At 46.0% G+C, this 454,315-nt stretch carries 400 protein-coding genes, 2 tRNA genes, 7 pseudogenes, 2 riboswitches and 2 other annotated features (2 of these 413 only partly in view); of the genes and pseudogenes, 308 read left to right on the top strand and 101 right to left on the bottom strand.

Translation table 11 applies throughout. The features are described from left to right. Both MNQ98_RS05465 and MNQ98_RS05470 read right to left on the bottom strand, forming a co-directional pair. Positions 1 to 549, bottom strand: partial view of a betaine/proline/choline family ABC transporter ATP-binding protein gene (locus MNQ98_RS05465; RefSeq protein WP_241932275.1) — the start only. The gene continues 618 nt to the left of window position 1, outside the view; the window shows 549 of its 1,167 coding nt (coding positions 1-549); the start codon lies at positions 547 to 549; the stop codon falls past the left edge of the window. Between the two features lie 187 nt (positions 550 to 736). Beyond that, positions 737 to 1,351 (bottom strand): GntR family transcriptional regulator, encoded by a 615-nt coding sequence (locus MNQ98_RS05470; RefSeq protein WP_241932276.1) that lies wholly within the window; start codon positions 1,349 to 1,351, stop codon positions 737 to 739. A gap of 304 nt (positions 1,352 to 1,655) precedes the next feature. Between MNQ98_RS05470 and MNQ98_RS05475 the strand changes: the two genes are divergently transcribed. Further along, positions 1,656 to 2,414, top strand: coding sequence for a hypothetical protein (locus MNQ98_RS05475; RefSeq protein WP_241932277.1), 759 nt, complete (start codon positions 1,656 to 1,658; stop codon positions 2,412 to 2,414). 795 nt (positions 2,415 to 3,209) lie between these two features. On the opposite strand, the gene MNQ98_RS05480 is transcribed toward MNQ98_RS05475, so the two are convergent. Further along, positions 3,210 to 3,752, bottom strand: coding sequence for a GNAT family N-acetyltransferase (locus tag MNQ98_RS05480; RefSeq protein WP_241932278.1), 543 nt, complete (start codon positions 3,750 to 3,752; stop codon positions 3,210 to 3,212). A 298-nt stretch (positions 3,753 to 4,050) separates the two neighbouring features. Here MNQ98_RS05480 and MNQ98_RS05485 point away from each other — a divergent pair, with 298 nt between their 5' ends. The 21 genes from MNQ98_RS05485 to thiE all read left to right on the top strand — a co-directional run bounded on the left by MNQ98_RS05485 (position 4,051) and on the right by thiE (position 25,914). After that, the gene (locus MNQ98_RS05485) at positions 4,051 to 4,929 is read left to right on the top strand and encodes a LysR family transcriptional regulator (RefSeq protein WP_241932279.1); all 879 of its coding nucleotides are present in this window, start codon (positions 4,051 to 4,053) and stop codon (positions 4,927 to 4,929) included. A 140-nt stretch (positions 4,930 to 5,069) separates the two neighbouring features. Next, positions 5,070 to 5,906 (top strand): transporter substrate-binding domain-containing protein, encoded by an 837-nt coding sequence (locus tag MNQ98_RS05490; protein WP_241932280.1) that lies wholly within the window; start codon positions 5,070 to 5,072, stop codon positions 5,904 to 5,906. A gap of 31 nt (positions 5,907 to 5,937) precedes the next feature. Next, positions 5,938 to 6,723, top strand: coding sequence for an amino acid ABC transporter permease (locus tag MNQ98_RS05495; protein ID WP_241932281.1), 786 nt, complete (start codon positions 5,938 to 5,940; stop codon positions 6,721 to 6,723). Further along, positions 6,720 to 7,430, top strand: coding sequence for an amino acid ABC transporter permease (locus MNQ98_RS05500; RefSeq protein WP_241932282.1), 711 nt, complete (start codon positions 6,720 to 6,722; stop codon positions 7,428 to 7,430). Before MNQ98_RS05495 ends, MNQ98_RS05500 begins: the two co-directional genes overlap by 4 nt. Then, the gene (locus MNQ98_RS05505; RefSeq protein WP_241932283.1) at positions 7,427 to 8,179 is read left to right on the top strand and encodes an amino acid ABC transporter ATP-binding protein; all 753 of its coding nucleotides are present in this window, start codon (positions 7,427 to 7,429) and stop codon (positions 8,177 to 8,179) included. Before MNQ98_RS05500 ends, MNQ98_RS05505 begins: the two co-directional genes overlap by 4 nt. 13 nt (positions 8,180 to 8,192) lie before the next feature. Then, positions 8,193 to 9,209, top strand: coding sequence for an LLM class flavin-dependent oxidoreductase (locus MNQ98_RS05510; protein WP_241932284.1), 1,017 nt, complete (start codon positions 8,193 to 8,195; stop codon positions 9,207 to 9,209). 45 nt (positions 9,210 to 9,254) lie between these two features. Next, on the top strand, positions 9,255 to 10,430 hold the full coding sequence (locus tag MNQ98_RS05515; protein ID WP_241932285.1) for a M20 peptidase aminoacylase family protein: 1,176 nt from the start codon (positions 9,255 to 9,257) through the stop codon (positions 10,428 to 10,430). 44 nt (positions 10,431 to 10,474) lie between these two features. Then, positions 10,475 to 11,608 (top strand): N-methyl-L-tryptophan oxidase, encoded by a 1,134-nt coding sequence (solA, locus tag MNQ98_RS05520; RefSeq protein WP_241932286.1) that lies wholly within the window; start codon positions 10,475 to 10,477, stop codon positions 11,606 to 11,608. Next, on the top strand, positions 11,605 to 12,072 hold the full coding sequence (locus MNQ98_RS05525; RefSeq protein WP_241932287.1) for a DinB family protein: 468 nt from the start codon (positions 11,605 to 11,607) through the stop codon (positions 12,070 to 12,072). Before solA ends, MNQ98_RS05525 begins: the two co-directional genes overlap by 4 nt. Positions 12,073 to 12,108: 36 nt before the next feature. Continuing rightward, positions 12,109 to 13,446, top strand: coding sequence for an LLM class flavin-dependent oxidoreductase (locus MNQ98_RS05530; protein WP_241932288.1), 1,338 nt, complete (start codon positions 12,109 to 12,111; stop codon positions 13,444 to 13,446). A 35-nt stretch (positions 13,447 to 13,481) separates the two neighbouring features. After that, a complete protein-coding gene (ssuE, locus tag MNQ98_RS05535; protein WP_241933851.1) occupies positions 13,482 to 14,057 on the top strand; it encodes an NADPH-dependent FMN reductase in 576 nt (191 codons plus the stop codon). Between the two features lie 89 nt (positions 14,058 to 14,146). Continuing rightward, positions 14,147 to 15,799 (top strand): ABC transporter substrate-binding protein, encoded by a 1,653-nt coding sequence (locus MNQ98_RS05540; RefSeq protein ID WP_241932289.1) that lies wholly within the window; start codon positions 14,147 to 14,149, stop codon positions 15,797 to 15,799. Between the two features lie 21 nt (positions 15,800 to 15,820). Further along, positions 15,821 to 16,747: an ABC transporter permease gene (locus tag MNQ98_RS05545; protein WP_241932290.1), complete on the top strand. Its 927-nt coding sequence runs from the start codon at positions 15,821 to 15,823 to the stop codon at positions 16,745 to 16,747. Positions 16,748 to 16,766: 19 nt separating this feature from the next. Further along, positions 16,767 to 17,663 (top strand): ABC transporter permease, encoded by an 897-nt coding sequence (locus MNQ98_RS05550; protein ID WP_241932291.1) that lies wholly within the window; start codon positions 16,767 to 16,769, stop codon positions 17,661 to 17,663. Positions 17,664 to 17,673: 10 nt separating this feature from the next. After that, positions 17,674 to 19,746 carry an ABC transporter ATP-binding protein gene (locus tag MNQ98_RS05555; protein ID WP_241932292.1) on the top strand — a complete coding sequence of 691 codons (2,073 nt, stop codon included), beginning with the start codon at positions 17,674 to 17,676 and terminating at the stop codon, positions 19,744 to 19,746. A gap of 37 nt (positions 19,747 to 19,783) precedes the next feature. After that, complete coding sequence (locus MNQ98_RS05560) at positions 19,784 to 21,277, top strand: DHA2 family efflux MFS transporter permease subunit (protein ID WP_241932293.1); 1,494 nt, start codon at positions 19,784 to 19,786, stop codon at positions 21,275 to 21,277. 89 nt (positions 21,278 to 21,366) lie between these two features. Beyond that, positions 21,367 to 22,446: an LLM class flavin-dependent oxidoreductase gene (locus MNQ98_RS05565; protein WP_241932294.1), complete on the top strand. Its 1,080-nt coding sequence runs from the start codon at positions 21,367 to 21,369 to the stop codon at positions 22,444 to 22,446. A 65-nt stretch (positions 22,447 to 22,511) separates the two neighbouring features. Then, a riboswitch (TPP riboswitch) is annotated at positions 22,512 to 22,615 on the top strand. A gap of 141 nt (positions 22,616 to 22,756) precedes the next feature. After that, positions 22,757 to 23,422 carry a thiaminase II gene (gene tenA / locus MNQ98_RS05570; RefSeq protein WP_241932295.1) on the top strand — a complete coding sequence of 222 codons (666 nt, stop codon included), beginning with the start codon at positions 22,757 to 22,759 and terminating at the stop codon, positions 23,420 to 23,422. A gap of 61 nt (positions 23,423 to 23,483) precedes the next feature. Continuing rightward, entirely contained in the window at positions 23,484 to 24,326 is an 843-nt protein-coding gene (gene thiM, locus MNQ98_RS05575; protein WP_277883729.1) for a hydroxyethylthiazole kinase, read from the top strand. Beyond that, the gene (gene thiD, locus MNQ98_RS05580; protein WP_241932296.1) at positions 24,323 to 25,243 is read left to right on the top strand and encodes a bifunctional hydroxymethylpyrimidine kinase/phosphomethylpyrimidine kinase; all 921 of its coding nucleotides are present in this window, start codon (positions 24,323 to 24,325) and stop codon (positions 25,241 to 25,243) included. The genes thiM and thiD overlap by 4 nt, the downstream gene beginning before the upstream one ends. Further along, positions 25,240 to 25,914, top strand: a complete 675-nt coding sequence (gene thiE, locus MNQ98_RS05585) for a thiamine phosphate synthase (protein ID WP_241932297.1) — start codon at positions 25,240 to 25,242, stop codon at positions 25,912 to 25,914. The genes thiD and thiE overlap by 4 nt, the downstream gene beginning before the upstream one ends. A 148-nt stretch (positions 25,915 to 26,062) precedes the next feature. Here the strand turns inward: thiE and MNQ98_RS05590 are convergent, their stop codons facing one another. Further along, complete coding sequence (locus tag MNQ98_RS05590) at positions 26,063 to 26,383, bottom strand: helix-turn-helix domain-containing protein (protein ID WP_241932298.1); 321 nt, start codon at positions 26,381 to 26,383, stop codon at positions 26,063 to 26,065. A 306-nt stretch (positions 26,384 to 26,689) separates the two neighbouring features. Here MNQ98_RS05590 and MNQ98_RS05595 point away from each other — a divergent pair, with 306 nt between their 5' ends. Then, positions 26,690 to 26,809, top strand: a complete 120-nt coding sequence (locus tag MNQ98_RS05595; protein WP_347272258.1) for a Spo0E family sporulation regulatory protein-aspartic acid phosphatase — start codon at positions 26,690 to 26,692, stop codon at positions 26,807 to 26,809. 352 nt (positions 26,810 to 27,161) lie between these two features. On the opposite strand, the gene MNQ98_RS05600 is transcribed toward MNQ98_RS05595, so the two are convergent. Further along, complete coding sequence (locus MNQ98_RS05600) at positions 27,162 to 28,022, bottom strand: GIY-YIG nuclease family protein (RefSeq protein ID WP_241933854.1); 861 nt, start codon at positions 28,020 to 28,022, stop codon at positions 27,162 to 27,164. A gap of 250 nt (positions 28,023 to 28,272) precedes the next feature. Between MNQ98_RS05600 and MNQ98_RS05605 the strand changes: the two genes are divergently transcribed. Continuing rightward, positions 28,273 to 28,590: a hypothetical protein gene (locus MNQ98_RS05605; protein WP_241932299.1), complete on the top strand. Its 318-nt coding sequence runs from the start codon at positions 28,273 to 28,275 to the stop codon at positions 28,588 to 28,590. A 6-nt stretch (positions 28,591 to 28,596) separates the two neighbouring features. After that, complete coding sequence (locus MNQ98_RS05610) at positions 28,597 to 28,767, top strand: hypothetical protein (protein WP_241932300.1); 171 nt, start codon at positions 28,597 to 28,599, stop codon at positions 28,765 to 28,767. A gap of 523 nt (positions 28,768 to 29,290) precedes the next feature. Here the strand turns inward: MNQ98_RS05610 and MNQ98_RS29805 are convergent. The 3 genes from MNQ98_RS29805 to MNQ98_RS05615 form a co-directional block, all read right to left on the bottom strand. Further along, positions 29,291 to 29,383, bottom strand: a complete 93-nt coding sequence (locus tag MNQ98_RS29805; RefSeq protein ID WP_481856723.1) for an IS3 family transposase — start codon at positions 29,381 to 29,383, stop codon at positions 29,291 to 29,293. A gap of 107 nt (positions 29,384 to 29,490) precedes the next feature. Continuing rightward, positions 29,491 to 29,739, bottom strand: a complete 249-nt coding sequence (locus tag MNQ98_RS29810) for a DDE-type integrase/transposase/recombinase (RefSeq protein ID WP_481856760.1) — start codon at positions 29,737 to 29,739, stop codon at positions 29,491 to 29,493. Between the two features lie 724 nt (positions 29,740 to 30,463). Next, positions 30,464 to 30,712: a helix-turn-helix domain-containing protein gene (locus MNQ98_RS05615; protein ID WP_241932301.1), complete on the bottom strand. Its 249-nt coding sequence runs from the start codon at positions 30,710 to 30,712 to the stop codon at positions 30,464 to 30,466. 1,159 nt (positions 30,713 to 31,871) lie between these two features. Between MNQ98_RS05615 and MNQ98_RS05620 the strand changes: the two genes are divergently transcribed. From MNQ98_RS05620 to MNQ98_RS05675, 13 genes and pseudogenes are all read left to right on the top strand, one after another. Next, positions 31,872 to 35,024 carry a DEAD/DEAH box helicase gene (locus MNQ98_RS05620; RefSeq protein WP_241932302.1) on the top strand — a complete coding sequence of 1,051 codons (3,153 nt, stop codon included), beginning with the start codon at positions 31,872 to 31,874 and terminating at the stop codon, positions 35,022 to 35,024. A 13-nt stretch (positions 35,025 to 35,037) separates the two neighbouring features. Next, a complete protein-coding gene (mutT, locus tag MNQ98_RS05625; RefSeq protein ID WP_241932303.1) occupies positions 35,038 to 36,084 on the top strand; it encodes an 8-oxo-dGTP diphosphatase MutT in 1,047 nt (348 codons plus the stop codon). Positions 36,085 to 36,417: 333 nt separating this feature from the next. After that, entirely contained in the window at positions 36,418 to 37,446 is a 1,029-nt protein-coding gene (locus MNQ98_RS05630) for a WXG100 family type VII secretion target (protein ID WP_241932304.1), read from the top strand. Between the two features lie 14 nt (positions 37,447 to 37,460). Continuing rightward, positions 37,461 to 37,832: a hypothetical protein gene (locus MNQ98_RS05635; protein WP_241932305.1), complete on the top strand. Its 372-nt coding sequence runs from the start codon at positions 37,461 to 37,463 to the stop codon at positions 37,830 to 37,832. 131 nt (positions 37,833 to 37,963) lie between these two features. Beyond that, positions 37,964 to 38,401, top strand: coding sequence for a hypothetical protein (locus MNQ98_RS05640; protein WP_241932306.1), 438 nt, complete (start codon positions 37,964 to 37,966; stop codon positions 38,399 to 38,401). 81 nt (positions 38,402 to 38,482) lie between these two features. Then, positions 38,483 to 39,109, top strand: a complete 627-nt coding sequence (locus MNQ98_RS05645) for a hypothetical protein (RefSeq protein ID WP_241932307.1) — start codon at positions 38,483 to 38,485, stop codon at positions 39,107 to 39,109. Between the two features lie 181 nt (positions 39,110 to 39,290). Beyond that, complete coding sequence (locus MNQ98_RS05650; RefSeq protein WP_241932308.1) at positions 39,291 to 39,713, top strand: hypothetical protein; 423 nt, start codon at positions 39,291 to 39,293, stop codon at positions 39,711 to 39,713. Positions 39,714 to 40,042: 329 nt separating this feature from the next. Beyond that, positions 40,043 to 40,232, top strand: a pseudogene (locus MNQ98_RS29815) (IS66 family transposase); the annotation flags it as partial. A 179-nt stretch (positions 40,233 to 40,411) separates the two neighbouring features. Then, entirely contained in the window at positions 40,412 to 40,948 is a 537-nt protein-coding gene (locus tag MNQ98_RS05660; RefSeq protein ID WP_241932310.1) for a GNAT family N-acetyltransferase, read from the top strand. Between the two features lie 86 nt (positions 40,949 to 41,034). Then, positions 41,035 to 41,304: a transposase gene (locus MNQ98_RS29820; protein ID WP_481856724.1), complete on the top strand. Its 270-nt coding sequence runs from the start codon at positions 41,035 to 41,037 to the stop codon at positions 41,302 to 41,304. Between the two features lie 32 nt (positions 41,305 to 41,336). After that, complete coding sequence (locus MNQ98_RS05665; protein WP_241932311.1) at positions 41,337 to 41,981, top strand: DUF1963 domain-containing protein; 645 nt, start codon at positions 41,337 to 41,339, stop codon at positions 41,979 to 41,981. 147 nt (positions 41,982 to 42,128) lie between these two features. After that, positions 42,129 to 42,596 carry a hypothetical protein gene (locus MNQ98_RS05670; RefSeq protein ID WP_241932312.1) on the top strand — a complete coding sequence of 156 codons (468 nt, stop codon included), beginning with the start codon at positions 42,129 to 42,131 and terminating at the stop codon, positions 42,594 to 42,596. 941 nt (positions 42,597 to 43,537) lie between these two features. Continuing rightward, positions 43,538 to 44,245, top strand: a complete 708-nt coding sequence (locus tag MNQ98_RS05675) for a copper amine oxidase N-terminal domain-containing protein (protein ID WP_241932313.1) — start codon at positions 43,538 to 43,540, stop codon at positions 44,243 to 44,245. A 170-nt stretch (positions 44,246 to 44,415) separates the two neighbouring features. Here MNQ98_RS05675 and MNQ98_RS05680 read toward each other — a convergent pair whose 3' ends face one another. Together MNQ98_RS05680 and MNQ98_RS05685 are read right to left on the bottom strand one after the other, a co-directional pair. After that, entirely contained in the window at positions 44,416 to 46,155 is a 1,740-nt protein-coding gene (locus MNQ98_RS05680) for a hypothetical protein (RefSeq protein ID WP_241932314.1), read from the bottom strand. A gap of 5 nt (positions 46,156 to 46,160) precedes the next feature. Beyond that, positions 46,161 to 47,102, bottom strand: coding sequence for a zinc ribbon domain-containing protein (locus MNQ98_RS05685; protein WP_241932315.1), 942 nt, complete (start codon positions 47,100 to 47,102; stop codon positions 46,161 to 46,163). 485 nt (positions 47,103 to 47,587) lie between these two features. On the opposite strand from MNQ98_RS05685, the gene MNQ98_RS05690 reads away from it, so the two are divergent. The 9 genes from MNQ98_RS05690 to MNQ98_RS05730 all read left to right on the top strand — a co-directional run bounded on the left by MNQ98_RS05690 (position 47,588) and on the right by MNQ98_RS05730 (position 67,436). Beyond that, entirely contained in the window at positions 47,588 to 49,372 is a 1,785-nt protein-coding gene (locus MNQ98_RS05690; protein ID WP_241932316.1) for a vWA domain-containing protein, read from the top strand. A 15-nt stretch (positions 49,373 to 49,387) separates the two neighbouring features. After that, positions 49,388 to 52,777 carry a tubulin-like doman-containing protein gene (locus MNQ98_RS05695; protein ID WP_241932317.1) on the top strand — a complete coding sequence of 1,130 codons (3,390 nt, stop codon included), beginning with the start codon at positions 49,388 to 49,390 and terminating at the stop codon, positions 52,775 to 52,777. Between the two features lies 1 nt (position 52,778). Further along, complete coding sequence (locus MNQ98_RS05700) at positions 52,779 to 55,175, top strand: transcription initiation factor TFIID (RefSeq protein ID WP_241932318.1); 2,397 nt, start codon at positions 52,779 to 52,781, stop codon at positions 55,173 to 55,175. 205 nt (positions 55,176 to 55,380) lie between these two features. Next, the gene (locus MNQ98_RS05705) at positions 55,381 to 56,661 is read left to right on the top strand and encodes a vWA domain-containing protein (protein WP_241932319.1); all 1,281 of its coding nucleotides are present in this window, start codon (positions 55,381 to 55,383) and stop codon (positions 56,659 to 56,661) included. A 19-nt stretch (positions 56,662 to 56,680) separates the two neighbouring features. Continuing rightward, positions 56,681 to 57,313: a beta-mannanase gene (locus MNQ98_RS05710; protein ID WP_241932320.1), complete on the top strand. Its 633-nt coding sequence runs from the start codon at positions 56,681 to 56,683 to the stop codon at positions 57,311 to 57,313. A gap of 14 nt (positions 57,314 to 57,327) precedes the next feature. Next, positions 57,328 to 58,590: a hypothetical protein gene (locus MNQ98_RS05715; protein ID WP_241932321.1), complete on the top strand. Its 1,263-nt coding sequence runs from the start codon at positions 57,328 to 57,330 to the stop codon at positions 58,588 to 58,590. Continuing rightward, the gene (locus MNQ98_RS05720; protein ID WP_241932322.1) at positions 58,587 to 61,604 is read left to right on the top strand and encodes a GAP1-N2 domain-containing protein; all 3,018 of its coding nucleotides are present in this window, start codon (positions 58,587 to 58,589) and stop codon (positions 61,602 to 61,604) included. The genes MNQ98_RS05715 and MNQ98_RS05720 overlap by 4 nt, the downstream gene beginning before the upstream one ends. Before the next feature lie 574 nt (positions 61,605 to 62,178). Then, positions 62,179 to 66,516 carry a DUF4855 domain-containing protein gene (locus tag MNQ98_RS05725; RefSeq protein WP_241932323.1) on the top strand — a complete coding sequence of 1,446 codons (4,338 nt, stop codon included), beginning with the start codon at positions 62,179 to 62,181 and terminating at the stop codon, positions 66,514 to 66,516. Between the two features lie 314 nt (positions 66,517 to 66,830). Further along, positions 66,831 to 67,436: a class I SAM-dependent methyltransferase gene (locus tag MNQ98_RS05730; protein WP_241932324.1), complete on the top strand. Its 606-nt coding sequence runs from the start codon at positions 66,831 to 66,833 to the stop codon at positions 67,434 to 67,436. A gap of 197 nt (positions 67,437 to 67,633) precedes the next feature. On the opposite strand, the gene MNQ98_RS05735 is transcribed toward MNQ98_RS05730, so the two are convergent. Then, positions 67,634 to 67,912: a hypothetical protein gene (locus MNQ98_RS05735; RefSeq protein ID WP_241932325.1), complete on the bottom strand. Its 279-nt coding sequence runs from the start codon at positions 67,910 to 67,912 to the stop codon at positions 67,634 to 67,636. Positions 67,913 to 68,043: 131 nt separating this feature from the next. Here MNQ98_RS05735 and MNQ98_RS05740 point away from each other — a divergent pair, with 131 nt between their 5' ends. Further along, positions 68,044 to 68,391: a hypothetical protein gene (locus tag MNQ98_RS05740; protein ID WP_241932326.1), complete on the top strand. Its 348-nt coding sequence runs from the start codon at positions 68,044 to 68,046 to the stop codon at positions 68,389 to 68,391. A 163-nt stretch (positions 68,392 to 68,554) separates the two neighbouring features. On the opposite strand, the gene MNQ98_RS05745 is transcribed toward MNQ98_RS05740, so the two are convergent. Beyond that, positions 68,555 to 70,393 carry a helix-turn-helix transcriptional regulator gene (locus MNQ98_RS05745; protein WP_241932327.1) on the bottom strand — a complete coding sequence of 613 codons (1,839 nt, stop codon included), beginning with the start codon at positions 70,391 to 70,393 and terminating at the stop codon, positions 68,555 to 68,557. 250 nt (positions 70,394 to 70,643) lie between these two features. On the opposite strand from MNQ98_RS05745, the gene MNQ98_RS05750 reads away from it, so the two are divergent. Together MNQ98_RS05750 and MNQ98_RS05755 are read left to right on the top strand one after the other, a co-directional pair. Then, on the top strand, positions 70,644 to 71,834 hold the full coding sequence (locus MNQ98_RS05750) for a serine hydrolase domain-containing protein (RefSeq protein ID WP_241932328.1): 1,191 nt from the start codon (positions 70,644 to 70,646) through the stop codon (positions 71,832 to 71,834). Positions 71,835 to 71,965: 131 nt separating this feature from the next. After that, positions 71,966 to 72,352, top strand: a complete 387-nt coding sequence (locus MNQ98_RS05755) for an RraA family protein (RefSeq protein WP_241932329.1) — start codon at positions 71,966 to 71,968, stop codon at positions 72,350 to 72,352. Here the strand turns inward: MNQ98_RS05755 and MNQ98_RS05760 are convergent. Then, positions 72,320 to 73,492 carry an MFS transporter gene (locus tag MNQ98_RS05760; RefSeq protein ID WP_241933855.1) on the bottom strand — a complete coding sequence of 391 codons (1,173 nt, stop codon included), beginning with the start codon at positions 73,490 to 73,492 and terminating at the stop codon, positions 72,320 to 72,322. The genes MNQ98_RS05755 and MNQ98_RS05760 overlap by 33 nt on opposite strands. Before the next feature lie 53 nt (positions 73,493 to 73,545). Continuing rightward, positions 73,546 to 74,025, bottom strand: a complete 480-nt coding sequence (locus MNQ98_RS05765; RefSeq protein WP_241932330.1) for a MarR family transcriptional regulator — start codon at positions 74,023 to 74,025, stop codon at positions 73,546 to 73,548. A 266-nt stretch (positions 74,026 to 74,291) separates the two neighbouring features. On the opposite strand from MNQ98_RS05765, the gene MNQ98_RS05770 reads away from it, so the two are divergent. From MNQ98_RS05770 to MNQ98_RS05805, 8 genes are all read left to right on the top strand, one after another. Next, positions 74,292 to 74,756, top strand: coding sequence for a HEAT repeat domain-containing protein (locus MNQ98_RS05770; protein ID WP_241932331.1), 465 nt, complete (start codon positions 74,292 to 74,294; stop codon positions 74,754 to 74,756). Between the two features lie 216 nt (positions 74,757 to 74,972). Then, a complete protein-coding gene (locus MNQ98_RS05775) occupies positions 74,973 to 75,152 on the top strand; it encodes a DUF3934 family protein (RefSeq protein ID WP_241932332.1) in 180 nt (59 codons plus the stop codon). A 133-nt stretch (positions 75,153 to 75,285) separates the two neighbouring features. Continuing rightward, the gene (locus MNQ98_RS05780; RefSeq protein WP_241933856.1) at positions 75,286 to 75,576 is read left to right on the top strand and encodes a hypothetical protein; all 291 of its coding nucleotides are present in this window, start codon (positions 75,286 to 75,288) and stop codon (positions 75,574 to 75,576) included. Between the two features lie 223 nt (positions 75,577 to 75,799). Further along, the gene (locus tag MNQ98_RS05785; RefSeq protein ID WP_241932333.1) at positions 75,800 to 76,162 is read left to right on the top strand and encodes a hypothetical protein; all 363 of its coding nucleotides are present in this window, start codon (positions 75,800 to 75,802) and stop codon (positions 76,160 to 76,162) included. A 66-nt stretch (positions 76,163 to 76,228) separates the two neighbouring features. After that, positions 76,229 to 76,675: an N-acetyltransferase gene (locus MNQ98_RS05790; RefSeq protein WP_241932334.1), complete on the top strand. Its 447-nt coding sequence runs from the start codon at positions 76,229 to 76,231 to the stop codon at positions 76,673 to 76,675. Between the two features lie 229 nt (positions 76,676 to 76,904). Next, complete coding sequence (locus MNQ98_RS05795) at positions 76,905 to 77,846, top strand: aldo/keto reductase family protein (protein WP_241932335.1); 942 nt, start codon at positions 76,905 to 76,907, stop codon at positions 77,844 to 77,846. Between the two features lie 556 nt (positions 77,847 to 78,402). Then, a complete protein-coding gene (locus MNQ98_RS05800; RefSeq protein WP_241932336.1) occupies positions 78,403 to 78,795 on the top strand; it encodes a nuclear transport factor 2 family protein in 393 nt (130 codons plus the stop codon). Then, positions 78,785 to 79,807 (top strand): DUF2332 domain-containing protein, encoded by a 1,023-nt coding sequence (locus MNQ98_RS05805; RefSeq protein WP_241933857.1) that lies wholly within the window; start codon positions 78,785 to 78,787, stop codon positions 79,805 to 79,807. Before MNQ98_RS05800 ends, MNQ98_RS05805 begins: the two co-directional genes overlap by 11 nt. 651 nt (positions 79,808 to 80,458) lie before the next feature. Here MNQ98_RS05805 and MNQ98_RS05810 read toward each other — a convergent pair. After that, complete coding sequence (locus MNQ98_RS05810) at positions 80,459 to 81,328, bottom strand: sigma-70 family RNA polymerase sigma factor (protein ID WP_241932337.1); 870 nt, start codon at positions 81,326 to 81,328, stop codon at positions 80,459 to 80,461. A 68-nt stretch (positions 81,329 to 81,396) separates the two neighbouring features. On the opposite strand from MNQ98_RS05810, the gene MNQ98_RS05815 reads away from it, so the two are divergent. After that, positions 81,397 to 81,999, top strand: coding sequence for a carboxymuconolactone decarboxylase family protein (locus MNQ98_RS05815; protein ID WP_241932338.1), 603 nt, complete (start codon positions 81,397 to 81,399; stop codon positions 81,997 to 81,999). A gap of 99 nt (positions 82,000 to 82,098) precedes the next feature. After that, positions 82,099 to 82,740 (top strand): NAD(P)H-dependent oxidoreductase, encoded by a 642-nt coding sequence (locus MNQ98_RS05820; RefSeq protein ID WP_241932339.1) that lies wholly within the window; start codon positions 82,099 to 82,101, stop codon positions 82,738 to 82,740. 315 nt (positions 82,741 to 83,055) lie between these two features. Here MNQ98_RS05820 and MNQ98_RS05825 read toward each other — a convergent pair whose 3' ends face one another. Then, complete coding sequence (locus MNQ98_RS05825) at positions 83,056 to 84,240, bottom strand: multidrug effflux MFS transporter (protein WP_481856761.1); 1,185 nt, start codon at positions 84,238 to 84,240, stop codon at positions 83,056 to 83,058. 287 nt (positions 84,241 to 84,527) lie between these two features. Here MNQ98_RS05825 and MNQ98_RS05830 point away from each other — a divergent pair, with 287 nt between their 5' ends. From MNQ98_RS05830 to MNQ98_RS05840, 3 genes are all read left to right on the top strand, one after another. After that, entirely contained in the window at positions 84,528 to 85,958 is a 1,431-nt protein-coding gene (locus MNQ98_RS05830) for an extracellular solute-binding protein (RefSeq protein ID WP_241932341.1), read from the top strand. A gap of 289 nt (positions 85,959 to 86,247) precedes the next feature. After that, positions 86,248 to 86,421, top strand: coding sequence for a twin-arginine translocase TatA/TatE family subunit (locus MNQ98_RS05835; RefSeq protein WP_208915562.1), 174 nt, complete (start codon positions 86,248 to 86,250; stop codon positions 86,419 to 86,421). Positions 86,422 to 86,470: 49 nt separating this feature from the next. Continuing rightward, complete coding sequence (locus tag MNQ98_RS05840) at positions 86,471 to 88,765, top strand: hypothetical protein (protein ID WP_241932342.1); 2,295 nt, start codon at positions 86,471 to 86,473, stop codon at positions 88,763 to 88,765. Between the two features lie 57 nt (positions 88,766 to 88,822). Here MNQ98_RS05840 and MNQ98_RS05845 read toward each other — a convergent pair whose 3' ends face one another. Then, positions 88,823 to 89,578: a YheC/YheD family protein gene (locus tag MNQ98_RS05845; RefSeq protein WP_241932343.1), complete on the bottom strand. Its 756-nt coding sequence runs from the start codon at positions 89,576 to 89,578 to the stop codon at positions 88,823 to 88,825. A 427-nt stretch (positions 89,579 to 90,005) separates the two neighbouring features. Between MNQ98_RS05845 and MNQ98_RS05850 the strand changes: the two genes are divergently transcribed. From MNQ98_RS05850 to MNQ98_RS05910, 13 genes are all read left to right on the top strand, one after another. After that, positions 90,006 to 90,608: a dihydroxy-acid dehydratase domain-containing protein gene (locus MNQ98_RS05850; RefSeq protein WP_241932344.1), complete on the top strand. Its 603-nt coding sequence runs from the start codon at positions 90,006 to 90,008 to the stop codon at positions 90,606 to 90,608. 21 nt (positions 90,609 to 90,629) lie between these two features. After that, on the top strand, positions 90,630 to 91,613 hold the full coding sequence (locus tag MNQ98_RS05855; RefSeq protein ID WP_241932345.1) for a GNAT family N-acetyltransferase: 984 nt from the start codon (positions 90,630 to 90,632) through the stop codon (positions 91,611 to 91,613). Between the two features lie 241 nt (positions 91,614 to 91,854). Next, positions 91,855 to 92,502, top strand: coding sequence for a M23 family metallopeptidase (locus MNQ98_RS05860; protein WP_241932346.1), 648 nt, complete (start codon positions 91,855 to 91,857; stop codon positions 92,500 to 92,502). A 208-nt stretch (positions 92,503 to 92,710) separates the two neighbouring features. After that, positions 92,711 to 94,063 (top strand): MATE family efflux transporter, encoded by a 1,353-nt coding sequence (locus MNQ98_RS05865; RefSeq protein WP_241932347.1) that lies wholly within the window; start codon positions 92,711 to 92,713, stop codon positions 94,061 to 94,063. A 228-nt stretch (positions 94,064 to 94,291) separates the two neighbouring features. Beyond that, positions 94,292 to 94,519 carry an AbrB/MazE/SpoVT family DNA-binding domain-containing protein gene (locus MNQ98_RS05870; RefSeq protein WP_241932348.1) on the top strand — a complete coding sequence of 76 codons (228 nt, stop codon included), beginning with the start codon at positions 94,292 to 94,294 and terminating at the stop codon, positions 94,517 to 94,519. Further along, positions 94,520 to 95,251 (top strand): ABC transporter ATP-binding protein, encoded by a 732-nt coding sequence (locus MNQ98_RS05875; RefSeq protein WP_241932349.1) that lies wholly within the window; start codon positions 94,520 to 94,522, stop codon positions 95,249 to 95,251. It begins immediately after the preceding gene. Next, entirely contained in the window at positions 95,248 to 95,976 is a 729-nt protein-coding gene (locus MNQ98_RS05880; protein ID WP_241932350.1) for an ABC transporter permease, read from the top strand. Before MNQ98_RS05875 ends, MNQ98_RS05880 begins: the two co-directional genes overlap by 4 nt. Positions 95,977 to 96,253: 277 nt before the next feature. Continuing rightward, positions 96,254 to 97,291: a BMP family protein gene (locus MNQ98_RS05885; protein WP_241932351.1), complete on the top strand. Its 1,038-nt coding sequence runs from the start codon at positions 96,254 to 96,256 to the stop codon at positions 97,289 to 97,291. A 75-nt stretch (positions 97,292 to 97,366) separates the two neighbouring features. Beyond that, positions 97,367 to 98,863: an ABC transporter ATP-binding protein gene (locus tag MNQ98_RS05890; protein ID WP_241932352.1), complete on the top strand. Its 1,497-nt coding sequence runs from the start codon at positions 97,367 to 97,369 to the stop codon at positions 98,861 to 98,863. Then, a complete protein-coding gene (locus MNQ98_RS05895) occupies positions 98,860 to 99,927 on the top strand; it encodes an ABC transporter permease (RefSeq protein ID WP_241932353.1) in 1,068 nt (355 codons plus the stop codon). Before MNQ98_RS05890 ends, MNQ98_RS05895 begins: the two co-directional genes overlap by 4 nt. Further along, positions 99,911 to 100,834: an ABC transporter permease gene (locus MNQ98_RS05900; protein WP_241932354.1), complete on the top strand. Its 924-nt coding sequence runs from the start codon at positions 99,911 to 99,913 to the stop codon at positions 100,832 to 100,834. Before MNQ98_RS05895 ends, MNQ98_RS05900 begins: the two co-directional genes overlap by 17 nt. Positions 100,835 to 100,919: 85 nt before the next feature. Beyond that, positions 100,920 to 101,594: a sulfite oxidase-like oxidoreductase gene (locus MNQ98_RS05905; protein ID WP_241932355.1), complete on the top strand. Its 675-nt coding sequence runs from the start codon at positions 100,920 to 100,922 to the stop codon at positions 101,592 to 101,594. Between the two features lies 1 nt (position 101,595). Further along, positions 101,596 to 102,321, top strand: a complete 726-nt coding sequence (locus MNQ98_RS05910; protein ID WP_241932356.1) for a nucleoside phosphorylase — start codon at positions 101,596 to 101,598, stop codon at positions 102,319 to 102,321. A gap of 148 nt (positions 102,322 to 102,469) precedes the next feature. Here the strand turns inward: MNQ98_RS05910 and MNQ98_RS05915 are convergent, their stop codons facing one another. Beyond that, the gene (locus MNQ98_RS05915) at positions 102,470 to 102,694 is read right to left on the bottom strand and encodes a hypothetical protein (RefSeq protein WP_241932357.1); all 225 of its coding nucleotides are present in this window, start codon (positions 102,692 to 102,694) and stop codon (positions 102,470 to 102,472) included. Positions 102,695 to 103,059: 365 nt separating this feature from the next. Between MNQ98_RS05915 and MNQ98_RS05920 the strand changes: the two genes are divergently transcribed. From MNQ98_RS05920 to htpG, 5 genes are all read left to right on the top strand, one after another. Further along, positions 103,060 to 103,527 (top strand): RNA polymerase sigma factor, encoded by a 468-nt coding sequence (locus MNQ98_RS05920; RefSeq protein WP_241932358.1) that lies wholly within the window; start codon positions 103,060 to 103,062, stop codon positions 103,525 to 103,527. Then, complete coding sequence (locus MNQ98_RS05925) at positions 103,524 to 104,732, top strand: hypothetical protein (protein ID WP_241932359.1); 1,209 nt, start codon at positions 103,524 to 103,526, stop codon at positions 104,730 to 104,732. The genes MNQ98_RS05920 and MNQ98_RS05925 overlap by 4 nt, the downstream gene beginning before the upstream one ends. Before the next feature lie 19 nt (positions 104,733 to 104,751). Then, a complete protein-coding gene (locus MNQ98_RS05930) occupies positions 104,752 to 104,949 on the top strand; it encodes a hypothetical protein (RefSeq protein WP_241932360.1) in 198 nt (65 codons plus the stop codon). Beyond that, on the top strand, positions 104,949 to 105,233 hold the full coding sequence (locus MNQ98_RS05935) for a hypothetical protein (protein ID WP_241932361.1): 285 nt from the start codon (positions 104,949 to 104,951) through the stop codon (positions 105,231 to 105,233). The genes MNQ98_RS05930 and MNQ98_RS05935 overlap by 1 nt, the downstream gene beginning before the upstream one ends. A 152-nt stretch (positions 105,234 to 105,385) precedes the next feature. Continuing rightward, positions 105,386 to 107,266 (top strand): molecular chaperone HtpG, encoded by a 1,881-nt coding sequence (htpG, locus tag MNQ98_RS05940; protein ID WP_241932362.1) that lies wholly within the window; start codon positions 105,386 to 105,388, stop codon positions 107,264 to 107,266. Positions 107,267 to 107,362: 96 nt separating this feature from the next. Here the strand turns inward: htpG and MNQ98_RS05945 are convergent, their stop codons facing one another. Next, the gene (locus MNQ98_RS05945; RefSeq protein WP_241932363.1) at positions 107,363 to 107,989 is read right to left on the bottom strand and encodes a DUF3298 and DUF4163 domain-containing protein; all 627 of its coding nucleotides are present in this window, start codon (positions 107,987 to 107,989) and stop codon (positions 107,363 to 107,365) included. Between the two features lie 282 nt (positions 107,990 to 108,271). Here MNQ98_RS05945 and MNQ98_RS05950 point away from each other — a divergent pair, with 282 nt between their 5' ends. The 9 genes from MNQ98_RS05950 (at position 108,272) to MNQ98_RS05990 (ending at position 121,834) form a co-directional block, all read left to right on the top strand. Beyond that, positions 108,272 to 109,978 (top strand): amylo-alpha-1,6-glucosidase, encoded by a 1,707-nt coding sequence (locus tag MNQ98_RS05950; RefSeq protein ID WP_241932364.1) that lies wholly within the window; start codon positions 108,272 to 108,274, stop codon positions 109,976 to 109,978. A gap of 203 nt (positions 109,979 to 110,181) precedes the next feature. Further along, a complete protein-coding gene (locus MNQ98_RS05955) occupies positions 110,182 to 111,909 on the top strand; it encodes a cache domain-containing sensor histidine kinase (protein WP_241932365.1) in 1,728 nt (575 codons plus the stop codon). Further along, positions 111,902 to 113,077, top strand: coding sequence for a response regulator (locus MNQ98_RS05960; RefSeq protein ID WP_241932366.1), 1,176 nt, complete (start codon positions 111,902 to 111,904; stop codon positions 113,075 to 113,077). Before MNQ98_RS05955 ends, MNQ98_RS05960 begins: the two co-directional genes overlap by 8 nt. A 143-nt stretch (positions 113,078 to 113,220) precedes the next feature. Continuing rightward, positions 113,221 to 114,498 carry an ABC transporter substrate-binding protein gene (locus tag MNQ98_RS05965; RefSeq protein WP_241932367.1) on the top strand — a complete coding sequence of 426 codons (1,278 nt, stop codon included), beginning with the start codon at positions 113,221 to 113,223 and terminating at the stop codon, positions 114,496 to 114,498. Positions 114,499 to 114,520: 22 nt separating this feature from the next. Further along, positions 114,521 to 115,522, top strand: a complete 1,002-nt coding sequence (locus MNQ98_RS05970; protein ID WP_241932368.1) for a carbohydrate ABC transporter permease — start codon at positions 114,521 to 114,523, stop codon at positions 115,520 to 115,522. Next, positions 115,519 to 116,331 carry a carbohydrate ABC transporter permease gene (locus MNQ98_RS05975; RefSeq protein ID WP_208915537.1) on the top strand — a complete coding sequence of 271 codons (813 nt, stop codon included), beginning with the start codon at positions 115,519 to 115,521 and terminating at the stop codon, positions 116,329 to 116,331. The genes MNQ98_RS05970 and MNQ98_RS05975 overlap by 4 nt, the downstream gene beginning before the upstream one ends. 36 nt (positions 116,332 to 116,367) lie before the next feature. Next, complete coding sequence (gene ebgA / locus MNQ98_RS05980; protein ID WP_241932369.1) at positions 116,368 to 119,466, top strand: beta-galactosidase subunit alpha; 3,099 nt, start codon at positions 116,368 to 116,370, stop codon at positions 119,464 to 119,466. Positions 119,467 to 119,516: 50 nt separating this feature from the next. Further along, entirely contained in the window at positions 119,517 to 120,758 is a 1,242-nt protein-coding gene (locus MNQ98_RS05985) for an MFS transporter (RefSeq protein ID WP_241932370.1), read from the top strand. Between the two features lie 152 nt (positions 120,759 to 120,910). Next, positions 120,911 to 121,834: an alpha/beta hydrolase gene (locus MNQ98_RS05990; protein WP_241932371.1), complete on the top strand. Its 924-nt coding sequence runs from the start codon at positions 120,911 to 120,913 to the stop codon at positions 121,832 to 121,834. Between the two features lie 341 nt (positions 121,835 to 122,175). Here the strand turns inward: MNQ98_RS05990 and MNQ98_RS05995 are convergent, their stop codons facing one another. Then, on the bottom strand, positions 122,176 to 123,225 hold the full coding sequence (locus MNQ98_RS05995) for an S-layer homology domain-containing protein (protein WP_241932372.1): 1,050 nt from the start codon (positions 123,223 to 123,225) through the stop codon (positions 122,176 to 122,178). A gap of 484 nt (positions 123,226 to 123,709) precedes the next feature. On the opposite strand from MNQ98_RS05995, the gene MNQ98_RS06000 reads away from it, so the two are divergent. Then, positions 123,710 to 124,600, top strand: a complete 891-nt coding sequence (locus MNQ98_RS06000) for a putative RNA methyltransferase (RefSeq protein ID WP_241932373.1) — start codon at positions 123,710 to 123,712, stop codon at positions 124,598 to 124,600. A gap of 290 nt (positions 124,601 to 124,890) precedes the next feature. Here MNQ98_RS06000 and MNQ98_RS06005 read toward each other — a convergent pair whose 3' ends face one another. Beyond that, positions 124,891 to 125,838 (bottom strand): helix-turn-helix transcriptional regulator, encoded by a 948-nt coding sequence (locus MNQ98_RS06005; RefSeq protein WP_241932374.1) that lies wholly within the window; start codon positions 125,836 to 125,838, stop codon positions 124,891 to 124,893. Between the two features lie 149 nt (positions 125,839 to 125,987). On the opposite strand from MNQ98_RS06005, the gene MNQ98_RS06010 reads away from it, so the two are divergent. The 4 genes from MNQ98_RS06010 (at position 125,988) to MNQ98_RS06025 (ending at position 132,567) form a co-directional block, all read left to right on the top strand. Then, positions 125,988 to 126,473, top strand: a complete 486-nt coding sequence (locus tag MNQ98_RS06010; RefSeq protein WP_241932375.1) for a DinB family protein — start codon at positions 125,988 to 125,990, stop codon at positions 126,471 to 126,473. Positions 126,474 to 126,889: 416 nt separating this feature from the next. Further along, a complete protein-coding gene (locus MNQ98_RS06015; RefSeq protein ID WP_241932376.1) occupies positions 126,890 to 128,431 on the top strand; it encodes a DUF4127 family protein in 1,542 nt (513 codons plus the stop codon). A gap of 329 nt (positions 128,432 to 128,760) precedes the next feature. Continuing rightward, entirely contained in the window at positions 128,761 to 131,319 is a 2,559-nt protein-coding gene (locus tag MNQ98_RS06020) for a beta-mannosidase (RefSeq protein ID WP_241932377.1), read from the top strand. A 330-nt stretch (positions 131,320 to 131,649) separates the two neighbouring features. After that, positions 131,650 to 132,567 (top strand): hypothetical protein, encoded by a 918-nt coding sequence (locus MNQ98_RS06025; RefSeq protein WP_241932378.1) that lies wholly within the window; start codon positions 131,650 to 131,652, stop codon positions 132,565 to 132,567. A gap of 226 nt (positions 132,568 to 132,793) precedes the next feature. On the opposite strand, the gene MNQ98_RS06030 is transcribed toward MNQ98_RS06025, so the two are convergent. Continuing rightward, positions 132,794 to 134,026 carry an ROK family protein gene (locus MNQ98_RS06030; protein WP_241932379.1) on the bottom strand — a complete coding sequence of 411 codons (1,233 nt, stop codon included), beginning with the start codon at positions 134,024 to 134,026 and terminating at the stop codon, positions 132,794 to 132,796. Positions 134,027 to 134,330: 304 nt separating this feature from the next. On the opposite strand from MNQ98_RS06030, the gene MNQ98_RS06035 reads away from it, so the two are divergent. From MNQ98_RS06035 to MNQ98_RS06055, 5 genes are all read left to right on the top strand, one after another. After that, a complete protein-coding gene (locus MNQ98_RS06035; protein WP_208915527.1) occupies positions 134,331 to 135,851 on the top strand; it encodes a sodium:solute symporter family protein in 1,521 nt (506 codons plus the stop codon). 34 nt (positions 135,852 to 135,885) lie between these two features. Continuing rightward, positions 135,886 to 137,148 (top strand): AGE family epimerase/isomerase, encoded by a 1,263-nt coding sequence (locus tag MNQ98_RS06040; RefSeq protein WP_241932380.1) that lies wholly within the window; start codon positions 135,886 to 135,888, stop codon positions 137,146 to 137,148. Positions 137,149 to 137,173: 25 nt separating this feature from the next. After that, complete coding sequence (locus MNQ98_RS06045) at positions 137,174 to 137,950, top strand: glucosamine-6-phosphate deaminase (protein ID WP_241932381.1); 777 nt, start codon at positions 137,174 to 137,176, stop codon at positions 137,948 to 137,950. Continuing rightward, complete coding sequence (locus tag MNQ98_RS06050) at positions 137,947 to 139,116, top strand: N-acetylglucosamine-6-phosphate deacetylase (protein WP_241932382.1); 1,170 nt, start codon at positions 137,947 to 137,949, stop codon at positions 139,114 to 139,116. Before MNQ98_RS06045 ends, MNQ98_RS06050 begins: the two co-directional genes overlap by 4 nt. Before the next feature lie 257 nt (positions 139,117 to 139,373). Continuing rightward, positions 139,374 to 139,817 (top strand): OsmC family protein, encoded by a 444-nt coding sequence (locus MNQ98_RS06055; protein ID WP_241932383.1) that lies wholly within the window; start codon positions 139,374 to 139,376, stop codon positions 139,815 to 139,817. 154 nt (positions 139,818 to 139,971) lie between these two features. Here the strand turns inward: MNQ98_RS06055 and MNQ98_RS06060 are convergent, their stop codons facing one another. The 3 genes from MNQ98_RS06060 to MNQ98_RS06070 all read right to left on the bottom strand — a co-directional run bounded on the left by MNQ98_RS06060 (position 139,972) and on the right by MNQ98_RS06070 (position 145,122). After that, the gene (locus MNQ98_RS06060; protein WP_241932384.1) at positions 139,972 to 141,795 is read right to left on the bottom strand and encodes an ABC transporter substrate-binding protein; all 1,824 of its coding nucleotides are present in this window, start codon (positions 141,793 to 141,795) and stop codon (positions 139,972 to 139,974) included. Between the two features lie 56 nt (positions 141,796 to 141,851). Next, the gene (locus MNQ98_RS06065; RefSeq protein ID WP_241932385.1) at positions 141,852 to 143,360 is read right to left on the bottom strand and encodes an ABC transporter permease; all 1,509 of its coding nucleotides are present in this window, start codon (positions 143,358 to 143,360) and stop codon (positions 141,852 to 141,854) included. Between the two features lie 319 nt (positions 143,361 to 143,679). Then, a complete protein-coding gene (locus MNQ98_RS06070) occupies positions 143,680 to 145,122 on the bottom strand; it encodes an ABC transporter permease (RefSeq protein ID WP_241932386.1) in 1,443 nt (480 codons plus the stop codon). Positions 145,123 to 145,256: 134 nt separating this feature from the next. Between MNQ98_RS06070 and MNQ98_RS06075 the strand changes: the two genes are divergently transcribed. The 12 genes from MNQ98_RS06075 to MNQ98_RS06130 all read left to right on the top strand — a co-directional run bounded on the left by MNQ98_RS06075 (position 145,257) and on the right by MNQ98_RS06130 (position 159,379). Continuing rightward, positions 145,257 to 147,005, top strand: coding sequence for an ABC transporter ATP-binding protein (locus tag MNQ98_RS06075; RefSeq protein ID WP_241932387.1), 1,749 nt, complete (start codon positions 145,257 to 145,259; stop codon positions 147,003 to 147,005). A 237-nt stretch (positions 147,006 to 147,242) separates the two neighbouring features. Continuing rightward, positions 147,243 to 147,878: an SGNH/GDSL hydrolase family protein gene (locus MNQ98_RS06080; RefSeq protein WP_241932388.1), complete on the top strand. Its 636-nt coding sequence runs from the start codon at positions 147,243 to 147,245 to the stop codon at positions 147,876 to 147,878. A 695-nt stretch (positions 147,879 to 148,573) separates the two neighbouring features. Beyond that, positions 148,574 to 149,692 (top strand): sugar ABC transporter substrate-binding protein, encoded by a 1,119-nt coding sequence (locus MNQ98_RS06085; RefSeq protein WP_241932389.1) that lies wholly within the window; start codon positions 148,574 to 148,576, stop codon positions 149,690 to 149,692. Positions 149,693 to 149,843: 151 nt separating this feature from the next. Further along, the gene (locus MNQ98_RS06090; protein WP_241933858.1) at positions 149,844 to 151,334 is read left to right on the top strand and encodes a sugar ABC transporter ATP-binding protein; all 1,491 of its coding nucleotides are present in this window, start codon (positions 149,844 to 149,846) and stop codon (positions 151,332 to 151,334) included. Further along, positions 151,331 to 152,326, top strand: a complete 996-nt coding sequence (locus MNQ98_RS06095) for an ABC transporter permease (RefSeq protein ID WP_241932390.1) — start codon at positions 151,331 to 151,333, stop codon at positions 152,324 to 152,326. Before MNQ98_RS06090 ends, MNQ98_RS06095 begins: the two co-directional genes overlap by 4 nt. Before the next feature lie 316 nt (positions 152,327 to 152,642). Further along, positions 152,643 to 153,098 (top strand): acyl-CoA thioesterase, encoded by a 456-nt coding sequence (locus MNQ98_RS06100; protein WP_241932391.1) that lies wholly within the window; start codon positions 152,643 to 152,645, stop codon positions 153,096 to 153,098. 49 nt (positions 153,099 to 153,147) lie between these two features. Further along, on the top strand, positions 153,148 to 154,143 hold the full coding sequence (locus MNQ98_RS06105) for a Gfo/Idh/MocA family protein (protein WP_241932392.1): 996 nt from the start codon (positions 153,148 to 153,150) through the stop codon (positions 154,141 to 154,143). Positions 154,144 to 154,393: 250 nt separating this feature from the next. Continuing rightward, positions 154,394 to 155,479, top strand: a complete 1,086-nt coding sequence (desA, locus tag MNQ98_RS06110; RefSeq protein ID WP_241932393.1) for a Delta(5) desaturase DesA — start codon at positions 154,394 to 154,396, stop codon at positions 155,477 to 155,479. Between the two features lie 63 nt (positions 155,480 to 155,542). Next, positions 155,543 to 156,679 carry a sensor histidine kinase gene (locus MNQ98_RS06115; protein WP_241932394.1) on the top strand — a complete coding sequence of 379 codons (1,137 nt, stop codon included), beginning with the start codon at positions 155,543 to 155,545 and terminating at the stop codon, positions 156,677 to 156,679. Further along, on the top strand, positions 156,676 to 157,275 hold the full coding sequence (locus MNQ98_RS06120) for a response regulator transcription factor (protein ID WP_208915511.1): 600 nt from the start codon (positions 156,676 to 156,678) through the stop codon (positions 157,273 to 157,275). Before MNQ98_RS06115 ends, MNQ98_RS06120 begins: the two co-directional genes overlap by 4 nt. Positions 157,276 to 157,579: 304 nt before the next feature. Next, positions 157,580 to 158,797 carry a cation:proton antiporter gene (locus tag MNQ98_RS06125; RefSeq protein ID WP_241932395.1) on the top strand — a complete coding sequence of 406 codons (1,218 nt, stop codon included), beginning with the start codon at positions 157,580 to 157,582 and terminating at the stop codon, positions 158,795 to 158,797. A 93-nt stretch (positions 158,798 to 158,890) separates the two neighbouring features. Further along, on the top strand, positions 158,891 to 159,379 hold the full coding sequence (locus tag MNQ98_RS06130) for a cation:proton antiporter regulatory subunit (protein ID WP_208915509.1): 489 nt from the start codon (positions 158,891 to 158,893) through the stop codon (positions 159,377 to 159,379). A 245-nt stretch (positions 159,380 to 159,624) separates the two neighbouring features. Here MNQ98_RS06130 and MNQ98_RS06135 read toward each other — a convergent pair. Next, positions 159,625 to 159,785 (bottom strand): annotated as a pseudogene (locus MNQ98_RS06135) (IS1182 family transposase); the annotation flags it as partial. A gap of 279 nt (positions 159,786 to 160,064) precedes the next feature. Continuing rightward, positions 160,065 to 160,310 carry a hypothetical protein gene (locus MNQ98_RS06140; RefSeq protein ID WP_241932397.1) on the bottom strand — a complete coding sequence of 82 codons (246 nt, stop codon included), beginning with the start codon at positions 160,308 to 160,310 and terminating at the stop codon, positions 160,065 to 160,067. A gap of 93 nt (positions 160,311 to 160,403) precedes the next feature. Here MNQ98_RS06140 and MNQ98_RS06145 point away from each other — a divergent pair, with 93 nt between their 5' ends. Then, positions 160,404 to 160,670, top strand: coding sequence for a hypothetical protein (locus tag MNQ98_RS06145; RefSeq protein ID WP_241932398.1), 267 nt, complete (start codon positions 160,404 to 160,406; stop codon positions 160,668 to 160,670). Between the two features lie 117 nt (positions 160,671 to 160,787). Beyond that, positions 160,788 to 161,237 (top strand): hypothetical protein, encoded by a 450-nt coding sequence (locus MNQ98_RS06150; RefSeq protein WP_241932399.1) that lies wholly within the window; start codon positions 160,788 to 160,790, stop codon positions 161,235 to 161,237. Between the two features lie 94 nt (positions 161,238 to 161,331). Here the strand turns inward: MNQ98_RS06150 and MNQ98_RS06155 are convergent, their stop codons facing one another. Continuing rightward, a complete protein-coding gene (locus MNQ98_RS06155; protein WP_241932400.1) occupies positions 161,332 to 162,474 on the bottom strand; it encodes a hypothetical protein in 1,143 nt (380 codons plus the stop codon). A gap of 924 nt (positions 162,475 to 163,398) precedes the next feature. On the opposite strand from MNQ98_RS06155, the gene MNQ98_RS06160 reads away from it, so the two are divergent. The 6 genes and pseudogenes from MNQ98_RS06160 to MNQ98_RS06185 all read left to right on the top strand — a co-directional run bounded on the left by MNQ98_RS06160 (position 163,399) and on the right by MNQ98_RS06185 (position 169,669). Further along, on the top strand, positions 163,399 to 163,956 hold the full coding sequence (locus MNQ98_RS06160; protein WP_241932401.1) for a hypothetical protein: 558 nt from the start codon (positions 163,399 to 163,401) through the stop codon (positions 163,954 to 163,956). A 216-nt stretch (positions 163,957 to 164,172) separates the two neighbouring features. After that, complete coding sequence (locus tag MNQ98_RS06165) at positions 164,173 to 164,943, top strand: hypothetical protein (protein ID WP_241932402.1); 771 nt, start codon at positions 164,173 to 164,175, stop codon at positions 164,941 to 164,943. A gap of 92 nt (positions 164,944 to 165,035) precedes the next feature. Then, positions 165,036 to 166,334, top strand: a pseudogene (locus MNQ98_RS06170) (site-specific DNA-methyltransferase). Positions 166,335 to 166,760: 426 nt separating this feature from the next. After that, positions 166,761 to 168,320: a hypothetical protein gene (locus tag MNQ98_RS06175; RefSeq protein ID WP_241932403.1), complete on the top strand. Its 1,560-nt coding sequence runs from the start codon at positions 166,761 to 166,763 to the stop codon at positions 168,318 to 168,320. A gap of 238 nt (positions 168,321 to 168,558) precedes the next feature. After that, positions 168,559 to 169,224 carry a carboxylesterase family protein gene (locus MNQ98_RS06180; protein WP_241932404.1) on the top strand — a complete coding sequence of 222 codons (666 nt, stop codon included), beginning with the start codon at positions 168,559 to 168,561 and terminating at the stop codon, positions 169,222 to 169,224. A 157-nt stretch (positions 169,225 to 169,381) separates the two neighbouring features. After that, the gene (locus MNQ98_RS06185; protein WP_241932405.1) at positions 169,382 to 169,669 is read left to right on the top strand and encodes a MazG nucleotide pyrophosphohydrolase domain-containing protein; all 288 of its coding nucleotides are present in this window, start codon (positions 169,382 to 169,384) and stop codon (positions 169,667 to 169,669) included. Between the two features lie 81 nt (positions 169,670 to 169,750). Here MNQ98_RS06185 and MNQ98_RS06190 read toward each other — a convergent pair. Then, positions 169,751 to 170,029 (bottom strand): annotated as a pseudogene (locus MNQ98_RS06190) (IS3 family transposase); the annotation flags it as partial. Between the two features lie 90 nt (positions 170,030 to 170,119). Here MNQ98_RS06190 and MNQ98_RS29675 point away from each other — a divergent pair. The 6 genes from MNQ98_RS29675 to MNQ98_RS06215 all read left to right on the top strand — a co-directional run bounded on the left by MNQ98_RS29675 (position 170,120) and on the right by MNQ98_RS06215 (position 176,847). After that, positions 170,120 to 170,341, top strand: a complete 222-nt coding sequence (locus tag MNQ98_RS29675) for a hypothetical protein (RefSeq protein WP_347272241.1) — start codon at positions 170,120 to 170,122, stop codon at positions 170,339 to 170,341. A 36-nt stretch (positions 170,342 to 170,377) separates the two neighbouring features. Further along, positions 170,378 to 170,905 carry a hypothetical protein gene (locus tag MNQ98_RS29680; protein WP_347272242.1) on the top strand — a complete coding sequence of 176 codons (528 nt, stop codon included), beginning with the start codon at positions 170,378 to 170,380 and terminating at the stop codon, positions 170,903 to 170,905. Between the two features lie 377 nt (positions 170,906 to 171,282). Next, the gene (locus tag MNQ98_RS06200; RefSeq protein ID WP_241933859.1) at positions 171,283 to 172,473 is read left to right on the top strand and encodes an acyltransferase; all 1,191 of its coding nucleotides are present in this window, start codon (positions 171,283 to 171,285) and stop codon (positions 172,471 to 172,473) included. A gap of 33 nt (positions 172,474 to 172,506) precedes the next feature. Then, positions 172,507 to 173,199, top strand: a complete 693-nt coding sequence (locus MNQ98_RS06205) for a response regulator transcription factor (RefSeq protein WP_241932406.1) — start codon at positions 172,507 to 172,509, stop codon at positions 173,197 to 173,199. Positions 173,200 to 173,222: 23 nt separating this feature from the next. After that, positions 173,223 to 174,446 (top strand): sensor histidine kinase, encoded by a 1,224-nt coding sequence (locus tag MNQ98_RS06210; RefSeq protein WP_241932407.1) that lies wholly within the window; start codon positions 173,223 to 173,225, stop codon positions 174,444 to 174,446. A 145-nt stretch (positions 174,447 to 174,591) separates the two neighbouring features. Next, positions 174,592 to 176,847, top strand: coding sequence for an outer membrane protein assembly factor BamB family protein (locus MNQ98_RS06215; RefSeq protein WP_241932408.1), 2,256 nt, complete (start codon positions 174,592 to 174,594; stop codon positions 176,845 to 176,847). A gap of 589 nt (positions 176,848 to 177,436) precedes the next feature. Here the strand turns inward: MNQ98_RS06215 and chrA are convergent. Beyond that, a complete protein-coding gene (gene chrA / locus MNQ98_RS06220; protein ID WP_241932409.1) occupies positions 177,437 to 177,976 on the bottom strand; it encodes a chromate efflux transporter ChrA in 540 nt (179 codons plus the stop codon). Then, complete coding sequence (gene chrB, locus MNQ98_RS06225; protein WP_277883730.1) at positions 177,976 to 178,569, bottom strand: chromate efflux transporter ChrB; 594 nt, start codon at positions 178,567 to 178,569, stop codon at positions 177,976 to 177,978. Before chrB ends, chrA begins: the two co-directional genes overlap by 1 nt. Before the next feature lie 365 nt (positions 178,570 to 178,934). Here chrB and MNQ98_RS06230 point away from each other — a divergent pair, with 365 nt between their 5' ends. Beyond that, complete coding sequence (locus MNQ98_RS06230) at positions 178,935 to 182,714, top strand: family 10 glycosylhydrolase (RefSeq protein WP_241932410.1); 3,780 nt, start codon at positions 178,935 to 178,937, stop codon at positions 182,712 to 182,714. A gap of 103 nt (positions 182,715 to 182,817) precedes the next feature. Here MNQ98_RS06230 and MNQ98_RS06235 read toward each other — a convergent pair whose 3' ends face one another. Together MNQ98_RS06235 and MNQ98_RS06240 are read right to left on the bottom strand one after the other, a co-directional pair. Continuing rightward, the gene (locus MNQ98_RS06235; protein ID WP_241932411.1) at positions 182,818 to 184,554 is read right to left on the bottom strand and encodes a PH domain-containing protein; all 1,737 of its coding nucleotides are present in this window, start codon (positions 184,552 to 184,554) and stop codon (positions 182,818 to 182,820) included. Then, positions 184,547 to 185,032: a PH domain-containing protein gene (locus tag MNQ98_RS06240; RefSeq protein WP_241932412.1), complete on the bottom strand. Its 486-nt coding sequence runs from the start codon at positions 185,030 to 185,032 to the stop codon at positions 184,547 to 184,549. Before MNQ98_RS06240 ends, MNQ98_RS06235 begins: the two co-directional genes overlap by 8 nt. Before the next feature lie 203 nt (positions 185,033 to 185,235). Here MNQ98_RS06240 and MNQ98_RS06245 point away from each other — a divergent pair, with 203 nt between their 5' ends. The 3 genes from MNQ98_RS06245 (at position 185,236) to MNQ98_RS06255 (ending at position 187,043) form a co-directional block, all read left to right on the top strand. After that, the gene (locus MNQ98_RS06245) at positions 185,236 to 186,177 is read left to right on the top strand and encodes a helix-turn-helix transcriptional regulator (RefSeq protein WP_241932413.1); all 942 of its coding nucleotides are present in this window, start codon (positions 185,236 to 185,238) and stop codon (positions 186,175 to 186,177) included. 66 nt (positions 186,178 to 186,243) lie between these two features. Continuing rightward, positions 186,244 to 186,726 carry a GyrI-like domain-containing protein gene (locus MNQ98_RS06250; RefSeq protein ID WP_241932414.1) on the top strand — a complete coding sequence of 161 codons (483 nt, stop codon included), beginning with the start codon at positions 186,244 to 186,246 and terminating at the stop codon, positions 186,724 to 186,726. A gap of 110 nt (positions 186,727 to 186,836) precedes the next feature. Beyond that, complete coding sequence (locus MNQ98_RS06255) at positions 186,837 to 187,043, top strand: hypothetical protein (protein WP_241932415.1); 207 nt, start codon at positions 186,837 to 186,839, stop codon at positions 187,041 to 187,043. A 56-nt stretch (positions 187,044 to 187,099) separates the two neighbouring features. Here the strand turns inward: MNQ98_RS06255 and MNQ98_RS06260 are convergent, their stop codons facing one another. Next, entirely contained in the window at positions 187,100 to 188,005 is a 906-nt protein-coding gene (locus MNQ98_RS06260; RefSeq protein WP_241932416.1) for a TIGR01777 family oxidoreductase, read from the bottom strand. Between the two features lie 393 nt (positions 188,006 to 188,398). Between MNQ98_RS06260 and MNQ98_RS06265 the strand changes: the two genes are divergently transcribed. Continuing rightward, positions 188,399 to 194,500, top strand: a complete 6,102-nt coding sequence (locus tag MNQ98_RS06265; RefSeq protein ID WP_241932417.1) for a phosphodiester glycosidase family protein — start codon at positions 188,399 to 188,401, stop codon at positions 194,498 to 194,500. Between the two features lie 90 nt (positions 194,501 to 194,590). Here the strand turns inward: MNQ98_RS06265 and MNQ98_RS06270 are convergent, their stop codons facing one another. Next, entirely contained in the window at positions 194,591 to 198,532 is a 3,942-nt protein-coding gene (locus MNQ98_RS06270) for a copper amine oxidase N-terminal domain-containing protein (RefSeq protein WP_241932418.1), read from the bottom strand. 330 nt (positions 198,533 to 198,862) lie between these two features. Here MNQ98_RS06270 and MNQ98_RS06275 point away from each other — a divergent pair, with 330 nt between their 5' ends. The 8 genes from MNQ98_RS06275 to MNQ98_RS06310 all read left to right on the top strand — a co-directional run bounded on the left by MNQ98_RS06275 (position 198,863) and on the right by MNQ98_RS06310 (position 205,561). Beyond that, positions 198,863 to 199,735: an aminoglycoside phosphotransferase family protein gene (locus MNQ98_RS06275; protein WP_241932419.1), complete on the top strand. Its 873-nt coding sequence runs from the start codon at positions 198,863 to 198,865 to the stop codon at positions 199,733 to 199,735. Continuing rightward, complete coding sequence (locus tag MNQ98_RS06280) at positions 199,732 to 200,409, top strand: CPBP family intramembrane glutamic endopeptidase (protein WP_241932420.1); 678 nt, start codon at positions 199,732 to 199,734, stop codon at positions 200,407 to 200,409. The genes MNQ98_RS06275 and MNQ98_RS06280 overlap by 4 nt, the downstream gene beginning before the upstream one ends. 255 nt (positions 200,410 to 200,664) lie before the next feature. Then, complete coding sequence (erm, locus tag MNQ98_RS06285; RefSeq protein WP_241932421.1) at positions 200,665 to 201,531, top strand: 23S ribosomal RNA methyltransferase Erm; 867 nt, start codon at positions 200,665 to 200,667, stop codon at positions 201,529 to 201,531. Positions 201,532 to 201,583: 52 nt separating this feature from the next. After that, a complete protein-coding gene (locus MNQ98_RS06290; protein WP_241932422.1) occupies positions 201,584 to 202,420 on the top strand; it encodes a GNAT family N-acetyltransferase in 837 nt (278 codons plus the stop codon). A gap of 196 nt (positions 202,421 to 202,616) precedes the next feature. Next, on the top strand, positions 202,617 to 203,249 hold the full coding sequence (locus MNQ98_RS06295) for a TetR/AcrR family transcriptional regulator (RefSeq protein WP_241932423.1): 633 nt from the start codon (positions 202,617 to 202,619) through the stop codon (positions 203,247 to 203,249). Between the two features lie 24 nt (positions 203,250 to 203,273). Next, positions 203,274 to 203,813, top strand: a complete 540-nt coding sequence (locus tag MNQ98_RS06300; protein WP_241932424.1) for a GNAT family N-acetyltransferase — start codon at positions 203,274 to 203,276, stop codon at positions 203,811 to 203,813. Between the two features lie 40 nt (positions 203,814 to 203,853). Then, complete coding sequence (locus tag MNQ98_RS06305; protein ID WP_241932425.1) at positions 203,854 to 204,063, top strand: DUF4855 domain-containing protein; 210 nt, start codon at positions 203,854 to 203,856, stop codon at positions 204,061 to 204,063. Positions 204,064 to 204,290: 227 nt separating this feature from the next. Further along, positions 204,291 to 204,448, top strand: a riboswitch (FMN riboswitch). A gap of 129 nt (positions 204,449 to 204,577) precedes the next feature. Continuing rightward, positions 204,578 to 205,561: a DMT family transporter gene (locus MNQ98_RS06310; RefSeq protein ID WP_208915490.1), complete on the top strand. Its 984-nt coding sequence runs from the start codon at positions 204,578 to 204,580 to the stop codon at positions 205,559 to 205,561. A 167-nt stretch (positions 205,562 to 205,728) separates the two neighbouring features. On the opposite strand, the gene MNQ98_RS06315 is transcribed toward MNQ98_RS06310, so the two are convergent. Beyond that, the gene (locus MNQ98_RS06315) at positions 205,729 to 206,016 is read right to left on the bottom strand and encodes a hypothetical protein (RefSeq protein WP_241932426.1); all 288 of its coding nucleotides are present in this window, start codon (positions 206,014 to 206,016) and stop codon (positions 205,729 to 205,731) included. A 222-nt stretch (positions 206,017 to 206,238) separates the two neighbouring features. On the opposite strand from MNQ98_RS06315, the gene MNQ98_RS06320 reads away from it, so the two are divergent. The 5 genes from MNQ98_RS06320 to MNQ98_RS06340 all read left to right on the top strand — a co-directional run bounded on the left by MNQ98_RS06320 (position 206,239) and on the right by MNQ98_RS06340 (position 211,589). Beyond that, positions 206,239 to 206,463, top strand: a complete 225-nt coding sequence (locus MNQ98_RS06320; RefSeq protein WP_241932427.1) for a hypothetical protein — start codon at positions 206,239 to 206,241, stop codon at positions 206,461 to 206,463. Between the two features lie 214 nt (positions 206,464 to 206,677). Beyond that, the gene (locus tag MNQ98_RS06325) at positions 206,678 to 207,685 is read left to right on the top strand and encodes a LacI family DNA-binding transcriptional regulator (protein WP_241932428.1); all 1,008 of its coding nucleotides are present in this window, start codon (positions 206,678 to 206,680) and stop codon (positions 207,683 to 207,685) included. 203 nt (positions 207,686 to 207,888) lie between these two features. Next, positions 207,889 to 209,298 (top strand): ABC transporter substrate-binding protein, encoded by a 1,410-nt coding sequence (locus MNQ98_RS06330; protein WP_241932429.1) that lies wholly within the window; start codon positions 207,889 to 207,891, stop codon positions 209,296 to 209,298. A gap of 119 nt (positions 209,299 to 209,417) precedes the next feature. Further along, positions 209,418 to 210,500 carry a carbohydrate ABC transporter permease gene (locus MNQ98_RS06335; protein WP_241932430.1) on the top strand — a complete coding sequence of 361 codons (1,083 nt, stop codon included), beginning with the start codon at positions 209,418 to 209,420 and terminating at the stop codon, positions 210,498 to 210,500. Further along, positions 210,501 to 211,589, top strand: a complete 1,089-nt coding sequence (locus tag MNQ98_RS06340) for a carbohydrate ABC transporter permease (RefSeq protein WP_241932431.1) — start codon at positions 210,501 to 210,503, stop codon at positions 211,587 to 211,589. It begins immediately after the preceding gene. A gap of 256 nt (positions 211,590 to 211,845) precedes the next feature. Here MNQ98_RS06340 and MNQ98_RS06345 read toward each other — a convergent pair whose 3' ends face one another. Further along, on the bottom strand, positions 211,846 to 212,364 hold the full coding sequence (locus MNQ98_RS06345; protein ID WP_241932432.1) for a YobA family protein: 519 nt from the start codon (positions 212,362 to 212,364) through the stop codon (positions 211,846 to 211,848). A gap of 260 nt (positions 212,365 to 212,624) precedes the next feature. Between MNQ98_RS06345 and MNQ98_RS06350 the strand changes: the two genes are divergently transcribed. From MNQ98_RS06350 to MNQ98_RS06370, 5 genes are all read left to right on the top strand, one after another. Next, positions 212,625 to 213,983, top strand: coding sequence for an FAD-dependent oxidoreductase (locus MNQ98_RS06350; RefSeq protein ID WP_241932433.1), 1,359 nt, complete (start codon positions 212,625 to 212,627; stop codon positions 213,981 to 213,983). 46 nt (positions 213,984 to 214,029) lie between these two features. Beyond that, positions 214,030 to 215,322 (top strand): citrate transporter, encoded by a 1,293-nt coding sequence (locus MNQ98_RS06355; protein ID WP_241932434.1) that lies wholly within the window; start codon positions 214,030 to 214,032, stop codon positions 215,320 to 215,322. 74 nt (positions 215,323 to 215,396) lie between these two features. After that, positions 215,397 to 217,544, top strand: a complete 2,148-nt coding sequence (locus MNQ98_RS06360; protein WP_241932435.1) for a hydantoinase/oxoprolinase family protein — start codon at positions 215,397 to 215,399, stop codon at positions 217,542 to 217,544. A gap of 17 nt (positions 217,545 to 217,561) precedes the next feature. Continuing rightward, positions 217,562 to 218,218 carry a hypothetical protein gene (locus MNQ98_RS06365; protein WP_241932436.1) on the top strand — a complete coding sequence of 219 codons (657 nt, stop codon included), beginning with the start codon at positions 217,562 to 217,564 and terminating at the stop codon, positions 218,216 to 218,218. A gap of 72 nt (positions 218,219 to 218,290) precedes the next feature. Further along, the gene (locus MNQ98_RS06370; protein ID WP_208915482.1) at positions 218,291 to 219,151 is read left to right on the top strand and encodes a MurR/RpiR family transcriptional regulator; all 861 of its coding nucleotides are present in this window, start codon (positions 218,291 to 218,293) and stop codon (positions 219,149 to 219,151) included. Between the two features lie 499 nt (positions 219,152 to 219,650). On the opposite strand, the gene MNQ98_RS06375 is transcribed toward MNQ98_RS06370, so the two are convergent. Further along, entirely contained in the window at positions 219,651 to 221,201 is a 1,551-nt protein-coding gene (locus MNQ98_RS06375; RefSeq protein ID WP_241932437.1) for a stalk domain-containing protein, read from the bottom strand. Between the two features lie 282 nt (positions 221,202 to 221,483). Between MNQ98_RS06375 and MNQ98_RS06380 the strand changes: the two genes are divergently transcribed. Continuing rightward, complete coding sequence (locus tag MNQ98_RS06380; protein ID WP_481856762.1) at positions 221,484 to 222,143, top strand: ABC transporter ATP-binding protein; 660 nt, start codon at positions 221,484 to 221,486, stop codon at positions 222,141 to 222,143. Between the two features lie 12 nt (positions 222,144 to 222,155). Further along, entirely contained in the window at positions 222,156 to 225,467 is a 3,312-nt protein-coding gene (locus MNQ98_RS06385) for an ABC transporter permease (RefSeq protein ID WP_241932439.1), read from the top strand. Positions 225,468 to 225,517: 50 nt separating this feature from the next. Here MNQ98_RS06385 and MNQ98_RS06390 read toward each other — a convergent pair whose 3' ends face one another. Continuing rightward, complete coding sequence (locus MNQ98_RS06390) at positions 225,518 to 226,564, bottom strand: hypothetical protein (protein ID WP_241932440.1); 1,047 nt, start codon at positions 226,562 to 226,564, stop codon at positions 225,518 to 225,520. 320 nt (positions 226,565 to 226,884) lie between these two features. Here MNQ98_RS06390 and MNQ98_RS06395 point away from each other — a divergent pair, with 320 nt between their 5' ends. The 6 genes from MNQ98_RS06395 to MNQ98_RS06420 all read left to right on the top strand — a co-directional run bounded on the left by MNQ98_RS06395 (position 226,885) and on the right by MNQ98_RS06420 (position 233,733). Continuing rightward, positions 226,885 to 228,639 carry an ABC transporter ATP-binding protein gene (locus tag MNQ98_RS06395; RefSeq protein ID WP_241932441.1) on the top strand — a complete coding sequence of 585 codons (1,755 nt, stop codon included), beginning with the start codon at positions 226,885 to 226,887 and terminating at the stop codon, positions 228,637 to 228,639. Beyond that, positions 228,620 to 230,476, top strand: a complete 1,857-nt coding sequence (locus MNQ98_RS06400; protein ID WP_241932442.1) for an ABC transporter ATP-binding protein — start codon at positions 228,620 to 228,622, stop codon at positions 230,474 to 230,476. Before MNQ98_RS06395 ends, MNQ98_RS06400 begins: the two co-directional genes overlap by 20 nt. A 119-nt stretch (positions 230,477 to 230,595) precedes the next feature. Continuing rightward, positions 230,596 to 230,910: a thioredoxin gene (locus tag MNQ98_RS06405; RefSeq protein ID WP_241933861.1), complete on the top strand. Its 315-nt coding sequence runs from the start codon at positions 230,596 to 230,598 to the stop codon at positions 230,908 to 230,910. Positions 230,911 to 231,113: 203 nt separating this feature from the next. Further along, the gene (locus MNQ98_RS06410; RefSeq protein ID WP_241932443.1) at positions 231,114 to 231,890 is read left to right on the top strand and encodes an ABC transporter permease; all 777 of its coding nucleotides are present in this window, start codon (positions 231,114 to 231,116) and stop codon (positions 231,888 to 231,890) included. Continuing rightward, positions 231,887 to 232,687, top strand: coding sequence for an ABC transporter permease (locus MNQ98_RS06415; RefSeq protein WP_241932444.1), 801 nt, complete (start codon positions 231,887 to 231,889; stop codon positions 232,685 to 232,687). Before MNQ98_RS06410 ends, MNQ98_RS06415 begins: the two co-directional genes overlap by 4 nt. Positions 232,688 to 232,701: 14 nt before the next feature. After that, complete coding sequence (locus MNQ98_RS06420; protein WP_241932445.1) at positions 232,702 to 233,733, top strand: ABC transporter ATP-binding protein; 1,032 nt, start codon at positions 232,702 to 232,704, stop codon at positions 233,731 to 233,733. Between the two features lie 50 nt (positions 233,734 to 233,783). On the opposite strand, the gene MNQ98_RS06425 is transcribed toward MNQ98_RS06420, so the two are convergent. Genes MNQ98_RS06425 through MNQ98_RS06440 form a run of 4 tightly spaced genes read right to left on the bottom strand, consistent with a single transcriptional unit; the run spans position 233,784 to position 236,735 of the window. Next, positions 233,784 to 234,515 carry a hypothetical protein gene (locus tag MNQ98_RS06425; RefSeq protein ID WP_241932446.1) on the bottom strand — a complete coding sequence of 244 codons (732 nt, stop codon included), beginning with the start codon at positions 234,513 to 234,515 and terminating at the stop codon, positions 233,784 to 233,786. Beyond that, positions 234,512 to 235,270 (bottom strand): ABC transporter permease, encoded by a 759-nt coding sequence (locus tag MNQ98_RS06430; protein WP_241932447.1) that lies wholly within the window; start codon positions 235,268 to 235,270, stop codon positions 234,512 to 234,514. The genes MNQ98_RS06425 and MNQ98_RS06430 overlap by 4 nt, the downstream gene beginning before the upstream one ends. Beyond that, positions 235,267 to 236,121: an ABC transporter ATP-binding protein gene (locus MNQ98_RS06435; RefSeq protein WP_241932448.1), complete on the bottom strand. Its 855-nt coding sequence runs from the start codon at positions 236,119 to 236,121 to the stop codon at positions 235,267 to 235,269. Before MNQ98_RS06435 ends, MNQ98_RS06430 begins: the two co-directional genes overlap by 4 nt. Next, positions 236,118 to 236,735 carry a TetR/AcrR family transcriptional regulator gene (locus MNQ98_RS06440; RefSeq protein ID WP_241932449.1) on the bottom strand — a complete coding sequence of 206 codons (618 nt, stop codon included), beginning with the start codon at positions 236,733 to 236,735 and terminating at the stop codon, positions 236,118 to 236,120. The genes MNQ98_RS06435 and MNQ98_RS06440 overlap by 4 nt, the downstream gene beginning before the upstream one ends. A gap of 392 nt (positions 236,736 to 237,127) precedes the next feature. On the opposite strand from MNQ98_RS06440, the gene MNQ98_RS06445 reads away from it, so the two are divergent. The 4 genes from MNQ98_RS06445 to MNQ98_RS06460 all read left to right on the top strand — a co-directional run bounded on the left by MNQ98_RS06445 (position 237,128) and on the right by MNQ98_RS06460 (position 241,577). After that, on the top strand, positions 237,128 to 239,098 hold the full coding sequence (locus tag MNQ98_RS06445) for a tetratricopeptide repeat protein (RefSeq protein WP_241932450.1): 1,971 nt from the start codon (positions 237,128 to 237,130) through the stop codon (positions 239,096 to 239,098). 173 nt (positions 239,099 to 239,271) lie between these two features. Next, positions 239,272 to 239,967, top strand: coding sequence for a methionine ABC transporter ATP-binding protein (locus MNQ98_RS06450; protein WP_241932451.1), 696 nt, complete (start codon positions 239,272 to 239,274; stop codon positions 239,965 to 239,967). Next, positions 239,960 to 240,664 (top strand): methionine ABC transporter permease, encoded by a 705-nt coding sequence (locus MNQ98_RS06455; protein ID WP_208915465.1) that lies wholly within the window; start codon positions 239,960 to 239,962, stop codon positions 240,662 to 240,664. Before MNQ98_RS06450 ends, MNQ98_RS06455 begins: the two co-directional genes overlap by 8 nt. A gap of 64 nt (positions 240,665 to 240,728) precedes the next feature. Beyond that, positions 240,729 to 241,577, top strand: a complete 849-nt coding sequence (locus MNQ98_RS06460) for a MetQ/NlpA family ABC transporter substrate-binding protein (protein ID WP_481856763.1) — start codon at positions 240,729 to 240,731, stop codon at positions 241,575 to 241,577. 620 nt (positions 241,578 to 242,197) lie between these two features. On the opposite strand, the gene MNQ98_RS06465 is transcribed toward MNQ98_RS06460, so the two are convergent. Then, positions 242,198 to 243,445, bottom strand: a complete 1,248-nt coding sequence (locus MNQ98_RS06465) for a sensor histidine kinase (RefSeq protein ID WP_241932453.1) — start codon at positions 243,443 to 243,445, stop codon at positions 242,198 to 242,200. A 431-nt stretch (positions 243,446 to 243,876) separates the two neighbouring features. On the opposite strand from MNQ98_RS06465, the gene MNQ98_RS06470 reads away from it, so the two are divergent. The 18 genes from MNQ98_RS06470 to ald all read left to right on the top strand — a co-directional run bounded on the left by MNQ98_RS06470 (position 243,877) and on the right by ald (position 266,026). After that, complete coding sequence (locus tag MNQ98_RS06470) at positions 243,877 to 245,430, top strand: sensor domain-containing diguanylate cyclase (protein WP_241932454.1); 1,554 nt, start codon at positions 243,877 to 243,879, stop codon at positions 245,428 to 245,430. A gap of 234 nt (positions 245,431 to 245,664) precedes the next feature. Then, entirely contained in the window at positions 245,665 to 248,160 is a 2,496-nt protein-coding gene (locus MNQ98_RS06475; protein ID WP_241932455.1) for a PAS domain-containing sensor histidine kinase, read from the top strand. A 36-nt stretch (positions 248,161 to 248,196) separates the two neighbouring features. Continuing rightward, positions 248,197 to 248,859 carry a response regulator transcription factor gene (locus tag MNQ98_RS06480; protein ID WP_241932456.1) on the top strand — a complete coding sequence of 221 codons (663 nt, stop codon included), beginning with the start codon at positions 248,197 to 248,199 and terminating at the stop codon, positions 248,857 to 248,859. Between the two features lie 209 nt (positions 248,860 to 249,068). Next, complete coding sequence (locus MNQ98_RS06485) at positions 249,069 to 249,530, top strand: chemotaxis protein CheX (protein ID WP_241932457.1); 462 nt, start codon at positions 249,069 to 249,071, stop codon at positions 249,528 to 249,530. Then, positions 249,527 to 249,892: a response regulator gene (locus tag MNQ98_RS06490; protein ID WP_208915458.1), complete on the top strand. Its 366-nt coding sequence runs from the start codon at positions 249,527 to 249,529 to the stop codon at positions 249,890 to 249,892. The genes MNQ98_RS06485 and MNQ98_RS06490 overlap by 4 nt, the downstream gene beginning before the upstream one ends. Positions 249,893 to 249,939: 47 nt before the next feature. Then, positions 249,940 to 251,928 carry a methyl-accepting chemotaxis protein gene (locus MNQ98_RS06495; RefSeq protein WP_241932458.1) on the top strand — a complete coding sequence of 663 codons (1,989 nt, stop codon included), beginning with the start codon at positions 249,940 to 249,942 and terminating at the stop codon, positions 251,926 to 251,928. A 16-nt stretch (positions 251,929 to 251,944) separates the two neighbouring features. Further along, entirely contained in the window at positions 251,945 to 252,373 is a 429-nt protein-coding gene (locus MNQ98_RS06500) for a chemotaxis protein CheW (RefSeq protein ID WP_241932459.1), read from the top strand. Between the two features lie 12 nt (positions 252,374 to 252,385). Beyond that, positions 252,386 to 254,401, top strand: coding sequence for a chemotaxis protein CheA (locus tag MNQ98_RS06505; RefSeq protein WP_241932460.1), 2,016 nt, complete (start codon positions 252,386 to 252,388; stop codon positions 254,399 to 254,401). Positions 254,402 to 254,446: 45 nt separating this feature from the next. Continuing rightward, positions 254,447 to 255,529, top strand: a complete 1,083-nt coding sequence (locus MNQ98_RS06510) for a protein-glutamate methylesterase/protein-glutamine glutaminase (RefSeq protein ID WP_241932461.1) — start codon at positions 254,447 to 254,449, stop codon at positions 255,527 to 255,529. Positions 255,530 to 255,975: 446 nt separating this feature from the next. Beyond that, complete coding sequence (locus tag MNQ98_RS06515) at positions 255,976 to 256,989, top strand: LacI family DNA-binding transcriptional regulator (RefSeq protein WP_241932462.1); 1,014 nt, start codon at positions 255,976 to 255,978, stop codon at positions 256,987 to 256,989. Next, the gene (gene rbsK, locus MNQ98_RS06520; protein ID WP_241932463.1) at positions 256,979 to 257,920 is read left to right on the top strand and encodes a ribokinase; all 942 of its coding nucleotides are present in this window, start codon (positions 256,979 to 256,981) and stop codon (positions 257,918 to 257,920) included. Before MNQ98_RS06515 ends, rbsK begins: the two co-directional genes overlap by 11 nt. Before the next feature lie 30 nt (positions 257,921 to 257,950). Further along, a complete protein-coding gene (locus tag MNQ98_RS06525; protein WP_241932464.1) occupies positions 257,951 to 259,018 on the top strand; it encodes a BMP family lipoprotein in 1,068 nt (355 codons plus the stop codon). 87 nt (positions 259,019 to 259,105) lie between these two features. After that, entirely contained in the window at positions 259,106 to 260,650 is a 1,545-nt protein-coding gene (locus tag MNQ98_RS06530; RefSeq protein ID WP_241932465.1) for an ABC transporter ATP-binding protein, read from the top strand. Next, a complete protein-coding gene (locus MNQ98_RS06535; protein WP_241932466.1) occupies positions 260,650 to 261,738 on the top strand; it encodes an ABC transporter permease in 1,089 nt (362 codons plus the stop codon). Before MNQ98_RS06530 ends, MNQ98_RS06535 begins: the two co-directional genes overlap by 1 nt. Next, positions 261,728 to 262,672, top strand: a complete 945-nt coding sequence (locus tag MNQ98_RS06540) for an ABC transporter permease (RefSeq protein ID WP_241932467.1) — start codon at positions 261,728 to 261,730, stop codon at positions 262,670 to 262,672. Before MNQ98_RS06535 ends, MNQ98_RS06540 begins: the two co-directional genes overlap by 11 nt. Positions 262,673 to 262,704: 32 nt before the next feature. Beyond that, positions 262,705 to 263,649, top strand: coding sequence for a nucleoside hydrolase (locus MNQ98_RS06545; RefSeq protein ID WP_241932468.1), 945 nt, complete (start codon positions 262,705 to 262,707; stop codon positions 263,647 to 263,649). Positions 263,650 to 263,685: 36 nt separating this feature from the next. Further along, entirely contained in the window at positions 263,686 to 264,603 is a 918-nt protein-coding gene (locus MNQ98_RS06550; RefSeq protein WP_241932469.1) for a nucleoside hydrolase, read from the top strand. Positions 264,604 to 264,892: 289 nt separating this feature from the next. Next, entirely contained in the window at positions 264,893 to 266,026 is a 1,134-nt protein-coding gene (ald, locus tag MNQ98_RS06555; RefSeq protein WP_241932470.1) for an alanine dehydrogenase, read from the top strand. A gap of 93 nt (positions 266,027 to 266,119) precedes the next feature. Here ald and MNQ98_RS06560 read toward each other — a convergent pair whose 3' ends face one another. Continuing rightward, a complete protein-coding gene (locus MNQ98_RS06560) occupies positions 266,120 to 266,689 on the bottom strand; it encodes an SLOG family protein (protein WP_241932471.1) in 570 nt (189 codons plus the stop codon). 196 nt (positions 266,690 to 266,885) lie between these two features. Here MNQ98_RS06560 and MNQ98_RS06565 point away from each other — a divergent pair, with 196 nt between their 5' ends. Beyond that, positions 266,886 to 267,788 carry a DUF6612 family protein gene (locus MNQ98_RS06565; RefSeq protein ID WP_241932472.1) on the top strand — a complete coding sequence of 301 codons (903 nt, stop codon included), beginning with the start codon at positions 266,886 to 266,888 and terminating at the stop codon, positions 267,786 to 267,788. Between the two features lie 391 nt (positions 267,789 to 268,179). On the opposite strand, the gene MNQ98_RS06570 is transcribed toward MNQ98_RS06565, so the two are convergent. The 3 genes from MNQ98_RS06570 to MNQ98_RS06580 form a co-directional block, all read right to left on the bottom strand. Beyond that, positions 268,180 to 269,064: a carbohydrate ABC transporter permease gene (locus tag MNQ98_RS06570; RefSeq protein ID WP_241932473.1), complete on the bottom strand. Its 885-nt coding sequence runs from the start codon at positions 269,062 to 269,064 to the stop codon at positions 268,180 to 268,182. A 252-nt stretch (positions 269,065 to 269,316) separates the two neighbouring features. After that, positions 269,317 to 270,222: an ABC transporter permease gene (locus MNQ98_RS06575; protein ID WP_241932474.1), complete on the bottom strand. Its 906-nt coding sequence runs from the start codon at positions 270,220 to 270,222 to the stop codon at positions 269,317 to 269,319. 78 nt (positions 270,223 to 270,300) lie between these two features. Beyond that, a complete protein-coding gene (locus tag MNQ98_RS06580; RefSeq protein ID WP_241932475.1) occupies positions 270,301 to 271,977 on the bottom strand; it encodes an extracellular solute-binding protein in 1,677 nt (558 codons plus the stop codon). Positions 271,978 to 272,318: 341 nt separating this feature from the next. On the opposite strand from MNQ98_RS06580, the gene MNQ98_RS06585 reads away from it, so the two are divergent. From MNQ98_RS06585 to MNQ98_RS06595, 3 genes are all read left to right on the top strand, one after another. Further along, positions 272,319 to 274,052 (top strand): sensor histidine kinase, encoded by a 1,734-nt coding sequence (locus MNQ98_RS06585; RefSeq protein ID WP_241932476.1) that lies wholly within the window; start codon positions 272,319 to 272,321, stop codon positions 274,050 to 274,052. Positions 274,053 to 274,065: 13 nt separating this feature from the next. Next, the gene (locus MNQ98_RS06590) at positions 274,066 to 275,769 is read left to right on the top strand and encodes a response regulator transcription factor (RefSeq protein ID WP_241932477.1); all 1,704 of its coding nucleotides are present in this window, start codon (positions 274,066 to 274,068) and stop codon (positions 275,767 to 275,769) included. Positions 275,770 to 275,838: 69 nt separating this feature from the next. Next, a complete protein-coding gene (locus MNQ98_RS06595; RefSeq protein ID WP_241932478.1) occupies positions 275,839 to 277,119 on the top strand; it encodes a Gfo/Idh/MocA family protein in 1,281 nt (426 codons plus the stop codon). Between the two features lie 237 nt (positions 277,120 to 277,356). On the opposite strand, the gene MNQ98_RS06600 is transcribed toward MNQ98_RS06595, so the two are convergent. Next, positions 277,357 to 277,869 carry a hypothetical protein gene (locus MNQ98_RS06600; protein ID WP_241932479.1) on the bottom strand — a complete coding sequence of 171 codons (513 nt, stop codon included), beginning with the start codon at positions 277,867 to 277,869 and terminating at the stop codon, positions 277,357 to 277,359. 199 nt (positions 277,870 to 278,068) lie between these two features. Here MNQ98_RS06600 and MNQ98_RS06605 point away from each other — a divergent pair, with 199 nt between their 5' ends. The 3 genes from MNQ98_RS06605 to MNQ98_RS06615 are packed head-to-tail and all read left to right on the top strand — an operon-like array spanning position 278,069 to position 279,906. Beyond that, complete coding sequence (locus MNQ98_RS06605; RefSeq protein WP_241932480.1) at positions 278,069 to 278,572, top strand: LURP-one-related family protein; 504 nt, start codon at positions 278,069 to 278,071, stop codon at positions 278,570 to 278,572. A gap of 20 nt (positions 278,573 to 278,592) precedes the next feature. Beyond that, the gene (locus tag MNQ98_RS06610; protein ID WP_241932481.1) at positions 278,593 to 279,393 is read left to right on the top strand and encodes a nucleotidyltransferase domain-containing protein; all 801 of its coding nucleotides are present in this window, start codon (positions 278,593 to 278,595) and stop codon (positions 279,391 to 279,393) included. Further along, positions 279,394 to 279,906: a mismatch-specific DNA-glycosylase gene (locus MNQ98_RS06615; RefSeq protein WP_241932482.1), complete on the top strand. Its 513-nt coding sequence runs from the start codon at positions 279,394 to 279,396 to the stop codon at positions 279,904 to 279,906. 119 nt (positions 279,907 to 280,025) lie between these two features. Here the strand turns inward: MNQ98_RS06615 and MNQ98_RS06620 are convergent, their stop codons facing one another. From MNQ98_RS06620 to tnpA, 4 genes are all read right to left on the bottom strand, one after another. Beyond that, on the bottom strand, positions 280,026 to 280,889 hold the full coding sequence (locus MNQ98_RS06620) for a 1,4-dihydroxy-6-naphtoate synthase (RefSeq protein ID WP_241932483.1): 864 nt from the start codon (positions 280,887 to 280,889) through the stop codon (positions 280,026 to 280,028). Then, positions 280,886 to 281,542: a futalosine hydrolase gene (locus MNQ98_RS06625; RefSeq protein WP_241932484.1), complete on the bottom strand. Its 657-nt coding sequence runs from the start codon at positions 281,540 to 281,542 to the stop codon at positions 280,886 to 280,888. The genes MNQ98_RS06620 and MNQ98_RS06625 overlap by 4 nt, the downstream gene beginning before the upstream one ends. 215 nt (positions 281,543 to 281,757) lie before the next feature. Continuing rightward, a complete protein-coding gene (locus MNQ98_RS06630; protein ID WP_241932485.1) occupies positions 281,758 to 282,837 on the bottom strand; it encodes a transposase in 1,080 nt (359 codons plus the stop codon). Between the two features lie 5 nt (positions 282,838 to 282,842). Then, complete coding sequence (gene tnpA, locus MNQ98_RS06635) at positions 282,843 to 283,241, bottom strand: IS200/IS605 family transposase (protein WP_241931247.1); 399 nt, start codon at positions 283,239 to 283,241, stop codon at positions 282,843 to 282,845. A 292-nt stretch (positions 283,242 to 283,533) separates the two neighbouring features. On the opposite strand from tnpA, the gene MNQ98_RS06640 reads away from it, so the two are divergent. The 4 genes and pseudogenes from MNQ98_RS06640 to MNQ98_RS06655 all read left to right on the top strand — a co-directional run bounded on the left by MNQ98_RS06640 (position 283,534) and on the right by MNQ98_RS06655 (position 285,796). Continuing rightward, a complete protein-coding gene (locus tag MNQ98_RS06640; RefSeq protein WP_241932486.1) occupies positions 283,534 to 284,292 on the top strand; it encodes a hypothetical protein in 759 nt (252 codons plus the stop codon). A 114-nt stretch (positions 284,293 to 284,406) separates the two neighbouring features. Next, a complete protein-coding gene (locus MNQ98_RS06645; RefSeq protein ID WP_241932487.1) occupies positions 284,407 to 284,985 on the top strand; it encodes a TetR/AcrR family transcriptional regulator in 579 nt (192 codons plus the stop codon). A gap of 160 nt (positions 284,986 to 285,145) precedes the next feature. Beyond that, positions 285,146 to 285,337 (top strand): annotated as a pseudogene (locus MNQ98_RS29825) (RHS repeat-associated core domain-containing protein); the annotation flags it as partial. A gap of 165 nt (positions 285,338 to 285,502) precedes the next feature. Beyond that, entirely contained in the window at positions 285,503 to 285,796 is a 294-nt protein-coding gene (locus tag MNQ98_RS06655; protein ID WP_241932488.1) for an immunity 53 family protein, read from the top strand. Positions 285,797 to 286,556: 760 nt separating this feature from the next. Here MNQ98_RS06655 and MNQ98_RS06660 read toward each other — a convergent pair. Then, complete coding sequence (locus MNQ98_RS06660; protein WP_241932489.1) at positions 286,557 to 287,147, bottom strand: M15 family metallopeptidase; 591 nt, start codon at positions 287,145 to 287,147, stop codon at positions 286,557 to 286,559. 195 nt (positions 287,148 to 287,342) lie between these two features. On the opposite strand from MNQ98_RS06660, the gene MNQ98_RS06665 reads away from it, so the two are divergent. Further along, positions 287,343 to 287,714, top strand: a complete 372-nt coding sequence (locus tag MNQ98_RS06665; RefSeq protein WP_241932490.1) for a hypothetical protein — start codon at positions 287,343 to 287,345, stop codon at positions 287,712 to 287,714. A gap of 202 nt (positions 287,715 to 287,916) precedes the next feature. Then, the gene (locus MNQ98_RS06670) at positions 287,917 to 288,405 is read left to right on the top strand and encodes a hypothetical protein (protein ID WP_241932491.1); all 489 of its coding nucleotides are present in this window, start codon (positions 287,917 to 287,919) and stop codon (positions 288,403 to 288,405) included. Between the two features lie 75 nt (positions 288,406 to 288,480). On the opposite strand, the gene MNQ98_RS06675 is transcribed toward MNQ98_RS06670, so the two are convergent. The 3 genes from MNQ98_RS06675 to MNQ98_RS06685 form a co-directional block, all read right to left on the bottom strand. After that, positions 288,481 to 289,668, bottom strand: a complete 1,188-nt coding sequence (locus MNQ98_RS06675; RefSeq protein ID WP_241932492.1) for a MalY/PatB family protein — start codon at positions 289,666 to 289,668, stop codon at positions 288,481 to 288,483. Between the two features lie 23 nt (positions 289,669 to 289,691). Continuing rightward, a complete protein-coding gene (locus MNQ98_RS06680; protein ID WP_241932493.1) occupies positions 289,692 to 290,615 on the bottom strand; it encodes an AEC family transporter in 924 nt (307 codons plus the stop codon). A 169-nt stretch (positions 290,616 to 290,784) separates the two neighbouring features. Then, positions 290,785 to 291,504 (bottom strand): 3-ketoacyl-ACP reductase, encoded by a 720-nt coding sequence (locus MNQ98_RS06685; protein WP_241932494.1) that lies wholly within the window; start codon positions 291,502 to 291,504, stop codon positions 290,785 to 290,787. A gap of 166 nt (positions 291,505 to 291,670) precedes the next feature. Here MNQ98_RS06685 and MNQ98_RS06690 point away from each other — a divergent pair, with 166 nt between their 5' ends. After that, on the top strand, positions 291,671 to 293,824 hold the full coding sequence (locus MNQ98_RS06690; protein WP_241932495.1) for a class I SAM-dependent methyltransferase: 2,154 nt from the start codon (positions 291,671 to 291,673) through the stop codon (positions 293,822 to 293,824). 134 nt (positions 293,825 to 293,958) lie between these two features. Here MNQ98_RS06690 and MNQ98_RS06695 read toward each other — a convergent pair whose 3' ends face one another. The 6 genes from MNQ98_RS06695 to MNQ98_RS06720 form a co-directional block, all read right to left on the bottom strand. After that, positions 293,959 to 294,657: a peptidylprolyl isomerase gene (locus tag MNQ98_RS06695; RefSeq protein WP_241932496.1), complete on the bottom strand. Its 699-nt coding sequence runs from the start codon at positions 294,655 to 294,657 to the stop codon at positions 293,959 to 293,961. A gap of 169 nt (positions 294,658 to 294,826) precedes the next feature. Beyond that, positions 294,827 to 295,219, bottom strand: coding sequence for a hypothetical protein (locus tag MNQ98_RS06700; RefSeq protein WP_241932497.1), 393 nt, complete (start codon positions 295,217 to 295,219; stop codon positions 294,827 to 294,829). Between the two features lie 499 nt (positions 295,220 to 295,718). Next, positions 295,719 to 296,237 carry a hypothetical protein gene (locus MNQ98_RS06705; protein WP_241932498.1) on the bottom strand — a complete coding sequence of 173 codons (519 nt, stop codon included), beginning with the start codon at positions 296,235 to 296,237 and terminating at the stop codon, positions 295,719 to 295,721. A gap of 215 nt (positions 296,238 to 296,452) precedes the next feature. Next, positions 296,453 to 297,169 (bottom strand): aspartate/glutamate racemase family protein, encoded by a 717-nt coding sequence (locus MNQ98_RS06710; protein ID WP_241932499.1) that lies wholly within the window; start codon positions 297,167 to 297,169, stop codon positions 296,453 to 296,455. After that, positions 297,159 to 298,643 carry a UDP-N-acetylmuramoyl-L-alanyl-D-glutamate--2,6-diaminopimelate ligase gene (locus MNQ98_RS06715; RefSeq protein WP_241932500.1) on the bottom strand — a complete coding sequence of 495 codons (1,485 nt, stop codon included), beginning with the start codon at positions 298,641 to 298,643 and terminating at the stop codon, positions 297,159 to 297,161. The genes MNQ98_RS06710 and MNQ98_RS06715 overlap by 11 nt, the downstream gene beginning before the upstream one ends. 23 nt (positions 298,644 to 298,666) lie before the next feature. Next, positions 298,667 to 299,851 carry a carboxylate--amine ligase gene (locus MNQ98_RS06720; protein WP_241932501.1) on the bottom strand — a complete coding sequence of 395 codons (1,185 nt, stop codon included), beginning with the start codon at positions 299,849 to 299,851 and terminating at the stop codon, positions 298,667 to 298,669. Between the two features lie 250 nt (positions 299,852 to 300,101). Here MNQ98_RS06720 and MNQ98_RS06725 point away from each other — a divergent pair, with 250 nt between their 5' ends. Both MNQ98_RS06725 and MNQ98_RS06730 read left to right on the top strand, forming a co-directional pair. After that, positions 300,102 to 302,045, top strand: coding sequence for a sensor histidine kinase (locus MNQ98_RS06725; protein WP_241932502.1), 1,944 nt, complete (start codon positions 300,102 to 300,104; stop codon positions 302,043 to 302,045). Between the two features lie 183 nt (positions 302,046 to 302,228). Continuing rightward, entirely contained in the window at positions 302,229 to 304,118 is a 1,890-nt protein-coding gene (locus tag MNQ98_RS06730; RefSeq protein WP_241932503.1) for a sensor histidine kinase, read from the top strand. 95 nt (positions 304,119 to 304,213) lie between these two features. Here the strand turns inward: MNQ98_RS06730 and MNQ98_RS06735 are convergent, their stop codons facing one another. The 4 genes from MNQ98_RS06735 to MNQ98_RS06750 all read right to left on the bottom strand — a co-directional run bounded on the left by MNQ98_RS06735 (position 304,214) and on the right by MNQ98_RS06750 (position 307,349). After that, entirely contained in the window at positions 304,214 to 304,453 is a 240-nt protein-coding gene (locus MNQ98_RS06735; RefSeq protein WP_241932504.1) for an NHLP leader peptide family RiPP precursor, read from the bottom strand. 68 nt (positions 304,454 to 304,521) lie between these two features. Then, a complete protein-coding gene (locus MNQ98_RS06740) occupies positions 304,522 to 305,475 on the bottom strand; it encodes a hypothetical protein (RefSeq protein WP_241932505.1) in 954 nt (317 codons plus the stop codon). A 148-nt stretch (positions 305,476 to 305,623) separates the two neighbouring features. After that, positions 305,624 to 305,998, bottom strand: coding sequence for a PilZ domain-containing protein (locus MNQ98_RS06745; protein WP_241932506.1), 375 nt, complete (start codon positions 305,996 to 305,998; stop codon positions 305,624 to 305,626). A 202-nt stretch (positions 305,999 to 306,200) separates the two neighbouring features. Next, a complete protein-coding gene (locus tag MNQ98_RS06750; protein ID WP_241932507.1) occupies positions 306,201 to 307,349 on the bottom strand; it encodes a GNAT family N-acetyltransferase in 1,149 nt (382 codons plus the stop codon). A gap of 155 nt (positions 307,350 to 307,504) precedes the next feature. On the opposite strand from MNQ98_RS06750, the gene MNQ98_RS06755 reads away from it, so the two are divergent. The 3 genes from MNQ98_RS06755 to MNQ98_RS06765 all read left to right on the top strand — a co-directional run bounded on the left by MNQ98_RS06755 (position 307,505) and on the right by MNQ98_RS06765 (position 310,779). Further along, positions 307,505 to 308,974, top strand: coding sequence for a potassium/proton antiporter (locus MNQ98_RS06755; protein ID WP_241932508.1), 1,470 nt, complete (start codon positions 307,505 to 307,507; stop codon positions 308,972 to 308,974). A 201-nt stretch (positions 308,975 to 309,175) separates the two neighbouring features. Beyond that, on the top strand, positions 309,176 to 309,643 hold the full coding sequence (locus MNQ98_RS06760) for a Dps family protein (RefSeq protein WP_208915409.1): 468 nt from the start codon (positions 309,176 to 309,178) through the stop codon (positions 309,641 to 309,643). A gap of 224 nt (positions 309,644 to 309,867) precedes the next feature. After that, positions 309,868 to 310,779 carry an EcsC family protein gene (locus MNQ98_RS06765; RefSeq protein WP_241932509.1) on the top strand — a complete coding sequence of 304 codons (912 nt, stop codon included), beginning with the start codon at positions 309,868 to 309,870 and terminating at the stop codon, positions 310,777 to 310,779. 47 nt (positions 310,780 to 310,826) lie between these two features. On the opposite strand, the gene queF is transcribed toward MNQ98_RS06765, so the two are convergent. The 6 genes from queF to MNQ98_RS06795 all read right to left on the bottom strand — a co-directional run bounded on the left by queF (position 310,827) and on the right by MNQ98_RS06795 (position 314,751). Next, positions 310,827 to 311,324, bottom strand: a complete 498-nt coding sequence (queF, locus tag MNQ98_RS06770) for a preQ(1) synthase (RefSeq protein WP_208915407.1) — start codon at positions 311,322 to 311,324, stop codon at positions 310,827 to 310,829. A 46-nt stretch (positions 311,325 to 311,370) separates the two neighbouring features. After that, positions 311,371 to 312,171: a 7-carboxy-7-deazaguanine synthase QueE gene (gene queE / locus MNQ98_RS06775; RefSeq protein WP_481856726.1), complete on the bottom strand. Its 801-nt coding sequence runs from the start codon at positions 312,169 to 312,171 to the stop codon at positions 311,371 to 311,373. After that, entirely contained in the window at positions 312,164 to 312,655 is a 492-nt protein-coding gene (gene queD, locus MNQ98_RS06780; protein WP_241932510.1) for a 6-carboxytetrahydropterin synthase QueD, read from the bottom strand. Before queD ends, queE begins: the two co-directional genes overlap by 8 nt. Then, complete coding sequence (gene queC, locus MNQ98_RS06785) at positions 312,655 to 313,332, bottom strand: 7-cyano-7-deazaguanine synthase QueC (RefSeq protein WP_241932511.1); 678 nt, start codon at positions 313,330 to 313,332, stop codon at positions 312,655 to 312,657. Before queC ends, queD begins: the two co-directional genes overlap by 1 nt. 248 nt (positions 313,333 to 313,580) lie before the next feature. Next, complete coding sequence (locus MNQ98_RS06790; RefSeq protein WP_241932512.1) at positions 313,581 to 314,285, bottom strand: AIM24 family protein; 705 nt, start codon at positions 314,283 to 314,285, stop codon at positions 313,581 to 313,583. 37 nt (positions 314,286 to 314,322) lie between these two features. Beyond that, positions 314,323 to 314,751, bottom strand: a complete 429-nt coding sequence (locus tag MNQ98_RS06795) for a hypothetical protein (protein ID WP_241932513.1) — start codon at positions 314,749 to 314,751, stop codon at positions 314,323 to 314,325. A 336-nt stretch (positions 314,752 to 315,087) separates the two neighbouring features. Between MNQ98_RS06795 and MNQ98_RS06800 the strand changes: the two genes are divergently transcribed. Beyond that, a complete protein-coding gene (locus MNQ98_RS06800) occupies positions 315,088 to 315,780 on the top strand; it encodes a hypothetical protein (RefSeq protein WP_241932514.1) in 693 nt (230 codons plus the stop codon). 186 nt (positions 315,781 to 315,966) lie between these two features. Next, complete coding sequence (locus tag MNQ98_RS06805; protein WP_241932515.1) at positions 315,967 to 316,362, top strand: helix-turn-helix transcriptional regulator; 396 nt, start codon at positions 315,967 to 315,969, stop codon at positions 316,360 to 316,362. Between the two features lie 76 nt (positions 316,363 to 316,438). Here MNQ98_RS06805 and MNQ98_RS06810 read toward each other — a convergent pair whose 3' ends face one another. Next, the gene (locus MNQ98_RS06810) at positions 316,439 to 317,542 is read right to left on the bottom strand and encodes a YheC/YheD family endospore coat-associated protein (protein WP_241932516.1); all 1,104 of its coding nucleotides are present in this window, start codon (positions 317,540 to 317,542) and stop codon (positions 316,439 to 316,441) included. Between the two features lie 188 nt (positions 317,543 to 317,730). Here MNQ98_RS06810 and MNQ98_RS06815 point away from each other — a divergent pair, with 188 nt between their 5' ends. The 16 genes from MNQ98_RS06815 to MNQ98_RS06890 all read left to right on the top strand — a co-directional run bounded on the left by MNQ98_RS06815 (position 317,731) and on the right by MNQ98_RS06890 (position 330,748). Next, the gene (locus MNQ98_RS06815; protein ID WP_241932517.1) at positions 317,731 to 318,876 is read left to right on the top strand and encodes a glycosyltransferase family 4 protein; all 1,146 of its coding nucleotides are present in this window, start codon (positions 317,731 to 317,733) and stop codon (positions 318,874 to 318,876) included. Between the two features lie 68 nt (positions 318,877 to 318,944). Then, on the top strand, positions 318,945 to 319,526 hold the full coding sequence (locus MNQ98_RS06820; RefSeq protein ID WP_241932518.1) for a WIAG-tail domain: 582 nt from the start codon (positions 318,945 to 318,947) through the stop codon (positions 319,524 to 319,526). Positions 319,527 to 319,728: 202 nt separating this feature from the next. Then, complete coding sequence (locus MNQ98_RS06825; protein ID WP_241932519.1) at positions 319,729 to 320,388, top strand: glycosyltransferase family 2 protein; 660 nt, start codon at positions 319,729 to 319,731, stop codon at positions 320,386 to 320,388. 94 nt (positions 320,389 to 320,482) lie between these two features. After that, positions 320,483 to 320,818: a nucleoside-diphosphate sugar epimerase gene (locus MNQ98_RS06830; RefSeq protein ID WP_241932520.1), complete on the top strand. Its 336-nt coding sequence runs from the start codon at positions 320,483 to 320,485 to the stop codon at positions 320,816 to 320,818. A gap of 35 nt (positions 320,819 to 320,853) precedes the next feature. After that, entirely contained in the window at positions 320,854 to 321,165 is a 312-nt protein-coding gene (locus MNQ98_RS06835) for an alpha-helical endospore appendage domain-containing protein (RefSeq protein WP_241932521.1), read from the top strand. Further along, positions 321,165 to 321,491, top strand: a complete 327-nt coding sequence (locus tag MNQ98_RS06840) for a hypothetical protein (protein WP_241932522.1) — start codon at positions 321,165 to 321,167, stop codon at positions 321,489 to 321,491. The genes MNQ98_RS06835 and MNQ98_RS06840 overlap by 1 nt, the downstream gene beginning before the upstream one ends. Next, a complete protein-coding gene (locus tag MNQ98_RS06845; protein ID WP_241932523.1) occupies positions 321,488 to 321,829 on the top strand; it encodes a hypothetical protein in 342 nt (113 codons plus the stop codon). Before MNQ98_RS06840 ends, MNQ98_RS06845 begins: the two co-directional genes overlap by 4 nt. Before the next feature lie 137 nt (positions 321,830 to 321,966). After that, positions 321,967 to 323,055 carry an aminoglycoside phosphotransferase family protein gene (locus MNQ98_RS06850; RefSeq protein WP_241932524.1) on the top strand — a complete coding sequence of 363 codons (1,089 nt, stop codon included), beginning with the start codon at positions 321,967 to 321,969 and terminating at the stop codon, positions 323,053 to 323,055. Between the two features lie 179 nt (positions 323,056 to 323,234). Continuing rightward, a complete protein-coding gene (locus MNQ98_RS06855) occupies positions 323,235 to 324,452 on the top strand; it encodes a glycosyltransferase family 4 protein (RefSeq protein WP_241932525.1) in 1,218 nt (405 codons plus the stop codon). Position 324,453: 1 nt separating this feature from the next. Next, positions 324,454 to 325,005, top strand: a complete 552-nt coding sequence (locus MNQ98_RS06860) for a GNAT family N-acetyltransferase (protein ID WP_241932526.1) — start codon at positions 324,454 to 324,456, stop codon at positions 325,003 to 325,005. A gap of 56 nt (positions 325,006 to 325,061) precedes the next feature. Then, on the top strand, positions 325,062 to 325,787 hold the full coding sequence (locus MNQ98_RS06865; protein ID WP_241932527.1) for a WbqC family protein: 726 nt from the start codon (positions 325,062 to 325,064) through the stop codon (positions 325,785 to 325,787). A gap of 324 nt (positions 325,788 to 326,111) precedes the next feature. After that, a complete protein-coding gene (locus MNQ98_RS06870; RefSeq protein WP_241932528.1) occupies positions 326,112 to 327,296 on the top strand; it encodes a phosphotransferase in 1,185 nt (394 codons plus the stop codon). Positions 327,297 to 327,330: 34 nt separating this feature from the next. Next, complete coding sequence (locus tag MNQ98_RS06875; RefSeq protein WP_241932529.1) at positions 327,331 to 329,040, top strand: HAD-IIIC family phosphatase; 1,710 nt, start codon at positions 327,331 to 327,333, stop codon at positions 329,038 to 329,040. Then, positions 329,040 to 329,273, top strand: a complete 234-nt coding sequence (locus MNQ98_RS06880; protein WP_208915386.1) for an acyl carrier protein — start codon at positions 329,040 to 329,042, stop codon at positions 329,271 to 329,273. Before MNQ98_RS06875 ends, MNQ98_RS06880 begins: the two co-directional genes overlap by 1 nt. Beyond that, positions 329,270 to 329,854 carry a GNAT family N-acetyltransferase gene (locus MNQ98_RS06885; protein WP_241932530.1) on the top strand — a complete coding sequence of 195 codons (585 nt, stop codon included), beginning with the start codon at positions 329,270 to 329,272 and terminating at the stop codon, positions 329,852 to 329,854. The genes MNQ98_RS06880 and MNQ98_RS06885 overlap by 4 nt, the downstream gene beginning before the upstream one ends. A gap of 210 nt (positions 329,855 to 330,064) precedes the next feature. Beyond that, the gene (locus MNQ98_RS06890) at positions 330,065 to 330,748 is read left to right on the top strand and encodes a PIG-L deacetylase family protein (RefSeq protein ID WP_241932531.1); all 684 of its coding nucleotides are present in this window, start codon (positions 330,065 to 330,067) and stop codon (positions 330,746 to 330,748) included. A 157-nt stretch (positions 330,749 to 330,905) separates the two neighbouring features. On the opposite strand, the gene MNQ98_RS06895 is transcribed toward MNQ98_RS06890, so the two are convergent. Beyond that, positions 330,906 to 332,198, bottom strand: coding sequence for a UDP-glucose dehydrogenase family protein (locus MNQ98_RS06895; RefSeq protein WP_241932532.1), 1,293 nt, complete (start codon positions 332,196 to 332,198; stop codon positions 330,906 to 330,908). Positions 332,199 to 332,470: 272 nt separating this feature from the next. Here MNQ98_RS06895 and MNQ98_RS06900 point away from each other — a divergent pair, with 272 nt between their 5' ends. The 3 genes from MNQ98_RS06900 to MNQ98_RS06910 are packed head-to-tail and all read left to right on the top strand — an operon-like array spanning position 332,471 to position 336,080. After that, on the top strand, positions 332,471 to 333,124 hold the full coding sequence (locus tag MNQ98_RS06900) for a glycosyltransferase (protein ID WP_241932533.1): 654 nt from the start codon (positions 332,471 to 332,473) through the stop codon (positions 333,122 to 333,124). 54 nt (positions 333,125 to 333,178) lie between these two features. After that, complete coding sequence (locus MNQ98_RS06905) at positions 333,179 to 334,555, top strand: nucleotide sugar dehydrogenase (protein ID WP_481856727.1); 1,377 nt, start codon at positions 333,179 to 333,181, stop codon at positions 334,553 to 334,555. Continuing rightward, a complete protein-coding gene (locus tag MNQ98_RS06910; RefSeq protein WP_241932535.1) occupies positions 334,548 to 336,080 on the top strand; it encodes a glycosyltransferase in 1,533 nt (510 codons plus the stop codon). Before MNQ98_RS06905 ends, MNQ98_RS06910 begins: the two co-directional genes overlap by 8 nt. Positions 336,081 to 336,143: 63 nt before the next feature. Here MNQ98_RS06910 and MNQ98_RS06915 read toward each other — a convergent pair whose 3' ends face one another. From MNQ98_RS06915 to MNQ98_RS06940, 6 genes are all read right to left on the bottom strand, one after another. Further along, a complete protein-coding gene (locus MNQ98_RS06915; protein ID WP_241932536.1) occupies positions 336,144 to 336,956 on the bottom strand; it encodes a protein kinase family protein in 813 nt (270 codons plus the stop codon). 188 nt (positions 336,957 to 337,144) lie between these two features. Continuing rightward, entirely contained in the window at positions 337,145 to 338,155 is a 1,011-nt protein-coding gene (locus tag MNQ98_RS06920; protein ID WP_241932537.1) for a glycosyltransferase family protein, read from the bottom strand. A gap of 420 nt (positions 338,156 to 338,575) precedes the next feature. After that, positions 338,576 to 339,511 carry a right-handed parallel beta-helix repeat-containing protein gene (locus MNQ98_RS06925; RefSeq protein ID WP_241932538.1) on the bottom strand — a complete coding sequence of 312 codons (936 nt, stop codon included), beginning with the start codon at positions 339,509 to 339,511 and terminating at the stop codon, positions 338,576 to 338,578. A 245-nt stretch (positions 339,512 to 339,756) separates the two neighbouring features. Continuing rightward, a complete protein-coding gene (locus MNQ98_RS06930) occupies positions 339,757 to 340,665 on the bottom strand; it encodes a right-handed parallel beta-helix repeat-containing protein (protein WP_241932539.1) in 909 nt (302 codons plus the stop codon). 106 nt (positions 340,666 to 340,771) lie between these two features. Continuing rightward, entirely contained in the window at positions 340,772 to 341,683 is a 912-nt protein-coding gene (locus tag MNQ98_RS06935) for a right-handed parallel beta-helix repeat-containing protein (RefSeq protein WP_241932540.1), read from the bottom strand. A 224-nt stretch (positions 341,684 to 341,907) separates the two neighbouring features. Further along, on the bottom strand, positions 341,908 to 342,309 hold the full coding sequence (locus tag MNQ98_RS06940; protein ID WP_241933863.1) for a CHRD domain-containing protein: 402 nt from the start codon (positions 342,307 to 342,309) through the stop codon (positions 341,908 to 341,910). Between the two features lie 253 nt (positions 342,310 to 342,562). On the opposite strand from MNQ98_RS06940, the gene MNQ98_RS06945 reads away from it, so the two are divergent. The 15 genes from MNQ98_RS06945 (at position 342,563) to MNQ98_RS07015 (ending at position 357,353) form a co-directional block, all read left to right on the top strand. After that, positions 342,563 to 343,309 carry a glycosyltransferase family 2 protein gene (locus tag MNQ98_RS06945; RefSeq protein WP_241932541.1) on the top strand — a complete coding sequence of 249 codons (747 nt, stop codon included), beginning with the start codon at positions 342,563 to 342,565 and terminating at the stop codon, positions 343,307 to 343,309. A gap of 4 nt (positions 343,310 to 343,313) precedes the next feature. After that, positions 343,314 to 344,456 carry a glycosyltransferase family 2 protein gene (locus tag MNQ98_RS06950; RefSeq protein ID WP_241932542.1) on the top strand — a complete coding sequence of 381 codons (1,143 nt, stop codon included), beginning with the start codon at positions 343,314 to 343,316 and terminating at the stop codon, positions 344,454 to 344,456. A gap of 11 nt (positions 344,457 to 344,467) precedes the next feature. Beyond that, on the top strand, positions 344,468 to 345,196 hold the full coding sequence (locus tag MNQ98_RS06955) for a glycosyltransferase family 2 protein (protein ID WP_241932543.1): 729 nt from the start codon (positions 344,468 to 344,470) through the stop codon (positions 345,194 to 345,196). 30 nt (positions 345,197 to 345,226) lie between these two features. Next, a complete protein-coding gene (locus MNQ98_RS06960; RefSeq protein WP_241932544.1) occupies positions 345,227 to 345,937 on the top strand; it encodes a sugar phosphate nucleotidyltransferase in 711 nt (236 codons plus the stop codon). A 31-nt stretch (positions 345,938 to 345,968) separates the two neighbouring features. After that, on the top strand, positions 345,969 to 347,105 hold the full coding sequence (locus tag MNQ98_RS06965; protein ID WP_241932545.1) for a glycosyltransferase family protein: 1,137 nt from the start codon (positions 345,969 to 345,971) through the stop codon (positions 347,103 to 347,105). A 117-nt stretch (positions 347,106 to 347,222) separates the two neighbouring features. After that, a complete protein-coding gene (locus MNQ98_RS06970) occupies positions 347,223 to 348,278 on the top strand; it encodes a GT-D fold domain-containing protein (RefSeq protein ID WP_241932546.1) in 1,056 nt (351 codons plus the stop codon). Then, positions 348,275 to 349,600 (top strand): glycosyltransferase family 2 protein, encoded by a 1,326-nt coding sequence (locus MNQ98_RS06975; protein ID WP_241932547.1) that lies wholly within the window; start codon positions 348,275 to 348,277, stop codon positions 349,598 to 349,600. The genes MNQ98_RS06970 and MNQ98_RS06975 overlap by 4 nt, the downstream gene beginning before the upstream one ends. A 20-nt stretch (positions 349,601 to 349,620) precedes the next feature. After that, positions 349,621 to 349,872, top strand: a complete 252-nt coding sequence (locus tag MNQ98_RS06980) for a FliH/SctL family protein (protein WP_241932548.1) — start codon at positions 349,621 to 349,623, stop codon at positions 349,870 to 349,872. A 4-nt stretch (positions 349,873 to 349,876) separates the two neighbouring features. Beyond that, on the top strand, positions 349,877 to 351,082 hold the full coding sequence (locus MNQ98_RS06985; RefSeq protein ID WP_241932549.1) for a glycosyltransferase family protein: 1,206 nt from the start codon (positions 349,877 to 349,879) through the stop codon (positions 351,080 to 351,082). 18 nt (positions 351,083 to 351,100) lie between these two features. Next, positions 351,101 to 352,129 (top strand): glycosyltransferase family protein, encoded by a 1,029-nt coding sequence (locus MNQ98_RS06990; RefSeq protein WP_241932550.1) that lies wholly within the window; start codon positions 351,101 to 351,103, stop codon positions 352,127 to 352,129. A 27-nt stretch (positions 352,130 to 352,156) separates the two neighbouring features. Next, the gene (locus tag MNQ98_RS06995; protein ID WP_241932551.1) at positions 352,157 to 353,290 is read left to right on the top strand and encodes a DegT/DnrJ/EryC1/StrS family aminotransferase; all 1,134 of its coding nucleotides are present in this window, start codon (positions 352,157 to 352,159) and stop codon (positions 353,288 to 353,290) included. Continuing rightward, positions 353,287 to 354,462 carry an ATP-grasp domain-containing protein gene (locus MNQ98_RS07000; RefSeq protein ID WP_241932552.1) on the top strand — a complete coding sequence of 392 codons (1,176 nt, stop codon included), beginning with the start codon at positions 353,287 to 353,289 and terminating at the stop codon, positions 354,460 to 354,462. The genes MNQ98_RS06995 and MNQ98_RS07000 overlap by 4 nt, the downstream gene beginning before the upstream one ends. A gap of 170 nt (positions 354,463 to 354,632) precedes the next feature. Further along, a complete protein-coding gene (gene rfbC / locus MNQ98_RS07005; protein ID WP_241932553.1) occupies positions 354,633 to 355,190 on the top strand; it encodes a dTDP-4-dehydrorhamnose 3,5-epimerase in 558 nt (185 codons plus the stop codon). A gap of 4 nt (positions 355,191 to 355,194) precedes the next feature. Then, a complete protein-coding gene (gene rfbB, locus MNQ98_RS07010) occupies positions 355,195 to 356,208 on the top strand; it encodes a dTDP-glucose 4,6-dehydratase (protein WP_241932554.1) in 1,014 nt (337 codons plus the stop codon). Positions 356,209 to 356,312: 104 nt separating this feature from the next. Further along, positions 356,313 to 357,353 (top strand): YhcN/YlaJ family sporulation lipoprotein, encoded by a 1,041-nt coding sequence (locus MNQ98_RS07015; RefSeq protein ID WP_241932555.1) that lies wholly within the window; start codon positions 356,313 to 356,315, stop codon positions 357,351 to 357,353. Positions 357,354 to 357,421: 68 nt separating this feature from the next. Here the strand turns inward: MNQ98_RS07015 and nagA are convergent, their stop codons facing one another. Genes nagA through MNQ98_RS07030 form a run of 3 tightly spaced genes read right to left on the bottom strand, consistent with a single transcriptional unit; the run spans position 357,422 to position 360,213 of the window. Next, positions 357,422 to 358,609, bottom strand: coding sequence for an N-acetylglucosamine-6-phosphate deacetylase (gene nagA / locus MNQ98_RS07020; protein ID WP_241932556.1), 1,188 nt, complete (start codon positions 358,607 to 358,609; stop codon positions 357,422 to 357,424). Further along, the gene (gene nagB, locus MNQ98_RS07025; RefSeq protein ID WP_241932557.1) at positions 358,606 to 359,334 is read right to left on the bottom strand and encodes a glucosamine-6-phosphate deaminase; all 729 of its coding nucleotides are present in this window, start codon (positions 359,332 to 359,334) and stop codon (positions 358,606 to 358,608) included. The genes nagA and nagB overlap by 4 nt, the downstream gene beginning before the upstream one ends. A gap of 3 nt (positions 359,335 to 359,337) precedes the next feature. Beyond that, positions 359,338 to 360,213 (bottom strand): MurR/RpiR family transcriptional regulator, encoded by an 876-nt coding sequence (locus MNQ98_RS07030; RefSeq protein WP_208915359.1) that lies wholly within the window; start codon positions 360,211 to 360,213, stop codon positions 359,338 to 359,340. A gap of 278 nt (positions 360,214 to 360,491) precedes the next feature. Between MNQ98_RS07030 and MNQ98_RS07035 the strand changes: the two genes are divergently transcribed. Beyond that, positions 360,492 to 360,716: a helix-turn-helix domain-containing protein gene (locus MNQ98_RS07035; protein WP_208915358.1), complete on the top strand. Its 225-nt coding sequence runs from the start codon at positions 360,492 to 360,494 to the stop codon at positions 360,714 to 360,716. 417 nt (positions 360,717 to 361,133) lie between these two features. After that, on the top strand, positions 361,134 to 361,532 hold the full coding sequence (locus tag MNQ98_RS07040; RefSeq protein ID WP_241932558.1) for a hypothetical protein: 399 nt from the start codon (positions 361,134 to 361,136) through the stop codon (positions 361,530 to 361,532). Positions 361,533 to 361,684: 152 nt separating this feature from the next. Here MNQ98_RS07040 and MNQ98_RS07045 read toward each other — a convergent pair whose 3' ends face one another. The 3 genes from MNQ98_RS07045 to MNQ98_RS07055 form a co-directional block, all read right to left on the bottom strand. Further along, positions 361,685 to 361,912 carry a hypothetical protein gene (locus MNQ98_RS07045; RefSeq protein ID WP_241932559.1) on the bottom strand — a complete coding sequence of 76 codons (228 nt, stop codon included), beginning with the start codon at positions 361,910 to 361,912 and terminating at the stop codon, positions 361,685 to 361,687. Positions 361,913 to 362,044: 132 nt separating this feature from the next. Continuing rightward, positions 362,045 to 362,434, bottom strand: coding sequence for a retropepsin-like aspartic protease (locus MNQ98_RS07050; protein WP_241932560.1), 390 nt, complete (start codon positions 362,432 to 362,434; stop codon positions 362,045 to 362,047). Further along, the gene (locus tag MNQ98_RS07055; protein WP_241932561.1) at positions 362,431 to 362,691 is read right to left on the bottom strand and encodes a hypothetical protein; all 261 of its coding nucleotides are present in this window, start codon (positions 362,689 to 362,691) and stop codon (positions 362,431 to 362,433) included. The genes MNQ98_RS07050 and MNQ98_RS07055 overlap by 4 nt, the downstream gene beginning before the upstream one ends. A 333-nt stretch (positions 362,692 to 363,024) precedes the next feature. Here MNQ98_RS07055 and MNQ98_RS07060 point away from each other — a divergent pair, with 333 nt between their 5' ends. From MNQ98_RS07060 to MNQ98_RS07080, 5 genes and pseudogenes are all read left to right on the top strand, one after another. Further along, positions 363,025 to 363,225 (top strand): hypothetical protein, encoded by a 201-nt coding sequence (locus tag MNQ98_RS07060; protein WP_241932562.1) that lies wholly within the window; start codon positions 363,025 to 363,027, stop codon positions 363,223 to 363,225. Between the two features lie 146 nt (positions 363,226 to 363,371). After that, entirely contained in the window at positions 363,372 to 365,285 is a 1,914-nt protein-coding gene (locus tag MNQ98_RS07065; RefSeq protein ID WP_241932563.1) for a hypothetical protein, read from the top strand. 50 nt (positions 365,286 to 365,335) lie between these two features. Next, positions 365,336 to 365,440: pseudogene (locus MNQ98_RS07070) on the top strand (LuxR C-terminal-related transcriptional regulator); the annotation flags it as partial. Positions 365,441 to 365,688: 248 nt separating this feature from the next. Then, positions 365,689 to 367,498 (top strand): annotated as a pseudogene (locus tag MNQ98_RS07075) (APC family permease). A gap of 127 nt (positions 367,499 to 367,625) precedes the next feature. Continuing rightward, positions 367,626 to 367,889: a hypothetical protein gene (locus tag MNQ98_RS07080; protein ID WP_241932564.1), complete on the top strand. Its 264-nt coding sequence runs from the start codon at positions 367,626 to 367,628 to the stop codon at positions 367,887 to 367,889. Between the two features lie 298 nt (positions 367,890 to 368,187). Here the strand turns inward: MNQ98_RS07080 and MNQ98_RS07085 are convergent, their stop codons facing one another. The 3 genes from MNQ98_RS07085 to MNQ98_RS07095 are packed head-to-tail and all read right to left on the bottom strand — an operon-like array spanning position 368,188 to position 370,518. After that, positions 368,188 to 369,573 (bottom strand): nucleoside recognition domain-containing protein, encoded by a 1,386-nt coding sequence (locus MNQ98_RS07085; RefSeq protein WP_241932565.1) that lies wholly within the window; start codon positions 369,571 to 369,573, stop codon positions 368,188 to 368,190. Beyond that, positions 369,524 to 370,270, bottom strand: a complete 747-nt coding sequence (locus MNQ98_RS07090) for a FeoB small GTPase domain-containing protein (RefSeq protein ID WP_241932566.1) — start codon at positions 370,268 to 370,270, stop codon at positions 369,524 to 369,526. The genes MNQ98_RS07085 and MNQ98_RS07090 overlap by 50 nt, the downstream gene beginning before the upstream one ends. After that, a complete protein-coding gene (locus tag MNQ98_RS07095; protein ID WP_241932567.1) occupies positions 370,267 to 370,518 on the bottom strand; it encodes a FeoA family protein in 252 nt (83 codons plus the stop codon). The genes MNQ98_RS07090 and MNQ98_RS07095 overlap by 4 nt, the downstream gene beginning before the upstream one ends. A gap of 227 nt (positions 370,519 to 370,745) precedes the next feature. Between MNQ98_RS07095 and MNQ98_RS07100 the strand changes: the two genes are divergently transcribed. The 3 genes from MNQ98_RS07100 to MNQ98_RS07110 all read left to right on the top strand — a co-directional run bounded on the left by MNQ98_RS07100 (position 370,746) and on the right by MNQ98_RS07110 (position 374,187). Continuing rightward, positions 370,746 to 371,801, top strand: a complete 1,056-nt coding sequence (locus MNQ98_RS07100) for a flavin-containing monooxygenase (protein ID WP_241933864.1) — start codon at positions 370,746 to 370,748, stop codon at positions 371,799 to 371,801. Positions 371,802 to 371,803: 2 nt separating this feature from the next. Next, positions 371,804 to 372,109 carry an ArsR/SmtB family transcription factor gene (locus MNQ98_RS07105; protein ID WP_241932568.1) on the top strand — a complete coding sequence of 102 codons (306 nt, stop codon included), beginning with the start codon at positions 371,804 to 371,806 and terminating at the stop codon, positions 372,107 to 372,109. 347 nt (positions 372,110 to 372,456) lie between these two features. Then, positions 372,457 to 374,187, top strand: coding sequence for a proline--tRNA ligase (locus MNQ98_RS07110; RefSeq protein ID WP_241932569.1), 1,731 nt, complete (start codon positions 372,457 to 372,459; stop codon positions 374,185 to 374,187). 156 nt (positions 374,188 to 374,343) lie between these two features. On the opposite strand, the gene MNQ98_RS07115 is transcribed toward MNQ98_RS07110, so the two are convergent. Both MNQ98_RS07115 and MNQ98_RS07120 read right to left on the bottom strand, forming a co-directional pair. After that, positions 374,344 to 375,354: a phosphotransferase gene (locus MNQ98_RS07115; RefSeq protein ID WP_241932570.1), complete on the bottom strand. Its 1,011-nt coding sequence runs from the start codon at positions 375,352 to 375,354 to the stop codon at positions 374,344 to 374,346. 288 nt (positions 375,355 to 375,642) lie between these two features. Further along, a complete protein-coding gene (locus MNQ98_RS07120) occupies positions 375,643 to 376,269 on the bottom strand; it encodes an FMN-dependent NADH-azoreductase (protein WP_241932571.1) in 627 nt (208 codons plus the stop codon). Between the two features lie 222 nt (positions 376,270 to 376,491). On the opposite strand from MNQ98_RS07120, the gene MNQ98_RS07125 reads away from it, so the two are divergent. The 7 genes from MNQ98_RS07125 to MNQ98_RS07155 all read left to right on the top strand — a co-directional run bounded on the left by MNQ98_RS07125 (position 376,492) and on the right by MNQ98_RS07155 (position 386,351). Then, positions 376,492 to 377,241 carry a class I SAM-dependent methyltransferase gene (locus MNQ98_RS07125; protein WP_241932572.1) on the top strand — a complete coding sequence of 250 codons (750 nt, stop codon included), beginning with the start codon at positions 376,492 to 376,494 and terminating at the stop codon, positions 377,239 to 377,241. An 11-nt stretch (positions 377,242 to 377,252) separates the two neighbouring features. Continuing rightward, entirely contained in the window at positions 377,253 to 378,263 is a 1,011-nt protein-coding gene (locus MNQ98_RS07130) for an MBL fold metallo-hydrolase (RefSeq protein ID WP_241932573.1), read from the top strand. Positions 378,264 to 378,628: 365 nt separating this feature from the next. Beyond that, entirely contained in the window at positions 378,629 to 379,804 is a 1,176-nt protein-coding gene (locus MNQ98_RS07135) for a glucose-1-phosphate adenylyltransferase (protein WP_241932574.1), read from the top strand. A gap of 21 nt (positions 379,805 to 379,825) precedes the next feature. Continuing rightward, entirely contained in the window at positions 379,826 to 380,929 is a 1,104-nt protein-coding gene (glgD, locus tag MNQ98_RS07140) for a glucose-1-phosphate adenylyltransferase subunit GlgD (RefSeq protein WP_241932575.1), read from the top strand. Between the two features lie 26 nt (positions 380,930 to 380,955). Beyond that, positions 380,956 to 383,397: a glycogen/starch/alpha-glucan phosphorylase gene (locus MNQ98_RS07145; protein ID WP_241932576.1), complete on the top strand. Its 2,442-nt coding sequence runs from the start codon at positions 380,956 to 380,958 to the stop codon at positions 383,395 to 383,397. 689 nt (positions 383,398 to 384,086) lie between these two features. Then, a complete protein-coding gene (locus MNQ98_RS07150) occupies positions 384,087 to 385,115 on the top strand; it encodes a Gfo/Idh/MocA family protein (RefSeq protein ID WP_208915342.1) in 1,029 nt (342 codons plus the stop codon). A gap of 177 nt (positions 385,116 to 385,292) precedes the next feature. Continuing rightward, the gene (locus tag MNQ98_RS07155) at positions 385,293 to 386,351 is read left to right on the top strand and encodes a LacI family DNA-binding transcriptional regulator (RefSeq protein WP_241932577.1); all 1,059 of its coding nucleotides are present in this window, start codon (positions 385,293 to 385,295) and stop codon (positions 386,349 to 386,351) included. 151 nt (positions 386,352 to 386,502) lie between these two features. Here MNQ98_RS07155 and MNQ98_RS07160 read toward each other — a convergent pair whose 3' ends face one another. Next, entirely contained in the window at positions 386,503 to 387,060 is a 558-nt protein-coding gene (locus MNQ98_RS07160) for a phosphatidylglycerophosphatase A family protein (protein WP_241932578.1), read from the bottom strand. A 161-nt stretch (positions 387,061 to 387,221) separates the two neighbouring features. Here MNQ98_RS07160 and MNQ98_RS07165 point away from each other — a divergent pair, with 161 nt between their 5' ends. From MNQ98_RS07165 to MNQ98_RS07175, 3 genes are all read left to right on the top strand, one after another. Next, a complete protein-coding gene (locus tag MNQ98_RS07165; protein ID WP_241932579.1) occupies positions 387,222 to 388,277 on the top strand; it encodes a GerMN domain-containing protein in 1,056 nt (351 codons plus the stop codon). A 95-nt stretch (positions 388,278 to 388,372) separates the two neighbouring features. Continuing rightward, positions 388,373 to 389,131 carry a ribonuclease PH gene (gene rph / locus MNQ98_RS07170; protein ID WP_241932580.1) on the top strand — a complete coding sequence of 253 codons (759 nt, stop codon included), beginning with the start codon at positions 388,373 to 388,375 and terminating at the stop codon, positions 389,129 to 389,131. A gap of 3 nt (positions 389,132 to 389,134) precedes the next feature. Continuing rightward, positions 389,135 to 389,755 (top strand): XTP/dITP diphosphatase, encoded by a 621-nt coding sequence (locus MNQ98_RS07175; protein ID WP_241932581.1) that lies wholly within the window; start codon positions 389,135 to 389,137, stop codon positions 389,753 to 389,755. A gap of 318 nt (positions 389,756 to 390,073) precedes the next feature. Here MNQ98_RS07175 and asnB read toward each other — a convergent pair whose 3' ends face one another. Beyond that, positions 390,074 to 391,918 (bottom strand): asparagine synthase (glutamine-hydrolyzing), encoded by a 1,845-nt coding sequence (gene asnB, locus MNQ98_RS07180; RefSeq protein ID WP_241932582.1) that lies wholly within the window; start codon positions 391,916 to 391,918, stop codon positions 390,074 to 390,076. A gap of 161 nt (positions 391,919 to 392,079) precedes the next feature. Between asnB and MNQ98_RS07185 the strand changes: the two genes are divergently transcribed. Both MNQ98_RS07185 and MNQ98_RS07190 read left to right on the top strand, forming a co-directional pair. Then, positions 392,080 to 392,403, top strand: coding sequence for a hypothetical protein (locus tag MNQ98_RS07185; protein WP_208915335.1), 324 nt, complete (start codon positions 392,080 to 392,082; stop codon positions 392,401 to 392,403). Positions 392,404 to 392,417: 14 nt separating this feature from the next. Further along, positions 392,418 to 392,795: a hypothetical protein gene (locus tag MNQ98_RS07190; RefSeq protein WP_241932583.1), complete on the top strand. Its 378-nt coding sequence runs from the start codon at positions 392,418 to 392,420 to the stop codon at positions 392,793 to 392,795. Positions 392,796 to 392,997: 202 nt separating this feature from the next. Here MNQ98_RS07190 and MNQ98_RS07195 read toward each other — a convergent pair whose 3' ends face one another. Next, a complete protein-coding gene (locus MNQ98_RS07195; protein WP_208915333.1) occupies positions 392,998 to 393,291 on the bottom strand; it encodes a magnetosome magnetite crystal formation protein family in 294 nt (97 codons plus the stop codon). A gap of 162 nt (positions 393,292 to 393,453) precedes the next feature. On the opposite strand from MNQ98_RS07195, the gene MNQ98_RS07200 reads away from it, so the two are divergent. Together MNQ98_RS07200 and MNQ98_RS07205 are read left to right on the top strand one after the other, a co-directional pair. Continuing rightward, positions 393,454 to 393,527: transfer RNA gene (locus MNQ98_RS07200), tRNA-Arg, on the top strand. Between the two features lie 329 nt (positions 393,528 to 393,856). Next, the gene (locus MNQ98_RS07205; protein ID WP_241932584.1) at positions 393,857 to 394,300 is read left to right on the top strand and encodes a hypothetical protein; all 444 of its coding nucleotides are present in this window, start codon (positions 393,857 to 393,859) and stop codon (positions 394,298 to 394,300) included. A gap of 60 nt (positions 394,301 to 394,360) precedes the next feature. On the opposite strand, the gene MNQ98_RS07210 is transcribed toward MNQ98_RS07205, so the two are convergent. The 6 genes from MNQ98_RS07210 to MNQ98_RS07235 all read right to left on the bottom strand — a co-directional run bounded on the left by MNQ98_RS07210 (position 394,361) and on the right by MNQ98_RS07235 (position 400,156). Further along, positions 394,361 to 396,226: an arginine--tRNA ligase gene (locus MNQ98_RS07210; protein WP_241932585.1), complete on the bottom strand. Its 1,866-nt coding sequence runs from the start codon at positions 396,224 to 396,226 to the stop codon at positions 394,361 to 394,363. A 40-nt stretch (positions 396,227 to 396,266) separates the two neighbouring features. Beyond that, positions 396,267 to 396,486, bottom strand: a binding site (T-box leader). Between the two features lie 48 nt (positions 396,487 to 396,534). After that, on the bottom strand, positions 396,535 to 397,299 hold the full coding sequence (locus tag MNQ98_RS07215) for a class I SAM-dependent methyltransferase (protein ID WP_241932586.1): 765 nt from the start codon (positions 397,297 to 397,299) through the stop codon (positions 396,535 to 396,537). Positions 397,300 to 397,454: 155 nt separating this feature from the next. Then, on the bottom strand, positions 397,455 to 397,883 hold the full coding sequence (locus MNQ98_RS07220) for an EamA family transporter (protein ID WP_208915329.1): 429 nt from the start codon (positions 397,881 to 397,883) through the stop codon (positions 397,455 to 397,457). Between the two features lie 169 nt (positions 397,884 to 398,052). Next, entirely contained in the window at positions 398,053 to 398,808 is a 756-nt protein-coding gene (locus tag MNQ98_RS07225; protein ID WP_241932587.1) for a MerR family transcriptional regulator, read from the bottom strand. Positions 398,809 to 398,852: 44 nt separating this feature from the next. Continuing rightward, complete coding sequence (locus MNQ98_RS07230; RefSeq protein WP_241932588.1) at positions 398,853 to 399,185, bottom strand: magnetosome magnetite crystal formation protein family; 333 nt, start codon at positions 399,183 to 399,185, stop codon at positions 398,853 to 398,855. Positions 399,186 to 400,082: 897 nt separating this feature from the next. Next, positions 400,083 to 400,156: transfer RNA gene (locus MNQ98_RS07235), tRNA-Arg, on the bottom strand. A gap of 341 nt (positions 400,157 to 400,497) precedes the next feature. On the opposite strand from MNQ98_RS07235, the gene MNQ98_RS07240 reads away from it, so the two are divergent. The 50 genes from MNQ98_RS07240 to MNQ98_RS07485 all read left to right on the top strand — a co-directional run. Continuing rightward, the gene (locus MNQ98_RS07240; protein ID WP_241933865.1) at positions 400,498 to 401,337 is read left to right on the top strand and encodes a hypothetical protein; all 840 of its coding nucleotides are present in this window, start codon (positions 400,498 to 400,500) and stop codon (positions 401,335 to 401,337) included. Between the two features lie 145 nt (positions 401,338 to 401,482). Further along, positions 401,483 to 402,808, top strand: a complete 1,326-nt coding sequence (tig, locus tag MNQ98_RS07245; protein WP_241932589.1) for a trigger factor — start codon at positions 401,483 to 401,485, stop codon at positions 402,806 to 402,808. Positions 402,809 to 403,083: 275 nt separating this feature from the next. After that, positions 403,084 to 403,674: an ATP-dependent Clp endopeptidase proteolytic subunit ClpP gene (gene clpP, locus MNQ98_RS07250; RefSeq protein WP_208915327.1), complete on the top strand. Its 591-nt coding sequence runs from the start codon at positions 403,084 to 403,086 to the stop codon at positions 403,672 to 403,674. A gap of 13 nt (positions 403,675 to 403,687) precedes the next feature. Further along, a complete protein-coding gene (gene clpX / locus MNQ98_RS07255; protein ID WP_241932590.1) occupies positions 403,688 to 404,950 on the top strand; it encodes an ATP-dependent protease ATP-binding subunit ClpX in 1,263 nt (420 codons plus the stop codon). A 104-nt stretch (positions 404,951 to 405,054) separates the two neighbouring features. Then, the gene (gene ispG / locus MNQ98_RS07260; protein ID WP_241932591.1) at positions 405,055 to 406,164 is read left to right on the top strand and encodes a flavodoxin-dependent (E)-4-hydroxy-3-methylbut-2-enyl-diphosphate synthase; all 1,110 of its coding nucleotides are present in this window, start codon (positions 405,055 to 405,057) and stop codon (positions 406,162 to 406,164) included. Between the two features lie 592 nt (positions 406,165 to 406,756). Continuing rightward, positions 406,757 to 408,484, top strand: a complete 1,728-nt coding sequence (gene lonB / locus MNQ98_RS07265) for an ATP-dependent protease LonB (RefSeq protein WP_241932592.1) — start codon at positions 406,757 to 406,759, stop codon at positions 408,482 to 408,484. An 83-nt stretch (positions 408,485 to 408,567) separates the two neighbouring features. Beyond that, positions 408,568 to 410,904, top strand: a complete 2,337-nt coding sequence (gene lon, locus MNQ98_RS07270) for an endopeptidase La (RefSeq protein ID WP_241932593.1) — start codon at positions 408,568 to 408,570, stop codon at positions 410,902 to 410,904. A gap of 15 nt (positions 410,905 to 410,919) precedes the next feature. Further along, positions 410,920 to 411,576, top strand: a complete 657-nt coding sequence (gene yihA / locus MNQ98_RS07275; RefSeq protein ID WP_241932594.1) for a ribosome biogenesis GTP-binding protein YihA/YsxC — start codon at positions 410,920 to 410,922, stop codon at positions 411,574 to 411,576. 229 nt (positions 411,577 to 411,805) lie between these two features. After that, positions 411,806 to 412,393, top strand: coding sequence for a non-ribosomal peptide synthetase module (locus MNQ98_RS07280; RefSeq protein WP_241932595.1), 588 nt, complete (start codon positions 411,806 to 411,808; stop codon positions 412,391 to 412,393). A 357-nt stretch (positions 412,394 to 412,750) separates the two neighbouring features. Next, positions 412,751 to 413,149, top strand: a complete 399-nt coding sequence (gene speD, locus MNQ98_RS07285; RefSeq protein ID WP_208915321.1) for an adenosylmethionine decarboxylase — start codon at positions 412,751 to 412,753, stop codon at positions 413,147 to 413,149. A gap of 310 nt (positions 413,150 to 413,459) precedes the next feature. Further along, positions 413,460 to 414,866 carry a glutamyl-tRNA reductase gene (hemA, locus tag MNQ98_RS07290; protein WP_241932596.1) on the top strand — a complete coding sequence of 469 codons (1,407 nt, stop codon included), beginning with the start codon at positions 413,460 to 413,462 and terminating at the stop codon, positions 414,864 to 414,866. 17 nt (positions 414,867 to 414,883) lie between these two features. After that, positions 414,884 to 415,708: a cytochrome c biogenesis protein CcsA gene (gene ccsA, locus MNQ98_RS07295; protein ID WP_241932597.1), complete on the top strand. Its 825-nt coding sequence runs from the start codon at positions 414,884 to 414,886 to the stop codon at positions 415,706 to 415,708. A 9-nt stretch (positions 415,709 to 415,717) separates the two neighbouring features. Next, the gene (locus MNQ98_RS07300; RefSeq protein ID WP_241932598.1) at positions 415,718 to 416,365 is read left to right on the top strand and encodes a precorrin-2 dehydrogenase/sirohydrochlorin ferrochelatase family protein; all 648 of its coding nucleotides are present in this window, start codon (positions 415,718 to 415,720) and stop codon (positions 416,363 to 416,365) included. Positions 416,366 to 416,367: 2 nt separating this feature from the next. After that, a complete protein-coding gene (gene hemC / locus MNQ98_RS07305) occupies positions 416,368 to 417,324 on the top strand; it encodes a hydroxymethylbilane synthase (protein WP_241932599.1) in 957 nt (318 codons plus the stop codon). 4 nt (positions 417,325 to 417,328) lie between these two features. Beyond that, positions 417,329 to 418,891, top strand: a complete 1,563-nt coding sequence (gene cobA, locus MNQ98_RS07310) for a uroporphyrinogen-III C-methyltransferase (protein WP_241932600.1) — start codon at positions 417,329 to 417,331, stop codon at positions 418,889 to 418,891. A 304-nt stretch (positions 418,892 to 419,195) separates the two neighbouring features. Then, positions 419,196 to 420,197, top strand: coding sequence for a porphobilinogen synthase (gene hemB, locus MNQ98_RS07315; RefSeq protein ID WP_241932601.1), 1,002 nt, complete (start codon positions 419,196 to 419,198; stop codon positions 420,195 to 420,197). A 40-nt stretch (positions 420,198 to 420,237) separates the two neighbouring features. After that, positions 420,238 to 421,533 carry a glutamate-1-semialdehyde 2,1-aminomutase gene (gene hemL / locus MNQ98_RS07320; RefSeq protein ID WP_241932602.1) on the top strand — a complete coding sequence of 432 codons (1,296 nt, stop codon included), beginning with the start codon at positions 420,238 to 420,240 and terminating at the stop codon, positions 421,531 to 421,533. Further along, positions 421,530 to 422,444: an RluA family pseudouridine synthase gene (locus MNQ98_RS07325; RefSeq protein WP_241932603.1), complete on the top strand. Its 915-nt coding sequence runs from the start codon at positions 421,530 to 421,532 to the stop codon at positions 422,442 to 422,444. Before hemL ends, MNQ98_RS07325 begins: the two co-directional genes overlap by 4 nt. Positions 422,445 to 422,670: 226 nt before the next feature. Beyond that, on the top strand, positions 422,671 to 424,071 hold the full coding sequence (locus tag MNQ98_RS07330; protein ID WP_241932604.1) for a LysM peptidoglycan-binding domain-containing protein: 1,401 nt from the start codon (positions 422,671 to 422,673) through the stop codon (positions 424,069 to 424,071). Between the two features lie 250 nt (positions 424,072 to 424,321). Continuing rightward, positions 424,322 to 424,605, top strand: a binding site (T-box leader). Positions 424,606 to 424,709: 104 nt separating this feature from the next. Beyond that, complete coding sequence (locus MNQ98_RS07335; RefSeq protein ID WP_241932605.1) at positions 424,710 to 427,376, top strand: valine--tRNA ligase; 2,667 nt, start codon at positions 424,710 to 424,712, stop codon at positions 427,374 to 427,376. 32 nt (positions 427,377 to 427,408) lie between these two features. Further along, complete coding sequence (locus MNQ98_RS07340; RefSeq protein ID WP_241932606.1) at positions 427,409 to 428,785, top strand: bifunctional folylpolyglutamate synthase/dihydrofolate synthase; 1,377 nt, start codon at positions 427,409 to 427,411, stop codon at positions 428,783 to 428,785. A gap of 6 nt (positions 428,786 to 428,791) precedes the next feature. Next, the gene (murC, locus tag MNQ98_RS07345) at positions 428,792 to 430,171 is read left to right on the top strand and encodes a UDP-N-acetylmuramate--L-alanine ligase (RefSeq protein WP_241932607.1); all 1,380 of its coding nucleotides are present in this window, start codon (positions 428,792 to 428,794) and stop codon (positions 430,169 to 430,171) included. A gap of 170 nt (positions 430,172 to 430,341) precedes the next feature. Further along, positions 430,342 to 431,721 (top strand): SPOR domain-containing protein, encoded by a 1,380-nt coding sequence (locus tag MNQ98_RS07350; protein ID WP_241932608.1) that lies wholly within the window; start codon positions 430,342 to 430,344, stop codon positions 431,719 to 431,721. Between the two features lie 137 nt (positions 431,722 to 431,858). Continuing rightward, entirely contained in the window at positions 431,859 to 432,101 is a 243-nt protein-coding gene (locus MNQ98_RS07355) for a DUF4321 domain-containing protein (protein WP_208915307.1), read from the top strand. 21 nt (positions 432,102 to 432,122) lie between these two features. Continuing rightward, positions 432,123 to 432,728, top strand: coding sequence for a Maf family protein (locus tag MNQ98_RS07360; RefSeq protein WP_241932609.1), 606 nt, complete (start codon positions 432,123 to 432,125; stop codon positions 432,726 to 432,728). 52 nt (positions 432,729 to 432,780) lie between these two features. Continuing rightward, positions 432,781 to 433,470, top strand: coding sequence for a RadC family protein (gene radC, locus MNQ98_RS07365; RefSeq protein WP_241932610.1), 690 nt, complete (start codon positions 432,781 to 432,783; stop codon positions 433,468 to 433,470). 39 nt (positions 433,471 to 433,509) lie between these two features. Beyond that, positions 433,510 to 434,544 (top strand): rod shape-determining protein, encoded by a 1,035-nt coding sequence (locus MNQ98_RS07370; protein ID WP_208915304.1) that lies wholly within the window; start codon positions 433,510 to 433,512, stop codon positions 434,542 to 434,544. 103 nt (positions 434,545 to 434,647) lie between these two features. Then, complete coding sequence (mreC, locus tag MNQ98_RS07375) at positions 434,648 to 435,475, top strand: rod shape-determining protein MreC (RefSeq protein ID WP_241933866.1); 828 nt, start codon at positions 434,648 to 434,650, stop codon at positions 435,473 to 435,475. After that, positions 435,472 to 435,999, top strand: coding sequence for a rod shape-determining protein MreD (gene mreD / locus MNQ98_RS07380; protein WP_208915302.1), 528 nt, complete (start codon positions 435,472 to 435,474; stop codon positions 435,997 to 435,999). Before mreC ends, mreD begins: the two co-directional genes overlap by 4 nt. An 82-nt stretch (positions 436,000 to 436,081) precedes the next feature. Continuing rightward, on the top strand, positions 436,082 to 436,744 hold the full coding sequence (minC, locus tag MNQ98_RS07385; RefSeq protein ID WP_208915301.1) for a septum site-determining protein MinC: 663 nt from the start codon (positions 436,082 to 436,084) through the stop codon (positions 436,742 to 436,744). Positions 436,745 to 436,747: 3 nt separating this feature from the next. Then, positions 436,748 to 437,542: a septum site-determining protein MinD gene (gene minD, locus MNQ98_RS07390; protein WP_241932611.1), complete on the top strand. Its 795-nt coding sequence runs from the start codon at positions 436,748 to 436,750 to the stop codon at positions 437,540 to 437,542. Between the two features lie 156 nt (positions 437,543 to 437,698). Then, positions 437,699 to 438,592 carry a M23 family metallopeptidase gene (locus tag MNQ98_RS07395; RefSeq protein ID WP_241932612.1) on the top strand — a complete coding sequence of 298 codons (894 nt, stop codon included), beginning with the start codon at positions 437,699 to 437,701 and terminating at the stop codon, positions 438,590 to 438,592. Beyond that, positions 438,585 to 439,448, top strand: a complete 864-nt coding sequence (locus tag MNQ98_RS07400) for a M50 family metallopeptidase (protein ID WP_208915298.1) — start codon at positions 438,585 to 438,587, stop codon at positions 439,446 to 439,448. The genes MNQ98_RS07395 and MNQ98_RS07400 overlap by 8 nt, the downstream gene beginning before the upstream one ends. Positions 439,449 to 439,558: 110 nt before the next feature. Further along, on the top strand, positions 439,559 to 440,785 hold the full coding sequence (locus MNQ98_RS07405) for an Rne/Rng family ribonuclease (RefSeq protein ID WP_241932613.1): 1,227 nt from the start codon (positions 439,559 to 439,561) through the stop codon (positions 440,783 to 440,785). 171 nt (positions 440,786 to 440,956) lie between these two features. Continuing rightward, a complete protein-coding gene (rplU, locus tag MNQ98_RS07410) occupies positions 440,957 to 441,268 on the top strand; it encodes a 50S ribosomal protein L21 (protein WP_208915296.1) in 312 nt (103 codons plus the stop codon). Between the two features lie 12 nt (positions 441,269 to 441,280). Continuing rightward, a complete protein-coding gene (locus tag MNQ98_RS07415; protein WP_208915295.1) occupies positions 441,281 to 441,625 on the top strand; it encodes a ribosomal-processing cysteine protease Prp in 345 nt (114 codons plus the stop codon). Positions 441,626 to 441,630: 5 nt separating this feature from the next. Next, positions 441,631 to 441,942, top strand: a complete 312-nt coding sequence (gene rpmA, locus MNQ98_RS07420; protein WP_208915294.1) for a 50S ribosomal protein L27 — start codon at positions 441,631 to 441,633, stop codon at positions 441,940 to 441,942. A 175-nt stretch (positions 441,943 to 442,117) separates the two neighbouring features. Continuing rightward, positions 442,118 to 442,858 carry a Spo0B domain-containing protein gene (locus MNQ98_RS07425; protein WP_241932614.1) on the top strand — a complete coding sequence of 247 codons (741 nt, stop codon included), beginning with the start codon at positions 442,118 to 442,120 and terminating at the stop codon, positions 442,856 to 442,858. A gap of 13 nt (positions 442,859 to 442,871) precedes the next feature. Beyond that, positions 442,872 to 444,182, top strand: coding sequence for a GTPase ObgE (obgE, locus tag MNQ98_RS07430; RefSeq protein ID WP_241932615.1), 1,311 nt, complete (start codon positions 442,872 to 442,874; stop codon positions 444,180 to 444,182). Between the two features lie 165 nt (positions 444,183 to 444,347). Beyond that, positions 444,348 to 445,658: an SPFH domain-containing protein gene (locus MNQ98_RS07435; RefSeq protein ID WP_241932616.1), complete on the top strand. Its 1,311-nt coding sequence runs from the start codon at positions 444,348 to 444,350 to the stop codon at positions 445,656 to 445,658. A 14-nt stretch (positions 445,659 to 445,672) separates the two neighbouring features. Next, positions 445,673 to 446,440 carry a hypothetical protein gene (locus MNQ98_RS07440; protein WP_241932617.1) on the top strand — a complete coding sequence of 256 codons (768 nt, stop codon included), beginning with the start codon at positions 445,673 to 445,675 and terminating at the stop codon, positions 446,438 to 446,440. Between the two features lie 37 nt (positions 446,441 to 446,477). After that, a complete protein-coding gene (locus MNQ98_RS07445; protein WP_241932618.1) occupies positions 446,478 to 447,251 on the top strand; it encodes a hypothetical protein in 774 nt (257 codons plus the stop codon). 216 nt (positions 447,252 to 447,467) lie between these two features. Further along, positions 447,468 to 448,058: a TFIIB-type zinc ribbon-containing protein gene (locus MNQ98_RS07450; RefSeq protein WP_241932619.1), complete on the top strand. Its 591-nt coding sequence runs from the start codon at positions 447,468 to 447,470 to the stop codon at positions 448,056 to 448,058. A 201-nt stretch (positions 448,059 to 448,259) separates the two neighbouring features. Further along, positions 448,260 to 448,697, top strand: coding sequence for an ACT domain-containing protein (locus MNQ98_RS07455; protein ID WP_241932620.1), 438 nt, complete (start codon positions 448,260 to 448,262; stop codon positions 448,695 to 448,697). A 48-nt stretch (positions 448,698 to 448,745) separates the two neighbouring features. Further along, positions 448,746 to 450,032, top strand: coding sequence for a homoserine dehydrogenase (locus MNQ98_RS07460; protein ID WP_241932621.1), 1,287 nt, complete (start codon positions 448,746 to 448,748; stop codon positions 450,030 to 450,032). A 65-nt stretch (positions 450,033 to 450,097) separates the two neighbouring features. Then, positions 450,098 to 451,171 carry a threonine synthase gene (thrC, locus tag MNQ98_RS07465; protein ID WP_241932622.1) on the top strand — a complete coding sequence of 358 codons (1,074 nt, stop codon included), beginning with the start codon at positions 450,098 to 450,100 and terminating at the stop codon, positions 451,169 to 451,171. Further along, the gene (gene thrB, locus MNQ98_RS07470; protein ID WP_241932623.1) at positions 451,168 to 452,136 is read left to right on the top strand and encodes a homoserine kinase; all 969 of its coding nucleotides are present in this window, start codon (positions 451,168 to 451,170) and stop codon (positions 452,134 to 452,136) included. The genes thrC and thrB overlap by 4 nt, the downstream gene beginning before the upstream one ends. Then, a complete protein-coding gene (pheA, locus tag MNQ98_RS07475; protein ID WP_241932624.1) occupies positions 452,133 to 453,017 on the top strand; it encodes a prephenate dehydratase in 885 nt (294 codons plus the stop codon). Before thrB ends, pheA begins: the two co-directional genes overlap by 4 nt. A 5-nt stretch (positions 453,018 to 453,022) precedes the next feature. Further along, on the top strand, positions 453,023 to 453,907 hold the full coding sequence (gene ilvE / locus MNQ98_RS07480) for a branched-chain-amino-acid transaminase (protein WP_208915283.1): 885 nt from the start codon (positions 453,023 to 453,025) through the stop codon (positions 453,905 to 453,907). Positions 453,908 to 454,083: 176 nt separating this feature from the next. Further along, a protein-coding gene (locus tag MNQ98_RS07485) for a LysM peptidoglycan-binding domain-containing protein (RefSeq protein ID WP_241932625.1) crosses the window boundary here: on the top strand, positions 454,084 to 454,315 show its beginning. Its footprint extends 1,484 nt past the window's final position; only the first 232 of its 1,716 coding nucleotides appear in the window; the start codon lies at positions 454,084 to 454,086; the stop codon falls past the right edge of the window.

Raw genomic sequence — 454,315 nt, forward strand, 5'->3', positions numbered from 1 at the left:
CTGCAATCGCAGCAACTCATCTTGCAGTTGTTCTCTCGTAATGGGGTCCAGAGCTCCGAACGGTTCATCCATGAGAATGACTTCAGGATCTGCGGCTAATGCCCGAGCTACACCAATCCTTTGTTGTTGGCCTCCAGATAATTCACGGGGATATTTTTTGGCGAATTGGTTGGGGTCTAATCCAATAAGTTGCAACAATTGTTGAACACGTTGATGTTTTTGTTCTTTACTCCAACCTTTTAGATGGGGAATTAATGCGATGTTCTCTTCAATGGTATAGTGAGGAAAAAGTCCAACTTGTTGTATGACATATCCAATATTTCTTCTTAATTCAACAGGATTAAGTCGAGATATATCTTGGCCTCTTATGGAAATCGTCCCCTCCGTATGGGGAATTAATCGATTCATCATTTTCATGGTCGTTGTCTTACCGCAACCACTCGGTCCAATCAAGACGATGAACTCACCTGCTTGAATTTCAAAATTCATTTTTTTAACAGCCTGAGATCCGTCTGCATACGTTTTACATACATTTTCAAACTTAATCATAGCATCATGCTCCTTCATTCTGTGGTGCACCCCCCGTGGCTAGAAACGTTTTCAATACTATAACAAAGAAAAATTTAACTGACAACCCACATCTATCAAATAAGTTGTTAGTATAATTATGGGAAAATTCATTTTTTTCTGTGAAAATACAAAAAAAACACAACCACCATGGTTGTGTTTTCTACCGTTATTGTTGATTAATAAATTGTGTTGTTCTCTGATGGACTTGACCATCGCCCACAACAATCAATACATCATTTTCTCGTAAAATCACGTGAGGTCCTGGTGATATTGAGATGTCGGTACCTCTTCGTAAAGCAATGATGGTAGCCCCTGTCTGTTGCCAGAACTCTAAATTTGCAATGGTCTTCCCCACGACATGTGAAGATTCACTCACGTTAATCTCAATCGGATGGTATGGCTTTAGATTCTGAAGCCGATCCGAAAAATTAATAATCCCGGATATAACTTTTTCAAATTTATGATCAATTTCCTTTTTCTGCTCCAGCAAATTTTCTAGATCTTGCTTTAAGGAGTAGACGGTTTTTAAATAATTATTTTTGGTTAAATAATCCAACGCTCGCTGATCTGAAATAACAATGATTTCTTTCCCTTGCGAAACGGAGACGATATCCTCTTCTTTTAATAAATTAATGGACTTTCGAATTGTTTCTGGGGATACATGATATTGACTAGCCAGTAATGACCTACCTGATATTTTACTTCGAACACCAAATTCACCACTCACGATTCTTTGCGCAATATCAAGCGCAATTGATTTGTAACCAGCGATGTCTTGCACGATGATCCTCCTGCCATTATGAATTGCAATATCCTGTACTATTATAGCAGTTTTATTATACTCTGTATGTCATGTGTTTTTATTATGTTGGCATGATCTTGTAGATACGTTTGATGTGAGCAGGGTGGAGTATGAATCTCATTTCTAGTTGTAACTTAGGCTTGGCGTATTGTTTGAAGTGATGCCTGAGGTTTGTTAACATATATTTAACTATATCACTAAATATTGTTATTATTTTGTAATTCATCTTCTTATTTACCTTGATATAATTTCTGCTAGGCACAATGAAAGGGGCACAAGGAAATTGAAAAAAGAAATTGGTACATTGTTGTTGTTGAGTGCAGTTTTGCTTTCGGGATGTGGTACAGATAAGCTAGAAACGGTTACGCAAGGGTCAGGCGAATCTCCCAATAAACAGGTAACAACGCAGCCTGAGCAAGAGACTGATGCTAAATTGATTAAGGCTTCAAAAAATGAAGAAGTAAAACTTTATGCTACTAAGGAAACGAAGAATGGAGTTAAAGGGGTAACCTTAAATATTAATGGAAGCCAAAAAGACTTTGATTGGAAATCCCCTGGTGATACGGGAACTGAACCGCAGGTGTTCTATACGGATGTTACAGGTGACGGGAAGGAAGAAGCTGTAATTATCATTCAGACTGGCAGAGGGACAGGCTTAGATAACTTTGATATCCATGTAGTTAATGCCCAGGATTTATCCGAAATTAAAGTACAAAGTTATGAGGACATTGTTGCCAGTCAAATTGAATCACAAGTTGCTAAAAATAAGGATGATACTTTAGCAATTACTGTTAAAACGCAAGGAAAAGAATATAAGTTCGATTATGGTTTTGATCCAGCGCCAGATTACAATCAAGATGAGCTTGGTTTCGGCGGTATAGTTATTTATACATTGGAGAATCAAAAAATAAAATTAAACATCTCGGGATCTGTTGGCGTATCCCCCACATATGTGTGTGAGTTCAATGTCACATATAAATTCGATAGTGCTAAGAATGAATTCGTTGTTGATCAAATTGAAGTTAAACCAATTGAAAAATAAGAAAAGGCTGACCAATATAAATTGGTCAGCCTTTTCTTATTTTTCTTTAAGATATGTGCTGTATTTAACGAGCGCCTCAAGCTGCTCACTTTCCAAGTAGGTGTAGTTCTCTTCGCCACCATATCCTGCATCTGCAATGACCGTTTCGCATATGATCTTCTTTCATCCAAGTCGCATCTTTGTCGGTCTTACTAAAGCTATTTCGATTCCCTAAAATGCCTTCGTATTTTTCATATTTTCGTAGACGAGGCAGCAAGTTCTTTCGGAGTGCGCGAACCGCTTTCTTAAGCGGTTTGTCCTTTGGTTTCATTTGTAGTCTTTCTTCCAGCTGTTTGACCGCATTCTCCAGTTTTTCACTTGTGATTTCTGCCGTTTGGCCATTCGCTAAGATCCTGACTGCAATGCTCCCAGTCTTGTTGTTTCTGGTTGTGTGGTAACTCCACTTTACTAAAGAACGGTTTCTTTTTGTTTAAGTTTTTAATGTGGGTGTGCACGATGTAGCGGAGAGGACGAAGCGATTCCGGAGAAGCGTTAGCGTCTGCCTAAAAGCTTTCCAAAGGAAAGCTCGCATCGAAAGCATACGCTCTTGTCCCCGAATTTTTTCCGCTAAGAAATAATTCAAAAAATTCGGGGGCAAGAGCGGTTGGAGGAACGATTCGTACGTGTAGCGTCTCACAACAGAGAAAAGGGATGCTCTTAGGTCAATGGACCTTTTGGGACATCCCCGTAGTTCCATGCTTATAGCAATAGCGATGGATAAGTTAAGTGTCAAAGAATATGAAATAATTCTTTTATTCACACCACATTTTGCAGCAGCAAGGATCCTGGCAGATCGAGCCGGTATCCTTTGACAAGGGTTTCTCCATTGGTCGTATCCGTTTCATAGGCGCGTTCAAAGCCGAGCTTCTCGTACAGCTTCACAGCGGAGGCCATCATGTCGGAGGTATGGAGATTCAGGGTGGTTGCGCCGAGCTGGATGGATCTGCGTGCAGCCTCCTGGATCAGAAGTGTAGCAATCCCGAGTCCGCGTGCGAATGGAGATACGGCGAGCAGACGGATAATTGGAGAGTTGATTCCCATTTCCGGCTTCCCGTAAGCGGCTTCCGAGGAGAGGAAGAGCTGAACGCTGCCGACAATTTCGCCAGCGAGTTCCGCCACGATGCGGGCATACGGAGTATTTCCATATGCAGAGTTCCGTATCGAATTCCGATACTCCTTCCACCGATCCTGCGGCATATCAAGAGCATACTGCTGATAGGATTCCAGCATTATTTCCGCTACGGCTTCACGTTCCCAATCCTGTGCATCCCGTATAATCACTTTTTGTACTGAATTCATTCCTATCACTCCCTTTTCGGTAATTAAGTCTCAAGAAGATGGTGCAATACCCCAATAAGTTGGATTCAGTATATCAGCTAATACCAATTAAACGCATTGGAAAACAGAAATATTAATGGTGACATTAAAAAATTCTATTAGGATGATTCATTACAGGACATCGAGAAGCACGAAATATCGATTGACAATAATTTGCCAACTACCTAAGATAAGGATAATTTATAACCGAACGCCGCGTTAAAACCATCTATATTTATTGGAATAGTATGGTTATATTCATATTTCCGGAGGTGTTACCTTGAACATCGAAAATATCGAGGCCTTTGTCTACATTAACCACTACGGAAGCTTTAACAAGGCGGCGGATGTTCTGTTTCTATCGCAACCAACGGTGACTGCACGTATCCAGTCGCTGGAACGCGAGCTTGATTGCAGGCTGTTCGACCGTTCGGGTAAACAGATTCATCTGACGGACAAAGGCAAACAGTTTCTACCTTACGCCCAGCAAATTCTCCAAACTTTCCAAAAAGGAAAACATCATCTTCAATCCAAAAGAGCGATGCCTAATGAGCTCAGAATTGGAAGCACTGTCTCGGTATCCAATTACTTAATGCCTCATCTTCTCATGGTTCTAAACCGTCGTTATCCGGATATCAATTTCAAATTGACCACAGCCCCAACAGAAGTGCTTGCCGGTAAGCTGTCTGCCAAGGACATTGACTTTGCCTTCGTCCGCAAGCTGATGAATCCGGCATTTCAGTCCTATCCTTTCTTTGAAGATCCCATCCGCTTATACGTATATAAAGATCATCCGCTGGCTTCTGCCGAAAGGGCATCGATCCGTGATTTAAGGCATGAGACGCTTGTATTTTTCGAGTGCGGTTCCCTGGACTGGCTACGGATTCACCGGGTATTTGAGAGTCTGGAGCAGCCGCCGAATATTGTCTTTCAGGTGGACAATTCCGAAACAGCCAAGAAGCTGGTCTTGGGGCGGGCGGGGATCTGCTTTCTTCCGGGGCTGTGCGCTCAGCAGGAGGTTGATGAGGGCAGGTTGATTCCGGTGGATATTACCGAGACGGCGGGCATTTCCGTGCAGACAAATCTAATCTCCATGACCGGACAAAACACGGAGTTTCTGGAATCTCTGCTGGAACTCGGCGGTCAATTATCGTATTAACGAATTGTATGGATGAATAGAAAAACTCTATTAGACGCGTTTGACAATTCGCGGTAAAGTTAGTGACAACATTAATTCTTACTAAGCCTATAGGAATTGTTTAAATGTGGAATGAAGTGAGATTGAAAGGGGATGAGGTCGTGAAAAAATCATTCGTAGTAGCTGTCGTAATCATGCTGGCAGGGGTGATTGCCGGATGCGGAGCAGGTACAAAGAACGGGGAGACACTCAAGGATAGCACGGTGAACGCAGCTGAAGGAAATGTCAAAAAAATTGTAGTCGGTACAGGCACGGCCTTTCCGAAAATTTGCTTTATCGATGAGAACGGAAAGCTGACCGGCTTTGACGTTGAGCTGGTCCGGGAGATCGATCAACGTTTGCCGGAGTACGAATTTGACTTACAAACCCAGGAATTTTCGAATCTGCTGCTAAGTCTGGAAACGAAAAAGATTGACTTTGTAGCCCACGAAATGGAAAAGAACCCAGAAAGAACGGAGAAATACTTGTTTAATAAAGAACCTTATGCCTACTGGAAAAACAAAATCATCGTCGGCAAGGACAATAATACGATCCAATCTTTGGATGACCTGAAGGGAAAAAAGGTGCTGACCGGGGCGACCAGCGCGGCAGCTCAGATATTGGAGAATTATAACAAGGAAAATAACAATGCGATTAACATTGTCTATCAGAACGGTGCGGCGAATGATACCGTCAGCCAGATTACGACCGGCAGGGTGGATGCAACAATCGGCTCGGACTTTGCATTGCCGCTTATCGATCCGCAAGGCAAGCTGAAAACAACTGGCGATCTTCTAACGAAGGCGGATATCCTGTTCGTGTACCGCAAGGGCGATCCGGAAGGGCAGAAGCTGGCGGATGCGATTGATGGGGCAATCAAGGAGCTGAAACAAGACGGCACACTCGCTAAGCTGAGCAAGGAATGGCTGGGAGCCGACTTCACTTCGTTGGATAAATGATTGGATAAACCAGGAAAGGGGATGAAGACTTATGGGTGCACCATTCGATTTCTCTTTTATGCTTAGTTTTCTCCCCAAGCTACTGTCAACACTGGGTGTTACTCTACTGATTGTGGCAGGCTCGCTGCTGATGGGAATGATCGTCGGATTTCTTATCGCCCTTCCCCGTCTATACCTAATACCGGTGCTGAATACGTTCTCCAAAGTGTACATTTCGTTCTTCAGAGGAACACCGATCCTGATTCAACTGTTTTTATTTTATTACGGGCTCCCAGAGATTTTAAAGCTGGTTCATATTGACATGTCCCGTGCACCCGTGCTGGTATTCGTCATCCTGACCTATGGGCTGCATACTGGAGCCTTTATGTCAGAGATGATCCGTGCTTCGGTTACTGCCGTGGACAGAGGTCAGGTGGAAGCCGCGTATGCGATGGGAATGAAGGGGCATCAGGCGTTTGCCCGGATTGTCCTCCCTCAAGCCCTTGTCATCGCGGTCCCGGTGTTTTCGAACATGGTTATTGCTCTGCTGAAGGACACTTCGCTGGCTTTTACACTCGGACTCATGGAAATGACGGGAAAAGCACAGACTCTTGGCTCAATAACCCAGCATTTTATCGAAGCTTATCTCGCCTTAGCCATCATCTACCTGATCATCAGCTTCACACTTGAGAAATCGCTGCTGCTTGCGGAGAAACGGTTAATGAGACATGAGCTTCAGGACACACCAGTGAGAAGGAGATTCTGGATCCATAAGAAACTCTCCTACCGTCGCATGATTGCAGGTATGGGACCTAAAAAAGGAGGTGCAGAGCTGTGAAAATTGACCCCTCATTCATTTGGACGGCTTTTGTGAGCTTGATGTCTGCAATTCCGACAACACTGCTGATTACCGCCGTGTCTGTCACGGCCGGATTTATCATCGGGCTGATTGCAGCATTTGTCCGGATCTATAGAGTTCCGGTGCTAAGCCAGATCGCCACCGCCTATGTAACCTTTATCCGTGGTACCCCAATGCTTACGCATCTGCTGCTGATCTACTTCGGTTTACCGATTCTGCTGGATATGGTATCCGCCCAGTTTGGCTGGAGCTTTAAATCGTCCTCCATTCCGATGATTGGCTTTGCATTCATTTCGTTCTCGATTACAGCGGGGGCTTATATGTCAGAAGTGATCCGCTCAGGTCTCCTTGCGGTAAACCGTGGTCAACTGGAGGCCGCATATTCGGTCGGCATGACGACGGCGCAGGCGCTGCGCAGGATCGTATTACCTCAGGCACTGGCTGTCAGCTTGCCTAATCTGTCCAATTCGGTTATCGGTATGCTTCATGGCTCCACACTGGCTTTTACCGTATCCGTCGTAGATATTAACGCTAAGGCGCAGATCGTTGCGTCGACCAACTGGAAGTTTTTCGAGTCCTACTTGGCGGCTGCAGCTATTTTCTGGGGACTAACGCTCCTAATCGAAAGGCTGACGGCGCTGCTTGAGAAACGAATCAATCTGTACAATCGGGGTGGGGTTGCATGATTAAGCTGACGAATATTTCGAAGTCCTTCGGCCGGAATCAGGTGTTGAAATCGATTGATCTGACGGTGAACAAAGGGGAAGTCGTTGTCATACTTGGACCGAGCGGGTCCGGCAAAACCACTCTTCTGCGCTGTGTGAATTATCTGGAGAAGCCAAGCGACGGTGAGATTACGATCGGGGATTATAAGCTCAGCTGCAAGCATGCAACGAAGAGAGATATCCATGCACTCCGTCAGAAGTCGGCCATGGTGTTTCAACAATACAATCTGTTCAAACACAAGACCGCTCTGGAGAATGTGATGGAAGGCCTGGTTATTGTGAAGAAAATACCGAAGGAAGAAGCAAGAGAGAAAAGCATTGCGCTGCTCGAAAAGGTAGGTCTTGCAGCAAAGCTGGATGCCTATCCGAGCCAGCTCTCGGGAGGACAGCAGCAGCGGGTTGGTATTGCCCGGGCACTGGCATTGGAACCGGATGTGATTCTGTTCGATGAACCGACATCGGCTCTGGACCCAGAGCTTGTGGGAGAGGTACTGGCGGTTATCCGCAAAATCGCCAAAGAAGGCATTACGATGATCGTTGTGACACATGAGATGGCCTTTGCACGGGATGTGGCAAACCATGTCGTATTTATGGACGGGGGCGTTATTGTAGAGGAAGGGACTCCAGTAGAGCTGTTCAATCATCCCCGAGAAGAACGGACGAGACAGTTCCTGAAGCGGATTACGCCTGAGTTTAACTATAGCATTTAGGAGGCCATTAGGTATGGGTATAACGATAAGCGTGCTTGATCAAAGTCCAATTTATCCCGGGGAGACGGCTTCGGAGGCGTTCGCACACACCGTTTTGCTTGCCCAAAAATCAGAGGAGCTCGGATTCCGGCGTTTCTGGGTGTCGGAGCATCATGATTCAGACCATGTGGCGGGTTCCTCGCCGGAGGTTCTGATCTCCTATCTGCTGGCCAAGACAAAGACCATCCGCGTCGGATCAGGGGGCGTCATGCTCCAGCATTACAGTCCCTATAAGGTGGCGGAAAATTTCAATGTGCTGGCTTCTCTCGCTCCAGGGCGTGTGGATCTGGGCATTGGCCGCGCACCCGGTGGCTTGCCACGAAGCACGCAGGCGCTGCAGCAGGGAGTACAGGACCATGCCTCCTTGACGGATAAAATCGTAGAGCTTGGCAGGCTCGTCCATAACCGTCTGGAGGAGGACCATCCGCTCTCAGGATTGCGTGCTGCACCCCTGCCGGAGACGGCTCCCGAGCTGTATGTGCTGGGGGCAAGCACAGGCAGTGCAGAGATTGCAGCCGGACTCGGCTTGCCATATGTGTTCTCCCTATTTATTAACGGAGATGAATCCGCTGCGTTGGAGGCGATCCGGACCTATCGGAGCAACTTTGACCGCTCCCATGGCACGGAGCCGCAGATCATTGTGGCGCTTTCTGTAATTGTAGCCGAGACGGAGGAGGAAGCGGTCGAGCTCGTAGGTCCACATAAGCTGGTGAAGATTCATCTTGAGAACGGTAGGACGCTGACGCTGAGTACAAGGGAACAAGCGGAAGAATTCGGTCGTCAGGCGGGTGAGTCTTATACGATAGAGGAACAGGAGCCTTTCATTACAAAAGGGACCAAAGAATCGGTCCGTAAGAAGCTGCTTAAGCTTCATCAGGCATCGGGTGTTGACGAGTTCGTTATCACCAGCAATATTCAGCCCTTTGATAAGCGGATCCGGTCATTCGAGCTGCTGAGCGAAGCTCTGGTTGAAGTGCCGGCTGAGGCGTAGCCCTTTCCCTCAAATCCGGAGGATTATTTCTAGGAGGTCTGACAAATGCCAAGCCATACATGTTCTACAGGAATAGATATCGACCGATTTATTGAAATCCGGCGCCATCTGCACCGGTATCCGGAGCTGTCGAATGAGGAATTCGAAACGACGCGCCGGATCCGGGACTGGCTGGGGGAGGCAGGGGTCCGGGTTCTGGATTATCCGCTTGCCACAGGAGTGATCGCCGAGGTTGGAGGGATTCAGGAGGGGCCTGTCATTGCCCTGCGTGCGGATATTGACGCGCTGCCTGTTCAGGAAGAGACCGGACTCTCATTTGCATCTACGATCTCTGGCAAGATGCATGCCTGCGGGCATGATTTTCATACGGCTGCCCTGATTGGAACGGCTTATGCCTTGAAGGAGCAGGAGAGTCAATTGAAAGGAACGGTCAGGCTGATCTTCCAGCCGGCTGAAGAAAAGGCAAAGGGTGCAAAGCAGGTTATTGATAGCGGGGCGCTTGACGGCGTACAGGCCATATTCGGCATGCATAACAAGCCGGATCTTCCCGTCGGGATAATTGGCATTAAAGAAGGCCCTCTGATGGCTGCCGCAGACGGCTTTGTCGTTGAGGTGGCAGGGAAGGGATCCCATGCAGCTGTTCCGGAAGCAGGCCTTGACCCGATTGTAACGGCATCACATATCATTACGGCTCTCCAATCGGTTGTCAGCCGGAATGTGAGCCCCCTGAAGAGTGCTGTAATCAGCGTGACCAAGCTGCACAGCGGAACGGCGTGGAACGTTATTCCGGATAAAGCGCTGTTTGAAGGAACGATTCGCACATTCGATGATGAAGTGCGGCTGCAGGTGCTTGGACGCTTCAGTCAGGTGGTGGAGGGCGTAGCAGCAGCATTCGGGACAACGGCCTCCGTCCGCTGGATCGAGGGACCACCGCCGGTGAATAACGACCCTGCGCTGGCAGAACTAGGGTTTGCTGCAGCAGCCGACGTCGGCTTTGAAGCGATCACGCCGGTTCCCTCGCCGGCTGGAGAGGATTTTGCCGTATACCAGCGTGAAATTCCCGGACTATTCGTCTTCATGGGGACTGCGGGTCCGCAGGAGTGGCATCATCCGGCTTTCGACCTGGATGAGAAAGCACTCCCGGTCAGCATAGGGTTCTTCACGAATCTGGCTGTACGTGCGCTGGAGCATTACCGCACAGGCAGGGAGGTGTCACTATAGCCGCCGTAAAAACCTATGACGTCATCGTTGTTGGAGCAGGCTCAATGGGGATGAGCACCGGATATTATTTGGCCGAGCGTGGAGTGCGGACGCTGCTGATTGACGCCTTTGATCCCCCGCACCACGAGGGCAGCCATCATGGTGAGCCTAGACTTATCCGCCATGCCTATAGCGGCGATCCCGTATATACGGAGATGGCAGTCTGCGCGCATCTGCTGTGGAACGAAGTGGAGGACTTGTCCAAGACGAAGCTGCTTGTGCAGTCCGGTGTCCTGAATATGGTCGACAGCAGCCTGTATTCCTTAAAGAATCGTGTTGCTCTAGCGAAGGAACAGGGGGTTCATCCCGAATGGCTGGATGCCGCAGAGATTCGCAGGCGCTGGCCGGAACTGCATATTCCAGATTCCTTCGAAGCGATGTATGAGCCTGCTGCCGGTTATCTTTACAGTGAGAAGTGCGTCGAAGCCTACCGTAAGCTGGCACTGGCCGAAGGGGCAGAGCTGCTGACCTATGCCAAGGTGCGGAAGATCAAGGCACATGAGGGCAGTGTCACGGTCTATACGAAGGACGGTGAATATCACGCAGGTGCGGCCATCCTGAGCGCAGGGGCCTGGTTCAGTGCTCTTTCCCCGTTTGTGAATCTTCCGATCCGTGCGGTCCGTAAAGTCGTGGGATGGTTTGAAACGAGCTCCCCTACCTTTGATACCGGCCGGTTTCCGGGATTCACGTTGAACACCCGGGAAGGCGGTTATTACGGGTTCCCAAGCATCGGCGGAGCCGGGCTCAAAATTGGCCGGCATGACACCGGTACAGACTGGTTCCCGGGTGAACCGCTGTCCCCGTTCGGCAGCTGTGCCGAAGATGAAGCCGATTTACGGCAAGTGCTCGAAGCTTACATGCCGGGAGCGGCGGGCAAGCTGAAGCGGGGCGCCGTCTGCAAATATGAAATTTCGCCGGACGAGGATTTTATTATCGACAGGCACCCGGAGCATCCGCATGTTCTGGTTGCGGGTGGATTCTCGGGGCATGGCTTTAAGTTCTCTAGCGTGGTAGGGAAGCTGTTGTCAGAGCTCGTCGTTGACGGGCAAACCAGATATCCGATCCAGCCTTTTTCGCTGGCCCGCTTTGATCAGCAAGTCCAACCTGAATCTAGTTTTGCATTGGGGGAGATCGAATGAGTGACGTCAATATCGAAGCCTTTATAAATACACATGAACAGCTGCAAGCGGCTGTCGATGGTCTGAGCGAGGAGCAGTTGAAATGGAAGCTGGCGCCAGAGGTATGGAGCGTGCAGGAGGTGTTGTCGCATCTGGTGGATCACAGCATCGTGATTTCTTTCCGGATTCGGGATATTCTTGCCGGTACTACGGTTCAGCTGCCGGGATTTAATCAGGACGCCTGGGTCAACGGTCAATACGCCAATGAAGGAGGCACGCCTGATATTCTGGATGCGTTCCATGCACTGCTGCATTACAACAGCCTGCTGCTTCGGCGTTTGAGCGCTGCCGATTTTGCGAAAACCGGCATTAATTTTAAAGGTGCTACCGTAAATGTCTCGGATATTATCGGCGGATTCACCCGTCACGTCCAGAATCATCTGGGTCAAATCGAACGTATTAAACAAGCTGCCGCTCCAGTGTGAGGAAAGGCAGCGATCATAGACAAGGAGGAATGGAATATGGCTAAGCAAAGACAATTGAAATTGGGGGCACTCCTGCATGGTGTAGGAGGAGGAACATCGATGTGGCGGCATCCGGATGCGCAGCCTGACGCAAGCGTTAATTTTGAATTGTATAAGCAATGGGTTCAGAAAGCGGAAGAGGGCAAGTTTGATCTGATCTTTATCGCAGATGGTCTGTATATTAATGAAAAGTCGATTCCTCACTTTCTGAACCGCTTTGAGCCGATCACCATTTTGAGTGCACTGGCATCCGTTAGCACAAATATTGGCCTTGTCGGCACGTTATCTACTTCCTACAGTGAGCCTTTCACCGTAGCCCGCCAGTTCGGATCCCTGGATATGATCAGCGGTGGCCGTGCAGGATGGAACGTTGTAACGTCTCCGCTGGAGGGCTCGGCCCTGAATTACAGCAAGAAGGAGCATCCGGAGCATGACACACGATACCGAATCGCAACCGAATATCTCGAGGTCACCCGCGGTCTGTGGGATTCGTGGGAGGACGACGCTTTCGTACGGAATAAGGAAACCGGTGTATTCTTCAATCCGGAGAAAATGCATACGCTGAACCACGAAGGAGAGTTTTTCTCGGTGAAAGGGCCACTGAATATCGCCAGTTCCAAGCAGGGGCAGCCGGTGATATTCCAGGCGGGCGCGTCAGAGGTCGGCAAAAATTACGCTTCGAAAGAAGCCGATGCCATATTTACAGGCCATGAGAATGTGGAGGACGCAGTGGCGTTCTATCAGGATGTGAAGTCCCGCGCTTCTGCGTTCGGACGAAATCCTGACGATGTGCTGATCTTTCCGGGAATCGGGCCGATTATCGGCAGCACTCCGGAGGAGGCCGAGCGCAAGTATCAGGAGGTCGCCAAGCTTGTGACTATCGAGAATGCTCTGAATTATCTGGGCAGATTTTTCGAGCATCATGACTTCTCCCAATATCCGCTAGATGAGCCTTTCCCTGAACTTGGGGATCTGGGCAAGAACAGCTTCCAAAGCGGTACCGATAAAATTAAAAAGGATGCCAAAGAAAAAGGGCTGACACTTAGACAGGTGGCACTTCAATCGGCTACACCGCGCAGCAGCTTCATAGGTACGCCCGAACAGGTTGCTGATAAAGTTCAGGCATGGTTCGAAGCAGGAGCAGCCGACGGCTTTATGATTTCTGCCGCTGTTCCAAACGGGCTGGAGGATTTTATCGATCAGGTCGTGCCGATTTTGCAGGAGAGAGGCATTTACAGAACCGAGTATGAAAGTGACACGCTGCGCGGCAATCTCGGATTACCCGTGCCCGAGAACCGCTATGTCCAAGAAAAGGTGGTTGCCGCTCGTTCCTAAGCGGATGATGACTTTCACGAATAAGGAGGATTATGATGACAAGAATCGCTTTTATTGTAGGAAGCCCAACTCGTGGGTCCCGATTGTTCGGATTGACGCAGTACTTAGAGGATCGTCTGGATCTTGCCGGCTACACGATTGATTTCATATCCGCAGCGGATCTCCCGGCAGAGGACTTGCTTAGAGCCGATTTCAATAGTCCAGATATCAAGCAGGTCATTGCAGCTGTTGAAAAGGCGGATGCCGTCATTATCGCCAGCCCAGTTTATAAAGCTTCTTATTCGGGGGCGTTGAAGACGATTCTGGACTTAATACCTCAAAAAGGGCTACAGGGCAAAGTGGTGCTCCCTCTGTTCATCGGAGGTTCGATTGCGCATTTGCTTGCCGTTGATTATGGGCTGAAGCCAGTGGTAGCTGCACTGGGAGGAACCAACATTCTTGGCGGCGTGTACGCTGTAGATCAGTGGATCAGCCGGCTTGAGAATGGCGGTTACGAGATTACGGAGCAGCTGAGAGAACGCTTGGATGATGCTTTGAACGAGCTGAGAACAGAGCTTGCCCGCTATGTACCTCGAGAGCCGGTTAACCAGCAGGGATGGCAGGCTGTCTGACGCCTGGTTCCACACCTTCTCTATAACTTAATTCCGACTATGTTTATTGGAAAAATGTTTAAATCGACTTGAAGGGAGTCTGTTTGGATATGAGATACCATACTGGAAAACGAACAAAGTTGGTCGCTGCTGCTGCTCTGGGTTTCATTCTGCTGTTGTCCGCTTGTGGAGGGCAGCAAGCCTCATCGGGGAGTACAGCTGCTGCCGGAACGCTTGCCGTACGAGGAGCGTCTGCTCAGGGCGGGGAACTCACCTTCGCACTTGCGACTTCGCCTGACACACTGGATCCGCATCGCAGCGGGCTAGCCGTATCTGTTCGCGTAATCCGTACGATTCATGACAGTCTTGTGGTTCAGCTGCCGGATCATACGATCAAGCCATGGCTGGCGACGGAGTGGGAGATCTCGGAGGATGGCCTAAGCTATACATTCAAGCTGCGGGAGGATGTGAAGTTCCAGGACGGCACCCCGTTTAATGCGGAAGCGGTCAAATTTAACTTTGACCGGATTCTTGATCCGGCTACGAAAGCGTCCAATGCGGCGGCATTGCTTCAGCCTTATCAGTCTTCAGAGGTGATTAACGAATATACGGTCAAGCTAAATCTATCAACGCCTTCCAGAGCTTTTCTCGGTAATCTGAGCCAAGCGCTGCTTGGTATTGTGTCCCCAACAGCAGCCAAGAAATACGGTGATCAGCTGGGACAGCATCCAGTTGGTACAGGTCCGTTCAAGTTCGTGAAATGGGAGGAGAACGCAGGTATCCAGGTTGAACGCAATCCGGACTACAAGTGGGCACCGGAGCTTGTGACTAACCAGGGAGCATCTTATTTGGATGGAATTGATTTCAGAATCGTGCCGGAGGAAGCTACCCGGATCGGAAGCGTTCAGAGCAAGCAGGTGCTGGCAGCAGAGACGGTACCGCCGCAGAATATTTTGACGCTGGAGAAGGATCCGAATTTCCAGCTGCTTCAGGCGAATACCGTTGGTTTGCCGTACACGCTCTTTTTTAATCAGGACCGTGAACCATGGAATGAATTGAAAGCCCGGCAGGCCGTACAGCTTGCTGTGGATGTGGATACGATCGTCAAGACGTTATATCTGGGCACATATGAGCGGTCATGGTCTCCGCTAACACCGGGAACCTTCGGCTACGATCCGTCGCTTGAGAATTCGATCAAACCTGATATTGCGAAGGCCAATCAGCTACTGGATGAGCTGGGATGGGTGAAGGGTGAAGATGGGATCCGGGCGAAGGATGGTAAGAAGCTGACTCTTCACTATGTAGATGGCACCCCGAACCGGGAGAAGCGCAATGATATTGCGGTGATGATTCAGCAGCAGTTGAAGCAGATTGGCGTAGCCGTCGAAGTTGAGATTACGAAGGATATCCGCACGGTGGTATATACCAACGGAAACTATGATTTGTATGGCAACAGCCAGGTGAACTCGGACCCAAATGCGCTCTATTCGTTCTACCACTCCTATGATCCGAAAGGGCAGGCAAGCCTGTCGAGGCTGAACAATCCGGATGTCGACAAATGGCTTGAACAGGGTCGGGTCGAGAAGGACGACATCAAGCGTGAGGAGTTGTATAAGAAGGTTCAGAACTACGTCATTGACAATGTCATCATTCTCCCAATCTATGTATTTCCATATACCGTTGCGGCTTCGAATTCGGTTCAGGGCTTACTGTTCGACACTCTGGGCCACCCATTATTCAATGATGTATCTCTACAAAAATAGGAAAAAGGGGGCCTGAACGGCATGGCTAGGACGGTGACAGAGCGGCTGTTGACCTCTTTACTCGTCATTTTCGGTTCGCTCGTACTGGTGTTCTCCATTCTATATGTGCTTCCGGGAGATCCGACGGATAACATGGTGGATCCATCGATGGCGACACCGGAAGTGATCGCGAATCTGCGGCACGAGCTCGGGGTGGACCAACCCTTTCATATTCAGTTCCTTCGTTACTTCGGCAGTATTCTTCAAGGAGATTTCGGTACATCCCTCATTAACTCAGATCCGGTGCTGCCCAAGATTGTGGAGAATTTCCCAGCAACTCTTGCTCTGACTGCGGCAAGCTCGCTGGTCTCTGTTATCGTTGGTATCCTGCTTGGGGTACTATCAGCCATTTACCGGAACAAGGCGATTGATATCATTGCCCGGATCGTAGGTTTATTCGGGATATCGATGCCAACCTTCTGGTCGGGCATTCTGCTGATCCTGATCTTCTCCATTACGCTGGGCTGGTTCCCGGCGATGGGATCAGATGGCTGGAAGACGCTGGTGCTGCCGGCTCTTGCACTGGGAACCGTCGGAGCTGGCTTCATCGTTCGAATGGTCCGCAATAGCATGCTGGATGTGATCAGCGAGCAGTTCATGGTTACCCTGCGTTCCAAAGGTCTGGCGGAGCGGGCGGTGATGTATCGGCACGCGCTCCGCAATGCGCTGATTCCCGCAGTGACCATGATCGGAATGCTGATTGGCGAGATGCTGGCAGGCACGGTTGTAATTGAGACCGTATTTTCCCGGCAGGGGATTGGAAGGATTATTGCGGACGCCATCATGGCCAAGGATCTGCCAGTCGTCCAAGGTGTTATTTTATTTTCAGCCATCATTTATGTCATCGTTAACCTGCTCGTGGATATTTCCTATACGTTTATTGATCCGCGTGTCAGACGCTCAGCTTAGATCATAGGGGGGAGCATTTATGAGAGAGGCGGTATCCGCCAAAACGGTTTGGCGTGAACGAAGGTTGGTTTTCCCAGTCATACGCAGGACCGGCCGCTTTACGGTGAGCGATTGGTTTCTGTATGCTGCGGGTTTGGTCGTACTGTTCATCGCAACCTGTGCCATCGTACCGCAATGGATTGCACCATATGCCCCGACGGATATGCTGACAGACCGCATTATGCAGGCGCCAAGCGCGGCGCATGTATTCGGAACCGATTATTTCGGCAGGGATATATTCAGTGTGGTCGTTCATGGCAGCCGGGATTCCCTCTTTATCGGCTTTGCTTCTGTCATCGTGGGCGTTCTGATCGGTGGAACGGTCGGAGCGCTATCCGGGTATGCGGGAGGCTGGGTGGATATGGTCATTATGCGGCTGAATGACATTCTGATGACCATCCCAGGCATATTGCTGGCACTGGCGATTGCCGGGGCTCTCGGTCCGAGTCTGTTCAATATTGTACTGGCGGTGGCTGTCTCAGCCATACCGGGTTATGCCCGTGTGATGAGAGCCCAGATTATGAGCATCAAGAACCGGACGTTTGTGAAAGCCGCTGGCTCCATTGGCGCCTCGCCGCTGCGTATTTTTTGGAAGCATGTACTGCCGAACAGTCTGTCTCCCCTGCTTGTTATGGCGACCATTGGCATTGGGACTTCCATTCTGACTGGGTCGGGGCTGAGCTTTCTTGGTCTTGGCGTACTTCGTGAAGTTCCGGACTGGGGAACTCTGTTGTCCCAAGGTAGGGGATATTTGACCGTCGCATGGTGGATTTGTTCCTTTCCCGGACTCGCCATTACGGTGTTTGTTCTGTCCGTCAATATCATTGGCGATCGTTTAAGAGACCATCTCGATCCGAAGAAAATCACGCAGCGATAGGAGGACGTGTATGAGCACTTTACTGGATATTCAGCAGCTGTCCGTTGATTTCAGGACCCAGAGGGGGACGCTTAATGCGATCCGGGACGTGACGCTTACGATTGGGGCAGGAGAGACGGTATGCCTAGTCGGTGAATCCGGGAGCGGCAAGACGGTGATGTCCAAAGCCATTATGCGCTTGATTGATCATGAGAACGGTCAGATCACAGGAGGGAGCCTGACGCTGGGCGGGACTGATCTTGTAAGTTTGTCCGAAGCTGAATTGCGCCGGTATCGGGGGAAGAAAATGGCGATGGTATTTCAGGAGCCCATGGCCGCCTTCGATCCGGTCTTTACCATCGGGCAGCAGATTCAGGAGACCATTCTCCAGCATGAGCGGGTATCCAAGCGAGAAGCTAAGGAACGTGCGATCACACTGCTGGCACGGGTTGGCATTCCCGAACCGGAGCTGCGGCTGAATCAGTATCCGGGAGAATTGTCTGGCGGGATGCTTCAAAGAGCGATGATTGCCATGGCGCTGTCCTGTGGACCGGATCTCCTGATTGCGGATGAACCGACGACGGCGCTGGATGTTACTATACAGGCCCAGATCTTACGTCTTCTTAAGGATTTGCAGAGTGAATTCGGGATGTCGATTCTGTTAATCACGCATGATCTGGGCATTGCTGCAGATATTGCGGACCGGATCGTGGTGATGTATGCCGGGGGTATTGTTGAAGAATCGCCTGCGGCAGAGCTGTTTGTTCTTCCCCACCACCCGTATACGCGGGGGTTGCTTCGTTCCGTAGCAACGCTGGATACGGTTCGCGGCACCAAACTTCATTCTATCGAAGGCTCGATTCCGAATCTTGCTGAGCTGCCGGATGGCTGCCGTTTTCATCCTCGTTGCCCCTTTGCTACAGAGCGCTGCTCGCAGGAGGCACCGCCCCTGTCGGGAGATGAGGGCCGGAGAACGGCCTGCTGGCATTCGGCGGAGTTGATGCAGCAGGGGAGCTGGCTCGTAGCAACTGAGGCTGCTTCTGAAGCTGCTTCGGAAGCTGTTCTCGGGGAAACGTCATCGGTTGAGAGCCCCAGCAGCGCGGATGTCCTGAATGTCCTGAATCAGCAACTAGGAGGAGATCAGGAAGTATTGTTTACCGTAGAGAATCTGCGAAAATACTATCCCGTGCAAAGGGGAGGCTTCGGAGGAAAGAAGTTGATCCGGGCTGTGGACGATGTGACCTTCTCCATCCGGAGGAGAGAAACCTTTGGGCTTGTCGGTGAATCCGGCAGCGGGAAATCGACCCTTGGGAGAATTCTGCTGCAGATGGAGCGGGCAACGGAAGGCAGGGTTCTGTTCGAAGGAGAGGATCTGACGAAGCTGGGGGGAAGAGATCTGCGCTGGGTACGCCGTCATATGCAGACGATATTCCAGGATCCCTACGGATCGCTTGATCCCCGCTGGAAGATCGGGGATAGCATTGCGGAGCCGCTCAAGGTTCACCATCAGCTGTCTGCATCCGATGTGCAAGAGCGTGTCCATGAGCTGCTTGGATTAGTCGGGCTCGATCCTTCATGGGCGGAGCGGTATCCTCACGAATTCTCCGGCGGCCAGCGGCAGCGCATCGGAATTGCCAGAGCCATTGCACTGAATCCACAGTTTATCCTCGCGGATGAAGCCGTATCTGCTCTGGATGTGTCGGTTCAGGCGCAGATTATTAATCTGTTGCAGGATTTGCAGCAGAAGCTCGGACTTACATATCTGTTCATTGCTCACGGATTGCAGGTCGTTCGTCATATATCCGACCGGATCGGTGTGATGTATCTTGGGAAGCTGGTGGAGATTGCGCCAAGCGAATCGCTGTTTCTGAGGCCGGCCCATCCGTATACGCGGGCGCTGATTGATTCCATACCACAGAGGGCCCCTGGCGGGGACCAGCCGACAGGCGGCATTGAAGGAGAAATTCCGTCTCCGGCGAATCCGCCTTCAGGCTGTCGCTTTCATACCCGCTGCCCGTTCGCAACCTCGCGGTGCCGTGAAGAGGAACCGCAGCTACGGCTTCTTGGCAGCGGTCATTATGCAGCCTGTCACTATCCGTTGTGAGAAGAATAGCGGCAACGCTCCAACTGGAGGTCATGACTTGTCAGTAAATACGGGTTGTCTTTCGACTAAGACAGGCAGCGGGCAGCCTGATCTTCCTTTCTGGCCTGTTCTGATCACGCTATTTCTCGGCTCTTTTGTCGGCATGTATCATGTTGTTTCACTCAATGTGTCCCTCCCGGGGTTCATTGGTATATTCGATACCGAGCTGCGCACAGTGCAGTGGATCATTACTGGCTTTTCACTGGCTTGCGGCATGATCACGCCGGTGAGCGGATATCTCTGTGACCGCTTTGGAGGAAAATCCATGTTTTTGCTGTCACTTGCGGGAATTACGGTCGGTTCCATTCTGTGTGCGTTGTCCTGGAACATCTATGCACTCATTGGATTTCGTATGGTTCAAGGCTTGTTCTGTGGGCTGATTCAACCAATTTCCCTCACCATGATCTATCAGACGCTGCCGCGTGAAAGACAGCCTCTAGCGGTCAGTGTGTGGTCATTTTCGACGGTACTTGGTACCGCCATCGGCCCTTCGCTGAGCGGCTGGTTCCAGCAGCATGACTGGCATCTGATCTTTCTGGTGACGGTGCCGATAGGAGTGGCTGCGTGGATCGCCGCTCTGCTGTTGCTTCCGTCTGGATTTACACGGGTTCGGAAACGGTTGGATTTAGCGGGCCTAGTGCTGGCCACGATGGGCAGTCTGGCTCTGCTGCTGCTCTTTGGCAATATGCATGCGTGGGGCATGCAATCGCTTTTAACATGGGGGTGTTTGATCATTGGCGGTCTGTGTGCGGTCTTGTTTGTTCGGGTTGAACTGCAGACCAGGGAGCCGCTTCTGAATCTGAGATTGTTCCGCAATGTTACCTTTACGATCAGCTTGACTGTCTCGCTAATTCTAACCTTCGCTCTCTATTCTGGTGTCTATTTCATTCCGCTGTTTCTGGAGGAAATCCAGGGAATGACTCCCTTCCAGGTCGGACTGCTGTTTCTTCCGGCAGCGGCGTGCCTAACCATCGCAACCTTCCTGTCGGGCAAGTGGTATGCCTCTTGGGGAGCGGCTCTTCTCATCGCGTTGGGCAGCCTGATCCTGTTGGTCACAACCTTCCGTTTCAGCAGGCTTCATGTGGAAACGACGCTGATCTCCGTCATGGTCTGGATGTGCATCCGCAATGTCGGATCAGGGCTGGCGCTCTCCCCAGCAACAAGTGCTGCCATGGCAGCAGTAACGGAGCAGGAGTCAGGCCATGCGTCAGCGCTGCTTAACTGGCTGCGGCAGGTGTTCAGCTCGATTTCACTCGGCATGTTTACGTCACTGTTCTATGCGCGGATGAACGTCCATGAATCCCGGTTGCTTACCGGCCCTTCCGACCGAAGCCCGGAGTGGCTGCATATGGCGGCCTACACACGGAGCATCGATGATGTTTTTCTTATCGCGAGCGCGCTAGTGGCATTGGCAGTTCCTCTAGCTCTTCTTCTCCGGAGAAGAGGGCGTGCCGTGGATTCCGGCAGCTCCAAGATCAGTGATTCGATGTAATGTGATTTTAGATAGAGGTTGTTCACGGTATGATCGCTAAGCACCTGACGTAAGTGGACATGAACTTTTAAGTAGGAGGCTGCGAAAAGATGAAGGTGGCTTTGTTCAGCTTAATGATGAACCTCCCCAATGCCGTAACAGGGGAGTCTTGGACCCCGCAGCAAAAATTTCAAAATGTCATCCAACAGGCCATCCTCGCTGAAAAATTGGGCTTCGACGCTTACGGTGTAGGGGAAAGGCACGGTGCTCCATTCCTGTCTTCTTCTCCCCCTGTTGTGCTAACCGCGATTGCAGCGAGAACATCCCGTATCCGTCTGTTGACCACGGTCACGGTGCTGAGTGTACTAGACCCAGTCCGGGTCGCAGAGGATTATGCGACGCTTGATCATTTGTCCGGTGGAAGATTGGACATGATTATCGGCAAGGGCAATGATCCGCGGCATTACCCGCTCTTTGGCATTACAGAGGAAGAGCAGTGGGAATCCATGGCTGAGCGGTACAGGCTGCTGAAGCGATTGTGGACCGAGGACAATGTTACCTGGGAAGGCCGCTACCGTCCGCCTCTTCATGAAGTGACGACTTACCCGAGGCCTTATCAATCCTCCATTCCGATCTGGCACGGCAGTGCGTCAAGCACCTTGTCGACGGAGCTGGCAGCCCAGTTCGGGGAGCCTATTTTCTCATCGAACTCCTTTCATCCCAAGGCTAAATACAAAGTACTGATTGATCACTATCGTGAACGCCTGGCTTACTACGGGCATGATCCAGCCAAAGCGGTGGTTGGAGCGGGTTCGGGCAGTCTCTACCTGGGAAATACAACAGAAGAGGCTATACGCCGGTTCAAGCCGTACTATAATGCTTTCAGTGCAACGGAATCAGCTAAGCATAACCAATCGCCGTTTGAGAGCCTGGAGGATAATATGGAGAACGGTCCGGCACTCATCGGTAGTCCGGAGCAGGTGATCGAGAAAATCCTAAATTATCACGAAGCCTTCGGACATTCCGTGCTGAGCATCAGCGTTGACGGTCTTACTGAGGCGGATCAGCAGGAGCAGCTCCACCGGTTTGCTGAGGAAGTGGCACCTGTGCTGAAGCGGGAAATTCCGAGTTCGGTGTGGGAGAGCGGGTCGGTTCAGGGCGAGAAGGGTAAAATTGCAACTCCATATTAGTCTGTTCATATAGTGATAATTGACAGATCTAGTAAACCTTTGTACAGTATTACTCAATAGAATAGGAAGTCCACTAGGGGAGCCGTCAGCGGCTGAGACAAGAGTGTATCTTGGACCCTTTGAACCTGATCTAGTTCATACTAGCGTAGGAAAGTGGAGTCGGTCATAAGGTCTTAAATGCGATGTGTTCGTTCACACTCATAGGCATATAGATGAAGCCGCTCCAGCTTTCGGGGCGGCTTTTTTGTGTTGTTCCGAGGGTGCTGTCTTACGGGACTTCCTGCTCTTCATTATGTTGGAGGTGGGAAAGATGAGCTTTACGCAAGAGCTCCGTCAGAAGGCGGACGGCATTTTTCAGGCGATTTATGAACATCCCTTTGTGAGAGGTATCGCAGATGGGAATTTGTCCAAGGAACAGCTGATTCATTATATCAAACAGGATTATGAGTATTTGAATGCTTATATGCGGATTTACGGGATCGCGATTTCCAAATGTAGAACACGGGATGAGATTGCAGATTTTAATGAACAGATTTCTTTTATTCTCCACAGCGAGGTGCATCCGCATCAAAATTTCTGTGCTGTTGCAGGGGTAACTTATGAAGAAATGCAAGGGTATCCGCTCGCTCCGTCCGCGCATCATTATATTCGTCACATGTTGACGGTTGCGCATGAAGGCAGTCTCGGTGAGATCATGGCCGTGCTGCTGCCTTGTCCTTGGACGTATTTGGAGATCGGCCGGAAGCTGCTGGATGAGGTTCAGCCGGATGAGACCCATCCGTTCTATGAGTGGATATATTTTTACGGGAACCGGGCCGAGGATGCAGCAGCCAATTTCCGTAATCGTGTGGATGCGTGGGCGCAAGAAGCAACGGCTGCCGAGCGTGAGCGTATGGCTGAACACTTCATGCTCAGCTGCCAGCTGGAGTATATGTTCTGGGACATGGCTTACCGGCAGGAGGAGTGGCCATTGTAGGTGTAGGCTGCTGACTTGTGATATTTTTGCGATTCCATAATGATAAGAGAGGCTGATCAATATGAGTATGCTGGATCAAGAGCTTTCTACTCTCCTTGAAAAGGTGCGAACAAACAAACCGCTCGTACATAATATGACAAATGTGGTGGTGACCAATTTTACGGCGAACGGCCTTTACGCGCTGGGCGCATCGCCGGTGATGGCTTATTCGCCTGATGAAGTCGCTGACATGGCGAAGATCGCAGGCGCGTTGGTGCTGAACATCGGAACGCTGTCTCGCGAATTGGTGGACGCGATGATTATTGCCGGGCAATCGGCGAATACCCATGGCGTCCCGGTTCTGCTGGACCCGGTGGGCGCGGGAGCCACAACGTTTCGGACGGAGTCGGCTCTGCGAATTCTCAGCGAGGTCAAGATCTCACTGGTGCGGGGCAATGCAGCTGAAATCGCGCATCTTGTGGGAGAGGAACGAGAGATCAAAGGCGTGGATGCTGGAGACAGCGCGGATGGCGGTAATGTGGACCTGGCGATTCGTGCCGCGCGAGAGCTGAACACGATCGTCGCCATCACCGGACAGGAGGATGTCATTACCGATGGAACGTTAGTCCGGATCATAAGCGGTGGAGATGTGCTGCTAACGAAGGTTACGGGAGCAGGCTGTCTGCTGACCTCGGTGCTGGGCGCCTTCGCTGCGGTTGAACCGGACCTGATGCTGGCAGGTACTGTAGGCCTCGCTTTTTATAGTGCGGCTGCCTCACAGGCAGCGGATCGTACGTCTGATCTCGGACCCGGAAGCTTCCAGATCGCGTTCCTGGATGAGCTCTCCAAGCTGCACCCGGGTTCGGTAGCTGGCTGCTCAGCTATTCGCGAATTGGGTGCAGCCGCTGCAGGTGACAGACGATGACGAGCATTCGCGTTACCAGAGCGTTGACGATTGCCGGTTCGGACAGTGGCGGAGGAGCCGGAATCCAAGCGGACCTTAAGACGTTTCAGGAGCTTGGCGTATATGGCATGTCGGCGATTACTGCGATAACGGTACAGAATACACTTGGTGTTCATGGGGTATATCCATTGCCTCCGGAAGCGTCGGCGGAGCAGATCGAGGTCGTAGGGTCAGACCTTGGGGTGGATGCTTTGAAGACAGGCATGTTGTTTAGTGCAGATATTATTCGCATGGTCGCAGAACAAATCCGGAAGTTTGGCTGGGAAAAAGTTGTTGTCGATCCAGTGATGATCGCCAAAGGAGGCGCCGAGCTGTTGCGGACAGAAGCGGTGCAGGCGCTTAAGGAGGATTTGTTGCCCTTGGCGCTGGTCGTTACTCCAAATATTCCGGAAGCGGAAGTATTGTCTGGGATGAGCATCCGGTCAATGGGGGATCGCCGGGAAGCCGCAAGGCGTATCCGTGAGCTTGGGCCGAAGATCGTTGTGATTAAGGGCGGGCATGATGGGGGCGAGGATGGTAGCTTTAGCGGAGAGAGTAGAACTAGTGGAAATAGCACGGGTAGCGGTGAGAGTGGATTTAGCCGTAATGACGATTACCGCCAAGGGAGCGGGCAGGTCGTTGACCTGATCTATGATGGATCGGTCTTTACAGAGCTGACCGGCGAACGGGTGCACACCGTCCATACGCATGGCACGGGCTGTACGTTCTCCGCCGCGATTGCTGCAGGACTAGCCAAGGGAATGCCTTCACTAGTTGCCATTGCGAATGCCAGAGCATTCATCCAGGCGGCTATCGAGGACGGCCTAAATCTGGGTGAGGGTCACGGCCCGACAAATCATTGGGCCTACGGTCGCCGTCGTCAGGAGGTGCTACGATGAAGGAGAGAATTTCTCCCGCCATGATGCGCGAATACCTTCGGATGTATCTGGTCATGGGCAGTGTGAACTGCCGGGTAGAGCCGGAGCGGGTACTCTCAGAGGCGTTAGCCGGTGGTATCACGATGTTCCAGTTCCGCGAGAAAGGGACGAACGCGTTGTCCAGTGAGCCGATGTTCACACTCGCCCGACAAATGCAGGACATGTGCCGCCGTGCTGGCGTGCCGTTCATTGTGAACGACGATGTTGAACTGGCCCTGGAACTGAACGCCGACGGCGTACATATCGGCCAAGACGATGAATCCGCCGAAACCGTCCGAGAACGGATCGGGAACCGGATTCTCGGTGTTTCCGCCCACACGGTGGAAGAAGCCCGCCGAGCGATCCTTCACGGCGCGGACTATCTCGGCGTTGGGCCGATCTACCCGACTGTCTCTAAAGACGATGCCAAAGCAGCGCAAGGTACCGCGATTTTGCGTGAGATGCGTGGAGCTGGAATCGAACTGCCTATCGTTGGGATCGGCGGCATTACCGCCGAACGTGCGGAGGAAGTGATCCGCGCAGGTGCGGATGGCGTGGCGGTGATTTCTGCGGTAACGCAGGCGGATCGGGTTAGGAGTGTAGTGGAGGGGATAGCGGCCACAGTGAACCGGGCAGTAGTGAGGTTGGGGTGATGACTTTGAATTTTTGAGATTCTCGCTTTATTCGAGCTAAAGAATACAGCATAGGAATCATAAGTTGGAAACTTGAAAAGAGCTTTTTCCACTGAGAGGTGGAAAAAGCTCTTTTTGTAGTGCTCCAGCAGAAGGTATTACATTAAAACTATCTTCGGTAAAGCTCCTTTAGTATGTTTAAGCCTCTTAGCTGGTTGTCTTCATCCTGCTGCATCAGCAGGGAATTAATTTCAAGCAGGATCTCATTGTCTCTTTTGCCTAAGGACATGAAGTCGAAGAAGTCTATATTAAGCGCATTGGTGATTTTTTCTAGGGTCTGCACGGTGAAATTGCCTTCTCCTCGTTCCAGTCTGCCAATATAACTAAACGAAGTTCCAATTTTTTCAGCAAGCTCCTCTTGAGTTAAGTTTTGACTTTTCCGTATTTCTCTTATAACAATGCCTAATCTCACTGCAATCGATTGCTTCATATTGGTATCTACTCCTCTTATATAAGAAGTGTAGACAAAAAAAAGTTATTATTGCAGTCACTATAAGTTTTATTTAAAGTGCAGTATTGTCCTTAAATGATTCATATAGTAAACTGTAAATATATTCAAGCTTATAAGTTAATAGAAGATTAAACCGCTAAATGGTATGGTTTTTGCTGCAATTTGTAGATGCACAATGCGCTATTAACAAGGGAAAAAGGTATTACATGAGGAGGTCGGCGAGCTGTGGTACGTGCCGAAGTCATGCGGCAGCGAATAGAGGAGTCTAGGAAATTGCTGTATGTGATGGGGAAGAAGTATGGTTTGCGGCATCCCATGGTCCTTAAACAATCTATGGATCTTGACGAATTGATTAATCTATATAACAGGACTAAGTGTAAAAAAGACGTGAAGCCAATTGCTTGAATCAGGCGATTTCGGGAAAAGTGAGATTTTTCGAACTATTCCTTATTAATCAATTATCGGAAGATGTCATAGAACATGGGTTAACTTTCCCTATGACGACTGGATAGGAATAGAAGTCTGTGAACTAGAACCTTATAAGTTATCCCTCTCAGATAGTTTAAACATTTCAGCTGCACTGAGTAATTTTAATGGTTATATCAAAGTTAATTATGCAGTTGTTACTTTACTTCATAACAACTGCATTTTTTCCTTTTAGTTTTTATAGCTGATTCTAAACTGCTGCTCAATCAGAATAATTGGGACAGTGCAAGGTGTATGACTAGTTCTGAATTCCACATGATTAGATTATCCATCAGCCTCTTTTAATCTCATCAAGAGTTTTCCCCGTTATGTCTTTCCAATCGGCCCAACCATTGGAAGGTCTACCTAATACAACAGCACTTGCAGCGCTTGGAGATTTAAAGACATGGTCACTTACAAAAATATAATATGAGGCTGTTCTCTTAACAATTCCATTAGAAATTAGTTTGTTTCTTAAAGCGAGATAGGATTTCATGCTTGGAGCAGGCTCTAGTACCATTTGTGAATTTTTCAAAACCACGAGACCTTCGTCAGTGAATTGACCAAGTGCCTCTACTCCTTTTGACTTACAATAATATGTATCAGTTTGTATAGCACTAGCGCTCTCATTTGGGTCGCGCGCCTCTTCAAAAAGGTGATAACCAAGGGTAGAGATCAAAATTTTCATAGTTTCAAAAATATCCATTAAATCGGCTATCACTTGTTCCGGTAAGTATGGTTTAGTAGGAATTGTTTGTTGTAATTTGAAACGATTTATTGTGATACATCGTTCATAACAATACCATTCTAAGTACTTTATGTGTGATTTTGTAAATGAATTATTGTTCGTTGTAATGATAACAGCTGTATCCCAGAAGTCTTTTTCTTTGTTATGCTGTTTAATTCTTAAATAGCAATTTTCCGCTTCCCCTATATATACTTGTGGCTTTAGATCATCTGTTTGGCCAAATAATAAGTATAAGCCTACGCTTTTTGTCTCCTCGCGTTGTTCCGCATCACTTAATCTGTTCCTAGGTATCAGGATCGTCTTAACAATACGACTTGTGATCTCTGCTATTTTTATCCCTCTAGGTGAACCGTTAGGTAGAAATATTTGAATGGTTCTTGCTTTGTATCCTATCTCAGTCACCACCAATAAAAAAATGAATGAACTTATTATACAAAATTCTACAATGATATTGGATAGCTAGCTATGAATACTCTTTAACAATGTGGGAAAAAGATAATGTTCGTTTGGAAAATGATTCACTTACTCTTTATGGGTGGCAATGTATTGTTTGATGAAATTATATTTTGTCGGATGAAGGATTAGGCTGTTAAATTATTGAATAAGTCTATAGAACTATATCATAGTTTCATTGAATTAATAAGGAGCGTCAAAAATGTGGTCAGAGATATCAAAATTAATAGGTGCTAATCCTATTATGACTCCAGTGATTATTATTGCAGGTACTTCGACTATTTGGATGTACAAAGAGTTCAAGGAAATGATTAATCAAAATAACAAGGCGAAGATCAATAATGTCAACGAAAAAATAAAGGTTTATAGTCAGTTGCAAGCGAGCACCTCAGGTCTACTTCATGATGAGGGACATAGCGAACTAAAGCTTACCCTTATTAATAAAATCGGAGAATTTAGTCCCTTCTTAAGTGAAGATGTTCGTCGAGTTGTAAGGGATTATCACAGATATGGAGATTAGGCCTATTTGGAAACAATGCTAGTCTTTATTGAAGTGGATGTGAGAAAATTAGAGGAAGATAAAAAAAGACTTTCTGAGTATGACAGCAGTACAGATGTTGAAGGTTTTATTAAGAGATTATATGACCCTATGATTTATTCAACTAATGTATCCTCTCTTTATTTAGTGCGAATGTAAAGTAAACATGGAATTCCAGGTACATTCGCACCAAATAATTACCCTAAATTTCCTTTTATTACAATAATTTATGTGTTTTTTCATGATTTATTAACTAATTGAGCCTATTTATAAGTGATATACGATTTTTTAGGTTGTTTTGTTTAAAAAATCGGAGTCGCACCCTTCGTGGGTGCGTGGATTGAAATATCCCGGTGTCTTCGATGGCGGTCGGGGGGCGAAGTCGCACCCTTTGTGGGTGCGTGGATTGAAATTCGGCAGACCAGGTATAGGTAAATCGACGACCATCGTCGCACCCTTTGCGGGTGCGTGGATTGAAATTCAGAATGATATCCGTGAGAAAGAAAATGAAAACCGTCGCCCCCTTTGTGGGTGCGTGGATTGAAATTGTGGTTGATTTAACAACGTCCAGTGTTAGACCATCGTCGCACCCTTCATGGGTGCGTGGATTGTAATCTCCCCCTGTAGGTTTATTTTTGCGTAATGGGTGACGTTGGATTGTCTACACAAAACTGAACAACAATTATGAGGGCATTTTTCTTGCTTGAATGGGGGTTAAGTACCCAAGGGTACCGTGAATTCGGTGGTAGTTAAACCAGTGGACATAATCACCCAATTCAATGGCAAGCTGCTCTTCTGTCTGGAAATGCGTTTAGTTTGCAAATTCAGTTTTGAAGATCTTGTAAGTAGCTTTAGCGACGGCGCTATAGTACGGACAGCCCTTCACGCTAAGAGAGTGTGTAATTCCGAATGTTTTAGAACTTGTGAGATGAGCTGGTTATCGAACTCTTTGCCAGGGTCCGTGTGGAACATTTGGATACGGTCAAGCCGGACCGAGAGGCTTGCAATTGCCTTGTAGACAGGGTCTGCTGTTTTCCTTGGGCCGCTGCTAGAACCGATTATTTCACGGTTAAAAAAGTCAACAAATAAGCATACGTAATGCCATTTTCCAGCGACCCGAACATACGTCAGGTCGCTTACTACGACGGCGTAAGGCTCCTCTTGCTAGAACTACGTTGCAACTCATTCTTGGTCTGGGACTCGTTAGAATCGCTCTTCCAGGGCTTGTACTGTGTAACGGTGTAGTTCGAAACAAAGCCATACTTTTTCATGATCTGCCCGATATTACAGCATGAGGTGTGAATACCTTTCTTTATCAGTTCCACCTTAATTTTTCGTGTGCTATAGTTATTTCGGCTGGCTGCGAATAAATCCACAATCGCATCCTCCAGTGCTGTTCAGCTTCATTATCAGCCGGTTTAGGTTTGTAGTAATAGCTGCTTCGTGGCAACTCCAGGACGTTGCACATTGCTGATACCGAGTATTTGTGTGCGTTGTTGCGTATCACATTTACTTTCGTCCCATGATCAGAGCGGCTTGCTTTAAAATGTCGTTCTCCATCTTAAGATGTTGATTTTCTTTCCGTAAGGCAAGGAGTTCAATTTTTATTGTGTTAAGCTAATAATTGCAAATATTCCTGAGAAAAGAAGGTCAGACTTGTATCAACGGGATACGTAAAAAAATTATTAAGCATTTCACTAGCAACAGTTTGATACAGCAGCTGAAAACAGGAGATTTATGAGATAGGGACGAAGAGAAATTTCCTTTCTGCGCTTTATACAAAAAGACACATTCAGAAATTGAATGTGTCTTTTTGAATCTCTTTTTAATAGAGAAACTGATGAGGCAGCAAATTTTAATCTTCAAGCTCCATCTCAAATTTTTCGATAAGTAAAGATGCCTTAATATGTAGTGCTTTTGATAATGAAAGAATTGTATGTAATGAAGGGGCCTTTTCTCCGTTCTCCAGTTCACTAATATATGAACGATCTATACGAGAGTACAGGCTTAATTCGTCTTGAGTAAGCTGATTTTCTTTTCGGAGTTTACGTAGGGCTTTACCAAATGCGATCAGCTCTATTGATTTGTCACCATGATTCTTCAAAATAAAAACCCCTTAATTGATAGTTAAAATAATCATATGTTGTTCTATAAGGGTATTTCTGTAGGCTATTGCCTACAGAATGCGTGTGATGATACAATACATATACTGGAATTACTGATAAATATATAAATAGAAGGGGGACTTATGACAAACTCAACCACTATGAGAGCATTAATAAAAGAAATTAGAAAGAACCATAATCTCTCTCAGGTTTATATGAATTTTTCGCTCCTATTTATAGACGTAAAGTTACCTCATGTAGGCATAATATTAGGTGAACGTGCATTGGAAGCTATGCTTAAAGCACTTTATATTCAAGAGAACCATGTTTTAGTTCATTCGCGTACATTATCGTTAGATGATTTAACTCAATTTCCATTCAAAAGTTCAGTTGTTGATCTGGATGACATAATGCTTATATACTCTACGAAATTCTTATCCCACCTCGAAGATCATTCCCTTTTTGATCACATACACAAGGATCACTTTATTAAATTAATCAATAGAATAGACAATACATTGGTCTGCTTATCCTCCAAGGTAGCTATCTCTTCTTCTGAAAGGTATAACTCAGTCCAGAGCGGGATTTGTAAGCAGTAGCATCTCTATCTATGGTAGCCTTGTAGTTGACTCACAACTCTATATAAATATATCCGATACAATTAATCGATATAGTTAAGAGAATTTGAAAAGAAGTTGTATCTTGTTGAGTATGAAAGAATCGGAGTGAAAAATAAATTCAGGGGATAAAAAGTAATCGTATTATTATTCGAGCTGGGTTCAGATCTTCCTGTTGGCATTGCTGACTTACATCGATAAACGAAAGTAACCCACTCCTAAGGTTAGTGCCTAAGTGGGTTACTTTCTCATTCCTAGCTTGATCTTGGAGGAGAAATTCTGCTCAAGATGTTTGTACAAGGGAGCAGCTGGCGGCTGCCCCTTATTTCTATTCTTATCTTAGCATTCCCTTTTTTAGACCTCAATAACGGATCAATGACCTACCATATGACTATAAACCTAAAAATTCAACCGAACCAAGCATCATCTAACAACCTGTGCTCCTGCTTTCCCGGTATAATAGGATTAGTTGTTATTCTAATCACAGCACACAAAATACATAAGTATCCTACTAAACACTCCTGAGAAAGGGAGGACCACCATGCACCAAGGACTATACGAACAAATCATCAATCACATCACCTCGCAGCAGCTAGATGAGCTGAACACAGGGGAGTATGACATCGGACGGGAGGCTATAGATCCCGAAGAGGCAAGGCTGTCGCTTGCCAATTATATATCGATCGTAACCCGTAAGGCGTTGAAGATGGTGCGGGAGCAGGTTAGCGGTGATGCAGAGGCTGTACTTGCACAAATACAGACCTGCAACGAGATGATCGCGATCCTCCGAAACAATCTGGGCGAGGATGAGTTTAACGATCTACAGATTTCGGAGCAGGGAGAAGTACTTACATACGTTTACTCAAAAATGAATAACATCCGTGCGGTGAAGGATGTAAAAGCGATTCGTCCGGTGACTCCGTTGTCCCAGAGCTCCTTATTTACTGGCTCGAAATCCGAGCCGGAGCTGATGAATGAGCTGAAGCATGAGATTATGAGTGCGGATCGGATTGAGTTGCTGGTTTCTTTTATTAAATGGAGCGGGCTGCGCTGCCTGATGGAGGAGTTCCGTCAGTTTACGGATCGGGGCGGGCAGCTGCGGGTCATCACGACAACCTATATGGAAGCTACAGATTACAAAGCGGTGATGGAGCTCAGCAAGCTGAACAATACCGAGATAAAAATCTCGTATGATATCCAGCGTACCCGATTGCACGCAAAGGCGTATATTTTCAGAAGAGATACAGGGTTTACAACGGCCTATGTCGGCTCTTCTAATCTGTCTAACCCGGCATTGACCAGCGGACTGGAATGGAACTTAAAAATTACGGAGAAGGATTCCTACGATGTTTTGAAAAAGATCGAAGCGACCTATGAGAGCTATTGGAACGACCGGGAGTTTAAAGCTTTTTCACTGGAAGAAGAGAACAATGTTGAACAGCTGAAGCTGGCACTAAGACGCTCGAAGGATGTGCAGCAGGAGCAGGGTACGTTTACGTTCGACATCATGCCGTTTGACTATCAAAAGGAAGTGCTGGAGAAGCTGGAGGCGCAGCGAACGATTTACGGCCATATGCGTAATTTGGTTGTTGCGGCTACCGGGGCAGGGAAGACGGTGATTTCCGCTTTTGATTACAAAAGATTCCGAGGCCAGAACAGTCGTACCCGTCTGCTCTTTGTAGCCCACAGGGAAGAAATATTGAAGCAGAGCCGGGATACGTTCCGCTATATTTTGAAGGATCTGAATTTCGGCGAGCTGCATGTCGGTGCACATCAGGCGGACGAAATCGATCATTTGTTTATCAGCATCCAGAGCCTTAATTCCATGAGATTGACGGAAGTAACGACCTCAGATTTCTACGATTATATCGTAGTGGATGAATTTCATCATGCGGCGGCCCCATCCTATCAGCGACTGCTGAGCTATTACACGCCCAAGATTTTGCTTGGACTGACAGCAACGCCTGAGCGGATGGACGGTCGGGACGTGCTGGGTTATTTCAATCATACGATTGCAGCGGAAATACGGCTTACAGATGCGATTGATCGGAAGCTGCTGAGTCCGTTTCAATATTTTGGCGTAGCGGATGCGGTGGATTTATCCCAGGTGAAATGGTCGCGCCGCGGCTACGACCTACAGGAGCTGGAACATTTATATACAAATAATAAAATTCGTGCAGTACAGATCATGAATAGCCTCCAAAAATATGTTACCGACTTGGACGAGGTTAAGGGGCTGGGCTTTTGCGTCGGCGTTGAGCATGCACAGTACATGGCAAAAGTGTTTAGCGAAAATGGTATCCCTGCACTCGCACTCTACGGTGGATCCGATTCGGAGGATCGGGCGCAGGCGAAGCAAAGGCTCATTAACGGAGACATTAAAATGATCTTTGTCGTGGATCTATACAATGAAGGTGTCGATATTCCGCAGGTGAACACGGTCCTGTTCTTGCGCCCTACCGAGAGTCTAACCGTATTTCTTCAGCAGCTGGGTCGTGGTCTTCGCCTATCGGAAGGCAAGGAATGTCTGACGGTGCTTGATTTTATTGGACAGGCTCATAAGGATTATAATTTTCAGGAGAAGTTTAGAGCTTTATTAGGCAAAACAAAGCACTCCGTTCAGCATTATGTGGAGAATGGCTTCGCACATTTGCCGCGAGGCAGCTATATTCAGCTGGAGAAGCAGGCCCGGGATTACGTATTGCGAAATCTAAAGCAAGCAACACTTAACCGAAGAAGTCTTGTGCAGCGGATGCGGTATTTTGAAGCAGATACGGGACTGCCGCTCACCATCGGGCAATTTACGAAGTATTACGGCATGACGATTCATGAGCTGTACGGCGGCCGTACAGGCAAAAGATTTTTCCGGGAGCTAATGGTTGAGGCGGGTCTGAAGGAGCCGTTTTCGCTTGAGCTGGTTGAAGGTCTGAAAAATCGTATTCCTGTGCTACTGAACATCAACTCCAGGCGTTGGCTGAAGTTTTTGCTGGCGTACATTTCGAAAGGAAGACAACTTCAGGGTGAGGAAGAACACCTGATGCTGAATATGTTCTATTATACATTTTATCGTTCTGAGCCTGTAAAGCAGGGTTTTGGCAATATGGATGAGGCTATTCGTCATGTGCTTAGCTGCAAGGAGTTTCGAGATGAAATCGTGGAGATTTTAACATATAAACTGGAGCATATTGAATTTGTGGATATCCCGAATACATTCTCTTTCCCTTGTCCGCTGGATATTCACTGCTCGTACTCTACGGACCAAGTGCTGGCGGCTTTTGGTTACTATAATGAAGAGAAAGCACCGGCGTTTCGTGAAGGCGTAAAATATTTCGAGGACAAGCAGACCGATATTTTCTTCATCACACTTCATAAATCGGATAAAGATTTTTCACCTTCCACGCTGTATGAGGATTACGCGATTAATGAGCGGCTATTTCATTGGCAAACCCAAAGCCGAACTTCAGAGGGTTCGAACACAGCGCAGCGTTATATTAACCACAAGCGTCTGGGAAACAAAATTGCGCTGTTTGTGCGTGAGTATAAGGAAGACAATCAGTTCACGGCTCCGTTCACGTTCCTCGGGGAAGCAGAGTATGTCCGACATGAGGGTAACAAACCAATGAGCTTCGTATGGCGCTTGAAGGAAGAAATGCCGGCGGCACTAGTGCCCGTGGCAAACAAAGTTATCGTATAGGAGTTGAGAACACTTGATAGAGGTTGCGGCAGCGATTATAGAAAATGATAAGGGACAGCTCCTGATTGCCAGAAGGCGGGTTGGGAAGTCGCAAGCTGGAATGTGGGAGTTTCCGGGCGGGAAACTGGAGGCAGGTGAATCTCCAGAGGCGTGTTTAAAGCGTGAGCTTCAAGAGGAGATGAAGATCGGAATCGAGCCCTACGCGTGGTTCGAAAGTAATGACCATCATTATGGAGCGACGCAGATTCGGCTGATTGCATACAAAGCTCGCTTTACAAAAGGGACAATCCAGCTTGTCGATCATGACGAGTTTCGCTGGGTGGAGCGGCATGAGCTTGGTGAATATACTTTTGCGCCTGCGGATATAAAATTTGTGGAGATGCTGATGGGAGAGCAGAAGATAGCGGGAGAAGAGAAGCTGGCGAAAGAGCAGGAGACTGCTGCGGTTGACATCAAAAGTACTCTCAAGCAGGCGTACAACCACCATGCGGAATTAAGAGACTCTACGGAATTGGAAGGTTGGAAGGCAGAAGAACGAGAAAACGTGCTTCATGTATTTCAAGAGAACCATGTCCGAAATGTGCTGGAAATCGGTGCCGGGCCAGGCCGGGACAGCTTATACTTTAGGCAGCATGGTTTGGATGTAACAGCGATTGATATGTCAGAAGAAATGGTCCATTTGTGTCAGCAAAAGGGTCTGAACGCTATGGTAATGGATTTCTACCAATTGAAGTTTGCAGATCAGGCCTTTGATGCCGTGTACGCTATGAACTGCTTGCTTCATGTTCCGAAGGCGCAGCTCGTTGACGTGCTCGTAGAGATTAGACGCGTATTGAAACCGAACGGCCTCTTCTATTTGGGGCTGTATGGCGGGTTATCGACGGATGGGGTGTGGGAGCAGGATACATACAAGCCAAAGCGATATTTTGCCATGTATCCTGATGAAGAGATTCAGCGGATTGTCAAAGAACATTTTCAGGTGGAAGACTTCCATACACGTTTCATGGGTGAAGGAAAGCCACATTTTCAAGCCATGAGGTTAAGAAAAGAAAATCCATGATTATAGAGAGGGGATTGCTGAAACGATGCCTGAGGCGGCACCGTTTTTCTATCAATATATAACCTTTGGGATTCTGTTTGCTGGCATTGCTGACTTATATCGATAAAAGATAATAACCCACTTCCAAGATTCGCGTCTAAGTGGGTTATTTTCTTATCTTTTACTTGATCTTGGAGGATAAATCCACATTGTTTATCCTCTGAAATAGTAACAATGAACCAGATGGCCGATAACAATGGTGGATTAAAAACCGGAAATGAAGGACCTTGGAACCTTTACCAGTTATTTGTAAAACTATAAGATCAGGTTAGCAAATGATGGAGAGGTTGATTTATGTCCAAGATCCTTGTTCCTCCAGAGCTGCTGTTCCGTGTGGCGAATGAATTTCATACAGCATCAATACAATTGGAATGGACCATTAACCTGTTGAACCAGCAAATTTCCACAATGCTGGTTTGGGATGGAACAACGCGGCAGCGGTTTTTTGACGATTTCCAGAGAGCCCGCAGCGAGATGACATTAACGATTGAGCACATGAAGGTAATTAGTGAGGAATTAAAGAAAATTGCTAATAAGTTTATATTCATTGACGACAAGTCGAATCCACTATATATGCCTCGTTATTCTGACTTCAAGCCGTTTGTTAGTAGTGAGGAAAGTGAGCCTAAATCATGGCAAGACTATGCTGAAGAGCTCTGGGAAGGTGCAAAATCTGGCGGAAAAATGTTGGCTGACTCAGTTACCGATACAGTTGAATCGCTAATAGAAGACCCATTGGGAACCGGCGGACAGATGCTGTACAATGCTACGATCGGAACGGTTGAGGAAGTTATCGACACAGCCGCGTGGGGAACTAAAATGGTTTTTGATGTCGGCGATACCCGAGAGAAGTTTGATGAGGAAATCAATGAAACGGGCGGTATGGCGAACTATTTGGGAGAGCAGGGAGCACTGATAGCTGGAGGAGCCCTTCTCCGCAGGGTTGGGGTGAAGAATAAGCCTGCCATGAAGCATGACTCGGGTGGTGACGGAGGTGGGCCGCCTAAGAAAGCTGAGGGGACGCCAAAAGCTAAGTATACTACAAATAATTTACCGAAGGATCCTAAAGAATTAATTAATAACGGCTGGAAAGATACAACGCCAGAAGGAATGGCGAAGAATACTAGCTCGCGAGAATATATTGACCCTGTTACAGGAATGAAAGTTAGGTTTGACCCTGGGAAATCAGGAGAAAATGGTTTTGAGGGTAAAGATCATTATCATATTCACAACCCAAATAGTACAGGGAAAAATGATTATTACCTTGATATTAATGGTAATCCGGTAGCAAAAGGCTCGAAAGCATCTCATATTATACCTTAGATTGGGAGAGAAAAATGAAACCATCAGAATTTATTAAAGCGTATACCCTTTTTGATAGTCTTGTAGAGGATTTAGAATATAATGAAGTCAAGAAGCAGTTAAGGATGACTTTAGAATTGTGTCAGTGGAAGCAATTTTTCTATGTTGAAACTGAACCAGAAATGCAGCTTGGAATATTAATTTTCTTCGATGTAACATTCTACAAAACTGAACCTCAATTATTTAATTTGGACAGTAGTGAAATACTAGAGGTCGATTTACTCCCATTTGATGGAGAAGGTGAGCGGATTAAAATAGTTCTTAATGGTTTGGACGATGTAATTGTACTAAACATTCAATCTAACGAGGTTGAATGGAAAGAAATAAAAACTGAGGATGGACAATAGTTAGGAGTTTACAACGTAACAACAAGATCGTACAATACAACCAACAAACCAAACATTAAACAACTTAAATAACCATGATAAACTTTCAAAGGCTTATTCCAACTTGAACTACGAGTTAGGAATGAGCCTTTTTGCATGAACTTATTAATATACAACAATTGCGACATGAGGTAGATAATGCCTGCACCTATACTCCATCAGTACTGACGTATAATATTACGACAGAATTTAGGATGGATGATTGCAAACCATATCAAATAGAAAGGGGCGGTTGTATTTGGTTAAATGCTGAGGGGGCTGTAGGAGAAGTCGAATTTATTTATCCAAATACACTCCAAAACTCAAATTCATTGGTGGTGGGACAGAATATTAGTGGGATTCCATTGTTCGAAGTAACTGCCTCCAAATACGATAACCCTTTCATCCAGAGTTTCGAGGAAGGTTTCTTAATTTGGTTAAAAAAAACAACAGAAATCGAGTTGTTAATATCACATGGTAAAATCGGGTATTTAATTTCTAATAATAAACTCTGTGGGATGTTAGCGAAGAATCCACAAATAATTGAGTGAGTTTTATGTGAGACCTTGATTAAGGGAGACATATAAAAAAACGGTAGAAGCATAGTTGAAAAAACGAGCGAATAGTCCGACTTGCAAATAAAGAAAAAGATAAAAAAGGGGTGTCGGTATGTTAAAAAGGTTTATTTGGAAGAATTAAAAGATAATTTATATATTATTGTACAATTATTAGAAAATTCATATGTTGCATTTTTTAATATAAAATGTGATAGTGATAATTTTAATGAGAAACAGCTTGACTTAAATACTTTTAAACCTTTCGGGGTATGTATGATTTTAAAGAGATTTATTAAAATGTGTTCTGTAGGTAAAGTGAAAAATGTGCAACCTAACTTGAATATCCCTATACCAGAGATTTTTATTAGTAGTGATAGAGGAAAGTGGGGAAATCGATCAGAATTTAGTGAGGATGAACTAATATACAATTTAGTGAGAATTGATCCCGTCGTCGGTGATCAAGGTATTATGGGGAATGAAATTATTCAATATAACATTGATAGAAAAGACCCGAATATTTTAAATAACTATGAAATTGTTGGATATAACACTGGTTATGAATTTGTACGTCGGTTATTTTTATCGATTGAGAATGGCTGTTGGATCGACCCATTGAAAGAACTACGATTGCTTGATGTGGATAACTATCCGTTAAAAACAGTAGAAGAAATGTGGCACTATGGGGTTCCGAAGTATGAGTAGTTAATAGCATAGGTAAAAAATTTCTAATAAAAATTAGCTTAGACTCTATTTGATTATATCAATATTAAATGTAGAACTTTTGGTTGGGCAAATTGCTTTTCAAAATTCTGTACAAGTGAGGCAAGAAATGAAATATTAATGTCCAGGATAAAATATGACGATAATGCTGGGGGTAATTATCTTGGAAAATAGAAATTGTCTTCATAATTTTATTAATTACTTGGATGATGAAGATGTGTATGATGCTTTAGAAAAATATTGGATTGACATGTTTTTTATGTTGTTGCATAAAGAGAATATTGATGGTAATGATTGGATATGCCCTTGTTATAACACTACCTTCGGTAATGGGAAAAAAATGATGGATGGAAATCCTATATTTTCAGCAAAATCCATAAAAAAGGATAAAATAATAAGAATTATTCAAGAAAGCCCTAAGAATGGGAATGTATTTTCTTATTGGATTAATAGTTCTATGGGGAACAATCAGAGCCAGAAAGAGTTGGTGATCGTTTGTACATTAAATAATTATAACTTGGAAAAGGTAAACGATATAATCATAAGCTGGATTAAAGGAAATTTGAAAGATACAAACTCTAAATAGACATGGTGGAATGGTGATAGATACTTTGGTCAAACGATCCAACATGTAAAAGGCTAGGGTGATATTTGCAAAAAAAGTACATCTACATTAAATGAGTAGCATTAACCCTTTGGGGATTCTATTGCTACTCTTTTTTAAATTTAGGCACTAAATAAGTTATAGAAGGAGTACGTTGCATGGATTTTTCAATAGTTACAGACTGCGGGTGCGAGAGTTCGTAGTGTTTTAAAAAGATATGATTTTTTAATTTGAGATCATTCGAGTAAAAGGCCAAATCGTAATAGGAAACTGAATCGCCACAGTTAATGGTGATTTAGTTTGCGAAGCCCGTCTTCCTAAAGGACGGGCGACTGGAGATCGACAATAACCGCAGCGAACGGGCTAAACCAGTTCCAATACTTGAAGTTTCTGTTCGAACAGCTTCCACAGCTCCCTGATCCGAAGGATGCAGAAGCGTTGGAAAAGCTGTTGCCTTGGTCGTTTACGCTACCGCTGGATTGCCGGGTATTTAAATCTTAATTTCATCTGCTCCGAGCCTTCATCTTGATGACAAGGGGATTCCAACATATGGTATAATCGTGGTGGTTGTACGTTGATGAAACACAAAAATAAAGATGAAAAATACAGTATTACCTACCCACAAGAGTTCAAGGAGGGTGACTATACTTTAGCCCTCCCACTATATGGAGGATAATGAAATGTATTTAGAAAATGGCAATTTAGTCATTCGAAATGCGACTGCAGGCGATGCACAAACTTTGTGCAATTGGTGGAACGATGGAAAAGTCATGGCTCATGCTGGCTTTCCAAATGGCATTGGCACCACAGTACAAGATATTTTGGACAAACTTCAGACAGATACTGACCGTAATCGTCTTTTGATTTTGGAGATTGATGGTGTACCTGTAGGTGAAATGAATTACAGAACGGTAGTTGATAACGTTGCAGAAATTGGCATTAAAATCTGCGACTTCAACCAACAGGAAAAAGGGTCTGGAACCACGTTTTTAACTGTGCTTATCAGCTTTTTATTCATGGAGATGGGGTATCACAAAATCAACCTGGATACCAACGTCAAAAACACCAGAGCACAGCATGTATATGAGAAAATTGGCTTCCGAAAAATTGCAGTTCATATTGATTCATGGAAAAATCAACTTGGAGAATTGCAATCTTCTATTGATTATGAATTAACAAGAGAAGAATATGTAAAGACCCTTCAACAAGATAAGTAAGAAGTTCTATCCAAAGAAACTACTCCATTGTTGAACTGCACCCCAATTGTTAGACACCATCTAACCATTGGAGGTGCAGTTTTTATATGACTAAATTCTGTACAGATGAAAGATTACAAGTAGTTATACGTTATCAAAATGGATCGGAAAGCTTAAAAACTATTGCAATATCAATAAGAGTTCATCACTCAGTATTAATAAATTGGATTAAGCAATATGAGCATCATGGTGAAGAGGTTTTTAAAAAGCGCTATACACCGTATTCCGTACAAGACCATACTCATGGAGATAGGCTGGAGTCTCTAGAATCTGTAAGATTAGTTTCAAACACAAACACGGTTGTAACTTGTAAGTGAAAAATGTAAGAAATAAGGATGGTGTCGAAAATATGTCAGTTGAAATTATTTTTAAAGATGTTGAAAATAAATCCAATGTACCTCGACTTGGCGGATATAGCTTCTTGCCTGAACATATGGATTGGCCATTAAATCCAGATGGAGATAAATTAACACTTGTATTATGTTTGCCAACGGATTTTCTAAATAAAACTCTAAATTTAAACTTACCAAAAGAACATGTGCTATCCGTTTTTACAACGTATAAAAAAGATGATTACTTTTTAGATTTAATCACTTTTCATGGAGATGAAGAAGAGTTAGAAAATATTAAAGAAGGATTTACAAGAGTTTTATTACACGAAGCAGGTGATATTCGCAATGAATCAGATTCCCTAATACCAGCACAAGAGTTCATTTTGGGAGATGAATTGAATTTAGATTTAGAAGAAGTAGATGAAGAAGATTTGGATGATATAGAGATTTACTGCGGTTCGTTGATTGGCAATAAACCATCTCTGTTACAAATAGAAAACATGGGTTTGGATGATTATCAATTTTGCATACAAATTTATGGCGGCGATTTCCCTGAAGGATTTCATGATATATTTAGCCTTAGTGACTCGATCGGATATTTGTTTTTAAATAAAAATGTTGATCAGAATGATGCAGGTGTTTTTTTTACACAATGTACTTAGAAAAATGACTTTTAATATAATCCTAGGCTAGTTAATAAGCTCCCGAAACATATGTAAAGAAGACGTCATAAGCTCTTTATTTACATATGTTTTTTTTTGTTAGAAAAGAGAGCCATGCAAAAGTTAAATGTCCTTGAGGTGAGTAAAGTGGAATTTGAAATCATAATCAACCCAAATTTTAAGATTGGAATACGTGATCCAGAAGATACAACGATATCTGAAGCACTAGATAATAGGCTTGTTAATAGCCAACACTTTACAATGAAATGGCATGATACGTCATTAAAAATCAATTATGGAACACAAATAGCCGATGGCATAAGTGATGTTGTTAAAATGTTAGAAACAATAAAAAAGAAAGAAGAGCAGTTCGTTGTAACTTTCCCAAGTCAAGCATTTTTCGAAACATGGATATGTAAAATTGAAAAATGCGATATTAACATTAATTGGGATAGTCGTGATGATTATCGGAGTATTACGATGAAAACTGATTTATTTATACAAGATTGGCTCAAGCTATTGCATCAACTACGACAGGTCTTGATAGAAACGGGATATAATGTTACCAATCTAGTAGATTTTGATTTACTTGAAAATCTTGAAAGATTTCATTAGCCAATTTTTCAGAAAAGTTGAAGGAGCTATGGTAGGCGGGCGTCCATTTAGATTTAGATCTAGATAATAGTTTTCAAGAATATTTATTATCTTGGGCCTTTGAAGAAAAAAAGTTATCTAAGGAGAGCACAGAATATTTTAGAAAAAACTTTGAGAAAAAGTATAAACAAATATGTTCTATTATGGAACAGAATTAACGCCTGTCGAGGTAGGGATATATATGGAAATAAGAAAAAGGCTTAGTAGTCAGCTAGAAGGACATAACATATACGAAATAGTTTATCGTTTTATTACGGAGAAATCAGCTTTCAGGATTTGCAAACATCTTGCTTTTGGAAAGGAAATTAAATTACATAGTAAAGGATAGAGTGGTGGGAATGAAGTACTGTAGATTAGTGGAGTTTTTTGAACTTCTCATTCTAAAGCCACGAGATTCCTACGCTAAACGCTTTAACGAGCGAAGATAAGAAGGCTAACCCCGCAGTTCCTACGGTTAAGTGTTGTTTCTGATTGTTTTGATGAACAGAAATCGGAATACGATATGTCTGCAATTGATCCTAAAAAAATTGGTCGAATAAAAAGCATGGATTAGATGTAAAAAAAGTTAAAAAAGAGAAAAAGAAGAGCTGCGAAGTATCGCGGCTCTTTTCATTTTCCTTTATTAGTCCTAAATATCTTGTACAAAAGTCTTACAGTAAAGGCTGCGGGTAGGACCAAAAAAACAAACTGCCAAAACATGACGCCAAAACTAAATTCCATAATGATTGCACCTCCAAACAGAAATTATGCCTAATCTCATTAAATTGATACGTTATCCGAGCCACAAATATACCTTTTATTTAACACGAACAATGAATTAAGTAGAGCAAATATTTTGGTTCTTAAAGCAACTTTTAAAGGTATTTAACGTTTATAATAAAAATAGGAGGGATTACAATTATATGAAGAAAAAGATAATCATTTCTGTCTTGGCTACACTGGTGACGGTATCCACTGTGTTTGGAGCTGCATATGCGAGTGGTGTAATTAAAATCAATGTCAATGGGAAGCAAGTCTCGACAGACGTGGCGCCACGAATGGTAAATAATCGGGTAATGGTACCTATTAGCTTTATTTCGAAAGCGCTTGGCGCTAATGTTTCGTGGAATGAAAAAACACAGACAGTCTCAATAAAAAGTATTGGGATTCCTCATGAAAATGTTTGGAATGATGACGTAAGTAATATAGGTCAATTTACTGTTGCGGGTATTAATAACACAGTTCAAGTATTTATGGCTGGAATGGATACAGGTAGTGAAGATCTTCTTAAAAAAACTACGACAGACGACATGGACGTGGAACTATTAAAGCAACTACATTTTTCTATGGGACCAACTATGTTAGCTTCGCAAATTATGGATATGAAACAAATCAAGAATGGACAAAAAACAGAATATCAAGTTCGAGTGGCGATTCAAACATGGTTAGAAGAAACAACGATAGACTACTGGGATCTTACTTTAGTACTTGCTCCTTATATAAAAGAGGGAAATACAACGTCTACAGGAGGTAAAATGGAATATATCGTTAAGAAAAGAGAGGTAGTTAAATCAGTGCCTATTGATGCACTTAGAGTATTCCCAGGATACACCCTCGACTTCAAGAAATAGATTGAATTCCCCCGTTATTAGGATAATGGATCCGTGTTTTCGACTCCTGAATCATCCATAGAGTGAAGTGCATAAGGTTGGACTTCATTGAACGAAAAGAGAGCCTGATATCCTTGCTTGCAATAGGATACCAGGCTCTGTCTTCTATCAGTCTGACCGCAATGTACTTATTATTCAACTTTCTCGACATGAAACACCGGAATAGTGACAATTTCGCTGTCTATGTATACTTCTATATAATAGTTGAAGATACCGCAAACTGTAATGGGTCCTTCCACGAATGCATAGTCACCCTGCAGCGCAATATAACTGTTACCCATACGGGCATAAGGCTTTTCATCGCTGTTAAGCACGATTTCGGATGTTAAACGCACCTTTTTGCGTGGATACTCCGGCAGTTGCTCCACCAGGATGTCGATATAATTCGCATTCGGGAGAAGTTCGACGAATTGGTAACTGTCGCCGTAAAGCTCATAACGGGCTGTTTCATCTTCCTTCCCCGTTTCGTTCAGGTTATGCACGAGCAAAGAGCCGTCATTGTCAATTTTATAGCCGTCTGCCTCGAATGAGAACAGCAGCTGAAATCGATCGTTTGCCACGGTATAGGCACTGTAAGAGGCGGATCGAGAATCCGAATCAGACTCGATGAGCAGGACAGGCTGTTCATTTGAACTCAATTGCTCTTCAACGGTCAGGCGGCGCACCTCATAATGGTAAGGTATTGGCTGCTGGGTGCGCAGCACTTTCGGATGCGAAGAGCCATCCCACGTTGCATAATACAAACGACGTTCGGTATCGAGTGCCATCGTATACACGGCAGCGCCAAACCGGTTTTTACCGCCTTCGATGAACGGATAATTGCCTTCCGCTAGCAAGAGCGAAGGCTCTGCTGCGGCCCATACGAGCCGGACGTCCGCGATTTCGGCGGTGGTGTCGCGGAAGCCGGACAGGTCTTCATACAAGCGAATCGCCGTCTCGTATTCCCCGGCCGCGACATGGCGGTCTGCCTTCCTCATCCAGCTTTTTAGTTCTTGCTCCAGATAATTGATGACGCGGGGCGAGCTGTCGGAGCGGTCCGCATAAGCCGCATAGATGGTGGCATGGATTGCGAACGCTTTTGCATTGTTCTGTTCGGCATCTTTCTGCATAATCGTCTCAGCAAGCTCCTCCGACTTGGACTGCAGCCACTCCGCTGTGATGCCCAGCTTCTGGTAGGCTTTTGCCATAGTCACTGCTTCGTCCAGCATTTGCTGTAACTCCCCTTTGCCTGCGATACGGGCCAGCTTGGATTCATCATAGGAGCGGAACAGGGTATTCAGTTGGGTTGCTTTCTTCTCAGCTCCACCGAAGAGTGATGGCGGAAGAGTTAACAGATTTGCTTTGAATGATTCAGCGCTACTGTCTCCCCGCTGCTTGCTGGCAGCGAGCTGCTCTTCGAAATATGCCTTGAACTGAATCAGATGCTCGTTCATCCGGTCAGCGGCCGTTGCTGCGGTGAGCATTTGCTTGAACTCGTTGATATGGGAGCTGCCGGGCTCTAAGTAAGAGGAACGCAATTGCTGATAGCGTTTGTACGCCTCCATGAACGTCTCAAACTGGAGATCAGCCGCAGCCGCATCTGTATCAGACAAAATCTTGTCTAGCTTGCGCTTCATGGCGGTAATTGGCGCCAGCTTGTGCAGCCGCTCGGCCAATTTGTCCTCCTCATAGAGAATCCATCGATTGTTGTGCGCTTGTCGGTACGCTTCTTCCGCCGCAACGAGATCGTTAGCGGCGTACAGCCGATCGGCTTCCTTGATGGTATCAATCTTCTCTGCAATATGCGCTCCCTTGATTCCAATTATTACCACAGTCGCCGCACATAATAAAATCATAAAATTCCGCGGGTTTAGAACCTCTCTTATCGTCATAGATATTAGTCTCTCTCTGCAGAGTCCTGGAAATCAGGATCCCATTCATATTGTTCACGCACGATTCGTTTCACCTCTTCGGCTACACGATCCCACGGCTCGTTCGGATATTGCTGAATCATTCGGTGCAGCCGCAGGATGCGATCCTTCGGCAGCCGGTAGGCATAACGACGAATCAAGCCGGGATAAGTGAGCACATACCGTTTCATTCTTACGGCTACTCCGGCCACACCGGTCAGGATGTCCTGGCCGTTCTTAAGACCGAGTATTTCTGGCTCGTAATGGATGATGTATCGGAACGTGTCGTCTTTAATCAGTTCGCGCTTTAACTTGGCGATCTCCCCGATATAATCGACCAGCAGCGGATCAAATTGCTGCAGTAGGAGCGGTTCCAGCTCCAGCTCCATATCTTTACGCAGCGCGAAGTGATGGAGAAGCCCAAGTTGTTGCAGTCGAAACGTATCGTTGCGGATAAGGGGCCGGAGCTGCCGCAGCAGCTCGTAAGTAAGTTGCTTGTCCTCATCCCAGTGTGAGAAGGCTATCTCCCAGTCACGGTATATATCCCGTGTCAGCTGCATCTGTTCTTGCTGCAGTAGTCGATCTAGCTTCAGGCTGATCTCAGAAGCGATAAACCTTCTCTGGACGAACCAGAGAATGACAATAAGTATTAGGGCTGTTGCAAGGCAAAGCATCATCTGGCCGAACGTATCGCTTAGAAGGATCCCAACCAGCGTAATGAACAGCAAGAAGAGTCGCTTTGTCTGCATTGACCGTTTAACATTGACGGCTGCCTCACGTTCGATCGGACGCAGTGCAGTCTTGCCGCAGGAAGGACAGACTTTATCTTCCAGTGCAGAGAAGGAGCCACATGATTTACATCTACAAATTAAATCATAGAGTTGTTTTGGTTTGTGGTAAGGTCTGAAAAAGACAGGTATTTTTTTCATGGCGTCTTCTCGCTCCTATCGTTCAATATGGAGAGAAGCCGATGATCAATTTCGTCGGGTGCGGGTGTTTTTTTGTGTCGAATCCAGTAGAGGACAACTTGAATGGCAGTAAAAAGAAACAAAACCGCGATACAACCGTATGCTAACATAAGAGAGTCCCTTTCTTATAAAACAATATCTTTTATATTTATGGAATTTGGTTCTTATTACTAGAAATGACATTGCTATATGACTTTATTCCTATATCGTATGTGTAATATGGTTGAACTTTACAGTCCCTGATTATATCATAATGACAGTCGGTGGTAGATAAAGTGAATATAATGTCATATCCAGTAATTTGATAAAGATAAACCGGAACCAAGAGGATGTTTATCTCGTTTTAACAATAGTCAGGAACGATTAGGTATAACAATGCTGTGCCGTTTCAGTGGCGATTGTGTGCCTACCAATACCCTATCATTTTACAATAAAGGAGTACAACTATGCTTCAGAGAAAAGTGATTGCTTATATGATGCTGCTCACTCTGGTACTCAGCTTCATGCCATGGAGTGAGGAAGAAGCCGCTGCTCAGGGGGCTCAAACAGCATCTAAAATTGATGCGATGCTCGTGATCGATGTGAGCAATTCGATGGATACGAGTGACAAAGACAAGATTGGTAATGAAGCGATGAAGATGTTCATTGATATGTTGTCTTCTACCGGAGACAAGGTTGGCATCGTCGCTTATACCGACAAAATCGAACGTGAGAAGGCGCTACTTGAGATCCGGTCTGAGACGGACAAAGAGGATCTCAAGCACTTTATCGACCAACTGAACCGCGGGGCCTATACGGACAACGCTGTCGGGGTGAAAGAAGCCGTCAAGGTGCTCGAGCAGGGAGCTGATCCTGCCCATGAGCCAATGATTGTCCTGCTTGCGGACGGTAACAATTACTTGAACAAGAATGGTAGCCGTACACAGGCAGAGTCGGATCAGGAGCTGAGCGCGGCGGTAGCCGCCGCGAAGCAGAAGGGCATTCCGATCTACACGATCGGGCTGAACGCCGACGGGCAGCTGAACCAGAATGCGCTGGCGGATTTGTCAAAGCAGACGAACGGCAAATCATTTGTAACGTCTTCCGCGGACGATCTGCCGCAAATATTGAGTGAGATTTTCGCCAGCCACCAGAAGCTGAAAATCGTTCCGGTCCAGTCGATGACAGGCAACGGAAGCTATCAGGATGTGACGGTGAATGTGCCAAACGCGAACGTGATGGAGGCCAATATTTCCATCATGTCTTCACAGCCGGTCGACCTGAAGCTATACGATCCGTCCGGCAAGGAGGTCGCCATCCCTGACGATAATGTACGGCTGTCCCGCTCCAAGAGCTATTCCCTGCTGAAGCTGCTTCAACCGGCTCAGGGCGATTGGAAGCTGCAGGTAAAAGGGGCGAAGAAAGACAAAATCGATATAAATCTCGTTTTTAACTATGATTTAAAGCTGGCGCTGGACCCGATACCGTCCAAAACTTACAAACAAGGCGACAAAATCAAAATCAACGCCTACTTGACCAGCAATGGACAGAAGCTGCAAAATGATGCGCTGTATCGCAACATGAACGCTGTACTTCATGTCAAGGACCTTGATACGGGGAATAGTGTCGACCTATCGCTCGTTAACGAGGGAGATCGGTTCACAGGGGAGTTCGAGGTGAAGGACAAGCATGAATATGAGCTCAAGGTAAGGGCAGAGGAGAAAAGCTTCTACCGGGAAACTGAGCCAGTCAAGGTGAGTGCGAAGCCAGCTACCGGCGCAGGGGCTTCTGCCCAGCCGGGCGCTAGCGAGGGAGAAGTTAACAAGCCGTTTCCAATGTGGATTGTTTATTCAGCCACCGGAGGGATTGTGCTCGCTCTGGCGGCCGCCTTTCTGATTGCGGCATGGAAGAAGGCGAACCGTGGCTTCGTTGGTCAAATGGTCATTGAAGTACGGGATGAGAATACAGGCGAGAAGAGCCATCCTCAATATAAGAAATTGAACGCCTTCAAAGGCAAGTGCTCGCTCCACCAGCTGCTGCAACTGGCTCCCGAGTTCAAGGAGACCGAGAAGATGGTATTCATTCCGGACAAGAACGACCGCATTCTGCTCAAGAACGGATCAAACGGAACGATTGAAAAATCGGGTCGTGCAATCGACGCGAGCAGAGGTTTGGAATTAAAGAGCGGCGATCGGGTTACGGTGCCGTTGACTCAGGTAGATAAAACAATCTGGATCGAATATATCGTATAGGGAGGAACATCCATTATGAAACCAATCGTTAGAGAACATATTCAGCAATTGGACGTATCGCTGGGCGGAGGGATTGTCAGCGATAAAATTCGCGTTGATACAATCGATAACCCGATCCTCATTATCGGTTTGGGAGGAACCGGGATCGATGCGCTGCTTCGTTTGAAATATCAAATTAATCGCAGATTTAGGCTCCCCGAAGATCCGATCTCGAAGAAGAAACGCGATAAGCCAGATAATGTGGAGTTCCTGGCGCTAGAGACAAATGAGCAGGATCGCAATAAGAAATATCGCGGCATTGGTCTTGATCCGCTCAATGAATTTGTACTGCTGTCGAACGCCGAAATCGGCGGACTGCTGCAGAACCGCAGTATTCTGGAACCTTATATTACCGAATGGCTGTCCCCAGAGCTGAGCATTACCGACGGGATGAACGGCGCCGCCGGGGTGCGTCAAGCTGGACGGTTGTTGCTGTTCACCAAGATCAACCAGGTTGTCCAGGCGATTGACAAGAAGATCAAGACACTGTCGGTCGGAACGAATAAGAAGTTGATGGTATTTATGCTGTCCGGCTTGTCCGGGGGAACCGGCAGCGGCTGCTTCTTGGACATTTCCTATATCGTACGAGGCATTATCGAACGGGATTACGGTTCTGCCGGCATCGACCGCGTCAATACGCTCGGCTATTTGTTTACTCCGGATGTGAATCTGGCGAACAAAAGTTTGAGCGAGCACACACGCGAATATATTAAGAAGAACGGCTACGCCGCACTTAAGGAACTGGACTATTGGATGAACGTTGACAGCCGCGGTGAGCGTTTCCGGCAGAAGTACGGCAACATTTTGACGGTCAATTCCCCGCTTCCTCCGTTTAACCTGTGCCATTTGATCTCGGCGACGAACACGGAAGGGAAGCTGCTGGAGAATGCCTACGACTACTGCATGAATGTGACGGCGGAGAACATCACGAACTTCATGGCAAGCGAGGATAAACAGTCCGGTGAGGAATTCGCGATTCACGATTATATCAGCAATATCCGCACGAATATCGCCCAGATGAATCGAGTCTATCCGGCCAATTACGAATACAATATCATCGGTGCTTCGTCGGCCGTCCTGCCGATCGAAGAGATGACGACCTATCTCGGATACCGTCTGTTCCAAAAGATGGAGAAGATGTTCCAGAAGGCGCCGAGCCAAGAGGAAGTTGAGAAGTTCGCCCGCCAGTTGGGTGTCGATCTCGACACAATGGTGAAGACGTTCGAATCGCGCGTGCCCGATCCGCTGCCGGGGTATGAGAATAGCGAACGACTGAGCTATAACAATGTAGTGAAGCTGCAGGTTGTAAATATGGATACGGAGCTGGAGCAGACATTCTTGGCGCGGGCACGCGAGGAATACATCAAGGCGAAGAAGCAGCTTCCTGGCGAGATTGTTGGCAACTTCACCGATCAGATCCGGCGGATGTTCCTCCATCCAGAGCAGGGGCCGTTTTATGTGTCCCGTCTGATCTATACGGAGAAGGGCTTCTGTCTGTTGAAAATGCTGCTTTCCTACATTGAGACGCTGCGCGAGAATCTGCATCGTATTCCGCGCGACATCGAAGCGGCGCAGGAGCAGTCAAACGAGCGTCTCGGGGATGCGAAGAGTGCCTTTATTTCCAAGGATAAAAAGAAAAACATGTATATCCAATCCAAAATTCAGGAGTATTGGTTGCATGCCGACGTAGAGCGTATGGAGCAGATGATCGAGTTCTACGAGGATCTGTATCAGCTGTTGAATCAGGAGAACAACCGCATTTATAGCGTATTCACTGAAATTTTGAACGCGCTCAACACGATCTTCGAGAAGAACGGCGACATTCTGATTAACGGTGAAGAGCAGGCCGATCATAAAGGTAACCGGACCTACTACTGGAATATTGTCAGTGTTCCGGACATTTCGAAAGTGATCAGCAATATTATGGATCAGAAGGAAGTTGACGACCTGATCCGCGACTTCTCGCTGGAGCTGTTGGATCACTCGAACCAGTGGATCAAGGAGCAGGAACTCGATATCGTCAGCTCGATCTCGGATTTCCTGTCGGACAAGTTTGGCGATCTGATTACGCAATCGATGGAAGATTTCCTCGTCATGAAGTTTGGCAACGACGAGTCGATCGACAAGTTTGTCGAGCGCCAGATCGCAAGCAAGCTGGATGACGAGGCCGTTCCGGTGTTCCATCTGAGCAACAGCTCGGGTAACTTGCATTTTCCGAAATGGGGATTTGTGTCAGTGCCCGTGAAGGCGCCAAGCATTCTGAAGGGAATACGCAATTATCAGAACAATGCAGTCGGCAAGTCGAACTTCACCGTCAAGGAGAGCGAGGTGAAGAACCGCATCTTCTGGCTGAACACGCATAACGGGGTGCCGCTCTTCGTCTATACGCCGCTCAAAGTATACGAGGAGAGCTACGAACGCACCATTCTCGACAAGGAAGGCATCGGACGCCATCTCGTGCAGACCGACAAGGCGAACTGGACGTATCTCCCTTCCCCCATCCCGCAGCAATCTTGGGGGGACACGTACCGCAACGAACGGGTAGAGCAATACAATGTTCGCGTACGTGCCGAGTTTGAGCTCGGCCTGAAGTACAAAGCCGTTGTCGCGAAAAGCATGGATGACAACACAAGCAATCGCTATGCGGTCGTCTTCACCAAACCGTTCCAGCTGCAGGATATGCTGAACGACTACGATCTGCAGCTGCAGACAGCGAAGCCGAACCTCGGAGAAGTAAAGCGCGCTTATTTAGAACTGAAGCGGCTGTTGGAGGAAGGGCTGGAGCAGGTAGGAACGAAGGATATTTTCGGCAGCATTAATGAAAATCTGGCGAAGGAAAATCTGATCCGATCGCCGGAGCTGCTTGCACGCTTGCGAGAGGAATTGGCCAAATATGAGGCGATCCGCACCCAGGCTGAACAATTCGAGCAGCTGCTCAGCCAGTATCAGGACGAAGAGAAATGGCAGGATCATTTCATTGAAGCACTGTACACGGGCACGATCTGCAAAAAAGGCGCACTCTACGTCTATGATCGGGATGAGGAAGAAGAAGCGTGGGAGCCGTTTGCCAATCTGATGAAGAGCCGGGACTATGTAGAATTTGAGGTATACGAGCATTTCCGCAGTTTGGATGAGAAGCTCCATGGTACGCTGCTGCGTAAGTCGTCCCGCCGTGCGGCGGAGATGACGGCATCGGAGGATGTCGCTCCGCTGCTGACGAAGCTGGATGAATTGTACGCGGCGTTCCTGGAAGCCCGCGAACGTCTGGAATACGAGAAGATTGAGCTGGCGAACGGCGAGGATATCTACCAGTTCTACAAGCAATTGACGACCAAGCTGAATGCCATTCGGAGAAAGTTGAAATAGGATGAAGACACACACGATAGTGGAGAAATACGCAACAGCATATTCATGCGATGAAGGGAGACTCAGCGGCAAAGACGATAGTCAGAGCAGCATTCATTATCCAACGGTGTTTCTCTTCATTGGTGACAAGGCGGGCGATGCGATTGAGCCGATGATCCGGATTAATGAGCGAAAATGGGATAACAGCGCCGGTGTCATGTATATTCATGCGCTCTCCCGTAATGCTGATGTGTCTGCTATAGCTTCCGGCGATGGTGGGGACGGCAGCAGAATTGCTCGGCTCGTTCTGCCGGTTGACGGCAGCCATGGCCCGGACAAGAGCAAAACGATGCGCCGCGATGTGTACCGGCAGTTCTATGAGCATAACCGCGGATTGTTCGAGCTCAATCGTATTTTGCGGCAGGTGAGCAGTGATATCGCGGAGTACGGCCGGCTTTACGCCTCGTTTGACCGGATTCATTTGGCGGTTGTTACGAGAGTCGACGACCCGCTCAACGTGCTGGTACCGGAGATTACACTGCTCGCGGATGCGATCTTCCAGCAATCGTTCAAGTCGGTCCAGATGGACCTGCATGTGCTTATCAACGAACGAGAACAGGCGGATGCATTCGGCTATGCCAGTTCGGCGGGGGTCGCATACCTGCGTGAGGTCGATTATATGCAGAGTCCGGACTATTCCTTCTCGGCCCCTTTGCATGTGACGGAAGACGGGATTTCGATCGAAGTGACGCATCCCGCCTCACCATTGTTTGATCTCGTTTATGTGCTGACGGACAAAAATGAGCGGGGAATGTCGACCTTTGCCGAAGAGGATAATTACGAGATTATATGTCATATGAATCTATTGAAAAATCGGAAGCAGACCGGCTCGGGCCACTTGCATCTAATGGACAACTATAACAATACGTCCTTGCGGAATAATGTAATGACCGAATCTGGCCGCTATGGGTATGTTTCTGCCGGCTTGTCCAAGGTCGCGCGTCCGAACCATTCGATTGCACTCACCGTGCTGTATCATTTCTACCGCGGGCTGACCGACCGAATGAAGGCCGCTCCCGAGCGTACGCAGGCGGAGAAGCTGGCCTGGTTTGGGCTTGATCCTCAGGCAATCGCTGCCCGGGTTGATCGGGTTGTGTCGGATGAGGAGCTGCTTAGCGATATGAACGGCATCATGACCCATGGTATCAGCTTCGGCCAATTGAAACGCATGACGCTGCGCGAAGCTGAGGATGCTTTGTTCGGTAGCGGCTGCCATGCATACTTTCGGGATAATTATGAACAGGTCACGGACAAAGCGCTCCAGCAATTATCGGATGACGAGCTGGTGCAGATGGTCCGGGAAAGGCTGGCCGTGCAGGCGGATACAAGCTTCTATCATGTGTACGATTGGACGAATGAAGCGGATGAAGGAGGGAGCGTTTGGCCGCTGCTGCACGGCCGCATCCGTGATGCAAGCCGGGCGCTGGAGGCGGCGCGGGCCGAGCTGGAGCAAAAGTATGCCGAGGCGGTGGAGGAGCAATCATTCTCGCGGATGCCGCTGATGGATAAGCATAATGTGCGCAATTTCATCCGCTGCTTTTTTAACACCGTGTACCGTCTGAAGCTTGAGGTGCTACGGCTGGAGACGGGGCTGCGGCTGTATAGAAAATATGAAGCGGAGCTGGAACGGCTGCACGTTATCTATAAAAAGTACGTCCAGCAGATGGAATCGCTGGAGGAGACGCTCAGAGCTGCAGCGCTCACCAGCATCCGCCGTGCCGATGACTATATCGGCCAAAATATTATGGAGTACTACGAACGGGTTACGGCGGACATTATGCAGGAGATTGAAGCGAAGCGGGGATCGGACGCCTTTGGCGAAGAGCGGTATATGGGTAGCTTGTCCCGACTGCTGGAGCAGGGAACCGAAGCGTTGGTTGAGCGGCTATGTGAAGTATGCAGAACGCATATTTTGACAGGACCGCCGTTCAGGCAGACGTTTGAGGAAGAACTGCTGCAGCGGGCGAATGTGACGATTGAATACAGCAATCAAGAGGTGCTGTCGAAGGACGAGCTGTTCAAGAAACTTTACCGGACGCTGGAGGAGCGTGCTGGCATACATGTGCGGCTCCTGGATTATACGCATGAACACCGTTACGAGGAAAAATATTTTTTTGGCGATGCGACGAGCGAGTTTATGCGTTATGCGCTGGGGGAAGAGGAGACGTCCCGTATCTACAAACTCGGCTGTGTGCATGAGCAGCGCACCAGCGGTGTAGAGAAGCTTAACATTATGGGCGGCTTCCAGATCGAGGATTTGCTGTATTACCGGAATGGACAAATGTACTACGAGAGATATGTAGAGAACGGATATCAATTCCACGGCATCAGTTCCGAGCTGCTGCCTCCTGTTCGGTAAGCAGGATAGTTTGATAATCAGTCCCGTCTGTCTTCGTTACCGAGGATTGCCCCGACAAGGGCTTTCGATTAGCGGTAAGTTGAGATGCAAATACGGATGTCGGCATCGCTGCTCTTTGCTTATCCGGGCGATGATCCGACAGAAGCGATGACGGGAAGAACGCATCCGGGGGGATGTACACTATATGTGAGAGGATGCTATATCTATGCAGCGAAAAGTGAATTGGCTCATGGTGCTGTTCAGCTTGATTGGTGGCGCCATCGGCTGGGGGATCGGAGAATGGCTGCTAAATAGCCTGCGCGGCGAGTGGCCGGATATTGTAGTGAGCGGACTTTACTTTGGTGTGATTTCGCTTTGTGTTGGTCTGGCCTGCCTGATCGCTGAGATGATCTCGCCTCGGTTGAATGGCCCTTCGTGGCGTCAGCGATATACAGGAACCTCGTGGCTGGTGCTTGTTCCCGCGACGCTGGTGATGCTGTTCATTGCGGGCTTGGCGTTGGAAGCGGCATATCAGTTCGAGCCGGGCAATGTAAAAACCGTGAACAATATCGTGCTCGCCATCGACAACTCGGGCAGTATGGAGGAGACCGATCCGAATCAGGACCGGTATAAAGCAGCCAAGCGCATGATCGAAGAGATGGATAGTGACAAGCAAGTAGCTGTGTTTGTATTTAACGACAATGTGGACTTGCTCCAGCCTTTTGTTCAGTTGGAAAATCAGGATGTCAAGAACCAGCTGTTCGCCAAGATCGATGCGATCCAGCCGACGCAGGGCGGTACGGATATCGGCCTGTCTCTATCCGAGGCGATGAAGCACATCAAGGATCATCAGGATACGGAGCGCGGCACGATGGTCGTGCTTCTGTCGGACGGCTTCAGTGAAGTAGACACAAACGCCATGCTCGCCGATTATAAGGCGCAGCATATTGGCGTTCATACGATCGGCCTCAGCCAGGTCGATGCCCAAGGCTCGGGCCTGCTGCGCCAGATTGCAGAGGAGACCGGAGGCCAATATTACGATGTGTCTGATGCAAATGAGCTGTCGTTCGTCTTCGAAAAGATCTACAGCAGTATCGGTGAAAGGACGCTGGTTACGGAGCGCTCCGGCCCGCTTAAGAACAGTACTTATTATATGGTTCTGCATATCATTGCCGTGGCACTTATTGGAACGATGCTTGGTCTGGCGCTGGGGCTCGTATTTGACAACCGTTATCTCGCCAAGAGCTTCGCGATTGGCGGCGCGGCAGCGGGGCTCTTGGCCGGCTTCCTGCTGGAGGTGGGCCTGTCCGGAAGTCCGTTCACGGACGGACTCGTTCGCTTGAGTGCCGATCTTGTGCTTGCGGGTGTCATTACGCTGTTCTCATTCGTCGTGCCTATCCGGGAGAACCAACGGCAGTCGGGAGGACGACGGCACAGAGGCGCGGCTGAGAGCGAAGTCAGCAGCCTGTCCGGCCGGCAATCTGATCGAAGCAGCCGCGGATTCTAGTGTGGGGAGGCCATGACAGATGCATTATATAGAGGCGGGATCGGATACGCCGATCATCCGCGAACTGACACATCATATTGACGAAGGGCAATGCACCTTGCGCTGGTTATGGCCGGCTGGTATCCAAGCCGTCTATATTCACAAGACGGTGGATGGCTCGCCATTGGATCGTCCGTCAGGCGCGGAGCTGAAGCTATATACGAGAGACGAATACAAAGCAAATAACGGGTATCACGACCGTATTGAAGGGATCGGGCGGCTCGTCTATACGGTATACGCCTGTCTGTTGCAGGAAGACGGTCAAACGCTCCTCATCCAGCCGAATGGCGAAAACCGGATCGCGCTCAGTACGGGCCGGGCGAGAATCTATTATTCGATCCGCTATAAGGGCGGCTGGTTCAAAAAATTCAAAGCCGCGCAAATTCAGGTGACGACAGAGGTGCCGCTGCCCGCGGATGTCCTTTGCTATGTGAAGAAACAGGGCGTCTATCCTGTCAGCCAGGACGACGGAACAGTCTATCCTTTCGTCGAGCCGTTTACCCCGGGCCGTAATGTGCTGCCGGAGATAGAGATCGGCAAGGACGACTATATCCGGCTTTTCTTTACCGATCGTCAACAATACGGCCAATTATACGAGCTGATACCGGAATAAGGAGGGGAAGACACTTGGGGATTTTTGATTTTCTGAAACGCAAACCGCAGCCGAAGTCGCAACCGCTGTTCTATGATATCGTGTGTCCGTACTGCTTCACCAAGTTCTCGCCGGAAGAGGTCGTGTTTCGTGCGGCGCACCATCGCGAGGATGATGAGGATTATGCGATGCAGGAGGATGAGAAACTTAACAAATACCGGGACCGCTTCGGCCTCGATACCGTCTATGATATGGAGGCGGTCATCGATGCGCGAGATATTCCGGAGGAGCACCATCTGTATTCCGATCATGTGTTGATTGGATTGAACGACCGGTATGGGGTCGTTACGCGCAGAAGGCTGTGCCCGCATTGCCATAACGAGCTTCCGGTGACGGCCGGGAAGGTGCCCAGCAATATTATATCGATTATCGGGGCTTCCCAGGTCGGCAAGTCGGTTTACATGACTTCGCTTATTCATACGCTTCAGCATAGTACGGCGGATCATTTCGATGCCGCCTGCATGCCGCTCAATGCGGAGATAAGCCGAAAATTTCGCCAGATGTACGAGGAGCCGCTGTTCGAACGCGGTGATCTGCTTGCTTCAACACAGAAGGAGAAGATGCAGGAGCCGTTTATTTTTCAATTCGTCTTCAAGGATGAGTCGAAGCCTCCGCTGACGCTGGTGTTTTTTGATGTCGCAGGAGAAGGAATGGTCGATCAAGATTATCTCGGGCTGCATGGTCAGCATATCAAAAATTCAGCAGGCATCCTGTTCATGATCGATCCGCTGCAAATTCGCACCATTCGTGAAAAAATACGCATGCAATACGGCGGCGAATCTAACGAGTGGGTACCGCAATACGATGAACCGCGTGATGTCGTGCTGACGATGTTCGGCGATTTCATCGCCTACCAAGAGAAAAACAAGACCGACATTCCGACGGCGGTCGTGCTGACGAAAAGCGATATGCTGCATGCGTTGAAAGATGAGGACGGCGATTATATAAAGGGAAATAGTAATATTTTCAATAATATGATTCATCGCAAATATCTTAATCTAACCGAATCCAACAATATCGACGGTGAGATGCGGCGCTTTATCGAGAAGGTGGACCGTCCGTTCAAAGGTACGATGGATGTCTACTTCTCGAATACGTCCTACTTCGCTGTGTCCGCACTCGGCAGCAACCCGGTCAATCAGAAGCTGCAAGGTGTTGTAAGCCCGATACGGGTTGATGAGCCGTTCATATGGCTGCTGTATCAACTGAATTATATCGAGGGGAGAGAGCAGCATTGACAGCGAACAGATCCTCTCGCATCCAGCAGCAAATGTACACACGGGAGCGGAGTGGCATTTTCCGTCCGAACGAAGGATTTGACACGATTGCGAAGTCTGCCGGTCTCGATGCCGGGTTCATCAAAAAAGTGCTGCACCCATTCTGTGTTTACGATGCGCCGACAGAACTGGTGTCACAAGGCGAAAAGGATGAAGCTCGCTATCCGCAGGCGCTGCATCTGTTTCACGGTGACTCGGGACAGCTCGTCCTGGGCCGCAGCATTTATCAGGCAGCCGATTTTACCGGTTTGCGCAGCGCTTTCTTCACTCATAACTACATCATTCCTGTCGAAAGTGCTGCGGCGGTAAAAGACTATGCAGGCTTGCTGAGAACCGCCTTCGCCAGCAGCTATGACATCGAACAAGGCATGGAACTGCCCGAGTTGGAGCAGCTGCCTGTTGAAGCGGAAGTGCATCATACGGCCTCGCCATCCGCTCTGCTCGCTAGCTTAGGGATCGACGAGAAGATGTTCAAGCAGTTGCTGTTCGCCGTCATGTCGTCCATCGTTACAAGGCGCAAGGTGTTCGTGGCGCTCGATGTTGAGTTGGAGGCGTTGACAGAGTGCGCAATACAACTCGCCAGCGTGTTATACGGCAGCCTCCCTTACGCGTACCGCCGCGCTCTGGGTTTGCTTACATATTCGAAGGATCCGCAGAGCCGGAAGGGGATTCATCTCACCTTCGTTGAACGCGGAAGCTTGCGGCCCAATGATCGTCAAATCGACAAAGATTATACGTTCGATCTGGCTTCTCGGCGGGTTACGAATGTCGATATCGACCTGGCGAAGCAGCCTTACCTGAACTTTGCCTGGAACAATCTCTCGCTGCCGGAGCGGGCGGAAGCGTTCTATGACTTTGCGGAACAGCTGTTGCAAGGTATGGACTCGCAGCAGTATACGGCGATTGTGAGCTACCACGAGCTTGCCGTCTTGTACCAGATTGAAGGAGGCAACGCTTCCTTATATATGCAGAATCGAAACATCGTACTCCGTTCCATGCTCGGCTATTTGGAGCCCGCCCAGGCTACCCTTGCGAAGCCGCGGCTGCAAAAGCTGTTCCGCGACTGCTTCGATCGCGAATATGAACGGGTGCAGCAGGGACAGGCGCCAGATCCGAATATTGTGAAGTGCTTCATCGAGTACGAAGCAATTGCCGGGGGGACGGCGGGATTGGGAAGCGACCTGCTCGGATATTTAATCCGAAGCTTGTACGAGGCAAGCAAGGAGAAGAACCGCGAGTGGATGGAAGCTTACTATGATCTTATTGAGGGCAGCGGCAGGGTCAGCCAGGCCTTCTTCGCTACGCTGCTGCGGGGCGGCAAGACGATTTCGCTTTTCTTCCCGTTTATGCAGCGGAAGTTCCAAAAAGCGACCCGGGCCGAGGAGGTCGTGAAGTTGGCGTTTCATTGGTCCAGTCAGCATCCGATCCTTCTAGACTCGAAGGAATTTATTGATCTGGCCACCGGACAGCTGATGGAGAAGCTCCGGCGTGAGGTGGAGCCGGTGTCGGCCGTGAATACGGTGCTCGATATGATCGACCGCTTGTTCGAGGAGAAGAGTCGTTCGGCGAGTGAACCGATGCTATCATTCTTGAAACTGTTGTCCTATGAAGCGAATGTGTTCTTGCTGACAGAGCTCGAACTGGAGCATGTACACAAGGATGCATTCCTGCAGATCGATTTCCTGGCATACCCGGATGAAGTTAGACAATGGGCGACCCGTTTTCCGCCGCATGTGAAGTCGAATGCAGCGGTTATGCTGTCTGCGTACCGTTGGTTTCACGACGAAGATCCGGATGAATCGCTGTTCGACGGATTGTCACCGGCAGAGATGGATCGGCTGCAGAAGCTCGGCCGCCGCTGGCTGCAGGACGATCTCGGACAGGCCAATTTTGGCCGGCTGGTGCTTGCCTTCTATCGCGGTATCGACAGCGGCATGATCGAGTACGGATCACTACTTCATTACTTGCAGCAGCATGCCTCTGACAAAGAGATCGTCTATAAATTTATAAACTGGTCGAAGAACAAGCGTTTCTTCTTGAAAGGGAAGAAGCTCGCGCCGGGATATGCGTCGGCATTGGTAGCCTATTTCAAGAAATATGACAGGGACGCATTCAAACACCGGATGAACCGGAAACTTTATTTCGATAAGGCGGGAGCTCCGCTGCAAGCCGTCTATGATAAGGCACGCCGCGAGCTGTCTCCGCCGCTCGTGAGATGGCTGCATCGTAACCGGAAGCCGCTTATGTGGCTCATGGCTATTGTCCTGGTTGGCGGGGGGATTGCCGGAGGAATGGCAGCGCTCGGCATCTTTGACCGCGGCGAGCCGGCCGTGACAGGAAAGCCTGGCACGAAGCCGACGCCGCCGCAGCAAGCGACAGAGAAGCAGGAGCCGCAGGTTTACGCGCGGCTAACCGAGGATGTCGCTGATGGCGAATTGAAGCCGCAGACAGAGCTTGTATTCGAGTTCGGAACAGAGGCGGAGTGCGCCGCCTTCCAAACGGACACGATTACTTTGAAGCTGATGGACGGCAAGGCGCAGAATTATACGGATTATAAAGTGCAATATCTTTGCTCTGATGGAAGCGGGGCAAGCGATGATGAAGGCCGTTCGGATGCAGGGTCGTCGGATCGTGCTCAAGACACCGGTGCAGGAACGGAGGAGCCGCCATCGGTCGGAGACGCTGAACCTCAAACCGAGCGAGACGGGAACGGGGACCAAGCACCGGCTGGAAATTCTTCGGAAAACCCTTCAGGGAACAGCGTGGGGACGGACAAGACGGCGGCGGACGACACAACGCAGGGAGAAGCGCTATCTCCCTCGGGCGGAATAGATGCTGATAACGCCCAGGATACAATTGAGCCTACCCGTAAGCAGATCTACTATGCGATCGTCTCTTTAAGCGAAGAGGTGGCTGTTGATCATATAAGTGAAGTACTTGTGAACGAAAAGATGGTTAAATATATAAAAAAATAGGGACTCACTTGTCTGAATAGCGGTTCTACTGGTATCAAACCGGTATATCTAGTGGTCATAATATGGAAATCTTCTATAAAGGCCTTAGAAGAAGATGCGCGTAAGCATGGATTAGATGTAAAAAGAGTTAAAAAAGAGAAAAAGAAGAGCTGCGAAGTATCGCGGCTCTTCTTTTCCTTTATTAGTCCTGAATATCTTGTACAAAAGTCTTACAATAAAGGCCACGGGTAGGACCAAAAAAACAAACTGCTAAAACATGACGCCAAAACTAAATTCCATAATGATTGCACCTCCAAACAGAAATTATGCCTAATCTCATTAAATTGATACGTCCTATTTTCTAGGTTTAATTACTCATTTGCTAAACAAATTCTTAACTCAAGCTGTCGTCTTTGAGGGACAGGTAAACAAATGTATATGAAAAGTAATAACTTATCTCTTTAAAACAAGAGATAAGTTTCTTAATGTTACTGTAAAGCCACGTCTAAAGTTTCAAAAATAATATGTGGAAAGGATGAAAGATCATCGGATTAAGCTTGTTACATCATAAAGAATAGAAAGGAAGTGGGCGTTTATGACATGGTATAAAAAATGGGCAACAATTGTAATGATTATGAGCTTATTGTTGACACTTGTTCCGGCAGTGCAAGCGGAGGAGGGAAATCCGCCAACGCCAACGGAAGAGCAGGTTCTGCCAGACCAACCAAGTGAGATCGACGCGACAAATCCAGATGAAGTACTAGATCCTACAGTCCAACCGGAAGATCTGGCACCGGCGCAGGGTGTAGAAGGGGTGGTCCCCGCAGTGTATGGGTTACAGTCAGAGATTCATAATCTTGCTCTAGGGCTTAATTATGAATGGTCTGAAGCACCCGAAGCCGCGTATCCCGACGATAGCAATAAGCTGACTGATGGCAAATATGGTGAACTGAACATGTCGGATCCGGCATGGGTAGGGCATGTGAAGAAGAAGACACGCGAAGTCGTGTTCGACTTGGGCGAGCCAAAGTCTATTTCGAACATTAAAGCCCGGTTTATGCAAGATTGGCCTACCAACTCTATGTTGGTTCCGTTGACGGTCTCGATGTACGTCTCTGACGACAAGGAAAATTGGGGAACGCTTTCACACAACGCCACTCAGCTTCTTTGGGGGGACGGACCACCAAGAGAAGAGGTGTATGAGTGGGATGGGGCCACAGACGGAATTCGAAGCGGAAATTTGGATGCGAGCATGGCCTATGCCCGTTATGTAAAGGTAACCTTTTCGATGCATACCAGGGCGTGGAGTTTCATTGATGAAATTGAAATAATGGGTGCTGACGGGAAGCTTGAAGGAGCGGTGACGGTTCCGTCTGAGCAACCTGCTTTTTTAGAACCGGGTGAAGCCACAGCAGGCATTCACAATCTTAATTTGCTGTATAACGGGCATTATCCGAATGATTTGGGAACGTGGAAGAAGGAACGGATTATTCCTAACATCAGTTATGTAGATCAGTCAGGGGAACCGGTGGATTGGCTCTTTGACGGTGTTCTTTATCTCGGTCTTGCTGCACCGAATGGCCTGGCATTTGACGGGGGATTCAGCCCAAGCACGGGAGCCACTCTGAAAGAATGGCAGTGGTATCTGGATAAGACCTTTGCCGAAGCAGGCGATATGCAGCAATTAAATGAAGCAACAAAGGAAGTCGGAGCCAAGCTCGATCAGCCAGATTTTAAAGAAAAGGTTGTTTTGATGATTCCAGATCCAGGTGAGTATGTAAGGGATTTCGGAGTTATAGATGGTGAAGCTTTAAACTTTAATGTTTCAGATGTTGGAGAAGGGAAAGCGCTTGCAAACCGGGAGGAAGCGATTCAATGGTGGTTAGATCAAGTGGAAGAAAGATGGGGAGCAGCGAATTATTCCAATCTTGAGCTTGTGGGAATGTACTGGCTGGCAGAACAAATCAGTACAAGTGAGAAAGGTCCAGATCTGCTTCAATCGACAAGTGTAAAAGTTCATAACAAAAATCTAAAGTTTTTCTGGATACCGCACTCCCTGGCGTACAAAAGCTACATGTGGAAGGATGTCGGGTTCGATGCCGTAGCCTTCCAGCCTAACTATTTCTTTGAAGAACTGGGTTATGACCGTTTGGAAGACGCCGCGAACATAGCGAAGCAGTATGGGATGAGCAATGAACTGGAGTTTGATGATCGGATGCTTACAGATGCTGTATTTCGTGAACGGTTTATTGATTATTTGAACAGTGGTGTAGAAACGGGGCTTATGCAAAAGGGTTTTAAAGCCTACTACCAAGGGAATAATGCTATTTTCAATACAGCTGTTAGTACGGATCCTTCAACACGTATTTTGTATGAATGGCTTTATCAATTCGTGAATGGAACCTATGAAAAAAACAATGCCGCTCCACCAGAGGCTGTAGTACAAATGAACGGAAAAGCGCTTCAAAGCGGAGCCGTCATACCGGATACGGAGCCGGTTCAATTCACATGGGAAGTCCAAAATGATGATGGAAGCGGATTGACTAAAGTGACTGCAACGTTTGATGGCAAACCTTACACCGAAGGAACGGTCATTGATCTGGCAGGCAAGCCGGGTAAACACGAGCTGATCATAACCGTAGCAGCGGGAAAATCGAAGAAAACCTCTTATGTCATCGAAGCATCCACGAATGCTGACGGTTTGAAAACGTTAGTTAACCGCTTCGAGGAGAAGCAGCAATTCACGAATGCTGAAGCGGCTCGTTCTTTGAACAATTATTTGGATATGATGAAACGCTATGAAGGCGCGGATGCAGTTAAGGCTGTCAAATATCTCAAAGGATTTAATGCAAAGCTGGAACTGTTGAAGAAAGATCATATCATTTCTGATAGCGCTTACAGCACGCTGAAGGAAGGTGTCTATTATCTGATTGGGAATGAAGCTGCAAATAAAGCGGTGGAAGCATCATCGATAGAAGGCGCCAATCCGAATTATGCACCTGCAAAGGCAGTGGATGGATTCGCTGCTACAAGATGGGCGAGTGATTATATTAACAATTCGTGGTTCCAGATCGATCTCGGTGAAGTGAAGGAGATGGATACGGTAAGAATCGATTGGGAGTATGCTCGCGCAAAAACATATAAATTACTTGTATCGGATGATAAGCAGAACTGGACAAATGCCGTGAGTGAGAATGATGGAATCATTACAGCGCATGATGGAAAAGAAACGGTTCAATTTGATCCAGTAAAGGCTAGATACATTAAATTTCAAGGAATTGAAAGAGCGACGGATTATGGATATTCCTTCTATGAATTTGGTGTATATAATCTCTCCGGAGTCGAGGAGATCAAAGCGATTGAAGGCTTGAAAGCGGCAGTGGACGCAGCATCGAAAAAAGTAACGATAGATGGGTTAATCATGAATGGCGGCCTTGAAAAGGTTCAATTGAAAGTGCTTAATCCGAAAGGCAAAGTGGATTACGAAGGTCAAACGACAAGTACAGAAGCGGGAAGCTTCCAATTCGCATTCACACTCAAGACTGGAATAGAGGGAACCTACGAAGCATATCTGTCAACAGACGAGATGAGTGTGCCTGAAAAAGTTACCTTTGAATATAAGAAAGTAAACCCTGGTGAAGGCAATGGTAATGAAGGCAACAATGGGGGTGGTGGTAGCGGAGGAAACGGTGGAGGAAACAGCGGTGGAAGTGGCGGAGCTCCGGTTCCAACTCCCGATGGATTCCAGCCTCAACCGAATGGTTCGATGAAAGCAGTACTCAGCTCCAAACTCGATTCCGATGGAAGAACGGCAATTGGTGTTTTGAGTGAGCAAGAAATACGGAAGGCGCTAGCCCAAGCAAAGGCTGATCAAGCTGGTAAGCAGAAATTAAGTATAGAGATTAAGAAGAATGGGGAAGCAGCGAAATATGCGCTGGATCTTCCTGCAACATTCTTGTCTGAGTATCCTAATCTGCTTATTGAAGTGATTACCCCGAAAGCATCAATCGTACTTTCCGGACAGATGCTGGCAAAATCAGAAGGGCTTGGCAAGCAGCTTCGTTTTGTTGTTGGTGATAAGGATGGAAAAACAATAAGCCCAGAAGCACAAGCTCAAATAGGCAATAGACCTATTATTCATTTGGAGGCTAAGCTGGATGGTAAGCTGATTCAGTGGAAGAACGAGAAGGCTCCAATCACCGTCACTGTTCCGTATTTAGTTGCTGGCAAAGAGATCGGGACTAGAATCGGTATATTGTCGATTAACGATCAAGGTGCAGCATCAGCTATGAAGGGAGCGATATATTCAGCTTCCGACAAGCTCATCCGCTTCCAAACGGACCGTACAGGCACATATGCGGTATATTATGATCAACCTGTATCCCAATTTACGGATCTCGACAATCATTTATGGGCTAAGGAAGCCATTGATCAATTGACTGCATTGGGGATTGTGAAGGGAACATCGGCTGACATATTCAGCCCCGGTGAGCAAGTGAGCAGAGCAGATTTTATTCTGATGCTCATCAGAGCACTTGATTTAAAGGCGGAAGCAAGCGATACATTTACAGATGTTAAACCGCAGGATTATTATTACGATGCTGTATCCATCGCGAAGCAGCTGGACATCGTTACCGGTGTCGATGGGGAGCGATTAGACCCGAAAGCAAAAATAACACGACAAGATATGATGGTGATGGCTGTCCGGGCCTTGAAGGCAGCAAAAGCAACAGAGATCGCGGGAGACCTGACAGCGCTCGACGGCTTTAAGGATGCCAAAAGCATATCCGCTTATGCGGAAGGCAGTATTGCGGGCATGATTGAGCAGGGTCTGATTCAAGGTGATGGATATATGATCCATCCGCGCGACAATACCACCCGTGCTGAAACAGCCGTGTTTCTGTATCGGTTATTGAATTATGTAACTGAATAATAGTTTAAATGCATAAGGCAAGCCGATCGAGTGTCAGATCCTTGGGTTTGTATTCAATCGGCGTCATTTGAAACGAATTCACACATTGAAAAAGTCCATTTATTTGGTGGAATTTTTTTCAATGTGTGATTTTTTTGTTTCTGAAGAAATGATCATGTTAGATGGGCTTAATATGACCTGGGACCCATATGCTGGAAATTTATTGACATAAAATAACTGCAACACTATTATAAAGAAGAAAAACACAACACCATGTTATTTCCTCTTAATGCTTTCTTTGCCGCACATTAATTAAATTGTAGGAGGAATCGAAAATGGGAAATGCGAAAATTCAGGATTATATCGAGAGCAGTCAGCAGCAATGGGACGAAGAGTACAGATCTAATATGTGGAGTTATTTATCGGATATCACGGAATATGCCAGATATTCGATTGTCTACGGGTACATAAGAAAGTTTGTTGCAGATGAGGGCATTTTGGATATGGGGTGCGGCACCGGTATATTGTACGATATGCTTTTGGACAGCGAGAAGGATGTCTATACAGGTGTGGACCTCTCAGAGGAAGCTATCAAAATAGCGTCGAGTAAAACATCTAAGCGCATTTTCCATAGTGGGGACATTAATCAATATGTTCCTACAAAGCGATACGATGTCATTATTTTTAATGAATCATTACAATACGTACCGAACACGCCCAGCAAACTGTTAGAATACTCGCGTTACCTGACTCCTGATGGCGTAATAATATCTTCCTTATATTCTCACAAAAACACTCTAGATCCGGACTATGCAATGGTAGAATATAAAATCGAAGAGATGGAGCAGTGCGGACTGTTTGATGTAGTGGACAAAGTGAGCTTGTTTAACCATAACGCCGGATTGAAATGGTATATTCATCTTTTGAAGAAAAAGAGTTAGGACATAATCCTGATTGAATCCGATAAAGGGAATGAGATCACATTCCCGGGGGTGAAGGATGACATCCTCAATGCGCTGCAGCGGTAAGTAGATCGAAGCCAAAAAACATCGGCATTCCCTTACAGGACGCCGATGTTTTTTTTACCCTCTGAAGCATGCTGGCCAAGGCCAAAAAATGACGGTTGGTTGCGGTTGCCTTACTCAGGTTTCTCTTGCCCCGGATCAGCCTGGATGGTTTCGTCCGCACCGGAAAAATCCCGCTTGATGCCCATATGCAGATTACGGTCCTCATAATCAAAGGGATTGGGTGGCCGCTGATCCTTGCGCCACGGACTGCTTTTGCCTAACGATTCACTCCGTAGATCAGCTCCATATGGCCCTTCGGGAAATTCCTCGGGAATCAGGTCGTTGCGTTGGGATTCGACAGTAGATAGATCCGTATATTCCGCTCGTTCTTCCTTCTCAAACCGGTTCATAGACGAAGCCTCCCGAATGGGTACTTAACATACCGTTTCAGTGTGCCCCGGACCGCAAAAATCATGCAGCTGCCGAATCCTATATTCGCACTCTTTTGCATACATATGATATGAAGAGGAGCGTGAGCAATATGGACAGTAAACTGAAGCGATACTATAAGCTAAAGCAACAGCAGAAAGAGATAGAGCAGGAATTAACTGAATTACGGAGTGAGATCATCGACCATTGCAAGGAGCAGGACATAACCGAATTGGAGGCTGGGAGCTACAAAGCGAAGATTGTTCTTCAAGAGCGGAAGGAATACGATGATAACAAGCTGTATGAAGCGCTCCCTGATCCCGAGGTGTGGCGCATGCTTTCTAAGCCGGATCCCTCTAAGATTGCTAGCCTGATCACACTTAATGTCATCTCCGGGGAAAAGATTAAAGATACGTTCTCAATCAAAAGTGTGTCCCTACTGCATGTGGATAAAAAGTAATGTTTATCAGTCTTCAAGCTGATTCCTGTATTCAACTGGAGTCAGCTTATTTAATTTCCGTTGTACTTTAACCCCAGCTTTGGATCGCTGTCTCCCCGGCTATATCAAGGCCGATCTGCCAGAGACCGCCCAATGGCAGTGGAACGGTCCCGGCATAAGCTTTCTACTTCAACACAAGATTGGACGCCCCGCCGGCTTCGAACAATCTTTCTTGCCTTGCTTTGGCAATGGCGTCCTCGCGATTGCTGACGCCAAGTTTCGAGTAAAGGCTGGAGCAGTAGTTACGGATGGTACCCTCGGATAGAAACATCTTGCCCGCGATGGACTTGTAACGTAATCCGTTTGCCATGTGAAGAAGTATATCGAGCTCACGCTTTGTTAATCCATAGGGGTGCTCTTGCTCGCTACGGACCAGACTGCTGTTTAGCAGCTCCCGCTGTTGTCTCATCTCCTTAAACACTTGAATGGCAATGCCTTGATCGATCCATGTCCCTCCATTACTGATGACTTTGATGGCTTCGGCTAATTCCTGAGGACGGATCGATTTTAGCAAATACCCTTCTGCACCCAGCTGGAGCGAGAGGGCTGCCTGCTCCATATCTTCGAAGGTCGTGAGCATAATGACCCGTATTTCCGGCCATTGCTGCTTGATCTGTCGCAGAGCTTCGATCCCGTTCATGCCGGGCATCTGTACATCCATAAGCACGATATCTGGACGATGTACCGCACATTGTTCAAGTGCGTCATGTCCTTGTGCAGCTGTACCGACGATCGTAAAACCTTGCTGCTGTTCAAGAATGCGTTGCAGGCTTTCGGTTATGACGGGTTGATCGTCAACAAGCATGATGCTGATTTCTTTATTTAATTCCCTTTTAAGCGGAAGGGAACATACGATTAAAGTGCCTACGTCAGGAGTGGAATGGATAGACATTTGTCCTGACAGTTCCATTAGTCGCTCCTTCATTCCGGACAGCCCAAATCCGAAATTGACATGCTCGATGCCAACTCCGTTATCCTCGATTTGTAAGCGAAGCTCATGCTCATCAAAGAACAAATGAATGCTAAGCGTGTTGGCTTTACCGTGACGTACGGCATTAGTCAGTGCTTCTTGAAGACAGCGATGCAGACAGAAGCTGAACCGCTTGCTGACCTTAGCCTCATGTCCAAATATGCGGAAGTGCACGGTTACACCGGTTGATTTGGTAAATTCCTCAACAAGCTGCTGTAGCGATTCTGTCAATAAGAGGGGGGATTGAGGCTGTGAGAGATGATGCAATTGTTTGCGGATATTATCCAACCCACGACGTGCCAGATTCACGATGGTTTCCAAGCGTGCATCCAAAGCCTGGGGACATGATGGACGCATCGACTCGATGCCAACAATAATCGAGGTGAGTGTATGTCCTATTGTATCATGCAGTTCACGGGACAGTCGATTACGCTCCTCCATAATCGTTAGTTGTTCAATTTTTGTTAAATGCTGTTCCAGCACGCGTCTTTGTTCCTGGATGATCTCATTCTGCTGCTGAGTTAGTACGAATAGCTGCCATCCATACCCAAGTGCAAAGGATAGTCCATGATTCAACATGTACGTAATCCATGTCTCATACTGAAGTTTGTCAGCTGCCCAGCCAATAGAAACAGAAATGATCAGGACACTTGAAAGAGCTATCCAAAGATAAGTTCGGCTAAGGCTAAAAAAACCGATCATGCAAGCAAATATAATAAATTGCCAAGAGAGCTCCGCCGTTTGCTGAGCCAAAAAAATGCTGAACAAACCTGCAAGTCCGATCTCAGCTAGCAAATACCATGTGTGATTCAATGGTTGTAGCAGGAAAGGGATGACAAACACCACAACGGATAATGTAAGAATCACGCTTATCGGTGATGTAAATAGTTCCGGTTGACGCCAAACGATAATAACGATATGACTCAACCACATGACACGTAGAGTCAATAAAATCCAATGATACCACTGCCAATGTCTCGTTATTTGGTGCATGATTGAACCCCTTTCTAAACCGGTTCGATGAGCTGTATAAATCCATATCCCACTAGTGTAGGGGGAAAATGTCATTTTGACTAGTGAGTTTTTGTCATATGACGTCAAGGTACGAACTAGTGACATATCGTCACTGGTGTTTATGAGAATTCTTCAATTATTGTAATGGCTGGATGTGCATGCTTGAGGCTGAATGTTCAAATTTTAGTCTACTTGCGCTGCCATTACTTACTTTGAAGGAGTGGGCACTATGCATGTGAAAAAAATAGGATTGTTAAGCTGTGCAGCTTTGTTGGCAGGAGTTATGGTGATTCAGACAGCCGAAAACGTGAATGCAAGCTCAAACAAAGCAGGAGAAGTGCAATCGCCTGCTGTTCATTCAACACAGAAACAAAAAAACCTCAAAGTTCAGAAGGAACTAGACAAGCTTCTCAAAACGGACATACATGGCGCCATCGCCTATGTATATGATCATGGCAAATATCAAGGCTATGCATCCGGCATCGCTGATATTACGACCGGACGCAAGATGGATCCGGATTATCGCTATCGGATCGGAAGTTTAACCAAGACATTTACTGCGACGGTTGTTCTGCAATTGGCAGGTGAAAACAAGCTTGATCTGGACGATCCTGTTGAAAAATGGGTTCCTGGGTTAGTTCAGGGCAATGGGTATGACGGAAAAAAGGTGACGATTCGGCAGCTGTTGAACCATACAAGCGGATTAGCGGAATATACTGTCGACCTGTTTGATGGCACAGGATCGGATATACTGAAGCGCGCAAATGTGACGTATACAGCGGAGCAGCTTGTAAAAAAAGGGCTGGCTCAAAAGCCGCTGTTTGCACCCGGTAAGGGCCTGATGTATACCAATACCAATTATGTTCTGCTTGGCATCATTATTGAGAAAGTTACGGGAAATACTTATGCACAGGAAATGGAGACACGTATTATTGAGCCGCTGAAGCTGAATAACACGTTCGTACCAGGTGCAAATCTTATTGTGCCAGGAGCGAATCATTCCCGGGCATATTTTTATTATAATAAAGATAGATTTGACGTAACGGATTTGAACCCGTCCATTGGAGGAGCCGCTGGAGAGATGATCTCCACGGGTAAGGATTTAAGTACGTTCTTCTCTGCTTTGTTCAGCGGGAAACTGTTGAAGCAGGAGCAGATGGAGCAGATGTTTACACCTGTAAAGTCCGACTTTGAAGAAATGCCTTACTTTGGTCTTGGTGTTTATCAGATAAAAATGCCAAATGGTGAACTGGTATGGGGGCATAGCGGCAGTATCTTCGGATCGGCAAATGGCGTCAGAGCTTCCCGTGACGGAAAGCGCGTCGTGGTGGTAAACCTCAATTCATACACGGATTCTATGAGCGGTGAGGAATATTTTAATGAGGTATACATGGCTGGCCTGGGATTGCACAAGAAGTAGATATAACCATCATTAACAATAGCCATGCCGATTTACGAGACGAACGCAAGGAGAGAAATAGAACAAGGCCGGCTGCCTCTGACAGTCGGCCTTTTTGTGCATCCGGCTCGCCCGAACAATAATCCGTATGCGTGGAGCGCGTATCGCAAATATGTGGGCAGCGTTCCCTTGACACCGATGAAATGAACAACGCCAGCTTCAAAGCCATTGCCCAGAGAACATGCGTCGGTCATGCTTACAGCACACTGGTTCGATGGGGGATCGAGGTTGAAGTATTTGGCTGCAAAGTTCAGCCCGGCCAACTTATTCATGCCGATAAGCACGGTTTCATGGTCATCCCGAAGGAAGATGAAGCCAGACTATTGGAGGCGTCCGTTTATATGGACGGCAATGAGTGCAGCATGGTTATACCGGCGGCACGCAGCACAGCGGGAAAGACAGTGGAGGGGCTGCTGGCAGGGATCGATGAAGCAGGCTGCCCTCGATCATTTAATCCTTATAAACATGATATAGCTTAATAGAGCAAACAATATGCCAAACGCTCCAAATACAAGCGCAGAGGGAGCAACATTTAATAACAGCCCGGAAAGCACCGGCCCCCCAGCCATTCCCATATATCTGATGAAGTTAAACATCCCTACCGCGCTTCCACGGTTATGCTCAAATTCATTCGTTATTCTAGTGGCAAATAGAGGGGTCAGCATGCCTACAGCCATCCCATGAAGAGCCAAAATGACAGACGTGCCCGCTAAAGTATACAAGTGAGCCACGGCAAATAAAAGGATGCTGGAAGACGCCAATATATTTCCAAATGCTAATAATTTTCTGAACGAAATTTTAGCTTGGAGAAACTTATATGCGATACTTCCGAGGATTAAACTTAAAGCCATGGGCAAATAAAGAAGTCCTACGATTTTTAAACTCAAATGATAGTGATCCGCTAACAAAACGGGCAAATACACCATAATCGAAAAATAGAGAAAGAATATGCAAAAACTTAAAAGAAGAACGGAGCTTCCGACTTTATTTTTAAATATGGATGTGTAGTGAAGCGCCAGAGTTTTTAGGCTTACAGCCTGATTGCAATCGATATCGTCTTCAGGGAAGAACAACCAATTGATAAGCAGCAAAATGACGGAAACTCCTACAAGAAACCAGAACACGCCGGGATAACCATACCGCTCGCCGATGAAGCCGCCTAGTACGGGTGCGGCTGCCGGAGCGACGGATAATAACATCTGATAAGTTCCCATCGCGCTTCCCCGTTGATTTCCTTGGAATAGCCGACCGATTGTCGTTGCCGCAATAAGCGGGATCGCCGCCGTCCCAACCGCTTGCAATATCCTCGAAATAAAAAATACGGTGAAATTTCTTGTAATGGCACAAGCAATACTGGCGGCAACGGTTAGCAGGATACTGGAAATAAGAACGGACCGGGTTCCTTTAAAATCAAGGAGCGATCCAAAGATAATTTGCATCACGGCTGTAATAAAGATGAAAATGGATACCGACAGGTTTACCATGGTTACGGAAACATGGAAAGAATCCCTAATCAAAGGGATGATCGGAGAATAGATGTTTTGATTCAAAGAAGCGATAAAAGCACTGATACATACCAAATATAGGATAAAATAAGAGTTTGATTTCAAGCGATTCATCATAACCATCCCATCTTGATTTCAAAATTAAATGAAGATCCATAACAAGAGTTTCAATTCTCTGTTATTCGATGAGTCATATCCTGCAAAAATTTCAGGATCACTTTTTGTTCCGATTGCGAAAATGTATCGATAAACGCATAGAATTCTTTTTCTTTTTGCTTATGAATTTTTTCATGCAATTCGAATAAGGAATGCCCTTTGGACGTTAACTCAAAATATATCTCTTTCTTGTTATCAGGGGATTGAAAGCGGGTAATAAGGCCTTCCTTTATCAGCTTCGTGCTGATTTTCGTAATATTCGCTTTCGATAGATTCATCTTCTTGGCAATGGCAATATTATTGATGGGTTGATGTTCGCCGATACATGCAATAACATGCAGACTTGTCATATTTGTAGGCAGATACGGCAGTTCCTCTTGCGCGGCCTGTTTATAAAACATCTGTATATCACGATCCGCTTTCTGTTCGTTGAGATGTAAAAAATGTAAGTAATTATGATATATTTCGTGTTTTGTAAGATTGTGATTCATTACGACAGCGCCTTCTTTCAAACATATTTGTATTGATTATCTTAGAAAATAGTTTACCAGTAAACAATTTTGATTTTATATGTTACGCCTATCGATTGTCAAATAATCGGGCCAAAGCAAAAAAGTATAGAATATCCTGTACTTCTCCCCGGTAATGTTGTATATTTCATCATGCTTGTATTCATAATGATCGGTAAAGGATCGAGCCGGAATCCCGGGTCATATAAGATATTTCGCAGAGCTATTAACGAAGGGAATGAAGTGTTTTGGATACGGAACAACAAGTACAGGGTGAAAAATACGAAAACAGCTATAAGGAATTGAAAGCAGCGGCCAACCGGACAGCAGATTGGCGGGAGCGTCTGAAAGCGGTCGAAGAATTGGGCAAGATCGACAATCCGCAAGCGCTGGATGTGCTGAAGCATCGCATGATGAATGATCCGGTCTATAAAGTTCAGCAGGCTGCTTATCAACAGCTGAAAGAAGTGGGCGAAGATGTTCAAATGCCTCCAAGAAGACAAGAAGAATTGGTTAAGGGACTTACGAAAATGCTCGTCCGAATCAAGAAAAGCCTTCCGGCTGGACATAGCTATGAAGAGTTCAAAGAGAAATTGAAAAAAATGAGAATTGATGTGTACGATACGTACGAGGGCGACAAGGGCGAAGAATTCGATAAGTGGCTAGAAGACAAATGGGCGTCACTTCGGACAAGCCAGCAAAAAGGGGTATGACACGGTAGGTGGTTCCTCACAAGGGGGAGCTGCCTTTTTTATTGATCTGAGTCGTTGGAAGAGCTGGCCTTGTTCCAAAAATTTAAATTCAAATCAGACAATTACAGATTTAGCTGGTATACTGGAAAAAATGATAATTACGTATTTATGTGGGTATACCCGGTATACTGATTAATACTAAATAACATTGAAGTTACAATATAACGGAGTGATTATGTGAGTAAAGCTAAGGGTAAGGGCGGAACAGGCAGGGGAACAGGCAAAAAGGGCTGGAACCGGTGGCAGGCCAGTGCCAACAGATCCAAAAGCGCCCCTAAACCGTATAAGAGCAAAAACACGAAGAATCAGGACAGCGCAGAAAACTCCAAAATGGATGATAGCAAATTGGACATATAGGCAGTCTGATATGTATAAACTTAGGATAGGCTGATTCCATATGCTCAAATAACTTGACGAAGAGGCAATGTAAGGGGTAGGCTGGAATCGATAAAATAGATTTAGGAGTGGTAATTTGAGGAAACACAAACCAATGTCTTTTGACGAACTGCTGATGGATTTACAGGGCCAGAGAACGATTCAGGACGATCCGAATCATGTTTCGCTGGACGATCTTTTCAATGAGACCTTTATGAGCAAGCATTCCAGCTTTAATAGCTTTGGAGCGTTTGTGGAGAAAGGCAACTTTCAAGTGCAGACACAGGAAGATATCAATAACATCCCTGATGAACTGTTCGACCGTCATGTTGCAAGGGAAACGGATTTTGCAGATTGGAAATCCATGCTGGATACAGCGACCAAGGAACATGCCAATAAACAATGAGTATAAATATGAAGTTGAGTTGAGCGTTTGAGTTAACTTGGCGGATTAGATGAAAGGCACGGGATGGTTGTTTCGTGTCTTTTTGCGTTCGGTATACAACATATGCTACGTTTATTGAAGTGGAAAGGTCTGATGCTGATACCATGCTTAGTGTAGCTATATTGCTCGTACTTGGTTCGGGGTTTCTGCATTCGGTCTGGGACATGGAACCAGCCCATTATTAGTGCCATTGCTGGGAGTAACTTTACTTAACGAACAATTATCCGCAGCAGGATGGATAGGCGTTATAACGATTGTCGTAGGCATTGCGCTGTTAAGTAACATAAAATTCAGGCGTAATAAAACTTCATTTAAGGCACCGTTGATGGCACTCGCCGTCGGGATCTGTATTGCGAGCTACATCGTCGTAGATAAATTAGCTCTAAACTACGTTCCGGCAGTCGTGTTGAATGAAGCGGCGAATGTAAGTAGTCTGCTGGCTCTGTCTTGGGCGGCTTTCCATTCCAAAGGAATGAGAAAGGAACTAAGTACGAACTGGAAGATCATCTTACTGGTGGGAGTCATCATATTAGGAGTTTGGGGTTAATGGTAGATCTTATACCTAACAATCAGTCGAGAGGAAAAGGCAGATCAACGCTGCCGGGTACAACATATGAATATACGATTATTTCAGAATTCTGATACGGAGAGGGCTGTTGATATTTGGCTAGAGGGCTCATTAAGGTCGCATCCCTTTATTGACTCTGGATACTGGGAAGCGCAAAAAGAAGCGATGGCAAGCCTGTATCTTCCTTCCTCAACAACATTCGTGTTGGAGCATGAAGATGAAGATAACGACACCATCATTGGATTTGTTTCACTTATAGAGCAGTACATAGCCGCACTATTTATTGACGTTAATGCGCAGAACCGGGGATATGGAGGAAGGCTACTGGATCATATCAAGAAAGAGCGTGACTCACTCCATTTGAAGGTATATCAGAAGAACGAAAGTGCCACCCAATTTTATAAGAAAAATGGCTTTTATATTGTTGAAGAATCGGTAGATCCAGAAACGTCGGAATCGGAGTATGTGATGAAGTGGGAACGGGAATCGTAACAGTTTAATCATAAAGCATGGTATATGTTCATACGCTAAGAAAAGAACATCAGATGATTTTTCTCTGATGTTCTTTAGTTTGAGTTTAAGTATTTTTCGTATCAGCAGATGATGGTTTTGCTTCTTGTTCACAGGTACAAATACTAATTCACTTATATTTAAAATATAGGAACTATTTTAGAAAAACAGATACACCATGCAAGACGACTATTTTTAGGAGGAATGTGTCATGAAGTATCGGAGACTTGGCCGCAGTGGCCTGAAGGTAAGTGAGATTAGCTTGGGAAGCTGGCTTACTTACGGCGGTTATGTAGAGCGGGAGAATGCAGTCCATGCGATTAAAACCGCTTATGATCTCGGCATTAATTTCTTTGATACAGCGAATGTATATGAGAATGGTGCAGCTGAAGTACTGGTCGGTGAAACGTTGAAAGCGCATCCTCGAGAATCGTATGTGCTGGCTACGAAAGCCTTTTGGCCGATGGGAGATGGTCCGAATGACCGCGGACTGTCACGCAAGCACATTATGGAACAGGCTCACGCCAGCTTGAAACGTCTGGGCCACGATTATGTCGACATTTTCTACTGCCACCGTCATGATCCGGAAACATCGCTCGATGAAACGCTGCGTGCCCTGGATGATCTTGTCCGTCAGGGCAAGGTGCTCTATGTGGGTGTCAGTGAGTGGCAGGCCTCCCAGATCGCTGAAGCGATGAATGTCGCTGACCGTTATCTACTGGACCGTATTGTCGTGAATCAGCCGCATTACAACATGTTCGAGCGTTATATTGAAAAAGAAGTGATGCCGCTCAGCGAGCGCTCCGGGGTCGGTCAGGTTGTGTTCTCACCGCTTGCCCAAGGCTTGCTGACAGGGAAGTACACGTCGGCTTCCGATATTCCGGAAGACAGCCGTGCTGCGAAGCTGGAATGGGTGCGTAAAGGCATTACGGACGAGAAGATTGCCAAAGTGTATGAGCTAGAGAAGATCGCAGATGAACTTGATTTGTCCGTTGGCAATCTGGCCCTTGCCTGGATTTTGCGTAATTCCAATGTTGCCAGCACGCTTGTAGGCGCCAGCCGTCCGGAACAGGTGACAGAAAATGCGAAAGCGTCCGGTGTAGAGCTGAGTGAAGAAATCGTGAGCCGGATTGAAGAGATTCTCGAAAAATGAGCCGTGGTTATTATCCATCCTATTATGCGTGCAAGAGATGGCTTCTGATGTGATCAGGAGTCATCTCTTTTTTTAGAAGGAAATATCCAGAATCCATTTCTACAAAATATTTCAAAAAATGCATTAACATTTTTGGTTATAGGTGGTAATATAGTTCTAGGAAAAAAGATGTGTATATGCTGCGTATACGGTACCTTGGATCTAGTAAATCATCTTGATAAAACACTTCTTTCTTCACTAATACAGAGGGTGTGTGTGAAATATGAGGGTTATTTTAGTTAACTACAGACCAAGTAATGAACACGATAGAGCTGTTTTGGAAAATAATCAAATTATTGCCAGAGTAGCTTAATTTATATATTAACAAAAAGCTGAGTTTCTCTTTAATAGAGGAAATTCAGCTTTTTTAGCTAAATGCTTAATCCAAGGAAGACACGAATCATGATGGATAGAAATCAATTATCAAAACGATTTATGCGTTGCAAGAGATTAAAAGGTAGAAAATCGGACATAGGACACGCTCAAGCCCATAACATAGTGGAGAGGATGCTAGGAAATGGACAATATCTCTTTAAAAGATCATTTGCTTCAACTGGAGGAAGAATTGCTGAAACCGGATGTTCGTACCTCTCCAGAAGAGCTTTCAAAACGTCTGGCAGACGATTTTTTTGAGTTCGGAAGTTCAGGGAACATATTTTACAAGCAGGATTGTATCGGTGAAGGTGGAATAGGTGTTCGAAACATGACGCTTCATGATTTTGAAATCCATCCTTTGTCGGAGGGTGTGGTGTTAACTACATATCGTTTATTCGATGAAACAAAAATGGTACATACGCTGCGAAGTTCCATCTGGAAGCGTGTGAATGACGTATGGCAAATGTTCTTTCATCAAGGGACACCAAGCTCTCGCCCCTATATTCCCAAGGAGGATACGAATTATCATGGATAAAAATCAATTATCTAAACGGTTTATCCAATTCGCGGCAGAATGCCAATCCAGTACGCTGTACGAGCATTTATCCCTCCACATCGCCGAAGATCCAGAGCTGCTGGAACTAAGCTCCTATGCACAAAAAGGGCAGCCGATGCCGAACCTTTTCTTTGGCGCGGTCCACTACCTGTTGTTGAACGGAAAAGAGCATAGCCTCAAAAATTTCTACCCTAGTCTCGAAAAACAACCTGAAACCGAAGGTGTATTTACTCATTTTAAAGACTTCTGCCTTGCCCACAGAGGAGAGATCATCCCGATCCTAGAGCGCAAGCTAGTGCAGACTAATGAGGTACGGCGCTGCGCTTACTTGTATCCTTCATTTTGTTATATCTACGACAAGGTGAAGAAGCCGCTGGCCTTGATCGAGATCGGAACGAGCTCAGGCTTGCAGCTGCTATGGGACCAATTCAGCTACTCCTATGGCACGGGAATAACCTACGGAAATCCGCGTGGTACAGTTCATATCACTTCTGAGATCAAGGGCGATTCAACCCCGCTGCTGCTGGATACAGCTCCGCCGGTGTCGGTCAGAATTGGAGTTGATTTGCACGTTAATGACGTATCCAATCCAGAAGACAAGCAGTGGTTACAGGCGTTAATATGGCCGGAGCATCATGAAAGACGCGAATTATTCGCGAGAGCCTCTCAATGTGTACAAGAAACACCCATACAGCTGATTGAAGGGGATGGAGTCGCTCTGCTAACACAATTAATTGACCAAATATCTACAGACTCGCTGATCTGTGTCTTCCATACCCATGTTGCCAACCAGATTCCCAAGGAAGCCAAGAAAAGGTTGACGGAGACGATTCAAGAGATTGGCAGCACCAGAGATATCGCCCACCTCTACAATAATATGAATGATGGTGATCTTCATTTGGATTATGTGCTCAATGGAAAAACGTATAATCACACGCTTGGAGCAACGGAGGGGCATGGAAGATGGTTCGAGTGGAATATCGTAGATTGAGCGGAAAATTAATCATTTTACAAGTGGAATGTGAACTCATATCGTCCAACAGGATTTAGTGAATGTTGTATAAAGTGCAATTTTATTTTGGCATCTAGCGGTGAAGCACGTATTGTTGCATAAAATACAATAATTGGGATAGGGAATCATTTATTTACCACTTTCCAGGAGGGATTGTTGTAGAATCTATAACAATATTAATAGATTCAAGTATTCTGCTTCTCCAGTGTTGTATAACATACAATATTACTTATCACATCATGTTTGATCATTGTACTTACTTTCCACTGCGCAGTGTTGCGGCCGAAAGATAATGCTCAATTGCTGACGGGATTGCCTGTCCTAGAGTTGCTGAATATAATGACCGTATCACAAAAAATGATGTCGTGTTCGACCCGATGACTCCTATCGTTTCTCGAGCGGCGCCGCCAGACTGATTAACAAAGTATGTGCTCACGCTCTCATCTACGGCTCACAGAACAAACATCGAATCATTGACGATCATATGGTTAGACGAGTCATTCAGGGAGAATTATCGTAATTCTCCCTTTTCTCGTGACTTCGTGTTAAAACAGACTAATTGGGAGCATTAAGCTAACAGGCTGGATAATGTAATGCTAGGCATTTCTGTATACTGTGGCACAACTGTGTTCAATCGTTCAATACCGCCAGATCAAGCTGACTTATGCGCTCAGGATCGGAGATCAAGTCGACTTCGGTAATCTTTCCCTGACTCATAGTAAAATTGAGTACATAGCGCAATCTTCCTTGAGGAGCCACAATGATTCCTACTGTTCCGTTAACGAGGGCTAGTTGTGCTGCTTTCTGTGCACGTCCCGAAACTTGTTTCGCTAGAGCAGTCGCTCCTCGCGTTACTCTTGAAGATCCTGTTTGACGATCGTCACGAAGAATAACGTGCGGATCGAGTGCAGCTACTAGAGTATCGAAATCGCCTGCATGCGTTGCAGCAAGAAAAGCTTGAACGACGTCGCGTTGGAGAGCAAGGTCGACTTCCTGCATTGGTTTCGCCCCGCGAACCCGGTGGCGTGCCCTGCTCGCAAGTTGTCTTGTAGCGACCTCCGACTTACCTACAATAGGAGCAATTTCATTGAAGGGCATGGCGAAAACATCGTGCAGCACAAACGTGATGCGTTCCGCAGGATTCAAATTACCGAGCACGACTAGCAGTGCAATACCGACAGAATCAGCCAATATGGCTTCTTGTTCGGGGTCAATTATATTCTCTTGGCTTGTGAAAGCATCGGGCAATTGAGCTTCTATCGATTCTTCGCGTCTAGATTTTCGCGATCGTAACATGTCGAGGCAAACCCGTGAAACAACGGTGGTCAACCATCCTCCCATATTCTCAATGCCTCTTGCATCCGCACGACTAAGACGTAACCAAGACTCCTGTACCGCGTCCTCCGCTTCGTTCAATGATCCAAGCATTCGATAAGCTACTGCCTGAAGGTGCTTCCGGTGTGCTTCGAATATATTTGCCAACCAAACCTGTTCACTCATCATTCAAACTCCCTCGCACAAAAATAAAAAAAGCCTCTATAAGTACTGACGGATGAAATCTGAACAATGTGACAAAACACCGGTCATTTGTTGGTTTTTCGTTTCTCAAGAAAATTTTGTCACAAATCCCGGGGGCGATCCGTCAGCATAGTAAGGAGCCAAAATCGGTTCTAATCAAAATTAGAGGAGTGCTTAACATGCAATCAAGAATGGATAGTCCTGCTATGATCGTACCCGATGCGACTCAAGCCTTACAAGCCCTGGGCAAAGCCTTATTTACTTCCGCAGAGAAAACAGGTATTCCGAGCCGTACGCTCTTCCTTGCGTATCTTCGGGCAAGCCAAATCAATGGGGACAGTGTATGCGTCGAACTACATTCGCGTAATGCCTTGGCGGCAGGTGAATCTACAGAGCGTCTACTGGCCGTATCGGCATGGCGTGAAACGCAATACTTCAATGATACCGAGCGTGCTGCCCTTGCGCTCAGTGAAGCTGTTACCCGACTCAATGACCGAGTAGACCCAGTGCCGGATGAAATCTTTAACGAGGCAGCCCGACACTTCGATGTGCTGGCACTGGCGACCCTGATCGCCGGGATCGCCATGGCCAACTTCTGGAATCGACTTAACGTTTCTACCAGACAGATCGTAACAGTTTCTGCGAGCAAATAATTGTAACGAATATTGCGGTCAGTAATGGAAGGGGATTAGAGGCAGATACCCCCTCCAATATTATCGCTTTTCAAAAAAGTGAAAGTGGGTATTACGATTATGGCAACAGTATTATATATTACGGCAAATCCACACGATCATGAAAAATCATACAGCATGTTAGTAGGTAAAGAGTTTGTACAGACTTATCGATCTGCAAATCCGAATGATGAAGTTATCCATCTTGATCTGTATAAAATGGATATACCACAACTTGATATAGATGTTTTTAGCGGTTGGGGCAAACTGAAAGCTGGTATTGCATTTGAACAATTGACCGAAGCGGAGATAATGAAACTAAGCCGTATTAATGAGTTGGTTGATCAATTTGTTGCCGCAGATAAATATGTATTTGTTACTCCGATTTGGAATTATTCGTATCCACCCGTTATGAAGTCATACATTGACTCCATTTGCATAGTGGATAAGACTTTCAAATATTTACCGGATATCGGCCGAGTGGGCTTGCTAAGTGATAAAAAAGCCGTTCATATTCAAGCTAGCGGAAGTTTCTTGTCACCAGGCTCAGATGATGCAGACTTAGAAATGGGTCACCGCCATCTGAAGGTCATTATGGAATTCGTTGGAGTTCCTACCTTTGAGGGGATATTTGTTGAGGGAATGGCCGCGAAACCCGAGCAAGAGCCTGCGATAAAAGAAAAGGCGATTCAACAAGCGCGCGAGGTTGCCCGAAGATTCTAACGATTGTCTAAACAAGATTTTGTCTAATACTTTATTTTCACAAAATACTTCGCGCGGACAGCTTGTCCGTCACCAGTAGGACAACTTACGCCGTCAACTGATGGACATTATGCGTTGACAGTTATAAATTTAAAAAAGAATGGATAAAGCTATCAGCTTTGAGCTGATGCTCTATCCATTCTTTTTTTAGAGATAAGAAATTGTAATATCTCGCAAGGAAAACTACCGCTAAGTGCGGTCTATCTCCTTTGAGGTACGCTCGATAGATGTTTTTCTTATGTTGCTATTTAGAAGGGGCGCTTCACTTTCTATTACTCATCCTACGGATGATGCAGCTGCCTTTCTCTCGGGTCTCCGCACCAGCAGTAAATAGCACAGCACAGCTCCTACATCAGCACCGGCTATGACGATACCCATCGGAACCGCTGTCCCATTGCCCATAATTCCTACAAGTGGCATGACCAAAGCGCCCAAAATATAAGACAGCAGTCCTAGCAGTGCAGAGGCGCTCCCTGCTGCATGCCCGTAATTTTGCAGTGCCAATGATGAGCCGGCTGTACCGACAATACCGACACAGGAAACGACGATAAAGAGCGGCGGCAGTATAAAGCCAAGCCCTGCTCCGCTCACAATGGTCAACAGCAGAACAAAGCCGCCGATCGTTGCCAACGTGATGCCTGACAGAAACAATGTTCGTTCACTGACCCGGCCTGCGAGGCGGCCTGTGATTTGACCGGCTATGATGATGCCGATCCCATTGGCGGCAAATATAAGTCCGAAGGACTGAGGGGACACCCCAAAAATGTCCTGAAGTACGAAAGGAGAGCCTGAAATATAAGCAAACATCGCTGCAGCAACAAAGCCTTGGCATAGGGCCAGTCCTACAAATCCTGGATCACGAAATAGAGTTCCAAATGTGGATAACGTGTTGGAAATCCCGCCCTTGGAGCGTTTTTCTCTGCTTAATGTCTCCGGCAATCCAAAGAGTACCGCAAGAAGCATAGCCACCCCAATAAAGGTCAATACGATGAACACACCACGCCAAGAGGTGAATTTAAGCAGCTGTCCTCCGATAATTGGAGAAAGAATGGGCGCTGCTCCATTCACCAGCATAAGCATAGAGAAAAATTTGGTGAGCTCGGATCCGGAATACATATCCCGTACAATAGCTCTTGATATAACAATGCCCGCCGAACCGGCAATGCCTTGAATAAAGCGAAGGGCGATTAACATTTCAATGGATGTGCTAAAAGCACACAGTAGAGATGCAACCCCATAGACAACCATTCCGATGATCAGCGGAATGCGTCTTCCCCGTACATCACTAAGTGGACCTGCCAGAAGCTGTCCCACAGCGAGGCCAATGAGGCAAGAGGTCAGGCTGAGCTGCGTAAGCGACGTTGTCGTATGCATGGATCTGGCCAATTCCGGCAAGGAAGGCAAATACATGTCTAGCGAAAGGGGTCCAAAAGCGGACAGGGCGCCAAGGATCAGGATCATCCATAGTCGGCTTGTACTTGGTTTACTGCGTATAACGGTCTCCGAATTGTTTCTTGTATTTAGTTCTTGTCCTAATTCACTCATGAATGTTCCGAACCTTCCCTTTCTGTCAAAATAAAATGCACGCATCTATAGACATTAGCACAAAAAGGTACAGTATGGCGATTAAAAAATGTGCCAAATTAGCTAATTAGATGAGAGGTTGCTAGGTATTTGACAATCCTATCCCCTTCCACCAGAATATAATTTGTGATGTAACTTTATTCATATAATTGGGAGTTTTGTACATGAATGAGGAATCAGACAAGTTGTCTTTTCAGGAGAAGCTGGATCGAATGGTCCATTCACTCCGTTCAGAAATAATAAATGGTATAAGAAAGCCGGGGGCGTTTCTTCCTTCGGAAAGCGCGCTGGCTAAGCAGTTTAAGATAAGCAATAAAACAGTCCGCAAAGGGCTGGAACTTCTGGTGGAAGAAGAACTCATTGTGAAGATTGACCGGGTTGGGAGCATGGTCTCGAAGGAGCAGAAGCCGATAATCGTAAACTTCGGCTGCAATCCTTCCTTGTCAGAAGATATCGTGATGGATCAACTGCTGGAAGAATTCCAACGACTGCATCCATCTATTCATGTCCGGGCTATCCCGCTTGATTTCTTCGAACATGTGACTTCTGCCGGCGAAATGCTCTCAAGCGGGATGCTGGATGTCGTGTCTTTTAACAACTGGCAGTTTCAAGAGATGTGTGAGACCGGAACCGTATTGCCGCTGCTGGAGCCGCTTGAGTCGGACGATGGGATATACCGGGTCGCCAGCGAGGCGTTTCGGCATGAAGGGCAGCTGTATGCAAGGGTCGTGTCATTCTCGCCGGTCGTCTTATGTTACAACAAGGAGCATTTCCAAGAAGCGAAGCTGCAGGAACCTGACAGCTCGTGGACCTGGGATGATCTGCTGGATACGGCCCGAAAGCTTACGAAGTATAGCGGAAGGCACTCTATTTATTTTGTCCCTGCTGCCTTGAACAGGTATCCGGTATTTCTGCTCCATAGTGGTCTAGTGGGAAGCGCGGAAGATGTAGCTGTTAATAGCCTGGATGAGTTGGACGGAAATACGGGGCGTAAGCGGAATAATGCTCCGGGGCTGGCCTATAGTCTAAGGAAACTCAGTGATATTGTGAATGACCATACGATTTTTCCAAAATACTTCTCAGGAAGTAGCGAAGATGACTCCATCTCGCTGTTTATGCAGAAGCGGGTATCCATCATTTTGACGACTTACTTCAGTCTGAACGCATTCAAGGGAAAGAGTCTGTCGTACGACATTTCACCTGTACCTTTGATGAACCGTGGTGGTGAGCAAAAAACGCTGCTTGTATCGATTGGGGTTGCGGTAAACCGCAGATCGAAAGAGAAGGAGGCGGCCCGAACGTTTGTGGAATTTCTGGCGTCACCTGCAGCGCAGGCTATCATCAGGGAGAAGACGATCAGTATCCCGTCCAGGAAGATGATCGCAGAAGAGCCAGCAACCGAAGATATTAACCGCCCATCGCGTTATTCCATGTATCGGGAGCTGTTCCCGAGCTTTATGTATCACAATCAGCTTGGCTTATCAATTCACTCGATGAAGCAATTCAGCAGCAGCCTGAAGGAATTCTGGTCAGATATCATCGACGAGAAGGAACTATATGCCAAATTGGAAAGTTATTTTTCGGATAACAAGTAAATTGAATATATGATGTGGTTGACTGTTATGCAACGCCACACCGCACTTTTGGAGTTTCGCGCGGTGTGGTTTTTTTGTTGACAAAAAAATTATGCTGTTTTTATAATTATCGTACATCAGCGTACATCAATTAACGGTGAAGAAGTGTTTGTATCGATCTGTGAGTAGTGTTTCGTGAACTAATTGTAAATCAAAGGAGGCTGAACGAACTTGAAAGCGCATCCATTTATACGCAGTGAGAGCATTAAGTTAGTGACGAAAACGTGAGGAATGGGAGGGGAATAACATTATGCCGACAATTGGAGTGACCGGTATTGTACTTCTGGTCGTGTTGGGTCTTTTACTGTTCGGTCCGAAGAAGCTGCCTGAGCTGGGCCGTGCCGTTGGAACGACAATCCGGGAGCTGAAGAGCGGGGCTGCCAAAATCATTTCGGAGCCGACGAACCCGCAGGATAAAGATTGACTATAGGATTTATACGCATAGAGTCTATTCAACTGAAGGAGGTTTCTCCATGAATCATGAAGAATGCAGTTCAAATTCAAGCTCAGCTGTAAGCAGACGCAAAGCGCTTCAGGTGTTGGGCGCCGCCGGGGCAGTCGTTGTTGGAAGCGTGCTGGGTTCCAAGCTGACTTTTGCCGATGAAGTACAGTCACAGTCTCAGAGCGCAGAGGCTCAGGGAGGACAAACCAAGGTTGAATTTGTGTCTGACGTAAAAGCGCTGTTAGCGATCAATCCCAAACGGCTTAAAGCAGACGCTATTGTATATGTCGCAGGTTACTACAAAGCCGGGGACGGCGGGGGGAAATGGGTTCGCTGGGCGGCTGACAGTAGTAAAGAGGACAACGGTGGAACAGTTCATGCAGCTAGAGGCCTCGGATCAGGCCGCTGGGAAACCATTCATAACGGGGTGGCCGACTTCCGCTGGTTCGGTATATTCGATGCACAGAGCAATGCGGATGATGCGCTGGCAGCGATGGTGAACGATCTTTCCATCCACAGGGTTGAGGCGCATACGCCTTTGAATTTTGTAAGACGGCATATGTTTCACCGCAGCGGGATTGAACTCGATTTTGGCGGACACCGGGTGACGACGGATGGAATCGAGCTCAATACCCGGGATAATCCGTTTGGTGCCGTGATGTTTTTTCAGGGACAAGCTGCAGGTGCGGCAAGCAGTATTACGTTAAGTACCGACATTCCGGAAGGCAGTGATGTACTGCAGGTACAGAACTCCTCCACTTTTGCGCTAGAGGATTGGTGGATTGCCCAAGTGTCGCCCCAGAAGGGCGGCAAAGCCCAACGTGAGTTGGATTATATGGTGAAGGTGACGGAGATCATCGACGCCACTCATATACGGATCAATTACAAGCTCGGCTGGAGCCTTGAAGCGGGACGTACCATTACATATACGAAAATGAATCCTGTTTACCGGTGCAGTGTGCGCAACATGGAATTTGTCGGTGTGCCTGTTCCTCCGACAGAATCAACGAGTCAAAGGCCGTTCGAAACATGGGATCAGATCGGCTCTAACCCGGTCGCTTATGAATTTGCTGTTGAATGTGACGTGTCCGGGGTTCGGGCGACTAAAGTATTTTGGCCGGTTGTTCAGCGGCGTTACTGCTCTCACTATGTAACAGAAAGCTGCGAGCTGATCAATCCAGAGGAACGGGACTGGGGTGGCACAGGGTACTTAACCCAGCAGTTGAATGTGCTGTACGGTAACGTTCGGAACTGCAATACGAGTAATGCCCGTCACTTGAACGATTTTACGTGCGCTGCCTATTGTCTGGTCGAGAACTGCCACGGCGACGGAGATGATTATGGTCCGTTCGTAACCCACGGCCAGTTTGAACATGATCTGACGTATATCGGCAACTCCGGTCTGCTGTCGTTCGCCAACAGTGGCACACATTGGGGCGACAGTGCCAAACGGATCACAGTTAAGAAGCACATCGCCACACGGATTGTAGCCCATAAAAAGCTGACGGATCTTACGCTGGAAGACTGCTACGCCATCAACAAGCCAGGTCTCAGTAATTCCGGTTCGATCTGGGCTAACGTTGACGGCCTTCAAATCCGGGGCTGTACGGCCGAGAATATGATTACTTTGTCGCAAAGCTCGGTACGTTCCAAGCGTCCGAACGCCATCGAGAATTGTTCTTTTGGCATGTTGAAGGGGTATGAAATTGCCAGACCGATCCGGAGCGAGGCGGTAGGTGTAACTCCGGTGTCCAGCGATCTGTTGATTGCTAACTGTGAGTTCACATCGGTGGAGGATGTCAATATTGGAAGTATCAACAGGCTGACCATCCGGGACACCTGGTTTAGAGGGACTTCAGCATCGACAGGTATGGTGCGTGTCGGAAGCAAGGAAGTGATGATCAGCGGCGGAGGATTAGACAACTGCGGCTTGGTCTTCACAGGAGCTTGGGACCATATCAAGACAGGTACGATGGACCAGTGTCTGACCGTAGAGGGTGGAGCGGTATTCAAAGGAACAAGCGGCGAGAACGCATATGTTAAGCATGAAGCTGCAGGCGGAACCTTTACGCTGCACTACGGCAGCTGCCAGAGTCTGGCGGATGACGCCCGTACACTGCACTTTCAGATGACCGATGGCAAGCTGAACTTTAAGGCAGTGGGGGCTCGTTTCAAGGGAGGTCAATACGCCGCTTCGGAGGGAAGTATTGCGAAGGGGAACTATTTCTTTCTGACGTCTTGCATCGAAGAGAAGGTGAACCGTTCGTCGCTCCCAGCTGAAGGAGCATCGGTTCAGCACAGCACTGGGAACCTGATCATCGGTTGAGTACAAGGGGGGTGCCCCAGGTCAATAGACCTTGGGACACCCCCTTCGTTATGCAGTCTATTTTGTTCTCCCATACTGTTTGCCATAAGAAACAATCCGATGATATAAGCTTTTGTCTTTCAAAGCTTTAAGCGGGTAAAATTGAGGCCGTGTATTTACTTCTAGTATCCATGGTTTGCCGCTTTGATCCAGAGCGACGTCCAGCCCCAGCTCCTTAAAGCCCTTGTAATGCCGATCAAAGTTATGCCCCACAGAAACACCGAGTTGCTTCAGTTTGTGTTCCATCTGTTGTATGGAGATGCTGTTAAATTCTGAACGGGCCATCGTTTTATTAAAATATTCAACGGTTCCGCCTTGATTGTAATTTGTAGCGACCTTGTTTGGCTTGCCGACTTTCGTAAACAATCCGGTGCTTACCCAAGAACCGTTGCTCGTCTTTTGAACCATGACACGAATATCGAATGGCTTTCCGTTGCTTTTGGCTAGACGGATTCCTTTTTGCAGCAAAAAATCTTTCTTCCCTGCAAACCGTTTCAGTCCTTTATAGAGCTTTTCTTGCGTCGTGTAAGTGGTTTTGACGGTATTGTACTGGGTCTGATACCCCCCGTCCTTTTTTTTGATACGGATTATATTATTCCCGCCGGAGCCGCTCGTCGGTTTGAAAAAAACAGTGGAATAGGAGGAGAGCATGGACGTCAGGTTGCTTTTACTGAAGGGCAGTGTTGCCGGCACATATTGCTTTAAATGGGATTCTTCCAGAAGCCATTTGGTCTTTTTCCACTTGCTCTTAATTGTGCTGCTCTTATAGGTCATGGGAAAGAGCCCCACCTCTCTTTTTTTCCAGCATATGAATTGGAATAGGAGCTTGTCGCCACGTTTGCCTATCACAATGAAGCCCACTTTTAGAGATTTAGACTTCTGTAGCTGTGTTGTCTGGATCTTCTCATCTTTATAAATCCGTATGCAGAGTTAATAAAGTGTTATTTATTTCGAAGGCGATGCTGAATTATGATGAATACTAAGGGAGGTGATGTAGGACTAAGGCAGGTGAAAAATATATTTCAGGAGGGAATATATTCATGTTAAATCGGCGGGGTGACCAGAGAAGATCCAGGCTTTACTTATGAGGGAATGTCCAGAGCCATCCCAGTTCCTATCACTTGAATGAATTGGTCAGTGAGATGGAAAAGGGTATGTTTCAGATGGGAGGAAAGTCTGCCATCTACACAACTACGGATATATGATCGGGATCGTGCTGGATGCGAAGCTGTTTGACGACATTCACCGTAAAGTCCCCGTCCTGGTAGATACGAAAACAGCTGGAAAATATCCGATGGAGCTGTTCTGGTATGCGGACGGCGTACCTTTTGTCATGGATAAGATTAAGGATTTTCTTCATCTTGATGCGCTGACTGTAACGGGACAGACGGTTGGCGAGAATATCGAGGAAATGCGGAATAATGAAATGCGCAATTATGAGGAGATGTTTCTGACCAATTACAAGCTGAACCGGAGAAACGTTATTTACCCGCTGCATAAGCCGCTGAAAACGGAAGGCTCTTTGGCTGTACTGAACGGAAATCTTGCTCCAGAAGGAGCTACGATTAAGAAATATGCCGTCGCATCGGATATGCAGGTGCATACCGGGCCAGCGCGGGTATTCGACAGCGAGCGTGAGGCTGTTGATGCTTATATTACCAAGCAGATTTACTTAAAGCGGGGAGATACTGTCAGTGTAGAAATCGAAAAGCTTGGCACTCTGACGAATGTATTCTCTCGAAAAAATATTTACCATGAAATGGATTTTGAGATATGGGATAATGTCTATGAAATCTTATTCTAAATAAGGTGGGAGATTGGAAATATGACAAAATTTATAATTCGAAGGATGCGGCAGCCGGACGATTTTTCGGCGGTTGCGCAGCTGTTGAATTGGATCTGGTCGGAACCGACGACAGCGGAACGCTTGAAGGCAGAGGAGGACCAAATTCCTCCGGGGAAGCTGGATTACAATGAAAAGGGCGAGCTTATGGGATGGGACCGTCCCCAATGGGTGGCGGAGGACGAGTTTGGTCAAGTTGTTGGCTATGCGATCGCGTGGCGGGCTCCATGGACGGATCCCGGAACATTAATCCAGACCAATGTCGTTCATCCGGAAAGTCGAGGGAACGGGATAGGAAGAGCTTTGCACGATACGCTTCATCAGTGGGCTGCAGAGGTCAAAGCCTCGCGTTTAATCAGCTTTTTGAGAGAGACAGATGATCGTTCGGTAGCTTTTGCGGAACGTCGCGGCTACGTAAAGGAACGCCACATGTTCGAATCCGTTCTGGACCTGGCATCGTTTGACGGCGGTAATCTGTATGATGCGATCAATGAGGCAGAACAGGCCGGAATCCGGTTTGTTACGCTTGCAGATGAGCCGGGGGAAGCGAGTGAAAGAAAGCTCTATGAGCTGTATAAGGTCACTCATTCGGATATACCAGGCTACGCTGGCGACTTTCCCTGGTTTGAAGAATGGAAAAAGTGGAGCATCGGGCAAGCCGGTGCGCGCCCGGAATGGATCCATATCGCCAAGGATGGCGATCGCTACATCGGCGTTGTCACGTTGCAGCAGAACGAGCAGACACAAGCGATGTATCACGAATACACCGGCGTGCTTCCGGAATACCGCGGCCGCCGTATTGCACTTGCCTTAAAGATGCTCGGCGTGCAAACGGCCCGTGTATGCGGAGTCCCCTATTTGAGAACACACAACGACTCTATGAATGCCCCCATGCTGCGAATTAACCGTGATCTGATCGGTTTCCGGGCGGAGCCCGGGAATTACAAGATGGTGTGCGAGCTTTAGTTGAGCACGCAGATGCAGGGAAATGATAGAGAAGAATTGCAGATGGTAGGTGAAAGGATGATAGATAATCGTTTGCGCCGCATCAATTGCGGAGCTTATTGGGAGTGTTCTTCTATCATCTGTTCTTCTATCACCTGCACTCTATCAAAAAACTTAAATTCCAATTATATTAAGTATTTACAAATATATAATATATGATAAACTTATAGTGTATTTACCATAAAAAGGAGATGATAGAGTCATGAAGAGATTGGTAACGTTGTTATCGGTGCTTGCTTTATGTATTGCCTCACTCTCCACAGTTGCTTCTGCAAACAGTGTATACACCTGGCCCGTACCTGAATCAACAAGGATCACACAAGGTTTCAGCAGTGGCCACAATGGAATTGACATTGGAGCCAAGACTGCTGGTGTAGCCGGCAATAAGATTGTCGCCTTCTATGGCGGTACCGTGTCAAGATCAGGTTGGTCAACAAGTTATGGTTGGGTCGTCTACATTCATCATGTCATCAACAATACGAATTATCAATCCAGATACGCTCACATGAACCAATCACCTTCCGTATCTCTCAATCAAAATGTAAGTAAAGGGACCACCGTCGGTTACATGGGTCAGACGGGGGATGCCACTGGTGTCCATCTTCATTTTGAGACAAGAAAATGTGCAAGTGCCTGCCAAATAGACAATTCCTCTACTCCCGTCAATCCGATAACGAATTTCTTCCCTGAATACAGTATTGCCTCAGATTTATTCACGACCGAGGAGACGGATTTGTTGCCGGTGCCGGATTTCATTCAGCTCGAGGAGGATGAAGTTTTCTACAGCATGGAGGACATTCAGAACATGTCGGTTGAGGAACGGATAGAGAAGGGGATTCCAATAGAATAGTTTGCATTACGGTACTCCATACCGGAGTACGATATATCATATTTTTCAGGACAAAGGGGAGGCCTCCATTTGATGGGGAGCCTCCCCTTTTTAACTCTGTTTATATGCCAATCTATCAATATAAACATAAGGTGTACTGATTATTTTGAAGAGTTAGTATATATTGGATAAGGATACATAACTAAACGACAAAGAAGGTATTCCTATCGTGAGTTTATTTGTGCGAGAGAAGCATTTTTACAAGAGTTTCTTCTGGCTAACTCTGATCATCGGGCTGCAGAACATTATTTCCCTCGGGGTAAACCTGTCGGACAATGTCATGCTGGGTGGATATAGCGAATCTGCACTTTCCGGCGTGGCGCTCGCGAATCAGATTCAATTCCTGCTGCACATGCTTGTTATGGGCGCGGGTGAGGGGCTCGTTATTATGGCGTCAAGATATTGGGGCGCTAAAGACATCGGGGCTATTAAAAAAGTTGCAAGCATCGGGATGCGGATGGCCGTTGTGTTAAGTGCAGTATTATGGGCCGTTGTGTTTTTCTTCCCTCACGCCACACTTTCGATATTTACCAGTGGGGAGAGTGTCATCAACGAGGGAGTAAAATATTTACAGATCATATGCTTTTCGTATGTGTTTTTTGCCATTACAAGCATTCTGCTCGCCTCTCTGCGCAGTGTAGAGACGGTCAAAATCGGCTTTATCGTATCCTTGTCCACGCTGATTATTAATGTGGGGTTGAACTATGTACTGATTTACGGCCATTTCGGTTTTCCAGAGCTCGGAGTTAGAGGTTCTGCCATAGCAACACTAATAGCGAGAATGATTGAAACAGCTATTATCTGTGTGTACATCAAGAAATACGACCGCAAAATTTTATTGAAGCTGAAGGATTTCTTCCGCATCGATCTTAGCTTGTTCAAGCAGTACATCAAAGTCGGATCACCTATATTGTTATCCAATACGATCTGGGGGCTCGCTATGGGCGCGCAAACCGCTATTCTCGGACATATGGGTGAGGCTGCAATCGCAGCTAACAGTATTGCAACTACTATATTCCAGCTGGTGAGCGTTGTGATTTATGCTTCGGCTAGTGCAACAGCCGTTCTGATCGGCAAAACGATTGGGGAAGGCTATGCCGATAAGATCAAAGCATATGCCAAAACGCTTCAGATTCTGTATCTTTTCTTGGGTTTGTGTACAGGGGCCGTATTGTTCATTCTAAAGGATCACGTGTTAGGGTTATACTCGATATCCGGCGAAGCCAAGGAGCTCGCACTGCAGTTTATGACGGTAATGTCCATTACCGTGGTCGGAACCGCTTATCAGATGCCGGCTTTGACCGGCATTGTGCGTAGTGGCGGGGACACCAAGTTTGTGCTGTACAATGACTTTATTTTTATGTGGCTCATCGTACTTCCGTCCTCATTCCTTTGTGCCTTTGTATTTAATCTGTCGCCACTAATTACGTTTATTTGTCTGAAATCAGATCAGATTCTGAAATGTTTTGTAGCCATTGTCAAAGTGAACCGATATAAATGGATTCGATCGTTTGGATCATAAAAAGCACCGGAAGATGCTTCTAGACTGTAGACAAACCCGATGAAAAATCGAGTTTGTATGCAGTCTTTTTTCTTTTTAACTATTTTCATTCAACAAACAGGCAGCCCCCCGCAACTTCGCTATTTTTATTTTTGTATATTTTTGGATGGATTTTTTTAACACATGGTGTACAATTGGTATGAAAAGTATAACTAGTCATACTTAAATGAATTATAGGAGGTAAGTGGAATGAAAGGACCAGATGGAAAATATATTTTCGGAACAGTAAAAGTAGGAGAAAAAGGGCAGATCGTAATTCCAAAAGAAGCAAGAGACGTTTTTGACATTAAACCGGGTGATTCATTACTCCTACTAGGAGATGAGAAGCAAGGCATTGCGATCGTGAAAAATGAGCTGATGTTTAAATTTGCGCAAGACATTTTAAAAGCACAAGAAATACGGGAGGATGAAGAATAATTGGCAGCCATCAAATTAAATAATTTGACGAAACAATATCAAGATCGCACTGTCGTTAACTCCCTTGATTTCTCAATTGAGGAAGGCGAATTTTTTGCTTTGCTTGGAGAAAATGGTGCTGGGAAAACGACATTAATCAGTATGCTTTGTTGTCTATTAACACCTACAGCTGGCGATGCTCTTGTGTTAGGTGATAGTATTCGCGCAGGCGCTGATTCTGTGAAGCAAAAAATTAATATTTCTCCTCAGGAAACAGCAGTTGCACCGAATTTAACCATTCGAGAAAACCTTGAGTTAATCGCTGGCATTTATGGCAGCTCCAAAAAGGAAGCAAAAGAAAGAGCGACGGAAATGCTTCAAACCTTCGGGCTGACGGAACGACAAAAAGATAAAGCAAAAGCTTTATCAGGCGGTATGCAGCGACGCTTAAGTATTGCGATGGGGCTTATTACAAATCCTCAAATTTTGTTCCTTGATGAACCGACACTTGGGCTGGATGTTCGTTCAAGACGTGAACTGTGGGCAACGCTTTCGAAATTAAAAGGAAAGATGACGATTGTCCTAACAACGCATTATTTAGAGGAAGCAGAAGCACTTGCAGATCGTATTTGTATTTTACAGAAGGGGTCTGTAAAATCCATTGGCACAGCGGAAGAAATGAAAAATAATACAAATACAACGTCGTTTGAAGAGGCGTTTTTAGCGATTTGCGATTCAAGAGGTGACATATGAAAATGCTTAATTTTGCAGGAAGAAATCGAAAAGAAATTTTTAGAGATCCACTTTCCATTGTTCTTGGCATTGCGTTACCACTTCTTCTTTTAGTCGTCTTTACAACGATTGAAAAAAACGCACCTCTCGATACATTTAAAGTTGAAAATCTAACGCCAGGTTTGATTGTATTTAGCTTTGCTTTTTTAACGATGTTTTCGGCACTATTAATCTCTAAAGATAAGCAAAGTGCGTTTTTGACAAGATTATTTGCTTCACCATTAACAGTGATGGATTATGTATTTGGTTATGCATTACCGTTAATTCCTCTTGCATTGCTGCAAGGCATTATTTGTTTTGTATTGGCGAAGTTTCTTGGTTTATCGTCTAGCTTAATGGATATCTCGCTGAGCATTTTAACACTTCTTCCCATTGCACTTATGTCCATTTTCCTCGGGTTATTGTTAGGGGCGTTATTTACGGAAAAACAAATTTCAGGTATTGGTACCATCTTTATTACAGCTGTGTCTTTCTTAGGCGGTGCGTGGATGGATATAAGTATGTTAGGGGACACGTTTCAAAAAGTAGCGAATGCGCTTCCTTTTGTACATTCTATTCAATTAGCGCGTGATGTATTGGCCCAGAATTTCGATACATTTAATGCTCATTTTTGGTGGAGTACTGGATATGGGGCTCTTGCTTTAGTAATAGCTGGGCTCGCATTTGTACGTTTATGCAAGAGATAATTTTATATGGATGATCTGAAAGCACCGTAAGGTGCTTTTTTTGATATTTTTCATGTCAATTTAAAGTAAGGGATTCAAATGGGATATCGTCAATTTCCGAACATTAAATAATTTTATCAATCAAAATGTACTGTAAAATGACCATATTATAATTCGATTTGTAATATTATACCAAATAAAAAAGCAATTCGCTAAAATTGCTTTGACATATTCCGCGCCATACCATAGGATATTAACTATACTAAGATAAGCACAACTGAGGAGGATAAGGGCAGGAATGAAAAAGTCATGGTCAATTCTATTAACAATGGTGCTGTTCGTCGGATTATTAGCAGGTTGCGGTAGCGACAACCCTTCCGGGAGCGATGCATCAGCCAGCGATAAAGGGGACTCTAAAGATAAGAAACGTATTGCACTTGTTCTTCCTGAGAAAATCGGTGTAAACCCGTTCTTCGCATTGATGGATGAAGGCTTGAAGAAAGCTGCAACGGAATTCGGCGTTGAGGTGAAGACAATCGAATCGACCGATCCGGCCTCGATTGAACAAAACCTTCGTACAGCTGTTGCGGAAAAATATGATTTGATTATTACGGCGACCTTCCAGATGGAGGATGCACTGAAAAAGGTTGCACCGGAAAATCCGGACGTGCCGTTTGCCATTATCGATACGGTTGTTGACCTGCCTAACGTCCGCAGTGTTGTATTCCGCGAACATGAAGCAGCTTACCTGCTCGGTGCAGCAGCAGGGTTGTCGACAAAAACAGGCAAGATCGGCAATGTCGTTGCGAATGACATTCCGATTATGCACAAATATATTACCGGCTTTGAAGAAGGCGCAAAATCCGTTCGGCCGGATGTCGAAATATTCGTGAACTATGTCGGAAGCTTTACTGATCCGGCAAAAGCGAAAGAGTTCGCACTTCTGCAAAACTCGAAAGGCGCTGACTTTGTTGCTGGATTGTCTGCTGTTGGTGACCTTGGAGTATTTGAAGCTGCGAAAGAAAAAGGCTTCTACACTTCAGGACAAGATACAGATAACACCGGTGTGGATCCTGAACACGTAGTCCTGGCTCAATTGAAGAGCACGGACACCGTTGTGTACGAAACGGTTAAAGACTTCACTGAAGGCAACTATTCCTTTGATGTTCGTGACTATGGCTTGAAAGAAGGCGGCGTAGGCCTTACTTACGTTACTCACGAGAGTAAATCCCCGCTGAATGACTTTATTGGACAAGAGACTGTGGACAAGGTAAAAGCGATTGCTGACGACATTATCGCTGGCAAGATCAAAGTTACGAACGCTCTGGAACAATAATTCGTTCTCTACCCTCGACCGGCTGTCCATGGCAGTCGGTCTTTCATTAATGAGTGAAAGGAAGGAAGAACTTCAATGCTACTCCAAATGGACAAAATAACGAAGAAGTATGGTGAGTTCAGCGCGAACCGGGGCATCGATTTTTCACTCCGTGCCGGAGAGGTACATGCAATTGTCGGCGAGAACGGAGCAGGGAAAACGACGCTTATGCGGATATTGTACGGAATGGAGCAGCCAACGTCAGGTTCCATCCGGTTGAACGGTAAGGAAGTTACCTTCTCCAGCCCGTTAGATGCCATCCATCACGGTATCGGGATGGTACACCAGCACTTCATGCTCTTTCCTTCCTTTACGATAGCCGAAAATATTGTGATCGGTAACGAGCCAGGTTCCTCAGCTAGGTTCGACCGGAAGCAAGCCGTCAAAATAGTGGATGGGCTCTGTGATCAATATGGGATGAAAGTAGACCCAAGAGCTGTTACAGGCAGCAGTGCTCCGGGTATTCAGCAGCGTGTTGAAATTTTAAAGGTGTTGTATCAGGGTGCCGAAATTATTATTTTGGATGAGCCAACAGGCGTTCTTACACCGATGGAAGTGCAGGAGCTGCTGCAGGCCATCAAGCTGCTCGCGAAGCAGGGGAAAAGTTTTATTCTGATCAGCCACAAGCTGAATGAAGTGTTAGACGTGGCTGACCGCATAACCGTACTTCGTGATGGAGCTGTTACGGGAACTGTGGAGAAGGGCGAGACGGATGCGAATCAGCTGTCCCGCATGATGGTCGGGCGAGAGCTTGCAGAGCTGAAGAAGAACCCGGTGGACCCCGGTGATAAAGTGCTTGAGGTATCTGACGTGACCATTCGCGGAACCAAAGGAAAGCCGGTGCTGGATGGGATCAACCTGGCGGTGCAGGCAGGTGAAGTTGTTGGCATTGCCGGCATATCCGGTAATGGTCAATCGGAGCTGCTGCAGGTAATATCGGGACTCATGCAGCCGGACCAAGGACGGATTACGCTCGGAAGCACTGACGTCACGGGAATGTCGACCCGCAAAATACGTGAACACGGTCTTGCTCACATACCGGAAGACCGATATGTATGGGGAGCGAACCGGGAAGCGACTGTTCTAGATACCGGAATGATGGGACATCATCGCCGTTTGCAGAAGAATGGGTTTCTTAAACTGAAAGACATCCGCTCGCTGGTGTCCGGTTGGGTAAGCAAGTTCTCGATTAAGACGGGTTCCTTGGAGACAAGCACCCAGTATTTATCGGGGGGGAACCTGCAGAAACTCATCGTAGCGAGGGAGCTGGAGCAGGGGACGCCATTTTTGATAGCAGCTGAGCCGACACGCGGCGTTGATATCGGTGCAATGGAGACGATTCATGGCGAGCTTCTGAAAAGGCGGGATGAGGGCACGGGTATCCTGCTTGTGTCGTCCGAATTAACGGAAATATTAAAGCTGTCGGACCGGGTTCTGGTCATGTATGAAGGGCGGATCGCCGGCGAGCTGCCGGCGCAGGAAGCCACGGAAGAAAAGCTAGGTCTGTTGATGGCAGGAGGAAGTATTCAATGAACAAACTAATGAAATATGCTTCTCCGCTGCTTCAGCCGATTGTGGCTGTTATTGTCGGCCTTCTCGCTGGAGCGATTGCTATTGTCATCGCGGGCGGGGATATCATGGAAACTTATGCGGAAATGTGGAAAGGAGCATTTGGCGGGTTTTATTTTCTGACGAATACTCTTTCAAGAGCTACGCCTATTATTTTGGTTGGTTTGGGTGCCGCCTTTGCATTCCGGGCTGGATTTTTCAACCTCGGCTCTCCGGGACAGATGATATTTGGCGCGTTAGCGGCAGCACTGGTCGGATTGTACATGCCGGGGCCGGGCTGGCTTGTCTGTGTAGCCGCCCTACTGGCGGGCATCATTGCGGGCGGCTTGTGGTCGGTGATGGCTGGTTATTTTGACGCAAGATTTGCTGTTAACCTGCTCATATCCACGCTGCTGCTGAACTATGTAGCAGATTTGTTTGCAGGCTATCTCGTTGCTTACCCTCTGAAAGATACATCGGGCTCTGCAGCCATGGCGCAGTCGGCGATGCTTGAGAACCAGGTGTGGCTACCGAAGCTATTCTCTGGCATGCCGCTTCATATCGGATTTGTTTTTGCGGTGATCGCTGCTGTGGTGATTTATGTGTTGCTGAAGCGTTCCGTCTCTGGGTATGAAGTCCGTATGCTCGGCGGCAATCCGCTGTTTGCCTTGTACGGCGGCATTAAGCGGGGATCTATGATGATCGGTGCGATGTTTGTCAGCGGTGGACTTGCCGGGTTAGGCGGCGCAGTTGAAATTCTCGGCTCACAGTACCGGTATATTGACGGCGCACTGACTACGGCCGACTACGCATGGACGGGTATTATGGCGGCGCTGCTCGCCGGATCTCATCCAATCGGTACGCTGATTTCAGCCATATTTTTGGCCGCATTACAAACGGGCGGAATGGGCGTTGAACGAAATACGGAGGTACCACTCGAAGTGGGCGCCATTATCCAGGCCGTGCTTATCCTGTTTATATCCGCGAGGTTCACATACAGCTTCCTGAAGCGCAGAAAGGGGAATAAGTCACATGGAACAGCTGTTTGATCTTGCTCTGCTGAATACGGCCCTCCGTGTTCTTACTCCGATTTTGCTCGCAGCGCTTGGGGGAGCATTGTGCGCACGTGTAGGATTGTTTAATGTCGGCTTGGAAGGCTTTATGCTGCTGGGGGCTTTTGCAGCGGTAGCAGGCAACCATTTTTTCGGAAACGTCATATTGGCGATCCTCTTTGCGATTATGGTCGTCTCAGTCTTTTCCTTCGTATTTGCTTACTTGGCGATCAATCTGAGAGCGAACGTCATTGTTGTCGGGATTGCGATGAACGCGCTGGCGGCTGGCTTGACCACCTTCAGCCTGCGGGCGATTTTCGATGTGAAGGGCGCTTTTTATGATAAGGAGATGGTTGGTCTTCCAAAATGGAACATTCCGATTATTGAGGACATTCCTGTCATTGGTCCTATCCTTTCCGGTCATACACCTCTGGTATATTTGGCGTTCATCATTGCTGGCTTGATGTGGTACTACTTCTACCGCACGAAAAATGGGTTCCGGTTCCTAGCTTCCGGAGAAAACCCGCTTGCTGCCAGCAGTATCGGCATTCGAGTACCCCGGTATCAATATGGGGCGGTATTAGCTAGCGGTGTGCTGTGTGCGCTGGCTGGCGCCCAGCTGTCTCTCGGCCAGTTGACGATGTTTACGGAGGGAATGACCGAAGGGCGCGGATTTATCGCGTTGGTGGCTACCATGCTTGGACAGTCCGGTCCGCTCGGCGTAACGGCGGCAAGCCTACTGTTCGGTTTCATGGAGGCGGTCAGCATCCGTTTCCAAGGTTTGGCGCTACCGACACATTTCACTCAAATGCTGCCGTATGTAGTTACGATTGCAGTGATGTTTTTCTTTAAAGACAAGAGCTTCCTAAAGGATGCGCAAAAGCAAAGTTCGAGCTCCAGATAGCAATCGTACGAACGTACACACTTGAACCTCAAAGAATAGAAATTCATAAACGTACGGATCGACCAGCCGGAAGGAGATGAATTCCATGCATAAAAAAGCGGAACGGCTCAAGAAAATGAAGCCGATGCCTGTCGCGAATCTTACAGAGGAGCAGCGCGCCAAGCTGCCGCCTGGACAAGCACTGACAGAGAAGTTTCCGATTCTTCATGAAGGAGAAGTTCCTCATTACGACCTGTCCGAGTGGACGCTTGAGGTATTTGGAGAGGTTGAAGAGAATCGGACGTTCACCTATGAGGAACTAATGGCGTTGCCGACGGTGACGGTTGATTGTGATATTCACTGTGTTACCCGGTGGTCGAAGTTCGATACAAGGTGGGAGGGCATCTTGTTCAGAGATTTCCTGAAGCTGCTGAAGGTGAAGCCGGAAGCGAAATACGTCATGTTCCATGCGGATCCGGATTATGATACGAATGTGCCGATGGAGGACTTGATGAAGGATGATGTGCTTATGGCTTACCGCTTCAACGGCGAGCCGCTGACGGAGAAGCACGGATGGCCGCTACGGACAGTCGTGCCGCACCGGTACTTTTGGAAGAGCGCCAAATGGCTGCGCAAGATTGAATTTATGAAGGAGGACCGCCCGGGCTTCTGGGAGCAGAATGGCTTCCACAATGAAGCCGATCCTTTTGAGGAACAGCGGTTTAGTGGAGAAGCACTACCAATACCCGAAGATGAATGGACACGTAAGGAGTATGATTAATATGTTGATGCCAATATTGCAAGTAAATTCAGAAGACATTCCTGAATATGCGGTCGTCTGCGGTGACCCGAAGCGTGCGGAGGTTATTTCAGGCAAGTTGGAAGACGTACGTGAGCTGGCGTTTAGCCGTGAATACCGGACATTTGTCGGAACGTACCAAGGCGTGAAGCTCGCGGTCACAAGCCACGGTGTTGGTTCGCCCGGTGCAGCTGTTTGCTTCGAGGAACTTATTCGTGCTGGTGTGAAGACGCTGATCCGTGTGGGCACCGCCGGCTCCTACCATGCAGATATACCTGCCGGGAGCCTTGTGGTCAGTACGGCTGCTGTACGGACTGATGGGTTGACCCGTCAGCTTGTGCCGGATGGTTTCCCGGCGGTAGCTGACAGTGAAGTTACGGAGGCGTTATACGAATCCGCACTATCGATCGGTGAAGGCGTGGTCCGCAAGGGAATTACGGTTACGCTGGATGTATTTTTCAACGGTGTTGAGGAAGTACCTCATCAGAAATACAAAGCGGCTGGAGCACTCGGCGTTGAGATGGAAATAGCGGCATTGTATGTTGTTGCGGCGATCCGGGGCGTTCGAGCTGGCGCGATTGTGGCGATGGACGGCTTTGCCGATGCGGATCTTGCGGCAGAGTACGATCCAAACACGAACGTTGTTGCAGATGCTGTGGAACGCGAGATTAATGCTGCACTACAGGCGGTTGTGAAGCTGGCGAAATAGCATGGAAGAAGAAATAATATGAAGATGGCGATTCTAGGCGGTGTAATACCGATCAAATTGTAGACGCACGTTAAACTTTTAAGATACAAACTCGCGCATACGTGGCCGTCCCAAAAGTATAAACTTTTGGGCGGCCTCTTTTTTTGTTTTAGAACATTTGGACAGTTCCATTCACAATAGCGAGGATACCAATTACCGCACAAATCAAACCAGCATTTGTTTTGCTTCCGTTTCCTTTTTTACGTTTGCTAGCGAAAAAAAGGACAATTCCTAATATGACAAGCACAATTCCGAAACCAACACCAAACATATAAAGCTGCGGTGAAGCACTATCAAGTGCATTATCAATAGCCTTTTCAATTCTTTGTTCCATTTACTTCACCTCCAAAAGATTTACTATATGTATCAGATTTATCGAAAAGAGTGCTTGAAGTGGTATTTACCTCAATATTGCACATTAACGAAGCCAGAAGAACAGCCGCAACAATTGTAGTAGGATCATCATTAATTTTCTCCTCTCACTTGTTAAGATAAATTTATTCTAGTTCCTAAAACTCACTTATTTCATACGTGATTCTTAAGAATTTCTTACTTTACTCACTATTTTTTGCACAGCATCACAACATTCTTCTCAATAACCTTTACACGTGAAATTTTTTAAAAATAAATCCATCAGTTCGTCTTCGTCAAACGTTATATTAACAGGAAAGACAAAACGTAAAGTTGAGAGGTTGGCTAATGGAAGTATGTGATCTTTATGAAAATCTGAAGGCTGATGTATACCGTTATGCCAGATCGCTTGCGAAACATGAGTTTGAAGCTGACGATCTGGTGCAGGATGCCTTTATGAAGGCAATGAATGAAGCAAAGCTGGTAGACCTGCCTGTACACAAGCAAAAGGCCTGGTTCTTCAGAGTAATTAAAAATCGCATGATCGATATTAGCCGGCGGGAGAGGCGGCTTGTATCGTGGGAAGAAGATCTAGATGTGGCCGTGTTTCCTGCTCCAAGCCACAGTATAGAAATGACAGAATGGCTTGGCCGCCTGCCGCAATCACAGAGTGATATCGTGTTTAAACGTTACTGGCTTGGCATGTCCAGTCAGGAAATCGGGGAACAGCTCGGAATTCCTGCAGCGACAGTTCGGTACAAACTGCAAATTGCAATCAAGAGGTTAAGGAAACTTTGGGAGGATGATATGAAATGAGTAAAGTGATTGGCAATGTTGGGATGTTGGATCTTACACAGGCAACCGAGGAGAGCGTAAAAAGCATTGAACGGATTGGAAACATCGGGATGGTTCTATACCGGGCAGAGACGGCTCACCTGCTGACACTTTTGAAAAATGCGGGCAATATCGGCAAAACGCTGGAAATACCCAAGGGTCACCGTTACTACAATGGCACGCTGCACCTCAATGAGGAATATTTTAAGCTCTTGGAACAACAGGAGAATGTATTTGTTAACGGTGTTGTTATGATCGATCAGCATGTAACATTGGAGACATTCCAGAAAGGACAGCTGCATCTGGTTGTGAATGGAGAAGTCTATACTCCGCAGCATCTGGCTGGCGCTGTTACGGCATCACTTCTTAAAGCAGGAGGAGCCAGTGTCGAAATTCATACGTATAAATTTTTACCACGCTTTGAATCGGGGAAGTTCCAGCTGACGAACGCCTACTTAGCTTCCGCTAGGGAACCGATACATTTGGTTGTAAACGGAGTGCTGAAATTCGACAAGGATCTGGATATGGAACAGTTTGCAACTCTAATGGATTGTCTCCGGATTAATGGAAAGGCGATTATTTATGAAGAGCAGTCCCCTTATTTCTACGATAAAATACAGGCCATTAACGGGCTGGTTCAAGTCATTCCTGCGGGATATCAGTATTTGACTAAGTCTCTTCGACTTAATGCCCGTTCCATCCGCCGTTTTAAAAATCAAAAATTTTACACGAAACAGCCTATCTTTGTTGAAGCCGATGTGTCACGGGAAGCCTTCAGCAGTGCGATTGCGGAGATTCAGTCCTCCTCATTTATTATTTGCAGTGAAGACGTAGAGGATCTGGTGTGGGAGCGCTGCCCAGATCTAAATACCGAAATCGTCAGTTATGAGCATGCTTTTGTATTCGTTGATGGTGAGGAGAAGTGGTCGAAGGAGCAGCTCATAGCTATGGAGCATCCTATCAGTTTCATTGTTGATGGAACACTGAATTTAGACGACGATGTGACAGAGGAAGTGCTAAAGGATACATTGCGATCTCTTGACCTTTTTGGCGAGGTGATTGTTGCAGATAACAGAATGAAAGGTGTGTTACACCCTTACCTTAGAAGCAATACAGGCATGACTAGAGTGAAGGGAATGGAAGAAGAGTCAGCGGGCATTGGTAATGTAGGAATGTTGTCGCTATAAATGAAATGAGGTGTGAGCCTTGTATATAAATAATGAAGATCTAGCTAAACAGTATGCGAACGATCGTCTACAGGAATTGGAACAATGTCGGTTGTTGCAGGAAGCGCGTCTTCTCCACAATGAAATTGCTGCATCAACGGGCGGTGTGGGGAAATCCGGAGGCAAGTGGAGATCATTACTTGAGAGCATCATGAGGATGGGAAGAAGAATGCTTTAATGAAATTAAATTTAACTGTTATTTGTTGGGGGGTCCGCCTTCGTATTATAAGGTCAACCAGAGAATACTGGTTGGCCTTTTTTACTGGTCATTTTACGATGGTGGTAGCTGGGAGAACGACATGCTTCAACGGAGAAGGCGGAATTATTCTGGAGAAACGACAGTGGTCGCCCGAAAGCTTTCCGAAGGAAAGCTCGCATCGGAAGCATAAGCTGTCCCCGGATTTCAACGATATTATAAATATATATAAAGAAATCTGGGGGCAAGAGCGATCGGAAGAATAATCCGAATTCGTAGTGATGCTTAGGGTACAAGGAGAGAATCATCCCCCAACATATTGACATTAAAAAATATAACGTGTTAAATAAAAGAAGTGTTGGCACTCTCGACATGGGAGTGCTAAAAAGATTATTAATGTCTGAAGGGAGATTCATCCATGGCTAAAAAGGAATTCAAAGCGGAATCTAAACGATTGCTGGAAATGATGATTAATTCCATCTATACGCAGAGGGAAATTTTTCTCAGAGAACTGATTTCTAACGCAAGCGACGCCATCGACAAGATCTACTACAAAGCACTCACTGACGATAATTTGGTGTTTAATAAAGAGGACTATTATATCAAGGTAACGGCGGATAAAGAGAACCGCACGTTGACGATTACCGATTCAGGAATCGGGATGACCCAAGAAGACTTGGAGAACAATCTGGGGGTTATCGCGAAGAGTGGTTCCCTTGCATTTAAGAGTGAGAATGAAGCGAAGGACGGCCACAATATCATCGGACAATTCGGTGTTGGATTCTATTCGGCCTTTATGGTTGCGGATGTAGTGACTGTGACAAGTAAAGCATTGGGCAGCGATGAAGCGTTCAAGTGGGAATCTACGGGAACCGAGGGTTATACGATCGAGCCTTGCGAGAAGGATTCCGTAGGTACGGAGATTGTTCTGAAGATTAAAGAGAACACGGAAGACGACCAGTACGATGAATATCTTGAGGAGTATCGCTTAAAAGCCATTATTAAAAAATATTCCGATTTCATCCGGTATCCGATCAAGATGGATATCAAAGGCCAGCGACCAAAAGAAGGCACCGAGAACGAATTCGAGGAATACCAGGAAGAGCAAACCGTCAACAGTATGGTTCCGATCTGGCGTAAAAATAAAGACGAGCTGACAAATGAAGATTACGAGAACTTCTATATTGAGAAACGCTATGGCTTTGATAAGCCGCTGAAGCATGTTCACATTAAAGCTGACGGCGCCGTCGTATACAATGCGATTATGTTCATTCCGGAAAACACTCCATTCGATTATTACACGAAGGAATATGAGAAGGGGCTTGAGCTGTATTCCAACGGCGTTCTGATTATGGACAAGTGTGGAGACCTGCTTCCGGACTACTTTAGCTTTGTTAAAGGTATGGTGGACTCCGAAGACCTGTCACTGAACATCTCGAGAGAGATGCTCCAGCATGACCGTCAGCTGACGATGATCGCCAAGAACATCAAGAGCAAAATCAAAAGTGCTCTGCAAAGCCTGCTGAAAGAAGAAAGAGAGAACTACGAGACATTTTATCAAGCATTTGGCAGACAGCTGAAATTCGGTGTGTATAACGACTACGGCCAACATAAAGATGTGCTTCAGGACCTGTTGCTGTTCCACTCTTCCAAAGAGAAGAAACTGGTCACCCTGGACGAGTACGTATCGAGAATGCCTGAGGATCAGAAATACATTTACTATGCTTCCGGTGAATCCATTGAACGGATTGAGAAGCTCCCGCAGACTGAGATGGTGGCTGATAAAGGGTATGAAATTTTGTACTTCACCGATGATGTGGATGAGTTCGCGATTAAGATGCTGATGACTTATAAGGAAAAAGAATTCAAGTCGGTATCGAGCGGTGACCTTGGAATTGAGCCGGATGCGGATGATAAACCAAGCGAAGCTGAAGAAGGCGAGAACAAGGAGCTGTTCGAGTCGATGAGCGGCATTTTGGGCGGCAAGGTGAAGAGTGTCAGAGCTTCCAAGCGTCTGAAATCCCATCCGGTATGTCTGACTGCTGAAGGCGATCTAACCATTGAGATGGAAAAAATCCTCAAGGCGATGCCGAACGGTCAAGACATTAAAGCGGATAAAGTGTTGGAAATTAACATGAACCATGAGGTGTTCAAATCCTTGAAAGACGCTCATCAAGGTGATCAGGAAAAATTGGCACTGTACACCAACCTGTTGTACAATCAGGCACTGTTGATCGAAGGTCTGCCGGTTTCAGATCCGGTAGAGTTCACGAATGATATTTGCAAAATCATGGTGTAAGAAGATCGTATAAGCGAACTCAATAAACCAGACCCCGAAGGGTCTGGTTTATTTCTTGTTCTAAAGGCTCGTTGACCTGAGACATCCCTCTTTCATTCACACAATATCGGCAGCCAAAATCATAAGCGGGCCGTTCTCGGTAGCAATACCCTGGAGGGAGTACACCGAGATCGGGAACATCGGAATTCCGACATAGTAAGGGGTAATCGCATAGAGTGGATAAAAGATAACAAGCGATTTGTCAGCTAGATAAAAATCCTGGCTAGGTTGGACGGTAACGACATTTCCTTCTAAGGTAGGAATGTTCCGTTCTTTGATCTGCCGGTTAACTTCAGCAGTCAAGAGGGCCAAATAGTTTGACCCTGGACGGAACAAGTCGGACAGGTTATACGATTGACCTGTTCGAGTAGAGAAGGTCAGCGCTTTGGCAACTGTGTAACCATGGGCCATCGGTATAGAGTAAGTATAATTACTCAGCAGAAGACTGAGAATGCCTCTTTCGTTCGTTTTGATCTCAAAATGTCCGGTTGTTTCCGGGTTCGTACCCGTCTGTACACCCTGCTGGATGCGCTGCATTTCTTGAATCTGAAGGATAATTGCCCTGTTGATCCTCTCCTCGGCTTGACGGTTGGCAAGCCCGGTTACCTGCGGGTACTGAATGACGGTACCGGGAGCACTATAGGTAAGAGTCCGGATTTCGACCGGCGGTTCATAGTAGGTCATGATATTCGCTCCATTTCACATCATATACATTAGCCTATTCCTTCAAGAATCACTCGGTGACATATATTAAATACGAAAAGGAACCGGAATTGACGGGAACTTGTTCGGCACAAGACCACGAATCTGATAAATTGCCACCATCCGCCTAACAAAATGACACCTCCACCTTTCCTTCAAGAGTGCTGCCAACAATATTCCTTCTCCCATAAAACATCATGCCGTTCCTATTCCTTCATGAGAAGGCTTACAATGAAGGCGATACCTCAGTGAAGGAGACGGCTTATGAATTTTGATCTGAATATCGTACCTTTTAGCAGAAGAGAATCCTTTCTGGCGGTTTCCCTCCTGCCTGAAGGAAAGGACCGGGAAAAGGGGCTTTACCTGCGTTCTGTCCGCGGAGGGGATGACAAATTTGGCGAGGCATTTCTTATTGAGCTACTCGGCCGGCAGAACGAGCCGGTTTCATTTGAACCGCAGGCTTCACCCGAAATCATCAGGTTAATATGTTCTGATCCAGATATGCACGCCGAAATTTGCATACCTGATTCTCGAACCGTAAGGTTCCGTTCGGAAGGATGCGGTATACGGCTTACTTTCTTCCCGGCGGCTTATGATTATGCTTATGAAGCAGATCAAAACAGCTGGGAAGTGAACAGTTTTACGCATGGCTGCCGCTTTATGCTTACTCGGCTTACAGGTCTAATGAACATGGAAGTCGAATGGAACGAAATTAAAAGTTCACGCGTTGTAGCGGAGTTCACCGTGGAAGCCGGGACCAATATAGTAGAGTTCGCTGTAGAGGAGTTTATTACGGTTAAGGAGCCCCGAACCGAATGGGAAGCCTTTGACGATGCCGTCCAAAAGGTCCAACAGGATTATGCAGGCTGGCTGAAAAATACCCTCATCGTACCCAATCGCTGGCAGGAAGCCAGGGAACTGGCAGCTTATATCACCTGGTCCTGCCTTGTTCCAGCCGAAGGCTGCTTGACCCGTCCTGCAATGTACATGTCGAAAAACTGGATGACCAACATATGGAGCTGGGACAACTGTTTTAATGCAATGGCACTCGTCCGCCACAACCCGGAGTTGGCCTGGGATCAATTCATGATATTTTTTGACCGACAGGATGAGAGTGGTTTGATTCCCGATTTTGTAAATGATAAATACGAGCTTTGGAACTGCAACAAACCGCCGATTCACGGTTGGACCTTGTCTTGGATGATGAGTCGGACTGATTTTATTAAGGAGCCGCAGCTTCGCGAAGTCTATGGCCCCTTATCCAAATGGACGCGGTGGTGGTTCACTTATCGGGATAGTGACGGCGACGGAATTCCACAGTATAACCACGGCAATGATTCGGGGTGGGACAACAGCACGGCGTTTAATAACGGTATCCCTGTAGAAAGTCCTGATCTTGCTTCCTTTCTTATTCTTCAGATGGAGATTCTGGCCGAAATCGCCGGATTGCTTGGCCTGTCGGAAGAGTCCAAAGCGTGGAGACAGAAAGCTGACGATACGCTTGAGGACATGATCAGACACTTTTGGAAAGACGGCAGATTCATAGCCTGCCGTTCAGGAACCCATGAGGTGTCGGAAGGAGACAGCCTGCTGCTGTTCGTGCCGATCTTGCTGGGGCGTCGATTGCCGGAGCATATACGAACCGCACTTCTAGAAGGACTTAAAGACGAGAACCGGTTCTTGACAGATAACGGCTGGGCAACTGAGAGTGTAAACAGCCGTTATTATAAACCTGATGGCTATTGGCGGGGGCCGATCTGGGCACCATCCACGATGCTGCTTGTCGAAGGTGCGGCTGCGGCCGGCGACTTGGAACTCGCGAGGGAGGTTTCAAATCGTTTCTGCCGTATGCTCAGTGTTAGCGGTATGGCTGAAAATTTTGATGCTATGACCGGAGCTGGGCTTCGGGACAGAGCCTTCACCTGGACTTCAAGCGTGTTCTTGATTCTTGGACATGAATATACGATATGACCATAAAGGATGCACTTTTTCTGCAGGCGTTTTTTCACCTTGCAGGAGAGGTGCTTTTCCTGTTTTCCAGTGGGCGCCTAGTTACAACCTTTTTTTTGGCGCTTATAATGAAAGCGTTAACAAATATAAGGAGGTCATGGTCAAGGAAGTGAAGAGACCATGCTATGATGGATAAATAAGTTAGGACAGCGGGGAGTGTAACCATGAACCATATGCGGACTAAAAGATTTTCCGGTCGGGTCTTCTCCGGAGATTATCAGAGCATACGAACCAAGCTGCTTTTCAGATTTTTAATCGTTACGCTTATACCGCTGTTTTCGCTTGGCGGTTTGTCGTATTATCAATCCACTCGGGTTATTAACTCTCAGTTTGGCAAATACGGAGATAATGCGGTAGCGCAGTTGGAGCAGCAGACCAGTTCAACGTTAAATCGGATGAAGCAGACGGCGGAAACCATTTATTCCTATTTGCTGGATCCTGCCCACACGAGGATCGGTAAACGGGCGCCTTCAACTTATAGTGAAATTATGGAGAAGAACGATTTTGAATCCCTATTGAAATCTCTTCGGACTCATTCGACCGCCGGCATCTACATTATTACAACGTCGGGCTACTATTACGGGGAGAACAATCTGGATGTTGCCAAGCTTGACAATATACCTTTATGGAAAAAGAGGCCTGAGACGTACACCGGGACCTATTGGCTCGGATTTTACAAGCAAGATCATGCGATAGAGAGCGGTGAACCTGGTGTACCTGTCATCGGTTTAGCGGTACCGATCCATCATCCAAACAAAGCCCAGAACGGCAGTATTATTCTGATTGAGGAAAATTCCGAAGAGCTGCTACATATGTTTAAAAAGTTTGAGGCAGATACCCATGCCCATCTGCTCATTAAATCTCCTGACGGGACTGTGGTTTATGAGACAGATACGGCCTATGATCCTAAAGAAAGTGATATTACATGGACACGGACGCTTGCCGTAAATCAATGGACTATGGAAGCAAGAATTCCGGCTAAAGCTTTCTATCAGTCCTCGGGTGTCATCCGAGCCAATACGATGGTGGTCGCTATCATTTCCTGCCTGCTCGCTTTCGGAATCGCCTATTTGTTCTCCTCCCGTTTCACCTCCAGGATAAGAAGACTGAAGGATTCCATGCAAAAGGTAAGCTTTGGTAAGCTCGATACCCGAACGCCGATTGAGGGCAAGGATGAGCTTGGCAGCTTGGACATTAGCTTTAACCGGATGGTTACGGGGGTTCAATCGCTGATCGGTGAAGTGGAGCAAAGCGAGAGGCTTAAGAAGGAAGCGGAGCTTCGGGCCTTTCATTATCAGATCAACCCACATCTGCTGTTCAATACGTTGAACTCCATACAGTGGAAAGCCCGGCTGGAAGGGGCTGAGGACATCCGGCAGATGCTGTACCATCTAACCATGGTGCTGGAGGGTAATCTAGACATTTCTCAGGAGCTGGTTACTGTAGGGAGGGAGCTGCGCATGATTGAGCACTTTCTAAAAATCCAGGAAATAAGGTATGGGGACGTTTTCCGTTATAAGCTGGATTGTGAACAATCGCTCCGTCAATATGTCATACCGCGGATGACACTGCAACCGCTGTTCGAAAATATTTTTTTCCATGCTTTTGTAGATGGCAAAGGGGAAATTCATATGAAGATCACCGAGAAGCAGGGAGATCTTCTCCTTACGCTACAGGATAATGGGGCAGGAATTACGGAGGAGAAGCTGGCGAAGTTATTCTTGCCTGGCGAGAAACGAAGTGGTCGCGGCGGACTTGGGGTGCGGAATGCCGACCAGAAATTCAAGCTGCATTTTGGACCGATATACGGACTATCCGTACATTCGGTTAAGGGTGAAGGGACTATTATCACCATTCGGTGGCCTAAGAGAGAGGAGTCTTCCGATGAATAGTACTAAGAAAATTAAGGTACTGATTGCAGATGACGAGAGCATTGTACGCAAAGGACTACGCACGACAGTAGACTGGGGGCGATTCGGGATGGAAGTCGTGGCCGATGCTGCTAACGGACAGGCCGCCTGGGAAGCTTTTTTGGAACACCGTCCGGAGGTTGTCATTACGGATATTGTCATGCCTGAAATGGACGGAATCGAGCTGTCCCGTAAAGTGAAGGAAGAAGCGGAGGAAACCAGAATCATTCTTCTCAGCTGCCACCGGGACTTTGAATATGCCCAAGAGGGGATACGTCTTGGAGCTTCGGGATATTTACTGAAAACAGCTTTTGAGGATGAAGAGCTTGAAGCGATGCTGAGCAAATTCCAGCGGGAAATGGCCGACGCCCCGGTTTCCAGTCTTGAAGATGAGGAACGATTATCGACGCATCTTTTTGCATGGCTTAATGGTCAGAATGATAAGTTTTTGGAGGAGATCCGGAAGCTACACCACAGTAGTTGGAAGTTTGATGGACAGTCCCTATACCTTTATCTGGTCAAGACTGCGGGGTGCGGTAGGAATTGGGATGATATTCTTCAGGTTCAGGAGATATATGACCGGAGCATGTGTGAGGGCAAGCTTATATCGTATGGTGCAGACAGATGTTACTGGGCCGTTCCTGAATCGCTTAAGGATGACGCAGACAGCCTGCTGGTTGAGATCAAAAGTGGATGCGGGCAACTGAAATGGAGTGTGCAGGGAATTCTCCGGGATTGTGAAGATTTGAAGGAAGGATTTCTGTTACTTCATAAGGAAGCCGAGCTGGAGCGGATATACGGACTGACGGGCGAAAATTGGCCTGAGCCAATCTGGCAAGCTATTCATTTACTGCATGAGTTCCCGGCAACGGACTGGTCGGCTGGGGAACTGGCACACAAGGTAGGATTAAGCCGCAGCCATTTTTCAATTCTGTTCAAAAAAACGGTAGGGGACAGCTTCGTCGCTTTTCAATATAAACGAAAGCTCCGGCTCGCCTATTGTCTGCTGCGTGAAACGACACTGACAATGCAGGAAATAGCAGAGCGAACGAGTCTTGGAGACAGCAAATATTTCAGCAAATGGTTCAAACGATGTACGGGCCAGACGCCAAGCCAATACCGTACCGAACAAAAAAAGGAGTCATTCTGAACAAATAAACACCCCTACCTTACAATTCGAACAAAATAACGATATTTTGCAGATCGGTGCACGTTTTGAACCGCTTTCATTCGAGTTATGATGAAAGCGGTTCAATTAATAATGGCCTCAATACTTTAGGGGGAGCTGACAATATGAAAAAAAGAATGTCATGGATGACTCTGGTATCCATTGTGGCACTAATGGGAACCATGCTGGCCGCGTGCGGGGGTAACGGAAGTTCCGATGCGGATAAGGAAAAGGGCGGAGATTCGTCGGCAAAAACCACCACACTGCGGTTTGCTACCTGGGATTCAGGAGATACGCTCAAAATCGAGCAGGAAATCGCCAAAAAATTTGAAGAAAAGAATCCGGGAATCAAAGTGCAGGTTGAAGCCTATGCGGATGGTTTCGATCAAAAGCTTGCTGCAGGCTTCGGTGCAGCTAATCCACCGGATGTGATGTATATGTGGGATTTCCCTACGTATCACCAATCGCTGGAGCCACTGGACAGCTATGCAAGCGATGATAAGGACTTAAATATTGATGATTTTTATCAGGGATTGTTCAACTACGGGAAGATCGAGGATAAGCTGTACGGTATTCCGGCTGGCTTCACAACCCGGGTGGTTTACTATAACAAAAAGCTGTTCGATGAAGCGGGCATTGCTTATCCGAACGATGGATGGACATGGGATGAATTTCAGGAGATCGCTCAGAAGCTGACGGATAAATCCAAAAAGCAGTACGGCTTTGGTGTCCGGGCTGAAAACGATACGTATGATCTTCAAGGACTGGTATGGAGCAACGGAGGTTCCTTTGTTTCGGAGGACGGAAAGACGATTGAAGGCTTTATGAACAGCAAAGAAACTGCGGATGCGATTCAGATGCTGGGAGACATGATCAAGAACGGCTCTGCCGTGCTTACCGGCGGCAAGGGACAACAAAGCGGAGAGGATATTTTCAAAGCCGGGAAGATCGCGATATGGGAAAGCGGAATTTGGCCACTAGAAGGCTTCAGAGATGCCGGTATTGATGTAGGTACCGTGGAGATGCCGGCGTTCCCCGGCAAGCCCGTTAAAGGAATCCTCGCGGAATCCGCGCTGTCGATTGCAAAAGATTCCAAACATAAAGACCTTGCATGGGAGTTCATTAAATTTTACGTGTCGGATGAAGCTATTAAAATGCGGGTGGCCGACCTCCCTGTTCGGGTAAGTGTAGTTAATGAGCTGAAGAAGGACCAAGACCCGCTGTACAAACCGTATTATACGATGTTGGAGCGTTCGGATAATACGCCGGCTTTCCTGCTGAATCTGAAGTGGAATGAAGTGAACCGGCAGCTGTCGGCGGCTGTGGAGTCCGTTATGTTTGGAAGCAGCGCACAGGAAGTGCTGAATCAGGCGGTTAAGGATAGCGAACGTTATTTGAAATAACATGTAGAAAGAAGGTTCGGAGATGGCCGAGACTCATGTGCCCCACTCACAAAAGCAGACAGCCGCCCCGAAACGATTGGGAAAACAAAGATGGGGTGGGGCTACGCCCTACCTCTTTATTTTTCCATGGATATTCGGATTTGTAGTGTTCACCTTAGGTCCACTGTTATTTTCCCTCGTGATTTCGTTTTTTGATTGGCCGATTGTCGGTAAAGTGACCTTTATCGGTATAGACAATTATAAGGAAATGTTCTCTAATGATCCGTTGTTCTGGACATCGCTGATGGTCACTTTAAAGTTCGCGGCTTTGTTCGTACCGCTTAATATCATTGTGGCCTTGGGACTTGCCATGCTGCTTAACCAGAAAGTTAGAGGGAGTGCGATCTTCCGCACAGCGTTCTACCTGCCGTCAGTCATTTCCGGTGTGGCTCTTGCCATGATCTGGTCCTGGGTGTACAGCGGGGATTATGGAATACTGAATTACTTTTTATCGGTGTTTGGTGTCGAAGGACCTGACTGGCTGAACGATACGAAGTGGTCTTTGGTAGCGATGGTCATTGCAAGCCTGTGGGGTCAGGGCGCCATGATGCTTATTTTTCTGGCGGGGCTTAAAGGAATTCCCAAGGATCTGTATGAGTCGGCATCCATAGATGGAGCGGGAAAGATCAGACAATTTTTTAGTGTGACGATACCGATGATAACACCAACGATCTTGTTTAACTTGATTACTTCCATTATTGCTGCCTTCCAGCAGCTAACTCTTGCTCTCCTGCTCACGGGCGGAGGACCGATGAAAGCTACGTATTTTTACGCGATGTACATGTACGAGAATGCTTTCAAATACTTTAAAATGGGTTACTCTGCAGCGAACGCATGGTTCATGTTCCTGATCATCCTGACATTGACGTTCCTCGTGTTTAAATCGTCGGAGGCCTGGGTGTTCTATGAGGGCGAGATGAAAAAGAGCCAGTCAAAGCCAGCCAAAAGCAAGGCTAACGCCAGCAGAAAGGAGCAATCCATATGAAAAAAGTGCTCACGTATGCCATGCTCATATGCTGCTCCCTGTTGTTCATTGCCCCCCTGTTCTGGGCAGTAACAACAGCTCTGAAGTCACAGCAGGAGCTCTACCTGTTTCCTCCAAAATGGTTTCCGGAAGTGTGGCAGTTTAGCAATTTTGCGGAGGCATGGAACATTCAGCCCTTCAATATGTTTTTAAAAAATACGTTGATTGTTACGGTGCTGGCGACGCTTGGACAGCTGATATCTTGCACACTGGTGGCTTACGGGTTCGCCAGATTCGAGTTTAAGGGACGGGATACTCTGTTTCTCATCGTATTGGCTACCATGATGATTCCATGGGAAGTGACCATGATTCCGCAATACATGGAGTTCAACTACCTTGGCTGGATCAACACATTGAAGCCGCTTATCGTTCCGTCTTGGTTCGGCTCCGCTTATTTTATCTTCCTGCTGCGCCAGTTCATCATGACCCTGCCGAGGGATCTCGATGAAGCGGCGACGATTGACGGTGCCGGAAAAATGACGGTGTTATTGCGGATTATCGTGCCGCTGATGGGGCCTTCCCTGATTCTTGTTGCCGTGTTCCAAATGATGAGCTGCTGGAATGATTATCTGGGTCCGCTCATTTTCCTGAATGATCAGACGAAATACACGCTCACGCTTGGATTGTCCCAGTTCAAGGGGATGCATGGCGTCGATATGCAATCCATTATGGCCGTTACATGCTTGATCTCAATTCCGCCGCTCGCTGTATTTTTCTTTGCTCAGCGCTATATCGTCGGCGGAATCGCAACTACAGGGATAAAAGGATAGCTAGATAAAGATCACTTGGAAAGGATGGAGACATAAATGAAGGACAATCGTTTAGGCCGGGACTGGGAACAACTCGGCGTTCTGGAGCGAAATCGTTCCAAGAGCCGTGCTTATTTTATTCCCTTCGCAGACATGGCAGGAGCTTTAAGTTATGACAGAGGCAGATCAGATTGGTATAAATCGCTGAATGGGATGTGGAAATTTCATTATGCGGAGGAGCCTGAAGCTGCTCCAGAAGCCTTTTATCAAGAGGATTTCGACGTGTCTGACTGGGAGGATATTCCGGTTCCAGGACACTGGCAGCTGCAGGGCTATGGAAGTCCGCACTACACGGACTTGTATTATCCGTTTCCGGTAGATCCGCCGCATGTGCCAAATGAGAATCCGACAGGCAGTTATGTGCGTGAATTCGAGCTTCCGGATTATTGGAAAGGACAGAAGATCAGTATCAAATTCGACGGCGTGGACAGTGCGTTTCATTTATGGCTGAACGGTTCATTTATCGGCTACAGTCAGGGGAGCCGGCTAACCTCTGAGTTCGACCTGACGCCTTCTCTTAAACCTGGAATCAACAAGCTGGCGGTTCGGGTATACCAGTGGTCCGACGGAAGCTATTTGGAGGATCAGGATATGTGGTGGTTAAGCGGCATTTTCAGGGACGTTTATCTGATTGCTGAACCTGCTGCCCTCCGCATTGCTGATTTTCGCGTTATCACAGAGCTGGATGCCGAGTACCGAAACGCCAATCTGAACGTCCGGATGGATCTGGAGGGAACTGAATCCGCAGGAAACGTAAAGTTGCAGCTGCTCAACCGTACTGGTGAACAGGTTGCAGCCGCTGAAAGGGGCATTGCTCATTCCTCTATGGAGGAATTTGAACTGGCAGTGGAGGAACCAGCCTTGTGGAGTGCCGAATCCCCGACCTTATATCACCTCGTCATTACTTTGACGGATTCACAGGGCCAACTCTTGGAGACCATCGCACAGCGCGTCGGATTCCGCTGTATAGAAGTGAGGGACGGCCAGTTCCTGGTGAATGGAAGGGCCATTTTACTCAAGGGAGTAAACCGCCACGATCATCATCCAGATACGGGAAGAACCGTTACATTGTCAACGATGCAAGAAGACATCCTTTTAATGAAGCAGCACAACATTAACGCTGTGCGAACGGCTCATTATCCGAATGATCCGCGGTTCTACGATCTGTGTGATGAATATGGATTGTATGTTATGGAGGAAACGGATCTGGAGACACATGGATTCGAGCTGCTTGGCAATATCTCACGCTTAAGCGACGATCCGGATTGGAAGGAGGCCTACGTCGACCGGGTCCGCCGAATGGTGGAGCGGGACAAAAATCACCCGTCCGTTCTGTTCTGGTCACTTGGCAATGAATCCGGGTTTGGGTGCAATTTCCGTGCGATGGCTCAGTGGTGCAGGGAGAACGATCAAACGAGACTGATTCATTATGAGGAAGACCGGGAAGCCGAGGTATGTGACGTGGTAAGCACCATGTACTCGTCTGTCGAGAAGATGGATGCTTTCGGTAAAATGACGGATCATCCCAAGCCACATATTTTGTGCGAGTTTGCCCATGCGATGGGCAACGGCCCGGGCGGACTGCGACCTTATTTTGATACCTTCGAAGCGCATCGACGTCTGCAGGGTGGCTTCGTATGGGAGTGGATAGATCATGGGCTGAGCAGAAAGACAGCGGACGGCAGGGAGGATTATGCTTATGGTGGGGATTACGGGGATGTGCCGAATAACGGCAATTTCGTAATCGACGGTTTAGTGCGTCCCGACCGTACACCCTCCCCTGGACTTCTGGAATACAAGAAGGTCATTGAACCGGTCCGTGTCGAAATGCTCGATAACAGACGCCTTCTCGTTATGAATCGGTATGATTTCATCACGCTGGATCATCTTCAGGCCCATTATCGGATTCTGGCGGAAGGCCGGCTTGTTCATAGTGGAGTAATGCCGATTCCCCGTATTGAACCTGGCAAGAATGAAGAAATCTTGGTTCCGTTGAACGCGGACGAGATAGAGGCCGGTGTCGATCCTCATGCGGAAATGTGGCTTGAAATTTCCTTTACGATAGCTGCAGATTGCCGCTGGGCTGCGCGAGGGCACGAGGTAGCATGGTCTCAATTTACGCTGCGGGCCCCGGCGGTTTCTGAATTCAGATTGGACCCGATACGGCAACAGGAGCTCCGGTTAACCGAGGAGAAGCGAAGACTTATTGTCGAGACCGATCGTTTCCAGCTTTCCCTGGATTCGCTTCATCCCGGTTTTGAATCCCTGCGTTTGAACGGTAAGAATATTACGCTTGGTGGGCCGCGGCTGAATTTTTGGCGTCCGCCGATTGATAACGATATGTATGTGTTACCGGATTGGCGTAAAGCGCATCTGGACCGGTTGACGGAGCGGATCGATCATTTTGAGTGGAAGCGCCTGGATAATAATTGTGTTCGAATCCAGTGGAACTCCCGCATCGCGCCACCGGTTTATGATTGGGGTTTCCGCTGTGAAACATCCTATACGATCACTTCCAGTGGTTTGATCATGATGGACGTGAAGGGAGAACCGATAGGAACACCACCCGCCATGCTCCCGAAAATCGGGCTTCAATTGAAGGTCGCGGGAGATATGAAGAATGTCCGGTGGTACGGCAGAGGACCGGGTGAAAGTTACCCGGACAGCAAGGAAGCGGGGCGGTTTGGTGAATACCGGAGCTCGGTGGACGGTTTGTTTACGCCTTATATTTATCCGCAGGAGAACGGTAACCGTACGGATGTCCGGTGGATCTCTATTGCAGATGGTGCTGGGACGGGCCTTCTTGCCACGGGTGTGCCTGTTCTCAATTTTAGCGCAAGCAGGTACACCGACATTGGCCTGGAAGCGGCCATGCATATAAGTGATCTTGTTCCGAGCAATTTTATTACGCTCAATTTGGATTACCGCCAGAACGGGCTTGGAAGCAACAGCTGCGGTCCTGCACAATCTCCCGAGCATACCGTCAAGCCGGAACCTTTCCAGTTCCGTATCCTTTTACAGGCCTATGCGGCGGAGGACACGGATCCGGGGGCACTAAGCTACCGAATGCGTTCGGAAGCGAAAATATATGAATAAGATTGTTATTCGTATAAGGTTGCACCGGATTTCAGGAAAAGGGGAATGACATGTCCTTTTACATCAAAGACCTGCTTCAGCTGTCTACGGGTGTACGCCGCTTTCTCATTAGCGAAGCATTTTACGGTGTAGGTATTGGTCTATACACACTTGTTCTAAATTTACACTTGCTTTTTAGAGGTCTTAAGGAAGATGAGATCGGAGCATTGGTGTCCACTGGGATTCTGATTATGGGGGTTCTTGCCATACCCGTGTCAATGCTAGCTAATAGGATAGGGAGAAAGAAGCTGCTTGTAGCCGGAGTATTCTTTATCGCGGCAGGAAATGTTCTGTTTGCGGTCAGTGAGGAATTGATTTGGTTTTATGCTGCTCAAATTCTGGTGTCCGCCGGTCTAACGCTTGTCGAGACAACAGAGATCCAGTTGCTCTTCCATTATTGCAAGTCCCGGAAAGAAGAGGCACGCGCATATTCTCTAATGTTTGCTGTCTTTACTGCCTTTACGGGTTTAGGTACCTTAGCTGCCGGTTACATTGCGAAAGGTTTTGAGGGGAGCAGGGGATATGAAGTTACTCTCTTGCTGACCGCTTTGGTGCTTGTACTGCATGGAGTCATAAGAGCGTTTTGGCTGCCAACGGAAAGGAAGAGATCACAGGAGGAAGCGATAGAAAAATCGCCCTCTGGAGGATTTTCCATATTAATGGCTAAAATATCGTCCAGAACTTTGTGGCTGTTTGCTGTGTTTACGGCTTTGCTTGGAGGCTCTATCGCTCTGACAGGCTCTTTTCTGAATGTCATTGTAAAGTTCCGTCTGGACTGGATGGATGATCAGGTATCACTTCTACTGGCAATCAACGGTATCGTATTGTTTATCTGTTCGTTACTGACTCCATATATTATGGAACGATTCGGATACAACATAGCCATTATTTCCGTTTTTGTGGTGAATATCTTGCTGTGTGTATCTCTATACATGATCATGCCGGTATGGCTGTTTGCGGTTATGTTCTTGCTGCGCGGCGGAGGTGCGACGATGCTGTCTAACCTTTTGGATAGTCTGCTGATGTCTGCATTTAAAGATGAAGAGCGAAACTTATACGCAGGCATGAGATCGGTTTTCCGAAGTTTAGGATCGTCATTAGCTACCTTTGCCTCCGGCTTGATTTTGTCCGTACAAAACTATCAGCTTCCTTTTTTGGCAACGGCTGGAGCCCTTCTGGCATGCGGATTGTATTATATTTGGTGGATTCGTCCGGTATTGTCAAAGAGAATAAGCGGCAGTATTGGAGCTTGATGTTGAAGAAGCAGCCCTGATTATAATGAAGGGCTGCTTTCTTTATGTCAGATAAGTTTATTGCTCGTTTTTTTGGGTGTGGCAGAAACATAGGTTCGTGTATGATAGAGATAGAATTAATCATTGCAAAAGAAAGGAAGGAACATACATAGATGACAGAACTCGACCGTTTAGAACCCCGAATAAGGGAATCGGTGGAACAATTTATTCGGGCCGGCCGCCCTTCGGCCAGGCTACAGACCTTTGAGGAACGACGCGAGGGGTATTTGGCAACGATTGATCTTGCAGGTGAGGCGGAGCCTGTCTGGAGGATCGAAGATTTTAAATTTGATGAGGTTCAGCTGCGGATTTACAGACCGCTGGATGAGAGCAATCTTCCCGTGATGATTTATTTCCACGGTGGCTGCTTTGTAAGTGGCGATCTCGAAACGCATGACCGTCAGATGCGGCAGTTGGCCAACCAGGGTCGCTGCTTGGTTGTGGCCGTACATTATCGGCTCGCACCGGAGTACCGTTATCCTGCTGCGCATGATGATGCCGTGAAGGCTATCCGGATCATCAGGGAGCAGGCGTCGGCTTGGGGTGGGAACCCCGATAAGCTTACCTTAGCTGGAGACAGCGCCGGTGGGCATATCGCCATTGTGACTTCCTTGCGGTTGAAATCGGAGGGCTTATCATGGCTTCAGCGCTTGATCTTGATTTATCCGATGTTGGATGCTAAGGGCTCCAGTAAAAGCTATGACCAATATGGCGACGACTACATTGTTACACGGGATATGTTGCTCAGCGGATTTGAAGCGTATTTTGAGGGAAATACAACTCCCGAACATCCTGAGGCCAGCCCCTTATATAGGGACGATTTGGCTGGACTCCCGGATACACATATATTAACGGCGGAGTTTGACCCGCTGGTTGATGAAGGGGAGGAGCTCTACCGCCGCTTGTTGAAAGCGGGGGTGAATGCCCAGTGCCAGAGATATCTGGGCGTAAACCACGGCTTTTTCCAGCTTGGCGGAATTAGTCAGGCCGGACATAAGGCAATCGGAGACGTAGCCGCTCTAATGAGGAGCTGGTAGGAACAATTCAGGAAATTCGGGGGCAAGAGAGATTGAAGGAACGCTTCGTACTCGTAGCGTCTCATAACGGACAAAGGAGATGCCCCAACTGGCGAAACGCTTTCTTCAGTGAATTGTTCTTCGGCTGTTTGCTGTACATCAGAGGTACCTAGCTTCAACGGAGAAGGCGGAATCATGCTGAAGAAACGAAGTGGTCCCCTTTATCCCCGGATTTGACCATACTATCCATTCTGAAAAAATCTGGGGATAACAGGGATCGGAAGGATGATCCGCATGCGTAGTGCTGAAACAAAGACGAAGAGTTTAAATGGTTATCTCATCATGATATGTAAGTACAAAGGTTACGCGCGGGCAAGATCCCACCATTTATAGTAAACCTTGATTTGTCCTTCCGGGCTGGAGATGAGGGGATCAATGACGATTGTCTTTCCACTGACCTTCAGCTGAATTTCCTTTTTGTTTTTGACCGCTGAATCGATCTTGGTCAGAAGATAGCTTTTATCGATTTTGAAGCCGTACAAATCCAGTACGTCCGCAAGCATATTACGCTGCGTGCTGTCGTTGCTGTCGGACAGAGATATGCTGCTGAACGACAAGATTTGAGGTTCAAATTGTACAGTAACTGCATTATCGACTTGACCCTGTTGCTTCGTTCGGGTCATGACTACACGGCTGTCGCCGTCGTCGTAAATGCGATATACGCTATATTTTGTGAACACGTTCTGACGGATTACTATGTACATATTATCCCGGTATACATCCCATTGTGTGGGAAGTTTTGGGAGGCTGGCCGTAGGGCTGCTTTCGGTCGGGCGGTCGTACAGGTTGGACATACCGTGATTCGTCAGATTTTTAATGAGCTGGAGCACTTCTGCCCTGGTGATGGTCTCATGGCCCATAAATCCCCGGATCGTATTCTCGCCCTTAATCCGTCCTAGTGCATACTTTTTGCCGAGTACATATTGAATGGCTTGTTCTCCTGAATAGTTGACTCCATCCGCGCTGGAGACAAGTTCCGCGACTTGGGCACGTGTAATATAGGTACTCCGAATCTTCTTGTCTGCAAAACCGCGGACAGGATAATTTTTAAAATGAAGGAAGTTATAATATTTATCCGACCAGAATTCGGTCAAGTAAGTCTCCTCTAAATCCTTGCCCGCAATGCCGACCACGAGCATACGGATGAACTCCGCTTCGGTCACATTTTGGTTGGGCATAAACGTACCATTCGCATACCCATTCACTATTCCTTTCTCGACTCCCCACTCAATAGTCGCCTTCGCCCAGTGGTTGTCAGTATCGCGAAAAGTTACACCCGCAAATACTTGGCTTGATCCTATAAATAATGACATAACCAAAAGCAGGGGGGCAAATAGTCTTAGCTTCAACATCTACAGTCCTCCATCTAATATGCTAAATTTCTACAAAATACATTGTATAAGTCGATATTTCGAGCGGTCAAGACATACAGGACCGGATATATAAAGATGGTTAATTCTAACTAGGAATATTCTGGAACTAACATACTTAAGGACTAAACATCACTGGAGCGATGGGGAAGTAAAGAACTATTCCGTAATAGGACGCAGGGAGGGATCGCAAGCCTGGTAGTATTGTTAAATTCTTATAATGTGTGGAAAGAGGAGAGTGAGGCTCTTGGATTTAGTAAACTCAACAGGAGAAGCTAAAATCTGCTGCTTATTACGGTTGATCAAATGTTCTGGTCAATGAATTCGCTGGTCTGTCTTAGCCACTTGCTGCATCAGTCGTAAATGGAACGAGGAGTGTGTTATGATAACCGGAGCGGATGATCCGCGATATTTTTCCAGCTTTCAGATGAATCTGGACCTACAGATAATGAATGGAGTGTTATAGATGACCAGAAGCGGGAAGTTGTTAGCAAGTGCCCGGCTTATGGAGCAGAATGAAGCGTTGTTCAGATGCCCGGTATGTCAAGGTGCTTTGAGAGTAGACGACGGGAAAAGCCTGCTCTGTGTAAACCTTCACCGGTTTGATCTCGCCAAGCAGGGCTATGTCAATATGCTGACAAACCCGTCCAAGACAAAATATGACAGACGGATGTTTGATGCGCGAAAAATGATAAATGAGGCGTCTTTTTTTGAGCCGATGCTGGTCCGATTGAGTGAAATCATAAGTCGGCGACAGGAGTCTGTCCAGGACAAGGAAATAGTTCTTCTTGATGCTGGATGCGGAGAAGGATCTCATCTGACCGCATTAAGGAAGAAGACAAGCTCTCTTGTAAAAGAAGAAGTTCTGGGGATTGGAATTGATATTTCGAAAGAGGGCGTCCAAATGGCCACGCGGGATGATGGGTCTAATATATGGTGTGTTGCTGATCTGGCAAAATGCCCGTTTGCTGACAAGTCGTTTAACGTTATTTTGAATATATTATCTCCTTCCAATTATGCGGAATTTGAGAGATTGCTTACAGATGACGGGATACTGATCAAGGTTATACCGGACAGCGAATACCTAAAAGAACTGCGTAACTTGCTTTACAGGGAAAGTGAGCGCCGGGAATATTCCAATGAGCAGACCGTGGAACTGTTCAACCGAGGCTTTGAGCTGCTGCATCAAGAACGGCTCCAATATAAGGTCAGCCTCGATCCGGTACAGTTGGAGCATTTGGTGTACATGACGCCGTTATCCTGGGGGGCAGCGGAAGAACAAGTCCGGCAAGTTCTGAGTCATGACCTGAGCGAAATCAGCTGCGACTTTTCCATTCTGATTGGTAGAAAAAAATAGTATAGTTCATTTGAAAAGCGCCTAGTTCTTTTGAAGAGAATCAGGCGCTTTTTTTGGTTATTTAAGAGATCAGCGACAATAGAGTAGATTGAACTAAAGAAATAGAAGTCTCCAACGGAGAAGGCGGAATTTTTCTGGAGAAACGGAGTGTTCGCCTTTGCCCCCGGATTTTAACAATTATTAAACATATTAAAAGAAATCTGGGGGTAAGAGCGATCGGAAGAATAATCCGCATCCGTAGTGATGCTCAGGCTAAGAGTCTTTAGTGTAACAGTTGAATTCGATCTGTCTCATTCATATTTTGCCATGATGTCAGACAAGATGTCTTTCATACAGCGGATCAGCTCGGGAGGTTCTTTGACAGTCGCCTCTCTGCCCAGTCCGATGAAGAACTTGGCGAAATATAAAATTTCGCTTTCTGGGATATTTTGCTCTATCCGGCCTGTACCTTCCTGGTAGATGTGTATGGTCGGCACTGGCTGCAACTCGTTCTCACATCGCTGGACACCTTCCCGACTGAGCTCTACAGCAATCTTTACATAGGAAGGGGTCTGTCTCGTTAACGATTCCCAATTGCCAAGGTGGATATGGCGGTGATCCATAGGTGAAATCCCGCTGGTGTCATACTCCGCCGATTGAATTCGGTCGCAGCGGAACAGACGGAAATCCTTACGCAAAAAGCAGTAAGCAGGACAGTACCAAAACCCATTGCTGGTATAGATGCCGACCGGCTGGATATTTCGCTGCGAATAACCACCTTTGGATTCATACTGAATCGTGATAACCTTTTGCTGCACAGCTCCATCTAACAAGATCGACAAATATTCTGCTTTTTGCTGCCGGGTCGGTGTGAAAATGTCCATACGGTTTTTGATCTGGTCAATCCGGTCACGCACATCTCCAGGCATATAAAAGTAAAATTTGTTCAGCGCTGAAGAAGACTCAGCTTCAAAGGGCATAAATAGATAGTGACGCAGGGCATGACTGGCAAAAAACATGGCGACTGCCTCTTCCTCGCTGAACGCAATCGGAGGCAGGATTCGTTCATTGAGAACCTGATATCCGCCATGTGGCCCGACTTCAGAATAGAGGGGCACTCCTAGCTCACTTAGCTCTTGAAGATCTCTTAGAATCGTTCTCTGAGACACTTCGAACTGGTCGGCAAGCTCTTTCGCGGTAAACTTCCGCATCCGGTTGACGGTCATCATTAACTCCATGAGTCTTTTGGATTTAGACATAGCCATAACTCCATCGATTTATTTTAAGGATTTTAATTTTTTTTCGTAATAGTGACAACAGTTGTCACTATTATAATCTACAATAAGTAACAAGCCTAGAACATAGACGGCAAAATGAACATAAATATTATGGAAATGGAGTGAATCACATGAACACGACTAATGAAGTAAAGCATTTATTGTTTGAAGAGCTGGAGCATATCGTTAGAACCTCCTGCAATCTCATCCGCAAAATATCACCCGAACATTGGGGTTACAGACCCGCCGACAATATGAGAAACCTTCAGGAACTCGTTCATCATTTAGTGTCGGTACCGGCTGTAGACTTGCTTATTCTTCAAGAAAAAAGCGAGTCAGAAATCCGCGCGCTCGAGGCGGAAATTGCTGCCGGAACAGATAAAGAAACGCTCATCGGCTGGATGAACTCCGGCACAGTGGATGTAAAACACTACATGGAGGAACTTTCGGAGGAGGAATTTTTGCATAAGAAAACAAAGCCATTTTATCTGGAGCACGGATCTGTACAAGCTAAATGGCTGATCGAGATTGTAACCCATACACAGCACCACCGAGCGCAGATGTTTAGCTACCTGAAGACTCTGGGCTATGAAGTGAATATGTTTGATCTCTACTAAAGCTCTTCAAGGGCGAATACCTAATGATTCACCAATATAAAGAATCGGCTGCGGCCGGTTCTTTTTTTGCAAATGAAGTTTTGAATAAATTGTTCGTAATATATAAATAAAAAGGAAAAATATTCCCGTTAGCTAGTTTTTCTATGATAAACTGATCCCATGATCATCAGAATTGAAATCATACATTAGAATATTGGAATGAATCTAAAACTCGGAAGTAGAAAGGGTGTCTATGCCGTTAAAAACACTTATGAAAGCGTTTTATAAAAGCGGGGGTTAACCCAGGTGCTGTTTAAAATAAATCGCTGCTGGAGAAATCCTGCATGAAAGCTATTCCCTCTTGTCAGGCTGAGGTGGAAAGGTGAGGGAGGTTGTGGTTTACCGGATTATCCTATGGGGAAAAAGGAGCGCTAATCGTGAAAAAAGTAAACGTGAAAAACGTAAAGATTGTATACCTGCCGTTGGATGAACGGCCATGTAACTATGAGTATCCTGCTTTATTGGTTAATGGGACTGGAGTCAATCTGGTTCGGCCGGATTTGGAAATTATGGGACAGAAGAAGCAGCCTGGTGATACTGACCGGCTCGGAGTCTGGTTGGAGGAGGAATGCAAGAATGCAGACGGTGCCATCGTTGCATTGGATACGTTGCTGTACGGTGGCATTGTTCCTTCCCGACTTCATGATCTGAACGAAGAGGAAATAGGCAAACGTATAGATCGTTTACGTGGACTGAAGAGACAGAACCCTAAACTTAAGCTGTTTGCTCTGCATCTCATCATGCGTTGCCCTCAATATTCCAGCTCGGATGAAGAACCAGAGTATTACGGGCTGTATGGACGTGAGCTGTTCCAGAAAGGCTATATTACTCATCGCCATGAGCTTGGTTTGGCATCCGAAGATGAGCTTGAGGAGCTGCGGCGGATTGAGGAGGTACTGCCTGAAGAGGTGGAAACCGACTATCTTGGACGCAGGGCTCTTAATCGTGCTGCCAATCAGGCAGTACTTCGGTATGTTGAGGAAGGTATTATCGACTTCCTTATTATCCCGCAGGATGATTCGGCGACTTATGGCTGGACCGCCAAGGATCAGCAACTCCTAAGAGACGAAATGACGCTGAGGAATGTGGAACTGTCTTCCTTGATGTATCCGGGTGCGGATGAAGCGGGATGCACGCTCATAGCCCGAATGATCAATGAAATGAACGGTGATATGCCTTTTGTGTATCCGCGTTTTTCAGGTGTAGGTGCCCCTTTCGTGACGCCGCTGTATGAAGACAGGCCGTTGTTCGAAAGTGTGAAATATCAGATTCTAGCGGCTGGTGGACAAGTGGCAGCGAGTGCCCAAGAAGCAGATATGATTCTGCTCGTAAATGCTCCTGGAGCTGAGATGACCGAATCGAACAACCAGCCTTCACCGGAGGCCTCCTATCAAGTACTACGTAATGCTGTGGAGTTGGTGGAATACGGTAGCTTTATTATGAAGCGATTCCGCAAGCCTGTAGCGGTTGGGGATGTAGCCTATGCTAATGGAGGGGATTTGCAGTTATTAAAGCTGCTCCGCCAGAAGGGAATATTGTTCGATCTTGCGGGGTATGCCGGATGGAACACAAGCTCCAACACGCTTGGAACTGTCATTGCCCAGATGATGCTCTTTACCCGTTACGGCAGAACCGAAGGGCACTTGGATTTTCTGGCCCTCCGCTATGTGGAGGATTGCGGTTACTGTGCTTCCGTCCGTAAATTACTGTCACAAGGTCAGGTTCAAGAAATGGGATATTCTTATTTTGAGATTGACGGAAGACGTGGGCAGATCGCGTCACTGGTTAGAGAAAAGCTGGGGCAGTTCATTCATGAACATGTGGATACAGAGAATACAAGAGTTAAAATTACAGATGTGTACATGCCGTGGAACCGGATGTTTGAAGTTGGGGTTACAGTGAAGGTTGCTGAGGATTGAACCTCTCATAGCTAAAGCCACGAGATTCCTGCGCTCTCACTTCCTAATGAAGTGAGAATTAGCAGGCTATCCCCGTAAGAGCAACCTTTTTGCTAACATTTTGTTTCATAAATAGGGACGTAAAGTTAACAGGGCAGGGCCTTTTGGGCCTGCCCTGTTCCTTATTTTAGCACATGGACAGAATCAGATTATGGAAGAATAATATGATAATATTTTTATTAACTAAAAAGTAATATGATAACGTTATTAAAATTATAAAAACGTTATGATAATTTTATTGACGATAGAAAGATATGGTGCTATATTTTGGGCGAATGGAGGAGGCTTATATGAAACTACAATTGCTGGATAACTGGACGTTTAAAGCTTGTGATGAACAGGAATGGTTGCCTGCCCGAGTTCCGGGATGCGTACATACCGATCTGCTTCGAAATGATAAAATACAAGATCCATTCTATGAAACGAATGAGCATGACCTGCAGTGGATTGATAAACAAGATTGGGAATATGAAACAAGTTTTGAGGTTTCCGATGAACTGATGGCAGAGTCCCGTCTGGAGCTGGTATTTGACGGGTTGGACACTTATGCGGATGTGTATGTGAACGGAAAGGCTGTTCTGGCTGCGGACAATATGTTTCGCTCCTGGAGGATTGATGTCAGGGAACGGCTCGTGCCAGGAAGCAATCATATCCGTATCGTCTTCCGTTCCCCGATTCAGGAGGATCTGCCAAAGCTTGAGAAGCTCGGATATGCACTCCCGGCAGATAATGACCAATCTGAAGTAGGAGGGCTGAGCGAGAAGAAGGTTAGCATCTTCGCTCGTAAAGCACCATATCATTACGGTTGGGACTGGGGCCCGCGGTTTGTGACGAGCGGAATCTGGCGGGAGTGCCGGATCGAGGCGTGGTCAGAGGCGGTGATCCGTGATGTGTTTATCCATCAGGAACAGGTGACGGCTTCGGTTGCCCGAATGAAGGCGGTTGTAACGGTTGAGGTAAATGATGATTTTGATGGAACGCTTATTGTCACAGCAGCAGGACAGAAGTGGGAAAGAAAGACACAGCTAACCGGCGGCAGTAACACGATAGAGCTTGCTATGGAAATCAAGGAGCCGAAGCTATGGTGGTGTAGGGGTCTTGGAGAGCCGAATTTGTATGAATTCCGTGCGGAACTTCAAGCAGAGCAGCGGACGGTGTCACACGCTTCAGTACGGACCGGACTTCGCAGCGTCCGTCTCGTTCAGGAGTCAGATCAAGCTGGCACTTCGTTCTACATCGAATTGAACGGTATACCTGTATTTGCCAAAGGTGCGAATCATATTCCGAATGACAGCTTCCTAACTGAAGTAACGGCAGAACGTTACCGTCATGAGATTGCGTCTGCTGCCGAATCCAATATGAACATGCTCCGCGTTTGGGGTGGAGGCATTTACGAAGAGGACATCTTTTATGAGCTGTGCGATGAGTACGGGTTAATGGTGTGGCAGGACTTTATGTTTGCCTGCAGTATGTATCCGGGGGATGAAGCGTTCCTGAATAGCGTTCGGCTGGAAGCAGAGGAGAATGTGACGCGTCTGCGCAACCACCCGAGCATTGTGCTCTGGTGCGGAAATAATGAGATTGACTCTGCTTGGGCGCATTATGACGAGAAAGCGGGCTGGGGATGGAAGCAGCAGTACAGCAATGACATTCGCGAGAAGCTATGGAGAGATTACGAAGCCATATTCCACGAGATATTGCCAGAGGCTGTCGGGAGCTGTGCACCAGGGGCTGAGTATTGGCCGTCTTCTCCGCTCGTGTCACTCAGTAGGGACAAGAATCAGCATGCCAATTCCGGAACCACGAGTGGTGATATCCACTATTGGGGAGTGTGGCACAATACCGAGCCGTTTGATAACTACAACGTATATGTGGGACGCTTCATGAGTGAATACGGTTTTCAGTCGTTCCCAGAACCCAAGACGGTAAGAACGTATGCTGAAGAGAGCGATATGGAGCTGGAATCCAAGGTTATGCTGGCACACCAGAAGAACGGAGCAGGGAATCGCTTGATCAAAAGTTATATGGACCAGTACATGCATGAGCCGAAGAATTTCACTTCATTTCTGTATATGAGCCAAATGCAGCAGGCGGAAGCGATGAAGACAGCCATTGAAGCGCATCGTCGCAATAAGCCTTATTGTATGGGCACGCTATATTGGCAGATGAACGATTGCTGGCCGGTCGCTTCCTGGGCGGGCATGGATTATTTGGGCCGATGGAAGGCATTGCAGTATGTTGCCAAGCGCAGCTTCCGGGATGTCTGTCTTGCGGTAGAGCAGAAACAGGAGAAGGGCATCGTTTCAGTTCATATGATTTCCGATGTGTCTGCACCTATTGAAGGTATCCTGCGGCTGCAGCTGCTCAGTTTCGAAGGGAAAGAGCTGCAAGCATTATCCCTTCCCGTGCAAGTCGCTGCGCAGGAGGCTTTAGTAGTGTATCAGACGCAGGTAAGTGAACTGCTCAGTGGATACAATCCTTCATCGGTCGTCCTACACGTAGAGTTGGAGCTGGAAGGGGACGTAGCGGACAGCAAAGATCATTATTTTGTAACCGACAAGCATCTTCTGCTGCAAACCCCTGACATCACGGTCAGAGAGGTTCAGGGTAGCGACGGTACGACCTTTATTGTGGAGAGCAATGTGTTTGCTCGCCAGGTATGGCTGTCTTCAGAACAAGAAGGCATTTTCAGCGATAACTTCTTCGACCTGATCCCTGGGAAGCCGAAGAAGATTTCCTTTAGCTCTCGTCATTCTGGCGAAACAGCATTCATTCCGGCGTCCCCGGGAACAGTAAAGGTATTGTCAATGGCTGATTGCATCCGTTCGGAGTCTTTAGCAGCACGGTGATCTACGATTTGTGCATATTATCTTTCAGAAAAACAAGAGCAGGTAACTCGAGATTCATTCTTGGGTGGCTTGCTTTTTTTGTGGTCTATTACAGACAGCGGGAGCCTAGGTCAGCAGACCTTTTAATCACCTTTTATTATGGATAACACAGGAAACGTAGTCTTATCTGTTCGCGATTATTCCCCAGGAAATGACATTGTTGAAGCTAAAGAGTTATTTTGCTAGTGCAAAAGTATGAATTCGGCCTTTTACTATTGGAAGACAGACTACCATTAGGTAAAATATTCCTTGGTTTCCTTATGTAAAACATGATCAGGAGGTAATAGCTCAATGAAAAAAATGTTCTTATATAAGTTCATGCTTATGGCGTGTGCGCTTTTGATTGCTTCCGCCGCCATACTCCCTGCTTCCGCTGTTGATGCTGCGGATAAAAAATGGATCAATCAGGTATGGAGCCAGTACGAAACTTATAACAAAAAGACAGTAGATTCTTATAAAGCATATCAAGAGCAGATCGACAAGGATTACAAACAACTGTATGAATCCAGTAACGCAGCATTGGATGCACTGGAAAGCAAGGTCCTTTCAGACCAGAAGGTCTGGATTGAGAAGCTGGAAGCTGACTATAAGCAGCTTGATCGGCTATATGGAAACAACCGTGCAATGGCTGATGACTTGAGAAAGTATAGAAATTATATCAGCGAGACGAATCTCAACAGCCCGATGTGGAAGTACTCCCAAGCAGCTAGCCGCACGCATTTGAACAGCACGCTGTGGAAGCTGGGTAAAGCGCTAAGTGATACACATTTGAACAGCTATATGTGGACTTATAGACAAACCATCAATCCTACACATTTGAACAGCGCCGCCTGGAAGATGGAAAATAACGTGAGCGATACGCATTTGAACAGCAATATGTGGAAGCTTCGCAACAGCTCCAGCGATACGTCCTTGAACAGCCCGATGTGGAAATATCGTACAGGGAAAATAAGTAAGACTCAAGCGAAGAAACAATATGATAAGTTGTATAAAGAACTGACTACGGCGTTAGCCGATTACAATACAGCTCGGAAAAAAGATATTACGGATATGGTCAACAGCACGAAGAAAAAAGTGAATGAACTGCATCACCAGACGATTCAGGCATTGGAATCTCAGCGTGAAAAAACGTTGAAAGAAATATCCGAACTTCGGACGAAAATTACCGGGGAAGGATTGCAATGGGAGCCACTGCTCGTTATCCCTTAATGCAACAGAACAACGATAATATTTTCAGGAGAAAGATCGATGCTTTAGTTTCACTGCTAGAGGATCTCAAAGCTCAGTGTAGTGCTTGCATGACAGCGATTGATCACAGCACAGGCCAATTGCCGCAGGAGTTTGATAGCTGTGCTTGAAGAGAACAAAAATACAGGCAGATTTACAAAAGAGCCATAGAAGGATTAATCCCTTCATGGCTCTTTATCATTCCGGTCTACTCGTAGTTTTCAAAATTTTGAATGACGGACAATGCCGCGCCGACCGCCGGATTTTCCCGGTTCCGGACAAACAGAATATCGGTATGTTCATAAGGAAAGCGCAGCGTGTTACCTTGAGTTAACCTCATTGTAATCTGCTTAAAGTGCTCGCTATCACCATAAGGGCTGTCGATTACGATCTGTTTAGGATTACATAGATGGATGATGTGTGTGAGTGCCGTACTTAAATATTGGCCGACTTCCGTATACACACGCTCCTCCGGAGTTAACCCTTCCCAGGCATTCAAGGGAGCATCGATCAGAACGGATTTGTCTTCCGTGTTCCGGTCAGTTACAGCGTTACCCCAAGGGGAGACATGTGCATCTGATCCCGTATTAGAACTTGCTTCTCCTTCCGAATACTCTGCTGCTGCTTCCAACTGCTGCAGGCGTTGGCGTACCGCCTTGGTACGAATCAATGCTTCAAGGCATCCTTTTCGTCCACATTGGCAGAGGGGACCTGTGGGATCAATCATTAAATGGCCTACTTCACCAGCCGTCCATGATCCGCCGAAATGGAGCTTGTCCCGGATCAGAAAGGCTCCGCCAACCCCCTCGTCAATACGTATATAAAAGGTGGAATCAGCCGTTTCTGTTTCTAACTGCTGCAGTGTGGCAAGAGCGCTTGCCTTAACGTTGTTCATCACCTGTAAAGGCAGGGAAATATGAAGGGAGAGCAGCTGGCTTACATCAACATCACTCCAGCCTAAATGCGAAGAGTAATGCACAAACCCTTTGTCCGGGTTCACGATACCCGGCATGCCCACCCCGACACCGAGTGTCTCCGGATGTTTGCTGAGTAGCGCAGCGGTTCTGCGCCCGATCTCGTCCAGACAGCGACCGGGTTCGGAGGTGTCCAGGGTGAAGATTTCCGAATCTATAACCCGGGAGTAATAATCGGTCACTACGAGATAACCTTGATTGTGCTGAATCAGAATTCCGACCGATTTGAGAGAGTTCGGGATGATCCTAATTTTGATTTTGGGCCGTCCGGCAGTGGATGTCTCATTTGTGCCGACTTCCTGAATGATGTGCTGTTTGATGTATTTTTCCACGATAAGAGATACTGTATTTTTACTGATTTTAAGATGACGGGCGATGTCCAGGCGTGAGCTGATGCGTTCTTTCCTCAGAAAGGCCAAGACACGTTTCTCATTTTGCTGCCGTAAGACTGCGGTTCCTTTCGTCATTTCATAACCTCTTTTGATTAATTTGGGTTGGAGAGTACTACAACTATTGTAACAGTGAAGGATTGACATTCCAAAGACCTTATAGTATTTTATAGAAAATATTTAGTCCTATATAAGGATTAATATTCAAGTCGATGAGGAGAGGGGCGAAATCATAACAAGTATGAAATGATATGCACTGACAGAGGCTTTTTTCGCATATGAATTGTAAGCGCTTACCGATTAAATCGACAGCTTGGATTAAATACAGTTATAGCTATACATGTTGCTAGCCAAAGCCATTCATTGAGGAGGTTAGTTTATCGTGAAATTAGCAGATCTGATTGTCATCGGTGTGTATATTGTACTTGTCATAGGTGCGACTTACTGGTCTTTGAAGCAAGTAAAGAACAGTAACGACTTTTTTGCGGCGGGGGGCAAGCTGCCCTGGTGGTTATCGGGGGTATCACACCATATGTCTGGCTATAGTGCTGCGGTATTCGTCGCTTACGCGGCCGTAGCTTACAACTATGGGTTTACGATGTATGTCTGGTGGGCCGTTCCGATTGCGATCGGTGTGTTTGCGGGATCCATTTTGTTCGCTCCGCGGTGGGCAAGACTTAGACTTCGGCTGAACATCGAATCGCCAATGGAGTATTTGTCTATTCGGTATAATGTGCCGACACAACAGCTGATGGCTTGGAGCGGGGTACTGCTAAAAGTGTTTGACGTAGGGGCAAAATGGGCTGCGATCGCCGTGATTCTAAATGTGTTCACAGGGCTGGATCTCGTGACCGGTATTATCATTTCCGGGGCAATAGGTTTATTTTACACGGCTATCGGAGGGTTATGGGCAGATGCGCTGAATGATTTCGGACAGTTTATTGTTCAGCTGATTGCGGCCGCTGCCATGATTGTTGCCGTAGCGACGCAATTGGGAGGATTCGGTGAGCTGCTAACGATGTGGGACCGTTTGCCAGCCGAAAATTCTATGCCGCTGCGGGAGCCGTACACGTTAGGATTTGTCCTGGCTTACCTGCTCATATATACGTTCAGTTACAACGGAGGGACGTGGAATCTGGCTCAACGGTTCATTGCCTCCCCGCGGGGGAAGGACGCCCAAAAAGCCGCTCTTTTATCGTCTGTTCTGTATCTTGTCTGGCCGTTGTTTATTTTTTACCCGATGTGGGCAGCTCCGATCCTGTTTCCGGGCTTGGAAGACCCGACAAAATCGTATTCGATTATGGCAACGGAACTGCTGCCAAGCGGACTAGTTGGGATGGTGCTTATTGCGATGTTCACTCAGACACTTGCAATGACTTCGTCCGATGCTAATGCTATAACGGCTGTGGTCACGCGAGATATTTTACCTGCGATGTTCCCAAAACGGTTTAACAAAAATAAAACTTCTTTGTTCGCCGTAAGACTAACCGTACTCATCTTTATATTGATTACCGTCGTGATCGCCATGAACGCAAAATCATTCGGCGGTGTATTGGATCTGCTCATTATATGGTTTGGAGGTTTAGTCGGGCCGATCTCCATTCCGATGCTGCTCGGTTTGCTGTCCTGGTTCCGCCGGAGCGGTTCGGCCGCTGCAATTACGTCCTGGTGTGCAGGGATCATCGTGTTTATTCTAGTTAAGTTTGTAATTCCGGATCTGAGCACAGCTGCGGTGGTCGCTTCACCTGTCTTAACATCGCTGGTTATTTATGCGGGCATGGGCTGGCTGAACCCGAACAAAAAAGTACGTCCGGAAGTAGATGAGCTGCTAAATGCGCTGAATAACGATGAAGATGCTGTACGAGGCAAGCCGCCTGCAGGAACAGCCATCGATGCAAGCTGACAATGGAGAATCAGAGAGGAAAGGAGTGTGAATCATGACTGCAGATCTGCTTAATGTTTACCGTCGTCAAGTGGATGAGACACTGCTGCCCTTTTGGATGAGAGCCGTCGATGGGGAGCATGGAGGCGTGTTTACTTGTTTTAATAACCGGGGAACCGAGAGATTATCCAGTGATAAATATACATGGTCACAAGGAAGGTTTATATGGATTTGGTCCCGTCTGGCATGGCTTCGCAAGCAGGGAATGATGGAAGGTGAGGCGGAGCCACTATTGGAGCAGGCTCGGGCTGCCGTGGAGTTCATACAGGAGCATGCATTTTTAGAAAGCGGCAGTATTGCTTTTCTATTGACCGAGACGGGGGAACGGAAAGAAAGTATTCCGGGCGCCGGGTATGATACGAGCTTTTATGCCGATTGTTTTGTCGTACTGGGATTTACCGAATATGCCCGGGTTAGCGGAGAACTCCATGTGCTGTTACAAGCGCTTGAGCTGTACAACTCTATTGTGAGACGCCTGGGCAGCGCCAATGTCCGCAGTGAGCCGTATCCGGCTCCGGAAGGGCTTGAACTGCATGCTTACTCGATGATCATGCTGAACGTTTCGCAGGAGCTGGCAGAGGTACTTGGACAATTCCAGCATGCCCGGGCTCAAGATGTGGATGATAATTCCGTCCGGTTTATGGAGACCATTGTGGGCCAGTTTGCAGCTGAAGACGGCACATTATTCGAAATGGTGGATGAACAGGGTGTCAACGGCAAGAAAGAGACCTTATTGTGCCGCTATGTAAATCCGGGTCATACCATTGAATGCATGTGGTTTGTCATGAAAACAGCCGGGAGGCACAGACGAAAGGATGTCATTGAACAGGCGTGTGACATCACCAAACATGCCTTGGAGCTCGGATGGGATACCGAGTATGGCGGTTTGCTCCGCTTTGTCGATTATAAAGGCGGTCAGCCCAAGGGAACTCTCACTGGGGATGAGAACGAACGTCTCATCCTCGGTTCCTGGGATACCAAGCTGTGGTGGCCGCATTCTGAGTCGCTGTATACGACGCTGTTGGCTTATGAGATGAGCGGGGATGAGGCGTTTCGTATTTGGCACGAACAAATCCACGATTTTACGTTTAAGGTATTTCCGAATCCAGATCCAGATGTGGGAGAGTGGATTCAGATTCGGAACCGGCATAATGAACCTCTGGATAAAATCGTCGCGCTGCCGGTGAAGGATCCATATCATATTTTGCGGAACATGCTGCTGTTGGTGGAGCTGTTAACGAAGCGAGTGAAAGAATAAAATATAACAATTGGAGGAGTTAAAGATGAGTTTGCCGACTGTGGTGGAAAGGATCGTTGATCGGCTAAAGGTGAAGGTGTATGAGAACCGTTCCATGCTCGGAAGAGCGGCTGGACTGGATTGCGCGGCACATATGAGAGAATTGTTAGATAAGCAGGAACAGGTGCGTATGATATTTGCGGCAGCTCCTTCACAGAATGAGTTTTTGGAGACGCTTGTGAAGGAGTCGGACATTGACTGGTCTCGCGTGACAACTTTTCATATGGATGAATATATCGGACTTGATTCAGATGCTCCGCAAAGGTTCGGGATTTTCCTGAAGCTGAGGTTATTCGACCTTGTCCATCCTGCAGAAGTACATCTGATCCAGAGTTCGAATTCTCCGGAAGAGGAGTGCCGACGTTATAGCGAGATTATCGCGGATGAACCGATTGATATTGTCTGCATGGGGATCGGGGAGAATGGACATATCGCCTTTAATGATCCACCCGTTGCCGATTTCAACGATCCCGATCTCATGAAAACGGTGGAGCTGGACGAAGTGTGCCGGCAGCAGCAGGTAAACGACGGCTGCTTCGAGTCGATGGATCTCGTTCCCACACATGCGTTAACACTAACGATTCCTGCACTTATGAGGGGTAAAAGATTGTTCTGTATGGTACCGGGAAATACGAAGAAAGATGCTGTCCAGCGGACATTGAAGGATGAAATGTCGATAGCTTGCCCGTCCACCATTCTGCGCCAACACGAAGACTGCACGCTATATACGGATACGGCAGCTTACGGGGAGCCAGAATCATGAAACTTGAAGATTCATGGACTGTTAGCGGCATTCACTATGGGACAGGAAGACCCGTCCAAGTAAAGATACAGGGGACACAGATCGTGAATGTCAGCCCATACGATTCGGCAGACCATTCGGACTTGCCGTTTATAGGACCTGGACTGGTTGATCTTCAGATCAACGGATACGGTGGAAGAGATTTCAATACACATCCGTTGTCCGTCGATATGGTTGCATCCGTGACGGAACAGTTATGGCAAACCGGGGTGACAGCGTACTGTCCAACGATCATTACGAACGGAGATCAGGAGATAGAGGACGCTGCACGAACGATAGCCAAAGCCTGTGATCAAAATACGAACGTGGAGCACAGCGTTATCGGTATTCACCTGGAAGGGCCGTTCATTACGCCAGAAGATGGACCGCGCGGAGCTCATGACAGGCAGTACGTAAAGGCCCCGGATTGGAACCTTTTCCAGCGCTGGCAGGAGGCGGCTGGCGGAAGGATTTCCATAGTGACGATTTCACCGGAATGGGAGAGTGCCCCGACATTTATTGAGCGCTGCGTGGATAACGGAGTGATTGTATCTATTGGGCATACCTCTGCCTCCCCGGAGCAGATTCAGGAAGCTGTAAAGGCTGGCGCCCGGTTATCTACGCATCTTGGCAATGGAGCGCATTTGATGCTACCGCGTCATCCGAATTACATATGGGAACAGCTGGCCGAGGATTCGCTGTACGCCTGTATCATTGCGGACGGCTTTCATCTGCCGGATAGCTTCATTAAGGTTGCACTCCGGGCCAAAGGGGACCGGTTGATGCTGGTTAGTGATGCGGTGTCATTAAGCGGTATGTCGCCGGGAACCTACGACATGCATATTGGGGGAAGAGTGCAGCTGACGGAGGAAGGGAGACTGTGCGTTGCCGAGCAGCCGGAATTGCTGGCAGGATCGGCCCAAATGCTGACATGGGGTATCGGCAAGCTGGTTAGCAGCGGGCTGACGGATCTTAAGAACGCCTGGGATATGGCATCCATTCGGCCTGCACGGTTTGTCGACAGTCCCCATGCTGGTGAGTTGGCTGTGGGTGCAGCAGCGGATCTTGTGTTGTTTGATATGCGGGGAAAAGACGTGACCGTTTGTCAGACAATCAAAGGCGGTCAGTCGGTATATACAAGAGCATAATGCATAGAAGGAGGTGTGTTTCGAGCAGCTAGGATTTAAGCTGAGAAACAACCTCTTTTTAGCGTACTTGAAGAGAAGCCTAGTTCACTGCGTGAGATTAAACCTTCCTTTAAATACTTTGTGTTTATATTCACATTACTAAATGTCTACATGGTCTATCCTAGAGGTAGGATCCTTTAAATTTTGATGTAAAAACTATTAATCCTACCGGTTAAATGTGGTATAATTATCTAAATTTATGGAGAAGAGGGATCGTCATGCCTGTAGAAACTTTTAAAGCAACTGCACATCTGCAACAGGGAATGGTTGTTAAAGCGAAATCAAGAAATTTTGAGATTACGATTGATGAGCCGAAATCTTTAGGTGGTACGGATGAAGGAATGAATCCGGTGGAGCTGGTACTGTGTGCACTCGGTGCCTGTCAGTCGATCGTAGCAAGTGTATACGCCCGTAAATTTAATATTGATTTGAAGGACTTTTGGGTAGAGGTAGAAGGAGATCTGGATACCGACGGATTTATGAATAAATCCGATGTCCGCCGCGGATATTCGGATGTAAGATATAACATTCATATTAAGACTGACGCAGCGAGAGAAAATGTTGAAGAGTTCGTGGAATTCATCGAACGTACCTGTCCTGTAGGAGATACGATCAATAATCCGGTCAATCTGCAGCTAAACAAAATTATCATCGAAGCTTAATTGTTCGTAAATGTACTTTGCTATACCGTATATGTACATATATCAAAGAGACCTCCCGCAGTCCATGGACTGTAAGAGGTCTCTTATATTTCTCGCAGAAACGCCGTTGCCCTTTTCAAAGGACGACGGCGTCGTTTCTACTTGCTGCAATTTATTATTTTGAAGCCTGATAGTTCGCTAGATGCTCTTTCACCTTCGCCGGATCGGCTTTCAGCTCATTACCAGTTTTGATCATCGGGCTGACGGTGGAGAAGGCCTTGATCTTGTTATTGTTGTAGTACGCCAGGATTTCATCCTGGTTGATGGAGTACAGTACGGCTTTTCTCAGATCTTCACTCTTCGCAATATCGCGGTTCTTGGTATTGAAGAGCAGGTAAGAAACGGCGTTGCTCTCGATGGACTGGAGCTTCAGCTTGCTGTCGCCTTTGACAACATCATACTTCGTTTCCGGAACGCCATAGTACATGTGAATCTCGTTACTGCGCAATGCGGACAACGTGCTGTCGGCATCTTTGATGAAGCGTACTTTTACCTGATTGATCTTAGGCTCATGCTCAGTGCCTTTCATATAACCAGGGTTTTTGTAGAACACAGCTTCGTAATCATTTTTGTAAGACAGAATGTAAGGACCGCTGGCAAACAGGGTGTTGTTGTACTTGTCACCTTCGGTTACCGTGTTCTGGTCTCCATAAGGAATGTCCTTGTTCACATCAAATTTGGCTACATCATATGTGTTGATGCTCTCAACCTGTTTCTTGGATACGATACCGGCCGATTGGTGAGCCAGGTAGTTCAGTACTTGCGGGAATGGCTCTGTGGTCGTCAATTTGATGACCTGGTATTTGCCGTCCTTGGTACTTGCTTGATTTTTATCGGTAACGAGGGAAGAAATTTTGGTTTCCAGCCCTTTTTCCAGAGATTGTCTTACGGTTTCGTCGCTTCCAGATACTTTGACAGCATCCAGGGCGCTAAGGTCTTTAACAACCTCTACATCCTTGATATGTTCATGTAACGTGTATGTCCGGTGATCCGGAACGGAGTCTTTATCCTTGGCACGGTTCAGGGCGAACACCACGTCGTCAGCACCGACACGTTCGCCGGAATCTACGGCCAGCTTGTTGTCCACTTTGGCGAAGTTGATGTCATCTCTTAGGATGAAATAGTATTCGGAGTTGCCCTCGGCAATGCTGTGATTGTATGACAGCGAACCTTCGGACGTAATTTTGTCGTCATCAGTCAGATTGATCAGTCGAACGTTCATGTTTGTGTTAATAATGTTGATCGATCCGTCGTTACCTTTGATTGGGTCAAGTGATGTCAGTGTTGAAGTCGATTGGGCCAGAACCAGCGGCTCTTTGTCACGCTTGGATTGGTCTTTGAAATCAACAGCTTCCCATGGAAGGGAACGGGATTTGGACAAGCGCACGGAGTTCTCGTCGAGAATGTCCTTGTTTAACGCTTGGCTCTTCAGCGAGATGTACAGCGGTGCAATGTAGGCTTTATCAGTGACGAGACGCTGTTCCAGCTGTTTATAGGTTTCTTTGGCATCTTCTGATGTTTGCGTTGCTGCTTGGTCAACCAGTTTGTCAACTTCTTCATCGGACATGATGCTGTAGTCACCGCCGGTCTTAAACAGGGAACGAACAGCATAATCAGGGTTACCGGTTACGGTTGTCCAACTAGAGAGGATAACATCATAGTTACCGGCATCCTGCTGAGCTTTATAGCTACCGTAGTCGGGCTGAAGATTGAGCTTTACATTGAAGCCGTTTTTGGTGAGTTGGTCACGGATGATGTTCACATCCGATTCTTGTGAGCTCATAGCGAGCAATTCAATCGTTTCTGCCGACGGGTTTGCCGGTTTCTCGCCTGCTGGCTCAGATGGCTGCTGCGATGATTCGTCTTTGGTTTTTACGGTGCAGCCGCTGATTACCAGTACTAACGTAAGCAGCAGCAGTAAAAGTGTTCTTTTTTTCATGATGATTTCCTCCTGATCTTATATATATATATGTTGAAAAAAGTAATAAACTATAATTAATCGAGCTTGGGATCCAGCGCGTCCCGCAATCCGTCACCCAAGAAGTTAAAGGACAATACTAGAGCGATAATGGCGAGCCCCGGGTAAATAGCCAGATACGAGTTGGTTTCGAGATACGTACTGCCGATCTTCAGAATGTTTCCCCATTCTGGGATATGAGGCTCAACCCCAAGTCCCAGGTAGCTTAAGCTGCTTGTGGAGATAACCGCTCCCCCAATGGTCAAGGTCGATTTAACGATCATCGGAGCAAGGGAATTCGGAACGATATGCTTAAAAATAATCGATAGATTGCTTGAGCCGAATGCACGCGCCGCATCCACGTATTCGTAGGTGGACACGAGTAGCACGTTCGCTCTCATCGTTCTTGCATAGGTCGGAATGGCCCCAACGCTGAGTGCGATGATTAGGTTGACCGTATTGGCTCCGAAAGCGGCGATAATCGCGATCGCAAGGAGAATACCGGGAATCGCGTACAGAATATCAAGCAGACGCATGATAATATTGTCCGTATGGCGACCATAATATCCGGATATCGCGCCGAGAATGCCTCCGATTACGAGCGGAATAACTGTGGACATAAACCCGACGATGAGTGAGATGCGGGCGCCGAACACGATTCTTGAATATAGGCAACGGCCGAAATCATCGGTTCCGAGCGGGTATGCCAGACTTGGCTGCTGCAGAATTGCCGAATAGTTATTGTCTACCGCGAAGCTGTATTCAAACGTAAACAGGCTGCATACAGATACGGTAAACAGGAAGATGATAAAGAACAGTCCCAGCATAGCCGTAGTATTGCCGGTGATCCGCACCCAGACGTCCGCCCAGCGAGTGGATGCCGGATTGCTATTTTTGCGGATCTTGGACAACAAGTTGAAGCCGAGCACGAGGGCAAAGATATTGCCCGTCACCGCCGTCAGGATGAGCGGCAGTGCAAGCCACTTCAGCCGCGGGTGCGCGTAGTGGTTGTTTACGTATTTTGCAACGAGCAGCAGGGCGACCAGATGGAATATTGTCACCAGCACCAGCGCTGCCATTCCTGGCAGAAATGTTTCGGCTACGTAAGGCTTGAACATATTCAAGGCCGATAAGGCGATTACGAATATTTGCGTCAACAGCATATAAACGGCGATTGAATATTCGGGACTTTTTTGTTTTTTTATGAGATTAAAACCAAAGGTTGTTACAAACACATTGCCTGTAAAAATACTCAGCAGCTGGATATAGCCGAGTGCGCGGGTTGAGCGCCTAATCTCTCCGTCACGAAGCAGATCCCTCCGGATCAGGGCCGTGATGACCACCTGCAGTAGCGTAAACAAAGCGTAAACGACAAAAGCGGCAAATACATACGGCCTTAAACTTCCGCTCCCGAAACTGTAGCTGTTCAGCAGCAGGATTATCGTTAAGGTTAAAGAGACGACCCACGTGAACCCGGATTGGCTGTACTCCTGTGAGGACTTCAGCTGGTACTGGGTTTGGCGATGGTTAAAAAGCTTCTTGATCATGAGTACACCTGCTTTAGTAGAGAATGTTCAAAAAGTCAACTTTTGATCACGCAGTGAATCAGGAGGCGAAATCGACGTCGAATCTTGAATTCAGCTAAAATGTTTCCGAAGGAAACATACTTCGAAAGCATGCTCACGTAGGTTTTGCCTACGCTCCGCTTCTCAGTCTCTGGCTTCATCCAACCTTCTCGGTGCTGAAAAGCTGACTCTTTGAAAATATAAGAAAGTATAAGATTTCATTTATACTTGGCTTATATTTCTCGCAGAAACGCTATCGTCCTTTAAGAAGGACGACGGATGGGTTTCTACTTGACTCGAACTAGTATTGTTTCATCTTAGAACGGATACGCGGATCGAAAAAGGCATACATAATGTCAATAATGACGTTGACCAGTGAAATGGTGATGGCCGTGTACACGACCCCGCCCATAATGGCCGGAATATCGGGAATGAACTGCTTATCCACGATGTAGCTGCCGATACCGCTAATGTTAAACACTTTTTCCGTAACTGCCGAACCGCCGAGCATACCTCCGAACTGTAGTCCGATGACGGTAATGATCGGGATGAGGGCATTGCGCACAGCGTGCTTTCGAAGCACCTGCCGCTTTCCTAGCCCTTTGGCTTTGGCGGTCAAAATATAATCTTCATTAATAACCTCCAGTGTGGAGGAACGCGTCATTCTTGCAACTGCTGCGGTGAGCCCCGTTCCCAGCACAATGACCGGCATGATCATCGAGAGCCAGTTCTGCGGATTATAGGTGGCCGGCAGCCATTGCAGCTTGATCGAGAAATTAAGGATGAAAATCAATCCCTGCCAAAAGTTCGGTATGGACAAGCCCAGCAGCGCGATGAACATAAACGTATAATCGAAGAACGAATTTTTCCGCGTTGCCGAGATAATTCCGACTGGAATGGCGATGATCATGGCGAACAGTAGTGAAATTACAGTCAGCGTCAGCGTCACCGGAAACTTTCTTGCGATGCTGTTCGTAATTTCTTCACTGCCCGAGAAGGATTTACCAAGATCAAAAGTGAATATTCCCTTAATGTTATTCCACAGCTGGGTCCAGTAAGGCTGATCCAGTCCGTGTAGTTGGTTGAATGCCGCAATCTGTTCTTTGGTCGCTGTTTCCCCCAGTATGTTCGCTGCCGGATTAAACGGAGACAGGTGCAAGATCGTAAAGACGAGAACGGCTACACCGAAAATGACAAACACACTCATGATAAGTCTTTCAAAAATAAACTTCAGATAAGGTCTGCTGTACAAAAAAAGAAGTATGTACATGAGCATTCCCGGGATCCATGACACTGCGAAAAAGACGGGATTAGCAATGAGTGATTCAAAAGTGTCCGCAAAAGTCAGGCGTTTCTTCCCGTTGAGTTCCAACTGCTTGCGTGTACGTTCCTCAACAACTTCCCGGAACCGTGATTCCGTTAAGGTCTCAAGCTCCCGGTTAAATTTTTCCTCACTGACCTTCTGTCCGAAAAATTCATGTTTCCGTTTAAGCTGTTCCAACTGCTCTGTCCTCAGCTTGTCCCGGAAACCGGTGGAGATCAGCTCAGCCTGAATCTTGGACCTTAACGAAGTATATGCGTCCTTCTTGCTCTGAAACATATAAATAAGGAAGACCACCAGATTGACCGGTGCTCCCAATAGTAGAAGTAAATATTTATATGAAGGATTAAGAAGGATTTTACGGTACGTGATGCTGATGTTACTGATAAGCTGGCGATGGCCTGCTGCTTCCGTCACCCCCATAAGGTGTCGTGCCTCCTTCATTGAAATTGCATTATTCCGAGTGATATAGTATATTTTATTTTAGCGCTATTTAAAAGTCAATAGATTAAGTGAGTTCATCTCATGATAGACACAAATAAGGCAGGCGAATTTATATGGAACCGATACTACAGGTGAAAAACTTGAGCGTATCCTTTCAATCCCGTGATTCGGAATTTCACGCCGTACGGGGCGTCAGTTTTGAACTGAATAAAGGAGAAACACTCGGCATTGTCGGCGAATCCGGAAGCGGCAAGAGTGTTACGGCACGTTCAATCATGCGTTTGCTGCCTTCGCCTCCTTCATTTATGAAGGAAGGGGAGATCCTCTTCCTAGGTGATAACCTTGCGGACAAAACCGAGAAGGAAATGGAGAGCATTCGGGGCCGTGATATGGGGATGATCTTTCAAGATCCGATGACATCCCTGAATCCAACGATCAAAATCGGCGAACAGATTGCCGAAAGCCTGATCAAACACCAAAAGCTGTCACAGAAAGAAGCGAAAAAACAAGCTCTGGACATGCTGAAGCTGGTCGGCATATCGAACAGCGAGACGCGATACAATCAATATCCGCACGAATTTTCCGGAGGTATGCGTCAGCGTGTCATGATTGCTATTGCACTGGCCTGCCGTCCGTCGCTGCTTATAGCGGACGAGCCGACAACTGCGCTCGACGTTACGATTCAGGCGCAAATTTTGAACTTGATGAAAGATATGCAGGAACGTTTCGGCACGTCGATTATCCTGATCACTCATGACCTTGGCGTTGTCGCCGGAATGTGTGATCGCGTTGCCGTGATGAAGGATGGGGTTATCGTGGAGACCGGAACGACAGAGGAAATCTTCGATAACCCTCAGCACCCCTACACACTCAAGCTGCTTAATGCCCTTCCACGGCTGCACGAGAAGAAAAAACCGAAGCCGACACCGCTCATTCTGACTGACAAGGACCGCGAGCGTCCTCTGCTCGAAGTACGCGGGCTCAAGCAGCACTTCGATATGGGGAAAGGCAATGTACTGAAGGCTGTTAACGATATCAGCTTTCATATTCAAGCCGGTGAAACGCTTGGTCTCGTAGGTGAATCCGGTAGCGGTAAATCGACGACCGGACGGGCTATTCTCCGGTTACATCAGCCAACAGGCGGCGAGGTTCTGTACCAGGGCATGGCAGTGAACCGCTTGACCGGCTCGGAGATGAAGACGATGCGCCGTTACATGCAGATGATCTTCCAGGACCCGTATGCATCGCTGAACCCGCGGCTTAAGATCGTCGATATTATCGGCGAAGCACTAGACGTTCACAAGCTGTCGGGAAGCAAGCAGGAGCGCAGAAAGCGGGTCGAGGAGCTGCTCGACATGGTCGGCTTGAATCCGGCTTTTGCCAACCGGTATCCGCATGAATTCTCGGGCGGGCAGCGGCAGCGGATCGGCATTGCTCGTGCGCTAGCAGTGGAGCCGAAGTTCATCGTATGTGACGAACCACTGTCTGCGCTAGACGTGTCCATCCAGTCACAGATTGTGAAGCTGCTCGAAGAGCTGCAGCAGCAGCTTGGACTCACGTATTTGTTCATTGCCCATGACCTTTCGATGGTCAAGCATATCAGTGATCGTGTAGCCGTGATGTACATGGGGAAGATCGTTGAACTGGCGGAAAGTGAAGAGCTGTATTCCAACCCACAGCATGACTATACCAAATCATTATTGTCAGCTATTCCGATTCCGGATCCGAAAGTAGAGTCGAAGAAAAAGCGGGTCTTGATGGAGGAACGTACCGGGGCGGATCAATACAATCTGGAGCATTCCGAGCTGGTTGAGGTGTCTAAAGGGCACTGGGTCGCACAGCCGATCGGCACCTCAGCATAATATAAATAAACAATGGAGTTTTCTACCAGGTCCATTCGATACCTGGGGAGAGAACTCCTTTTTTGCGCAGAGAGATTTATTTATCGTTCAAACTTAACAATATACATGAGGGACCGGAGGATAGTCAGAGATTGACCCTCTTTCTGATGAAGAAGGAGGAGTATGGTATGAAAGTAGCCAATAAAACTATATCCAATAATACGGCGAGTAAGCCGGACCTACTTAGGAGGAAGAGAAATGAATCGATTGCAGAAGGATGATATTATACTTTTTCAAGGCGATAGCATTACTGATGCCGGTAGAGACCGGAATAATCCGGCTGATCTGGGTAAGGGCTATCCGTTGATGACGGCGGGTCTGGTAGGCATGAGCCATCCGGAGCTGAATATTACCTTTTTGAACCGGGGGATTAGCGGTAACCGGGTTAAAGATCTGCAAGCTAGGTGGCAGGAGGATTGTCTCGATCTGAAACCGACATGGGTATCGGTATACATCGGCATTAATGATTGCTGGCGTCGTTACGATTCCCAAGACCCTACGAGTCTGGGAGATTTTCAGCAAGGCTATCGTGAATTGCTGGAGCAGACGAAGGAAACGCTTGATGCCAAGCTGATCCTTCTGGAGCCATTCGTGCTGCCATATCCTGAAGACCGCAAGGCGTGGCGCGAGGATCTCGATCCGAAGATTACGGCGGTAAGAGAGCTTGCAGCTGAATTTGATGCGCTACTCGTTCCATTGGACGGACTGTTTGCTGCAGCTGCTGCGCGTCGTGAACCGGCTTATTGGGCGCCGGACGGTGTGCATCCGTCTCCAGCTGGTCACGCGCTGATTGCCCGGGCCTGGATGGAAACGATGGGTCTAGGCTTTAAGTAAAGCATTGGTGTGAAAAATGTGTACGTAAGTATGTATAGCCGGCCCTTCGGAACGCAGGAATATCAGGTTGATATATTCCTAAGAACGTTGAAGTCTGCGGGAAATGAAATTTAAGTTCATAAGAGCTCCGACAAGGATGAATCCTATCGGGGCTCTTTTTCATTGTGATAAGAAGTCGGCAGGCCCCCGAATATTGGGGGGGTTATAGTAATTTTGTATGTTATACAACATTGGGCGAACAGAATGCCTGAACCTGCTGATATTGTTGTAGATTCTACAACAATCCTTTTAGGAAAGAGGTAATTAGATGATTCCCAATCCCTATTGTTGTATTTCATGCAACAATTCGTCCTTCACCGCTATATCTCGGAATAAAGTTGCATTTAATACAACACTCACTGAACCTATTGGATGATATGAATAGTCACACCCTTACAAGTAAGTAGTTTCCTTCGAGTACTGACGCCGTACTGAAGACCGTCGGCATGTAACGTCGCATCGTGATGGAAGCTGCGCGCGGTGTATGTCTTACATCATAATGGACTGCTGAAATGCGCAAGAGCTATGTTTTGAGTAGAGCCTGTGTTAAAGCATATGAAAAATGGTATATGAAAAATGTATTGACTCTATCATTTAAATCCGATAGGATTACTTGTAATAAATTTGTGGTATTACATAACTAGGGGGAGAGAGAAATGAAGGGGAGTAAGTCGTGGTACAAGTTGACCAGCCTACTGTTATCTATTGTTATTTTGACAGCAGGCTGCGCCCAGTCTGGTAAAGAAAGCGGAAGTGCACCAAAGCCAGTAGCGAAAGTAGAGAACCTGCCAGCAGGTATAGCTGATAAAGAGGAAATTAAATTGATGGCAATCCGTAAAATCGGAGGCGATGATCATACCGCGCAATTCCTAGCAGGAGCCAAGCAAGAGGGCGAAGCTATGGGCTTTAAAGTAGATACGTTCTCTGCAAATAATGACTCGGCAAAATTCCACGATGCAATCGCTCAGGCAGCGGATAACGGATATGACGGAATTCTCCTGTCGCATGGTGATGATCCGGCCACCGTAGAAGATGTCAAGAAGCTGAACGCGAAGGGCATTCCTGTTGTTGCTTTTGACTCTGTACCGGAGCTTGCGGACATCAAGGGTGTAACCCTGACATCGCAGGATGATGAGGCGCTTGCCAAGTTTGCACTGGACAAGATGATTGAGGAGCAGGGAGCCGAAGCGAACATCGTTTATTTGTGGGTAGACGGATTCCCGCCGATGGTGCGTCGTAACAAGGTGTATCAGGAAACGCTTAAGAACAATCCAGGCATTAAGGAAGTAGAGCGTTTCGGCGTAGCCAGTGCTGACACCTCGGTCGATACGCAAAATGCGGTGGCTGCTATGCTCACGAAACATCCGAAAGGTGAAATTGATGCAATCTACGCCAGTTGGGACGCCTTTGCGATCGGGGCTGCAAGAGCATTGATCGAAGCAGGACGTACCGAGATTAAAATTTACGGTATCGACGTATCGAATTCGGATCTGGAGATCATGCAAAAGCCAGATAGCCCTTGGGTGGCTACCGCTGCAGTAGATCCGAAGATGATCGGAGCGGTCAATGTACGGCTGTTGGCGAAAAAAATTGCGGGTGAGGAAACGCCTGCCACGCACAATCTAGAAGCGACACTCATTGACCGCGCAAGTCTTGAGAAATCGAGCGAAGCGGTGAACATGGTCAATCTCAGCAATATTATTCCGGGCTGGGGCGCAAGTGACGACTTTGAAGAGGATTGGATGAAAGCCTTGAAGCAGGCGAACGGTAAATAACATGCCGCAGGCGCTCTTATCGTCCATTGATAAGGGCGCCCTATTTTTTCTGGAGGGAAGGTGATCCACATTGTCAAGTTCAATTACAGCTGACACCTCAGTGAAGGCAGACCCCTCAGTAATAGCAGATCTCTCTGCACCATTGCTGCAGATGAAACAGATTACGATCACTTTTCCGGGTGTGAAAGCTTTAACGGAGGTTGATTTTAAGCTGAAGGCAGGAACAGCACACGCGCTTATTGGAGCCAATGGAGCAGGCAAATCCACCCTGATGAAAATTCTTGCCGGAGCTTATGATCACTACGATGGCGAGATCTCGATTGAAGGGCAAAAGGCCAAGATATCCTCTCCCAAAGACGCCAAGGAACTCGGCGTTCAGGTCGTGTATCAAGAGGTGGATACGGCCCTTATTCATAATCTGACCGTAGCAGAGAACATTATGCTCGACCGTATGGTCCACGATATGGGCAAGCGTCATGTCATTAACTGGAAAGGGCTGCATCAGGAGGCACAAGCCATTTTGGACCGGATGAACATCCGGATCTCTACACTCAAGCTGGTTCAAGAACTGACCCTTGCAGAGAAACAGATGGTGCTCATTGCACGTTCCATTACGAAGCAGTGCCGTATTCTTGTGCTGGACGAGCCGACGGCTCCTCTTAGCCATAATGAAACAAATCGTCTATTCTCGCTTGTGAGGAAATTGAAATCGGAAGGAGTCGGCGTTATTTTCATATCTCACCGGCTTCCAGAGCTGTATGAGATTTGTGATGAAATAACCATTTTGCGTGACGGCAAGCGGATTGTGAGTGACAGAATAGCCAATCTGGATCAGTCTGAGGTCGTGGAGCATATGTTGGACGCCAGAATGGAGCAGCAGTTTCCTCATAAGAAGCGCACCATTGGAGAGCTATGGTTCGAGGCACACGGTATTCATGACCGGGGCAAGGTTCATGATGTGAGTTTGCATATTCGCCAAGGCGAAATTGTGGGTCTCGCAGGTTTGGTCGGAGCCGGTAAGACGGAGCTGTGCCGCGCGATATTCGGAGCTTCCAAGACCTCTTCAGGGGAGCTAAGACTTCATGGCAGGAAATTGCGCATTTCATCACCTTATGATGCTGTTCGGCAGGGCATTGTACTCGTCCCAGAGGAGCGGCGTCGTGAGGGTGTGTTCGTTGAAGAATCGGTTTCCGTCAATTTGACAGCAGTGGTGTTGTCTCAATTTTGTAGATGGGGTTCGTGGCTCAGTCCAGCGAAAGAAAAGAGTACTTCTGCCATGATTATAGATAACTTGGGTATCAAAACACCTAATGAACGAACGAAGGTAAGCAGCCTGTCCGGCGGTAATCAGCAAAAGATTGCCATAGGCAAGTGGCTGCTGGTGGACGCGGATGTGTACATTTTTGACGAACCGACCAAGGGAGTTGACGTCGGAGCAAAGCGGGATATTTTTGAACTGGTAGAGGACCTGGCTGGCCGAGGCAAATGTGTACTATATGCATCCAGCGAGTTGTCAGAGATCATCGGCATTACCGACAGGGTCTACGTCATGTATGACGGCAGCATCACGAAGGAGCTGGAGACTCGAGAAAGTAATGAAGAGGAGATATTGTTGTACTGCACAGGAGGCGGGTTAATATGAACACAGCAAGAGCACTGCAGGAAAAGCCGGTGCGCAGCGCGTTTGATTTTTTATACAAATACGGCACGATCATTACGGTAGTTGTGCTGATCGCGGTGTTTGGCATCCTTAACGACAACTTTTTAAATACGAGCAATATTATTAATATTTTGCGTTCCATTTCCATCGTCACGATCATTGCTGTCGGACTTACCGTGTCGCTTGCCGTCGGCGGGTTTGACCTGTCGGTCGGTTCCACGGCCTCACTTGCCAATGCGCTGGTCATTTCCTTATTTGTGTGGCATGGGCAAAATATCGGGGCGGGCATTGCCATCACGCTGGTGTTCTGTCTGGCCGTTGGCCTCATAAATGCGTTCTTGGTCATCAACTTCAAGATCCAGGATATGCTGATGACACTGGCGACGATGTTTATCTTTCAAGGTGTGGCGCTCACTTACACCCGGGGCGCGACGGTTTCCCAAAATATGATCATGCCAAACGGCGAATTCGCTGAAGGGAAAATTCCCGCGGTGTTCGAGAAGATTGGACAGGTTCCCTGGATTATTATCATTATGCTGCTCGTTGTTGTTGTAGTTCATTTGTTCCTGACGTACACGAAGCATGGGCGCTATATGTATATGATTGGAGGCAACCGCGAAGCGGCAGAACTCTCAGGCATTGCGGTCAGCAAATACCGACTTGCGGCTTATGTGATCTCAGCGCTTTTTGCAGCCGTTGGCGGCATTATTTTGGGCGCGCGCGTGATGAACGCCGAGGTGAATGCAGGCAGTCCTTATCTTATGGATGCCGTAGCAGCAGCGTTTATTGGATATTCTGTTCTTGGTGCTGGTAAGCCGAACGCGCTTGGAACATTTGTTGGTGCTGTACTAATCGGTATTTTGCAAAATGGTCTGATTATGCTGTCTGTCCCATATTATGCGATGGATATTGTAAAAGGCTCTGTGCTGGCACTGGCTTTGGCCGTGACCTATTATAAGAAAAAGTTTGTCTGAAACTTCCTAGTTTAAAGATGCAGGTCTCGTATTTATGATTCAATTGGATATGCTGTAAATCATGTAGAACCGTCCCGTAAAGGCAGATATGCTGCCACAGCAGGGCGGTCCTTTTGTTCTCGGAAGGAAATCATTGACACGATATCGAAACATAGGGGATGGAGTAACTGGCATGGTCAAAGATCCGCCTAATGGTCCATGATTTCAATAAACTTGCCACTCCATGTTAGAGATCATTGTTGACGGGTATAACTTGTATTCATTATCCTTGTAGAAGTGGTTTTACACATACCGCGAAAGGGGACTCATACTCATCATGAAAAAGACTACCTTTGTACAACCGGATCCTCAGAGCTGGTTGGACACATTCCATTTCTCCATTCCGATTAAGATTCGTTATTGTGAGACGGATATGTTGGGACATGTAAATAATGTAAGCTATTTTATGTATTACGAACAAGGACGGATTGAGTACTTCGAGAACCTGGGGCTAACAGAAGAGTTGTTTAGTGAAAAGGCTGTATCTGTTGTCGCGGATCTGGAGTGTCAATACATGGCGCAGATGTATCTCAAGGATCCTCTCATGCTGCATGTTAAAGTAGCAGAGATGGGCCGTTCCTCTATGGATGTGCAGTATGCCATCGTGGTAAACGGCCAGCTGAAGGCTGCGGGGCGCGGAACGATTGTGCTTATTGATACGAAGAGTGGGAAAAGCATGCCGATTCCGGATGAAGCACGCAAGATCATATCCACTTTTGAAGGATGGGAATAAACGGTTGGCGAGTACATCTAATATGATACAGGAAAGAAGGCGATGAATCATGAAAGTACGCTTTGGCATTATTGGCACCAACTGGATTACGGAACGTTTTATACAGGCTGCCATGGAAACTGAGCAGTTTGTCCTGACAGCAGTGCACTCCCGTTCGGAGGAGAAGGGCGCAGTCTTCGCGGCACAATACGATCATCCCCCCGCTGTGTTTACTGACCTGCAGCAGATGGTATCAAGCGATGTACTGGATGCCGTGTACATAGCGAGTCCCAACTCTTTTCACGCAGAGCAAGCGATCCTGTGTATGAATCATGGGAAGCATGTGCTGTGCGAAAAGCCGCTTGCTTCTAATCCGTATGAAGTACAAAAAATGATAGCCGCTGCCCGTGAAAACAATGTGCTACTTATGGAAGCTATGAAGTCGACTCTCATGCCGAACTTTAAGGCGATAAAGGATAATATGTATAAGCTCGGCCGGGTACGCCGTTATTTTGCAAGTTACTGCCAGTATTCATCACGGTATGATGCCTATAAGCAGGGTACCGTTCTCAATGCCTTTAACCCCAAGTTTTCGAACGGTTCACTGATGGATCTGGGGGTTTACTGTATTTATCCGATGGTGGCCTTGTTCGGAAGACCCGATGCAGTACAAGCTGTTGGGGTGTTGCTGTCCTCCGGAGTAGATGGAGAAGGCAGTATGGTGCTTCGTTACCCGAAGATGGACGCGGTGATCATGCACTCCAAAATTAGTCATTCCTATGTGCCTGCCGAGATTCAGGGTGAGAATGGCACGATGGTCATTGATAAGATCAACCAGCCTTATGATGTGAAGATACATTATAGGGATGGTACGATAGAGGATATTACACAATCACAGAGTCATGAGTCCATGTATTATGAGGTTAAGGAATTCATTGAGTTGCTGGAAACTGATAAGAGAGACAGTGTCATCAACTCCCTTGAAAATTCATTGATTACGGCCGAGATAGCCGCGGAAGCGAGGAAGCAGATCGGGCTTCGGTTCCCCGCTGACGACAATGCATGATTCTGGAAAAACAACAAAAATCTTATACCCATCCTATAACTCAAGCTGCAGAGTGCTTGGGTTTTTTTCTTTTTGTCACAAAATATAACAAGTTGACCTGCTATTTCCACTTTATATATGACGTTTGTCATACCCTCGACTTGACGTTTATGACTACAGCGTATGACAAAAGCTATCTATAATTAAAATAGAATAGTACGTATTAGGTGTCACAACGTACTCATGTGTCATATCGAGGAGGAAACCTGCAATGGCCCAACCCAATAACACCAATAACCTATCCAGCTTGAAAAAAACTGTAACTCCCTACGAAAAAATAGAGACGAAATCGAGTATCAGACAGATGTTTAATACTCTAGTGCCTCTGGTAGTGCTATGGTATGCCGCATATTTAAGTCTGTCCGTATCGTATTGGTTAACGATTCCTATAGCTATCGTAACCTCCGGGTTTGTAGTTCGGACATTTATTATATTTCACGACTGCTGTCACCAGTCTTTCTTCAAGAGCCGCCGGGCGAACGAAATTCTCGGCACCATTACAGGTGTGATCACGCTTGTTCCTTATCAAAAATGGAAGATCAGTCACTCCATTCACCACGCTACAAGCAGCAATCTTGATAAACGTGGAACCGGTGACATGTGGGTCCTCACGGTAGATGAGTATGCAGAAGCTTCATTCTGGACACGGTTTGCGTACCGGTTTTACAGAAATCCACTAGTTATGTTTGGACTGGGCCCGATTTTTATATTCCTGCTAACATACCGTTTTAATCGGAAAGGTGCGAAGCGCAAGGAGAAGATCAGCACCTATATCACGAACGTTTCTATTGTAGCGCTGTATGCGCTGCTCTGCTGGTTGATTGGATGGCAGGCCTTTGTATTGGTACAGGCTCCGGTCTTCTTTTTCTCCGGTATGATGGGCATTTGGATGTTCTATGTGCAGCATCAGTTTGAGGATACGTATTTTGAGCATGACGAAGAATGGTCATATATTAATGCGGCTGTTGAAGGAAGCTCGTACTATAAGCTGCCTAAGATGCTGCAATGGATTACCGGTAATATTGGTTTCCATCATGTACATCACCTGAGTCCGAAAGTTCCGAACTATAACTTGGAGAAAGCCCATGATGCGTCTCCACCTCTTCAAAAGGCAACAACGATCACCATCCGTACCAGCTTGAAGGCGCTGAACTTCCGGTTGTGGGATGAGAGCAGCAAGTCTTTAATCAGCTTTAAAGATATGAAGCGTAGGAAGCATACAAAGCCCAACACTGACACGCCTGCGTCAGCTGCAGAGCCTATACATCTGCCGAAAACAGGTCTACAGGGAAAGTAACGCTCTGGTCGACACGTTTATGATAAAATACAGGTAACAAAGATGAACAAAGGTGGGCGACCCATGCAGAAATGGCATCAAATTTTCCAGAGAAACACGGGCCTTAACCCGTACGTATGGGTCGTCTTTTATATCCTTCCTTTTTACTTTATATTCCGTTCTTCATCCACCTACGAAGTTGTGATCGGAATCATCATCATTCTTGTCTTTTTCGTATGTTATGTGCTTTCTTTTGTATCCAAGGGTTGGCTCGTATACTTCTGGACAAGTGTTCAGATCTTGATCTCGATTACAATGACATTGGTATTCGGCTATGTCTATTTCGCACTGTTTCTGGCATTCTTCATCGGGAATATTAAAAACCGGATCGGATTTTTCACGTTGTATTCCATTCATTTAGTTACAACTGTTATTTCGATTAATTACGGATTTGTATCGAAAACTCCCTGGTTTATTACCCAACTTCCCTTCGTGATCATCAGTGTAGTAGCCGTTATCCTGCTGCCAGTCACCACGTACAATCGGAATAAGAATGATATGCTTCAGATCCAGCTTGAAGACGCGAACAAGAAGATATCGGAGATGGTGAAGTTGGAGGAGCGGCAACGTATTGCACGTGATTTGCATGATACGCTGGGTCAAAAGTTATCTTTGATTGGCCTCAAAAGCGATCTCGCCAGCAAGCTCATTACGAAAAATCCTGCTCGGGCTCAAGCTGAGATCAATGATGTAAGACAAACGGCCAGAAGTGCCCTCAAGGAAGTTCGAGAAATGGTTACTGAAATGCGTGGCACCCGTCTGGAGGATGAAATATTCCGTATTTCTCAGATCCTGAAGGCGGCCCAAATCGAGTTTACACTCGAAGGCAATTCGGAACTGACCAACATATCGCTAATGAATGAAAATGTGCTTAGCATGTGCCTGAAGGAAGCCGTCAATAATATTGTGAAGCACAGCAGTGCCTCGGCCTGCTCCATTATGATTGAACCCGGCAGAACAGATCTTATCGTTACTGTGAAAGACAATGGAATTGGTATACCTAGTGAAACGGCTTATACCCGAGGAAATGGGCTTAGAGGCATGTGGGAACGGCTTGAATTCGTGAACGGGAGTATGGAGATGAAGTCCGATAAAGGAACCATTCTGGTGATAAAAGTGCCAAATGTTCTGAAACATCCAGAGAAGGAGGCAGGGATATGATTTCTGTAGTCATAGCGGAGGACCAACGGATGCTGCTTGGAGCACTTGCCTCCTTATTGGATCTCGAAGACGATATGCAGGTGGTAGGAACAGCGAATAACGGTGAAGATGCCGTTAAGCTTGTTCATCAGCATAAGCCGGATGTATGCATCATGGATATCGAAATGCCGATCAAGAGCGGACTTGAAGCAGCTGAGGAACTTAGGGGAATGGGGTGTAAGATTATGATTCTTACGACCTTTGCGCGTCCCGGATACTTTGAACGGGCTCTAAAAGCTGGCGCTCACGGATATTTGTTAAAAGACAGTCCCAGTGAAGAGTTGGCTACTTCGATCCGCAGCATCATGGACGGACGCCGCATTTATGCTCCAGAGCTGGTGGATGAGGCTTACGGCGAAGAGAACCCTCTGACACAGCGGGAGAAGGAAGTGCTTGGGCTTATTGCCGACGGCAAGAACACGAAGGAAATTGCAAGTGAATTGTTTATTACGACAGGTACGGTCCGCAACTACATATCTGTCATTCTTGATAAGCTTGGTGTCAGCAACCGGATTGAGGCGATCACCCGGTTCCAAGAAAAGGGCTGGTTTAAATAATTTTCATTTGCCATAAAGAGCCGATTAACGGTTCTTTTTTTTGTCAAATAAATGAATTTTTATACATTTTTTTGTATTCGTGGTTAGGTATCTTGATGAAAAAATATTTATGAGAATAGGACACGTAAATTTTGGGAATAATATAATGATTGAAAAATAAGGTGTTTTATTTTCTGTGATTTTATTATCAATAAAATAATTTTCGTTTGAATTAATGAGCTTGCTCTGTAAATGTATGCATTATTTCTGTATAATATAGAATGATTGCCGATAAGTCACCATTAAGGAGGAGGACGAACGTTGTATGGACCACATGATATTTGAAGTCGGTACGGCCCTTATGCTTATTGCCCTTGCTTCAGTTCTAGCAGGCAAGCTAAAATTTTCGATCATTCCATTTCTTATCGTACTTGGAATGTTGGTCGGCCCTCACGCACCAACTATCGGAATATTTGACTTTAAGTTCATTGAAAGTCAAAGTATTATCGAGTTTTTAGGGCGGATTGGAGTTTTGTTCTTGTTGTTTTATCTGGGCTTGGAATTCTCGGTTCAGAAATTAATTAAGTCTGGCAAAAATATTGTATATGGTGGAACTGTTTATGTAGTACTGAATTTTGTACTCGGGATCGGATATGGTTTCTTATTCGGTCTGCCGCTGTATGAAGTTTTGATTATTGCAGGTATGCTTTCCGTTTCATCAAGTGCTATCGTAGCGAAGGTTTTGGTTGATTTAAGACGTACCGGTAACTCGGAAACCGAGTTGATACTCGGAATGATTTTGTTCGATGATATTTTTCTGGCGGTATTTCTGTCCGTCATGTCGGGACTGCTGCTTGGAGGAGCTACTTCAGTAGGAGCAACACTCTTATCGGTATCCATCTCCATAGGATACATGCTGCTGTTCTTCTTGATTGCAAGAAAGGGTACACCGATTTTAAATAAGATTCTTAATATCTCATCGAGTGAAATATTTATCATCGTTGTGTTTTCTTCACTATTCTTTATCGCTGGTTTCTCCGAGACGCTGCACGTGGCAGAAGCGATCGGTGCGCTACTGTTCGGGCTCGCTTTATCGGAAACGGAGCATAGCAAACGAATTGAGCATCTCGTTGTACCATTCCGGGATTTCTTCGGTGCAATCTTCTTCTTCAGCTTCGGATTGAGTATAGATCCGCTGGCGCTTGGAGATGCGTTATGGATGGCACTTGGAGCTATTCTACTTACGGTCATCTGCAACTTTGTAGCTGGGATGATGGCAGGAAGGAATGCAGGTTTGTCTCATAAGTCTTCCGCTAATATCGGACTTACAATTATGGCAAGAGGAGAATTTACAATTATCGTAGCTAACTTGGGGATAGCCGGTGGATTGGCTCCTATACTAAAACCTTTCTCTGCACTATATGTTTTGGTTCTCGCTATAGTCGGTCCATTGTTAACAAAAGAATCAAAACATATTTACAAAGCACTGAACAAAGTGTTTAAATGGAGCGAGCCAAAAATTAACGTAAAAGAAAATGGCTAATAAGTGCTACGAGACTACTAAAGTGTGTTATCTTCATGGTATGAGTTTTTGATGAAGGCACAGAATATGCAGTTGAACGGGAGGATTCAAAGAATGAGTATGATCAGAGAATCCGATCTGCCTGGGATCGGTAAGAAATTTCAAGTGAATACGAGATCTGGAGATAAACTGGTTATTGTTATACATGATGATGGCCGCAGAGAGCTGTATCATTTTGAAGATAATGATCCGGATGAGAGCATCTCGATGGTTTCGCTGGAGGACGATGAGGCCCGTCAGATCGCGGGAATTATCGGAGGAATGACGTATAAGCCGAAAGCGCTGGAGACAATTGAGGTATCTCTTGATGATTTGATTATTGAATGGTTCCGGATCGAACCCCACTATAAAGCCGTGGATAAGACGATCGCAGAGCTGCAAGTACGCCAACGTACCGGAGCTAATGTTCTGGCCATTGTGAAAAAGAATGAGCAGAAGATAAATCCCGGGCCGGAGGATCGGCTAACAGCCGGATCCACACTAGTTCTCGCAGGAGAGCGTAAGCAGATTAAGCAGGTGAAAGAACTTTTGACCAATGGCTAATGTTATTTGAATGCATGAAGCAAAGGGGTGTCCCAAAAGGTCATATTGACCTGGGACGCCCCCTTCTTTCTGTTGTGAGACGCTGCGCGAACAAATCGTTCCTACGATCGCTCTTGCCCCTGGATTTCTCAAATTGTTTTTAATGGAAGAAATTCGGGGACAAAGGAGCGTATGCGACCGAGCTTTAGATTATGTAAGATTTATCGGCAAAATAAAAGAAAGCAATTGAAGATTTTTTGCGGGCGGTGGTAGCTATCTCGACCACCACCGGATAGGCTGCTTGAAAAATCTTGTCATCCAGACGATTAACGGTAGCATTAACAATACGAACAAGGTGATTTTGGAGGATATCTTCTTCCAGATCTTTTGGCAGACAGAATTGGTCCATGGTATATTGAATGTACAAAGAAATTGCTCCTTAAGATGGTTGCAAGACACTTCCATTTTACCAAAGGGCGGTTTCTTTTTGTCTATGTTTTAAAATGGATATGTACCAAACGGGCAAATGAATGCAGGCGTCATCGCCAAGCGAAGTCAAGGAATACACACTCAGTCCAGAAGAATTGGCTCCTATAGTCGGAAAGTCTATTCCGGCATCTCATAGAAATTAACAAGGGGGTGAACCCTTGTCGGCAATGGTTCATTAAGGAGGAGGTTAGAATGGACTTCTAAAATATCTACCTCCCTACCCAATATGTGTAACGATGGCCTGCAATACCGAAAACGAACCCATTATCACACCGAGCATTATTGCGATTACAGCCCTAAATTTAATTTTCAATAAGTCAATATCATCTTGCTCTACATCGTCAGGAATTCCCTTGAACATTCGTAACCAATCATTATCTGGATTAATGAAGACATACAGACCGAACAAAATGATCAGAACGTTAATCGATATGATCAGAACATCGAGTATTAGTAAAAACATAAGATCAACCCCTTACTGTTAAATACGCAGGAACTAAATGGAAGTTCCGGTAAATAGGAGGTAAAATGAATCAGAGGATTTAGGAGGTGTGGAATGAATAGAGACTGGCAAGAAGATATGGAATATTGTAATGGGTTTGATGACGGAGGACAGTATTTAGTTTGGCCTGAAGTTTTAAAGCACTGGCTCCAGCAAGCAGCAACTGAGAAAAAACGTGCAGATAAACTCGATAAAGCAGTAAAAGAAGCCATTGAAATTTGTGAAGGCATGAAAGACTCTGATGACCCTTTAGAGATCCTTGAAAAAGTGTTGATTCAAATGCAATTAGTCGTGTCCCTTCCAAGGGAGTGCGAAGCATAAGAAAAAATGCAAGGAATTGGTGAACGCAAAGACCCCCACATCCTTGGCCGGGGCGGGGGTCAATCAATCGGTAATATATTCCTCTCAATAATTATAGCATAAAGGGGATTGAGGGGAATGGCGATGGCATGGGGGCAACGGGAACTCTTTCCAACAGCAAATGAAGCAGAGATCCAGCGAACAAAATTCCTGCTCGGAAAATATAAAGAGATGACGATTCTCATGCAGGATTTTGAAAAATTCGAAGAAGATTTAAAACAAGTGGCCATTGATGGCGAAGCAGCTCGTCGCATCGATCAGGAGGATATGCATGCTGATAAGACGGCCAATGCTACAATTCTGATTGAAAAGCAGCGTTGGGTATTTCAACAGTACCAGTTTTATACGCACCAGCTTCGGCGGGCTTGGGCACTCATTCAAGATGAAGAAGCGAAGCGCGCAGTCGATTATCGGTACATCCAAGGGTACTCTTACAAGGAGACGATATTGTTCTTTAGGCGTAGTCTAAGTGACAGTACGATCCACCGCAAGATATCAGAAGGTATAGAGAGCATAGCAATACTTTAAAATTAATTGGTTTCTTTTAAATTGATAATAAGGACTTCTAATGGATCAAGGCAGCCCGAGATAATATTGACTATTGGCTGCCTTGTATATATTATCAAGCTTCGTTTTTTAAAAAGTCACCCGTCAAAGCAAAGTATAAAAGATCTGCAGCCATCTCCAAATTTTCATGATAGTCTTCAGCATATAGAATTGGAAACCACTTATCATTAAATTTTGATTCTGGATGCACAATATTTACTCTAAGGTTATATGCATCTTCTAACATCGACGAATATCCTGGTGCATAGCTAAAAGTTCTTTCGATAGCCTGAATAGTTTTTTTAAAGTTGAAATTTTCGTCTCCAAAAAATCTCCTATTAATTAGTCTTAAACAGCCTTCGAGACCAAAAAACAAATTAGCACAGGCATCTTCCATAAAAATGTAGTCCGGACTATATGCTAAATATTTTGATTTTATTAATAAGAATGCTGTTCTGAGTGCTAATTTATCGCGTAGTTTAAAATTATTATTGTAAAGCCGTATTTTTTTGAAATCTATATCTTCTGTTCTGAAAGCATATTTAGTATCCCTTATAAGAGCTGATTCATAACGTGAAGGTTGTAAAAAGGAGAATATATGTAATAAAGCAGCGGCTCGATACGGTGTTTCTTCGTTAAAGTTTTTTGATTTGTGAAACAAAAATTCTGGTATATCACAGTAAGCATAATTTATTGGTATATTACAGGATCCGTAATTTAATATTAACGATAAAGAAGAAATGGTTTTTACTTCTTCTCGCAGAATATTTCCCAAGGTCAGCTCAGAAAGTTCTGTTTCGCCAGTATGTCTACGTGAGTTTCTTGTAATAAGATAAGGAAATCCATTTGCAAAGCAATACAAGCTGTTTTTGGTTTTTAATTCATGTCCAAAAACATAATTTGACGGAAGTACTTTTCTTACTCTTATTAAACTTCCTGGAGACTGCTCGATTGACTTCAAAACAGTAAATGCAATCTTTGATTCTTCTCGCCAATCAAACTTGAATGCTAGATCCCTAACCAAGTCGATTACTACTAAAGGGTTAGATGCATATTCATATATAAATCGATCACCACTGGGTAGGCCAAGCTTATTTATGACAGTTGTTCTTACTAACTCCTCATTTTTATACATCGCATGTTTTTTATAATAATCTAAATTTTCGATTAGTATGTTAAAAGTATTATTTCTGGTGTATTCTCTCGTGAATGAGTCCATAAAAATTCTCCTAAATTGTATGTTAGAAAATTGAATGTTGATTGATAGTCTAATGAAGATAAGTACATGATAGTATGGAATTGTAGAAAAAGGCGAGAATGACACGCACGGCTGCATGAATGCAGCATATGACCGGGGCGTAAATCTTCTCGCTTTTTCTATTGTTATTTTGTTGTTGTCACAGTAGACGCTGGCCAGTTCTTAGGAAGGTTCTTTATATTCTCATCTGTTTGATCAAAAGCCCAAATTATTCCTTTGATAAACAGCACACAAGCCAGAGCTGAGATTAGTATAATTAATACGAATTTATTCAACTTCTCAAGCAAATACAAACAATCACCTCCATATATAGAATTTCGTCAACATGGAGGAAAAACCTTCCTTGTTATTAAGATCAAACAAGACCTTGGGTTTTAAAACTATATCTCAGATTCTCTGATGTTGAAATAATAAGAATCATTGAGGGATTGAGAGAAATAAGAAGAAGGGTATAGAATTGACTCACTATGCAAATTGACTCCAATTTCTGCAGTTCGTTAAAATGGTCTTGTTCTTCCTCTCTAGATACTAAGTGCAGATGCTTTTAAAGCAAAGAGCGCAGCGTTTTTGCTGCGTCCGGTACGGCCGCCATTCTTTCAAAAGCGGTATGCAAATGCTTAAAAATGTAATAATATCGCAGAAATGCGTACATAAATCGATAGTAGTCGTCCATTCTTGGGCGGCTTTTTTATTTTATCTGAAAGGTGATTTTTATATGGTAAGGAAGCTCAAAAGGCAGTATACTGGTTCGAAGCAGACTGATAAATGCAAAGGTTGTATCTGGGGGAAATGGGAAGGAACGAAACAGTTCTGCAGCAAACAGCGGTGTGTAAAGAAGGGAACTCCCTGCTAATCGTCGAAAAGAGTCGATAGGAGGGATTAATTTTGGTAGAATTTTTCAACAGCATTGATGCTAATGCATGGATACAGACATTTGGGGGATTTATTGGAGCGGCTTTGGCCGGTATAATTGCCGTGATTTTATTTAAAAAACAAATTGCATATCAAGATAAAAAGGAAAGAATAAAGGAGTTAGAAAATTCGGTTAAAACTTTCTATGTCATAGATAGTTGGCTCGATTCAGCTGCTGCATCAGTGTATGACGTTTATGGATTGATTGAAGGTGATACTGAATATTCTCCTTCACAAAAAGTAACATTGCTCGAAAGATTGATTTCTGCTCTTAACTTCTCAATTATTAAATTAAATCAGGTGAATGATGACTACATTCCACAAGAAATATATAAGGATTTTCTAGAGATGAAGTCCTTTTTAGAATTATGTGAAGTTGAGTCCAATATTCAGTTAGGTGTTTACAAAGAAGGTAAAAATCATCTTTACAGTGATTTTAGAGAAATTGCATTTAAAATATCAGAATATCGTTTAAAAATCAAAGATTTTAATTCAAAACAGATTATTGAATTAGATAAACTTCGTAATTGAAGTTTAACATTCCAGCGTTTTTCTTATTTCCTATAGTCACCTGGCCTTCTCAGTTGTTCTAAGAATCGGCGATGAACAGAAAACGGCAGAGAAGGGGCATAGTGTTGGCGTATGCTCCTATATGTCGTGCTTCAATCATGTAGAAACCAACTCAACACAAATAAGAGAAGTAAACTTCCGAGTTACATGGTATTTTTATTGTTGGAGGGAATGTGCATGAGTAATGAGAAAGATGCATTATCAGCATTAATCCAAATTCCTAAAGCTTTGATTGAGAGTGTGCCTGTTGTTGGACCCTTGATAGGTTATGTTTGCGAAGATTACGCTAATAGGCAATTGTCAAAGTTAGAGGAGTTTCGAGTTGGAGAGGCTGCTAAATACTGTATAGGAAAGATAGAATCGAAAATTCAAAATGGATTCACTCCTAGAGATGACGACAGGTTCTTTGCAAGCAATGAAAACTATCGTTCAAGCGCGGAGGAAATTTTCGAGGGTGTGTTGACAAAGTGTAAATTAGAACATGAACAAAAGAAATCAAATTATATAAGCAATCTCTTTGTGAATGTAGCTTTTGAAAAGGTAAGTGTAGCACAAGCAAATTTTCTTTTGAAATTAGTCGGAACAATGACATACAGACAGCTTTGTTTAATAAAGCTTTTCTATCAAAACAAAAACAATGTTCTGGGACTTAAAACAACGGAAACTGTGATGTTTTTTTCTGAAAATATTTCGATTCTTCAAGAAATCTTCGAGTTAACTCAATTGGGGCTTGTACAAAAACTGATGGCTGAAGCAGATAAAACTAATGCCACTTGGAGAGATGCACAGCTCCTATTACAAAATTCGTTTAATGCTATGTTCGGGTGGGATGAGGTAATTCCTGGATGCATGGAACTAACTGCTCTAGGGGAAACCGCATATAAACTTTTAAGTCTCGAAGAAATGTCTGTTTTAGAGATTGAAAATCTAATAAAAGAATTAAAATAAACGTGATATCTATATATTAAGAGTCCTTGAGTAGCGGGGCTCTTTTTTATGTTAGGAGAGATTTACGTAATTGCTATTAGGAGCGGATAAAGATGAATATCAGAGTCATATCAATAGATCAAATTAATGCAGCAGCTTATAACCCGAGAGTGAATTTACAGCCGGGAGATCCTGAATATGAAAAGTTGAAGCAGTCCATCGCAACTTTTGGGTACGTTGAACCGATTGTTTGGAATGAACGAACCGGGAACATGGTTGGCGGCCATCAAGCGTTACAAGATCATGGTTAACGAGCAGGGCTGTACTGAGCTGGCTGTATCCGTTGTAGATCTGGACGATCGACAGGAGAAGCTGCTGAACATTGCCCTAAACAAAATATCAGGTCGGTGGGATGAGGGAGCACTCGCTTGGTTGTTGGAAGACCTGCAGGTGAGTGGAGCTGAACTTTCATTGTCTAGTTTTGACCAGGGTGAGTTTCAGGACCTGATCAGCACGCTGCCGGACGTACCGGAAGTTGAGACACCGGTAGTTGAGGATGATTTCGACGTCCAACGAGCCTTAGATAATATCAAGGAACCGGAAACCCGCCGGGGTGACGTATGGCAGCTTGGTCAGCATCGATTAGTATGCGGGGATGCAACGGATCCGGAAGACGTTGCACTGCTCATGGATGGTAAGAAAGCAGCGCTTATTGTTACCGATCCACCGTATAATGTGGCTGTAGAAAGCACGTCATCTCGTTTAGCCGCCGATGGCCGTAGTAGCATAATGAACGACGACATACCCGCAGAGGAATTTGCGAGCTTTTTGCAGCTGTGTTTCAGAATTATTCAGCAGTCATGGATCCAACTGCAGCGATATATGTATTCCATCCATCGTCTTACCAGCGTGACTTCGAGGATGCCATGAATGCTGCTGGCATTACGGTTCGGACGCATTGTGTCTTGGTAAAGAATGCTGCTTCTTTCGGGTGGTCCCAATACCGTTGGCAGCATGAACCTGTATTTTACGGGCATATGCGAGGCAAAGCTCCCGCCTAGTACGGAGACCGCCGGCAGGCTACAGTATGGCGTTCAGGATTACCTGGTGAGGATCCGGAACCGTCAACGGTGTGGGAAGTGTCCCGCGGCGATGTATCGAAGTATGTTCATCCTACCCAAAAGCCGCTCGAGCTGCTGGCCATACCGATCGGCAACAGTAGCCAGCCCGGTGATGATGTAGTTGACTTCTTCGGCGGATCCGGCAGCACGCTGATGACCTGTGACCAGCCTGACCGAAGCTGCCGAACGTTGGAACTTGATCCAGTGTTCTGTGACGTCATTAAGCGTAGATATCAGGAAGCGACCGGCATCGAGCCTGTCCTACTTCGTCGTGTTGATCCTACAGCTTAAAAATAATATAGATTCATTTGACTATTGATTCTCTTAATTAAGCTAACAGGCAGTTTAGCTCAATAAATGTGTGGCAGTTGGGTATGTATATAGAGCCTATTGTCCTTATAGATTTTCTGCAAATTACTATCTATCCTTTATCTGATTGCTGATGCTGGTAGTGCTTTTCGGGTAAATAAAACCGAGTTTAAACAAACCTACACTAAAGCTGACTGAGTGCTGTGCGCTGCCAGTGGCGTAACAATCTATGCTATGGTACCATTTACCTATTGAGAATTGTAGAATTTGTGTATTGGTGAATTACAGGTATTTCTCAATCGTTACACTACATATTGACACCAAAGATTATTAACAGCCTAGGCAATGATTTTATAACTTTATTTTGTAAATGTTTCCATAAAATCCATGAGAATAGGGAAGGTTAAAATGCCAAAACATTTGTTGCAGTATGACATATTGATTTCATGTACAACGGAAGTTTCTTATGAAATAGAAATTATCAAAGAATGTATCGAGCGATTTAATCGAACCATAGGTTCGGATAAAGGAATTATATTAAATTCAAAGCACTGGTCTACTAATTCCTATCCCGAATCAGGTGGCAAGCCTCAAGCTCTACTAAACAAGCAATTTGTACTTGAATGTGATTTGGCGGTAGGGGTATTTTGGACAAAATTCGGAACACCTACAGAAAATTACGGTTCGGGAACTGAAGAGGAAATTGAAGAGTTGTTGAAAATGGACAAACAAGTGTTTGTCTATTTTAGTGATGTAGCGAAACAACCATCCCAAGTAAACCGAAACCAGTACGAAAAGGTATTGCAATTTAGAGAGAAGTATCAAGACAGAGGGATTTACTGGACGTATTCAAGACAAGAAGAATTTCGAGACCTTCTTTTCAACCATCTCTCTATGCATTTTTTGAAAGTTACAAAAGATGATGAGAGCGTAATTAAACCTGAAAATGAAACCAGTTCTCTTTCCATTATTGGGGTAGCCAAAGATGAAGTTGCAGATAACCCGGTAGCCTATAAGAACAATTATCTCCAGTCTAAGTTCATGGAAGATATTATTAACAGTGCCAAGGAAATGGTGGAACAAATAAAAGGCATATCTATCCCTTACGTAGTGAAGAATGAACCCGCTGTGCTTGATTCTGTCGAAATAAATAACATTCAAAGCTATATGAATCAATTAAATATCCCAGGTATATCTATGGAAAATGTGACGTTACCTGAAGTGTATAAATCTACGATAATTAACTTTATGGAAAAGGAATCGTTGTCATGTGACGATGAGTTCTTCCATATCGGGGAATTAATGAGACAAAAAGTTGTTTTTAGTCTTCCTTTTGGTGGCGGAACACCTAATCTGAGCGGAACAGATGATGAACAGGAAAAATACAGGTTGATCCAAAAACTGTACTGGGAAATCAAAAAGTATAAAGAATTTGGAAGGTTCTTCGGTGTATTGGACAACAAGTATTTCGTTGACTTGGCATTGACCAACAGAGGTACAAAGTTTGACGAAGATGTTGATGTCAGATTGTACTTCCCTAAAGGAAGTCTTTGTTTGCCAAGTCAATTGCCTGAACCTGACGATGAGGTAATAGAAATGGGAGATTCATTCTTCGATCTTTTGTATACCAGTCGAAGGAGTCCTTTCATTTCCGATTATGATGATCGTCCGGTATCTCAAGTGTATTTCGGAGTTCCCTCGGTACTTAACTCCTATGAAGAGAATTTGAAGAGAAAGCGGAGTAAATATCGTTCAAAGTTTGATTCGATATTTTGTTATGATGTCCATGAGCGGGATAATATTGATGTGATTTCTTACAAGATAAATTACATTAAACATGGAACAGCGATATTCTTTCCGTCTAAGATTATCATGAACCACATCCCCAACAAAATCACTTTCGAAGTTTCATCCAAATATTCACCAAACCTGGTGAAGGGTGAACTCCATATCACCGTGCCAGAATAAACGTAATCAAACATGTAAATACGAACTGGAATTATGTTGTTGAGTTAACTGGGAACGATAGTTGATAAATAAACCATTGTTGAGCAGGCTGCGGAGTCTGCTCATTTTATTAAGCTAACGGGCAGTTTAATGCAACAAGAGCCCAACACTATGAAATACAACTGAAGGAATTTCAGGAAATATGAGGAATTCTATTTTTACCCCCTATGGGAGATATCAGTAAAGTGAGGGAGATACAATGAGTCAAACCGTAAATAAATTGGAAAAAGAAATAACAAAAAGAGTGCGGATGAAATACCTCTTACATTTGCCAGATCATTATGAACAAGAATCCTCAATTAATTGGCCTTTAATCTTATTTCTTCACGGGGCAGGTGAACGTGGAGATGATCTGGAGTTGGTAAAAGCACATGGAATTCCTATGATAGCAGAACGCGATCCTTCTTTTCCATTCATTACGATTTCCCCTCAATGCCCGGAGGATTCTTTTTGGAATGCTGAACAAGACGGATTGATGGCATTAGTAGATGAGGTTATTGCAAACTACAACGTAGATCCAGATCGGTTATACTTGACGGGGCTAAGCATGGGTGGTTATGGGACGTGGCACTTAGCAGCAGAATATCCAGGAAGGTTCGCGGCTATCGCTCCAATATGTGGTGGAGGTAACCCCAACCGGATACATGAACTAATAGGAACACCCACCTGGGCATTCCATGGCGCAAAGGATGATATAGTTCCTATTGCTGAATCAAAAGAAATGGTAGACTCACTTCGCGAAAACGGTGGAAATGTCTCTTTCACAATTTATCCTGAGTCGAATCACAACTCCTGGACAGAAACATACGATAATCCGGAATTATATAGCTGGTTTCTAGGTCATTCTTTAATGGTAAGGAAATGAAGTTGTTTTACACTAACGGGACACGATAGCACCATGAAAACAGGCTGCCGAGATCATCGGCAGCCTGTTCAGCTAACGGGCAGGAGAATTCAGAAGGAGATTGCTTAGTAAACCAAGAAATATATGTTAACAATCAATTTTATCTGGGGGGAAATAGGTGTCTGATTTAACACTGAAGCAATTGCAATCAATACTTAAAGAAAAGGATTATAAGCCTGAACTTAAGCAGGCATACTTTCTGAAATTGATCGAGGAAATAGGCGAATTAGCTGAGGTTTTAAGGAAAGGTAAGCGGCTAACTGATCAGAGCACGATAAAAGGAACCATTGAAGAAGAACTGTACGATGTACTCTACTATGTTACTTGCTTAGCTAATGTGTACGATATTGATTTAGAGAATTGTCATCAATTAAAAGAAGCGATTAATAAAGAAAAATACAGTTAAGGGATTAAGCTAACGGGACACTATAGTTTAGAATCAACCGCCTATATGAAGTGACCCCATAAAGTTAGACACGTTATTCCATTAGGCGATTTGTTGGGCATGAGTTCGGTACTGTACCGGACTCATGCCTTTTAGTTTCGCTTTAATTCGCTTGTTATTGTAATAATCGATGTATTTTGATAGCTCTTGTTTAAAATGCGCAATACTTTCAAATTCCATTAAATACAGCAATTCAGATTTCATGATGCCAAAGAAGTTTTCAATAACAGCGTTATCGTAGCAGTTAACTTTGCGGGACATACTTTGCTTGATACCACGTTCTTCGAGAGCATGACGATACTGTTTCATCTGATAGTGCCAGCGACGGAACGTGATCGGACCGCTCAAGCGCATGCTGACGAGCCAGGGCTACAGCGTCCATGATACGTCCTGACGATCAGCCGCGGGCTGGTGGCCAACTACTTTTTCCTGTTTGGCGGGAAGGACGAGCGCAGCCAGGACTTGAATCAAGGTATAACGCTGGCCGGCATGTTTTTTGACGAGGTGGCTTTGATGCCTCAATCGTTTGTCAATCAGGCCATGGCGCGCTGCTCTGTTGAAGGCCGGAAATATTGGTTCAACTGCAACCCGGCGAGCCCGTACCATTGGTTCAAAGTAGAATGGCTCGATTAGGCTATCGAGAAGCGTGAGCTGCATCTGCATTTCACGATGGATGATAACCTGTCGCTGTCCGAACAGATCAAAGACGGCTACCGCCGGCTGTTCAGCGGCGTATTCTATAAGCGGTATATTCTTGGCTTGTGGGTGCTGGCGGAGGGCGTTATATACGACAAGTTTGACAAAGACGAGCACGTTGTACCGACTGAGGAACGGCCATTCACCCAATATTATGTCAGTTGTGACTACGGTACTCAGAACCCGACTACATTTGGGCTATGGGGTCAAAGTCAGAGCATCTGGTACAAGGTCAAAGAATACCACTACGACGGCCGGGCGCGCAGCCGGCAGAAAACGGACGAGGAATACTGCGATAATCTCATAGAGTTTGTAGGCAAGCTGCCGGTTAAGGGAGTCATTATCGACCCTTCGGCAGCTTCTTTTATTGCAGCCATCAAGAAGCGCGGCATCCTGCGTGTTATCAAGGCGGCCAATGAGGTCGTAGACGGCAGTCGGGACGTCGCATCTGCCCTGGTGGAGGGGCTAATCAAATACAACGACTGCTGTAAAGAGATATGAAGCAGCGGAGAGGACGAAACGATTCCGGAGAAGCGGCAGCGGTAAAAGTTTTCCAAAGGAAAGCTCGCATCGAAAGCATATGCTCCTTTGTCCCCGAATTTTTCCCGTTAAAAAATAATTCAAATAATTCGGGGGCAAGAGCGATCGTAGGAACGATTCGTACGCGCAGCGTCTCACAACAGAGATATCTATATCATTTGTTATTTGCATGCAAGGGAATATAAATCTGGACAGAGTACTTTCCCCTGTTGTGAGTAAAAACTTAAGCAATTGTTAAGAACTTAGGAAGTATAGCGTTAAGAACTGTCCTGTATAGTAGGTTAAGCTGCTTCATTCTGAAGCGGACGACCTAGTTATACCGGAGGGAATAAGCTATGATGAATAAGTCTGATCTACAGAAGAAGCGAGAAAATATTCCTGAGCTGCAGTTGGTACGAGCATTCGCCATTCTAGGGGTGCTGTCTGTCCACTCCACTTCGTATGCATCCACAGCAATGACGGGATCCAACTACTTCTTCCTATACAATTTCATGAACATATTTATGAAATACGGGACGCCAACGTTTATTTTCTTGAGCAGCTTTGTACTGTTCTATAATTATTACGAACGGCCATTGACGAAAGAGCTGATTGGCGGATTTTTTAAGAAAAGAATGCTATTTATAATCATTCCTTACATCGTGTTCTCTGCACTTTATTTCGGACTGCTGCATATGCTCCACTATCAAGATCGCTCACTACAGGATACAGTTGAAAGCTTTATAGGCAAGTTGTTGACGGGAAAGGCTTATACACATCTATACTTTGTATTCATCAGCATTCAGTTCTATGTGTTATTTCCGATTATCTTATGGCTATTTAAAAAGGCTCCGCTGCTGACCCGATGGGCGATCCCAATCGGACTTGCCGTGCAATGGACTTTTGTTTTGCTAAATAAATACTACTGGCAAGTCCCGAATAAGGGGAGTTGGTCTCTATCTTACATGGCCTATTTCATGCTGGGCGCTTGCATCGGCATTTATTATCCGAAGCTTAAGGGCTGGCTGACCCTGAGCCTGGATAAGGCTACATGGTCTCGAATGATTGGCTGGATTGTTTTATGGACTTGTTGGGCTGCGGCCGGATTAACTCATGTATACTTGTATTACAACTATCGCTTGTACGGTGCCATGTACAATTCCACGTTATACGAGCTGATGTGGAACCTGCATACGTATTTAGGGGCGCTCACACTGCTTCAATTGGCCTTTGTCGTGTACCGGAAAGCACCCCGTGGACTTACTTCCACGCTGGAACGGCTTGGCGCGCTTTCGTTCGGTATTTATCTGATCCATCCGTTCTTTCTGCTTCTGTACAGGCAGTACCCGCCGCTAAGCGGTAGTCCGATTATTTCACATATTTGGTATGCAGGCGGGTTCATATTCGCGCTCTGCTGTTCCTGGATCGTTGTGGCACTTACGGTACGCTATGTTCCTTTCTCATGGATTCTTTTTGGCAATATTTCAAAAACCAAGAGAAGTCATACCCGTAGGGAGAAAAGCCTCATAACTATAGAAAACAGTAATTGATAGCAAGAATCGATTTTTCCACAAGGAGGAGCTATGGCTGGAATAACAATATTAATGGTGGATGATGAGACTGAAATCATTAAACTAATGGATATTTACGTAAAAAATGAAGGCTACACACTGCTCAGTGCATCCAATGGCCTTGAAGCGTTGGATATACTAAAAACGCATAAGGTTGATCTCATTATTCTGGACGTCATGATGCCACAAATGGACGGCATACAGGCATGCATGAAAATCCGTGAGGAGAATAATACACCGATTATTATGTTATCCGCCAAAAGCCAGGAAATCGATAAAATCTCCGGCCTGAGCATTGGAGCAGATGATTATGTAACCAAACCGTTCAGCCCGTTGGAACTGATTGCGCGTATAAAATCCCAGCTGCGCCGTTATAACCAGCTTAATACTAAGCCTGTTCAAGACGAGAATGAGATCCAGATCGACGATTTGACCATCAATATCGCATCTCATCGTGTAACCGTGGAGGGCAGAGAAATTAAACTGACCCCAAGAGAGTTTGCCCTGCTTCATATGCTGGCTGTTAACAGAGGGCTTGTTTTGAGCATGGACAAGATTTATGTCGAGGTATGGAATGAGCCATTTATGGAATCCAAAAATACGGTCATGGTTCATATTCGAAAGCTTCGTGAAAAAATCGAAAAGGATCCGCAGCGTCCGAATTACATAAAAACGGTATGGGGGATCGGATATAAGATTGAGTAAATGTCAAGCAGAGGTGAAGGCATATGAGAAATAAATTACTCCATACGGTCCGCTGGAAGCTCATCCTTCTGCTGTTGTCCAGCATCGCTATTACAGCTCTGTTCCTTCTTATTTTGTACTCACTGAGCACTTTTATCGTTGGAATAGAACCCATCAATTATCCGCTTCGCTTCGTCATAAATAATATCGGGTCTCTTCCGGTGATGATCACTATCGGCATTGTGGTGTTTTTTGTCAGCATTTATATGAACAGCAATCGTTTCGTGCGTAATCTGCAAGAGATTGAAACAGGTATGCAGGAGATTTCTAATGGGCGGTTTGACTATCAAATTAAGATCAAGTCTCATGACGAGATCGGTAAGGTGGCGGACAGCATTAACCATATGACGGAGCAGCTTAATTCTTATTTGGAGGAAATTACACACGGATTGCGGGAGATAGCGAAAGGTAATTTTAATATTGAAATACCGGTTGATCCGGGCAGTAAGCTCGGCGAGGTGGCAGACAGTATTAATCAGATGAGCAGACAGTTGAGCCATTCTATTCAGGAGGAGCGTAACGCGGAGAAAACGAAGAATGATCTTATAACCGGCGTTTCGCATGATCTCCGAACCCCGCTGACTTCCATACTCGGATTTCTGGAGGTCATTGAGGAAGACCGTTACCAGGACGAGGTGGAGCTGAGGTATTTTGTAAACATTGCTTATGAAAAATCACTGGCATTGAAAAAGCTGATCGATGATCTGTTTGAGTATACACGCATTAACAATGGGCTTCCTTTGGACATGAAAGAGCTTGATATGGTGGATTTTATCGGGCAGTTGATCGAGGAGTTTGTTCCAAGCTTCGAGAAGCAAGGGATAGAGTGTGTAATGAAGGTTGAGGGTGAATCGCTTAAAATTATGGCCGATGGTGAACGGCTAGTCCGGGCGTATGAGAATCTGATGACGAATGCGATGCGGTATGGACAAGAAGGCAAGGTTGTAGATGTAGTTGTCCGCAGAGACAAGGATCAAGTTGTCGTAAGTTTTAGCAATTATGGGGAGCCCATACCCGAGAGTGATATCCCTTTTATCTTTGACCGGTTTTACCGGGTGGAAAGCTCTCGTTCCAAGCAAACTGGCGGCACCGGACTCGGTCTTGCTATTACGAAGAGCATTATTGAAGTTCAGGGCGGGGAAATTACCGTGCGAAGCGACCGTCATAAGACGACCTTTGAGACACGTTTTTTCATAAATCGATCATAAAGTTGTTCGACAGGGTGAACTGTATTTGGAGACTTCGTCTATAACGACGAGGTCTTTTTCTTTTAATTAATTCCAGTTGATGGAACTAATGAGCCGGAAGAGACGTTTAATCAGTAAGCGGCTTATACCAGAAAGGATGGTTCTATTGAACAAGCAATATTCCTTCACCAAAATGCTGACTTATGGATGTATGACAGTGGTTAGCGTCTCTTTATTGTTTAGTCCGATCACACCATTGAAGCAGGCAACGGCAGAATCCGTTAGGAGTTCAACTGCCGCTCCTTCACAAATGTTCAAGGTGGGCGATAAAGTAACTCTGCAGAAAAATGCTGTTTATTTTCCAACTCAACTAACCAAGAACAGCAATCCGCGAAATCTTCAGGTTGAGTACTATGGCAAGAAGGGCGAGTCGTTTAAAGTGGATTTTGTGGACGGTGAGATGGTTGGCGTGAAGGATGACAGCCGCGGCAACTTGTGGATTCCTTCTTGGTACCTTACGAAGGACTCTGTTCATACCAAGAGCATCCCGCCTATGACAGTAACTATGAAATCCAAGCGGAATCTGTCCATGACACCGGGCAGTAATCTGAAGTGGAAGGATACGAAAAGTAACATCTCATATACCGCGGTTGCTCAGTGGAAGGATTGGTATGGGGTTCTTGTAAGCCCAGCCAAGTGGCAGCAGGATTATACGATTTACCGTCCGTCTGTGCTGTGGGTACAGGCAAAGGATATTGAATCTAAGAAGGCACTTCCAGAAGGGTTATGGAACAAGAATTCGAACATTTCGAGCGGTACTATACTGGAACTAGTAACATACATGCTAAAAGATGGGGATGATTCAGCATCTATACTTAAGCTGCTTGGCACACCGCAGGTGAAAGAAAAATCGGTTAATCTGCAGATGGAGGATAGAGGAGCGATGCAACTCGGCGAGACATGGAGATACGAGCGGGATGATGCGCAGTTTATTGTTACATTTTCCAAGTCAGGGAAGCTGAAGCAGACGGAGTGGATAATGCCTTCTATTGACACTTATCAAGACAGACTCAGCTCTGGAGACGATTATTACTTCACCTATGATTTTGTAACTTCTCCTCTTGCGCGTACCCTGAAAGCTGATCAAGTATGGAGAAATCAAGGGGATCTGAACTTTTCGTATTTGATTGGGGGAAATGATGATGTGCTGCTTCTTAAAGGCGACGACGGTGGATTTAGCGGATTTCACCATAATTCATCGCTTTATGCTTTGAACCGGAAGACCGGCAAAAAGCTGTGGCAGCAAAATGCGGGATTTGGTGGTTTTACGGCCAAAATGGATTCAGAGCAGAAACATGTAACAATGTATTCCGCTTATAATCCTGATATTAAAGATTATGAGGATCGTGTCCGTCACATTCGTTTGGAGGATGGCACAATCATGTGGGAGGTAAGGCTGAAGATGAGCGACGGCGCTTATGGCATGACAGCTGCTGATCGATCCATCATTGTGTATGAGCTCTGGGGGCCCAATTCGAAAAACGGAACACTGACTGTACTGGACAGCAAAACAGGGAATGTGCGCTGGAAAAAGACGCTTTCAGGGGAATACCGTATTTTGAATCAAGGGGTGGATGCCCCGTACGTACTCATTCAGCAAAACCAACAACTCAAAGCTTATGATCCGATGACAGGAAAAGCGGTCTGGAGCTTGAACGTAAAGGGGACACAGTTGGATGATCCGGCTAGAAACCCTTATTACACTGGGGGCGAACGGATTGAACCTTTGGCGCCTGCAGATTCCACTACAAGATGGGTATTGCTTGGGGAAGAGTGGTTGCTGCTCAACACTAAAACCGGCAAGTCTGAGGCTGTATATCCAGCGAAGTCGGATGAATTATTTGAAGTGCTGGATCAGCGTTACCTTCTGGTGCAGCGCGGTTTGAATAGTCGATTTAAAAGCATTGAGAGTGTGCTCTATGACACGGTGGAGAAGCGGGAATTGTGGACATTTAAGGGCAGAGCTACCAAGGGTGTAATTGAGGGGGATACGATCTATTTAGCTCTAAATGGCATCCCTACTGCAGTTCATAAAAAAACAGGCGAGGTGCAGTGGAAGATGCGGATGACATCTACCAACAATGAGGATCTATCGCATCTGGTCTACAGCAGCTTTGCGGTATTGGAACGTTATTTGCTCATTCAGTATGCTTCCGATCTTTTTGTGTTGAATAAAGAAGATGGTAGTCTGCTTGGAAGATTGCATGATGTTCATGCGGGAAGTGCCGAGCTTCGCGAGCAAGAGGCCAGAAACGGTGCGCTGAATGCGACCAACGAGGAGGTTTATGTCGGTACGGCCAACGGAGCATTTGTGCGTTATAATGCTAAGGCATTGGAACAAATGCTGGATCAGGTGGACTGAAAAGATCCGGGGTATGTGATGGGAAGGTTAACGAGAACAGTAAGATGCTTATTAGGTTGTTAAAGCTGCCGAGAAAGTCGGTGGCTTTTTTTTAACTTCGGAATTCAGTCCTCACGCTGGGTTTCTATTGTTCATGAACCTTACACCCTGTGCTTCTTCCGGCGTGCGGTGTAATGGTGAGGTGCAACATGTTGATGGTCATTCGTCTGCCGCCACGTTAACATACTATTCTTGCGGATACTTGAGGACTGACGTTCCACTATTTCTCCATTTCTGAGCTTTTGGGTGTATATGCGGACAGGAGATACGCTATTATCCGTTAACCCAATGATTTCAGGGGGTTTACGAGCAAATAACGGAACCTCAGTCCGCGAGTATCGCAATAAATAGCTGATTTTCATAAATAACGGATTCTCTGTCCGCCAGTGTGTGTTTGTGTGTACATTTTCTGTGCCTCTGCCTAGTGCCTGTATTAGTTGCAACGTGCACAGCTCCCAGCTCGCGATGCGGCGCTGCATGCTGGTGGTGTAACTCTACATAGCGGAGGTAGAAAATAAGAAGTAGTAAATTATCCTCCCTCTACGGCACCTCACACTATCCGTGACAATACAAGCCCACCGTAAGCAAAAGCTGCAAGAATGACCAGGGCGGGATGGATTTTGCGTATATTCATGGCCCAGAAGGCTACGGCAGCGATGCCTAGAGTCTGCATAGCGCCAACGGAGACGATAGAGCTTTTACCCATCTGCCAGGTCAGCGTGAGCATCATGATGGCAATGACAGGTTGCACGAGCAGGGTCATCCCTTTGACAACCGATGACGATCGGTACTTCTGAAGCAGCTTCAGAAGCAATATAAGAGCAACAGCTGACGGTACTACGGTTGCTATTAAAGCGGAAGCCATGCCGACCCAGCCGGATACGCCGTATCCAACAAATGCAGCGATTTTGGTGGCAATCGGTCCCGGCAGGGCATTCCCTAAGGCGAGCATGTTGGAGAACTCCAGATCGCTTAGCCAGCCGCGGCGGATAACAACCTCCTCATACATAAGCGGGATAGAAGCGGGGCCGCCTCCGTAACCAAGGACATTGGAGACAAAAAAACTGATGAACAGTTCAATCCATTCCATTACTCAGCCCCCTCCTTTTCCCGTCTTTCTTTCTTCATCTTACCTACGACTTTAAAATGCACCGCACCATACATAAGGAACAGGACAATGACGATGGCGGGATGGATTTGGATGGTCTCGAGCAGCGCGAATGACAATGCGAAAAAGCCGATGCCTGCGTATATACCGAGTCCCTTTACAGCTTTTTCACCAAATTCATAAGCCATTGTGCCGAGCATAACAGCAATAACGGGAGTAACGCCAGCGATCATGCCAGCTATAATTCTGGAGCTGCTCAAATATTGCACCGCCGATAGCAGGGCGATCATAGCGATACAGGTTGGAAGGATATGGGCTAAAATGGCCACAATGGCGCCCAGACTCTTTTTTTGCTGATAACCCAAATAGGCAGCCATCTTGGTTGCGATCGGTCCCGGCAGCGCATTGGCTAGTGCAAGTACCTCCCCGAATTCGTCGTTGCTTAGCCATTTATAACGTGTAACGGCCTCATGACGGATTAACGGGATGACCGAGGGACCTCCTCCATAACCGAGAATGCCTGTGCGAAACATCGCGATGGTAAGTTGTAAGTAAGTATTGCCGGTTTTACTCAAGGTAAGGATCCTTTCTCCGGTTTGGTCTGTGTTTACGTATGTAAGTATAAATATATAGAGGTTATCATATGTTTTCAACGAAATTGGTCAATGGCATTAATTCATATCTCCCTACAGAATGCTTTTTATCCGTGTCTTATGCCACTAATGTCAAAATTCCTGCATAAAAAAACAAAATAAAATTTTAAAAAACTATTGATATTCGAAATAAAATTTCAATATGATAAGGGTGCATCTTGATTATTGGCCTCATGAATTCACACAAACCTAAAAAGGAGGTGGGGAAATCTTCTCTGTTAGGCTGATCTAAAGAAGTTCAGCAGTGAAGCGGCACTCATTATATTATTTAGGGAGTGAATTAATGAATGTTAAGTAAACGAAAATCCAGGCGTAGCAGAACGGTTATATGCTGGACGATGGCGCTCCTCATGACGGTCAGTACGGCCCTATCGGGATGGGGGAGCATGGTTCCAGAAGTTTCAGCAGAGCCTTTGACTGAAATGACGATGGATATCCCAGGAGATTCATCTGCAGACATTTCAACAGAGACCCCAAGCGAGACCCCAAGCGAGACCCCGACAGATATTCCAGCAGATTCATCTGGGGAGGATTCAACAGATGTCACAACAGACATCCCAACAGAGACACAAGTTGATCCCTTGGCTTTGGATTCTGCCGAGCCGGCAGCAGTGAATCCCTCATCCGAGGTCATCGAGGAGTTTGAGAATCTTTCGTATATACAAGCCTCAGCTGTTCGGGCAACATCCGATCTGAGTCTGGTGAGCAGGCCAGAAACCATTTATTATGGCCATCACGCAGCCAAGTTATCTTACGATTTTACCGGTACGACTGGAACTTCCGCAGCATACATCAACTTTAAGGACCTAAGTGGCTTGGCTGGAAGAAGCATTCCAGGGAAACCGAAAAGCATGGGCATATGGGTGTATGGGGATGGCGGCAATCACTGGCTACGGGCACAGGTTCAAGGAGAAGATGGTGTAAAAACAGCTCTTGATCTCACCTCATCGACAGGATTAAGTTGGACTGGATGGAAATACATTACATTTAGTGTTCCTGCCTCAATACCCACTCCTTTGAAACTGACTCAAATTTACGTTACAGAACTAAAAGATACGAATAAAAACAGCGGTGCAATCTACTTTGACCGTCTGACGGCTATGTACAATGACTCCAAGGCATATGCCCTGGATATCACCGGATTGACCCCGATGCAGACGGGAGAATCCCAGCGAGCAGTCATTTATGCGACATATGCGAATATGACAGAGCCTGCTCTGGTGACAGAAGGAGTAAAGCTTAGCAGCAGCGATAAAAACATTGCGACAGTGACAGGGGCTACATACGATACCGTTGAGGCATTAGCGCCAGGCGAAGTTACGATTACGGCACAATATGGTGATGCATCCCCTGCAACGTTTAACTTAAAGGTAACTGACGAGGAGGTTGTTCCACAGAAATTAGAATTATCTGGACCGGTACATCTGGAAACCAGCGTCACTGGAAAAATGAAAGCGTATGCAATTTATGATGGTTATGAATACCCATTGCCGCTTGCTGACGGAGTAACCTACATCAACAGTCATCCAAATATCGTTAGTGTGAATGATGCAGGGCAGCTCACAGCGGTGTCCAAAGGCTCGGCTATTATCACGGTAGTCTACAAGGGAGTCTCGGCGGAACATTCCATCACGGTGGAGGATCCGGTGCCAGTACTGCAGAGTATTGAACTGCGTGGCTTGACGGCTGTAAATATCGGAGATTCCTTTGACACGATCGTTATGGCTACTTATACGTGGATAAATGAGCAGGTTGAATTGAATGAAGGTGTAGTGTACAGCAGCAGTAAACCGGAAGTCGCTTCTGTAGATGAGAACGGGAAGGTGACAGGATTGAAGGTCGGGGCATCCAGAATAACTGCCACATACGGCGGAAAAACAAGCTCCCTATATATCACGGTTAATCAATCAAAGGCCATGCCAAAGGCTGAGATGAGAGCGGCTTGGATTGCGACGGTGGAGAACATCGATTGGCCAGTAAAAGGTGCTGACCCGGCAGCTCAAAAGCAGCAGTATATCGATCTGCTCGATCAGCTGGAATCTGCAGGTATGAATGCAGTCATTATGCAGATCAAGCCGACGGCTGATGCCTTCTATCCGTCAAAGTACGGCCCCTGGTCGGCATGGCTTACAGGCGTGCAGGGTAAGGATCCGGGCTATAATCCGTTGGAATTTTTAATCGAGGAAACTCATAAACGGAACATGGAATTCCATGCGTGGTTCAATCCTTATCGTGTAAGTATGAATGAAAATATAAGCGAACTGGTCGAGGATCATCCGGCAAGACTGCACCCGGAATGGGTTGAAGCCTATGGCGGCAAACTCCTCTTTAACCCAGGTATCCCGGAGGCACAGAAGTTTATCCTGGACGGGGTCATGGAAGTTGTGGAGAATTACGATATTGATGCAGTCCATTTCGATGACTACTTCTATCCGTATCCTGTATCAGGTAAGGATTTTCCTGACGACGATACGTTTGCTGAGTACGGCATAGGATTCTCGAATAAGGAAGATTGGCGTAGAAATAATGTGAATCAGTTCGTGAAGGACGTCAGCGAAGCGATTAAAGCCGAGAAAGGTCATGTGAAGTTTGGCATCAGTCCATTCGGCATCTGGAAGAACAAAAGTGCCAATGCTCCAGATGGATCGGAAACGAATGGACTCAGCAGCTATGATGCTATTTATGCTGATTCCAAAAAGTGGATTGATGAAGAATGGATCGATTATATTACCCCTCAAATCTACTGGTATAGAGGCTACGCGCCAGCGGCCTACGATAAGCTAATTGAGTGGTGGAGCGACGTTACCGCAGGCAAGAACGTCCATTTGTACAGCGGTCAGGCCATTTACCGGGTTGGTTCGGTAGACAGCTGGCTTGATCCGGAGGAAATGCCAAACCAGATCAAGTACAACCGAAACTTTGAACAGGTTGATGGCAGCATGTACTTTAGCGCAAAATGGTTTGCGGAGAATCCTCTGGGATTTACAGACCGCCTCCGCGAAGATTTGTACCGTTACCCGGCCTTGGTTCCGACCATGCCATGGTTAGATAACAAAGCCCCGTCAGCACCAGTAGGTCTAACAGCGCATAATGACCAGAAGGGCGTAAAGCTAAATTGGAGATCCAAGGACGATGAAGCTTATTATGCGATTTACCGTTTCTTGGACAAAGAAACCATTGATATTCAGAATCCGGCAAAAATGTTGAAGACATTACGCAAACAGGAAGGCTCTGTCCAATCATTCGTTGATACAACGGTAGTTGAAAATAGTAAGTATACCTATGTCGTTACCGCTGTTGATCGACTTCACAACGAGAGTAAAGAGAGTGGACCTGCTACGGTTCATGTCAAAAAAGGCGGTACTCCTACGGATCCTAATCCGCCGGTGACACCACCAGTGACACCGCCCGTAACTTCGCCTGTAACGCATACTAAACCGGTCACACCACCGGTGACGCCACCTGTAACACCTACACCACCGGTTAAACCGCCAGTTGAACCAACCAAACCTCTGGCGTTCAAGGATACAGACCAAGTTGCTTCCTGGGCCAAGGAAGCGATTGAGGAATTAACGACAAGAGGCATAGTGAAGGGTTTTGGTGATAATACCTTTAAGCCGCTCAAGCCGGTCACACGTGCCGAGTTTTTGGCTATGCTGGTCCGTGCTTTTGAACTGACGGGAGGAAGTGTGCCTGCGTCCATGAAGGATGTTAAGCAATCTGACTGGTACTATGACATCATAACAGCCGCCATGAAGGCTGGTCTTGCTCAGGGAGTAGGCGGCGGGAAGTTTGAACCGAATCGTCCGATTACCCGTGAAGAGATGGCAATCATGAGTGCCAACGCCTTAAACCTGGTGAACAAAAAGACAGCTGACAAGGTAGAGGAGACTCTTTCGAAATTCAAAGACAAGGAGAAAATTGCTCCATACGCGAAGTCTGCCTTAGCCCTGCTTACCCAAGAGGGAATTATAAACGGAACAGGTAATGACCGCTTTACGCCAAAAGGTATCGCGAACCGTGCACAGGCAGCCGTGATTATCTGGAACCTGCTCAATGCCCAATAACGAATAACCGAAGTACGCTATGAAGAAAGAGCGTTAAGTCGATTAGAATCATAAAAATCAAAAGGTACCTGCGCTAAGCAGGTACCTTTTATTGTAGATTATGTCATAGAGGATTCGATTCGGAGGCAGATATTTCGGTATAGTGGGTTCCTTTCGGGTGGCGGAACCATTTCCATACCGCTTCAACAGCAGATTGCTCCAAGCTGTATATTTTGCCGTCATACTGGCTGGAGATAAGGCTCACCTCGAACGACCGAAGGTTATTCCGGCGCTGTCTTCGGGTACCTGATACCTTCAGGCTGATGACCTGTGGCCGGCGGATATATTGGGTGGTACGAGTGATCAATCGAGACCGTATCGTCAGCTGCTTGCCTCGAAGAGCGATGCCTGCGTCCTTGTGTGTTAGAATCGCCCACAGGATTGAGACCGGAAACAACAGGAGTGACCATAATCCTGGTGTCTTGAAATACCAGATGAGTCCTATGCACGCAGCCGTTGTAAGAAGAACTTCCAAACGCAGGTACAACCACAGCGCTCTCCGAGGAGGGACGGTATCCACGGTATCTGCGGTGTACTGCGGAACAATTCGTTCCAGCAGTGCCGCAATATCTTTCATCGGAATCAGTGGATGAAGCATAAGATTTTTATCTGATTCTGAAGTGAGAACGTGGAGCTTCACTTCGCCATAACCGAAGGGCTGACGCAGCAATCCTTCCTTCACGGATACAGCTTGTACCCGCTGAGGAGAGAAGAACATCTGCTTGCGTTCCAGCAGGCCGCATGTAACCGCGATCTGTTTTCCTACACGCTCCACCGTAAATCCAGCATACTTGATCGTATATAGCACGGCGGATAAGAGCCAGGCCAGGACGAGAGCAAGGGCAATGAGAGCCACCCATCCACCAGGAAGAAAATGTCCTGCCTCCTGAAATAGCTTGGCATACAAATTTTTAGGAAGGATGTCGTCTGCCAAGGAGAACACACCTGCAGCAAAGGCTAAAGCAAGCGATAAGTTGAGCGACGTGAGTGCCGCAAGCAACAGACGGCCTGCTGATAGCTGCAGAAGTACGGTCCGTTCTTCTGGAACATCCGAAGACTCCGGAATCATTGCAGAATGGGAAGACACAGCTGTATTGACTCCTTCGGCTTTCCCGGCACTGTTAATAGGGCTTGCGTCTCTGCTGATCTCATACTCTCTCCGTGTGCTCTCGGGCTTCTCTTCGTTTCCTGTGATCAGGGCAGCCGTGGAATTGCTGTTACTAGCACCGTCATTCGCTGCGGTTTCAATCACATCGTTATTCTGCCATGTGGCTGGATCCGGCAAAACGTTTGCTTTCCCTTCTATGTAACTCTCTTTGGTTCGGTCCTGAGCTGCTCCGGCCGCCGTACGCTCTCTAAGCCAGCGTTGAAGGCGTTCTGCTTCTGCGCCGGAGATAGCAGGAAGCTTGCCGCCATCATCGGTCTTACCCGGTGTATCTATTTTCACCTGTGTCAATCCGAGAATTCGCTGCAGCAGCGGCTGCTCCATGTTCATGGAGTGTATACGTCCGGTGTAAATAGAAAGCTCCTCTCGGAAGAATACACCGCGCCGAATGACGATTTTATTATCCTCCAGCACATATACCAAACGTCTCCATTGTAGCCAACCATAAATGATCAGTAGCAGAACAACTGCCGTGATACCGGCTGCAATCCAGTACCCCAGTGTGGACTTAAGTGACCCACCATTTATTATTTTTAAGCCAAACAAAATAATAAGAGGGATAAAAGACTTGATACTGCCGGCAAGCGGGAACAGGATGTACAGCTTGTGGAGGTGTTTTTCCACCGGTTCACTCATCGTGTTCCACCACTTTCGCAAGCTCTCCGATCTGTTGTTTCAGCCTTTCCGCTTCGTCCGATTCGAGAGCCATAATGACATGCGTCTTAGCGGCTGTTACGACCTTCACTTCAGCCAATCCGTATTTTCGCAGCAGCGGGCCTCTCTCCAGCTCGACATGCTGGACGCGTGTCATAGGTACGATGGTGTCTGTGAGCCATATCCAGCCGGAGCGGAGCTCAAGTTCTTCCTCGGACACTTTGAAGCCGAATGTCCGGTAGGACAGTACCGGAGTGACCCATGTGTACCATACGAGTGTGAATATAAACAGCCCCAACCCGATCCATCCCGGGATGAGTGTCCAATCTTTTGATTGGGCTATAATGATGTACGCGATAGACACCGCGATCAATACAGCATTACACAAAAATCCGGCAATACGTTCAGCCCTGATTGAATCGGGATGACAGCGACGCATGGAAGCAAGCCGATCATTCATTTGTATTTCCCCCTTATGTAACAAGCATTGATGTCTGTGTTTCTAGCAGTTTCCGACCTCAATTATGTTTCAATCTATTTTACCATGAATTCATAAATACCGACTGAAGGGTACTTTAATATTTGTTTAACACAATCCGTAAGTGTTTAGCTGGAATTAAGATATAATTGAACCATGTAGAGGATGAAAGGCTGGATTAACTTATGAAAATAGACCGCTTGCTGGCGATTACAGTACTGCTGCTCAATCGAGGCCGGGTCAGCGCAAAGGAACTGTCTGAACGGTTTGAGGTTTCCAGCAAAACCATTTACCGGGACATGGACACATTAAATCAAGCGGGAATTCCTATTGTTGCTCATCAGGGGATCTCTGGCGGCTTTGAGATTATGGAACAGTTCATGATCGACAGGCACTGGTTATCGATTGAAGAGATGAGCTCGCTCGTTACGGCTGTTAAAGGCATTAACTGTGCTCTGGACGATAAAGAGACGGATGCATTGCTGCAAAAAGTGAAAAGTCTCCTGCAGAAAGCACAGCGGGGTTACGCACAAGATAAACGAGAAGACAGACTGATCATGGATATGAACCCTTGGGGACAGCGGAACGGAATAAAAGAGACGATGCAGCTGCTTAAACAGGCTGTTGATGAGAGACGCAGAACTGCTATTGAATATATCTCTTCAGGCGGGAGAAGTCAGAACAGAATCATAGAGCCGGTCTCTTTGATTTTGAAAAGCTCAATCTGGTATGTACACGCCTATTGCACGTTACGTAAGGATTTCAGAGTCTTTCGATTATCCCGCATTCAGCATGCAGCGTTGACGGAGGAAAAGTTTGAGCCTCTTGAGGCTCCGGTAATAGAGCAATTTCAGTGGGATACGTCCTGGTCGGATACCCCCGAGGAATCCTTGGTGCTGACGTTTAGGAGTGAAGCAAGGCAACGGATAGCCGATGTATTCCATCCGGATGAGGTGACCATGCTGCCAGGTGGAGCCTTTCGGGTCGAGGTTGTTCTGAAGCCGGACGACTGGTTTTATGGTATGATTTTAAGCTTTGGAGACCTTGTGAAGGTGGAGAGTCCGGACTTTGTAGCTGAGGAAGTTGTGCGGCGGGCACAACAAATTATGGGGCGTTATTTGAACTAAGACAGACAGATGTCCACTTTTCCAGGTTAGAATGAGGTCATATTTGGATGGAAAAGAGGATGACAAATGAAAGTAGAACGTATAAGTAAGCCTGCAATACAGTTGATCGGGGTGGCCGCAAGAACGTCTAACCAGGCGGAAGCGGGACCTGAAGGGAAAATTCCAGGTCTTTGGGGAAACTTTTTTCAAACCGGGATCATGCAGCAGCCTGGAATAAAGCCGGATGAAATTTATGGATTATACACAGATTACGCCAGTGATGTGAACGGAGAATATACGGTCGTTCTTGGATGTGAAACTGCTGAAGGAGATGCATCCGGTTCTGGGGATAACTTTACGAAAGTTGATATTCCGGCATCAGACTATTTGGTGTTTACAACCAAACAGGGACCGATAGGGTCTGTGGTGATAGAAGCATGGCAGGAAATATGGACGTATTTTCAAAATAGTACTGAAACCAGAACATATACAGGGGACTTCGAGCTGTATGATGCGGTACAATTTGATCCTTCAAATGCGGTCGCGAAGATTTATATCGCTGTGTCCTAGAGTGAAGTAGAGCTATTATGATATTTCACTTAAAGGGAAAATTTTGAAGGACTATGTATTGGTGATGGAGAACTCTACATACACATACTTTATGAAATGGAGTGTATGTAATGGCTAGGAAAATCAGAAATACCCAAATGCCGTCAAAATATGAACTCCCGCCGGCAGAGAACACCAAGCTCAGACATAGGATTGTAGAGAAAGCAGTTGAGCTAGTGTTCATCGGGTTTATTATTTTCTGGCTGGTCACTTTAATAATAGCCATATGGAGAACAACGATTGTGATACTCAAGTTGAACGGAGTTATAGACGAATAATCAGTCAGGAAATTCGGGGGATCCCATAGGTCTAAGACCTTTTGGGACCCTCTTTTTTAATTGTTGTTGTACTTTAGATCTGACAACGCCTCGGTCAGCTGGGGATATTGGAATCGGAAGCCATGCTCTTCGGCTTTAACAGGGACCATGCGTTGACCTTTTAACAGGATCAGAGACAATTCACCAAGTACGCTTTGGAGCAGGAAGGCTGGAACAGGGAACCAGTGTGAACGGTGATAGACCTTGGCGACGGTTCGTCCAAACTCATTATTAGTAACGGGATGCGGTGACGCGGCGTTAACTGGACCTTTTACATCCGGATGATGAATACAGAAATCAATCAGGTTCACGATATCCATGATATGAATCCAGGACATCCACTGATGGCCGCTGCCGATTTTACCGCCGAAGCCAAGCTTGTAAGGGAGAATCATTTTCGGAAAAGCGCCACCCTCATTTCCCAGAACGACACTGATGCGCAGTTTAACAAGTCTGTCCACTTGGATATCATCTGCCGCATTTTCCCATCCAGCAACTACACTCGAAGGAAAGTCCATCACGCGTGACGGGCTGTTCTCATCAAAGGTTTTATCCTCTGATGTTCCGTATATGGCCATGGCAGATGCTTGTACAACGACAGGAGGTTTACGGTCCAGTTTACGCATCAGGTTGGCAACGGCCGCTACGGTCTTCTGGCGAGAGGAAAGAATTCGCTCTTTCCCTTTCGTGCTCCAACGCTGGCTGAGCGAAGAGCCTGCCAGGTTGATTAGTGCATCCATGCCTTCAAATAGCTGCGGATTCTGCTTCATATCATCCCAAGTCACATATGCGACCTGATCATCTCGTACCTGCTTCTCCGGCTGTGACCGTGTGACGATCATGATTTGATGACCTTCTTTTACCCAGCGCGTACATAACCCTTGACCGATAAACCCCGTACCTCCGCAAATGGCAATTTTCATAAATAACCTCCTTTACGAAATATCCATATATTCTCATCATAGAGGATGAGGGAGAGTCCAATCAAATTTGCACAAAATCTTATAAAGCGCGCTATTTAGACATTTTTTTAATTAATCAGGTTCAAAAGTCATGTAATGGGGCCCATTGTCCCGGCAATCTAGTGAAATATCTGGTAAGAAAGATGCTTTTAATAGAGAGGAGAGGTTCTTTATAGTAAGTAATGTAAACGCTTTAATAGTTGGAGTGGCGGCAATCGTTTTTCAATTAACACAGCTTTAACACAGTGAGGGGGTGGAGTTTACACGGTATCAGTATACTGTCCCAAGGTAACTAGTTGTTGAAGTCACCTGCGTGAGGACAGCATTTTTCACTAGAATGGAGGTCATTATGGAATGGTAGGTATCAAGCAGAAACAGATCATATCTTCTTTACTCAGCGGTGTGATGCTGCTGTCTCTTCTAATGCCCGTACGGCAAGTCATGGCGGAGGAAGCGTCTCCGATTACCGGAATCATTTTGGATCAGAGGGAAATGGAGATTGGGCCGGGAGCGACATACACATGGCAGAACATGCAGCTGGAACGGGGATTGGAGAAAGTTCATTCTGTGGAGTTTAATCCGAAAAATTCGGCTCTTGAGCTTCAACCTGGTAAGACCAGCGGAAAGATTTACGGCATGCAAGAGGTTAGCAAAATGGCCTCGGATGCAGATAGCGTTGGGAATCGGGTTATCGCTGCTGTGAACGGGGATTTTTATGATATGTCGAATGGTTTGCCTTTAGGTCTCTTTATGGGAGAAGGCGAACTGCTCAACAGTCCGCCGGATGATTGGTATGCCTTCGGTATCAAAAAGGACGGAACAACACTGTATGGGCCAAGTCCTAAGCTGACACGAAGTCTGAACATTGCCGGAAAGGATACTAATATTACAGCTATCAATCGGCTGCGGGGGACAGACGCGTTAGTTCTTTATACACCTTCGTTTCACTCTTCGACGATGACGAATGCTTTGGGTGATGAAGTCGTACTGGATATTACTTCGGGAGAGGTTAAGAGCGGACAAACCTTAAGTTTGAAAGTATCTGATATACATAAGGATAGAGGCAATACACCGATTACAGGCGGCAAAGTGATTTTGTCGGCGTCAGGGAAGTACCGTGAGGTATTGACTGGGCTAAAACTTGGCGATGAGGTATCGGTCTCCTTGGAACTCGAACCAGAGTGGCAGGATGTTACGATGGCGATTGGCGGGAGTGCTGTGTTAATCGATGACGGTGTTATGCAGAACAGCAGCGATACTGCTGTAGCCCCTCGAACCGCTATTGGAACAAAAGCGGATGGCTCAGTCATTATGCTTGTCATCGATGGACGACAGCCCGGATTCAGTGAAGGGGTAACGCTGAATGAGCTCGGCCAGATGATGAAAGATATGGGAGTCGTTAACGCCCTGAATCTTGATGGTGGAGGCTCGGCGACATTTGTTGCCCGTATGCCGGGAGAACCGGTACGCGAAATGCTAAACTCCCCTTCAGACGGTAGTGAGAGAAAGACGGCTAATGGGATATTGCTCGTGAACAAAGCTCCAGAAGGAGCCGCGGATAAGCTGGTGGTGAAGCCGCAGAGTGAGCGGGTGCTGGCAGGTTCCAAGGCCGATTTTAAAGCGGCAGCAGTCGATGCCAATATGCATCCGGCTCGGTTATCCGGTAAGGTGTCATGGAGCGTTGACCCGGCTCTGGGAACCGTGGATGAAGCTGGTATCTTTACAGCCGGAGCCATTGCGGGTACAGCTGAAATAAAGGCTGTGTCCGGAAGTTTGAGCGGAATGGGTACCGTGGAAATCGTAGATGAACTGACAGAGCTGAGCTTTGGTGATGTCGTAAAGAGCTTTGCTCCTGGAAAGACGGAAACGCTGAAAGTAACAGCCCTTCGCAACGGCCAGGTTATTCAGGCCGATAACAGCCAGCTGGAATGGCTTACGGAGGGAGAGATCGGATCGATAGACAAGAATGGCACGTTTACTGCTATCAATGAGTCTGAGAAGACGGGGAAAATCATCGTTAGCTACAAAGGCGTTGAAGCCTCTGTTGATGTGAACATTGGACTTCCACCGGTTGTTTTGGAGGATTTCGAGAGTGGTTTAGCTCCTTATCATGAGATTGCTGGTGCACAGTATAAATCAGTTAAAGCGAGCATTGAAACTAATGAGGACCTGGTGCGGTTCGGAAACGGTTCTCTTAAGCTGGAATATGATTTTACGGGTACAACTGGAACTTCAGGAGCCTATCTGCAAACCAAGAGCCCGGACCGTAATATTGTCATTCCCGGTTATCCGGAAAAAATAGGCATGTGGGTATATGGTGACGGAAAGAAGCACTGGCTTCGTGCACAATTGCGGGACAGCAAAGGGATTATTTCTCTTGATTTTGTGGATCAATCCGTCGGTGTAGACTTCGAAGGGTGGAAGTACCTGGAGGCAAATGTGCCTAAGGGAAGGCTTATGCCTTTGACGATGGACATGCCCGTACGATACATGGAGACATCGGCTGCCAAAAAGGATGCGGGTGTCATTTATGTAGATCAGATCCGCGCGCTTTATGGGCCGAACCAGGATGATATGGATCCTCCGGTGTTGAAGGATCTATCTCCTGCAGAAGGAACGACAATTAAAACGAATCAGCCGAAAATATCCATAACAGCGGAGGATGCCGGCTATGACCCGGAGAAACATCCAGGTACTACATTGATTGATCCGGAGAAGATTCGGTTCTATCTGGATGGAAAGCTGGTAGAACATACCCTGTATCCGCCAAAAGGTCAGATTCATTATACACCTGACACGCCTTTAGCCGATGGTGTTCACCAGGTTAAGGTGTCGGTAAGGGATCTTTCAGGCAATCAAAGCATCAAAATATGGACTTTTAATGTGGATACTGATGCTGCCAAGCTGGTGTACAGCACACAGAAGGACATTTACGCTGGTGGTACCTATACTCTGGATTTATCGGGAGTAAAGCCGTCAGATATCCGTAAAGGTGAAATTGAATTGGCTTACGATCCGGCAAAATTGGAAAATCTGAAGCTTATTGTAGGAGACAAACTGGATGATTCCAAGCTTCAGGCTGACATCGACAGTGAAGCGGGCCGCGTCGTTCTCAAGTTGAACGATATCGATTCAGCTGGTTTGACGGATCAGGACTTGATTGGACAAATTCAATACGATGTCAAAAAAGATGCTGTGGGCACTCATACGTTTGAATTCATATCCGGATCGGTTTCCTTTGTCAGCTCAGGAGACGTTAGCTACCCATTCTTTGGACTTCCACAGGTGGCGGAGATTCATACGCATCTGACACTGGAGTGGAATGAACATGGGAACGTTGAATTCTTTGATACGATATTCCAGGTGAAGGATAAGGACGGTACACCTGTTGAAGGAGCACAGATCACGGCAGACGGTCAGGTCATCGGTACAACGGATTCGAGCGGAGTACTGAAAAACAGCACGCTTACTTCCTCAGTTAAGACATATCAGCTGCAGGCTTCTAAGGGAAGCTTCTACAGTCCGGTTGTGGCATTTACGGTATCCAAGCTAGCGGGTAGCGAAACGCCGTACAATATCAACGTAAATATGGGTGAAGACCCGAGCCGTTCAAGAGGTTTTGCATGGCATACTCATCCAAGTGTAAATCTAACCGTAGTTGAGATTGTAAAAAAGTCGGAATTTACAGGCTTTGATGCGTCGAATGTGAAGCAGGTCTACGGTGAGAATTATTTGTTTAATACGCTGGATACCGGAACCGTTCGGGTACATAAGGCTAACGTTAATGATTTGGAGCCTGGAACCGACTATGTTTACCGTGTCGGCGGGGAGGGGCACTACGGTCCACAGGGTTCATTCCAGACGGCGGAGACGGCAGGGGATGAACTGAAATTTTTGTATTTTGCCGATTCTCAAGGAAGTAGTGAGGCCGATTTTAAGCTATGGGGAAATACAGTTCAGAAGGCTGTCCAAGAGTATCCGAATGCGGAGTTTATCGTTCAAGCCGGAGACATGGTGGAAAAGGGATTCAATGAAAAAGAATGGAATCTCTGGTTCAAAGAAGCGCAAGAGGCTTTCTTGAATACAACTCTCATTGGAGCGATCGGGAATCATGAGGTGATGGGCTCCAGAGGCAACGATGATTTCCTGGCGCATTTCAACCAACCGGGTAACGGTGTGCCGAGCCTTAAGGGTACCAATTTCTCCTTTGACTTTAAAGATGCTCATTTCATGGTGCTTAACAGTGAGTATCAGTATGAAGAACAGAAGCTGTGGCTGGAGCAAGATCTGGCGAACACGACAAAGAAATGGAAAATCGCGATTTTCCACCGCGGTCCTTACGGCAGTATTTATGATACAGCGGAGGTCAGAAATCTATGGGCGCCTGTTTTGGAAGAAAACAAGGTTGATCTGGTACTGAATGGACATGATCATATTTATTTACGGACACATCTGATGAAAGGTAAACAAGTTTCCGAAGATGGTGAAGGCACAACTTACGTTATCGCAGGTTCCTCGGGACCTAAATTCTATTCGCTGACAGCAAGAGATTGGCAGAAAGTGACCGATGAAGAGAAGACTCAAATGTATGCTTCGGTTGAAATTTCAGGCAATGAGTTGAAAATGGTAACGAAGACGGTAGGCGGACGTATCGTGGATGAGTTCATCTTATCTAAAAATACCGCTCTGCCGGAATCTATCGAAATTGAGCAGCAGGATGTGAAGCTTGCGGTTGGAGAGAGTAAGCCTTTAACCGTTAAAGTTAAACCAGATAATACAGCAGACAAGACGGTTACATGGTCCGTGTACAGTTCTGAACCGGAACAGGTTGTTACTGTTACTGCTGATGGACTTGTTACGGCAAAAGGGCTTGGCACCGCAGTCGTGCGGGCTACCAGTAACGCTGTACCGGAGTTGTATGCAGACACAACTATCACTGTAGACAGAATTCCGGATGGCGTCATGGAATCATTGTCTCTGAAAGGAAAGTCACCACTTAAGACAGGTGATCAAGATCAAACCGTGACGGAGGCCGTATATGCTGACGGTACCCGAATCCGCCTGCTGGAAGGTGTTGTGTATGATAGCAGCGCTCCAAACGTCGCATCGATCGATGATCAAGGATTGGTACGAGCATTAGCTGAAGGCGCGACGGTCATTTCTGCAACCTATGGAGAATACAGCGCAAAGTATGATCTGACCGTTCAAGCTTCAGGAAAACCCGGAGAAGGTAACGGCGGTGATCCAGGAGGAAATCCTGGCAGCGGCAGTGGTGATGGTTCAAGCGGACCGGTACAGCCGCCAACTGAGCCTAAGCCGACCCCTGATAACGGTACGATTAAAGTGAGTTCTGCTGAACTTGCAGCTATGGTGGCTAAAGGGGAAGTGGTATTTAATACAAAGGCTAATCTTGAAGAGCTGCTACTGCCAGGTAATGCTGCAGCGTTGGTGAAAGATAAGTCTGTGACGGTGAACGCAGGTAATCTGACACTTTCGATTCCTGCTGATGTACTCCGCTCCCTGAGCGAACTTGTCCCAGCTAACCAGATAGACAGCAGTACGATCAAGCTAAGTGCCAACACAATAACCGGACAGGATGCTCTCCGCTTGATAGCAGAGGCAGCTAGTAAATCAGGTGCTGAGATTGTTTCTGCCAGTGATCTGCTGACCTTCGGTTTGAGCATCACGACAAAAGATGGCAAGACAAGCGAACTCTCAAGCTTCGTTAAACCGATCACACTTACTCTTCCTGTTACGGGTAATGTTGACCGTAAGCTGACCGGTATTTATTACATGGCAAAAGACGGTAATCTGGAATACATCGGCGGCACATGGCAGGAAAATAAGCTGAAAGCAGAGATTCATCATTTCAGCACTTATGCTGCCCTTCATTTCAATAAGACCTTTACAGATGTTCCAGCAGATCACTGGGCTTCTAAAGTTATTCAGGAATTGGCGGCCAAGCAGTTGATTAAAGGGAACAATCAATATCAATTTGCACCAGGAAAACAGGTAACACGTGCGGAATTTGCAGCGATGCTGGTTCGTGCGCTCGGTCTGAAGGAAGAAGGAAACTCCCACTTCACCGATGTTTCTTCTGAGTCCTGGTATGCGGGAGCTGTATCTGCTGCGGCGAAGGCCGGCATCGTTACAGGCATCAACAGCAAAGAATTTGCTCCTGACGCTTCCATCAAGCGCCAAGAAATGGCTGCCATGATTGTAAGAGCGTATCAATCCGTGGCTTTCCTACAAGGCTCCCAGGGTGAAAAGACACATTTCACCGATGTGAAGACCTCACCGATCTGGGTTCAGGAAGCGGTCCAATCCGCATATGATCTTGGATTGGTAAAGGGCATCTCAAGCAATGTATTTAAACCGCAGGGATTGACCACACGTGCGGAAAGCGCACAGATTATTTATAACCTGCTGAGCAAACTGCCGGGATATACGAAGTAAGCTGCGTTACGTTGACAGGTAAGAAAAAACAGCCTTCATCCGATATCGGATGAAGGCTGTTTCGTGTTGCTGCTGCTTTAAGGATTAAATCTAGGACTGTGGCGTAGGTTCAGCAGTTGTAGGAGGTGTAACAGGTGCAGCAGTTTTCAAAGGTATAGGGGGTGTTGATGGCTTGGATACGGCAATAACCTCTTTCGATTTGTTAACTGAAAGGATTACCACTTTATAATCTTTATCTGACAGTATATTTTCACCGAAAGCATCTTTCGTTGTTGAAATAATTATTTTTTCTGAATAATTTTTACCTGTTGGTTTAATGGTAGCTGCGGGTACTCTGATTGTTGTGTTTGCTTTAACTGCTGTCTTGGAAGTGGCAGCTTTTTTCGGATCCCAGCTGTTGTCAGGTGTATCTTTAAGAGCAATCATTATCTCATATGAATCGATGTTACTCTCATAGGCAGCTGGATTAAAGTTGACTTGCAAAATATCCTTCTCATTGACATTGACAGAAGCCGTTACAATAGTAGCTTGGGCTGGATTCGTAATTTTGAACTCATTAGAAGCATTCGATAGTACGTTTTTGGTTGTTTTCTGGTCTTTTGCTACAGCAAGAACATATGCATTGTAAGGTGTATCTGTAGTTATGAGATTTCCCTTCACATCAGTAGCTTCTCCGAATTTAAAATCTGCTTTAAATGAACTTGAAGAAGGTTCAACTTCAGCATATTTATTTCCTTGTTTTACTGCCTCAGCCAAATTGAAATCTTGAGTAGTAACCGGTACTACCATAACATGATATTTACTCACTGTTGCAGCGTCATTAGACGTTTCAAACGTGATACTAATATCTCCGCTTTTAGTATCCACTGTAGCATTCACCTTCGTTGGTGCTGATATCTCAGTGACAGGAGAATTGTCCTTTAATGTAATGTCTTTATGAATAGATAGGGCGTTATTTTCAGCCTTGTTACCGTTGCTTACAGACAATACAAATATGCTGTAAGGAGTATTGACTTTAATATCAGCTCCATCTGTATCTTTGATCCCTGCAGGAAGATCAACGGTGTTGTTTGTTTTGCTTACCTTATAATATCTAGTATCTTCTTTTATTGAACTGGCCTTCTCCTTATCGAAGTTAACAGTAGTTTTTGTGTTAACAACGAATACTCGATAATGATCGATATTTTTTTCATCAGAAGGTCGAGTAAAAGTTACCTTGAAATCTCGTCCGTCGTTATAGTCGGTTTCGTCTACAACGTTTAGATCCGTGACCGGAGCAACTTTGCTTTTGTCAGTAAGCGTAATGTTAGGACCTTTAGTTGTTAATGCGTTAGAGGAGCTACCTTTGTTTACTGACATGATAAATACGTTATAGTTGACGTCTTTCGTGATCTTATCCCCGTCTGTATCACGGCTGTCAGAGGAGAAAGTCTTGGTAATAGTGCTGTTGCTTGACTTACTAATTACCGTGTAACGATCACTGTATAACGAATTGGCAGCAGATAGGTCGAAGTTTCCAAGTTTAGCTGCTTTTACAAAGAATGTTCGATATTCGCTAATATTACTATCGTCCGAAGGTCTTTCGAAAGATACTTGCAGATCCCGTCCGTCGTTATTATCGCCTATGTCATTGAGAATCACTTTGGAGACTGGGTCTACACTGCGATTATTACTAAGAGTAATGTTAGAACCGTAAGATGTCATTGCGTTATCACCAGAGTAATTACTATTGCCTACTGACAAGATATATAAGCGGTAACTTCCGCCGTTCCGGATTAAATCCCCATCTGTATCACGGCTATCATAGGACAAGGACTTGGTGATATTGTAGCCTGTTGTATCGATTCTCGTGTAATAGCTACTGTAGATAGCATCGCTCAGTTTAAAGCTGCCCACCTTAGACGATTTCACAAACAACGCACGGTAATGGCTGATATTGTACTCATCAGAAGAACGAGTAAAAGATACCTTAAGATCCTGTCCGTTGTCCGTTACATTTAAATTGGAAACGGCTTTTACAACATTACTATTGCCACTGAGTGTAATGATGGAAGAGTAAGATGACAACGCGTTGTTACCGGAGTAATTACCATTGCCGACCGACAAGATAAACACGCGGTAATCAGTGCCATTCCGGATATAATCTCCGTCTGTATCACGGCTTCCCGATGACAAGGATTTGATGATATTGCTGGAGCCTGTTTTATAGATATCCGTGTAATAGGAACTGTTGTTGGCAGCATACAGATCAAAGTTGCTCGCTTTATGTGACTTTACAACGAATGCACGGTAATGGCTGATATTATTTTCATCCGATGGGCGGTTGAACGAAACCTGTAAATCCCGACCATCACCATTATTGCCAACGTCGTTGACATAGAGATTGTAGACAGAGCCGACACTTCCATTGTTATTGTTATTGTTGTTATTAGATAAAATAATATCGCTCGAAACGGAAGACAGGTTATTGTTTCCGTAATTGTTGCCCGAACCAACGGACATGACGAACACCCGGTAATAAACTCCGTTTCTTATTGAGGATCCGTCAATATCTCTGGCTCCGGAGGATAACGTCTGAGTGATGTTATACCCGGTCTTGTTCACTTGTGTGTAATTAGAGCTGGATACCGAATTCGCTTTGTTCAAATTGAAGTTGTGATAGTCAGATGACTTAACCACAAAAATTCGGTAAGACCCGATACCTGACTCATCGGATAGCTTGTTGAAGTTTACACGCAAATCGCGTCCATCGCCATAATTGCTCACATCGGTTACTTGAGTGATGACAGGAGCAGTGGTGGACCCTGTAGCTAGCGTGATCGAAGACGAACCGGAAGACAGCTTGCTGGCTAACGTGTTCTCATTGCTGCTCACGGACATAACGAACAGAGTATAAGGTACTCCGTTCTTAATATACTCGCCGGAAGTATCACGTGTAGATGAGCTCAGAGCATTTGTCAGCGTTGTGCCGCTACCACTTGTTTTATATACGGTTGTGTAATACTGGCTTGGTACGGATTTGGCCGCTGCCAGATCAAACTTGCTGACATCTTTGGTTTTAACAACCATAATTCTGTAATTGGAAATGAGATCTTCTTTCTGAGCACGGGTGAAGCTTACTGAAAGATCCCGCCCGTCACCATAGTCGTTAACATCGTTCCCCTTCACATTGGTGGCTGTTTCAACGGCATTGGAATTTGACAATGTAATGGATGATGATGGCGATGATAACGCGAATTCGCCGTTATATCTTCCAGCAGTCAACACGTAGGCCTTATAGGCTTGGTTTTCACGAATGTAATCTCCGTCGATATCACGGGAACCTGAGGTAAGGGTAACCGTATTACTGGATCCTGTTGGAAATACTACGGAATAGTTGGATGATGGAACCATTCGCGCTGCTGATTGATTAAAGTTGTATGACTTCTCCGCTTTCACAATCATGACCTGGTATTGAGCCGCACGTGATTCTGTATACGACTTGGAGAAGCTAACCTGAAGGTCCCGTCCGTCACCGTTATTTGCAATATCTCTTACAGTTACATTAGAAGCAGGTGAGAGACCGGTATCAGGAACTGGAGTTGGAACTGATCCGCCGCCGTTCGAAGTTGTAGTAATGGATACGGTTTTGGTTTTAGAATTCCATCCGACTTTCTCACCTAAGGATTCACTGACGAAGCGTACTGGCACCATCGTTGCACCTCTTAGGTTTTTGGCAGGAACATCTAGTCGAACACTTTGGTTGTTAATTGTTGCTGTTTTAGAGTTGATTTTCAGTACGATCGTTGTGCCCTCTCTTACAGCTGTGACCGTCTGAGTTTTCTGATTCCACTTAACCTTAGCATCCAGCGCTTCAAAGATAGCTCTCATGGGCAGCATGACTCGGCCTTGGATCATAACTGGAGCCTGACTTGTTGTTAATCTCACCCCATCAATTAAGATGTTGAATTTTACTGCCGCTTGCGCCTGTGACTGGAATAGCATAGGAAAAATAAGTAGAGCTGATAGCATAGCAGCCCAAAACTTCCTCACACGCTTGACCTCCTTCAAAATTAAACGATTGTTATTATTTTCCTCACCTATAAGACGCTGTATGCGGATGGAAAGTTTCAACAATTGAGCAGTGTTAAGAAAATTTTAAGAAAAAATGATGAAATTAATGAAAAAGGCCTCCAAAATAAGGGAACTATTAGACGATTTATTCATAAATGTAAAAAAGTGTTTGGGATGAGTTGTTAAGTGAAATGAGGTTTGCTATTCTGCATGCGCGTCACCTTCCCAAATGGTTTTATTCAGGATACCATACGTATATATCCAATGAGCTGAGAACATGAATATTATCAAATGGAAGGAAGATTACGATTGGAAAATCTTTTAAGCAGTATTCAGTGGTTCGAGAAAACGGATATTTTGGACCATTTATTGCATCCGAAAAGCATTATAACAACTCATCCTATGGAACAGGGTTTTGAAGCGGAAGTAATAAAATTACATTCTGATCAAGGGAGTTTTGTATTAAAAGTATGGAACAAAAGTTCCAGACCGAATATTTCCTTTCAATATAGTTTGTTGAATGCTTTATTTGATTGTGGTCTTCCCGTTTCGAAGCCGGTGGGCTTTGGAAAATATCAAAACGCTGATTACGTGTTATTGACCACCTTTGATGGTGCACCTATTACCAAGGTAAATAAAATGAAGCTGACGGATATAGCTATGATTTTATCCAAAATACATACAACTCCTGTGAAGGAGCTAGGACCGATCCAGCTTCCAACGTATGATTTTAAGGATTACTTTTATCCGGGAATCCAGGATCATGCTGACTTGGACCAGGCATTCACTCATCTTGCTGGAATGACCTCAATCAAGCAGGAACGAGTCATACATGGTGATTATCACTTGAGAAATATACTGGAACAGAATGAACAATTGACAGTTATCGATTGGACGAACGGACAATACGGAGATCCCAGATACGATTTTGCATGGTCACTTGTGCTGAAGAAGATATATTTGTCAGAGCGGAATGCTTCCGTGTTTAGTTCTGCGTATTTGTCGCAAAATGAAATCCGGTCGGATGAACTTGCCGTGTTCGAGGCCATGGCATGTCTCAGATGGATATTACTTCATAGAAGTGGTGGTACGCTCATTGAACCCAACACGCTGAAGAAGGTTAGAAGGCTTATCCATGAGAATCCGAACCTGAAAGAATTGGAGTTTTACGATATTACATGAATACAAGAAAAAATATAATTTCAATGGTAACGATGATTGTAATTGGATGTATCGCAATGGCTTATGTAGATGCGGTCATCTCTCCCGATTATGCGGTGAAATCGATTATTAAAATCTTTATTTTCCTAACGTTGCCGCTTGGTTATAGTCTCCTCAGTAAAGATGTATCTTTTAGGCCGTTATTCAAGTTTGAGAAAAAAGGGATGCGGTTCTCTATACTGCTTGGTTTAGGTGTATTTGTGTTTATTTTGGGCAGTTATTTCTTGATCGGGCCGAATTTTGATTTCTCTCATGTCACGGAATCATTACAGAGCAACATCGGCGTTAATGCGGGCAACTTTATGTTCGTCGCTATTTACATTTCCATTGTCAATTCGTTGCTGGAGGAGTTTTTCTTCCGCGGGTTTGCCTTTCTGACGTTGAAGAAGCTTACCGGGCGCAAGTTCGCTTATATATTCAGCGCAGGTGCATTTTCCGTGTATCATATCGCCATGATGACGAGCTGGTTTACGGTTCCGCTATTCATTTTGCTAATTGTAAGTTTGTTTGTGGCAGGCTTGTTATTCAATTGGTTGAATGAAAGAAACGGGAACATTTATACATCGTGGATGGTTCATATGAGTGCTAACCTTGCGATTAATACCATCGGGTTTATCTTATTTGGATTAGTATAAAGAAGTAGTCCATTCATGGAAAATAGTACCTTTCGATACATTGGTTTGGTATACTGATCATGTAGTTTTTTTAAAACCTAGCTCATTTAAATGGACGGAGGCTTTGATTGTATGTGCTGCTGCATCGCATTTTTTCGATTGAGATAGTGTAAGGTACAGAACATTTATGCCCTTTCATTTTTTGTGAAATGATCAAGGGTTATTTGATCTGTACCTTTTTCATTCTCTCATATACGAATGAATGAGGTGCTTTTTGTGTTAAAAAATAAAAAAATCCGCGGAGCAAAGTTTGCGCAATCGCCGAACTTTTCTTCGCAGCATCTGTTAATCCACAAGCCGCTGATCCAGGAAATGATCCGGCTTGCCCATATAAACTCGAATGATACGGTTATGGATATCGGTGCAGGGATGGGAGCGATTACCCTTCCATTGACTGAAAAAGCCGGGATGGTGCTGGCCGTCGAGAACGATCCCGTCTATGCTGAGAAGCTTGCCCAGAAGACGAAAGACATATCGAATGTCCGGGTAAGACAAGCCGACTTTTTGCAGACTGATCTTCCAAGAGATCCGTTTTCGGTTGTATCGAATATACCGTTTTCCATTACGACCCCCATTCTCGATAAGCTGCTTGGTTATCCAGGCGTGCCTCTAAAGTACGCTATCCTCATTGTTGAGAAGGGGGCAGCCAGGAGGTTTACGTCGGTACCGATAACAGATCCACGCATATTGAAATGGAGAATGTGGTTTGAATTCCAGATCGTACGGACCGTCTCTCCTGAACATTTTTCACCTCGTCCGAGAGTGGATTCGGCCGTGCTGATCATCCGCAAAAAGAAAAATCCGCTGGTTCCGCCGCAGGATCATGCCAAATTTATGGCACTCGCAGTTCACGCCTTACGTGATCCACGGCTGCCATTCTCCGCAGCATTGGGAGATGTATTCTCACCTGCACAGATCACAAAGTTGGCAAGAGCGCTTAAGCTGGATAGGAATGTGTCAATTTGTACGCTCAACGAACAGCAATGGGGGGACGTGTTTCTTTCCATGATGCGGCATGTGGAACCCTATCGAAGGCCAAGATTACGAAATAGCGTTTCACCAAAAAATAAATATAGGCGATAAACATCAGGTTTCGCGGGATGAGTCGGCCTTATGATAAAGGACGTGTATTCAAATGTTTTTAATAGAAGAACGTAATGAACGATTGGGAAAACAACTGCTTCGTATGGACAGTGATGCCATGTTTGCAGGAGTCGTAACGGGGCATAATCCCGGTGAGGTGTGGGTGGACGATTATGATCATCCTTCATCAGCTCTCGTCTGGTCAGGAGGTTTGGGGGGCTTTTGTTTTATGGGGTGCCCTTCATCGCGAATATCAAATGCGACCTTGGAAAGGTTGATAGACGATGAGATCATTCCGTTTCTGAAAGAGAAGGATACTCATTATTTTGAGTTTTCGGTGGATGGTGAGGAATGGCAGCCGATTATCCAAGATACGCTTGGTAATCGAGGGCTGAAAGACAGTTATCAATATGTGTATAAATCGGATCTAATTTCCGGGCAGTATCAAGGTAACGGAAACCCTGTTTTTCCGGAATCATTTACGGCTGTCAGGTTAGACGCGCAGCAGCTTCATGAGTGGGGTCGGAATGGAGCGGTAAATGCTGACTTTTTAGTTCAGTATATTAAACAGTTTTGGGGGACAGTGAACGATTTCTTAGCGGAAGGACACGGTTACGCTGCCATTACTGACCGTAATGTTATCGCGAGTTTGGCCATATCCTCTGCGAAGTTCGGAATGACCCATACTATTGGTGTAGAGACATTGGAGGACTATAAGCGCTTGGGGCTGTCGAGCTCGCTTGTGAAACTGCTGTTGAACGATTTCCATGAGCATGGGATTATGGCATGGTGGGACTGTACGGACAGTAACATCGCCTCGCAAAAAACAGCAGAAAAAGCAGGCTTAATGAGAACGCATCGTTATAAGATATACTGGTTTACGTTTTGAGGGGAATTTGAACAATAAACGGACTCGGACTGCTCGATATACTTTGAGCAGTCCGTTTTTTACTTTTTTGAGAAAGGTATTATTTCACTTGAGTTCAACTGCAGCTCGTTCGCTCTTGAAAACCGACATCAATGTCGGTTATAATAAACTTCATAAAACGACAATTATGTCTAATTTGCAAAGGGGGTAGGAAGAGATGTCTCCGAGAGTGAGCGAACAATACAAGCAGCAGAAAAAAACGGACTTGCTGAAGGCGGCAAAGCAAGTGTTTACTGCCAAAGGGTATCATCGCGCTACGATGCAGGATTTGATGGTTGCAGGTGGAGTGTCCAGAGGGGCGCTGTATGCCTATTTTGACAATATTGAACATGTCTATGAAGAGCTGCTTCGGTTGGAGGATGAAGAAGATGCTTTGTCTTTTCAAATCGAAGATGGCACACAGACGTACTGGAAGCAGCTGACTGAATGGCTCCTAACGCAGCAGAAGGGGATGGAAGCTGGAGAGCCATCGCTTGCCTTGGCTAATGCCGAGTACTTTCTGTCGTTACATTATCGCTCGGATTCAGGAAACGAGAGTTACATGAACATGCGTTACCAGAGACTAATTGAGGTATTAACTTTATTTTTTCAAAAAGGAGTTTTGCAAGGCGAATTTAACCCAAGTGTGCCCATTGCTCATATTGCCCGCTATCTTATTTCATGTATGGATGGAATCGTACTTAATACCACTCGTCTGGGTCATGAAATAACAAAGGTAGATGAACAGATGGAAATGCTAGTGTTTTCTTTAAAGTCCATGTTGTTCCGGGACGGATATAAGGGAGATTGAACATATTAGGAAGGAGAATAAGCAATGCTATTTGAATCTGCTAGAATTAAATTCCGTAAGATGACAACGAATGATGTGCAGATGTACAACCAATGGAGAAATGACCTTGAGGTCATGACAACGACCAGTCCTTCACTGGATTTGTATACTGAGGAAAATACGCACGAATTTGTCAGCCATGTTATTTTGGGATCTGACACTTCCAAAAGCTATATCATCCTGGACAAGCAATGCGATCGGTCGGTTGGCATCATTTCTCTCATTCAGCTGGATTACAAAAATCGCAATGCAGAATGTATTATCGATATTGGCGAAAAAGACTACTGGGGCAAGGGCTACGGAACCGAGGCGCTCCGATTGCTGCTGGATTATGCATTTTTGGAGCTGAATTTGCATAGGGTCTCTTTAAGGGTGTTCTCATTTAATCAAAAAGCGATACACTTATATGAAAAAATAGGGTTCAAGCATGAAGGGGCTTCCCGGCAAGCGATCTTCCGGGACGGTACGTGGGGCGACATTGTCCAGATGGGGATTCTTCAGCATGAGTATGTGACAGCTAGATAAATGCATTGTAAAGCAGGCATGTTCGCATGTCTGCTTTTTATTGTTATACAACCTTTTAAAGAGAGAAAGATTTGGTGATGTAGACGGAGACGGAATCAGTGAGAACATGAACATACAGGAGGTAGGCGAAGAACAAGCTCTGACCAATCGCCAAAAAGTTGTCAAATGGTATATTGATGAGGTGTATAAACGGTGGAGTCAGACCGATTATTCGGAGCTTGATTATTTAAAAGAGACCTATCGACCGTAGTGTTGTAAATAGAGAATTTTTTATGGTTGTAACTTATCAACATATACTATATAATTCTCAGTAACAAACTTATGATATGAAATTATCATGATTTTCTGCAAAAAAATGTATTTACATGAAACTATTCGTGTTATAATTTCAGTGTGATCTTTGTATCAGCGAATTGTCCTAAATTTTAGTATCATAAGTTCAAGTTAATCATGCATTACAAAATATAATAAATGAATATGGATCTTCGGGGTAAGGTGAAATTCCTAACCGGCGGTGATGGTGCGTTACTTGTGAACGTGCTTCAGCCCGCGACTCGCTGTTTCGAGATTGAGATGGCGACTGACTTGGTGTAATTCCAAGGCCGACGGTATAGTCCGGATGGGAGAAGATCAAACATGAGTTTGTCGCGGGCTTTTTTAAGCTTTCGGCAGGCTTATTTGGTCAGCCCCCGTATCTTTCGACATAGTCGATTACGGGGGCTTTCTGCTGGTAAGACTCCGTATTCAGGACAGGAGACAGCAAGATGGAAAATGTTAGCTCAAGTGTTAAGGTGCAGCCGACCTCAACGGCGAAAGGGAAAAGCAGCTTTAAAGGTGGATTTTGGCTGGTTGTATTGGGAGCGGCTCTGTGGGGTGTAGATCCCCTGTTCCGGATCATTCTTCTGAAGAATATGACTTCCTCTCAGATCGTACTGCTTGAACATGTTATTATATCTCTTATCGCGATACCGGTTATCTGGAAAAACCGTCACGAGTTCAAGAGTCTCGGTTGGCGGCATGTCGGCGCGCTGCTCTTCATATCATGGGGCGGCTCGGGTATAGCGACCATCCTGTTTACGATGGGACTGACGAGCGGGAACCTGAACGCCGTGCTATTACTGCAGAAGCTACAACCGTTATTTGCCATTATTCTGGCTAGTCTGTTACTTAAGGAAAAGCTTCCACGTCATTTTTCGGTTCTCTTTATTTTGGCACTTGGCGGTACGTATTTACTCACCTTCGGATTCACGCTTCCGATTGGCCATTGGAGCGAGTTTATACAGGTCGGAAGTCTGCTCTCACTCGGTGCTGCTGCACTGTGGGGCGGATCGACAGTGATGGGACGCTTGATGGTCGGTCAGATGAAATATGAGACGGTCACGTCTCTGCGGTTTGTTCTGGCTCTTCCACTGCTCAGCGTCATTACATGGAGTGAAGGAGCAGCATGGAATTTGCCGGCTGCCGGAACAACGGACTTTGCCGCGGTTATGCTTAATCTGATCGGTCAAGCACTGCTGCCGGGTTTGCTTAGTCTGCTAGTGTATTACAAAGGACTTACGACAACGAAAGCGTCGGTAGCGACGCTTGGGGAGCTGAGCTTCCCAATGGTAGGGGTGCTGATTAACTGGATCGTGTTCCGCGAGGTTATCACTTACGCCCAAATTACGGGCTTCCTGCTGATCTGGTTCGCACTGTTTATGATCTCCAGACAATCAGATTCCAGCTCTCTGGCGGGAGAGCAGGGATAAGAATATTTGTATGAACAAGCTGTCGAGGCAACTCGGCAGCTTTTTTTAAGAGAGAAGTACAAACTTCGGAGCAAACGGCATCCTTGTCTCGCAAAGAAAAACTACAACCAATGGGTGGTTTACTTGTTCTCTTTCTTCCCGCAAATTAATTGATCGAGCATGTATCGTCACTTTAGCAGCTTGATCTCATCTGGTGTCACCAAATACGTATAGATCGTTTCCATTTGCGGCCCTTCTCCGTTTTCCGGCTCACAGTTTTGTTTCACCGTCACAATATAACCCGTCCCGGGCTGCTGTGTGTCTGTAATCGTATTGAACGTCTGGAGGCTGTTACCGCATTGCGGTACGAGCTTCAGCACCTTTTCCTCCGCCGTATCACGGGTAAACTCCTCCGGGACAGTGCATCCGGTTGCCACCATGGAGACGATGAGCAGACACCATAATAAACGTTTCATCTGAACCTCCTTTGAATCCACAATGAATATCAATGGTCCTCGTCTGGATGTATGATGTATAACGTTTCCGAATTGCAAAATGTTGCTCTCTCCTGCAGATCTGGTTAGTCATGATTAACATTGCGTCGGACCCAATTTACTGGTTGCTTCTCAAATACAAGAAAGCAGGGGGACTTTATGACCCCAACTACTTCCGGATGAAGGATAAGCACATAGAAAAATATGAGCGGCAGTATCGGTCTGCCATTTGACGGTGACCCGAGAGCGAGTTACGGGATTATTGATTTTTGCCACGGGAATATTGCCGTCCAGCTCAGAAGGATAGCCTATGATACGGATAAGGCGATCGCGATCGCCAAAGAACGCGGAATGCCGGGCATTGACGCTTTTGAATACGCACTGCGGATAGCCAGATATCCGTATGACAGTAAAAAACAGCTGACTTAGTAGAAACGGTAAAGCAGGCCGTCCCATGACTTCATCCGTGGGTGACCTGCTTTTTTTGGGTTTCATGCTGTGTTTCTTTAGGCTAAGTACGGTCGACGTCACAACGTATCGCTGTCCTTAAATTTTTTATGAAAGCGCTTTAAAAATATATTGCCAATGACTAACTACCTTGCTATAATCGCCTTGAAAAGGTTTTCAGAAGAGGATGTTTAATATGATAAAATCAACGATCCGAGATGTAGCCCGAATGGCACAGGTGTCTATAAGCACCGTTTCCAGAGTTATGAATACTCCGGACTCCGTGGCGGAGAGTAAACGAAATAGGGTACTCGAGGCCATTGAGAAGCTGCAGTATCAGCCGAACTCTTTTGCACGCGGCCTGATCTATAAGAAGTCCTTTACACTGGGTCTGCTCATTCCCGATATCGAGAATTTTTACTATACCGGGATTATCCGGGGAATGCAGGATGCGTGCATTAAGTTTGGTTACAGCCTGATGATATGCAATACGGACCGCGATAAGGACCGGCTTCTCTCGTATATTGACACCTTTCATGAGAAGCAGGTCGATGGGATTGTATTTGCCAGTGATGTCCTGTATCCCGAATACTACGAAAAGCTGGTCCGTACCAAAATACCTGTTGTTCTCCTGTCCACATATTCAGATGAATACGATATCCCTTGTGTGGAAATCGATGACGAGGCAGCGGCTTACGATGCGGTGAAGTTCTTGATCGAGCTTGGCCACCAGGAAATCGGAATGATCGGGTTCAATCATGACAATTCGATTTCAGGGCCTCCCAGGTATGAAGGCTTTGTAAGGGCGCTAACGGAAGCGGGCCTGGAGCGTAATGTCGGGAAGATTCGGTTCGCGACACACCGCTTCGAGCACGCCTATGGCGCTGCACACGAATTGTTTACGGATTATCCGGAGCTGACCGCGGTGTTTTGTGTAGCCGATGAATTTGCCATGGGCGTCATTTCCTACTTAAAGGACCGGAATGTGCTTGTTCCAGGGCAGGTGTCTGTCGTAGGCTTTGACAATTTGCGGATGGCGAATATGTTTATTCCTAAGCTCACCACGATTGCCCAACCGATCTATGAGCTGGGATACCGGGCAGCCGAAAAGCTTCATGAGCTCGCGACCACAGGAAACGTTAGCGTTCTAAGGGAGAGGATGGCGCATAAACTCATTGTCAGAGAGTCTTCCAGGGAAAAATAGCCTTGCTTTTCGGCTGTTTTGAAAAGCTTTTCATATTATAAATATAAACGCTTTTACAAAGAATTTAAGCTTGGTTTGACATAGCCATTCGAAAAGCTCTATTAAGGAGGTGATCCGCAAACTCCTGATCTTAGAATCTCATAAATTGGACTGTAAGGGATGCCAGTTTTCCAACATTTATTTCAAAGGGGATGTAAGGAAATATGAGAAAAGCTGCAAAATCCAAAATGTCATTGGTGATGGTGCTCCTGTTATCTTTTGTAATGGTACTGAGCGCCTGCGGAGGATCGGGTGAAGCGGGACCTACAACAGAGCCTCCGGCGCCAAGCAATAACAGCAACGAAGGGAACAAGGACACGGGTACGGATGCAGCGGAGGGATCGCCGCTTGAAAAAGCGCTTAAAGGGGAGTATAAAGGCACAAAGGTAACGATGTACGGGCCTTTTGTGGACGTGGACCAGAAAAAGTTCGAGGAAAGCATTAAGGACTTTGAGGAAAAAAGCGGCATTGACATCCAGTATGAGGGCTCGAAAGAGTTTGAAGCTACGATCAACGTCCGTGTGGACGGAGGCAATGCTCCGGATATCGCCGATTTCCCTCAGCCCGGCCTGCTGGCTTCCATCGCCAAAACCGGCAAAGTCATCGACCTGACCAGTGTGCTGGACCAGGACAAATTGAAAGGCAACTACAACCAAAGCTGGCTCGATATGTCCATGATGGACGGCAAAGACGGTAAGATCATGACCGGTATCTGGAACCGCAGCAACGTGAAGAGCCTGGTCTGGTATCCGAAGAAGCAATTTGAGGAAGCCGGTTATAAGGTTCCTGAGACTTGGGATGAAATGATGCAGCTTACCGAGCAGATTGCCAAGGACGGCGATCCGGCGTGGGCTATCGGGATCGAGAGCGGAGCCGCTACAGGCTGGCCTGCGACAGACTGGATCGAAAATATTATGCTTCGTACGACCACACCGGAAAACTACGACAAGTGGGTGAAGGGAGAGCTTCCGTTCACTTCACCGGAAGTCAAAAACGCATTTGATATCATGTCTAAAATTTGGATGAATCCTGATTATGTATACGGCGGCAACAAATCCATCGTTACCACTTCATTCGGGGATGCCGTGAAGCCGATGTTTGAACATCCGCCTAAAGCCTGGTTTAACCTGCTGGGCAACTTTATTACAAGCTTCTTCCCGGAAACCGCCAAGGTGGATGAAGACTATGACTGGTTCTATCTGCCGCCGATTGATGAGCAGTACGGCAAGCCGGTGCTCGTAGCAGGTGATATTTACGCCATGTTTAACGACCGTCCGGAAGTCCGTGCCGTAATGGAGTTCTTCACAACCGGCGAATCCATTAAGACATGGGTACAGTCCGGTGGCGTCATCGCCCCAATGAACGATGCTTCGCTCGATTGGTACTCCTCTGAATCCGACAAGCGGATGGCACAGCTTGTACAGGATGCAACGACCTTGCGTTTTGACGGCTCGGATCTAATGCCAGGTAAAGTAGGTGCGGGCACGTTCTGGAAGGGGATGACCGACTACGTGAGCGGAACGGCCACAATGGACGAAGTGCTGGAGCAAATCCAATCCGGCTGGAAGAACTGATGATCATTGTATTAAGCAAGTCGCAACACGTTTTGGTATGACAAAAAGAGGGGCAGTCGTTTGGCAAGAAGGTCTGCCTCTCTTTTTGCATCCTTCAGGTCTATTTAGGAGGTTATTCAATGAACACACTAGCCAAACGGAGGATCAGCCTCAGAGCAGTGCTGCTCTTTGTGGGCGTGGTCGCCGCCAACATCGTGATCAACGGCCTGATCTTTATGTTCTTCCGGGATTCCACGCTTAATCCGCTTCTCACGGCATTTTTCGCTGTATTGTGGGGGATTCTCGGGGTTTACCTTATCTATTACTCCCTGAGCTGGGCGGTTGAGCAGTTTCCGGATATGGTGCGGAGGAGGGTGCTGCCGTATATTTTTGTAGGACCTGCAGTTATTGTTCTTGGATGGCTGCTGGTGCTTCCGGCGCTGCGCACCTTTTATTTAAGCTTTTTTAATGCATCTTCTGATAAGTTCGTCGGTCTCGGCAACTACATTGCAATCTTCAGCGACCGGCTGCTCGCGACGGCTTTGCGTAACAACCTGCTGTGGGTATTCGTCGGAACCCTGTTCTGCGTGGCTTTCGGGCTGCTGATTGCCATTCTTGCAGACCGAAGCAGTTATGAGCGGATTGCAAAATCGATTATTTTCATGCCGATGGCCATCTCCTTTGTGGCCGCTGGCGTTATTTGGAAATTTGTGTACTACTATCAGCCGGGAGATGAGCAGATCGGTCTCCTGAACGCCATCGTCACCGCTTTCGGCGGTGAACCGCAGGCATGGGTTAGCCTGCTGCAACCGTGGAACAACTTTTTCCTGATTATGATCCTGATCTGGATGCAGACGGGATTTGCGATGGTGATCTTTTCGGCCGCAATCAAAGGGGTGCCTGAGGATATTCTGGAGGCGGCCAGGGTGGACGGTGCCGGGGAAATCCGGATTTTCTTCAAAATCATCATCCCGTTCATCTCGACAACCATTCTTACCGTCACGACCACGATCATCGTGTTTACGCTGAAAATTTTCGACGTGGTCATGGTCATGACAGGGGGCCAATATGGCACCGAGGTGGTAGCGACGCAGTTTTACCGACAGTTCTTTATGTACCGGAATTTCGGTTACGGCTCAACCCTGGCTATCGTGCTACTGATTGCCGTTCTTCCTGTGATTTACTTCAACCTACGTCAATTCCGCAAGCAGGGGGGATTTTAAATGGCGGGCAAAAAGAAAAGAAAGGGCAATTGGATCGTCAATTTGGTCCTCGGCGTCATCTGCTTCATGTGGCTGCTTCCGACTCTGGGACTGCTGGTCTCGTCGTTCCGTCCGGCGGCAGATATTATGCAATCCGGCTGGTGGAACGTGTTTCCACATCAGGAATGGAAAACAGCGGATACGATCAAGCTCTCCAAGGATATCGATCTCCGGGAACCGATTGAGGTGAATGGGAAGACCTTCAGCGATGATCAGTTGAAATCGGGTGTCATGGCGGAAGACAACCGCCTAATCTGGCAAAACCGGCGCGCCCGTGAAATCAGCGTGCAGGAGCAGGGCTGGGTGGGCAGCTCCGAGCTGACGCTAGACAACTACAAAAATGTGATCAGCGGCAAAGAGTATACGATTAAGAACGCCGACGGCAGCGAAACGAAGGACAAAGGCACCGGCTTGTCCCAGGCGTTCTGGAATACGCTGACGATTGCAATCCCGGCAACGGTTATTCCAGTGCTTATCGCATCCTTTGCGGCTTACGCCTTTGCCTGGCTGCGGTTTCCGGGACGCAAAACGCTGTTTGTCCTGATCATCGCGATGCTGGTCATTCCGCTTCAAGTCGCGCTCATTCCGGTGCTTAAGGATTACACCGCGCTCGGGCTGAACGGCACATACCTGGGAATATGGCTGGCGCATACCGCTTTTGGTCTGCCGCTCGTTACCTATTTCATGTACAACTTTATCAGCCAACTGCCGAAGGATCTGTTCGAGTCGGCTTTCATGGACGGTGCGAACCATTTTACGATCTTTAGTAAACTGATTCTGCCGCTGTCTGTTCCGGCCCTTGCTTCCATTGGCATCTTTCAATTTCTGTGGGTATGGAACGACTATCTGGTGTCGCTCATTTTCATCGGCAACCAGCCGAGCGTGCAGGTGATGTCCATGAAAATAGCCGATCTCGTCGGTTCCCGCGGCAACGACTGGCATCTGCTTACCTCAGCCGCTTTTATATCGATGCTCATGCCGCTCGCCATCTTCTTCCTATTGCAGAAATATTTCGTGCGTGGTTTGATGGGTGGTTCGGTTAAGGGCTAGGCGGGTAATGGTGTAACGCGGGTGGTCAGTATTGCGTCTTACGATAACGTGAGCTGTTTGCGCTCGGTAACGGATATATCGGCATGCGCGGCACCGGTTGCGAAAGAGGTGTCCTGCATTTCATACAGCAATAACAAGAATATAGACCATGATCCTTGGCGTTTATGCCCGCGATCATGGTCTATTTGTGTTGTGCAGCCATAAGCTTGTATGGATTGGACGTATTCGCGGAACGTCCTGTGTCTTGGTGGAGCGTTCATTCCGAATCCTGTTTTTCATCTATAACCTGTACGTTCAATTCAGCTTTTCCTTGTTTGATATGAACAATCCAAATGTCCTTTTCAGCAACATAATTTACAGCTTTTATAACAGGAACCTCTGCGCCATCCATTCCTTGTGACGTTAAAGCTTTACGAATGACCTCTGGCTCGGTCAGGTTCGCGTGTTCCGGTTGACTGCTTGACACAACAGAAACTTGGTTAGCTTTCGATTGTCCTGGGTAGGATTCCAGCACCATATCGTACCACACCTGCACCCTTTGGCCGATGGAAATGTCTTTTGGAGCATTCGAAAACCAAATCGCATTATAGAATTCTTTCACACCGCCTGTTGAGCTGTAATCCTTTGGCACACTGCTCACGACAAGGATCTGATTGTCCGCTTTCCCTACGACGTATCCTTCAATCCCCGGTTCAACAGCAGTCGTATCCGGGTTATAACCGATTAACGATAAGCTGAATAATAGCATGATTACAGTGATTATTAATTTATTCATTTGTTATGCCTCCCCGCTCTATCAAACCGATTTATAATATAAATCAAGCATTTCTACTGATATTGACGTCCTCTTTTTACAGAAAGTTGCCGTTCTGAAAAATAGTTCATTCACCTCTTCACAGCCGACGGAAAATAATTTTCTGAATTTCCGGATATTTAGAAAAATATTTACTGAAAGCATTTACATAATCCGAGTGGTCTGGTAATCTAAGGTCAAGAAATCATCATACATCATTACCAGAAGGAGCGAAGATGGAAATGGAGAGTATGCAAAAGTATGACGTTGTCGTAATGGGCGGAGGCATTTCCGGGGCGATGGCCGCGGTTGCGGCATCTAGCTTAGGGGCAAAGACATTGATTGTTGAATCCCACGGGTTTTTGGGAGGGACGCTTACCGCGAACGGCGTCGGTCCGATGATGACCTTTCATGCGGGTGAGAAGCTGGCGATACAGGGATATACAAATCAGCTGATTGAGCGCTTGAAGAAGCTGGGTAAATCACCGGGACATATTTTTGATACCGTCGGGTTTACGTATTCGGTAACTCCATTTGATGCGGAGGCCATGAAACATGAACTTGAGCTGATGGTGACCGAGAGTGGCGGAGAGATTTTGTATCACACGATGTTGGCAGGAGTGAAGACAGAGAATGGCCGGATCGTTAGCATAACAGTGTGCAACAAGTCGGGGCTGAGCGAAATTCAAGGATCCGTATTTATCGACGGTACGGGAGATGGAGACTTGTCTGTCGGAGCAGGTGCGGAGTTTACGAAGGGCAGAGAGTCTGACGGGGCGATGCAGCCGATGACTTTGAAGATGAAAATGTACAATGTGGACATTCCGAAGGTTAAGGAATACATCCATAGTCATCCCGATGATTTCCCACTGTACAACGGAGATACATCAATTATTGAGAAAGCGCCGCGACTGTCGGTTGGCGGGTTTGACAGCCTGTTCAAGGAAGCCAAGGCGAAGGGGGAAATCTCCATCCCACGGGAAAATATCCTCTTCTTCGAGACGAACAATCCGGGTGAAGTCATCATGAACACGACCCGTATACTGGGTCATGATGCAACGGATGCGATGAGCCTGAGCCAGGCGGAGATGGTAGGTCGTAAACAATGCCGTGAGCTTGAGCTGTTTGTTCGCAAGTACATTCCAGGCTTTGAGAACGCCGTGGTAGAATCGACCGGTCCGAGTATCGGTGTTCGTGGCTCCCGGCAGATTAAGGGAGCGTACACACTGACGGTTGAAGATTTGATGGAGCAGCGGTTGTTCGAAGATACCATTGCACATTCAGGTTACCCTGTTGATATTCACAGTCCGGACGGGGAAGGAACGAAGCATCAGAAGTTGGAGTGGGGCGGTATGTACAGTATTCCTTACTCCTGCATGATAACAGAGTCCGTAAAGAACCTGATCGTAATCGGACGTTGTATCTCGGCTACATTTGAAGCACAGTCTGCGATGAGAACGACACCGACAACAGGCGCTATCGGTCATGCTGGAGGGGTAGCGGCAGCGATTGCTGCCAAGAGCGGAGTTGACGTACAGGATGTCAATATCAAAGAAGTACAGCAGAGTCTTAAAGAGCAGGGTGCTTATCTGGAAATTTAGTGATAACTCGTTATAAGCAGTAACCATATCGAGAGGGGAAATTAAAGTGACAACTTTAATGTGGTTTCAAGCCATCGGCATTTTACTCGTCTTCCTGATCTTTGTAGGATTGATGATGACTCGGAAACTTCCGACAATTCTGGCTTTACCTTTAATGGCTGTATTGTTTGCGGTCATTGCGGGCGTTCCTTGGATGTCTGATGATCCGGAAACGGCTACAATAGCAAAAACGATCTTGTCAGCCGGATCTATGAGATTGTCTGGTGCGATTGCAGGCCTCGTGTTTGGTGCCTGGTTCGGACAGATTTTGAACAAAGTCGGTATTACAAAATCGATTATACGTAAAGCAGCTGAACTTGCCGGCGACAAACCGGTTCTGATCGCGGTCTTGTTCTTTGCCACCGCATCGATTATTTTCTCCGCAGCAGGCGGACTTGGTATGGTCATCTTGGTCGGTACGATCGTCATTCCGATCATGCTTACCGCAGGTATATCCCAGTTTGTCGCTTCGATCGTCGTTCTTTCAGCTGTCGGGGTGGGGGCTCTGTTTAACGTCTCCAACTGGGCTGTGTATGTGGACGTTCTCGGCCTTTCCGTTGCTGAGATTGCTGACTACACACTTGTAGCGGCTCTGCCACTTATATTTATTTCACTAGCCATGATTATTTTCTACATTAAAAGAGACGGCAAAGGCCGCAAGGCATGGGCTATGCCAAACGCTACTGGCGGAGAAGGAAAGAAAGTTCCAACGATTGCACTCATCAGCCCGATTGTTCCGGTTGTTCTCGTATTTGCCTTTAAGCTTGATATCGTACCAGCGGTTGTTATTGGCGCCCTGGTAACTATTTTGCTAACATGGCCTAAGCGTCCAGTTCACGTACTATCCAGTGCACTGGTGGAAGGGATTCAGGACATTGCTGGAGCGATGGCGCTGATGATCGGTATCGGTATTCTCTTGAACTCTGTTATGGCACCACAGGTGTCGTCGCTCATCTCGCCTCTGATTGAAGCGGTTCTGCCGACGAACCCAATCATGTACGTTCTCTTCTTTACTCTCTTGTCACCACTCGCTATTTATCGTGGACCGCTGAACGTATGGGGTCTCGGAAGTGGTATCGCTGCCTTGTTCGTAACGGCTGGTATGACTCCGATTGCTGCGATGCTGGCGCTGCGTGTAGTGAGTAACGTGCAAGCGGTTTCTGACCCAACGAACTCGCACAACGTGTGGGTTGCAGACTTTACAAAGAGTGACATTAACGAAATTTTGAAAAAGACACTGCCTTGGATGATGGTTGCCGTACTCATTTCGATGCTGATCGGATCATTCATGGTCTTTTAAATCCGGCACATGAACTCGGGCGGGGCGTTGCATAGCATGTGCGAACCCCGCCTGTTACTTCAGGAGGGAGAACAATGGAGAGAAAAAAAGTAAGGGTAGGCATTGATGTCGGGGGCACGTTTACGGACGCGGCTGTTATTGATAATGAAACGTATGAAGTTATAGAGAAAATGAAAATTCCGACCACTCACCACGATGAAGACGGCGTGGCGAAGGGGATCGTGCAAATTTTGAATAAAATTTTAGCTAGCCGGGGAATCATGCCAGATGATGTAACGTTTATCGCTCACGGAACAACGCAAGCAACGAATGCGCTGCTAGAGGGGGACGTGGCATCTGTCGGTATTATCGGAATGGGTTCCGGTATTGATGGTCTCAGTGCACGCTCGGAGTCTAACCCGGGTGATATTGAGCTCGCCCCAGGAAAGTATTTGAAGACATATCATACGTATGTGGATTCCAAGGAACTAAAGGATGAGCAGATTGAAACGGCAATCGATGATCTTGTGAAGCAGGGGGCGGAAGTCATTGTGGCTTCCGAAGCCTACAGCGTAGACGACCCTGCGAACGAGCTGCGTGTCGTGAAAATTGCCAACCGTAAAGGGATTTATGCAACTGGCGGACATGAAATTTCCCAGCTTTACGGACTCAAGACACGGACAAGAACAGCGGTCGTGAACGCTTCGCTCATACCGAAGATGATGGAGACGGCCAACATGACGGAGAAGTCCGTTAAGAACGCCAACATTAAATCACAGCTTATGATCATGCGTTGTGACGGCGGGGTTATGAGCATTGATGAGGTGCGCAAGCGGCCGATTCTGACGATGTTGTCCGGTTTGGCGGCCGGGGTGGCCGGTGCGCTCATGTATGAGAAAATCTCGGACGGCATCTTCTTCGAGGTCGGCGGTACCAGTGTCGACATTTCCGTGATCAAGAACGGTAAAGTTATGATCAAGAACGCTCAGGTAGGTGGACACCGGACTTACCTTCAATCGCTTGATGTGCGTACGCTTGGTATTGCGGGGGGCAGCATGATCAAAGTGGCGGGCGGCAAGATCATCGATGTAGGCCCGCGAAGCGCGCACATTGCCGGCAAGGAATATGAGGCTTTCGCAAAGACGGAGGATATTGTAAATCCCAAGGTGAAGTTTGTCAGCCCTCGGCAAGGTGACCCAGCAGAATACATTATCCTCGAGAGCGAGAACGGTAAAGATTACTCTTATACATTGTCCGGGGCAGCCAACATTCTTGGCTATATTCCGGAAGGCGATTATGCACAAGGGAATAAGGAAGCGGCGGTAAAGGCTTGGGAAGCGCTCGCTGCCCATGTCGGACTGAGTGTGGAAGAAGCCGCTAGACAGGTCATGAACATCGCAATCGATAAAACGATGAAGACGGTTAATGAAATGATTGAGGATTATGAACTGGATCGTTCATTTGTTACGCTGGTAGGCGGCGGAGGTAGTGGCGCGGTTCTTGTTCCTGCGATGGCGGAGCGAGAAAACATGAAGAGCAAGATTGCCAACAATGCTCCGTATGTGTCCACGATCGGCGTGGCTCTGGCGATGGTAAAGGAACAGATGGAACGGACGGTTGTGAATCCGACGGAAGAGGATATTAAGCGGATCAGGGCCGAAATTATGGAGCGCATCGTTAAATCAGGTGCGAGCGAGGCTACGGTTGAGGTTACGATCGAGATTGACAGCCAGAAAAATATTTTGCGCGCTGTCGCTACAGGTTCGACCGAGCTCCGTTCGAAAGATTTAGGCAGTGAGGCAATGTCTGATAGCGAGATGGCCGTTATCGCAGCCCAATCGGTGGATCAGTCGCTCGAATCGACGAAACTTGCAGCGAGAAGCGGCCGCTGGAGTCTTTTTGCAAGTGAGAATATGAAGAAATCGTTCTTCGGTTTGATTAAGAAGAAGTCCAATGCGGTAAGTGTTCTGGACCGAGAAGGCGTTGTGCGTTTCAAGAAGGCCAACGTGCAGTATACGAAGCTTACTAAGTCCCAGTCTCAGGGCACGCTTAGTGAGTTTTTGGACGATAACACGATCTACTCGGATGCGAATGCAACAATTCCCAAGGTGTTTGTCTTCTATAAGGAAAAAATGTTGGATTTGACAGGGATGCAGACCAAAGAGCAGCTCATGTCGATCCTGGAAATCGAGACGGAAATGCTGCGCGGAGAAGATGAAATGATCGTAATTGCTTATCAGTAGGAAAGGGGCGGGAAGGGATGACGGTTCGGGAAGGAATACTATCTGACGAGATTATGGCATGTGCGGAGCTGGAACAGGATCCTCTTTTTCATAAAATACCGAAGGACAAGATCCCGTACTATGTATCAACGTCGCTTGCCAGAGGCAGAGAGGCAGCTGCGCCGTATATTGGAAGGAATATCCGGGAGCTGTGCCAGGCCGAAGGCCTTCGCTATGAAATCACGAACCGTTCAGGAACCTTCCACAACGTATCGTTCCGCGCACAGATCGATTTTGTCAAGAAGACGCCGGAAATTATCGTGTACTCTGCATCCTTGACCGGGATGAAGCAGGCCTATCAAGAGGTAGTGGGCACGGATGCCGAGGGTACGGAGCTGGATAGACTGATCGATATACATCTGGCACACGAGTTCTATCACTACCTGGAATATAAAACGGGGAAATTCACGAATGAAGAGCTTGAACCCATTGAGGTATTCAGGTTGGGGCAATTTTTTGTAAAGCGCTCAAGTGTAGTAAAGACCAGCGAGATTGCGGCACACGCCTTTTGCAAGGAAGTGATGGGGCTTCCCTGTCTGCCGAATGTGCTTGATTATGTCTACCTGATCCAGAGTAATACGCTCTCCGAAGAACAATTCGGACAGCAGGTTATCTCTTGGAAATCCTGGATGTAGCTTTATTAATACCTTACTCGGTGTGATATAATGGATTGTGCTAGTTCCATAGGTAGATCAGGAGGAGGTATCATGTCTTCACAGGTTCCGGCTGTCATAGCAAAAATAGTATCGCAAACGCAAAAATTAACATACGGGGAAAATCAGATTGCTAATTTTGTTATCCACAATCCCGAATTTATTACTCGCAACACCATTACCGCCATCGCGAATGAGATCGGTGTATCGGAGACAAGCATCAACCGCTTTTGTAAAAAGGTTGGATTCAAGGGGTTTAACGATTTCAAGATTGCTTTTGCCCAGGATGCGTTCTACCGGGATATGCAGGCGAAGAAAAAAGAGAGACGGGAGATCAACGCGATTGATGCCCTGGCTCTGGACTATAATGAACTGATCGTAAACACCTCGGCGCTTATTACGGAAGAACAGCTGAACCGGGTGGTTGAGCTGCTGAAAGGTGCACGGAGGATTTTCTTAGTCGGTCTGTTCGATTCTTTTCTGGCGGCGATTGCTTTAAAGAACCGGTTGGCGATTATCGGCATTATGTCCGAAGCGATCAGTGATAGCCGTGCGATGAAGATTGCCGCTTCCCAGTGCAGCTCGGAAGATGTGATGATTGCGTTCTCACGTTCAGGATCAACGAAGGAGATTATCGACGCGGTATCTATCGCGCAGGTCAATCAGGCCAAGACGATTGCAATTACCTGTTACGATTCGTCGCCGATTACGGAGAATGCCGTTGTCGACATTATCGTGCCGGATAAGATCTCCGTCAGCAACAGTGCGCTGATGTCCAACCATATCACGTTCCTGTTCGTTGTGGATCTGATCATGAATATATTCATTTCCTCGGACAAGAAATATTTGAAGAAAAAGCTGGATAGTGAAGCGATTCTGGCGAGCGACCAATCGATTACGAATTATTTCTTATAACTTGCGAAAGGCGCCCCCTGCCAAGCATTTTGAATGCCGGGTGGGGAGCGCTTTTTTTTGTTTTTCCCAACCTCAACTGAGTAGGCTGAAGGATTAGTCCTTAGAACTGTAAGGGGTTAGGGACGATTTCTAAGGAATATGGAAGAAAGACGTTTTCGGTTGGGAAATTTTTGATAAACCCTTGTGGCTGTAGTAAAATCAGGGCATAGAAGGAATATAGAACCTTGATTCTTCTAGGGTTTGACCTTAACAAGAGTTGTATTGAAATATGATGCGCCCATACTGGACTTTGTTGACTGTTAAACCTTAACAAGAGGTGTATTAGAATATACTATCAGCCTCAATGTGTTGACATAGAAGTAGTTTGAACATAACAAAAAAGAAAATCGTGCATACAGTCCAAACGCTCCTCCCAAGCATTGAATGCTTTAAGAGGAGCGTTTTATTTATCAAATATGTTTGAATCTTCATCAAAGAGTCATTATATTGATGCTTCTGATTAAAACCGATTAATCGAGACACCGTGCCCATTCGGTTTAATAAGCATTCCGAATTGCTCTGCAATGAACCGGATAGGCACGAACATGTTGTCTCCATAAACCACAGGAGCAGTATCGATCGTGACGGGTTGTTCGTTCACCTTCATTTCCAAAGAGCCGGCAGTCAATACGATAGTGTCTCTGTCATGCTTTATGGTCACAGTTTGAGCTTTCTGATTCCACTGTACCTCTGCTCCAAGCAGTTCGCTGATCACCCGCAACGGGACAAAGGTACGTCCATTGCGTTCATACGGTGTAGCCGGTAGTTCTACAAATTTGCCAAAAGCATAAGAGAACTTGGTTTTTCTAAGCAGCAAAATGTCCGGAAACGGGGTGAAGTTGGTATAACTGACTTCTGTACCTTGCTCCTCCAGCCGAGCGAGAATAGAAGCGGCCGGTGCATCACTGCGGGTATCGATGACATTATTTACGAGCGAGACGGATTTTAGCTTATTCTTGTTTTCCAGACCTTGAAGCGAGAGAAGCCGGTTATTCTGGAATTCCGCCTGCTTCAGGTGAATCAAATCTTTTAGTGGCTCCAGTGATTCAATCTGATTGTAGCTGGCTTTTAAAATCCGAAGCTCGGTCAGATGTTGCAGAGGCTTCAAGGACTTCAAGCGGTTTTCTGACACATTCAGAATCTGCAGCTGCTTCATGCCAGTAAGAGGGGTCAGGTCTTCAATCTGGTTATTCACCATCGAGAGCTCTTGCAGCTTGATCAGGCTTGCCAGCGGTTTAATATCTGTAGCGTTAAAATAATCAATATTTAGCTTGCGTAAATTTTTGAGCGTGCTTAAAGCCTTTAAATTGCCGTTGCCGGAACCGCCAAGTGTCAATTCCTGCAGCGCGGTTAGATGACTTAACGGCATAATGTCTTCCATGGAATTCATGTACAGGTTCAATGTTTTCAACTTATTCATTCTCTTTAATGGGGCGAGTCCGCTGCCTTGGTTTAGTTGATTCCAGGACAGGTTAAGATATTCCAGATTAGTCAGGTTCTGAAGCGGCTCCAGATTTTCAATGATATTGGAGCTTAAGTCAAGTGAAGTCAGTCCGGTCAATGTCTCTATTCCTTTCAGTAATTCCAGTGATACACCGGTTAGAGACAACTTCTTTAGCTTCTTCAATTCTTTTAGCTCGGTGATATCCTTAATGGTATGCATAACAACCGGATCGTGCCTTAGCTCAATATGAAGAGATTCCAGATTACGAAGGTAGCGAAGTCCTTTCAGATTCTTAATTCCGGTTAGGGGGCTGCTGACTCCAGGACGCTTAGCCTTTTTCGCGAGCATAGCATGAACCTCGTTTGTATCAATGGAGGTAATTTTGTCGACATCACTCTGGGTGATTGTGCCGGTGGGCTTGTCGATATAATGACGGACGATCAACTCAAGCATAGGATCGGGAAATGATATACCCTGCGCGGTGGTTGATTTAGCCGCCGTAGTGTTACTGGGTAATAGTACTAGCACCAGAAGCAGGAGAAGCGAGGTACAGCCAATTTTTTTCATACATAAGCTCCTTATTTAGGGATATGAGTCTACAAATATAAACGTCTTATTTTACAAAATGTTGTTTTGAAGGAATTATTTTATATAGTGGATATCCTCTAAAATCAGAACATTGTGTGACCATGCCGGTTTCAAAGGCTTCTGTATTTTTATTGGTTGATTATTTTTGTTACACTTGGTTACAAGTTGAAGTTAAGAGAATGCCAGAGAAGCTGTTAACCATAGAGGGGAGTGGGTAGAGTGGCATTTGTGTCTATTAAAAATGAATATAAACGCTATCAGATGGGGGAGACCACCATTGTAGCAAATGACGGGATTGATTTTGAAATTGAAAAAGGTGAGTTCGCAATTATTGTAGGTCCCAGCGGCGCGGGCAAATCTACAGTACTGAATATATTGGGAGGCATGGATACAGCAGATGAAGGGCAGGTTCTGGTGGACGGTACAGACATAGCCCGGTTTAACAGCAAAGAGCTTACAGGGTACCGCCGAACGGATGTCGGATTTGTGTTTCAGTTTTACAATTTGGTGCCGAACCTTACGACAAAAGAAAATGTTGAACTCGCTTCTCAGATATCCCCACGTGCTTTAGATGCGGAGCAGGTACTAAGAGATGTCGGGCTGGGAGAGCGGCTGAACAATTTTCCGGCACAGCTCTCCGGTGGAGAACAGCAGCGAGTGGCGATCGCAAGAGCACTTGCCAAGCAGCCCAAGCTGCTCTTGTGTGATGAGCCGACTGGAGCACTGGACTATAACACAGGTAAGCAGGTACTGAAGCTGCTTCAGGATACATGCCGGAATACCGGAACGACGGTTATCGTTATTACCCATAACTCGGCAATCGCGCCTATGGCTGACCGGGTCATTGAGATCAACAACGCAAAGGTCCGGAAAATCGTGCAGAACCCGAATCCGGTCTCAGTCGACCACATCGAATGGTAAGGGGCTAATTAATTGAAAAAAAGAGCATTATGGAGCGATATTTTCCGGGAAATATGGCGGACCAAGGCGCGGTTTCTGTCTATTTTTGCCATTATCATGCTTGGTGTCGGTTTTTTCGCAGGGATTAAAGCTACTGGCCCTGACATGTTGAACACTGCAGAACATTATTATAAAGAGCTTCGATTGATGGATTTGAAGGTGCAATCTACATATGGCCTGCGGGAAAAGGATATCGATACCCTTGAACAGGTCCCAGGTGTATCGGAGGTGCAGCCTGGTTACAGCGCGGATGTCTTTTTAGGTGACAGCGGACTTATTGCAAAAGTATTTTCCAATCAGCAAGACAATCATCTTAACCGGTATAAAGTAACCTCAGGCAGATTGCCACAATCATCTGGTGAAATTGCCCTCGATGATAACGGTAAGTTGGGAAGCCTTTATAAGCTGGGGGATACGATTACCTTTACGAGTCCGGACCCTGAGGCGGATCTGCAGGATACGTTCGGCAAGGTGAGTTATAAGGTAGTCGGAACCGTCAGAAGCCCTATGTTCATAGGGAATATGGGGCGTGGGAACAGCAGCATTGGCAAGGGAACGGCGGATGTTTTCGTAGTCGTTCCCCAGGAAGATTTCAATCTGTCCGTGTATACCGAAGCTTACATAGACTTTAAGGATACGGCAGATCTTGCACCCTATACCCCTGCTTATGATGATCTTATTGAGAAACATAAAGAGCAGGTGGAGCAAGCGCTCAAGGGACAACCTGAGGAGCGTTTGAAGGAAATTCGGGATGAAGGTCAGGAGAAGCTGGATGAAGCTCAGCTGAAAATCGATGATGCCAAGCAGCAGCTGGCTGATGCTCAGCAGGAGCTTACGGATGCCAAAGCTGAACTGGATGATGGACGTCGGAGCTATCAGGAAGGCGTAGATAAGCTGCAATCGGAGCTGGCGGGCGGACAAGCGAAGCTGGATTCGGCAGCTAGAGAAATCGAAAAGGGCAAGGCAGATTTGGAGCGTAACCGAAAGCGTATCGCCGATGGACAAGCTCAGATCAAGTCAGGCCAAGTGAAGTTAGATGCCCAAAAGAAAACTTCCGAGTCGCAGCTTGCCCAAGGGCAAGAGCTGGTTAAATCACTGAAGCAAATTGCGAAGCTCCCGCCTGATTCGATACCTGCGGAACAGAAGCAGCAGCTTATTGCCGCTTCGGGAGCGGCGGATACGAGGCTAGGGCAGGCTATTACCGGATATTTGAACGGCACGGTGGATGCCACAACATTAAACGGTGCGACCGCCTCTTTTGAGCAGGGACTGAATCAGGGGGCTCAGAAGCTTCGATCCGCCCAGCAGGAGCTGGACACCCGGAAGAAACAGTTGGAAGAAGGACAGGCTCAACTTCGTACTGGCGAACGTGAACTGACGCAAGGCGAGGCGGAGCTTAGACAGGGTCAAGCAGATCTTGCAACGGCTAGACAGAAGGGAGAAGAGAAGCTGGCTTCAGCTAAGGTGGAGCTGGATCAAGGGCAAGCCGAATATGATAAAGGACTTGCTACTTATGAGGAAGAGAAGCAGAAGGCCGACCGGAAAATCGCTGACGGGCAAAAGGATTTGGCCGAGGTACAAAAGGAGCTGGATGAACTCGAGCTTCCCAAGACATATGTGCTTGACCGCAGCATCAATCCGGGATACACCGAGTATAGTGATAACGCGGACCGTCTGGCGTCTATCGCAACCGCATTTCCTGTATTCTTTTTCCTAATTGCAGCATTGGTCAGTCTGACAACGATGACACGTATGGTGGAGGAGCAGCGGCTGCAGATTGGAACACTAAAAGCACTTGGATATAGCAACAGAGATATTATGAAGAAATTTCTGGTGTACGCTACATTAGCTAGTGTTATGGCAACCGCCGCTGGATTGGCTATAGGATATACTCTCTTTCCGAATATTATCTTTAACGCTTACGGCGCTTTATACAACTTGCCGAGTATACGGACAAGCTTCTATACGAGCTACAGTGTTATATCGGTTGTCGTTGCCCTGCTGTGCACAACGATGACTGGGCTTATTGCGGCAAGAGTGGAGCTTCGTAGCAATGCTTCCGTACTCATGCGGCCGAGAGCGCCGAAGAGTGGGCAGCGTATACTGCTGGAACGGATAGGTTTTATATGGAATCGCCTTGGATTTACAGGAAAAGTTACAGCGCGCAACCTGTTCCGTTATAAACAGCGTATGTTTATGACCGTATGCGGTGTGGCAGGCTGTACCGCACTTATCCTGACAGGTTTTGGCTTGAAGGATTCGATTGGGGATATTGCGCCGCTGCAGTTCGGAAAAATCATGAAATATAATACGATGATCGCGTTTCAGGATGACAGCAGCGAGCAGTTGAAGCAGGAGTATAACAAGCTGATTGATAATACGCCGGAACTAACAGGTGTGTTAAATGTAATGCAAGACGCGATGACAGTTTCGGCTAAGGGTGTCAACAATCAGGATGTAACACTGTTTGTTCCAGAATCACCGGATAAGCTTTACGATTTTGTGACGCTGAAGAAGAGGGAATCGGATAAAAGTGTGCCGCTGACTGATCAAGGGGCTGTAGTTACAGAAAAGCTAGCCAGACTTTACGATGTGAAAATCGGAGATATACTGACCATCCAAAACAACAACAATGATCCATTTGAGGTTAAGATAGCAGGTATAACGGAGAACTATGCTATGCACTATCTGTATATGACGCCTGCATACTATGAATCGGTCTTTGGTAAAGATCCGGAAGTAAACACACAGCTGTTGACATACAAGGATACCAGTTCGGAGTGGGAGGATGCTTTTGGAGAAAAGCTGACCGCGAATAAACGGGTTGGCATGGTGAGTTTTACGAGCGGAGTAAGCAGCGCTTTTGAAGACACTATGGACAGTATGAATGTTGTTGTAGTCGTACTTATCATATCTGCAGCAGCTTTGGCTTTTGTTGTACTGTACAACCTGACCAACATTAATGTGTCGGAGCGGATTCGAGAGCTGTCCACCATTAAAGTGCTGGGCTTTTACGATAAGGAAGTTACCATGTACATCTACCGGGAGAATATGATTCTGACCGTGCTCGGTATAATCGCAGGCAATTTCCTAGGGATATGGCTTCACGGGTTCGTGCTGCAAACAGCTGAGGTGGATGCTATGATGTTCAGTAAGACCATCGAGTGGATGAGTTACGGCTATGCTGCCGCGTTGACTCTGCTGTTCTCGGGTATCGTAATGCTGTCCATGCATTACAAGCTGAAACACATCGATATGATTGAAGCGTTGAAATCGGTGGAGTAGAAAATGGGGCTTCCCAGGTCAATGGACCTTTAGGGAGAGCCCCTTTCTTACTATTTTATCAGCTGCCGGAACGCCCGATTCAGAATATGGGTCATCTGCATCATTTCTTTTCTAGTGTTATAAATGCCGGTTAACAGCATTTCTCGCTCGATTTGATGCTTGAATTCCAGAAACAGCTCTTGCGCTTTGATCAAAATGTCTATGGTTGCGATCTGATCGCGGTTGTCGTCTGATTTCAGGTAATGAATCAGGTTTACCACCTTGACGATGTTTAGAGCAACAGCCTCTTGTGGAATCTGGCTCAGTATTTTACCAACGGCATCCAAGGCGACCACACCGAGCAGACTGCTACCGCCGACAAGTACAGTCATACCGCCCACCATCCCGACGCCTGCAGCAATCGATCCGCCGCCGAGCATCGTGAGACCTGCTGTCGTGGCCGCAGCACCGGAAAGGCCAAGCAATCCTCCAACAGCGGGCGCGATGACGGGCAGGGCGAGTACAGCCGCAATCGATCCGACACCCACGAGGTCAGTGATGCCCCATTTGAGCATTTTTCCACCTTCATCTTTAATATCTTTAAAAAACTTTTCCGTATTTTTATAAATTTTTTTGCCCCATGGGCCGAATCCGCACAGGTGGGAGATCTTATCGATATGAGCTTCAAAGTTGGTTTCCTCACCGGCATCTTTGAAGTGATCCATATCGTAATAGATCGGTGTATGTATGACTTCTTGCATGATGAGAAACAGCTGTATCCGGCCTTCGGCCGTTGCGTTGAAATCGTTAATCAGCTGCTCAATTGCAGCATCCCTAAGAATTTCCGGTAGCGGGATCAGGTTTTTGGCTTCCCAGTACGCCTTCCATTCTTCTTTTTTACGGATTCGTTCAAGCATCTTGGAGGCTGCATGGTTCTTATGTGCCTTGTTCAGTGAGTGAAGGATACCGTTCTTTTGCGCGATATTCTGCTGTTTTTCTTCAATAACTCTGAGTCCATGATATTCATACGCGAGATCTTCATCCATCCGAAATTGGACCAACTTCTGAATCAAGGTGTATCCATCTTCATTTAATATGAATGTCTGCGGTAGTTTCATTGCATCATCTTCTTTCCGAGTTGCTATCTATTATATCGAAGAAATAGAGGCGAAAATTTAGCTCCCTGCCCGGTGCTGCTACAATTCCCCAATAAAACCTTCTCTCTCCGCAAGGGAGAGTAAGAAGCTTGTTATCAAAGCTAACGCTTTGATAACATAAAATTGGAGATAACATAAATTTAAAAAATCCTTTTCTAACCGATTAAGGCGGAAAAATACGTTATAATATACATATTAGCAGTGGAACGAACTAGTAATGCTACTAAAGAGGCCTTCGCTTAAAACGTGCAGCATCAGGGCCAACAGTCGGAGGTATGTGAATGGGTATAGTCTTTTCCTTTTTAAAGAAGTACCGAGTTGCCGCAATAGCGGCTCTTACGATGATGTTGATTGAGCTTTCGCTGGAATTGGTCCAGCCGCTCATCATCTCCAAGATTATTGATGACGGCATACAGCAGGAGAATTTGTCGGTTGTATGGATGTGGGGAGGCATACTGACGTTTAGTGCGCTGATCGCATTCGGGGCGGGAGTTGCGAGTTCTTTTTTCGCCGCACATACGAGCCAGGGGCTCGGATACGATATGCGGGACAGGCTGTATGACAAGGTGCAGTCTTTTTCATACTCAGTGTTTAACCGTTTTGCGACCTCGTCTTTGATTACGCGGCTGACCGGGGACGTTACGCAAATCCAGGATACGGTGTTTATGGGGCTGCGGTTTATGACCCGGGTGCCACTTGTGGTGACTGGAAGCATTATTATGGCACTTGTAGTCAACGTCCGTTTGGGAGTGTGGCTTGTGCTGACGGTACCCGCGCTGTTTATTTTTATCGCCTGGGTTATGAAAAAAGCGGCCGTCTCTTTTCGTAATGTGCAGCAGCGGCTTGATGCGGTGAACGGCGTTATTCAGGAAAACTTGACGGGAATCCGGCTCATTCGCGTTTTTGTCCGGATGGGACATGAGATCAAGCGCTTTGCTGATTCCTCGGAGCGTCTGATGAAAGGGACGGTATCCACGCTACGGATGACAGAGCGGACGATGCCTTTCATACTGATCGTCATGAATGCTGCGATTATGGCGGTATTGTGGTTTGGCCGAAAAGATATCATCTCCGGCAGCGCTTCAATTGGTGAAGTGGTTGCCGTACTGAACTATACTTTGCGTTGTATAGGTGCCATGTCAGCTTTATCCGGTCTGGTCATGGTGCTGTCACGAGCCCGTGCGTCGGCTCAGCGTGTACAGGAGGTTTTGGATACGGAGAATGATGCCTATGAGAACCAGATGTCTGGACCAGAGGCGGGAAAGGTTGGAGCAAAGCCTGTTCAAGGCTCGGTAAAATTCGATAATGTCAGCTTCAGCTACCCGGGCAGTGATATCGCGGTGCTTACGGACATATCGTTTCAAGCTCGCCCCGGTGAGCGAATCGCAATTATGGGCGCGACTGGCTCTGGAAAATCTTCGGTCGTTCAGTTGATTCCGCGATTATACGAGGAAGATTCCGGGGCTGTATACATCGACGGAGGGAAAGCGAGTGAGTTGGACCCGGACCGGCTCCGGAGAAGTATCGGCTACGTTCCGCAAGAAGTGCTGCTGTTCTCGGGAACGGTAAGGGACAACATCGCTTGGGGCAGAGAAGACGCGAGCATGGATGAAATTGTAGACGCTGCCAAAAGAGCGCAAATTCATGAGACGATTGAACGTCTTCCAAAAGGGTATGAAACGATGCTTGGCCAGCGGGGCGTGAATTTGTCCGGAGGCCAAAAGCAGCGTCTGTCGATTGCGCGGGCACTCGTGCGCAAGCCTGCCATTTTGATTCTCGATGATAGTACAAGCGCTTTGGATGTACGGACAGAAGGAGCTCTCTTAGACGCGTTAAAAGATCTTTCATGCACGACTTTCCTCATAACACAGAAGATCAGTTCTACTACATCAGCGGACCTGATTCTGCTGCTGGATGACGGACGTTTAATTGCACAAGGAAATCATGAAGCGCTGATGACAGACTCCTTGCTGTATCGCCGCATTTATGAGTCTCAATACGGGGAGGAGGCACAACATGTTCAAAACATTCACTGAACCGTTCCGTCATCCGAGGCCGAAGTTTGAGCTGGGGGAAGGCAAAGGCATATTCAGTCGGAAGTCTAGTGCCAAAGCAAAGAATTGGTCGGCCACACTGGGACGGGTATGGTCATATCTGGCGCGCCGGAAGGGCAAGCTCTCCCTTGTCCTGTTCATGGTGCTGCTCAGCTCGGGATTGGCGCTTTTGGGGCCGTATTTGATTGGCGTTGCCGTGGATGAATTTTTGGAAAACGCCAGCAAAACCGGGGGATCCGCAGGGCCTTCATGGATATATTTTTTGATCGGACTCGCGGTCGTATATGTGCTTCAGGCGCTCACCACCTGGCTTCACAACATATGGATGATTGGGATCGCACAAGAAACGGTGTATCGGATGCGAATGGATCTGTTTTCACATCTGCACCGGCTCCCGATCCCGTTCTATGGAAAAAGACAACAGGGTGAAATTATGAGCCGTCTGACCAATGATATCGAAAATGTAAGCTCCACACTGAATAGCTCTGCGATTCAGATCTTCTCTAGTGTGCTGACATTGGTCGGCACGTTGTCGGTCATGCTGTGGCTTAGTCCGCTGCTGACACTGCTCACATTTCTGGTAGTGCCGCTTATGGCGGTTGGTATGCGCTGGATTACGCGCCGTACAGGCCCCCTGTTCAAGGAACGGCAGCGCAACTTAGGGGAGTTGAACGGTTACATCGAAGAGACACTCTCCGGGCAGCGCATTATTAAAGCGTTCTCCCAAGAGGATCGGGTCATCCGTGAGTTCGGGGAACGTAACGCCAAGATCCGGATATCCGGCTTTTGGGCACAGACGATATCGGGTTTCATTCCAAAGCTAATGAATGGTCTGAACAACCTTAGCTTTGCGATTGTAGCCGGTATTGGCGGTATTATGGCCATTAAGGGCTATATCACGATTGGAGTTATCATTATTTTTGAGAGCTATGCAAGGCAGTTCACAAGACCGCTGAATGATCTGGCGAACCAGTGGAATACGCTGCTGTCTGCCATCGCAGGGGCAGAGCGGGTATTCGAAGTGCTTGATGAAGAGGTAGAGGCCAAAGATGAAGGTGCTGCCGTAAAGCTCGAAAGTGTGAAGGGGGCTGTCTCCTTCAAAGACGTCTCTTTTTCGTATGAAAAAGACGGTGACACGCTGGAAAGCATCACATTTGAGGCGAAGCCCGGAGAGATGATCGCCTTGGTCGGACCGACTGGAGCAGGCAAAACGACATTAATTCAGCTACTGTCACGGTTCTATGATCCGGATGGCGGGATCATTACGCTGGACGGACGTGATTTGTCGTCAATCCAGCGGGAGAGTCTGCGGTCATATATGGCATTCGTATTGCAGGATTCATTTCTGTTTGAAGGAACGATCCGGGACAATATCCGTTTCGGACGGCTTGATGCAAGCGATGAGGAAGTCGAAGAGGCCGCAAAGCTTGCTAATGCACACTCTTTTATTATGCGTTTGAATGATGGGTACGATAAGGTGCTCAAGCAGGGAGGAAGTGGAATCAGCCAAGGCCAGAAGCAGTTGCTCGCCATTGCCCGGGCAATTCTCGCCAATCCTTCCATGCTTGTGCTGGATGAAGCGACCAGCAGCATTGATACCGTGACAGAGATCAAGATTCAAGAAGGATTGCAGCGTCTTATGAAGGGACGAACGAGCTTTGTTATCGCGCACCGGCTGAACACAATCCGCCAAGCAGACCGAATATTGGTGCTTAAAGAAGGACGGCTGCTGGAACAGGGATCACACGATGATCTGCTGAAGCGGGGTGGATTCTACAGCGAGTTGTACCACAGTCAGCTGAAGCGAGCTGCCATGTAAAAGTTAGCTTGAGAGTTTTATATTTAAATTACAAAGCCACCGTTGACAAAGGCGCTATAAGGCCGGTTTCAACGGTGCTTTAAGTTTATCTGGAACGGAGGTGGATGAATTTGCGACAAATGAAGTCGTTAAATGAAATTAATCAGGTGATCGAGAACGAACCGCTCGTCCTACTCATCATTAAAACCGGTCAATGCGGTGTGTGTGAATCTGTGGAGGCTAAGGTTTCCCTTATGCTGGAGTCTCGGCCTAGCGTGAACGGCATTTACGTATATATGGAGGATGCTCCTGATGTGGCCTCAGCGTATTTGGCGCTCACCGCACCGACATTACTGTTATTTTACGAGGAAAAGGAAGTATACCGTATCGCTCGCTTTGTCCGCTTTGACGAGCTGGATCATGTGTTGTCACAGTACGAGGAATTACTTAAATAGTAGGGTAATAATACAACGCCGGATGGACAGGTTTGGTTCCTGTTACCGGCGTTTTTTGTTAGGTACGTTTTTTAAAATGATATCGATTGCAAAAAATATGTTGCCTCTTGTGGAATGATTTGGTATGCTATTGTCCTTCTCTCATTTTCGCCTTGTCTGAAGTGGGCGGGTCCGCCGTCCAAACAACTTATCGGAGGTGTCACATGCTTTATTTCACGCTGGCTTCCAAAGCCTATGCCCGGAATTTGCAATACCGGGGCGCGCACATGATCCATAACATTGCGAGCGCTATGTTTGGTTTCATGTACGCTTGTATCTGGATCGGTCTCGGAGCCGACTACACGCTTGGAGAGTACGGAACGCAGGGAATGGTGAGTTACATCGCTTTCACCCAATCTGCGCTGTGGATCTCCAGTTTCATCACGAATGGCCTCGGCATCCCTCAATCTGTCAGGACTGGTCACATCTCACTAGATCTGATGCGTCCTGTACACTTGTTTAGTCATTTGATGGCCAGGGAGTGGGGACAGATTGCCTATCAGTTCGTGTACAAGTCCATTCCGATCTACGTGGTGTATTACTTCGCTTTTTCACTTTCTCTCCCGGAACAAGCTATTTCTCTTCTTTACGCAGCCATTGCTTTGGCTGGAGCCGCCTATCTGTCCATTTGCATTAATTATCTGATCGGCGCGTCCGCTTTGTGGACAACGGAATCTTCATGGCTATATTGGGGTAATCATGCCATGATCAACCTGCTCGCGGGCTTTTTCATTCCGATTGAATGGCTGCCGGACTGGCTGGAACGTATCGCCTGGCTGTCGCCGTATCCTTACCTGCTGTATGTCCCAACACGATTCTATCTTGGTTTAGGTAGCGTTTCCGCCTTATGGGGAACGTTGTTTTGGTGTCTGCTGCTGACGCTTGCCTGCTTGCTGATAACTGGGTTTTTACGTCGAAAGGTGGAGGTGCAGGGGGGATGACGATAAAATCAATGATTTCCTTATACGGTATGCTGATTCGTACGAGTATTAAAAGTCGCATGCAGTATAAGTTCAACTTTATTCTCGCCTCATTTCTGGCCGCACTTATTCAAATTTCCGAATTTCTGATGGTAGCCATCGTGCTGCATAAATTCGGTGCTATTCAAGGCTGGTCCATGTATGAGGTTGGCTATTTGTTTGCGGTGATGACCCTGTCCAAGACGGTGTACCGGACCTTTGCAGATGAAGTGCATCATCTCGAAAAATATCTCGTTACCGGAGAGCTTGATCAGCTCCTGACCCGGCCAATGCCAGTGTTACTAGCACTGATGCCGCAAAATTTTCGCATTATGCTCGGTGAAGTTCTTCAAGGTGGGTTTCTGCTGGTGTGGTCCCTGGGCGGCATGATCGGCAGCGGACAGGCGAGTTGGATCGCTGTCCCGCAAACCTTGTTTATTATCGGCACGGGTGCGGTGATCCTGTTCTCGATCGGGCTTGCGACCGCAACATGCGGCTTTTGGACGACTCGGATCAGCGAACTGCAGACCATTACGGAGGATGCCGCAGGCACGGCCGTCCGCTATCCACTGAGTCTGTACCCGAAATGGATGTCAACCATTCTGCTCGTCATAGTCCCGGTCGGGTTCGTTAACTATGTTCCATCCCTTTACATATTGCGCGGTGAGCTCGGACCCTGGGTGTTTATCGCTACGGCTGTAGCCGCGGGGGTTTGTCTGGCCTTAAGTTTAAGATTTTGGAAATTCGGCATTACCAAATACCAAAGTGCGGGAAGCTAAAGGAGGAGCGAACGATGATTGAAGTTCGGGACATACGCAAGGAGTTTAAAACACCTGTTGTCAAGGAGGGTCGCTTCTCCGGTCTGAGGACCCTCTTCACAAGGGAGTACAAGACGAAGGAGGCCGTGCGCGGCATCAGTTTTCAAGTGGAGCAAGGGGAGTTCCTTGGATATATCGGGCCTAACGGGGCCGGGAAATCCACAACGATCAAAATGCTATCAGGTATTCTGCACCCGACATCGGGCGAAGTGTTAATAAGCGGAATGAATCCGCACAAGGAACGCCGCCACGTTGTGAAAAACCTTGGGGTCGTGTTCGGCCAGCGGAGCCAGCTATGGTGGGACCTGCCAGTTAAAGATTCCTACGATATTCTGGCTAAAATGTACGAAGTGAGCGAAACGGATAAGAAGCGGAGACTCCATCAGTTTTCCGAGCTTCTGGAGCTGCACACGTTCTGGGAAACGCCTGTGCGCAAGCTGTCGCTTGGGCAGCGCATGCGCGCGGACCTCGCCGCAGCCATGCTTCATGACCCGGATCTCTTGTTCCTGGATGAGCCGACGATCGGCCTGGATGTGAACGCCAAACGGAGTATCCGCGAGTTTCTGACACTGCTGAACAAAGATTTTGGCAAGACCGTTCTGCTCACAACACATGACATGGATGATATCGAGCAGCTGTGCAGCCGTGTCATGGTCATCAACAACGGAGAGTTGACGTATGACGGGACGATTCAATCGCTCCGGGATACGATCGGGCTGCCAACTATGATCACCGTTACCTACCGTGGCGCTTTTCAAGTGCCTGATCAGTACGGGATGGAAAGTCAGGCCAAATGGAGTCCGAGTCTATCCGGGACGGTAACTGCTGAGCGGGCACAAACCTCGATCCGCATCGTAAACGTTACGGGAAGCACAGTTACAGTGGAAGCCAACCGCCGAGAGATCAATACGCTAGAAGTGATGAAGGAGCTCGGCAGTTGGGGGGAACTGGACGACATTGATATGAAAGATCCGGATTTTGAGGATGTCATTCATAAGGTGTACTGATATCAATCACAGTTTGAATCAGAGTTCCTGTTAAAATAATGACCACAATTTCAGGCGATCCGGCGTAAATATCGCCTGAACAATATCCCGAACCAGACAAGGTGCACAACTAAACCTATGAATCCTGCAACAATCAACTTTGGCTCATTCCATGGCATGCTGTTGGGCAGCGTAAACAGCTCAGCGACCCAAAAGGTCGGTAGTACGGTCGAGCCCCAGCGCCAGGGCTCTGGCAAGAAGTAAGATAGTACGGGTACAAAAACCAGCAGCCCTCCTATTTTGGATAACGCAAGCCCCTCCACTTTGTTGGACGCAAAGGAAACGAGGAGTAATGCCATGATCGGGCCCTCGATCAGAAGCATGGGTAGAGCCAAACCATATTGAATTGGGCTCCAGGACGTGTAATCGACCATTAGAAAAGCCAGAACAATATAAATGCCGGACAGCAGCGTCGGCAGCGTTAATCGGTGGAGAAAATATCCTTGCTGCGTGATGGGAGTAACAGCATAATAAGCAATTAACTGCTCATCTCTTTCGTCAAGCATCATTAGTCCGGCCATCACACCGATGATAAGCGGAATAAGAAGAATGGAGGTTCCGTATATGATGCCATAATGCGCCGATAATTGGAAATCAGCTGAGAGCAAAAGAGAAGTGATGATGGGCACCCCATATCTAAGCGCCAGCACCAGTAATAAAGGAGCGACAGTGATGAACACAAGCATCGGATCGCGTCCGACCTGTTTTATATCACGTTGCAGCATTTGTACGGCCCGGTTCATACCGTGAGCCCTCCTTTTTTAAAACCCCATAATAATAATTGCATGGACCGATGAGACCAGCCGAAAGCGATGCCGATCCATACGAGCAAAATGATGATCGCAAAGATGGTGTCAACTGTTCGTACCGGTTCAAAAACCGATTGGAGCAGCACAAGCGAGGCACCAGCCGGAAAAAACAAGAAAACCTTGCTTGAAAAGATATGCAGCGTGTCCATAACGGGTAACACCAGAATGGTGGAGACAAGGATCGACGAGAAGAAGAATCCGTTCATGGTATGACAGCGTACTGCAACTCCAAGTCCAACCAAAGTAAAAAAAACGGACGTTAGTATAACAGCGATGATCAGTATTATCATGTTTCGATGAAGACCAAACGTACCAATATGAATGGCAAGGCTGCTCATCAGTGACAGACAAGTTAGTGAAAGTGTTTTTGACCAAATGTATGCTCCAAGCGGATAGGGCGTAACAAACAGATTGTCGTGGATATGCTGTCCTTTTTCGAGTAGGATAAGACCGCCAATAAAAAAGAAGCCGAGCATGCTTGGATCTGAAAACGTTAGGAGTATACTCCACATTGCCTGCTGATTCTCGGGGATCATGTTTAATAGAATGAGATAGGCGATGCTGATCAGCAGATAAGCGGTATAAAAATGATGGCGCAGTTGAAGTTTGATATCCTGCCTCCATGAGCAGAAGAATTGGCGAGCACCGTATTGAAGAGTGGTGGGAGGAGCAGTAGTCTGATGCTTCATGTTAGAGTTCTCCCTGTTACTTGGATAAACAGTTGATCAAGCGTCGCTTCCTGCGTGTGGATCGTCTCGATGGAGCCGCTCCGAAGAAGTAAATGAAATGCTTCGTTATCCGCGATACCGTCCAGCTGATAATCGGCACGCTTGAGCAATGATCCTTCCCTGTACTCCACGGACACTTCCTTTTTTCCTTCTCTCACTTTAAGCTCCCGTGGCGCGTCGATTAGCTTGATCTCACCGTCCACGATAAAAGCGACTCTGTCGCAGATTTCCTCGGCGGCGTGCATGTTATGCGTTGTTAGAATGATGGTTTTTCCAAGAGCTTTTTGCTGCAAAATGATTTCTTTTACGGTGCTTGCGTTCACAGGGTCGAGCCCCGAGGTGGGTTCATCGAGGAACAATATATCCGGCCGATGCATCAGCGCCCGGCATAAGTTCAGGCGCATTTTCATGCCTTTTGAAAAATCGGACACTTTCGTCCGCCCATATTCCTCCAGCGATAACTGAGCGAGTAGATGCTCGGGTTCCTCTGTGGGAACGTTATACAAGGAGCGAAACAGGTTCAGATTTTCCAGTGCCGTAAACTGGCTGTAGAAGTTGGGGAATTCAAAGGCAACGCCGATCGAGTTGTAGTACTCCCGTCCATGGTTCCTCAGCTGCTTGCCCAAAATGCAGACACTGCCTTCGTACTGCTTCAGCATGCCGATCAGTATTTTCTGGGTCGTGCTTTTTCCGGCTCCTGACGGCCCGAGAAACCCGAATATTTCTCCTTGAGGGATATGAAAATTCAAGCCCTTCAGCGTGTAGTGCTTATGACCGGGATAGCGGAAGCGAAGCTCCTTCACATCAATCATGGCTCTATCTCCTTCGTTTCTATAATTAGGCCGTCCGTAATCAAATCAATGAACAGATTCATGGTATCGCGGTAGTGTTTATCCCCGATAAGATGCTTTTGTAGGGACAGTAGAATAAACGAGCGAATCATACTGACGATCACCTCGGGATTTTGCGGTTTAATCCATCCCTGTTGCTGTCCTTTCTTGATCACTGGCAGCAGGTCGTCTGCATCCTTGGTGAAGTTGTTTTCCAGTTTGTCAGCCGGGAGCTTCCGGAATAAAGACTCCGCGAACTCTTCATCGTACAGCTGCCTTAAAAAGGGGTTACTTTCCAGCACGGCAAGTGACTCTCGCAGAAATTGCTTGAAACGTTCACGGCTGAGGGGACCACCGTTAAAATAAGTTTCGGCCATCTGTCCGCGAATCGTCTCTTCTTCCTGCTCCAGCAATTCAAAGTACAGTTCCTCCTTAGATGAATAAAACAAATAGAACGTTCCTTGAGCAATGCCGGCTGCTTTTGTCAGATCGGCGATGCTCGTTTTTTTTAATCCGAATACGGAAAATAAATGCTTTCCTTTTTGCTGCAGATCCAGCCGGATCTTTGCTTTCTCTTGTTCGTTGAACCGGGGCATACTTCGTCTCACACTCCATTATGAACTTGTGAATGAATTTATTTTATATTCACAATTAAAATCTAAATCTTTACTTTTGTCAATATTAGCCAGAGAATAATTCACACCAAGCGTTAGGTAGCGAATCGTACGTTTCACTAGAACTTGTAACAGAATCTCTGATGCCGAATAAATATGGGAGTTTGCTGGATTTCGTCATATAGAGACTTCAAGCAATTGAGCCTGATGGAATTGTCTGGATTAATCTCTGGACAATTCCCCCTCATATAGTCAAAATAATAGATACGTCATGATCAAATGCACGTTTTTTTTACTACTCTGCTCGGGTAATGAATAAAGTAATATATTGTTAGCGCAGTTCCCTATACATATAAAGCTAAAGGGTGAGAGATATGATTTTTATTGACAAGATCTGGCTCAGAATTGGTAACTATTATCGCAGGCGCCAAGATACGGAGAAGGCGCTCAAATACATCAGGAAAGGTCAAAAGGCTATTCAATCTTTAAATGACCAGATCATATACGCCGAACTGCTGCATTATACCGGGCATTCTGATGAAGCAGTGGAATACCTGGGACAGGTAATTGAATGGAAAGGTGCGGGAAGAGCCTACGAGCGGCGGGCGCATATTTTGCGTGAGATGAACCGGGAAGAGGAAGCGATCAGCGATCTGAATGAAGCTATCCTTTTAGATGGCGACAATTATTTAACTTGGTATACGAGAGGCATAGCGTATAAGGATTTAGGGAAATACGACGAAGCGATTCGAGATTTAAAGGAATCGATTAAGCGGGAGGATCGGAGTACGGTCATTTCCACCTATTATGAGTTAGGTATGACGTATTTCGAGAGCGGCAACCCAGCGGAAGCTGTTTCCTGCTTCAAGGAAAGCATCAGTCTTCCGGATCGGGTTATCCCGATGTATTACTTCATGTTGGCCAGATGTCTGGATTTGATTGATTCGGTAGAGGAAGCTTTAACTGTATTGCGGCAAGGAATTGAGCTAGCTGACCGCTATGAAGCCGAGGCGGATCAAGGCTACGGGCTGTTTGATGCAAGTACGAATTACAGCTATGGTGCTTTCATGACATTTCAGCGCCAGACGAAGGAGAGCTTTTCCTTTCGGAGGCTGCTTGCCGATTTGTACCTGCAGCTTGGTCAATATGAGAAAGGGATCGCTGCAGCGTCGGAAGGGCTGCAGAAATACGCCGGTGCGGTGGAGCTTTATTTGAAACGGGCGGAAATCTATGCAGCCTGGGGCAAAAACCATCAGGCTAAAGAAGATTTGGAGCTGGCGCTTCATCAAGATCCGAACGACTTCCGCGCCTATTTCGAGCTTGCTAGATTGCACAGAGAGGAAGATTCAGAGGAAAAAGCGACAGAAGTAGTAACGAAGCTGTACCGCTTACATCCGGAATCTCCATTGGTATGCTATTGGATGGCCGATAGCTTTTATCGCATGGGACAGAATGACAAGGCTATTCAGTTGAATGACAAATTGCTTGAGATGGAAAATGATGACCCTGCAAACTATACACAGCGTGCTGATATCTGTATTGAAATGGGTGATCTGCCTTTAGCGGAGCAGGCGTTGAATAATGCGTTGAAGCTCAGCGACCTACCAGAAATTCATAATAAACAAAGTTATGTTATGTATCTGCAGGGCAAGAATGAAGAAGCATTACTTGAGCTCCAGAAAGCCGTTTCACTGGACCCCGATTTTGCAGAACATCCGACCTATTTAACTGCAAGCGGCCATATCTATAAAGAGATGGGATTGTGGGAGCTGGCGATTGATGCTTATACGAAAGTCATTCATGCGAATCCCGGCAATCCGAGATTATATGAATTTCGTGCGATCTGCTTTTTGGAGACGGAACAATTGGACAGAGGACTATCTGACTGTACCCATGGGATTGAGCTGGACCCAAGTTATGCGGGGCTTTACAGCCTCCGTAGCGGCATTTACCTCTCGTTGATGGATTATACAAGAGCCAGAATGGATATTATGAGCTTTCTTGAGCTTCAGCCCGGGCATCCGGGTGCGTATTATCGCTTGGGTCAAATCCATTACAAGGATAACGACGAGGAGGCTGCATTGGAAGCTTTTAACGAGGTGCTGAACATTATGCCAGAACATGCGGAGAGTTATTTGTACAAGGCTCATATTTATTTCCAGCAGTTAGAGCCGGAAGAAACCGTCCAGAACATTGTAAACTGGAGCCTGCACTTGAACAAAGAAAGTTCTCCGTCTGAGAAGATCAAAGCGATCGAAGCCCTGGAAGGATTTGATGAGAGCATTCTGGAGCGGGCTGTTGAGAAGCTAACTGAAATGTACGGTCACCAGCTGTACTTGTCTTGATCTCTATAATTACCAGATATTTCTTCTCTTTCGTAAAAAGACAACTTCGCTAAAATTTGTGATATGATTATTATTGCTTTCACGAGAAACGGTTTCGTCCTTGGAAGGACGTGAACCGTTTCTTCTTGTGCTTATACATACAGTGCTTGTAGAAGTAGTTAGGGAGGTACATTATGATATCCTTACAGCAGGTGAGTAAAAGTTTCGGACCTCCGAACAATCGTTTTTTAGCCGTGGACTCCGTCACCCTAACCATTGAAGAGGGTAATATTCACGGCATTATAGGAGCGAGCGGTGCCGGTAAATCGACACTTCTTCGCTTAATGAATGTTCTGGAGAGACCCGATTCCGGACGTGTGATTGTGGATAAACACGATTTGACTGGGCTCGGGAATAGACAGCTTCGAGAGGCAAGAAGATCCATTGGAATGATCTTTCAGCATTTCAATCTGATCAGCAACCGGACCGTAGGCGGAAATATAGTCTTACCGTTAGAGCTTGCAGGTGTACCGAAAAAGGAACGGCTCAATAGGATGGAGGAGTACCTGCATTTTGTCGGACTTTGGGATAAAGTGGATCAGTATCCTGCCCAACTTAGCGGTGGACAGAAACAAAGAGTGGCGATTGCCCGGGCTTTGGCGAACCGCCCTAGAGTACTGCTCTGTGATGAGCCTACGTCGGCTTTGGATTCAGTGACCACTTCCGGTATCCTCGATGTGCTGAGACACGTTAATGAACGTTTCGGAGTTACAGTCGTGATGGTTACGCATGAGATGAATGTGGTAAACCGGATTTGCAGGCAAGTTTCGGTCATGGATAACGGACAGTTGACGGAAACGAATCCGGTGGAGGTTCATACTAATGATTGATTTTTTGAACGAAATAGTGCAATATGTGAATGACTATTTTGCTTATGTGGCGCAGTATCAGTCAGAAATATGGAAAGCGATCGGGGAAACGTTCGTCATGGTTGGCATATCCATCGCTGCGGCTATAATACTGGGTCTTCCGGTAGGAACACTATTATATTTGTGCCGAAAGGGACAGCTATATGAGAATGCATTGATGTTCTCCGTTCTGAACGGGGCTGTAAACATCATCCGCTCGTTTCCGTTCTTGCTGCTTGTGGTCATTATGATTCCGGTTACCCGTATGCTGGTCGGAACGTCCATCGGTACATTGGCGGCGGCGGTACCGTTATCCGTGGTGGCTGTAGCTTATTATTCCAGGCTGGTGGAGCAGTCACTGCTCGACGTTCCGAAGGAAGTGACCGTGACAGCCTCATCTATGGGGGCATCAACTCTACAGTTGATCTTTAAATTTCTGTACGTGGAAGCCCGTTCGGGACTTGTGCTTGGACTGACGACATCTACGATCAGCTTTATATCTTATTCGACGGTTATGGGAATCGTTGGCGGGGGCGGTGTTGGCGATTTTGCCATCCGTTACGGATATCAGAGATTTGAGACGGAAATTATGGTGTTTACGATCATCATCATGGTTATACTCGTTCAGTCGATCCAATTTACTGGCAACCTGTTGTCGAGGCTGCTGGACAAAAGATAATACAATCTAGCAGTTCATCAAGCTTATTACTTCAAAGATAGGGGTATGGTTTATTATGAAATTCATGTCAAAATTTTCTCGCAGCATGCTGGCTGGCCTTCTGGCTGCAGTTATGCTCGTAGTTGCAGGTTGCGGACAGAAAGAAACAGCAGAACCTGCGGGCGAAACCGGAAAGGAAGCTGCAGGTAAAGAAGTAACGTTGAAAGTTGCTAGCCTGATTCCGCCGATGACCGAGGTGCTGGAGCTTGTGAAGCCGAAGCTGAAAGAAGACGGCATTAATCTGGAGATTATGATTCTGTCGGATAATGTTCAGCCGAACAATGCGCTAGCAAACAAAGAAGTGGATGCTAACTTCTTCCAACACGTACCTTATATGGAGGAGTACAACGTGAATAACGGCAGCGAGCTTGTAGCTATTGAGCCGATTTATCATGCGATATACGGTGCTTACTCCAAGCGTTATAAGTCCATTGAGGAGCTTCCGGATGGCGCGACTATTGCCGTTGCGAATGACCCGTCTAACCTAGGACGTTCACTTGTCTTGCTTGAGAAGCATGGATTGATCAAGCTGAAGGAGAGCGTGGGCATCAAGGCTACTACTTCCGATATCGTGGAGAATTCCAAAAAAATCAAATTCCAGGAAGTCGACCTGTTGATGCTTGCCCGTACGCTGGATGATGTGGATATGGCAATCATGACTCCGGCTTATGCCAAGCCGCTTGGCTTGACACCAAAGAAGGACGCGTTGATTACGGAGGGTACAGACTCTGAATTTGCCATCACTCTGGTTGCACGTAAGGACAATGCAGATTCCGAAGCAATCCGTAAGCTTGCCGAGGCAATGACAGGTCCCGAGGTGAAGAAATTCTTTGAAGAAAATTATGATGATATAGCTATTCCTGCATTTGAATAACAATGTGAGTTGATAAAGATTGGATTGTCCTAAAAGTAGATCAGGGACGTTTTAATCCTTTAAGATAAAATGGCAGTCCAAGATGTGTGTTCTTGGACTGCCATTTTATTTTTAGAGATAAGAACGTATAAGCTACGGAGAGGACGAAGCGATTCCAGAAAAGCGTTAGCGTTCGGCTAAAAGCTTTCCAAAGGAAAACTACTTTAGAAAACATACGCTGCCGTCCACGAATTTTTCTCGCTAAAAATAGGCTCATCAGCAAATTTAGTGCTTAACGATTATTAAATTGAATGGGCTGCTACCATGATCAAACATGACGTAATAAGTAGTCTTGTATGTTATACAACACCGGAGATGCAGAATGCCTGAACCTACTGATATTGTTGCAGATTGTACAACAATCCCTACTGAAAAGTGGTAAATAAATGATTCCCTATCCGGATTGTTGTATTTCATGCAACAATCCGTTCTCCGCCGCTATATGACGGAATGATGTTGCACTTTATACAACATTCACTGACCGAATCCTGTCGGATTATTTGGAGTGGTCACATTTCATAGGTAAGAAGGTTCAATCAGGTACTGATATGTCTTAAACGTCGTTAATGTATAATGCAGCGTCAAGCAAGAGGCAGCGAAATCGTAAAAACAGTTCCTGAATACGGCTCGCTTTTAACGGAAATCGTACCGTTCATGGAACGTATAGCTTGATAGGAAAAGGTTAGCCCGAGTCCGGTGCCGTTGCTTTTGGTAGAATAATAGATTGAGCCAAGCCGGCTCATCTGTTCTTCATCCATCCCCACACCGTTATCCTGGATTTCGAGTTGAACCCGCCGGAGATGCTGCAAGAATTGAATGCTGACTCTGGCCTTGGGCATATCGGCGCTGGCTTCAATTGCATTCTTAATAAAGTTAACGAGCAGCTGCTTCATCTCTGTCGGGTTACCGGTGATATGCACGGGAGCAGCCGGGTACGACGCTTCCAAAGAAACATTGTTCATGTTGGCGTATGGCGTCATCACCTCAACGACCGTTTTTAGCTGCACGACAAGATCGATATGCTGATGGAAAGTAGCCAGAGGTTTACTGATGGACAGGTAATCTGAAAGAATTTGTTCTGTACGGTGGATTTCTTCAATACTGATATCGATGAAACGTTCTGTTTTTTCCCAGTCTAACGTGTTCGCGCGAATTAATTTCAGAAAACCGAGGACGGTCGTCAGAGGGTTGCGTACTTCATGGGCAAGCGAAGCAGCCACTTGATTAATGGTCTCGACCTTCTCATTCTGGATAACTTTAAGATATAACTCCTTGTCCGTGACAGATTTATTGAACAAAGTGATGAGTAGCCAAATGCCAAGACAATTATGAACCGGCATAGCTAGAATGTTAAACGTTACATTGGAAAGTATATAATCCGGTTTGGTGATGTAAAGCACGACTATAGGAATGATGGAAAAGCTGATTCCGGCGATGAACGTAATCCAATACTTTTTTCTGATTTTGTAATAAAAAGAACTTAGTAGAATAGATAGAGGAAAGGTGATAGCCAAAATAATTAAAGCGTCCAAAGTGCCTGAACCACCAATGTATAATCGGAATATTATAAATTCTACGAGTAAAATAAAGCCGGTCGTAACCCCTCCAAACAAGATGCCAAAAAATATGATGACATACCTGACATCAAAGACAAGTCCATCCTGTACACTGAGGGGAAAGGTCATGGACAGTATGAGGCAGAATGAACAAGTAAATATGATGAACCGTCTGGAGTAGTTTACCTCAAGGTTGCGGTAGTAGATGTTATATAATACAAATGGTGTAAGTGAGAACAGCAGCTGGAGGAGTATTTCTTTGATTTCTGACAAAATGTATCACCCTCTGGGTCTGAAAGTATGTCGATACTTTCGCCATTTTTAGTTGAACTAATCTTTCGACATCGGATGAAAAAATCCTTGGTTTTTTTGTGGAAACCGCAAAAAAAATTTTAAATAATCTGTGAGATAAGCTTCAACCTTCTATATATGGTGGATGCCTGTTCCCGTTCCACGCTTCTCGATATGCTGCTAAAACTCCGGGTTGAGAACAACATCCAGTACCGATACACACAGCAGCTGATTTCGGATGTGCCAAAAATTCATTCGGAATGGAATTTAAATTCATAATTTAGAATAATATTTCGTGAAGAACAACGACATTTTTCGCCATATTTTGTTATAATGGGATAATAATCCTGTTATTTGACCTGTCCAACCGGGTTCCATCAGGGTTTTAATTTTGGAACGAAGGAAGGCTCATCGTGGGAAAGCGCAAAGGATTCAAGCTCCGTAATATACTCGGTTTACTCGTTATTAGCTCCATCGTGTTAACCGCTGTTGTTGGAGGATATTTAGCGGTAACCGCCAATGTGAAGTCTTTGAAGGACAATTATTTGGAGAGCAACTATCAATACGCCAAGAAGTTGGCTTCGAATACAACCGGTATTTTAGACATTATGCAAAATAACATGAACAGTGTTGCCCGCTTGGCAGGAGAATCAATCTTTAGTCAGCGGGATTTGGATATCTGGTTTAAGGCGAATGAGCAGTATTTTAACTCGGTCTTTATTGCTGATTCAAGGCGCCAGATTAAGTCCGTTACTCCCGATAAGGAATATAGTCTTGTCGGGAGCCGGCTTACATCGGAAGCTTCCGCTCAAGCCGTCGAGACGAGAGCCTCGATCATTTCGGAACCTTACGTAGCAACGACAGGACGTTTGATCCTGCTGATCTCCTCGCCGATTTATGACGCTCAGGGAAATTATAAAGGCTTTGCAGGAGGAACGATCTATCTGCAGGAGGACAATGTACTCAGCAGGTTGCTGAGTGAGCATTTTTACGGAAACGGCTCCTATGTCTACGTGACGGATAATCACTCTCGTCTTATCTTTCATCCGGATTGCCGGCGGATTAATCGGACCATCATTGGAAATGATGTCGTTCAGCAAGCAATCAGCGGAAAAAGCGGCTCTGCCGAAATAACGAATACCCAAGGAACATCGTTCTTTGTAGGTTATGCTTATGAGCCGAGAGGCGGCTGGGGAATTGTGTCACAGACTCCCGTTTCGGTTCTGGATGAACCGCTAAAGAAGCTTGTATGGAGTATGTTGCTTCAAGCTCTGCCGATTTGTTTCGCCATTTTGTTCGTTGTCTGGCGCGTTTCCCGTTATATTTCAACCCCCCTCTACGAGTTGGCTAAATTCTCGGAAGATGCGGTCGTATCCAAAAAATCCGTTTCACCGGTGATGCCCAAGATTTCTTCCCTCATCTATGAAATGAGACAGCTGCACCATAGCATAGGCAATCATTTGAACCACCTCAATGATGAAATACACATTGATGGTCTTACAGGACTGGCTAACCGCAAAACATTTGATTTAACGCTGCAGGAATGGCTCGATGAACGTCAGCCGTTTGCACTTATTTTGATAGATATCGATTTTTTTAAACGGATAAATGATATGTATGGACATGCGGTTGGGGACGAGGTGTTGAAATATCTCGCTTCGGAGATGCGTTTGTTCGCAGGCCTTGAGGATTTATGTTTCCGCTATGGTGGAGAAGAATTTGGTGTTGTGATGAAGCACGCGAGTCTTCAAAAGGCAGTTGAGCTTGCTGATACTCTCCGTCAGGAGATGGCTAAAGGACCGGGGCCAAACGGAGTAGAGGTTACCATATCGATCGGGATTGCGATATACAACGAAACGGAGTTATTGACCTCTAAGGAGATTGTAGAGAGGGTGGATGTAGCCCTTTATAGGTCCAAGCTGGAAGGTAGAAACCGGATTACCGTATTTACACCGGAGGAGATATAAAGTCTGGATATAGAAGTTATATGAGAAACCTCTCTATTAATATCCGGTAGGGTTCCTATATCCTGCCCGTGGTGAGGTTTCTTTCATTTTTGCGCTAGTGAAATATATTGACTTTTGGCTAGAGATATATTCGCAAATGTGCAATGTGTGCCGATAATAAACATTGATACCTCTTATGGGAATGAGGGGGAAATGTTCCTTACGACTAAAGAAAGTTAAAGGAGACTCGGCAGCTTGGGCCTGAACTATATCATGCTTTCACTACTTCAACAGTTTTTCAATGTCGTCATTGTTTATATGCTGTGTCAGTGCTGTAGCAAGAGTATTGGGTACTGCCGACACATGGGAAGTGCTGAACGAAAGTGCAACTTTCTCGTAAAAAGGCGTCATTTTAGATACAAGAGCAAAGTGAAACCGCAACAACCCAGTGACTGCCAAGAAGAACAGGAGGACATATCTGATTTTGAACGGGAGTTCAAAGAAAGCTTGGAACGTTATGGGCGGTTGATTGATCTCTCTCCGCAGCCGATGATTGTACAGAACAACGAGAGGATCATTTTTATCAACCCGGTAGGGGTGAAATGGTTTGGGGCAAGCTCGCAGGAAGAGCTCATCGGCAGGCCGATTTACGACATTTTACCGCCGCATGAAATCCATAAAGTCCGTAAACAAATGGACCACATTGTGACTCATAAGTATGGACAAGCGATTGAGTATGACATTGCCACACTCAAGGGGCAGCTGATTGAGGCGGAAGTAACAGGAATCTATGACGAACATACCGGATATACGATTCACATTTTTTACGATATTTCGGAACGCAAAAAGATGGAAAGAGCACTTAAAGAAAGTATGGAGCGTTACCGGAGACTGGTGGAACTTTCACCGATTGCGATTGCGGTATCGAAAGACGGAAAGTTGATATACCTTAATCCCAGTGGGATACGGATTGTTGGGGCATCCGGACTGCAGGATATTGTCGGGACAAGCCCTTGGAGCTGGGTAGTGGAGGAAGACCAGGATTGGGGTAAGGTTGCCCGGAAAGAGCTGCTGGAGAATGGATATGTGTCTCCCAAGGAAGTTAAGATTAAACGGATTAATGGTGAAATTATTGATATTGTGGCAAGCGCTATTTATGATAACCAATCAGGTACGGTCGAAATCGTCATGGAAGATATAACGGAGCGCAAGCAGGTGGCACAGGCTCTGATGGATAGTGAGCAATTGAACCGGCAGTTGATTGAAATATCGCCCGTTGCAATGCTGCTGCACAAAAACTTTACATATACGTATGTTAATCCGAAGGCCCTGTCGTTATTGGGCGCATCGGAGCCGGATGACTTAATGGGTCGTCCGATTCTCGATATGATTCATACGGATTCGAAAGCGCTGGTGATGGATTATATAAACACAGTATATCAGGAACAGGGGGCTATCCAGTTAGGAGAACACCGCATTATGCGGTTCGATGGAAGTGTAATTGATGTGGAGGCCGTTTCGGCTTCCGTTCCATTTAACGGGGCGGGTACGGCAGTAACGATTGTTAGAGATATTACAGAACAAAAGAGAGTCGAAGAAGACAGGAAATACGCTGAAGATATGATACGAGAAAGCGAAGACCGGTATTTTCGACTACAGATGAGTCTGGATCAGTTCTCTTCTGACTTGTTCGGCATGGTGAAGGTAGAGGATTTGAATAGCCGGTTTGTCAGGGAAGTCTGCCAGGTGATTTCGACCGATAGGGTCAGCTTCATTGAAGTGGACCGCAACTCTAACGTTACAGTAACTAAGGGGAACCATCAGATTCCACAGTACATTTTGGAGACGATACAGGAACAGTGCGCAGAGAACTTGCCTCTTTGTGAAATGATCGATACGCTCGACGGTCATTTCGTGAAGATCGGTGAAATACACGGTAAGAGTTGTATCTTGTGTGTAGGGGAGAATTCCCCGTTCTTACTCATCCAGGCAACAAAAGTATGGCTAGAAACGATTTCTCGTTATGTTAGCGTACTGTATGATAATTTCCGAGCTATCGAGGATTTGACCCGGGAGCTCGAACAATTCGCCTCGCAGCAGACCACCCCCGTGTGGCTGCTGCGGTTTATGTTTCAGTTGTCTGAAAACGAAAGGAAACATTTGGCACAGGATTTACACGACGCGGCCCTTCAGGAGCAGATTATCTGGTACCGAAGGCTCGATCAGCTCATATCGGAGAGGAATATTCCGAAAGATTCGCTCCAGGAGCTGGAGTGCATTAAGCAAGGATTATTGGATGTCATTTATCAGATACGCATTACATGTAATGAATTACGCCCGCCGCTGCTTAAAGAGGTAGGGCTTGAAAGATCGCTCGAGGCGTTATTTGAATTTACGCAACTTCGATCTGATTATGCGATACGGTTCGATTGTATGGATGTAAGCCATGATCTGAACGATGACCTGATCATCGGGCTATACCGTATCGTTCAAGAGATGCTAGCTAACGCATCGAAACATTCAAACGCAACACAAGTCATTATTAAGCTCTACAGTGATGATTTAGACATGATTCATCTGAATTATGAAGATAACGGGATCGGTATGAATGTGATGGAGAAGATATCTATTTTCGGAAGTATGGGTGTATATGGTATTAAGGAACGCGTCCGAAGTATGGATGGGGAGATTGAATTTGTTTCGTCGCCACATAATGGCTTATCCATTCTTATATCTGTACCAACCAGCTGAACAGAACAGGAACAATGTGAATGGGGGAAAATCAAGATGTATCAGATTTTATTGGTTGATGACCATCCTTCTGTCATGGAAGGAACCAAAATGCTACTTGAGCAAGAGGGCGATTTAATCGTTACATTGGCAAACACGGGAGATCAGGCATTAGAGCTAGCTAAAGAGCGCCCTTTTGATGTCATGCTTATTGACCTGCATATGCCGGGTATCAATGGTATCGACCTTGCCAAAAAAATACTTACAGCGGCACCTGAAGCTATCATTTTGACTTATACCGGATATGATTTTATGAATCATTTTAATCTTATGATTGAAGCAGGAATTGCAGGGCTTGTACATAAAACCTCGAACAAGGAACAGCTTGTTACAGCGGTCCGTTGCGCCCTTCGAGGTGAGGTCGTACTGCCGCTTTCTCTTGTTAGGCAGATGCGAAGAACTACAGATCATGGTTTTAAAGATATTAAAGATACCGGGACCAGTTCAATCACGGGCAAGGAGTATAAAATATTGAAACAAATCGCTGGTGGCAAGAGCAACAAGGAAATAGCAGAACAAGTCATTATGAGCCAGCGGTCATTAGAATATTGCCTGACCAACCTGTTTCAAAAGCTGAATGTAAAGTCGCGCATCGAAGCGGTAATGAAGGCTAAAAATCTCGGACTTTTGTCGGATTCGGATTTCATCAAGCAATCTTGAAAAAAACAATAAAATACAGATAGAGAAGGCCCGTTATTCAGTGGAATCGGGTCTTTTTTTTGCGTAATTCGACAAAATTACGCAAAATCCGCAAAATTTTTGCGTGGCAGCGCAAGTTATTTTCGGTTACGTTCCATGGTCCCGGGTGTATGATTATTTGCATACATACATAGGCCTATTTTCACAAGAAAAGGATGGTTGTAGTGCAAATGAACGAGAATGATTTGCTATTGCTGAATAGTACCATCGAATCGATGGGACAGGTATTCATGCAATCCATGAATGCTTCTCAGCCCATTCCGATCGAACAAGGATTGATGCAGAGTGGCATTAGTGTGCTGATCGGGATCATGGGGGACTTACAGGGGCGTCTCGTTTTTCAAGGTGATCTCGAGACCTATAGCCGTTTGGGTGAATCGATGTTCGGCATGCCGCTGGAAGGGGAGATGCTCCACAGCTTTATCGGGGAAATGGCAAATATGATTGCCGGAAAAACATCCACCATTTTGTCCGGTAAAGAAAAGCATGTGGACATTACACCACCAACGATCATGTTAGGACAGTTGGAAATATACGGATTTGAGGCAGGGATACATGTATCCGTTCATCTGGAAGAGATCGGAAAGATACATATAGCACTGTTGTTTCATACCAAAGGAGGATCAACATGAAAACGAAGGTATTAATTGTGGATGATGCGGCATTTATGCGGCTGGTACTTAAAAATATGCTGGACAAGAACGGCTTTGAGGTTGTAGGTGAAGCTGCCAACGGACAGGAGGCGATAGATAAATATAAGTCTCTTTCTCCCGATCTCGTTACGATGGACATCACCATGCCCGTTATGGAAGGGATCGAAGCGGTTAAGCATATCAAACAGCTGGATGCGGAAGCCAAAATCATCATGTGTTCTGCCATGGGGCAGCAGATTATGGTCGTTCAGTCGCTGCAGGCTGGAGCTAAAGATTTTATCGTAAAACCTTTTCAGGAAGAAAGAGTACTGGAGTCGATCCGGAGAGTTGTAGGGGCCTGATCCAAGGTTCCATATAAAAAATACTATGATAAGCAAGGGGATGCACGATGAAACGTATAAAATCTATCTTTTCTATGAGACTACGGACTCGGATGTTAGTCGTAATTCTAGGTTCTATCGTAATTTTATTAGCTGGTATGCTGACCGCAATAGCCTTGATTACAAATAGTACATCCATGAAATCAGCAATATCCCTGACAGAGACAGCCGGAGAGAAGATCGCTGCAAACGTTCAGAATAATCTGGACAAATCCATGGGCACAGCACGTACTTTAGCTCACAGTTTTGAGGTTATGAAGAAGAAAGGGAACACGGACCGCGAAACCGTTAATACCATTATTAAAAATGTTCTGGAAAAAAATGAATCGTACCTGGCAGCCTGGACGATCTGGGAGCCGAATGCGTTCGATGGCAAAGATCAGCAGTACAAGAATACAGCGGGTACTGATCAGAGCGGAAGACTGCTCCCTTACTGGAAGAGAACAGATACAGGCTTAAAGCTCAGTCCACTTGAAGCATATGAAGAGGACGGGGTAGGTGATTATTATCTTAAGGTTAAGAACAGTGGTGTGGAGGCGATTATTGAACCATATAAGGAGAAATTTGACGATAAAGATGTCATTATGACCTCACTTGTCGTGCCGATTAAAGAAAATAACGAAGTTATTGGCGCAGTAGGGATCGACATCGATCTTGAAATACTGCAGAAGATGATGGATCCATTCAAACTGTATGATACCGGATATGCGCATATATACTCCAATACGGGGATAATCGTTACACTGCCTGACCAAAGCCAGATCGGCAAAAATTTGAAAGACGCTTTTCCCAGCGAGCGGGTTCCGGATATTCTCGCAGCGATTAGCGAAGGTAACACATTAACTTACAATGACAATGGTACCTATTTGATGTATACACCGATTCAAATCGGAAATACCGATACGCCTTGGTCTGTAACCATCGTCATTCCCATGAAGGAAATTATGGCTGACTCACAAGCGCTTATGTACTACATCATTGCGGCTGGCGTCATTACATTAGTTCTGTTAGGACTTGTGATCATGTTCCTGACTAATACCATCGTAAGGCCTTTAAACCGTGCGGTTATTGTCGGGGAAAGCATGGCTCGGGGAGACTTTACGCAGGAGCTTCCAGAGGAATACCGGCATCGTAAAGATGAAATCGGAACATTCGCCAGAGTGTTTCATGATATCACTGAAAGCATGACCAACATGATTGGTCAGGTGAACATGAATGCTTCGCAGGTTGCAGCCGCTTCACAGCAAATTTCCGCTAGTGCTGAAGAATTGGCTGTGGGTAGCAGTCAGCAGGCCGATTCCGTTCAGACCATCAATGAGCTGTTTAAGGAGTTGTCGTTCGCGATCAATGCGGTGGCCAGCAGCGCGACATCCGCTGCCGAACTCGTGAACCAGACTGCAGGCATTGCATCCCAGGGGGGAACCGTTGTTCAGCAGTCGATTGAAGGCATGAATCGTGTGAACCGGCAGGTATTGAAGCTCGAAGATGATTCGACACGCATAGGGGAAATCATTGAAGTCATTGATGATATCGCTGAACAAACCAACCTGCTTGCACTCAATGCAGCAATCGAAGCTGCACGTGCAGGGGAGCAGGGCCGCGGATTCGCTGTTGTAGCAGACGAAGTCCGCAAGCTCGCCGAACGAAGCGGGGAAGCGACTAAACAGATCGCCACCATTATTAAAGGAATGCAAAACAACACGGTTGAAAGTGTCAAGGCCGTGGAAGCAGGAGTTATCTCAACGGAGAAAACAGGTGAATCTTTTGATCACATCATCTCGATGGTCAACGATTCATCCAATACCGTTATGGAAATAGCAGCAGCAAGTGAAGAGCAGGCGGCTCAGGCTGCCGAAGTGGTTACGGCAATCGAGAGTATTTCCGCCTCAGCGGAAGAAACCGCCGCAAGCAGTGAAGAAACGGCATCGACTGCGCAGTCGCTGGCTGAGTTGGCGGAAGAACTGAACAATATGGTAGCAGCTTTTAAAATCAAGTAGTGTGAGGAGTTATATCATGCAGGTAACCGGGAAAGAGCAGTATGTTGAGTTTGGCGTTGAAAATGAACAGTATGCTATCCGGATACAGGATATACACGAGATTATTAAAATGCAGGAGATTACACCCATCCCGAATATGAGGGAATTCGTTAAAGGTGTCATCAATCTGAGGGGGACCATTGTTCCGGTTATCAGTCTCCGCTGTTTATTCGATATGGCAGAGACGGAAGTCACCAAATCCAGCAGAATTGTTGTGGTTCATCATCAGGAAGAAGCGATCGGTATTATCGTGGACTATGTAAATAAGGTAACCACATTCTCCGATATCCAGCTTCCGCCGGAGCGGGTTGGAGGAGTAAACGGCGGATTTTTCACGGGTATTGGCGTAGCGGACAACGGACTGGTTGGTATTTTGCAATTGGACGAAGTTCTTCTGCATGAATAGGGAGGGAACGGCATGCTGTCCGAGTATAAAGAAGTTTTTATGGAGGAGCTTGATGAACAGCTTCAGCTGATGGACGATGAGATTTTAAAGCTGGAGCAGGAAGGCGATAAGGGCGATGCAGTGCAAAGTCTGTTTCGTGCAGCCCATACGTTAAAGGGATCATCGGCAGCTATGGGATTTGATACGATGAAACAGCTAACCCACGAGATGGAACATTTGCTCGATCAGGTTAGAAGTCATCAATTGACGGTTTCAGCCCCTTTAATCGACCTGCTGTTTCAATCGCTGGATAACCTGAAACTTCTGAAGCTGGAGATCATGGAAGGTGAAGAGAACCTGACTGACATATCCGGATGTGTGTATGACCTTCAACATTTTGGACATGCCACCGAGGATATGATGCCTGGTCCTGAGTTGGTGTCAGAACCTCTTATCAAACCGCAGATCAGTATGGATAACAGGCTAAAGGTATCGGAATGTCTGGAGCAGCAGCTTCAAGTGAACTGGATATTTTTGCGAATTTCAGCGTCCTGTTTCATCAAAGGGGCAAGAGCCTATGTCATTCAGATGAGCCTTGCGGAATGTGGGGAGATTCTATACACTTCACCGGATCTTGGAGAACTGGATGAACAGGGGGAAGGGGAGCTGGAGCTGGCATTTCTTCATGCGGGCGACTGTGACGTGGAGAAGTTGTACTCCTTAGCTTCAGGGCTTATGGATGTGGAGAACGTTGTAGTTGAGCCTGTCCAGCCGGAGGAAATCGCCATTTTACCGGTTTCCTCCCCAACCCTTCCTAAGGAGCTGGAACAGACAGAGTCCTCCTCCGCTGTAAAATCCAAGCCGCAGACCATTCGAGTAAGCGTGGAGCGACTGGAGCATTTAATGAACTTGGTGGGCGAGCTTGTTATCGACCAGACCCGGATTCATCAGGTGGAGCAAATACAGAGAAGACGGTTTGCGGATGATTCCGTAACGGACCTTGCCCATATTTCCGACCATCTGTCGCGTGTTATCGGTGATCTGCAGGATAGTGTCATGAAGGCAAGAATGCTGCCAATCGAGCAGCTGTTTAATCGGTTCCCGCGTATGATCAGGGATTTGAGCCGGGGTTTGGGAAAAGATATCGATCTGTTGATTGAGGGGAAAGACACCGAGCTTGATCGTACGTTAATCGAGGAAATTAGTGATCCACTTATCCATCTAATCCGTAATGCCGTGGATCATGGGATTGAAACACCGGACGCTCGGGCCGCTAAAGGTAAGTCCCCCACAGGGAAGCTGATGATTCGCGCAGCGCATGAAGATAATCAGGTTGTTATTTATGTGAAGGATGACGGAGCTGGAATTGATCCGGCCAGAATGAAGTCGTCGGCCATAAGCAAAGGTCTGCTGACAGCTGAAGAAGCAGAGGCTTTAAGCAAGAGGGATGCTGTGGAGCTCATATTCCGGCCGGGATTTTCAACAGCAAGCGTCGTAAGTGATGTGTCGGGACGCGGCGTGGGTATGGATATCGTGAAAAGCCATATCGAGAAAATGAACGGGCTTATCGATATTGAAACCGAGCTTGGATCGGGTACTCAGTTCAAGATAAAGCTTCCGCTCACACTTGCGATTATTGAAGGGCTTCTTGTAAAGATTACCGGTCAAACCTTCATTATTCCCATGAGCAACATTGCTGAAATCGTGAGAGTTAAGGCCGAGGAGCTGGTGAAGCTCCGGGGACAGTCGGTTCTACTGCTGCGTAATCAAGTAATTCCGGTATCCTGGATACATGAACATTTTAAAATCGCAAGCCAGGAGCATCATAAAAGCCAGCTTTCTCTTGTCATTGTTGGATCGGCGGAAAAGCGTCTCGCTCTGGTCGTTGATGAGCTTATCGGAAATCAGGAGATTGTCATCAAATCACTGGGATCCTATATCGGCAAGGTGAACGGCATTGCTGGCGGTACGATTCTCGGGGACGGCAGCGTAGCCCTCATCATGGAAATATCAGCATTGATCAATCATATTAGCGAAAAAAAGCAATAAGTGGATGGGGTAGAGAATGTTTAAGATAAAGGAAGATTGCCTTTTATGGGATCAATAAAAGTATTGGTTGTGGATGATTCGCTGTTTATGCGTAATCTGATTGTGCGTCTGATGAAAGAAGACGACTCGATTGAAGTGATTGGAACCGCCCGAAATGGAATTGAAGGTGTGCGGATGGTCAAAGAGCTGCGTCCTGATATTGTGACCATGGATGTTGAAATGCCGGAAATGAACGGGATGGAAGCATTGGCCCACATCATGGATGAACTCCCGACCAGGGTTATTATGCTCAGTGCTCTGACGAAGGAAGGCGCGGAAATTACAGTCGCGGCTCTTCAGAGCGGGGCGGTAGATTTTATACCCAAACCTTCCATATCGGGTACTGCGGATCTTGAAGAAGCCAAGAAAGAAATTATTAGCAAGATTAAGGCTGCAGCCCGGACGCCACTTTCTACGCTCATTGCTGCAAGACGGAGTCTGAATCACATAGTACAGCGGCCTTCAAGTCCAAAGACGGTGGAAGGACCGAAGGAGTTCAATCAGATTGTGGCGATTGGCACTTCTACAGGAGGACCAAAAGCGCTGCAAACCGTACTGACTGGACTTCCTGCACAGTACCCCTTCCCTGTTTTGATTGTGCAGCATATGCCTCCGAAATTCACAACATCGTTGGCAAGGCGGTTGGATCAGATATGCCGGATCTCCGTGGTGGAAGCTGAGGACAATCAATTACTTCAAGGAGGAATAGCTTATATCGCTCCGGGGGGATACCATATGACCGTAGTGATGAGGCAGGGTGAATACCGTATTGCTCTGCAACAGAAGCCACAAGTCAATGGGCACAGGCCATCGGTGGATGTGTTGTTCCATTCTGTGTCGGATTTGGCAGCTCTGAAACGTCACTTTGTGCTTATGACGGGCATGGGCAGCGATGGGGCCAAAGGAATGGCTTACGCGAAACGCCACGGAGCTGCATCTACGATTGCAGAGGCCGAGGAAACATGTGTTGTATTCGGCATGCCTAGGACAGCCATCAAGCTGAACTGTGTGGATCATGTGCTGCCGGTTACTGTCATTGCCGCAAAAATAAGACAGCTTACATGTCCATCCGTAGGGGAACTCATATAAATCCTTACCAAATGAATTATTGTTTTGGGAGGATTCTCCTGGTTGGGCAACAGCCGGATGCTTAGAGGAAGCACCGGCTGTTTTTGTTGATCTTTCAAGGCAAAAAAGGGGCGGGAAAAGAGTTAATAAAAAAACAGTTGAACATTTTTTTGTTCGGTGGTATTCTGGCAATGAGCCGATGAAACCGCTTTCTTAAACAGTCTTTTAAGAAACCGGTTTCTCATAATTTTTACCAACTTTGAAGTGATATACTACCTCTATGAAACACAGATGCGATAACACTTTAATAGGTCGCAGTACCGCATGGGCTCTATTTCTGAGTTAAAGCTATTACAAGATGTATTCATGAACAGCCGTGTAACTGCCAAACCGGGAGAACTTTTTTTGCGGATTTGTGAAACCGGTTTCTCATGGGATTTCTTGCATAAGCGGAAAAGGGGGAATCTATGAAACCTACCATTCTCGATGTGGCGAGACATGCTAATGTATCGAAGGCTTCGGTATCCAGAGTTATCAATAACAATCCTAAAGTGGATAAAAGTATCCGTGAACGGGTGGAGCAGGCAATTGAGGAACTGGGATACCGACCAAGTGCCATAGCAAGAAATTTGGCCAATAACACATCGAATATGATCGGGCTGATCCTGCCTGATATTACAAACCCATTTTTTCCGCTGGTTGCCAGAGGGATCGAGGATGCAGCCCATGAGCTGGGATATACTCTGTTTATTTGCAACACGGACAATGACCCCAAGATAGAACAGGAATATATTCACAAGATGGCACAGCAGCAGGTCGGAGGAATCATTCTTATATCATCGATTATTGATGAAGGCAAAATGAATGACCTGTTGTCTCTACAAATCCCTTTTGTTCTTTGTGACCGTACGATCACCCAGACGCCGTTCGATGTGGTAACGATAGACCATTACCGTGCAGCATACGAAGCGGTGGAACATCTGATCTCGCAAGGACACAAGAACATATGCCACATTTCAGGCCCACTTCAGGTTCAGACAGCGGTGACGCGTAAGGAAGGCTATATGGATGCTATGCTTGCTGCGGGGCTTTCCCCACGGATTGGTGTCGGTAACTTCTCCTACGAGTCTGGTGTAGAACAGATGAACCTTCTGCTCAATGGTGATTCGTATCAGCCGACGGCACTTTTTGCAGCTAATGACCTTATCGCTTTTGGTGCAATGAATGCAATTAAAGCAAGAGGGTTGAGTATTCCGGGTGATATTGCAGTGATCGGATGTGACGATATTATTTTCGGTCAGATGTATAATCCCGCACTCAGTTCGATTTCGGTTCCTACGTATCAGATTGGTGCAACGGCCGTTAGCCTGCTGAATGATCGAATGAAGGGGGAAAGGATGGATGCCAGGCAAGTCATTCTCAAACATCAATTGATATATAGAGAAACCTGCATAGGAGGAACACGACAAGATGAGCTCTGACATTGTGGTCGTTGGCAGTTTGAACATGGATATGGTCGTTACGATTGACCGCCGCCCTGAGCGAGGAGAGACGCTTCTGGGTGATGATTTCTTTATGAGTCCTGGAGGGAAGGGGGCGAACCAGGCTTATGCGGCCGGACGTCTTGGCGCTTCAGTATCCATGGTAGGCATGCTTGGTGATGACCTGTTCGCGGACAAACTTCTGGATAATTTGAATGGTGCTGGCGTTACAACGGAACATATTGCAAAAGTCGCGGATATGTCAAGCGGGATCGCTCTGATCACCATTGACGCTGACGGAGATAACAGTATTATTGTAGCTCCGGGAGCAAATCAACAAATGACGCCGGAACGCGCTCAGCTCATGGAAGAGATCATCTCGGAAGCCAAGCTGATCCTGGTGCAGCTGGAAATTCCGCTGGATTCAGTCCATGAGGTCGTAAAAATTGCACACAAGCACGGTGTACCTGTACTGCTCGATCCAGCGCCGGCCCAGTCGCTTCCGGAAGGATTGCTTAGAATGGTGGACTACATCGTCCCTAACGAAAGTGAGAACTCACAGTTGACCGGAATACAGGTCAAGGATGAAGAAACCGCAATGGAGGCTGGGAAAAAACTGCTGGAGATGGGTGTCAAAACAGCTGTTTCCAAGCTTGGAGCGCAGGGTGTTGTTATTACTGAGGCCAGCGGCTCCACCTTCGTTCCAGGTTATCGGGTAAACGCGGTGGACACGACAGCAGCCGGAGATGCTTTTGCCGGAGCCTTTGCAACAGCCCTAGTAGCCGGCAAAACGCTTCTAGAAGCAGCAGCGTTCGCCAATGCGGTTGGAGCGCTGACGGTTACCAGGCATGGAGCGCAGGTCTCTATGCCTGATCTGAAAGAGACGGAACTTTTTGTCGAGGGACTATCCCAAGATAAAGTTTCCAAATAAATAAAAAAATTTTTAAGGGGGATTTACGGTATGAAAAAGTTTGGAAGAATGGTGCTTACATTAAGCCTGGCTGCAATCATGATGGTTGTGGCTGCATGCGGCAATGACAGTGCAAAGCCTAGCGATTCGAACAGCGGTGGAGGTAAGGATTCCGGCGGGGATAAAATGAAAGTGGGTTACTATGTAAACGCTACCTTGGGGGATAAATCCTTTTTTGACTCTGTAAAACGAGGTCTTGATGAAGCTGAGAAGGCGCTTGGTTATGAAACCAAAACGATTGAAGGCGGAACGAACCAAGCAGACTGGGCTGCAGGTGTTGAGTCCATGGTTTCCGGTAAGGAATATGACGTAATTATTGTAGGTACGAGCCAAATGACGGAAATTGTCGCGGATCTCGCTGATCGTTATCCGGATCAAAAGTTCATTTTCTTTGATGATAAAGTGCCTAACAAGCCTAACGTGTACTCAATGACTTATTCCCAAAGTGAAGGTTCTTTCCTGGCAGGGGCATTCGCAGGTCTGGTAACGACAAGCACTGAGCTTGAAGGCGCCAATCCGGAAAAAACGGTTGGATTCATAGGCGGTATGGACATTCCGATCGTCAATGACTTCAAGTCTGGTTATGAGCAAGGTGCAAAATATATTGATCCAGAAATCAGTGTTGTTTCTTCGTATATCGGTGACTTTGCTGATGCACCTAAAGCGAAAGAACTTGCGCTTGCTCAATACGCTCAAAAGGCTGATATTTCTTATCAGGTAGCAGCTGCAGCTGGTCTGGGTGTTCTCGAAGCAGGTAAAGAGCAGGGTAAATACACGATTGGTGTAGACAGCAACCAGAACCCGCTGTATCCAGGAAGTGTATTGACTTCGATGTTGAAAAACCTCGATAATACAACACTGCGTGCATTGGAAATGTTTAAAGACGGCAAGCTTCCTTTCGGGACTGTTGAAGTGCTGGGTGCTAAAGAAGGCGGCGTAGGGCTGGCTAAAGATGACCTGTATGAGAAGCATGTTCCGCAATCGATCCGCGACAAAATGGCTGAAATCGAAGCAAAACTGGCTTCCGGTGAAATCAAGGTTGAATCCAGTTTGAAATAGTTGAATCCCATCGTGCAGAGAGGGAGGAGTACTTCCCTCTCTGCACATTTAAGAATTTCTTATCCCAATTGGCGGGGGTGTCATGGCATGGCAGTATTGCTGGAGATGAAAGATATTCATAAGATTTATCCCAATGGGACAGTAGCCAATAGGGGAGTAAACCTCGAGGTACATGAAGGCGAAATTCATGCACTGGTTGGCGAAAATGGAGCGGGCAAATCCACACTGATGAAGATTTTATTCGGTCTAGAGAATCCGACCAGCGGAAGCATCGTTTACAAAGGACAGGAAGTTCACTTTCAGGGGCCGCGTGATGCAATCCAGCAGGGGCTCGGCATGGTGCACCAGCACTTTATGCTTGCTCCCTCACTTACGGTTTCAGAGAACATCGTTCTGGGCGATGAGCCGCGTAAAGGAATGTTTAATATGTTCCGTGACCGGAAGACGGAGCTGAACAATATCCGGGAGCTTATTACGAGATTTGGTCTCAAGACCGATCCGGAAGCGGCGGTGGACTCGATCTCTGTTGGACAGAAGCAGCGTGTTGAAATACTTAAGGTACTGTATCGGGGAGCGAAGCTCATTATTTTGGATGAACCGACAGCCGTTCTGACTCCTCAGGAGACGGACGAGTTGTTTGATTCCATCAAATCTCTTGTGGCACAAGGCTACACTATTATTTTTATTACGCACAAGCTGCGTGAAGTTATGGAAATATCCGACCGGATTACGGTGCTAAAAGCAGGACAAACCATTCAGACATTATTGACCAAAGATACGAGCAAAGAAGAAATTTCAAGGCTAATGGTCGGGCGTGACGTGCTGCTTCGAGTGGATAAGCAGGAACCACAGCTTCGAGAAACGGTGCTGGAATTGAAAGCGCTATCCGCAAATGACGATAAAGGTTTTCCGATGCTGAAGGACGTATCCTTTGCTATTCGCGGGGGTGAAGTGTTTGGCATTGCTGGGGTTGAAGGCAATGGTCAGACTGAGCTGGTGGAAGTGATCACCGGAATGAAGCGGGCAACAGGCGGCGAGGTGCTCTATCTAAATAAGAATATACTCGGCAACTCTATTGGCGAAATTCGCAATATGAAAATCGGCCACATTCCGGAAGACCGCCAAACCACAGGAGCTTGTCTGACTTCGACTATAGAAGAGAATATCATTTTGGACGTCTATAGACAGAAGGAGTTCAAGAAAGGTCCTTTCATGGACCGTAAGAAACTGAAGTTGTTCGCACAGGATCTCATGAAGAAATTTGACGTGCGTGCGGCGAATGAAGAAGTGCTGGCTGGCTCCCTGTCGGGTGGTAATCTGCAAAAAGTCGTTATTGCGCGGGAAATTGCAAAAAATCCAAAGCTATTAATCGCTTCCCAGCCTACCCGGGGCGTTGATATCGGCGCCATTGAGTTCATTCACCGCGAGATCATCAAAAAACGCGATGAAGGCTCAGCTGTATTGCTCGTGTCTGCAGAGCTCTCCGAAATCATCAGCCTCAGCGACCGGATCGGCGTGGTGTACAACGGTGAGCTCGTAGCAGTGCTGGACAACAGTAAGGATCTGACGGAACAGGAAATCGGTTATTACATGCTCGGTATTAAGAAAGAAGAGAAAGGGGCGGCCGTCTGATGAATCAGAAGCGCTTTCTTTACCTGGATCTTGTAGGCATCATCGGCGCAGCTCTACTAGCGTTAATATGCGGATTCATTATTATATTGTTTGTCAGTGACGATCCGCTGAATGCCATCAGCGCGTTTATAACGGGTCCTTTCTCCAATGCCTTTAACATAAGTACACTGGTAAACAAAGCGATACCGCTCATATTTACGGGTCTGGCTCTTGCAGTCGTATTTCAGACGAATGTGTTCAGCATGGGAGCGGAAGGACAGCTCTACGTTGGCGGATTTCTTGGATCTTTGTCAGCGCTGTATATTCCGGGCCTTCCCGCATTCATTCATATTCCAGTCATTCTGATTTGTGCAATGGTTGGCGGAGCGCTGTTTGGAGGGATGGCTGGTTTCCTGAAGGCAAAATGGAATGCGCACGAAGTCGTTACAACGCTTATGCTGAACTATGTAGCCATTATTCTGACCTCCTATTTTGTTAATAACGTATTTAAAGACCCGGAAAGTGGCGGTTTTGCCCGTATGCCTTTCTTCGAGAAAGATTTGCTTCTAGGGAAAATGTCTAACTCGTTTCCGGTTCATTACGGAATTATTGTAGCTCTGATTGCCGTCGTCGTTGTGTATCTGCTCATGTATAAGACGAAGATCGGATATGAGCTGCGTCTGGTCGGTAAAAATGACAAGTTCGCCCGATATGGCGGGATTAAAACGAAACATATCATTATTATTAGTGTCATGATCAGTGGAGCCTTGGCGGGACTTGGCGGTATCGTCGAGCTGCTCGGTGTTCACGGTGCGTACAAAGACAGCTTTTCGGCTAAGCTCGGCTTTGACGGTATCATTATCGCGTTGCTTGCCCGAAACCATCCGATTGGTGTGCTGATCTCGGCCTTGTTCTATGCTTATCTGCAGGTTGGCGGTCAAGTTATGCAGGCACAGAGTGATGTGTCCCGCGAACTGTCCGTTATCATTCAGGTGCTGCTGGTACTGTTCGTATCCGCGCAAGTTGTATTCAATTACTTGAAACAAAGAGCCATCATGAAACAGAAGAATCAAACCGGCGAAAAGAAGGTGAATACTCATGTGGTCTAGTATATGGATGCAGTTTGCCGACTTGACGATCATCTATGTGCTGCTGCGCGCGATGACTCCTATTCTGCTTGCTTCTCTGGGAGGTCTTATCTCAGACATCACAGGTGTTACGAACATCGGTCTTGAAGGATTAATGCTCGTCTCAGCCTTTACTTCCATCGCGGTCGGTTCAGCAACAGGGAGCTGGGCGATTGGGGTTGTGTCCGGTGTATTGGCTTGTGTACTCATTTCATATGCGATGGGTTTCTTCCATCTCAAAATGAAGGTAGATATCATTATAACCGGATTCGCCATTAACATTTTCGGCTCGGGTGTCACCGTGTTCCTCATGAGTAAACTGTTCAACGTGACAGGGAGCTACAACCCGACAGAACTGAGCAAAATTCCAAATGTAAATATTCCGTTTATCGAGAATATTCCGGTGCTTGGGAAACTGCTTAGCGGTCACAACCTCATGTCATGGATCGCATTGTTGTCTGTCGTATTTTGTTTCTACTTACTGTACCGGACTCCTTACGGCGTACATCTGCGGGCCATCGGCGAGGCACCTGAATCTGCTAAATCGCTTGGCATTCCGGTGCGCAGGCTGCAATACTCCGCATTTGCATGGAGCGGCGTGTTTGTAGGATTGGCCGGTGCGTTTATGTCGATGGGGATGACGAGTATGTTCGTTAAGGATATGACAGCAGGAACCGGCTTCTTGGCCTTGGCTGTCGTGCTTCTCGGTAACCGTAATCCAATCGGAATTCTGGTCGGTGCATTCATCTTCGGATTTTCCAAAGCGATTGAAACGATGCTACAGACGATTCCGAACAGCCCGATTCCAAGCCAGTTTGTTCAAGTACTGCCTTATGTCGTAACAATCATTGCGCTTGTCATTTTCGCTATCCGTAAACAGCGCAAAGGTGAAAGCATGACCATTGGTAACACGTAGAAAAAAATAAGTAATAAGGGGAAATGACACCGATGAGTAACGAAAACAAACGTAAAATTATTATTGATTGCGATCCGGGACATGACGATGCGATCGCTATTTTGCTGGCAGCTGGAAATCCAGCCATTGACTTGGTAGCTATCACGACCGTAGCCGGCAACGCCGAAATCGAGAAGACAACACAGAATGCTCTGAAGGTGTGCGAGATTGCAGGTGTCCGTGATGTGCCTATCGCAAAAGGTGCAGGGCAACCTATGGTTCGGAAGCGTGAAACAGCAGCTGACATTCACGGGGATTCCGGTATGGACGGTCCGGTGCTGCCGGAACCTACTCTTAACATTGTAGAAGAACATGCGGTGGATCTAATCATTAGAAAGCTTCTTGAATCTGACGGAGATATCACGCTCGTGCCGGTTGGACCGCTGACGAATATTGCGATGGCTATGCGTCGTGAGCCTGCTATCCTGTCTAAAATACAGGAGATTGTCATTATGGGTGGCGGTACGTTTGGCAACTGGACACCGGCTGCGGAGTTCAACATTTATGTAGATGCGGAGGCAGCCGCGGTGGTGTTTGAGAGCGGGGTTCCGATTACAATGATGGGCCTTGACGTGACACACCAGGCACTGGCCACGGTTGAAGTAAGTGATAAAATCGCTTCGATCGAGAATCCGGTCGCGAAGTTTGTGAGTGAACTTCTTGTTTTCTTCCGTCAAACCTATAAGGATGTCTTTGATTTCGAGCATCCTCCTGTGCATGATGTGTGCAGTGTTGCATACTGTATTGATCCAACTGTGTTTAACTGCAAGAAGCTTCGGGTGGATGTAGAGACACGCGGTGACTTCACGTACGGAATGACGGTGGTCGATACCCTGGGTGTCACCCATAAAGAACCGAATGTCAATTTCGCTCTCGGCCTGGATCACGGGAAATTCTGGAACATGCTGTATCAAACACTTGGCAATTATTCGAAATAGGATCACATCAACTACTTACGCTTGGGGGATGGAGAAATGAAGCCTGTTATTATTGATGTGGACACAGGAATTGATGATGCTTTAGCGATTGCCTATGCGGCCAAATCGCAGGAACTGAAGCTCATCGGCTTAACGACTTGTTTCGGGAATATACCGGTGGAGGATGCAACACGTAATTCTCTGCTTCTTGCGGAAATGCTAGGCTGTGATGTTCCGGTCATTCCGGGTGCGGAAAAACCGCTTACCCGAGCATCTCTTGAAGGATACGCCACAAGGGTTCACGGTAACAACGGCCTAGGCAACGCGGTGGCGCCTTTCACACCGAGCGGTCAGGCGCTGAAAGCACATGCGGCAGATTTTATGATCGAAGTGGTACGAAACCAGCCGAACAAAATAACACTTATCATGGTAGGACCTTTAACAAATTTAGCGCTCGCTATCCAAAAGGACCCCGAAATCGTAAATCTGGTCGACCGGGTCGTGGTCATGGGGGGAGCGGTACGCTGCCGAGGCAATGTGACACCTTCGGCCGAAGCGAATATCCATGCGGACCCGGAAGCCGCGGAATATGTTTTTAATTCAGGAATTTCGCTTACATTAGTCGGTCTCGATGTAACCATGAAGACACTCCTGCCACGTGAACATCTGAAGGAGTGGGAAAAGCTCGGAACTGAATTTTCTAAACTGTTTGCAGAAATGACCCATTATTATATGGATGCATACGAAGGGTTTTATCCTGGTATCGGTGGGTGCGCGCTGCATGATCCGCTTGCAGTAGGTGTAGTCATTAATCCTGAATTTGTTAAGACACTGCCGATGCGGGTCGATGTCATCACATCCGGTGATGCGGTCGGACAGACGGTTGAAGTCCAGGATCGTGATTCTAACATTGAAGTGTGCGTGGAAGTGGATGAGAAGGCCTTTCTGGAGCATTTTCTTAGTAGAGTGATGTAAGCAAAGAGGGAAGAAAAGAACGATCATTCGCCGCTGCTAATCAGAAAAATAACGTGTAACGACACAGCATGGGCTGTCCTCAGGTCTTAAGATGACCTTTTCAGGACAGCCTTTATTTATTTAAAAGTATAACATCGGAGTAAATTTTACCTATTGGGAGTGTTACAACTGTTTCTGCCTGGGGGGTTTCTGAGGTAGCCTTCTGGTAGTATAATGGTAGAGATTACCTTAAAGTGGATAAAATGCTGCTTAAGGATGTCAATTTATTACGTTATGGGGGCTGAAGGCGATGATCATTGGGGTTCCAAAGGAAATTAAAAATAATGAACACCGTGTTGGTATGACGCCAGGTACGGTATTAAGCTACAAAAATGCCGGCCACGAAGTTTGGGTGGAGTCGGGAGCAGGTGCCGGTATCGGTTTTACGGATGATGATTACGCTAGCTCCGGTGCCCGGATCGTTGCCGATGCTAAAGAAGCTTGGACTGCGGACATGGTGGTTAAGGTAAAGGAGCCGCTGCCGGAGGAATATGTGTACTTCAGGGAAGGACAGATTCTGTATACTTATCTGCATCTAGCTCCCGAAGCGGAATTGACCAAGGCACTGATAGATTCAAAAGTAACTGCTATCGCTTATGAAACAATACAGCTGGATGACGGCAGTCTACCGCTGCTTACACCGATGAGTGAGGTGGCAGGGAGAATGTCCATCCAGATCGGTGCGCATTTTCTGGAAAAGGCCCATGGCGGAAAAGGGGTTCTTCTGAGCGGTGTGCCGGGTGTGGCACCAGGAAAGGTCGCGGTTATTGGAGGCGGCATTGTTGGAACCAACGCCGCGAGAATTGCGCTTGGAATGGGTGCGGAAGTAAGCATATTGGACATTAACCCGAACCGCTTGCGTCAGCTGGATGACCAGTTTCAAGGACGAATTAAGACGATCATGTCGGACTCATTCCATATCGCGGAAACCGTAAAGGAAGCGGATCTCGTGGTTGGAGCCGTGCTTATTCCCGGAGCGCGGGCGCCACGGCTCGTGACGGAGGAAATGGTGAAGCAGATGAGTCCCGGCTCCGTTATCGTGGATGTGGCTATTGACCAGGGAGGATCAATAGAAACGATCGACCGGATCACGACACATGACAATCCGACTTATGAAAAGTTTGGTGTTATTCACTATGCCGTTGCGAATATGCCCGGTGCAGTGGCACGTACATCCACGATAGCTCTGACCAACGCAACGACTCCCTTCGGCCTAAGAATTGCAAGCCAGGGGGTTCGTCAGGCATCGGCAACAAACAGAGCCCTAGCCAAAGGGATCAATGTAATTGGTGGGAAGGTAACCTATCAGGCGGTAGCCGAAGCTCACGGATACGTTCATACGAATATTGATGATTATTGGGCGGGCCTGGGGGTAGTAAATTAGGTTTTACCCGGTGGCTCGAAATGGTAATCATGGTTTTATTCATCACACAAATAACCGTCCTGGCAGGGGACGGTTATTTGTCGTTCGGAAATTTTAGAACCCATCATAAAACCCTTGTTCGTCGGTGTCTTCATCTGCAACAGCCTGTATTTCCTCCGAACCAATACTAATGTAATGATAGCCCTCTTCCATATGCTTTTTCAGTGCACGCTCTTTCACAAATTTCGGACTGGCCTCACCCGAATCTTCATCATATACAAGCAGAATCCCGTCTGTTTTACGAAACAACAGCTCATCTCTGGCTTTAAATTGCCAGCTTCCCTGATAAGACTCTTTGCTAACCGCAGCGTAATAGTCTATTCCCTTGAGAATTTGCATATAATACTCTTTCTTCTCATCACTCCACTTTTCTTCTGGATGCGCATAGGCTGTAATAATGGAACATCTCAGCTGCGGATACTGTTGCTTTAACGATATGACGGCTTCACAGGCCCAAAGATCAACCCCGTATTGGCCTGGCGTGATAACCCACTCTAGCCCTTCCTCGATCAAAGGAATCAGTCTCGACTCAATCGCTTTTTTTATATATGGAATTCCTTTGTGTTTATTATTGTAAATACCGAGCTCATGAGCCCGGTAACCTGTAAGCAGGAGATTTTTCACTTAAGCAGCACATCCCTTGATATCTTTCATTGTTCATTAAGTGTATCGCTATGGGACAGGACAAAGCAAGAAATCATAATTCTTATGTGAAAACATTATCATATAACTAAGCATTCTCGCAATTTAATGGAATTTGTTACACTTTTTTCTAATTTGGGTAATGACAGTGGAATATATATTTTAGGAGGAATTTCTTTTGAAAAAATGGACAGTGGCATTACTCAGTGTAATTTTGGTGATGGGAATCACCGCATGCAGCAAAGAAAAACAAACTGACGGAGGTGCTACTACACCGACAACAGAACAGCCGACAACCGGCCAAACGAAAGAACCCCCGGCAGAAGCTCCTAAGGAAGAGGCGTTTCCTACGGTCGATGAATTGATTCAGAAATCAGCAGAGGCCAGCCAGAATATGAAGAGCTTTTCCATGGACGCTGACATTAAACAGAACATTATTTTCGGTGAAGGCGAGAGCAAGCAGGAGCAGAAAGTTGATATGGCGATGAAAGTGGATACAACCATGAATCCGATGGAGATGTATCAAGAGATTCAAATGAACATACCTGGAAAAGGAAAGCAGTACATCAAGCAGTACATTACACAGAACGGTGTTTACTCTTCGGTGGATGGTGAGTGGTTCCAGCTGTCTGAAGAAAACGTCAAAGATATTATGGCGAGCATGAAGATGACAACGGAAGGTCCGGAGAAACAGTTGGAACAGTTTAAATCTATCGTTAAGGATACAAAGGTGAGTGTGGAAGGTGATCAATATATCCTGACGGCTAACGTTTCCGGTGACAGCCTAAAGGAACTGGCTAAATACTACATGAACCAAGCGGGCGGAACGAATACTCAAACTGCTGAGATGATGGAGCAGATGGACATCAAGAGCATCAAAATTGTTTACGGGGTGAAAAAAGACACTTATCTGCCAACGAAGTCAGACATGCATATGATTATGAGCATGAGTCAGGCTGAGCAGAGTGTTTCCGTTGATATGAAAATGAATAGTACGTTCTCCAAACATAATGAAATCGAGAATATTGAAATTCCGAAAGAAGCGTTGAATAGTGCAAAAAGTCCGGTCAATGTGAAATAAGACAAGAACGGGTTGCAAACGCTTTTGATGAATTTACTGATATGCCTAACGTCTTCAGGGGCGGATCCATGATGTAATAAGTAATGTTGTATGGTATACAACATTGGAGAAGTAGACTACCTAAACGTACTGATATTGTTGTAGATTCTACAACAATCCCTCCGGGAAAGAGGTAAATAAATGATTTCCTATTCCTATTGTTGTATTGCATGCAACAATCCGTCCTTTGCTCCTAAATGACGGAATAAAGTTGTATGTTATACAACATTTTCTGCATCATGTTAAGTGATACAAATAGTAGGAATAACTCATTCGCGTAGTGTCTTACAACAAACAAGAGGGGTATCCTTAGGGTCAAATGACCTTAGGGACACCCCTCTAGCATCTGATATTATTCTTTGACACTCCCCATCACAATTCCTTTAATGAAGAACCGTTGCAAGAACGGATAGACGATCAGAATCGGGAATGCTGCAACGAAAATCTGCGCCGCCTTACTTGTACGATCTGATAACTTAATCATCAATTCGACATTCTCCGCCTTAATAAAGCGAAAATCCATTTTGATAATGACAGACTGCAAGAACGTCTGTAGCGGATAATTCTCCGGATGATTCATATACAACATCCCGTCAAACCAGCTGTTCCAGTGTCCTACAATCGTGAAGAGACCTGTTGTTGCAAGAGCGGGTAAAGACAACGGTACATAGATTTTCCATAACGTTTTGAAGTGACCGGCTCCATCGATTCGTGAGGATTCCTCCAGTTCCTTCGGTAAGTTGCGATAGAAATTAAGCAATAGAATAACGTTAAATACCGGAACCGCTCCTGGCAAGACCAAGGCCCAAATGGTATCTAGCATTCCTAACGACTTCACCGTTATATACATTGGTATGAGGCCGCCGCTGAAGAGAATCGTAAATACAAAAATCCAAGCATACCAAGTACGCAATCTAAACTGCGAAGTATTTTTCGATAAAGGATACGCCGTAACAATCGTCAACAGCATGCTTATTATCGTACCGAGCACAACGCGCTGAGTGGACACCCAAAAGGCGCGCAAGTATTCCGGCTTTCCGAATACGTTGTCATAAGCGGCCGTCGTGAAATCAACCGGCCACAATAGGACTTTACCGGCTGATGCCGCAGTTCCGGAGCTGAATGAGATCGCTAATATATGAACAATTGGCATAAGACACAACAAGGATATAAAAGTTAGAAAGATGAAATTGAATACTAGAAACACCTTTCTAGACCATGAGCTATGGTTAGGCACGATACGTCTCCCTTCTGAATTACCTGCTATAAGTGCGTGTTCAAAAAGGTCGGTTTTCAGCACCGAAGCTTATGCTTCCGATGTGCGTTTTTTCAAACGCTTCAGTTGAATGAAGCTAGGGACTGAGGAGCGGAGCGTACGTTGGGGTACGTGAGCACCAGAAGGCCCGGCTGAATTCAAGATTTGATGTCGAACCCGCTTCCTGATTCACTTCGTGATCAAAAGCGGACTTTTTGAACAACCTCTAGAGCACTAGAAAATGCGGTAATTCGCTACACGATAAGCTAGCACATAGGAACATGAGATGAGAATAAAGCTTACGATTGATTTCAGCAGCCCTACAGCCGTTGCAAATCCGAACTGAGCCTGCTGGATCCCCATACGGTAGACGAAGGTATCGATAATATCCGCGCTTTCATAGACCGGAGGACTGTACAAGTTGAATATTTGATCAAATCCGGCATTAAGTACATTCCCAATATTCAGGGTCAGCATCAGAATGATAATCGGCAGCATGCCTGGAAGCGTAATATGCAAAGTCTGCTTGATGCGTCCTGCGCCATCGATTTGCGCTGCCTCATAGAGCGACGGGTTAATATTCGTGAGTGCCGCCAGATAGACAATCGTACCGAAGCCGAATTCCTTCCATACGTCCGAGATAACCATCACATATGGGAACCAGCTGTTGCTGCCCAAGAAAAAGACCGGCTTAATCCCGAACAATTCCAGGAATTGATTTAAAATCCCGGAGGATGGTGACAAAATATCAATCAAAATACCGCTTAACAAAACCCAAGATAGAAAGTGAGGCAAATATACAAGCGTCTGAAAGGTTCTCTTAACCCATTCCTTACGCAGTTCATTCAATAGAATCGCAATCGTAATCGGAACGATCAGCCCTGCAATGATTTTCATGACTGCAATGAATATCGTATTAAAAAAAATGCGGCCAATATCCGGATACTCCATCAACAATCGGAAGTTCTTCAAACCGATAAAAGGTGAACCAAACAACCCTTTATTCGGTATATATTTCTGAAACGCCATCATGATTCCCGCCATAGGGATGTAACTGAAGATAAGAACCAGAATAAGACCTGGCAGCAGCATTATATGAAGCGGCCATTCCTTTTTAAACATTCGCGTTAATCCACTCATGCCCTTCACCTCGCTGTGTTTCTCTGTATAGAAAGAGGGACTGACTTCGATCAATCCCTCCATCGGTCTTTCTAAACATTATTTACTCGCTGCGTACCATTCGTTAACTTCTTTCGTAATATCGTCACCGCCAAGTTTTTTCCACTCGTCAACGAATTTGTCGAACTCATCAACAGACACTTGGTTCATGATGATTTTGAAGTATACTTCGTCACGCTTCTTGGTCAAGATTTCTTGACGCTCTGCCATTGTTGCAGTAGGAGCGCCGTAGAATTTGTTTTGCAGGTATTCTTTGTTTTGTTGGATGTTAGGAACAAGCGAAAAAGCGCCTTTCGGTCCCGAAATCAGATATTCCCACCACATGTTGATATCGCTGCCGTCAACATATTTCATTGCACGCTCATAACGCGTTTTTTGGTCTTTTGTTTCCAGAATGCTAGGATCTTTCGTTTCGACCGCTTTCGGCAAGATATCGCCGTTGTTATCGATTTGTTTGCCTACGCGAAGTGGGTTAAGCAACCAGTAGTTGCTGCCTTTTTCTTTCAGATCTTTACCGTATTCGTAAACTTTTTGTTCTTCAGTCGGATGAGACTGCGTCACGATGTATTGGTTCAGCAATTTGATAACGCCTTCAGGATGCGCAGCTTTTTTGTTAATCACATAGTACTCGTCAACACCTAAGCCGATTTGGTTGAGCGTTGGGTTGCTGTCCACGGAAGGAATCGGGTATACACCCCATTCTTGAACAACTTTACCGTCTACAACTGCGCCTTTAGCCAGCTGTGCCGGTGTCCAGGAAGCGCCGAATACAAGACCTATATTGTTGTTGTAAAGAAGCTCTGCTTCTTTATCAGCATCTTTAACCGAGAACTCAGGATCGATCAGACCTTTTTTGAACATATCTTGAAGCGCTTTAAGTGCATCTTTCACTTGCGGTTGAATGTCACTGTTCATAAGTCCGCCGTTTCCATCTTCTATCCAGTGGTTTTCATAAGCATGGTAACCGTTAAGGAATGCGCGTAATCCGGTTACCCCTGTATCTTTATTGAATGGGTCTTTACTTACCGCAATACCATAAGCTTTGCCTGTGCCGCCTGGATCTTTCGTTTTGAAAGCTTCAGCGATCGTCATCAGGTCAGCCATTGTCTTCGGTTCTGGCAGGTTCAACTTTTTAAGCCAGTCTGTTCGTACGAACAAGTATTGATATTGGTAAGGATTATACGAGCTCGGAATCCCCATTAATTTGCCGTCGAAAGTGGCCGTTTTCATCTGCATGCCACCGTCCATCGTCAAAAATTTCTTCGTTTCATCCGTCGCGTACTGGTCATATACATCCGTGATGTCCATAATCATGTCCGCTTCCGTTAGTTCTTTCAATTGTGTTGCATTCACACGGGCGAAGTCCGGCAGGTCGTTGGATGCAATCGTCATTTTTAATTTTTCTTTGAACTGATTGTCATCCGCTGCTACCCATTTGTTCGTAATCTTTACGCCGATGTCTTTCTCATAAGCGTCATACACGGCATTCTTATCGAAAGTTTCGCCCTCGTCGAATTTAAGATACGGGTCGCTTGGTGAAACCGTCGAAACTTCAACGACTTGATTCTCATCTTCTTTCTGTTCCTGCTGTTGCGTCGCCTCAGGTTGTTTCTCTGCCCCTTTCGTGCCTTCACTGTTATTGCTGGAGTTACCACATGCGGTCAGTGCCAAGCACAGAATCAGGGTAACGATCAACAAGATTTTATTGCTTTTCATACAAACCCTCCCCAATGTTCTCAATGTGTCGCTGCAGTTGATTTCTCTGTGTGATCCTTCCTGTTTTAAGTATAGAAAAGAGCCCATCTCCATTCTATATACTAGTCTTTACTTTCGTATACAACTCTTGATATTGAAATTGCCATCAGCATCGATACTTCCAAATTCACGACGTTGCTTTCATCTCCATCAGCGGGTCTTTCGATATCAATACCGCCATATTCCAGGTTCTGATCGCATATCCTTTCCTGCAGCGGTTTTTCATTAAAGGAATTGTGATGGGGAGTGTCAAAGAATAATCATTCAGGATTCTTTACCAATACTTTGCGGGAGAGTATACAATGAGAATTATGATGAGACTGAAAGACTCCTCCATTTCCAAAAAAATTATGGCTGCCTTTATGGCGGCGCTGCTTCCACTGATGGCTATCACTTGGCTCATTAACGATAAGGGCGCTGACAGCATCAAAACGGAACGCTCACAGGCGATTCTCAATACGGCCAGATATTACTTAGACTCCCTGAATAAAGAAGCGGACCAGATTATTCGATATCTACCCAATTACGTAACAGATAGTGATTTAATGGAGATCGCTGCGATGGGTGATGAGATGTCTTACTATGAAAGGGCTCAGAAGATTATCGATATTCAGAAACGCCTTAACCTGATGAAAGATTCGAGCCCTGTTATAAAAGAAGCGAAAGCGTATGTGCCGTTACTGGACAGAACACTGCTCAGTGGCAATTATGAAACATCTATCGACCGCCAGGAATATGAAGCGATTCAGCCAAGCAACCGAGGCTATAATGAGCCTTTTATCTATTGGCAGGATCGGATTTTCCTCAGTATGCAATACCCAGCCAGTTCGCTGCAGGAACCGATATTTGTCATCGGTGTGGAGCTTTCTCCCCACAAAATCAAAGAGTCGATGTCTCAAGTCAGTAACTCGTTTGGCGGGAGCAATATGCTGATTAATATCGATCGAGGCTGGCATATTCAGAGTCAGGAAGACCCGGATCTGGTAAAGACCGTCACAAATTTTATTATGGAAAAAAAAGAAGCAGGGGAAAAGGAAGGTTATGATACCATTCGCAGCGGGGATGAACGTTATCTGGCTGTTTATAACTACTCGGAGCTGTGGAATTCATATTCAGTAAGCTGCATTCCGGAAGAAAGCTTACTCGGACCGATCCAGAAATATCGGGTATGGTTTTGGTGGGCGTGCGTGCTTGCCATCTTTGTTGTCATCTTCTTTTCCTATTTTCTGTTCCGGTTGATTTATCGCCCACTCCTGAAACTCGTTAGTTCTTTTCGGCGAGTGCAGCAGAACCGGTTCGAACCGATAACGATTGATCGGGGACAAGATGAGTTCGGGTACTTGTATCTGGCTTTTAACAATACGATCCGATATTTGAAGACGTTGATCGAGGAAAATTATGAGCAGCAAATCCGCAATCAGCGCTCGGAACTTAAACGGCTGCAATCGCAGATCAATCCTCATTTTTTGTATAACTGTTTTTTTGTACTGTGCCGGTTAATTAAATCGGAGAATAAGGATAAAGCGTATCAATTCTGCCTCTACATCGGTGAATACTTTCATTTTATAACCCGTAATGATGAAGACGAGATTCCGCTTTCGCTGGAGGTTAAACATTCCCGTACTTATGTAGATATGCAAACAGTATGTTATGGGGATCGTATCCATGTTACGTTTATAGGTGAAGCACCGGAGATTAAGGTTCCAAGGCTTGTTCTTCAACCGATTATTGAGAACGCCTACAAGCATGTATTTGGAAATATGCTGACGAACGGAAAACTTCTGATATACTGTGAACAGAATGATGAGGAAGTTGTATTCTATGTGGAGGACAACGGCCAGGGTATTACGGATGAAGTCATTGATAACCTGAACATGAGGTTAAAGCGGTCTGCGGATGATCGTATGGAGGAGACAACAGGTCTTGTCAACGTGCATCGCAGAATTCAGCTTCGTTATGGCGCTCATTACGGGATCACGATTGAACGATCGGCACTGGGAGGACTAAAAGTAGGGATTCATATGAATAGCAACTAGAGGAGGGATTGGAATGTACCGACTGCTCATTGTAGATGATCTCCCCATTATTGTGGACGGTCTGTTTGAGCTGTTCGAGCAGACAGAACATCTGAAGTTGGATATATTGAAAGCGTATTCAGGTGAGGGCGCACTTGAAGTGCTGGAACAGCATCAGACTGATATTGTCATTTCCGATATAAAAATGCCGGGACTTGAAGGTATTGGTCTTTTGCAGAACATTAAAGCCCGCTGGCCGAAGTGCAAGGTTATATTTCTTACTGGCTATAACGATTTTCATTATGTACAGAGCGCGATCAAATATGGTGGGTTCGAATATATATTGAAGATTGAAAGCGACGAGAAAATTATAGCTTCTGTAGAAAGAGCTATAGAGGAGCTGAACGAAGAGAACGAGCAAAGGGAGATGATTGAAAGGGCTAATGAACGCATGCGTCGGGCTATGCCTTCACTTCAAAGGGAGTATATCGGGGCCATACTTCAGGGCAAGCAGGTGACAGACGCCCAATTAATTCGGCATTTCCAGGACATCAGCATATCGATGCAGGCTCATTTACCCGTCATGCTGCTTCTTGGCAGAGTGGATACATGGAAGGATATGTTAACGCCACTGGATAAAGCCTTGTTCATTTACGCGTTGCAAAACATTGCCGATGAATTATTGGCTGACCATGTTCGCGTGTACTCTTATGTGTATGATCAGGGCAAAATCGTCTGGTTCATCCAGCCTGGGACAGACAGTCTGACACACACCGCGCCAAACTCTCACGACTGGAGAAAAACCTATGCGGAAGTAAGCGGCAGACTGGAGAGAATTCAGTTAGCTTGCAGGAGGCTGCTTCATCTGTCTGTATCTTTCGTTCTCAGCAGCGAAACGGTAGCCTGGAACGACGTTTCGGACCGTTATCATATGCTGAAATATAATTTCATCCATGGTTTAGGTTTAACAAGCGAGGTGATACTGACAGATTCTGATATCCGGAATAGTGAGACGGCATGTAACCATCAAAGAGAGTATTTCTATCTAAACCGGGTGCAGCTTCTTGGAAAATGTCTTGAAAACAATCACCGCGGCGAATTTTTTAACATATACCACGATTTAACGAAATTGTGGAACGACGAGAATTTTCCTAATGAAAGGAAAAAGGAACTGTACCACTCTTTATCGGCTGTATTTTTGGCTTATATTAATAAAAGCGCTGAACTGAAGGAATATTTGAATACCGAGCACGATTTGTCGCCGTTGTTTCAATATGGAGAACCGGATTCTTGGGTTATCCTGAAGGAATACTTTTGCGAAATAGCAGTTTCCCTGTTTAATTGGATCGCTGAGCAAGGGGAGCTTCTGCCAGCCGAACTCGTACAGAAGGCGCATCGTTATATTGAAACGCATATTTCCACAGACATATCACTTAACGCGATTGCGGATCATGTCGGCCTGAATCCGTCATATTTTTCAAGATTGTATAAACAAATGACGGGAACCGGGATATCCGATTATATCAATGACTACAGAAATCTGAAAGCGAAGGAGTTACTGCTGGGCAGCAGCATGAAGGTGAATGAAATTGCGCTGTCGCTTGGTTACAATTCCGCGCTTGCGTTTATCCGTTTTTTTAAAAAGCAGAACGATACGACACCCCAGGAATACCGAAGCAGGGGCAGGTCGGAAAAATCGAAAGCCCCAAAGTCAATAAATGTATACGAAAGTAAGTAATAATCTCTTTAAGCTCCTTGTCCGCCAAAGTACAATCAGGTCATAGGCTGGACATTAGGAGGGGTAACATTGAAGACTATAACAGCTGTTTTATTAGGAGCCGGCAGTAGAGGACGTTATATTTACGGCCCTTATGCCGAAAAATATCCCAATGAACTTAAAATCGTAGCTGTTGCTGAGCCTGATGAGGGGCGCAGAAACCATTTTGCAGCAATTCATGGAATTTCGGAAGAATATGCTTACGATTCGTGGGAGAAGGCTTTCGATCAAGGACGAATCGCCGATGTCATGATCATCAGTACACTTGACCGTTTACATTACATCCCGGCATTAAAAGCGTTAAAGCTTGGATATCATGTTCTGCTCGAAAAGCCAATGTCTCCAGACAGAGAAGAGTGCATCTCACTTGTCAAAGCAGCGGAGGAGCATGGCAGACTGTTGATTGTAAGTCATGTACTGCGGTATTCATTATTTTGGGATCGGATCAAAAAATGTATTGAAGCAGGTGAAGTCGGCAAAATCGCAACCATTCAGCTGTCAGAAAACGTCGGATATCGACATATGACACACAGCTATGTGCGCGGTAACTGGCGGGATGCGAAGGAGACAAGTCCAATGATTTTGGCGAAATCATGCCATGATCTGGATATCATCTCCTGGCTCATGGAAGAGAGATGCATGAGGGTAAGCTCTTTTGGATCACTGCTTCATTTTAAGGAAGAGAACGCGCCGGAGGGATCAGCAGATCGTTGTATCGACGGATGCGAGGTAGAGAAATCTTGTCCGTTCTCTGCACTAAAATTGTACATTCAGCCACCGGAACATCCATGGGCTCGCTATATGACACAGGATCTATCACACGAAGGAATACTAAGAGCGCTTAGAGAAGGACCGTTTGGGCGATGTGTGTACCGTTGCGATAATAACGTGGTTGACCATCAGGTTGTCAACATGGAGTTTGCAAGCGGAGCAAATGCGGCTTTTGTCATGTCTGGCTTTACGGATAAAGAAGGGCGAAAAGTACAGATCATGGGCACACACGGGGAAATTCGAGGTGACATGGAAACAGGCTCCTTCACTTTATACCGTTATTCAACAGGAGAAGAGATCGACTTTCAATGTAATACCGGAGGGGACGGTCATGGGGGCGGTGATGTCAGGATGATCAGCTCTTTTCTAAAAGACGTTCGTCAATTTGGCAGTGGCAGTCAAGCAGACGGACTGACTTCTGCCGGTGCTTCTCTGCAAAGCCATTTGATCGCTTTCGCCGCAGAACAGTCCAGATTGGAGCAGGGAAGACCGATAGCGATACCTGATGTGTTGAACATGAAATCTGAGATAAATATATAGATTGTTATAAAAAGCGCTGATGCCCAAGAGTGGCACCAGCGTTTTTATGTGTCAAATCATAGGACGGCAAAGCCATACGGATAGGGTATAGATTGTTACTTAACTTCTACGATTACACTTCCAAACAGCCGTCCATCGATGCTTGCCATCAATCTCCATAAGCCGGATGTAGGGAGACTCATTGAAGAAGGCAGTGCAGCGTCAGCTCCATTGAGCTTACCGGGAGACAGCTTACTTTCAAAAACATCTATAATCTCGAATGAGTTCTGCTTCACGGCTGTAATTTTTCAGCTCGTGGTTCAGCTCTTCATCCCGTCCCCAGAAGTGCCACATATATTTATTGGACTGAGCTGCTTGGAATCCAGGATGGATGAAACCGAGCTGATTCTCCACGCCGGTTTCCTTATGAGTAGCCGTAATGCGGATGTTCTGTCCTTCAAGTGTCTCGACGGGGACGTACAAGTTCCACCAACTTCCTGCTGGAGACCCCACCGGATATTCGCCACCCGGAAATACGTGAAGCTTGGTAACTCCTTCCGCCGTATTATATTGAGAGTGGGGTGTCCAGTCCCCTGAAGGAGCCGCAGGCTTTACCACAGGGGTAGAGGTGTTGTTCTTCATTAGGGAAGGGCTGATGATCCAGATCATCCCCAGTATGGCGATGGTGCATACGCCTGTTGCTACGACGCGAGATAATCTTTTGTATTTCTTGCCGGATGGTTTACGGTTGTTCGTTGAACGTTCCAGCACGGTAGTCATCATCTCCTTCGTAAAGGGAGGTTTTTTAAACGGAGAGGACTTTAATTCTTGAATCCAATGGGGTTTGGTTCCCGGAACGATCCAGGAAATAATATTGATTTCAGAATGTGCGGGCTAAGGCACGCAGATGGAAAGTTTGAAACAGTAACGTATAATGAGGATAAAATTATAAGAAGGGAGAAAGATCAAGATGGGATTATATTTTAAAGATAACTTTTTTAATTCAGGTGAAACGAGCGTGATGAATGAAGCGGGAGAGATTGTTGGAACGGTAGATTTGAAAAGCTCTTTCGGTTCCTCCCTGGATGTGTATGATGAGACCGGAATGAAGGTTTACAGCGGTTCGTTCCGTTTTTTCTCGAATAAATGGGAAGTGTGTGACCGTAATGAATATGAACTCGGTGTGCTGCGAATGCGGATGAGCTTTTTCTCTAAGAAATATGAGTATGATGCCGGTGAAAGGGGGATTTATGAAATTACGTCCCCGGCGTTCTCCAAGGAATACGAGATCCAGGGTGAGGGCGGACGCTGCGTTGCCACGTTTCATCGTGTCAGTGGATGGCTGCAATCCGGAGCTTACCACCTGAAGAACGATAGTCATCACCTGGATGATTGGGAATTGATTGCCGTCGTTATGGGAGTACATGCGATTCAAAAAAGAGTTAACAGCAGTGGATCTTCTGCTTCCACGTAGAACGTAAGGAGGGTTAAAGGATGAACGACATGAATGCTGTCATTACTGAGCAGCTGCGGAATATAGAGCATGAGGAAGAGATCATCATCCTTTATGCCTGTGAGTCAGGAAGCCGATCATGGGGATTTTCTTCCCCCGATAGTGATTACGACGTACGGTTTCTATATGTAAGACCCATTGATTGGTATTTATCCATCTTTGAGAAGAGAGATGTGATCGAGCGCCCGATTAGTGACAGACTGGATATTAACGGGTGGGACCTGAAAAAGGCTTTGAATTTATTCCGTAAATCAAACCCTCCCCTGCTGGAATGGCTTGAGTCACCTATACAATACCTGGAACACACATCCGCCGCAGAGCAGATCCGAGGGCTGTCTCCGCTGACTTTTTCGCCAAAATCTTGTCTGTACCATTATCTTAACATGGCCAAGGGAAACTATCGCGATTATCTGCAAGGGGAGCAGGTGAAGATTAAAAAATACTTTTACGTGCTTCGCCCAATCCTTGCCTGTCTCTGGATTGAGAAATACGACAGTATGCCGCCGATTCAATTCGAGAGTCTGGTGGAGAGATTAGTACCGCGTGATAGTGAGCTTTGCAGTGAAATCTATCAGCTGATTCAGCGAAAAAAGTCGGGCGAAGAACTTACTCTTGAGCCGCGTCTTCCGTTAATCAATGATTATTTGGAGAAGCAAATCAAGTATTATGAAGCTGCTGCACAGCGTATGCAGAACAGCAGCCTTGACCGTGTCTCCGATGAAGAACTGGACCATTTGTTCCGCAGTATTCTGAAGGAAGCCTGGCATAAGGAGGTAGAGTGAGTGAACGAGGTTATGGATCATCTGGATTACGGACTATCGGTTCTCTTCATTGGCTTCAATCCAAGCCTGCGCTCTGGTGAAGTGGGTCACCATTATGCGAATCCACGTAACAATTTCTGGCGTATTTTGCACCGGTCGGGTCTTACCCCTCGTCTGTATGACGCCTCTGAGGATGGGGAGCTGTTGAAGCTGGGATATGGCTTTACGAATATTGTAGCCAGGCCAACCCGGGGAGCTGAGGATATCACACGGGATGAATATGAGCAGGGACGTGAAATACTGCGGGCCAAGCTTGAGCAATACCGCCCGAGAATTGCGTGTTTTGTTGGTAAGGGGGTCTATACGGAATTCAGTCGAAGATCACAGGCGCATTGGGGCTTTCAGGCTGAACCAGTTGTGAAAGAGGTGCGTGAGTTTGTCGCTCCTTCATCCAGTGGCCTGGTCCGGATGCCCATGGATGATATTGTAGGGATATATCGGCAGCTTAGCGATTTTATAGAGAATGAAGGATGATCAGAGAACGGAGAAACTAATGGTGAGGAAAAGCCCTGAAACATCGGCTGCGCTGGGAACAACAAAGAGGAACGCAAGAGTTCATGATGAACTTCGGCGTTCCTCTTTGTATTATTGCTTTAGCGCAGCTTGGCAGGATCTATTCTTGGAACAAGTCCTTCGTCTGCCGCACGGCTTAACAGTGCGGATACAGCGGCATATCCATCTTCCCCGAGGTTCGCGGTAAACGGATTTACATACAATCCAATATGCGCCTCTGCCACTGCCGTCTCCATCTCCTGTGCATGATCCAGCACATAGTCACGGGAAGCTTCGGGATGGGCCCAGGCGTATTCCACCGAGGCACGTGTCCATGCCGCAATCTGATCAAGATCAAGCGAACGACGTGCAATGATGGCGCCGAGCGGAATGGGGAGACCGGTGTCAGATTCCCACCAGCTTCCGAGATCCGTCATCAGATTAAGGCCATAAGAAGGATAGGTGAAACGGGCTTCATGAATGACAAGCCCCGCATCGACTTCCCCATCGCGGACGGCAGGCATGATCCGGTCAAACGGCATGACAATAATTTCACCGACTCCGCCGGGAACGTTCTGCGCCGCCCACAACCTGAACAGCAAGTAAGCGGTGGAGCGTTCACTCGGCACGGCAACTTTGCGTCCGGACAGGAATGCCGGATCAGCTGCTTTAGAGGCTAAGCCTGTGGCGCTTGAGGCTCCGCCTGTCAGAAGGAGCGGGCCGCATCCGCGTCCAAGCGCACCCCCGCAAGGGATCAGCGCATATTCATCGAGCACCCATGGCAGAGCAGCATACGATATTTTCAGGACGTCATGGTCATTGGAACCTGTCTCCGCGGCCCAATGGTTCGTGATATGGATGTCTGCATAAGACACTTCGAGCTCAGGTGCGCCGGGAATCAGGTTATGTACCCAGGCGTGAAATACAAAAGTGTCATTTGGACACGGTGAAAACGCAATTTTCATGTCAGCACCTCCGGTAGTTGTGAGATTGCCGCTTCAAGCGTCTGCAGTGCTTGGGGGATCTTCCAGGCATCCCGGTCACGCGGACCTACAGCGTTTGAAATTGCGCGGACCTCTAGCACAGGCAATCCGAAATCCTGTGCGGCTTGTGCTACTCCAAATCCCTCCATAGCCTCGGCAGCTGCTCCAGGAACGCGGGCAGTTAGTGCTTCAGCCGTTGCTTTTGTACCGGTTGTGGTAGATACGCTGAGAATCGGACCGCATGCTGCTATCAGACCGGCTGCTTGCAACGCTTCGGTCAGCAGAACCGCGAGCTTGGACGGTGTCTGAATATAAGCTGATCCGAAACCGAGCTTGTCCACGCTGAGAAATCCATCAGGTGTCTCGGAGCCGAGATCTGCGGCGATGATATCACTTGCGACCACCAGAGATCCGACAGGGGCCTGCCCGGGAAATCCGCCGCCAATACCGGCGCTAATAACCAATTTATAATGGCCTGACGCCAGAGTTTTAGCTGTACGGGATGCTGCAGCCGCAAGACCGACTCCCGCTGCAATGACCTCATAACGGTTGTCGCCAGCCAGACCGCGGAGCACGGCCTCTCTTTCTGCGGCAACGGCTGTGACGATCAGAATTTTTTGTGTAGATTCATTCATAAGCATCTCTCCCTCATAAAGCTGTTTGCATATTCCGTATGAACTTAACGTTAAATGGTTCTGGTACTATTTTGACACTCCCACCCCTAAGGGGGCAAGCCTGCTGACGCAGTTGGAATTCTTGAGTAGTTAACGCCCTCAATCCATTTCTGTTTTGGACAACTCTCAAGTTTAGGGCGTGTCATCGCCCCTCCTAAGACAGTGCGTATAGCATCTTAGGCTGATTGACTGTTACCGCCAACCACAGTTGCGTAGCGAATATTCATCGCCCCAACGATATCACGATGATTCTCGAATCCACATGGGCACTTGTATCTTCTATCTTGTGCCTTTTTTCTTTCCTGACATTTTGGACATGATTGACTCGTATTTGCAGGATTAACGTACTCTACTTTGATCCCCACCAAGTTTGCTTTGTATTCTATGAAGGTCGATAGACGATAGAAAGACCATGTATGTAGATTCTTTTCGTTTTTACGACTTGTTCTTGTCGTCTGCCTTATATTCGTTAGTTGCTCTAAGCGAATGACAGAAATCTTATTCTCAACTGCAAAATTAACGATTTCACGACTGATCTTGTGGTCTTTGTCTTTCATCCATCGTTGTTCTTTATCGTCTAAATTGCGAATAGCATTCACTTTCTTTTGTTTCCCAAGTATTTTACGAACACTACGAAACTTCCGTTTCCTATATTTGTTTTCTCGTCCGTTACCAAAAAAACGAACTTTATCATCTTCTGTGATAGCTACCGCTGGGACTTTCAATCCTACATCAACGCCTAAAACTCGTATACCCGTTTTTTCAGTTGTCGGCATCGTGACAGATATTTGCGCTACCCACTTACCTGAGTTTTGTGTGATACGGAGCGTGCCAAGTTTATGCTTTAATAAATCAAAATTCCGATTATCTTTGTTGATAAACAATGCACGAATTTTAACACGATTGGATTTTCCTTCTACCATAAGTGGAATAGAAATGTGCGTGAAATCAAAAGAATAGTTTTGGTTGTTCCATACACAAACTGGTTTCTTTAGAATCGGAACAATTGTGTATTTACTTTTCTTTACTTTGGTGGAAAATACACTTTTCGCATCTTTAATCGCTTGATTTTTTACCGCACTTGGTAGATTAGCAGGAACGTCTCTCGTCGTCTTTTTCGTACTTTTCTTTTCTTCAACCATCTCAGCTATGAGCATATTCACGACCCCAATGTACTCGTTACTACTTTGTTTCAATCGTTGGATTTGTTCTGTTGTGGGAAGTAGCTTTACCTTAACTGTTATGGTCTGTGCCATATACGTCACCCCCTTGTCTTTTGTTCTTCAACATAACGCTTAATCATCTCGCTTGATACATTTCCAGCAGTAGAAACAAAATATGAACGTGTCCACAAACTCGGCAAATGCATGAGGTGTGGAAACTCTTCACGTAGCTTTCTAGAGGTATGCCCTTTCACTTTCGCCATAATATCGGCAGGACTTAATATTGGTAGTGCACTGAGGAACATGTGAGTGTGGTCTTTATCGCACTCAAGGGCGACAATCTCAATTTTTAGTTCCGCACACACTTCATGTACTAATTCTTTGAAGCGTTGCTCTACCTCTGCTTTGAGAAAAATCTTTCTTCTGTATCGTGGGCAGAACACAAAATGATAATTCAGTAGAGATACGGTTGTGTTGGTTCTTCTGTATTCGTTCATGTCTATATAGTATCAATTGAACAGATATACTGCAACAGAGAAAGGGCATAGACTTTTCGGATACTTAAAGCACCACAAACCTTTCGGCTAGTAGCACTCCGTATCCGACCTCACTTTCATCCCACACCTAAAGAAGTGGGCTTTCCAGTTCAGAAAATGCTGTAAAGCTGGAGTATAAGAGCATACCTTTTAAAGCTGCCGAAGAACTGGATATGAAATACTGTTCAAGACCTCGACAATACATATAATGGTAGTATAGGGAGTTACTTGTTTATCAAGAAAGGATCAACAAATGCTTAAAAAAGCTGGCATGATGATTTTGTCTGTTCTGGTGCTTGGAATGGTAACGGTTTATTTGGATAATAGTCTTACCGCTAAACGGGTAATGGAAGCTGTAGAAGAGAATTTCTCGGATGAAAAATCGAAAAAACAAGAGAAGGCTACAAGACCCTGGCTAACGGAGGACGAGTGTATCAACTTTCTTGGAAAACCTGCGTTAATCAGTATGAATGGGAGCGTATTGCTGAGTCATGAAGCGATTGAAATCGCTAGCAAGCGAATACTGAAGCGGCTTACCGACGTTAATCAGTTTGAAATATTCGGTTCCAGTACGAACAGTTATCAGTTTTTGGCGGTTTATGATGTAACAGAGACGCTTCCTGCAACGGTTAATCAACATCTGGGAAATCATGTAATACATAACATCATGGGACCTGATTTTGAAAATATACAATTGGATTTAAAAGGGTACTCTTTATTCATGTCCTACTTCAAGAGTACAGACGGCAGCTTTCAAAAAATTATGGAGGCCCGCTGGGTACCGACGGAATTAAGAGAGTCTGAGCTGCAGTATGAGCGGTACGAGAAGCAGATGGATCTTCGGATCAAGCCAGATGCTTCGGATGACAACGAATATTTGAACGATGCCGTTCGGTCTGATATGGAGCAGCAGTTCAGGGAACAAAGACTTGAAAGAAGGTATAAAGCCAGGGATCAGTACTTGCTTCAAGATTCTAATGGCAAAACTGCGGTCATTCCTTTTAAGGAATAGGTTAATTGACGGACGCACTATATTTTTGCTGACTGCATTCTTTCATTCTAGCAAGCATATGGTGCATGGAGTATAATGAGTACACATCCAGATAGAGACGGAGGTTCGATAGCTTTGAGAAAAAAGGGTGCAAATGGACAAGAGAGTAGAGCAAGATTGCTTACGGTTGCCGCCAATGAGTTTGCGCGGTCTGGTTATCATAAGACAAAAATCAGCACCATTGTTTCCCGGGCAGGACTGACCCAGCCGTCGTTCTACCTGTATTTCGATAGTAAAGAAGCTGTATTTAACGAACTGATGTTGAAATTCCGCTTTCAGTTGAAGGAACTTATTGCAGACGGCCGCTTGGAAGCCGGGATCAGCCGTGAAGATGTTCCGGGCCGGATTACAGCAGTCCTGAGCAGTCTGTTTGAATTTCTGGAGAGAGATCCGGACTTGACCCAGATCGGTTTTTTCATCGGGCAGGAAGCCAGTGAGGTCAAGAAAGAACTTACAGCTATGATCGAACAGAACTTGAAGGGTGAGCAAAAGGACGGGTATTTTCAGCAAGAGGCCAATATGACCATCATAGCAGAATGCCTTGTAGGAACGCTTGAGAGGTTGACTCTGCAGCAGCTGTTGACTGGCAAATGTACGCCTGAAGACCTTGCTCATCAAGTTGTGAATTTATATATGTTCGGAATTACGGCTTAAAGGGCCAAAAGATAGAATTCATCAGAGGAGGGGAGGGAGAGGTGCCCTTCCTTTTTTCGTTCTAAGCTTAAAGAAATGAACCATACAAGGGGGAACTGTGAACTATCGTTATAACGATGATGGTCTGATGACTGAACGAAGGGATAATAGCGGAACTTCACGCCGTTATTCCGGAGAATATTGGGATGATGCAACCGATCTGCAGTATCTTAGAGCTAGATAGTATGATCCATCAATTGGCCGCTTTATTAATGAGGATACTTATGAAGGGCAGATTGATGATCCGCTTAGTCAAAATCTATATACGTATGTAGAAAATAATCCACTAACGTATAGCGATCCTTCAGGAAATATGCGGGCAGCATGTATGTTTCAGTGTTTTGCAGCGGGAAGGCAAAGGTCACATTAACAAGGTAACAAAACAGAATGTGCCTACACCTCATATTAATGGTAAATCAATTCCTGGAGGAGTTAGGAAGGCATATCCGAATGAAATTCCAAGAAAGAGGTAGAGAATATGGATACTTTACAATGGGTACAGAATTGGTATTATCAAAATTGTAATGGTGATTGGGAGCATACCTATGGTGTTAAAATCGATACTGTCGATAATCCTGGTTGGTCTGTTGAAATCAACTTAGCTGATACTTGTTTAGAAAATGAACATTTTGAATCAATAGAAATCGAAAGAGACGAAGAAGATTGGTACTACTGTATTGTGAGAGATGGAGTATTTAGTGGTGCTGGTGGGGCAAAGAATCTAGAAGAAATACTAAATTGCTTTAGACAGTGGGCTTCAATAAAAGAATAAAAGTAATGATTGATCCAAAGTGATACCTGAATCCTTGATTGGCTTCGTGCCTTTCAAGGTTCTTTTTTTGGGAGGGGCTACCCAGTGCCGAATGAACCCATCATTCAACCAATAACACATGTAACCCATGTAATAACACTACAAAGATTTCTCCATTTCATTTGTACGCACAAGAGAAAATACCCTAAATAACATTAATACCGTTACGATAAACAGGTCGATTATGGTCAGGTATCACCATGATTGATCTGTTTTTTGTTATCTTCGTTTTCTTGCAGTTTTTTTAAAAAATTCACTCGCAACTGTACAATATCTACAGCGATAAGGACAATGAGAAGGATATAAGTTGCAACTCCAAAGATGGACACTACGACAACTATAGTAATGGTGGAAAACAAAGGAGACTACTCTGTCCGCAACTTAACTGATCATTGTAGTGATTCTTACTGTGTAAGAAAGAAATCTGGTGACGACCAGTCAACATATACAGGTAAGGATACGTTTAAGGTTAGCCACCTTGCCCTCTAAAATAATCCGAAATTCGTTAAAAAAATATACAGATGGGAGGGCAACCTTCGGATACCTCCCCTAAAAGTTTTTTGAAAAAGCTCACTTCGACAGTGTATGTCCTTTTTTCTAGATCTTCACAGCCAAGCTGTATTCAAAAATCTTGAGACAATAGCGATGGGAGCAACAACTGGACACCCATGACAAAAGGGCAGCCCAAGTTTACTATTGGTCTGCCCTTTTTACGCCGTGATTACTTCAACGCCTCCAAATATTCATGTGAATCCACCGGAGGGCGCTTTCCACGCTTCAAGTCGCGTATGGTAAGGCCGAAGTCCATTTGGAGATGAGGGTAATCCGGGAAGTTGGTCCAATCGCCGCCCCACTGGAAGCCAAGATCTTTGGCGATCGCCACGACCTCCATCCAGTCTGATTTACCGTTTCCATTGCCGTCATACTCCATATCCCAGATGACACTGCCGTCCTTCAATTGGAGGGCAAAATCGATAGCAAGGCCGTAATTATGCATGGACTCGCCGGCTTGCGCGTTGGTAACGATGTCACCTTCCGTGCTTCGTCCTTGCTTGTATAAACGGTTCTGCTCTTCGCCACTTCGGTAACCATCTGTAATAATAATTTTTATTCCAATCTCCCTTGCCTTTGCGACAAGTTTATTCTTCTGATCGAGTACAACAGGATGGATTCCGGTAACTGGAGGAGCGTCTTCTTTATCCAGATCCGGCAAAATATTAGGAATGGACGTTGATAGCTGCATATATAAAATGGCTAGCAATATCGTGATGATAATGATAGTTGTCGATTTTTTGCGTCTCACTTTTGCCATATCGTTTTCTGCCTACCTACTTTCAAGCATTTAATATCTAATAACGATTATATCGGTTATTTAGTCTTCATTCCAATAGATCCATTTTCCAAGTCTAGAGAATCTGCCGGCATAAAGCCTCTTTCTAATAGAGATGGTAATATATCCAGACCGTTTTTCTATGACGGCATAAGATAGATTAACAAGAAAAGGAGGTTGATAAATGAGGCCAAGTGTAAAGTATTCGACAGGCCAGTAGAAAATGCGATCAATGTTGCGACGCTGCCGGGTGAGTCCAGAACGTTTTTTGTAAAGGCGGTGAATAACGGTCAGTCCAGCGCCAGAGTTGAAATCAAATTGTTCCGTTTGAATGGATCAAAGGTACTGGTTGACACCAGAACATTTACACTCGCTGCGGGATCCTCCGCGTTCCGTGTATTGAACGTTTCTCAGCTTCTCCATTTCGAAGTCCAGATTAGAACAGACAGCACACATGTGCTTGTATCCGGATGGGGTAAAAATGCTTCCGGACGTATCGTTGCCGCTCACCGTTACACGCCAGAAGAACTGGCTAAAAAAGTATATTAAAATGCACGTAACCTCCACCGTATGTGCACCCATGTTGATCCCTTTAAATAAATACCCATGTCCTCTATTAGTGGGCATGGGTATTTTGCGGTAAATGATAACCGGTGAAACGGAGCAATGAACTTGATGTATAAGGATAGAACGATTTCTACATGCTAAAAACAAACAACAGGTACATAGTTTGTTAAAGGGGAGACTTTATATGACGAGTGTTCAATCGATAGCAAGTAAATTGAGCCAGGTATCTATGGTACTGACAGAAATGCAGCAGAGCGGAAATTGTGATCAGCTGGCCGTTATATTAAACGATCTAGGTCAGATGGATGCGGAGCTAAAGAGCGCCCAATCCCAAATCACACCTGAAACTTCGGAGACCTTGAGACAAGATTTAGTCAATTGTCGTATGGCGCTTTATGGAATCCAGAACATTGTCTCGGAAATTCGTTCTGATACTGCACAGCGGTACCGTCAGATTCTTGGGGATCAGAAGGCCTCGTTTGAACAAATGAATGAGCCAGACCAGCAAAGTGCTTACCCTGAGGCATATCAGCACAGACAGGTGTTTAAACAGATGGATGAGGTAAGCGGACATCTCCATCAGCTGAACGGTGCGATTATGGATGTCGGTTATCAGGCGGGACGTGAGCAAAACGGTGGCGGGATAGAAAATGTTTATCTGCAAGCCGATTAAGCGTCAGTGATACACAACTACAATAAAGAGGGACCCTTAACGGAGTCCCTCTTTATTGTGGTAATAATATTCGTTTTATTCAGCTTCTTTACGCCATTGTACAATCGCAGCGTGCAGACGTGACATGGCTTCTTCCGCTGTAGCGCGGGTACAGGCCATATTCATACGCATGAAGCCCTCGGCGTTTTTGCCAAAAGTAACACCTCTGTTCATGCCAATCTTGGCCTTCTGAACGAGGAAGCGGTTCAGATCTTCATCACTCATCCCGAGCCCTCGGAAATCAATCCAGAGGAGGTAAGTGGCTTGTGGTAGCTTTACCTTCACCTCAGGCATGTGTTCTTGAATAAAGTCTCTAATGTACTCCATATTCCCCCGGACATAGGACAGCAGAGCGTCCAGCCATTCTCCGCCTTCACGGTAAGCAGCTTCCGTAGCAGCGGCACCCATTGGAGTAATCGACCCGAGCGCGTAGCGCTGCAGCGCTTTGTCGAATCTACGGCGGAGTGTATCATTCGGAATGATGATGTTGGCCGTGTTTAATCCGGCAATATTAAACGTTTTGCTCGCAGCTGTACAGATGAAGGAGCGCATTGCTGCGTCTTCTGAAAGAGAGGCGAATGGCGTGTGTGATCCTGTCTTGTAGATCAGGTCGGCATGGATTTCATCTGATACGACAAGTACGTCATGCTGTTCACACAAAGACGCTATACGGGACAACTCCTCTTTGGTCCATACCCGGCCTACCGGATTATGGGGACTGCACAATATGATCATTTTCACCCGTCCGCCGGATAAACTCCGCTCGAGGTCCTCGAAATCCATCACGTAATCGCCTTGTTCAGTCAGAATTAGTGGATTCTGTACGAGCTCACGTCCATGATCTTTCACGACGCTATAGAAAGGAGGGTATACAGGTGTCTGGATGATAACCTGATCTCCAGGCTCTGTGAATGCTTCTACGAGCAGACTAAGTGCTGGAACTACACCGGGGCAGTACTGAATCCATTCCGGTTTAATGCTCCAGTTATGGCGCTTTTCCATCCAGCTGGTGATCGCTTCGTTGTAGGTTTCGGTTTGAAGTGTATAGCCGAATACACCATGCTCGACACGGGCATGCATAGCACGAACAACGGCTGGCGGTGCAGCGAAATCCATATCTGCGACCCACATCGGAAGGGCGTCATCCACTCCGAAAACGGTCGGTATGATATCCCATTTTAGGGAAGCGGTACGGGTGCGGTTAATAGTTAAGTCAAAATTCATGTGATCTCCTCCAACGAGTATGATTAAGCTACAAGCTTGGCTAAGGAAATTAAGCCTGTGATGGTTATAACATTCAGTATGGTCGACAAGAGCACGGTTTGTGCAGCAAAATCGGGTTCATTCTGATATTCTTCCGCAAGGATGGATGTATTCACACCAACCGGCATCCCTGAGGCGATAATAAGGGCTTGAGCGGGAATTCCCTCAAGACCAAGAGTGAACACAATGAGAACTCCAATGGCCGGAGCTACAAGCAGCCGGAGTGCTACACTGAGATATACATCGAATCTACGCAGCCGGAGCGGATACTTGATAATTTGAGCACCTAGCGTGAGCAGCGCGATAGCTACCAAGGATTGGTCTGCATACACCAGTGGCTGGGACACGAAGACAGGCAGCGGTACGGCTAAGGCATGCAGCAGCAGCCCCAGAATCAGCGCGTAGGGTACCGGCATTTTTAGAAATCCGATGATAGCGTGTCGGTATAACCCTTCGGTTTTTGCACCCTGGATGGAAATGACGCCATAGGTGAAGGTAAGCAGACTTTGAAGGGACATAATCAAGGCTTGAACAGAGCCAGCCAAGGGGTCACCTTTAAACACAAGGTCATTGATTGGAAGTCCGTAGTTTCCCGAATTGTCCAAGATAAGGCTATTCGTAAACGCAGCCCTCATTCCACGGCTAAATTTGCGGCGTGTGGCGGTGATACGTCCAATGATATAAAGAGCGATTACATATATTGCATAGAACAGTGTGACGGTTCCCAGCAATTTGGGTGACATTTCAGATTCATACATGCTCATAAATACAGCTGCTGGTGTAATGTAATAAAAGTTGATCTTGGCCAGCGTATATAGGTCAAGCTGAAATGCCCGTTGCATCAGAATTCCGATTCCGATCAGGACAAAAATGGGTAGGACTACTTCCAGAATAATGTCAGTAATCATGGATGTTGTTCATCTTCTTTCTTACTATAAACACTATGTGGGTAAGCACCCAGCACCCAGCACCCAGTCATTATATCATGTCGCTGTTGTTTTCACACGGGTGAAAACGATAAATAAAAGCCGTCTCATACCCTTTCGGATAGACGGCTTAAATAATTTAGTATTTATGTTATTGGGGGTTGGTTGTCCAGATGCCTGCTGTTTTAACAAATACTCGAGGGGGAAGCTTAAGTGCGGCAAGTGCAAGTTCCGCAACATCCTCCGGCTGCATCATCCGGTCTTCTTCGCCAATTTTCAGGCCTGCGTTAACGGCTAAATCTGTATTTACGGTGCTTGGCGTAAGTGCGGTGACGCGAATGTTATGCTTCCGCACCTCTTGCAGTACAGCCTCGGTCAGTCCCATGACGGCGAATTTGGAAGCATTATATGCTGAACCTGTGGCAAAGCCGCGTTCTCCGGCGGTGGAGGAGATGTTGATCACATCGCCTTTACTACGCTCGATCATGCCCGGAAGCACGGTACGCAGCATGTGATATGTACCCATGAGATTGACGTCTACGATACGTTTCCACTGCTTCGGCTCCATATCGAGCAGATTTCCGAACTGGGCAATGCCTGCATTGTTAATGAGAATATCGATTGCGCCCAGCTCCTGGTTAATGGCAGCAAAAGCAGCTTCCGCTTCGCTTTGAACAGAAATATCGGCAATCGCCGTAATCGCTTTGACCCCGTATTGTTCTGTGATGAATTGTCCCAGCGACTCAAGATCAGCGGCTGTCCGGGCGACGAGGCCGACGTGCACGCCTTCCTTTGCGAGGGAGATTGCTATGGCTCGCCCGATGCCTTTGCCTGCACCGGTTATGATAGCCGTTTTATTTTTTAAGCTCATGCTATTCACTCCTTAGTAATAATAGTATGGTTTTCGTCTACCAGTATACCCCGTGCAGTGTCCCGTTACCAAATCAGGTGCCATGCCGGATATCTGTTCTGTTATAATCATAACGACGAAAATGCGGTCGGTACATACGACATTATGAACAGGGAGTGTAACAAGAATGCTGCGATCACTGGACGCTATAACAGCCTATAGGGCGGGAGATTTTTCAGTTGTAGAAAAATATGCCTGGCTAAAATTGATAGTTTCGGCGGAAGAACGAATTGTAAACCTGGAGCGGATTACCTCGATCGGCGAACTGACACAAGCCAATCCGGTGCTTGATTACGTAGAGAAAACACTGTGTATTTTGGATGGACTTCCGGTGTCTTTTTGGATCAGAGAGCTTCTGGAGGAGGTGCTTGTATGGTCGGAAACGGCTAAGGGAGGCACTCTCCGAGATCGGATCAGGTGGCAGGAATCGGGTGTGAATCTGTTTGTTCATAATATCGGATCGGGAGAGCTGTACGCCAGATATATTCAAGAACGGTACGGTGAAATGAGCTTACGACACGATATCATTGATACCCTTATTATGACGCACGGTCTTGTGGGCCAGTATATCCGGGGTGAGGTAGTCTTTCAAGAAAATCAATCCTTAACGAATCTGGTAAAGTCACGCTTTCTCACTCCAGAGGAGCTTGTCCGGCTGCTGCTTCCGCTGAACCGCTGTATCATGGGCGGTGTGTCCGAGGAGCTGTGGAGCCGCGTGCAGGACGAGACGGAGGAGATCATAAAGGCCATCGCTGAGGGACGGGATCCGGAGGAACGGACATACATTAAACGATTGGAACGGCTGCGGGCAGGATGTATCCGGAAGGGGGAATCCTTTCACTCGGACTTATCCCGGATTGAATCGGAATGTGATCTATCATCTGCCTTGGCCCCGCTTGCTGATCTGACCCTGTGGTTCGTCGAGGCAGCACTGCAGGATTTCTCAGTTGACGAATTCCTTAAAGTTCTCATACTCGGTCTGCACGGAAAGATCGAACTCTTCGGATTGACGCCTAACGAGGGAGCAGAATCATCAACGGGTGCGGGAAGGTCATACGGAAGTCCTGTCCGGCATTTGAGCTTTGAACCGCTCATGAACGATATGTACTACGATTACAAGGGCATAAAAAAGTTAAACGTATATAAAAAGCGGATGATAGAGCAGTATTTGAGTCAAATGGACTGGACGTCTTGTCTTCATGGCGCTGCCGGATCGAGCCCGCATCTGCGTCACCGTCTGGAGCAGAAAGCAGGTCTAGAAGACACCGTCTTCTTCACATTTGAATTTTCTCCGGCGGCCGAGAAGCTGATTCAGTTCTGTATTGAAGCGGAAAAATCACCTCTGTATGAAAAAGCAGTGCTGATGCTATTTGACCTATTTGGCCTGCGACGGGATGCATATGATCGTTTTCACAACGAGGAAACCTATTTACAGGATATGAACAGCTCCGGCGATTATAAAAAGGTTATCCTGGACTATATTGCAGGTTCCCGTGTGGTAGATATCGGTCCAGGCGGAGGTGTCATGCTGGATCTGATCGAGGAGCAGATGCCGGAGGTACGTGCAGTAGGCATCGATATATCGTCCAATGTGATTGAGGCGCTGGAGAAACGAAAACGATTGGAAGGGCGAGGCTGGGAAGTCGTTAAGGGAGATGCATTGAATTTAAGGGACTATCTGGAACCAGGCAGTGTGGATACGGTCATATTTTCATCCATTTTGCATGAGTTGTACTCATATATAGAATTGGGAGGCTCCAGATTCAACCCATCGACTGTGGCAGCCGCACTTCAAAGCGCTTATGAGGTTTTGTCTCCAGGCGGGCGGATCATTATCCGGGACGGTATCATGACAGAGCCGAAGGATCAGGTTCGTCGTATCCGGTTTCTTGAAGAGGAGGGGATGCTGTGGCTGGCAAGATATGCGGATGATTTTAAAGGAAGAAAGATTGCTTATCAGAAGCTGTCTGATCATGAGGTCAGTATGCCCGTAAATGATGCCATGGAGTTCTTGTACACGTACACATGGGGCGAGGAAGCTTATGTGCATGAGGTACAGGAACAGTTCGGGTACTTCACCCCTACACAATACGAATCCGTGATCCGTGAAACCTTGGGAAGTGAGGCTAAGATTGTGGTGAGCAGGCATTTTCTGCAGGAGGGTTACACCGAAGCACTGTCTGGTCGGATACAATTGATGGATGAGACGGGGAATCCGGCTTCGCTTCCTGATAGCACATGTCTGATTGTTATTGAAAAAGCCAGAGGGATTCTCATTTGAGACCATGATTCAATACATCTTATCGCGCGAAGCTCATAGAGCGTGGTGCGTCGCATGATGGCGAGACCACCTATAGACGAATAAACAAAAGAGGACAAGACTGCATCAGGGTGCATTCTTGTCCTCTTTAACTGCTATTTCTTCTCAGGCTCGGGATAATCTTTACCCAGTGTGTCAACCGTAACCTTTTTCATCGTTGGAAGTGGGTCAGCAGGGCGGTCGTTTTCACCTGTTGGAAGTCCGGCAATTTCATCAACGACCTCCATACCCTCCGTTACTTTACCAAAAGCGGCATATTGGTTATTCAAGGAAGGGTAGTCAGCATGCATGATAAAGAACTGGGAGCCGGCGGAATCCGGGTCCTGGGCTCTGGCCATAGAGAGAACTCCGCGAGTATGCTCTAGATCGTTCTGGAAGCCGTTAGCGTTGAACTCTCCGGCAATGCTGTAATCGGGACCTCCCATACCGGTTCCATCCGGATCGCCGCCTTGAATCATGAAGCCGGGAATAACACGGTGGAAGCCTGTCCCATCATAAAAGCCTTGCTTCACCAGAGAGATAAAGTTGTTAACCGTATTAGGAGCAACTTCTGGGTAAAGCTCAATTTTGATCTTTTTACCGCTGTCCATTTCAATGGTGACGACAGGGTGGCTTGCGTTAGGATCGGGAACTACTTTTTTCTCGGCGGCTGGTTCCTCAGCCGGTGCAGGAGAACCTGCATTGCTCGTGTTGTTGTTCGTTTCCTTCTTTTCGTCCACGCCGCAGCCGGTTACGATCACCAGTAGGGTCATCAGGGACAGAAGGACAGTCAATAATTTGTTTCTTTGTTTCATCGTAACGTTTCCCCCTAAGTATGGATGATGGTAGTATTTTATCATATGTCCTGCCCCATGGACAAAACGACCGAACCGTGTCCAGTTGCAAAAAAAAAAGAAAATCCCCGAACTTGTACAAGTCCCGAGGATCATGATCGTGCCTGATGAGTGTATTAGGGGCTGACTTCTACAACGCCCGATAGATTCCTTCCACTTTATTTAGCGGAAACAGAATTCGGGAAGGATTCTTGCCTTTTCCCTGCAATTCGATAAAATCGGAACCAATGCGTACCAGACGGATTCGGTTGAACGCACTGCCGCTTGGGAACGTGGTTCGAACGCCCACCAACGTGCTCCGACGGGGTGGTTTAATATCAAAGACGCGAATAGAATTTAAACTGGCCGGAACAAACAGCTCGCCTTGTACTCGGATAAAATTCGCTTTGTATACAAATTCCAGACGACCTGGCTCAAGTCCCGTATGTGGTGCGTTAATTTCGACGAGATGTCCCTTCAATGTAGCAAGTCGCTGCTGAAGCGTGATGTGGCGGTCTCCATGTAATGACAGGATTCCCTTCATTCATACCATCCCTCCATGGTCATATGCATTATAATATGACGATAGGGTAGAGATGGGTGACTAGCATAAAGCTGTCCGGTGAGGTTTATCATTCTGGTGACTGATTTTTGCGGGATTCCATACATTTAAGTTAGTATAGATTTTGAATTGATGACTATACTGGTTACTAACGAAATTTGTAACCAGGGGGAAACATCCATTGGAAAAGCAGGGGAACCTATGGATCGGATTGATGTGGGGAGCCGCAATCGGTGTTGTATTATGGGCGGCTATACTCGGATTGCTCGATATATTGTTCTGAAATAGAAATGCAATTTAACATATATGAAAAACGTCTATCGACGCACCTCAAAGAAGACAGACCACACTTAGCGATAGTTTTTCTTGCGAGATAACGATGCAGTTTACTCCGACGTATACGTTCTTATCTCTTTAGAAAAAGGAAAGAACCGCACGTCCCTCGTTAGGGAAGCGGTTCTTTCCTTTTTCTACCCTATGATTAAAAATACTTAGGCAGCTCGCGTCCGGTCTCATCGTCCACACCACCAACACCGTTTAACAGATCGATACCATGTTGATCAGGATCTTGAAGGGCAGCAGGATCGACAGGGCTGTTAGCTTGAATCTCATCCGCATCTGGCACATCTTCGAGCGGAGCCTCTTCTTCGACTGATGATTCCGATTGGCGTAAATCATCTGGAGGCGGATTACGACGTAGGTAAGTTTCAGTGGCATCTGTTCCGAGTGAAAAGGCTGCATCTGCCGGAACATGATCCAGAGGAAGCTTGCCGATCGTTTCAGCCTCAAGACCGTTTTTCCCCTCATACTCTCTGCTTATCCGTCTGTCCGTATTATTGACGGCAGACTCTTCACCAAGTGTTCGGTTATCACGTTCAGCCCCGGTTGCCCGCCATGCTTCTAATGCGCTTGTATCCAGTTTTAAGCCATCTCCGCTTTGCGCGTTAGCAGGGCCAGCTTCGTTCTGGCTGAATCCGCTATGATCAGCGTCCTCACGCATCTTACACATCCCCTTTCTAATATGGATTCACATTCTTATACTTGGATTTTACCCGCTATACAGGGAATGAAATCCGCGATAATCCATCACTTTCGTTCTATGATGTCCCTCTTGAAGCCGCTTTATGAGCAAAAAGCCCTCTTTTCAGGTGTTGCCTGAAGAGAGGGCTTTTCGTTCAATTATATAAAAGAATAGTTCATTTTAATAATGATCCGTTATTTATCAGATGCTATCTTCTTACCCGATAACGTAATCGAGCGATTGACGAGCACTTCCATCGCATCAATGGAGCATTCCTTATAGAAATCACTTAATTCAATGCAGGACAACTCCGTGCATGCGAGAATGACACATTGGCAGTGCTCCTCATAGACAAGCTGATGTATCAAGGATTCCAGCTTGCTTGGATCTACGTTCTTCTGGCCTTTAACATCGTTATAAATAATGTCCATAACCTCACTTTGAAGTGAAGAAGCTGGTTCGTATAGCTTCATGCCGTATCTTTCACAGCTGGCACGGTAGATTCCGCTGCTGACCGTACCATTTGTCGCCAGAATACCAATCTTGCTGCCGTCGCCGTATCGCCCGTGAATTTCCTTTACCGTCTCGTCCACCATATTAATGATGTTAACGGAGGTCATCTGCTGCATGTCGTCATAGAAATAATGGGATGTATTGCACGGAATGGCGATGTTGGCGACACCAGCCAGTTCCAGCAGTTTGAAATCATTCGCCACAGCGTCCAAGAACAGCTCGCGGCGTCCCTCTAAGATGACTTTGGTTCGATCGGGCAGGGTGGCGTGATTCAGAATAAGCATATCAATATGATCCTGATCGCACTCAGCTGCTGTATTCTCAATGACCTTTTCAAAAAATACCGAGGTGGCTTGTGGGCCCATACCGCCGATGACGCCTAATTTTTTAGTATCCATTATTCAACAACTGCCTCTTTATAAATTCGTTCACAATTTCAGCTTCGTTAAAAGGAATCTCCGTTTTTCCGATGATCTGTGAAGTTTCGTGACCTTTTCCTGTGATCAGAATGATATCGTCCTTCTGTCTGATCGTGAGAGCATACTCGATAGCTTCCTTGCGGTCCACAAGGGCTTTGTAAGAGCCTCCTGCGGCTTCCATAGAAGCCACAATCTCAGAAATAATCGCATCGGGATCCTGATCCTTAGGATTGTCTGAGGTGACGATAGATAGATCAGCGTGTTTAGCCGCTACTTTACCCATGGAGCTGCGCTTGTCGCTACCAAGCTCACCTGCTGCGGCGTAAACGCCGAATACTAGAAAGATACGGCCTTTTGCGTAAGGGCGAAGCGTTAACAACGCTTTTTCCAGGCTGTCCTCTGTATGAGCAAAGTCAACTATGACCAGATTGTTCTTGTCCTTGTACACAACTTCCATGCGGCCTTTAATGCCTTCAACCGCTTGTATACCGTTCTTGATTACTTCCAGGTCGATGCCGCTACAGTATGCGCAAGCGATGGCAGCAAGGCTGTTCAATACATAGATATCGCCTGGAAGGTTAACCTTGATCTCAATGCTTCCAGCCGGGGTGTGCACATTATAAATGGTTGAATCTATGAAATAACGGATATCCGAGGCGTACACATCTGCCTTATTGTCTATTCCGTATGTAACAAGCTTCGATTTATAATGCTTAACTTTATCAATCAATCTTCTCCCGTATGGGTCATCTGCATTGATGATGTTGTAATCGGATGTCTGATCGAACAGCAGTGATTTGGCTTCAAAATATTCTTCCATGCTGTTATGCAGTTCCAGATGGTCCGGGGTTAGATTGGTGAAGATTCCTGTGTGGAAACGGCTGTACGCCACTCGTTTGAGACTCAATGCATGGGAAGAGACCTCCATCACACAATGGCTTATATCCGAACTCACCATATCGGCAATAATCTGCTGTAAATACAACGATTCCGGCGTCGTGTTCTTGTTCTTCTTCAGCTGATCGCCGATCATTGTTCCGATCGTACCAATAATACCTACATGTTTGCCTGCCTGCTCCAGAATGGATTTCATGAAATAACTGATCGAGGTTTTACCGTTGGTACCCGTAATGCCGATCATGTTCAGTTGATCCGTAGGTCTCCCGTAGAAGTTAGACGATAGGAGCGCAAGCGCGTCGCGAGTGTCCCGAACTTTTAGTACCGTAATGGATTCGTCAACCTGTACGTCTTTTTCCACGATGATGGCTGTAGCGCCCAGACTGATAGCTTTGGGAATAAAACTGTGGCCGTCAACCGTGAAGCCGGATACGGCGACAAAAACGCACTTTTGTATCACTTCCCGGGAATCGAAGGCGACTGCATCCACATCAATATTCAGATCGCCCTTCACGAGATCAAAGTCGAGGCCTTGCACTATGGAAGCTAATCGCAATGGGAACAGCTCCTTTCCATATCTTATCTTCTAAATAACTTTTTAAATACTTTCCCACCGATGATAGACGCATAAGCAAAGGCCGGCTTTGGATCCTTCCAGTCCCAAATGGCGTATGCTTTCGGTTTGAACAGCGATTTGAACACCTGACCCACGGTCAATTGCTTTGTTTTGATATAGTCACGTACAGCAAGCATATCTTCATATCCATACCAGAACACACGGTTTGTATTCTCTTTCAGCGCACTAGGAGGCTGAGGTGAGCCTGTTAGCTCCATATAGGTGATGTAAGGAATGTTCATTCCTACCTTATAAAGCAGATTGTTCAGGTTCGTGATCCGGCAGTTAACCTCGATCAAGTAAAATTTACCCGTCTCGGCATCCTTTTTGAATTCAATTTCGGCAAAACCCTTCCAGCCCATCTTCTCCAGGAATGGTGCACCGATGTCGTATAGCTCTTGAACGTATTTTTGTCCAGTATAGACTGAAGCGCCGAAGTTGATAGGATATTGACGGAACTTTTGGCATGTAACCCAATTCGTAACCTTGGAGTCCTGATTCAGATAGGCATCGAACGTATGCATGTGATCGTCGAAGCCGGGGATGATACGTTGTACGATGACTTCCAACCCTGCATCCGCTGCCTTATTGAGCGCTTCAACAAGTTCTTGCTTGTTGTGCACTTTAAACAGCTTGCGGCGAAACTTAGCTACAAAGGAAGGTGAATCCGTTGGCTTGACGATACAAGGAAACTTGATTGTCGACTCAATCTTCTCGAAGAAGTTGTCTTCGTTTACACGAACCGTCTCCGGCACGTTCACTCCGTTTTCCTCAGCAAGCCGATGAAGAACCTCTTTATTCATCATTTTGGTATAGAGACCTTGTTCGGAGTTCGGAATAAGATAGTATTCTCTCAACTCATCCAAATGCTCGTCAATGATTTCAACATAGGAATCATGACATGGTATAAGAACTGGAGGAGAGCTTTGTTTACGGGCATAATCAATTAAAAATCGGATGAAAGATTGTGTTTCTTCCTTATAATGTGGAGCGATCAATCTTTCCGAAGTGTACTTTGACTCCGCACCGTAAGCATGTTTATTTGAATAGTCGACAGCGACCGTATGAATGCCATGAATGCCCAAGCAGCGAATCGTGCTCAGACCAATATAATAGTTACAACCTAAAATTACCACTTTGTTGTTCATGAATGCACATCCCGATACAGTATTTTAAGAGCATATCAAATAATAATAATACTTCTTCATTACATAGATTACAAATAGATTTGATTCATTGGGAGATTTTGTTTTGGATAGTGGTTCCTAGTTTTTCGGTCAAAAATAAATAACAGTATTCCGAATTCATGATATATTGATAGAAGTTACGATGCATGCTGAATTAAATGCGAAACGGTAGTTTGCTTTAATTACGAACAGGGGTAGAGGTGCTAACCGAATGAAGGCTGTGCCTAAATATTTCGTAGTATGGATCAAAATTGTACTGCTGGTGGTACTTCTTCTATTGTCGATTCCACTGAACGTCGAGGGACGTGAAGCACACACGTTTGTCCCTGATTGGCAAGTAAGATGGGATGTACAAGGACCGGCAGCGGTGGTATCCCCAGCTCAAGTGAAAAATTCTCCGGATTGGGTCAATCTTAAACACCAAGAAGAATTTTCCAGACCTGAAGATGCTTTATCCGCCTGGTTTCGAGTGGCCCTTCCCGAAAATGTATGGAATTATCCAGCTCTTCTGCTCGATGAAGTGGAGGGTCGGGACGTTCGGGTTTTCGTGGAGGAGGAACCTATTTTTGAATCCCACCGCAAATATATGTATACCAACCATCGTTTGCTGCTTCCGGTTCAGCGGGGGGATATGGGAAAGACACTTTACATATGGCTTGAAACACCGATGGATTCGAACGGTATTAAAGGTAGCATGAGCATCGGAGAATATGAGGATCTGCGAGGAAACTTCATCCGGAGGGATCTGGGTGACTTTGTCATGGGCAGCACTTTTCTCTTTATTGCCATAGTCATGTTTTTTAGCTGCTTCTTTTTGCCGAGACAGCCAAGGACAACATGGTTGTCTCTTAGTCTGGTCATTTGCTCTTACGGAATTCTTCTTATTACGTATTCACCGTTTCTGTATACTTTCTATGAAGAATACGGAAGGGTATGGGTCACATTGTTTGATATGTCTCTGTTTATCCTGGTTCCTTCGTTAATATTTTATTTTGAGAAAATATACGGACCAGGTCCATTTGGCTTAATTCGTTATATGAAAAAATTCCAATTGATCTACTCTGCATTTTGTTTTGCATTCCTTATCGTCAATCAGCTGAACAGTAACCAATTCTATAATGCTTACTACCTGGTTTCGGCTCGCATACTTGGGCTTATTATGATCCTGCAGATATTGCTTCTGGTAGGAACTACGATCACTTATGCGGCTAAACGGAACAAGGACGCATATATTTTTTCTGTAGGGTTCAGTTTACTGGCCGCTACAGCTTTGGGGGATCTGTTGACTTTTTACGTGAATAACGGCAACTACCATTTCTTTCTTTGGAAGTGGGGCGTGCTAGGATTTATAGTATCCCTAATCGTCATGCTGGGTCAGAAATTTATTCGCAGTCATGAAAAAGTAATTAAATATTCGAAGAAACTGGAGTTGTTTAATAACGAGCTGCAGCGCTCTGAGAAAATGGAGATCATCAGTGAGCTTGCAGCTTCCGTTGCTCATGAGGTCCGCAATCCCCTGCAGGTGACGAGAGGGTTTATGCAGCTACTTGGAGAGAGGTCGAGCCCGGATCAGCAGGAATATTTAAATCTGGCTCTTAATGAGCTGGATCGCGCTTCAGGGATTATTACCGATTTTCTTACCTTTGCCAAGCCTGAGTTGGAGCAGGTAGCGAAAATAAATTTGTCTGATGAGCTGCGGCATGTTACTGGGATTTTATTACCTCTGGCCAACATTGGCGGCGGCACGATCCATCTGGAAGTACCCAAAACGATACACATTCTGGGTAACTCATCAAAGCTCAAACAAGCGATGATTAATCTCGTCAAAAATAGCATTGAAGCTCTTGATGGAGAAGGAACGGTCAAGATATGGGCTTATACAGACAAGGGAGAGGCTGTTATTCATGTTCGGGATAACGGAATCGGGATGGACATGCAAGAGCTTTCCCGTCTCGGAGAACCCTATTTCTCTAACAAAACCAAGGGAACCGGGCTCGGATTAATGGTAACTTTTCGAATTATTGAAGCAATGAAAGGAAGCATCTATTTTACAAGTCATAAGGGTATTGGTACGGAGGTTGTTATCAGTATACCTGTGGCACCGCCTGAAGAAGAGATGCATTCACTACAGATAAACGATGGGGATACGGAATAAAAAAGACACCATGAGGTGTCTTTTTTTATGTTATTGCGTACATATCAGGAATAATTTTTCAAATTTCGGAAATTTTGCAGGTGATTTTGATACGTTTATCGAATCTATTTCAGAAATAATTCAGAAACACATATTCACAGTTAATCATGTAAGGTCGCCTATAATCTACGGTTGAGGTGTACGATGAAGTTTACGATGAAATTCAGGGTGCTTTTACTGTTTATTTTTACAGCAGCTCTATTATATTGCGTTTCTGGCACCGCACATGGAAAATCGACAGATGCCTTGAACATTACGGACTGGTCTATACTATGGAGCGATTCCGCAGGAGATTCATCAGAGTCGGTGCCTTTGAATGTCCCGGCTGATGAGTGGCAGCCTGCTGCTTCCAAAATTTTGAAACCACCTTCGGCAAAAGCGGTATGGATCAAGATGGAACTTCCTGCTGTGGATACCTCAACCCCGAGCATTTTGCTTGATAAAATTTACGGTAAAGAGATCTCGATTTTTGCTGATCAGGTGAAACTGTATGAATCCAGCCGTGCTTATAACTATAAGAGGAACCAGATTTTTCTGCCCTTGTATGAAGAATTGACAGCTGAAAATTTGTATATACGGGTCGTAATGTCAAAAGATTATGTAAACATGCAGGATAGAGCATATGTAGGGGATTTTCATACGCTGCTTACCCGCTTTGTTAAAAACAATCTGGTGGACATTGTTCTTGGCTGTACCTTTATATTTATCGCATGTGTAATGCTGGTCTGGTCGATATTTTTAAATAGGCGCTACATGGTAAGTGTGTTGTCCTTATCCCTAGTCATATTGTCTGTTGGGATACTTGTATTTACTTATTCCCCCTTCCTTTATACGTTATTTGAGAATTACGGCAGGCTGTTTACACAGCTTTATGACATATCTTTACTGATTCTGCTGCCTTCCTTCAGTCTGTTTTTCGAAAAAATGTTCGGTCCAGGACAAAATGGACTGCTTCGAAAGCTGCGTAAGTTCCAAATGGGGTATTCAGCTTTTTGTCTTCTGTTCCTGTTGTTAAATTACCTGTCGTCCGACCGTTTCAACGAAATGTATTACTTTTTTTCTGTTAAGGTGCTTGGATTTATGATGATCATCCAATTTATGCTTTTATTCGTAAGCTCGATGGTATATGCGGTTAAAGGGAACAAGGACGCTGTGATTTTTAACATCGGCTTTGCTATATTTGCAGGTATCAGCCTGGGCGAGTTGATCCGTTTTTTTGTAAGCGGAGGTGATTACCATCTTTTTCTGTGGAAATGGGGCGTAGCTGGATTCATAGGGGCTTTGATCATTATTTTGGGACGAGTCTTTGCACAAAATCATGAACAGATTATAAAGTACTCTAAAGAGCTAAAAATGTTTAACAATGAGCTGCAGCGCTCAGAAAAGATGGATATCATTAGCGAATTGGCTGCATCGGTGGCGCATGAAGTGCGTAATCCACTTCAAGTGACTAGAGGATTTCTGCAACTATTAAGTGGAAAATCCAAAGCTGCAGAGCGTGAGTATCTGGATATGGCAATGATAGAGTTGGACAGGGCATCAGGCATTATTACGGATTTTCTTACCTTTGCCAAACCTGAATACGGTAGAGTTGCGGTATTGCAAGTGTCAGACGAGTTCAAGCATATTGAAGGAATACTGGCACCACTGGCTCATTTGCAAGGAGGCAAAATTACGTTAGATATCCCGGAAGATATTTGTATCCAGGGGAATTCATCCAAGTTTAAGCAAGCACTTATTAACATTATCAAGAACAGCATTGAAGCATTGGATGGAGAGGGTCAAATACATATTCGGGCATATGTCGTGCAGGAACAAGTGTTTATACATGTAGAGGATGATGGGGAGGGGATGAACGCCGAGGTACTTACTAGACTCGGTGAGCCATATTTCTCTAATAAAACCAAAGGCACCGGTCTGGGGTTGATGGTTACATTCCGGATTATTGAGGCCATGGAAGGAAGCATACATTACAGCAGCAAAAAAGGAGTGGGGACGGAAGCCGTTATTACGCTTCCCGCAGCTGGCAGTTAATGCCTGGTGCTGCGGTGGCGGACGGCTCGTCCCCACTTCTTTGTGTACAGAATTATAATGTGAACATGTATTCTTTAGGATACATTATGTAGTCATTACCAGATGGCTTTTTCCTTAGCCTCGGATTTGATCACTCCGGATGGGTTTGGTGGGATGACGAGATACAATTCGTTCGATTGCTCCTCAACAGTTCTAATCTCGATGTGGTCGGGAATCCATACGCCAAGAACCTCTTTAATGGCGGATTTCGGATCACTAAGCAATTTTGCCTTAAAGCTTGGATCCTCCCATGCTTTTTGAATCAACTGTGTTTGAAAGATGGCTTCTGTCGTCATTAGAATCACCCTTTCGAAATGGTTATTATTTACTTCTCAAGAATACCATGGAATAAATATAAAATCTATTATATTTTGTTTAATAAAGACAAATAATAGTTCAATCCACCATGCTGCAGCATTTTACGGCCGTTTTCGATGTTTCCCGCTTCTGAGATAAGTTCGTCTACAAGCGTTTCATGAAATGATATGACGTGAGGGGCATCCATGTTTAAGCTAAGGAGTTTCAAATGAGTAGTGGATGCGATACTTACATAATGGCCCAGTGCTTCGTGAAGGTATACAGCACGATGTACTTCTTCGACGGATAGCGTATGGCTGCGGGGGAGGTTGTATTCTGACTTGATGAGAGATAGCAGACAGTTGTAGCTTCCGTCAGATAAGTCCTGTTCCCAGTCAGCCCAATCGTCCATCATTTGTAGGGTGAGAAGGACGTTGTTCATGAGATCGGTTGCCACAGGGACGAGGTCGTGGCGGTCAGCAAGCAGCAGTGCAGCTGTGCTTCCAAGCTTAACAGGTGCGGCTTTTTTGGCAATCTGAATGGGGTCATGTTGAAAGTAATCATGCTGACTCTCGTAAATGACACCTTCGGACCATTCTTGAATATAGGTTCTATAGTAGGTCCAGAACGGTGTCTCAGCAGGGAAAAACTGCAGGTATATACTTATGAATTCCGCGTGAAGAAGGTTGGCCAGCGCCAATTGATTTTTCCACATACCCGGGGTGTAATGGTCTGGCAGGGTATCCATAATATCATCTTGAATGAAGAAGTAGAGCATTCCGAAGATGTTGGCGGTCGAAAGACTGTGATACACGCTTGAAGGAAGGATGGTTAGGTCTTTCATCCAGAAGGGGAGAAGATAACAAATGTAGTTTTTGGCACTGCCCTGCTGAAATACATCAAATTTTTGCATATACTGGAGTCCGATTTGGTTCAGAGGGGGAGGGAAATTAGCGATTCTGGCGCCGCATTCCGCAAAAACGTCGGCTAAATCTTTCTCATACGGTTTAAACCAATCCATAGCATCACCAGCCTATTAAAATTTTTAACGTCTACCCGATGTAAATATGCCAGCTTGCTATCTTATATTATCACAAATCCCTATTCAGTTAAATATTTACAAATACTATGGATAAAAAAAGACCTGCCAATATGGCAAGGTCTATGTGTCATTCCACTACGATTTTGCGTTCCGCGGCGAGTGTTCTAAGATCTACTAAAATACGTTCTTTCTCTGATGGAGGAAGCTGGAGCTGCAAGCCATATTCAAACCGGGTGGAGTCTTGAGCCCGCTGCCATTGAATGGTCGCCGGACACAGAATCGGTGTTTCAGTAAGAGGAAGATGAAGTTTCACCACCACTTGGTTAGTATCAGCATGAAGATTTAAGCCGGAAACAATTTTGCAGCCGCCTTTACTCAGATTAATGAGTACTGCTTCGGCGGGCTTACTGCTCACAGGAGTTCCATTAAATTCTGTCAATTCGAGCAGACAAGGATGGGGCTCAGTAAATAAGTAACGAAATGGTTCTTTTCGAAGATTCAATGATCTTCCTCCTAAAGTGTTCTCATCAATGACTGTCTCGATTATATCGGAATCGGTATGGTAAATCTATCCTACTGAAGCATGATCTCTATGTCCCCAATATCGGAACGCTCAGATAGCATGAATATCGTTCATGAGGGAATTCACAAACGCAATAAAGCCCTCGACAACAAATGTCAGGGGCTTTATAACAGTGTTCTACTTAAATATATTGCAACCCTTCCGTGTACGGCAGCGGGATCGGGCGAAGCGTAAAGCCATGAGCTACTGTATCGGTGGCTTCTGCTATTGTCGTTCGGTGAGGAGATTCTGGATCAAATAGAAGTGAAAGAAGTCCCTCATCATCTAATATGACGCTCTCCCCGCCTTGCTTAAATAAATAAGGTCCGTGGTCGCCTTCAGCCTGCAGAATGCCTGCTGCTTCCTCAGGAAGCATAGGGGCAATCTGACGCAGAAGCTCGCGGCCATTAACGAGATAAAGCGTTCCGGAATTGCGCATACTTTGGACTGCAGAGCCTGCTGCTTCCAACAAGCCTGACAGCTCTCGGTCTTGCCATGGAAGCGAAACGATTAGCTCTTGCAGGCCGTAGCGGTCAAAAGCCTCAGATAACAAGTATGCGGCAGCCTCGTCATGTCCGGCCCATTCGATTAGCGTTGCTGGTCTGGAAGGCGTCATCGTAGTTCCTGGTACACCGATTATGGCGAAGGCAACAAGAGTACCGTTCTGCTCGGCTACGAGAACTTTCTGCTCTAGCTGGATCACATTCGAAAAGGCGCTTGCCCCAAGAAGCTTATCCAGATCATTTGCAGAGCTAACATAAGCGGCTGTACGTTTCTCGATTAATCCATGGACTTTGAAAATATCATCCGGTGTCATCTCGCGAACCTGATATGGACCCTGCAGCTTGCCTTTTAATTGAAGGGCATCCTGAGTTGTCAGGCGATATTGCATGGCACGACCGAAGTGTCGGCAAGATGCACGAGTATAAAGAGACCGGGCTCCAGAAATGAAAATAAGGGATGCGCCTGAACGCTCGGCATGGGCCTTGCATTGATTCAGCAGCTCTCCAGCTAACCCTTTTCCGCGGCTGTCGGGGTCCGTACAGACAGAACCAATGGAAAAGGTCTTCAGCATAGCAGCTTCAGTACGGATCGTAAACGGGACAAGGCCCATAAATGCAGTTACCTTGCCTTCAGCATCAAAAGCTCCATAGGAATGACTGATGCCGGGTTCAAAAATCATAGGAAAGGATTGTCCCATGGACGGCTGTTCCGGTTGCTTTAGAAAGATATGGTCTGACAATTCCACGGCTTGGTTTAAGGATTGGGCTTCCATTAATTTAATGTTCATGGTAGCTTGATGCCTCCCTTGTCTTTCTTTTTATAAATACAGATATCTCCAGTATAATATCCGCAGCGGCCAACGCCAACAAACGATTTCAAAGAATTGATCGACTTGTCCCGTCTTTTTTAGGGTAATATATAGCAAGTCTTCAAGTCGGAGGGATGAACTTGTTAAGCTTTGTTGATACTGTCATATTGGTGTCTGCGCTGCTCTTGTTAACGGGTGTGCTGACGACCAAGTTCTCAGCCCGGTTTGGAATGCCGGCACTGGTTCTGTTTATTGCTTTGGGCATGATATTAAGCCGTTACGTTTATTATGATAATGCGGAGATCACGCAACTGGTCGGGATTTTTGCTTTGATTGTCATCCTATTTCAAGGGGGAATGCAGACCGAGTTCAAGGAAATCAGACCGGTTTTGGGGCCTGCTTTATCACTGGCTACGGTGGGCGTTCTGCTGACAACGACAGTCATCGGGCTCTGCGCTACCTACATACTGGATATATCTCTCGAAAAGGGTTTGCTGATCGGTGCCATTGTTGGCTCGACTGATGCGGCAGCCGTTTTTTCTGTCCTTGGTGGTTTGAATATTAAGGAGAGAATAACTTCAACACTTGAGGCGGAGTCCGGGAGCAACGATCCTATGGCTGTTTTTCTGACGGTTTCCTTAATCGAATGGATTAAAGCCCCGGATATCAGCATTGGCGGCATGATCCTGTCGTTCTTCATGGAGATGGGTCTCGGCCTCGTTGTCGGAATTCTGGTCGGATTTCTGGCTGTATATATTATCAATCGGATTAATTTTGATTCTTCCGGACTTTATCCCGTCATGGCGCTTGGTTTTGCAATATTGACGTATGGCGCTGCCGAGCTGATTCATAGCAGTGGACTCCTGGCCGTTTATGTTATGGCCTTGGTGCTTGGAAATACAGAACTGACATACCGGCGGACGATTCTTGCCTTTAATCAGGGATTTGCCTGGATGATGCAGATTGCGATGTTTGTGCTGCTGGGTCTGCTCGTATTCCCAAATCAACTGACGAGCATTGCTTGGCAGGGCTTGCTGCTATCTTTGTTGCTTATGTTTGTAGCCCGTCCTATGGGTGTGTTACTTAGCTTGTTGTTCACGAAGTTTGCATTTCGTGAAAAGATGATGATCGCCTGGGCTGGACTCCGGGGAGCGGTGCCGATTGTACTGGCGACTTATCCGCTTATCGCTGGGATCGAGGGAGGACAGATGTTTTTTAATGTCGTGTTTTTTGTCGTTCTGACCTCAGCGATTATTCAAGGGACTACGATTTCTCCATTGGCAGTTAAGCTGAAGCTGATCGAGAAGGATAAACCGCAGGCACCGTCCTTGTTGGAGCTATTTGCATTGGGGAAGGCCAACTCCGAAATTAACCATGTTCAAGTTCAGAACAATATGCCGGTGATCGGACAGGAGATTCAGAATCTGAATCTTCCCGATGATATTTTGTTTACGGCGATCATCCGTAAGGACCGGATCATTACGCCGAAAGGCAACACGATCCTTGAACAAGGAGATACCGTATATGTGATGAGCCCTAAAACAAAGAGGGAACAAATGAAGTCGATTTTCGGGTTAACCGGGTCCGGCTTGGAAAAATCATAGTTTGGCTGTGTATGATCTATTTCACAGCGCGTTCCTGTGTGCCAACATAACATTTGGGTATAAATTGGGCTCTAAATCTTCATCCTAACTTCATCTGAATAATGCCAAACTCTTTTGCTAATGCAGATATAGTATGATATACTCAATACAAGGAATTAGAATAAGTCTAAATATAATAAATTGGAAAAGGGGTATGTTGAAATGAGTAACCTGACTAAAGATGTACAAACAACAAACGATCTGAATGCTGTATTGAATACACAGCTTGCAAACTGGAGTCTGCTAGGAGTAAAGCTTCACAACTATCACTGGTTTGTTAAAGGTCCTCAATTCTTCACCTTGCATGCAAAATTTGAGGAGCTATATAATACCGCTGCCGGTTATGTGGATGAGATTGCAGAGCGGATGCTCGCCATTGGTGGTAAACCTGCAGCAACGATGGCTGAATATTTGAAGCTTGCCACCATTGAAGAAGCTTCTGGAGAGACTAGTGCGGAGCAGATGGTTGAACGTTTGGTCGCTGACTTCCAAGTGATTGTAGAGGGATTGAAAGCTGGTATTGAATCTGCAGGTGAACAGGGTGATGATCCAACGGCTGATCTGATGACAGGTATGATGACCGAGGTGGAGAAGCAGAACTGGATGCTCAGCGCGTTTCTGGGAAAATAATAGTGTTTTTCATGAAGGATCATGAAGCCGTCCATTTGGACGGCTTTTTTTATAAAAGTATAGACTTTGGAGTAAACTACATCCTTATCTCGCAAGAAAAACTACCACTTAGTGTGGTCTGCCTTCTTGAGGTACGTCGATAAACGTTTTTCTTATAAAAAATAATCGCGTCATTCTTGGAACTTGTGCGTATAACCTTCATAGACAAATAAGGGGGATAGAGAATGAACGATATGGAATCAAGGCAGTATCTGGAATCAGAGCTGGAGACGATAAAAAAATGGGAAAAAGAACAGAAGGACGTTTTCTTTTGGGAAAAAATCGGACGGATTCCGTTTATGCTTCTGGACCGGCTAACCCCGAAAATAGTCCGCGATAAAGTGGGTGAAGCGCTGAATGAAGTTGGCGGTTTCATTCAATCCGGAGGTAAGTATCTCGTAAGGAAGAAGTCGGTTTTGATCATACTGACTGAGACAGCCGCACATGGGCGCGAAGGAATGGAAAGCTCCCTTGGAGCAGAACGCAGCGCCGGCGGTAAGGCAGAGGATGATACCACGAGTGGCAGCGATACTTCTGCAGAACGAGTGCTGTCCTTGAGGGAGGCTTCCAAGCTCCCTATTGATGTAATGGATACGGTTGCTGATGGCATTACAGTCAAGAGGGTTAAGTTCGCTGCTGCTCAAGGAGCCGCAACAGGAATTGGGGGCATATTTACGATGGCTGCTGATATACCACTCGTATTGGGACAGTCTCTGAGGGTGCTGCAGGAAATGGCGTTGTGTTACGGATATGACCCTGACGACCCGCGGGAACGCGTGTTTATTGTCAAGTGCCTGCAGTTCTCATCGGCTGACATTGTCGGTAAGAAAGCAGTGTTGGAGGAACTGGCGGCATTTGATGATGAGAGCAATTCGGATCAGGTATTTTCGCAGATTCAGGGCTGGCGTGAAGTAGTGCAGTCTTACACGGACAGCTTCGGTATGAAAAAACTGTTTCAGCTTATACCGATTGCCGGTATTGTTTTTGGCTCCATCAGTAACAAAGGTACGATCGGAGATGTAGCCGAGGCAGGGAAAATGCTGTACAAAAAGCGCAGAGTCACCCGGCGGCTGAAAAATATAGAATCCCCCCTTTAGAAGAATAAAACCGGAGCTGCCTACTTAGCATGCTCCGGTTATTGGTACTAGCGGTTATCTACTTTTTCAGGGTACATATCGTGGTTCATTAGACGATGTGCAGCCACTTCCTCGTACTTCGTACCTGGGCGGCCATAGTTGCAGTATGGATCAATGGAGATTCCACCGCGTGGAGTGAACTTGCCCCAGACTTCAATATATCGAGGATCCATCAACTTAATCAGATCGTTCATGATAATATTAACGCAGTCCTCGTGGAAATCGCCGTGGTTTCTGAAGCTGAACAGATACAGTTTCAGTGCCTTGCTCTCAACCATTTTGATATCCGGAATGTAGCTGATATAGATTGTGGCGTAGTCCGGTTGGCCTGTAATCGGGCATAGGCTCGTAAACTCAGGGCAGTTGAATTTTACGAAATAGTCACGGTACGGATGTTTATTATCAAAGCTTTCAAGTATGCTTGGGTCGTATTCAAATTGATATTTGGTACCTTGATTACCGAGCAGAGTAATGTCTTCCATTTCATCGCGCTGTCTTCCAGCCATATTTTCAAACTCCTTTATTCGCATGTTTTCGTTGTTCAGAATGGATTTATACGCCCCGTTTGTTGCTCCACACCAAGGTATGAAGCTGAGGCAGTACCCGAACGTCATTCAGACGGTCGGATTGCATCACCGCATCAACGAGACGTTCATAGCGCTGAAGCAATCCTGAGATGTGTGAAGACGCTTCGGATGTTGTACTTACGTCCGGGTTTCCCGTTTGCACATAGAAAGGGACATTCGGGTAGCGTTCGTGAACGGTCTCGGCGTAAGCAAGATCGAGATCATCAAAGATGACGACTTTAAGACTGAAAGAGCGTCCAGGCGCACGTGCTGATAGCCGGGAGATCATATCGTCAAGCTTGGTCCAATCGGTATTCATCCCTGAGCTTGGCGGCTTCGGCGAAATGGTCACTTCGTCAATGTCAATGAGCCAATCCTGCCAACGTGAGCCTTGAGTCTCCACAGCTACGGTTATTCCATGGCTGTGCAGGACATTTACTAATCCATCGAGCTGGGACAGTAGTGCCGGATTTCCTCCGGAAAGTGTAACATGATCAAAACGGTCGCCCCCCAAGCGGAATAACTCCTGCCAGATTTCTTCAGGATTCATGCGGGAAATCGAATCGGTTCCACTGCCGTCCCAAGTAAACGCCGAATCACACCAGGAACAGCGGTAGTCACAGCCAGCGGTGCGAACGAACATCGTCTTGCGGCCAATGACCATTCCTTCTCCTTGAACGGTTGGTCCGAAGATTTCCATGACGGGAATCGGTCGGTCAATAACGCCCGCAGCTGCCGAACTTCCGGAAGAAAGCTTAGCCGGAGAAAGTGTTTCGCTGTTACTCATGTTCCATCCACTCCCGTCTAACTTCAGCATAACTGGTCGGTGTTTCGTAGAGCCGTACGAATTCGGTTCGTGTCTCCTGCTGTGCAAAGGATTCTAGCTGTATTAGAGCCAGTTCCATTTGTTCATAAAGCCAAACGACCATGTTTTCGGCCGTTGTATTCATCGGGGGCAGTGTTTCATTCAAATAACGGTGATCCAGAAAGGGCTCAATTGCGGATTTCCAGATCTCTTTGATTTGTCCGAAATCAATGGTAATTCCGACCTCGTCCGGTTTTCCACTGATTCCGAATACAACTTTATACGTATGTCCGTGCAGATTTTTGCATTTACCCTCATATGCGTGCAGATGATGGGCCGCGTCAAAAGTGAATTCCTTGGAGACGAGCACACGCTTACGGTGGTAGCGAAGGCTTCCGGTATCGATATCTTCACCCAGTTTCTGCAGTTGCTCTACAATGCGAAAAGCTCCAGGTTGACGGGTCATTACTGAACCCCTCCTTTAATCTGTAACGTCCGGCGGCTCAAATATTTGTCCAGTCCGGCCTTTCTGAGCTGGCAGGCAGGGCATTCGCCACAGCCGTCACCTTTAATCCCGTTGTAGCAGGTTAACGTGTTCTGACGCACATAATCCAGTGCATTCATCTGATCGGCCAGCTCCCATGTATCGGCTTTATCGAGCCACATGAGAGGTGTATGGATAACAAATGGATAATCCATTGCTAAGTTAAGTGTTACATTCAGTGATTTAATGAAATTGTCCCGGCAGTCGGGATATCCGCTAAAGTCGGTTTCACATACGCCGGTAACCAAATGTCTGGCACCGACCTGCTTGGCGAGCACAGCCGCGAAACTGAGAAACAGAAGATTGCGTCCGTCAACAAATGTGTTCGGCACACCATCATCACCTTCTACAATTTCCATATCACTGCGCGTTAACGCATTTGGCGCAAGCTGATTCAAGAGGCTCATATCAAGCACAGTTTGCTTGACGCCTTGTTCTTCGGCAATTTGTGCCGCACATTGTATTTCATATTTGTGTCGCTGTCCATAGTCAAAGGTCACGGTTTCAACCTCGGCAAACTGTTCTTTTGCCCAAAACAGGCAAGTAGTGCTATCCTGGCCGCCGCTGAATACGACAACCGCTTTTTCATTTTTAAGCATACAAAAAACCTCTCATTCTTCATATAATAGCAGGCAGCAAAAGGCTGGCCCGAAGAAGAAAGAGAAGTTCTTGAACTGAGTCCGTAAAAAAACAAGCCTTATTATATAAAAACATAAGACAGTATAGTTTTTTATAGAGGGAGTTCACGAACCTCTCCCACGCGGCAGGCGCATGGATTGTCTTCTATTGTCAGCGCAGTTAACAACCGTAGTTGTAACCACATGAGTTTCATTATAACACGATGTTTCTATTTGATAAATACACCGCCGAACGGGATTACTTCCCTTAAAAACCGTTTTATGATGCCCTCATCGTTCATCTCCCGCTCTAACTGTTGGTTCTGCCGCCCTGCCTGAAACAAGACAAATCCTTCACCCGTCAACTTCCAATGATAATTCATATGCTGGCTCGCCAAATGATTGCCGTATACCGTCAATTCCAGCTTGGCATTCTCTGGATAGGCGATAATGCTGCCGGCGTCCACATACAATGGTTCGGTCGGATGTAGTTTGGCTTCACAGACCGGGCCTTGGGTAAGAATGCCGATGCTTCCGATTCCACTGAATTTCATCTTGATGGCGTCACGCGTGATGAACATATTTTTGATTTTCAAAATTCGGGTTTGCATGTTAATACCTTTCGTATAAAAAAACACATGGCGGAAGTCATACAGCATGTCCTGATTGTCCGTCAGTTGAATCTCCCGCATGTTAAAGCCGCGGGGGAGAGCTGCAGTAAACTGGCTTGGCCCGCTGATGTCCGCACGGATCAGTTTCTGCTTGCGGTACATTCCCTTTACATTCATAAGCCGATCGCTGCGACCATGAGACGGGCCGCGGTAAGCGACGATCTGGTCTGGGTGTAGAATATGGGCAACATCACCCTCCTGAAGTGAAAAGGTGACCGCTTGGCCTGCGCCGCTACCGAAGGCGTCTTCCATCCGGATGTTCATATGTAGTTCCCCCTTTATAAACAGCAGTCAAACAATATCAGAAACGGTTGGTACGCCGCATTCCGAAGCGGAGAACCCGTGTCAATATAAAATAACCGGCAAGGAGGGCAGCGGCCGTAATCGCAATCGTCTTCAAGCGGTCGGAGTTTCGTGCCCTTGCTGCCTCGGCTTCCTGAAGTTGTTCTACCATTTCAGTGAGCTGGCGGTTTTGTTCGGCCAAATCGGCATTTTGCTTCTGATAGATTTCGGTGTCGGTCCGGGCACGATCCAGATCCTTAAGCGCGTTTTGGTAACGATCTGTTAATTCGCTTATCTCATCAGGCAATTCCGAAAATTGCTGGAAATTGTTATATACATCATTGAAGTATCCCGCATGTGCGGTGTGCCCATTATCGAAGAGTGCACTACCAGCTGCCCAAAGCAGCGGGAGAAGGGTTATTATTTTAAAAATTCTAAGCTTGTCCATCGGAATCACCGCCTAAATATAATAGAATCATCATGGAAATATTATACGAAACAGCTGCCTTCAAGTTCCTATAATACCATTTACCCGATATTATTTTGTCATATGGAGCAAAAAAATGTCGACATTTAATGATTGGTTGGACGAAGTAACGAATAAGAATGAAAGCCTGGAGGCATTACTCCGGGTTTTTTTGTGTACATTCGTGGATTAAAGAATGAAAAAGATGACAGTCGAGAATAAAAGTGCTATTTTTGTCGAAATTATGATGGGAACATATGTTCCGTGACAGGAAGCTGTCCATCCGAATTGGTACATTAATAGAAGAATAAGAAAGAGGTGGGTGCGTTGCATTCGAGCTTGTATACGGATTTTACATGGAGTAGAAACCATGTAGCCGCAAGCGGCGCCAATCACGTCTATTTGCTGGTGGAGTGGCGAGGAACCGCGGCACGGCCGAGAAAAAAAAGAACATTTTTCAATCGTGTTGCCGAACAAGTCCAGCTTCATCTTCAGTTGGGGGCTGGCGTTCGGATTAATGCTTTATATGGATATAAAGCTGAGATGTTAAACGATCGGAATATTACATTGAACCTGGGCTGTTTATTGGAAGGAATGGCCAAACAAATCGTGTTGGAATTTGAATTTGCTCCGCGCTCATCAGGGATTCATACTGTTGTTACAGCTCTATGGACTTATATGGATGAAATGTACAGACAAGTCATATTGCCTTCACGCACAATTTCGCTGCAGTTCAGCAATCACACAGCCATTTTTCATAAGACGATTGATCTTCGTGTAGAGAAATATACAAAGTTGCTTCAGAATCCTTCTATCGTTGAAAACGCTCTTAAAGCATATGAACGAGGCTATTTGGTGGAAGGGGAAGAAATAATTCGCCGTCGGGCAGATGAAATGCTTTTATATGCCCTTCGTTTAGGTGACGTTGATTATTTAAGAGAAGCAGAAATTTTATATAACTTGGGTTATGCGTTTGTGGACTCTTATGCAGCTTCTGGTGTGGGAGTTTGATGTTTAATGCAAGTTGTTTATCAATCGAAGGGACTTTAGGCTTATTATCAAGTTGTTAAAAGCATAATCGGAATAGTTCTAATTAAATAGTCGGTAAAGAAGGATTATAGATATAAGGGTCGAATGTACTAGTATAAAGTCTTGTTATATAAGTCTAATTTACTAGATATGATAGGGAGAATGCAGATGACAGACCGACTGATCCGACTGATGAGAATCATTACGCTCGTTCAGGCAAGACCGGGTATATTAGCCAGGGAGCTTGCGGAACGGTGCGGAACTAGCGAGAGAACCATATACCGGGATATGGACGCACTGAGCGCGATGCACATTCCCATTACCCATAAAGGCCGTGGCCGTGGGTATACGTTTATCGGTCATTTTGCGATGTACCCATTGGGATTGACGGAGGAAGAGGTTCAGGCACTGTACAAACTTTTGCCTGTGTTGGATGAAATGAAACCGATTCTACCCGAATGTTTCGAGGGTGCTTATGAGAAAGTGTTGGCTGCCGTTTATAAACAAAGTGCCGAAAAGGCGGAGTTTCAGAGTGGAGACCGTGAAGACCACACGGAATCCTGACATATAACAAGCAGAAAACAGCGGTTCCTATGAGGGAATCGCTGTTTTTATAAAATCTAAGAAAGCTTGCTAAATTTTAATAAGCTGGCCAGATCCCCGAATCTAGCAGGTAACGTGCAAATCCCATCGGTTTGCGGTAGGTCTCTTTCCACACCTCTTCCATTCCGGCCTCCCGGAATCCATAACGTTGGTCTCGCCCGTTGGCTTCAATAAAGTATAGCAGTCCTTCCGAAGTGACAGCGACATCCATGCCGAAGTCAGCCGCATAGGGCATATGCTTGGAGAGGGAACGGGCGGTTTGGATCGCAAAATGTGCCGTACGTTCAATTAGTAGGTCCGGCGGCATACCCGGCAAAGAACGACAGAAAATTTCACGCACAGGATAAGCTGATCCTCCTTGAGCGATATTCGAGACGAAGGTGCGAGGCGGTGACGTCTTGGCGAACATTCCACTTACTTCCCAGACTCCGCGTAGTCCCCGTTGTACTGTGACACGAATGTCATAAGGCCTGCCCGCATACTCAGCCAGTGGAATTCGCTGCTGGGCTAGAAAAGGGAGAGCACGTATTCTTTTCCGCAGTAGTAGCGGCAGATTTCCTCTGGATAAACGCACCGTTCTCCAACCCTTAGCCGAAGGGGAAGAGCGGGAGTACGTAAAATGGTCATGAAATTTGTCCCTGCGCAGCCGCATGATACCGAGTCCAACGCTCCCGCGGCACGGTTTCAAGATAAGATCTCCGTGCTGCTCAAGCATGGAACGAATCGACGCAGTATTAGCAGGAACCGTTTGTGGAAGAGCAGGGCGGATCACCGGATCTTCTGCCAGCATAAGATGAACGGTGTCCTTACCATACCGGGTACTGGAATTGTAGATGAAAATTCCCCACGAGAGGAGCCGGTCGATCAATTGGTGAGCCTGTTTATCACGATAAATGGCTCGGTTGTGTATTACACGCGGGATTGGGAGCTCGGTTAGCGAATAGCCGGACGTTGTCCGAATGTAACCAGCAGCTGTGCAGGTTTCCAAAGATAGATCCTGTATTCTGAAGAAACAAGGAATCAGTCCGTACATCTCGGCCGCTTCTTGATAATTCTCCATAGATTCTGTACCGGTCTTCCCGTTCGGAATACCGCGATACGTGCTGTCATTGAGCAGGATGCCGACATATTGCGGCTGCATGGTCATCCTCCTTGTCACAACTTTTTTGACAATAGCTTATTCTCTGTCATTCTATGCGGCTTGTAACCTGTCCCGGATGGACGGGTGTCGGGAGGTTACCGCCTATTCTGTTCGAACACTTCCTATTTGTCACCAATAGACCCTCCTCCGGTATATGCTGAAGTATGATGTGAGAAGGATGTGGAGTTATGAGCTTGCGGAAGGTTGCGGTAGTGACACCGGGGTCTTTTGTTATTCCGTCGGGAAGGAGCAGCTCCGTTGAACGGGTCGTGGAACAGACGGTACCCCTGGTTCAAGAGGCAATGGAGATTAGGATATATGGAGTTTTGGGGAAAGGCCTCCCGCCAAAAGGAACAATTAATGGGGTTCCATGTTATCGATTGCCATCCGGGGCATCTTATTATCGATCCTTGCTGCGCAGACTTTACCAGTGGAAACCGGATGTTGCTGAAATTCACAACAGACCGTTCTTGGCACAGCGGCTCAAAATGCAACTTCCAGGTGTTAAGGTTGTGCTAACTTTGCATTCGAATACGTTTATCAGCCCTCCATATATGAACAGACAAAGCTTTGGTAAAATAGCCAGCATGATGGACGGAATCGTAGTTAATAGTCGTTTTCTGTTGGAGGATATTGTCTCATACCATCCTTGGCTAAAAGATAAAATAACGATTAATCATCTCGGGGTTAACCTGGAGCAATTTCCCCCTCCGTTCAGTCCGGTAGCCAAGGCTCTCAGAGAGGCAAAGCTTGCTCACTATGGATGGAAAGGACGGCGTATTATTCTGTTTGCCGGCCGTCTAATTCCAGACAAGGGGGTTCATCATCTGATTGAAGCTCTACCACAGATCATTAACAAGCACCCTGAGGTACTATTACTGATCATTGGCAGTGCCTCTTATGGATCGGATAGAGAAACATCTTATATCCGGCAGTTGAAAAATGCTGCGAAATCATATCAGTCTTGGGTAACATTCCTCCCGTTTGTACCCTATCCTGGTATTGCAGACTGGTATGCGCTCGCTGATATTGTGGTTGTACCTTCTTCACCAAGAGAAGCTTTTGGATTGGTTAATGTGGAAGCGATGGCAGCAGGGGCCCCTGTTATTGCTTCAAGTGCGGGAGGTATTCCCGAAATTGTGGAAAATGGAGTGAACGGATTTTTGATTCCGTCGGATTATCTAACAACCGGATTGACTGAAAGGATAAACGGATTGCTCGAAGATGAGTTTCTCCGGACAAAAATCGGGATGGCAGGGCGGGAGTCAGTACGCCAGCGTTTCAGATGGGACCATACGGCAGAGCGATGGGTTCGGTTGATGCAAAATATATAAGGTTGTGACAGCGGCAGGAACTACGGAATAGGATGAGTAACGAATGATAACAGAGGAGAGAGCCGCCTGTGAACAAAGTCAGAAGGATCGCACGAAGGAGAGGGAGAAGACCTTTTCAGCGGTACGGTGACCATCATAAGACATTGGCAGTGAGGGGGACGTCAGACAGTTGGGCAGATTCAAATGGTGATGAGCCCGAACACGCGTTGGCGGATGACAGTATAAGTGCCTCCCATCTTCGGCATCGCAGTGTAAGAAGCGAGGCTCTTGAGGACTATACTGTGCACAGTATTCACCTGTCACCGGAATCGGTTATATCTTCCAAACTGGCTCTTGATTCGGTTCATCCTGTTCATCTTACATTTAATCCAGTACAAGCGATTTCTGGACTGAATGTACTTGAGCAATTCGGAAATATACCCTTTTCCTTTTCTGAGAAACAGGATGTTATCCATGTTACGGTACCGATTCCTTCATCCTATCGAGATGAGTATTATGTGATGATTGCATCGTGCAATCACCCGGCATTTCATGCTTGCATTCAAACCCGGCGACAGCAGGAGGCAGTAATCGGAATTACACGGACTAAGGGCTCTTTGATTTCGGAAGGGTGGCTGTCCTGGATTGCCATTGGCAGTACGGCTCTGTAAGCAAGAAAAGGGTGGAGGAAGCAGATTTTCCCCATCCTTTCGTGTTACGCAGGGCCGTGTCCAAATCAAGCTCATACATAAGACTGATATTATAAATAGACCGTACAGATGCCGTCACAGAGAGGAATTGGGGACATACAATAGGAATAGATTTTTGGGAGGCTGATCATATGAAAGACAGTTTACGATGAGAAGACGGAGCATGAAATTGCGAAGTTCTTTATCTGCTGTTCTTCCTGAAATGGAGACGGAAAAGATGCCTATATCAGGGTTTCAGGCTGGTTATGCCTTAGGATTTCAGATCGGAAAAGAAGACAGCAGTCGTCCTTTTAATGGGACTAGTATCATTATACCGGCCCACCTTCCTGGAGAAGATGTAATGGGTACAATCCAAAAAATCGAAGCCTTAACTCCACATCCGTATGAACTGATTGTTGCAAATGCCGGATCTTCAGAGATAACCATGCAATATTTACAGAAGCGAGCCGGGGCTGTAAGACATATTGCGGCTAGGAACGGTGAAGGTATTGCCGGTGTTCTAAACAAGGCAGTATTCGCTGCACATGGCCAGATATTGGTCGTTTTGATAGGTGTCTCGCCTAACAACGATAATTGGATGATTGATCTAATGCTCGAACTCGAGAGAGAGTCATCGGTGAAAACAATATATGTTCGTTCCGGGAACGAGGATGTCCTTTCTCGAATGAATGTTTGCTGTTTTCTGTTCCGAAGGGAGCTATTATCCGATATTGGTTGGTGGGATGAAGGTCTTGCAACTTTGAAAGAAAGTGTAAGTGAATGGTTAGGTCGTATCCCCAATCAGAATAGAATCATGGTGGAGGCTTCCGGTAGATTCATCTGATCGAAGTGTTGATAGTCTCGTATGTATAGATGTTTGCACCGGTCAGCTTGTACACGCATATGCTGAAAAAAAGAAATTGAAGGAGAATTCCAAGTTGGAGAATAAAATTAATGATATGGTGGAGCATCTTTCGCATTCCCAGCAGCAGATGGCACGAATTTTTGAAGCTCAGCGGCATGCAGCGGTTCGCATGGCCCAGATTATACATTCGTTACCCAATCATCAACTTCAGCCCCCTAATATACACTCGTTACCTAATCGTCAACTTCAATCCTCTGATGAAACGAAATCGAGTGGAGGACAGGTGGAGCAAGTAAACGGTAGTATTGCAGCTTATTTGAACGCGATGGCCGATATGCAGCAAATGGTGGCAGACACTTTGGAAGTCGCGATGAAAGAGTTAAGGGCAAATGAACAGGCAGAAGAATAGAAGAATCAATGTCGGTTGGTATAGGGGGAACGTACATGAACAAAGAGGAATCTTTCTTACGGATTTTGGATGCATCTGTTGTGATTCAGCGTAACACCTATCTTATTTTGCAAGGGAAGGCTGTTGAAGCGGAGAAAGTTCGCCAATGGGTTTCGACTCAATATTCGGATGGTGGCGAATTGAAGGATTCGTTATCTATTCATGAGCAGATTGTGGAGCAGATCGAGGGATTGACAAGAATCGGATCAGGTTTGTGCCGTAATCTGCGTATTGCTATGGGAACCTCTGAGGATGAGAATGCTGACAATATGGGGTTTGATGCGTTTGATTTCGGAGATCAGGATTAATGAAAGCACGATTATACCGGGAGCGTGAGGCTAAAGTTGCTATTATCTCATCCATCGCAAGAAGTCAGGATGCATTGGCTGGCATATTGGGAAATATCGCGGAAGTAACAGCTCACTCCGATGTTACTGCACGTAAACTCGCCGAGAATATCCGGCTGCTTAACGCCTATCAGTCTGTAATGGCGGAGATGCTGACAGGCATACGGCTAAACCGTTCCAAGCTAGGCAAACCAGCATCACCCTGGTTAAAACCCGAATGTTTGGCATACCGAAACGAGGATATGTTGGAAGAGAGGAACCTGGGGGTACAGGAGGATTCGGTATGAAGGCATCAAAGGGGCAAACCAACAGGTTAAGACTTCATTCCGGAAGAAAAAAATCGTCGCCTCGGGCAAGGCGTGGCCTTACGGTCACAGGAACAAAGCGACGTTACGGTATGAAATTTGGGCAGCGCAAGCGACACGGTGCCAAAGGGCGTTACAGAATCAGACAGGAAACCCGGCGAAGGCGGTCTATCTCCCCCGAACGTCCTCCGGTTGTTAATCAAGGATATGATGAGGCATACAATGATGATTTTAAAGCTGGATTTGCCCAAGGCTACGAAGATGGGCATTTTGCAGCATCAACTTCATCATTGCCGTACAGGCGGTCAAATGTGAAGTAGCTTTTTTCACATAGGGCTGTCTTTTCTTTTTTAGGTAAGACGAATAACGAATATTTCCTCTATAAGTAGGCGAATGAATGATCCGCGTATCTTTTGTCGACATAGAATGTTTAAAAGCGAAAATGGAGTGAGGGCTAGTGAATCGGACCAGCAAAATAGACAAACGATTGATTCGAAGAACATGGCGTAAGATGAAATTTTCTGAATCATTCCAGTTTCTTTCGGCGAAGGAAGTAACACTAAATCATCGAAAAATGAAATGCTTAAAAGACTCATACAAGAGCAGTATCTGGAAATTGGTTATTGATGCTGACAACAAGAGCCTTCCTGTCATACTTAAAATTTCTAAACAACTGAAAGAAGCTCGTCCGGAAAGTACAGTTGAAAAAAATATATACCGTAAAGCTGGAAAAATCCTGCAGCCGTTCATGCCAAAAGTATATCTGACCCAAAAAAATGTAAGCGGTCGTGACTTGTGGGTGTTCATGGAACATATTGAACCTCTTAAAGGGGGGGTACAGTATAACCCTGATCACTTTGACAAGATCATTCCGACATTGGCAAAGCTTCATGCGGCTACGATGGATAAACGATTTATTCAGCAGGAACGTTTATTCGCAGGTTGGCTGCCTCGATTTGATTCCAGGGAAGCACATGAGGAAAGAGTACGTCTAAATGAATCAACGCTTTATTATCTCGACGAAGCAATGAAGAAGAAAGATCTCAATACTAAAATCAAGCCATATTACTCCCTATTGGGGGCTCTGCTGAAGAAAGGACCTGGATATTTTCCAGAGGTTAGAAAAGCAGGTTGCTGCATTATCCACGGGGATTTGCACACCGCCAATATCGTCTGTCGCAATGTAAATGTAAACAAATGGGACATCAAATTTATCGATTGGGAAGGTGCGAAATATGCCCCTTGCTGGTATGATCTCGTCAATTTGGTTGGCGTTTTTTTGGCGTATCGGAAAGAGTGGAAAGATCAAGAAGAGGCGATCACCCATCGATGTGTTCATTTGTATGCGAATGAGATGAGAAAGAATGGTGTTGTATTTAATATAGATCCCATGAAATTATATGAGATGGCCTATTTGAAAAAAATACTTGAGAAAAGCTTGTACCTTCAGTTGAACTGGGCGGTAACCGGCAAAAAAGAGGCGAAGCTGCTGCCAAGTTATTTAGAAAAAATAAAAGTGCTCGGAAAAAAATTAGAACTGTATTAACCTGCTCTTGTGGTCGCTAATTTCTTGAGTAAACACATATGTCTTAACTCATTTAAACCCGCGAAAATGCGGTCTTTTTTTTACCTATTTGCAAATAAATAGTTCAAGTATACCCTTCAAGATTTAGAAGATTGGCATAGTATAAATCAGACTTTAATAGAAAAAAGGAGGAATATTTCGTGAAAATACTGCTCACAACCATATATGCCTATCCCCCCAGAGGAGGACTTGGGAAGTATATGCATGAGTTAAAGTTGGGGCTTGAACAGCAAGGCCACACAGTACACATCCTGGCCAGAGATCATGGTGAGTATTGTATCACTAAAGGCGACCGCCAATATCCGTTAAAAAGAAAAAGGTCGGGCACAAGAAAAATCTCAGTATTACCATCCAACTGGATTGGAAATCAGGCATTGAAATATTTAGGTAATATACGGGATGAGGCTACGAAGTTTTTTGATGCTGTCAAAATGGTAGATGTATCGCAATATCAAATCATCCACGCTCAAGAAATTGTCTCTGCCAGTATTTTGAACCAGTATAAGCCCCGCACAACCCCTTTAATTCTGACGGTGCATGGCTGTGTTACGGCCGAATACTATTACTATGGTTATATAAGACCGAACTCTACTGGATGGGATCTCGTATCGACTTTTGAAACTAAAGTCATTCAGCAATGTGATGCAACGATCGTTCCTTCGAAATGGCTCTTGGATGTGTACAAAAAGTGTAAAATCCCAACGGATAAAATGAAGGTCATTACGAATGGAATCGATGTCGCAGCTTTTCAACGTCAGATGAACGAAAAGACTGGACTAAAAAGCCCTTCTGACAAATCTATCATTATCTGTACTGGACGACTGGAGAAAGTGAAGGGGCAGCATGTGTTGCTAGATGCTTTGGCAAAGTTGAAAAAGAGACGTAGCGATTGGGTTTGCTGGATTGTAGGAAGGGGAGAGAATGAAGGAGCGTTGAAGAAAAAAGCCAAACGATTGGGTTTGGACGATTCTGTCAAATTTTTAGGAATGCGCAGTGATATTCCTGCTCTTTTGAAACAAGCCGATATCTTTGTAATCCCAAGCCTCCAGGATAACTATCCTTACTCATTAGTAGAGGCGTTCGTTGCAGGTAAAGCAATTATTGGTTCCCAGGCCGGCGGGATTACCGAAATGGTGGAACACTCCAAAAACGGGTTTCTGGTTCCTCCAGATGATAGTCGTGCGCTCTATAGACAAATGAGAAAATTGTTAGAAAAGCCGAATATGCAAAAACGTTTGAGCGAGGAAGCTAAAGCATGGGGTATGACACAATTTTCGCTTGAGAAAATGACGAATGAGGTGCTTGATATTTATAAACATGCTCCGGTATCTAAAGCAGCCGTTAGGAGTGAAGCGTAAAATGTTAGATAAAGGACTATCCATCATAAAGTTGGATAAGAACAATATGCAACTTTATTTATCGGATTTGCTTGAGTTGGAGCATCTAGTTTATTTAAAAAGAGGGCACTTATATTCGACCGAAGAATGGGGAGAGACCCACTTTCTTTCAGAGCTGCCGGGAAAGTATGATACAAGTTTTGGTGTGGTGAAGGAGGATATGGATAAACTTATCGCTTTTTCAATCTCTTCCGAACCCTTGCCGGGTGTTATTCATGTCCACCGGGTTGCTGTTCATCCCAAGCATCCCGGTGAAAATATAGGCAGAAAGCTTATGTTACAGCTTTTTCAGGAATGGAACAATATGCCCCAATATAATACACTCACAGGCATCATCCGTACGGACCATAAATTATCGTTGCCTTTTGTAAAGAAGCTTGGAGCCCAAGTCGCTGATAAGTCCTATATGACACATCATTTTAAGCAATTGGGAAGAACAGATATGCAAATATTTGATGATCATTTCAAGGACTCGTATGGCATAAGCTATGCGTTGATTCATTTCGATAAATAAGTTTGCCAGTTAGGGAAACCTTTTGACCGGAATACCATGAAAGAGGAGAGGAAGAGATGCTAAAGAAAATATGCATTTATCAGCCGAATGTTTTCCCCCCTCTTCATTACTTCAATCGCATTATGAATAGCGATGTTTGGGTTATTCTTGATGATGTTCAGCTAAATAGGAAGGTGGGGCAAACTCGGGTTCCTCTGAAAGTGAACGGCCGTGAGCATATTTTTGTTGTACCCGTTCTTGGTGGTAACCGGGTGAAAATTAATGACGCATCCATTGCGTACCATCAAGACTGGATATCTAAATTTCAATCAACACTTAGCTATGCTTATGGCAAAAGCCCTTACTTTAAGACGATTTGGTCTGCTGCCGTCGAATATATAGAGTATCATCAACAGATGAATTCTAGCTTTAGGCTATTTGGCGAACAGTTTACGATTCACATGCTGCGTCAGTTAGGTTGGCAAGGCGAAGTGGTCAACTCAAATGGCTTGGCAGAGAACATGAAAGCGTCTGAGCGAATTGCAGAAATAGTTTATCAACTGAAAGGGACCCATTATGTTGGTGGTGGTAAAGGATTCGAACAATATGTAGACTTGGAACATTTCCGCAGTCGAAACCTGAGCATTATCGTCCAAAACTGGAAGTGTCCTGAGTATCCGCAGAGCAACGGGACGTTTGTTCCGAACCTGTCCATCTTGGATCTTATGGCTAATGTGAGCTTGGATGAATGTAGAGAACTGCTTCTTTCAGGGGGATTGAACGGATGGAAAGAGTACAAATAAGCTGCAACTAATTACGAGCCCAGTGCTCGTGTTTTTTTTATAGAGATCAGAAAGTGTAGGCATCGGAGTAAAGTGCATCCTGATCTCGCAAGAAAAACAACCGATAAATGCGGTCTGTCTTCTTTGAAGTGCGACGATAGACGTTTTTCTTAAGAGATCAGAACGTGTAGGCATCGGAGTAAAGTGCATCCTGATCTCGCAAGAAAAACAACTGATAAATGCGGTCTGTCTCCTTTGAAGTGCGACGATAGACGTTTTTCTTATGTCACGATGGCGGTTCTCAACATAGGATATAGAAGGAATATGGAGTGGAGGACAATGGATATGGCGAATGTACATGATTCAGGTGGATACGAGCAGGGCAAAAGTGATGGATTTAATAAGGGTAAACAAGACGGATATATAAAAGGGCTTGAGGATGCTAAAGCATTGTTGGATAACCCGCCTCTTAACGATATAAGTCTGAAATGGAGAGAGCTTCATTGCGCCGAACAGTTCACGACCCATTTTGGCTCATCTGTCGTATTAAATGACCGGAAAATGGAATGTTTGAAAGAAACATTTAAAAGTGCGATCTGGAAGCTGGAGGTATCAGCAGCGAACAAACAAGCGTATCCTATTATTTTAAAAATTTTTAAACCACCTATAATTGATGAAAAGCTTACTGAACTAAATATGTATCGTAAGGTCAGCTCGATATTACCGGATTTAATGCCTACGATTTATTTGATTTTAGAGGGAATGAACGGTGATGATGTGTGGGTATTTATGGAATATGTCCCTCAAGTAAAAGGTCAAGTTATTTTTACGCCAGATCATTTTGATCGGATTATCCCTTCCTTAGCCAAGCTTCATGCTCTAACCTACAATGATAATTTTTACAACAAGTGGAATGTATATGAGGATTGGCTTCCTCGATATGAATCGGACGCTTTATCTGCAGAACGTATGAAGCACCAAGAGAAGACTTTGGAATATTTGGATAAAGCAATGGACCATCCTGAATTTAAGGAGAGACTAAGTTCAAGTTATAACGATTTGAAGCGCATTTTGAAAAAAGGGCCGATTTATTTCCCTGAGCTTATCCAAGCAGGTAAAAGTGTTACCCACAATGATCTGCAGACCCCAAATATGGGCTGCCACAATGTGGCTGAACAGAACTGGAATATTAAGTTTATCGATTGGGAAGGCGCACGTTTTACACCTTGCTGGTTCGACATGTTCAATTTGATCGGTGTATTTTTTGCGTACCGGAAAGATTGGAGAGCCGACGAAGAATTGGTGATCGAGCGATGTGCATCTCTATATGCCGCAGAAATGCTCAAGTACGGCATCGCCTTCGATGTTAATCCAATTCATTTGTATAAAATGGCTTATTTACAACGTGTGCTGGAACGAAGTTTGTATAATCAGCTTCAATGGGGAATCGATGGCGTGAAGCCTGCCTATTTGCTGGATGTTTACTTAGAGAAAATCAAAGTCTGGGGTAAGGAATTGGGTCTGTATTAAGGTTTACCTAATAACACAAAAAGGAGGTATGTGCATGAATCATGTTTTAACCTATCTTGATTTGGCAGATTCTTTATTGTGTTCCATTCCCAATCGAACTCAGATTGCCGGAAGCCCAAAGCTTGCCTCCCGTCAAACCTTCCAGATCAGAGTGGACAGAACGATGCCCTTTGAGTTTATTGCGAATTTGATGCCTCCTTTTTGCAGGTTATGGGAAGCTGATGTCGACTTCGATTACTCTGATTATGATGCTGCTCTGACGGAACTTGGCGGAGATCTGAAGGCTGATATATTTATCATTTGGATAGATTGGCGAATCTATTTAAAATCGATGACAGCACAGGAATCCGTTCATTGGTTACAGGAGAGGATTGAAAGATTACGCGATGTAACGAATAAACCGATATGGGTAAATAACTGGCCTGAATCCCTCGGAGTAAAAGATACCTTATTCAGTTTTTCTGCAAGCGATAAAGGATGGTTCCGCAATTTAAATGCGCATATATCAGAATTGATTGAACAGAATACAGGCTGCGTGTTGATTGATCTGGCTGCGCTGGTCCAAGAAGGTTCTGACTCCTTCTACGATTACCGAAATGAAGAAATAAGCAACTATCCGTTTTCTAACGAGGCAACGATTATCATATCCCGTCACTTGGGTGTTCATCTCCTTCCAGCTACATTTTCACCCCGGCTTAAAGCGATTGCTCTGGATCTTGATGATACACTTTACAACGGGGTTCTGGGAGAAGAGGGAGCTGAGGGGGTATCACTAACTGAAGGTCATCATCTTTTGCAGAGGCTGCTGCTTCGGCTTAAACAGTCGGGTATATTGCTAACGTTGTGCAGCCGTAATGAGGAACAAGACGTAAAAGCGTTGTTTGAGAAGCGGGATGATTTCCCTTTAAAATGGGATGATTTTGCGGCTGTTTGTGCCAACTGGCGGACGAAAACAGAAAATCTGGATCAGTTGGCACAAATATTGAATATCGATCCCTCCGCTTTTTTGTTTGTGGATGACAATCCAGCTGAATTGATCAAGATGGCAGCCACACGGCCTGAAGTTCATCTGCTCCGGGCAAAACGAAACGGTCAAGCGACAATGAATGGGTTGTGTCATTATCCGGGACTGTATCAACTTCATCCCGATGATGCGGCTTTATCAAGAACAACCGATATTCAAGCGAATCAAAGGCGGGAGAGAATTAGGCAGGAGGCATCTGATTATAACGCATACTTGGATAGCTTGGAGATGCGTATAACGGTTTATGAGAATGATCCTTCCCATGTTAAGCGGTTGTACGAATTAAGCCGTAAAACGAATCAGTTTAACTTGGCATTAAGGCGGATGACCGAAAGCGAAGTTAATGAAGTCATGGATATCAACCATTATTTAAGTGTTACGATTTCTCTCTCTGATGTTTTGTCCGACAGTGGTATAATCGGTGCTTTTGTATGTCGGATAGAAGGAGAGCAAGGACAATTGATCGAAACGCTCTTTAGCTGCAGAGCGCTTGGCCGGGAGATAGAAACGGTGACATTCGCTTGGGTTTTGGAACAATTAATAACTCGTGGAGTTCAGCATTTGAACATCGATACCATCCAAGGACCGCGGAATGCTCCTGCGCTCGACTGGTTGAAGCGCTTTGTAGGGGACTCTCCTGAACCACAATCCCTTAAAGATCTGTTGATGCGTGTGAAAGCTGCATGCAGGGATCATCCTGCCAAGGTGGAGGTGAACTAATGAATAATGAGTTACGTGAACAAATCGGATCCATTCTGTCCGAGGTGCTGAACACGACGCTGTCATTGGATGAAAATCCGAAACGTGAGGAAATACCGAACTGGGATTCATTGAAGCATATGGAACTCATTCTCCGTCTTGAAGAGCAATTTAATGTTCGTTTCTCGATCAGGGAGGTTGCAGGAATAACGAGTTTGGATGATTTAGTTGAGATTATAGAGGTGAAATCGTGAAGCATAACATCATAGTAGAACGCTTCGGGGTTCGATTAAGGCCGATAACGATGGACGATGCCGAGTTTATTTTCAAACTTAGAAGATCTCCTGAATTGTCCAGGTATATCGGGGAAATCGATTCCCGTTTCTCCATCCATGAATCATGGCTGGAGGAGTACTTTCATCGAGACGGCGATTATTACTTCTGTATCGAGCTATTATCAGGAAAAGCTGTCGGCACAATCGCGATCTATGATATCGCAGATCAAAGCGGTAATTGGGGCAGGTGGATTATCTCCCCGTTGGTTCCAGCCGCGCCAGCCAGCGTGTGGCTTATTTTTCATGTCGCATTTGATATTTTAGGTTTGTCCAGTATTTATTCCAACACGGTAATTGACAATGCAAGCGTCGTGTCTTTTCATGACAATTGTAGTTTGCCCCGTACAGGGATCGAACGCGGCGGTTTAACCATAAAAGGCGTTTCTTATGATATGGTCATCCATACGGCAACAAAGGAGAACTGGCCTTTAATTCAAGAACGATTGGAGAAACCAGCTATTTTGGCAGAACGTCTGCTTATGGAGGAGACTGATGGATAATTTGCCCGTGGTCTAATTTTTCACTGTTCAATTCTCTTGCACGTTTCGGGGCAGCGAAACCATTCGCTGTCTTTTTTTGTTACGGATGCATGTTATCTGCATAATCTTTGTAAAGTCCAAGAATATGATCTGAAAGTTTCATATAAATAAATAAAGGATGAGTGAGGACAGGCTTTCCGCAAATATCTAGATGATAAAAGGGGTGAGAAGATGCTTGAATCAGGAAAAGAGAGGATTCTCGTATTTGTGCCTCATGCTGACGATGAGGTACTAGGATGCGGTGGATTGATAGAAAAAGCTTGCAGATACAATAACACAGTTAAGGTCGTTCTGGCTTCTGTCGGAAATTCATTTTTTTGGCACAGGGAGCAACCTGTGAGTGTAAACACACGTAAGAAGGAGTTTTATAAGGCGTTAAAATATCTTGGCTGTACCAACTGGGATATTATGTTTGACGACAAGGAAAGTATATTGGATACCCTCCCGAAAAAAGAAATCATAACGAAAATTGATCGGTATTTATTGGAGTTCAAACCGACGATGGTATTTATTCCTTATCCTAGTTTCAATCAAGATCATCAGGTTTTATATGAAGCTTGTATGGCAGGGCTGCGTCCTGTTCCGGACAGAAACTATAAAATCATCGCTATGTATGAGTATCCTCTTATTGTGTGGCAGCATCCTAAGCTGACAGACGTTGGAGAATTGTATCTGGATATCAGCGAAACGGTAGACAAAAAAGTGGGGGCGTTGCGAAAACATAAATCGCAGCTGCGCGAGCCAAGGCATTTAATCTCACCGGAATCGGTCAAGGAGTGGGCGGCTAAACGTGGAATGGAAGTTGGCTTTGCGTATGCGGAAAAATATTATCTTTTAAGAGCTACTTTGATATAGGACGCTACGTGTACGAATCGTTCCTACAATCGCTCTTGCCCCCGAATTTCTTGAATTATTCCTTGGCGGGAGAAATTCGGGGACAAAGGAGCGTATGCTTTCGATGCGAGATTTCCTTAATTTGAAAATCTACTTTTGGGAAACCCCAAATTTACATTTACGGATACCCAACCCCTTGATAATAATAACCCATTGTATCCATAACCTTCGCATCCAGTAGATTTCTGCCATCAAATAGATTTGCTTGATTCATGATCTGTTTTATATGCACCCAATCGATAGATAGATATGTTTTCCATTCTGTACACAGAAATACGGCATCCGCACCTTCCAAAGCCTGTTCCGGAGAACTGAAGGATGTAACTGATTCATGAATAAGCTCCTGAGGAAGTTTTGCAATCGGATCATGGACGCGAATAAGTGCCCTCTCGCTAAGCAGTTTCTGAATTATCCGAATTGCTGGGGCTTCTCGAATGTCGTCGGTATTCGGTTTAAAAGCAAGACCCAGTATCGAAATTTTTTTACCATTAAAGGCTCCAATGCGTGTGCGGGCCTTTTCCAGTAAATGAAGATATTGAGTCTGATTAACAGACACTGCTTGTTTCAACAAGGTTAACGGGGTATCCTGATCATTTGCTAATCGAAGCAAAGCAGATACGTCTTTGGGGAAACAGGAACCCCCATACCCGATGCCGGCTCGAAGAAAGCTGGAACCGATTCTAGGATCAAGACCGATGCCGTGAGCCACCTCCTTGACATTAACGCCGAGCTTGTCGCACAGTCTGGATAATTCATTAATGTAAGAAATTTTAGTGACCAAAAAGGCATTAGCGGCATATTTGATCAGCTCGGCCGTTTTAGGTGCTGTGACGACAACGGGACACTGCATCGTTTGATACAGCTCTTTTAGGAGCTCGGCAGCACGATCACTATCGGTCCCGATGATGATCCGATCTGGATATAGAGCATCCGATAATGCTTTACCTTCACGTAAAAACTCAGGATTAGAAGCGACATCAAACGGAGAAACATGTGATTGCGCAGAGCGGATCCATTGTTCCACCATCTCTTGTGTACCAACGGGAACGGTACTCTTAATCACGATTAGTTTATAGCTGTTCATATAGCGCCCGATGTCCATGGCTACCTGTTTCACATATTGTAAATCTGCATTCCCATCTGACCGGGATGGGGTCCCTACGCAAATGAAAATGACGTCATTGTGTTTGATGGCTTGGTCTGTTATGGAAGTAAAATTAATTTTATCGGACTGCAAGTGTTTCTCCAATAGATCTTCAAGCCCTTCCTCATAAAAAGGAATACGGCCTTGCAGAAGGAGGTTTAACTTGTTCTGATCCGAATCAAGTCCTGTTACGTTCCACCCCATTTCTGCCAGCACCAGAGCAGTTGTTGTACCTACATATCCTGTACCTACCACCAAAATATCCACTTATCAGTCACACTCCCTTTGAAAAGTAAGACTGCAACATGCTCCAGCAAGCTTGTTACCATCACTTTATGAAGAAAATCAAGGAATGACATGGGTTATATGACTGATGAAATCGCCGTTTCTCTTCCAGAGTCGATTTCATATTCTAACAAGTAAAGTGGATTCACTATCATTGGGTCTTTAGCGTAGATAACTGAACCAAGTGATGATGTGAGAAGAAGGGAAGGATTGCATTGATTTCTATCATTTGTTGTACGATGAGACCTTCTTTTATGAAAAGCATATTCAGCAATTATGTGCGTCAAAATTTTGAGAATAAAGAAATGATTATCGTACTGAACCAGGATGATATGGATATAAACATCTGGAGGGAAAAAGCGAAGAAACATAAAAATGTATCTGTATACCAACTCTCTGAAAAGTGTAAGCTGGGCAAATGCTTAAATTATGGAATCGGGAAAGCCAAATATGATCTGGTTGCAAAATTTGACGATGATGATTATTACGCACCCGACTACTTAAATGAGGCGATCAATACGCTTAATAAATCAAAGGCTTCCATCGTTGGCAAACATACATCATTCTTGTATTTTGAGGGTGAAAATGCACTGATGTTGTTTCGGAAGGGGGGAGAGAAAAAGTACCGTAGGCATGTCAAAGGAGGGACCTTGCTGTTTAAGAAATCGGTATGGGACAAAATCAAATTTAACGAACAGCTTGTCAGCGGCAGCGATGTTAATTTCCTTAGAAGATGCAAGGCTAATGGATTCCATATAATCTCATCCTCTAGATACAATTATGTATGTGTTCGCAGAAAAAATGTAAAGTCTCATACGCAACAATTAAGCACAGTCAATTATATGGCCAAATGCAAATTAATATCGTACACCGATAACTATGTCCCGCTTATAACCAAAAGTGTTTAATGTCCGGTGATTTACAAGAAAAATTCTATCATCAAGAAAGGACGGGTAACAAGGATGAGCGAAATCTTGCAAAAGATAAGGAATCGGACAGCGACAGCAGCGGTGATCGGACTCGGTTATGTCGGACTTTCTGTGGCAGTTGAAGCTGCACGAGCCAGTTATCTGGTGTACGGAATCGATATAGATCAGGATAAAGTGGATCAGCTGCAGAGCGGGAAATCGTATGTTTCGGACATAAAAGATGAAGACATTCAAACGCTGATTCATCAACGTCTGCATGCCGTGAATGAGTTCTCTTCTATCGCGGAAGCCGATGTTGTGATCATTTGCTTACCTACTCCGCTTAATAAAACCAGAGAGCCGGACGTTTCAATGATTTCATCCGCCGTTGCTTCGATCATCCAGTATGTGACGAAAGATACACTTATCATTTTGGAAAGTACAACCTACCCGGGAACGACGGAAGAATTAATCCAAAAGGTTATCGAAGATGAAATGGGATGGAAAGCAGGGAAAGATTTTTTCGTGTGCTATTCTCCAGAGAGGATAGATCCGGGAAACCGCAAATTCAATGTGAAAAACACCCCTAAAATCATTGGTGGAATCTCACCTGTGTGTGCAGAACTTGGCGCTCAGTTTTACGGCTCCTTCCTTCAAGAAGTTATTCCAGTAAGCTCTACGGCTGCTGCCGAGATGGTTAAATTACTGGAAAATACGTTTCGCAGCGTCAACATTGCTCTCGTAAATGAATTGACGTTGATGTGTGACCGCATGGGGATTAATATTTGGGAGATAATCGACGCAGCCTCAAGCAAGCCGTTTGGCTATATTCCTTTTTTTCCGGGACCAGGTATAGGCGGACATTGTATACCAATCGATCCTATATATCTGTCATGGAGAGCTAAAATGTTTGGATTTCACAACAAGTTCATCGAATTGGCCGATGATATCAACAGCAATATGCCCAGATATGTGGTAGCCCAAATAACAGATGTACTCAATGACTATGAGAAGCCTCTTAAAAATTCTAAAATTTTGTGCATCGGCATGGCATATAAAAAAGATGTTAATGATCTTCGCGAATCTCCCGCTCTTGAAGTGTTCAAGCTTCTCCAGCACAAAGAGGCAAAAGTAACCTACTATGATCCGCACATTCCGCATTTTAAGAACGACGGACAAATGGTATATTCTGTTGGGCTGACATCGGAAGCTATTGCAGAGGCTGACTTGGTTGTCATCATAACGGATCATAGTTCAATCGATTATCCACTTATTGTAGAGAACGCTGCTTTACTCTATGACACAAGAAATGTGACCAAACCCTTAGAAGGGAATATCGTGTTGCTTGGCGGTCACAAGAAATACGGAAACACCTTCCTCCGGGATGAAATATTTCAGACTGATATGGAGGGGAGGGACAGCTTTGATTGATGTTGTCATATGTGTGCATAACGGTTTAGATGTAGTAAAGGTATGCCTGGATTCTGTTCAGAGTAAAACCTCCCAAGAAATCAATCTAATCATCATCGACGATGGTAGTGACAATGCGACGAGACGATATTTAGAGAAGTTTGCAAAGAAATATCCGTGTACAATCATAAGAAATGAGAAAGCACGTGGTTATACCGCTTCAGCAAATCAAGGGTTGAAGAAGTCAACTTCCCGTTACTGCGTACTTCTAAATAGCGACACGATTGTTACCCCACGTTGGCTGGAGAAGATGACGGAAACCATGGAGTCGGATAAAAGAATCGGTATCGTTGGCCCGCTATCTAATGCGGCCAGCTGGCAATCTGTACCGGGCATGAACAGCAGTGAAAATGGATTAGAACCCCATATGACGGTCGATCAGATGGCTGAGCTGGTCTACTACGCTTCTGAGAAGATATTTCCTAGAACGATGTTTCTAAACGGCTTTTGCCTTATGATTAAGAGAGAGGTCATCGAACGAATCGGTTATTTCGATGAGATCAACTTTCCGATCGGGTACGGTGAAGAAGATGATTATTGTATTCGTGCCCGCGGCGCTAACTTTAAATTGAAAGTTGCTAATCATTGTTATATTTATCATCAAAAATCGGCAAGCTTTGGCTCGGAAAGAAGGCAGCAATTGGCCCAGAGTGGCAAAGCTGCCCTTTTTCGCAAGCACGGCATGAAAGAAGTAAAGCAATCGATTCAAAAAATGGTTGATCATCAACACCTCCAAGAGACAAGAGATAAAATAAAATGGTTGTTAGAGTGCAGGCAGCATATTCATAAAGGAAAACAGCGGAAAAACGTGATTTATACAGCCATAACCGGAAATTATGACAGGCTGCAGGATCCTGTACAGATGAGTGAAAAGTGCGATTATTATTGTTTTACAGATAATCCTTTATTAAAATCATCCTCCTGGAAAATCATATTGCTGGGTAAAATATTTGTTGATCCGGCAAGGCAAGCTAGATGGGTGAAAATTATGCCTCATCTATTTTTTCAAGATTATGAACATAGCGTCTGGGTAGACGGGAATATTAGAGTGATCGGAGATATAGATGCTTTTATCGAAAAATATAGTTCTGGGTTACCGTCAGCGTTCTATAAACATTCTATCCGGAATTGTATTTACAAAGAAGCGGATGCGTGCATTACTTTGGGTAAGGACCGGAAAGATGTTATTTTAAAACAGATTTCATTATATAAGCAGGCGGGGTATCCCAAAAACAATGGATTGATTGAGTCCGGAGTTATTTTAAGGCGTCATAATGATCTGGTCGTAATCCGAACAATGACAGCTTGGTGGAGGCAAATTATAAGCTACAGTAAAAGAGATCAAATCAGTTTTAATTACATTGCATGGAAAACCAAGGTTCCATTTACCGTAATCGATGACTATATCCGTGATAACGAGTTTTTCAAATGGAGCAAACACCAACAAAAGTCGAAAGTGGACAGAATGAAGCTATTGAGACCATAATATTATGTAATTGGGGCGGTTGGTATACAACTCGCCCCTTTTGTTTGTTTTCACTTCGATTTCTTAGCCACTCCACAATTTGCTTATCATTTCATCTTTATGAAGCTCTTTTAATACTAGCTCTTGAATAGATGAACGTTTCAATGGAAGTCTCTTCTGTCTAATTACTCCCCCGATATAGGAATGGAGGCTGTGAGGGAAAATAGAGTCCATGTAGTAGAGTTCCTCAAAAGATCTTCCGACCAAGAATCGTGAAAAGTATGCTCCATAATGAGAAGATAACATGATTTTTGGTAATAAAAAACGAATATCCTTCACGGGAGAATCCACTTTCGAATGTTCTAAATCAATGAGCCATATGTCGCCTGATTTCGTTTTTATTGCATTCCTATGGGTTAAATCGCCATGCACCAGCCACTTACTTTCATTCACTTTTGTGATGTGATTAGCCAGATCAGCGGTTTTCTCTGAAGAAACGTTCAGACATTTTTCTGCCAATTGTATACACGGTTGAATGTGCTGTATAGCGTAATCTTTTTCCCACTTTTTCAGTTGGTTTATTTTCATTTCATAATCTTCAATCCACTCTTTTGCGCTGGTCATTGGGCTTGCTGTTTTCTTTTGATAAGCTTGCCATGAATGGGGCAGGCTGGCCCGTTGATGGAAATCCCCAATGGCTTTTGTTCGTTCGGATATGGTTGCTGGTTCACCATGGATATACCTAGACAAAAAATAAATACGATTATTTAGCTTCACACATAATTTCCGTCGGTTCGTTGGAATAACCTCGGGAACATTCAACCCTTGAAGGGACAGTTCGTATTGCAGATAAATGGAAGGAATGAGGGAACTGTTTTTTTTGAAATCACTTTTCAAGATATAGGTTCTATTCTTATCGCTTACTTTCCATACGACTTTATCCGGTTCGTTCTGGATCCATTCCACATTCGGATGATCGATGTCATAATGTTGGTTTAGTATGGATAAGGCATGATTTAGTGAAAGCATAATATCACCCTTTTCACGGAAAATGTTCATACATACTTGCTGATCGTTACGCCCATCTACAGGTCATGAAGGAGTTTCTTCCAATTGGCAGCACAAAGCTTGAGTGTATGGTGCTTCTTTACGACTTTTAAAGCTCTTTTTGAAATTGATTTACGCATTTGTGGGTTATTTATCATTTCTTGAATTCCGAGGTACCACCCTTGTTTAGTTTGAGGGACGAAATATCCGGTTTGTTTATGGAACACACATTCCCGATACACGGGCGATAAGGAATATATACCTGGAATATGGCAGGAGGCATAGTCGCGAAATTTCACGTTGCTCTTACAGTGGTAGTATAACTTATCCTCCATCGGTGCCAAGCCGATATCCCAGTTGGCTTGAAACAGCTGTTTCATAAACTGGCCATAATCCTCGTTATGTTCCATATGTGTTACATTAGGGTGGTCTTTCAATTCTGCGGGGCAATAACCGTAAAATTCCAGTCGAATAATATCTCCATACTCCATCATAATTTGTTTCATTGCGGCTATGACAGGTTGGAAAGAACTTTCTTTTTTGGCTCCTTCGTACCCGATCACGAGCTGCCCTTCATGTTTCTTTCTTTTGTTCCATGGCTTGAAAAATGAAAAATCAACACACCCAGGGAAATATATCACATGTGGGTTAAATTGCTGCCGTATCAACTCATACATGATGGGGGATTCAACTTTGACAACATGTGCTGTCTCTAAAAAGGTAGTGCAAGTTTTTTGATAGGAAGGTTGACTGTATAGCTGGCCTATTCGGGTTGTTGTCGGAATCGCAAGGAAGTGATCATCAATGACATAAATGATCTTCTTTCCCAAAAGATGTGCCCATTCCAAGCAACGGAGTGTATCGGGTTCAATGCTTCTCAGAAATATGATGATGTCGTAGGAAGAAATGGTAGACTTTGTTGCCTGTTTATGCGATTGGATATCAAAGGTGAAGTATCCCAGTTCTTCCAAATAACGAAGAGGTTGAAGAAGAATGATCTGGTATGAGGTGGATCGTTCTGGACCGATAATAAGTATTTTACCCACCATAATGACCTCCAATCTTGGGTTTAAAATACCGGGATAACAAACCGCATACGATCATGCACGGTAAACAACACCTGCAAAAAAAGTGCCTGCTCCCGACGTGTGATGGAGAGCAAGCAGATTGCTTGGCTAAAGGACAAGGAGTTTTAGAACAAATTGTTATCCAGACCAATACAATATCACCGGCAACCGCTTGAACTACCGCACTCGCAATCGGAGTACCTGTTGGTGAAGGGAACACTTATATAGTGGCCATGCATCTGCTTCCTTGGATTGATGAGCAAGATTTTCTTAATCTATTAACAGTTAATGCATTGGGAAAGTATTTTGTACAGGCAGATGGATGAGATGAAATGCACATTTTGAAATGACTGGCAGAAGTGATAGGTTGGCGTGGATCGGTCTGGATTGATTATGAACGCTTTAGAACAAATTGTTATCCTGACCCGTGATCGATATTTGAGTAGGCTTATTCCCTTTGAAGCGGTTACCGAATGCAGTGTTTTCATTACCTGAAATGACCAGTCCATAGTTTTGGTTAAATTCCATTTCGTTAAATTCCATTTCGTTAAATTCCAAACTGTTAAAGTTTGAGCTTATGGCTATACCGGTTTGAGTGTTTTCATCCGAATCGTTTCCTCCCAAAAATCCGTTTGCACCGGCGACGGTGATACCATTTCCTGTGTTTTTTTCTACCAAGTTGCGGAGCAGAACAGCACTCGCTGAGGTAACACTCACACCACCCATTGAATTGAGCGTAGCCGTGTTGCCATAAATGAAATTGTTGTTTGTTCCGATACTTGATATGCCGGGACTGCCATTCTCAGAAATAACATTACCGACAATCGCGTTGTTTGATCCACCAAGCGATATACCTGTGCCTGTATTTTTGTAGGATACATTTTGCACGATCCAGTTGCTGGAACTCGCTATAAAAATACCTGAAACGCCACTTGAATTTTGTACCCTGTTCCTCCAGACCACATGTCCGCTACCAACATTAAGGTTGATGCCGGCACCAAGCGTGTTGTTGACGGTATTCCCGATTATGCGGTGATTTGTACCCGTAACAACAATAATACCAGCAGCGGCAGCGATGTAGTTTTGAATGACGAATCCATTAATTTCGACCCCTGAGTCAGCAGAGATGATGAAGGCAGCAGCTGCCCCATTGGATCCTTCGCGTACCGCTCCACCTTCATGTTTAGCTACCACTTTGACATTCGAAACGGATATTGTGACCTGTGGCTCTGGATATATTCCGTCGTGTACTATTACGACATCGCCGGCAGCGGCTTGAGCTACCGCATTCGCAATCGGCGTGCCTGTTGGTGAAGGGAAAACTGAAATAATGGTCATTACTTTTACCTCCTTAAATAGAATAGATTAAGGATACTCTTAATCTATTAACAGTTAATGCATTGGATAAGAGTTATGTACAGGCAGATAGATGGGATGAAACGTATATTTTGATATTAATTGATAGAAAAGATAGGTTAACTAGATCGTTCTAAACCGTTGATTAACGTTAAACGCCCGCTGCAAAAAAAGTGCCTGCTCTCGGGAAGAGAGCAAGCAGATTGATTGACTAAGACAAGAAGCTTTTAGAATAAATTGTTATCCAGACCTGTGATAGAGATTTGAGTAGGCTGGTTGCCTATGAACCGGTTTCCGAATGCGGTATTTTCATTGCCTGAAATGGTCAGCCCAAAGTTTTGGTTGAATTCCATTTCATTGAACTCCAGACTGTTAAAGTTTGAGGTTATGCTAATACCGGTTTGGGTGTTCTCATCCGAATCGTTTCCTCCCAAAAATCCGTTCGCATCGGTGATGCTGATACCATTTCCTGTATTTTTTTCTACCAAGTTGCGGAGCAGAACATTACTTGTTGCGGCAACTACTCCACTAGTTGTATTGAGCATAACTGTGTTGCCATAAATGAAGCTGTTTACTGCGCTACTTAATATGCCGTAACTGTCATTTTCAGAAACAACATTACCGACAGCCGCGTTGTTTGCACCGTTCAACAAAATGCCTGGTCCTGTGTTATTGTAGGTAACATTTTGAGCGATCCAGCTGCTAGCGCTCCCTACATAAATACCTGCAAAACCCCCAATATTTTGTACCTTGTTTCTCCAGACCAAATGTCCGGTACCAAGATTAACGCTGATGCCAATACCAAGCGTATTGTTGATAGTGTTTCCAATGATGCGGTGATTCGAACCGTTAGTAACTTCAATGCCGTCCGCGGTGTAGTTTCGAATGACGAACCCGTTAATTTCGGCGCCTGTTGCAGCTGTGACAATGAAAGCACTAGCCACAACATTGAATCCTTCACGCACTGCTTTACCTTCATTTTTAGCTACCACTTTGACATTGGAAACGGATATCGAAACCGTTGGCTCCGTATACGTTCCGTCGTGCACTAATACAATGTCACCGGCAACGGCTTGAGCTACCGCATTTGCAATCGGCGTGCCTGTTGGTGAAGGAAAGACTGAAATCGTGGACATTACTTCTACCTCCTTAAACAGAAAGGATAAAGATTTTTTCGCTGCAAAAAAAGTGCCTGCTCTCGGGAAGAGAGCAAGCAGATTGATTGACTAAGACAAGAAGCTTTTAGAATAAATTGTTATCCAGACCTGTGATAGAGATTTGAGTAGGCTGGTTGCCTGTAAACCGGTTTCCGAATGCGGTATTTTCATTGCCTGAAATGGTCAGCCCAAAGTTTTGGTTGAATTCCATTTCATTGAACTCCAGACTGTTAAAGTTTGAGGTTATGCTAATACCGGTTTGGGTGTTCTCATCCGAATCGTTTCCTCCCAAATATCCGTTCGTACCAGCGGCTGTGATACCATTTCCTGTATTTTTTTTCACCAAGTTGCGGAGCAGCACAGTATTGTCTGCGGTAACATTCACTCCAGCAGTTGTGTTGAGCGAAACTGTGTTACCATAAATGAAGTTGTTTGCTGCGGTACTTGAAATGCCGTAACTGTCATTTTCAGAAACGACATTACCGACAGCTGCGTTGTTGGCGCCAGACAACAAAATTCCTGGTCCTGTGTTTTCGTAGGCTACATTTTGTGCAATCCAGCTGCTGGCGCTCGCTACATTAATACCTGCAGCACCACCTGCTTTTTGTACATTGTTTCTCCAAGCCAAGTGTCCGGTACCAGTAGCAAGGTCGATACCAATACCAAGTGTGTTATAGACAGTGTTTCCGATAATGCGGTGATTCGAACCGGTAGTAACATCAATACCGTCCGCGGTGTAGTTTCGAATGACGAATCCGTTAATTTCGGCGCCTGAAGCTGCTGTAACGATGAAAGCACTAGCTATACCACCGAATCCTTCGCGTACCGCTTTACCTTCATTTTTGGCTACCACTTTAACATTGGAAACGGATATCGTGACTGCTGGCTCCGGATACGTCCCGTCATACACGACTACGACATCGCCGGCAACGGCTTGAGCTACCCCACTTGCAATCGGTGTTCCTGTTGGTGAAGGGAAGACTGAAATTGTGGCCATTAATCTACCTCCTAAAATAGACTTGATTAAGATTTTCTTAATCTATTAACAGTTAATGCAAAGGGAAAGAGTTTTGTACAGGCAGAAGGATGAGACGAAACGTACATTTTAGAAATTTAGGTAGAAAAGATAGGTTGGATCATATGATCTTACTGCCAAAATAAAACCTCCATTACCTTTGTAACTGTGGTTTTGGAGGATTAATTGACTCAGCAGGAAATCTATTACCGGCGAATCTGTCCGCGAATTTCCCCGTCCGGATTTTGGATGGTATGCACATTAGCATAAGCATTACCTCGTTCGAGTTCACGGACCAGATCACGAATCGTTCTGCCTTGCAGAGGACCGATCAAATCTTGGTTTGTCAGGACGCCCCGAATAACTCCACGTCTTACGGATATGCCGAATTTGGATGGACCGAACAAGAAGGCGACAATCGGACCATTTTCTCCGACTCTTCCAAGATGAATATGAGCCTGGGTTACACGGTTAATATTATTGACCACAAGTCTGAATCGCAGTTGGGTACCCGTTCTGTTGACCTGAAAAACCGCATTTCCAAAGGCTATCGTTCTTACAGGTGGTACCTCGTTACGGCCTAATAATGTTGCTCTGAATGTTCTGATAAGTCTTCACTCCCCTTCTAGTGATGCTGTATTCTATTCGAGAAAAATAGAATGGTATGTTTATTGGTCTACGGGTATATTTACTAAATTCGTTTTATTTCGCCTTAAGGTACGAATGCCGTTACAGGAAAATAACCTATACATAAAATGAGGGGAGAAGTTTACTTTAAAACAAACTTGGCAGGTGAGAAACATGTCGAAACGAATTCCTGCGCGCCCCGCAAAGAGATCAAAGACAAGGAAATATCCGTTCATGATCAGAAACGCAGAGAACCCTAAGGTGTCAGTCATCATTCCTGCCATGAACGAAAGGAAGACCATTGCAGCCGTGATCCATCAAGCTTATCAGGTACATCCCGAGACAGAGGTCATCGTTGTTGCGAACGGTTCCACAGATGGTACGGCTGAAATTGCACAGAGGATCGGTGCGAAAGTCATCTGTTTACCGCATGCACTTGGGCAGGATGTAGGGCGAAGTGTCGGTGCCGGAGAGGCTAAGGGTGAGATTTTGCTGTTTACCGATGCTGACATCGTTATTAAGACAAGGGATTTCATGCCTTTGACGAAAGCGGTAGAAAATGGCGTGGATGTGGCCTTAAATAAGTATTTGGGACCGATCGGCAAGACGCACGTCCACAGTGTTGTACTTGCCAAACATGCGTTAAATATATTGGTCTCGAATCCCGGGTTGAAAGGCGCATCCTTAACCACGATCCCGCATGCAATGAGCCGTCGTGCAAGGGATCAGATTGGTACCGACAATTTAGCTGTTCCTCCGAAAGCTCAGGCCATAGCTATATATAAAGGCTTGAACGTACGCGGTGTCCATGAGGTCGATGTAGGGAAAACCAATCCTAGAAGAGGAAGAACCAAAGGAAATGATCCGCTTGAGGGACTTATCGTTGGCGATCATTTGGAGGCGATAGATTGGTTTATCTCAAAGTCTGGTGTGCGGGGCAATCGGTCAGATCTGACACGTAACAGAGAGAGCGTGTGGTGACCTTATGGCAAACAGAAAACGGAGACGAATAGCGAAGGGCTTCTCAAACTCCTTTAGAAGAAAATTCAAACCACCTAAAAAATCAATCAGGAAGAAAAAGCGGAACTACGATCATGAAACCGAATTTCGTCAAACCTCAAGTAAGCAATTAAATACAGAAAGGGTCTCGAACTATTGGAAGGAAAGAGCTTATACAGCGGGTTATCAGGCGGCAACCGCAGAAGAGAGCTCACGCTCGGCTGAGAAGGAGATGAGTCCTTATCAACAAGTAAATAAGAGCTGGAATCGCTGGTATCAGTCCGTAAAACCACTTCCGTGGCCGGTTTACTACGCAACCGCTGCCAAATTTGCGGAGGGATATTGTAAACATTCAAAAGTGTATTTCGGTAATCGTGTATTACTTCCGACAGATAAAACGGTAGCTGCAATCGTCATGGTCATGAATGAAAAAGATACGATTCTTCAAGTGATTGAACAGCTGCATCGGATGACGCTGCATGAAATTATTTTTGTTGTGAACGGATCGACGGATGAGAGCTTTGAAATGATCCGAAATCAATCGAATGCAGTAATCATTCATTACCAACAAGCTTTAGGTCACGATGTTGGCAGAGCGATAGGGGCAAAGTTGGCCGATTCTGATATTTTACTATTTCTGGACGGTGATTTTCCGGTGCTGGCGGAGCATCTCGTACCTTTCATTGATGCCATTGAAAGAGGAATGGATATTGCATTGAACAATATCTCTCCTTACATTGGATTATTCTCCGGTCGAGATTACGTGACCACAGTCAAGGAATTTATAAACCGGTCGATGTCCAGGGAGGATCTCGAGGCGAATTCGCTGACTGCGGTCCCACATGCAATGAGGAAGGAAGCAGCACGTATAATCGGATATGGTAACTTGGCAGTCCCTCCGAAAGCGCAGGTCATAGCCATAGAAAAGGGATTGTCCATAAACGCACCCGCCAGTGTGGATGTGATTACAAGAAATCGGCTTAGAACAAGAAATGTTGGTCCCTATAATGCCGTTTCTGACATGATCATTGGAGACCATATCGAAGCTTTAAAAACGGCAATTGACTTGAAAGGCTCAAGGTTATCGTTCAAGGACCAGATCAGACACCGCCAAATAACCAAGGTATGAAGGTGGATGGCATGAGAAAAACGAGTATTATTATCCCGACTTATAATGGAAGGGAATATCTTAAGGATTGTGTTTATTCCATTAGACGATATACAGAAAAACCGTATGAAATCATAGTTGTCGATAATGGCTCAACCGATGGAACTGTCGATGTATGCCGGCAGGAGGGAATTACGTTCATTTCACTCGCTAATAATGTTGGCTTTCCTGCAGCGTGCAATAAAGGATTGAAAATCGCTACCGGTGATACGCTCCTTCTTCTAAATAATGATGTTATCGTTACACGGAATTGGCTGGAAAATATGCTGGATTGTCTACACAGTAGTGCAGACATCGGCATTGTCGGGCCACTGACGAATTATGCAAGCGGCAAGCAACAGATCGATATGCCGTATACCAATGTGGAGGAGATGGCACAACAGCTGAATGTGCCGGATTCCCGAAAGTGGCTTAAGGTGGATCGCATAGTCGGTTTATGTTTTTTGTTTAAACGGGAGTTAATGGATCAAATCGGATTGCTGGATGAACGGTTTTCCCCCGGTCATTTTGAAGACGATGATTACTGTTATCGGGCGAGGCAAGCAGGATATACGTTCAGAATCGCGGGTGACGTATTTATTTTTCATCATGGAAGTGCCAGCTTCGGCAAACAGGATGTGAGCAAGGTGGAAAGCCTCATTGAGCGTAATCGCCAAAAATTTATGGATAAATGGGGAATCGACCCGACGATTTATGTATAGGTCGATTTCTTTGCAGAGAGGAAGGTTTATATGAAGGGCGTCATACTGGCAGGAGGTACCGGCACCCGTCTTTACCCGCTGACAAAAATCATAAATAAACATTTACTGCCTGTCGGAAATTTTCCGATGATCTGTCACGGGATAGAGAAGTTGCGAAGTGCGGGTATCGAAGAAATTCTATTGGTGATTGGCAAGCATTCTGCAGGTTTATACACTGAACTGTTGGGCGGTGGAAAGGAGTGGGGAGTTCGACTCACCTATAAAATTCAGGAAGAGGCCGGCGGAATTGCCCAAGCGTTGTCACTCGCCGAACCTATCATGAAGCCGGATGAAAAATTCGTTGTACTTCTCGGGGATAATTTGTTCGAGGATCCTCTAACAACGTATGTTAAATCCTTTCGCGAACAGGCAGAGGGAGCTCGGGTACTTTTGAAAAAAGTACATGATCCTAAGAGATACGGAGTTCCTATTCTGAAAGAAAATAAAATTTTAATGATTGAAGAGAAGCCTGCGGAGCCCAAATCCGATTTTTGTGTAACCGGCATTTATATGTATGATACCGCTGTTTTTGATAAGATTCGGAGCATTAAACCTTCTGGTCGCGGCGAACTGGAAATCACCGATGTTAACAACGTGTATGCATCTGAGGGACAACTTGCCTATGACGTTTTAGACGGATGGTGGACGGATGCAGGAACTTTCCAGTCCTTGCATCAAGCCAGCAACCGGCTCATGAAGTGAAAGAAATGAATGATACCGGAGGCCTGACTGCATGCAAACAACAGAAGTGAATTTGTTACAACAGGGAGCGTGGTTATCGGAGCAGTCCGCGAAACAAAAAGGATACGAAGATGGTTTCGAACAGGGACGCAGAGAGGGATACCGGATCGGATTTTCCGAAGCCGCTCTACGCACACTACCGCAGAACAAAGTACCCGTTAGGGATCTCCATATTCTCTATGTGACCGCGGGTATCGGCGTTCCGTATCCGGCGCTGGACCAGGCGGTAATAGACGCTTTTAAAGATTTAGTCCGAAGGATAACGGTTGCTAATCCTTCGGAAGACGTGGTTGCTCTGGCTAAAAAAGTGCAACCCGATCTTGTGCTCGTCCTGAATGGAGTCGTCCTGGAAGCGGATACCGTCAAGAGGCTCAGACAAAACGGATTTAGAACGGCCGTCTGGTTTACCGACGATCCGTACTACACGGATTGGACGGTATCGATTGCGCCCCGATACGATTATATTTTCACGCTTGAATCAAGCTGCCTGTCCTTTTACCGAAAGTTAGGATGTCAGCAGGTTTATCACCTTCCATTCGCGGTTAATCCGAATGTTTTTCACCCCAAACACGTACCCACTTCTTATCAATCCGACATCTGTTTTATTGGGACAGCATTTTGGAACCGGGTAGAGGCAATCGATCGACTCGCCCCGTTTTTAAAAAATAAAAAGGTGGTTATCTCCGGATGGTGGTGGGATCGGCTGCAAAACTACTCCCTCCTTTCTGAAAAAATCAAGCTTGGCGATTGGATGACTCCTGAAGATACGGCTAGTTATTACAATGGAGCGAAAATAGTAATTAACCTTCACCGCGCAGCAGATGACGATACGATTAATGCCAATGGCTACAAAATACCAGCTCATTCCGTCAATCCACGAACATTTGAAATAGCCGGCTGCGCCACACTTCAATTGTCCGATGTACGTCAGGATCTAGGTCAGTTATATTCCATGGGAACTGAAATTGGAACCTATGGTTCTTATGATGAGCTGGTAGAAAAGATTGAATATTATCTGCAGCATGAAGAAGAACGACAACAAATGGCCTTTAACAGCTTGATGAGAACGAGAAGAGATCATACCTACCATAAAAGATTGACCTCCATGCTAGATATTATTTTTCCTTAATCGATAGGTGAAAATGGATGGGTATACCCGTTTCCTAATTCATTACAAAGAATATATTGAGCGTAAGATGGGGTGATCACCATACGACAGCGCTTAGGGAAAATAAGGAAAAAGCAAGTGAAGAAACGCATTCTTAAGCGAGAATTCAGCAAGCGACGGAGAACATCCTCCGGCAAAGTTTTCGTACCATCCGATTGTGATTGTGAACAGAAGTTGTTGGAGCAAGCGTCCGCTTCGTTTAACCAAGGTTACGATTCCGGTTATGACGAGGCGTGGATAAGGGCTATGCAAACCGTACCGATGATGCAGACCGTGCCGGTGATGCAACCGGTTCCGGACAAAGTCGTACATGAAAGCTCCGACGATGAGTACAAAAAAGGATTGTATGACGGAGGAGAGGGTATTGTGGACTCCATCCTCCCAGAACTCGAGATTCTCCCCGGAATTTCAGTTCGACAGATTATCGAAGTTGGCATGAAGCACATGAGTTCGCACAATTATAGACTTCTCAGTGCCTCGGAAATTGCCGGGAAGATTAAGGGGGCTCTGAAAAAGCGTTCATCCTTGTCTGTTATTCGCCTGGGAGATGGAGAATTGCTGACGCTGGCACAGGAAGTTGTGATGAGTGAGGAAGAGGTGCGGAAAGAAGGACATTTTTTAAGTTATTCCGGTGTGAATTTACCGGATCTTGCGGCCCGGGATATGCTGGCTGCGGCTATTAGAAAAGCAGATATTGTAGGAATTCCAAAACTGCGACTATCCAACTTTCAACCTCTTGCGTTTTCCGTATTGAAAGCTCATCACATTGATTACCGAAACCTGAAATTGACTCTATCGACAATTAACTATGCATTGCATCTGGAAGGTTTTATTCGGGGGATCCTTGCGGGCTATCGTGTCCTAATCGTGGGAAACTCAGCTCCTGGGCTTTCGAAGGTACTTGAAGACAACGGTGTCCGTGTGACTGGTGTCGTTACCCCTGTGGATGGAATACGGGATATCCAGAGAGTCATGCAAGAAATATCCGCTGCCCGTGAATTTGATATTGCACTCGTCGGAGCCGGCATTCCGGCTGTAATTATCGTTCAGCGTATTGCTTCTGAGTTAGGCAAAGTTGCACTTGACTTCGGACATCTGGCTGATTCATTAGCTCAAGGAGAGTCAGTCTTATGAACAGGGTGCATGACAATCAAGGGTACAACGACGGCTATCTTAAAGGATTTGATACTGGTTACGCGGATGGGTACAGGCGTGGAAAAACAGAGGGAGCCACCCGCAGCACAACTTACTTTGAAGGTACGAGCATCATCATTCCAACTTATAATCAGCTTCATTATTTGAAGGAGTGTATCGAAAGCATTCTCCGATATACAAATGAGCCATATGAATTGATTATTATCGACAATGCATCTGTTGACGGAACCGCAGAGTATCTTAAGTCGGCTCAAGGGGTCCGATTCCGGATCAATGAAGAAAATTTGGGGTTTGCGGGGGCAGTAAACCAGGGGCTTATGATGGCAAAGGGAACAACTTTGATGATCTTGAACAATGATTCTGTCGTTACCACGAACTGGCTGTCCAACTTACTTGCCTGTCTATTCAGTAATTCACAGTCCGGAATTGTCGGACCTGTGACGAATTACATCAGTGGGGATCAATTAATCGATGTCAGTTACACGAATACAGAGGAGATGCAGCAATTTTCTCAATTATACAATCAATCTGATGCTCGGCGCTGGTCCGTAACAAACCGATTAACAGGTTTTTGCATGCTGCTCCGGCGGAAAGATTTTATCCGATTAGGTTATTTTGATGAAGGTTTTGAAATCGGGAATTGTGAAGATGACGACTATGGACTGCGTGCCCGGCTTTTGGGAATGCAGCTTATTATCGCAAAAGATACCTTTATCCATCATTACGGCAGTGTGAGTATGAAATCATTAAATTCCAGGTTTGATCAAGTGTATGCTAACAATCTGAACTTTTACTCCAATAAATGGAGTGATCCTCATGGCATGCTGCTTCTTGATTGGCAACGTAACATGGATAACTCAAACCTTCAAACCATTGATTCATACCCAACCTGTGTGATCGTGCAAGGAGCTGGTTCGAGAAAGTATTGGATAGAGAAAGGGAGCCGTTATCCGATTGATGGAGCAAGCGGAATTCAGGCCGTTCGGGTATCCCAGGTTGATCTCCGGAATTGGCATCTTGGTGAAACCATCTCTATGGAGGAAGTGAATCGTCGCAAGAAGGCAATGTATGATTCATTCCATGACGACTGGGATATAGAAGGCAGGCTTGTGAAAGTGCGGGATGGCAGTGTATTTCAGCGTAAAGGGAATAAGCTGCATCGGTTTCTCAATCGACACACATCAGTTATTTGGCACATGGACTCCTATCAACCGTTGTCAGTGAATCTTCATGAACTTGGGGATTACGAGGAGGGGGCACCAGTTATCCCGCCTCCGGTGATTAAGGCAGATAACATTTAAATGAGTAGAGGGTGAAATCTATGAGAAGAGGTAAAAAAAGCCGTAACGTGAAGTTTAGATCGAAAAGAAGAGTGTTAAAAGGAAGGAGATTGACCGGAAGAAGGAGGGCGGTATCGGGAAGAAGACTGAATATAGTCACACCTGAGCATCAAGCGGTTGACTACAATCAATCCTATGACAAGGGGTTTGATGAAGCTTACAATGAAGGATTTAACGTTGGCTATACGGAGGGTATGGACGCCGGCCATCAAGAAGCTTATAAAGGAGAATGATAAGATGGCTCTGAGAAAAAAACAGAGGACTAGAACACGCCGCCATATGAAACAGAAACAGCCCGCTGTTACCCTAAATGCTTATCAAAAAGGACGTATCGACGGTTTTCAAAGAGGAAGAGAGGAAGGTTTTCAGCATGGGCGCACAGCAGCCCAAGTCGTTTCTAATCACGCAGTGACAGTTATCGAGTCTGACCTGCCCAAAATAGATGTTCTTGTGATCGCGGCCGGATTGATTCCTTCCCTTGAGATTGGGGTTCTCCAACCTTTTAGTGCTTTGAAAAAACGTGAGAATTTACAATATGACATGAAGTTGGAGCATGAAGTGAGTAAAGAAATGATAGCCGCTGCTGACACAATTGTGTTTGTCCGCAATGTTGAACCTTCGGCCTATACGTTGCTGGAGTTGGCCCATCAACTCAGGAAGCGAACCGTGTATGTAATCGATGATAATTTTCTGGAAATTCAACCGACAACCCCCGTCGGACAATACTATTGCGATCCGGCCAGGAAAGAGACGTTTATCAAGTTTTTAAGAAACGCGAAGACCATTAAAGTAGATTCCCCGGATCTCGGCACCTATATTCAGGAAAGATTCAATAAGAATGTTATATATTTTCCAGGCAGTGTCGATTTTGACTGGCTCGATCAACAGCGTAGGGTGGAGCGAGAGCGGGAACAAATTGTAATCGGTTATGCTGGGGGAGAAAAAGAGGAGGATTTTGCTCCCGTCATACCAGCGCTGAACAAGATTCTCGACTACTATGGGGGATTTGTGAGGCTGGAGTTTTTCGGTTACCTTCCTCAGTCTTTTGTCAATCATCCAAGCGTTAAATATGAAGGGGGAGGTATGGAATACAAGGATTTCATGAAGGAACTGAATCGATGTAATTGGGATATAGGGATAGCCCCACTTGCTAACAACTCTTTTAACAAGGGGAAAACGAATAATAAATTCCGTGAATATGGCGCTTGCCAAATTCCGGGGATTTATTCAAAGTCGCCTGTTTATGTTCCTTGGGTCACCCAAGGTGAATCAGGCTATCTCGTTGAACATACCGAGAAGGCTTGGTATGAAGGGATCAAGGCTATGATTGAAGATCCGCCAATGAGGCAGCGTATCAAGGAAAATGCGGGGATGGCGGTAAGACAGCATTTTTCACTGCATACGTGTCTGGATAACTGGAAGAGATTTATATTTAAAATATAAATTAGGGGGTGATTAAGAATGGGAAGAAGAGGAGATATAAACGTACTCATCATCGGATCGGAAAAAATCGCATCATATAAAATTGGCATTGAGCAGCCGCTCAGGCATCTTGAACAAAACGGAGTATGCCAGTTTGATGTCAGATCAGATAATGATGTAGACAAATCAAGACTAGGAGCAGCGGATATCGTCATCTTCTTTCGCACGGTTCAGCCAGAAGCGTATAAACTTCTTGAAATGGCCCGTGAGATGGGAAAAAAAACAGTGTATGCCATCGACGATCATTTCTTAGCCATGTCCCCTACTTCGGATATGGGGAGATATTACCATGAATCGTCGCGAAGAAAGACGTATGTCAAGTTTCTTAAAAACGCTCAAATCGTAAAAGTCGCCTCGGGTTTCTTTGCAAAACATCTCGACACGCATTTTAAACCGAATAAACTTGTATATTTTCCAGGAAGTGTTGATTTTTCGATCTTATCCGGATTGAAAAAGAACAGAAAAGCAGAGGACAAAATTGTTATTGGTTATGAAGGTGGGAGAAAACCGGTGGCCTTCGAACCTGTTATTAAGGCACTTGATGAGGTCATAAGGAAGTATGGGGATAAAGTAAGAATTGAGTTTTGTGGATACGCTCCGGAAGAACTTACAGATAAACCACAGGTGTCCACAGAACCTTATGATGAAAATTATAAAAATTTTCTGAAACGTCTTTATCGTTCAAGCTGGGATATTGGATTGGCACCGCTCGAGCGAACACTGCTGCACGATTGTAAGAGCAATAATAAATTCCGCGAATATTCGGCTTGCCGAATCCCGGGCATCTACACTTCCTCTCCGGCATACGAAGAATGGGTTCAGGGCAAAGAAAGTGGTCTGATTGTCTCGGAAACAAGCGAAGAGTGGTATAACGCTATAGTCGAGCTGATCGAACAGCCGGAACTGCGGCAAAACATTGCAGATCATGCGGAAAAAGTAGCCTGGGAAAATTTCTCGGTGGAAGCTTGTGCCGAGCGGTGGCGTTCACAAATTTTTATGTCGGAATAACTGGGGATAACGAAAGGAGAGGTTCACTTGGATCATAAACTGATACCCGTTCTTCAACCAAGCATCGGCCAAGAGGAAATCGACGCGGTAACGGAAGTTTTACGTTCCGGATGGCTTGGTCTTGGACCTAAAACCGAACAATTTGAACAAGAGTTTGCCAAGTTTGTTGGCAGCCGTTTTGCGGTGGCACTCAATTCCGGATCGGCTGCACTCCATCTGGCTATGGATATTTTAGGAATCGGGCCCGGTGATGAGGTCATCGTACCTTCGATCACATTCATATCCACGGTTCACGCTGTGAGTTATGTTGGTGCAACTCCGGTTTTTGCAGATATCGACAGATCTACAATGAATATATCTCCAGCTGATATTGAACGGAAAATTACGGATAAGACCAAAGCTATTATTGTCGTTCATATGGGGGGGCACCCTTGCGACATGGACGCAATACATGAGTTAGCACAATCGAAGGGAATCAAGGTGGTGGAAGATGCCGCGCATGCTTGCGGTGCAGAATATAAAGGGAAACGAATCGGATCGACCAGCGAGATTACTTGTTTCAGCTTCCACGCGGTTAAGAATTTGACCAGCGGTGAAGGCGGGGCTATCACTTGCAATACAGAGTGGATGAATCGGAAACTTCGCGAGAAGAGATGGGTTGGTATTTCACGTGATACATGGATACGGTCCTCCAGTGAAAAAGTGTACGCCTGGCAGTATTTCGTTGATAAGGTAGGATACAAATATCATATGAACGATATGCAGGCGGCCATTGGGCTGGTTCAGCTGGGTAAGCTAGATCAGTTAAACGGAAGACGCAGGGAAATAGCTGAACGTTATCAGTCGGAGTTGAAAGATCTGGAGTGGATCGAACTTCCTCAGGAACAAACGGATACGAAAAGCGCATGGCATTTGTTCCAGATTAAATTCAAGGATGAAACCTTGAGAGATCGTTTGATTGCTCATCTGCAAGAACATAACATCGCTACAGGTGTTCATTATTATCCATGTCATCTTCATCCAGTCTATCTCCATTTAAAAGCGATCGTTCCGCTTTCCTCTGAAATCTGGAAAAGCATTCTCACCCTTCCTATTCATCCGAATGTAACAGAAGAAGACCAAGAACGGATCATAAGCCGCATCAGGGAGTTTAAACCATGAAAAAACTGATGGTATTAGGTGCAGGCATCTCCCAGCTTCCCTTAATTAAAACAGCAAAAAAGATGGGATTGTACGTCATTGTTCTGAGTAGGCAGGGAGACTACCCAGGATTTGCTTGGGCTGATAAAGTTTATTATGAGGATACAACAGATACAGATAAAGTAGCGGAAATCGCCCGACTTGAAGGAATCGATGGAATATGTACGACAGGTACGGATGTGGCTGTAAAGTCGATTGGCAAGGTAGTTGATGAAATCGGGGTTAGCGGTTTGAATTACGAGTCTGCCCAGCTATCGTCAAATAAATGGGAAATGAAACAGGCTTTTATGGAGCATGGCGTGAGGACCGCCAAATTTGTAAAAGTCAAAAATAAAGAGGAGGCTTATGCTGCCTTCGAAGTACTGTCGCTGCCTCTCATTTTCAAAGCTGTAGACAGTGGAGCGAGTAAGGGGATTGTGAAGGTAACGGATATAGAACAAGTGGATTACGCATACGAAAAAGTGAGAAGAGACACAAAACTCGATTTTTTTATCGTTGAAGAATTTATTGAAGGAACCGAGTTTGGAGCACAAGCTTTTGTGTATAATAACGAGATTCAATTTATTATGCCTCACGGCGATCTTATGTTTTATGGAGACGCCGGTGTGCCTATCGGTCATTATGTACCTTACGAGTTACCAGATGAGGTGGGGCAGGATCTATTCTCTCAGTTAAAGCAAAGCATTCTGGCGCTGCAACTAAATAATTGCGCGATTAATGCAGATTTTATTTTAAAAGACGAAAAGGTGTTTGTTCTTGAAATTGGGGGTAGAGCGGGAGCAACTTGTTTGCCGGAACTAGTGTCTACTTTTTATGGATTCGATTATTATGAACAGATGGTTAGGGCTGCTCTCCATATGAACCCTATTTTTTCTGTCCAGTCTTTTCAACCCTGTGCCTGTGAACTCTTGTTATCCGACAAGGAGGGTGAAATTACTGAACTTGTGAATGGGAACGCTAGTCATGAAGATATTATTCAAATATCTTTTGATTACAATATAGGTGACAAAATAAACAAATTCCGAGTGGGTACGGATCGGATCGGGCAAATAATCGTCAAAGGCGGCCGTTTAGATGAGGTTATGAATCGATTGAATGAAGTTAAAGGAAATATAAATGTACAATTAAAGTGATGATAAACAATGAAATCTCGATCCTCTCAATGATGATCGGGATTTTTTCACGTAAATGGTTCCCCTTCTGCCTATACTCGGCACATAAATCAGACATATGATATTTACAAGGGTGTTAGACCGCTATGAACCGACAGGTGATACATGACTAACTGCATCGGAGGAAAATAATGAAGATCATAGATACAAAGCTGAAAGGTGCAAAATTAATTGAACCGACGGTTCATCTCGACCATCGTGGATTCTTTTTAGAGAGTTACAACGAACATACACTCAAGCAATCTGGCATTGGTTATAACTTTATTCAGGATAACCACTCATTGTCCTGCGATGCTGGAGTCCTTAGAGGGCTTCATTATCAGCTGGCTCCTGAAGGGCAAACAAAACTGGTTCGCGTGACGAGAGGTGCGATCTTTGATGTCATTGTTGATATTCGAAAAGGTTCGCCTACTTTCGGCCAATGGGAAGGCTTTGTTTTGTCTGCATCCAATTATCGGCAACTGCTTGTTCCTCAAGGGTTTGCCCATGGCTTTTGCACTCTTGTGCCCGATTGTGAAGTTCTATATAAGGTTGATGCCTATTACTCGGCTGAACATGATCGCGGAATCGCTTGGAATGATCCAGATTTGAACATCGAATGGCCCGTTTATAAACCTGTTCTTTCAGATAAGGATTCGAAGCATCCGCCTTTAGTGGCGGCAGAGAACAATTTTGATTACAAAGGGTGAGGATATGAAAGTTATTGTAACCGGAGGAGCGGGATTTATAGGTAGTAACTTTATTCGCTATATGCTGGCTCAATATCCGCAAGATGAAATGATTAATGTGGATTTATTAACGTATGCTGGGAATCTGTATAATCTGGCGGACATTTTACCACACTCGAAGTACCGATTTGTGAAGGCAGATATTGCTGATCGGGCATCATTAGAGCCTCTCTTCAAGGAGGGGGTTGATGCGGTTGTCAATTTTGCAGCTGAATCGCATGTTGACCGGAGTATTGTACAGCCCGAATTGTTTGTCAAAACCAATGTGTTAGGGACTCAGACCCTTCTGGATTTATCTAAAGAGTACGGCCTCCGCAAATTTGTTCAGGTATCAACAGATGAAGTATACGGGACACTGGGAGACACCGGTGTATTCACCGAAGATACGCCGCTTCAGCCAAACAGCCCCTATTCTGCAAGTAAGGCAGGCGCAGATTTACTCGTGCGTGCCTATTATGAAACGTTTGGTTTACCAGTCAATATTACCCGTTGTTCGAACAATTATGGTCCTTATCAATTTCCGGAGAAACTCATTCCCCTTATGATATACAATGCAATGCAAAACAAACCACTTCCGGTTTACGGCAATGGGATGAATATTCGTGACTGGTTGTATGTGGAAGATCATTGCCGAGCGATTGATCTGGTTTTACGCAAGGGGAAGGATGGAGAGATATATAATATTGGCGGACATAATGAAAGAAATAATTTGCAGGTTATTCGTACCATATTGGAAGTGCTGAACAAACCGGAATCATTGATTCGCCATGTCGCGGATCGTCTTGGCCATGATCGACGATATGCCATTGATGCGGATAAGATTCGAGAGGAACTTGGGTGGACTCCGAAGTACAACTACGAAAGCGGCATTCGAAACACAATTCGCTGGTATCAGGATAACGTTGCATGGCTGGACCAAGTGATCTCAGGTGATTATAAGAACCATGTCGATAAGAAATACAAAACAGGTGGGGGATAGTGGATAAGTAAGGCCAATGCCAAAACCTTTCAGCATACGTTTTATAACCAAGGCCATCCTATACGGTGTCAGTACACACCTATTATAGAGATGGAGGATGAATCATGATCAAATCCAAAGCCCTCAGCTTAACTCTGTCGGCCGCAATGATCGTCAGTATTGCCGGGCTAGCGGGGTGCGGTACTCCTGCTGGGAACACAACACGTACTAATAACATTACCACGAAAAATACTGGGCGTACCGGCGTTAACATGTTGGGAACCAACAACCTGAGAACCCATAACTACAATGGTACACAGCATGATTTAACGAATTTGAAATACAGCCCAACACTGTCCAGTAAAGTTTCAAAAGTTAAAGGTGTGCGGGATGCGCATGTATTTGTTGCCAATAATAAGGCATATGTGGCGCTGTCACTTAACAATCAACACAGAACTGACGGTAATATGACCGGGATGAGCACGGGAAGAACGGGTCCAATTTCAACGTACGGGACCACTAGAACCCGTAACGACGGTGCTTATGGCACTACCGGCTCAGGCAGTATGGGGCTGTTGCGTGGATTAACCAATCCAACGAGAACATATCCGGGAACTCATCCATCCGGGACGATGACAAATCCATCGGCGATGCATCCATCGGGAACAAATTCAACGGGAACACTTGATAACAACACAGGGTTAGGTCGTACTACCGGAAACGGTACTTTTGGCGTAAGAGGTTTTAATACAATGGGACCGAACCGTACAGGCTTAATGGGAACCCATCGTACAGATGGCACAACTGGGCGATATGGTATGATGAGCGGTACGGACGGTAACACAAATGTAACTAACGAGAACAACGTTCCTCATGATATCCGTCAAGCTATAGACAGCAAAATCCGTAGCACAGTTCCTTCTTGTAATCAGGTATATGTATCCTCAGATTCTGATTTCTACAACCATTCGACCGGTTATAGTGGAAACAATGTAACTGGAGGCGGAATTGTTAACAATTTGGCAAGAACGACGGGTGATATTACACGCGATGTTGGAGGCTTTATCAACCGTCTTTTCCCTTTGAATACTGGTGTGCGTGGCGGTATCGCTCCACGTGATGGTATCGCTCCACGTGACGGTGTAAACAACTATCCTACCCGATAATATAAGCTAACCTTGGAATCTTAATGCAAAAAAAAGCTCTTGCCGGCAATGGCAAGAGCTTTTTAATCTTAAAATTTACGATTTCCTTGTACCCAGACACCATCGATATCCAAGTTGGAATTTAAGAGCAGTATATCAGCCTGATAACCCTCTTTAAAGGAACCGGTACGGTGGTCGATACCGAGCCGTTTGGCCGGATTCAAGCTGGCGATTTCGGATGCACGTTCCATGCTAAGTCCAATTTCGCGGATCAAGAAGTGGAAGCCTTTGATCATCGTCAGTGTGCTGCCTGCAAGGCTATCACGGTTGCCCTTCAGCGTAGCAACACCATCTTTCACGATAACCGGAAGATCCCCCAAGGTATATTCTCCGTTAGGCATTCCAGTAGCAGACATCGCGTCAGTGATGAGGATCAGGTTCTGTCCTTGCTTCATCCGTTCCAAAATGCGCACACCTGCCGGATGAACGTGAATGCCGTCTGCTATGATTTCAGCACTGAGGCGGTCGTCACTGAGCATAGCTCCGGCAGTACCCGGGTTACGGTGATGAAGCCCTGTCATGGCGTTAAAGGTATGCACACCATGGCTTAACCCGGCATCAATTGCTTTTAACACTTCGTCATAAGAAGCATCCGTATGACCAAGAGCAGCCACAATGTTATGATTCTTGAGCCATGTTATCGCTTCTAGCGCACCTTCTCGTTCAGGGGCGAGCGTAACTTGCTTTACAAGACCCGGGTAAGCTTGCTCCCATTCCTCTAGCCAGTCAATGTTGGCAGTGACGATATGCTCCGGGTTTTGAGCGCCTGGCCATTTAGGGCTGATAAACGGACCTTCCAGGTGAACTCCTTCCAGACGAGTATAAGGCATTCCTTGCTCGCGGTATTCATTTACTTCTTTAAGGACGGAGTCGATCGATTTTTTCGGTGCTGTCATGGTTGTGGCCAGCATAGCTGTTGTGCCCTGTGAACAGTGATAGGAAGTAATAGTATCCAGTACTTCCTTATCTGAGTCCATGAAATCTTCACCATTACCGCCGTGAACATGAATATCGATAAAACCGGGAATTATATATCCATCGGATTCCCGGATTACAGTTGCTTCAGATTGATCAAGATCAGCAGGGAGAGCTGAGACTTCACCCGCAAATACAATATGTTCGCCGCGCATAGCGAGCACGCCGTTTTCCTGCAAGCCCTCAGGAGTTAATACTTTACCATACAACAGTGTCAATTTGGTTTCGGCTGCACTGCTCATTTGAAAAATCTCCCTGCGCCTTGATCCAGCAGCACAATTACGTTTGGATGGCATTGAAGCAAGGATGCCGGACACTCTGTAGTAATCGGTCCAGTTAATGCACGTTGTGCGATTTCTGCCTTGTCTTCACCACGAATTAGCAGCATGATCTGACGGGCTTTCATAATCGATCCAACACCCATTGTAACGGAATGAGTCGGTACATCGTCGATTGATGGGAAGAATCGGGCGTTGGCTGTACGTGTTTTCTCCTGCAGCGGGGCGACATGCGTACCGCTAGTAAGGACATCTCCCGGCTCGTTAAAGCCGATATGGCCGTTGTGGCCAATACCAAGCAGTTGAAGATCGATCGGACCATTTTGTTCCATCATCTGGTCGTACGAACGACATTCCTCTTCAAGGTCGGCTGCATTTCCGTTAGGCACATGCGTCTGTGCGATGTTGATGTCTATATGGTTAAATAACTTCTCGTTCATGAACGTACGGTAGCTTTCCGCATGGTTCTCCGGCAGTCCTACATATTCATCCAGATTGTAAGTTGTTGCTCCAGCGAAGCTTACGAGACCTTGACGATGCATCTCAATAAGTTTGGCATATAGTGGTACGGGAGTACTTCCAGTAGCTAGACCTAGTTTGGCGTAGGGATTAGTATTCAACAGGCTGGTGATTTGATTGGCTGCGGTTTGTACGAAGCCCTCTTCATTCTCGAAAATGTAGATGTTCACTGATTATTGACCTCCTCGGCTTTTGCGGTAATTTTGTACATTATGATATGACTGCTCCAGACGGGGAACATAGGTGGAGAAGTCCCGGCTGGCCATTCCCATAAACAAAATATCGATGATATGAAGCTGAGCGATGCGTGAAGCCATGTCCCCGCGCCGCATACCTTCCTCTAGGGAAGATGAATACAGCGCAATATCAGATAAGGACGACAGGACGCTGCTTCTGTACGAGGTAATGCTAATCGTAAAAGCGCCGGCATTCTTGGCGCAGGACAGAGCATCGATCGTTTCCGGTGTTTCACCTGAATATGAAATAGCGATGGCCGTGTCGTTAGACGTCAGGGTTGACGCAGAGGTGATCTGCATATGCGAATCAGCAAATGCGGTGCAGTTCTTTCCAATCCGGATCAGCTTCTGGTAAAAGTCCTGAGCGACAATAGATGAGGTGGCAATACCGTACAGATCAATACGCTTAGACCGGCACAGTACGTCAACCGCACGTTCTAGCTGCCCTAAATCTAGCAGCGAGGTCGTATCCTGTATCGAAGTCATATGGTTCGCTTCTATCGCCTGTACGATGTCAGCCAGCGGGTTACCGGCCACGATATCCTGATATCTTGTATTGCCTGAACGTGATGTCATTTCGGCATGGGCCATTTCTGCGGCGAGTTTGACCTTGAAATCAGGGTACCCTTTACAATCAAAATGTTTGCAAAATCGGGTCACGGTTGCGGCACTCACATCGCACTGGTCTGCCAGTTCCTTGATGCCCATATGAACGATTTCTGAAGGGCCATCCATTATAAACTCGGCAAGCCGCCGCTCCTGCCGGGGCAGGCGATCTTTTTCCACGGCGATAATATGCAGGATAGGTGCCATCACAGGCCTCCTTTAATAGTGGAATCAAGTGATTGAACTGGAAAATGTTGTCGTGAAAATTATTTTGTTATTATCCCACTAAATAAGAAAATTATTTTTATATCCTCATCATAGAGGATGGATTTGAAGGAATCAAGGATAAAAAACCTCTTGTCCAGAATTTTAGCCCAATTTGTATTACACTCCGCACCTTCACTCCTGTTCTGACATACTATGAGTTGACTGTATCCCTTAACCTTGTTAGACCACACATACCCGGGCAAGGAGGGGTGACACCATTGAAGGGGAATGACCATAGCAGCAAGTTTTTGTTAACCCACCGTGAACGCGAAGTGTTTGAATTGCTAGTACAGGACAAAACCACTCGCGACATCGCCGGGCAGTTGTTCATTAGCGAGAAAACGGTGCGTAACCACATCTCCAACGTTATGCAAAAGTTGAACGTCAAGGGCCGTTCGCAAGCCGTTGTAGAATTGATCAAACTGGGAGAGCTAAAGATCTAACGTCCTTGCAAATCGACCTGCACGACGAAAGTCTTCTTTATCCGCTATGCGGGAAAAGAAGACTTTTTTGTTTGGAGGAAATCGATCAAACAATGTATTAATTTATTGAAAACCAATTAAAGAAATTTGATAAAGAGAAAATACTATTCCTCTCGCACCGATCAACATAATCTATCCAGCAACATTCCATATATTTTGAGAAGGAAAAAAGATTACACAGTCTAACAACATCGGAGCAACGACATAGCCAAGTACAGTTGCCGCGTTATGTATAAAACTAACTAAGGGTGTTTTTGCTTTACTCGTAGGAGTTGTAAGGATATCCAAAAATTACGACTTGAACGTGAGGGCGGTGAGCGAGGCGGCATCACACAAAAAAACAACATTTTTGCTGGAATCATCAAATGTGCGCATTGCGTGTTCGTCTATGCTCAGTATGAAGTCCAAAAGCAAAAAACAGATAGAGACGGTAGAGAATACCGTTATCTCGTCTGTTCCAGAAGACGAAGACAAGGGGATGCGGTTTGCAACAACAATTTTTGGCTCCCCTACTATCCGTTTCGCGATGAACTGATTGACGCTCTGTCGAACACGCTCCGTAGTGTCACCTCAGCGGAACAATTACTGAAAAAAACAAAGGACTCATTCAAATCAATCAATCCGATCTGGAAAGCGAAATTCAAAAACTGCAAAAACGAATTGCTGATAACCGTAAATGCCTGTTTGAATTGTGCCGCGAGAAAATGTCAGGGTAATTTCATGATGAAGAGCAATATAATCTGGAGAAAAATATTTATGAAAGATTGTTCAATGTGAGAAGAGATTGGCAGAAATAACAGAGGAACGCCGTAAAAATCCGATTTAACTGAGCTTTACGAGCATGTGATGGATATGACTGAGCTCTTACACTCGTGGCAAAAAAACAAGCGATTGTTAAAAGGGCATCGCTTGTTTTCATGATGCGTGCTTTAGTAACCCAGATCCAAAAGCTGTTGCTCGCAGTCCACCATTCTTGCTTGCTCAGATTCCGGAAATCCAAGTCTATGGGACTTTTCGCAGCACCACCAGCAGGAACAATGGATTTTTCCTTTGGCAAAGCTACCATCGTGCTTGTAGATCCATCCCCGCTGTGCCATGACACGCTTTCTATGGTGCCTGATATGGGCTTGAGTTCGATTTGTTCGGTAAGGCTTCATTACCATCACACTCCCTTGGGAAAAGGCTCAGCCCGCAGGAGTTCCAAGGGTTAAAGGCTTCTACGGGCAGAGCGTGATGGAAATCATAATGTTATTAAATAGCATTACATCACCTGTTGAGAAGAAATATGATTAATTTGAGTAATAAATTAGCATCATTTCAAAGTCCGCTTTGCATTTAGCTTTCATCATAAAATCAATGCCTAATATGCCATCAAAACCGTAGGGTTCTTGAACGGAACCGAGTTGAACAGGAAATGCATCCAAATGGACATGCTCGATTTTCAGATGAGGGATGACCTGCTCATAGCAGATTTCGCTTGTTCCGCCCACACCATACATCCGTTTGGCTCTGCCATGAATAAAATCAATGTGAATGCCGATCTGGGCTAGTAAATCCGTATCAAATACGGTTGCCGCACATCCTGTATCGAACAATACGTTAGGCAAAAGAACCGATTGGTCGTTGTGTGTTAAGGTTAGGGAGACAATGGGCAACCCATTATGGAGACTTATCTTCATGTGCGCTGCCGCACTCCTGAGAAAAATTCTTCGACAACTTCAACATCGGTCCGGCTGGTATGGAATACATATAATTCACGCGTTGGATGCAATTTATGAAAATGTTTATACCCGTTCCAAGCTTCTTGCGGATTATCGTAATCCTGAATAACTGACATATCTTCAAGTTGGCGCAATCGGTTACTGGAGCTGGCTTTAATCGCCTCCACTAACACAAAACGACTCGGATGCAGTTCGGCAATCTCTTCCCATTTCATCGGCTTCACCTCGCTTAATTTGCATTAAGTCCATTATATCATAAACGCAAATAGGAGATGGGAGTTGGGTGTGGAGATTGTCATTATATGGTACGATCTAGTTATAAAGTCCTGGCTTTGAATGAAGGGAATAAAATGCCTTCCCCGTTAATTGAGAAAGAAGTTAACCGATTATTTCAATCATTAAATGTTGAGCAATTAAACTTTCTCTAAGGCTATTTGGCAAATGGTTGGAGAAGTTGGCTCATAAAAAAGGAGTTGTGTTACAACCAAACACATCAATAGATGAAATATGGGAAAAGTTAAACGATTGGGAATTGAAAGAGATCTTGGATGGAGGCTACGGAAATCGCCCCTATAATAATTGTGAATGCGGAATGCCACTCCGTTATTGCTACATCAAGGTGGAAGCTACCGATCGACTATCCCGGTCTTCTTTTTCCGGAAGATTTACAAAACCAAATTGATGTTGGACTTCCTCTTACGTCCATTCAAACAAATAAGATTGAGCAAATGTTCAAGCACTCGGCGTAGCACACTGCGATCAGCAGACTATTTTTCGCAGCCCACTTGTGTCCTCCTTTCCCAAAATGGGTAATTTCGAAATTTCTATCCCAGATGTTTGATTTATTGTACTACTTACATTTATATTAAAATTCATATTTTTGGAGGCAACCAAAATGCTCATGTATGATCTTGAAGAAATTAAAAATGAATCAATATTTATTGATCTAATTGCTAACACGTATAGGGAACAGAACTTAGATGAGGTACTGAAATTAATTAAAAAATCAGGTTTTTTTGTTGATTTTTTTGGATCTGGTAACCCTAAAAATGAACCATTATACAAAAAAGTAATAGAGACAGTGTATGGTTTAATATCAGATACAGATGAACTTAAAAAATTGGAAGGATTTCAAAGCGAAGTTACGATACTTAATGGGCTATACAAAAAGGTAATTGATGACTACGTGAAACCTATTGAGGATACAATTCCCGAAAATATTCATGTATCCTCATATATTATTGCTTTGGAGTTATTCTTATCCCATGATATTTACAGATTGAAATACAAATCTGAACTTAACAATAATAGATCTGATTATTTTGAAAATGTCGCTGAATCTTCAGGGAATGTTTTACAGTATCTTTTGAAATACAAAAAACTTCCCTTAGAAAATTCTGCTTTAAAAATAGATTTTGAAATGACAAAAGCTGCTTTTCTGCATATTAAAAGTTCCGAATATAGAGAAATTCTTGATATACTTCGAGAGGTTTGGAGTTATTTTGAGGTAGATATTAATAAGAGTGATATTATTACAGCCATTTCAAAAGGCGAAAGGACATTGGGGAAGCAGATTTCCCATATGAAATTTTTAGATGTTCGTAATGCAAAACAAGCCAGACATGGGTATCAACAACTTCAATTATACGGGAAAGCTTCTACAATTTCGAAAACAAGAAAGCTTCCACCAAAAGATTTTATTTCTTATAACGAACGTATGACCTGTGATTTTATAGAAGAGTACTTTTCCACAAAAGACTTGGAATTAAAGTTTCTTGATATATCGATTGCTGAGTACATTAGAGCATATAGCATCATTTCAAATGAATCTGAATTGTTTATGAAGAAACGAAAAATAAAGTCGACATATACTCAGATATCAATAAATGATGTTTGTATTTCGAAAACAAAGAAAAAGTGGATTTATTTGTTCGTTGAATGGGGACTTACACATAAGAACGCTGAAAGAATTTTTGATTTATTAGTTTTTGACAAGCGATCTAAAGATTTATTCGATTGCCCCCTATTAAAGGCTGGCGAGGAGTACATTGTTATTCCTTCGATTGCCTCGATCACCGATCCTTCTCGTGCTTTGTTGTCAAATTTGAAAAGTAAGAAGGTGAAAATTAATATTAAGGGAGAGTTGTTTGAAGAGCAAATTAGAACAACTTTAAGGAGAGCTGGCATACAATTAGTTCATTTAAAAAAGAAAGATTATGAATGTGACGCTGTGTTTCCCTTAAATAATGATTTATTTTTTGTTGAGGCAAAGCATCTAAATGATCCGACCTCATATAGGGAATACATGAGAAATTTGGATGAAATACACGATGCTGTAAACCAGTTGAATAGAATTGTTGATTATTATGAACATGAGGAAAATCTGGAGGACATAAAAAAAAGACTGGGAATTGATTATGTAAATAAAATATATAGAGTAGTCGTTACAAATACATCACAAGGTGAACAATTAAGAATAAATGGAGTTTACACTATTGATGACATTGGATTTTCGGGTTATTTTTTGAGAAGACCTCCACAAAAACATCTTATGCACAAAGAAGGTCTCAACTCTACCCCAGTTTTCTATGAACATTATGTAGGTTCTCCTAATTCTCGACAATTTATTAATTTTATAGAGAATAACCCGTTTATCGATCACTACAAACGAAGGATTGAGTACACCACTTTTGACTATACTGAGCAACTCGGATTAAAATTTGTCGATTATGGCGTGAAAGTAAATACGATTGTTAATATGGATAAATTAACACCCAGTGAGTTAGAAGAGCTGAACCAGTTATTTTGAAGAAATGAATGACTAAGGTTAGCTTAAACTAACTTATCAATACATACTTAAAGCGTACTTCAAACCACATCTCCAACGTTATGCAAAAGTTGAACGTCAAGGGCCGTTCGCAAGCCGTTGTAGAATTGATCAAACTGGGAGAGCTAAAGATCTAACATCCTTGCAAGACGACCTGCACGACGAAGGTCTTCTTTATCCGCTATGCGGGAAAAGAAGACTTTTTTGTGTGAGAGAGAATAGAATGTTGAACCAGCGGGAGAACCAAAGTGATGTTTTTCGAGGGAAAGTCTAACTTTCCTTTAAACGAAGTGTGAGGAGGTTATCGGTTATAACGGATAATGAATAAACTACAAGGACAGTATACTATATGTCCCAAATTTCAAACTGGTGGTGGAAAGAAACGATGACATTAAAAAGGTTTTTGGTTGGGCGACCTCTGAAATCTACCCAACTAGGGGAACAAAAACTTAATAAGAAAAAGGCACTTGCCATTCTTTCCTCTGATGCTTTATCGTCCGTTGCATATGGTCCAGAACAAATACTGTTGGTTTTAATCACCGTAAGTGTATCAGCATTTTGGTATTCGGTACCGATTGGGATTGGAGTATTGATATTATTACTCGCGCTCATTTTATCTTACCGCCAAATTATTTTTGCTTATCCATATGGTGGAGGAGCGTATATGGTATCCAAGCAGAATCTAGGGGTGTACCCTGGACTTGTTGCTGGAGGCTCCTTGTTGGTGGATTATATATTAACAGTAGCTGTCAGCGTGTCCGCAGGTACGGATGCTATAACATCCGCCTTTCCGAGTCTACACCAGCACAAGGTTATCATTGCTGTAGTCTTTGTAGTTCTTCTTACCCTATTAAATTTAAGGGGGGTTACCGAGTCTGCTTCAATTTTAGCTTATCCCGTTTATTTATTCGTTTTGGCACTGTTTATTTTAATTGGTGTTGGTTTATACAACATTTTTACGGGTAGTATTTCACCCGATTTGCATGCGCCGATTGGTACTCCAGTAACAGGCATGACTATATTTTTACTACTCAGAGCTTTTGCCTCGGGAAGCTCTGCTTTAACAGGAGTTGAAGCGATTTCGAATGCCATTCCGAACTTCAAAGATCCTGCTTCTGCGGCTAAAACGTTACTGGCGATGGGAACCTTGCTTGCGCTGTTATTTTCGGGAATTGTGTACTTAGCCTATTATTACGGGATTACGCCTACTGTAGAGCAGACGGTTGTTTCGCAGATCGCAGCGCAGACCTTCGGACGAAACTTTATGTATTTTTTCATCCAAGGAACGACAGCTTTAATCTTGATTCTTGCATACCGGTTATTCGGCGTTTCCATTACTTGCTGTTAATCTTGCCAAAGATAAGTTTATCGCAAGAATGTTCACCGTACGGGGGGATCGACTGGGATATTCCAATGGTATCATCATTCTTGGTTTATTATCCATCGTGTTGATCATTTCGTTTCAAGGACAAACCGAGCACTTGATCCCACTTTATGCTGTGGGTGTGTTCATCCCATTTACACTCTCTCAGACAGGCATGATGGTGAAATGGATTCGTGAAAAACCAACAGGTTGGATTCCGAAACTGATTATTAACACAATTGGTGCCATTATCTGCTTTACCGTCACAATCGTGTTCTTTTTAACTAAATTCACACAGGTATGGCCTGTCTTTGTTTTCTTGCCGCTTATCGTTTATTTATTCTATCGTATAAAGAAGCATTACGAAGCGGTAGGTGAACAATTGCGGCTTACAACTAGCGAACCAACTGTGCCGATTGAGGGAAATGTCATTATTTTACCTGTATCGGGAATTACGCATGTTGTTGAACATTCCCTAAACTATGCTAAATCCCTGTCAGCGGAACAGATCATAGCTGTATATATTCCGTTTGAAAAAGAAGATGAAATCCGATTCGAGGAAAAGTGGCAGAAATGGAAACCTGATGTGAGGCTGGTGACTTTAAATTCTCCTTATAGGAGCATCATCCAACCTTTGAGCAAGTTTATCGATACGGTACATCGAAAAGCGAGCGAAGCCAATTATCAGGTTACGGTAGTTATTCCCCAGTTCATTCCAAAGAAAGGCTGGCATAACTTCCTACATAACCAAACAAGTTTTATGATCCGTACATACTTGCTTTATCGTAAAGATGTAATTATTACAACCGTTCCATATCACCTTAAGAAATGATTGCTTTGATGCACTAACACTCCTTGCAATCAACTGCATGACGAAAGCCTTCTTCAACCGCTATGCGGGGAACAGAAGGCTTTTTTGTGTGAAGGAAGTGGTATATTGGTAGGGGAGGGGATAAGAGATGAAGCTTATTATACTGTTTGTCATCATTGCCGCCATCGTATTGCTGGTTGTGTTGTATTCATTATTATCCAGGAGACAGCACAGCAACGTGGTGTCATTACATAAGAAGAAAAAAATAAAGGATGCCAATGGGCAGACCTGCAGCCGATGCAAAAAGTTGCAGCCTCTGACGTTCTATGCCAATGATGCAGGAATCGTTAGAGGATTATGCAAAGAATGCAAACGGATAATAGAAAAGTATGAGGAGCTTTATCCGGTATGAGAGAACGAATTATATTTGCGGGGAGTACAGTATGCCAGAAATGGCGTTTGTAAGTAATCATGAAGATCGGCGAGTAACTGAGTCGCTTTCGCGGGAGATTTCATGAATGACAATGGAAGGATGTTTTGATGTGTTACATCGAAGCAGCGGAACGGACGAATCGATTCTGGAGAAGCGGCAGCGATCGGAGGAACGATACGTACGGGGAGCGTCTTACAAATAACGAGCTATGTAATCAAAAAAAGCAACTGTACATCCGAATTAACGGGTGTCTGGTTGCTTTTTGATTTGACAAACTTTATACCCAGCCCAAGGCCCGAACGACCTGAGCCACGATGAAGGTCACGCCAATGGCAATGGCAGTCGGAATCGCAAAGGACAGAAATGTCCACTTTTTGCTCTTGGTTTCCTTGTAGATGTTGACGAGGGTTGTTCCGCAAGGGTAGTGAAGAAGTGAGAATAGCATCATGTTCAGTGCCGTAAGCCACGTCCAGCCTTGATCCAGGAAAATTTGCTTCAGCGCAAACATATCCTCAACTTCGGTCAACGAACCTGTAGCCAAATAACCCATGAGCAGAATCGGCAGAACGATCTCATTGGCCGGCATCCCGATAATGAAAGCCATCAGGATGAATCCGTCCAGCCCGAGCGCCTGGGCGAACGGGTCCAGGAAGCCGACAAAATGCAGCAGGATGCTAGTGTCACCTATATAGATATTGGCCAGTATCCAGGTCAAGACGCCTGCTGGCGCCGCCACGATCACGGCTCTCCGGAGAACATACACCGTTTTGTCCAGTGTAGAACGAAGGATCGTGTTCAAGATTTTAGGTTTCCGATAAGGCGGAAGCTCCAGCGTGTAGTGGGAAGGCACACCTTTTAATGCGGTTTTAGACAGTATCCACGATACGGTTAACGTGACAACAATGCCGATCAACACCATCCCCATGACAACAGAAGCGGTAACGAGTGTCTGGGTTCCACCGGAAAAGCCTGCGGCCATAAAGAGAGAAGCAAGTAGTATCAACGTCGGCCAGCGTCCGTTGCACGGAACGAAGTTATTGGTCAGAATCGCTAGCATACGTTCCCGGGGAGATTCGATAATCCGGGTAGACATGATGGCTGCGGCATTACAGCCGAATCCCATTGCCATCGTCAGGGACTGCTTGCCGTGGGCGCCGCTCTTCTTAAATAACCGGTCCAGGTTGAAGGCAACTCTGGGCAAATACCCGTAGTTTTCAAGAAGGGCAAACGCCGGGAAGAAGATCGCCATAGGAGGTAGCATAACGCTTACTACCCATGCGGTACCCCTGAAAAGTCCGAGAATGAGTACACCATGGAGCCATGCCGGCGCATTCACAGCCTCGAAACCTAGCGTCAAATATCCTTCCACCCATCCGAAAAAGCTGGCAAGCATAGAGGATGGCACGTTAGCGCCCGCAATTGTCAGATAGAACAAAATGCCGAGCAGTCCGAGCATAATGGGAAAGCCCCACACTTTGGAGGTGAAGATACGGTCCAGCCGCTCTGAACGATACAGGCGGTCTTTGTCAGTCACCGTAACAGCTTCATTACAAAGTTCCCTGGATTTTTTGAATAAATCTCCGACAATCGTCTCACGGACACCATCAATTTGGTCAGCAGGAATGGTGGCTGTTAGAGCTTCTAAGCGTTTTAGCTGCTCCATAGTTTACACCCCCTTTGTCTTGAGCGGAGATCCTGTCCTGAAGTGTAGAAATCAGTTTCTTATCGCCGTCCAGAAATCGAATCGCGAGCCACCGGGTTGGAAAGTCATTCCCTACGATATCTGTGATTTCGCTCTCTAATCTGGCGATATTACTTTCAAGCTGTTCGTTGTATTTCATTCGATAAGGAGTCGTCTGGATTTCGCCCAAGCACATTCTGAGTAAATGGTCTGACAATACATCCAATCCTTCGTTGTTTCTTGCCGAGATCGGGATAACCGGAACGCCGAGTTTTTTGGAAAGCTTCCCGGCATGGATCTTAATCCCTTTTTTCTTCGCTTCATCCATTAAATTTAAACAGATGATCACGCGATCGGTCATTTCAAGCACCTGAAGGGCCAGATTGAGGCTTCTTTCCAGTGCGGTGGAATCAAGTACAAGCAGCGTGACATCAGGCTTCTCAAATACGATGAAATCACGCGCTACTTCCTCATCCGAGGAGTTGGAGAATAAGGAATAAGTTCCGGGCAGATCCACAAACTCGAACCGGGCGTCTTTAAATTCATAATAACCGCTTGCTAGACTAACTGTTTTTCCTGACCAGTTGCCGGTATGCTGCTTTAGCCCTGTCAGAGCATTGAATAACGTACTTTTTCCAGTATTGGGATTTCCCGCTAGAGCGATGGTAAAAGATCTCATGATGATATCACCTCACCGTATATTAACTGGCTTTCCTCTTTCCGTAATGCAATGACTGTGCCTGCCACTCTATATGAGGTGGGATCTCCCAAAGGGCTTGCTCTGAGCACTTCGATGACCGAATCCTGTACGAATCCAAGATCCAGAAGCCGCCGCTTCAGTTCACCCTGGATATCCACCTTTTTCACCAGAAACCGCTGTCCGAGCACTGCCTGGTGCAGATTTTGATAATTATTTGTCTCGTCCATAAAGTTTAACCTCTCCCTATTTAATTGGGCCGAGCTTAGATTGTTTCCTGAATGCAACATTAGGCTTATATTATGCTCATCCCGACATAATGTCAACGGAGAGACCCACATTTTTTCATCTAAAAAAGAGTAACGCTTCAATTTTCATATAATTTTCGTTTACGTCCGTTCAAACATATGTTATATCTATATATGAGCAATTATTCATATGAATTGTGGTGATGATTATGGTATGGGACACGGTAGTTATTGGCGCAGGACAGGCGGGTTTGGCTGTAGGATATTGGTTAAACCGCAGTCGTGCGGAGAATAATAATTTTTTGATATTGGACCGCAGTATGGAAGCAGGTGAAGTATGGCAGGGACGATATGAATCGCTAAGATTGTTTACGCCAAGGTCTCACAATGCACTTCCAGGGCTTCCATTAGAAGGGGAGTCAGACGGATTTCCAGACAAGAACGAGATGTCTTTATATTTGCAAAAATATGCAGTGCATTTTGGGCTTCCTATTCAATTCGGAACAGACGTCACCTCTGTACGCAAAGAGCGGGGTGTTTTTATAATAGACAGCAGCCAAGGTCAGTACCAGGCCAAGAAACTGGTCATTGCGACAGGTCCGTTTCAGCAGCCGAACGTTCCTACGTATTCTCAGAAGGTATCAGACAATGTTCTCCAGATGCATTCTTCCTCCTATAGACATCCGTCACAGCTTCAGGAAGGGGATGTACTCGTCGTTGGGGGTGGCAACAGCGGTGCTCAAATTGCGGTAGAGCTTTCAGAGGGACGGAAAACCTACCTGGCGCTTGGTCAGCAGCCGAAATATTTGCCGCTTAAGATCGGAACCAAGAGTATTTTTTGGTGGTTGGACACTCTAGGTATATTAAAGGCAGCATCTTCGTCCTGGATCGGAAGGCGGCTACGGAGACAAGGTGATCCGATTTTCGGATATGAATTGAAAGAAGCGGTCAGGTGCGGTAAAGTGATCTTAAAAAAGAGAACCGTGGATGTGAGTGGCTTGGGGGTCCTTTTTCAGGATGGCTCGGAGCTGGCGGTTCGTAACATTATTTGGGCTACGGGGTTTAAATCCCGCTACAGCTGGCTGCATATCGAAGGAGCTCTGGACAGTGATGGACAGGTTCTCCATTCCCGTGGAGTCAGTTCGGTAGATCATCTATATTTCGTCGGGTTACCGTGGCAAACCCACAGAGGTTCAGCTCTGCTTGCAGGGGTCGGACGTGATGCCCGCTTAATCGTGGAAGCTATGAATGAAAAGAGGGAATGATCATGGAAAAAGAGATGCACGAACTTTTGCAGGAGGAACAAGCACTTGAAGCCTCCCGCCTACTTAAAGCGATATCCGATCCTACCCGGATTCGGATTCTTCATTTATTATCTCAGGAGGAGTGTCCTGTCGGTCATATTGCCGAGGTGCTTGGAATGAGCCAGTCTGCGGTATCACATCAACTGAGCCATTTGCGCAGCTTACGACTGGTGAAATATCGGCGTGACGGAAACACGTATTATTATACGTATCAGGATGAGCATGTCATTGGTATATTGCGCCAGGTGTTGGAGCATATCTCGTGCTAAGAGTACACTGTGATAACGGTACTATTGACATTTCGACCTTTCGGATGTAACGTATTGAAAAATGAATTCCGTGAACAACCTTGATCAAGGACATAAGTCCGCAGATACGGCGTAACAGAGAGGAGGCCCTTGGCTGAAAGGCTTTCATGTACGACTGCGTTCTTCCTCCCTTGTAGTTGCTGCGCTGCCATGCAGCGGAGCCGGTACGGCCCGTTACCGCCGTCAAGAGGATCTTCCCCCTGAACAATGGGTGGAAGATTGAAACAGGGTGGTACCACGAGCACATTCGTCCCTTATGACGGATGTGCTTTTTTGTGTTTTCACGAAAGAAGAGGAGGATGAAAGCCATGCGGCAAAGTCAATTATTTATGTCTACCTTACGCGAAGTGCCGGCTGAAGCAGAGGCGCTCAGTCATCAGCAGCTGCTCCGGGGAGGATATATCCGCCAGACGGCTTCCGGGATCTATACCTATCTGCCACTCGGTTGGCGTGTTCTTCGTAAAATCGAAGGCATTATCCGTCAGGAGATGGATGCATCCGGTGCCCAGGAGCTCCACATGCCAGCAGTTCAACCTGCTGAGCTGTGGAAGGAGTCCGGCAGATATGAAGTTTACGGGCCTGAACTTATCCGGCTTCATGACCGTCATGAAAGGGAATTTGTGCTTGGGCCTACACATGAAGAGGTTATTACATCACTGGTACGCCAAGAGATCTCCTCGTACCGCAGACTGCCGGTCAATCTGTATCAGATTCAGACGAAGTTCCGAGATGAAAGACGTCCCCGTTTCGGACTGTTGCGTGGTCGGGAGTTCTTGATGAAGGATGCTTATTCCTTTGACCGTGACTGGGAGGGGCTGGATGTTTCTTACCGGAATATGTACAACGCATATGAGCGGATCTTTAGGCGGTTCGGTCTGAACTTCCGGGCAGTAGAAGCTGACGCGGGGGCAATTGGCGGACAAGGCGAGACACATGAATTTATGGCCTTGGCTGAAATCGGGGAAGACACCATCGTATCTTGCAGCTCGTGTCAGTATGCGGCCAACCTGGAGCAGGCGCAGATGGCAACCGTTATGCAGGGAAAGAGCACACAAGCAGGCGAAGGTACTACTGAGCTACCAGCGAAGGAAACTGTACGAACTCCCAATGTGAAGAGTATTCAAGATTTGGTACAGTTTTTGCAAGTGAGCCCTGATCAGCTGATTAAAACGCTGCTGTACAAGACCGATGGTACGCTGGTTGCAGTTCTGGTACGCGGAGACCGTGAAGTAAACGAGGTCAAAGTGAAGTCTTATACCTATTCAGAGACAATTGAACTGGCGGAGGCTGAGGAGGTACGGCTCGCAACCGGCGCTCCGGTCGGTTTTGCCGGACCTGTAGGACTACCGCAGCAGCTGCAACTGCTGGTGGATCACGAGGTTGCATCCATGCTGGAAGGGATCACCGGAGCGAACGAGGCTGATATGCATCTGTTACACGTCCGCCCCGGAGTCGACTTTTCGCTGGAGTTTACCGGAGATTTTCGGAATGCTGCCGAAGGTGACAGCTGTCCCCGCTGTGGTGAGCCGTTGTTGTTCCACCGGGGAATTGAGCTCGGACATGTATTCAAGCTAGGAACCAAATACAGCGACTCCTTGGGCGCATCATATGTTGATGCCGATGGTCGGGAGAAGCCGGTCATTATGGGTTGTTACGGCATTGGCGTATCTCGTGTCATGGCTGCCATCGCTGAGCAGAGCATTACAGACGAACGGCTGGTATGGCCGATGTCCGTGGCTCCCTTCCAGGCTCATGTTATTCCGGTAGCTGTAAAGGATGAAGTTCAGATGGCATTGGCGGAAGAAATTTACCGTGAGCTGACAAGCGCAGGCATTGAGACGCTGCTGGATGACCGAGACGATCGGGCCGGGGTGAAATTTAAGGACGCTGATCTGGTCGGGGCTCCATTCCGCATTATTGTTGGCCGTGGAGCTGCATCGGGTGAGGTGGAATTTATCGGTTCGGACGGCGAGAAAGTGAATCTGACTTCAGCGGAAGCTGTTCTGCGTATCCGTGAGGCTGCGCTTCAATGGATGTAAGTAAATTCTAAAACCACCGGTTGCAGGCAGCAACTTATCAATACGTTATGAGGTCAGTCAATTATAGTTGATTGACAAAACCGGCTTCCGTGACAACGGTAGCCGGTTTGATTTTGAACAATCGTTTCCGATATTTGAGCGGGGAACGATAAGATATTATCTTGCATACAGCCTGAGATATTCGGGATAAGCACGAAGATGTATTTCTTTTGCGCGTTTCTGTGTCATTTCTTTCACGTCTGGTATATTCTCTGCCTCAACATAATCTGCAAGCACATCAATCACGTCATCAAGTAGTTTGGCTCTGAAATAAAACTCAATCCGTTCTAATATTTCATTGCCAGCTAAACCAATAACTTGATCTTTCCAAAATGGCCAATCTTTTGAGTTATACAGCGGCCAAAGCAGCACGGAGTAATCCATTGCAGCATCTCCACTTACAGCTAAGTCATCCCAGTCGATAATCCAAAAATCCTGGTTTTCATTTACTAAGAGATTTTGCCAGTTCAAATCATTATGTACTACGTCAGTCGCTTTTTTCTGAAAAGAAGGGTTCTTACTTGCAATCTGTCTTAATGTCTCAACTTCAGAATCGAACCAATCCAATGAATCTTCTGACACGAAGTTAAGCAAATGTTTTTCAGATCTAATGACTTGCAAGTCTTCTTCGAATCGAGTGATGTACTCCTCAATAAATGCCTCGGAATAAGAATGGTCTTCACCTTTACCTTTAGTTTCACTTGCGATCACCGTTTTGATCTCATTATCCGTATGTAATTGGTTTAGTGCTTTCAGGACCTTTTCAATCACTGGTATTGGATTGGAGATGGAACTTAGCGGGTTTCCCTCGATAAAATCAAACACCAAACCGTAAGAAAACCCGGGTATAATCTCTTCTGTTACTTCTTCAATCAGCCGTGGGGCTTTATAATTGTTTGTCAGATGTTCACTTATGACGGCCCATTGTTTAAGATGAGGGGCTCTTTGTTCTGGGGCGATTTTTACATGTCGAATCGTTTCTCCATCAGATATGCGATAGGACTGATTGACAAATCCCCCCGGATTCCAGATATACTTGGCTTCGATCTTCGAGCCATTTAACCCTAATGAATATGAGTTTGCTTCGGCCCACTTCTTCACCTGTTGTTCAGCGAGTTGTAGATCCATTCTCTATCACCTTCCCTTGTTTAATGAATTTCTATACTTAAACTTACATTCCTTTTCTTAAAACAATTGATCTTATTAAATTTTACTGTCCGTTAGCGGAGCGAATGACAGCCTTGTGAAAACTCTGAAACATCGTCTTGTGCTAAAAGAAAAGGAGTAGGTAATAACGTTGGGATACGTTATTACCTACTCCTAATTATAGTACACTTATCATAAGTCGATCTGGTTTTTTTACAATGGATGGAATGATAATCATAGCTCTACATGGTTTAAAATGCTTCGCTTTGGTTAAAACCGTTGAGCGAGGCTTTTTGCTTTCTCCGCCCCATTGAGGTAAATATCTTCCGCTTTATTTGGATCAACGGAAAGCTCCTCGATAAGCAAGTGCTGGAAGTTCTGGACGCCCATGAAGTTCATGATGGTCTTCAGATATTTTTGCGAGAATTCCATTTCAGCCCCCGGTCCATCGGAATAATGTCCGCCGCGTGCTTCCACAAGCAAAACCGGTTTATCCGGAACGAGTCCGATTGGACCTGTCTCGGTATACTTGAATGTTTTTCCTGCGACACAAATCGTATCAATATAAGCCTTCATCATAGGCGGGAAGCTGAGATTCCAGAATGGAGCTGAGAAGACGACCTTATCTGCTGCGAGAAATTGATCGGTCAGTTCGTTCATGCGTTTAACTTTATCCTGCTCCTGTGGAGTCAATTCGCTTTGGACTTCGAATTTACCCCAGGCGCTGAATACGTCCACATCAAGGAACGGGATGTCTGAACGGTAAAGATCAAGCGTTATGATCTCATCCTCAGGATGATTACTTTGATATGCATTCAAGAAGGTTTGGGCAAGACGGGTGGAGTAAGAGGCCTCGTCTACTTTTGGATTAACTTTAACGTACAATAATTGTGCCATGATTAGGCATCTCCTTTCCGTACCAAATACTTAAAATTTGTAGAATGTGATCGTAGTATAGCAAATCTTGGAGAGCATACCTGTGATTAACCTCATAAGGTGTAGAATGAACGCCGTAGCCTTGCGAAATACCGTAAAGACGGTACAATGATCTGTAATAAACAATCTCAAATGTATACATATATTAGGAGAATATAGAGATAAACAGGGGGGACGGAACCGATGACGGAGTGGTATGAAGAAAGTTTTGGAGAAGACTACCTGTTGGTATATAAGCACCGGGACGCTCAAGGAGCTGCTCATGAGGTGCAGAAAATGGCCTCGTGGCTGCGCCTGTGGGCAGGAGCGAAAGTACTGGATTTATGCTGCGGAATGGGTCGCCATTCCCTTGCCTTATCGGAAGCGGGCTATCACGTGACGGGCATAGATCTTTCTGATGTGCTGCTTCGGGAAGCCAGGCAGCTGGATCAGGACAAAGCGGTTACCTGGATTGCTTCCGATATGCGTCACCTGCCGGTGGAAGATCATGAGTTCGACGCTGTACTCAACCTGTTCACCTCGTTTGGTTATTTTACTAGGGATGAGGAACATATCAAGGTGCTGCAGCAAATTTGTCGTGTCCTAAAGCCGGACGGACAATTTATTATCGATTTTCTGAATCCTGCCTATGTGGAGCAGAACCTTGTACCGGAGTCTTCTCGGGAATCCAAGGGTCAGCGGATTGATGAGAGACGAAAGATAGAGAACGGCTACGTCAAAAAGGAGATTATAATCACGGATCTAAATGGCGGAGAACCGCGTCACTATAACGAACGTGTAAAGCTTTATACCTATGATGCATTCAAGTCGATGGTAGAAGAGGTAGGCTTGTGCATCGAACAGGTTCATGGAAGCTATGATGATGAAGAATATGATCCCGAAACGTCTCCACGGATGATATTTTTCGGCCGGCGTCCTGTGGAGCAGCGCTGATGGGGCATGAAATGAGCGAGCGAAGACTGGCAATTTCACATTTCGATGATGATGGGCTTGTACAAGTCAAGATCACATTGGCGTCACCGCTGCGCTGGGTTAACAGTTATCTATTGGGGGGGGAGGAGGGGATTACGCTAATCGATCCTGGTCCCCGAACGAAAATCTCTGAGCAGGAATGGAATGATGCTTTGACATCGCTCGGAATCAGACTTGAGGATATTACATCCATCGTACTCACCCACCATCATCCAGATCATTATGGGCTCGCAGGCTGGTTTCAGGAGCGCACCGGAGCTAAGGTATGGATGTCGGAGCGTGCCCACCAAGAGGCTGGACTGATGTGGGGAGGAGGCTCCCGTGCATCCAGCATGAATGAAAAGATGCCTGCGTTCTTTGCTCTTCATGGTATGCCGGAAACATGGCTCAGGCAAATGCCTGAGCACCTAAACAGCTTTATCGCACAAGTATCTCCACAACCTCAAGTATCTTATATAAGCGAAGATATGCCGATGCGCATGGGGAACCGTGCATGGCTTCCGTTTCAGACCGCTGGCCATGCACCAGGGCATCTGTCCTTCTATCACCCGGACAGCGGCGTCATGATCTGCGGTGATGCCGTATTGCCGCAGATCTCTCCTAACGTCAGCCTCGTACCCGGCAGCGACGCCGAGCCGCTGCGGCTGTTCCTGGAGGGGCTACGCCGCCTCCGGGACCTACATGTCCGGGCTGCGTATCCCGGACACCGCCACCCGTTCACGCATTACCGTGAACGGATTGACGCGCTCCTCCTCCATCACGAGGAGCGCCTAACGGCCATCGCCGGCATGCTGTCCGCTGCCGACAGCCTTACCGCCTTCGAGGTCTGCATAGCCCTCTTCGGCGATAAGCTCGGCATTCACCAGATGCGCTTCGCTATGTGCGAAGCGCTGGCTCATCTCGCCGAGCTTGCCCGCCAGGGCCGGGCGGAGCAAAGGACGACGGAAGCTGGAGTTTACCGGTTTGCAGCAGCAGACAGATAACTTCCGGAGCCTTTCCCGCCTTACCATTCACAAAACCTTCTTTTCATCTATGAATGAAAACACTTCTTCTCTCATATTCCTGTTTAAACACAGGCTCATCCGCGAAGCGGCCGGGCCTGCTGAACAGGCGCACCCACCTATACATCGTACGAACTATTATTTTCATAATGATGCAACTTACCCACTCTCTTCCTTTTCGGATTCCTAAGCAAGTTCCCGTTTAATTATGAGTAGGGGGACTGTCCGTATGGTCCGGGGCTGTATAGCACATGCAACCTGAACTGGCTGAAGCCCACCACTCATGCTGCGTATTCGTGTCTTCAGGACTTAACTAGATCCTTAATATGAATAAAGGAGAATCAGCCATGAAGAGAAAAGAAGTAGTGGCCATGCTGCTTGCGGGCGGACAGGGTAAACGTCTAAAAGGGTTGACGAAGACGCTGGCGAAGCCTGCAGTTTATTTTGGAGGTACATACCGGATCATTGATTTTCCGCTGAGCAACTGTTCTAATTCAGGCATCGATACGGTAGGTGTGCTGACACAGTATGAACCGCTCGTGCTGCATTCGTATATAGGTGTCGGGAGTGACTGGGACATGGATCGGCGTAGCGGAGGTGTGTACGTGCTGCCTCCTTACGAGAGAGAAGATGGAACCAGCTGGTACCGGGGAACGGCTGATGCGATTTACCGTAACCTGAAGTTTATTGAACAATATGATCCGGAGCACGTGCTGATCCTGTCTGGCGACCATATTTACAAGATGGATTATGAGCGTATGCTGAACTACCACAAGGAGAAAAATGCAGACTGTACCATTTCGGTCATCGACGTGACCTTGGAGGAAGCTACACGTTTCGGGATTCTGAATACAGATGATGATCTACGTATCTATGAGTTTGAGGAAAAACCTGCTAAACCTAGGAGCACCTTGGCGTCCATGGGAGTATACCTGTTTAAATGGGATATGCTGAAAAAATATTTATTGCAAAATGTCGACAACCCGGATACAAGCCACGACTTTGGCAAAGATATCATTCCGCTTATGCTGGCTGAGGGTAAGACGCTTTATGCTTATCCATTTCAGGGTTATTGGAAAGACGTAGGTACCTTAGCCAGTCTGTGGGAGGCCAATATGGATCTGCTGTCGGAGCATTCGGAGCTGAATCTGAATGATCCTGCTTGGCGGATTTATACACGTAACCCCAATCAGCCTGCCGAGTACATCGCTCCTGGGGCGAAAGTGCGGAACTGTATGATCAATGAGGGGTGTTCCGTATACGGAGAAGTGAATCATTCAGTTCTTTTTTATGGTGTTGAAGTAGGGGAGGGCAGTGTGGTGACGGATTCCGTGATCATGCCGCAGGTAAGAATCGGCCGCAATGTACGTATCCACCGCGCGATTATTACCGAGAATATGGTGATTGAAGACGGTACAGTGATTGGCGAAGACCGAGAAGATGACAGCGAAATATTATTGATCACGAATGACAATGAAACTGCACCGAAGATTAAAGTAGCAACTCCAACCCCTACTATTTAATAAAAAAGGACGGTGTGTTTCATGAAGCAACTCATGGGAGTCATTAATTTGGATCATGAACTTGATCAATTAAATGAGCTGACGTATTTTCGGTGCGGCGCAGCTGTACCTTTTGCCGGACGGTACCGGTTGATCGACTTTGTCATGTCCAATATGATGCATGCCGGTGTGTTGGATATCGCGCTGTTTGTCCGGCGCAAATACCGGTCGTTAATGGACCATCTTGGCGAGGGGCGTCCGTGGGATCTAGACCGTAAGAGGGGCGGACTGTTCATCCTACCTCCCGATTGGAATGATCCGTCGGATGTGTCCACAGGTGAACTTCAGCATATTCATAACAATCAGGACTTTTTCGAGCGCGGCTCGGCCAAATATGTGGTGTATTCCGGAAGCCAGCATTTAAGCAATGTTGATTTCTGTAATGCCCATGAATATCATCTAGGGCAGGGGGCGGACGTCACTCTTATTTACACTAAGGTTGATCAGCTTCTGCCGGAGCACCAGTCCTGTACCCGTGTAGATGTGGATGAAAGCGGACGGGTGACTGACATCCATCGTGAAGGAGATCACTCCAACGTCTATATGGAAATGTTCATTATGGAGAAGGAACTGTTTCTAAAACTCGTCAAACAGTGCATCGCCCATGGGGAAAGCCATTTTTTCAGAGATGCCATTCAGAAAAACCGGAATAAACTAAAAATTGCCGGATACGAGTACAAAGGATATCATGCGGTCATTAACTCGCTCGAGAGCTATTACCGCAATAGCTTGGATCTGCTTAAGCCAGAGAAATACAATTCATTGTTCCGTGAGCAGGCGGTTCACACGAAGATCAAATATGAGGTACCAGCCAAATATCTCAAGACAGCGGATGTTAGCAATTCACTGGTGGCGAACGGCTGTCAGATCGGTGGAGCTGTCGAGAACAGTATATTGTTCCGCGGTGTACAGGTGAAAGAAGGGGCCCGGATTCATAACTCCATCATTATGCAAAAATGTATCATTGAAGAGAATGTGGTGCTTGAAAACGTAATTCTGGACAAAGACGTGATCATTTCTAGGGGGCGCAAGCTTCAAGGCGATGTGAGAAAACCTTTTGTTGTTGCTAAAGACACTGCGATCTAAACTTAAGCGTCAGGAGGAAGCTTCTTTTGTTTAACAACAAGGAATTATTCAAAACTGCGTTCAAAGAACAGCTGGTTAGTCGTTTGGGAAAAAATATTGAAGAAGCTTCGGCAGGCGATATATACAAAATTCTCGGTGCGCTCATACGTGAATCTATCGGCCGTGAGTGGGCAGAGACCAATCAGGCTTATAAAGTACAGGAGGAGAAGCAGGTATATTACTTCTCGATGGAGTTTCTGATCGGTCGGCTTCTGGGCAACAATCTGCTAAACCTCGGATTGCTTGAGACGGCCCGGGACGGACTACTCGATCTGGGCTGGAGTCTGGAGGAAATTGAGGAACAGGAGCCGGATGCTGGTCTTGGGAACGGAGGATTAGGGCGCCTGGCAGCATGTTTCCTCGATTCTCTTGCTTCCTTGCAGTACGCAGGTCACGGCTGTGGAATCCGGTATAAGTACGGCCTATTCGAGCAAAAAATTATCGACGGTCATCAGGTTGAGCTTCCGGATAATTGGCTGCAGAAGAGTAATGTTTGGGAAGAGCGCCGTGCGGATAAAAGAGTCGAGGTTCGTTTTTGGGGCCAGGTTGAGGTACGGGAAGACAACGGCCGGACCGTGTTTGATACGGTCAACTATGAGAAGGTTTGGGCTGTTCCGCATGATGTGCCAGTCATCGGCTACGGAGACCCTCATGTGAACACCCTTCGGCTGTGGAGTGCAGAATCGTCAATGGACCCTTCTAAAATGCAGATCGAGGGCCATAATAGCTATTATAGGTTTTTGGACTATTATCGTTCGGTGGAATCGATCTCCGAATTTTTGTACCCGGATGACTCGGGCTACGAGGGCAAGTTGCTCCGCTTGAAACAGCAGTACTTTCTGTGCTCGGCTGGACTCCAAAGTGTACTTCGGACGTTCGATAAATTAGAACTTCCTTATAGTGAACTACCTGATAAGGTTGCTGTCCACATCAACGATACGCATCCTACACTGGTCATTCCGGAGCTGATGCGTATTCTGATTGATGAGAAAGAGTACGGATGGGATGATGCCTGGGATATCACAAACCGGACGGTTTCTTACACGAATCATACACTGCTTAGCGAAGCGCTGGAGAAGTGGCCTGCCAATATGGTGCGTGAACTTCTGCCGCGTGTGTATATGATCATCGAAGAGATTAACAAACGTTTCTGCGGCATGCTGCTTGAACGTTTTCCGGGCCGTCAGGATCTGGTATCCCAAGTTGCAATCATCGAGAGTGATCAAGTGAAGATGGCCCATCTGGCCATTGTTGGCAGCTACAGTGTAAACGGAGTGGCCGGACTGCATACGGAGCTGCTGAAGCGAAATGTTATGAAGCCGTTTTACGAACTGTTTCCAGAACGCTTTAACAACAAGACGAACGGAATTACTCATCGCCGCTGGCTGATGCATGCCAATTCGGAGCTCAGTCATTTGATTAGTGAAAGCATCGGCACAGGCTGGATCAAGCGCCCGCACCAGTTGCTTAAGTTGGAGACATTCAAAGACGATTCGGCATTCCAGGAACAAATCATGAGTATCAAGCGTAGCAACAAGCTGCGACTTGCTGCGTATATCGCTCAAAAGCAGGGGATAACGATTGATCCGGATTCTATTTTCGATGTTCAGGTGAAGCGGCTTCACGGATACAAAAGACAGTTGATGAACATTTTGCACGTCATGCACTTATACAATGAAATCAAGGATACTCCGTCAGCAGACCGTGTACCGAGGACTTTTATATTCGGTGCTAAGGCGGCACCAGGTTACTATCTGGCGAAGAGCATTATCAAGCTTATTAATGTGGTCGCAGATGTTGTGAACAAAGATCCGCAAGTAAACGGCAAGCTGAAGGTGTTGTTTTTGGAAAACTATTCGGTGTCGTTAGCAGAGAAGATCATCCCCGCCGCCAATCTGAGCGAGCAAATTTCCACGGCCGGTAAGGAGGCCTCAGGTACAGGTAACATGAAGTTCATGCTGAACGGTGCACTTACGATAGGAACATTGGACGGAGCGAACGTGGAAATGTACGAGATGCTCGGAGATGATAATATGTTCCTGTTCGGTTTACGGTCGGAAGAGGTGTTGGATTACTATAGATACGGTGGTTATCTGGCCAGAGATGTGTACGGGAAGGATCCTCGGATTAAACGTGTCATGGATCAATTGGTCTCTTCTGGTCCGTTCTGCTGTCACGAACGGGAGTTCGGGCTCATATATCAGTCCATTTTGGACCATAACGATGAATTTTTTGTACTTCGTGATTTTAACAGCTATGTCGAAACGCAGGCGGGAATTGATCAGGCCTATCTTGACCCGCAGGCTTGGGCAACCAAATCCATTGTGAACATCGCCCACGCAGGACATTTCTCCAGCGACTGCACCATCAATCGATACGCATCGGATATTTGGGATATCCGTCCGGTTCGACCGTCGATCAATGTGTAACGTTAAAAGGTCTATTGATATCGGAGGCCTTATGTCTGTTGTTAGACGCTACGAGTACGAATCGTTCCTCCAATCCCTCTTGTCCCCGAATTTCTTAAATTATTCCTTGGCGGAAGAAATTCGGGTAAAAGCTTTCCTTTGAAAAGCTTTTACCGCTGCAGCTTCTCCGGAATCGATTCGTCCTCTCCGCTACTTCGTTAATCACCAATCCATACGTGAATTCATCCCTTTCATGTAGCTAGCCAGACACCATCGTCCAGACTTTCTACATGAAGTCGATTCCGAAACCATCGGGTTGTGGAAATATACTTTTCATACTCTTGCTCGAAATGCTTACCGAAGATGGTCACCAATGCTTTGTCAGCGGCACCAAAATCTTAACAAATGTCAATCGCTACGCTTGAGGGATAGCTCGCCTTAATCAAAAAGATATGAAAATATAGAAATGACGGTGCAGGGTCATCCTGCGCCGTCATTTCTTTAAACACCGAATAGAGAGCGGATCGGGATAACGATCCCCTATTAAGTCTTGGAAATTGAAGGTAGAGACAGATATATGGAATGAAATTAAGATACGCTGCGGCTGTTACTTTCAAACCGACGAATGCCCTTTCTTTTTCGGGTTGAAGTTCATCTCCAACTCTTGTAAACTTTCAATTATTACGGGTAGGTGGGGGGACTGATTTAACATGAAGAAGAAAAGAGTCGGCATTATTGGATGCGGTAACATTTTTCCAATGCATGCGGTGTCTGTCCAGCTAAGTGGGCTGGCAGAAGTCGTTGCTGTTTCAGATGTGAAAGAGGACCGCGCTAAAAATGCTGCTAAGAAATATAACTGTGACTACTATTTGGATTACAATCAGATGATCAAGGAAGCGGATCTCGATGTTGTGCATGTGTGCACTCCGCACTATTTGCATGCTCCTATGGTTATTGCTGCAGCGGAAGCAGGCAAGCATGTGCTAACAGAGAAACCGATGAGTATTACCGTTGAGGAAGCCCAGCAGATGATAAAGGCTTGTGAAGATAACAATGTGACCTTCGGCGTAATTTTCCAAAATCGTTGGAACCCTGGTTCACAGCTTATTAAAACCGAGCTTGAATCCGGACGACTGGGACGTATTCTTGGTGCGAGATGTTCAGTAACATGGAAGCGCTCTGATGAATATTACAGCAAGAGTGACTGGAAAGGGACTTGGGACAAAGAAGGCGGCGGTGTCATTATCGATCAGGCCATTCATACGTTGGACCAGATGAGATGGTTCATCAATGATGAGATCAAGTATGTTAGCGCTAATATTGAGAACCGCACACATGAGCTGATCGATGTGGAAGACAGTGCTGAAGGTGTGATTGCTTTTAACAATGGTGTTCTGGCTTCTTTCTATGCGATCAACTACCATAGCTATGATGCACCTGTGGAAGTAGAACTTCACTGTGAAAACGGATTCGCCCGCGTATACAGCGACAAAGGAACGGTTCTTTACAACAATGGAACGACGCTGTCGGCTGATAAAGACGAAAGCTTATCGATCGACTACGGTGAAGGTGTTAAGAACTACTGGGGCGTGAGCCACAGTAAACAGATTAAAGATTTCTACGAAGAACTTGAAAATGGCGTGAAGGTAACCGTCGACGGGCACGAAGCTTTGAAAACACAAAAACTCGTGGCAGCCATTTATGAGTCAGGCAAGAGCAAGCAACGTGTATATTTCTAATAGAATCGTTTAGCAGAACGAAGGCAGGTCCTCCATCAGGGTCTGTCTTTTTTATACTTGACTTATATTTCTCGCGGAAACGGTCGCCGTCTGTAAAGGATGTAAAACCGTTTCTATTTGTATATGCTATAATAACTTTCTAATAACAAACTAGCTAATGAACGGGTGGGAAGAATCATGAGCAATAAAGTAACGATGCAGCATATTGCTGAGGCGGTCGGCGTTTCTAAATATGTCGTCTCCAAGTCTCTTTCCGGTAAAGAAGGAGTAAACGCGGCAACGCGGGAGAAGGTCCTGCAGGCAGCCGTTAAAATGGGATACCGCTTCAATCCCCGGATGGTAAGGGCTGGAGAGGAAGAAGACAGCCAGACAGCTAGCGCTGCTCAGACGATTGTTGTTTTGCTTCCCAATACCCGCTATCAATTTAAAGACTCGCTCTATTGGGGGCGAATTGTCGATGGAATTATGCAGGAGCTCGAGTCAGTAGACATTAAAGGGGTTGTCATTACGGATCAGACAGCGGAGAGCTTCTTGTCTATTGTGAATAAGAGCAATATTCAAGGGTTTATCGGGGTTGGTGAGGTAGAAAGCCAGGTACTCCAGGAAATCAGCAGACTGCAGGTTCCTATCGTGCTTGTCGACTCTGGAAATCCGCTGGTCGAAGCCATCCGCTTGTTCTCTAACAACAGGGAATGTATCTATCAGTTGAGTCATCACCTGCTATCTATGGATCATCGCAAGATCCGGTTTGTAGGCAACATGGATTATTCACAAAGTTTTCTAAGCAGATGGAACGGCTTTAAGGACGCGATGGAAGAGTATGGGTTGATTGTTGCCCGTCAGGATCCTTTGTGCCATTTAAATGGAGAGAACCGGGTAGAGCATACCGAAGAAATTAAATCCATTCTGCTAGAATCCCGGAAAAATGATGATCTGCCTACTGCACTCGTATGCGCCAATGATTCGCTGGCAATCAGTGCTATAAGAGCCTTGTCTGATCTGAAGCTTAAGGTTCCGAATGATATATCCATTACCGGTTTTGACAATATCGAGGACGCTTATCATACCAATCCGGGTCTAACTACGGTGAATGTGGAGAAAGAAATAATGGGCAGAAGAGCTGTACAACTTATGCTGCACAGTATAAAGTATCGCGATTTCCCGAAGGAAACAGTCTATATGACAGCTTCCATTATTCATCGTGAGTCAATCTCCTCCATGAAGGACAAAGAGTAAATGGGCTGATAGAGGTCAAAGACTATTAAATATAGAGATCGGCAGATGCACAATATTATAGTAGAAACATGAGAGCGCACTTTGGGTTTATTATCGTTATCAAGCGAAAAGAACCGGGTACCAATCCTAACGGACGGTACCCGGTTTTTCATTATAAATTATTGTCTTCTTCGGTTGTTCCGGTCGTTTCAAGCTCGCGTTCCTCTTGTTTACGGTGTGCGATTCGACTGCTGGCCGCAGCTGCGACAGCTCCAACAATATCGTCAAGGAAGGTGTGGATATTTCCGTCGGCTTTGTCATTCAACCGCTCCAATACTCCGGGCTTCAGCTTGTCAATATAACCGTAGTTTGTAAATCCGATGCTGCCATATACATTGACGATGGAAAAGGCCAAGATTTCATCTACACCATAAAGTCCTTCGTCATGGGCTAACATATCCTGAAGCGGAGAGAGGAGCTTTCCTTCTTCCGCCAACATATCTAACTGGATGCCTGTCAGAACGGCATTCTGTACCTCCCGTTTGCTGAGCACCGCTTCAACATTTTCAACACATTCTTCCATAGTCAGGTTCGGGTAGTATTTCTTTTGGAGGATCATTACCAGCTCGGCGATTTCCAGCATGGTAACTCCTCGTTCGTGGAGCAGATTGGTTGTTGCTTCTGCGACCTTCTTGCTGTTCAGGCTATAAGGTATTTTTGCGTCGGCCATGATCTCACCCCGTTATTGTAGTGGTTGTTATGGTTCTTATATCCGATTGTACTTTTTTCTTCACCACTTTGTCCAGAAACCGAAAACGGAGGGGCATGTTTTGAAAAAGGGCTCGTATACATAAGAGTACAACCTGTACAAAATGTAGGGAGGAACAATACATGACATGTAAACGTAATATTCGCGGGCTATCAGCCGCCGGACTTCTCGCTGTTCCGATTATTCTGTCCGGCTGCGGCTCATTCGGCGGGAAAGAATCGGAGGCTATTGATCCGCCGCCTGCGCAAGTAGAGTCCCAGATGTTGAACGCCGTTTCAGGCAAGTCGATGCAAGGCCAGATCGGATTGCAGACAACAGTGTACCTGTCTGATCAGAAAGGCATGCTGGCTCCGGTCACAATGGGTATTCCCAAAGAAGAAGGGAAAGACCCTATTGTTGGTGCATTGGAAGTAATGGTTGACGGTGGAGCCTATTCCGGTTATATTCCCGTGGGTTTCCGCGGTGTGCTTCCAGCGGGAACACAAGTCAAAAATGTGACGGTCGATAAGGAAAACAAAACGGCTGTCGTCGAATTTAATCAATCCTTTGGCGAGTATAAAGCTCAGGATGAACGAAAAATTTTGGAGGCTCTCACCTGGACTCTGACGGGTCATGAGGGAATTGATAAAGTGCAGTTATGGATGGAAGGCGCCAAACTGAACGAAATGCCTGTTAATCGTACCCCTCTGGATCGTCCGCTGGCGAGGACCATGGGAATCAATCTGCAAAAAGCAGATGATACGCAGTACTCTCAATCTTCACCGGTAACTGTTTATTTTTCAGGCTTATCGCCAGCAGGGATACAGTACTATGTTCCGGTAACCCGCCTGGTTGCATCCGGGCAGGATTCGGTAACAGCAGCACTGAATGAGCTGATCCGCGGTCCGCAGCATGGAGATGGTTTGGAGCAGGTGATGACCAGTGAGACGTCCGTCGCAGCGGTGGATAAAAACGAGGATGGTTCGCTTACTGTTTCCTTGAATGAAAGCATGTTTGAACAAGGGGACGAGATTCCGTCTGAAATGCTTCAGGCGGTCGTGTTGACGGTCGCAGAGAATTCGAATAACGTCAAGGTGAAGATCCAGATGAACGACCTGACGGAAGTAAAGGGTGATGATGGGCGTAATTATAATGAACCCGTCAGTCGGCCAGAGCATATTAATGAAATTCCTATATAAAGGATGGGCTTACCCAAAGGGTGCTTTTATGCCTGCACTTTGGTAGAATAGAGGATGCTAATCAGGATTGCGATAAGAAGTAGGAGGCAGAAAACATGAGATCTAACGGACGCAAGAGCGACGAGCTCAGACCGATGAATTTATCGACCCATGTGAATAAATATGCGGAAGGCTCCGTGTACATCGAAATGGGAGAGACCAAGGTGCTGATTACAGCTACCGTAGACGAGAAGGTTCCCCCATTTCTGAAAGGACAAGGAAAGGGCTGGGTGACAGCGGAATATTCCATGTTGCCGCGGGCAACGCAGTCCCGTAATCAGCGGGAAGCGAACCGTGGAAAACTCAGTGGCCGGACGATGGAAATTCAACGGCTGATCGGTAGAGCGCTCAGGTCCGTTGTGAATCTGCATGCGCTGGGTGAACGTACGATTACGCTGGATTGTGATGTTATTCAAGCGGACGGCGGTACCCGGACTACTTCCATTACCGGTGCATTCGTGGCAATGGCGATTGCGGTAAATAAAATAGCAGAGCAGCATAAGCTGGCTGTGTTCCCGATCACCGATTATTTGGCATCCGTCAGTGTCGGTGTAGCCGGGGGGCAGGCACTTCTTGACTTGAATTACGAAGAAGATTCGAAGGCTAAAGTGGATATGAATCTCGTGATGACCGGCAGCGGCAAATTTGTCGAGGTACAGGGAACCGGGGAGGATAGCCCGTTTTCACGTGAAGAACTGGATCAGATTCTGGAACTTGGTGAAAAAGGAATCCGTGAACTGATTACCCGCCAGCAGGAGGTTCTTGGACCTATAGCTGCTAAAATTGGCACAGTCAGCACCAGAAGCGGAGTGTAATATATGAAGCTTCAGGGAAATGTCATCATCGTTGCAACACGAAATAAAGGCAAGATTAAGGAATTCTCTCATGCATTCGCACCATTCGGTAAAGAAGTGGTCAGCATGTTTGATTATCCTGAACTTCCGGATGTGGTGGAAGACGGAAAGACTTTTGCCGAGAATGCGCTGAAAAAAGCCAAAGAAGTTGGAGACGTACTAGGCATGCCTGTCCTGGCAGATGATTCAGGCCTGTGCGTGGAGGCGCTAAATGGAGAACCCGGTGTATATTCTGCCCGGTATGCCGGTGAGCATGGAGCGGATGAAGATAACAACCGCAAGCTCCTGGCTGAGCTTGAGGGGATACGCCTCGGTGAAGATACGGAACAGCCGCTACTCAGTCCCGCGCAGTTTGTCTGCGTTCTGGTGTTGTATGATCCGGTGACGGGGCAGTTTGTTGAGACGAGAGGAACGGTTGACGGATGGATTACTTCAGAGCCATCAGGAAATAAAGGCTTCGGCTACGATCCGTTATTTTATGTTCCTCACTTCGAGAAAACTATGGCCGATTTAACTTTGGAAGAGAAACAGTCGATTAGCCATCGGGGTGATGCACTGCGTCAGCTAGTGGCAAAACTGCAGTAGAAGCGATATTGAATGTAAGCGGTGGTTCAGAATTACCGCTTGCTGTACATAGAGGATATTTCCCAACCATTCAGAAATGGTGGGGAATATCCTTTTTTGTTACAACCCGTATGGCCGAAAGGACGAAGGTGTACAACGTTTCTATTTGAATGATCCATTTAGTAATCGTCTCGAATTTCTTGAGTAGTAAAAAAGATATAGCTGATTCAGCTTACAATAACAGAAGAAAGACGTACAAATTGCTCACAATTTGTACGTCTTTTTCTTGTCACGTAGGAGTTATCCTTGCGATGATTCAACAGTATATGCCTATCAACCTTACCGGATGGCCACATTGTACTCTTTCAGCCAATAATTTACTTGGGCCAGATATGCAAATAACTGGGGTCCCGACATCAGCTGACCGAACCAAGGCAGGTTGGAGGATGCATCAGGAGAGGAAGCGAGCTCCCTGATTTTTGCAATGTCTACGAGCGGCAGGATTGGAGATGAAGGCTCATCCAAGATGGAAAGAACCTGTCGTTTGACAGCTGTCAGATAGTTGGGATTATGCGTTTTTGGATAGGGGCTTTTTTTACGGTATAGCACATCTTCAGGAAGTACGCCTTCGAGCGCTTTTCTAAGTATGCCTTTTTCACGGTTGCCTGTTGCTTTGATGCTCCAAGGGATATTCCATACATAGTCAATCAGACGGTGATCCGTGTAGGGTACGCGTACTTCCAATCCGACGCCCATGCTCATGCGGTCTTTCCGGTCAAGCAGCGTTGGCATGAAGCGGGTGATATTCAAGTAAGACATAATGCGCATTTTTGACTCCTGGCCGCTTTCTTCCGCCAGAGTCGGAACCTCTGCCACGGCATCGCTGTACCGGTCACTCAAGTACTCAAGGGGACGAATCCATTCCCGGATTTCAGGGGAGAGCAGCCCTGCACGCATATCCGGAGCGACAGACCAGGGGAATGTTCCGGCATTCAACATTTCTTCCCTGTGAAACCAAGGATATCCGCCGAATATTTCATCCGCGGCTTCGCCGGAGATAGCCACAGTTGCTCCTTTTTTAATCTCCCGGCAAAACAGGAGTAAGGAAGCGTCGACATCGGCCATACCCGGAAGATCTCTTTTTTGAGTGGACACATCAAGAGCTTCAACCAGCTCAGGGGTATCGAATTCAATCCAGTGATGCTTCGTTTCAAGCTCTTCATGCATCCGCTTGATCCAGGGAGCGTCAGCCCCTGGCTGAAACGAATGAGATTGAAAATGTCTGTCGTTATCTACATAGTCTACGGAATACGTATGAATTTGACCTTGGCCCGTCTTTTTATAGTATTCTACGGCGATGGCGGAAAGGGCGCTGGAATCAAGTCCCCCTGACAGAAGTGAGCAGACCGGAACATCGGATATCAGCTGTCTCTCTACGGTATCGTTGAGCAGATCACGGAGATGGGCTGCGGTTTGCTCCACATTATCCTCATGGGGCCTGCTTGTAAGCTTCCAATACGTATAGGTCCGTAGACCTCCCCGATTAAATACCATCGCCTGACCAGGCTTCAGTTCCGATACATTTCGGTAAACGCCATGTCCAGGTGTCCTTGCGGGACCGACAATAAACACTTCAGCTAAGCCATCAGGACCGACAACAGGCTCTACCTTTGGATGCTGCAGCAATGCCTTCGGCTCAGACCCAAATATGAGTGTCCCGTCAATATAGCTGTAAAACAGCGGCTTAACCCCGACCCGGTCCCTGGCTAAAAACACTTGCTCTCTAACACTATCCCAAATCGCAAACGCAAATATTCCGTTCAGCCTATCCAGGCAGTCCGGGCCCCATTCGATGTAGGAGACGAGCAGTACCTCCGTGTCACATTTCGTGTTGAACCGGTGTCCTCTTCGAATAAGTTCATCTTTCAATTCCGCCGCATTATATAACTCTCCATTATATACAATGGCGTATACTTCTTCCTCCTGGTGAATGATCATAGGTTGGGCACCATTCTCCGGATCGATAACACTGAGCCGTCGGTGACCGAATGCGCATGGGTTGGAAATCCAGGTGCCTGATCCGTCAGGTCCGCGGTGGGCAATGCTATCTGTCATTCTAACTAGCAGCTCCGAATCCTGCGTTAAGTCGCCACTCCATTGAATAAATCCGGTTATTCCGCACATGACGGTTCATCCTCTCTTTGTCTTTGTCATACGCTGTCCTTCTTTTTTTGATCTAAATCGTCAAAGTGATACAGATATATGCCGAAGCAGGGCATAAAATGTCTGTCCTTTAACGAAAACTATGAGGGAGGACGAATCCAAAGCGAAGGAGTGAGAGCGTCATGGACAAGTCGACGTATTATGTTTCCGTTCAGAGCCGCTCGGTTTTGACAGAACAGGGGCAGAGCTCTTACGAATGGGAGATTGAGGCCACACCGGAGGAAGCTGAGCAAGTGCGGATGGAGCTGGGTTTAATGCAGGAAAAGGAAGAGGAGGCCTTCCCGGGATATGTATTTCCGTGGCCGGATACACCTGAGCAGAGTACAAATGCGTTGTTCCAGAATTCGCTGGACCGTGTGTATATGTCTATCTACCGTCTGGGAACGCCTGATACCCGCAACCAGATGGAACAATTTCGGTTGCTTTCTCATCTTACTGACAACTAAAAGGAGGAATGAATATGTACTCTATTAAAGACGCAAAGATCCGGCGTATGACGGACGTAAACGGTACACCTTGTGCTGAAGTGGAAGTTCACCCCGCTTCAGGAGCGGATACTGTAGTTCTGGCTTACTTGGCCCCGACGGCACCGATGGGAGGCTACGAACTAATGAAAGTGGTTCGCAGTGACGCCTCTCTGGAGCATGACTGGTTTGACAACAGCATGCACACCGCTTATGAGGATGCAACGGACGCCGCGTTTGAGAACAACACAGTGGGTTCGGCCGAAGAGGAACGGGAAGAGTTCAAACAGCAACTTTTATCCTATGGCACATTGAATCAGCAGTTAAATGAACGATTTAATGGCGGGTTTACGCAGACGGGAGAGGAACCTTAAGTAGAATACCCCCCAAGAATATCAAGAGACCACGCCCAGAATAAACTGTACCCTATCGAGTAGACACTTTAAAAAAGTCTCTCGATAGGGTACTTTTGTTTATTGCAGAAAGATGGGAATCATAGAAAGGACCAGGCTTATGCCTGGTCCTTTCTATGATTTCAAATATTGAGCCTGAGCATAACAAAATGTTGGCTGCTATTTATGCGTATTCCCGCAGTACCTTTATTCCTTGGACCACATTGTATACAAAAGCACCGAAGTAGATAACCCCGAACAGAAACACATATCCAATTACCGCACCGTATGAACCTGCATTTATGGCCATAATCATTAGCACGATAGCTGCAATGACCGGAAAGAGGTGAGAGAGTAGGGCGCGTTTGGCATGTTTTTCTACATAGGCATCTTTAGCGACGATCCATACAATGATCGGCAATATAAATGGTGCGAAAAAGATGCTAAAGTACGATAATGATGAAAGTAATTGCCGCATAGAGAGTCCCCTTTCGATCTTGTCATTTGTTATTCATATTACCCTGCCAGCGGCGAGCTGATTCACAAGTCACATTGTTCTCACAAATAATTGTTTCAAAATTGGCGAAGATGCGATATAATAAATTTCGTTACTGTTTTAAGTCTCATCTTACATACATATGTCCCAGTAGCTCAGCTGGATAGAGCAACGGCCTTCTAAGCCGTCGGTCAGGGGTTCGAATCCCTTCTGGGACGTCCAAAGTAAAACCGCCATATGGCGGTTTTTTTACGTATTCCAGAAGGTGAGAACCCCAACTGGGGGTTCGTCGGAGCATAAACTTCGTTAGCATAAGCTTCGCAGTCGGCCTGAAAGGCCGTACCCCTTCTGGGACGTCCAAAGTAAAACCGCCATATGGCGGTTTTTTACGTATTCCAGAAGGTGAGAACCCCACTTACTGCAAATTTGAAGAAAAAGTCTTATACTGAAATAGTGTCCAGCAAGAAAGGATGGTGCGTAAGCTGACATCCTTTTGGTACCGTACTGGTGAATTCATAAATATCATACATAGAAGGAGAGAGCAAAGATGTCAGAGACGAAAATTTCGCAGCACACTGCTATTCTTTTGGAGCATGCGAGAAAATGCGGACTGCAAGCAGAAGAACTCTTGCAGGCTATCCGTTCAGGTCAGGTCGAAGCATTCCATGTCGCACAAAACGGCCATTTCGATTATACGGAGCTGTTTAGCTATGCCGAGCAGCATGGGGAAGATTTGGAGAAGGCCGCGACAGAAGGATACCGGATTACGTTTAACACGAGAAACGGATTGAAAATATGGCTTGAAGAAGCTTTCCATTTAAGTTCGGAATCCGATTTCTCAGTTGGTGAAGGAATTATTGAAGGTCTTCCTCTTCAGGAAGCACAGCTGGAGCGATTGAAACAGACTATGGCTGTTAACTGGACGATTGCGGAAGTCGGCAAAAACGAGCAAGGCTACAACGTTAAACTGACAGTTCGAGGTTTGCAATAATCAGAATAGTAGAAGCCCCCATCTCTTGTGTAGACAAGGAATGGGGGCTTTTAAATGATGTTACATCCGGCTCGGCGTGGGCAGTCCAAGAACCTCTAATGCTTCACCAAGCGTTTCTTTGAAAATAGAGGTTAGCCATACGCGGAACTTCAGCACGTCACCATCCGTCTTGAGGATCGGGCATGCCCCGTAGAAGTTGTTGAATAGCGAGGCCAGCTCATATGCGTAATTACAAAGAGAACTTGGCGTGAGTTCTTTACCCGCCGCATAGAGTGAATCATGCCATGTGCTGATATGTCTGAGCAGAGCATGTTCTGCTTTTTCAAGAACAGGGAACTGCTCCGGTACGAATGGCATCACACCTTTGTCATGGGCCTTGTTCAGTACACTTAGGGCGCGCGCATAGGAATAGAGCAGATAAACGCCAGTATTTCCGGAAATTTCGGTAGCTTGTTTCAGATCAAATACGACCTCGGTTTGCAGAGCAAAACGCAGCAGGTAGTAGCGGATGGAAGCCGTGGCGATATCCCGACTGGACAAGCCGTTCTTGTCCGAACGAGATTCTTCGATGACGTTTTCCATCAGGTCGATCAGCTCTGTTATTTTGATGCCGATGCCTTGACGGCCGGACATAGCGTAAGAGGCTTTACCGTCAGAGGTGTCGATGCCAAGATCTGCTGCAGCGGACGGGCTTAAGGATACAACACCATAGCTAACATGACGCAGCTTCTCTGCTTCCGTGGTGAATCCGAGTCCTTCAAGCGCCTGCTTGACCATCGCCTGTGGATATTGCTGTCTGTAATCAATGACGTTGATAACCATATCGGCTTTACCGAACTGTTGATGCTCACCGTGAGAGCTGGTCGTCCATACTTCGCCTGTAAACTTTTTGTACATAAAGTCATTTTGGAGCAAGCCGTATTTCCATAAATGATATGCTATATCTTTTGCCGTATAGGTTAATATGCCATTAGAACGAACCAGTACCTTATCTATACTGTGCTCCGTATCACTGTCATCCCCGGACTCCTGCGTTGATTGCTTTAATACCCAGCAGCCGGCGAGTTTACCTTCTGTCTCCTGATGGAACAAGGAGGTCTGCTTCAGCAGCTCAAATGCAGATGTCCAAAATCCCTCTCTGACGATATTGCTTTCCCAGACAAGTAGGTCGTATTCAATACCGAACTGCTTCATTTCTTCGATGTGCTCACGTACAATCCTCTCAGCTACAAGCAACCCGACCCAGGACAGGTTTTGGTTACCTTCCTCAAGTGCATGAAGAACATCGGTTCTTTGGTGAACCAGTTCCGGGTCATTTTGATAAGCCTTGTTGATCGCGGAGTATATATCCCAGCAATAATCTCCGAAACGGCGATGCTCTTTGGATAAGGAAATGTTCTGAATGCCGACGACCGTATCTGCCAACTGATTGCCGAGATCATCAATGTAGTTATGAACTTCCACTTCGTATCCGATTTTTCTCATCAACCGAACGAGTGTGTCTCCGATACAAGAATTTCTCAGGTGACCAATATGTGCTGATTTGTTCGGGTTGATGGATGTATGCTCGATTACAACCTTTTCCGCTGGTAATTGAGGAAGCTCAAAAGTCGTTTGAGCCCATGTGGACCAATCCATATAAAAATTTATGAACCCCGGCGGCACAACTTGGATATGGTGGATCAGTTTTGCAAAAGACTTGTCTTGTTCAAGCTGAACTTTAATTTGCTCAGCGATGTTCAGCGGTGCCTTGCGAAGGGTTTTGGCTAACTGCATGGCAATATTCGTGGAATAGTCGCCATGGTCCATATTTGCAGGCTGCTCGACTTGTACCTGTAAAACATCTGGCAGAACCGCTCCTGGAGTTGATGACACAACATGCTGCACCGCTTGTTCGATGCCTGTAGTGATGAATTGACTTAACATTTTTAGTTCCTCCTTAGAAAATAAAAAAAGCCCTCATCTCATAAGAGACGAGGACTATAGCGCTCGCGGTACCACTCTCGTTGCTAAACCATAGGTTTAACCACTTCAATACAATAACGGTGTAAGCCGGGGCTTCCTACTAGTTGTTTCAGAAGACCATCTCATGGGTCCGCTTCGTGACCGAGCCCGTACCGGTTCCCACTCTCCCGGCTCACTTGGACATAGACGTCGATCAGTACTCTCCCAATCATTGAACTGCGTTTTTCGAGTTTTTCATATTATAACCAATCTACCGTGAAAATCAAATATCATTTGAATGCAACGATTCGAAGTCGTTTATAGTCCGCATAAAATGCATCGTCTTTCCACAGGGAATGTTTCGTAAGCTGACTTATATGCTCGATAGCATTCTTCTTGTCGTCCGGCGTAAATCCAATGAAAAAGTTGTCGCCAAAATGAGTAAGCCAATCCTTAATGCCATTTTCACCGCTGAGAAGCCGGGTTGGACGGTCGAAATGGTGAGCCAGTGCGACCCTGAACCCTATTTTCTCTAATAATGAAGCGTATTCGCCAATACTAGGGTAGTACCATGGATTACGGCTGTTCGTATCGATTCCGTATTGGGATGATAACACCTCTTGTATAGCCTTTGCAATCATTCCGATATTGCCGGCTCCACCGAATTCAGCGACAAAGCGGCCGGCCGGGGTTAGTGCCCGGTATACAGAAGAGGCAGCATCTGCTGCCTTGGTCATCCAGTGCAGCGCTGCATTGGAGAATACGGCATCATAGAGTACATCTGTGTTAAAATCTTCACCATTCCCAACAACGAATGTCAGATGCGGATACTTGACCTTGGCTCTTCTGATCATCTCTTCAGAGAAATCCATTCCAACAACAGAGGACCCGGACGCGGCGATTTCGTTTGCCAAATCCCCGGTACCGCAGCCAAGATCCAGAATTCGTTCTCCTTGCTGAGGGGCCAAAAGCTCAATTAATCCTTTTCCGTACGTTGTTACAAAAGACAGCTGGCGGTCATAGTCTTCAGGCTTCCACACTTGATCTGAGCTCATAACACCACTCCTTGACTATTGGTGCTCTAATTGTGACATATACGAGGTTATAAATAGAAATATATAGTTATTATGGAACTTATAGTTTTTACCTATTAATAGGAGTGAGATGAACAGAAAAGACCGCTCTTTGGCGGCCTTTCGCTAAGGAGATTTTATTTTACGGCTACCAAAAGAGCTCCAATAGCGATCATAGCTACACCAGCGGCGTTGATCCACGATATTTTCTCGCCGAGGAATACAAATGCTAGGATGACCGCAATGACGACACTTAGTTTATCAATAGGACCAACTTGCGATACTTTGCCGTATTTTAATGCTAAAAAATAAAATAGCCACGACAACGCACCTGCTACGCCGCTTAATACGATAAAACTGAGAGCTTTTTTCTGGACTAAAATTTCGCCCAGTTGAGCGAACTTGCCTTGAACCGCTACGACACCGAGTAAAAATAAGGCCATGATAACCGAGCGGATCGCAGTTGCGGAGTTCGCGTCAATGTTTTGGAGCCCGATTTTTCCGAAAATGGCCACGAGTGAAGCCATTACTGCTGAGAGCAGGGCATATGTAAGCCATAAAGGCATGACCGTACCTCCTTTAGAATAGATATGTTGGTTTAATACATAATGATGGCGGTATATGTATTAATATTAGCTCTTAGTAGTATAGAGCATTCTTGGAATTTCTTAAATAACGAATTGTAGGCACAAAAAAACGCCAAAAGGCGCTATATGCTGGATTTTACACTTCAACCTAAGATGATGAATTATTATTTGTATAAATCTCCATTGCTTCTTTAATAAATTGTAGATCCTTTTCTGTAAACGGGTTGGGGAATGGAAATGGTCTTGTGTGCGGCAGTGTTTCTTTAAACAAATCAATATTCCCTTTCATGGTTTCATTCACAAGCAGCATCAGATTTTCTATAGTTTTTTGCGATTTCATAGAAGACGGCGGGGTTTCAGTAGATATTAATTGTTTGATTTGAGTTAAAATCTTAGTCCATTTTTTATCTAGATCGATTTTTTCGGATTTATTTATATCCAATAATTCATTCACTACATCTTTAGAATAATGCTCTTTAAACCATCGTTCTGTTTCCTCTTCAAACATTAATTTTTGAACCATAGCACAAAATATATCGATATTGATCGTTTCCTCTTCCTCAATTGTTTCAATCATGTGATCTATATCGGTTAAAATATTCATAATCTCAAGCTTTTTGGCTTCAAATAACTGTTTTTGGTCATTTAGAGATTGTAATATCGCAGTGCCTTTAACAGTATGGTTTTTAAGCATGTTTTTAATATCTTTTAGGGATAGACCGAGAAACTGTAGGCATTTAATTTTTTGCAGAGTTATTATATCCTCTTTTGTATATAGTCTGTGTCCACCCTCTGTATAATCACTTGGTTTAAGCAAGTCTATACTGTCATAATATCGAAGTGTTCGAATGCCCGTACCAGACTTTTGCACAAATTCTCCAATGGTAAAAATGTCTTTTCCCATAATTTCACCTCCTCTGTCCTAAATGGACTTAAAAAACCTATAGCTCAGATTTTAAAGTAACGTATAACGGGGTATGCAAATATTTTTCCCTTTAAAGCATAAGCTGCTGCAATAATAATCAGTATGGTTTCAATTACAAGAAGTGCCTTTGAAAGAACAGAAGCTGCACTCCATATATGCGATGTAAAGGTTAATGCCAGAAAGATGGGAAAGAAAGTGAAGTGAAGGTTCATCCCTTCTTTTGCATGATCGGCCAAATATTTATTTTTATTTTTTGATATAAAGTATACAGCGATTGGTAATGCAAAGGTTAGTAAAATCGAAAATACATGCACTAAACTTGCCAATATCCTATTCAGTAAACTTTCTTTTTTCATAGTACTTTACCTCCAAAGTGTATTTAATGGTTACCTTTTTATTAACAACTGAAGTCATCATAAAAGGTGACGTAGCTAGAGGTTCAAGTACCAAATTCAAATTTAATGGAAAAAATTATTAGCGTGGCTAAAAGCATCGAAACTTAAGAATGGTAGTATCCTGTACCGGTAGGAAACTGATGTCTGATGGGGAAGGGAGTGTTTCACTGCGGTCAGTTAACTTGATGGAACTTACATGTCTCGTATGGTATAAGGCAGATCTATTGTTGCATAATAGGTTTCGACTGTTGCGTAGGTGAGTATGGAAGAGATGGTGATTTCACTGCTGTCGTTCGATATGATGTAAGAATTTCAGTAGAAGCGCGCGATAGCGTGCGTATGCGGAGAGATGGCTATATGTGCAGACTTTGAGCAGCTTAACCAGTAGGATTCAAGTTAATGTCGTAAAAAGTACAACAAAATTACTGAAATTAGACGGTTAGGGGCGAATTGTTGTATTTAATACAACAATAGGGATAGGAAGCCACCTATTTAGTAGATATCGTTGTAGAAATTACAACAATACCAACTTGCTTGGGCATTTTGCGGTTCCAGTATTGTAGAAATACAACATTACTTATCGGATTATGTTTGAACACGGCCTTATAGGCCGACTGCGAAGCGAGTGCTAACGAAGTTTATGCTCCGACGCCCCCCAAGGGGTTCTCACCCATCTGGAATACGCAAAAAAACCGCCCTAAAGGCGGTTTTGCTTAGAACGTCCCAGGTCGGGATACGGCCTTACAGGCCGACTGCGAAGCTTATGCTAACGAAGTTTATGCTCCGACGCCCCCCCAAGGGGTTCTCACCCATCTGGAATACGCAAAAAAACCGCCCTAAAGGCGGTTTTGCTTAGAACGTCCCAGAAGGGATTCGAACCCCTGACCGACGGCTTAGAAGGCCGTTGCTCTATCCAGCTGAGCTACTGGGACATATTTTTTCAAGCAGGGAATATCATACCATGTGATAAAAATAAATTCAAGAGTTAAATTCAAAAAAATAACGATTAAACATAACCGCATCGTGTTATATATTTAAGACATACTATATAATCACGCATTATATAACAGCTAACGTATATGAAGAAGCGGCATCCTTCCTTACGTTTCTCCGTTTTTTTAACTTGGCGGGGGATATGCTATAATCTACAAATATGAAAACGGAATAGAAAGGAGGTGTCCTTATAAAGGACTCCTACTCCCCAGACAAAGAAGACAAAAATATCATCCTGTTTCCGAAGACATTGGATTACTACCAGATTCAACTCACCGTCATGCTCGAAAACGAACGCTACGGGGAGGCCATGGAGCTTCTCCGATTTCTGCTTCAGTGCCAAGGACAGAACGAACGGAATTACGAAGAATGGCAGGCGCTGCTGGAGTGGCTGGAAGCTGCTTTTCCACAAGTTGTATCCGGTCCCGCCAGTCAAGAGGAAGCAGATAGCGAGAGTGACGAGGACGAGGCGGACATGGCCCGCCGCATGGTTCAGGACAAACTTGCTCAGGACGCTGGTTATGCGGATAAATTGCTGGACACGGTCATGAACGGACCTCTAACGGAGCAAACGGTACTAGCGCTGGAACAACTGGCTTATCTCGATCGGCCGGAGGTCGATGTGGCTCTGACTACATGGCTAAAGGAACAGTCTCTTCATCCGCTGCTGCAGTTCCGTGTACTGCAAACTTTGCGCCGCCGAGAGATGACCGGTTTTGTAACACTTCAGAGAGGCGCGGAAACGGTAGAGATCGAGGTTGAGCATGTGCCCTTGAGTCATAGCGAATTTCCGAATGCCATTCTGCAAATATTGGAGCGTGTGGCCGAAAAGACCGAAATCCATGAACCAACGCTGTATTACTTTGCCCAGGAGCTGTGGACACAGTTTGTTATGGCGATTTATGGCACAACGGATTACCGTTCCATGCTGGATGGCGAAGAATCTACTCTGGATATATGGGCTGCGGCTCTGCATGATATCGTCTCCGAAAGTTTGAAAGGCATCCGCGCTGAAGAGGAAGTCCGGTCTTACTATGAGATTACCGATACGATGCGATTCCGATACGAGGGGGCATATCGCTCTCTCAAGCAATTTGTCTCGGCAGGCGTAGAGGATTGACAAGGCGGGGAAACGCTTTCGATCTGGAGCCATAAGGGTTCGCCCTTGAAAAAGGATTTAATGTTGTTTATACTATAATGGTTATTCGGTACGTGATATATTATCTGCGCCGACCACGTGAATTTTTTTGGAGGGGAAAGCATAAATGAAAGCAACTTGGGAAAAAATAGAGAAGAACCTTGGCGTTCTTGACGTTGAGGTTGAAGCGGACCGCGTAGCGGCTGCCCTCGACAAAGCTTTTAATAAAGTAGTTAAAAAAGTAAATGTACCTGGTTTCCGTAAAGGTAAGGTACCTCGTTCAATCTTTGAAACACGTTATGGGGTAGAAAGCCTTTACCAAGATGCTATCGACATCCTGCTTCCTGAAGTATATGGCGAAGCTGTTGAACAAGCGGAAATCTTCCCTGTAGATCGTCCGGAAATCGATATCGAGCAGTTCTCCAAAGGGGAAGCATTCAAGTTTAAAGCAAAAGTAATAGTTAAACCTGAAGTGAAGCTTGGAGACTACAAAGGTATTGAAGTAGCAGCAGTTGCTGCCGAAGTTTCCGATGAAGAACTGAGTCAAGAGCTGGAGCGTCTGCAAGAGCGCCATGCCGAGCTCGCTGTAATCGATGAGGGAACAGCAGCTTCCGGTGACATCGCAGTCATTGACTTTGACGGTTCGGTTGATGGAGTTCCTTTCGAAGGTGGACAAGCTGAGCGCTATTCCCTCGAACTTGGAAGCAACACGTTCATTCCAGGATTTGAAGAGCAGGTTATCGGAATGGGAACTGGAGACTTCAAAGACGTTGAAGTAACATTCCCTGAAACGTATCATGCAGAAGAGCTCGCTAACAAAAAAGCAGTCTTCAAAGTAAAAGTACATGAGATCAAGCGCAAACAGCTTCCTGAGCTGGATGACGAGTTTGCTAAAGACGTGAGCGAATTCGATACTCTTGACGAGTACAAAGAAGACCTGAAGAAGCAACTGTTGAACCGTAAAGAGCAGGAAGCTAAAGGCGTTCGTGAAAACGAAGTTGTCGAAAAAGCGGCAGCAAACGCTGAAATTGAAATTCCTGAAGCGATGGTTCAATCCGAAGTTCAAAACATGATGCGCGATTTTGACAATCGTCTTCGCCAGCAAGGCATGAACCTTGAAATGTTCCTCAGCTTCTCCGGCCAGTCTCAAGCTGATCTGGAAGGTCAAATGAAGGACGATGCTATGAAGCGCGTTCGCAACAACCTGGTTCTTGAGCAAATCGGGAAAGAAGAGAAGCTCGAAGCGACCGAAGAGGAAATCACTCAAGAGCTTAGCAACATGGCAGAACAGTACAAACGCCCTGTTGACGAAATCCGTAACATTTTGGCTTCCAATGGTTCCCTAGACAGCCTGCGTGAAGAACTTGTTCTTCGCAAAACGATCGACTTCTTGCTGGAAAACAGTGTAGAAGGTGCACCGGCTGCAAAAGAAGAAACAGCAACAGAAGAATAATAAATAAGGCTGCTGCAGAAGCTGCCATTACATTGGATAAGGCACGTATTTTATGACGTGCCTTATTTTTACCTAAAAATACCCAATTTATTACTAAATATGACATGAAATGGGTGTTTTTTACGGAAATACATAATGAGACAAGTTGGCAGGATATAATTTTTGAGAAGTTCATAGAATGTAAACATGGTTAAAAAATGACATAGGGCGTTGAACATGTTAGAATAACTTTTGTAAAGCAAAAGTATAATTTTCAAGGAAAAGAGGTTGGTCGCATGAGTCTGGTACCTATGGTTGTGGAACAAACCAATCGAGGTGAGAGATCTTATGATATCTATTCCCGATTACTGAAAGATCGCATTATTTTCCTCAGCGGTGCGATCGATGACGATGTCGCCAATCTTGTCATTGCCCAGCTGCTTTTCTTGGCTGCGGAAGATCCGGAAAAAGACATCCATTTGTACATTAATTCTCCTGGTGGTTCTGTAACAGCCGGGATGGGTATATATGATACGATGCAGCTTATCAAGCCAGATGTATCCACCATTTGCGTCGGTATGGCCGCAAGTATGGGTTCACTGCTGTTGACTGCTGGAGCGCCGGGTAAACGTTATGCGCTGGAGAACAGTGAAGTAATGATTCACCAACCGCTCGGTGGTGTTCAAGGCCAGGCTACTGATATTCAAATCCACGCAGATTGGATCATCAAGACTAGACAGAAGCTTAACCGTATCTATGTGGAACGCACAGGTCAATCCCTTGAAAAAATCGAACGTGATACGGACCGCGACTATTTCTTGAGCGCGGAGGAAGCGAAGTCTTACCGGATTATTGACGAGGTCCTGTCTTCACCGATCAAATCTTAAGAGGTGGTATAGTATGTTTAAATTTAACGACGACAAAGGGCAGCTGAAATGCTCTTTCTGCGGCAAATCGCAGGAGCAGGTTCGCAAGTTAGTTGCAGGGCCCGGCGTTTATATATGTGACGAGTGTATTGACTTGTGCTCCGAAATCGTGGAAGAGGAACTTGGCCACGAGGAAGAAGTGGATCTGAAAGATATTCCGAAGCCACGGGAAATCCGTGACATTCTGGATCAGTACGTTATCGGACAGGATCAGGCGAAAAAGTCGCTTTCTGTAGCCGTTTATAACCACTATAAGCGTATTAATACGCAGAACAAAATTGAAGACGTTGAATTGCAAAAGAGCAATATTTTGCTGCTTGGACCAACGGGTTCCGGTAAAACACTGCTTGCGCAAACAATGGCTAAAATCCTTAACGTTCCTTTTGCTATTGCAGATGCGACTTCCTTGACAGAGGCCGGATATGTGGGCGAAGACGTTGAGAATATTTTGCTGAAACTCATTCAAGCTGCAGATTTTGATGTGGAAAAAGCGGAACGCGGCATTATCTACATCGATGAGATTGATAAAGTGGCCCGTAAATCCGAGAACCCGTCTATTACACGTGACGTTTCTGGTGAAGGTGTTCAACAGGCTCTCCTGAAGATTTTGGAGGGAACTGTAGCTTCGGTTCCACCTCAAGGAGGACGAAAGCATCCGCATCAAGAATTCATTCAGATCGACACAACCAACATTCTGTTCATTTGCGGCGGAGCGTTTGACGGTCTGGAGCAGTACATCAAGCGCCGGATCGGCAAAAAGGTTATCGGCTTCAATGCTTCCGGTGAAGGTCAAAAAGACCTTAAGCCGGGTGAGTACCTGACAATGGTACTGCCGGAAGACCTTCTGAAATTCGGTCTGATTCCGGAATTCGTAGGACGTTTGCCAGTCATCTCCACGCTGGAGCCGCTGGATGAGAAGACGCTCGTTCGGATCTTGTCCGAGCCGAAGAACGCTCTTACGAAGCAGTATCAGAAGCTGCTTGAACTCGACAACGTTAATCTGAAGTTTGAACCGGATGCGCTGGAAGCTATTGCTCGCGAAGCAATTAAGCGTAATACTGGTGCGCGCGGTCTTCGCTCCATCATCGAAGGCATTATGCTGGATGTGATGTATGAAGTTCCGTCCCGTGATGATATAACAGATTGCGTCATTACCGAGAAAGTTGTTCAGGATAAAGCCATCCCTGAACTTCAAGGAAATGGAAATAACGACAAGAAACAGGAAGAGAGCGCCTGATAAAGCGCTTTTGAAATAAATCAATGCCGATTCTCCACCCCTACCCTTGGTTTTTTCATCTGGGTAGAGGTGGAGCTTTGGCGTTATATGGGAGAGATATAACCATGTTTTTGAGACAAGACACACGGCCCGTAAAAGTGGGGAATCTCACGATCGGCGGAAGCAATGAAGTCATTATTCAAAGCATGTGCACAACCAAAACCGCAGATGTTGAAGCCACAGTTGCTGAGATACTGCGATTGGAAGAAGCCGGATGTCAGCTTGTACGGGTTACGGTAAACAATGACGAGGCTGCTGCAGCCATTAAGGAAATTAAGAAACGAATTCATATTCCTCTGGTCGCAGACATTCATTTCAATTATAAATTGGCACTCGCCGCCATTGAGAATGGAATCGATAAAGTCCGCATTAACCCCGGCAATATCGGTAAACGTGAGAAAGTCGAAGCTGTCGTGAAGGCGTGCAAAGAAAAGGGAATTCCGATTCGCATCGGGGTAAACGCAGGCTCTTTGGAGAATCACTTACTGGAAAAATATGGTTATCCGACGCCCGAAGCTATGGTGGAGAGTGCCTTGTTCCATATTGGCATTCTTGAAGAACTGGATTTCCATGATATCATTGTGTCGCTTAAGGCCTCTGATGTGCCTATGGCTATTGCCGCTTATACAAAAGCTGCGGAGGTCATTCCATATCCGTTGCATCTTGGCATCACTGAAGCCGGAACTTTGTTCTCTGGAACAGTAAAAAGCGCAGCTGGACTTGGTGCCCTATTATCCACGGGAATCGGCAGTACAATGCGAATTTCACTCAGTGCAGATCCGGTTGAGGAAATCAAGGTTGGTCGTGAATTGTTGAAAACATTCGGCTTGATCTCCGATGCTGCGACTCTCGTATCATGCCCGACATGCGGCAGACTGGACATTGACTTATTTTCTATTGCTAATGAAGTGGAAGAATATATTGCGAACATTAAGGTACCGATTAAAGTATCTGTCCTCGGGTGTGCCGTTAACGGTCCCGGCGAAGCTAGAGAAGCCGATATAGGCATTGCCGGAGCACGGGGTGAGGGACTGTTGTTCCGCTATGGAGAAATGATACGTAAGGTGCCTGAAGCCACGATGGTTGAGGAATTGAAAAAAGAGATTGATCATATCGTTAAAGTATACGAAGAGACCGGAGAAATTCCTGGTCGGAAGCATAAAACGGGTGTGTAAACACTCACAATCGTTCTAATTCAAATAACAAAGCACAGGCCTCCCGAGGATTTATCCTTGGGAGGCCTGTTTGGCTTTAAAAGGGATTAAAAGGGGGGAGAATAATCGGAAGTGTGGACTCACATTCCACTATTTCTGCAATTAACGCGTTTTTGCACTCGTTTCGGACTGAGAATCCGTTATTTAAACATATCCGATATCACTTGAATAGGCGAAAATAACGTCTTCTCCGTCCGGTTCCTCACTAAAATAGACGAAATTGCTTCATATAACTGAATGTGAGTCCGCTATACGAATCGCATTTTCAACCACACACGAAGCAGCGAAGAGGACGAAACGATTCCGGAAAAACGTAGTGGTCGCCTTTGTCCCCGAATTTCTTCCGTTAAGGAACAATTCAAGAAATTCGGGGGCAAGAGCGATTGTAGGAACGATTCGTACGCGTAGCGTCTTAGAACAGACGAAGGTACAATTATTTTCAGATTCTTTGCATTTCCTTTCAATGAGCCGTTTTACCATCCGATTAACAGGCAATACTACCATGTAATAACGTTTGATAATTGACATAATGGAAAAACGGGAGGAATGACTTGTGAATTTGAATGTTGTGATCATGCTGGTTAACCTGTTCTTTGCAGTGATTATCGGCATTTATTTTTGGAACTTGTTACGGGGACAAAAAACGAGCAAAACGGCGGTGGATCGGGAGTCCCGCAAGGAGCTCGATAAGCTCCGGAAGCTTCGATCGATATCGCTGACCAAACCTCTTGCAGAGAAAACCCGGCCACAGACGATGGATGATATCGTAGGTCAGAAGGATGGGCTCCGTGCTTTGAAGGCGGCTCTGTGTAGTGGAAATCCCCAGCATGTTATTGTGTATGGGCCTCCCGGAGTAGGTAAGACGGCAGCGGCACGTGTGATTATGGAAGAAGCGAAGAAGAACCCGCAGTCTCCTTTTAAGTTCGACGCCAAGTTTACCGAAATTGATGCGACAACAGCCCGATTTGACGAACGGGGTATCGCCGATCCGCTGATCGGTTCCGTTCATGACCCGATTTATCAAGGAGCAGGAGCCATGGGAGTAGCCGGAGTTCCTCAACCGAAGCCAGGTGCTGTAACAAAAGCGCACGGTGGAATCTTATTTGTTGATGAAATCGGTGAATTGCACCCCATTCAGATGAATAAGCTGTTAAAAGTGCTGGAAGACCGCAAGGTGCTTCTCGAAAGTGCGTATTACAACTCGGAAGATGCCAACACGCCGGCGTATATCCATGATATTTTCCAAAACGGTCTGCCTGCCGACTTCCGATTGGTAGGTGCGACAACACGATCGCCAGAAGAGATTACGCCTGCTTTGCGATCGCGCTGTATGGAAATATTTTTTCGTCCTCTACTTCCAGAGGAAATTGGACAAATTGCGGAAGATGCAATACAAAAAATTGGCTTACTTCCGTGTCCTGAAGCAGTGGAGGTTGTAAAACGGTATTCTACCAACGGGCGTGAGGCTGTTAATATGATTCAGCTTGCGGCAGGTCTGGCGCTTACAGAGAAACGGGAGACGCTTCGGGCAGCCGATGTGGAGTGGGTGGCGAGCAGCAGTCAGCTGCAGCCGCGTCCGGACCGTAAAATTCCGGAAAGACCGCAGATCGGTCTCGTCAACGGCTTAGCCGTCTATGGGCCGAACATGGGAGCGCTGCTTGAGATTGAGGTTTCAGCTGTTCCGGCGGAGAAGGGCCAAGGTACCTATAATATTACAGGAGTGGTGGATGAGGAGGAGTTCGGAGGCGGTTCCCGGAAGCTCCGACGCAAGAGCATGGCCAAAGGCTCCATAGAAAACGTGCTCACTGTGCTTGGATCTATGGGATATAGACCGAAGGATTTTGACCTGCATATCAATTTTCCGGGAGGGACGCCAATCGATGGTCCTTCTGCGGGCATTGCAATGGCGACAGCGATAGTGTCAGCCATTAAGGAGCTTGAAGTAGACAACAAAATCGCTATGACCGGTGAGATTAGCATTCACGGTAAAGTGAAGCCGATTGGCGGTGTTATCGCTAAGGTAGAGGCTGCATTCCAAGCGGGAGCGACCACGGTTATTATTCCGAAGGACAACTGGCAGAGTCTGTTTCAGGATCTGAACGGCCTGCGAGTTATCCCGGTTGAATCTGTTGATGAAGTGTTTGCTCAAGTGTTTGGGGGAGTCGTCGCCCCGGGAGTTGTTCAAATGCCTCAAACGGAGACATTTCCAGCGGCTTCGCCCTCATTACTGCAGGCGACTCCGCCGCGCAATGGGAAGATTACAGATGCAGGCAGCTGTTAACACCTACTTTGTTGGTTTTTATAAGAAGATTTGATAAAATAGGAATAGTGTCAACATTGAGAGCCATTGGAGGTGTGAAAGCGATGGGACCCAGTAAATCAAAAGGTCGTCGTTTTCCTTTACTGCCTTTAAGAGGACTTCTCGTCTATCCAAGCATGGTATTGCATTTGGACGTAGGGCGGGAGAAATCGGTTAAGGCATTAGAAAAGGCGATGGTTGAAGACAATTTGATTCTCCTATGTTCTCAATCGGAAGTGAACATTGAAGAACCGACGCAAGAAGATATTTTTCGGATCGGTACAGTTGCAAATGTAAGACAAATGCTCAAACTTCCGAACGGTACCATACGAGTGCTTGTGGAAGGTATGGAACGGGCGGAAATTATTCAATATACGGATAACGAGGATTATTATGAAGTCCTCGCGCGTGAACTTCCTGAAGAGGAGAACAGCGATTCCGAAGTAGCCGCTCTCATGAGAACGGTTCTGGGGCAATTCGAGAATTACATTAATCTGTCCAAAAAAGTGACGCCCGAGACACTGGCCGCGGTATCCGATATCGAAGAGCCGGGCCGGCTTGCGGATGTGATTACAAGTCACCTGTCCTTGAAGATCAAGGATAAGCAGGAGATTTTGGAGACGGTTGATGTCCAGAAGCGTCTGGAGAAGCTACTTGATATCCTGAACAATGAGCGCGAAGTGCTGGAGCTTGAACGTAAGATCAATCAGCGTGTCAAGAAACAGATGGAAAAAACCCAGAAGGAATATTATTTGCGTGAGCAAATGAAAGCGATCCAGAAAGAACTGGGGGAGAAAGAAGGACGCACCGGCGAAGTTGAAGAACTCCGCAATCAGCTGAAGGAACTTGAACTCCCGGAGCGTGTCAACGAGAAAGTTGAGAAAGAGATCGACCGTCTGGAGAAGATGCCGGCCAGCTCAGCTGAAGGCGGTGTCATTCGTAATTATGTGGATTGGTTGCTAGCACTGCCGTGGACAAAACAGACCGAGGACGATCTGGATATTTTGAAAGCGGAACAGATTCTGGATGAAGACCATTATGGTCTGGAAAAACCGAAAGAACGTGTTCTGGAATACTTGGCGGTTCAGAAGCTGGTAAAGAAGCTGAAGGGTCCGATTCTTTGTCTTGTTGGCCCACCAGGGGTAGGTAAGACTTCCTTGGCCCGGTCCATAGCCCGTTCCCTAGAACGCAAATTCGTACGTATTTCACTAGGCGGCGTGCGGGATGAGGCGGAAATCCGCGGTCACCGGCGTACCTATGTAGGTGCCATGCCAGGAAGAATTATTCAGGGCATGAAGACAGCGGGATCGAAGAATCCAGTATTCCTGCTTGATGAAATCGATAAGATGGCTTCCGACTTCCGGGGGGATCCGTCATCTGCTCTGCTCGAAGTACTGGATCCGGAGCAGAACAATACATTCAGCGATCATTTTATTGAAATTCCGTTTGATCTGTCACAGGTTATGTTTGTAACGACAGCAAATGCGCTGCACAATATTCCGCGTCCGCTATTGGATCGTATGGAGGTTCTTTATATTCCAGGTTACACGGAGCTGGAGAAGCTTCAGATCGCCTCACGCTATTTGCTTCCGAAGCAGAAGAGCGAGCACGGGCTGGAAGCAGAACAGCTGCAGCTGGATGAGAATGCTATTTTAAAGGTGATCCGGGAATATACACGCGAGTCGGGTGTACGGAATCTGGAACAGCAAATTGCAGCATTATGCCGTAAAACGGCCAAAAGAATCGTAACGGATAACTCCGAAAAAATCACCATCGGTGAAGAAGACATCAAGGACTATCTGGGCGTTTCGAAGTTCCGTTACGGTATGGCTGAGCTTGAGGATCAGGTGGGCAGTGTGACCGGTCTGGCCTGGACCGAAGTCGGCGGTGATACTCTCACCATCGAAGTCACCGTTGTCCCGGGTACGGGCAAGCTGACGCTCACAGGAAAACTTGGTGATGTCATGAAGGAATCTGCCCAAGCCGCATTCAGCTACACGCGGTCCAAAGCCATGGAGCTTGGGATTGAACCGGATTTCCATGAGAAGATGGATGTGCACATTCATATTCCAGAGGGCGCTATTCCGAAAGATGGACCTTCCGCTGGAATAACCATTGCTACCGCGCTCATATCATCATTGACGAAGCGCCACGTAGCACGCGATGTTGCCATGACTGGCGAAATTACTTTGCGCGGCCGGGTGCTGCCGATTGGCGGCTTGAAAGAGAAGTCCCTTGCGGCCCACCGTGCAGGTTACAAAAAAATTCTGCTACCGAAAGACAACGAACGGGACTTGCGCGATATACCAGACAGCGTAAAGAACGATGTTGAATTTGTTCCCGTATCTCATATGGATCAAGTGCTCCAGCACGCGCTGGTGGAGCAAGCGGGAGTGCACTAGAGAGGAATATTGAATATGAAAGTAACAAAATCAGAATTTGTTATCAGCGCTGTAGGTCCCGACCAATACCCTGTAGACGCCTTGCCGGAGATTGCTCTGGCAGGGCGTTCCAATGTGGGTAAATCTTCGCTTATCAACAGGATGCTATCCCGTAAAAATTTGGCTCGTACAAGCTCGACTCCAGGTAAAACACAGCAGTTGAACTATTATCGTGCGAATGATGATTTATATTTAGTGGATTTTCCGGGTTACGGTTATGCGAAAGTATCCAAAACACAACGTGCTGCATTTGGTGAAATGATTGAGAGATATTTGCTGAACCGCGAGGAGCTAAAACTTGTTCTGCTCGTTGTAGATCTGCGTCATCCGCCATCAAAAGATGATATCATCATGTACGATTGGCTTCAGTATTATGATCGTGATGTCTGTGTCGTAGCAACAAAGGCCGATAAAATCCCGCGAAGTCGTTGGTCTAAACATATCAAAATGGTGAAGGAGACGTTAGGTTTTCGGCCGCATCATTCGATGGTCATGTTTTCATCCGAAAGCGGTTTGGGTAAGGATGAATTATGGAGTATTATTCAGTCTTATACAAACTATGGATTAGAAGCGGATGAGGCCAATGAAGGCGATGAGGACGATACTTTCTCTATAGAAAAGGGACAGGAATAAGAGGTTGCCTGCTTATTTCCTGTGAAATCATTTTTTCATCGTATACCGTAGAGATACGGTGCATTTTCTGTGTGAAAGTGAGAATCCCATTGAAATTGTTAGGGAAATTCCGTCTTAAACCGTTTTTTTATGAAATTTGCTGAATAATCTCAATCCGTTGACAAGAAAAAACCTTGTATCCTGCGTTATAATGGTTGTAAGGATTGTTAAAAGAATTGAGGAGATTTTTATGGCTCATAGGTTAGCCACAGAATATGTTAATGCCACCATGCAAATGACGGACGTTCAAATGAATCAATTTCTGCAGAGTACCATAACTTCCCAAATTAATTTTCGGGTTAAGGTGATGGACGGCGGAGGGCAGGAGATCGTGCTCGAAGACGAAAGCGGGGAAGAAGTTCATTTGCCTTTTGAACGCAAAGATGGCTTTTATGTCTGTGAGCTGTCCTGCCGATTGGTAACCCCTCAACTGACCAATGCCGTGCGTAAGCTTTTTTCGGCTTTCAAAGGATCAGGCAAGGTAAATCGGATTTACCGTGGATTCATTATGAGTTATGACTACCATGATGGAACAGTAGAGCGCATTGAACAACTGGCAGAAGATGATTGCAGTCTAATTTATGAGTACAAGAATACGGCGGGTGAACTGCAGCGCCTGTATAACAGCAATGAAACAGAGAAAGAGATCGAGTCCATTCACCTTCGCATTAACGATCTTCTGGATCAGAGGATAGCTGCGGTTACCATGTCGAGCATTGAAAGTATCGACGAGCAGCTTCGGAAATTTAATCAGCGACTGTTCGTACTAGAGGCTTAAGTAACTATACTGTAATAACGAAAAGCTACCCGTTTTTATCCGGGGGCTTTTTTTATTAGGCCTCCATCGCAAACAAAGACATTTAACAAGCTGAAAATACAACTTGTCCATGATGAGCAAACCTTTATTCATTTTCATATGCTGATCTGTAAAATAAAAATCATCAATTTTCAAAAATGTATTGCATTTCAACCTCATTGATGTTATTTTTAATCTCGTTGAAAAGAATATAGGAACCAGGATTCACTCAGGACATGTAATGTTGCGAGAGATTATTCCCTCGGGAAGTGAATGACGTAGGTCCTAGCGGATGAAATTTTTCAAACATTTTATTCCTAGGAAGGGGGAAACCGGAAGATGGAATACTCAACTTTCGGAAGACACGTTGCTGTTGATACTTGGGGAGTCGACTTTGAACTACTGAACAGTGCTGAATTTTTGCAAGCTCAGATGGTGGAAGCCGCTGAAGCCTGCGGAGCAACGGTAATGTCCGTCCAGTCCAAGCAATTTGAACCACAAGGTGCTACAGTGCTTGTGCTACTGTCGGAAAGCCATCTCTCTATTCACACTTATCCTGAGAGAGGTTTTGCTGCGATTGACTGTTATACCTGCGGGGAAACGGTAGATCCGCAATTGGCTATTGATTACCTGGTATCCGTTTTGAAACCTGAAAAATGCTTTGCGAAAAAGCTCGTACGCGGTTTAGGCGAAATGACTGTCGAAACGCCCGAGATGAAACAGGCCGAATTGGTGTAAGTAGGCCTCCCAAATGTGTATACTGATAACCATGGAATTCTCCATGGTTATTTATTTTATTGCGAATAGAGTAACATAGGGAATTGCTCCGTATATCTCCAGCTGAAACATACCACAATAGTAAGGGATGGCTTGGGCACGTGCGCGAAACTGAATTCAAGAACATGGCGATTTCATAAACAATTCATAAAATGGACAAGGAATTTCGACAACCTGTGATATAATTATCATGGTCAAACAAGTCGTAATTATTGTAAGTGTAATGTGCTATACTGAGCGCATTAAAAACCATTAGGTAGGTGAACATGCAATGCACATCGTCGTTGTTGGGTTGAACTATCGCACGGCGCCTGTGGAAGTCAGAGAACGTTTTACATTTGCGGAGCAAGATTTGCCCGAGGCGTTGAACCAGCTGAAGTCAACCAAGAGCGTATTAGAGGGCGTCATTGTCGCTACCTGTAACCGTACTGAGATTTATGTGGTGGTTGACCGCCTTCATATGTGCGGCTATTTTATCCGTAGTTTTATGGAGCAGTGGTTTGACATTAAACGTGAAGAATTTACACAGCATCTATATATATATGAAGATGAGCAGGCGATTTCGCACTTGTTTAAAGTGACCTGTGGTCTGGATTCCATGGTTATTGGTGAGACGCAGATTCTAGGACAGGTACGTAGTGCCTTCTTGAAGTCTCAAGAGGAGAAGGCGACAGGCACCTGGTTTAATATGTTGTTTAAGCAGTCTGTTACTCTGGGTAAACGGGCTCATTCCGAAACTTCTATCGGAGAAAGCGCAGTTTCTGTAAGTTATGCGGCTGTTGAATTGGGCAAACGAATATTTGGAACATTTAACGATAAAAAGGTGCTTATCCTGGGCGCCGGAAAAATGAGTGAGCTGACCGTCAAGCACTTGTATGCCAATGGTGCAGCTGAAGTCATTGTAGCCAACCGCACGATAGTTCGTGCAGAGGAACTTGCACGTAAATTCCGGGGAACTCCATGCGGCATGCTGGAAGCGATGGAGCGCCTTCATGAAGTGGATATCGTCATCAGCTCCACAGGTGCGAACGATTATGTATTGAGTCCGTCACGAGTCAAAGAAAGTATGAAGAAACGCCAGTCTCGGCCTCTCTTTATGATCGATATTGCCGTCCCTCGGGACATTGATCCTGCGGTGGGCGAAGTATCCAACGTATTCCTGTATGATATTGATGATCTGGAAGGCATTGTGGAGAGCAATATGGAGATGCGGCGTGCGGAAGCAGCCAAAATCGAAATTATGATCGAAGAGGAGATGGATGCATTCCATCAGTGGTTGAAGACGCTTGGCGTCAGACCCGCAATCCGGGCCTTGCAGGATAAATCGAACAACATTCATGAGGAAACGCTCGAAAGCTTGTTTAACAAACTTCCTGAGCTGGATGAGCGCCAGCGCAAAGTCATTCGTCGTCTGACGAAGAGTATTGTGAATCAGATGATGCATGACCCGATCAACCGGATCAAAGAAATGACGGGCGGAAAGCATGGCGGTGAAGCACTTGATTATTTCACTCAAATTTTCGCTTTGGAAAGTTTGATGGAAGAGAATGAACAAGGAGCAGACAGTAAGGCTCTGAGCAGTGCAAACCCATCTGAGGTTGAGTCTATGGTCAAATCAGCGGATCAAACTGCTGAGCAGAAATCGGTCCGGATTTCTCTGGCCCCTGCCGCTCTTTAAGGCAGGTGACGTAACTCATGTTTTTAAATCTAATCTATGATGCTGGCATTTGTATCTATGCCCTGAGCCTTCTGTTTTATATCTCGGATTGCGTGAAACGCAATCGGGCAGCGAAGCGGATAGGCACAGGGCTTCTTGTTGTTGCAGCTCTTTTCCAGTGTGGTGCCATTGGAATACGGGTAGGGGAAACAGGAACATTCCCCGTCTTTACTTCTTTTGATTTTTTGCTACTCAGTTCGTTCAGTGTAACAGTGACATCCATTGCCATTATTTTCACGAGACGGGCGGAATTTGCCTCACTCCTTATGAATATAATCGGTTTTTGCGTTATGCTGCTCAATGGGTTGCTGCTTACGGCAGGATATAATCCCTTGGAGAGCTGGCAGACGGTTCATGGGCTGTTAATGCTGCATATCGCACTTGCAAGTGTCAGCTTTACGGCGTTAACCGTTGGAGCGGTCTTTGCGGGAATGTACATGTTTCTGCACCGCAAGCTGAAGCACAAGAAGTGGAATGATATTATCCGAAGGCTTCCCAGCCTTGAGATATTAGATAAATATTCATATTTTGCCCTATTAACGGGTACACCGGTGCTGATATTGTCATTGGTCATTGCGGTGTTGTCCATTGCCACTGAGGGGCGATGGACGCTTCTGGCGGATCTGAAGGTGCTGTCAACCGCAGTTGCACTTGGCATTTATATATATTACTTCGTGCGGCGGCATTTGCATCGTCGGTCTGGGTTGGAGACCGCAGTGTGGGCATTGATCGGATTTGGATTTATCGTGTTGAATTTCTTTCTAAATGCTTGGTCTGAGTTTCACCGCTGGTCGGGAGTGTGATTAGTAAATATGGTTCATTATGTTCCGGTTATGCTGAACTGCAAGGGTCAGACTTGCATTATCATAGGCGGGGGGCTGGTGGCTGAGCGAAAGATTGAGACGTTGCTGGGTGCCGGCGCCTTGGTACATATTATAAGTCCTCACATAAGTGAGGGGCTTCTTCAACTGGTTGATTCAGGACGGATTCAATGGACCTGTAGAGCATACAAAGATGGCGACCTTAAGGGAGCATTTTTGGTGCATGCTGCTACGGATATTCCGGCAGTTAATGATGCGGTCGCCGTAGAGGCTCGCCAGCTTGGGGTATTGGTTAACGTGGCAAGCAGCGGGGAATCGGGCAACTTTATCAATCCGGCTGTTATGAAAAGAGGCAGGCTCACGGTCGCGGTGTCTACGTCCGGTGCGGGTCCGCTTGCAGCGGTAGATATATGCAGCCGCCTGGAGAAACAGCTAGGGGACGAAATTGAGCCGTACCTTGAGTTTTTGTATACCATGCGTTGCGCTGTCAAGAAAGAGGTGTCAACAGTTTCCGTACGGCGGAAGCTTTTGCGAAAAATACATGAAATCGATATACTACAGGACATACGGCGGGGAAGCTATACTCCGTGGAGTCCGGAACAGATCCAACAATGGATCAGTCACAATCAGGAGGAATAAGTATGCGTAAAATTGTGGTTGGCAGCAGACAAAGCGCACTTGCGCTTACCCAGACAGGCCAGGTTATCGATGATTTGAGGCGATTGGCCCGCGAGAACGGAATGGAATTTGATTTTGAAGTTAAAAAAATCATTACAAAAGGTGACCGCATTCTGGATGTCACGCTGTCCAAGGTTGGCGGCAAGGGTCTGTTTGTCAAGGAAATCGAGCAGGCGATGATCGATGGTGAAATTGATATGGCTGTCCACAGCATGAAGGATATGCCCTCTGTTTTGCCTGAAGGCCTCACGACGGGAGCCGTTCCGCGCAGAAAAGATCCCCGGGATTGTCTAATATCACTGGAAGCTGACAGTTTGGAAAGTCTGCCACAAGGAGCGAAGGTAGGGACGAGCAGTCTGCGCCGTTCCAGCCAGCTGAAGGCATACCGTCCGGATTTGCAGCTTGAATGGATTCGGGGTAATATCGACTCCCGTCTCCGCAAGCTGGAGAACGGAGAATATCAGGCTATCATTCTGGCAGCAGCGGGTCTTCAGCGAATGGGGTGGGAGGACAGGATCACATCGTACTTGTCTATTGAGACGTGTCTGCCTGCGGTAGGACAAGGTGCGCTCGGCATTGAATGTCGGGAAGATGATACAGAGCTCTTATCGCTTCTTTCTCTGTATAATGATGAAGAAACAGCCCGGACGGTAGCCGCTGAACGTAAGTATCTGAATGAGCTCAACGGTGGCTGTCAGGTACCGATAGGTGCATATGCGGTGTTGACCGAGGCTCCAGCAGGTCATTCCCTGGAAGGACAGAGCATTATTCAATTAACCGGCATGGTGGGCTCACCGGACGGAGAGCTTGTCTTGAAGGAAAGTGCTGAAGGAACAGATCCGGAGGCTTTGGGCGTAGAGGTTTCCGATAAGCTGAAAGCTAAGGGAGCGGAGCAGATTCTGGCGCAAGTTAGGGGATGATCGGATGATAGGTAAGGTTTACTTAGTTGGAGCAGGGCCTGGCGATGCGAGGCTGATTACGATTAAGGGGAAGGAATGCATCGAAAAAGCGGATGCTGTAGTATATGACCGCTTGGCCTCTCCCCGCTTGTTGAGATGGATGAAGCCGGGAGCCGAGAAAGTGTATGTTGGAAAGCTTCCTGACAGGCATACGATGAAGCAGGAAGAAATCAATCAACTGTTAGTTGACCTGGCGCTTACGGGAAAGACGGTTGTCCGGCTCAAGGGCGGTGACCCTACGATCTTCGGTAGGGTAGGGGAAGAGGCGGAGCTTTTGTACCGCCACGGTATCGCTTTCGAAATTGTTCCAGGCATAACCTCGTCGATCAGTGTTCCTGCATATGCGGGTATTCCGGTAACTCATCGTGATCTCGCGTCCTCGTTGTCTATCATTACAGGCCATGAGAGTCCAGACAAGCTGGACCGGATGATCCAGTGGGATAAGGTAACGAATGCAACAGGCACATTGATCTTTATGATGGGGGTAGCCAAAATTGGATATATTAGCCGCCAATTAATAGCTCACGGAAGGCCGCCGGAGACCCCGGTGGCTCTTGTGCGCTGGGGAACGCGTGCTGAGCAGGATACGATTACCGGAACGCTTGCCGATATTGAAGAAATTGTAAAGGTGGCCAATTTCCAACCTCCGGCGGTTATTGTCGTTGGTGAGGTTGTTCTGCAGCGTGAGCATCTGAAGTGGGCAGAACAGTTACCTTTGTTTGGCAAGCGGATCCTTGTGACCCGGGCCCGCAGCCAGGCGAGTCAGCTTGTGAGTCGGATTGAGGATTTGGGCGGTGAGCCATATGAATTCCCGGTCATTGAGACCGTTATGCCGACCTCGAGTCTGGACATATCGGAGATTCATCAAGCACTGGATAAGCTTAATCAATATGACTGGGTATTTTTTACGAGTGTGAATGGAGTGGACTTTTTCTTCCATCACCTGAATGAGTCAGGCAAGGATATACGGGCTCTGGCAGGGGCTAGAATCGCAGCGGTTGGGCCTGCAACAGCGGGTGCTTTACGTGAACGGGGGATCGCTGCTGAAATGCTGAAGGAACGCTACCAGGCAGAAGGACTTGTGGATGCATTCGGACCGGAGTTGAAGGCAGGCCAGCAAATATTGCTTCCACGTGGAGATCTCGGCCGGAGCTGGCTTCCAGAAGAACTGACACGGATGGGACTGCATGTGACAGACATCAAGACATATGAAACGGTCCTGTGTGGTGAAGATGACGACGAGCTGCTCAAACTGTTTGAGGAAGGCGGCATTCATGCCGTTACGTTCACTAGCTCCTCGACTGTTACGAACTTGCTGCGTGTCCTGGAACGGATGGCTGGAGACGCACACACACCACTGGAGCTGCTTCGCGATAGTACTGTTGCCTGCATCGGTCCGCTGACAGCGGAAACGGCCAGGGAGGCAGGGCTAAACGTATCGATTATGGCTGAGGAAGCGACAATCGAAAGCCTGGTCGATGCTTTGTGTGAATGGAACAAGGACGAACCGCGCCGTCACCGTGATTGATTTATGAGGGACTTATAAAATATAAATACGTTACAAATCTATATGGATTGAACTAAAGAATGGAAAAACTTCAACGAAGAAGGCGGAATTATTCTGGAGAAGCGTAGCGTTCGCCCGAAAGCTTTCCATAGGAAAGCTCGCATCGGAAGCATAAGCTGTCCCCTGATTTCAACGAATATATAAATACATAAAAGAAATCTGGGGGCAAGAGTGATCGGAAGAATAATCCGAATTCGTAGTGATGATCAGGCAAAAAATCTTTTGTTCATTCGACATTATACTTTTTAAACTGGAGGGATTGAACATGAGTTTTCCGATTGTACGCCACCGCCGGTTGCGTCAAAGTGCCGGTATTCGCAACATGGTCCGTGAGACAGTACTGAACATCGAAGATTTAGTACAACCCATCTTTGTAACCTATGGAACCGGAGTAAAGACTGAGATTTCATCCATGCCGGGAGTGTTTCATTTCTCCTTGGATACGCTGAAAGAGGAAGTGGACGAAATTGCTGCTCTTGGAATTCCAGCTGTGCTGCTGTTTGGTATACCTGAAAGCAAAGATAGCGTGGGAACGTCCGGTTTTGCGGATGATGGGATCGTTCAGGAAGCAACACGGCTCATTAAGGAATGGTATCCTGATCTGTTGGTAATCGCTGATACTTGCCTGTGCGAATTTACAGATCACGGACATTGCGGTATGGTTCATACGTTTGAACGTGACGGGCATGTCCATGGGGACGTTATGAATGACGAATCTTTGGAACTTCTGGCACGTACAGCGGTTTCCCAAGCAAAAGCCGGTGCTGATATCATTGCTCCTTCTAACATGATGGACGGGTTCGTGCAAGCAATTCGGACAGCGCTGGATGAAGAGGGTTTCCAGCATATTCCGATCATGTCTTATTCGGTTAAATATGCTTCTGCCTTTTACGGACCATTCCGTGAAGCGGCTGATTCTGCTCCGCAGTTCGGCGACCGTAAGACATATCAGATGGATCCTGCAAATGTACGGGAAGCGCTGCGTGAAGCTGAAAGTGATGTGCTCGAAGGTGCTGACATGCTTATGGTCAAGCCGGCTCTCGCATATCTGGATATTGTGAGATTGCTGCGGGATCAGTTTGATCTGCCGCTTGTAGCCTATAACGTCAGTGGTGAATACTCGATGGTCAAAGCAGCTGCTGAGCAAGGATGGATTAATGAACAGGCAATAGTGATGGAAATGCTCACAGGAATGAAGCGAGCCGGAGCAGACATAATTATTACGTATTTCTCCAAAGATGCAGCCCGCTGGATCCGGAACCGTTAGAAAATAGTATTGTCATTGCGACAGATAGGAGTGGCATGAAATGAGTCAAGGTATGCGAAAAGAAGAAGCGTCACGTGCCGCCTTTGAAGAGGCGAAGCGTTATATTCCGGGCGGCGTCAACAGTCCGGTACGGGCATTCAAATCGGTGGGATTAACACCGATTTATATGGAACGCGGGGAAGGAAGCCGCGTGTATGATATCGACGGCAACAGCTTCATCGATTATGTCGGATCATGGGGTCCGCTTATTATGGGCCATGCCCATCCTGACGTTGTAGAAGCGCTGCGTGAAACGGCTGCTAAAGGCACCAGCTTTGGAGCACCAACATTGCTCGAAACTGAGATGGCGAAACTTGTCTGTGAACGCGTACCGTCAGTCGAAGTTGTCCGGATGGTAAATTCCGGGACGGAAGCGACGATGAGTGCAATTCGTCTTGCTCGTGGTTATACTGGCCGCAGCAAAATTATTAAATTCGAAGGCTCTTATCATGGACATGCTGACAGTCTGCTTATTAAAGCGGGCTCAGGTATCGCAACGCTGGGTTTGCCGGATAGCCCAGGTGTCCCTGAAGCGGTGGCAACAAATACGATTGCTGTTCCGTATAACGACCTAGAGTCGGTACAACTGGCATTTGAACGCTTTGGCAACGAGATTGCGGCTGTTATTGTGGAGCCTGTAGCAGGGAACATGGGTGTTGTGCCTCCACATGAAGGGTTCTTGGAAGGGCTACGCAAAGTAACGGAGGATTATGGCAGCCTGCTTATTTTTGACGAGGTCATGACTGGTTTCCGTGTGGATATCCATTGTGCCCAGGGAAGATTCGGTGTTACGCCGGATTTAACTTGCCTTGGAAAAGTAATTGGCGGAGGTCTGCCTGTCGGTGCCTATGGTGGTAAACGTGAGATTATGGACCAGATTGCGCCAGCAGGTCCGATTTATCAAGCAGGAACTCTGAGTGGTAATCCGCTGGCTATGGCAGCCGGATATACCACGCTTAAGCTTCTTACGCCGGCTATATACGATCAACTAGAAGAGCGAGGAGCACAGCTTCAGGCTGGCTTTGAACGGAATGCTCGTGAATTCGGTATACCATTATCCATTAATCGAATTGGATCGATGGTTTGCCCATTCTTTACAGACCAGAAGGTAATCAATTTTGATACGGCCAAGAGCAGTGATATGGACCTGTTCCGCCGTTATTTTGCAGCGATGGTTCAGGAGGGGGTTAGCGTACCTCCATCTCAGTTCGAAGGCATGTTCATATCGGCGGCGCACACTAAGGAAGACATTGATGCGACGATCGAAGCTAATTACAATGCCTTTAAAAGCCTGTGAGCTACCAAGGGAACTGGGTTCGGCGCGGTGAGTGGCTGGAACTGACGCCGGGCAAAATTCTGACTGGACAGTCTGATCGTGAGGGAGCTACGGCAAAGTGGCTGCTTGAAACCGTTGGAATGCCGGAGAAGCTTTTGCGAAAGCTCCAGCATACTGAAGGCATACAGTGGAGAGGCGATCGGCTGCGGCTGTCTCTTTTCCCAGCGAGGGAGGCGGGCATCGAACCGATGTGGAGCGAGCTGGAGGTTCTATACGAGGATGATTTTTGTCTCGTCGTGAACAAGCCTGCCGGTATGGCCGTTCATCCGGATGACCGTGGAACCGAGACGACACTGAACCACACTGTAGCTGCTTATTACGAAGCATCGGGAGTGGAAGCGGCTGTCCGCCACATTCATCGGCTTGATAAAGATACAACGGGACCTGTGCTGTATGCCAAAAACGAGTATGCCCAGCTCAAGCTCGATGAAGCGATGAGACAGAAGGAGATTGTCCGGATTTATGTTGCCATTGTCCAGGGACGTGTGTCACCGGATTTAAAGGTCATTGACTTGCCTATTGGTAAAGACCGACATCATGCCCAGCGCCGTCGTGTATCGCTAACTGGACAGACAGCCGTGACACGGATCATTGAATCCGAAGTGTACAGACAGGCCAGTCTACTGTATTTAAGCTTGGAGACGGGAAGGACCCATCAGATTCGCGTCCATTTAAGCCATATGGGACATGCCATTCTCGGAGATTCGCTGTATGGTGGATATTCTGTCAGCTTTGGCCGCCAAGCGCTCCATGGTGCGCGGCTAAGCTTCTCTCACCCTTTTACGGGAGAGATTATTGAGGTTGCTGCCCCGTGGCCTGAGGATCTTCTCCAGCTGAAGGCGGAAATAGCGAGTAAACCCTTTCTAAGATAAAGGCCGTTTTGAACGGTCTTTTTTCTTTTTTTCTAATTTTTGGGCATGGCATTACGAAGTGAGGGATTGAAGGGGATACAGGGGTTCAAATAAGCGATTTCCGGACAGTGTCAGCAAAAAAGTCATGCTCCCCCAATTTTGGCATATAGATAAGTTGAGTGACAAAAATGGGCTCATGCCGCGGGATCAGCCCGCGGATAGTATATGCCGAAAGGAGGACATTTCCGTGTTCGACCAGTCCTACGGATTGCGGTTTGATATTTACGAACGCATTATTTTATCGGAAGATCTGCCGGGAATTGATGAACTGGAAGAGGTTGAATTAATACCGCATATCCAGGTAATCAGTCAGGAGGAGCAGGCGACACTTCGCGGCCATCTGCTATTGGCGGGGCTGTATAGAGGTGACACCGAAGCGGGGGAGTCCGAGCCGCTGGAACATTGGATTCCGGTGGAAATCACCGTTCCTATGAATCGGGTATCTTCGCTAGACGATATTGCAGTGGAGATTGAAAATTTCGATGTCGACCTGCTGTCTACTAGAAGTCTGAATATCACAGGAGTACTCTCGCTAAAAGGTATTCAAGCTGCCGTCCAGGGGCTAAACGACGGTGCTTGGAACAATGAGGAAATCACAGTGGTACATGCTCCCGACTCATCTGCAGGAGATGGTTTAGGGTATGATACGGCGGTGCGTCAGCATGAAACTATTCAGTCGGAGGACCCGTCGCCATTTTATTTCCCTCAAGTACAGGAAGTTTATGCACAGGATGAGCAGGTAACGGGCTTTGATTTGAATGCGCAGACTAGTGGTCGCGATGAGGAGTTCCAAAGTGAGCAGCATCAGGAGGGTTCTGGGTTCGGCAACCAGGGATCCGTTAACTTGTATACAGCGGATGGAGCTACAGGGCAGGAGTTACATAGAGAGCAGCCATCACAGAAATTTGCCCCATCTCAACCAGCTGAACCGCCGTTTGCGAACTCAAGCATTCAGTCGGCACAGAGCATATCGGAATCGAATCCGAATGTATGGAACTTTGAACGGGCTGATCAATCGGAAAATAGTGATCAGAGTCCATCTAGCGGTTTCTCAGAAATTACAGATGATAGGGAGCAAGATTCAATGCCGGTATTGGCTTCTTCAGATCAAGAGGTGGATGAGTCATCCGAGGACAAGGAAGATTCGGTAGTTGCTTCTGTTCAGGAGGCCGTATTTCTTGCCGATGAGTCTCCGGTTCAAGAGGAACCTCCAGCGAAGCCAGAACTGAAAGTGGCATTTACGAGTAAAAACAGCACGGTGGGCAGTTCATCAGGTGTTGGCTTTTCTTCGCTATTGCAGTCAAGCCGTACCGTTCAGGAACAGGAAATCACGGCACGTGAGGAAGATGAGAAGGCAGAGGAGTATGCAGAACCGCTTGCATCGGAAGATGTTCAGTGGAAGTCGCTGTTTCTGGGAAAACGGCAGGAAGATACTCCTTTTCGCAAAGTTCGATTATGCATCGTACAGCGTGAGGAAACATTAGAGGCTATTGCAGAGAGGTACCAACTGAGCCCTCGCGAGCTATTGCTTTATAACAGGTTGTCGGAACAGAGCGTAGAGGAAGGCCAAGTCCTGTATATCCCGTAATACTTTGTATGAACAGAGACATTTCTTGAAAAATCACAAGCAGGCCACTCGAGGACTTATCCTGGGGCGGCCTGCTTGGTTTTGGGGTCCAGGGCGCTGGAATATCTTCTAGATCTTTTGATAGATAAAGTTGAAGCATATACACCCTGAAATATTGACTATACACAATAAGCAAGTTATAGTTGACTATAGTCAATTCAGGCATATTGGAATACAATATGGTAATACTGTACAGAGCATTTGCAAATTACAAACAACTGTGAATGGGAAGAGTAGGAAGAGAAATGGCCTTCAGAGAGCGGAATTGTAGCGCTGAGAGATTCCGCAGGAACCATCTTGCCGAAGTCGCCCCGGAGTTGCCTGCTTGAACTTTAGTACATGGATGATCCTGTACAAAAGCTAGAGCATGCCGGCTGCAGCCGTTACCTGTGTAAAGTGTCGCAACGCTTGGATTTGCCGTACCTAGGCAGTCATGAACCAACGGTGCGAAACAAAGGTGGTACCGCGAGAGAACAAAAGTCTTTCGTCCTTTGAGGACGAAGGACTTTTTTTGTTTTAATGAAAAAGTTCTTAGAAGTAGAAACGGCTAAAACGATTCTGTATGGCAATGCTGACTAAGTAACGGAGGTACGAGAATTATGGAACAAAAGGACAATCAAACCTCGGCACAAATGCCGACCACTTATGATCCAAAAGCTGCAGAACAAAAATGGTACACCTACTGGAAAGAAGGCGGATTTTTCAATGCGGGTCAGCGTCCGGATGCAGATCCTTATACGATTGTTATTCCGCCACCGAATGTTACCGGTATGCTTCATATCGGTCATGCTTTGGACTTCACATTGCAAGATATTTTGATCCGCGTTAAAAGAATGCAGGGGTACGATGCATTGTGGCTTCCAGGCTCCGACCATGCGGGAATCGCTACACAAACAAAGGTAGAACAGAAGCTGCGTGAGCAGGGCATCACTCGTTATGATCTTGGACGCGAAAAGTTTCTTGAAAAGGTATGGGAATGGAAAGAGCAGTATGCTAATACGATTCGTGATCAATGGGCTAAAATGGGTCTTTCTCTCGACTATTCCAGAGAGCGTTTCACACTGGATGAAGGGTTGTCTAAGGCTGTCCGCGAAGTGTTTGTGAAGTTCTATGAGAAAGGGCTCATCTACCGCGGCAAACGTATTATTAACTGGGATCCTGCAGCGCGTACTGCATTATCCGACATTGAGGTTGAATATAAGGAAGTTCAGGGACATCTATATCATTTGACCTATCCGTTGAAAGATGGAAGTGGCAGCATTACGGTTGCGACTACCCGTCCGGAAACGATGCTTGGTGATACGGCTGTAGCTGTTCATCCTGAAGATGAAAGATACAAGGATATGATCGGAAAAACGTTGATTCTTCCTATTATCGGACGTGAAATTCCGGTTATTGCGGATGAATATGTTGAGAAAGATTTCGGAAGTGGTGCCGTGAAAATTACGCCTGCCCATGATCCGAATGACTTTGAAATGGGTCTTCGCCATGACCTGCCACAAATAACGGTTATGGATGAAACCGGTACGATGAACAGTCATGCTGGCAAATATGAAGGTTTAGATCGTAGCGAGTGCCGGAAACAAATTGTAAATGATTTGAAAGAGTCCGGTGTACTCATTAAAATTGAAGATCACGTCCACCAAGTAGGTCACAGTGAGCGCAGCGGCGCCGTTGTAGAGCCTTATTTGTCAACCCAGTGGTTCGTGAAGATGCAGCCTCTGGCTGAAAGAGCGATTGAAGCGCAAAAGTCAGGTGAAGGTGTTAATTTTGTACCTGAACGCTTCGAGAAAACGTATCTCCAGTGGATTGAAAATGTACGTGATTGGTGTATTTCCCGTCAACTGTGGTGGGGTCATCGGATCCCGGCATGGTACTGCGGACAATGTGGAGAGATCCATGTTGCTCATGATGAAGTTGCCGCCTGCTCCAAATGCGGAAGCACGAACATGAAGCAGGATGAGGACGTACTTGATACTTGGTTTAGTTCTGCGCTTTGGCCGTTTTCGACTTTAGGATGGCCGGAAGACACCGAGGATCTCAAGCGTTATTATCCGACAAGTGTCCTGGTTACTGGATATGATATCATTTACTTCTGGGTAGCTCGTATGATATTTACGGCACTCGAATTTACAGATGAGAAACCTTTTAAAGATGTCCTTATGCACGGGTTGGTTCGTGATGCCGATGGTAAGAAAATGTCGAAATCACTTGGCAACGGGGTGGACCCGCTGGAAGTTATCGAGAAATATGGTACCGATGCAATGCGCTATATGATCTCGACAAGCAGCACACCGGGTCAAGACCTTCGTTTCCGTTGGGAACGGGTGGAACAGGCACGGAATTTTGCTAACAAAATTTGGAACGCTTCCCGCTTTGCATTAATGAATCTGGAAGGCTTTAAACATAGCGATATCGACATCAGTGGAGATTTAGGAACAGCGGATCGCTGGATTCTTCACCGTCTGAACGAAACTTCACGTGATATTACGCGTCTAATTGATGCCTATGAATTTGGCGAAACAGGTCGACTGCTCTATAATTTCATCTGGGACGACTTGTGTGATTGGTATATTGAGTTTGCGAAGCTGTCGCTTTACGGCGAGGATCAAGCTGCAAAGAAAAAGACCCAGTCTGTACTTGCCTATGTTCTCGATCGTACGATGCGTTTGATTCATCCATTCATGCCATTTATTTCGGAAGAAATTTGGCAGCATTTGCCGCATGAAGGCGAGACTGTTATGCTCTCCTCTTGGCCGACCTATGACGCTTCCTTGGAGAACAAAGAAGCTGTGGCTGAAATGGATCTGCTGATGGACGTTATCCGTGCCGTTCGTAATATCCGTGCTGAAGTAAATGTACCGATGAGTAAAAAAATAGAGCTGATGCTCAGTGCAGCCGATGCGAACGTACTGGGCATTGTTGAACGTAATGCGGATTATATCCGTCGCTTCTGTAACACCTCAGAGTACCAAGCTGCTCTTGGCCTTGAGGCCCCGGATAAAGCGATGACGGCCATCGTAACAGGAGTTGAATTGTATCTCCCGCTAGCTGGTCTGATCGATATTGAACAAGAGATCGCTCGCCTTGAAAAAGAAGTTCAACACTTGACCAGCGAGGTAGATCGTGTGGAGAAGAAGCTAAGTAATCAAGGCTTCGTTTCTAAGGCTCCAGCGAAAGTGATTGAGGAAGAACGGGCTAAGCAGGCGGACTATTCCGAGAAGAGAAACAAAGTACTCGCCCGCATTGAAGAACTGAAAGGCTAAGATAACTAATATAAGACCTGAAGGTGAGAAGCATGGGTAACCATAATGGGGCTGTTCAGTCAGCCCCTCTACTAAGATATGAGGAAGCAGTAGATTGGATTAACGGACTGATACCGTTCGGTATCCGGCCTGGTTTGGCACGTATTCAAGCATTGCTTGAACGGCTGGGAAATCCGCAGCGGCGTCTAAAGTTCATTCATGTTGCAGGCACGAATGGTAAAGGGTCGACCTGTGCTTATTTGACCAAGGTTCTTCTGCAAAGTGGATACGATGTTGGAACCTTTACGTCTCCTTACATTACGAAATTTACTAATCGGTTTCAGTTTAATGGGGAAGATATCTCTGAGGAGACATTGCTTAAGCAGGCAAACCGATTGCATCCGCTCGTTCAGGAAATTGCCGAAACGGAGCTTGGTTCTCCGACAATGTTTGAGGTATCCACGGCCCTTGCCATTTTGTATTATGCTGTGGATAGTGTCCCGGATGTTGTCGTGTGGGAAACGGGCCTTGGTGGAAGGATGGACGTGACAAATGTTGTACATCCGGTCATTTCAGTAATCACCAATATTGGTATGGATCATACGGATATTTTGGGAGAGACCGTCGCAGAGATTGCCTCGGAAAAAGCGGGAATTATTAAACCGGGTGTACCTGTTGTCAGCACGGTGACTCAGCCTGAAGCAATCAAAGTGTTGAAGGACACAGCTGAGCGGAACCGTTCGACACTGTATCTGGTAGGTGAGCAATTCTCTTATGAGCGGACGGGGGGCAATGAAGAGGGGCAGACTTTCCACTACTCGGGACCATTCCGCCATTTGGATATTGGCATAAGTATGCAGGGTGAGCATCAATGTGCGAATGCAGCCTGTGCAATGATGAGTCTTGAAGTGCTTCGTCATTATATGGCTTTTGTCATTGAGGATGAACATATCCAAGAGGGATTTCATGATACCAAGTGGGCTGGAAGATTGGAGCAGGTTAGCTCCTCTCCCCGGATTATTGTAGACGGGGCCCATAACCCGGAGGGAGCCGAATCCTTGGCCCATAGCCTTCCGAACATTTATAAATACCAGAATCTGAACTTAATGATGGGAATGCTGGCAAATAAGCATCATGAAACGTATTTGAAGCATATACTGCCTATAGTGGATACGCTTATCCTGACCGAACCGGATTTCCGGAGAAAAATGGACGCCAAGGCGTTAGGTGACATCGTAGAGCAGATAAAAGAGAAACACGCCAAACATACGCTGCAAATCATCATAGAACCAGACTGGAAAAACGCACTTGAATTGTTGAAGTCACGGACGGAAGCGGAGGATCTTGGGGTGGTGTCGGGCACGTTATATCTGATTGCCGACGTGCGTTCCAACCTCCTGGGCCTTTCCGATTCTGAAAAAGGTTGGTGATAACTGTTGAATGCTTCAGAACATGTTCATTTTATAGGAATTGGCGGCTACGGTATGAGCGCCATTGCAAGAGTTATGCTGGAAATGGGATACAAGGTCACGGGTTCTGACGTGGCATCCCAGGAATTGACGGAGAAATTGGCGGCTAAAGGCGCCAAAATATATATTGGCCACACAGCAGAGCAGGTACAAGGGGCTGATCTGGTCGTATATTCGACAGCCTTGTCCAGAGATAACGTGGAGCGGGTAGCTGCGGAACAGCAGAACATCCCGGTTCTTCATCGTGCTCAGATGCTAGCAAGACTGCTGAATGAAGGTAAGGGTGTTGCCGTAGCGGGAGCCCATGGCAAAACGACGACTTCTTCTATGATCGCGCTCGTTATGGAGGAGTGCGGAGTCGATCCGACCTTTATTATTGGTGGAGAAATTATGAATGTCGGTACGAATGCCAAGGCGGGCCAAGGCGAGTATGTGGTAGCCGAAGCAGATGAGAGTGACGGTTCATTCCTGCAATATCACCCGTGGCTTGGTGTCGTTTTAAACATAGAAGCCGATCACTTGGAGAACTATGATGGTGATTTTGATCGTTTAAAGGCAGCTTATGTGCAGTTCCTGACTCAAACCAGAGAAGACGGCACTGCGGTTGTATGTGCGGACGATCAGAACATACAAGCTATACTGCCGGAGCTCAATCGTGTAGAAGTGACCACTTATGGAATTCATGCCGACGCGGAATATATGGCCAGCGATCTGGTACTTGGAGATCGTCATGTTTCCTTTACGATGTCTCATAAGGGGCAGGTTCTGGGAACAGTTGAGCTGTCGGTTCCGGGGAAACATAACGTGTATAACGCGATGGCTACAGTGATAACCTGTTTAAAGGCTGGCGTACCGTTTGAGGATATCGTAAAAGGTATCTTCAAATTTAACGGGGCCAAGCGCCGCTTTCAGGTGCTGGGCGAAACGGATGATATACTCGTGATTGACGATTATGCCCATCATCCCACTGAAATCGAAGCTACAATCAGTGCAGCAAAAGCGACCGGAAAACGCATCATTGCTGTGTTTCAGCCGCAACGTTACTCCAGAACCTTTTTCTTGCTTGATGCATTTAGCCGTGCTTTCGGGGAGGCAGATGAAGTAATTATCACAGATATTTATTCACCGGCTGGCGAGAAGCAGATTGAAGGCATAAGCTCTGCCAGATTGGTTGAATTGATTGTAGAGAACAGCAATGCAGGAGCAAGATACCTTCCTTCCAAAGAAGAAGTTCTTCATGACCTAAAAGGACGAGTGAAACCAGGTGATCTTGTCTTGACTATGGGTGCGGGGGACATTTGGAAAGTTGGGGCTGCATTGGCGCAATCCTTGAAAGAAAATAAGTAAGTCTAATAACAAAATGAGTTCATATTTCATTCGATACCCGCATGTCCTGTTATTTTATACAGGATGTGCGGGTGTTGTTTGTTTTCAGTTTGTCCGCATCCGCACATAACTTTCCTGAATCTATCATATAGGTAGTTATAGATAAGGAGACAAGTGAGGTGTGCAGTGGAATGAACAAAGCGCGTATGACAATAAGGTTTGAGCGTGAAACTCCCAATGGACAAGACAGCGGACATAAAAGAGAAGTACATACCAGATCCCGCCTGCAGCCTGACATTGATACGGGGAGTGTAAGCGATGACTTTGAGCAGGACTTTTTCCGGGAAGAAGTACAGTCACCTTCATACCAAGAGGTAGGAGATGAGGATTTCCGTGTTATACCGCTGCCTGTTGAATTGCTGGATAATCGTAATCCAAATCTTAATGTTAATCAAAACAATCGCTTTGAGAATTTCCGTGTTAACGGTCGCTTGGCATCGGAGAAACGGCGAATGGAGCAACAGTACGACCATGAGCGTTATGAGGATGAGTGGAGCTACGATAGACCGGAGCGGCCTTACATTGAGAATGTGAATTCAGAGTATCCCGAAATCGATGAGTATTCGTCAGAACATGATTTTATTCATGATTCGCTCGATGGTAAGAACAGAGATCAGTCATACCTGGTAGTTGAACAAGTTCCCTCTAACACCAGGAATGATTACGGATACTATCGCTCTAAGAAACCAAACTCTGTGTGGAAGCTTGCAGGGTCTATTACAGGTGCGATTGTCACGGGATTGCTGTTTGGAACGGTTGTATTGTCGATGTTTAACGGCGGGGATTCCGGTAAGGATTACACAACCATAGAGAGTAGCCAAGGGACGGGGATTTTACCTCCAGAAAATGCAGCTGTAAACGGGGAGATTAACGATCAGGAAGCAGCATCTGTATCTGTTTCGATCCCTCAGCAGACCTTCTACATGCTACAGTATGGCGTTTTCAGCACAGCAGAAAGAGCAGAGCAGGCTAAGGGTGAACTGACTCAATCCGGTATTGCGGCCTTTGGAGATTCCTCTGCGGAGAACCGCGTATACGCCGGTGTGTCACCGGATCGAGAGCAGGCGAAACTGCTTAGCAGTCAGTTGAAAGGTGAAGGTGTTGAGCTTTATGTCCGGGAGATCGTATTACCTGGTGCCCAATCTGCTGTATTTGCCGGGGAGGCGGCCGCGCTTGACATTTTCTTTGAAGTGAGTGGTGATCTGGCGGCCAACCTCAGCTCTCTATCAGCATCCTTATTGGGTCAGGAAACCCCCGGACCGGTGGACGCAGAGACCATGAAGACGATTACTGGTCTTCATCTTCAGTGGACAGAAGCAGTAAAGCTTGTATCTCCTGGAATGAGTCTGGAGACAGGGGCAAGCCTTAAAACTATGGAGCAGGAAATGAGCGGAGCTATTACAGCGTTGACAGAATACAACAAAAATCGATCTAAGGGGCATTTGTGGGAAATTCAAGCAGGAATGATGAACTACATCATGAGTCAAAGGAAGCTTGTGGAAAGCTTCTAGTCCTAAAACCGCAAACGACCGCAGAAATCCGGCAGGGGAACTGGAAATAGTTCCCCAAGCCGGATTTCTGTTTGTATTGCTTACCGATTCACCGTATAATAATTAGGGTGTCAAAAAATGGCGAGGGAAGAGGACGAATGAAGAAAAACGCAGGAGTGCTTATCTTGTTTATACTGCTGGGGTGGCTAACCGGAACTTGGATTGCAAAATTGCTGCTGCCTGTCAAAGCTCTTTCTTTTCTAACTACTTCTACAACATTGAAGTGGTCGCCCGAAGCTAATTTGGACATCATAAATTATGATATTAACATTGAATTCAAACTTTGCCTGCTGGGCTTGATCGGAATGATTACGGCGGTTTGGCTGTATCGCAGGCTCTAACAACAAAGGAGACATTCCCTCGTGAAAGAGAAGGCATCGCGACATATCATACTGGCGTCAACTTCTCCACGGCGTCAAGAATTAATAGCTTCACTTCGGTTACCATTTGAAATCATGCCGAGTGATGCCAATGAAGACACACCCTTCGGCTGGGAACCCAGCATGGTTGTAGAGACCCTTTCGCTGCGCAAGGCAGATGCAGTGTACCGGAAGCTGTCCGAATCGGACAGTAATGCAATCATCGTGGGGAGTGACACGATTGTCGTACTAGAGGGTGATATACTTGGGAAACCGACGGATGATAAAGATGCCGTACGAATGCTTTCCATGCTTCAGGGGCGTACTCATCAGGTGTATACAGGCGTAGCCTGCGTGGATGCCTTGACCGGACAGAGTATTGTTCGCCACCGGATAACGTCTGTAAGCATGAAGCCGTTAAACGATGAACAGATCATGTCCTATGTACGGAGCGGCGAACCTGTGGACAAAGCCGGCGCTTATGCCATTCAAGGCCTCGGTGCTGCTATTGTGAACAGCATTGAGGGTGACTACTTCAATGTCGTAGGGCTGCCGATATCCTTGCTTAGTGATATGCTTTCAGAGATGGGAATGGATGTATTATCTTAATTTTAGATTTTGGCCGTGTTTATGATTTAGACACAGGAAAAGAGGGGAATATATGGAGTCGCCCGCATTTCTGCTGCGCGACATCCCCCATGAAGAACGACCAAGAGAGCGCATGATGTCTTATGGGGCGAGCGCCTTGAGTCATGCTGAGCTGCTAGCGATATTATTAAGGACGGGAACTAGGCAAGAATCCGCCATCCACGTGGCACAACGGATCTTGAAGCAGGTAGGCAGTATCCGTCAACTCGTTGACCTCAGCATTGAAGAATTAACACAGATTAAAGGAATCGGAATCGCTAAAGCCGTACAGCTGAAGGCGGGTATCGAACTCGGACGACGATTGGTCAGTTCGAGACATATGGAGCCGGTGATTATACGCAGTCCGCGTGATGCCGCGGAACTGTTGAGCGAACAGCTGCGCTATCTCCAGAAAGAGCATTTTGTTTGTCTTTTTTTAAATACGAAAAATCACGTCATAGCCCAAGAAACGCTTTCCATGGGAAGCCTTAATGCCTCCATTGTTCATCCTCGCGAGGTGTTTAGAGCCGCAATCAAATGCAGCAGTGCGTCTTTGGTTTGTGCACACAACCACCCAAGCGGCGATCCTACACCGAGTCCAGAAGACATATCCCTGACCTCCCGTTTGGTAGAAGCTGGGAATATTATTGGAATTGATGTATTGGACCATTTGATTATTGGAGATGGAGCGTTTGTAAGTTTGAAGGAACGGGGCCTGATGTAATATAATAGTTCAGATTGAGAAGGAAAGGGAGTTTGCAGCATGTTTGGTGGTTTCACGAAAGATTTAGGAATTGATTTGGGGACGGCTAATACACTTGTCTATGTCCGTGGAAAAGGAATTGTCGTTAGAGAGCCCTCTGTGGTAGCTCTGCGTACCGATACAAAAACGATTGAGGCGGTTGGTGAATCCGCGAAGAAGATGATTGGACGTACACCAGGCAACATTCGTGCAATTCGTCCGATGAAGGACGGCGTTATTGCCGACTTTGATACAACCGCAACCATGATTAAATATTTTTTACGTCAGGCGCAGAAGCAGCGTTCCGTATTTCCACGTCATCCGAACGTAATGGTATGTGTACCATCAGGCATTACTGCGGTGGAGCAGCGCGCTGTGGAGGACGCTACGAAGCAGGCGGGAGCTCGTGAAGCATACACGATTGAGGAGCCTTTTGCAGCAGCAATCGGTGCAGATCTTCCTGTTTGGGAGCCGACTGGCAGCATGGTCGTTGATATCGGCGGTGGTACTACAGAGGTTGCCGTAATTTCACTTGGCGGAATCGTTACAAGTCGTTCCGTACGTGTGGCCGGGGATGAAATGGATGATTCCATCATTTCTTATATCAAGCGCCAGTACAACCTGATGATCGGGGAGCGTACCTCTGAGCAATTGAAGATGGAAGTGGGATCTGCGATGCCGCTTGAAACGGTGGAGACGATGGAAATCCGGGGCCGTGACCTGGTAACAGGTTTGCCTAAGACGATTACAATCACTTCCGATGAAATTAGCGAAGCTTTGGCAGATACCATTAATGCCATTGTGGACGCTGTGAAAGTAACGCTTGAGAAATGTCCACCGGAACTGGCTGCCGACATTATGGACCGCGGAATTGTACTGACCGGAGGCGGAGCGCTGTTGCGCAACTTGGACAAACTGCTTGCTGAAGAGACAGGTATGCCTGTCATCGTAGCTGAAAATCCGCTGGATTGTGTAGCGATTGGTACGGGGAAAGCGCTCGATAATATTCATCTGTTTAAATCCCGCAGCAGCTCTGCCGTCCGTTCGAAACGGTAGTCAGGACAATGTGTGTCAACCCCTGGTATGTGGGAGAGAAAACAGTAACGTTAGAGGGTGTTGAAAACTGTTTAAGCTGCTAGGTAACAAACGATTGTTTATTATGCTGATCGGGCTGGTAACGTTTATTGCACTTATGGGATTTACGCTTGGTCCACGGATGGGGTTATCCTGGCCTGAGAAGTTTATGAGGGATACAGTAGGTTTTGTACAAGGTGTTTTTTACAAGCCCGCTTCTTACATAGCGGGCTTCTTTGAAGATGTACGTGACATGAAAGAAGTGTATGAAGAGAACGAACGTCTGAAGAAGGCTGTGGCGCAGTATGCGCGTGAGAGCGCAGAGTACAATCTTATCAAGAATGATAATAAAGATTTAAAGAATAAACTTAAGTTTACAGAAGCTCAAAAGCAAAGGTACGAGTATGATTACCGTCCGGCTAATGTGTTAAGTGTGAATCAGGACCCGAACAACCATACGCTGGTCATCGATTTAGGAGCTAAGGACGGAGTCCGCCTAAACATGTCCGTTACCTCTGTCGAGGGTATGGTCGGGGTTATAAGCCATGTCGGTAATTTCACCTCTACCGTAAAACTGCTGACGACGCTTGATCCACAGGACGCTAAGCGACAGCAGATCGCAGCTACCGTCTCTAACAAGGACACGTTTGGAATTATTGAAAGTTACGACAAAAAGACGAAAATGCTGAAAATGACCCGGATTCCGGAGGACGATCCAGTCAAAGTAAAAGATTTGATCGTTTCATCTGGTAACGGAGGGGTCATCCCTCGCGGGATGATTATCGGTACGGTTGAGAGTGTCGAGGTCGGAGAATTTGGTCTGAACAAAACGGCCACCATTAAACCGGCTGCAAGCTTCCAAGACTGGAAAACACTTCTTGTCGTGTTCACGCCTGAGGAGCCTAAAGGATGAAGCGCCATCAGGTTTTGATTCTGCTGTTGTTTCTTTTGTTTATTTTACAGGGGACGGTAGGTTTTTGGCTTACGCCAAGCTCGCTGCAGGGCAAAATCACGCCTAACTTTATGTATGTTGCCATTCTGTTTGCGACCATATACCATCACCGTCACACCGGCCTAGTACTTGGCCTCGTGTTCGGGATGCTCCATGACGTAGTCTATTACGGTGAAATGATCGGTACGTACTCATTCGCAATGGGGGTATCGGCATATATAATGGGACTTTTATTTAAAACGCCGAGGGCTCCATTGCCGGTTATGATGACGGTAGTCATATTGGGCAGCTTACTGCTGGATAGCACGCTATTTGGGATCTATAAGTTATTCCGGATCAATCCGGATTCTTATAACTGGGCCCTGCTGAATCACATGCTTCCCAATCTTCTGATTCATTTTGCATTTGCCTTGATGATTTATGTACCTCTTCGGAAACAGTTTGAGCTGCTTGCCAAAGCTCCGAAGAGAAGCAAGGCTTCTTGACCGTCAATCCGACATTTTACGAAGACTAGCAGGAACTTGAAGGTCCGAGCGCGAAATGTATGAAGATGGGAGGGACAGGCTTATGGCTGTAAAATCCAATCATGTAACGATTAAGGGCATCAAAGATGGCCTGGTATTCCTGCTTGACGATCAATGTGAGTTAGAAGAACTGCTCAGCGAGCTTCGCTATAAACTTGAGCATAGTCATCAAAATATTTTGACCGGACCTATTATTCATGTGGATGTTAAACTGGGATCTCGGCGTATTTCCGAAGAAGAGAAGCAGTCTATTCTTGACATACTGAAGCAGAAGGGGAATCTGCTGATACGTACAGTGGAATCGCCGCCCCCCGAGCCGGAAGATGAGGTAGTATCAGGTCCGGTCGTTAAAACTGGCATGGTCCGATCCGGACAAGTTCTGCACCACAAAGGAGATTTGCTCTTCTTGGGTGATGTAAACCCTGGTGGGACGATTACGGCAACTGGAGATATATACATACTGGGTGCTCTTCGTGGAACGGCACATGCCGGCATCGAGGGAAATGAGGATGCAATTATCGCTGCCTCTTATCTAGCTCCCACCCAGCTTCGTATTTCAGATATGATCAGCAGACCGCCGGATGAGTGGGAAACACGGGAAACGGTCATGGAGTTTGCGTATTTGCAAAACGGAAGTATGCAGATAGACAAGATCAGTAACATTGTTCGATTGGGCCGGGATTTTAATGTGTTTAAAGGGGTGTAGAATATGGGAGAGGCAATCGTCATAACATCAGGCAAAGGCGGAGTCGGAAAAACGACTACTTCGGCGAACATCGGCACGGCTCTGGCACTTCTGGGCAAAAAAGTGTGTCTGGTAGACACCGATATCGGTCTTCGTAATCTCGACGTAGTTATGGGTCTGGAAAACCGAATCATTTATGACCTGTGCGACGTCGCCGAAGGGCGCTGCCGTCTCAATCAGGCGCTTATCAAGGATAAACGCTTTGACGAGCTTTATATGCTGCCTGCTGCCCAAACCAAGGACAAGAACGCCATTTCGCCTGATCAGGTGAAGGATATTGTCTTGGAACTGAAGAAGGACTACGAATACATTATTATCGATTGTCCTGCAGGAATTGAGCAGGGATTTAAGAACGCCATTGCCGGGGCGGACAAGGCTATCGTGGTAACCACACCGGAGAATGCTGCAGTGCGTGACGCTGATCGTATAATCGGATTGCTCGAGAGCTCCCATGTGGAATCTCCGAAGCTAGTGGTTAACCGGATTCGTCCGAACATGGTTAAGTCAGGTGATATGTTAGAGATCGAAGATGTACTGCAAGTGCTGAATATTGATCTGATCGGTATCGTTCCAGACGATGAGATGGTGATCAAGGCAGCGAACCTTGGAGAGCCGACGGTTATGAACCCAGATTCTCCAGCGGCTATAGCTTATAGAAACATTGCTCGCCGTATTCTAGGGGATACCGTTCCACTAATGCAGATTCATCAGAAAAAAGGGATGTTTACAAAGTTCAAGAAATTTTTCGGTATGGGGTAATAGTATATTCTTATTTTTTTGACTGGCCGGTGCAGAATACTGCACTGGCTTTTTTCTTGCAGGAAAACCGAGATCCACTCTTGGCGATGGCTTGTTCTAAACATCTTTCTTGTCCTCATAAGATAGAGTAAAACAAGCCCCAAGGGGGAGAGTATTTTGGACATTAAAACATCTGTAAAACACAGGAGAGAAGCACGAATCCGTGAACTATTGAATGAAAATCTGACGGAAGAGAGTACGAGATTGAATACTATCCGTTCCAATCCGGTTACTAACGCCTCCAGTAAACCTGTTCTTCGGCAGAATACATTTCAAGAGCCTGTTCATACCGGACCGGAAATCGAACGGGATCCCGAAAAAATGTGGAAACAAGGTCACCGCGGATGGTATGACAATGTCACGGAGCCTGTGATTCCTCCTCGTAATTCATCTTTTACAGCAGGGTTGATGCGGCGCTTCGCGGCGAGCGTCCTTTTATTCGGAGCGGTTTGGGGGATTTTCTCGGTCCATGAACCCTGGGCTTTGCGGGCACAAGGGTATATTGTAGAAGGCTTAAGCCGAGAAATGGACTTTCAGGCCGCTCAAGTATGGTATGAAGAACACTTTGGCGGTCCACCCTCATTTATTCCGATATTTGGCCAAAGTGATCAGGATACAACAAAGGTAAATGCATCGGCTACATTGGTACCACCGTTGAAAGGACAGCTTGTGCAATCCTTTGCGATTGACCTCAAAGGAATTCTCATAGTGCCTGAAGGGGATTCGCTCTCCTCTCGTGAGGTTAAAAGCGTAGAAACGGGCCGAGTTCTGGAAGTTAAGAAACTTCCGGATTCAAGCGTTACGGTTACAATCCAGCACACAGGGGAAAGAACCGCTCAATACAGCAGGCTTTCGGCATCTGACTTGAAGGTGAATGATTGGGTTCAAGGCGGAGATGTCGTTGGTACATTGCCGCTAGTACAGTCTGATGGAGACCAGTCTGCCCTTTACTTTATGTTAAAAGACGGAGACCGCAGCGTGGATCCGACGGAAGTGATTTCATTTGATTAGCATCCGGGGTACTGTTCTGTCTCTACATCCTCTTTTTGTTATCGTTATGTTGGCCTCCGTTATAACTGGTCGTTTCTTGGAATTGCTTACTTTATTTGTTATCGTGTTCATACATGAGCTGGGTCATGCAGGTGCTGCTATAGCTATGGGTTTTAAAGTGCGGTCTATTCAAATGCTGCCGTTTGGCGGTGTTGCAGTGATTGAGGATGACGGACGAATGAATGCCGCACGAGAATTGATCATCGCATTGGCCGGTCCTCTTCAGAATGGAATTATGATAGGAATTGCATGGTTATGTCAGGCGGCCGGTTGGGGAGACGGCCCCTTTTTGTCCTATGTGATACAGGGGAACTTGATTATTGCACTGTTTAATCTCCTTCCAGTTCTGCCTTTGGATGGAGGGAAAGTAATGCAGGCTCTTGTCAGTTTGCTCCTTCCCTATCATGCAACGCTATTATGGACTGCTCGTGCCGGAATGATCTGCAGTTTGTTTATGATTGGCTATGGGCTTTCTCCACTGCTTTCCGGCGGCGGTATAAAGCTGAATCTGTTACTGATAGGTCTTTTTTTGGCTTATTCGAACTTTGAGGATCACCGTAATGTCCCTTACCGTTTTATGCGTTTTCTTGTGAACCGGAATGGATTATATGAACATCAGCAGGAAAGTATCGGAACTGCTCAGCCAATAGTTGCAGATTCTTCGAAACCTTTGGATGATATTATGCGTTTATTTAAAAGAGAGAAGTATCATTTGATTTACGTTATGAACCGCCGGGGAGGTTTAATGGCTGTCGTACCGGAGCAGCATGTCATTGCCTCTTTTTTTGCGTCTAACAGGCCCCCTTGGTATGCTTGATTTTGTTCAAAAGAAATATTGTACAGGAATTCACTATGTAATATATCCCGTCTGAGCTGACTCGTGATAGGATTGTACAGTAGATTAGTCTTCCATAAAGAGGTGAAGCCATGAAACAAATGATTGTTCACTGTGAACCGGATACCATTCAGATGGCCCTCATCGAAGATGGCAGGCTCGTAGAATATGCAGCAGAGCGAGGTCGGGAACAAAGTGTCGTTGGAAGTTTTTATAAAGGAAGAGTGGTCAATGTGCTTCCAGGCATGCAGGCGGCCTTTGTTGATATTGGATTGAAAAAGAATGCTTTTTTATATGTGGATGATGTTCTTCATCCACATTTAGAGAAACAGCCCAAGAACAAACCATCCATTGCGGAACTGCTCTCTGTGGGACAAGAATTGGTTGTCCAGGTTATGAAAGAACCAAGGGGAGGCAAAGGGGCAAGGGTAACAACCCACTTCTCCCTGCCTGGCAGGTGTATGGTGTTTATGCCAAAGTCCGATTATGTGGCCGTGTCCAAGAAAATACAGCGAGAAGCTGAAAGAATGCGTCTCAAAATGATCGGTGAGCGATTAAGGAGCGGGGAAGAGGGTATTATTATGCGTACCGTATCCGAGGATGAACCTGTTGAATCCGTTGCGGGAGATTTGGAGATGCTGCGGATGGAGTGGGAGCGGATTATCGAACGCGCGCATACATCGGAATCCCCTGATCTTCTGCATCGCGATTTGGGGATTCTTCAAAGGTTTCTCCGGGATGCCTTTGATCCGCTGAATGATGAATTGATCATAGACCGTGAACGGGATGCGAAAGAAGCGGAATGTTATTTATCCGATTTGGTACCTGGAGTTAAACCTCAAGTACGGGTATACGAGGGGAAAAATCATATTTTTCAAGCATACGGTGTAGAAGAACAGTTAAAATCGGGTTTTTCCCGGCAAATCTCACTCCCGGGTGGAGGGACGATCGTTGTCGATCAGACCGAGGCACTTACCGTTATTGACGTTAATACAGCGAAGTATATTGGCGGAGATAATTTTGAGGATACAGTCACCCGGACCAATCTACTTGCTGCCCGTGAAATTGCGAGAATCATCCGGCTTCGGGACATCGGTGGTATTATTATTGTAGATTTCATCGATATGGAAGAGGAAGAGCATAGACACGAGGTTATTGCCGCAATGGAAGCGGGCATCCGTAAGGACCGGACCAAAAGTTTTGTGGTAGGTTGGACGAAGCTTGGACTGCTTGAAATGACTCGCAAGAAGGCACGAGAAAGCTCGGCCGCCCCCTACTCTAGAACTTGTACATCCTGTGGTGGGACAGGCATAATGTAAGTGTGGTAGGTATTGACGGAATCATGGGCAATATGATATGATCTTCAGGTATGTGTTTAGTGAGCAATTGCTGCACATGCTGTAACCGCTCCGATCGGGTATACAAGGACGGTCATTATATGATTGGACACCTGAATTAGGCGAGTCTGAGACATGAGGAGGTGCAAGCAAATGTACGCTATTATCGAAACAGGTGGTAAACAATACAAAGTTCAAGAAGGCGATGTATTGTTCATCGAGAAGCTGAATGCAGGTGACGGAGAAAGCGTGACTTTCGACCGTGTACTGGCCGTTTCTAAAGAGGACGGTTTGGTAGCAGGTACACCAGTTGTTTCTGGTGCAACTGTAACTGCGAAAGTGGAGAAACACGGTAAAGGCCAGAAGGTCGTTGTATTCAAATACAAACCGAAGAAAAACTACCACAAAAAGCAAGGTCATCGTCAACCTTATACAAAAGTAACCATCGAGAAAATCCAAGCGTAAGAAGGTGCGGTAATGATTACTGTACAGATTACGCGTAAGGAAAACGGCCGAATCCATGGCTTTGAAGTCAAGGGACATGCAGGTTATGCTCCCCGCGGACAAGATATCGTGTGCGCTGGTGTATCCAGTGTTACGGTGGGAACGGTAAACTCCATTGAGGCGTTAACCGGTACCGTTATGGAGACCAAGATGAAGGGCGGCTTTCTCAGCGGTATTGTTCCGCCTGTGGAAGACGAATCGGTGTCTGGTCAGGTGCAGTTGCTTCTCGAATCTATGGTTCTGATGTTACGAGGAATTGCAGATTCATACCGTGAGTATATTCAAATACAAGAACAGAATACTAAAAGAAGGAGGTAGACAACATGTTGAAATTGGATCTTCAGTTATTCGCATCGAAAAAAGGTGTAGGTTCCACAAAGAACGGTCGTGATAGCCAAGCGAAACGTTTGGGCGTGAAACGTGCAGACGGTCAACTCGTGACTGGTGGCAGCATCTTGGTTCGCCAACGCGGAACGAAAATTCACCCAGGCACAAACGTGGGCATCGGTAAAGACGATACTTTGTTTGCGAAAGTCGAAGGCGTTGTGAAATTCGAACGTTGGGGTCGTGATCGCAAGAAAGTGAGCGTCTACCCGGTTGAGGTCGCTCCTGTAGCGGCTGCAGTGGAAGCGTAAATCGTTTCTTAAACGGCTTACAGATTAAGAAGTCTCCGGCAACTATGCCGGGGCTTCTTTTTTTTGAAGAAAATAGCAATAAACTTGAATACGAGTGATGAATCCCTGCTAAAGACTATGGTATACTGTGGTTTGGTGAAAGTAACCGATTGTTGTGGAGGAACGGGGAGAAACGATGAATTCCTGGAAATGGATAGCGGCTGGTATTGGATTATCATCCGTGCTGCCTGCAGCCTGGATGTTATGGAATCCTACGTATGCAGCCGGAATAATATTGACAATTTGGTCTGCAGCCGCCTCGTTCGGTGCTGCTTGGTATGCCCGGCGTACAGAAGTACAGAGACAGCGAACGAACCAGAAAAGCTTGGAGCAGAACGCCATTCAGACACTGAACCACCACCGTCACGATTGGATGAATGAGCTTCAAATTTTATATGGATATATTCAACTGGGGAAGCTTGATAAATCAGTGCAATGTGTGGAAAGAATAAAGGAACGTATGCTGCAGGACAGTAAAATTTCGAAACTGGGCATTCCTTCGTTGGTTCTTTATCTTCATTCATATCGAACGTTTAACACCGGGTTACAATTGGATGCTGATGTTGTGGATTTTGTCCAATTGGATGGGAAGTTGACGACCGAGGCTGAGGAGAATTTTACGCAGTCCATTATGGAAGTTGTGCAGGCATACCAAATTGGTGGGCACTCAACATGGGAAGATGACCGGCTGTTGACTCTGACATTTATGGAACAGGGAGAAGAATTGATTGCTGAATTCGATGGAGAAGGTTTTTTCGGTGATCAAGACAGCTTAAAGCAGAAGATACAACTTGCAGTACATGACAAAGGTATCCGGATGGAGCAGATCCATACGGACAATACGACATATCGGCTCTGTTTACCGTATGTGACTTGAGGAAGGTGAATCCATGTTTGTAGATAAAGCAAAGATTTATGTCAAAGGCGGAGACGGCGGAGATGGTCTTATTGCGTTTCGCCGTGAGAAATATGTGCCTGAGGGCGGTCCTGGCGGAGGAGATGGCGGCAAGGGTGGAGATGTGATCTTCCGCGTCGATGAAGGACTCCGTACACTAATGGATTTCCGTTACCAGCGGCACTTTAAAGCGAAACGGGGAGAGAAAGGCCGGAACAAAAGCCAGCATGGGGCTAACGCCGAAAGTATGGTTGTAAGAATTCCTCCGGGAACGGTGCTTCTTGATGACGATACAGGAGAAGTCATTGCGGATATGACCCGCCATGGACAACAGGTTGTTGTTGCTCGCGGTGGACGGGGCGGACGAGGGAATATTCGTTTTGCCACACCGAATAATCCGGCGCCTGAGCTTGCTGAGAATGGTGAAGAAGGCCAAGAACGCTATGTCGTTATGGAGCTGAAGGTGATGGCTGATATCGGGCTCGTCGGTTTTCCGAGCGTTGGTAAGTCTACACTGTTGTCAGTCGTTTCGGCAGCACAGCCTAAGATTGGTGCGTATCACTTTACAACGATTACTCCTAATCTGGGCATGGTTGATGTTGGGGATGGACGAAGTTTCGTGATGGCAGACCTTCCGGGACTGATTGAAGGTGCGCATGAAGGAGTAGGACTCGGACATGAATTCTTACGTCATGTGGAACGGACACGTGTCATCATCCATGTTGTGGACATGTCGGGTTCCGAAGGAAGAGATCCATTCGAAGACTGGCAGAAGATTAATGAAGAGATCAGATTGTACAACCCGACATTGGCAGAGCGACCTCAAATCGTTGCAGCTAACAAAATGGACATGCCTGAATCGGAAGAGAACCTGGAAGCGTTTCGTGAACAAGTGAAGACCGTGCGGCCGGATCTCGAGATTATGCCAATTTCATCGCTGACGCGCAAAGGCATTCAGGAACTCTTGTATCGTGCAGCTGCTATTTTGGACGAGATTCCAGAAGAGCCTGTAGTTGAAGATGTCGCCGCGATTGCAGAGCGTAAAGTATATAAATTTGATAAAAAGGATGACAATGCGTTTACAATTACTCGTGATAACGAGATGTATGTCGTGCATAGCGAACGCATCGAGCGTATGCTTAAGCGGATGCAGATGAACTCGCATGATGCGATTCTGAAGCTTGCCCGTACTCTCCGTCATATGGGAGTCGATGAGGAGCTTCGCCGTCGCGGTGCGACCGAAGGCACTCTGGTCCGCATTGGAGATTTTGAATTTGAGTTTGTAGAAGGCAGCAGTTATTACTAAAGACCATACCGCTTAACTCTAATCATGGGTTAAGCGGTATTTTTATTATTTTCCAATTTTTTGACCCAAAATGTCCCGATTTTCGTATACAATAATGTAGTAAATAAGTACCTAATTAAAATAGATCTTAAGATGTGCTGAACTGATGTAAAAGGAGTGCGAAAGATGGCTATCATTGAGGTTATTAAATACGACGGACCGCCGGGAGTTTTCGCTTGGCGTTATCCCAATCAGGAGCTTGGCACGTGGACCCAATTGATTGTAAATGAATCACAGGAAGTCATTTTTTTTAAAGGTGGTCAAGCTCTGGATTTGTTTACAGCAGGACGCCATACGTTAAATACGGCGAATATTCCGATTTTATCAAACATTGTGAATCTTCCTTTTGGCGGAAAGTCGCCTTTTTCTGCTGAAGTTTGGTTCGTTAATAAGCTTCGTTCGCTGGATGTAAAGTGGGGAACGAATTCACCTATCCAGCTTCAGGATCCTAAATACAACATTATTGTATCGCTGCGGGCTTTCGGCCAATTTGGTGTGCAGATTGAAGATTCACGCAAGTTTCTGCTCAAAATGGTGGGGACGCTTCCATCATTTGATCAGAATACTCTGGTTAAATATTTTCGAGGCGTGCTCATGTCGAACATTCATGAAATCATATCCTCGTATATCGTTCATAAAAAAATCAGTGTGGTGGAAATCAACGCCTACGCTGCCGAAATATCCAAACATATTCATGGGGCTATTGCTCCTGCTTTCCAAGACATCGGGCTGTCTTTGCTAAACTTTTATGTGGATTCGATCAATATCCCGGATAACGATCCAGCCGCGATTCGTTTAAAAGAAGCATTAGCTAAAAAAGCGGAAATGGACATTATCGGTTATACATATCACCAGGAGCGATCCTTTGACACGTTGGAAGGTGTAGCGAAAAACCCCGGGTCAAACTCCGGATTCATCGGTGCTGGACTTGGTGTAGGGATGGGACTCGGAATGGTTAACCCCATGTATGATGCAATGAACCGTATAAGCGGAGAAGTAAATATTCAAGGATCGGGCGATTTGGCCGTAGCGCAAAAAGCCTGTTCCAAGTGCGGTAATCTAAATCATTCAGAAGCGGTTTATTGTTCCGGATGTGGTCAACCCGTCCGCACAGGACAGCAAGATACTGCAGCTATGATGATGTGCAGTGATTGCGGCAATCCAATTCCCCCCAATTCAAAGTTTTGCCTCCACTGTGGTGATCCGTATCATCCATGTCCGTCCTGTGGACAAGATGTGGCCGTTGATGCAGAATCATGCAGTAGCTGTGGGAAGTTCATGCCTAGGCCTTGTCGTGAATGTGGTGAACCGCTCAATGAACAGGCAAAATTCTGTCCAAGCTGCGGAAGCAGTACTGTTCTCAAATGTGGTAGCTGTGATCATGAAATCAAGCCAGGGCAAAAATTTTGCATGGAATGTGGAAATAAACTGACGTAAAGCGAGGGAACAGTTTGACTAAAAGGGTTGATATAAGAAATTGGATTTCGGGTGCCGGGGTACTACTGCCGCTGATAACAATACTGCTGTTTGGTTTTATCGGAAACGGAGCTGAAACAAGAACGCTACATCCATGGATATCCGGAGCGGCAGCCGCGTGTGCAGAGGGGATGATCCTATTTTTTATGTTTCGTATGGTAAGTGGTACGGATCGGTTTGCTGTTCGTGCACCTTTTTATATTGCTTCTAGTGTCGTAATCGGTATTTATGCTCTTACTGTGCTCCTTGAAATTGTGCTCTTCGGGTATATGTTTAGGTTAACGGTGAATGCATATCTATCTATTCACTTGATTACATTCTTCTTAACCGCAGGTGTGCTTGGTCTTGTATCTCTAGTCGGCAAGTATGCCATGTCTCAGGAAAATAAAGAAAGTTCGTCCCTGTCCACTCAGAAAGAGGCTGTCGCATGGATTGCATCCATCCGCGAACAACTATCCGGACTTGCATTGGAGCAGGGTAGCGTCTTAAACAAGCTTCTGCTTGAGCTGGAAGAAAGCTTCCGTTACAGCGATCCGATAACGCACCAATCTCTTTATGCCATCGAGGACATCATACGGCAAAGAATCAGTGTACTCGAGGATCAAGTGAAACTAATAACAGGAGCCGAGCATGATCTTCAAGATATATTAGCTGAAGAGACCATTCAACAAATACACGAGATTCTAACAATATTAATGGAACGCAATACTCAGTTGGTTCGGTTAAAAGCCGGTACTTCATAAGTCATATAACAAGCGATTGACAGGAGGGTTTGAAAGAATGAAGACCGTAACTCCGGTGGAATCAATAGAAAATCACAAGTATTCGGTTACTAAGCTGGATGCTCTAATCTTTATGGGAACGTTATTGTTTTTCCCGGTGTTTCTTCCGCTGGGGGTACTCCGTATATTATTGACACATCGTCATAATTATCGGAGGGGATATAATTTTAGAATGCTGTCCGTTCAACTGGTCATCAGCTTTATTGTTGTTATGTTCTTCGGAATGATCGGATACAATGATCTGCCAGCTGAAGAGAGGGTACAAGCAGTTCAAGATTATATGATCATTTTCGGCATTATATTTATGGTTCCGGTGGCGGTGCTCGTGTTCTTTGAAATAAAAGAAAAGAGTCGCTTTGTCCGATTGATGCAGCTGTATAAGGAATTGATACTTGATCATCAGATTATCCGGATTCATGAGATCGCTGAGAGGTCCCGACAAAAGCCGAAACACGTTATCGATGATCTGCAGTACATGATCGATCATAAACTTCTGCCTTTCGGTACGGTTGGGAATGGAATAGTGGAGCTAAAACCGCTTCCTTCTATAATCAAAAGAGAGGTGCAGGCTCCGTATAGTGCCGGTGAGAATGTTATTAATATCAACTTTGGTCAAAACCACAGATTAGAGAATGATATGGATACGTCAACAGCATCCGAGTCTAAACTTCCGAAAACAATGGAATGCCCCGGCTGCGGTGCCAAAACGACGATCAATCCTAAGGAAGCTAAGGAATGCGATTACTGCGGGAGTATGGTGATTTATGCATAGATTTGTTTGGAGGTTTAGAGATTGGAAAATATTACGCCCTTGAATAAAATCAAAAATTACAAGCCAACACAAAATAAACAAGATAACTGAATTTGTTTTGGCAACCTTATTTTCTTTCCGGTTTTCTTCCCGCTGGGGCTGATACGAGCAATTAAGACACATCGGCATAATTATCGCAAACCAGTGAATTTTCATTTTATAAACAATCAGTTAGTTATGATTTTTATAGCTATTTTAGCAATCGCGTTCATTAGATATCTTGATCTTGGGATGGAAGAACGGATTGAAGCGATGTTTACATTTACGGTACTTTTTGGCCTGATCACTCTTATTCCCGTAAGTATCATTCAATTTATAACATGGATCGCGAAGAAGCGATTCATCCGGCTAATGACAAAATATTATGATGAGATATATAAGCATTACAATTCTAATATCTCGAGAATAGCGGAACAGGTAAAACAACCTGCTGAGCGTGTTATCGAAGATATTGAATATATGATAGAGAAGCGAATCTTGCCATACGGGACGATTGAAGACGGATATTTGGTTTTGGATGGTTTTTCTCATGGAGGAACCAGGGGGGGGAATTTCAAAACAGGCGATAATATCATTAATATTAATTTTGGACAAAACAATATTAATTTTGAACAAAATAATACGTCTTACAATAATTCGGAAACACCGGAGCAAAAGACCAAGCAGCCTAAGGTTATGGATTGTCCAGGCTGCGGCGCCAAGATGTCGCTTAGTCCTGATGAATCGAAGGAATGCGAATATTGCGGAAGTACCGTACTTTACGCATAACACAGTTTGGAATTTTAATGTCCGTAAAACCTCCCCAAAGAGTAGGGAGGTTTTATTATATACAGCTTTATTTAAACAAACCTTTATACGATAACAACATAGTGATTTTTAAAAAATAGACTCAAACGTATTGCCCTCAACCAGGTTATCCAGTATAATGTCCACTATACAAAAACACGAGTCTTTGAGGAGAGGACGTTTGTGAAAGAACGGTATTATCTAGTCCGTGAGGATATTTTGCCAGAAGCCGTGGTGAAGACCATGCAGGTAAAAAGGCTGCTCGCGTCCGGTGATGTGAAGACAGTTCATGAAGCCGTTGAGCAGGTTGGCCTGAGCCGGAGTGCTTTTTATAAGTACAAAGATGGCATTCATCCCATCAATCAGTTGGAGCGGGATGAGATCGTCACGATTTCCATTGATATGGAGCATCGTTCCGGCATGCTGTCCGAGGTGTTGGGTCTGGTGGCTGGAGATGGCGGTAACGTACTTACCATACATCAGAGTATACCGCTGCAAGGAATTGCGAATGTTGTTATTTCTGTGGAAGTATCACGGCTCAACGAAGAGCTGGATGATTTGCTTGATGGATTGCGCCGGGCAACGGGCGTAAGAAGAGTCCAAATGATCGGGCAAGGATAGTTAGTTATAATAGAGTACAAGAATGGTTGGAAATAGGAGGAGACATATATGAAGCCGGTTAAAGTAGGATTGTTGGGATTAGGTACTGTAGGAACAGGGGTTGTCCGTATCGTCGAGGGACATCAGGAAGATTTGAGCAGTCAGGTGGGGTCACCTATTATTATAGAAAAAATCGCAGTTAAAAATACAGAGAAAGATCGCAGTGTAACGGTGGACAGCAGTAAGCTGACGGATGATCCTTGGGATGTGATCCGCGATCCGGAAATTGATGTAATTGTGGAAGTAATGGGCGGCATTGAGCAGACGAAGTCTTACATTTTGGAAGCATTGGATCGGGGGAAACATATCGTCACAGCGAATAAGGATCTGATGGCGCTTCATGGGGCGGAAATTATGGCGAAAGCTCAAGAGAAGCAGTGTGATGTATTCTATGAGGCAAGTGTCGCCGGCGGTATTCCGATTATCCGTACCCTGATCGAAGGTTTTTCTTCGGACCGCATTATGAAAATTATGGGGATTGTTAACGGAACAACGAACTTTATTCTGACAAAAATGAGTCAGGAAGGTGCTTCGTACGAGGATGTATTGGCAGAAGCTCAGCAGCTCGGTTATGCGGAAGCAGATCCAACCTCTGATGTGGAAGGATTAGACGCCGCACGTAAAATGGCCATTCTAGGTACATTGGGTTTCCGTACGAATATTGAGTTGAAGGATGTAAGTGTAAAGGGAATCTCGCAGGTGTCCAAGGAAGACATTCTATATGCGAAGCGGTTGGGTTACGAAATGAAACTGCTCGGTATCGCAGACCGTGAGGATGAGCAGGTCAGCATCAGTGTCCAGCCGACGATGGTTCGTACGAGTCATCCGATTGCTGCGGTGAACGGAGTATATAATGCTGTTTACGTATACGGAGAAGCGGTTGGCGAGACAATGTTTTATGGTCCAGGTGCAGGTGAAATGCCGACGGCAACTTCCGTCGTAGCAGATCTGGTCGCTGTTATCAAAAACCTGAAGCTCGGCGTGAATGGTTTGAAAGCGATCGTGCCTTACAAAGCGAAAAAGCTGAAGAGCGATGAGCAGATCATGTTTAAGAACTTTATTTTGCTCCAAGTGGACGATAAAGCAGGGGTGCTTGCAAAAATCACACAAGTGCTCGCTGAATTTGATGTAAGCCTGGAGTCCGTGGTGCAGCAGCCGAATGATCAAAATCCCGATGCGGAAATCATCATCGTAACCCATAACGCCAGCAAAGCTAGCATAGATAAAGTGCTTAACCATTTTGAAAGCTTGGATGTCATACGCCGCATTAAGAGTGTGTACCGTGTAGAAGGCTAATCTGATACCTGTAATGATCCATAAATAATATATAAATTTTATATGTGAAGAGGAGAATAAGAGAGATGCCATATGAAGGTTTGATCCAGACGTATAAGGAATATTTGCCTGTTAACGAAAATACACCGTTGTTAACGCTGAAAGAGGGAAATACCCCGTTGATCCGTGCTGAGAATCTGTCCAAGGATTTGGGCATTGATCTGCATTTCAAATTCGAGGGATTAAACCCAACGGGTTCGTTTAAAGACCGTGGTATGGTTATGGCGGTAGCTAAAGCTATGGAGGAAGGGAGCCGCACGATCATGTGTGCCTCTACAGGAAACACCTCTGCAGCAGCTGCAGCATATGCTGCACGCGGCGGGCTGAATTGTATAGTCATTATACCGAACAATAATATCGCACTTGGAAAGCTGGCGCAGGCAATGATTTACGGTGCAAAGGTTATTGCGATTGACGGCAACTTTGACCGTGCGCTTGAGATTGTGCGTGAAATTACAGCGAAACATCCTATTACATTAGTGAACTCCGTGAATCCATATCGAATTGAAGGCCAAAAAACCGCCGCATTTGAGGTTGTCGACCAGCTCGGCAAAGCTCCGGATGTTCTGGCTATTCCTGTAGGTAATGCCGGAAACATATCGGCTTATTGGAAAGGATTTAAAGAATACCACGCTGCAGGGAAAGCTTCTTCACTCCCGACTATGCTTGGTTTTGAAGCGGAAGGGGCTATGGCTATTGTAAAAGGCGAGCCGATTCCAAACCCGGAAACTGTGGCCACAGCGATTCGGATCGGTAATCCAGCCAGCTGGAAAACTGCTGTTGCGGCGGCGGATGAATCAGGCGGTCAGATTAACTACGTAACAGATGATGAAATCCTGGAAGCTTACCGTACTATTGCATCACGAGAGGGGATTTTTGCTGAGCCAGGTTCCGCGGCATCGATTGCCGGTGTGTATAAAATGAAACGCGAGGGATACTTCAAAGGCGGAGAAACGGTTGTATGTGTTCTTACCGGACATGGCCTGAAGGATCCGAACATCGCTATCACAACTGTTAATGCGGAGCCGCTTGTCGTATCCGATACGGAATCTGCCGTTATGGATGCTATTGCAAAGCTTGAAGGGGCTGCTCAAGTATGAGTTTGTCCGAAAGTGTCCGAATTAAGGTTCCAGCCAGCACGGCTAACCTTGGCCCGGGATTTGATACACTGGGAATGGCATTATCTCTTTATGCGTGGATCGAAATGAAGCGAGACGATCGTACCGCTTTTCATCTGTACGGAGATGAAATGAAAGGTGTGCCTGAGGATAAGAGCAATCTTATATATAAGGTTGCCCAGATGGTTTTTGACGAGGCAGGCATTTCTGTTCCGGAACTCGCGATTTCCATGTACTCGGATATTCCGTTGACTCGTGGACTCGGAAGCAGTGCTTCAGCCATTGTTGGTTCACTGGCGGCAGCCAATGCTCTTATCGGATCGCCTTTGCCGGATAGCAAGCTGTTTGATATGGCTACAAATCTTGAGAAACATCCAGACAATGTAGGTGCATCCTTGTTTGGAGGCATCATCGCTGCAGCTTGGGATGGTAACCATGCGGATTATGTACGGATTGAACCGCCAGTTAATCTGGACACGCTGGTTGTGATTCCTGACTTTCATCTATCGACCGCTAAGGCGAGAGAAGCGCTGCCGGAGCAGTTCTCATTATCCGATGCCGTTTATAATATCAGCCGTTCCTCCTTAATGACAGCTGCGTTGGCATCTGGACGACTGGATCTGATTGGAGCAGCTATGCGAGATCGTATTCATCAACCGTATCGCGCCGCACTGGTGCCGGGGATGGCCGAGATATTGGATGAAGCACCTAACAGAGGGGCACTTGGTATCGCTTTAAGCGGAGCGGGTCCTACCTTAATTGCTCTGATTCAACGTGGAGACGAACGTGTTGAGACTTTAAAATCCTATCTCATGGATACGATGAAAAAGGAAGGAATATCAGCATCCAGCTTATTGCTCCAACCAGATGTGGAAGGGGTAAAGGTGCTTGATAATAGAGAGAGTACTTCATTTTTGGATATGATTAGAGGGGAAGTAACAACATGAAACGTATAGCATTGCTGCCCTCGGGCTCGGTATCTCATGAGGCAATTTTATATTTGTTAAAAGGTGAGTCTGCACAATTCATACACCATAAACTGATATCTGATGTGTTCATGTCGACCGTAGACGGGAGAAGCGATTATAGCGTGATTCCGATCGAAAATACAATCGAAGGCTCGGTTAGTCTTCATATGGATTGGTTAGTAAACGAAGTGGATATACCGATGCAGGTGGAATGGGTATATCCTTCTATACAGAACATCATCGGTGACGTTTCGGAATTCCGTGCAGAGGACGGTAGTATTGATTTCGCTAAAATCAAAAAAATTTACTCTCACCCGGTGGCTACAGCCCAATGCCGGCAGTTTCTGTCCAAATATGTTCCCGGGGCAGAGCTTGAACCTTGCGGAAGCACTTCTGAGGGCGTGAACATCGTCAAGAAAAATCCGGGTAAAGGATGGGCGGCCATCGGTACAACTTTGGGATCTTCAACGCATGGACTCAATATTTTAGCTGAAAAGATCACGGATCATGACAACAACTATACGAGATTTGTTCTGATCGGACGTCATCCTATCGAGGTTCCGCGCTCACCAGAATATGTGAAGACTAGTATACTGGTGACGCTACCAGAGGATGCGCCGGGGGCTCTTCACCAAGTCCTTTCAACCTTCGCATGGCGAAGATTGAACCTGTCTCGGCTCGAGTCCCGCCCAACCAAAAAAAAGCTGGGGAACTATTATTTTTACATTGATGTGCTGGATTCAGCAGATTCTGTGCTATTAACGGCAGCAATGGGCGAGATTGAAGCCTTGGGGTGTCAGGTTCGCATACTTGGATCTTACCCGGGGTTTGCATACGAAAGAGAAAAAACGGAGGTATAGCAGAGATGGCTGAACAATGGATCTACTTAGATGGAGAACATGTTACGAAAGAGAACGCAAAAATCTCGGTTTTTGACCACGGATTTCTGTATGGCGACGGTATATTTGAAGGTATCCGTATTTATAACGGTAACATTTTCAAATGCAAAGAGCATATTGATCGTTTATATGATTCGGCTAAATCGATTGATATGGTAATTCCTCTTACACAAGATGAAATGTTGGAAGCAATGGCCGAGACGATTCGCCGTAACGATATGCGTGACGGATATATCCGTCTGATCGTATCCCGGGGTGTGGGTAATCTGGGACTGGACCCGCGCCGTTGTGTCAAACCTTCGGTTATCATTATCGTGGAGCAGCTTGCTATTTATTCGAAAGAGGCTTATCTGAATGGCTTGAAGGCTGTATCTGTCGCGCAACGACGAAATATTCCGGATGCACTTAATCCGAAGATTAAGTCTCTGAACTATCTGAATAATATTTTGGTGAAGATTCAATCAAACTTTGCGGGCGCAGATGAGGCCATTATGATGAATGCGCAGGGCTATGTAACGGAAGGCTCTGGCGACAACATTTTTATTGTTAAAAACGGTGTCATCACAACGCCTCCTTGTTACTTGGGGGCACTCGAAGGAATTACTCGTCAGGCTATCATCGAGCTGTGTGAAAAGCTGGATATCCCTCTTAAAGAAGAACCATTCAGCATGCATGACGTGTATATTGCAGACGAGGTCTTTTTCACAGGGACAGCTGCCGAAGTTATCGCCGCACGTGAGATTGACGGTCGAATCATTGGAGAGGGCCAAGCAGGTCCGATTACCCTCCGATTGCTAGATGAGTTCCGGAAAATTGTTGATCAGGACGGTTATAAAGTATGGGAAGCATAAGCTTATAGACTTGTACGACTCTAACAAACGGAATATAGGAAAAATCCTTTCATGTCGATGAAAGGATTTTTTTTGCTTCTAGGGATGTCAATCGCCCATCTTCTGCATAGGATGTAGTAACGAATGCGGGCGAAATGCTTCAAAGCGCCTAGAAGAGAGTAGGAGGTTTTAGCGGCGTGAAAATACACATCGTCAAGAAAGGCGACACCCTATATGAGCTATCGAAAAAATATGGAGTCCCTTTGGTTAAAATCGTGGATGCGAATCCGCAATTGGTTGATCCCAATAAACTCGACATCGGCATGAAAATAAAAGTACCAACTGAGCCCGTTCCTGTACCTGACGGAACTCAGCCCATTATTCATAAGCATGCCGTGAAGCAAGGAGATTCGCTATGGAAGCTCTCTA

Origin of the sequence: Paenibacillus sp. N3/727, from assembly GCF_022637315.1 — a bacterium.
In the GTDB taxonomy this organism is placed as follows: Bacteria; Bacillota; Bacilli; order Paenibacillales; family Paenibacillaceae; genus Paenibacillus_AQ; species Paenibacillus_AQ uliginis.

Bases quoted from the DNA above. Each gene is read 5' to 3' on its own strand.
- MNQ98_RS05480 (WP_241932278.1), bottom strand. From the start codon at position 3,752: ATGAATTCAGTACAAAAAGTGATTATACGGGATGCACAGGATTGGGAA.
- MNQ98_RS05495 (WP_241932281.1), top strand. From the start codon at position 5,938: ATGGGTGCACCATTCGATTTCTCTTTTATGCTTAGTTTTCTCCCCAAG.
- MNQ98_RS05505 (WP_241932283.1), top strand. From the start codon at position 7,427: ATGATTAAGCTGACGAATATTTCGAAGTCCTTCGGCCGGAATCAGGTG.
- MNQ98_RS05510 (WP_241932284.1), top strand. From the start codon at position 8,193: ATGGGTATAACGATAAGCGTGCTTGATCAAAGTCCAATTTATCCCGGG.
- MNQ98_RS05515 (WP_241932285.1), top strand. From the start codon at position 9,255: ATGCCAAGCCATACATGTTCTACAGGAATAGATATCGACCGATTTATT.
- solA (WP_241932286.1), top strand. From the start codon at position 10,475: ATGGGGATGAGCACCGGATATTATTTGGCCGAGCGTGGAGTGCGGACG.
- MNQ98_RS05525 (WP_241932287.1), top strand. From the start codon at position 11,605: ATGAGTGACGTCAATATCGAAGCCTTTATAAATACACATGAACAGCTG.
- MNQ98_RS05530 (WP_241932288.1), top strand. From the start codon at position 12,109: ATGGCTAAGCAAAGACAATTGAAATTGGGGGCACTCCTGCATGGTGTA.
- ssuE (WP_241933851.1), top strand. From the start codon at position 13,482: ATGACAAGAATCGCTTTTATTGTAGGAAGCCCAACTCGTGGGTCCCGA.
- MNQ98_RS05540 (WP_241932289.1), top strand. From the start codon at position 14,147: ATGAGATACCATACTGGAAAACGAACAAAGTTGGTCGCTGCTGCTGCT.
- MNQ98_RS05545 (WP_241932290.1), top strand. From the start codon at position 15,821: ATGGCTAGGACGGTGACAGAGCGGCTGTTGACCTCTTTACTCGTCATT.
- MNQ98_RS05550 (WP_241932291.1), top strand. From the start codon at position 16,767: ATGAGAGAGGCGGTATCCGCCAAAACGGTTTGGCGTGAACGAAGGTTG.
- MNQ98_RS05555 (WP_241932292.1), top strand. From the start codon at position 17,674: ATGAGCACTTTACTGGATATTCAGCAGCTGTCCGTTGATTTCAGGACC.
- MNQ98_RS05565 (WP_241932294.1), top strand. From the start codon at position 21,367: ATGAAGGTGGCTTTGTTCAGCTTAATGATGAACCTCCCCAATGCCGTA.
- tenA (WP_241932295.1), top strand. From the start codon at position 22,757: ATGAGCTTTACGCAAGAGCTCCGTCAGAAGGCGGACGGCATTTTTCAG.
- thiM (WP_277883729.1), top strand. From the start codon at position 23,484: ATGAGTATGCTGGATCAAGAGCTTTCTACTCTCCTTGAAAAGGTGCGA.
- thiD (WP_241932296.1), top strand. From the start codon at position 24,323: ATGACGAGCATTCGCGTTACCAGAGCGTTGACGATTGCCGGTTCGGAC.
- thiE (WP_241932297.1), top strand. From the start codon at position 25,240: ATGAAGGAGAGAATTTCTCCCGCCATGATGCGCGAATACCTTCGGATG.
- MNQ98_RS05590 (WP_241932298.1), bottom strand. From the start codon at position 26,383: ATGAAGCAATCGATTGCAGTGAGATTAGGCATTGTTATAAGAGAAATA.
- MNQ98_RS05595 (WP_347272258.1), top strand. From the start codon at position 26,690: ATGGGGAAGAAGTATGGTTTGCGGCATCCCATGGTCCTTAAACAATCT.
- MNQ98_RS05605 (WP_241932299.1), top strand. From the start codon at position 28,273: ATGTGGTCAGAGATATCAAAATTAATAGGTGCTAATCCTATTATGACT.
- MNQ98_RS05620 (WP_241932302.1), top strand. From the start codon at position 31,872: ATGCACCAAGGACTATACGAACAAATCATCAATCACATCACCTCGCAG.
- MNQ98_RS05630 (WP_241932304.1), top strand. From the start codon at position 36,418: ATGTCCAAGATCCTTGTTCCTCCAGAGCTGCTGTTCCGTGTGGCGAAT.
- MNQ98_RS05635 (WP_241932305.1), top strand. From the start codon at position 37,461: ATGAAACCATCAGAATTTATTAAAGCGTATACCCTTTTTGATAGTCTT.
- MNQ98_RS05660 (WP_241932310.1), top strand. From the start codon at position 40,412: ATGTATTTAGAAAATGGCAATTTAGTCATTCGAAATGCGACTGCAGGC.
- MNQ98_RS29820 (WP_481856724.1), top strand. From the start codon at position 41,035: ATGACTAAATTCTGTACAGATGAAAGATTACAAGTAGTTATACGTTAT.
- MNQ98_RS05665 (WP_241932311.1), top strand. From the start codon at position 41,337: ATGTCAGTTGAAATTATTTTTAAAGATGTTGAAAATAAATCCAATGTA.
- MNQ98_RS05675 (WP_241932313.1), top strand. From the start codon at position 43,538: ATGAAGAAAAAGATAATCATTTCTGTCTTGGCTACACTGGTGACGGTA.
- MNQ98_RS05680 (WP_241932314.1), bottom strand. From the start codon at position 46,155: ATGACGATAAGAGAGGTTCTAAACCCGCGGAATTTTATGATTTTATTA.
- MNQ98_RS05685 (WP_241932315.1), bottom strand. From the start codon at position 47,102: ATGAAAAAAATACCTGTCTTTTTCAGACCTTACCACAAACCAAAACAA.
- MNQ98_RS05690 (WP_241932316.1), top strand. From the start codon at position 47,588: ATGCTTCAGAGAAAAGTGATTGCTTATATGATGCTGCTCACTCTGGTA.
- MNQ98_RS05695 (WP_241932317.1), top strand. From the start codon at position 49,388: ATGAAACCAATCGTTAGAGAACATATTCAGCAATTGGACGTATCGCTG.
- MNQ98_RS05700 (WP_241932318.1), top strand. From the start codon at position 52,779: ATGAAGACACACACGATAGTGGAGAAATACGCAACAGCATATTCATGC.
- MNQ98_RS05705 (WP_241932319.1), top strand. From the start codon at position 55,381: ATGCAGCGAAAAGTGAATTGGCTCATGGTGCTGTTCAGCTTGATTGGT.
- MNQ98_RS05710 (WP_241932320.1), top strand. From the start codon at position 56,681: ATGCATTATATAGAGGCGGGATCGGATACGCCGATCATCCGCGAACTG.
- MNQ98_RS05725 (WP_241932323.1), top strand. From the start codon at position 62,179: ATGACATGGTATAAAAAATGGGCAACAATTGTAATGATTATGAGCTTA.
- MNQ98_RS05730 (WP_241932324.1), top strand. From the start codon at position 66,831: ATGGGAAATGCGAAAATTCAGGATTATATCGAGAGCAGTCAGCAGCAA.
- MNQ98_RS05735 (WP_241932325.1), bottom strand. From the start codon at position 67,912: ATGAACCGGTTTGAGAAGGAAGAACGAGCGGAATATACGGATCTATCT.
- MNQ98_RS05740 (WP_241932326.1), top strand. From the start codon at position 68,044: ATGGACAGTAAACTGAAGCGATACTATAAGCTAAAGCAACAGCAGAAA.
- MNQ98_RS05745 (WP_241932327.1), bottom strand. From the start codon at position 70,393: ATGCACCAAATAACGAGACATTGGCAGTGGTATCATTGGATTTTATTG.
- MNQ98_RS05750 (WP_241932328.1), top strand. From the start codon at position 70,644: ATGCATGTGAAAAAAATAGGATTGTTAAGCTGTGCAGCTTTGTTGGCA.
- MNQ98_RS05760 (WP_241933855.1), bottom strand. From the start codon at position 73,492: ATGAATCGCTTGAAATCAAACTCTTATTTTATCCTATATTTGGTATGT.
- MNQ98_RS05765 (WP_241932330.1), bottom strand. From the start codon at position 74,025: ATGAATCACAATCTTACAAAACACGAAATATATCATAATTACTTACAT.
- MNQ98_RS05780 (WP_241933856.1), top strand. From the start codon at position 75,286: ATGTCTTTTGACGAACTGCTGATGGATTTACAGGGCCAGAGAACGATT.
- MNQ98_RS05790 (WP_241932334.1), top strand. From the start codon at position 76,229: ATGAATATACGATTATTTCAGAATTCTGATACGGAGAGGGCTGTTGAT.
- MNQ98_RS05795 (WP_241932335.1), top strand. From the start codon at position 76,905: ATGAAGTATCGGAGACTTGGCCGCAGTGGCCTGAAGGTAAGTGAGATT.
- MNQ98_RS05800 (WP_241932336.1), top strand. From the start codon at position 78,403: ATGGACAATATCTCTTTAAAAGATCATTTGCTTCAACTGGAGGAAGAA.
- MNQ98_RS05810 (WP_241932337.1), bottom strand. From the start codon at position 81,328: ATGAGTGAACAGGTTTGGTTGGCAAATATATTCGAAGCACACCGGAAG.
- MNQ98_RS05820 (WP_241932339.1), top strand. From the start codon at position 82,099: ATGGCAACAGTATTATATATTACGGCAAATCCACACGATCATGAAAAA.
- MNQ98_RS05825 (WP_481856761.1), bottom strand. From the start codon at position 84,240: ATGATCCTGATCCTTGGCGCCCTGTCCGCTTTTGGACCCCTTTCGCTA.
- MNQ98_RS05830 (WP_241932341.1), top strand. From the start codon at position 84,528: ATGAATGAGGAATCAGACAAGTTGTCTTTTCAGGAGAAGCTGGATCGA.
- MNQ98_RS05835 (WP_208915562.1), top strand. From the start codon at position 86,248: ATGCCGACAATTGGAGTGACCGGTATTGTACTTCTGGTCGTGTTGGGT.
- MNQ98_RS05840 (WP_241932342.1), top strand. From the start codon at position 86,471: ATGAATCATGAAGAATGCAGTTCAAATTCAAGCTCAGCTGTAAGCAGA.
- MNQ98_RS05845 (WP_241932343.1), bottom strand. From the start codon at position 89,578: ATGACCTATAAGAGCAGCACAATTAAGAGCAAGTGGAAAAAGACCAAA.
- MNQ98_RS05850 (WP_241932344.1), top strand. From the start codon at position 90,006: ATGATCGGGATCGTGCTGGATGCGAAGCTGTTTGACGACATTCACCGT.
- MNQ98_RS05855 (WP_241932345.1), top strand. From the start codon at position 90,630: ATGACAAAATTTATAATTCGAAGGATGCGGCAGCCGGACGATTTTTCG.
- MNQ98_RS05860 (WP_241932346.1), top strand. From the start codon at position 91,855: ATGAAGAGATTGGTAACGTTGTTATCGGTGCTTGCTTTATGTATTGCC.
- MNQ98_RS05870 (WP_241932348.1), top strand. From the start codon at position 94,292: ATGAAAGGACCAGATGGAAAATATATTTTCGGAACAGTAAAAGTAGGA.
- MNQ98_RS05880 (WP_241932350.1), top strand. From the start codon at position 95,248: ATGAAAATGCTTAATTTTGCAGGAAGAAATCGAAAAGAAATTTTTAGA.
- MNQ98_RS05885 (WP_241932351.1), top strand. From the start codon at position 96,254: ATGAAAAAGTCATGGTCAATTCTATTAACAATGGTGCTGTTCGTCGGA.
- MNQ98_RS05890 (WP_241932352.1), top strand. From the start codon at position 97,367: ATGCTACTCCAAATGGACAAAATAACGAAGAAGTATGGTGAGTTCAGC.
- MNQ98_RS05895 (WP_241932353.1), top strand. From the start codon at position 98,860: ATGAACAAACTAATGAAATATGCTTCTCCGCTGCTTCAGCCGATTGTG.
- MNQ98_RS05900 (WP_241932354.1), top strand. From the start codon at position 99,911: ATGGAACAGCTGTTTGATCTTGCTCTGCTGAATACGGCCCTCCGTGTT.
- MNQ98_RS05905 (WP_241932355.1), top strand. From the start codon at position 100,920: ATGCATAAAAAAGCGGAACGGCTCAAGAAAATGAAGCCGATGCCTGTC.
- MNQ98_RS05910 (WP_241932356.1), top strand. From the start codon at position 101,596: ATGTTGATGCCAATATTGCAAGTAAATTCAGAAGACATTCCTGAATAT.
- MNQ98_RS05915 (WP_241932357.1), bottom strand. From the start codon at position 102,694: ATGGAACAAAGAATTGAAAAGGCTATTGATAATGCACTTGATAGTGCT.
- MNQ98_RS05920 (WP_241932358.1), top strand. From the start codon at position 103,060: ATGGAAGTATGTGATCTTTATGAAAATCTGAAGGCTGATGTATACCGT.
- MNQ98_RS05925 (WP_241932359.1), top strand. From the start codon at position 103,524: ATGAGTAAAGTGATTGGCAATGTTGGGATGTTGGATCTTACACAGGCA.
- MNQ98_RS05935 (WP_241932361.1), top strand. From the start codon at position 104,949: ATGAAATTAAATTTAACTGTTATTTGTTGGGGGGTCCGCCTTCGTATT.
- htpG (WP_241932362.1), top strand. From the start codon at position 105,386: ATGGCTAAAAAGGAATTCAAAGCGGAATCTAAACGATTGCTGGAAATG.
- MNQ98_RS05945 (WP_241932363.1), bottom strand. From the start codon at position 107,989: ATGACCTACTATGAACCGCCGGTCGAAATCCGGACTCTTACCTATAGT.
- MNQ98_RS05950 (WP_241932364.1), top strand. From the start codon at position 108,272: ATGAATTTTGATCTGAATATCGTACCTTTTAGCAGAAGAGAATCCTTT.
- MNQ98_RS05955 (WP_241932365.1), top strand. From the start codon at position 110,182: ATGAACCATATGCGGACTAAAAGATTTTCCGGTCGGGTCTTCTCCGGA.
- MNQ98_RS05960 (WP_241932366.1), top strand. From the start codon at position 111,902: ATGAATAGTACTAAGAAAATTAAGGTACTGATTGCAGATGACGAGAGC.
- MNQ98_RS05965 (WP_241932367.1), top strand. From the start codon at position 113,221: ATGAAAAAAAGAATGTCATGGATGACTCTGGTATCCATTGTGGCACTA.
- MNQ98_RS05970 (WP_241932368.1), top strand. From the start codon at position 114,521: ATGGCCGAGACTCATGTGCCCCACTCACAAAAGCAGACAGCCGCCCCG.
- MNQ98_RS05975 (WP_208915537.1), top strand. From the start codon at position 115,519: ATGAAAAAAGTGCTCACGTATGCCATGCTCATATGCTGCTCCCTGTTG.
- ebgA (WP_241932369.1), top strand. From the start codon at position 116,368: ATGAAGGACAATCGTTTAGGCCGGGACTGGGAACAACTCGGCGTTCTG.
- MNQ98_RS05985 (WP_241932370.1), top strand. From the start codon at position 119,517: ATGTCCTTTTACATCAAAGACCTGCTTCAGCTGTCTACGGGTGTACGC.
- MNQ98_RS05990 (WP_241932371.1), top strand. From the start codon at position 120,911: ATGACAGAACTCGACCGTTTAGAACCCCGAATAAGGGAATCGGTGGAA.
- MNQ98_RS05995 (WP_241932372.1), bottom strand. From the start codon at position 123,225: ATGTTGAAGCTAAGACTATTTGCCCCCCTGCTTTTGGTTATGTCATTA.
- MNQ98_RS06000 (WP_241932373.1), top strand. From the start codon at position 123,710: ATGACCAGAAGCGGGAAGTTGTTAGCAAGTGCCCGGCTTATGGAGCAG.
- MNQ98_RS06005 (WP_241932374.1), bottom strand. From the start codon at position 125,838: ATGTCTAAATCCAAAAGACTCATGGAGTTAATGATGACCGTCAACCGG.
- MNQ98_RS06010 (WP_241932375.1), top strand. From the start codon at position 125,988: ATGAACACGACTAATGAAGTAAAGCATTTATTGTTTGAAGAGCTGGAG.
- MNQ98_RS06020 (WP_241932377.1), top strand. From the start codon at position 128,761: ATGAAACTACAATTGCTGGATAACTGGACGTTTAAAGCTTGTGATGAA.
- MNQ98_RS06025 (WP_241932378.1), top strand. From the start codon at position 131,650: ATGAAAAAAATGTTCTTATATAAGTTCATGCTTATGGCGTGTGCGCTT.
- MNQ98_RS06030 (WP_241932379.1), bottom strand. From the start codon at position 134,026: ATGACGAAAGGAACCGCAGTCTTACGGCAGCAAAATGAGAAACGTGTC.
- MNQ98_RS06040 (WP_241932380.1), top strand. From the start codon at position 135,886: ATGACTGCAGATCTGCTTAATGTTTACCGTCGTCAAGTGGATGAGACA.
- MNQ98_RS06045 (WP_241932381.1), top strand. From the start codon at position 137,174: ATGAGTTTGCCGACTGTGGTGGAAAGGATCGTTGATCGGCTAAAGGTG.
- MNQ98_RS06050 (WP_241932382.1), top strand. From the start codon at position 137,947: ATGAAACTTGAAGATTCATGGACTGTTAGCGGCATTCACTATGGGACA.
- MNQ98_RS06055 (WP_241932383.1), top strand. From the start codon at position 139,374: ATGCCTGTAGAAACTTTTAAAGCAACTGCACATCTGCAACAGGGAATG.
- MNQ98_RS06060 (WP_241932384.1), bottom strand. From the start codon at position 141,795: ATGAAAAAAAGAACACTTTTACTGCTGCTGCTTACGTTAGTACTGGTA.
- MNQ98_RS06065 (WP_241932385.1), bottom strand. From the start codon at position 143,360: ATGATCAAGAAGCTTTTTAACCATCGCCAAACCCAGTACCAGCTGAAG.
- MNQ98_RS06070 (WP_241932386.1), bottom strand. From the start codon at position 145,122: ATGGGGGTGACGGAAGCAGCAGGCCATCGCCAGCTTATCAGTAACATC.
- MNQ98_RS06075 (WP_241932387.1), top strand. From the start codon at position 145,257: ATGGAACCGATACTACAGGTGAAAAACTTGAGCGTATCCTTTCAATCC.
- MNQ98_RS06080 (WP_241932388.1), top strand. From the start codon at position 147,243: ATGAATCGATTGCAGAAGGATGATATTATACTTTTTCAAGGCGATAGC.
- MNQ98_RS06085 (WP_241932389.1), top strand. From the start codon at position 148,574: ATGAAGGGGAGTAAGTCGTGGTACAAGTTGACCAGCCTACTGTTATCT.
- MNQ98_RS06090 (WP_241933858.1), top strand. From the start codon at position 149,844: ATGAAACAGATTACGATCACTTTTCCGGGTGTGAAAGCTTTAACGGAG.
- MNQ98_RS06095 (WP_241932390.1), top strand. From the start codon at position 151,331: ATGAACACAGCAAGAGCACTGCAGGAAAAGCCGGTGCGCAGCGCGTTT.
- MNQ98_RS06100 (WP_241932391.1), top strand. From the start codon at position 152,643: ATGAAAAAGACTACCTTTGTACAACCGGATCCTCAGAGCTGGTTGGAC.
- MNQ98_RS06105 (WP_241932392.1), top strand. From the start codon at position 153,148: ATGAAAGTACGCTTTGGCATTATTGGCACCAACTGGATTACGGAACGT.
- desA (WP_241932393.1), top strand. From the start codon at position 154,394: ATGGCCCAACCCAATAACACCAATAACCTATCCAGCTTGAAAAAAACT.
- MNQ98_RS06115 (WP_241932394.1), top strand. From the start codon at position 155,543: ATGCAGAAATGGCATCAAATTTTCCAGAGAAACACGGGCCTTAACCCG.
- MNQ98_RS06120 (WP_208915511.1), top strand. From the start codon at position 156,676: ATGATTTCTGTAGTCATAGCGGAGGACCAACGGATGCTGCTTGGAGCA.
- MNQ98_RS06125 (WP_241932395.1), top strand. From the start codon at position 157,580: ATGGACCACATGATATTTGAAGTCGGTACGGCCCTTATGCTTATTGCC.
- MNQ98_RS06130 (WP_208915509.1), top strand. From the start codon at position 158,891: ATGAGTATGATCAGAGAATCCGATCTGCCTGGGATCGGTAAGAAATTT.
- MNQ98_RS06140 (WP_241932397.1), bottom strand. From the start codon at position 160,310: ATGTTTTTACTAATACTCGATGTTCTGATCATATCGATTAACGTTCTG.
- MNQ98_RS06145 (WP_241932398.1), top strand. From the start codon at position 160,404: ATGAATAGAGACTGGCAAGAAGATATGGAATATTGTAATGGGTTTGAT.
- MNQ98_RS06150 (WP_241932399.1), top strand. From the start codon at position 160,788: ATGGCGATGGCATGGGGGCAACGGGAACTCTTTCCAACAGCAAATGAA.
- MNQ98_RS06155 (WP_241932400.1), bottom strand. From the start codon at position 162,474: ATGGACTCATTCACGAGAGAATACACCAGAAATAATACTTTTAACATA.
- MNQ98_RS06165 (WP_241932402.1), top strand. From the start codon at position 164,173: ATGAGTAATGAGAAAGATGCATTATCAGCATTAATCCAAATTCCTAAA.
- MNQ98_RS06175 (WP_241932403.1), top strand. From the start codon at position 166,761: ATGCCAAAACATTTGTTGCAGTATGACATATTGATTTCATGTACAACG.
- MNQ98_RS06180 (WP_241932404.1), top strand. From the start codon at position 168,559: ATGAGTCAAACCGTAAATAAATTGGAAAAAGAAATAACAAAAAGAGTG.
- MNQ98_RS29680 (WP_347272242.1), top strand. From the start codon at position 170,378: ATGGATGATAACCTGTCGCTGTCCGAACAGATCAAAGACGGCTACCGC.
- MNQ98_RS06200 (WP_241933859.1), top strand. From the start codon at position 171,283: ATGAATAAGTCTGATCTACAGAAGAAGCGAGAAAATATTCCTGAGCTG.
- MNQ98_RS06205 (WP_241932406.1), top strand. From the start codon at position 172,507: ATGGCTGGAATAACAATATTAATGGTGGATGATGAGACTGAAATCATT.
- MNQ98_RS06210 (WP_241932407.1), top strand. From the start codon at position 173,223: ATGAGAAATAAATTACTCCATACGGTCCGCTGGAAGCTCATCCTTCTG.
- chrA (WP_241932409.1), bottom strand. From the start codon at position 177,976: ATGGAATGGATTGAACTGTTCATCAGTTTTTTTGTCTCCAATGTCCTT.
- MNQ98_RS06230 (WP_241932410.1), top strand. From the start codon at position 178,935: ATGTTAAGTAAACGAAAATCCAGGCGTAGCAGAACGGTTATATGCTGG.
- MNQ98_RS06235 (WP_241932411.1), bottom strand. From the start codon at position 184,554: ATGAGTGAACCGGTGGAAAAACACCTCCACAAGCTGTACATCCTGTTC.
- MNQ98_RS06240 (WP_241932412.1), bottom strand. From the start codon at position 185,032: ATGAATGATCGGCTTGCTTCCATGCGTCGCTGTCATCCCGATTCAATC.
- MNQ98_RS06245 (WP_241932413.1), top strand. From the start codon at position 185,236: ATGAAAATAGACCGCTTGCTGGCGATTACAGTACTGCTGCTCAATCGA.
- MNQ98_RS06250 (WP_241932414.1), top strand. From the start codon at position 186,244: ATGAAAGTAGAACGTATAAGTAAGCCTGCAATACAGTTGATCGGGGTG.
- MNQ98_RS06255 (WP_241932415.1), top strand. From the start codon at position 186,837: ATGGCTAGGAAAATCAGAAATACCCAAATGCCGTCAAAATATGAACTC.
- MNQ98_RS06260 (WP_241932416.1), bottom strand. From the start codon at position 188,005: ATGAAAATTGCCATTTGCGGAGGTACGGGGTTTATCGGTCAAGGGTTA.
- MNQ98_RS06265 (WP_241932417.1), top strand. From the start codon at position 188,399: ATGGTAGGTATCAAGCAGAAACAGATCATATCTTCTTTACTCAGCGGT.
- MNQ98_RS06280 (WP_241932420.1), top strand. From the start codon at position 199,732: ATGAATACAAGAAAAAATATAATTTCAATGGTAACGATGATTGTAATT.
- MNQ98_RS06290 (WP_241932422.1), top strand. From the start codon at position 201,584: ATGTTTTTAATAGAAGAACGTAATGAACGATTGGGAAAACAACTGCTT.
- MNQ98_RS06295 (WP_241932423.1), top strand. From the start codon at position 202,617: ATGTCTCCGAGAGTGAGCGAACAATACAAGCAGCAGAAAAAAACGGAC.
- MNQ98_RS06300 (WP_241932424.1), top strand. From the start codon at position 203,274: ATGCTATTTGAATCTGCTAGAATTAAATTCCGTAAGATGACAACGAAT.
- MNQ98_RS06310 (WP_208915490.1), top strand. From the start codon at position 204,578: ATGGAAAATGTTAGCTCAAGTGTTAAGGTGCAGCCGACCTCAACGGCG.
- MNQ98_RS06315 (WP_241932426.1), bottom strand. From the start codon at position 206,016: ATGAAACGTTTATTATGGTGTCTGCTCATCGTCTCCATGGTGGCAACC.
- MNQ98_RS06320 (WP_241932427.1), top strand. From the start codon at position 206,239: ATGAGCGGCAGTATCGGTCTGCCATTTGACGGTGACCCGAGAGCGAGT.
- MNQ98_RS06325 (WP_241932428.1), top strand. From the start codon at position 206,678: ATGATAAAATCAACGATCCGAGATGTAGCCCGAATGGCACAGGTGTCT.
- MNQ98_RS06330 (WP_241932429.1), top strand. From the start codon at position 207,889: ATGAGAAAAGCTGCAAAATCCAAAATGTCATTGGTGATGGTGCTCCTG.
- MNQ98_RS06335 (WP_241932430.1), top strand. From the start codon at position 209,418: ATGAACACACTAGCCAAACGGAGGATCAGCCTCAGAGCAGTGCTGCTC.
- MNQ98_RS06340 (WP_241932431.1), top strand. From the start codon at position 210,501: ATGGCGGGCAAAAAGAAAAGAAAGGGCAATTGGATCGTCAATTTGGTC.
- MNQ98_RS06345 (WP_241932432.1), bottom strand. From the start codon at position 212,364: ATGAATAAATTAATAATCACTGTAATCATGCTATTATTCAGCTTATCG.
- MNQ98_RS06350 (WP_241932433.1), top strand. From the start codon at position 212,625: ATGGAGAGTATGCAAAAGTATGACGTTGTCGTAATGGGCGGAGGCATT.
- MNQ98_RS06360 (WP_241932435.1), top strand. From the start codon at position 215,397: ATGGAGAGAAAAAAAGTAAGGGTAGGCATTGATGTCGGGGGCACGTTT.
- MNQ98_RS06365 (WP_241932436.1), top strand. From the start codon at position 217,562: ATGACGGTTCGGGAAGGAATACTATCTGACGAGATTATGGCATGTGCG.
- MNQ98_RS06370 (WP_208915482.1), top strand. From the start codon at position 218,291: ATGTCTTCACAGGTTCCGGCTGTCATAGCAAAAATAGTATCGCAAACG.
- MNQ98_RS06375 (WP_241932437.1), bottom strand. From the start codon at position 221,201: ATGAAAAAAATTGGCTGTACCTCGCTTCTCCTGCTTCTGGTGCTAGTA.
- MNQ98_RS06380 (WP_481856762.1), top strand. From the start codon at position 221,484: ATGGGGGAGACCACCATTGTAGCAAATGACGGGATTGATTTTGAAATT.
- MNQ98_RS06390 (WP_241932440.1), bottom strand. From the start codon at position 226,564: ATGAAACTACCGCAGACATTCATATTAAATGAAGATGGATACACCTTG.
- MNQ98_RS06395 (WP_241932441.1), top strand. From the start codon at position 226,885: ATGGGTATAGTCTTTTCCTTTTTAAAGAAGTACCGAGTTGCCGCAATA.
- MNQ98_RS06400 (WP_241932442.1), top strand. From the start codon at position 228,620: ATGTTCAAAACATTCACTGAACCGTTCCGTCATCCGAGGCCGAAGTTT.
- MNQ98_RS06405 (WP_241933861.1), top strand. From the start codon at position 230,596: ATGAAGTCGTTAAATGAAATTAATCAGGTGATCGAGAACGAACCGCTC.
- MNQ98_RS06410 (WP_241932443.1), top strand. From the start codon at position 231,114: ATGCTTTATTTCACGCTGGCTTCCAAAGCCTATGCCCGGAATTTGCAA.
- MNQ98_RS06415 (WP_241932444.1), top strand. From the start codon at position 231,887: ATGACGATAAAATCAATGATTTCCTTATACGGTATGCTGATTCGTACG.
- MNQ98_RS06420 (WP_241932445.1), top strand. From the start codon at position 232,702: ATGATTGAAGTTCGGGACATACGCAAGGAGTTTAAAACACCTGTTGTC.
- MNQ98_RS06425 (WP_241932446.1), bottom strand. From the start codon at position 234,515: ATGAACCGGGCCGTACAAATGCTGCAACGTGATATAAAACAGGTCGGA.
- MNQ98_RS06430 (WP_241932447.1), bottom strand. From the start codon at position 235,270: ATGAAGCATCAGACTACTGCTCCTCCCACCACTCTTCAATACGGTGCT.
- MNQ98_RS06435 (WP_241932448.1), bottom strand. From the start codon at position 236,121: ATGATTGATGTGAAGGAGCTTCGCTTCCGCTATCCCGGTCATAAGCAC.
- MNQ98_RS06440 (WP_241932449.1), bottom strand. From the start codon at position 236,735: ATGCCCCGGTTCAACGAACAAGAGAAAGCAAAGATCCGGCTGGATCTG.
- MNQ98_RS06445 (WP_241932450.1), top strand. From the start codon at position 237,128: ATGATTTTTATTGACAAGATCTGGCTCAGAATTGGTAACTATTATCGC.
- MNQ98_RS06450 (WP_241932451.1), top strand. From the start codon at position 239,272: ATGATATCCTTACAGCAGGTGAGTAAAAGTTTCGGACCTCCGAACAAT.
- MNQ98_RS06455 (WP_208915465.1), top strand. From the start codon at position 239,960: ATGATTGATTTTTTGAACGAAATAGTGCAATATGTGAATGACTATTTT.
- MNQ98_RS06460 (WP_481856763.1), top strand. From the start codon at position 240,729: ATGTCAAAATTTTCTCGCAGCATGCTGGCTGGCCTTCTGGCTGCAGTT.
- MNQ98_RS06480 (WP_241932456.1), top strand. From the start codon at position 248,197: ATGTATCAGATTTTATTGGTTGATGACCATCCTTCTGTCATGGAAGGA.
- MNQ98_RS06485 (WP_241932457.1), top strand. From the start codon at position 249,069: ATGAACGAGAATGATTTGCTATTGCTGAATAGTACCATCGAATCGATG.
- MNQ98_RS06490 (WP_208915458.1), top strand. From the start codon at position 249,527: ATGAAAACGAAGGTATTAATTGTGGATGATGCGGCATTTATGCGGCTG.
- MNQ98_RS06495 (WP_241932458.1), top strand. From the start codon at position 249,940: ATGAAACGTATAAAATCTATCTTTTCTATGAGACTACGGACTCGGATG.
- MNQ98_RS06500 (WP_241932459.1), top strand. From the start codon at position 251,945: ATGCAGGTAACCGGGAAAGAGCAGTATGTTGAGTTTGGCGTTGAAAAT.
- MNQ98_RS06505 (WP_241932460.1), top strand. From the start codon at position 252,386: ATGCTGTCCGAGTATAAAGAAGTTTTTATGGAGGAGCTTGATGAACAG.
- MNQ98_RS06510 (WP_241932461.1), top strand. From the start codon at position 254,447: ATGGGATCAATAAAAGTATTGGTTGTGGATGATTCGCTGTTTATGCGT.
- MNQ98_RS06515 (WP_241932462.1), top strand. From the start codon at position 255,976: ATGAAACCTACCATTCTCGATGTGGCGAGACATGCTAATGTATCGAAG.
- rbsK (WP_241932463.1), top strand. From the start codon at position 256,979: ATGAGCTCTGACATTGTGGTCGTTGGCAGTTTGAACATGGATATGGTC.
- MNQ98_RS06525 (WP_241932464.1), top strand. From the start codon at position 257,951: ATGAAAAAGTTTGGAAGAATGGTGCTTACATTAAGCCTGGCTGCAATC.
- MNQ98_RS06530 (WP_241932465.1), top strand. From the start codon at position 259,106: ATGGCAGTATTGCTGGAGATGAAAGATATTCATAAGATTTATCCCAAT.
- MNQ98_RS06535 (WP_241932466.1), top strand. From the start codon at position 260,650: ATGAATCAGAAGCGCTTTCTTTACCTGGATCTTGTAGGCATCATCGGC.
- MNQ98_RS06540 (WP_241932467.1), top strand. From the start codon at position 261,728: ATGTGGTCTAGTATATGGATGCAGTTTGCCGACTTGACGATCATCTAT.
- MNQ98_RS06545 (WP_241932468.1), top strand. From the start codon at position 262,705: ATGAGTAACGAAAACAAACGTAAAATTATTATTGATTGCGATCCGGGA.
- MNQ98_RS06550 (WP_241932469.1), top strand. From the start codon at position 263,686: ATGAAGCCTGTTATTATTGATGTGGACACAGGAATTGATGATGCTTTA.
- ald (WP_241932470.1), top strand. From the start codon at position 264,893: ATGATCATTGGGGTTCCAAAGGAAATTAAAAATAATGAACACCGTGTT.
- MNQ98_RS06575 (WP_241932474.1), bottom strand. From the start codon at position 270,222: ATGAGTGGATTAACGCGAATGTTTAAAAAGGAATGGCCGCTTCATATA.
- MNQ98_RS06580 (WP_241932475.1), bottom strand. From the start codon at position 271,977: ATGAAAAGCAATAAAATCTTGTTGATCGTTACCCTGATTCTGTGCTTG.
- MNQ98_RS06585 (WP_241932476.1), top strand. From the start codon at position 272,319: ATGAGAATTATGATGAGACTGAAAGACTCCTCCATTTCCAAAAAAATT.
- MNQ98_RS06590 (WP_241932477.1), top strand. From the start codon at position 274,066: ATGTACCGACTGCTCATTGTAGATGATCTCCCCATTATTGTGGACGGT.
- MNQ98_RS06605 (WP_241932480.1), top strand. From the start codon at position 278,069: ATGGGATTATATTTTAAAGATAACTTTTTTAATTCAGGTGAAACGAGC.
- MNQ98_RS06610 (WP_241932481.1), top strand. From the start codon at position 278,593: ATGAACGACATGAATGCTGTCATTACTGAGCAGCTGCGGAATATAGAG.
- MNQ98_RS06620 (WP_241932483.1), bottom strand. From the start codon at position 280,889: ATGAAAATTGCGTTTTCACCGTGTCCAAATGACACTTTTGTATTTCAC.
- MNQ98_RS06625 (WP_241932484.1), bottom strand. From the start codon at position 281,542: ATGAATGAATCTACACAAAAAATTCTGATCGTCACAGCCGTTGCCGCA.
- MNQ98_RS06630 (WP_241932485.1), bottom strand. From the start codon at position 282,837: ATGGCACAGACCATAACAGTTAAGGTAAAGCTACTTCCCACAACAGAA.
- tnpA (WP_241931247.1), bottom strand. From the start codon at position 283,241: ATGAACGAATACAGAAGAACCAACACAACCGTATCTCTACTGAATTAT.
- MNQ98_RS06640 (WP_241932486.1), top strand. From the start codon at position 283,534: ATGCTTAAAAAAGCTGGCATGATGATTTTGTCTGTTCTGGTGCTTGGA.
- MNQ98_RS06655 (WP_241932488.1), top strand. From the start codon at position 285,503: ATGGATACTTTACAATGGGTACAGAATTGGTATTATCAAAATTGTAAT.
- MNQ98_RS06660 (WP_241932489.1), bottom strand. From the start codon at position 287,147: ATGGCAAAAGTGAGACGCAAAAAATCGACAACTATCATTATCATCACG.
- MNQ98_RS06670 (WP_241932491.1), top strand. From the start codon at position 287,917: ATGACGAGTGTTCAATCGATAGCAAGTAAATTGAGCCAGGTATCTATG.
- MNQ98_RS06675 (WP_241932492.1), bottom strand. From the start codon at position 289,668: ATGAATTTTGACTTAACTATTAACCGCACCCGTACCGCTTCCCTAAAA.
- MNQ98_RS06680 (WP_241932493.1), bottom strand. From the start codon at position 290,615: ATGATTACTGACATTATTCTGGAAGTAGTCCTACCCATTTTTGTCCTG.
- MNQ98_RS06685 (WP_241932494.1), bottom strand. From the start codon at position 291,504: ATGAGCTTAAAAAATAAAACGGCTATCATAACCGGTGCAGGCAAAGGC.
- MNQ98_RS06690 (WP_241932495.1), top strand. From the start codon at position 291,671: ATGCTGCGATCACTGGACGCTATAACAGCCTATAGGGCGGGAGATTTT.
- MNQ98_RS06695 (WP_241932496.1), bottom strand. From the start codon at position 294,657: ATGAAACAAAGAAACAAATTATTGACTGTCCTTCTGTCCCTGATGACC.
- MNQ98_RS06700 (WP_241932497.1), bottom strand. From the start codon at position 295,219: ATGAAGGGAATCCTGTCATTACATGGAGACCGCCACATCACGCTTCAG.
- MNQ98_RS06705 (WP_241932498.1), bottom strand. From the start codon at position 296,237: ATGCGTGAGGACGCTGATCATAGCGGATTCAGCCAGAACGAAGCTGGC.
- MNQ98_RS06710 (WP_241932499.1), bottom strand. From the start codon at position 297,169: ATGGATACTAAAAAATTAGGCGTCATCGGCGGTATGGGCCCACAAGCC.
- MNQ98_RS06720 (WP_241932501.1), bottom strand. From the start codon at position 299,851: ATGAACAACAAAGTGGTAATTTTAGGTTGTAACTATTATATTGGTCTG.
- MNQ98_RS06725 (WP_241932502.1), top strand. From the start codon at position 300,102: ATGAAGGCTGTGCCTAAATATTTCGTAGTATGGATCAAAATTGTACTG.
- MNQ98_RS06730 (WP_241932503.1), top strand. From the start codon at position 302,229: ATGAAGTTTACGATGAAATTCAGGGTGCTTTTACTGTTTATTTTTACA.
- MNQ98_RS06735 (WP_241932504.1), bottom strand. From the start codon at position 304,453: ATGACGACAGAAGCCATCTTTCAAACACAGTTGATTCAAAAAGCATGG.
- MNQ98_RS06740 (WP_241932505.1), bottom strand. From the start codon at position 305,475: ATGGATTGGTTTAAACCGTATGAGAAAGATTTAGCCGACGTTTTTGCG.
- MNQ98_RS06750 (WP_241932507.1), bottom strand. From the start codon at position 307,349: ATGAACATTAAATTAATGGAAGCCCAATCCTTAAACCAAGCCGTGGAA.
- MNQ98_RS06755 (WP_241932508.1), top strand. From the start codon at position 307,505: ATGAACTTGTTAAGCTTTGTTGATACTGTCATATTGGTGTCTGCGCTG.
- MNQ98_RS06760 (WP_208915409.1), top strand. From the start codon at position 309,176: ATGAGTAACCTGACTAAAGATGTACAAACAACAAACGATCTGAATGCT.
- MNQ98_RS06765 (WP_241932509.1), top strand. From the start codon at position 309,868: ATGAACGATATGGAATCAAGGCAGTATCTGGAATCAGAGCTGGAGACG.
- queF (WP_208915407.1), bottom strand. From the start codon at position 311,324: ATGGCTGGAAGACAGCGCGATGAAATGGAAGACATTACTCTGCTCGGT.
- queE (WP_481856726.1), bottom strand. From the start codon at position 312,171: ATGAGTAACAGCGAAACACTTTCTCCGGCTAAGCTTTCTTCCGGAAGT.
- queD (WP_241932510.1), bottom strand. From the start codon at position 312,655: ATGACCCGTCAACCTGGAGCTTTTCGCATTGTAGAGCAACTGCAGAAA.
- queC (WP_241932511.1), bottom strand. From the start codon at position 313,332: ATGCTTAAAAATGAAAAAGCGGTTGTCGTATTCAGCGGCGGCCAGGAT.
- MNQ98_RS06790 (WP_241932512.1), bottom strand. From the start codon at position 314,285: ATGAACATCCGGATGGAAGACGCCTTCGGTAGCGGCGCAGGCCAAGCG.
- MNQ98_RS06795 (WP_241932513.1), bottom strand. From the start codon at position 314,751: ATGGACAAGCTTAGAATTTTTAAAATAATAACCCTTCTCCCGCTGCTT.
- MNQ98_RS06805 (WP_241932515.1), top strand. From the start codon at position 315,967: ATGACAGACCGACTGATCCGACTGATGAGAATCATTACGCTCGTTCAG.
- MNQ98_RS06810 (WP_241932516.1), bottom strand. From the start codon at position 317,542: ATGCAGCCGCAATATGTCGGCATCCTGCTCAATGACAGCACGTATCGC.
- MNQ98_RS06815 (WP_241932517.1), top strand. From the start codon at position 317,731: ATGAGCTTGCGGAAGGTTGCGGTAGTGACACCGGGGTCTTTTGTTATT.
- MNQ98_RS06825 (WP_241932519.1), top strand. From the start codon at position 319,729: ATGAAATTGCGAAGTTCTTTATCTGCTGTTCTTCCTGAAATGGAGACG.
- MNQ98_RS06835 (WP_241932521.1), top strand. From the start codon at position 320,854: ATGAACAAAGAGGAATCTTTCTTACGGATTTTGGATGCATCTGTTGTG.
- MNQ98_RS06840 (WP_241932522.1), top strand. From the start codon at position 321,165: ATGAAAGCACGATTATACCGGGAGCGTGAGGCTAAAGTTGCTATTATC.
- MNQ98_RS06845 (WP_241932523.1), top strand. From the start codon at position 321,488: ATGAAGGCATCAAAGGGGCAAACCAACAGGTTAAGACTTCATTCCGGA.
- MNQ98_RS06860 (WP_241932526.1), top strand. From the start codon at position 324,454: ATGTTAGATAAAGGACTATCCATCATAAAGTTGGATAAGAACAATATG.
- MNQ98_RS06865 (WP_241932527.1), top strand. From the start codon at position 325,062: ATGCTAAAGAAAATATGCATTTATCAGCCGAATGTTTTCCCCCCTCTT.
- MNQ98_RS06870 (WP_241932528.1), top strand. From the start codon at position 326,112: ATGGCGAATGTACATGATTCAGGTGGATACGAGCAGGGCAAAAGTGAT.
- MNQ98_RS06875 (WP_241932529.1), top strand. From the start codon at position 327,331: ATGAATCATGTTTTAACCTATCTTGATTTGGCAGATTCTTTATTGTGT.
- MNQ98_RS06880 (WP_208915386.1), top strand. From the start codon at position 329,040: ATGAATAATGAGTTACGTGAACAAATCGGATCCATTCTGTCCGAGGTG.
- MNQ98_RS06890 (WP_241932531.1), top strand. From the start codon at position 330,065: ATGCTTGAATCAGGAAAAGAGAGGATTCTCGTATTTGTGCCTCATGCT.
- MNQ98_RS06900 (WP_241932533.1), top strand. From the start codon at position 332,471: ATGAAAAGCATATTCAGCAATTATGTGCGTCAAAATTTTGAGAATAAA.
- MNQ98_RS06905 (WP_481856727.1), top strand. From the start codon at position 333,179: ATGAGCGAAATCTTGCAAAAGATAAGGAATCGGACAGCGACAGCAGCG.
- MNQ98_RS06920 (WP_241932537.1), bottom strand. From the start codon at position 338,155: ATGGTGGGTAAAATACTTATTATCGGTCCAGAACGATCCACCTCATAC.
- MNQ98_RS06925 (WP_241932538.1), bottom strand. From the start codon at position 339,511: ATGACCATTATTTCAGTTTTCCCTTCACCAACAGGCACGCCGATTGCG.
- MNQ98_RS06930 (WP_241932539.1), bottom strand. From the start codon at position 340,665: ATGTCCACGATTTCAGTCTTTCCTTCACCAACAGGCACGCCGATTGCA.
- MNQ98_RS06935 (WP_241932540.1), bottom strand. From the start codon at position 341,683: ATGGCCACAATTTCAGTCTTCCCTTCACCAACAGGAACACCGATTGCA.
- MNQ98_RS06945 (WP_241932541.1), top strand. From the start codon at position 342,563: ATGATCAGAAACGCAGAGAACCCTAAGGTGTCAGTCATCATTCCTGCC.
- MNQ98_RS06950 (WP_241932542.1), top strand. From the start codon at position 343,314: ATGGCAAACAGAAAACGGAGACGAATAGCGAAGGGCTTCTCAAACTCC.
- MNQ98_RS06955 (WP_241932543.1), top strand. From the start codon at position 344,468: ATGAGAAAAACGAGTATTATTATCCCGACTTATAATGGAAGGGAATAT.
- MNQ98_RS06960 (WP_241932544.1), top strand. From the start codon at position 345,227: ATGAAGGGCGTCATACTGGCAGGAGGTACCGGCACCCGTCTTTACCCG.
- MNQ98_RS06965 (WP_241932545.1), top strand. From the start codon at position 345,969: ATGCAAACAACAGAAGTGAATTTGTTACAACAGGGAGCGTGGTTATCG.
- MNQ98_RS06975 (WP_241932547.1), top strand. From the start codon at position 348,275: ATGAACAGGGTGCATGACAATCAAGGGTACAACGACGGCTATCTTAAA.
- MNQ98_RS06980 (WP_241932548.1), top strand. From the start codon at position 349,621: ATGAGAAGAGGTAAAAAAAGCCGTAACGTGAAGTTTAGATCGAAAAGA.
- MNQ98_RS06985 (WP_241932549.1), top strand. From the start codon at position 349,877: ATGGCTCTGAGAAAAAAACAGAGGACTAGAACACGCCGCCATATGAAA.
- MNQ98_RS06990 (WP_241932550.1), top strand. From the start codon at position 351,101: ATGGGAAGAAGAGGAGATATAAACGTACTCATCATCGGATCGGAAAAA.
- MNQ98_RS07000 (WP_241932552.1), top strand. From the start codon at position 353,287: ATGAAAAAACTGATGGTATTAGGTGCAGGCATCTCCCAGCTTCCCTTA.
- rfbC (WP_241932553.1), top strand. From the start codon at position 354,633: ATGAAGATCATAGATACAAAGCTGAAAGGTGCAAAATTAATTGAACCG.
- rfbB (WP_241932554.1), top strand. From the start codon at position 355,195: ATGAAAGTTATTGTAACCGGAGGAGCGGGATTTATAGGTAGTAACTTT.
- MNQ98_RS07015 (WP_241932555.1), top strand. From the start codon at position 356,313: ATGATCAAATCCAAAGCCCTCAGCTTAACTCTGTCGGCCGCAATGATC.
- nagA (WP_241932556.1), bottom strand. From the start codon at position 358,609: ATGAGCAGTGCAGCCGAAACCAAATTGACACTGTTGTATGGTAAAGTA.
- MNQ98_RS07030 (WP_208915359.1), bottom strand. From the start codon at position 360,213: ATGGCACCTATCCTGCATATTATCGCCGTGGAAAAAGATCGCCTGCCC.
- MNQ98_RS07045 (WP_241932559.1), bottom strand. From the start codon at position 361,912: ATGAAGCCTTACCGAACAAATCGAACTCAAGCCCATATCAGGCACCAT.
- MNQ98_RS07050 (WP_241932560.1), bottom strand. From the start codon at position 362,434: ATGAAGATAAGTCTCCATAATGGGTTGCCCATTGTCTCCCTAACCTTA.
- MNQ98_RS07055 (WP_241932561.1), bottom strand. From the start codon at position 362,691: ATGAAATGGGAAGAGATTGCCGAACTGCATCCGAGTCGTTTTGTGTTA.
- MNQ98_RS07060 (WP_241932562.1), top strand. From the start codon at position 363,025: ATGGAGGCTACGGAAATCGCCCCTATAATAATTGTGAATGCGGAATGC.
- MNQ98_RS07065 (WP_241932563.1), top strand. From the start codon at position 363,372: ATGCTCATGTATGATCTTGAAGAAATTAAAAATGAATCAATATTTATT.
- MNQ98_RS07080 (WP_241932564.1), top strand. From the start codon at position 367,626: ATGAAGCTTATTATACTGTTTGTCATCATTGCCGCCATCGTATTGCTG.
- MNQ98_RS07085 (WP_241932565.1), bottom strand. From the start codon at position 369,573: ATGGAGCAGCTAAAACGCTTAGAAGCTCTAACAGCCACCATTCCTGCT.
- MNQ98_RS07090 (WP_241932566.1), bottom strand. From the start codon at position 370,270: ATGAGATCTTTTACCATCGCTCTAGCGGGAAATCCCAATACTGGAAAA.
- MNQ98_RS07095 (WP_241932567.1), bottom strand. From the start codon at position 370,518: ATGGACGAGACAAATAATTATCAAAATCTGCACCAGGCAGTGCTCGGA.
- MNQ98_RS07100 (WP_241933864.1), top strand. From the start codon at position 370,746: ATGGTATGGGACACGGTAGTTATTGGCGCAGGACAGGCGGGTTTGGCT.
- MNQ98_RS07105 (WP_241932568.1), top strand. From the start codon at position 371,804: ATGGAAAAAGAGATGCACGAACTTTTGCAGGAGGAACAAGCACTTGAA.
- MNQ98_RS07110 (WP_241932569.1), top strand. From the start codon at position 372,457: ATGCGGCAAAGTCAATTATTTATGTCTACCTTACGCGAAGTGCCGGCT.
- MNQ98_RS07115 (WP_241932570.1), bottom strand. From the start codon at position 375,354: ATGGATCTACAACTCGCTGAACAACAGGTGAAGAAGTGGGCCGAAGCA.
- MNQ98_RS07120 (WP_241932571.1), bottom strand. From the start codon at position 376,269: ATGGCACAATTATTGTACGTTAAAGTTAATCCAAAAGTAGACGAGGCC.
- MNQ98_RS07125 (WP_241932572.1), top strand. From the start codon at position 376,492: ATGACGGAGTGGTATGAAGAAAGTTTTGGAGAAGACTACCTGTTGGTA.
- MNQ98_RS07130 (WP_241932573.1), top strand. From the start codon at position 377,253: ATGAGCGAGCGAAGACTGGCAATTTCACATTTCGATGATGATGGGCTT.
- MNQ98_RS07135 (WP_241932574.1), top strand. From the start codon at position 378,629: ATGAAGAGAAAAGAAGTAGTGGCCATGCTGCTTGCGGGCGGACAGGGT.
- glgD (WP_241932575.1), top strand. From the start codon at position 379,826: ATGAAGCAACTCATGGGAGTCATTAATTTGGATCATGAACTTGATCAA.
- MNQ98_RS07150 (WP_208915342.1), top strand. From the start codon at position 384,087: ATGAAGAAGAAAAGAGTCGGCATTATTGGATGCGGTAACATTTTTCCA.
- MNQ98_RS07155 (WP_241932577.1), top strand. From the start codon at position 385,293: ATGAGCAATAAAGTAACGATGCAGCATATTGCTGAGGCGGTCGGCGTT.
- MNQ98_RS07160 (WP_241932578.1), bottom strand. From the start codon at position 387,060: ATGGCCGACGCAAAAATACCTTATAGCCTGAACAGCAAGAAGGTCGCA.
- MNQ98_RS07165 (WP_241932579.1), top strand. From the start codon at position 387,222: ATGACATGTAAACGTAATATTCGCGGGCTATCAGCCGCCGGACTTCTC.
- rph (WP_241932580.1), top strand. From the start codon at position 388,373: ATGAGATCTAACGGACGCAAGAGCGACGAGCTCAGACCGATGAATTTA.
- MNQ98_RS07175 (WP_241932581.1), top strand. From the start codon at position 389,135: ATGAAGCTTCAGGGAAATGTCATCATCGTTGCAACACGAAATAAAGGC.
- asnB (WP_241932582.1), bottom strand. From the start codon at position 391,918: ATGTGCGGAATAACCGGATTTATTCAATGGAGTGGCGACTTAACGCAG.
- MNQ98_RS07185 (WP_208915335.1), top strand. From the start codon at position 392,080: ATGGACAAGTCGACGTATTATGTTTCCGTTCAGAGCCGCTCGGTTTTG.
- MNQ98_RS07190 (WP_241932583.1), top strand. From the start codon at position 392,418: ATGTACTCTATTAAAGACGCAAAGATCCGGCGTATGACGGACGTAAAC.
- MNQ98_RS07195 (WP_208915333.1), bottom strand. From the start codon at position 393,291: ATGCGGCAATTACTTTCATCATTATCGTACTTTAGCATCTTTTTCGCA.
- MNQ98_RS07205 (WP_241932584.1), top strand. From the start codon at position 393,857: ATGTCAGAGACGAAAATTTCGCAGCACACTGCTATTCTTTTGGAGCAT.
- MNQ98_RS07210 (WP_241932585.1), bottom strand. From the start codon at position 396,226: ATGTTAAGTCAATTCATCACTACAGGCATCGAACAAGCGGTGCAGCAT.
- MNQ98_RS07215 (WP_241932586.1), bottom strand. From the start codon at position 397,299: ATGAGCTCAGATCAAGTGTGGAAGCCTGAAGACTATGACCGCCAGCTG.
- MNQ98_RS07220 (WP_208915329.1), bottom strand. From the start codon at position 397,883: ATGCCTTTATGGCTTACATATGCCCTGCTCTCAGCAGTAATGGCTTCA.
- MNQ98_RS07225 (WP_241932587.1), bottom strand. From the start codon at position 398,808: ATGGGAAAAGACATTTTTACCATTGGAGAATTTGTGCAAAAGTCTGGT.
- MNQ98_RS07230 (WP_241932588.1), bottom strand. From the start codon at position 399,185: ATGAAAAAAGAAAGTTTACTGAATAGGATATTGGCAAGTTTAGTGCAT.
- MNQ98_RS07240 (WP_241933865.1), top strand. From the start codon at position 400,498: ATGCTCGAAAACGAACGCTACGGGGAGGCCATGGAGCTTCTCCGATTT.
- tig (WP_241932589.1), top strand. From the start codon at position 401,483: ATGAAAGCAACTTGGGAAAAAATAGAGAAGAACCTTGGCGTTCTTGAC.
- clpP (WP_208915327.1), top strand. From the start codon at position 403,084: ATGAGTCTGGTACCTATGGTTGTGGAACAAACCAATCGAGGTGAGAGA.
- clpX (WP_241932590.1), top strand. From the start codon at position 403,688: ATGTTTAAATTTAACGACGACAAAGGGCAGCTGAAATGCTCTTTCTGC.
- ispG (WP_241932591.1), top strand. From the start codon at position 405,055: ATGTTTTTGAGACAAGACACACGGCCCGTAAAAGTGGGGAATCTCACG.
- lon (WP_241932593.1), top strand. From the start codon at position 408,568: ATGGGACCCAGTAAATCAAAAGGTCGTCGTTTTCCTTTACTGCCTTTA.
- yihA (WP_241932594.1), top strand. From the start codon at position 410,920: ATGAAAGTAACAAAATCAGAATTTGTTATCAGCGCTGTAGGTCCCGAC.
- MNQ98_RS07280 (WP_241932595.1), top strand. From the start codon at position 411,806: ATGGCTCATAGGTTAGCCACAGAATATGTTAATGCCACCATGCAAATG.
- speD (WP_208915321.1), top strand. From the start codon at position 412,751: ATGGAATACTCAACTTTCGGAAGACACGTTGCTGTTGATACTTGGGGA.
- hemA (WP_241932596.1), top strand. From the start codon at position 413,460: ATGCACATCGTCGTTGTTGGGTTGAACTATCGCACGGCGCCTGTGGAA.
- ccsA (WP_241932597.1), top strand. From the start codon at position 414,884: ATGTTTTTAAATCTAATCTATGATGCTGGCATTTGTATCTATGCCCTG.
- MNQ98_RS07300 (WP_241932598.1), top strand. From the start codon at position 415,718: ATGGTTCATTATGTTCCGGTTATGCTGAACTGCAAGGGTCAGACTTGC.
- hemC (WP_241932599.1), top strand. From the start codon at position 416,368: ATGCGTAAAATTGTGGTTGGCAGCAGACAAAGCGCACTTGCGCTTACC.
- cobA (WP_241932600.1), top strand. From the start codon at position 417,329: ATGATAGGTAAGGTTTACTTAGTTGGAGCAGGGCCTGGCGATGCGAGG.
- hemB (WP_241932601.1), top strand. From the start codon at position 419,196: ATGAGTTTTCCGATTGTACGCCACCGCCGGTTGCGTCAAAGTGCCGGT.
- hemL (WP_241932602.1), top strand. From the start codon at position 420,238: ATGAGTCAAGGTATGCGAAAAGAAGAAGCGTCACGTGCCGCCTTTGAA.
- MNQ98_RS07335 (WP_241932605.1), top strand. From the start codon at position 424,710: ATGGAACAAAAGGACAATCAAACCTCGGCACAAATGCCGACCACTTAT.
- MNQ98_RS07340 (WP_241932606.1), top strand. From the start codon at position 427,409: ATGGGTAACCATAATGGGGCTGTTCAGTCAGCCCCTCTACTAAGATAT.
- MNQ98_RS07350 (WP_241932608.1), top strand. From the start codon at position 430,342: ATGAACAAAGCGCGTATGACAATAAGGTTTGAGCGTGAAACTCCCAAT.
- MNQ98_RS07355 (WP_208915307.1), top strand. From the start codon at position 431,859: ATGAAGAAAAACGCAGGAGTGCTTATCTTGTTTATACTGCTGGGGTGG.
- radC (WP_241932610.1), top strand. From the start codon at position 432,781: ATGGAGTCGCCCGCATTTCTGCTGCGCGACATCCCCCATGAAGAACGA.
- MNQ98_RS07370 (WP_208915304.1), top strand. From the start codon at position 433,510: ATGTTTGGTGGTTTCACGAAAGATTTAGGAATTGATTTGGGGACGGCT.
- mreC (WP_241933866.1), top strand. From the start codon at position 434,648: ATGCTGATCGGGCTGGTAACGTTTATTGCACTTATGGGATTTACGCTT.
- mreD (WP_208915302.1), top strand. From the start codon at position 435,472: ATGAAGCGCCATCAGGTTTTGATTCTGCTGTTGTTTCTTTTGTTTATT.
- minC (WP_208915301.1), top strand. From the start codon at position 436,082: ATGGCTGTAAAATCCAATCATGTAACGATTAAGGGCATCAAAGATGGC.
- minD (WP_241932611.1), top strand. From the start codon at position 436,748: ATGGGAGAGGCAATCGTCATAACATCAGGCAAAGGCGGAGTCGGAAAA.
- MNQ98_RS07405 (WP_241932613.1), top strand. From the start codon at position 439,559: ATGAAACAAATGATTGTTCACTGTGAACCGGATACCATTCAGATGGCC.
- rplU (WP_208915296.1), top strand. From the start codon at position 440,957: ATGTACGCTATTATCGAAACAGGTGGTAAACAATACAAAGTTCAAGAA.
- MNQ98_RS07415 (WP_208915295.1), top strand. From the start codon at position 441,281: ATGATTACTGTACAGATTACGCGTAAGGAAAACGGCCGAATCCATGGC.
- rpmA (WP_208915294.1), top strand. From the start codon at position 441,631: ATGTTGAAATTGGATCTTCAGTTATTCGCATCGAAAAAAGGTGTAGGT.
- MNQ98_RS07425 (WP_241932614.1), top strand. From the start codon at position 442,118: ATGAATTCCTGGAAATGGATAGCGGCTGGTATTGGATTATCATCCGTG.
- obgE (WP_241932615.1), top strand. From the start codon at position 442,872: ATGTTTGTAGATAAAGCAAAGATTTATGTCAAAGGCGGAGACGGCGGA.
- MNQ98_RS07435 (WP_241932616.1), top strand. From the start codon at position 444,348: ATGGCTATCATTGAGGTTATTAAATACGACGGACCGCCGGGAGTTTTC.
- MNQ98_RS07445 (WP_241932618.1), top strand. From the start codon at position 446,478: ATGAAGACCGTAACTCCGGTGGAATCAATAGAAAATCACAAGTATTCG.
- MNQ98_RS07450 (WP_241932619.1), top strand. From the start codon at position 447,468: ATGATTTTTATAGCTATTTTAGCAATCGCGTTCATTAGATATCTTGAT.
- MNQ98_RS07460 (WP_241932621.1), top strand. From the start codon at position 448,746: ATGAAGCCGGTTAAAGTAGGATTGTTGGGATTAGGTACTGTAGGAACA.
- thrC (WP_241932622.1), top strand. From the start codon at position 450,098: ATGCCATATGAAGGTTTGATCCAGACGTATAAGGAATATTTGCCTGTT.
- thrB (WP_241932623.1), top strand. From the start codon at position 451,168: ATGAGTTTGTCCGAAAGTGTCCGAATTAAGGTTCCAGCCAGCACGGCT.
- pheA (WP_241932624.1), top strand. From the start codon at position 452,133: ATGAAACGTATAGCATTGCTGCCCTCGGGCTCGGTATCTCATGAGGCA.
- ilvE (WP_208915283.1), top strand. From the start codon at position 453,023: ATGGCTGAACAATGGATCTACTTAGATGGAGAACATGTTACGAAAGAG.